398 protein-coding genes, 21 tRNA genes, 8 pseudogenes and 8 riboswitches (1 of these 435 running past the window's edge) are annotated in these 400,001 nt (G+C 35.8%); of the genes and pseudogenes, 93 read left to right on the plus strand and 334 right to left on the minus strand.

Annotated elements, in window-relative coordinates:
- Together MKX82_RS25245 and MKX82_RS25250 are read left to right on the plus strand one after the other, a co-directional pair.
- Nucleotides 1-879 (plus strand): IS3 family transposase gene (locus tag MKX82_RS25245; protein WP_341080982.1) (it extends 695 nt beyond the left edge of the window). Within the gene, nucleotides 1-879 belong to an annotated coding region that runs on past the window's edge; the region does not span the whole gene.
- A 137-nt stretch (nucleotides 880-1,016) separates the two neighbouring features.
- A protein-coding gene (locus MKX82_RS25250; RefSeq protein WP_341080983.1) for an IS3 family transposase occupies nucleotides 1,017-2,344 on the plus strand; the annotation gives its coding sequence in 2 pieces (ribosomal slippage) (nucleotides 1,017-1,401 and nucleotides 1,401-2,344; 1,329 coding nt in all).
- Between the two features lie 66 nt (nucleotides 2,345-2,410).
- On the opposite strand, the gene MKX82_RS25255 is transcribed toward MKX82_RS25250, so the two are convergent.
- The 18 genes and pseudogenes from MKX82_RS25255 to MKX82_RS25330 all read right to left on the minus strand — a co-directional run bounded on the left by MKX82_RS25255 (nucleotide 2,411) and on the right by MKX82_RS25330 (nucleotide 24,465).
- Entirely contained in the window at nucleotides 2,411-4,027 is a 1,617-nt protein-coding gene (locus MKX82_RS25255; RefSeq protein ID WP_341080986.1) for a type I restriction-modification system subunit M, read from the minus strand.
- An 18-nt stretch (nucleotides 4,028-4,045) separates the two neighbouring features.
- Entirely contained in the window at nucleotides 4,046-5,236 is a 1,191-nt protein-coding gene (locus MKX82_RS25260) for a restriction endonuclease subunit S (protein ID WP_341080988.1), read from the minus strand.
- 13 nt (nucleotides 5,237-5,249) lie between these two features.
- Nucleotides 5,250-5,441, minus strand: a complete 192-nt coding sequence (locus MKX82_RS25265) for a hypothetical protein (RefSeq protein WP_341080989.1) — start codon at nucleotides 5,439-5,441, stop codon at nucleotides 5,250-5,252.
- A gap of 56 nt (nucleotides 5,442-5,497) precedes the next feature.
- Nucleotides 5,498-6,154 carry an AbiJ-NTD4 domain-containing protein gene (locus tag MKX82_RS25270; RefSeq protein WP_341080991.1) on the minus strand — a complete coding sequence of 219 codons (657 nt, stop codon included), beginning with the start codon at nucleotides 6,152-6,154 and terminating at the stop codon, nucleotides 5,498-5,500.
- A 41-nt stretch (nucleotides 6,155-6,195) separates the two neighbouring features.
- The gene (locus MKX82_RS25275) at nucleotides 6,196-9,252 is read right to left on the minus strand and encodes a type I restriction endonuclease subunit R (protein WP_341080993.1); all 3,057 of its coding nucleotides are present in this window, start codon (nucleotides 9,250-9,252) and stop codon (nucleotides 6,196-6,198) included.
- Nucleotides 9,253-9,256: 4 nt separating this feature from the next.
- Entirely contained in the window at nucleotides 9,257-9,841 is a 585-nt protein-coding gene (locus tag MKX82_RS25280; RefSeq protein ID WP_341080997.1) for a restriction endonuclease subunit S, read from the minus strand.
- Between the two features lie 642 nt (nucleotides 9,842-10,483).
- Nucleotides 10,484-10,567: pseudogene (locus tag MKX82_RS30485) on the minus strand (hypothetical protein); the annotation flags it as partial.
- A gap of 245 nt (nucleotides 10,568-10,812) precedes the next feature.
- Nucleotides 10,813-11,022, minus strand: a complete 210-nt coding sequence (locus MKX82_RS25285) for a DnaB-like helicase C-terminal domain-containing protein (protein WP_341080999.1) — start codon at nucleotides 11,020-11,022, stop codon at nucleotides 10,813-10,815.
- On the minus strand, nucleotides 11,022-11,276 hold the full coding sequence (locus tag MKX82_RS25290; RefSeq protein ID WP_341081000.1) for a hypothetical protein: 255 nt from the start codon (nucleotides 11,274-11,276) through the stop codon (nucleotides 11,022-11,024). Before MKX82_RS25290 ends, MKX82_RS25285 begins: the two co-directional genes overlap by 1 nt.
- Nucleotides 11,273-11,446 (minus strand): DnaB-like helicase N-terminal domain-containing protein, encoded by a 174-nt coding sequence (locus MKX82_RS30490; RefSeq protein WP_445738857.1) that lies wholly within the window; start codon nucleotides 11,444-11,446, stop codon nucleotides 11,273-11,275. Before MKX82_RS30490 ends, MKX82_RS25290 begins: the two co-directional genes overlap by 4 nt.
- A 2,527-nt stretch (nucleotides 11,447-13,973) precedes the next feature.
- A complete protein-coding gene (locus MKX82_RS25295; protein WP_341081002.1) occupies nucleotides 13,974-15,098 on the minus strand; it encodes an AAA family ATPase in 1,125 nt (374 codons plus the stop codon).
- Nucleotides 15,095-16,258 carry a hypothetical protein gene (locus MKX82_RS25300; protein ID WP_341081005.1) on the minus strand — a complete coding sequence of 388 codons (1,164 nt, stop codon included), beginning with the start codon at nucleotides 16,256-16,258 and terminating at the stop codon, nucleotides 15,095-15,097. Before MKX82_RS25300 ends, MKX82_RS25295 begins: the two co-directional genes overlap by 4 nt.
- A gap of 12 nt (nucleotides 16,259-16,270) precedes the next feature.
- Nucleotides 16,271-17,929: a hypothetical protein gene (locus tag MKX82_RS25305; RefSeq protein WP_341081007.1), complete on the minus strand. Its 1,659-nt coding sequence runs from the start codon at nucleotides 17,927-17,929 to the stop codon at nucleotides 16,271-16,273.
- Between the two features lie 517 nt (nucleotides 17,930-18,446).
- Complete coding sequence (locus tag MKX82_RS25310; RefSeq protein ID WP_341081009.1) at nucleotides 18,447-19,208, minus strand: hypothetical protein; 762 nt, start codon at nucleotides 19,206-19,208, stop codon at nucleotides 18,447-18,449.
- Entirely contained in the window at nucleotides 19,198-20,049 is an 852-nt protein-coding gene (locus MKX82_RS25315) for a hypothetical protein (protein ID WP_341081013.1), read from the minus strand. The genes MKX82_RS25310 and MKX82_RS25315 overlap by 11 nt, the downstream gene beginning before the upstream one ends.
- 4 nt (nucleotides 20,050-20,053) lie before the next feature.
- Entirely contained in the window at nucleotides 20,054-21,973 is a 1,920-nt protein-coding gene (locus MKX82_RS25320) for a hypothetical protein (RefSeq protein ID WP_341081014.1), read from the minus strand.
- Nucleotides 21,974-22,057: 84 nt separating this feature from the next.
- Complete coding sequence (locus tag MKX82_RS25325; protein WP_341081015.1) at nucleotides 22,058-23,161, minus strand: HNH endonuclease; 1,104 nt, start codon at nucleotides 23,159-23,161, stop codon at nucleotides 22,058-22,060.
- Nucleotides 23,162-23,760: 599 nt separating this feature from the next.
- The gene (locus MKX82_RS25330; RefSeq protein ID WP_341081016.1) at nucleotides 23,761-24,465 is read right to left on the minus strand and encodes a lipoprotein YvcA; all 705 of its coding nucleotides are present in this window, start codon (nucleotides 24,463-24,465) and stop codon (nucleotides 23,761-23,763) included.
- Between the two features lie 881 nt (nucleotides 24,466-25,346).
- Between MKX82_RS25330 and MKX82_RS25335 the strand changes: the two genes are divergently transcribed.
- Both MKX82_RS25335 and MKX82_RS25340 read left to right on the plus strand, forming a co-directional pair.
- Complete coding sequence (locus MKX82_RS25335) at nucleotides 25,347-25,844, plus strand: hypothetical protein (protein WP_341081018.1); 498 nt, start codon at nucleotides 25,347-25,349, stop codon at nucleotides 25,842-25,844.
- 39 nt (nucleotides 25,845-25,883) lie between these two features.
- The gene (locus MKX82_RS25340; RefSeq protein ID WP_341081021.1) at nucleotides 25,884-26,423 is read left to right on the plus strand and encodes a DUF3841 domain-containing protein; all 540 of its coding nucleotides are present in this window, start codon (nucleotides 25,884-25,886) and stop codon (nucleotides 26,421-26,423) included.
- A 236-nt stretch (nucleotides 26,424-26,659) separates the two neighbouring features.
- Here MKX82_RS25340 and MKX82_RS25345 read toward each other — a convergent pair whose 3' ends face one another.
- From MKX82_RS25345 to MKX82_RS25395, 11 genes are all read right to left on the minus strand, one after another.
- Nucleotides 26,660-27,034, minus strand: coding sequence for a hypothetical protein (locus tag MKX82_RS25345; protein ID WP_341081023.1), 375 nt, complete (start codon nucleotides 27,032-27,034; stop codon nucleotides 26,660-26,662).
- 237 nt (nucleotides 27,035-27,271) lie between these two features.
- Complete coding sequence (locus MKX82_RS25350) at nucleotides 27,272-28,000, minus strand: amino acid ABC transporter ATP-binding protein (protein WP_341081641.1); 729 nt, start codon at nucleotides 27,998-28,000, stop codon at nucleotides 27,272-27,274.
- Nucleotides 28,001-28,026: 26 nt separating this feature from the next.
- On the minus strand, nucleotides 28,027-28,692 hold the full coding sequence (locus MKX82_RS25355; RefSeq protein ID WP_233315191.1) for an amino acid ABC transporter permease: 666 nt from the start codon (nucleotides 28,690-28,692) through the stop codon (nucleotides 28,027-28,029).
- Nucleotides 28,693-28,721: 29 nt separating this feature from the next.
- Nucleotides 28,722-29,504 (minus strand): transporter substrate-binding domain-containing protein, encoded by a 783-nt coding sequence (locus tag MKX82_RS25360; protein ID WP_341081028.1) that lies wholly within the window; start codon nucleotides 29,502-29,504, stop codon nucleotides 28,722-28,724.
- A gap of 662 nt (nucleotides 29,505-30,166) precedes the next feature.
- Nucleotides 30,167-30,460, minus strand: a complete 294-nt coding sequence (locus MKX82_RS25365; RefSeq protein ID WP_341081031.1) for a hypothetical protein — start codon at nucleotides 30,458-30,460, stop codon at nucleotides 30,167-30,169.
- Between the two features lie 144 nt (nucleotides 30,461-30,604).
- The gene (locus MKX82_RS25370; protein ID WP_341081034.1) at nucleotides 30,605-31,327 is read right to left on the minus strand and encodes a GntR family transcriptional regulator; all 723 of its coding nucleotides are present in this window, start codon (nucleotides 31,325-31,327) and stop codon (nucleotides 30,605-30,607) included.
- A 132-nt stretch (nucleotides 31,328-31,459) separates the two neighbouring features.
- A complete protein-coding gene (locus MKX82_RS25375; protein ID WP_233315186.1) occupies nucleotides 31,460-32,785 on the minus strand; it encodes a PTS sugar transporter subunit IIC in 1,326 nt (441 codons plus the stop codon).
- Between the two features lie 23 nt (nucleotides 32,786-32,808).
- Complete coding sequence (locus MKX82_RS25380) at nucleotides 32,809-34,212, minus strand: glycoside hydrolase family 1 protein (RefSeq protein WP_341081036.1); 1,404 nt, start codon at nucleotides 34,210-34,212, stop codon at nucleotides 32,809-32,811.
- 302 nt (nucleotides 34,213-34,514) lie between these two features.
- On the minus strand, nucleotides 34,515-34,781 hold the full coding sequence (locus MKX82_RS25385; RefSeq protein WP_251645803.1) for a hypothetical protein: 267 nt from the start codon (nucleotides 34,779-34,781) through the stop codon (nucleotides 34,515-34,517).
- Between the two features lie 469 nt (nucleotides 34,782-35,250).
- Nucleotides 35,251-35,634, minus strand: a complete 384-nt coding sequence (locus MKX82_RS25390; protein ID WP_341081038.1) for a hypothetical protein — start codon at nucleotides 35,632-35,634, stop codon at nucleotides 35,251-35,253.
- 174 nt (nucleotides 35,635-35,808) lie between these two features.
- Nucleotides 35,809-36,099, minus strand: a complete 291-nt coding sequence (locus MKX82_RS25395) for a hypothetical protein (RefSeq protein WP_251645799.1) — start codon at nucleotides 36,097-36,099, stop codon at nucleotides 35,809-35,811.
- A gap of 181 nt (nucleotides 36,100-36,280) precedes the next feature.
- Here MKX82_RS25395 and MKX82_RS25400 point away from each other — a divergent pair, with 181 nt between their 5' ends.
- Nucleotides 36,281-36,520, plus strand: coding sequence for a DUF378 domain-containing protein (locus MKX82_RS25400; RefSeq protein WP_233315181.1), 240 nt, complete (start codon nucleotides 36,281-36,283; stop codon nucleotides 36,518-36,520).
- Between the two features lie 90 nt (nucleotides 36,521-36,610).
- Here MKX82_RS25400 and MKX82_RS25405 read toward each other — a convergent pair whose 3' ends face one another.
- The 8 genes and pseudogenes from MKX82_RS25405 to MKX82_RS25435 form a co-directional block, all read right to left on the minus strand.
- Nucleotides 36,611-36,805, minus strand: a complete 195-nt coding sequence (locus MKX82_RS25405) for a hypothetical protein (protein WP_233315180.1) — start codon at nucleotides 36,803-36,805, stop codon at nucleotides 36,611-36,613.
- Between the two features lie 151 nt (nucleotides 36,806-36,956).
- A complete protein-coding gene (locus MKX82_RS25410; protein WP_341081041.1) occupies nucleotides 36,957-38,018 on the minus strand; it encodes an NAD(P)/FAD-dependent oxidoreductase in 1,062 nt (353 codons plus the stop codon).
- A gap of 208 nt (nucleotides 38,019-38,226) precedes the next feature.
- Complete coding sequence (locus MKX82_RS25415) at nucleotides 38,227-38,409, minus strand: hypothetical protein (RefSeq protein ID WP_233315178.1); 183 nt, start codon at nucleotides 38,407-38,409, stop codon at nucleotides 38,227-38,229.
- 35 nt (nucleotides 38,410-38,444) lie between these two features.
- Nucleotides 38,445-38,972: a restriction endonuclease gene (locus tag MKX82_RS25420; RefSeq protein ID WP_341081045.1), complete on the minus strand. Its 528-nt coding sequence runs from the start codon at nucleotides 38,970-38,972 to the stop codon at nucleotides 38,445-38,447.
- A gap of 346 nt (nucleotides 38,973-39,318) precedes the next feature.
- Nucleotides 39,319-39,702: an immunity 22 family protein gene (locus tag MKX82_RS25425; protein WP_341081047.1), complete on the minus strand. Its 384-nt coding sequence runs from the start codon at nucleotides 39,700-39,702 to the stop codon at nucleotides 39,319-39,321.
- Between the two features lie 138 nt (nucleotides 39,703-39,840).
- Nucleotides 39,841-40,047: pseudogene (locus MKX82_RS30495) on the minus strand (immunity protein Imm33 domain-containing protein); the annotation flags it as partial.
- A gap of 569 nt (nucleotides 40,048-40,616) precedes the next feature.
- On the minus strand, nucleotides 40,617-41,801 hold the full coding sequence (locus MKX82_RS25430; RefSeq protein ID WP_341081049.1) for an RES family NAD+ phosphorylase: 1,185 nt from the start codon (nucleotides 41,799-41,801) through the stop codon (nucleotides 40,617-40,619).
- Nucleotides 41,802-41,883: 82 nt separating this feature from the next.
- Nucleotides 41,884-42,081: a hypothetical protein gene (locus MKX82_RS25435; RefSeq protein ID WP_341081050.1), complete on the minus strand. Its 198-nt coding sequence runs from the start codon at nucleotides 42,079-42,081 to the stop codon at nucleotides 41,884-41,886.
- 82 nt (nucleotides 42,082-42,163) lie between these two features.
- Between MKX82_RS25435 and MKX82_RS25440 the strand changes: the two genes are divergently transcribed.
- Complete coding sequence (locus MKX82_RS25440) at nucleotides 42,164-42,514, plus strand: helix-turn-helix domain-containing protein (RefSeq protein ID WP_341081052.1); 351 nt, start codon at nucleotides 42,164-42,166, stop codon at nucleotides 42,512-42,514.
- Between the two features lie 360 nt (nucleotides 42,515-42,874).
- Nucleotides 42,875-43,045 (plus strand): transposase, encoded by a 171-nt coding sequence (locus MKX82_RS25445; RefSeq protein ID WP_445738858.1) that lies wholly within the window; start codon nucleotides 42,875-42,877, stop codon nucleotides 43,043-43,045.
- 62 nt (nucleotides 43,046-43,107) lie between these two features.
- Here MKX82_RS25445 and MKX82_RS25450 read toward each other — a convergent pair whose 3' ends face one another.
- On the minus strand, nucleotides 43,108-43,839 hold the full coding sequence (locus tag MKX82_RS25450; RefSeq protein ID WP_341081053.1) for a hypothetical protein: 732 nt from the start codon (nucleotides 43,837-43,839) through the stop codon (nucleotides 43,108-43,110).
- 970 nt (nucleotides 43,840-44,809) lie between these two features.
- Here MKX82_RS25450 and MKX82_RS25455 point away from each other — a divergent pair.
- Nucleotides 44,810-45,796 carry a hypothetical protein gene (locus MKX82_RS25455; protein ID WP_341081056.1) on the plus strand — a complete coding sequence of 329 codons (987 nt, stop codon included), beginning with the start codon at nucleotides 44,810-44,812 and terminating at the stop codon, nucleotides 45,794-45,796.
- A 247-nt stretch (nucleotides 45,797-46,043) separates the two neighbouring features.
- Here the strand turns inward: MKX82_RS25455 and MKX82_RS25460 are convergent, their stop codons facing one another.
- The 24 genes and pseudogenes from MKX82_RS25460 to MKX82_RS25575 form a co-directional block, all read right to left on the minus strand.
- Entirely contained in the window at nucleotides 46,044-47,201 is a 1,158-nt protein-coding gene (locus MKX82_RS25460) for an HNH endonuclease (RefSeq protein WP_341081057.1), read from the minus strand.
- Nucleotides 47,202-47,232: 31 nt separating this feature from the next.
- The gene (locus tag MKX82_RS25465; protein ID WP_341081059.1) at nucleotides 47,233-49,053 is read right to left on the minus strand and encodes an AAA family ATPase; all 1,821 of its coding nucleotides are present in this window, start codon (nucleotides 49,051-49,053) and stop codon (nucleotides 47,233-47,235) included.
- Between the two features lie 334 nt (nucleotides 49,054-49,387).
- Nucleotides 49,388-50,185: pseudogene (locus MKX82_RS25470) on the minus strand (IS110 family transposase); the annotation flags it as partial.
- 217 nt (nucleotides 50,186-50,402) lie between these two features.
- Nucleotides 50,403-51,119, minus strand: coding sequence for a recombinase family protein (locus MKX82_RS25475; RefSeq protein ID WP_341081061.1), 717 nt, complete (start codon nucleotides 51,117-51,119; stop codon nucleotides 50,403-50,405).
- A gap of 588 nt (nucleotides 51,120-51,707) precedes the next feature.
- Nucleotides 51,708-51,923, minus strand: coding sequence for a hypothetical protein (locus tag MKX82_RS25480; protein WP_233315173.1), 216 nt, complete (start codon nucleotides 51,921-51,923; stop codon nucleotides 51,708-51,710).
- Entirely contained in the window at nucleotides 51,920-52,408 is a 489-nt protein-coding gene (locus tag MKX82_RS25485; RefSeq protein WP_341081064.1) for a hypothetical protein, read from the minus strand. Before MKX82_RS25485 ends, MKX82_RS25480 begins: the two co-directional genes overlap by 4 nt.
- A 234-nt stretch (nucleotides 52,409-52,642) precedes the next feature.
- Nucleotides 52,643-52,936 (minus strand): hypothetical protein, encoded by a 294-nt coding sequence (locus tag MKX82_RS25490; protein ID WP_341081066.1) that lies wholly within the window; start codon nucleotides 52,934-52,936, stop codon nucleotides 52,643-52,645.
- Nucleotides 52,937-53,066: 130 nt separating this feature from the next.
- Nucleotides 53,067-53,855 carry a hypothetical protein gene (locus MKX82_RS25495; RefSeq protein ID WP_341081068.1) on the minus strand — a complete coding sequence of 263 codons (789 nt, stop codon included), beginning with the start codon at nucleotides 53,853-53,855 and terminating at the stop codon, nucleotides 53,067-53,069.
- A 179-nt stretch (nucleotides 53,856-54,034) separates the two neighbouring features.
- Complete coding sequence (locus MKX82_RS25500; RefSeq protein ID WP_341081069.1) at nucleotides 54,035-56,077, minus strand: peptidoglycan D,D-transpeptidase FtsI family protein; 2,043 nt, start codon at nucleotides 56,075-56,077, stop codon at nucleotides 54,035-54,037.
- 106 nt (nucleotides 56,078-56,183) lie between these two features.
- Nucleotides 56,184-57,980 (minus strand): BlaR1 family beta-lactam sensor/signal transducer, encoded by a 1,797-nt coding sequence (locus MKX82_RS25505; protein ID WP_341081071.1) that lies wholly within the window; start codon nucleotides 57,978-57,980, stop codon nucleotides 56,184-56,186.
- Nucleotides 57,980-58,372: a BlaI/MecI/CopY family transcriptional regulator gene (locus tag MKX82_RS25510; RefSeq protein ID WP_233315168.1), complete on the minus strand. Its 393-nt coding sequence runs from the start codon at nucleotides 58,370-58,372 to the stop codon at nucleotides 57,980-57,982. The genes MKX82_RS25505 and MKX82_RS25510 overlap by 1 nt, the downstream gene beginning before the upstream one ends.
- 87 nt (nucleotides 58,373-58,459) lie before the next feature.
- On the minus strand, nucleotides 58,460-60,499 hold the full coding sequence (pbp4, locus tag MKX82_RS25515; protein WP_341081075.1) for a penicillin-binding protein PBP4(5): 2,040 nt from the start codon (nucleotides 60,497-60,499) through the stop codon (nucleotides 58,460-58,462).
- Nucleotides 60,500-60,712: 213 nt separating this feature from the next.
- Nucleotides 60,713-62,179, minus strand: a complete 1,467-nt coding sequence (locus MKX82_RS25520; protein ID WP_251645768.1) for a DHA2 family efflux MFS transporter permease subunit — start codon at nucleotides 62,177-62,179, stop codon at nucleotides 60,713-60,715.
- Between the two features lie 326 nt (nucleotides 62,180-62,505).
- Nucleotides 62,506-62,934 carry a hypothetical protein gene (locus MKX82_RS25525; RefSeq protein ID WP_233315165.1) on the minus strand — a complete coding sequence of 143 codons (429 nt, stop codon included), beginning with the start codon at nucleotides 62,932-62,934 and terminating at the stop codon, nucleotides 62,506-62,508.
- A gap of 155 nt (nucleotides 62,935-63,089) precedes the next feature.
- Complete coding sequence (locus MKX82_RS25530) at nucleotides 63,090-63,305, minus strand: hypothetical protein (RefSeq protein ID WP_233315164.1); 216 nt, start codon at nucleotides 63,303-63,305, stop codon at nucleotides 63,090-63,092.
- A gap of 435 nt (nucleotides 63,306-63,740) precedes the next feature.
- Nucleotides 63,741-64,049 carry a hypothetical protein gene (locus MKX82_RS25535; protein WP_341081079.1) on the minus strand — a complete coding sequence of 103 codons (309 nt, stop codon included), beginning with the start codon at nucleotides 64,047-64,049 and terminating at the stop codon, nucleotides 63,741-63,743.
- Between the two features lie 163 nt (nucleotides 64,050-64,212).
- The gene (locus tag MKX82_RS25540) at nucleotides 64,213-65,841 is read right to left on the minus strand and encodes a PAS domain S-box protein (RefSeq protein ID WP_233315162.1); all 1,629 of its coding nucleotides are present in this window, start codon (nucleotides 65,839-65,841) and stop codon (nucleotides 64,213-64,215) included.
- 169 nt (nucleotides 65,842-66,010) lie between these two features.
- Entirely contained in the window at nucleotides 66,011-66,688 is a 678-nt protein-coding gene (locus MKX82_RS25545; RefSeq protein WP_341081674.1) for a YczE/YyaS/YitT family protein, read from the minus strand.
- On the minus strand, nucleotides 66,675-68,114 hold the full coding sequence (locus MKX82_RS25550; protein ID WP_341081082.1) for a glycoside hydrolase family 1 protein: 1,440 nt from the start codon (nucleotides 68,112-68,114) through the stop codon (nucleotides 66,675-66,677). Before MKX82_RS25550 ends, MKX82_RS25545 begins: the two co-directional genes overlap by 14 nt.
- Nucleotides 68,115-68,143: 29 nt before the next feature.
- Nucleotides 68,144-70,039: a beta-glucoside-specific PTS transporter subunit IIABC gene (locus MKX82_RS25555; RefSeq protein ID WP_233315159.1), complete on the minus strand. Its 1,896-nt coding sequence runs from the start codon at nucleotides 70,037-70,039 to the stop codon at nucleotides 68,144-68,146.
- Nucleotides 70,040-70,134: 95 nt separating this feature from the next.
- The gene (gene licT / locus MKX82_RS25560) at nucleotides 70,135-70,971 is read right to left on the minus strand and encodes a BglG family transcription antiterminator LicT (RefSeq protein WP_341081084.1); all 837 of its coding nucleotides are present in this window, start codon (nucleotides 70,969-70,971) and stop codon (nucleotides 70,135-70,137) included.
- Between the two features lie 473 nt (nucleotides 70,972-71,444).
- Entirely contained in the window at nucleotides 71,445-72,059 is a 615-nt protein-coding gene (locus tag MKX82_RS25565; protein WP_233315157.1) for a hypothetical protein, read from the minus strand.
- Nucleotides 72,060-72,254: 195 nt separating this feature from the next.
- Nucleotides 72,255-72,950, minus strand: a complete 696-nt coding sequence (locus MKX82_RS25570) for a DUF3810 family protein (RefSeq protein ID WP_341081085.1) — start codon at nucleotides 72,948-72,950, stop codon at nucleotides 72,255-72,257.
- Between the two features lie 259 nt (nucleotides 72,951-73,209).
- Nucleotides 73,210-74,145 carry an HNH endonuclease gene (locus tag MKX82_RS25575; RefSeq protein WP_341081086.1) on the minus strand — a complete coding sequence of 312 codons (936 nt, stop codon included), beginning with the start codon at nucleotides 74,143-74,145 and terminating at the stop codon, nucleotides 73,210-73,212.
- A 608-nt stretch (nucleotides 74,146-74,753) separates the two neighbouring features.
- Between MKX82_RS25575 and MKX82_RS25580 the strand changes: the two genes are divergently transcribed.
- The 3 genes from MKX82_RS25580 to MKX82_RS25590 all read left to right on the plus strand — a co-directional run bounded on the left by MKX82_RS25580 (nucleotide 74,754) and on the right by MKX82_RS25590 (nucleotide 77,437).
- Nucleotides 74,754-75,635 carry a LysR family transcriptional regulator gene (locus tag MKX82_RS25580; RefSeq protein WP_251645741.1) on the plus strand — a complete coding sequence of 294 codons (882 nt, stop codon included), beginning with the start codon at nucleotides 74,754-74,756 and terminating at the stop codon, nucleotides 75,633-75,635.
- A gap of 149 nt (nucleotides 75,636-75,784) precedes the next feature.
- Entirely contained in the window at nucleotides 75,785-76,615 is an 831-nt protein-coding gene (locus MKX82_RS25585) for a sulfite exporter TauE/SafE family protein (protein ID WP_341081088.1), read from the plus strand.
- 675 nt (nucleotides 76,616-77,290) lie between these two features.
- On the plus strand, nucleotides 77,291-77,437 hold the full coding sequence (locus MKX82_RS25590) for a BH0509 family protein (RefSeq protein ID WP_233315152.1): 147 nt from the start codon (nucleotides 77,291-77,293) through the stop codon (nucleotides 77,435-77,437).
- Nucleotides 77,438-77,632: 195 nt separating this feature from the next.
- Here MKX82_RS25590 and MKX82_RS30500 read toward each other — a convergent pair whose 3' ends face one another.
- Together MKX82_RS30500 and MKX82_RS25595 are read right to left on the minus strand one after the other, a co-directional pair.
- Complete coding sequence (locus MKX82_RS30500; RefSeq protein ID WP_445738859.1) at nucleotides 77,633-77,890, minus strand: DUF3953 domain-containing protein; 258 nt, start codon at nucleotides 77,888-77,890, stop codon at nucleotides 77,633-77,635.
- Nucleotides 77,891-78,129: 239 nt separating this feature from the next.
- The gene (locus MKX82_RS25595; protein ID WP_341081089.1) at nucleotides 78,130-79,020 is read right to left on the minus strand and encodes a DMT family transporter; all 891 of its coding nucleotides are present in this window, start codon (nucleotides 79,018-79,020) and stop codon (nucleotides 78,130-78,132) included.
- 135 nt (nucleotides 79,021-79,155) lie between these two features.
- On the opposite strand from MKX82_RS25595, the gene MKX82_RS25600 reads away from it, so the two are divergent.
- The gene (locus MKX82_RS25600; protein ID WP_341081091.1) at nucleotides 79,156-79,848 is read left to right on the plus strand and encodes an ArsR/SmtB family transcription factor; all 693 of its coding nucleotides are present in this window, start codon (nucleotides 79,156-79,158) and stop codon (nucleotides 79,846-79,848) included.
- Nucleotides 79,849-79,936: 88 nt separating this feature from the next.
- Here the strand turns inward: MKX82_RS25600 and MKX82_RS25605 are convergent, their stop codons facing one another.
- From MKX82_RS25605 to MKX82_RS25625, 5 genes are all read right to left on the minus strand, one after another.
- Nucleotides 79,937-80,848: a PTS system mannose/fructose/sorbose family transporter subunit IID gene (locus MKX82_RS25605; RefSeq protein ID WP_233315149.1), complete on the minus strand. Its 912-nt coding sequence runs from the start codon at nucleotides 80,846-80,848 to the stop codon at nucleotides 79,937-79,939.
- 18 nt (nucleotides 80,849-80,866) lie between these two features.
- Complete coding sequence (locus MKX82_RS25610) at nucleotides 80,867-81,673, minus strand: PTS mannose/fructose/sorbose transporter subunit IIC (protein WP_233315148.1); 807 nt, start codon at nucleotides 81,671-81,673, stop codon at nucleotides 80,867-80,869.
- Between the two features lie 32 nt (nucleotides 81,674-81,705).
- Nucleotides 81,706-82,680 (minus strand): mannose/fructose/sorbose PTS transporter subunit IIA, encoded by a 975-nt coding sequence (locus tag MKX82_RS25615; protein ID WP_341081093.1) that lies wholly within the window; start codon nucleotides 82,678-82,680, stop codon nucleotides 81,706-81,708.
- A gap of 489 nt (nucleotides 82,681-83,169) precedes the next feature.
- Nucleotides 83,170-83,541: a DUF956 family protein gene (locus MKX82_RS25620; RefSeq protein WP_233315146.1), complete on the minus strand. Its 372-nt coding sequence runs from the start codon at nucleotides 83,539-83,541 to the stop codon at nucleotides 83,170-83,172.
- A 294-nt stretch (nucleotides 83,542-83,835) separates the two neighbouring features.
- On the minus strand, nucleotides 83,836-84,018 hold the full coding sequence (locus MKX82_RS25625) for a hypothetical protein (protein WP_341081094.1): 183 nt from the start codon (nucleotides 84,016-84,018) through the stop codon (nucleotides 83,836-83,838).
- Nucleotides 84,019-84,189: 171 nt separating this feature from the next.
- On the opposite strand from MKX82_RS25625, the gene MKX82_RS25630 reads away from it, so the two are divergent.
- The 3 genes from MKX82_RS25630 to MKX82_RS25640 all read left to right on the plus strand — a co-directional run bounded on the left by MKX82_RS25630 (nucleotide 84,190) and on the right by MKX82_RS25640 (nucleotide 85,800).
- Nucleotides 84,190-84,705, plus strand: a complete 516-nt coding sequence (locus MKX82_RS25630) for a DnaA N-terminal domain-containing protein (RefSeq protein ID WP_341081096.1) — start codon at nucleotides 84,190-84,192, stop codon at nucleotides 84,703-84,705.
- A 121-nt stretch (nucleotides 84,706-84,826) separates the two neighbouring features.
- Nucleotides 84,827-85,393, plus strand: a complete 567-nt coding sequence (locus MKX82_RS25635; protein ID WP_341081099.1) for a hypothetical protein — start codon at nucleotides 84,827-84,829, stop codon at nucleotides 85,391-85,393.
- 89 nt (nucleotides 85,394-85,482) lie between these two features.
- The gene (locus MKX82_RS25640) at nucleotides 85,483-85,800 is read left to right on the plus strand and encodes a hypothetical protein (protein WP_341081101.1); all 318 of its coding nucleotides are present in this window, start codon (nucleotides 85,483-85,485) and stop codon (nucleotides 85,798-85,800) included.
- A gap of 56 nt (nucleotides 85,801-85,856) precedes the next feature.
- On the opposite strand, the gene MKX82_RS25645 is transcribed toward MKX82_RS25640, so the two are convergent.
- From MKX82_RS25645 to MKX82_RS25680, 8 genes are all read right to left on the minus strand, one after another.
- A complete protein-coding gene (locus tag MKX82_RS25645) occupies nucleotides 85,857-86,822 on the minus strand; it encodes a 2-hydroxyacid dehydrogenase (RefSeq protein ID WP_233315144.1) in 966 nt (321 codons plus the stop codon).
- 100 nt (nucleotides 86,823-86,922) lie between these two features.
- The gene (locus MKX82_RS25650) at nucleotides 86,923-88,257 is read right to left on the minus strand and encodes an MFS transporter (protein ID WP_233315143.1); all 1,335 of its coding nucleotides are present in this window, start codon (nucleotides 88,255-88,257) and stop codon (nucleotides 86,923-86,925) included.
- A gap of 81 nt (nucleotides 88,258-88,338) precedes the next feature.
- Nucleotides 88,339-89,880 carry a xylulokinase gene (locus MKX82_RS25655; RefSeq protein WP_341081102.1) on the minus strand — a complete coding sequence of 514 codons (1,542 nt, stop codon included), beginning with the start codon at nucleotides 89,878-89,880 and terminating at the stop codon, nucleotides 88,339-88,341.
- Between the two features lie 14 nt (nucleotides 89,881-89,894).
- Nucleotides 89,895-90,719 carry a class I fructose-bisphosphate aldolase gene (locus MKX82_RS25660; protein WP_233315141.1) on the minus strand — a complete coding sequence of 275 codons (825 nt, stop codon included), beginning with the start codon at nucleotides 90,717-90,719 and terminating at the stop codon, nucleotides 89,895-89,897.
- Nucleotides 90,720-90,756: 37 nt separating this feature from the next.
- Nucleotides 90,757-91,794 carry a zinc-dependent dehydrogenase gene (locus tag MKX82_RS25665; RefSeq protein ID WP_233315140.1) on the minus strand — a complete coding sequence of 346 codons (1,038 nt, stop codon included), beginning with the start codon at nucleotides 91,792-91,794 and terminating at the stop codon, nucleotides 90,757-90,759.
- Nucleotides 91,795-92,073: 279 nt separating this feature from the next.
- Nucleotides 92,074-92,940 (minus strand): MurR/RpiR family transcriptional regulator, encoded by an 867-nt coding sequence (locus MKX82_RS25670; protein ID WP_233315139.1) that lies wholly within the window; start codon nucleotides 92,938-92,940, stop codon nucleotides 92,074-92,076.
- Between the two features lie 179 nt (nucleotides 92,941-93,119).
- Complete coding sequence (locus MKX82_RS25675; protein WP_341081105.1) at nucleotides 93,120-93,662, minus strand: hypothetical protein; 543 nt, start codon at nucleotides 93,660-93,662, stop codon at nucleotides 93,120-93,122.
- Nucleotides 93,663-94,087: 425 nt separating this feature from the next.
- Entirely contained in the window at nucleotides 94,088-95,632 is a 1,545-nt protein-coding gene (locus MKX82_RS25680) for an alpha-amylase family glycosyl hydrolase (RefSeq protein WP_233315137.1), read from the minus strand.
- A gap of 356 nt (nucleotides 95,633-95,988) precedes the next feature.
- Here MKX82_RS25680 and MKX82_RS25685 point away from each other — a divergent pair, with 356 nt between their 5' ends.
- From MKX82_RS25685 to MKX82_RS25705, 5 genes are all read left to right on the plus strand, one after another.
- Nucleotides 95,989-96,393 (plus strand): hypothetical protein, encoded by a 405-nt coding sequence (locus MKX82_RS25685; RefSeq protein ID WP_237942832.1) that lies wholly within the window; start codon nucleotides 95,989-95,991, stop codon nucleotides 96,391-96,393.
- A gap of 87 nt (nucleotides 96,394-96,480) precedes the next feature.
- Entirely contained in the window at nucleotides 96,481-97,614 is a 1,134-nt protein-coding gene (locus MKX82_RS25690) for a hypothetical protein (protein ID WP_341081108.1), read from the plus strand.
- Between the two features lies 1 nt (nucleotide 97,615).
- Entirely contained in the window at nucleotides 97,616-98,395 is a 780-nt protein-coding gene (locus MKX82_RS25695; RefSeq protein ID WP_237942836.1) for a hypothetical protein, read from the plus strand.
- Nucleotides 98,382-99,233 carry a hypothetical protein gene (locus tag MKX82_RS25700; RefSeq protein ID WP_341081109.1) on the plus strand — a complete coding sequence of 284 codons (852 nt, stop codon included), beginning with the start codon at nucleotides 98,382-98,384 and terminating at the stop codon, nucleotides 99,231-99,233. The genes MKX82_RS25695 and MKX82_RS25700 overlap by 14 nt, the downstream gene beginning before the upstream one ends.
- A gap of 20 nt (nucleotides 99,234-99,253) precedes the next feature.
- Nucleotides 99,254-99,904, plus strand: a complete 651-nt coding sequence (locus MKX82_RS25705; RefSeq protein ID WP_233315132.1) for an ABC transporter ATP-binding protein — start codon at nucleotides 99,254-99,256, stop codon at nucleotides 99,902-99,904.
- A gap of 54 nt (nucleotides 99,905-99,958) precedes the next feature.
- Here the strand turns inward: MKX82_RS25705 and MKX82_RS25710 are convergent, their stop codons facing one another.
- Nucleotides 99,959-100,594, minus strand: coding sequence for an esterase/lipase family protein (locus tag MKX82_RS25710; RefSeq protein WP_341081111.1), 636 nt, complete (start codon nucleotides 100,592-100,594; stop codon nucleotides 99,959-99,961).
- 208 nt (nucleotides 100,595-100,802) lie between these two features.
- Here MKX82_RS25710 and MKX82_RS25715 point away from each other — a divergent pair, with 208 nt between their 5' ends.
- Nucleotides 100,803-101,573, plus strand: a complete 771-nt coding sequence (locus tag MKX82_RS25715) for a hypothetical protein (protein ID WP_341081112.1) — start codon at nucleotides 100,803-100,805, stop codon at nucleotides 101,571-101,573.
- 52 nt (nucleotides 101,574-101,625) lie between these two features.
- Here MKX82_RS25715 and MKX82_RS25720 read toward each other — a convergent pair whose 3' ends face one another.
- From MKX82_RS25720 to MKX82_RS25805, 18 genes are all read right to left on the minus strand, one after another.
- Complete coding sequence (locus MKX82_RS25720; RefSeq protein WP_341081114.1) at nucleotides 101,626-102,258, minus strand: esterase/lipase family protein; 633 nt, start codon at nucleotides 102,256-102,258, stop codon at nucleotides 101,626-101,628.
- A gap of 504 nt (nucleotides 102,259-102,762) precedes the next feature.
- Entirely contained in the window at nucleotides 102,763-103,779 is a 1,017-nt protein-coding gene (locus MKX82_RS25725; protein WP_341081115.1) for a sugar kinase, read from the minus strand.
- The gene (gene dagF, locus MKX82_RS25730; RefSeq protein WP_341081117.1) at nucleotides 103,772-104,527 is read right to left on the minus strand and encodes a 2-dehydro-3-deoxy-phosphogluconate aldolase; all 756 of its coding nucleotides are present in this window, start codon (nucleotides 104,525-104,527) and stop codon (nucleotides 103,772-103,774) included. The genes MKX82_RS25725 and dagF overlap by 8 nt, the downstream gene beginning before the upstream one ends.
- Nucleotide 104,528: 1 nt before the next feature.
- The gene (locus tag MKX82_RS25735; RefSeq protein ID WP_341081119.1) at nucleotides 104,529-105,632 is read right to left on the minus strand and encodes a DgaE family pyridoxal phosphate-dependent ammonia lyase; all 1,104 of its coding nucleotides are present in this window, start codon (nucleotides 105,630-105,632) and stop codon (nucleotides 104,529-104,531) included.
- Nucleotides 105,610-106,707: an amidohydrolase/deacetylase family metallohydrolase gene (locus MKX82_RS25740; protein ID WP_341081120.1), complete on the minus strand. Its 1,098-nt coding sequence runs from the start codon at nucleotides 106,705-106,707 to the stop codon at nucleotides 105,610-105,612. Before MKX82_RS25740 ends, MKX82_RS25735 begins: the two co-directional genes overlap by 23 nt.
- Nucleotides 106,708-106,929: 222 nt before the next feature.
- Nucleotides 106,930-107,643: a GntR family transcriptional regulator gene (locus tag MKX82_RS25745; protein WP_341081121.1), complete on the minus strand. Its 714-nt coding sequence runs from the start codon at nucleotides 107,641-107,643 to the stop codon at nucleotides 106,930-106,932.
- A 91-nt stretch (nucleotides 107,644-107,734) separates the two neighbouring features.
- Nucleotides 107,735-108,823: a DUF871 domain-containing protein gene (locus tag MKX82_RS25750; RefSeq protein ID WP_341081122.1), complete on the minus strand. Its 1,089-nt coding sequence runs from the start codon at nucleotides 108,821-108,823 to the stop codon at nucleotides 107,735-107,737.
- A 3-nt stretch (nucleotides 108,824-108,826) separates the two neighbouring features.
- Nucleotides 108,827-109,108 carry a hypothetical protein gene (locus MKX82_RS25755; protein WP_341081123.1) on the minus strand — a complete coding sequence of 94 codons (282 nt, stop codon included), beginning with the start codon at nucleotides 109,106-109,108 and terminating at the stop codon, nucleotides 108,827-108,829.
- Between the two features lie 13 nt (nucleotides 109,109-109,121).
- Entirely contained in the window at nucleotides 109,122-110,426 is a 1,305-nt protein-coding gene (locus tag MKX82_RS25760) for a PTS sugar transporter subunit IIC (RefSeq protein WP_341081124.1), read from the minus strand.
- A gap of 757 nt (nucleotides 110,427-111,183) precedes the next feature.
- Nucleotides 111,184-112,254, minus strand: a complete 1,071-nt coding sequence (locus tag MKX82_RS25765; RefSeq protein WP_341081125.1) for an SIS domain-containing protein — start codon at nucleotides 112,252-112,254, stop codon at nucleotides 111,184-111,186.
- Nucleotides 112,255-112,270: 16 nt separating this feature from the next.
- On the minus strand, nucleotides 112,271-113,080 hold the full coding sequence (locus MKX82_RS25770; protein ID WP_341081126.1) for a PTS system mannose/fructose/sorbose family transporter subunit IID: 810 nt from the start codon (nucleotides 113,078-113,080) through the stop codon (nucleotides 112,271-112,273).
- Entirely contained in the window at nucleotides 113,073-113,864 is a 792-nt protein-coding gene (locus MKX82_RS25775; RefSeq protein ID WP_341081129.1) for a PTS mannose/fructose/sorbose/N-acetylgalactosamine transporter subunit IIC, read from the minus strand. The genes MKX82_RS25770 and MKX82_RS25775 overlap by 8 nt, the downstream gene beginning before the upstream one ends.
- Nucleotides 113,865-113,919: 55 nt before the next feature.
- A complete protein-coding gene (locus MKX82_RS25780; RefSeq protein WP_341081131.1) occupies nucleotides 113,920-114,408 on the minus strand; it encodes a PTS sugar transporter subunit IIB in 489 nt (162 codons plus the stop codon).
- 1 nt (nucleotide 114,409) lies between these two features.
- Nucleotides 114,410-114,817 carry a PTS sugar transporter subunit IIA gene (locus tag MKX82_RS25785; RefSeq protein WP_341081133.1) on the minus strand — a complete coding sequence of 136 codons (408 nt, stop codon included), beginning with the start codon at nucleotides 114,815-114,817 and terminating at the stop codon, nucleotides 114,410-114,412.
- 17 nt (nucleotides 114,818-114,834) lie between these two features.
- Entirely contained in the window at nucleotides 114,835-115,950 is a 1,116-nt protein-coding gene (locus MKX82_RS25790) for an ROK family transcriptional regulator (protein ID WP_341081135.1), read from the minus strand.
- Between the two features lie 277 nt (nucleotides 115,951-116,227).
- Nucleotides 116,228-117,646, minus strand: a complete 1,419-nt coding sequence (locus MKX82_RS25795) for a sugar porter family MFS transporter (RefSeq protein WP_341081137.1) — start codon at nucleotides 117,644-117,646, stop codon at nucleotides 116,228-116,230.
- A 132-nt stretch (nucleotides 117,647-117,778) separates the two neighbouring features.
- Entirely contained in the window at nucleotides 117,779-118,672 is an 894-nt protein-coding gene (locus MKX82_RS25800) for a sugar phosphate isomerase/epimerase family protein (protein WP_251645721.1), read from the minus strand.
- Nucleotides 118,669-119,814, minus strand: a complete 1,146-nt coding sequence (locus tag MKX82_RS25805; RefSeq protein ID WP_341081142.1) for a Gfo/Idh/MocA family protein — start codon at nucleotides 119,812-119,814, stop codon at nucleotides 118,669-118,671. The genes MKX82_RS25800 and MKX82_RS25805 overlap by 4 nt, the downstream gene beginning before the upstream one ends.
- Before the next feature lie 151 nt (nucleotides 119,815-119,965).
- On the opposite strand from MKX82_RS25805, the gene MKX82_RS25810 reads away from it, so the two are divergent.
- The gene (locus tag MKX82_RS25810; protein ID WP_233315125.1) at nucleotides 119,966-120,796 is read left to right on the plus strand and encodes a helix-turn-helix domain-containing protein; all 831 of its coding nucleotides are present in this window, start codon (nucleotides 119,966-119,968) and stop codon (nucleotides 120,794-120,796) included.
- A gap of 41 nt (nucleotides 120,797-120,837) precedes the next feature.
- On the opposite strand, the gene MKX82_RS25815 is transcribed toward MKX82_RS25810, so the two are convergent.
- Entirely contained in the window at nucleotides 120,838-122,307 is a 1,470-nt protein-coding gene (locus MKX82_RS25815) for a glycoside hydrolase family 32 protein (RefSeq protein WP_233315124.1), read from the minus strand.
- A gap of 12 nt (nucleotides 122,308-122,319) precedes the next feature.
- The gene (locus MKX82_RS25820; protein WP_233315123.1) at nucleotides 122,320-123,552 is read right to left on the minus strand and encodes an MFS transporter; all 1,233 of its coding nucleotides are present in this window, start codon (nucleotides 123,550-123,552) and stop codon (nucleotides 122,320-122,322) included.
- Between the two features lie 608 nt (nucleotides 123,553-124,160).
- On the opposite strand from MKX82_RS25820, the gene MKX82_RS25825 reads away from it, so the two are divergent.
- Nucleotides 124,161-125,579: an MFS transporter gene (locus MKX82_RS25825; protein WP_233315122.1), complete on the plus strand. Its 1,419-nt coding sequence runs from the start codon at nucleotides 124,161-124,163 to the stop codon at nucleotides 125,577-125,579.
- A gap of 263 nt (nucleotides 125,580-125,842) precedes the next feature.
- Here MKX82_RS25825 and MKX82_RS25830 read toward each other — a convergent pair whose 3' ends face one another.
- From MKX82_RS25830 to MKX82_RS25860, 7 genes and pseudogenes are all read right to left on the minus strand, one after another.
- On the minus strand, nucleotides 125,843-125,995 hold the full coding sequence (locus MKX82_RS25830; RefSeq protein WP_237942852.1) for a hypothetical protein: 153 nt from the start codon (nucleotides 125,993-125,995) through the stop codon (nucleotides 125,843-125,845).
- Nucleotides 125,996-126,237: 242 nt separating this feature from the next.
- Nucleotides 126,238-126,590 (minus strand): annotated as a pseudogene (locus MKX82_RS25835) (glyoxalase superfamily protein).
- Between the two features lie 129 nt (nucleotides 126,591-126,719).
- Nucleotides 126,720-126,884: a hypothetical protein gene (locus MKX82_RS25840; protein WP_237942853.1), complete on the minus strand. Its 165-nt coding sequence runs from the start codon at nucleotides 126,882-126,884 to the stop codon at nucleotides 126,720-126,722.
- A 325-nt stretch (nucleotides 126,885-127,209) separates the two neighbouring features.
- Nucleotides 127,210-127,419, minus strand: coding sequence for a cyclase (locus MKX82_RS25845; RefSeq protein ID WP_341081150.1), 210 nt, complete (start codon nucleotides 127,417-127,419; stop codon nucleotides 127,210-127,212).
- A gap of 190 nt (nucleotides 127,420-127,609) precedes the next feature.
- Nucleotides 127,610-128,776, minus strand: a complete 1,167-nt coding sequence (locus tag MKX82_RS25850) for an MFS transporter (protein WP_341081152.1) — start codon at nucleotides 128,774-128,776, stop codon at nucleotides 127,610-127,612.
- Between the two features lie 169 nt (nucleotides 128,777-128,945).
- Nucleotides 128,946-129,953: a zinc-binding dehydrogenase gene (locus tag MKX82_RS25855; protein ID WP_341081155.1), complete on the minus strand. Its 1,008-nt coding sequence runs from the start codon at nucleotides 129,951-129,953 to the stop codon at nucleotides 128,946-128,948.
- A 52-nt stretch (nucleotides 129,954-130,005) separates the two neighbouring features.
- Complete coding sequence (locus MKX82_RS25860) at nucleotides 130,006-130,857, minus strand: aldo/keto reductase (protein WP_237942858.1); 852 nt, start codon at nucleotides 130,855-130,857, stop codon at nucleotides 130,006-130,008.
- A gap of 366 nt (nucleotides 130,858-131,223) precedes the next feature.
- Between MKX82_RS25860 and MKX82_RS25865 the strand changes: the two genes are divergently transcribed.
- The gene (locus tag MKX82_RS25865) at nucleotides 131,224-131,685 is read left to right on the plus strand and encodes a MerR family transcriptional regulator (RefSeq protein ID WP_341081157.1); all 462 of its coding nucleotides are present in this window, start codon (nucleotides 131,224-131,226) and stop codon (nucleotides 131,683-131,685) included.
- 305 nt (nucleotides 131,686-131,990) lie between these two features.
- Here MKX82_RS25865 and MKX82_RS25870 read toward each other — a convergent pair whose 3' ends face one another.
- From MKX82_RS25870 to MKX82_RS25945, 16 genes are all read right to left on the minus strand, one after another.
- Nucleotides 131,991-132,563 (minus strand): cysteine hydrolase family protein, encoded by a 573-nt coding sequence (locus MKX82_RS25870; RefSeq protein WP_341081158.1) that lies wholly within the window; start codon nucleotides 132,561-132,563, stop codon nucleotides 131,991-131,993.
- A 136-nt stretch (nucleotides 132,564-132,699) separates the two neighbouring features.
- Entirely contained in the window at nucleotides 132,700-133,203 is a 504-nt protein-coding gene (locus MKX82_RS25875) for a DinB family protein (protein ID WP_341081160.1), read from the minus strand.
- A 118-nt stretch (nucleotides 133,204-133,321) separates the two neighbouring features.
- Nucleotides 133,322-134,056 carry an SDR family NAD(P)-dependent oxidoreductase gene (locus tag MKX82_RS25880; RefSeq protein WP_341081162.1) on the minus strand — a complete coding sequence of 245 codons (735 nt, stop codon included), beginning with the start codon at nucleotides 134,054-134,056 and terminating at the stop codon, nucleotides 133,322-133,324.
- Between the two features lie 215 nt (nucleotides 134,057-134,271).
- Nucleotides 134,272-135,723 (minus strand): anti-sigma factor, encoded by a 1,452-nt coding sequence (locus MKX82_RS25885; RefSeq protein WP_341081164.1) that lies wholly within the window; start codon nucleotides 135,721-135,723, stop codon nucleotides 134,272-134,274.
- Complete coding sequence (locus MKX82_RS25890; RefSeq protein ID WP_251645694.1) at nucleotides 135,689-136,246, minus strand: RNA polymerase sigma factor; 558 nt, start codon at nucleotides 136,244-136,246, stop codon at nucleotides 135,689-135,691. The genes MKX82_RS25885 and MKX82_RS25890 overlap by 35 nt, the downstream gene beginning before the upstream one ends.
- A 512-nt stretch (nucleotides 136,247-136,758) precedes the next feature.
- On the minus strand, nucleotides 136,759-137,730 hold the full coding sequence (locus MKX82_RS25895; RefSeq protein WP_237942863.1) for a LacI family DNA-binding transcriptional regulator: 972 nt from the start codon (nucleotides 137,728-137,730) through the stop codon (nucleotides 136,759-136,761).
- Nucleotides 137,731-138,161: 431 nt separating this feature from the next.
- Entirely contained in the window at nucleotides 138,162-138,791 is a 630-nt protein-coding gene (locus MKX82_RS25900) for a hypothetical protein (protein ID WP_341081171.1), read from the minus strand.
- A 545-nt stretch (nucleotides 138,792-139,336) separates the two neighbouring features.
- Nucleotides 139,337-140,851, minus strand: a complete 1,515-nt coding sequence (locus MKX82_RS25905) for a DHA2 family efflux MFS transporter permease subunit (RefSeq protein ID WP_341081172.1) — start codon at nucleotides 140,849-140,851, stop codon at nucleotides 139,337-139,339.
- 343 nt (nucleotides 140,852-141,194) lie between these two features.
- The gene (locus MKX82_RS25910; protein WP_341081174.1) at nucleotides 141,195-141,617 is read right to left on the minus strand and encodes a hypothetical protein; all 423 of its coding nucleotides are present in this window, start codon (nucleotides 141,615-141,617) and stop codon (nucleotides 141,195-141,197) included.
- 22 nt (nucleotides 141,618-141,639) lie between these two features.
- Nucleotides 141,640-144,801, minus strand: a complete 3,162-nt coding sequence (locus MKX82_RS25915; RefSeq protein ID WP_341081644.1) for an ATP-binding cassette domain-containing protein — start codon at nucleotides 144,799-144,801, stop codon at nucleotides 141,640-141,642.
- A gap of 24 nt (nucleotides 144,802-144,825) precedes the next feature.
- A complete protein-coding gene (locus MKX82_RS25920; protein WP_341081175.1) occupies nucleotides 144,826-145,533 on the minus strand; it encodes a DNA alkylation repair protein in 708 nt (235 codons plus the stop codon).
- 129 nt (nucleotides 145,534-145,662) lie between these two features.
- Nucleotides 145,663-146,538, minus strand: a complete 876-nt coding sequence (locus MKX82_RS25925; protein ID WP_341081177.1) for an AraC family transcriptional regulator — start codon at nucleotides 146,536-146,538, stop codon at nucleotides 145,663-145,665.
- A 124-nt stretch (nucleotides 146,539-146,662) separates the two neighbouring features.
- Nucleotides 146,663-147,259, minus strand: a complete 597-nt coding sequence (locus MKX82_RS25930; RefSeq protein ID WP_233315106.1) for a YdeI/OmpD-associated family protein — start codon at nucleotides 147,257-147,259, stop codon at nucleotides 146,663-146,665.
- Between the two features lie 168 nt (nucleotides 147,260-147,427).
- A complete protein-coding gene (locus MKX82_RS25935) occupies nucleotides 147,428-147,727 on the minus strand; it encodes a hypothetical protein (RefSeq protein ID WP_233315105.1) in 300 nt (99 codons plus the stop codon).
- Nucleotides 147,728-147,874: 147 nt separating this feature from the next.
- Nucleotides 147,875-148,627 carry a GNAT family N-acetyltransferase gene (locus MKX82_RS25940; protein WP_233315104.1) on the minus strand — a complete coding sequence of 251 codons (753 nt, stop codon included), beginning with the start codon at nucleotides 148,625-148,627 and terminating at the stop codon, nucleotides 147,875-147,877.
- Between the two features lie 130 nt (nucleotides 148,628-148,757).
- Nucleotides 148,758-149,882, minus strand: a complete 1,125-nt coding sequence (locus MKX82_RS25945; RefSeq protein ID WP_341081183.1) for an ROK family transcriptional regulator — start codon at nucleotides 149,880-149,882, stop codon at nucleotides 148,758-148,760.
- A 214-nt stretch (nucleotides 149,883-150,096) separates the two neighbouring features.
- On the opposite strand from MKX82_RS25945, the gene MKX82_RS25950 reads away from it, so the two are divergent.
- The 3 genes from MKX82_RS25950 to MKX82_RS25960 are packed head-to-tail and all read left to right on the plus strand — an operon-like array spanning nucleotide 150,097 to nucleotide 153,830.
- Nucleotides 150,097-150,873 carry an SDR family oxidoreductase gene (locus MKX82_RS25950; RefSeq protein ID WP_341081185.1) on the plus strand — a complete coding sequence of 259 codons (777 nt, stop codon included), beginning with the start codon at nucleotides 150,097-150,099 and terminating at the stop codon, nucleotides 150,871-150,873.
- 23 nt (nucleotides 150,874-150,896) lie between these two features.
- Nucleotides 150,897-152,432 carry an FGGY-family carbohydrate kinase gene (locus tag MKX82_RS25955; RefSeq protein WP_341081188.1) on the plus strand — a complete coding sequence of 512 codons (1,536 nt, stop codon included), beginning with the start codon at nucleotides 150,897-150,899 and terminating at the stop codon, nucleotides 152,430-152,432.
- A 33-nt stretch (nucleotides 152,433-152,465) separates the two neighbouring features.
- Nucleotides 152,466-153,830 (plus strand): MFS transporter, encoded by a 1,365-nt coding sequence (locus MKX82_RS25960; RefSeq protein WP_341081191.1) that lies wholly within the window; start codon nucleotides 152,466-152,468, stop codon nucleotides 153,828-153,830.
- Between the two features lie 38 nt (nucleotides 153,831-153,868).
- Here MKX82_RS25960 and MKX82_RS25965 read toward each other — a convergent pair whose 3' ends face one another.
- The 8 genes from MKX82_RS25965 to MKX82_RS26000 form a co-directional block, all read right to left on the minus strand.
- The gene (locus MKX82_RS25965) at nucleotides 153,869-155,449 is read right to left on the minus strand and encodes a hypothetical protein (protein WP_341081194.1); all 1,581 of its coding nucleotides are present in this window, start codon (nucleotides 155,447-155,449) and stop codon (nucleotides 153,869-153,871) included.
- Between the two features lie 39 nt (nucleotides 155,450-155,488).
- Nucleotides 155,489-155,755 (minus strand): hypothetical protein, encoded by a 267-nt coding sequence (locus MKX82_RS25970; RefSeq protein ID WP_341081197.1) that lies wholly within the window; start codon nucleotides 155,753-155,755, stop codon nucleotides 155,489-155,491.
- Between the two features lie 123 nt (nucleotides 155,756-155,878).
- A complete protein-coding gene (locus tag MKX82_RS25975; RefSeq protein ID WP_341081200.1) occupies nucleotides 155,879-157,102 on the minus strand; it encodes an MFS transporter in 1,224 nt (407 codons plus the stop codon).
- Between the two features lie 160 nt (nucleotides 157,103-157,262).
- Nucleotides 157,263-157,550: a DNA-binding protein gene (locus tag MKX82_RS25980; protein ID WP_233315096.1), complete on the minus strand. Its 288-nt coding sequence runs from the start codon at nucleotides 157,548-157,550 to the stop codon at nucleotides 157,263-157,265.
- 56 nt (nucleotides 157,551-157,606) lie between these two features.
- Nucleotides 157,607-158,290, minus strand: coding sequence for a DUF3169 domain-containing protein (locus MKX82_RS25985; RefSeq protein ID WP_341081202.1), 684 nt, complete (start codon nucleotides 158,288-158,290; stop codon nucleotides 157,607-157,609).
- A complete protein-coding gene (locus tag MKX82_RS25990) occupies nucleotides 158,287-158,487 on the minus strand; it encodes a helix-turn-helix transcriptional regulator (RefSeq protein WP_233315094.1) in 201 nt (66 codons plus the stop codon). Before MKX82_RS25990 ends, MKX82_RS25985 begins: the two co-directional genes overlap by 4 nt.
- Before the next feature lie 106 nt (nucleotides 158,488-158,593).
- On the minus strand, nucleotides 158,594-159,604 hold the full coding sequence (locus tag MKX82_RS25995) for a serine hydrolase domain-containing protein (protein WP_341081645.1): 1,011 nt from the start codon (nucleotides 159,602-159,604) through the stop codon (nucleotides 158,594-158,596).
- A gap of 149 nt (nucleotides 159,605-159,753) precedes the next feature.
- Nucleotides 159,754-163,506: an alpha-L-arabinofuranosidase C-terminal domain-containing protein gene (locus MKX82_RS26000; protein WP_341081206.1), complete on the minus strand. Its 3,753-nt coding sequence runs from the start codon at nucleotides 163,504-163,506 to the stop codon at nucleotides 159,754-159,756.
- A 323-nt stretch (nucleotides 163,507-163,829) separates the two neighbouring features.
- On the opposite strand from MKX82_RS26000, the gene MKX82_RS26005 reads away from it, so the two are divergent.
- From MKX82_RS26005 to MKX82_RS26015, 3 genes are all read left to right on the plus strand, one after another.
- Complete coding sequence (locus MKX82_RS26005) at nucleotides 163,830-164,792, plus strand: ABC transporter substrate-binding protein (protein ID WP_341081208.1); 963 nt, start codon at nucleotides 163,830-163,832, stop codon at nucleotides 164,790-164,792.
- Nucleotides 164,793-164,856: 64 nt separating this feature from the next.
- Entirely contained in the window at nucleotides 164,857-165,834 is a 978-nt protein-coding gene (locus MKX82_RS26010; RefSeq protein WP_341081210.1) for a FecCD family ABC transporter permease, read from the plus strand.
- 5 nt (nucleotides 165,835-165,839) lie between these two features.
- On the plus strand, nucleotides 165,840-166,850 hold the full coding sequence (locus MKX82_RS26015) for a FecCD family ABC transporter permease (protein WP_341081212.1): 1,011 nt from the start codon (nucleotides 165,840-165,842) through the stop codon (nucleotides 166,848-166,850).
- Between the two features lie 45 nt (nucleotides 166,851-166,895).
- On the opposite strand, the gene MKX82_RS26020 is transcribed toward MKX82_RS26015, so the two are convergent.
- Entirely contained in the window at nucleotides 166,896-168,143 is a 1,248-nt protein-coding gene (locus tag MKX82_RS26020; protein ID WP_237942893.1) for a sensor histidine kinase, read from the minus strand.
- On the minus strand, nucleotides 168,124-168,819 hold the full coding sequence (locus tag MKX82_RS26025) for a response regulator transcription factor (protein WP_233315088.1): 696 nt from the start codon (nucleotides 168,817-168,819) through the stop codon (nucleotides 168,124-168,126). Before MKX82_RS26025 ends, MKX82_RS26020 begins: the two co-directional genes overlap by 20 nt.
- Before the next feature lie 300 nt (nucleotides 168,820-169,119).
- Here MKX82_RS26025 and MKX82_RS26030 point away from each other — a divergent pair, with 300 nt between their 5' ends.
- On the plus strand, nucleotides 169,120-169,827 hold the full coding sequence (locus MKX82_RS26030; protein ID WP_341081215.1) for a YceI family protein: 708 nt from the start codon (nucleotides 169,120-169,122) through the stop codon (nucleotides 169,825-169,827).
- Nucleotides 169,828-169,995: 168 nt separating this feature from the next.
- Here MKX82_RS26030 and MKX82_RS26035 read toward each other — a convergent pair whose 3' ends face one another.
- The 3 genes and pseudogenes from MKX82_RS26035 to MKX82_RS30505 form a co-directional block, all read right to left on the minus strand.
- Nucleotides 169,996-170,430, minus strand: coding sequence for a hypothetical protein (locus tag MKX82_RS26035; RefSeq protein WP_233315086.1), 435 nt, complete (start codon nucleotides 170,428-170,430; stop codon nucleotides 169,996-169,998).
- A gap of 77 nt (nucleotides 170,431-170,507) precedes the next feature.
- On the minus strand, nucleotides 170,508-171,062 hold the full coding sequence (locus MKX82_RS26040; protein ID WP_341081218.1) for an SF0329 family protein: 555 nt from the start codon (nucleotides 171,060-171,062) through the stop codon (nucleotides 170,508-170,510).
- Nucleotides 171,063-171,140: 78 nt separating this feature from the next.
- Nucleotides 171,141-171,661: pseudogene (locus tag MKX82_RS30505) on the minus strand (ClbS/DfsB family four-helix bundle protein).
- Between the two features lie 194 nt (nucleotides 171,662-171,855).
- Between MKX82_RS30505 and MKX82_RS26055 the strand changes: the two are divergent.
- Nucleotides 171,856-172,389: a DUF6241 domain-containing protein gene (locus MKX82_RS26055; protein WP_233315083.1), complete on the plus strand. Its 534-nt coding sequence runs from the start codon at nucleotides 171,856-171,858 to the stop codon at nucleotides 172,387-172,389.
- 200 nt (nucleotides 172,390-172,589) lie between these two features.
- Here MKX82_RS26055 and MKX82_RS26060 read toward each other — a convergent pair whose 3' ends face one another.
- Both MKX82_RS26060 and MKX82_RS26065 read right to left on the minus strand, forming a co-directional pair.
- Nucleotides 172,590-173,093, minus strand: coding sequence for a DNA topology modulation protein (locus MKX82_RS26060; protein WP_237942899.1), 504 nt, complete (start codon nucleotides 173,091-173,093; stop codon nucleotides 172,590-172,592).
- Between the two features lie 63 nt (nucleotides 173,094-173,156).
- The gene (locus tag MKX82_RS26065) at nucleotides 173,157-173,972 is read right to left on the minus strand and encodes a lipid II flippase Amj family protein (RefSeq protein WP_341081223.1); all 816 of its coding nucleotides are present in this window, start codon (nucleotides 173,970-173,972) and stop codon (nucleotides 173,157-173,159) included.
- A 180-nt stretch (nucleotides 173,973-174,152) separates the two neighbouring features.
- Between MKX82_RS26065 and MKX82_RS26070 the strand changes: the two genes are divergently transcribed.
- Nucleotides 174,153-174,332: a hypothetical protein gene (locus MKX82_RS26070; RefSeq protein WP_233315080.1), complete on the plus strand. Its 180-nt coding sequence runs from the start codon at nucleotides 174,153-174,155 to the stop codon at nucleotides 174,330-174,332.
- A 106-nt stretch (nucleotides 174,333-174,438) separates the two neighbouring features.
- On the opposite strand, the gene MKX82_RS26075 is transcribed toward MKX82_RS26070, so the two are convergent.
- The 19 genes from MKX82_RS26075 to MKX82_RS26165 all read right to left on the minus strand — a co-directional run bounded on the left by MKX82_RS26075 (nucleotide 174,439) and on the right by MKX82_RS26165 (nucleotide 188,828).
- The gene (locus MKX82_RS26075; protein ID WP_341081226.1) at nucleotides 174,439-174,993 is read right to left on the minus strand and encodes a hypothetical protein; all 555 of its coding nucleotides are present in this window, start codon (nucleotides 174,991-174,993) and stop codon (nucleotides 174,439-174,441) included.
- Nucleotides 174,994-175,107: 114 nt separating this feature from the next.
- Nucleotides 175,108-175,248, minus strand: a complete 141-nt coding sequence (locus MKX82_RS26080) for a hypothetical protein (protein ID WP_233315078.1) — start codon at nucleotides 175,246-175,248, stop codon at nucleotides 175,108-175,110.
- Between the two features lie 265 nt (nucleotides 175,249-175,513).
- On the minus strand, nucleotides 175,514-176,332 hold the full coding sequence (locus MKX82_RS26085) for a hypothetical protein (RefSeq protein WP_341081231.1): 819 nt from the start codon (nucleotides 176,330-176,332) through the stop codon (nucleotides 175,514-175,516).
- A 61-nt stretch (nucleotides 176,333-176,393) separates the two neighbouring features.
- On the minus strand, nucleotides 176,394-177,017 hold the full coding sequence (locus tag MKX82_RS26090; RefSeq protein ID WP_341081234.1) for an alpha/beta hydrolase: 624 nt from the start codon (nucleotides 177,015-177,017) through the stop codon (nucleotides 176,394-176,396).
- 81 nt (nucleotides 177,018-177,098) lie between these two features.
- Nucleotides 177,099-177,488: a hypothetical protein gene (locus MKX82_RS26095; protein WP_341081236.1), complete on the minus strand. Its 390-nt coding sequence runs from the start codon at nucleotides 177,486-177,488 to the stop codon at nucleotides 177,099-177,101.
- Between the two features lie 170 nt (nucleotides 177,489-177,658).
- Nucleotides 177,659-178,522, minus strand: coding sequence for an aminoglycoside phosphotransferase family protein (locus MKX82_RS26100; RefSeq protein ID WP_341081238.1), 864 nt, complete (start codon nucleotides 178,520-178,522; stop codon nucleotides 177,659-177,661).
- A gap of 143 nt (nucleotides 178,523-178,665) precedes the next feature.
- The gene (locus MKX82_RS26105) at nucleotides 178,666-179,286 is read right to left on the minus strand and encodes a DUF3885 domain-containing protein (protein WP_341081240.1); all 621 of its coding nucleotides are present in this window, start codon (nucleotides 179,284-179,286) and stop codon (nucleotides 178,666-178,668) included.
- Between the two features lie 78 nt (nucleotides 179,287-179,364).
- A complete protein-coding gene (locus MKX82_RS26110) occupies nucleotides 179,365-180,432 on the minus strand; it encodes a polysaccharide deacetylase family protein (protein ID WP_341081242.1) in 1,068 nt (355 codons plus the stop codon).
- Nucleotides 180,433-181,004: 572 nt separating this feature from the next.
- Nucleotides 181,005-181,442 (minus strand): hypothetical protein, encoded by a 438-nt coding sequence (locus MKX82_RS26115; RefSeq protein WP_341081245.1) that lies wholly within the window; start codon nucleotides 181,440-181,442, stop codon nucleotides 181,005-181,007.
- A gap of 675 nt (nucleotides 181,443-182,117) precedes the next feature.
- The gene (locus MKX82_RS26120; protein ID WP_341081247.1) at nucleotides 182,118-182,480 is read right to left on the minus strand and encodes a DUF2500 domain-containing protein; all 363 of its coding nucleotides are present in this window, start codon (nucleotides 182,478-182,480) and stop codon (nucleotides 182,118-182,120) included.
- Nucleotides 182,481-182,617: 137 nt separating this feature from the next.
- The gene (locus MKX82_RS26125; protein ID WP_341081249.1) at nucleotides 182,618-183,106 is read right to left on the minus strand and encodes a DedA family protein; all 489 of its coding nucleotides are present in this window, start codon (nucleotides 183,104-183,106) and stop codon (nucleotides 182,618-182,620) included.
- Nucleotides 183,097-183,630: a CDP-diacylglycerol--serine O-phosphatidyltransferase gene (gene pssA / locus MKX82_RS26130; protein ID WP_237942919.1), complete on the minus strand. Its 534-nt coding sequence runs from the start codon at nucleotides 183,628-183,630 to the stop codon at nucleotides 183,097-183,099. The genes MKX82_RS26125 and pssA overlap by 10 nt, the downstream gene beginning before the upstream one ends.
- A 341-nt stretch (nucleotides 183,631-183,971) precedes the next feature.
- Entirely contained in the window at nucleotides 183,972-184,646 is a 675-nt protein-coding gene (locus tag MKX82_RS26135; protein WP_341081252.1) for a hypothetical protein, read from the minus strand.
- 311 nt (nucleotides 184,647-184,957) lie between these two features.
- A complete protein-coding gene (locus MKX82_RS26140; protein WP_341081254.1) occupies nucleotides 184,958-185,239 on the minus strand; it encodes a hypothetical protein in 282 nt (93 codons plus the stop codon).
- A 108-nt stretch (nucleotides 185,240-185,347) separates the two neighbouring features.
- Nucleotides 185,348-185,752, minus strand: a complete 405-nt coding sequence (locus MKX82_RS26145) for a hypothetical protein (RefSeq protein WP_341081255.1) — start codon at nucleotides 185,750-185,752, stop codon at nucleotides 185,348-185,350.
- 185 nt (nucleotides 185,753-185,937) lie between these two features.
- Nucleotides 185,938-186,420, minus strand: a complete 483-nt coding sequence (locus MKX82_RS26150; RefSeq protein WP_233315063.1) for a DUF456 domain-containing protein — start codon at nucleotides 186,418-186,420, stop codon at nucleotides 185,938-185,940.
- A 69-nt stretch (nucleotides 186,421-186,489) separates the two neighbouring features.
- Nucleotides 186,490-186,633 carry a hypothetical protein gene (locus MKX82_RS26155; protein ID WP_233315062.1) on the minus strand — a complete coding sequence of 48 codons (144 nt, stop codon included), beginning with the start codon at nucleotides 186,631-186,633 and terminating at the stop codon, nucleotides 186,490-186,492.
- A gap of 96 nt (nucleotides 186,634-186,729) precedes the next feature.
- Nucleotides 186,730-188,157: a HAMP domain-containing sensor histidine kinase gene (locus tag MKX82_RS26160; RefSeq protein WP_341081259.1), complete on the minus strand. Its 1,428-nt coding sequence runs from the start codon at nucleotides 188,155-188,157 to the stop codon at nucleotides 186,730-186,732.
- Complete coding sequence (locus tag MKX82_RS26165) at nucleotides 188,154-188,828, minus strand: response regulator transcription factor (protein WP_445738860.1); 675 nt, start codon at nucleotides 188,826-188,828, stop codon at nucleotides 188,154-188,156. Before MKX82_RS26165 ends, MKX82_RS26160 begins: the two co-directional genes overlap by 4 nt.
- Nucleotides 188,829-189,225: 397 nt before the next feature.
- On the opposite strand from MKX82_RS26165, the gene MKX82_RS26170 reads away from it, so the two are divergent.
- Both MKX82_RS26170 and MKX82_RS26175 read left to right on the plus strand, forming a co-directional pair.
- Nucleotides 189,226-189,417 carry a helix-turn-helix transcriptional regulator gene (locus MKX82_RS26170; RefSeq protein ID WP_233315059.1) on the plus strand — a complete coding sequence of 64 codons (192 nt, stop codon included), beginning with the start codon at nucleotides 189,226-189,228 and terminating at the stop codon, nucleotides 189,415-189,417.
- A gap of 4 nt (nucleotides 189,418-189,421) precedes the next feature.
- The gene (locus MKX82_RS26175; protein WP_237942931.1) at nucleotides 189,422-189,895 is read left to right on the plus strand and encodes a hypothetical protein; all 474 of its coding nucleotides are present in this window, start codon (nucleotides 189,422-189,424) and stop codon (nucleotides 189,893-189,895) included.
- A gap of 104 nt (nucleotides 189,896-189,999) precedes the next feature.
- Here MKX82_RS26175 and MKX82_RS26180 read toward each other — a convergent pair whose 3' ends face one another.
- Together MKX82_RS26180 and MKX82_RS26185 are read right to left on the minus strand one after the other, a co-directional pair.
- A complete protein-coding gene (locus tag MKX82_RS26180) occupies nucleotides 190,000-190,359 on the minus strand; it encodes a hypothetical protein (RefSeq protein WP_341081262.1) in 360 nt (119 codons plus the stop codon).
- Nucleotides 190,360-190,459: 100 nt separating this feature from the next.
- Nucleotides 190,460-190,657, minus strand: a complete 198-nt coding sequence (locus MKX82_RS26185; protein ID WP_341081265.1) for a hypothetical protein — start codon at nucleotides 190,655-190,657, stop codon at nucleotides 190,460-190,462.
- 282 nt (nucleotides 190,658-190,939) lie between these two features.
- Here MKX82_RS26185 and MKX82_RS26190 point away from each other — a divergent pair, with 282 nt between their 5' ends.
- From MKX82_RS26190 to MKX82_RS26200, 3 genes are all read left to right on the plus strand, one after another.
- Nucleotides 190,940-191,713, plus strand: a complete 774-nt coding sequence (locus tag MKX82_RS26190) for an amino acid ABC transporter substrate-binding protein (protein WP_341081267.1) — start codon at nucleotides 190,940-190,942, stop codon at nucleotides 191,711-191,713.
- A 66-nt stretch (nucleotides 191,714-191,779) separates the two neighbouring features.
- Complete coding sequence (locus MKX82_RS26195; protein ID WP_233315054.1) at nucleotides 191,780-192,439, plus strand: amino acid ABC transporter permease; 660 nt, start codon at nucleotides 191,780-191,782, stop codon at nucleotides 192,437-192,439.
- 16 nt (nucleotides 192,440-192,455) lie between these two features.
- On the plus strand, nucleotides 192,456-193,202 hold the full coding sequence (locus MKX82_RS26200) for an amino acid ABC transporter ATP-binding protein (protein ID WP_285854831.1): 747 nt from the start codon (nucleotides 192,456-192,458) through the stop codon (nucleotides 193,200-193,202).
- A gap of 340 nt (nucleotides 193,203-193,542) precedes the next feature.
- Here MKX82_RS26200 and MKX82_RS26205 read toward each other — a convergent pair whose 3' ends face one another.
- Nucleotides 193,543-194,121, minus strand: coding sequence for a hypothetical protein (locus tag MKX82_RS26205; RefSeq protein ID WP_341081270.1), 579 nt, complete (start codon nucleotides 194,119-194,121; stop codon nucleotides 193,543-193,545).
- Nucleotides 194,122-194,262: 141 nt separating this feature from the next.
- A riboswitch (guanidine-I (ykkC/yxkD leader) is annotated at nucleotides 194,263-194,366 on the plus strand.
- Nucleotides 194,367-194,434: 68 nt separating this feature from the next.
- Here MKX82_RS26205 and MKX82_RS26210 point away from each other — a divergent pair.
- Nucleotides 194,435-194,770 (plus strand): DMT family transporter, encoded by a 336-nt coding sequence (locus MKX82_RS26210; RefSeq protein ID WP_233315052.1) that lies wholly within the window; start codon nucleotides 194,435-194,437, stop codon nucleotides 194,768-194,770.
- Entirely contained in the window at nucleotides 194,770-195,084 is a 315-nt protein-coding gene (locus MKX82_RS26215) for a DMT family transporter (RefSeq protein ID WP_233315051.1), read from the plus strand. Before MKX82_RS26210 ends, MKX82_RS26215 begins: the two co-directional genes overlap by 1 nt.
- Before the next feature lie 40 nt (nucleotides 195,085-195,124).
- Here MKX82_RS26215 and MKX82_RS26220 read toward each other — a convergent pair whose 3' ends face one another.
- The 10 genes from MKX82_RS26220 to MKX82_RS26265 form a co-directional block, all read right to left on the minus strand.
- Nucleotides 195,125-195,946 carry a uroporphyrinogen-III synthase gene (locus MKX82_RS26220; RefSeq protein WP_341081273.1) on the minus strand — a complete coding sequence of 274 codons (822 nt, stop codon included), beginning with the start codon at nucleotides 195,944-195,946 and terminating at the stop codon, nucleotides 195,125-195,127.
- Between the two features lie 380 nt (nucleotides 195,947-196,326).
- Complete coding sequence (locus tag MKX82_RS26225) at nucleotides 196,327-196,764, minus strand: YfmQ family protein (protein ID WP_233315049.1); 438 nt, start codon at nucleotides 196,762-196,764, stop codon at nucleotides 196,327-196,329.
- A gap of 111 nt (nucleotides 196,765-196,875) precedes the next feature.
- Nucleotides 196,876-197,445, minus strand: a complete 570-nt coding sequence (locus MKX82_RS26230; RefSeq protein WP_341081275.1) for a VanZ family protein — start codon at nucleotides 197,443-197,445, stop codon at nucleotides 196,876-196,878.
- A 402-nt stretch (nucleotides 197,446-197,847) separates the two neighbouring features.
- Entirely contained in the window at nucleotides 197,848-198,615 is a 768-nt protein-coding gene (locus MKX82_RS26235) for a 3-oxoacyl-ACP reductase (RefSeq protein ID WP_233315047.1), read from the minus strand.
- 15 nt (nucleotides 198,616-198,630) lie between these two features.
- The gene (locus MKX82_RS26240) at nucleotides 198,631-200,088 is read right to left on the minus strand and encodes an acyl-CoA reductase (RefSeq protein WP_251647586.1); all 1,458 of its coding nucleotides are present in this window, start codon (nucleotides 200,086-200,088) and stop codon (nucleotides 198,631-198,633) included.
- A 2-nt stretch (nucleotides 200,089-200,090) separates the two neighbouring features.
- Nucleotides 200,091-201,227 carry a LuxE/PaaK family acyltransferase gene (locus MKX82_RS26245; RefSeq protein ID WP_341081278.1) on the minus strand — a complete coding sequence of 379 codons (1,137 nt, stop codon included), beginning with the start codon at nucleotides 201,225-201,227 and terminating at the stop codon, nucleotides 200,091-200,093.
- Entirely contained in the window at nucleotides 201,224-202,564 is a 1,341-nt protein-coding gene (locus MKX82_RS26250; RefSeq protein ID WP_341081280.1) for a solute carrier family 23 protein, read from the minus strand. The genes MKX82_RS26245 and MKX82_RS26250 overlap by 4 nt, the downstream gene beginning before the upstream one ends.
- Nucleotides 202,565-202,585: 21 nt before the next feature.
- Nucleotides 202,586-203,095 (minus strand): energy coupling factor transporter S component ThiW, encoded by a 510-nt coding sequence (gene thiW, locus MKX82_RS26255; RefSeq protein WP_341081283.1) that lies wholly within the window; start codon nucleotides 203,093-203,095, stop codon nucleotides 202,586-202,588.
- A gap of 54 nt (nucleotides 203,096-203,149) precedes the next feature.
- Nucleotides 203,150-203,255: riboswitch (TPP riboswitch) on the minus strand.
- A gap of 80 nt (nucleotides 203,256-203,335) precedes the next feature.
- A riboswitch (TPP riboswitch) is annotated at nucleotides 203,336-203,445 on the minus strand.
- A gap of 321 nt (nucleotides 203,446-203,766) precedes the next feature.
- Nucleotides 203,767-204,648, minus strand: a complete 882-nt coding sequence (locus MKX82_RS26260; RefSeq protein WP_341081285.1) for an aldose 1-epimerase family protein — start codon at nucleotides 204,646-204,648, stop codon at nucleotides 203,767-203,769.
- A 316-nt stretch (nucleotides 204,649-204,964) separates the two neighbouring features.
- Complete coding sequence (locus tag MKX82_RS26265; protein ID WP_237942954.1) at nucleotides 204,965-205,363, minus strand: nucleoside 2-deoxyribosyltransferase; 399 nt, start codon at nucleotides 205,361-205,363, stop codon at nucleotides 204,965-204,967.
- A gap of 159 nt (nucleotides 205,364-205,522) precedes the next feature.
- Between MKX82_RS26265 and MKX82_RS26270 the strand changes: the two genes are divergently transcribed.
- Nucleotides 205,523-206,662: a PP2C family protein-serine/threonine phosphatase gene (locus MKX82_RS26270; protein WP_237942956.1), complete on the plus strand. Its 1,140-nt coding sequence runs from the start codon at nucleotides 205,523-205,525 to the stop codon at nucleotides 206,660-206,662.
- 29 nt (nucleotides 206,663-206,691) lie between these two features.
- Here MKX82_RS26270 and MKX82_RS26275 read toward each other — a convergent pair whose 3' ends face one another.
- The 3 genes from MKX82_RS26275 to MKX82_RS26285 form a co-directional block, all read right to left on the minus strand.
- Nucleotides 206,692-207,513, minus strand: a complete 822-nt coding sequence (locus MKX82_RS26275) for a CheR family methyltransferase (protein WP_233315039.1) — start codon at nucleotides 207,511-207,513, stop codon at nucleotides 206,692-206,694.
- A 45-nt stretch (nucleotides 207,514-207,558) separates the two neighbouring features.
- Nucleotides 207,559-210,318, minus strand: a complete 2,760-nt coding sequence (locus tag MKX82_RS26280) for a response regulator (protein WP_341081290.1) — start codon at nucleotides 210,316-210,318, stop codon at nucleotides 207,559-207,561.
- A gap of 251 nt (nucleotides 210,319-210,569) precedes the next feature.
- A complete protein-coding gene (locus tag MKX82_RS26285) occupies nucleotides 210,570-211,157 on the minus strand; it encodes an NAD(P)H-dependent oxidoreductase (protein WP_237942958.1) in 588 nt (195 codons plus the stop codon).
- Nucleotides 211,158-211,379: 222 nt separating this feature from the next.
- On the opposite strand from MKX82_RS26285, the gene MKX82_RS26290 reads away from it, so the two are divergent.
- From MKX82_RS26290 to MKX82_RS26300, 3 genes are all read left to right on the plus strand, one after another.
- Nucleotides 211,380-212,168, plus strand: coding sequence for a HipA family kinase (locus tag MKX82_RS26290; RefSeq protein ID WP_341081293.1), 789 nt, complete (start codon nucleotides 211,380-211,382; stop codon nucleotides 212,166-212,168).
- Between the two features lie 126 nt (nucleotides 212,169-212,294).
- Complete coding sequence (locus tag MKX82_RS26295) at nucleotides 212,295-212,582, plus strand: hypothetical protein (protein ID WP_341081294.1); 288 nt, start codon at nucleotides 212,295-212,297, stop codon at nucleotides 212,580-212,582.
- Between the two features lie 58 nt (nucleotides 212,583-212,640).
- Nucleotides 212,641-213,717: a tetratricopeptide repeat-containing glycosyltransferase family 2 protein gene (locus MKX82_RS26300; protein WP_341081295.1), complete on the plus strand. Its 1,077-nt coding sequence runs from the start codon at nucleotides 212,641-212,643 to the stop codon at nucleotides 213,715-213,717.
- Between the two features lie 25 nt (nucleotides 213,718-213,742).
- Here MKX82_RS26300 and MKX82_RS26305 read toward each other — a convergent pair whose 3' ends face one another.
- Nucleotides 213,743-214,354 carry a polysaccharide deacetylase family protein gene (locus MKX82_RS26305; protein ID WP_233315033.1) on the minus strand — a complete coding sequence of 204 codons (612 nt, stop codon included), beginning with the start codon at nucleotides 214,352-214,354 and terminating at the stop codon, nucleotides 213,743-213,745.
- A 162-nt stretch (nucleotides 214,355-214,516) separates the two neighbouring features.
- Between MKX82_RS26305 and MKX82_RS26310 the strand changes: the two genes are divergently transcribed.
- Both MKX82_RS26310 and MKX82_RS26315 read left to right on the plus strand, forming a co-directional pair.
- On the plus strand, nucleotides 214,517-215,497 hold the full coding sequence (locus tag MKX82_RS26310) for a CgeB family protein (RefSeq protein ID WP_233315032.1): 981 nt from the start codon (nucleotides 214,517-214,519) through the stop codon (nucleotides 215,495-215,497).
- 180 nt (nucleotides 215,498-215,677) lie between these two features.
- The gene (locus tag MKX82_RS26315) at nucleotides 215,678-216,154 is read left to right on the plus strand and encodes a hypothetical protein (RefSeq protein WP_341081299.1); all 477 of its coding nucleotides are present in this window, start codon (nucleotides 215,678-215,680) and stop codon (nucleotides 216,152-216,154) included.
- 70 nt (nucleotides 216,155-216,224) lie between these two features.
- Here the strand turns inward: MKX82_RS26315 and MKX82_RS26320 are convergent, their stop codons facing one another.
- Together MKX82_RS26320 and MKX82_RS26325 are read right to left on the minus strand one after the other, a co-directional pair.
- Nucleotides 216,225-216,689 carry a C40 family peptidase gene (locus tag MKX82_RS26320; RefSeq protein ID WP_233315030.1) on the minus strand — a complete coding sequence of 155 codons (465 nt, stop codon included), beginning with the start codon at nucleotides 216,687-216,689 and terminating at the stop codon, nucleotides 216,225-216,227.
- 241 nt (nucleotides 216,690-216,930) lie between these two features.
- Complete coding sequence (locus tag MKX82_RS26325; protein ID WP_341081303.1) at nucleotides 216,931-217,761, minus strand: methyl-accepting chemotaxis protein; 831 nt, start codon at nucleotides 217,759-217,761, stop codon at nucleotides 216,931-216,933.
- Between the two features lie 117 nt (nucleotides 217,762-217,878).
- Nucleotides 217,879-217,960, minus strand: a riboswitch (cyclic di-GMP riboswitch).
- A 174-nt stretch (nucleotides 217,961-218,134) separates the two neighbouring features.
- Between MKX82_RS26325 and MKX82_RS26330 the strand changes: the two genes are divergently transcribed.
- The gene (locus MKX82_RS26330; RefSeq protein WP_341081305.1) at nucleotides 218,135-218,488 is read left to right on the plus strand and encodes a VOC family protein; all 354 of its coding nucleotides are present in this window, start codon (nucleotides 218,135-218,137) and stop codon (nucleotides 218,486-218,488) included.
- Between the two features lie 29 nt (nucleotides 218,489-218,517).
- Here MKX82_RS26330 and MKX82_RS26335 read toward each other — a convergent pair whose 3' ends face one another.
- The gene (locus tag MKX82_RS26335; protein WP_237942964.1) at nucleotides 218,518-218,673 is read right to left on the minus strand and encodes a hypothetical protein; all 156 of its coding nucleotides are present in this window, start codon (nucleotides 218,671-218,673) and stop codon (nucleotides 218,518-218,520) included.
- 127 nt (nucleotides 218,674-218,800) lie between these two features.
- Here MKX82_RS26335 and MKX82_RS26340 point away from each other — a divergent pair, with 127 nt between their 5' ends.
- The 4 genes from MKX82_RS26340 to MKX82_RS26355 all read left to right on the plus strand — a co-directional run bounded on the left by MKX82_RS26340 (nucleotide 218,801) and on the right by MKX82_RS26355 (nucleotide 222,151).
- On the plus strand, nucleotides 218,801-219,505 hold the full coding sequence (locus tag MKX82_RS26340) for a response regulator transcription factor (protein WP_341081306.1): 705 nt from the start codon (nucleotides 218,801-218,803) through the stop codon (nucleotides 219,503-219,505).
- Nucleotides 219,459-220,436, plus strand: coding sequence for a sensor histidine kinase (locus MKX82_RS26345; protein WP_341081308.1), 978 nt, complete (start codon nucleotides 219,459-219,461; stop codon nucleotides 220,434-220,436). Before MKX82_RS26340 ends, MKX82_RS26345 begins: the two co-directional genes overlap by 47 nt.
- Before the next feature lie 67 nt (nucleotides 220,437-220,503).
- Nucleotides 220,504-221,427 (plus strand): ABC transporter ATP-binding protein, encoded by a 924-nt coding sequence (locus MKX82_RS26350; protein ID WP_341081311.1) that lies wholly within the window; start codon nucleotides 220,504-220,506, stop codon nucleotides 221,425-221,427.
- Nucleotides 221,420-222,151, plus strand: a complete 732-nt coding sequence (locus MKX82_RS26355; RefSeq protein ID WP_233315023.1) for an ABC transporter permease — start codon at nucleotides 221,420-221,422, stop codon at nucleotides 222,149-222,151. Before MKX82_RS26350 ends, MKX82_RS26355 begins: the two co-directional genes overlap by 8 nt.
- Before the next feature lie 35 nt (nucleotides 222,152-222,186).
- Here the strand turns inward: MKX82_RS26355 and MKX82_RS26360 are convergent, their stop codons facing one another.
- The 4 genes from MKX82_RS26360 to MKX82_RS26375 all read right to left on the minus strand — a co-directional run bounded on the left by MKX82_RS26360 (nucleotide 222,187) and on the right by MKX82_RS26375 (nucleotide 225,698).
- Nucleotides 222,187-222,558: a PH domain-containing protein gene (locus tag MKX82_RS26360; protein WP_341081315.1), complete on the minus strand. Its 372-nt coding sequence runs from the start codon at nucleotides 222,556-222,558 to the stop codon at nucleotides 222,187-222,189.
- Between the two features lie 139 nt (nucleotides 222,559-222,697).
- Nucleotides 222,698-223,789, minus strand: coding sequence for a low temperature requirement protein A (locus tag MKX82_RS26365; protein ID WP_233315021.1), 1,092 nt, complete (start codon nucleotides 223,787-223,789; stop codon nucleotides 222,698-222,700).
- Nucleotides 223,790-223,985: 196 nt separating this feature from the next.
- Complete coding sequence (locus tag MKX82_RS26370) at nucleotides 223,986-225,182, minus strand: DUF4085 family protein (RefSeq protein ID WP_341081319.1); 1,197 nt, start codon at nucleotides 225,180-225,182, stop codon at nucleotides 223,986-223,988.
- 18 nt (nucleotides 225,183-225,200) lie between these two features.
- Nucleotides 225,201-225,698 carry a VOC family protein gene (locus tag MKX82_RS26375; protein WP_341081322.1) on the minus strand — a complete coding sequence of 166 codons (498 nt, stop codon included), beginning with the start codon at nucleotides 225,696-225,698 and terminating at the stop codon, nucleotides 225,201-225,203.
- Nucleotides 225,699-226,076: 378 nt separating this feature from the next.
- Between MKX82_RS26375 and MKX82_RS26380 the strand changes: the two genes are divergently transcribed.
- Complete coding sequence (locus MKX82_RS26380) at nucleotides 226,077-226,394, plus strand: winged helix-turn-helix transcriptional regulator (RefSeq protein ID WP_233315019.1); 318 nt, start codon at nucleotides 226,077-226,079, stop codon at nucleotides 226,392-226,394.
- A 73-nt stretch (nucleotides 226,395-226,467) separates the two neighbouring features.
- The gene (locus MKX82_RS26385) at nucleotides 226,468-227,103 is read left to right on the plus strand and encodes an NAD(P)H-dependent oxidoreductase (RefSeq protein ID WP_233315018.1); all 636 of its coding nucleotides are present in this window, start codon (nucleotides 226,468-226,470) and stop codon (nucleotides 227,101-227,103) included.
- A 47-nt stretch (nucleotides 227,104-227,150) separates the two neighbouring features.
- Here the strand turns inward: MKX82_RS26385 and aroQ are convergent, their stop codons facing one another.
- The 8 genes from aroQ to MKX82_RS26425 form a co-directional block, all read right to left on the minus strand.
- The gene (aroQ, locus tag MKX82_RS26390; protein ID WP_233315017.1) at nucleotides 227,151-227,594 is read right to left on the minus strand and encodes a type II 3-dehydroquinate dehydratase; all 444 of its coding nucleotides are present in this window, start codon (nucleotides 227,592-227,594) and stop codon (nucleotides 227,151-227,153) included.
- A 25-nt stretch (nucleotides 227,595-227,619) separates the two neighbouring features.
- Entirely contained in the window at nucleotides 227,620-228,519 is a 900-nt protein-coding gene (locus MKX82_RS26395; RefSeq protein WP_233315016.1) for a quinate/shikimate dehydrogenase, read from the minus strand.
- Nucleotides 228,520-228,567: 48 nt separating this feature from the next.
- Nucleotides 228,568-229,746, minus strand: a complete 1,179-nt coding sequence (locus MKX82_RS26400) for an MFS transporter (protein WP_233315015.1) — start codon at nucleotides 229,744-229,746, stop codon at nucleotides 228,568-228,570.
- A 40-nt stretch (nucleotides 229,747-229,786) separates the two neighbouring features.
- On the minus strand, nucleotides 229,787-230,986 hold the full coding sequence (locus tag MKX82_RS26405) for an MFS transporter (RefSeq protein ID WP_341081329.1): 1,200 nt from the start codon (nucleotides 230,984-230,986) through the stop codon (nucleotides 229,787-229,789).
- Nucleotides 230,987-231,503: 517 nt separating this feature from the next.
- Nucleotides 231,504-232,520, minus strand: coding sequence for a LacI family DNA-binding transcriptional regulator (locus MKX82_RS26410; RefSeq protein WP_233315013.1), 1,017 nt, complete (start codon nucleotides 232,518-232,520; stop codon nucleotides 231,504-231,506).
- A 152-nt stretch (nucleotides 232,521-232,672) separates the two neighbouring features.
- Nucleotides 232,673-233,278 carry an alpha/beta hydrolase gene (locus MKX82_RS26415; RefSeq protein ID WP_237942975.1) on the minus strand — a complete coding sequence of 202 codons (606 nt, stop codon included), beginning with the start codon at nucleotides 233,276-233,278 and terminating at the stop codon, nucleotides 232,673-232,675.
- Nucleotides 233,278-234,222 carry a ring-cleaving dioxygenase gene (locus MKX82_RS26420; protein WP_341081333.1) on the minus strand — a complete coding sequence of 315 codons (945 nt, stop codon included), beginning with the start codon at nucleotides 234,220-234,222 and terminating at the stop codon, nucleotides 233,278-233,280. The genes MKX82_RS26415 and MKX82_RS26420 overlap by 1 nt, the downstream gene beginning before the upstream one ends.
- Nucleotides 234,223-234,422: 200 nt before the next feature.
- Nucleotides 234,423-234,641 carry a hypothetical protein gene (locus MKX82_RS26425; RefSeq protein WP_233315010.1) on the minus strand — a complete coding sequence of 73 codons (219 nt, stop codon included), beginning with the start codon at nucleotides 234,639-234,641 and terminating at the stop codon, nucleotides 234,423-234,425.
- A gap of 164 nt (nucleotides 234,642-234,805) precedes the next feature.
- Between MKX82_RS26425 and MKX82_RS26430 the strand changes: the two genes are divergently transcribed.
- Nucleotides 234,806-235,480, plus strand: a complete 675-nt coding sequence (locus MKX82_RS26430; RefSeq protein ID WP_233315009.1) for a response regulator transcription factor — start codon at nucleotides 234,806-234,808, stop codon at nucleotides 235,478-235,480.
- Nucleotides 235,477-236,517, plus strand: a complete 1,041-nt coding sequence (locus tag MKX82_RS26435; RefSeq protein WP_341081336.1) for a HAMP domain-containing sensor histidine kinase — start codon at nucleotides 235,477-235,479, stop codon at nucleotides 236,515-236,517. The genes MKX82_RS26430 and MKX82_RS26435 overlap by 4 nt, the downstream gene beginning before the upstream one ends.
- 45 nt (nucleotides 236,518-236,562) lie before the next feature.
- On the opposite strand, the gene MKX82_RS26440 is transcribed toward MKX82_RS26435, so the two are convergent.
- The 7 genes from MKX82_RS26440 to MKX82_RS26470 all read right to left on the minus strand — a co-directional run bounded on the left by MKX82_RS26440 (nucleotide 236,563) and on the right by MKX82_RS26470 (nucleotide 241,609).
- Nucleotides 236,563-236,691, minus strand: coding sequence for an FbpB family small basic protein (locus MKX82_RS26440; protein WP_233315007.1), 129 nt, complete (start codon nucleotides 236,689-236,691; stop codon nucleotides 236,563-236,565).
- Nucleotides 236,688-236,849, minus strand: a complete 162-nt coding sequence (locus MKX82_RS26445; protein WP_233315006.1) for a Fur-regulated basic protein FbpA — start codon at nucleotides 236,847-236,849, stop codon at nucleotides 236,688-236,690. Before MKX82_RS26445 ends, MKX82_RS26440 begins: the two co-directional genes overlap by 4 nt.
- Before the next feature lie 211 nt (nucleotides 236,850-237,060).
- The gene (locus MKX82_RS26450; RefSeq protein ID WP_341081338.1) at nucleotides 237,061-237,702 is read right to left on the minus strand and encodes a copper homeostasis protein CutC; all 642 of its coding nucleotides are present in this window, start codon (nucleotides 237,700-237,702) and stop codon (nucleotides 237,061-237,063) included.
- A gap of 34 nt (nucleotides 237,703-237,736) precedes the next feature.
- Nucleotides 237,737-238,531: a PTS system mannose/fructose/sorbose family transporter subunit IID gene (locus MKX82_RS26455; protein WP_341081340.1), complete on the minus strand. Its 795-nt coding sequence runs from the start codon at nucleotides 238,529-238,531 to the stop codon at nucleotides 237,737-237,739.
- Nucleotides 238,515-239,333 carry a PTS mannose/fructose/sorbose/N-acetylgalactosamine transporter subunit IIC gene (locus MKX82_RS26460; protein ID WP_341081342.1) on the minus strand — a complete coding sequence of 273 codons (819 nt, stop codon included), beginning with the start codon at nucleotides 239,331-239,333 and terminating at the stop codon, nucleotides 238,515-238,517. Before MKX82_RS26460 ends, MKX82_RS26455 begins: the two co-directional genes overlap by 17 nt.
- Before the next feature lie 9 nt (nucleotides 239,334-239,342).
- Nucleotides 239,343-240,293 carry a PTS mannose/fructose/sorbose transporter subunit IIAB gene (locus MKX82_RS26465; RefSeq protein ID WP_341081343.1) on the minus strand — a complete coding sequence of 317 codons (951 nt, stop codon included), beginning with the start codon at nucleotides 240,291-240,293 and terminating at the stop codon, nucleotides 239,343-239,345.
- Complete coding sequence (locus MKX82_RS26470) at nucleotides 240,284-241,609, minus strand: alpha-L-fucosidase (RefSeq protein WP_341081345.1); 1,326 nt, start codon at nucleotides 241,607-241,609, stop codon at nucleotides 240,284-240,286. Before MKX82_RS26470 ends, MKX82_RS26465 begins: the two co-directional genes overlap by 10 nt.
- Before the next feature lie 203 nt (nucleotides 241,610-241,812).
- Here MKX82_RS26470 and MKX82_RS26475 point away from each other — a divergent pair, with 203 nt between their 5' ends.
- The 4 genes from MKX82_RS26475 (at nucleotide 241,813) to MKX82_RS26490 (ending at nucleotide 246,634) form a co-directional block, all read left to right on the plus strand.
- Nucleotides 241,813-243,264, plus strand: a complete 1,452-nt coding sequence (locus MKX82_RS26475) for a rhamnulokinase (RefSeq protein ID WP_341081346.1) — start codon at nucleotides 241,813-241,815, stop codon at nucleotides 243,262-243,264.
- A gap of 114 nt (nucleotides 243,265-243,378) precedes the next feature.
- Nucleotides 243,379-245,160, plus strand: a complete 1,782-nt coding sequence (locus MKX82_RS26480; RefSeq protein ID WP_341081348.1) for an L-fucose isomerase — start codon at nucleotides 243,379-243,381, stop codon at nucleotides 245,158-245,160.
- Nucleotides 245,161-245,180: 20 nt separating this feature from the next.
- Entirely contained in the window at nucleotides 245,181-245,819 is a 639-nt protein-coding gene (locus MKX82_RS26485; RefSeq protein ID WP_341081350.1) for an L-fuculose-phosphate aldolase, read from the plus strand.
- Between the two features lie 53 nt (nucleotides 245,820-245,872).
- A complete protein-coding gene (locus MKX82_RS26490; protein ID WP_341081351.1) occupies nucleotides 245,873-246,634 on the plus strand; it encodes a DeoR/GlpR family DNA-binding transcription regulator in 762 nt (253 codons plus the stop codon).
- Nucleotides 246,635-247,089: 455 nt separating this feature from the next.
- Here MKX82_RS26490 and MKX82_RS26495 read toward each other — a convergent pair whose 3' ends face one another.
- The 8 genes from MKX82_RS26495 to MKX82_RS26530 all read right to left on the minus strand — a co-directional run bounded on the left by MKX82_RS26495 (nucleotide 247,090) and on the right by MKX82_RS26530 (nucleotide 255,199).
- On the minus strand, nucleotides 247,090-247,626 hold the full coding sequence (locus tag MKX82_RS26495) for a PadR family transcriptional regulator (RefSeq protein ID WP_341081352.1): 537 nt from the start codon (nucleotides 247,624-247,626) through the stop codon (nucleotides 247,090-247,092).
- A 43-nt stretch (nucleotides 247,627-247,669) separates the two neighbouring features.
- Nucleotides 247,670-248,854 (minus strand): YhgE/Pip domain-containing protein, encoded by a 1,185-nt coding sequence (locus MKX82_RS26500; RefSeq protein WP_341081353.1) that lies wholly within the window; start codon nucleotides 248,852-248,854, stop codon nucleotides 247,670-247,672.
- A 168-nt stretch (nucleotides 248,855-249,022) separates the two neighbouring features.
- Nucleotides 249,023-250,597 (minus strand): YndJ family protein, encoded by a 1,575-nt coding sequence (locus MKX82_RS26505; protein WP_341081354.1) that lies wholly within the window; start codon nucleotides 250,595-250,597, stop codon nucleotides 249,023-249,025.
- The gene (locus MKX82_RS26510) at nucleotides 250,566-251,174 is read right to left on the minus strand and encodes a DUF4166 domain-containing protein (protein WP_233315001.1); all 609 of its coding nucleotides are present in this window, start codon (nucleotides 251,172-251,174) and stop codon (nucleotides 250,566-250,568) included. Before MKX82_RS26510 ends, MKX82_RS26505 begins: the two co-directional genes overlap by 32 nt.
- A gap of 3 nt (nucleotides 251,175-251,177) precedes the next feature.
- The gene (locus tag MKX82_RS26515; protein ID WP_341081355.1) at nucleotides 251,178-252,092 is read right to left on the minus strand and encodes a DoxX-like family protein; all 915 of its coding nucleotides are present in this window, start codon (nucleotides 252,090-252,092) and stop codon (nucleotides 251,178-251,180) included.
- Nucleotides 252,093-252,252: 160 nt separating this feature from the next.
- Nucleotides 252,253-252,912, minus strand: coding sequence for a suppressor of fused domain protein (locus MKX82_RS26520; RefSeq protein WP_251647461.1), 660 nt, complete (start codon nucleotides 252,910-252,912; stop codon nucleotides 252,253-252,255).
- 692 nt (nucleotides 252,913-253,604) lie between these two features.
- On the minus strand, nucleotides 253,605-253,928 hold the full coding sequence (locus MKX82_RS26525; protein ID WP_233314998.1) for a hypothetical protein: 324 nt from the start codon (nucleotides 253,926-253,928) through the stop codon (nucleotides 253,605-253,607).
- Between the two features lie 362 nt (nucleotides 253,929-254,290).
- Nucleotides 254,291-255,199, minus strand: coding sequence for a LysR family transcriptional regulator (locus MKX82_RS26530; protein WP_341081357.1), 909 nt, complete (start codon nucleotides 255,197-255,199; stop codon nucleotides 254,291-254,293).
- Nucleotides 255,200-255,308: 109 nt separating this feature from the next.
- Between MKX82_RS26530 and MKX82_RS26535 the strand changes: the two genes are divergently transcribed.
- Entirely contained in the window at nucleotides 255,309-255,977 is a 669-nt protein-coding gene (locus tag MKX82_RS26535) for an O-methyltransferase (protein WP_237942990.1), read from the plus strand.
- A gap of 237 nt (nucleotides 255,978-256,214) precedes the next feature.
- Here the strand turns inward: MKX82_RS26535 and MKX82_RS26540 are convergent, their stop codons facing one another.
- From MKX82_RS26540 to MKX82_RS26560, 5 genes are all read right to left on the minus strand, one after another.
- Complete coding sequence (locus MKX82_RS26540) at nucleotides 256,215-256,556, minus strand: hypothetical protein (protein ID WP_237942992.1); 342 nt, start codon at nucleotides 256,554-256,556, stop codon at nucleotides 256,215-256,217.
- A gap of 189 nt (nucleotides 256,557-256,745) precedes the next feature.
- Nucleotides 256,746-257,042 carry a CPBP family intramembrane glutamic endopeptidase gene (locus tag MKX82_RS26545; protein WP_341081360.1) on the minus strand — a complete coding sequence of 99 codons (297 nt, stop codon included), beginning with the start codon at nucleotides 257,040-257,042 and terminating at the stop codon, nucleotides 256,746-256,748.
- A 702-nt stretch (nucleotides 257,043-257,744) separates the two neighbouring features.
- The gene (locus MKX82_RS26550; RefSeq protein WP_251647451.1) at nucleotides 257,745-257,978 is read right to left on the minus strand and encodes a hypothetical protein; all 234 of its coding nucleotides are present in this window, start codon (nucleotides 257,976-257,978) and stop codon (nucleotides 257,745-257,747) included.
- Between the two features lie 20 nt (nucleotides 257,979-257,998).
- Nucleotides 257,999-258,211, minus strand: a complete 213-nt coding sequence (locus MKX82_RS26555; protein WP_237942998.1) for a helix-turn-helix domain-containing protein — start codon at nucleotides 258,209-258,211, stop codon at nucleotides 257,999-258,001.
- Nucleotides 258,212-258,221: 10 nt separating this feature from the next.
- Nucleotides 258,222-258,698: a DUF2975 domain-containing protein gene (locus MKX82_RS26560; protein ID WP_341081363.1), complete on the minus strand. Its 477-nt coding sequence runs from the start codon at nucleotides 258,696-258,698 to the stop codon at nucleotides 258,222-258,224.
- A 1,036-nt stretch (nucleotides 258,699-259,734) separates the two neighbouring features.
- Here MKX82_RS26560 and MKX82_RS26565 point away from each other — a divergent pair.
- From MKX82_RS26565 to MKX82_RS26590, 6 genes are all read left to right on the plus strand, one after another.
- Nucleotides 259,735-260,589, plus strand: a complete 855-nt coding sequence (locus MKX82_RS26565; RefSeq protein WP_341081365.1) for an ABC transporter ATP-binding protein — start codon at nucleotides 259,735-259,737, stop codon at nucleotides 260,587-260,589.
- A 120-nt stretch (nucleotides 260,590-260,709) separates the two neighbouring features.
- Nucleotides 260,710-261,243 carry an ABC-2 transporter permease gene (locus MKX82_RS26570; protein WP_341081650.1) on the plus strand — a complete coding sequence of 178 codons (534 nt, stop codon included), beginning with the start codon at nucleotides 260,710-260,712 and terminating at the stop codon, nucleotides 261,241-261,243.
- A gap of 14 nt (nucleotides 261,244-261,257) precedes the next feature.
- Nucleotides 261,258-261,407: a hypothetical protein gene (locus MKX82_RS26575; protein ID WP_341081368.1), complete on the plus strand. Its 150-nt coding sequence runs from the start codon at nucleotides 261,258-261,260 to the stop codon at nucleotides 261,405-261,407.
- A gap of 357 nt (nucleotides 261,408-261,764) precedes the next feature.
- Nucleotides 261,765-262,796, plus strand: coding sequence for a fatty acid desaturase (locus MKX82_RS26580; RefSeq protein ID WP_282581466.1), 1,032 nt, complete (start codon nucleotides 261,765-261,767; stop codon nucleotides 262,794-262,796).
- Between the two features lie 110 nt (nucleotides 262,797-262,906).
- Nucleotides 262,907-264,040 (plus strand): sensor histidine kinase, encoded by a 1,134-nt coding sequence (locus MKX82_RS26585; protein WP_233314989.1) that lies wholly within the window; start codon nucleotides 262,907-262,909, stop codon nucleotides 264,038-264,040.
- A complete protein-coding gene (locus MKX82_RS26590; RefSeq protein ID WP_233314988.1) occupies nucleotides 264,037-264,636 on the plus strand; it encodes a response regulator transcription factor in 600 nt (199 codons plus the stop codon). Before MKX82_RS26585 ends, MKX82_RS26590 begins: the two co-directional genes overlap by 4 nt.
- Nucleotides 264,637-264,675: 39 nt before the next feature.
- Here the strand turns inward: MKX82_RS26590 and rbsB are convergent, their stop codons facing one another.
- The 11 genes from rbsB to nirB form a co-directional block, all read right to left on the minus strand.
- Nucleotides 264,676-265,596 (minus strand): ribose ABC transporter substrate-binding protein RbsB, encoded by a 921-nt coding sequence (rbsB, locus tag MKX82_RS26595; RefSeq protein WP_341081652.1) that lies wholly within the window; start codon nucleotides 265,594-265,596, stop codon nucleotides 264,676-264,678.
- Between the two features lie 17 nt (nucleotides 265,597-265,613).
- Nucleotides 265,614-266,579, minus strand: a complete 966-nt coding sequence (gene rbsC, locus MKX82_RS26600; RefSeq protein WP_396953833.1) for a ribose ABC transporter permease RbsC — start codon at nucleotides 266,577-266,579, stop codon at nucleotides 265,614-265,616.
- A 1-nt stretch (nucleotide 266,580) separates the two neighbouring features.
- Nucleotides 266,581-268,062: a sugar ABC transporter ATP-binding protein gene (locus tag MKX82_RS26605; RefSeq protein ID WP_341081372.1), complete on the minus strand. Its 1,482-nt coding sequence runs from the start codon at nucleotides 268,060-268,062 to the stop codon at nucleotides 266,581-266,583.
- A gap of 14 nt (nucleotides 268,063-268,076) precedes the next feature.
- Nucleotides 268,077-268,475 carry a D-ribose pyranase gene (gene rbsD, locus MKX82_RS26610; RefSeq protein ID WP_233314986.1) on the minus strand — a complete coding sequence of 133 codons (399 nt, stop codon included), beginning with the start codon at nucleotides 268,473-268,475 and terminating at the stop codon, nucleotides 268,077-268,079.
- Between the two features lie 2 nt (nucleotides 268,476-268,477).
- Complete coding sequence (gene rbsK, locus MKX82_RS26615) at nucleotides 268,478-269,356, minus strand: ribokinase (RefSeq protein WP_233314985.1); 879 nt, start codon at nucleotides 269,354-269,356, stop codon at nucleotides 268,478-268,480.
- Nucleotides 269,349-270,335 (minus strand): LacI family DNA-binding transcriptional regulator, encoded by a 987-nt coding sequence (locus tag MKX82_RS26620; RefSeq protein WP_233314984.1) that lies wholly within the window; start codon nucleotides 270,333-270,335, stop codon nucleotides 269,349-269,351. Before MKX82_RS26620 ends, rbsK begins: the two co-directional genes overlap by 8 nt.
- A gap of 138 nt (nucleotides 270,336-270,473) precedes the next feature.
- Nucleotides 270,474-270,698 carry a hypothetical protein gene (locus MKX82_RS26625; RefSeq protein ID WP_341081374.1) on the minus strand — a complete coding sequence of 75 codons (225 nt, stop codon included), beginning with the start codon at nucleotides 270,696-270,698 and terminating at the stop codon, nucleotides 270,474-270,476.
- A 98-nt stretch (nucleotides 270,699-270,796) separates the two neighbouring features.
- The gene (gene cobA / locus MKX82_RS26630; protein WP_233315627.1) at nucleotides 270,797-271,576 is read right to left on the minus strand and encodes a uroporphyrinogen-III C-methyltransferase; all 780 of its coding nucleotides are present in this window, start codon (nucleotides 271,574-271,576) and stop codon (nucleotides 270,797-270,799) included.
- Between the two features lie 24 nt (nucleotides 271,577-271,600).
- A complete protein-coding gene (locus MKX82_RS26635) occupies nucleotides 271,601-272,440 on the minus strand; it encodes a formate/nitrite transporter family protein (protein ID WP_341081375.1) in 840 nt (279 codons plus the stop codon).
- 21 nt (nucleotides 272,441-272,461) lie between these two features.
- The gene (gene nirD / locus MKX82_RS26640) at nucleotides 272,462-272,782 is read right to left on the minus strand and encodes a nitrite reductase small subunit NirD (RefSeq protein ID WP_233315626.1); all 321 of its coding nucleotides are present in this window, start codon (nucleotides 272,780-272,782) and stop codon (nucleotides 272,462-272,464) included.
- Nucleotides 272,783-272,797: 15 nt separating this feature from the next.
- Nucleotides 272,798-275,209 (minus strand): nitrite reductase large subunit NirB, encoded by a 2,412-nt coding sequence (gene nirB, locus MKX82_RS26645; RefSeq protein WP_237943010.1) that lies wholly within the window; start codon nucleotides 275,207-275,209, stop codon nucleotides 272,798-272,800.
- Between the two features lie 1,335 nt (nucleotides 275,210-276,544).
- Between nirB and ycaC the strand changes: the two genes are divergently transcribed.
- Nucleotides 276,545-277,189 (plus strand): isochorismate family cysteine hydrolase YcaC, encoded by a 645-nt coding sequence (gene ycaC, locus MKX82_RS26650; RefSeq protein ID WP_237943012.1) that lies wholly within the window; start codon nucleotides 276,545-276,547, stop codon nucleotides 277,187-277,189.
- A gap of 359 nt (nucleotides 277,190-277,548) precedes the next feature.
- Here the strand turns inward: ycaC and MKX82_RS26655 are convergent, their stop codons facing one another.
- From MKX82_RS26655 to MKX82_RS26790, 28 genes and pseudogenes are all read right to left on the minus strand, one after another.
- A complete protein-coding gene (locus MKX82_RS26655; RefSeq protein ID WP_251647440.1) occupies nucleotides 277,549-278,301 on the minus strand; it encodes an SDR family NAD(P)-dependent oxidoreductase in 753 nt (250 codons plus the stop codon).
- Nucleotides 278,302-278,351: 50 nt separating this feature from the next.
- Entirely contained in the window at nucleotides 278,352-279,803 is a 1,452-nt protein-coding gene (locus MKX82_RS26660; RefSeq protein ID WP_341081385.1) for a glycoside hydrolase family 1 protein, read from the minus strand.
- A gap of 15 nt (nucleotides 279,804-279,818) precedes the next feature.
- Nucleotides 279,819-281,675, minus strand: a complete 1,857-nt coding sequence (locus tag MKX82_RS26665; RefSeq protein WP_341081387.1) for a beta-glucoside-specific PTS transporter subunit IIABC — start codon at nucleotides 281,673-281,675, stop codon at nucleotides 279,819-279,821.
- A gap of 124 nt (nucleotides 281,676-281,799) precedes the next feature.
- Entirely contained in the window at nucleotides 281,800-282,648 is an 849-nt protein-coding gene (gene licT / locus MKX82_RS26670) for a BglG family transcription antiterminator LicT (RefSeq protein ID WP_233314977.1), read from the minus strand.
- A 474-nt stretch (nucleotides 282,649-283,122) separates the two neighbouring features.
- A complete protein-coding gene (locus MKX82_RS26675; protein ID WP_237943016.1) occupies nucleotides 283,123-283,341 on the minus strand; it encodes a bacteriocin immunity protein in 219 nt (72 codons plus the stop codon).
- An 18-nt stretch (nucleotides 283,342-283,359) separates the two neighbouring features.
- Nucleotides 283,360-283,698 carry a colicin gene (locus MKX82_RS26680; RefSeq protein ID WP_341081657.1) on the minus strand — a complete coding sequence of 113 codons (339 nt, stop codon included), beginning with the start codon at nucleotides 283,696-283,698 and terminating at the stop codon, nucleotides 283,360-283,362.
- Nucleotides 283,668-283,757, minus strand: a pseudogene (locus tag MKX82_RS26685) (SDR family NAD(P)-dependent oxidoreductase); the annotation flags it as partial. The pseudogene MKX82_RS26685 and the gene MKX82_RS26680, both read right to left, overlap by 31 nt.
- Nucleotides 283,758-283,913: 156 nt before the next feature.
- Nucleotides 283,914-284,489 carry a TetR/AcrR family transcriptional regulator gene (locus tag MKX82_RS26690; RefSeq protein ID WP_341081659.1) on the minus strand — a complete coding sequence of 192 codons (576 nt, stop codon included), beginning with the start codon at nucleotides 284,487-284,489 and terminating at the stop codon, nucleotides 283,914-283,916.
- Between the two features lie 473 nt (nucleotides 284,490-284,962).
- Nucleotides 284,963-285,358, minus strand: coding sequence for an NUDIX hydrolase (locus MKX82_RS26695; RefSeq protein WP_341081390.1), 396 nt, complete (start codon nucleotides 285,356-285,358; stop codon nucleotides 284,963-284,965).
- Between the two features lie 7 nt (nucleotides 285,359-285,365).
- Nucleotides 285,366-285,824: an NUDIX hydrolase gene (locus MKX82_RS26700; protein WP_341081392.1), complete on the minus strand. Its 459-nt coding sequence runs from the start codon at nucleotides 285,822-285,824 to the stop codon at nucleotides 285,366-285,368.
- A gap of 103 nt (nucleotides 285,825-285,927) precedes the next feature.
- Nucleotides 285,928-286,788, minus strand: a complete 861-nt coding sequence (locus tag MKX82_RS26705; protein ID WP_341081393.1) for a GNAT family N-acetyltransferase — start codon at nucleotides 286,786-286,788, stop codon at nucleotides 285,928-285,930.
- Between the two features lie 264 nt (nucleotides 286,789-287,052).
- The gene (locus tag MKX82_RS26710; protein WP_341081394.1) at nucleotides 287,053-288,249 is read right to left on the minus strand and encodes a pyridoxal phosphate-dependent aminotransferase; all 1,197 of its coding nucleotides are present in this window, start codon (nucleotides 288,247-288,249) and stop codon (nucleotides 287,053-287,055) included.
- A gap of 64 nt (nucleotides 288,250-288,313) precedes the next feature.
- Nucleotides 288,314-289,080 (minus strand): annotated as a pseudogene (locus MKX82_RS26715) (amino acid ABC transporter ATP-binding protein).
- 17 nt (nucleotides 289,081-289,097) lie between these two features.
- A complete protein-coding gene (locus MKX82_RS26720; RefSeq protein ID WP_341081395.1) occupies nucleotides 289,098-289,754 on the minus strand; it encodes an amino acid ABC transporter permease in 657 nt (218 codons plus the stop codon).
- A 23-nt stretch (nucleotides 289,755-289,777) separates the two neighbouring features.
- Nucleotides 289,778-290,608 carry a substrate-binding periplasmic protein gene (locus tag MKX82_RS26725; protein WP_341081397.1) on the minus strand — a complete coding sequence of 277 codons (831 nt, stop codon included), beginning with the start codon at nucleotides 290,606-290,608 and terminating at the stop codon, nucleotides 289,778-289,780.
- The gene (locus tag MKX82_RS26730) at nucleotides 290,601-291,812 is read right to left on the minus strand and encodes a Zn-dependent hydrolase (RefSeq protein WP_341081399.1); all 1,212 of its coding nucleotides are present in this window, start codon (nucleotides 291,810-291,812) and stop codon (nucleotides 290,601-290,603) included. The genes MKX82_RS26725 and MKX82_RS26730 overlap by 8 nt, the downstream gene beginning before the upstream one ends.
- Complete coding sequence (locus tag MKX82_RS26735) at nucleotides 291,793-293,166, minus strand: MmgE/PrpD family protein (protein ID WP_341081400.1); 1,374 nt, start codon at nucleotides 293,164-293,166, stop codon at nucleotides 291,793-291,795. The genes MKX82_RS26730 and MKX82_RS26735 overlap by 20 nt, the downstream gene beginning before the upstream one ends.
- Entirely contained in the window at nucleotides 293,156-294,541 is a 1,386-nt protein-coding gene (locus tag MKX82_RS26740) for a dihydroorotase (RefSeq protein ID WP_341081403.1), read from the minus strand. The genes MKX82_RS26735 and MKX82_RS26740 overlap by 11 nt, the downstream gene beginning before the upstream one ends.
- Before the next feature lie 17 nt (nucleotides 294,542-294,558).
- Nucleotides 294,559-295,359 carry an IclR family transcriptional regulator gene (locus tag MKX82_RS26745; protein WP_341081405.1) on the minus strand — a complete coding sequence of 267 codons (801 nt, stop codon included), beginning with the start codon at nucleotides 295,357-295,359 and terminating at the stop codon, nucleotides 294,559-294,561.
- A gap of 123 nt (nucleotides 295,360-295,482) precedes the next feature.
- Nucleotides 295,483-296,439: a bile acid:sodium symporter family protein gene (locus tag MKX82_RS26750; protein ID WP_341081408.1), complete on the minus strand. Its 957-nt coding sequence runs from the start codon at nucleotides 296,437-296,439 to the stop codon at nucleotides 295,483-295,485.
- A gap of 802 nt (nucleotides 296,440-297,241) precedes the next feature.
- Nucleotides 297,242-299,461, minus strand: a complete 2,220-nt coding sequence (locus MKX82_RS26755; protein ID WP_341081410.1) for an MMPL family transporter — start codon at nucleotides 299,459-299,461, stop codon at nucleotides 297,242-297,244.
- A gap of 327 nt (nucleotides 299,462-299,788) precedes the next feature.
- Nucleotides 299,789-300,424 (minus strand): response regulator transcription factor, encoded by a 636-nt coding sequence (locus MKX82_RS26760; RefSeq protein WP_341081413.1) that lies wholly within the window; start codon nucleotides 300,422-300,424, stop codon nucleotides 299,789-299,791.
- Nucleotides 300,425-301,612, minus strand: coding sequence for a sensor histidine kinase (locus MKX82_RS26765; RefSeq protein WP_341081416.1), 1,188 nt, complete (start codon nucleotides 301,610-301,612; stop codon nucleotides 300,425-300,427). It lies immediately after the preceding gene.
- 552 nt (nucleotides 301,613-302,164) lie between these two features.
- Complete coding sequence (locus MKX82_RS26770; RefSeq protein ID WP_341081418.1) at nucleotides 302,165-302,773, minus strand: hypothetical protein; 609 nt, start codon at nucleotides 302,771-302,773, stop codon at nucleotides 302,165-302,167.
- Between the two features lie 449 nt (nucleotides 302,774-303,222).
- Complete coding sequence (locus MKX82_RS26775) at nucleotides 303,223-303,738, minus strand: phosphoribosylanthranilate isomerase (protein ID WP_341081661.1); 516 nt, start codon at nucleotides 303,736-303,738, stop codon at nucleotides 303,223-303,225.
- A 292-nt stretch (nucleotides 303,739-304,030) separates the two neighbouring features.
- Nucleotides 304,031-304,291, minus strand: coding sequence for an ASCH domain-containing protein (locus MKX82_RS26780; RefSeq protein WP_341081663.1), 261 nt, complete (start codon nucleotides 304,289-304,291; stop codon nucleotides 304,031-304,033).
- Between the two features lie 6 nt (nucleotides 304,292-304,297).
- Nucleotides 304,298-304,474 (minus strand): hypothetical protein, encoded by a 177-nt coding sequence (locus MKX82_RS26785; protein WP_341081420.1) that lies wholly within the window; start codon nucleotides 304,472-304,474, stop codon nucleotides 304,298-304,300.
- A gap of 172 nt (nucleotides 304,475-304,646) precedes the next feature.
- Complete coding sequence (locus MKX82_RS26790; RefSeq protein ID WP_248574499.1) at nucleotides 304,647-305,099, minus strand: CBO0543 family protein; 453 nt, start codon at nucleotides 305,097-305,099, stop codon at nucleotides 304,647-304,649.
- A 448-nt stretch (nucleotides 305,100-305,547) separates the two neighbouring features.
- Here MKX82_RS26790 and MKX82_RS26795 point away from each other — a divergent pair, with 448 nt between their 5' ends.
- Nucleotides 305,548-305,763: a (4Fe-4S)-binding protein gene (locus MKX82_RS26795; RefSeq protein WP_233314971.1), complete on the plus strand. Its 216-nt coding sequence runs from the start codon at nucleotides 305,548-305,550 to the stop codon at nucleotides 305,761-305,763.
- 30 nt (nucleotides 305,764-305,793) lie between these two features.
- Entirely contained in the window at nucleotides 305,794-306,084 is a 291-nt protein-coding gene (locus MKX82_RS26800; protein WP_341081422.1) for a GNAT family N-acetyltransferase, read from the plus strand.
- Between the two features lie 592 nt (nucleotides 306,085-306,676).
- Here MKX82_RS26800 and MKX82_RS26805 read toward each other — a convergent pair.
- Together MKX82_RS26805 and MKX82_RS26810 are read right to left on the minus strand one after the other, a co-directional pair.
- Nucleotides 306,677-307,105: a hypothetical protein gene (locus MKX82_RS26805; RefSeq protein WP_341081424.1), complete on the minus strand. Its 429-nt coding sequence runs from the start codon at nucleotides 307,103-307,105 to the stop codon at nucleotides 306,677-306,679.
- A gap of 2 nt (nucleotides 307,106-307,107) precedes the next feature.
- Nucleotides 307,108-307,308: a helix-turn-helix transcriptional regulator gene (locus MKX82_RS26810; protein ID WP_341081425.1), complete on the minus strand. Its 201-nt coding sequence runs from the start codon at nucleotides 307,306-307,308 to the stop codon at nucleotides 307,108-307,110.
- Between the two features lie 221 nt (nucleotides 307,309-307,529).
- Between MKX82_RS26810 and MKX82_RS26815 the strand changes: the two genes are divergently transcribed.
- Nucleotides 307,530-308,213, plus strand: a complete 684-nt coding sequence (locus tag MKX82_RS26815; protein ID WP_341081427.1) for a hypothetical protein — start codon at nucleotides 307,530-307,532, stop codon at nucleotides 308,211-308,213.
- Between the two features lie 492 nt (nucleotides 308,214-308,705).
- Here the strand turns inward: MKX82_RS26815 and MKX82_RS26820 are convergent, their stop codons facing one another.
- Nucleotides 308,706-309,122: a hypothetical protein gene (locus MKX82_RS26820; protein ID WP_341081428.1), complete on the minus strand. Its 417-nt coding sequence runs from the start codon at nucleotides 309,120-309,122 to the stop codon at nucleotides 308,706-308,708.
- 39 nt (nucleotides 309,123-309,161) lie between these two features.
- On the minus strand, nucleotides 309,162-309,308 hold the full coding sequence (locus tag MKX82_RS26825) for a hypothetical protein (protein ID WP_341081430.1): 147 nt from the start codon (nucleotides 309,306-309,308) through the stop codon (nucleotides 309,162-309,164).
- A 282-nt stretch (nucleotides 309,309-309,590) separates the two neighbouring features.
- Between MKX82_RS26825 and MKX82_RS26830 the strand changes: the two genes are divergently transcribed.
- Entirely contained in the window at nucleotides 309,591-309,998 is a 408-nt protein-coding gene (locus MKX82_RS26830) for a helix-turn-helix domain-containing protein (RefSeq protein ID WP_341081433.1), read from the plus strand.
- Nucleotides 309,999-310,344: 346 nt separating this feature from the next.
- On the opposite strand, the gene MKX82_RS26835 is transcribed toward MKX82_RS26830, so the two are convergent.
- Nucleotides 310,345-310,839, minus strand: a complete 495-nt coding sequence (locus MKX82_RS26835) for a hypothetical protein (RefSeq protein ID WP_251647300.1) — start codon at nucleotides 310,837-310,839, stop codon at nucleotides 310,345-310,347.
- A 324-nt stretch (nucleotides 310,840-311,163) separates the two neighbouring features.
- On the opposite strand from MKX82_RS26835, the gene MKX82_RS26840 reads away from it, so the two are divergent.
- Nucleotides 311,164-311,796 (plus strand): esterase/lipase family protein, encoded by a 633-nt coding sequence (locus MKX82_RS26840; RefSeq protein ID WP_233314966.1) that lies wholly within the window; start codon nucleotides 311,164-311,166, stop codon nucleotides 311,794-311,796.
- A 371-nt stretch (nucleotides 311,797-312,167) separates the two neighbouring features.
- Here MKX82_RS26840 and MKX82_RS26845 read toward each other — a convergent pair whose 3' ends face one another.
- The 5 genes from MKX82_RS26845 to MKX82_RS26865 all read right to left on the minus strand — a co-directional run bounded on the left by MKX82_RS26845 (nucleotide 312,168) and on the right by MKX82_RS26865 (nucleotide 318,160).
- A complete protein-coding gene (locus tag MKX82_RS26845) occupies nucleotides 312,168-312,662 on the minus strand; it encodes an LURP-one-related/scramblase family protein (protein ID WP_341081437.1) in 495 nt (164 codons plus the stop codon).
- A 166-nt stretch (nucleotides 312,663-312,828) separates the two neighbouring features.
- Complete coding sequence (gene phnX / locus MKX82_RS26850) at nucleotides 312,829-313,668, minus strand: phosphonoacetaldehyde hydrolase (protein ID WP_341081439.1); 840 nt, start codon at nucleotides 313,666-313,668, stop codon at nucleotides 312,829-312,831.
- 1 nt (nucleotide 313,669) lies between these two features.
- Nucleotides 313,670-314,758 carry a 2-aminoethylphosphonate--pyruvate transaminase gene (phnW, locus tag MKX82_RS26855; protein WP_237943059.1) on the minus strand — a complete coding sequence of 363 codons (1,089 nt, stop codon included), beginning with the start codon at nucleotides 314,756-314,758 and terminating at the stop codon, nucleotides 313,670-313,672.
- Nucleotides 314,759-314,772: 14 nt separating this feature from the next.
- Nucleotides 314,773-317,415 (minus strand): extracellular solute-binding protein, encoded by a 2,643-nt coding sequence (locus MKX82_RS26860; protein ID WP_341081442.1) that lies wholly within the window; start codon nucleotides 317,413-317,415, stop codon nucleotides 314,773-314,775.
- Nucleotides 317,408-318,160 carry an ABC transporter ATP-binding protein gene (locus MKX82_RS26865; RefSeq protein WP_251647297.1) on the minus strand — a complete coding sequence of 251 codons (753 nt, stop codon included), beginning with the start codon at nucleotides 318,158-318,160 and terminating at the stop codon, nucleotides 317,408-317,410. Before MKX82_RS26865 ends, MKX82_RS26860 begins: the two co-directional genes overlap by 8 nt.
- Before the next feature lie 219 nt (nucleotides 318,161-318,379).
- Here MKX82_RS26865 and MKX82_RS26870 point away from each other — a divergent pair, with 219 nt between their 5' ends.
- A complete protein-coding gene (locus MKX82_RS26870; protein ID WP_233314961.1) occupies nucleotides 318,380-319,153 on the plus strand; it encodes a DeoR/GlpR family DNA-binding transcription regulator in 774 nt (257 codons plus the stop codon).
- 34 nt (nucleotides 319,154-319,187) lie between these two features.
- On the opposite strand, the gene MKX82_RS26875 is transcribed toward MKX82_RS26870, so the two are convergent.
- From MKX82_RS26875 to mmuP, 5 genes are all read right to left on the minus strand, one after another.
- The gene (locus tag MKX82_RS26875) at nucleotides 319,188-320,318 is read right to left on the minus strand and encodes a glycerate kinase (protein ID WP_341081446.1); all 1,131 of its coding nucleotides are present in this window, start codon (nucleotides 320,316-320,318) and stop codon (nucleotides 319,188-319,190) included.
- A gap of 24 nt (nucleotides 320,319-320,342) precedes the next feature.
- The gene (locus MKX82_RS26880; RefSeq protein ID WP_233314959.1) at nucleotides 320,343-321,611 is read right to left on the minus strand and encodes a GntP family permease; all 1,269 of its coding nucleotides are present in this window, start codon (nucleotides 321,609-321,611) and stop codon (nucleotides 320,343-320,345) included.
- Between the two features lie 123 nt (nucleotides 321,612-321,734).
- The gene (locus tag MKX82_RS26885) at nucleotides 321,735-322,856 is read right to left on the minus strand and encodes a CdaR family transcriptional regulator (protein ID WP_341081449.1); all 1,122 of its coding nucleotides are present in this window, start codon (nucleotides 322,854-322,856) and stop codon (nucleotides 321,735-321,737) included.
- 802 nt (nucleotides 322,857-323,658) lie between these two features.
- The gene (gene mmuM, locus MKX82_RS26890) at nucleotides 323,659-324,594 is read right to left on the minus strand and encodes a homocysteine S-methyltransferase (protein WP_341081452.1); all 936 of its coding nucleotides are present in this window, start codon (nucleotides 324,592-324,594) and stop codon (nucleotides 323,659-323,661) included.
- A complete protein-coding gene (gene mmuP, locus MKX82_RS26895; protein ID WP_341081456.1) occupies nucleotides 324,569-325,975 on the minus strand; it encodes an S-methylmethionine permease in 1,407 nt (468 codons plus the stop codon). Before mmuP ends, mmuM begins: the two co-directional genes overlap by 26 nt.
- A 76-nt stretch (nucleotides 325,976-326,051) precedes the next feature.
- A riboswitch (SAM riboswitch) is annotated at nucleotides 326,052-326,153 on the minus strand.
- Between the two features lie 292 nt (nucleotides 326,154-326,445).
- On the opposite strand from mmuP, the gene MKX82_RS26900 reads away from it, so the two are divergent.
- Both MKX82_RS26900 and MKX82_RS26905 read left to right on the plus strand, forming a co-directional pair.
- The gene (locus MKX82_RS26900) at nucleotides 326,446-327,648 is read left to right on the plus strand and encodes a CynX/NimT family MFS transporter (RefSeq protein ID WP_341081459.1); all 1,203 of its coding nucleotides are present in this window, start codon (nucleotides 326,446-326,448) and stop codon (nucleotides 327,646-327,648) included.
- 107 nt (nucleotides 327,649-327,755) lie between these two features.
- A complete protein-coding gene (locus tag MKX82_RS26905) occupies nucleotides 327,756-328,229 on the plus strand; it encodes a CBO0543 family protein (RefSeq protein WP_341081461.1) in 474 nt (157 codons plus the stop codon).
- Nucleotides 328,230-328,237: 8 nt separating this feature from the next.
- On the opposite strand, the gene MKX82_RS26910 is transcribed toward MKX82_RS26905, so the two are convergent.
- Together MKX82_RS26910 and MKX82_RS26915 are read right to left on the minus strand one after the other, a co-directional pair.
- Nucleotides 328,238-329,902 (minus strand): M20/M25/M40 family metallo-hydrolase, encoded by a 1,665-nt coding sequence (locus MKX82_RS26910; RefSeq protein ID WP_341081463.1) that lies wholly within the window; start codon nucleotides 329,900-329,902, stop codon nucleotides 328,238-328,240.
- A gap of 71 nt (nucleotides 329,903-329,973) precedes the next feature.
- The gene (locus MKX82_RS26915) at nucleotides 329,974-330,711 is read right to left on the minus strand and encodes an IclR family transcriptional regulator (protein ID WP_341081666.1); all 738 of its coding nucleotides are present in this window, start codon (nucleotides 330,709-330,711) and stop codon (nucleotides 329,974-329,976) included.
- 285 nt (nucleotides 330,712-330,996) lie between these two features.
- On the opposite strand from MKX82_RS26915, the gene MKX82_RS26920 reads away from it, so the two are divergent.
- A complete protein-coding gene (locus tag MKX82_RS26920; RefSeq protein WP_341081464.1) occupies nucleotides 330,997-332,193 on the plus strand; it encodes an ornithine--oxo-acid transaminase in 1,197 nt (398 codons plus the stop codon).
- Between the two features lie 41 nt (nucleotides 332,194-332,234).
- On the opposite strand, the gene MKX82_RS26925 is transcribed toward MKX82_RS26920, so the two are convergent.
- From MKX82_RS26925 to hmpA, 31 genes are all read right to left on the minus strand, one after another.
- On the minus strand, nucleotides 332,235-332,657 hold the full coding sequence (locus MKX82_RS26925; protein WP_233314950.1) for a CBS domain-containing protein: 423 nt from the start codon (nucleotides 332,655-332,657) through the stop codon (nucleotides 332,235-332,237).
- A complete protein-coding gene (gene kdpDN / locus MKX82_RS26930; RefSeq protein WP_341081467.1) occupies nucleotides 332,654-333,826 on the minus strand; it encodes a KdpD-like non-kinase potassium sensor in 1,173 nt (390 codons plus the stop codon). The genes MKX82_RS26925 and kdpDN overlap by 4 nt, the downstream gene beginning before the upstream one ends.
- Nucleotides 333,827-333,893: 67 nt before the next feature.
- Nucleotides 333,894-334,457 carry a potassium-transporting ATPase subunit KdpC gene (kdpC, locus tag MKX82_RS26935; protein WP_233314949.1) on the minus strand — a complete coding sequence of 188 codons (564 nt, stop codon included), beginning with the start codon at nucleotides 334,455-334,457 and terminating at the stop codon, nucleotides 333,894-333,896.
- A 27-nt stretch (nucleotides 334,458-334,484) separates the two neighbouring features.
- Nucleotides 334,485-336,539 (minus strand): potassium-transporting ATPase subunit KdpB, encoded by a 2,055-nt coding sequence (gene kdpB / locus MKX82_RS26940; RefSeq protein ID WP_341081468.1) that lies wholly within the window; start codon nucleotides 336,537-336,539, stop codon nucleotides 334,485-334,487.
- Nucleotides 336,540-336,553: 14 nt separating this feature from the next.
- Nucleotides 336,554-338,227 (minus strand): potassium-transporting ATPase subunit KdpA, encoded by a 1,674-nt coding sequence (gene kdpA, locus MKX82_RS26945; protein ID WP_267913336.1) that lies wholly within the window; start codon nucleotides 338,225-338,227, stop codon nucleotides 336,554-336,556.
- Between the two features lie 20 nt (nucleotides 338,228-338,247).
- Nucleotides 338,248-338,328 (minus strand): K(+)-transporting ATPase subunit F, encoded by an 81-nt coding sequence (gene kdpF / locus MKX82_RS30510; protein WP_396953832.1) that lies wholly within the window; start codon nucleotides 338,326-338,328, stop codon nucleotides 338,248-338,250.
- A complete protein-coding gene (locus tag MKX82_RS26950; protein WP_233314947.1) occupies nucleotides 338,325-338,489 on the minus strand; it encodes a hypothetical protein in 165 nt (54 codons plus the stop codon). The genes kdpF and MKX82_RS26950 overlap by 4 nt, the downstream gene beginning before the upstream one ends.
- Before the next feature lie 42 nt (nucleotides 338,490-338,531).
- Nucleotides 338,532-338,678: riboswitch (cyclic di-AMP (ydaO/yuaA leader) on the minus strand.
- 75 nt (nucleotides 338,679-338,753) lie between these two features.
- A riboswitch (cyclic di-AMP (ydaO/yuaA leader) is annotated at nucleotides 338,754-338,899 on the minus strand.
- 234 nt (nucleotides 338,900-339,133) lie between these two features.
- The gene (xylE, locus tag MKX82_RS26955; protein WP_237943084.1) at nucleotides 339,134-340,558 is read right to left on the minus strand and encodes a D-xylose transporter XylE; all 1,425 of its coding nucleotides are present in this window, start codon (nucleotides 340,556-340,558) and stop codon (nucleotides 339,134-339,136) included.
- Nucleotides 340,559-340,969: 411 nt separating this feature from the next.
- Nucleotides 340,970-342,049: a GGDEF domain-containing protein gene (locus tag MKX82_RS26960; protein WP_233314945.1), complete on the minus strand. Its 1,080-nt coding sequence runs from the start codon at nucleotides 342,047-342,049 to the stop codon at nucleotides 340,970-340,972.
- Between the two features lie 287 nt (nucleotides 342,050-342,336).
- Nucleotides 342,337-342,410: transfer RNA gene (locus MKX82_RS26965), tRNA-Arg, on the minus strand.
- A 40-nt stretch (nucleotides 342,411-342,450) separates the two neighbouring features.
- Nucleotides 342,451-342,525: transfer RNA gene (locus MKX82_RS26970), tRNA-Asn, on the minus strand.
- A gap of 9 nt (nucleotides 342,526-342,534) precedes the next feature.
- Nucleotides 342,535-342,611 (minus strand) — tRNA-Ile (locus MKX82_RS26975).
- Nucleotides 342,612-342,620: 9 nt separating this feature from the next.
- Nucleotides 342,621-342,694 (minus strand) — tRNA-Gly (locus MKX82_RS26980).
- 34 nt (nucleotides 342,695-342,728) lie between these two features.
- Nucleotides 342,729-342,800 (minus strand) — tRNA-Gln (locus tag MKX82_RS26985).
- Nucleotides 342,801-342,818: 18 nt separating this feature from the next.
- Nucleotides 342,819-342,894: transfer RNA gene (locus MKX82_RS26990), tRNA-His, on the minus strand.
- A 12-nt stretch (nucleotides 342,895-342,906) separates the two neighbouring features.
- Nucleotides 342,907-342,990 (minus strand) — tRNA-Tyr (locus MKX82_RS26995).
- Nucleotides 342,991-343,018: 28 nt separating this feature from the next.
- Nucleotides 343,019-343,095: transfer RNA gene (locus tag MKX82_RS27000), tRNA-Asp, on the minus strand.
- Between the two features lie 3 nt (nucleotides 343,096-343,098).
- Nucleotides 343,099-343,172: transfer RNA gene (locus MKX82_RS27005), tRNA-Met, on the minus strand.
- A 22-nt stretch (nucleotides 343,173-343,194) separates the two neighbouring features.
- Nucleotides 343,195-343,287 (minus strand) — tRNA-Ser (locus MKX82_RS27010).
- An 18-nt stretch (nucleotides 343,288-343,305) separates the two neighbouring features.
- A tRNA-Ile gene (locus tag MKX82_RS27015) sits at nucleotides 343,306-343,382 on the minus strand.
- A gap of 6 nt (nucleotides 343,383-343,388) precedes the next feature.
- Nucleotides 343,389-343,465 (minus strand) — tRNA-Met (locus MKX82_RS27020).
- A 29-nt stretch (nucleotides 343,466-343,494) separates the two neighbouring features.
- A tRNA-Ala gene (locus MKX82_RS27025) sits at nucleotides 343,495-343,570 on the minus strand.
- Nucleotides 343,571-343,591: 21 nt separating this feature from the next.
- Nucleotides 343,592-343,668 (minus strand) — tRNA-Pro (locus tag MKX82_RS27030).
- A 3-nt stretch (nucleotides 343,669-343,671) separates the two neighbouring features.
- Nucleotides 343,672-343,748 (minus strand) — tRNA-Arg (locus MKX82_RS27035).
- Nucleotides 343,749-343,756: 8 nt separating this feature from the next.
- A tRNA-Gly gene (locus tag MKX82_RS27040) sits at nucleotides 343,757-343,831 on the minus strand.
- Nucleotides 343,832-343,850: 19 nt separating this feature from the next.
- A tRNA-Leu gene (locus MKX82_RS27045) sits at nucleotides 343,851-343,935 on the minus strand.
- Between the two features lie 5 nt (nucleotides 343,936-343,940).
- A tRNA-Lys gene (locus MKX82_RS27050) sits at nucleotides 343,941-344,016 on the minus strand.
- Between the two features lie 16 nt (nucleotides 344,017-344,032).
- A tRNA-Thr gene (locus MKX82_RS27055) sits at nucleotides 344,033-344,108 on the minus strand.
- A gap of 7 nt (nucleotides 344,109-344,115) precedes the next feature.
- Nucleotides 344,116-344,191 (minus strand) — tRNA-Val (locus tag MKX82_RS27060).
- A gap of 6 nt (nucleotides 344,192-344,197) precedes the next feature.
- Nucleotides 344,198-344,272: transfer RNA gene (locus MKX82_RS27065), tRNA-Glu, on the minus strand.
- 313 nt (nucleotides 344,273-344,585) lie between these two features.
- Entirely contained in the window at nucleotides 344,586-345,782 is a 1,197-nt protein-coding gene (gene hmpA / locus MKX82_RS27070; RefSeq protein WP_251647230.1) for an NO-inducible flavohemoprotein, read from the minus strand.
- Between the two features lie 165 nt (nucleotides 345,783-345,947).
- Between hmpA and MKX82_RS27075 the strand changes: the two genes are divergently transcribed.
- A complete protein-coding gene (locus MKX82_RS27075; protein ID WP_233314943.1) occupies nucleotides 345,948-346,397 on the plus strand; it encodes an RrF2 family transcriptional regulator in 450 nt (149 codons plus the stop codon).
- Nucleotides 346,398-346,500: 103 nt separating this feature from the next.
- Here MKX82_RS27075 and MKX82_RS27080 read toward each other — a convergent pair whose 3' ends face one another.
- Nucleotides 346,501-346,656: a hypothetical protein gene (locus MKX82_RS27080; RefSeq protein ID WP_233314942.1), complete on the minus strand. Its 156-nt coding sequence runs from the start codon at nucleotides 346,654-346,656 to the stop codon at nucleotides 346,501-346,503.
- A gap of 54 nt (nucleotides 346,657-346,710) precedes the next feature.
- The gene (locus tag MKX82_RS27085; RefSeq protein ID WP_233314941.1) at nucleotides 346,711-347,220 is read right to left on the minus strand and encodes a CBO0543 family protein; all 510 of its coding nucleotides are present in this window, start codon (nucleotides 347,218-347,220) and stop codon (nucleotides 346,711-346,713) included.
- A gap of 213 nt (nucleotides 347,221-347,433) precedes the next feature.
- On the opposite strand from MKX82_RS27085, the gene MKX82_RS27090 reads away from it, so the two are divergent.
- Entirely contained in the window at nucleotides 347,434-348,306 is an 873-nt protein-coding gene (locus MKX82_RS27090; protein WP_233315622.1) for a YitT family protein, read from the plus strand.
- 73 nt (nucleotides 348,307-348,379) lie between these two features.
- Here the strand turns inward: MKX82_RS27090 and MKX82_RS27095 are convergent, their stop codons facing one another.
- The 5 genes from MKX82_RS27095 to MKX82_RS27115 all read right to left on the minus strand — a co-directional run bounded on the left by MKX82_RS27095 (nucleotide 348,380) and on the right by MKX82_RS27115 (nucleotide 351,499).
- The gene (locus MKX82_RS27095; protein ID WP_341081479.1) at nucleotides 348,380-349,507 is read right to left on the minus strand and encodes an SH3 domain-containing protein; all 1,128 of its coding nucleotides are present in this window, start codon (nucleotides 349,505-349,507) and stop codon (nucleotides 348,380-348,382) included.
- 110 nt (nucleotides 349,508-349,617) lie between these two features.
- Nucleotides 349,618-349,824: a hypothetical protein gene (locus MKX82_RS27100; RefSeq protein ID WP_233314939.1), complete on the minus strand. Its 207-nt coding sequence runs from the start codon at nucleotides 349,822-349,824 to the stop codon at nucleotides 349,618-349,620.
- Between the two features lie 231 nt (nucleotides 349,825-350,055).
- The gene (locus tag MKX82_RS27105; protein ID WP_341081480.1) at nucleotides 350,056-350,340 is read right to left on the minus strand and encodes a hypothetical protein; all 285 of its coding nucleotides are present in this window, start codon (nucleotides 350,338-350,340) and stop codon (nucleotides 350,056-350,058) included.
- A gap of 237 nt (nucleotides 350,341-350,577) precedes the next feature.
- Nucleotides 350,578-351,060: an NAD(P)-dependent oxidoreductase gene (locus MKX82_RS27110; RefSeq protein WP_341081482.1), complete on the minus strand. Its 483-nt coding sequence runs from the start codon at nucleotides 351,058-351,060 to the stop codon at nucleotides 350,578-350,580.
- A gap of 52 nt (nucleotides 351,061-351,112) precedes the next feature.
- Entirely contained in the window at nucleotides 351,113-351,499 is a 387-nt protein-coding gene (locus tag MKX82_RS27115) for a hypothetical protein (protein ID WP_233314938.1), read from the minus strand.
- Nucleotides 351,500-351,716: 217 nt separating this feature from the next.
- Here MKX82_RS27115 and MKX82_RS27120 point away from each other — a divergent pair, with 217 nt between their 5' ends.
- The gene (locus tag MKX82_RS27120) at nucleotides 351,717-352,133 is read left to right on the plus strand and encodes a hypothetical protein (protein ID WP_251647224.1); all 417 of its coding nucleotides are present in this window, start codon (nucleotides 351,717-351,719) and stop codon (nucleotides 352,131-352,133) included.
- A 69-nt stretch (nucleotides 352,134-352,202) separates the two neighbouring features.
- Here the strand turns inward: MKX82_RS27120 and MKX82_RS27125 are convergent, their stop codons facing one another.
- The 8 genes and pseudogenes from MKX82_RS27125 to MKX82_RS27160 all read right to left on the minus strand — a co-directional run bounded on the left by MKX82_RS27125 (nucleotide 352,203) and on the right by MKX82_RS27160 (nucleotide 358,537).
- Entirely contained in the window at nucleotides 352,203-352,691 is a 489-nt protein-coding gene (locus MKX82_RS27125; protein WP_341081483.1) for a pyridoxamine 5'-phosphate oxidase family protein, read from the minus strand.
- Between the two features lie 170 nt (nucleotides 352,692-352,861).
- Nucleotides 352,862-353,857: an alpha/beta hydrolase family protein gene (locus tag MKX82_RS27130; protein WP_341081485.1), complete on the minus strand. Its 996-nt coding sequence runs from the start codon at nucleotides 353,855-353,857 to the stop codon at nucleotides 352,862-352,864.
- The gene (locus MKX82_RS27135) at nucleotides 353,841-354,194 is read right to left on the minus strand and encodes a GNAT family N-acetyltransferase (protein ID WP_341081487.1); all 354 of its coding nucleotides are present in this window, start codon (nucleotides 354,192-354,194) and stop codon (nucleotides 353,841-353,843) included. The genes MKX82_RS27130 and MKX82_RS27135 overlap by 17 nt, the downstream gene beginning before the upstream one ends.
- 235 nt (nucleotides 354,195-354,429) lie before the next feature.
- Nucleotides 354,430-355,179 carry a MerR family transcriptional regulator gene (locus MKX82_RS27140; RefSeq protein WP_341081489.1) on the minus strand — a complete coding sequence of 250 codons (750 nt, stop codon included), beginning with the start codon at nucleotides 355,177-355,179 and terminating at the stop codon, nucleotides 354,430-354,432.
- Nucleotides 355,180-355,354: 175 nt separating this feature from the next.
- Nucleotides 355,355-355,636, minus strand: coding sequence for a hypothetical protein (locus MKX82_RS27145; RefSeq protein ID WP_341081491.1), 282 nt, complete (start codon nucleotides 355,634-355,636; stop codon nucleotides 355,355-355,357).
- A gap of 637 nt (nucleotides 355,637-356,273) precedes the next feature.
- Nucleotides 356,274-356,831, minus strand: coding sequence for a hypothetical protein (locus MKX82_RS27150; protein ID WP_341081493.1), 558 nt, complete (start codon nucleotides 356,829-356,831; stop codon nucleotides 356,274-356,276).
- Between the two features lie 60 nt (nucleotides 356,832-356,891).
- Nucleotides 356,892-357,409 (minus strand): annotated as a pseudogene (locus tag MKX82_RS27155) (general stress protein).
- A gap of 198 nt (nucleotides 357,410-357,607) precedes the next feature.
- Nucleotides 357,608-358,537 carry a DMT family transporter gene (locus MKX82_RS27160; protein WP_341081495.1) on the minus strand — a complete coding sequence of 310 codons (930 nt, stop codon included), beginning with the start codon at nucleotides 358,535-358,537 and terminating at the stop codon, nucleotides 357,608-357,610.
- Between the two features lie 116 nt (nucleotides 358,538-358,653).
- On the opposite strand from MKX82_RS27160, the gene MKX82_RS27165 reads away from it, so the two are divergent.
- The 4 genes from MKX82_RS27165 (at nucleotide 358,654) to MKX82_RS27180 (ending at nucleotide 360,926) form a co-directional block, all read left to right on the plus strand.
- Nucleotides 358,654-359,991: an aminotransferase-like domain-containing protein gene (locus MKX82_RS27165; protein ID WP_341081668.1), complete on the plus strand. Its 1,338-nt coding sequence runs from the start codon at nucleotides 358,654-358,656 to the stop codon at nucleotides 359,989-359,991.
- A gap of 331 nt (nucleotides 359,992-360,322) precedes the next feature.
- Nucleotides 360,323-360,493: a hypothetical protein gene (locus MKX82_RS27170; RefSeq protein WP_233314928.1), complete on the plus strand. Its 171-nt coding sequence runs from the start codon at nucleotides 360,323-360,325 to the stop codon at nucleotides 360,491-360,493.
- Nucleotides 360,494-360,554: 61 nt separating this feature from the next.
- Nucleotides 360,555-360,731, plus strand: a complete 177-nt coding sequence (locus tag MKX82_RS27175) for a hypothetical protein (RefSeq protein ID WP_341081498.1) — start codon at nucleotides 360,555-360,557, stop codon at nucleotides 360,729-360,731.
- Between the two features lie 27 nt (nucleotides 360,732-360,758).
- A complete protein-coding gene (locus tag MKX82_RS27180) occupies nucleotides 360,759-360,926 on the plus strand; it encodes a hypothetical protein (RefSeq protein WP_251647211.1) in 168 nt (55 codons plus the stop codon).
- 55 nt (nucleotides 360,927-360,981) lie between these two features.
- Here the strand turns inward: MKX82_RS27180 and MKX82_RS27185 are convergent, their stop codons facing one another.
- The 4 genes from MKX82_RS27185 to MKX82_RS27200 all read right to left on the minus strand — a co-directional run bounded on the left by MKX82_RS27185 (nucleotide 360,982) and on the right by MKX82_RS27200 (nucleotide 365,161).
- Nucleotides 360,982-361,152, minus strand: coding sequence for a hypothetical protein (locus tag MKX82_RS27185; protein WP_233314925.1), 171 nt, complete (start codon nucleotides 361,150-361,152; stop codon nucleotides 360,982-360,984).
- A 418-nt stretch (nucleotides 361,153-361,570) separates the two neighbouring features.
- A complete protein-coding gene (locus MKX82_RS27190; protein ID WP_341081499.1) occupies nucleotides 361,571-363,112 on the minus strand; it encodes a metal ABC transporter solute-binding protein, Zn/Mn family in 1,542 nt (513 codons plus the stop codon).
- A gap of 115 nt (nucleotides 363,113-363,227) precedes the next feature.
- Nucleotides 363,228-364,211, minus strand: a complete 984-nt coding sequence (locus MKX82_RS27195; protein WP_341081500.1) for a metal-binding protein ZinT — start codon at nucleotides 364,209-364,211, stop codon at nucleotides 363,228-363,230.
- 398 nt (nucleotides 364,212-364,609) lie between these two features.
- Nucleotides 364,610-365,161: a DUF5412 family protein gene (locus MKX82_RS27200; protein ID WP_341081501.1), complete on the minus strand. Its 552-nt coding sequence runs from the start codon at nucleotides 365,159-365,161 to the stop codon at nucleotides 364,610-364,612.
- Nucleotides 365,162-366,087: 926 nt separating this feature from the next.
- Here MKX82_RS27200 and MKX82_RS27205 point away from each other — a divergent pair.
- Nucleotides 366,088-366,723, plus strand: a complete 636-nt coding sequence (locus tag MKX82_RS27205) for a pentapeptide repeat-containing protein (protein WP_233314921.1) — start codon at nucleotides 366,088-366,090, stop codon at nucleotides 366,721-366,723.
- A 357-nt stretch (nucleotides 366,724-367,080) separates the two neighbouring features.
- Here MKX82_RS27205 and MKX82_RS27210 read toward each other — a convergent pair whose 3' ends face one another.
- Nucleotides 367,081-368,484: a M24 family metallopeptidase gene (locus tag MKX82_RS27210; RefSeq protein ID WP_341081503.1), complete on the minus strand. Its 1,404-nt coding sequence runs from the start codon at nucleotides 368,482-368,484 to the stop codon at nucleotides 367,081-367,083.
- 437 nt (nucleotides 368,485-368,921) lie between these two features.
- On the opposite strand from MKX82_RS27210, the gene MKX82_RS27215 reads away from it, so the two are divergent.
- Nucleotides 368,922-369,455, plus strand: a complete 534-nt coding sequence (locus MKX82_RS27215) for an MEDS domain-containing protein (RefSeq protein WP_341081505.1) — start codon at nucleotides 368,922-368,924, stop codon at nucleotides 369,453-369,455.
- A gap of 141 nt (nucleotides 369,456-369,596) precedes the next feature.
- Here the strand turns inward: MKX82_RS27215 and MKX82_RS27220 are convergent, their stop codons facing one another.
- The 5 genes from MKX82_RS27220 to MKX82_RS27240 form a co-directional block, all read right to left on the minus strand.
- Nucleotides 369,597-370,223 carry a hypothetical protein gene (locus tag MKX82_RS27220; protein ID WP_341081507.1) on the minus strand — a complete coding sequence of 209 codons (627 nt, stop codon included), beginning with the start codon at nucleotides 370,221-370,223 and terminating at the stop codon, nucleotides 369,597-369,599.
- Nucleotides 370,224-370,325: 102 nt separating this feature from the next.
- Nucleotides 370,326-371,309: an NAD(P)-dependent alcohol dehydrogenase gene (locus tag MKX82_RS27225; protein WP_341081509.1), complete on the minus strand. Its 984-nt coding sequence runs from the start codon at nucleotides 371,307-371,309 to the stop codon at nucleotides 370,326-370,328.
- A gap of 216 nt (nucleotides 371,310-371,525) precedes the next feature.
- Nucleotides 371,526-371,801 carry an HNH endonuclease gene (locus MKX82_RS27230; protein ID WP_341081511.1) on the minus strand — a complete coding sequence of 92 codons (276 nt, stop codon included), beginning with the start codon at nucleotides 371,799-371,801 and terminating at the stop codon, nucleotides 371,526-371,528.
- 72 nt (nucleotides 371,802-371,873) lie between these two features.
- A complete protein-coding gene (locus MKX82_RS27235; RefSeq protein ID WP_341081514.1) occupies nucleotides 371,874-372,641 on the minus strand; it encodes an SDR family NAD(P)-dependent oxidoreductase in 768 nt (255 codons plus the stop codon).
- A gap of 263 nt (nucleotides 372,642-372,904) precedes the next feature.
- Nucleotides 372,905-373,252, minus strand: a complete 348-nt coding sequence (locus MKX82_RS27240; protein ID WP_341081515.1) for a hypothetical protein — start codon at nucleotides 373,250-373,252, stop codon at nucleotides 372,905-372,907.
- Nucleotides 373,253-373,583: 331 nt separating this feature from the next.
- Here MKX82_RS27240 and MKX82_RS27245 point away from each other — a divergent pair, with 331 nt between their 5' ends.
- Entirely contained in the window at nucleotides 373,584-376,238 is a 2,655-nt protein-coding gene (locus tag MKX82_RS27245) for a YhgE/Pip domain-containing protein (RefSeq protein ID WP_341081518.1), read from the plus strand.
- Between the two features lie 521 nt (nucleotides 376,239-376,759).
- Here MKX82_RS27245 and MKX82_RS27250 read toward each other — a convergent pair.
- From MKX82_RS27250 to purB, 7 genes are all read right to left on the minus strand, one after another.
- Nucleotides 376,760-378,088, minus strand: coding sequence for an LLM class flavin-dependent oxidoreductase (locus MKX82_RS27250; RefSeq protein WP_341081520.1), 1,329 nt, complete (start codon nucleotides 378,086-378,088; stop codon nucleotides 376,760-376,762).
- A 180-nt stretch (nucleotides 378,089-378,268) separates the two neighbouring features.
- A complete protein-coding gene (locus MKX82_RS27255) occupies nucleotides 378,269-379,402 on the minus strand; it encodes an amidohydrolase (RefSeq protein WP_341081522.1) in 1,134 nt (377 codons plus the stop codon).
- 11 nt (nucleotides 379,403-379,413) lie between these two features.
- Nucleotides 379,414-380,154: an amino acid ABC transporter ATP-binding protein gene (locus MKX82_RS27260; RefSeq protein WP_233314912.1), complete on the minus strand. Its 741-nt coding sequence runs from the start codon at nucleotides 380,152-380,154 to the stop codon at nucleotides 379,414-379,416.
- Between the two features lie 12 nt (nucleotides 380,155-380,166).
- Nucleotides 380,167-380,844 carry an amino acid ABC transporter permease gene (locus tag MKX82_RS27265; protein WP_341081525.1) on the minus strand — a complete coding sequence of 226 codons (678 nt, stop codon included), beginning with the start codon at nucleotides 380,842-380,844 and terminating at the stop codon, nucleotides 380,167-380,169.
- A 14-nt stretch (nucleotides 380,845-380,858) separates the two neighbouring features.
- Nucleotides 380,859-381,644 carry a transporter substrate-binding domain-containing protein gene (locus MKX82_RS27270; RefSeq protein ID WP_233315618.1) on the minus strand — a complete coding sequence of 262 codons (786 nt, stop codon included), beginning with the start codon at nucleotides 381,642-381,644 and terminating at the stop codon, nucleotides 380,859-380,861.
- Nucleotides 381,645-381,649: 5 nt separating this feature from the next.
- Nucleotides 381,650-382,162 (minus strand): GNAT family N-acetyltransferase, encoded by a 513-nt coding sequence (locus MKX82_RS27275; protein ID WP_282581469.1) that lies wholly within the window; start codon nucleotides 382,160-382,162, stop codon nucleotides 381,650-381,652.
- On the minus strand, nucleotides 382,155-383,519 hold the full coding sequence (gene purB / locus MKX82_RS27280) for an adenylosuccinate lyase (RefSeq protein WP_233314910.1): 1,365 nt from the start codon (nucleotides 383,517-383,519) through the stop codon (nucleotides 382,155-382,157). Before purB ends, MKX82_RS27275 begins: the two co-directional genes overlap by 8 nt.
- A 575-nt stretch (nucleotides 383,520-384,094) precedes the next feature.
- Between purB and MKX82_RS27285 the strand changes: the two genes are divergently transcribed.
- The 6 genes from MKX82_RS27285 (at nucleotide 384,095) to MKX82_RS27310 (ending at nucleotide 389,091) form a co-directional block, all read left to right on the plus strand.
- Nucleotides 384,095-384,655, plus strand: a complete 561-nt coding sequence (locus tag MKX82_RS27285; protein ID WP_251646701.1) for a cysteine hydrolase family protein — start codon at nucleotides 384,095-384,097, stop codon at nucleotides 384,653-384,655.
- Nucleotides 384,656-384,708: 53 nt separating this feature from the next.
- Nucleotides 384,709-384,891: a DUF1272 domain-containing protein gene (locus tag MKX82_RS27290; RefSeq protein ID WP_233314908.1), complete on the plus strand. Its 183-nt coding sequence runs from the start codon at nucleotides 384,709-384,711 to the stop codon at nucleotides 384,889-384,891.
- Between the two features lie 296 nt (nucleotides 384,892-385,187).
- Nucleotides 385,188-385,865, plus strand: a complete 678-nt coding sequence (locus MKX82_RS27295) for a VOC family protein (protein WP_341081531.1) — start codon at nucleotides 385,188-385,190, stop codon at nucleotides 385,863-385,865.
- A 179-nt stretch (nucleotides 385,866-386,044) separates the two neighbouring features.
- A complete protein-coding gene (locus MKX82_RS27300) occupies nucleotides 386,045-386,302 on the plus strand; it encodes a hypothetical protein (protein ID WP_341081532.1) in 258 nt (85 codons plus the stop codon).
- Nucleotides 386,303-386,634: 332 nt separating this feature from the next.
- Nucleotides 386,635-386,721: riboswitch (cyclic di-GMP riboswitch) on the plus strand.
- Nucleotides 386,722-386,747: 26 nt separating this feature from the next.
- Entirely contained in the window at nucleotides 386,748-387,704 is a 957-nt protein-coding gene (locus MKX82_RS27305; RefSeq protein WP_341081535.1) for a hypothetical protein, read from the plus strand.
- Between the two features lie 196 nt (nucleotides 387,705-387,900).
- Nucleotides 387,901-389,091 (plus strand): chromate transporter, encoded by a 1,191-nt coding sequence (locus MKX82_RS27310; protein WP_341081537.1) that lies wholly within the window; start codon nucleotides 387,901-387,903, stop codon nucleotides 389,089-389,091.
- A 66-nt stretch (nucleotides 389,092-389,157) separates the two neighbouring features.
- Here the strand turns inward: MKX82_RS27310 and MKX82_RS27315 are convergent, their stop codons facing one another.
- The 4 genes from MKX82_RS27315 to MKX82_RS27330 form a co-directional block, all read right to left on the minus strand.
- A complete protein-coding gene (locus MKX82_RS27315) occupies nucleotides 389,158-390,597 on the minus strand; it encodes a glycoside hydrolase family 5 protein (RefSeq protein ID WP_341081539.1) in 1,440 nt (479 codons plus the stop codon).
- A 510-nt stretch (nucleotides 390,598-391,107) separates the two neighbouring features.
- The gene (locus MKX82_RS27320) at nucleotides 391,108-391,905 is read right to left on the minus strand and encodes a methyltransferase domain-containing protein (protein WP_341081540.1); all 798 of its coding nucleotides are present in this window, start codon (nucleotides 391,903-391,905) and stop codon (nucleotides 391,108-391,110) included.
- A gap of 873 nt (nucleotides 391,906-392,778) precedes the next feature.
- A complete protein-coding gene (locus tag MKX82_RS27325; RefSeq protein WP_341081541.1) occupies nucleotides 392,779-393,084 on the minus strand; it encodes a hypothetical protein in 306 nt (101 codons plus the stop codon).
- Between the two features lie 777 nt (nucleotides 393,085-393,861).
- The gene (locus MKX82_RS27330) at nucleotides 393,862-394,077 is read right to left on the minus strand and encodes a hypothetical protein (RefSeq protein ID WP_233314901.1); all 216 of its coding nucleotides are present in this window, start codon (nucleotides 394,075-394,077) and stop codon (nucleotides 393,862-393,864) included.
- A 659-nt stretch (nucleotides 394,078-394,736) separates the two neighbouring features.
- On the opposite strand from MKX82_RS27330, the gene MKX82_RS27335 reads away from it, so the two are divergent.
- Complete coding sequence (locus MKX82_RS27335) at nucleotides 394,737-395,039, plus strand: hypothetical protein (protein WP_251646711.1); 303 nt, start codon at nucleotides 394,737-394,739, stop codon at nucleotides 395,037-395,039.
- A 210-nt stretch (nucleotides 395,040-395,249) separates the two neighbouring features.
- On the opposite strand, the gene cydC is transcribed toward MKX82_RS27335, so the two are convergent.
- The 4 genes from cydC to MKX82_RS27355 all read right to left on the minus strand — a co-directional run.
- Nucleotides 395,250-396,968, minus strand: a complete 1,719-nt coding sequence (cydC, locus tag MKX82_RS27340) for a thiol reductant ABC exporter subunit CydC (protein WP_341081543.1) — start codon at nucleotides 396,966-396,968, stop codon at nucleotides 395,250-395,252.
- Nucleotides 396,965-398,698, minus strand: a complete 1,734-nt coding sequence (cydD, locus tag MKX82_RS27345; RefSeq protein ID WP_341081545.1) for a thiol reductant ABC exporter subunit CydD — start codon at nucleotides 398,696-398,698, stop codon at nucleotides 396,965-396,967. Before cydD ends, cydC begins: the two co-directional genes overlap by 4 nt.
- Before the next feature lie 29 nt (nucleotides 398,699-398,727).
- The gene (locus tag MKX82_RS27350; protein ID WP_341081547.1) at nucleotides 398,728-399,741 is read right to left on the minus strand and encodes a cytochrome d ubiquinol oxidase subunit II; all 1,014 of its coding nucleotides are present in this window, start codon (nucleotides 399,739-399,741) and stop codon (nucleotides 398,728-398,730) included.
- Nucleotides 399,738-400,001, minus strand: a 264-nt coding sequence (locus MKX82_RS27355) for a cytochrome ubiquinol oxidase subunit I (RefSeq protein WP_341081549.1), incomplete at its 5' end; no start/stop codon positions are given. The genes MKX82_RS27355 and MKX82_RS27350, both read right to left, overlap by 4 nt.

Genomic DNA, 400,001 nt, shown 5'->3' on the forward strand with positions numbered 1-400,001 from the left:
CACAATCGTTATATGGTGATTCAAGAATTAGTAGCTAACGAAGCCTTACCTACTATTTTATTATGTAAAATAGCCGGTGTTACACGTGCTGCTTACTATAAATGGCTGAACCGTCAGCCATCCAAACGAGAAGTTGAGAATGAACAACTACTAGAATCAATCCAATTAATCTATTCACAAGTAGAAGGAATTTATGGGTATCGTCGTATTACAATGACCATTAATCGTCATCGTGAAAAAGCAAATTTACCAAGAGTAAATAAAAAGCGTATTTATCGTTTGATGAAAATTTCTCGCCTAAAATCGGTTATTCGTCGAAAGAGAAAAAAATATCATAAATCCAACCCGGACTATGTGGCAGAAAATATTCTTAAGCGTAATTTCAAAGCAGAAAAACCAAATCAAAAATGGTGTACAGATGTCACAGAATTTAAATATGGTAATAAGAAACGGGCACACCTAAGTGCCATTATTGACTTGTATGATAACTCGATTGTGAGTTTTAAATTGGGACATTCCAATAATAATGAACTCGTTCTTAATACGATGGTTCCAGCAATACAGAGCTTAAAAGAAAATGAGCATCCTCTTATTCATAGTGATCGAGGTTATCAATATACTTCGATATTTTTTAAACGGATGATACATCAAACTGATATGATGCACAGTATGTCTAGAGTGGGACGTTGCATTGATAACGGGCCAATTGAGGCTTTTTGGGGTACACTCAAATGCGAAAAATATTATTTGAATAAGTATGATACATATGAAGATCTAGAAAAATCCATTCAGGAGTATATTTCGTTCTATAATACAGAGCGTTACCAAGAAAGATTAAACGGCTTGAGCCCCTTAGAATTCAGGGCTCAAGCCGCATAAGCATCTTTTATATTATTTCCACTGTCTACTTGACAGGGTGCAGTTCAGACACTAAAAAAAGTCTACCTATAGGGTGCTTTTTTGTATAATAAAGAAACACAACTAGAGAAAAAACAACATGGGACTGGAGATTTTTTATGAGTAATAGGATTTTTACAGAGAAAGAGATAAAACTACTATCAGCTAATAAGTACGTTAAATCTGTAAGTGCAAAAGGAATCACTTATACGGAAGACTTTAAACATATTTTTATCGCAGAAAACGAAAAAGGTAAGCTACCAAGGGTAATATTTGAGGAATGCAGGTTCGATATAGATATTATTGGTATGCCTCGAGTTAGTTCTTCGGGAAAGAGATGGCGTGCTAACTATCGTGAAAATGGGGTATCTGGGTTAGATACCAGAAACGAGAATTCAGGAAGACCTAGTGAAAGAGAACTTAGCATGGAAGAGAAATACGCAAGACTAGAAGCTCAAAATAATTTATTAAAGGCAGAAAACGAACTATTAAAAAAGATTCGTTTGGCAGAAAGGAGGATGAAAAAGTAGTTCTCCCTCCTTTCCAAAAATATCGCCTCATACATTCGGTAATTGAAAAATACCAATTGAAGCATATGGTGAGTTATTTATGTGATATCTCAGGTGTATCAAGAAGTGGCTACTATAATTACTTTTCTCAAAAGTCACACGAACAAAGAAAGAGAAAAGATGAACAGGATGAAGAAGTGAAGGCAATCATCTTAAAAGCATTTCATTTCAAGAATCGTAAGAAAGGGGCACGCCAAATTAAAATGACTTTGGCGGGTCAATTTAAAGTTGTCTATAATTTAAAACGTATACGAAGAATTATGAAGAAATACGATATTATTTGTCCGATTAGAAAGGCAAATCCTTATAGACAAATGATGAAAGCTACAATGGAACACCGTGTTGTACCAAACCTTTTAAATAGACAATTTAAGCAAAGAATTCCAGTGAAAGTGCTTCTGACTGATATCACATACCTTTCCTTCGGCAAAGGGCTAAGAGCCTATTTATCAGCAGTTAAGGACAGTTCAACTGGTGAAATTCTAGCCTATCATGTATCGGATAGAATGACCTTGGAATTGGCAACAGTCACTCTCAAGAAGTTAAAGAAGAACAGAAACTTTACGTGTGCAAAAGATGCTTTCATTCATTCCGATCAAGGTGTTCATTATACAAGTCCTATCTTTCAAAAAGCAGTAAAAAAATTAGGGTTACGCCAATCTATGTCAAGACGAGGAAACTGTTGGGATAATGCCCCCCAAGAATTATTCTTTGGCCATCTTAAAGATGAAGCCTCTATTAAAACATGTACAAGTTTAGATGAAGTAAAAAAGGAAATCAAACAATATATGATTTATTACAATTACTATAGATACCAATGGAACTTAAAAAAGATGACCCCTGTTCAATACAGAGATCATCTTCTTACAGCAGCATAGACTTTTTATAAAATGTCCTTTACAAAGGGTACACTTTAATAAATCCTTAGCTCTTTTCTAACACTATTATTTACCTAAGAGACTGATAAATTTGCTCAGTTCTTCTTTCGCCTCATCGGTTGTCCCATTCAACTCGTTCAAAAGCTCAAACAATTTGTCATATGAATTCGTAATATCTGCTTTTACTTCTGTCAACTCTTGAGCCACTTGTGAAAGTGGAATAACTTCTTCTTCTTCAAACCTGTCCACATAACGTGGAATGTTCAAGTTGTAATCATTTTCTTTGATTTCATCCAAAGATGCCACATGAGCATATTTCTCAACGTCTTTACGGTTACTGTAAGTTTCAATAATTTTGTCGATGTTTTCAGGAGAGAGTTTGTTTTGGTTCTTTCCCTTTTTAAACTCATTTGAAGCATCGATAAACAAAATATCTTTACTCTTGCGAGCTTCACGACCTTTAAATACCAGCACACAGGTTGGGATGCTTGTGCCATAGAACAAGTTAGCTGGCAGTCCAATAACAGTATCTAATAGATTATTGTCTATGATATTTTTGCGGATTTTACCTTCAGAGGCACCTCGGAAGAGTACCCCATGCGGCAACACGATAGCCATTGTTCCTGCTTTATCTAAGTGATAAAGTCCGTGAAGAATAAAAGCATAATCTGCCTTAGATGCAGGTGCTACACCATAACCCTTGAAACGTGTATCTTTTTCTCGATCAACGTCTTTTGTATCCCATTTATGGGAATACGGGGGATTTGATACGACAGCGTCGAATTTCAAAGGAATTTGTGTGCCATCTTTTTCAGCAAATGGCCAGTCAGCATCAAGTGTGTCTGCGCGTTTCAACTCCATATTGCGATAATTTACCCCATGCATCATCAAGTTCATGCGAGCTAAGTTATAAGTCGTAGTATTCAACTCTTGCCCGTAAAACTCAACGCTTCCTTCTTCATCACCATTTGGTAATTCTTTTTGGACTGTTAAAAGAAGTGAACCTGATCCCATTGTAGGGTCATAAACACGGAATTGACCGCCAGTACCATCTGCATCATTCGTGACAATTTTTGCTAGGATTTGACTAACTTCATGAGGTGTATAAAATTCCCCGCCCTTTTTACCCGCATTGGCAGCAAATTGCCCAATCAAATACTCGTAAACGTCACCCAAAATGTCACGGCCTGAATCGTCTTTGAAAGTAAACTCGTTAATCATCAAAACGATATCATTCAAAGCCTTTGCACGTTCGTTTGTACTTGAACCTAGACGTGTGTCCCCAAGGTTAACATCTGAGAATACGTTAGCAAAATCAGCTTCTGCGACTTCGTTACGTTTGGCATTTGTATTGAAAGAGTCAAACATGTCTTGGAAGTCACTAGCTTTGATTTTGTGATTTTCAATTTTTGATACGATTTTGTCCCAAGTGTAGGCTGGGTCAATCGCATATCCGATACCTTTACTGATTTCTTCAAGGTAATCTTCTTTTTCAGTGTCATCTGTCACTTCGTAGAACTCTTCCAGATCATTGACTTTCAAGTATTCATCTTGATTTTCTGATAAGTAGCGATAGAACATAAATGGCAAAATATAGTTCTTGTACTCACTTGCATCCATTGTCCCACGCAGTTTGTTAGCCATTTCCCATAGCTTTGATGTAATAGCTGTTGCATTGCTCATTTGTGTAATCTCCTTTTCTTATATAAACATTTTTTGAAACAGTGATTTCTTCAAATTTTTAAGCAAATTTAACTCACGCTGATGAAGGGTGATAGTTTCGTCTATTTGTTTGAAGAATGCTCCAATTTTTTGTTGTTCTTCAAGATTAACTGGAACTTGAAACTCTCGATCTTCCATATTTCCTTTAGTAACATGTACCATTGTTGTCCCATTTGTATTTTGTTTAATTCGTTCTTTATCATTTTCTAACCAAGTATATAAGTACTGCTTATCTAAGTTATTACTCATAATATCTAATTTCCAAATATGATAATGATAAACGACTTTTTCTCCTCTCCAAATTTCAGGTCCAAAATTTGTAGCCCATAAGTATAATAAATCACCATTGTTTGCATATTTATTTTCTTCTAACTCTAAGTCTGAAAAATACCATCTATCATTAGTGTTAAAATTACCAACTCTTAGCACTCTATATTTTCCTGAATCTAATAATTCTGTTTGTTTATAGGCTCTTCCGTTCAAAAAGTTTACAGACTCCCCCAACTTACGCTGTTCCCAAGCAGCAGTGAATCCTTCAAAGCGAATTTCAGGAACATTGGCTCCATCTTTCGGAAACATTTTTTGAAGTAGACTTTTTTTCGTATCCTTCAACAATTCCAACTCTCGCTGATGAAGTGTGATAAGGTTGTTGAGATCGTTGAAGAATCCAGCTATTTGCTCTTGTTCTTTGTAACTAGGTAGAGTAAACAACAAAGTTTTGAAATCATTAAAGCTAATACTTCGTCCATCCCTTATTCCATAAGTAACAGTTTCTAGGTTTTTAATAAACTTTTTCGAGGTGAAAATTTCATTCCAAAATAAATCGGAATGATTATTTTCAGATTTAAAATCTATTATCGTATAGGCTGGAGATGTTATACCTTCTAGATTTGAATGAGCAAAGCCACCTTGAAATGACCTTAAGTGAATTACAAACTGTTTCGGTAACACACGCTTGTAATTTACCACACTCTTTTTATCGTACTGTATGTCAATTCCATTTTCATCACGTCTAACCATTCCTAACTGTTGTGAAGCAGATAAGACTGGTAATTCTGGATGTCCTTTGTCAGAAACAGTTTTAAATATCTCCTCAGCCTTACGTTGTTCCCAAGTATCAGTAAATCCTGCAAATCTGATTTGGGGTGAATTTGTTATTTTATCACTCATTTCTAATCTCCTTTTATTTTAAATATTGAATCGCTAAAGCAATTAACGACAAGCAGCGGTTAAAGAAGTAATCATAGTGACGATTATCTGTAATATCAATTTTATTTGTCTCATGATGACGGATTCTAAAACTATTACCAATGTCCGTTAGTGCCCTAAATTCAGCATCAAAAATTGTAATAAATTCTGACTTTCCATTGCTCATATCATTTACCACTTTGTTTGCAGAGCCACGTTTGTCAAGATTAATATAGTAAGTTTTCAGGCGCTCAAGGGCGTCCCATATTTTCTCAACTGAATCTTGGCGAGCTGCTGGATTTGGTGTTTTGTATAATGCAATGCATCTTTCATCAATTCTCTTGTCCCATATTCAGTAATTTCCTGTACTTGTGTCTCTATTTCAGGTGAAAGCGGGGTGTTTTCTACTATACGCTCAATAAGTTTTCCGCGGGTTAATGTAAACAACACCCCAGACTCTTGAAATATTTCGTTTATGTCATTTCGATAATCATCGAAAACATTTGTTGTATCCAAACAATGAATATACCAATAATTTTTGTAACGATCATTATTCCATCCTTCAGAAATATCCTTTATATTTTGAGCAATATACTCTATAAGGTCAATTAATGAATATTGATCATAATCATCATTATCTTGTGGGGCAGCTATATGACCATACTCATCCCTGAGAATATCAGGAATTTTTATTGCCATTCTATTTTCAAATTGACTAGGGTTAAATTCAATATAATCCTGGCCCACAAAAGAACAATGCTGCTGTAGCTTAAAGATATGAGTTAGATTTTTATAGTATTTCTGGCATATATTTAATAGTAAAGTATAAACTTCTATTGAAATTTTACTAGTACGTGCAACTGGTTTTCTTAATCCATGGCGTTCTGTGTATAAATTCATGTCTGATCTCCTTTTGTAGTCTGCATAATTTTATCACTTGACTATTCTCCCTTCTTAATTTCGTCGGCCATTTCGTAAAATGCCTTACGGAATTCAATGCGATATCGTACCCAGGTTAATGCTGCAATCTTCTCAACGGCAATTTCTTTATAATCTGCCCTTGCGTCATTCATGATTGCTGTTAACTCACCTTGTTTATCCATATCCTCTTGACCTAAACGATGTTTTTTAATCAACTTTTCAAGTTCCTTAGGCTTTATGCTATTATCAAGTCCCCAAGTACGGATGAAGTTCGTTACAAGTTGGATATTCGATTCATTTTGTGCTTTATCCATTGCTTGGTTCATTTTTTCAACACTTCGAGGTGCTGGATAACTATCAAATTCAAACTCTTTTGAGAAAATCTTAGATACAAAGTTACGCATCTTAGATTTTTCTTTGTCATTGTCAGACTTGGCGATCTCAAGATGGATTTCATTACGTGTACTTTCCGCTTTCGACATTTCGTTCGCGTGAACTTCATCAGCCATCCGGGCAATCAAATCAATCAAATAATCATAGTTGATGGTAACATCGTGAATATGAACCATAGAGAGATTGACTTGCGAAATATCAATGTCTTCTCGCTTTGCACGTCGTTCTTTCAACTCACCGGCGATTACAGTTGTTAAAATGACTTCCTGCTCTTCAGTAATACCTAGACGTTCAAAGAACTCTTCAGGATTATCATAGGCGGAAATAGGATTTTTGTCATCATCTTCGGTATATTGTTTCAACTGACTCAACAAGCGATTATACTCTTTCAGATTCTCAAAGACTTCATCCTGTGCTTTTTCACTTGGTGGTAATTGTACAAAATCGTCTGTGAGCGTTGATAGCTTCTTGATGACTTCTTGCATTTCAGCTTGAACCTTGCTAAATGGTTTGGAAGTGATACCAGACTCTTCGTTACCTTTCTTCAATTCTTCAAGTGAAAGCTGTTCTTCGGCAGATGCACGATTTGAATAGATAGCAAAAGCCTTATTCATTTCATACTCGTTTTGCTCCGGCCAACGATAATTGACGACATTTCCCCAAGGCTTATCAACAAAATTATGCATTCTGTTTGTACGTGAGTACGCCTGAATTAAGTTCCCACCCTTTAGCGTTCGATCAATATAGAGCGTATTCATCTCAGGAGCATCAAAACCGGTCAAAAGTTGATCAACAACGATTACCAAATCTAAATAGTTACCATCATCAGCTGTCTTGTTCAAACGTCGTGCTAAGTCTTCTGTGTAGGCTTTAACTGTCGTCATATCAAAAGCTGTGCCAAACATCGCGTTATAGGCTTTGATAGCTCTGTGCAAGTTTTCGTTCGTTTTCAGTTGATGAATACTATTGGATGTATCTGCCGAGAAACTCACCGCAACTTTTAGTCGTTTATCTTCTGGGCGATTCGCATTCTCTTCTGCAAACTTATCGAAGTATTCCATCGCTCTTGGTGTACTTGCTTTATTACCACCAACGTGGACTGTAAACAAGGCATTATACTTACGGTCATTTGAACGTTTCTTCCAGTTATCGAAGATGTCTTTAACTACTAAGTTCACATGTTCTGGACTATAGTCGTAAACACTACCACGAACATTATCATCGATATCATCTTCAGTAGGATCTTCGGGAGCCTCGATCGTTTCCTTGAATTCGACGTTAAACCCTAAGACGTTTTTATCCGCAATAGCTTCTTTAATGGTATATGCATGTAGTAGTTCACCAAAGATTTCTCGTGTTTCAGGGAATTTTGGTGTACCGGTATAACCAACCCAAGCAGAATTAGGAATAGCTTTTCGGATTGTTTCGAGCATACCTTCATTTTCAGTACCGTCACCAGTTGAACGGTGGGCTTCATCAACAATAAAAATAATTCTTTCATTAAGTGGCTTGAAGCTGTCCCTTGCTACATAACGCGACATCTTTTGGATACTTGTCACAATGATGTTCTTATCGCTTTTCTTCGTTAGTTTGCTATGAAGGTCAGAGATGTTGGCTGTGTCACCTACCACACCAGTTTTCCCTTCAAAACCCGCAACAGGATCATAGGCCTTATAGGCATCAGCTGTTTGATTGGTAAGCGCGATTCGGTCAACCAAGAAGACAACTTTATCTACATTTGATAGACGGCTTGCAAGCCACGCTGTCTTAAAACTTGTGATTGTTTTACCTGAGCCTGTTGTGTGCCAAATGTATCCCAATTTACCATCATCATATTTGAAGTCAAACTTTCTAACTTTATCAAGTACACGCTTTGTAGCATAGACTTGATAAGGACGCATGACTTTGATACTTTCTTTGTTTTTTGTTCCATCAAGTACCATGTAGCGTGTCGCCAAATCATGAGCCATTGGAATGGACAACACTTTATCCGCAAACGTCTTCCATGAACGAATAGGGCGAGCATCATTTTCGTTTTGCCAGTTGAAAGCAAAAGCTCGGTTAAAGCTTTGGAGTGGGGTATTTGCCATGTAACGAATATCATACGGCGTCATCGCGATTAGAATCTGTAAGGTTGAAAAGATACCACTAAATTGTTTTTCAGCAATATACTGTTCCATCTGATTCAAGGATTCTGTAGTACTGTGAAGTGCTTTCTTTAATTCGATTTGAATAATTGGCAAACCATTAATAAGCAAAGTCACGTCAAATCGACGATTTGGCTTACCATCAATTACTTTAGGCCGTTTAATTTGATTTACCACTTGATAAACAGTGTTTCCACCGCCAACTTGGGCTTGGTCGAATACTGTCAAAAACACGTGCTTGCCATTGTCAAGGTCAACTTCAATTTCAGAAACACCGTTCACACCATACAAAAATTGTCCGGCCTGGTAAGGTGACTCAATACTAGTGATGATTTTCTTTACCTGGTTAAATTCGGTAACAGACAATGATTCATCTAAACGAGCACGATTATTTTGTTCTAGGATCACTTTAAAGTTATCCCAGAGTTGTTCGGTTGTTTTGATTTCTTTTTTGTATTCCCATTGTTTTACTCCACCGATTTTGGTCAAATAATCGGTGACTTCATTTTCAAATGCTAATTCCGATTGACTTTTCATTTGATTATTTCCCCTTTAAGGTTTCTTCTATTATTGAGCTCGTAAACTGCTCAATCAAGTCTGCGTATTTGTTTAACTTACTTTGCAACTTCAATGTTTCTACGTAAATAGCACCTATTTTCTTCTGTTCCTCAAGAGGAACAACGGGAACGATAATTTCCCCAAGTGCACGAAGTGGAATTCTTAGAACAGGGCCACTCCCCTGTAACTCCCTTTCTTTTTGTCGCCTTACATCTTTGTAAGCATTAAACAAGAAAAGAAAATATCTCTTATCAAGTTGTTCGCTATCAAACTCTATTTTTGTGAAGTTGAGAGACAACACTTTACCAACATTATTTTTACCGACCATTGTTGCAAGCTGTAATGAGTTACTGATAACAACATCGCTTTCATTTAACGATGGGTTATTTTGAGATAAAGATTTAGATTTTGCCCCATCTTCAACAAATACTTCCTCATTATTATAATCAGCTTCAAAAGACGGTTGGTCATAATAATTTATAAATTGCTTTCCAAACTGTTTTTGCGCCCTTGTTGGATTTATACCTGGAACGAATGTTACGAACTCCTTTAATTTTCTTTTTTCCAAATAACCCATCTCCAAATCGCAAATATATTTTTTGAAATATTTCTATATTACACATTAAAACATTTCGTATTTGTTTTGTCAATCGATAATATGAAATATTTTTATATTTCATATTATCGATTGACAAAACTCTGCAGAAACTATTCTACAAAAACCATATTTACATTTCACTCTTCTGCAAAAAGGTTCCTCTTGCGCCAAATAGCTAATCCTACTTGTAAATGTAGACCACCTAGGCTCAAAAAAGTCCCCCAGACCAATAGTCTGAGGGAACATAAAGCAAACTACATTATTCAATTAATGGTAACAAAATCACTGTTGCCAAGCTATTTTAACTCTATCATCGCTACGCACTCAACGTGTTTGGTATAGGGATACTTACGCTAATTGATTTCAAGAACATGATTGTTTCAATATTGCCCTTTATTTATAATATTAGTACGAATATTAGTTCAAAAGTCATTTTAAAGTGAACTTATAGCAAATCTGCAGATTTCTTCAATCCACTCTCCCTTATCCATCAATCCTCCATTTGACGCTTTGAATTCCCCTTCTCATAAGTATCCTTCAATTCATGTACAAAAACACAACAATATCCGCATCCTACTCAATACTCTCGGATGTTCGACATCATCGGTCGTTTCACTTGTCTAGACTCACCTTCCTCGAAAGCTGAGAGAGTGCAATAATAGGGACATAGAGTTTTCTCGCATTTGCCTTTAAAGACCGAGAGACTCGGTTACCTCCTGTTGGGGATTATCATCACGTTTGCTAGTTGGTTGGATGATCTGAAGATAGTCAATGTAGATGAGGTGGCTCACCGGGATATACGCGCTTGATCTCACTGATTGTCGCGCGTATCTCAGTAACTTTTAAACTAGGGTTTTCAATACCACTTAAATGTCTATAATAGCATGAGTAGCTTGGCAATAGTCCATTTCGAAAAAGAGTCGTGTCGGGTTTCTTCCACTTCATTCCTTCAATTCGCCTTCTGAATTAATCCACCTCATTGCCAGTTGTTTGTCCGCCATTTCCAGTGAAAAGAATGTGGTGATATCTCCTTTGCGACAATTCACAGCACCCATGTGCAAGGCGAACACTATTTCCCCAACAAAAGGCCTTGCTGCAACGATTATGAGGTGCCAGCCTCTGGTCATTTTGACAAGGTCAATAAATGCCACTAGGTCTGCATGTCATCTGTCGGGGCATGCATGGAATTCAAAACGTCGATAAGTATCTCTTTTTGGGTAAGTTGTTGTTTTTTGATCGTTAGTTTTAGGATTTGTTGTTGTTCGGTAATGAGACCTGAGAATGTTTCATCATTGGCCTCGTAGTGGAATAATCGGTTACTTTGATCACCTTTTCGTTTTCTGTATGCTTCAAAGGTTAGTTCTTCGTAGTGCTTAAAGTTACTTGTTGAAGCGACGGCATTCATAACATCAGATTAAATGTCAATCCACTTACTCGTTCAAGGGAATTGCCCTGAGATGTCACGCCAGCCATCGCAACCAGATCAGGTGGTGTGTCTAATTGCTCTAGCGTTCGCATTGCTTGGAATATGAGTTGGAAGCAAGTTTCGGAGAAGCGCTCGTTTGTAAGCGACACTCCTTGATCAATTCAGAGTCTATAAGTATGGCTCTGAGCACGGCTTATTCTGCGTATGAAGCTGCTCACTCATCGTCGATCCCGATGCAAATAATTGCTGAAAATGCATTTTGAAACTCTTGGATTTGTTCTTCGGTTGGAGGGTCCTCGGAGACGAGCTTCCATACTCGATTGTCTTCTTCAAAGATCGCATTTTTCTAGCTAGGGTAGGCTGCAATATCCGCAACCGTTGGAGGCCACGGGTACAACAGGATGTATTCGATTAATCGTATTAAAACACCTACAAGATCCATGTTTTGCACGACCGTACGAGTTTTTCATTTCCAGTTCCGTAATTTCGTAGGATGGGTAGTCTTCGTGAATGGTCAGTAGGATTTCAGGAGCTTGATTATTGGTCATGAAAGTTCACCTCATCTCACTCTCTCAAGTAATTCATCCGGGGTCGATTGGCTGTATCGTTTCTGGGTATGAATATAATCTGCTTTATCGGCTTGTATCGATATGAGGTTATGATTGGTCAATCTTTTAAGCATGATGCAATAGAATGGAGTAACCCTCGTTTACTTTGTATAGCAGGTGGTCTTACTAAGTGTATGACAAGCATCCTGTATAACAAATTAAACAGAATATTGAGCTTTATCAATATAAACATTATAGTGATGGGAATTTATTGTATTTTAGTCAATGCTACTACTGTACAAACGATACATACTAGTGAGATTGATGACTCAAAAAGTTCTACAACCAACCGTAATATACGAATTAAAACAGTTCTGATTATTTAGAACAGGCTAACACTGAATTAACTGATAGATTTGAAACTTTAAACGCCTATTATTTGAAGGCATTAGGTGACGACGTGCAATGAAAATCCTTGTACTTTATATAGCTTTAAACGCATTAAAAAATTTGCATGCCTTGAAATACATCCACAAATAGGAAAGATATTCCACTATTTAAAAGTTAAGCCCGAAAGTATAACTCTAAAACAAGGCTTTACCATGACACGTTTCAAACATCGGTACACCCTATTAGTATGGCTTATGATTTGAGTTAAGGCCTCCATGTTGCCAGTCGAAAGTTATAAATTTGTCTCAAACATCCTGTTTTACTCATTTATTATTTTATTTATACAGTTTTCTAGATGTTTAGCTCTCCATATTTATTAATATTAATTTTTTTTAGTAATATTGGATTAAAATCACAAAAAAATATCCACTCGATGATCCCTGTGGAAGAGTGATTCTGGTGAATACTGCCTATGTCCCACAGCGAACGCCTTCACTGCCACCTATCTTTACATCAAACATCTCAATGCCCATTCAGGAAAGCTTCTGTTATTGTCTTTGTTCCTTTGCCAAATTACAATCGTAGAATTGACCAATTCGACACCTCCTTAGCATTGAATTATTCTTCTTTTATGGAGTTTATTAACTCAAATTTACAGCTTAGAAGGTGAAGCATTTTAAAACACGACAATAAAAAGAACATATCCCGAAATTTAGAGATGACCTTGATAAGAAAAGTAAAAACGTAGAATTAAAAAATCTCCTCTAGAATTATTGAGGCGGAAAACCTCCAATAATATGAGGAGGTAGAACATATGATTGATAGAAATAAAAGTAAAGAAGTTTTAATTTTGTAAGTTTCTATACAGTAAATGAAGAATTTGAAAAGAGATTATTCAATACCATTCTAACTCATTTTGAAACCTTCTATGACGAAAATGGAGAACCAAAATTTAATTTTATTATTAATTCGTAGGTTAAGCTCGTAACTTAGATTATATTCTTCATCCCTTAAAACCGTATATTACAATTACCTTTAGGGTCAGAAAATTATTTGTTGTGTGTTGAAAAGCGAGTGAAAAAGCAAATAGATCTTGCTTGGGCTTGAAAAGAGAATAATGCTGTTATTTATCTAGCACTTTTAATAAATTGAATTGATGTTGTATGATCTCTTAAGCTTGCATGATATTGTTGTGCGATTAGAAGAATGTACCGCTTTGACTAGAACTCAGCTTAAAGAAGGTTTAGCTCAAATATTTTTATCCTTGAGAAATACTAAGAACGAAATATTAAGAGATATTCACTCGATTCTGAAGCTAAAATGATAATCTCTAACATTTTAAAAAAAAGCATCTTATAAAAAGATTTTTGTTTACCATGGACGTAGTCATATGCAAGTTAAGAAAAGTATTCAAAATTGGATTATCAATATTCGTCTAAGTTTACAGAGCAGATTGACCCGGTACAATGCCAATTACATAGTAATTAGTATGATCACATCTTACAAACTAAACTAACATACCAAGGCCTCCGCCACTCTTTTTCCCGAGTAAGAAATCGAGAATTTATTAGTAAAGGTTTTTCGTGTAAAACATCTCGTAAGCTAGTAGCAGAATAATTAGGCCATGGACAAGAGGATGTAACTCGAATTTATCTTGGGCCGATTCTGATTCTGATAATAATTAATTTCATTCCCCCTCCTATTACGGAGGGGGGCTGTATAGTTTTCGATAGTTAATTTATTGCTCAATGGAAACAAATCCATCAACTTGAGGAACATCATCTTTAGTAATTATCATTAACGATTCTTTAACAATGTTCCCTTTCAACTTAGACAGCCTCTTCGACTGATTCAGCGTTATATCATCAAACAGATTCCTAACAAGACGACCATTCGAAAAGTGATCATCTCTTTCATTTAATTTCGTTTGCAACCAATTGCAGACTTTTTCAATAGCTTGCTTTTCGGCAATATAGTCATTTTGTTTGCAGGTGTAAATGAATATTCGAACTAGCTCATCTAGTGAATAATCATTAAATGAAATAAAAGTATTGAATCTTGATTTTAATCCTGGGTTGGAATCAAAAAACTGCTCCATTAAATTTGGATATCCAGCTACAATTACAACGAGATCATTTCGATAATCTTCTAGAGCTTTTGTTAGCTCAGTAAGACTTTCTCTCCCATAACTATCGCTGTGATCATTCTCAGTTAGACTATACGCTTCATCAATAAATAGGACTCCACCTTTCGCACGATTAATTAACCTTTTTACCTTGATAGCCGTTTGTCCTTGATACTCCGCAATTAAATCAGTCCTACTTGCTTCAATAAAGTGTCCTTTACTTAGTAAACCGATCGCTTTATACATCCTCCCAACAATACGAGCCACTGACGTTTTAGCTGTACCGGGATTACCCAGGAATGCCATATGCATCGTTTTGTTAGACTTCTTCAATCCATTTTTCGCTCGTAATTGTTGTATTTGATTAAAGTCAATCAAGTCACGGACTTGTTGCTTTACATCTTCCAGGCCAACTAGTTCGTCTAATTGGTTAAGTAACGCAGCTAGTGACTCATTTGAAGACTCTTTTAAATCTTGAAGAAGACCATCAATCTTTAATGCTCCTAGATATTTATATAATGTTTCAATAACTTTTTCTTGTTTTTGCTCCATTTTGGGTAAAGATTGTTTCTTCGTTAAGATACCAAGGTTTTTAATGAACTCTAAAGCAGCTTTATCAATTTGTTCGTCAGTTATTTCTTGAGCTAATTTTCCCAATTCAAATGCTTGTCCTAAAGCAACGTCTAACTGTTTCGCTTCTTTTATCAGGTGGCGTTTGAAATGCTCTGAAATCATCATAGCACCCCACTTATAATCAATAGCATAAAAACACATGTTATTATAATACTAGCAAATGAAAAAATTCTAGTAGTCTTCAACCCTTTTGATAAGTTTACTGTCAACAGATTAAGCTCTGTTATTTCATCTTTTGCCTTTAACAATTCAGATTTAAAATTTGAAGAAATAGTATCAGCTTGTTGCTCGATTCTAACGTTGAGTTCCTTCTTAGCATTTTTAAGCTCTATCTTGTTTTTACTGACATCGTTAGTTGTTGCATCGAGTTTAGCCTCAAACTGTGAATGGTTTCGAACGATTTTTTCAGATAGTTTCAGAATATCATCATGAAATAATTGTTTTAAATCACAGAGTTTCTCTCCCTGATTAGCAACTTCTTTATTGAGAGTTTCGATATCAGCCTTGTTTTCTGTATTAATTGCTTCGATTTTAGATATATTATGATTTTGATGCGATACCAGTTGTTCCACTGTTTGAAATTGCGTAACATGGTTTTCTTTTAGTTGATTCAGATGATCTTGAAAATCTGTCTGTGATGATAACAATGATTTTGTTTCATCCGTTAATTTAGCTAATGTCTGATCTTGTTCTTCTATCTTTGCTTCGATTGCTGTAACATGCTCTTGCAATGTTGAATAGATAGCAAAAATTGTATCCACTTCTGTTAAGTGTTCAATTCTATCAATCTTTTCTTTAAAGTTTTGTAGAACCTGAATTACCTGTTTCTGTTGATTGACCATTTGTTTGATTTCATTTTGATTTACCTCAACGCCTTCTATTCCCTTTAAAGCTTTTGCATTTGCTTCTTCAGCTGCTTTTAATGAGACTAAAATTCCCTGAATGTACTCTTTATCTAATGCAGAAAAAGTATCGTAAATCGTATTAAACTCTTGAATCGTTCTAACAAGAACTTTATTCTGCTCAATCATTTTATCTTGAATACTTTCAATAAGCCGGTTTAAGTCACTACCCGTCACATCATAATTAAACCACCCAAATAATCCTCCCGTAACTGGGACACTAGGTAATTCTGCTTCTTTAGGCAGTTTCTTACTGAATGTTTTTAACTCATTTTTCTTTTTATTGAAACCCTCACCTCTAGTAGTCATATTTATCGTCTGTTCATTAATTGAGGATTCCTCTTTCGTCATTACTTTTGTCATAGTTCATCACCTTTAAAGTAAATCTTCTAAATCTTTTTGCATTTGAATTAATTCTCTCTGATTTTCAGTAATAGTGTTCTTGTTTTTAGAACCACTAGCATAATTATCATCAAATATCTTATTAAGCGATTGTTGCATTAAGTCCTTCGCCAAGGCGTGATTATCTGAAATTTCGTTTATAACATTTTCTTTCAATGCTGCTACACGATTTTCAGCTACAAAACTTTGTACTTGTTGAAGGTTCATAATCCCATTTTTCTTTTCGATAATTTGTTGGTCCTTTACTTCTTTTACCTTTTTGGCGATAAACTTATCAATAAGATTTAACACGATGGCACCAACTAATCCAGATACTAAACTTGAAAGAAATAAGCCAATCAAATTAGCAAGAGAACCCATTAGAGGGATCTCAATTTGCATTCCAGGAACAGTTAGTAAAAATTTTTCAATAACTTCCCCTAAAAAAAGCGCACTGCCACCCACTAATCCAACAGTTATGATTTTTCCGACTTGTGCTACCTTTACTGAAAACGGTTTGTCCTTATTCTTCTTATCACGAAGATAATTAACTGCATCAATAAGAGAAGATACACCTTGTTTAATTACACTTGCCAATTTCTTAAATACACTTACAATAGGACCGAAGATTTCAGATATAATTGTACCAATTAATGTAGATGCTCCCGTTTTAAAAAAACTACTAATTTTGGAAAAGAACGATTTTAACGATACACGCATCTCAGATAAGAATCCATTAAACGACTTAGATCCCACCTTAAAAAAACGGATTAAGCCGTTCATAATTTCTTTCAACAACGTAAAGAATGCCGAAACAGCCATTGCCTTTAAGGCATCTTTTCCTGCTTTTTTGCCAACTTCTTTTGTTGCATTAATTGTAATATCTTTATCTATTGCTTTTCTAGCTTCTTTTTCAGCTTGGATCATTAGTTCAGCATCAGCAGCAAGCTTATTCTTTAATCGTTTATTATTTTCTTCTTTTTGTAGTCGTTTATCTACATCTGATATGTTTGATTCATCGATTTTTTTATTTGCTCTTTCGTTTTGTTTAATAAGATCTTTTTCTCTAAGCTCGCGTTTTTCTACATATTCTTTGTTGCTCTTTGCACCTTTGCTTTTATTTAAAGATTCGTTAGTCGCCTTTAGATTTTCTTCTTTGTTGGCAAGGTCAGCTACACTTAAATTGGCTTGCTTTCTCCTTTGATTTTCAAATAATTCTTTTCTAGATACTACATGATCTAAATTAGCATTTTCGTTACGCTTGAAGTTTTTTCCTGTATATTCATCCTTTAAAGTTCCTGCTTTTTGTTGTTCCTTCATTACCTTATTGGCATCTTTGTATTGTTGATCTTGTAGTACCGAACCAGCAATATCCTTATATTGCTCAGGATGCTCTCGATCATACTTTTGAACTAATGATTCATTTGTCATGTCGAGTCCAATTTGATTACCAAACTGTTTCCATACTTCATCCAATACTACTTTTCCTAAAGAATCAGGATCTGCTATTAATTTTCTTTCGTTTTCCAGTAGTTCTAAATCTGTAAAGCTGTCGTCTAACTGTTTTGTTAAGAGACCTTCCACTTCTTCAAAATCAATGTCAGTTTCGATATAGTCAATTTCAATCATTTGATTTGCAAACTTATTAGCCATCGGTTTAATCAACCCTTCCAAATAAATACAATAAGAGTTTGGGTAACAATAACACAGTAATTATTCTTTCATGCGTATTTCTGACAGATATGAGCATTTCCCAAAAGTGAAAGGAACAGAAATGTAAATTTCTACTATCCTTTAAGAACTGCAGTGTTTTTAATTTTCACATCAATATTGCTTATAGCCAAATGAATCATCTCAAACTATTTTTTAGCAACACAATAACATTTTAAGATAACCATATTTATTACAATATTATCAGGAATTAAATAAATTAATATTTATTCTCATAAACAAGAACAGGAAAATTTGAACATATATTCAAATCAGCCATAACTATTCTTATTATTCTCCATTACATCAATTTTTTCCGTCCTATCCAAGAAAGTAACGACTAGTTCCCTACTTTCAAAACTGCAATGAGATCGAGCAGCTTTATCAGACTTTTGCTATAAAAAAAACTAATAATTAAAGGGAAGGTTATAAAAAGGACTATCTACAGCCCTTCTCTTTGTTAAACTAACTCATACAATTGTGAAACTTCATAATACAAACTTAAATACTCCAAAAATACCTCTTTCAGTTCCTCTTTCTCCATCATTGGTGCCATTACAATCGGGTAACTCTTATTAAACTCAAAAATAACCCGTCTTCCTACCCTTTCGTCTTTCCCCAAATCATCTCGACCAGTAATTTTTGCTTTCATCACCTTAGAGAGATCCATTTCATCAATAATATCCAAAATATTTATAAGGAAGCTATCATTTCTGAAAATTTCATATTTGATAATATAGTTATATACATCCAGGTTATTAACCAACAATTCATAGTACCTTAAACGCTCTGCTTCACTAGATACTATATCGTTAATATATTGAGCACCAAGTACGCATTTATAAATATAACTTTCCCAATCAAATTTCTTAAGGACGATATTATTAAATTCTTTTATATTGCTTGTTATCTGCGGATAATTTTCTAGTAAGTACTCCCTTTTTTCTGTTACTAGGAGTGAATGCCAGAAAAGTTCATCGAAATGCAGGTCTCTATCCGTATGTAAATAGGAGCAAGACAACACCTTAAAGGCTTCTAAAAACAGCAGCCTTTTCTCTTCTTCACTTCCCTTTCCCATATAAATAGGAAAATCGGGAGCTTCATTAATTTCGACGACCTCTCCTGAGAAGTATTCATCTTTATATTTGAGCTGATCATTTATAAAATCATCGTAAAATTGTTCGTTTTTTTTGTAGCCTTTTTTTAGTAGCTTAACTTCCACTTACACTTAGCCCCCTGACTGCATTCATATATCTTTCCATAATTCGATCTGAAATGGCATAAATAACTTCGTCTATTGTATCAATACTTAATTCCTGTATTGCCTTTTTTTTCATCAAATTGTACAGTTTTAAATCGAGCTCATCGCTTGGAACATCGATCTCCTGTAAATCTACAAATTCTTCCCCTTCACCATGGATTACGATGAAACGATGAAGCGCCTTCTGTAGTCCCATATAAATGAAAGGATTATTTAATCTATTGCTCATTGGCAAATCATTGAACTGAAGGTTTTCATGTTTGTAGTGAATAATGATTGTTTCACTTCCAAGCTCTATCTTTATATCACTGCGCAACTCAGGGTCAAGTTTTTTCTCAAATAGATCTAATGGTTTTGCCAGACTTCCTTCAAATACAACTATATTAGAGAAGCCAAGAATAGAGTTCTTTGGTACCACTATTTCGTCTCTAAAAAGATTATAAAACTCATTTAGGTCGCCATTTTCAGCAAAGCTGATCTCTTCCTTTGATAGAAGATGCAACTGTAAAGTAGTTCGTTTACTTAAAGAAATGCGCGATTTAGCAATTTCAACACTTTTTTGAGTCGGCAACAGTTTATAAAACTTATTGTCTTTAGACTGTATTACTAAGACAAGTTGCGCTTGTCCCCTAACTAGCAATCTAGTAATAAAATCTGAGCTTATTTCATAGTTTATTATAAAATGATAGCTGCGGGCATTCTCCTGCAACTCGACTTCAAAAATGAAGTCGCTGCTGTCATAGCTGGTGGATGTGTTTGTTAACAATGGATAGGGAAAGTTAACGTCTTTTTTATATATCATGATGTTACACCTCGACGTAATAAATAAATTTCAGTGCTTTATTAAAGTTGCTATTCAGTTCTAACTGCATTTGGGCCAATCCATCCCTGATCGTAACATTTTGAATTACATTGTCTTTCACGGAACATTCTCTTCCCGTTGCAGTATCAATAACTCTCTGGTAATTTCCCTTTACTTTAAACTCATCCGGATATTCCACACCCATGCCATCAATTACAGAGAGGGAGATATTACAGGAAGGTTCCTTATTTATTTCTTTGCTGTCCTTAAAGTTAAATTGGATCATCTCTCTATTTCCTACAACGATTCTTTTAACTATTCCAGGCTGAGTAATATATCTTTCTTTTGCTTTATTTTGATCATCTTCTTCAGATACAGGATTTCTAGGTTTAACCTTCCTTACAGGTTTAGGATCTTTAGGTTTTTCTTCCCCATTTCCTTTAGTTTTCGCTTTTCTTTTCTTTTTAGGGACTGTATCAGTCATCTTTAATACTGATTTTCCTTTATTAATCATTACTGTTTCTGAAGTACCTGCTAATTCTTGCTTAAACTCATTTTCAACAGTATATAAGATATCCTTTGTATTCATTAAGCCGTCCGTTGGATTCTTCTGTCTCATTGCTTCTTCTACAACAGCAGCTACTTTTTTGGAAAGATTGTTAATGAACTTCTTGGCTTGTTTTTTTAAAATCGGGTCCTTTATATGTTCATGAGAAAGCTCTGTATGAGATTCGTTTTCCAATGATTTTAAGTATCCATCCTCTGCAGGTCCGCCAATCAATACAGCGTTGAATGGTTTATTTACATGTCCCGTAATTTTTTTATCTTCTATTTTCATTCCAATTGTTCTTACGATTGCAACTCTACCTTTAGGAATGGATTCGTCATAGCGGAAATACAAAGCAAATTCATAATCTCTTACCCCATCAGAAACACTTATAGTTTTCGGTGTTTCCTCTGAATATGTCCTAACATAAAGAGGAGTGAACTCATGCTTCATTTCCGACATTTCCTGTACATAGTATTCTGCGTTTTCTACATAATTACAAATGGTCTTATGAGTTATCTTTTTATTGTTGATCACTACTTCCAGTTTTTTTTGCAAAATAGAAACAAAAAAGCTTTCACATACACTTCGGATAACTTCTTTTTCGTCATTATACTCATCTCGAAGAAACGGGATAATAATTTTTAATCCCCTTGATTTTTTCTCAAAAGCAGAATGAAATGTATTTTCAAACGGATAGAACTTTGTTTTAGTAGAACTAAGTGATTGGATTTTAGTAAAATATCCTGAAGATCGATAACATTGATCTTCATAATTATGTTCGATCAATTGCACTGTTCCGCCGAGATGCTGATTCCCCTCTGCATCACAGTTAGCAAAATACATGATATTTAAATCGGAAGATGCATTAGAGGCTATTTTTCCAACACCATGGGAACCGCCGCGCGCCGTTTCAAGAGCCTCATCCTCTTCCTCTGAGTGAACCCCTTTGTTGTAGGCATAAATAGACCAAGTATCTTCTTTCGAATCACTTTGGCCATTTTTCGCTCCTTTTAGCCCACGTGTATTGAGATCTTCAAAAGATATGTACGCCACTTCATCCTGCAACATTTTTTTACGCATATGTTCAATAGCTTCTTTCGTATAACTATTGCGTCCCTTTAAACTCTCTATGCGTTTAACAACCTCTTCAATCCCTGGTATATCATCTCTTTTTAGTTTCCCCATTTTAATGACGACTGTTACTGGTTCTGCCGTTTCATGGAGTCGTCCATCCATGGAATTTTGTATATTTTCCCGTACAAGTCCCTTCACTTTCATATTATAAAAACGTTCTAGAATTTTATTAAAATTGGACTCCTCAATATTAGGAATCGGTGAAAATTGCCAATGTTGATTTTTTGCTAAATCCATCATTTCATGCTCTCCTGCTATATAATAATTATTTATAATACAAAACTAAATATAAATATCTAACCTCTTCCATAAGAATGGTTCTTATTAAGTTTCCAGTAATTTTTCCTTAGTAGTAATAGTAGTTATGAGTTTTTTATTATATTCAACGTTATCACTACCATAATGTACTCTTCTGTGACAATTCGGACATATAGCAGCAACATTTTCTGGATGGTCCATTCCTCCATCTGATAATCGATATAAGTGATGAACTTCTAAAAATGGATGTCCTTCTTTTGTATAGAAAGGGGCTTCTTGATTACACGCTTCACAAATACCCTCCGATCTAACAAGTGCGTATTTCTTAATAGCCGCAGAACGTTTCCGAGTAATTTGTTTCTTTTCCTTAATTGTGTAAGTATCGGTAGAAGAAGATTCTGTTGCCAGTAATCTTAATTCCTCCAGCCTATCGGTTTCTACGAATGTGGAAATATCTTCAGTTTTGACTGTGATATTCTCATTTCTCACAAATTCAAAGATTATTAACCGTCGACTATTCCCAAACTTATCAGGACCAGCTCCAAAATGATAACCAACTAATGTCAACTGACCTTCAAATTTATATAAACCGTTATTTTCATTCTTTTCGAACAAAAAAACATCTTTACGATTATCAATATGATCCCTTAATGCCTTATTCCCTTCAGTGAATTGCTGATCACCTACTTGGCCTTCACCAGTATATAGATAGGTATTCTCATCCTTCCACCCATCTTCATACCCGTATAATTTACCTCCCTGCCCTGAAAAGATAAAAATCATTGGATTGTCTCTTGAAGAGGAAATCCCTCTTTGTCGATTCCCTCCCAGACTGTCATGTATATTAGAGCGCTTATACTCAGTATTTAGAACAAATGGAAAAATGGATGATTGAGCATCTACTTTTCTGATGCCCCATTTACCTGTACCTTTTCCATCTACAGAGTAAAAGATATCTTTATCTCCCCCTGGCGAACCTTTAAAAATATCGCAATCACTTGAGTGTATATATATATTCTTTCTGATCTGTGATTTCCAGTCTTTATATGCACTTAAATCAAGACTTTTTGTCATTGCTACTTCACTATAAATTTCTTCAAGCGTACCTTCTCCACCTAAATTTTTAATTGCAGTGATTATTTCTTTTAACCATTTGTTTAAATAAATCATGTGACCTCCAATATTGAAATAATTACAATATAGCTACATCCTATATAGGAAAAACAAGAATGCCTCAAATCGATGCTTGATTAGGCCTATTTCCAGAATGTTGATACCTTGTTATTCTGATTCATCTACAGTTTTTCCACACACTAAATAACTCTGCCTTTTTCTATTAATTACATTTCCCTTCTTTATGCAAAAAATATTCCGAATGTAATAGGTAATAAAGACTAATACGTTAATTTTATTACAAAAAAACTTCTTGTTTTGTCGAAATCTGTCGGTTAACAAATAGAAAATATTAGAATTTTTTTTGCAACACTGCTAATTTAGTGTGTTAAAAAATAGGAGTCGCACTCAATTGAGTACGACTCCTAAAAATAGCTCATAATTTCACACATTACTTAACAGTTGCTAATGCAAGCTGGACATACTAGCTTGCAACAATTATGTCAGGCATTTTAATTTTAATCATTATTTCTCTTCTATTATTTAATTAAGATAAATAATTTAATTTCGCTTTCAATCCACTATAAACTGATAGTAAGACCTCCAGTAAAAAATGTATATATAATATAATTAATCCCGAATTAGTTCCAAATTCGTCACCGATTTATAAATCGAATCGAAGATATCATCTTTGTCACTTTATCTCTTGCACTTTTTTCATCTAAAGAACAGGATTGATTATCATCCTTACATGTAAAGATAAAGGAATATTCCACTCCCTCCACTACGCTTTGATTTGGTTTAACAAAGCCGAAGTATCTATAGGAGTAATTATATTTTCTATCCAAATTATCAAATGTACTTTTTTTATATCCCATATACATTTCTGTATCATCCGTATTTTCATTCTGATATTCTTCTGAGTATTTATTTTTTCCACTAATGATTTCTAGCATTGTATCGGTTTCCTGTAGAAAACTTTGTCCATTGTGATAGATAATTTGACCATTCATCAAAATATTTGCTTCTTTATCAAATTCATTAAAGCCAATGTTTTCTTCATTTTTACTATAACTAGATAATAAATCTGAGTACTTTCCTTCTTCTGGGAATAACATTCTAATCTTCTTAGATTTAGATTCAAGTAAATAGTACCCAGGCTCCACTTCTTCGGTTGATACCATGTATGCTCTTGTTGCTTTATCTTGGAAGGCCGTTACCTGTGGTAAGTCCTTTGCATCCAAATCCTTCGGAGCTTTTTGTTCTTCTCCCGCTTGTGTTTGGTTAGCTTCCTCTTTTTTCACTCCGCAACCCCCTAATAAAACTGCAAGAGTTGATAAAATAACCAGTGCCTTATTCATCAAAAACCTCCAGTTAAAACATATATATGTAGTTTTTTTACTCCGTTGAAACGCAACGTTCTAATGCTCAATACCCAATAATTATATTTTTTAGTATAAATTATTATTAAAAAAGTCATTTATTTAGAAAAATGTAATTATACTATTTATGGTACTTTCTGTAACTATACAATGGAATAGGTAATTCAGTTGATATTTTTTCCTAAGAAGGTATAAAAGACCTCTCCAGAAATTTATTAAAAGTTTTTTCTAATCTGTTACTTCTAGTATATACAGGTTATTAGGTAAGCTTACTGTAAAATAGACTATACATTTTAGTTATGGAAGTTTTAGAAAACCCTTGAATGGTGTGATACCCACTGTAGGATATATTCTAAATTTAAAACATGAAGTTATGAAGAGATTGGTATATTTCAGTTGTATGGAACGAATATGTTACTTTGACTCTGCAACCAGTCTCAATATTATGAAACAAGGTTTGGTGCTTGTTCATTCTGACTTTAATAAAAATAAATATGGGATAACTTAAATACTGTCACTAAACAGGTACATTGCAGCTTTTCTGGGCAAGCAACTACGAACGCACCTTACAAGGATAATGATAATCAAGGCAATGAAGTATCAGGTAAAGTTGATAAAGTTTCTTATCCCATACTTGTTCCTTTGTATGAATATCCATTGTAATAAGAATTAAAAGTCACCATGCAAAACAGCTCATCAGAACCCTGTATCGTATAACTCTATAGGTAATCAGCCAATAATCCGTCAATATATGAAAAGATTTATTTTTTGACATGAAAGTAAATTAATTGAAAGTTAATTATTTAAACTATATAATAATTAATCTTGCAATATATTTCTTATTGATTGGAGAGAAAATATTGGAATTAAAATATGTCGAGTTAATTTTAGAAAATTGCGAAGTTGTAAAAGTAGACAGAAAGTTCATCGGTGATTTTCACTTAGGGGAAATTAATACTACTATATCCAGAGTCGCAAGCAACAGTATTTCAAAAAAAGTTTCATGCAATGAATTTATAATTCAAATCAACAGAGATATGAATAAAGAAGAATATAACCAATGTACATTTAGTCAAATTGACCAGAAAACTAATCCTATTAAAAGACTAATGAAATATCAAGACATCACAGCAGTTGAAATTACATACAAGAATGATTCCTCAGAAATCATATATCTTAAATGGCACATTGAAGATGAATATAATAACCGTTTTCAAAAATCAAAGCTGAATAATTGTGGAGATCTTTATATTGTAATTTCAGAGGATAAAGAGTTTGGGGATGTTTATGGCGATGAAATTAATTATGAAGAGAAAATTAATTTTGCTTGGGATATGTATAAAGAACCCGGAAATTGAATCAAGAATAAACAGCAAAAATATTAAAGGGGTTTTGAAATGAGAGTTTATACTGTTCAAAGATTAGATGCATATTACAAAATGAGGGAGCAAGGCTATTTGTCTGGTGAGGAAAAGTTTGTTTGGGAGGAATTTAAAGAGCCATATAAATGGATGATGTCTCAGATGGAAAAAAGAATTCCTGGATATACAAGTGGAACTTATCCAATATGGGTTTGGAGAAGAAGAGTGAACAGAAATGAGAGTGCTCTATTACCAAAAGGTACTAAAGGGGTTATTCTAACATTAGAGATACCGGATGAACAGATTTTATGGTCAGATTTTGAGACTTGGCATTCAGTGCTATCTAGTTATCCAGTAACAAAAAGTGAAGATGAATGGGAAGAATTTTTAAAGGACGAAGAAAATTTTCCAGTCGAAGACACATGGGAAAGGATTTTCGATTTTGAATTACTAAGAAGTATCGAAGATTCTTGGGGAAAGCTTGATGAAGAATGGATTCAAGGTGTAACACCGAGAATAACGGTGGATATGGTAAGGAAAGTTACTAGATTTATAGCAAAAGGTACTAAGCACTAAGATAATATACTTTTAAAAGATTAACGTAATACAACCATCAAAATATAATGGCTAACATAAACGCTTTGACAAACAGAAGAGAAAACAATTCTAATATTGTTGTCAAAGTCTCTGATGGGTGCATAGTATGTAACGATGTCTATATACCAACACCGTTACATTTACTAATATGCTTACCCTTCTATTTCTCTTTTATATAGAAACATGTGAAATCTCATCTGTAAACTCAATCAAATTTAATTCCTTTTATTAGATACAAACATGTTTATTCTATCAGTGAACAATATCCCTCTTACTTTTATTTCATCATTTAGATCCATGTAGTTACTATTTATATCCTTAATAAGTGTTACATAATCTACAAGTTCTCGGAGTCCTGTAACGGCATACTCCAATCGAGAAGTATGCTTTACTTCTCCTATAATGATGTTTTTTAATATATTCGTATCTTTTTCATAGATTTCAACAATAATATCTGGTCTACCACTCCAAAAGGTGGAGGTGTCAATACTATGATTAAATAGGACCTTTGCTAATTTTTCCGCTTTATTCATTGAATTTAATTTACGGCTAATAAACGGGTGATCCTCTAGACAAACTTCTTTTGTCAAAATAAATGGCAGCATTAAATCGTAGCACCTTCACGGGTCCATTCCTGTATACTTGAACATAGTATCTATTTTCTTCTTTCTTATGAAAAATAAACGTTTGACTTTATTTCCTTATTATTCCATTTTTCTATGTTTATGAATTTAGTACCACTTTTTAGTGTCTAAAGACTCAAATTCAGTCTAATTACAATAAAAATAAGAGGTCCTGCCTAAACAACCAGACAGGACCTCCTATTCCTATTTCAACATCGTAGCCTTCAAAAACTCCCGAGTTCTCTCCTCTTTAGGATGGTTAAAAAATTCCTCAGCGGTTCCATGTTCAACAATCTTTCCATCGTGCATATACACAATCTTATCCGCTACTTCTTTAGCGAAGCCCATTTCATGTGTTACGACAACCATTGTCATTCCTTCTTCGGCTAAGTCTTTCATGGTTGTCAGAACCTCTCCGACTAGCTCGGGATCGAGTGCGGAGGTCGGCTCATCAAAGAGCATAATGTCTGGTTCCATTGCGAGTGCTCTAGCAATCGCCACACGTTGCTTTTGGCCACCTGATAGTTTGCTAGGATAGACATCTGCCTTATCCTCTAAATCTACTTTATTCAGTAATTGTTTTGCTTTAGAGATAGCCTTCTTTTTGTCAACACCCTTTACCATGACAGGTGCTTCAATAATATTTTCCAGAACAGTTTTGTGCGGGAACAGGTTGAAATTTTGAAACACCATTCCTACCTTTTCCCTAATCTTGTTGAGATTATCGGTTTGAGGATTGACTTCATTTCCTTCAATGATAATTTTGCCGTTATCCTTCTTTTCTAGAAAGTTTAAACAGCGAAGAAGGGTGCTTTTTCCTGAACCGCTGGATCCTATAAGACAAACAACATCGCTTTCTAGAACGGTCATATCGATATCTTTTAAAACATGCAGGTCTCCAAATGATTTATTCAATTGATTTATTCTAATCATTTCCTTCTTGTCCAATGTGTTCACTCCTATCTGTCACTTGCGGATAGTTTTAATTCAATTCGGTTTACTACAAATGTCAACAGTGCTACTAGTAATAAATAGTAGACTGCTACAATGAGTAAATAGGTCATTTCGTCAAAATTATTGGACCCTAGTGTTGTTGCCACATTGAACAGCTCATTCATGGAGATGAATGCGGCTAGCGAGGAATCTTTTAAGCTTATGATAAATTGATTGCCTAAAGGCGGCAGCGCTCGGCGGAATGCTTGTGGAAGAATAATTCTTCTTAATGTCAATGTCTTTGTCATTCCTAAAGAGCGTCCTGCCTCCAATTGACCTTTGTCAACGCCTTGGATCGCTCCGCGCAGGATTTCGGAAATATAGGCTCCGTTATGTAAAGCTAGGGCGATGGAAGCGGCCCAAAAATCTGGCAGGAGGAAAATGCCGCTAATTCCGAAGTAGAGAATAAATATTTGTACAATCAGCGGTGTACCACGAACTAAATAGACATATGTATCTGAAATAACTTCTAATATTTTTATTTTAGAGATTTTTAATAGAGCAAAGACAAGTCCGATGACAATTCCCAGTAAGATAGAAACAGCTGTCAGCTCTAATGTTAAAAGCATTGCTTTTATAAATACACCTTTTGTATCTATTAATACGTCAAAAAAATGCGAAAAACTTGGCAATGTTATACTTCCTTTCTTTCCAGGTTGATTTATTCTGGTTTTTTGGTAATGTCCTCACCAAAATATTTGAGACTAATCTCTGTTAGTGTCCCATCTTCTCGGAGTGCTTCCAAAGCTTCATTTACTCGCTTCAATAGCTTTGGATTATCCTGAGGCAGTACAATTGCTTGTTCACTGCGACTAATTAACTGCTGTGCTTTAATTTTAAAGCCTTCCTTTGCAGCACTTTTGCCTGTAACAAAATCGGTGATTACTGCATCATGACGTCCGCTGCTTAATGCTTGTAATGCTGTGATATCACTGTCATAGGTTTTTACTTTGTCTGTATACTTGGAAGCTGTATCGGCATATGTCGAGCCTTTTGCTACCGCTACTTCCTTGCCGGCTAAATCGTCGGCCGTTTTAATTTGACTATCTGGTCTGGTGAATATTTGCGGTCCAGAATAATAGTATGGTGTCGAGAAGGAAACATATTTACTCCGCTGCGGATTAATCGTATGACTAGCAACAGCTGCATCCGCACGGCCTGTTTTTACTCCTTCTACAATTCCTTTGAATTTAATACGCTTCTGAACCGGCTCAAGGCCCATTTCTTTTGCAATCGCTTCGCCAACCTCAATATCAAAGCCCGACATGGTGAGATCATCATTTATATAACTAAATGGCTTAAACTCACCAGAAGCAGCAAAAACAAATTGATTTTTATGTATCAGTTCAGATCCATCGGCAAGCTTCTCTTTTTCGGTACAAGCAGTTAACAAGCAGACTATGATTAAACTGAAAAACAATATGTACTTTTTATTCAACAACATGTTGGCTATCAACCCTTTTCCCTCTCATTTATTTCAACACTATCTAACTAAATCTCTTGCTTATGAAAATATATACCCCATTTATTCTCTATAAAACAAAAAGTGTCAGGCACCGATAATGGTTCCTGACACTTTTTGTATATCTAGTTTTACTGTTTCAAACAAGACGAACCATTTAACTAACACAATATTTCTCAACGTTTTTTCTTTGAAGTATCTTTTATAGTTTTTCTCATTGCTAAAAATAATACAATAATAAAGACACCTGAAAATATTAAAATAGAATACAATTGTCTTGTTCCTTTCTTTTTTTAAGCATTGTTATAAAACCTATTTTTTAAAATTTCAACATTGAACTTATTATTAAATCCCTAGGGATTTAATATTACAAAAACATGATTGGATTACTACTAATCATCTAATAATGCTTACTTTACTTTCTCAAATCTGCCTTTAATTTTAAGATATGGATAGCAAAATATAATTTTATTAAATTACAGTGATTCTAAAAATATAGTTATCATTTATTAATCACCTTTTCGGAACAAAAAAGACACCGCCATGATGTCTAACAGGAAACAGTGTCTTTTTACAAAATTTACAAATAAATATCTCTTATTATTTCCAAATAACTCAAGGGGTGCACCTTTTTTGGTCCCCCCCTAATTCGTTCTTTCGCCTAAAGTAACTCCGAAAATATCAATAACCAATTCAATTAATGTTCTGAGTTCCTCTTCATTCATATCCTTAATGTTAATCCAGCCTCTATTGTCTATTTCATATTTTTTTAAAGGATCATTTAACTCTTTACCACATATATATCCATTGCCTGTATGGCTGAACTCTCGTGCGATTACTTTATTTTTATACTTATAGTTATATCTGTCGTAGCTAATTTTATATTCAAATAAAGAATATGAATTTAAAATTTTGCGTTTCTGTTCTCGCGAAAGCATGTACCTCACTCCAATAAGTGTTGCTCATTAATCGTTTATCATTCTCAAAATAGAAGTGGATTTGCTAATATATCTCACTGTTTCTTTGTTAATACATCGTGCGTGTTTATAGATATTCTTGGAAATCTTCTACCACTTAAATAGTCAATTCTTATACTTCATATCCACAACCAAAATATCCCCCATATCATATCGATGCCGCGTTCTTGAATACTCAAACGGAACCCCATTATCCAAATAAACAACTTGAATCACTTCAAGTACAGGATCTCGTTCCGTGCACTTTAAATATTGCTGATCCAGTTCATCTGGCTGGTCTGCACGGATGCGTCTGTTGGCACCCAGCATCGTTAAGCCGAGATCATTTTTTATGTATTGATAGATGGACTTATTCAGGATTTCTTCTGTTATATTTGGGATTACATGGACTGGCATTATGGTATGCTCCATTAAAAACGGTTCTTCGTTCAACAGCCTGAAGCGGATAATGTCATAAATAGGCTGGCTTTTGGTAATCATCAGTTTTTCACACTCGTCTTCGGTTGGAAAGCGGACGTTGAAGGAGATAATAACGCTTGAGATCGTACCGTTGCCTTTTATCTGTTCTGTTACTCCTACGTATTCATCTGCCCTTGAATCGAGCTTGGACATTTGTAAGGCGTTTTTTCTAATAAATGTTCCAGATCCTTGTTTACTGTATATTAAGCCTTCGATTGATAATAAATTTAAGGCTTTTATAATAGTCACTCTGCTCGTGCCAAATTCTTTTGCCAACCTTTCCTGATCTGGAAGGGGTTTTGATGCATCATATTCATTGTTGATGATTCTATTTCGAATTTGTTCGGCAATATTTTTATACTTGACCATTTTTTACACCTCAAAGAATTTATTATTTAGAATGGCTTTGGCTTGCTGTTTTAAAAAAAGGAAATCGCCAATTATTGGACGATTTCCCTATATTAGTATCATAACATGTTCAATACTGATACCTAAAGTATTTTATGCTGCTTTGTCGTTGCTCATCTGGCTGACCCGTTCACTTATTCTCATAAATGGCAGGTATAGGAATGCACCACCGATGATAATCACAGCCTGCAGAAGTACAGCCTTCCAGTCACCTGCTGTTGCCAGATAGGCACTCAAAAGCGGCGGAGTTGTCCATGGAATATATACAACCGTCTTGCTGATGAACCCGACAGCTGTGGCAAAATAAGTGACGATAATGCCGATGGCTGGCAGGAGTACAAATGGTATCATCATTGGAATATTGAAGACAATTGGATAGCCAAAAATAACCGGCTCATTAATATTGAACAGTCCTGGTCCTGTAGCTAGCTTGGCGATATCCTTCCCTGGCTTGCTTTTTCCAAATAGGAAGATAGCGAGAATCAATGAAATTGTGCTGCCTGTACCGCCAATCATGCCAAATGTATGCACAAAAGAGCTGTTGATAATATGTGGGATTGCCTCGTTATTTGCATAAGCAAGCATATTTTCATTCATATTGGCCAGTAGCAGCGGATCGAGTAATGCGCCATTGACAACTGTTTGATGAATGCCGATTGAAAACAGGAAGTTTCCAATACTGTAAATAACTACTGTCCCTATCAAGCTCGTATTAATTTTTCGTAATGGCTCTTGAATCATATTAGAAATTAGCGAAATTAAGTTAGTGTCAAATGCTACTGCCAAAATTAATGAGATCACACCAAATAAGGATAATACCAAGATGGCGGGAATCATGACATTAAACGATTTACTCACAGCTGGAGGAATATTGTCCCCTAGACTAATTGCAAGCTTCTTAATACTAGAAACTTTTATAAAGATTTCAGTCGCTACCAAGCCGATAATAATTCCAGCAAACATTCCAGTTGTGCCAAGGTTGCCGAATGTCAGAACGCCTGTAATATCAACTGCTTTTTCTGCGCCGACTGGAGTCAGCGAAACGGTATTGGGCATCATTATGACCAGTGTTGCTAACGCAATTGCGGCAGATGCCAAGGGATCCTTAAAGTTCCGATTTCTTGATAAGCTGTAAGCAATCATTGGAGCAAGCAAAAGGCCGGCAATATTTAAAGTACCATTAGTGATGGTGGTTCCCCAGTATTGGGCATTTGCTAGTGTATTACCTTCAAAAAACCATGGAAAGATGACGTTATTAACCAGCACTGCTACCCCTGCTAAAATAAACAGCGGCATAATTACTGCAAATGCATCTCTTAAGGATCTTAGATGAATCTGGCCGCCTAATTTGGCGGCAAACATGGTGAATTTATCAATAAACGACAGTTTTTCAGCAGTGTCACTTTGACCTTTACTCATACCGTTTCACCTTCTCGTTATTTTTATTGATTCACTTTGTTCTCCAATGGCTCGAGGTCTTCCCCGTTGCTGCTGATCACTTTCTGCAGCCACCAAAAGCTTTTCTTCGGTACACGTTTCATATCTTTCAAATCATGGTTTTCTCGATTGACATACACTACACCATAGCGTTTGCGCATATCACCTTGCGAGCTTAGAATATCTATTAACCCCCAGCCCAAATATCCAATCACATCGACTCCATCAATAAAAATCGCGTCCTTCATGGCTTGGAAATGTTCCTTATGATAGGCGATGCGGTAGTCATCCTGGATTTCATTTTGACCATCCCAGGATTCAATCACACCGATGCCATTTTCAATCGGGAAAACCGGTAATTTGTAGCGGTCATACATCTTATTTATAACGTCACGGAATCCAAGCGGGTCAATCTGCCAATTCCATTCCGTTGTCTCTAGATACGGATTATCTTGTTTGCCATGATGCATATAATAATTGACTGCTGTTCCCTCTGGAACCAAGTCAGTGTTGATCGTAGTGCTGGCATAATAGCTAAAGGATAAGAAGTCGCTTCGAAGTTTGGACAGCTCTTCTAAATCTTCTGCCTGAATGCCCATATCAATGTTCTCACGCTCGACATAGGTCAAAACTTCTCTTGAATATTTTCCGAATGTAAATGCTTCTAGGAGGTTATGGTTGAAAAATTCGTCAACCTTTCTGGCATAGAGGATATCTTTTGGTTTGCAGGTGGCTGGATAGACTTCCATATAAGCAAGCATGCCGCCGATTAATGTATTTTCATGATTATCATGAATATAGTTGGCAATCTTAGCGTGTGACATCATAACATGATGCTGAATTTTATAAAGCTCATCCAATGTTTTCTCGCCGCTTAAATAGCCGCTGATTCTGAATGCTTCAGGAATATGATAAAGGTTTTGTTCATTAAAAGTGATCCAATACTTTACCTTATGAGCAAAGCGGTCAACCATTTCCTTGCCATACCGGACAAAGGCATCCATCACTTCCCGGCTGACAAAACCATTATACTTTTCAGCCAAATGAAGCGGCATATCAAAATGATAAAGACAAATCATCGGTTCAATTCCACGTGCAATTAATCCATCAATAAATTTGTCATAGAATGCGATTCCTTCTTCGTTGAAAGCACCGTCACCAGATGGATTAACCCTGCTCCAGGAAATTTGAAAGCGATAACAATTCATGCCAAGCTGCTGCATAAAATCAAAATCCTCTTCATAGCGGTTATAACTGTCTGTTGCTACTTTCCAATCTGATGCAAACTCAGAAGCTTCACGAGTGTCATAAACCGATAATCCCTTACCGCCTACATTCCAAGCTCCTTCCGTCTGCATACTAGAAACAGAATTGCCCCATAAAAAACCGTCTTTTAACCTGTCTGCCATTTTTCACCCTCCATTTATTTCAAATATTTACAACATTAGTGTAAGCGCTTTATCAAAATTTGTAAATACAATTTTTATAATTTGAAAACACAAATATATTTTTTCTAATTAACTGAATTACATGCATCAAGATAATCATATCGACTGACCATTTTTAACAACTCTAGCTATCCATTGAAAATAAAAAAGGGAAGGCTCTTGAAATTTATGAGCCTTCCCTTTTTTAATTGCATTAATCTTTCTAACTTTTACTATGCTATCAATCTATTAATGGTTTAGCAAAATATCAACAAATACTTTCATCATAATTCTTTTATTAGCTTTTCAGCCTTATGCAATTCTCCTAAAAGTGTGTTTTGATAGTCATTATAGCTATCCATATATGTTCGTACACCACCTAAAATATTTATTCTTTTAATATCCTCATTATTTTCTAATATTTCTAACGCCTTCTTATATCTTGAATATAGAAGCTTCAAAACACCACTATTTATATCTTTAGCATACTCTTCTTCTAATTTATTTATCACTACTTTTATTTGGTCAATTAACTGCTTTTTCTTATCCATTTTTATTCTCCTATCTACTCGGAACCTCTCGTGTCTCTATTTTCCATTCAGGGGTCTTGTAGTAGTATATTGGGCTTCCATCGCTTTCTAGTAATGCACCAGTTTATAGTATACTGTGCCTACACAATCCTGTTATGGTTCATATAATTCTGTACTCTACTAGTTTGCATAGTGTTTACAAAGGCCTGATGGATAAACACTCAGTTTTAGAAATTTGTTCTGTAACATATATATTTGCATTTCTTAACCTAAAAGATATAATTCTTTTAGGTTATCTATAAAATCAGAATCCGTTTTTATTTCAAGCTTATTAATAAGTTCATAAAATTGGCTTAATTCGCAGGAAAAATGATATAAAACTATGGCGGCACTATTCAATTCCCTAGATTTATCTATATAAATCTTAGAGTCATTTTTCCCTAAAAATAAAACATTATATCTATCATTTGTGCCTTTTTCTAATATTATTCTATCTGGCTCTACTTCTAAAAAAGAATAACACTTTTCTTCTGAATGGGTTTTTTAGAATCTTTTGCACATAATTTAAGGAGTCTGCACCCTCAATTTCATTTTCAACGTTTACATCATATTTTCTAACTTCTAACTTACTTTTCGAAAAGATATATAATGCCAATACAGAGTTATATTCATCTGAAAATACATCTACTTTGTATTCTTTTCCTCTAACAACTTCATATAGCACATAGTGATTACTTACTTTATTGAATGTTAATTTAACAGTTATTTCAGGATAGCTTTCTCCACTTATCGGAGCAACACAAATCACATCTTTTTCACTTTGAATCACTTTAAATTCTGTTTCGACTAGTTTGTAGATAGCACCTAAATCCATTTTCCCATACTCCTATGAGTTTATTTGTTTACTAAGTTCTATATAAATATAATAAAAACCTCCAAAAAGGAGGTCTCTACTTCTATTATTACCACTAACAATAGAAAGTCGTATATAATTTATATATCCTTAATAAACGAAAGATATATAAAATGAAAGTATATACGGTTTATTTTATTTATTATTCTTAACCCACTCAATAATCTCCTCTAAATGATCCTCCAAATCAATTGCCACTGTCCCGTCTTCCGGTATTTGTCCAAGCCCGTTTTCAAGTTGATTTATCAGTCCACTTAATTCAGCTAAGCTTTTATCTGAACCTTTCTTTTTCGCTTTTTCCATCAGTTCAATGAATTGGGCATCTTCTTCCAGTTCTCCGACAAGGCTCCATAGTTCATGAAGAACTGTTTCTAATTTCACTGCTGATTGTTGTACCTTTTGTAGTGTTGCGATTGTTTTTTCCATATTTGATCCTTCCTTGTATAAAACTATTAAGTATTTATAGAATATCTCTTTCTGTATGTTATTACAATAAATTATCAGGCGTTTTGAAGGTTTATTGGACCTGTTAGCTGTTTCAAGCTCCTCAAAAAAGTGTATATACCATAGTATAAGAACTTAAAACTTTTCATAGGAGGTCCTATTAATGTCTTTATCCATTCTCCAAAAAATCACCCTAATTCTAAGCATCATCGGCGCCATCAACTGGGGCTTAATCGGCTTCTTCCAATTTGATCTTGTTGCAGCAATCTTTGGTGGGGAGGATGCTGGGATGTCCAGATTTATCTTTATTCTAGTTGGTATATCAGGTCTAATCAGCATCAGTATTCTTAATAATAGCAGAACAAGCTTGGAAGCTGGGCGTAATTACACGACAAACCATTAATTACTTATGAGCTGGTCAATTGGCCAGCTCATTTTATTTTGAATCATGCAAAAAGGCATCCACTTGGATGCCTGATAGTTTTTATATGTATTAACGGACTTCTAAAGCCTCTTCATTCGTTACTGGTCCATCCATTTCATTAATGATTTCTAACATTTCTGCTCTTAGCTCTTCCCATTCGTTTAATGGCAGTGCTACAATTTTCTTCCCGTTAGCATTCTCATTTACTCTTTGTGCCTGATCAATCCAACGCCAAACTTGAAATAAAAATTGTCTATCTTGCATGATTGCATCTCCTTTTTTCAATATATTGACCCCTTACTTTATACAATAATTCGGTGGAGGATTCTTAAATACCTTTCTCTTCATAGAAGCTTTACAAAAGCTTAAAAAAAGAGGCAAAGCTTCATGCTTTCCCTCTAATTTATATTCACTATTAATGTCTCTTATGCAGCCACAGCACTCCGCTTTTTGCGAGTCTTGGCAAAAGTCCTGTGAATGATTTTTCAAACATGTTGCCGAAACCATCATTTTTGCCGAGTGATCCTAATGTTCCTCTTAGTTTGATTTCTCCAGGTGCTTTTGGTTCTCTGCCTGTAAAGATATCATGGAGGATATTGGCGATTTGTTCTCCTTGATGCTGTGCTAATTGTCCGCTTGGTGAGAAAGTGGAGGATGCACAATCACCTACTACATATACAGAAGATTTTTCTGGAACTTGATGAAAATTATTAACAATAACCTTTTCGTATCTGTCCTTTTCAAAAGGAAGCTCACGAACTAACCGATTTGGTCTCACACCTGCAGTCCATAGGGTTACATCTGTTGAAGTACAGACACCATTATTGCAGATTGCGCCTTGTTCCAAGTATTCGATATTAGCTTGGTGAATGATATTAACATTGTTTTCTTTGAACCATTTTTCAACATATTGTTGAACTTTTGGTGCAAACGGACTAAGTACTGCCTTACCTCGGTCATAAAGGCTGATGTTTAAATCTGGACGGCTTTCGCGTATTTCTGAAGCCACTTCCACTCCGCTCAACCCTGCACCAATAACGGCAACATGCTGGTAGGATTTTAATTCATTCACTGCCAGTGCCGCTCTTCTTGCTTTAGAGATAGTCTGCACACTTTCTGAATATTGCTCTGCGCCTTCCACATTGTGATAGTTATCTTCACAGCCTAACCCAATGACTAAATAATCATAAGGAACTGGCTCCGTTCTGTCTGCCATCACGATTTCATCTTTATCACTGTCAATTTTAATTACTTCCCCCCACACATAGTCCACTTGGTCATGTTTAGGAAAAGTCATTCTTACTTGTCTGTCAGACACCGTTCCAGCAGCTAAAGCATAGAATTCGGTCTTCAAGCAATGGTAGGGATTCCGGTCAATTACAGTAATTTGAACATCTTTTGGTAATTGTTTATTTAATAGGTCCTGCAGTATCTGGAACCCGCCGTAACCTCCGCCTAATATTACTAGTTTCTTCATGTAAACACCTTACCTTGTCAGCAAATTTAGATACATAAATCAAAACATAAAAGTAAATCAAGCAATCTACTTAATTGTATCTGTTTCTGATATTTTCCGCAAATACACTTTGGGAATAGTGTAAATCTAAAAAACTAACACCTCTATTGTTAATTGCTTATCTAGATTTTGCTTTTCTCTTTCATTTAAATAGGCTTGAAAACGACCTTCATCTCCAATGCCTGGATCTAAATTTAATCTTATTTATATCTTGGTCAACTACATGTTTAACACTATGTATCGGTTCTAAGTTTCCTCCACCATACGGACGATTAGCTAGCGGAAGAAGTACATTAATTTCTGTATTTTGATTAAAGTCCTTTATTATTTCTAGAACTTCTCTTACTTTCATATAATACTCCTTCTGATTTATAAGTCCTTCAGTATTTAAGCGCTTTTTCTCATCTCATTCATCCACTTTATAAGAGTATCACGGTCAACAAGTTTGACATCATTTGATGTCGCTAACCCTTTTGCAGGTTTCGTATAATAATTATTCGTTATTACCCAGCACTCATCTGCTTTATAATGGCTTTTTGCAGCTGCAATTTCTTGAACAGCTTTAATCCCTACCTTATTTTTATACCTTTTTGCTTGAACGATAATTTTTTTATTATTGCCATGTAAAACTAAATCAGCACCATAATCCCCTGTGACAGGTGTCTTTTTAACTACATACCCTTTTGACTTTAGTAAAATATATAGATAATCCTCAAAAAGGCTTCCTTTCATCTTATCTATTTCCAAAATACCTGATCTTTTAATTTTGTTGTACTGTATAAGTTTAATGATAAAAACTAACAATAGCCCTGTTCCAAAAAACACTATTAATCCAAAAGTCAAAGCTGGATCGGCAGTTAAAATACCCCAAAACAAATCAAATCCCATACCAAAAGATTCTGAAAAACTTGGCAAAACAATCTCCTCCCAATACTAATTACCTATATATAATAGCATATATTTACCATTGAATTTCTAAAATATTGTTTCTAGTATTTGTATTCACCTGTTTCAAACTTCTAATAGTTTTTTTTAGGTTTTAACACTGCATTTCTGTAAATAACTGATAGCTTATCATTAGATTTATAACTTATGGGCTCTTGAAAATTATTAATAAAAACCTTGATAGTTTGGGTAATCAAGGTTTTCTTTTAATGATATGTTATTTTGCTTTTACTGCTTCTTTCACTTGCTCCACTAATTTTATTTAGCCAATTTAGTGGGGTTAGTTCAATAGTTGGAAAATAAATTACTCCGAGTATTAATCTACATATTCAGCTGTACCTACAAAATTAAGTTCGTATACATAATTGTTTACTGAATTTATAGATTTACCATCTTTAATATAATTGTAGTTGTAAATCAAAATAATGGTATTGTAGTTAGAACATAATTTAACATCCATAAACAGCTTTATCAGCTGATCATCATATGAAAAACCCATTAATAGCTCTTTTATATTATCTTTAGCATCTAGTATCCAATCCTTCTCTATTAAATCTCTATCATAGTAGCCTATTTTAAATTCCCTTTCAAAAGTTGAAGGAATACTATCTCCATCTTCATCATATTTCACTTCTATATACTTTTCTAACTCATCAAATTCGGTAAAGTTTCCCAACCACAAAGAAACATAATTTTTCATATCTTATTTCCTCCTAAGCCATCTGGTAATCCATAACAACATTCTTCAATCTGTTACTAGTCTATTCGTTTACTCCTTTAACAAAACTATCATTGTCAAGAACTGAATTAATTATTTTTAGAATTTCCATAAATAAATCTATAAAGAGTCTTTAAAAACATCTACATCGTTTTCGTTTAATACTGCTTGTATTTCATTATTCTCAAAAACAACCATATAGTCATTTGGTAAAGCAAGAACTTGTATAATCTCTGGTTTAATTTTTAGTAGTTGATAAGCATATAAAACATACAACTCTATAGTATTATCATCCTCTACAGGACCTATATACCAACCTGAATCTCCTACTTTGTATTATATATTCAACTATGGGAGAAATAAAATTTCCAGTACATTCATATGGAGTATTGATTTATCCCAAACTAATTGGGGAGAAAAATTTAGTATAATTTATTATAATTAGTAATTATAAAACTATTCTTTAAAAATTATAAAAAACTATTATTATTCAAAATAACTTGCTAGGCATCTATTTTACTAGTAATAACTTATTATTATGAAGTTTTTTAAGGCTATATTAAAGTGCAAGGAGGAGTTGAAAAGAAACATTACAGAAAATTGCAAACAAAAAAACATAGTGATTTGCCCACGATTTTATATGAAGAAGCGGACATTTTAGCCTTGGCAAAGTTAGATAACTGGCCTTTGAGGCTCTTAGACTTGCCCATAGAGGCTTCATTTCAAATCATTTTATAGGTTTCCACTTTTCATTGCAATAATGTATTTAAATCTTGCAATCTTATGTATTTTTGCAAAACACAGTAGTAAATAAAATAAAACCGAACACCTTATATGCTCGGTAATAATAGTATATTTTAAAAATGAAGTATCTGAATCATTTTGTAAAAAACATTTTAGAACGGCAATAAATCTTCATCTTGGTTTATACTATCAATTAGTTCTCTAAACTCTTTTGTTGAGGTTCTAAAATGTGAGTTTTTTTCTGATGGGATTACTTCAGTAATTATTAAATCTCTACTCCTCTTATAATTAAATAAACAATAATTTGCTCCTTCTCCCCTAGTACTGTTATATATTATCCCTTTATAGTTATTAGCCATAAGACATTGAGCAATAAAATTAGGGAAAACATACTCCTGATTTAAAACAAATCTTTTGTTTAGGGACGGAATAGAATTAAAGATTTCAATATCAAGCTCTCTAACATCCCATATCAGCATATCCTTTAATATTAAAAATTCAGCAATATCCAATGATTCCGTATCTAAATTTAAATTTAATTCATTTATTATAACATTTTGATTATCTGCAAGATATAAAGTAGATATACCTGGGGGATTATATCTTCCTTGTACTGGAAGTCCCTCTGGAGGGTTCCAAAGTTCTTCCGGAATAAATGCTGCCATACGTTCAAAATTATTTCTCTTTCTTCCACGATACAATCTTTCACCGGACTCTAACAAAGAAATACCTGAGATTTTTTTGGTTTTTATCATATTAAATATTTTCTGACCTACTGGATGATTTAAACCTAACATTGGATTCTCAAGCAAATAAAGAATAAAATTGTTACCATCCGTTTTTGTAATGTCAAAAGTTTGCACCACTGTTTCTAATTCAACTTGATACCATCTATCTACTTCATATGAAGTAACATATGGCTGATCACTTTCTAATTTGTTATGACAACTTGAACAATATATGTGTTTATATACTTTTTGCTTAATTTCATTGGGCAAGTCATATCCCTCAATTAAATCATAAACTGTCTCTAAGTCATCCACATCACCATACTTTTGAGTGTAAATAATTTTATCCACATTACAATATTGACATTCACCGATTTCTTCTTTTGACAACCTTTCAGCTATTAATTTACTAATTTCTTCTTCAAAATCAATTTGGTTTGTTATTATATAAGAACTATGCACAATACTATTATTGCAGTTTGAACACTCTTGAATATCATTACAAACAAAGCCTCTAATGGTGCTATGAATATCGTATATATTCCAATCATCAAGTATTTCAAAAATTCTACTGTATTCATAGCAGTTATTACAATAGATATCTTCCATCTTTATTCCTTTCGTAACAAAAAAGTACTATATCCTTTATTTCAGCCGGGTATAATACTTTTTGTTTATATATTTTTCAGTTCTAATTTGCTATAATCTTTTCAAACATTATCTTTAATTCATCTATACTATTTGAAATATCTTTTTCTGTAGAATTTTTATTATTGTTATATTCTTGTAAACTATCATCAATATTATTTAAGCTATCTTTAATTTCTATTAGAAGTTTTTCTTGATCTTTTGTTTTTGACTGTTCCTCATTTAACTTTGAAGGTTGCAACGCATAGATTATACAGGAAGTCACCCCAATAATACATAATGTTATAAGTGAATTTCTTAAAAAATAAATTGAGGTGAAAATAATGTCCAACTTATTAAAAGTGGTAGGGGAACGAGTTAGATATTTCCGAAAAATGAAAGGGTTAACTCAAGAAGAATTGGCAAAAAAAGCAGACATTCATTATACCTATATTGGTGGTATAGAGCGAGGAGAAAGAAATATATCTTTGGAAACTATTGAAAAATTAAGCAAGGCTTTAGATGTCCCACCATCCGTAATTTTCCAAAATGAAATATCAGATTTTTCTTCGAATGATTTAAATAGAGAAAAAATATTAAAGCTTCATAACCAACTTTTAGATTCGAGGAATACTAAAGAAATTTTATTAATTCATGAAACTGTTCAAAAAATTATAAGTTTAATTGACAGTTAACCTATCTTAACCTATAAAATTAATTGCTCACTTAATACAAGTAAAAAAGATAATCCTGAATTGAAACAGAATATAGAAAATCGGTAACTCATAGATTTAAGTAATTCTCGAATCCCTAATAACATACTTTTTTTACAAACATCGAAAAATAAAATTCAAACAGAAATAAAGCAAACCTTTATTCGGTTTGCTTTATTTCTATGTAATGAAATTCTTCCTTAGCTTAGACTATTTAAATTAAATCGTTAGATCTATTTGAGATATTTGTCCTTCACAGATTTGTCGGGTTTGGAGTTAGTATAGTTTTATGGACACAATTTAATTAAGTCCTTACAATTATTTTGAGAGGATGTGTCCGAATTGGAACGTAAACCTGCAGGCAAAAAATATAACGATGCTTTTAAGAAAACGATTGTGGATTTGTATCATTCCGGCAGCCCGGTTAAAGAATTAAGCAGGAAATATGGCGTATTAGAAGTAACGATTTATAAATGGGTGAAAGACTTAACTTTTTTGTGTCCAAATTATTGACTCAAATCCAGGTTCCCCAAATGTGTGCGCGAATTACCTTTCTCATTGTAATACTAACATTACTATCTGATTAACCCATTTTCATCTAAATACTCTAACAATGCATTTAAATCATATCTGGGCAACTGTAGTATAAAGGCCATCCTATTTCCTAGTCCACCTAAAGATGTACCCACTACAATAGCTCTCTTGCGGTCTGCTATCCATATTCTATCATGAATTAAATCCGTGTCAGTCTCTGTGAATCTAACCCCATTTTCACTTGCTAAATTTTTAATGTCCTGTTTAATTTGCCTAGTGTTTCCCATCCTTGAATTAAATACAATATGTATTCGACGAACTTGAGTAGAACTAATACGACTTGCTTTTGCAAATTCTTGGACATATTCTTTTGATTTCGCTGTCATACCGCCATATATATACGGATCAATTACAATCAAGTTTTCTGCATCCTTGGTGAAATCGCGAATTTCTTTTAGTCCCTCATCCCGAGCTTGCTGCGTACTTTTTTCACTTGTTTTTGCAACTAAAAAGCTTAAAGATTCCTGATTTTCATCACCTAACCTACATCTAACTCCAGTACACTCTGATAGTTTATTTAATTTTTGATTAATAGCTTCTGTTTGGGTTATCAGATGTGAAAAAAGAAAGTCAGAATCGTGCCAATAATATTCTCTTGCTAATAGTTCTTTTTTTTCGGAATCACCAAATTCTCTATTTTCGAGTATTTTCTTTAAAATTTGATTTCGCTCCTCTAGGATTGAAAATAACTTTTTTTGAAACTCATCTGACATAACTAGTTCTCCTTTTTTAAATACAAAAATATGTATGTTTTACATAATACTTCATCTCTAAAAGTTTTTTTAAAGTATTTTGCTGTACGTTTTATTTCTTTATGGGGCTAGGCTATAACACACAAACATATTCATTAATTAATACATGAATACAAAACATGACTTTACTTAAAAAAATACTAACGCTCTGTTAAACACCTCCTTCTCAACAGATATTCGACAAATAAAGAGTTTACCCTTTTAAAAAAACAAAAATGTTCTTTTTAACGAATTATTTAATTTGCAGTTAACATTATGAAAAATTAAATAGGAACCATCTGTGAATACCTTACCTAACAAAAACAGTGGTTGGAATAATAAGTAAACTGGGGAAGTGATTAGTTATCACAGAACAAAACAACGTGTTGAAGAAGCATGTAAACAAAAAGATAACAGATCACAAATCAAACATCGTTCCATAATAAAGATAGTAAATTCATTAAGTCTAACAGTAATGGTACTGTCCTTTTCCACCAAAACAATAATTCGTTGTCCTATTTTTTGACAGTTTCTATTATTTTCTCCCACCACCTCCAAGAATTTCTACTTTAGATATGATAATTCGTTCTATTTTCTTTATAAAGAACCCTTAAGTCCTCATAATTAAAGACAAAGCTAGGTACACAGAGATCCCAGTCCTACTTTTTCTTTTGTAACACTTGTATAATAGTAAATTAATAACTCAAGGATTGAATTTTAATTATTTTTACATTTACTTACAATTTTAACTCCATCTGTGTTTAAGCGTACTCCTTTACAAACATTGAACATTAGTGCTTCTATACATAAATATTGCCCCTTTATTCGAATTTAATTTAGGTTTATCTAATAAATCTTTACCTGCTGAATCAAATGTTTTCATTACTCAAAATTTGTGTTTAAATTGACAATAGTAACAATAAAAATCCAATCTCAGAAAGGAAAGCTTAGGGTGAATTTTAATATTTCATATTTATTAGCCGCTATTCATGAACCTGAAGGGGCTAGACATGTATTTGAAACTATGTGTTCAGATTTAATTTATGAAGAACATAACAATGGCAAAAGCTTAAGTAAGGTTGAGTTTGGTCACATAGAAGGAGAACTTAAAAATCTTGAAGTAAATGATGAGAAATTACAGTATATAGAGATGAATGGTACTTTATATCCTGTCCGAACACATGGAGGTGATGGGGGATTAGATATTATTATTGAAGATGCTGACAATTGGATAGTTTATCAGTGTAAATTTTTTATTGATGGTCTCGTATTTGACAATAGTAAAAAAAGACATACACAAATACAAAACTCTTTTGATGCTTCAGTCAAAACAGCGAAAAAATATAATAAGAAAATTGTTAAGTGGTATTTATGTATTCCCATTAACTTGTCAAATGATGAGAGAGAAAAGGAATGGAACAACTTTAAAAGTGCAAACAAGTCAAAAGTAGAATTGATCGATATTATTCATAGACCTAATTTCTCTGCCCTACTCAGACGTCACAAAGATGTATTTGATGCTTATTTCAGTATATTTACCCCAACTGCAATGAATAAAATGGAATTAAGAAAATTACTTATAGACTATAAAGATGAAATTTGGAAAAGTTACCCCATACTATGTGTACCGCTTCCCCCAGAAAAACTTCCATTTTTGGAGTCAATTACATATCAGTATCGAGAACTGTTTAATTCAATCGATAGTTTATTTAAAGCTTATAACAATGAATTTGGGGATTTGTTTAATAAAATAGATACTCTAAGTGCAGAAACCCAGAAACTAAAAGAAGAATTTGATTTTATTAAAGGTGATGTAGACCATAAAAAATATGACAAATTCAGAATTAAAATCGATAAAAATATTGAAGAGCTGAGATCCTACAGAGACACAATTGAATCATTTTGCACTTATATTAAGAAAATTATAGAAAATCTATAGCCAATTTTGATTGGATTGGTAATCAGTTACCGTTCGTATGAGCAAAAAAAACGTAGCACTATTACTGTGCTACGTTGGTTACACATCCTGTTAAATTTATAATTACTTCTTTTGTCGATTTCTTTTCAATAGACTTTTATTACAACAATCGGGCGCTTTCCTTAAGAAAAAGGGAACCCCTTTTCATTTATATTTTCATCTACTTCCTTTAAAAACTTTTCTTTTGCTTAACTAGTGTATTTGGTTATTATAGATTATAATAATCCCGAAACTTTAAATAAAGGTCTCTAGTGAATTTCCCGAGAGATGTGTTAATGATCTCTTCTTCCTGGGCAGGGTTGTATAACGATAATAATAGTTCCTCTTTTTGGACACTCAATAATTTCGCTATTTCACTTATGACACTATCGGGATAATGTTTGTGTTTATTAATAAAAATTGGTATAACATTTTTATGCCGTTCATAGATATCTTCAATTAAAAACTTATCTAAAAATTTATCTGACTTAGTATCAACAACCCCGTTTTGATTTATGAATATTTTGTTATTCCTATTTTTTCCTTCTGCAGCAGCCAAATCTAAAGACAAAAAATCAAATCGATAGGCTGGAGATAAGGAGTTTATATACGGGTGCAAATAGTCGTCAATGTTCAAATAATCATTCTTCTTAATGTTGCTATTGCAAACTTTACAACTAGGAATCAAATTATAAAACGAAATAGCAAATAACGGAAATCTAGATCTTGGAAAATAGTGATCTAATTCTGGACGTGTTATTTCTTTTTTTGAGTTAACTACTGTGAACGTATAAATTCTATTACAGTAAGGACAAACATTAATATCTAGTTCCTCGCATAAATTATATGCTCCCCAATTTAGGGCAAGCTTTCCATCACGAAAATCATCATAATTATAAATACCTTCTAGTATCTTAAAAACTGACCCTTTATTTGTTATTTCAGGTTTAAAGACATCTTCTCCTGAAGCTGTTTTCAACATAGAATAATTAACAGTTAAATAATTTTGTGCAGAAATTAAAGCTGTAGGTTCACTACTTAAAATGCACTCAAAATAAATTACACTAGTCGGATCTAACATTTCAGCTAAAAGGTTCCTAATATTTGAACAATGAGTCAGGAAATAGGCCTCAAAGTCTCTATTGTCGAAAACTTCTTGTATGTTTTGTAGCTCCTTATACTTTTTAGTGGAAACCTTGGTCAAAAGACTTTTCATTTTAGATTTATTCATTTTAATATAGCGATTCAATTCAGTAAAATTTAAAGTTCCACTCAGAATATCGCAACAATTTAGATAGAATTGAATTGAATCATTTACTGGTTGCTTTAGGAGCCCTACATGAAGTTTCTGTACAGGCATATATTTTCTTTCTGGAATCTTAATCAACAAATCCACCTTTTCTCTTTACAAACCGTTGTTAATCCAAGTTATTTAATTCAATTCTTAACCTTCGTGCCCGCTCTTCTCTTATTTGTAATGAAGTTTCATTAAAAGCTAACTTATATAGCTGTACCATTTTAGCTTTTATTATTGGCTCTCCTATTATCTCTATCCATTGCTCTATCTGTTCTTTTTCAACTTCTTCGTAATTTTTACCAGAAATTATTTCTCTCAATTGACTAATCATCAAAGTTATTTTTTGCTTCGCAAATTCTCCTATTGTGTCGTTCATAAAAAATTCATTAGATAATAGAGTATGTATGTTACTGGCAAATGTTTCAGGTAATTCATCTAGTTTAACTCTGATAGACTTTCCAGTATTTTCTTGTTTTTGCAATGCAATAAGATTTTGCTTAGGTATGTCAGAAATTATAAAAGGGGAATGAGTTGTAAGAACAACTTGATATTCTTTGTAACCTATATTTGTTTTTTCAAGATAGTTTATAATTTGGCTTATCATAACCCTACTCCACTCAGGATGCATAAAAGAGTCTGGTTCATCTAAGAGCAATATACAAGTTTTGTTTTGTACATTTTCTACGCTTGTAATGGAGTAATAAATAGAAGTAAATAAATTTAAATATGCTTCTTCTCCTGAACTTAATGGCTCAACACTTGTATTAAATAAGCCGCTTACTGGGTTATAACCAGATTTCACCATATCTAAGTGACGTAGGAATGCTGAAATATGTTTGTTCTCTGATTCATAAACTTTTATTATTATTAAGTTTTTTTGAAAACAATTCTCAGGAATCTTTGATAAAACATCATATAATTGCTTATAGTAATAGAAAAATTCATGTTGGAAACCTATCGGGTCACCGATGACCGGATCCCATAACTGCCCAAGGACTTCTAAAATATCGAGTAAATATTTTTTAGGTCTATCCTTTCTAAATGAAACTTTTTTTATTAAAGTTTGAACCCTATTCATATCTATTTCAGGGTTTTCCATAAGTTCGTGGCATAAAGAGTGGATGCTACGTTCCAAGAAAGTATGGATAAAATATTCTTTTTTCTCTTTAGTTTCCATTGTTTCTGGTTTTAATATTTTTATGAAATTAAAGTAATCTCTCTCTCTATATTTCAAAGAAAGCTCAGTTTCCTCATTGTTAAAACTAGGCTTAATCGTAATAAAGATATCTGGACTTAGTTGAAAAAAATTGCCGGGAGAACGAGATTCCATTAATTTTACTGCGTTTCTAATAAACCTGTATTTATCAAATATACCTCTGACATTTTGATCAATTGCAAACCGCTGAAAAAAATAATAAGGATCTCTCTCTAAACTAAATGAAGACCCCGACCAATGTTTGCTAAATTTTTGTCGAATGTTAATAAAGTCAGCAAGTTGGTGTTCTTCTTGATCTTGAAGAAATCTTACAAACTTAAGCGAAGAATCCTCTTTTAACTCAACTACTATACTAAATAATCTACTAAGTCTTTGTGCAGATTCATTAAGAACTCCTAACTTCTGAGCATCAGTACCTTCTACAATAAATTGATTACCCGCAAGGTGGTAAATTATAAAGTATTCAGCCATTTGATTTGCATGATTAAAACGGTCGTTCATCCTATAACCCAGCAAGTCTAAAATATTAGTTTTACCACTTCCGTTTTCTCCAATCAATGCTGTTATATTGGTAATTTTTTCACCCAGGTTTAATAATTTGTTTTCTGATCTTTTTATCGTTAGTTTTCTAGAATTATCGTAGGTAACATTAAATTCCTTATCAAAAAAAAATTCCTGTTTCTCTGTGCTTCTAAACTTCTCAACCCATAAATAAATAAGCTTCATTTCTTCCTCCTTTTACATAACCTTATAATAGCATTAATACCGAATTTGGATAAGTCATTCTTCATAACATCTGCCTTATTACAATAATTTATTTATGTAACCATATGTCGGTGAAAAGGATATTTCGACATAAAAACATATGAGTTTAATGCATTACTTGGAGGTACCCATGTGCTAGCTGCACCATATCTAGAAGAAAGGCCATCATATTATTATTATATTTTCTTAAAACTAAATCTTCATAAGGAAAAATCTCCATCATATCCTTTTTTCCTTACTCTTGGATTTTTTGCTATAATACGGATAGGAGGAACTTGCATGTATGTTATTAAATTTGTAATTCTCTTTCCACCTTGCCTATTTCCTGCTTTCCAAACAAAATGTGGTGGACAATGCTTTCCAACAAAAAGTCTCGTGTTTCTTGATGTTCTTTTGTTGTATTTCCGTCCTCTTTTACTAGCTTCAATATTTCACTCGCTTTTTTCACCGAACAAGTATTGTTGCTCACTTCTAATAAGAAGGTGGTTAATTGTTTTATACTCACACCTTCTAAACAAGACGGTGACGGGTATCGTTCCCAAAATGCTAAAGCTGTTTTCCCATCCACCTCGGAGAAATACTTCTTATAGCTAGGGTAATGGTGACTCAATTGAATGTGAAGTTGGTTTTTTAAGGCACCTTGCGCCTTTACCAATGCATTTCTTCTAGTAACCAATTGTTGTATCGACCAATATAAATCATGTGGTTTTGCATCTGGCAAGTGATTGAGTTTGTTAAACAATATTCGTGCTACACATTCTGCATCCCAGCTATCATTTTTTTGTACGGTCACATGGCTTTTTCGTTCAGCGTATGAAAGTGCTGGATTTACTTCTTTTACAATCTGTCCATGGTCGGTTAAAAACTGTGCTAACGACCGTCCATAGCCTCCAACATCTTCTAAGCCAAATATAGGCTTCAGTCCTTCTTCCATCAGTTTATCAATATCTAGTAAAAACGTGGAGAAAGCAGATGGTTTATTTTCAACTGCTAATTCAGCTAACTTCTCTTGCCAACAATTAATAATCACTGCCACATGATGCTGTTTATGTAAGTCTACACCCACATAAATATGTTTCTGCTTTTCATGCATGGCTCATCCTCCTATTCTGTTGTCAATGATTGAATGAAAATGCCGGCAACCTTAGTTCGAGCGTTCACCTATTGGTGCGCATTGGTACGAAAGCCTATCCATTTTCATCGTTACATCGTAACTTATAAGAAAATGAGTCCCTTTTTTAAGTCACCTATTAAATTATTGCTTCATGTTTGCCACTTGCTTTTATTTGTCCGTATGTATAAATCCCTTGCTAAAAACTCTGTCGGTCTAAAATGCGTTTCACTTGTACTTTCGTAAATGCTTTCCCTTGCGTTGTTTGATAACCTTCTTTATTCAATGCTTCTTCCAACTTAGACAGTGACCATTTTTTATGTATCTGTTTCAGTTCAAACAACCGTTTTACTACTTCTGCATGCCCGTTATGTATTTTTAGTTCTTTTTCACCCTTTTGTTTGATATAGCCAAATGTCCCCCTTCCTCCTGCATATCCACCTTCCTTCGCTTTCTTGTTTCTTCCTTTTGTTAGCTTTAGCGCTATTTCAAGCCGTTGATATTGGTCTAATAACTCCATTAAGCCATTCACCAAAAAGTCATTCGGGTCTTTCTTATGGATACTGTAAAATGGCTGTTCAATACTCTTTATATCACAGCCATATCTCTTCAACTCTCGCTGTATCAACACCTTCACAATATCCGACCTCCATAATCGGCTTGTGTTCAGTACTACCACATAATCAACTTGGACAGACGAAAGGTGTTCCAACATCTCCTGTAAGCCCACCCTGTCTATTTCTAATGCTTCTTCATTTAGTTTGGCACCACTAATTCCTTCATCTCTATAAATATGAATCAAGTTTAAGCCTTGTTCCTTACAATATGCTTTGATTTCGTCTTCTTGATACTTCAAACTGTATCCATCTCTTGCTTGCCCTTGATTGGAGACTAGTATATACCCAACAACGTTCAACTTTTCACCCTTCCCGTTACGAAAATTAAAATTAATGTAACGCTTTTTAAACGAATAGCGAGTATTATACGACCGTCTCTAGTAAAAATACAACCCAATATTTATGTGCCAAAGTAAATAAAAAACACTCTTATACGTTACCCATTATTTTTCGACACGAGCATGTACGATCTCGTTAGTTTGTAGCCATTACATATCGTAAGTACCCCTGCCATGTAAAATGTCATCTCGCCTATTTATCGTACTTGTTATCTTTTCCTACTTATAAAACCAAACTCCATGATGGTACTACCATCATGAGCTCTCGATTCTCAAGCAAAACATTTTCTTATTGTCTCACTCAAATATCAACTGTTTTAATATAAATTAAAATAAAATACCTTGAAAGGCATTTAGCCAATCAAGGTAATCGAATTCATTCAAACTATTTATATATTTTAACTGTGCTCTTTATGAAGACCTATATAATAATAAATCCAATTAGCTGTTACTATCTCTTTCTTCTATGAATTTTAAGACACGGGTTATCGCCAATAGGTTTGAAACTTTAAATGGCCGCAGTTCAATCGCTTTGAATAGAGCTGTTTTCTACCTCTTATGCTTTTCAACAAATTGATTTATACCATCAAACACTAAATCTTTAATTAGCTCTGTATAGTTATTATATCCACCCTCTTTTTCAATGATGATGTCTAACATACTTTTTAATTTACCATCTATCATAATCGTTATACCTTCGACTTGTTCACCAGTTTTTTCATTCTCAAACTTTTCAGATAGTATACTTATTTTATTTTCACTCATATCTTTCCACCACTATTCTCAAAATTTAATAAATCAATTCCGTTTTCATCATACCAGTATTTATCTTCCCTATCTATCCTCGACAAAAAGTCCTCGTAGATCCCCCTCCAATTTCCTGGTACAAAATCCTCGTAGGAGGCTGGTTCTGGATACAATGAGTATAGTTCTTTTTTATCAAGGTTTACATATAATGAAGGTAAAAAACTGTAAAATGTATCCTCTTTTAATTTAGTAAGCATATTTAATTTAAGTAACTCTCTTAATTCTTCGGTTGAAACTGAATACTTATCTATTCTTGGAATAAACTCTATAAATGAACGCTCATCTAGAACTTCTATACCTTTCCTTTCATCATCTTCCTCTATGGAGTTTCCAATATTTTTAAGTCCAATTTCTTTAAATTTCTTATTATGCGTCTGCTTGCTTTTTCCTATCGAGAAACCATAAATTTTTTGGCGAAACATACCACTTGAAACTATTATCAACTAATAAACCTACTATAATATTTTCCAGCGCTTTAGGTTCTAATAAAATATTACTCAACTCCCCTTATTATTTTTTTATTCGCGAATTTTTCGCATGCTCTTCTATCCACTCAACCCAAGGTGCTGGAACTTCAAATGAATAGCCTGGTTTTGTTGGGTCTACGAGTTTTAGAGCTGTTCCACCTTGGTTTAAAGGATTTGATTTGTATCCAGCTTGAGGTATTGTATTTTCTTTTAAGAATCGTCAAACCACCTTGGAACGTCTAATTCAACAATATCAGCATTTCCGCCTCTCACTTCATTTATAAAGTAATTTGAATGCTCCCCATTATCTATACTTATATTTAAATCAGTATCTTTTTTGGGTATTGTTACTGTACTATCTTCATTTACTTGTATACGCTGTTGGCTTGACTTAGTACCCTCTTCACCTTGAACTCGTCTATATGTTACTACATCATCACCCGTACTCTTAGTAACTTCAGTCTTAGCCTTATCTCCCTTTACCTTCTCTTTAACCTTCCCCAAATCACCCTTAGAAACCTTAATCGACCTACCAGAAATCTTCCCGCCTCTAAAACCATAAACACTCCCAATTAAACTGCTAAAGATAATGGAATTAGATTCTAGCTTCGATAACCCTTCTCCAGTCCAAAGATTATATCCTTCTTTGGCTGCTTGGATTTGTTCGAGGTAAAATATCTGAATCAGGCTCGTTGTCTAACTTGACTTCTCCCTTTTTTATAGCATCATTATATGCTAGGCTTGCTTTGGCTGCATCTTGATCTGTGCGACCGTTTTTGCTGAGGACCCATGTATTGCCTACGAGCTTTTTCTCGTATTGACTGAAGTCATATTTCACTTCTGTTTTGCCAGCGGTTTTCTTAGTGGTGTTTACTCTGCTGGTGCTTTTAACAGAATGATTGGAAACTTTCTTTACGTTATTGTTTACATCGTGTGATTTAAACATAGCCATACTTGGACCAAGTGGAGAGAGTTGGCTGTTAGGTTGATAAATATTTGTTAGAAAGCCTTTATATTTTAATTGGCTTTTGCTTAATCCAGTTTGCACTAGCTGGTATGTTTTATGGACTGGTAGTTCACTAATTCGAACGGCTTCTTTTATCACGCCAGGGGCATATGGGACAAATGGTATTGCTCCAATCATGCTTTGGGTAATGCTTGCTTGGCGCTGTTCATTGGTGAGTTTGTTGCCGAACATATCTTTTCCTGTTAGATATTCCGATAGTCCATTTGCTGAAATAAGGCCGTATATGCCCATTTCTGTCTGTTCTAGTCTCAAATCTAAAACACATGAATACAAAATTGGGATTAATCTATTTAAAATTTCCTTTATGATAGGTGTAATAACAGGAAGAAGCGGGTGATTGTAGATGCGAGTAATACAACTACTAATAATTTTAATGTCTATAATGGGTATTTGCATTGGTATTGATATTTACTTAAACCCATCTAGCGCTTTACTACCAATATCATTAATATTGTATTTTATACTCTGTATTCTTTCTATAATAAATTATTTACAAAAAAAATAGCTGACGCATAGCTTCTTGATACAACAAAAAAAAGAGCATGAAGGATTTCAATGCTCTTGAAAAATAATCCTCATTCTCCCCCTGAATGCCCCTCAAAATAAGCTCGAAAAACTCTCTGACTAATCACATTAGCTGCACTATGCGGCTGGGCATAGCCATCAAGATAAGCATTAGGTACAATAACCGCTATCGAAATCTGCGGATTATCGTAAGGTGCATACCCTGCGAATGAGAGATTCCACGTCTTCACACCTTTTTTATAGGATTCAGAAGTTCCTGTTTTCCCTGCAGCATCATAGGCTTCATTGGCAAAATAGCTTCTGGCTGTTCCTTGTGAACCATTAGTTACCTGCCTGAATCCTTGTTGAACCCTTTCTAACATTTCATCATTCATATCTATTTTATTCAGTACCACAGGTTCTATTTCATCCACTACTTTTCCAAGCCCGTTGTCTGTATTATCGGCTTCACGGATTTCTTTGACAAGCTGTGGTTTCATGCGGTAACCGCCGTTGGCTATCGTGGTAATATATTGGGCAATTTGCATTGGTGTATAGGTGTCTAATTGGCCAATAGCGATTTGAAAATAGGTGCTGATATTTTTGCCTTTAATTCCTGCGGTTTCATTCGGAAAGCCAATTTCTGTCGGAATGCCTAAGCCGAATTGGTTAAAATAGTAGCGAATTGTCTCTATTTTATCTGGATTGATATTTAATGTGCCATTAGGGATATACTTGCCGTCCATCATTTCAATCGCGGTCTTCCACATATATACGTTGGATGATCGTTCAAGGGCTTTTAAATCATTGAGTACCCCCATGGATTGGTAGGAAGAAAAGGTCCCTGAGCCTTTAAATCTCATCACTTCATCTAGCTCTGTTTCGCCTATGTCTCTAACTCCTGTCTGATAACCGGTTAAAACTGTTGCTCCTTTAACGACAGACCCTTGTTCAAAGGCATATGTAAAGGTTCCTGGTGTGTAATCTGTAAATTTCTTTGTCTTTCGGTCATACACTTGTCCTGACATTGCCAGAATCCGGCCAGTTTTCGGCTCCATTGCCACAACGAAAGCTGTGTCGAGAAGATTGGTATGCGGCTTTTGAATGGATGCGATTAACTCTTCTTGCATAATTTTTTCCACTTGTGCCTGAAATTCCATATCTATCGTCAGCACGAGATCATTGCCGCTTTTTCCTTTAGACACAATCTCTGAGTCTATGATTTCTCCGTTTCTGTTCGTAATCGTATTTACGATTTTTTTTTGGCCTTGCAGCACACTATCGTAAAGCTCTTCGATATAGCTTTTGCCGACCCGATCATTCCGTTCATACCCTTTAGCTGTATAGTAGTCTAGTTTATCTGCGGGAAGACCTTCATCTGTACTCGTTACCTCACCAAGCATATTAATAAAGGTGTTTCCGAAGTTGTGCGCTCTCTTCCAATCTGTTGTTACATCAATTCCCGGCAGTTTTTCAAGTGTTTCAGCTGCTATTGCATATTCTTCATTTGTTACCTTTTCGTTTTTTAGCACAGTTTTTGAGAATGCTGGCGCTGTCGACAGCTTACGGTATATGGCTGCTAAATTTTTATCAATCGTTTGCAGCTCCTCTTCTTTAATACGCTCTAATTTTATTTTGTATAAATCCTTGTCTTTTACTTTCTCTTCTTCATATAATTTCTTTTCTGGCTCTGTAAGCAGCTCTTCGCCATTGTCATGTTCTAGAAGCCATATATCTTTTAAGTCACGTGATGTTACTTTTTTTATGTCTTTATTATTCATTACAAGAAATCCGGCTATTTTTTTGGACAGTTCAAGCAGCTCTTCCGGTTGAGGATTTAGCGGCGGTGTAAAGGTGATTGCCTTTTCCGGAATATTATATACTACTAGTTTATGATTTGTATCATATATTTTTCCGCGTGGTACGGAGGAGCTAACAGGCGTAACTTCCGTTGCTTTCACTTGAGCGGCATATTCCTCACCACTCACAATTTGAATGATGCCAAGGCGCACGATAAGTACGGAAAACAATATAAACACGGCGAAAAAAAGACCAGTAAGTCTTAGCCGCAATTGATGATTTGCTTTTCTACTTTTTTTAGTTTTTTGCTTCAAAGTAATCTTACCTTTCCGTATTGGAATTCAGCAATTAAATACTACAAATGTAGTATTTAATGAAGAATAGACCCAAAAAGACTAGAAAATCTTTTTGGGTTACTTTTTAGTATAGTTTTTTATCCTTTAAGATTTGCTTGGCAATTTTCATCGCTTCGCTTCCGCTAGCTTCTTTTCCATTGTTTTGGATATTGACTGCAAAATAATAGCTATGCTTGCCTTTTTCTATGAAACCAACAAACCAGCCATTAACATCTTGTTCGTTTATCGTGCCTGTTCCTGTTTTTCCATATAATTGGCTGTTATGATCGTCATCAAGTAACAACGTATCTTTAATTGTTTGAACATTTTCTGCTTTAAAGCCAAGCTTATTTTCTGATAGTCCATGTAATAACTGCACTTGTTCAATAGGTGATATTTTCAGCGTAGATTCCATCCAATAGTTTTCCAAATCACCTGAAATATCCTTATTCCCATAATTTAGCTTATCAAAATAAGCATGCAGCTGCTGTCTTCCTACCTCTTTATCCAGGTTTTGAAAATACCAATTGACTGAATTTCGCATGGCAGAGGATAAGTTATGATCTTTATCCCATTCTTTATACGGATTCTGTTGTCCATTCCACTTCTGTTCAGACTCCAGATTAGATATAACGTTAGCTTCTAAAGCGAATAGCCCTGAATAAATCTTGTAGGTACTATCAGGTGAAACTCTCTTTTTGCTTCTTTCTTGGTTGTATATTTGATACTGTTCACTAGCTGCATCGTATAAAACAAAGCTGCCTTTATAGCCTTCGAAATAACTACTTAAATCTTCATACGTAGTATTTTTTCCGTTAAAATGAAACACATCATTTGAAGTAGCCAATACTGTTGTCAGTGGCGTTATGCAGAGCACTAATACACTTAAAAACAGATAAACTGCTTTACTTTTCCATTTTAACAAGCTGGATTCTTTCGAAAAGCTGGCAATATGCAGGATTCTTTGTTTGATTTGTTTTTTTGTTCCGCCGATACCTGAAGCAAACAATTCAAAAGACTTCCCTTGTTTGTTACCTGCAAAGTGAATGATCGTATGGCCGTATTCTAGATAGCCCGCCTCATCCAATAGATTTAGAACAGAATCATCACAAGCTAATTCGCGGTCCATTCGCAGCCTTTTTTGGGCATACCATACTAGTGGATTAAACCAATATGCGATTTGTAAAATCCACATTAGATAATTAACCAGCATATCTTTGTTGCGATGATGTGTCAGCTCATGCAGAAATACATATTTCATTTCCTTGATAGTGAAAGCTTCCTGCATGTTTGTTGGCACAAGAATATACGGCTGCATGACTCCAAACGTAATTGGCGTTGTAATAAGACCAGTCTCTTTGAGGATTATTTTCCTTTTAATCCCTACGGCCTGTTTGCACTCTTCCAACAGCTCATTGACTCTAGTATTGTTAATCGTAACAGCAGATTTTTTCAACCTGCTAATTTGATAGTTTGAATAAAAAAAGAATCCAAGGCAAACTATCATGCCGATCATCCAGACAGCAAATAAACTGTCATGGACGATTGCTGGAGTTGTATTGTTAACTGAAATAGAAAAATCACGCATTATTTCCGTATCAGCTTCTTGAGAAGCGGTTGCGCCACTTATTGCTTCACCATGAGACATTGTTTTGTCCGAAAACGTCAGCAAGCTCTGAAGTGATTGCAGTCCTTCACTTAACCCGAAAAATTTCCATGGCAAGACGGATGCTAGGAGCGGCACAAACAGAAATAGCCAAATACGATAATGCGCTTTTACTGAGAGATGTTTGGTTAATACTTTTTTTAGCAAGAGATTAGTGCAAATAAGAAGGGATACCGCAATCGTACTAAGCAATAGCTGTTGTATGACGACATCCATTATTTATCGCCTCCATTTTTCTCCCTCATTGCTAAGATTTGCTTTAATTCTGAAATGTCTTCATTGGACAATTTATCATTTTCGATAAAATTTAATACCATCGAATTTAAGGTACCGCCGAAGAACTGATTAAGAAAGTTATCGCTTTTTTGCTCAATATATTCGTGCTTTTCAACGAGTGAAGTATAAATAAAAACTCTTCCGCTTTTTTTGGCCTGCAATGCCTTTTTCTTTACAAGCCGAGCCAGCATCGTATGGATTGTGTTCGGCTTCCAGTCAAAATCTTTAGCGGACAACTTCTCCACTACCTCTGGTGTCGAGATTGGCTCATATTTCCAAACTATATTCATCACTTCATATTCTGCTTCTGATATTTGGGGACTTTTACTCACAACGAAACCTCCTACTTTTACATCTGTAGTATTTATTATAGCATGAAGGCTTCGTTGCTTAAAGCATCGTTCTCATTTAACTTCCCCTTACTGCATCCCAAAATAGGCATACAGCTTTTCGATTAATGATTTATTCAGTTGGGTGGCTGAGCTTCCTTTTGTATAATTCTCTACAAGAGAAAGCATCAGAAAATTATCTTGCTCTGTATCAAAGGCGAGCAAAAAGCTGTTTTCATTGCCTTTTTCGCCTTGTTTCGATTTTAATTCTGCTGTTCCCGTTTTTGCAGCTAGCTGATATTGTGGGTTATAAAGCAGATGTGCGGTACCATTTGGATTGCTTACCACTTCTTTTAAGCTTCTTACCATTTCTGCCGCTGTTGAACTTAAAATAGCTTCTTTTGTTTTGGTACTGCCATTATCTGCGAGTAATGTCGGATAAACTATTTTCCCTTCATTCTGAAAAACAGTGTACATGACAGCCTGTTGAATAGGATTAATCAATAATTCTCCTTGACCATAAGCCGTATCTGCCAGAAGGATATCCGATTTAAATGTTTTTTCACTAGAAATCTGTGCTGGATTCATGGCTATTGGCAATTCTAACTCTTCGCCGAAAATAAACTTACTTAACCCATTTCTAAACACGTCTTCTCCCATTTCCAGTCCCTCTTGCGCAAAATAAATATTATCAGAATAAATTAACGCCTTGTGCATATCTACATTTTGCACATCGGAAACGCGGGTAACGGAATAGCCTCCCCAGCTTCCATCCTTTTTCCAGCTCAATCCATTTATTTGTCGGAGCTTATCTGGATAAGTGACATTAGCATCAAGGCCAATACTGGCGGTTATTGTTTTGAATGTTGAGCCAGGTGCATAGCCAACCGCAAATCGGGAAATAAATGGTTTATCCTCGTCCTTCGCATAGAAATCATAGTCCTGTTGAGAAATGCCTTGAACCATTTTATTAGGATCATAGGACGGAGAACTTACTAAAGCATATAGCCCGCCTGCTTTCGGGTTCATGACAACAGTTGAGCCTGCTTTGCCAGCAAATTGTTTAAATGCTTCTGATTGTATGTAAGAATCAATTGTCAGCTGAATATCTTCTCCATCTGCTTTTTCTACTTGTTGAATGACTTGCTTCTTTTCGCCATTTGCAGCAACAATTGATATCTCTCCACCGTCCTTGCCACGCAATTGCTTATCAAAGGCCATTTCCAAGCCAGCTTTTCCAATCATATCTCCATCAGCTAAACGGGGATTTTTATCGATATCTTCTTTCGTTACTTTTCCGATATAACCAATTAAATTCGCGGCCGCTTCTTTCAAAGGATAATACCGCAGTTTAATAGTTTGATAGGACACTCCTGTCACTTGTTTCGCTTTACTTGCTTCCATTGTTTTCATCGGAACAAATAAATCATCTTTGACCCAGCTTTGATCTAGCTTTTTATTTATTTCTTCTAGCGATAGATCAAATTGTTCGCTTATATTTTGAAGATTATCCTCTTTTTCCTGTCCTTCGCCTAAATCCTTCGGAACAATTCCCATCGACTTAAAGTTTTCATTGATTGCCAAGCCATTCCCTAGATGATCTTGAATCTCTCCTCGTTCTGCTTTAAAGTATTGATATGCTATTTTATCTTTGCCTTCCATGCCAGGGAAAATTAACGAAGGTTCCCACTTCACTACATAATTATCATCCGACTTAATTATTTCTGTTTTATATTTCAAATTCTCTAAACTTCCTAAAGGAGTTGTGAAGCTTAATTGATAAGACAATTCATAAAGATTGGTTTTCACCTTTTCTAATGAAATCTGTGAAGCATGTATATCCGTTATATTTAAACCATTGAATATACGATTATATTTATCTGTTACTTCTGCCAATGTATAATCTAACGATTTATATGATTGTTCATCGAGTACATTGTTTAACTTCTTATACTCCTTTTTTTCTAAAATTTGAATATAACCTTTTGCTGCTCCTTCGAATGAAGCATAATCATTTTTGTTCAGTAATGTTAGAACTAAATAAATCCCCCCGATACTCAATAAAATGATTAAAAACGATAGTAAATAAGGTTTAAATTTCTTACGATTGTTTTCGACTCTACTATTCAAGCTCAATCACTTCTTTTCTTTTTTTATAATACTACAAATGTAGTAATTAATACAAAACTACATTTGTAGTATTTATGAAATTATAGCATAGATTATTCCAAAGGCAAATCAACTTAGGTAATTTTATAGATGGAAGTAGCATGCAATGGGCATGTACTACTTTCCGAAAAAATTAAAGAGCGTTGAGAATTCTCAACGCTCTAACGTATTATATTAAGCTTTCTTCTCTCCAGGCTTAGATCCTTTAATAAAGAAAGCCAACAAAAATGCAACTATTGTCAAGTAAGTGGCAATCATAAAGGCATCATTGATTCCCATGACTGTTCCTTCCTTCGCTGCTTGAGCCATGCCAAGCTTATCTGTCGGCAGTATGTTATGCAGCTTCATCCAGTCTTTAGCATGGTTTGTGCCTTGATCTGTCATGATTGATACGAAGAAGGCCATGCCGATTGCGCCAGCAACCATTCGGAATGTGTTAACCATAGCAGTTCCATATTTATTCAAGCTTAGACCTAAATCATTAAGTCCTGCAGTAAAGATTGGCATCATGATGAGAGACATACCGAACATTCTAATTGTATAAACCCATAGAATATAGGAATAACTTGTGTCTACTTCTAATCTTGTTAACGCAAATGTTGTCACCATTGTAATTGCCAATCCGATAATAGCAAGCCATTTTGCGCCATATTTATCGAACAGTTTACCTGTGATAGGAGACATGATCCCCATTACAATTCCGCCAGGCAACAGCATGAAGCCAGCTTCTAAAGCGCTGAAACCGTGGATGTTTTGCATGTAAATCGGCATTAAAATCATTCCAGAGAACATGGACATTGTAACAGCAACGTTGATGATTGTTGTTAATGTGAACAGCTTGTACTTGAAAATCCTGAACTCTAAGATTGGATGCTTAACAACAAGCTGACGCCATACGAACAGGATAAGGCTGATGCCGCCAATGATAAACATTGTTACTACTTCTGTTGAAGACCAACCCTTTGATCCAGCTGTTGAAAAAGCGTATAAAATTCCGCCAAATCCAATTGTTGAAAGAATAACTCCTAAGGAATCTAACTTTGGTCTGCTTGTTTGTGTGACATTTTTCACGAAGAAGATCGCAAGAATAAAGTCGATGAGAGCAATTGGAGCAATAATGTAAAAGATAACGCGCCAATTGTAGGATTCAATAATCCAGCCAGCCCATGTAGGACCAATTGCAGGAGCGAAGTTCATTGCCACACCGAAGATACCCATGGCAAATCCGCGTCTATTTAGTGGGAAAATAGTGAAAATCACATTCGTAATTAATGGGAATAAAATACCCGCACCGATTGCTTGTACTACCCGTCCAACAAGCATGATTGGGAACGTGCCAGCCATTGCACAGATTAATGTACCAACAGCAAATACTCCTATTGAAAATAAAAATAATTGCCTTGTCGTAAATCTCTCCATCAAAAAGGCAGTAACCGGAATAACGATACCATTCGTTAACAAAAATATCGTACTTAACCAGTTCGCTTGCACTGCATCAATTTTAAAATGAGACATAATATCAGGCAACGCTACATTTATAACCGTCTGATTTAAAAACGCAACAAAAGCCCCTGCTAGCAAAACAGCAAATATTGGTGTTGTACTAGAAGGTTTCGTTGCAGCTTTAGCAATAGTATTCAATTGTCTTTTCTCCTTTTATTTAGTTTTCCTTTATAAGTCAACAGAGAACGACTAGATAGTCAAATTCTAATATGCTCATAAAGAGAAATACTATACTAGTAGAATTAAAATTGGATTAAAAAAAAGTAAGTTTTTTATTAATCCGCTAAAATTCACTATGTTTCCATTTTGTTTACCTGTTTTCTTAAGTATTAAAACCTTTCTTCATTTGAGGATATAGTAAAAAGCCTCTATCTTGAGTGATAGAAGCTATAGGATATGTTCCTCAATTAATTTTCACAGTTGGTTCCTTCTGTTTGTCCAAACTTTACAGCACCAACCAAAAGTTAGTATTTCTTTAGTATTGGTGTTAACAATAGGGACAGGTGGTAATATAGCAAAGCTGCTGCTAAGCAGCATACAATATACGGATACTCTTCTCGTAATACAAACTTATTAATATTCTCATTATAAATAATAACGTAAAAAAAACCTAAAATTGCTCCTGCAATAGAGTATAAACCTATACCTATGCAATAATTCAACATTTTAGATGTGGAAGTGACCCTTAATAGCAGGTTATCAAGAAAAATCGAAGTAGGTACTGCTGCAATGAAATAAATAGGTCCAGCAATAAGAAAGAAAAAGAGGAAGATATCGAAAAAACTAAAATAAAGAACGTCCTCATTTTGATTCGCAACAGGAACGTAAGAAAACCAAGCGTAAAACAAACCGAATATAATGACAGATAGCGCTGCCGTTAAAAATCTGTACAACTTCCGTCCTCTCCCTCTGTAAAAATATGTTATATAGGATACGATACAGGGTCCATGAAAGTTTCATATGTCGTGTTATTATAGCTGCAAGTATGATAAATACATAAAAAAGATTAGGAGAATCTCCTAACCTTCTGTTTAGATACGCAAAAAAGTTAGTACTGCCATAAATCCTGGTTGCGAAAAACATTGATAAAATGACCGAAATTATCATTAAAATGCGTTAGTTCAAAATCATAGGGTTTGTCTGTTTCCATGCTTTCTGTTGAATCAACTCTACCTCTTGGTTTAGTGAATCCAGCAATCACCATGCAAACAACAAAAATTAATACTACCCCTATCCACGTAATCTTTGGTTTACTTTCCTTCAATTTGTATGCTCCTTTCTTGCTGCTTACCTGTACTAAAAAGTTATGACTGAAAGGGGAATTAATACTAATTAATAGTGAAATATCGATAAAAATACTCACAGTGGAGTTTTCTATTTTTTACAATATATTTACATAAAATTAATAAATACCCAATTATTAGGATATATGTAATCTTTTTCAACGTACATAGTCTATTCAAAATTTTTTCAAATAAAAAGCCTACTCCTTTGCCATTATGCTGAGAGTAGGCTTTTCTATGTTCCTAGTTTTTATTTCAACTATGATTATATAGGTAGTATTATTAACACTTAATTGACACACTCAAATCTTATGAACAATATTAGAAGTGATAACTCCTATGCTAAAAGGAACTCTAAAATAAATGTTAAAACAATTTTTGAGGTTTATGGTATTTATTCTGCAATGTTTTGAACATTAAGGAGATTCTTCATCCCTTGGCGCCCTCTCTAATAAATGCTCTCCATTTTCGTTGTCTCTAACAATAATAAATTGGTCTGTACCTTTAACCGAATAAATTTTTGATCCAACTTTGAAATAATTTGACTGTTTATTTTCCGGCATTACATCTGCTGGCGTCTTTTTTTCAACCTCACCTAACATTTCTCCGATTTTAATATTGTCATCCCAGACCGTTTCACTTCCATTATATTCTTTGTTATTGGCTACAACTATCATTGCATAATAAACATTGCTTTTTGCTTGATTACATGCCCCTAATAGCAAAACTATAAAAATGAGTATAAGGACTGACGCTTTTTTCAGTAGGATCACCTCACCTAATATAACATATTGAATATTTTAGATTATTTAGCATAAATATGTACGTTCGATTCCTTTCTTCAAATAAGAAAAAGACATTTTAGAAAAGCTAAAATGTCCCTACTCTTTAATCTATGCTAATCGGGAGCAAAATCTCCACTTCTGTACCTTCATTAACCTCACTTGCATAACGGATTTTTCCTTTATGTGCCTGAACAATCCGGTAACTGACCGTTAACCCTAAGCCTGTTCCTTTTTCTTTTGCTGAATAAAATGGTTCTCCGAGTCGTTTGATTCTGTCCTTTTCTATTCCGCAGCCATCGTCCTTTACTTTTATTCGGATGAAGCCGTCTTTTGTATTTTTCATGGTGATGTTTACTTTGTTGGAATCTGCTTCGATTGAATTTTTAATAATGTTAATGAACAGCTGTTTTAATTGGTTTGGCTCACAATCTATTTCTGGGAGTGCGCCTAGTACTTCTAATTTTGTTTCTACTCCATACAGATTTGATTGAGATTCAAGCAATCCAAATACAGAGCTCATAATGCTTTCTACTCTTGCTTTTTCATATGCCAGTTCTTGTGGTTTTGCTAGTAATAATAGCTCACTAACGATATCGTTAATTCGGTCGATTTCATCTAAGACAATTTGATGAAAGGTTTTGTCTGATGGTTTGTTATCTGATTTCATTAGCTGAATAAATCCGCGTATGGAGGTAAGTGGATTTCTGATTTCATGGGCAACACTTGCTGCCAATTCACCAGCGACAGACAGCTTTTCTGCTTTGCGGAGCATCGCTTCCGTTTCTTTTATTGCGGTAACATCTCTGCCATAACCTATAACACCGACGATTTCTCCGTCCAACATCATCGGAAAAGTAGTACAGGATATATCACTGATACTGCCATCTCTTTTTTTAATTTTTGTTTCTTTTGTAGATGATTTGCCTTGAAGAACATGAGATAATAATGAGTTCCTGAGAAGTTCTTGAAATTCGTCTGTAACTAAGCTGACGATTTCTTTGCCAATAAACTCTTCTGCACTGTAGCCTGTTATTTTCTCAAACTGGCGATTTACATTCACTACTTTTCCGTCTAAATCAAGGACATACACCATATCCGGGTTATTTTCAAAGAGGGACTGATATTGCTGCTTTGTTGTGCTCAAGTCCTTTTCTGTCATTAGATGATCTGTAATATCACGGCCAATTATTACTAATGAATGGCGGCTTCCATCATCATTGAAATTAGGGACTTTTATTGTATCAAATGTTCTCATTTCCCCATTAGGAAGTGAGAGATATTCTAAATGCCGCGTAACTTTGCCAGACTTCCATGCTTCTTCATCTGATTGTTCAATGCTAACAAGTGCATCATGATAAAAGTCTGTAAACTTCGCCATTTCGGAATCCGTTTTCCCTCTAAAATCGAGACCTTCTAGCTGAAAAAACTTCAAACCAGCTTCATTTACCTCAAGCCACCGGCCGTCTCCGTCTTTAAACTTCACAAAATCAACCATTGAATTAATCAGCGTTTGCAGCTGTTTTTTCTCTTCTGTTACGGTTTCGAATTCCTCTTTTCTGACAATGAGAACATAAATAAGAATACTAGTAAAACAAACATATAAAATTCCTTTTAATTTTTGCAGAAACAGCATAGTCGATTTACTGTCGACAAAATTTAGTAAATAATCTGTTCCGAAGATCCATAGTAAACTGACTACTATATATAAATAAAGAAAATTCTTTTTTGACATTGTATTTCTCCTTAATTACATCAATAGCCCTATTTTACTATAATTGGAGTACTAATTGACATGGATTAAATATCCATTTTAAATATTTGCTTATATACACACATTTACATCATGGTTTATACAAACTCAATAAACCCTCCCGTGTATCGGAAGGGTCAACTAGGGGGTTCTAAGCACCGCCTCCAATTTCATTTGCTTTTGGCGGAATTAAACTATGTGCCGTCCGATATATACCATCATACTTTAACCTTAACGGAATGCTTACATTCTTATTAAAGTAAGCAACGAACGGTCCTGTGCATAATGCTAGAAAAAGAGTTATAACCCCTATTTCGCTGTCTAATAAAAAGGCAAATGCAATACATGTAGAGTCTGTCATTATCCGGCACCAATGATATTTTATTCCCCAGCGCTCGGACATATAAATAGATAGGCAATCATATGGGGCAATGCCTAAATCACTGATTGTATAGAGCGAGATAGCTAATGTTAAGCATATTAAACTTACAAGTAAAAGCAGTATGCGAATATGAAGAATTTCATAGTTTAAAGGTATTGCGTTTAAAATGAGTAAAAAATAATCGGATAAATATGCTAATAAGATTAAGTTTATGAAGCTGCCAATTCCCATTGTTTTCTTCGCAAAGCATAGTTGAAACAACAGCAATACGAGGTTTACAACTAGCTGTGTTGTACCATAGGATAGATGAGTAAACTTTGTAAACCCAAGGTTCATAGCACTATAAGGATCTGTACCAAAAGCGATTAACCTAAATACAGCGATACAAAATCCTATCAGCGTTATTCCGAGTAGCATCATGATTAAGGTGATTTTATTTGGCCTCATTTTCCAGCAGTTCTCCGTTTGATGCGATAACTTTTTTATACCATTCAAATGATTTCTTTTTCTTTCTACCGAAGTCTCCTGATCCATCGTCGTGTTTGTCTACATAAATAAATCCATATCTTTTCTTCATTTCGCCTGTTGATGCAGACACTAGATCAATACAGCCCCACGGCATATAGCCGATTAATTTGACTCCGTCTTTAACTGCTTCCTTCATTTGTTCAATATGTGCCCCAAGATAGGCAATGCGATAATCATCATGAATAGTGCCGTCTTCTTCCACCACATCAACTGCGCCTAAGCCGTTTTCTACTATCATCACAGGAAGCTGATAGCGGTCATAAATATTATTTAATGCCCAGCGAATTCCTTCTGGGTCAATCGGCCAGCCCCAATCACTGTTTTTCAAATACGGATTCATTAAGCCGCCGCTGCCGTTGCCGGACACCTTTGCGCCTTCGGGATTCTCTGCCACACAGTTTGTTGTGTAATAGCTGAAGGTATAATAATCTACTACTCCTTCTTTTAATATTTGTTCATCTTCTGGTTGCATGTTGATATCAATATTTTTTTCGGCAAAAAAACGATGTGCAAATGCAGGATATTGACCGCGAACATGCACGTCTCCTGCAATACAGTTATGAATTTGGTCTGTTCGCTGCTGAGCTCTGACGTCTTCTGGCTTACAAGTTAACGCGTAAGCTCCAACATATGCAATCATACAGCCAAATTGGAATTTGGCAGAAATGGATTTTCCTAGTTTAACGGTTTTCGCACTGGCCAAAAGCTGGTTATGCATCGCTTGATACCGGAGCTCCTCCTCATTCTCAACTCCTTCTAAAATCATGCCTCCAGCAAAATAACCGCCCATTGGCTGTGTCAGCAAGTTGATTTCATTAAACAAAATCCAGTAAGTCACACGATCCTTGTACTCTCGTAAAATACACTCCGCATATGGCATAAAAATATCAATAAGCTTGCGATTATTCCAGCCGCCGTATGTTTTTGTAAGGTGAAATGGGTTTTCATAATGAGACATTGTTACAATAGGTTCAATTCCGTATTTTTCTAACTCGTCGAGCACTTTATGATAGAATGCTAACCCCTCAGCATTTGGTTCTTGTTCTTCTCCAGTTGGGAAGATACGAGACCAAGCGATAGAGAAACGGTATGCTTTAAAGCCCATTTCTGCGAACAAACGAATATCTTCTTGGTAATGATGGTAAAAGTCGACTGCTTCATGGTTTGGGTAAAATGTATCAGGCTCAAGCTCTGGAGTTATTCTTCTAGCTTTGTCTTTATTGCCTCCTGTAAACATGTCTGCAATGCTCGGCCCTTTACCGCCAAGATTCCAGCCTCCTTCTAGTTGATTGGCAGCAGTTGCGCCGCCCCATAAAAAGTTATTGGGAAATCCTTTTATTGTCATGTTATTTTCCTCGCTTTCATTACTATTTATTAACCAACCAGTGCATTATTAGCTTTGCTGACATAGATGATTTCATCGAACTTACTGATATGATTCAATGTAGGAATCGTTACATTAAAATCATCTGAATTTGTTACGATAATCGGTGTCACTATATCAAAACCGGCCTCTTGGATGGCTTTCCTATCAAAGGTTAACAGCACATCACCTTTTTTAACTCGGTCACCCTTTTTAACATGACCAGTAAAGTATTGACCGTTAAGATTAACTGTTTCCAAGCCAACATGAATAAGGATTTCGATGCCGTCATCACTTTTTAAACCAATCGCATGCTTCGAATCAAAAAATGCTTCAATTTCTCCATCGAACGGAGCTACAATTTTATTTTGGTCTGGGTAGATAGCAATACCGTCACCAATTAGTTTTTTAGAAAAGGTAGAATCCTTTACTTCTGTTAATGGTACAAATGTGCCGCTGACTGGACTGTCTACCGCTAATTCTTTTTCAGCTGTTTTTGAAGTTGCTGCAGTATTAGATTGCTGTTTATTAGTTGTTTCAACCTCTGCTTCTTTTTCATCAAAGCCAATAATCCATGTTAGAGCAAAGGACAGGACAATTGCTAGACCACTTGCAATTACCGCAACAATGATATTTTTATTGCCGACACCGCCTAAAAATTCACCGATTGAAATCAAGCCAGGTGTTGCCATAACATATGTTTTCAATTGAAATAATCCTGTGAATAAACCTACTAAACCGCCGGAAATGATACATGCGATCATTGGTTTTTTCAGTTTAACTGTTACCCCATACATCGCTGGCTCTGTTATTCCGCCTAATAGGGCAGAAAATGCTGCAGAATAAGCGATTTGTTTTTGTTTTTTCACTTTTGATTTCATCCCGACTGCAAGTGATGCTCCTCCTTGAGATAAGTTACTCGCAAGCTGTGCTACTAAAATTAATGGATCAAAACCTAGTGTTGTAATGCTTGATAGAATAATTGGTGTAAAAGCCTGGTGCATCCCTGTAAGTACAATCAGTGGCATAAATGCAGATAGCAGAACTACGGCAAGAACGCCTGTTGTATCGTAAATAAACATCAGTGCATCTGTGAAATAATTACTCGCAATCGCACCAATTGGTCCTAATACGATAAAAGCGAGTGGAGCAGAAATAAGTAAAACTAGCAATGGCGATAGGAAGTTCTTCGCAACTGTTGGCACAATGCGATCAACAAATGGTTCAATATAGCTCATGGCCCAAACGATTAACAAAACAGGTATGACGGAATATGAATAGGAAGCTGCTGTTACTGGGATTCCGAAGAAGTGAACGCTTTCTTCCCCCATCATCGTAATAAAGTCTGGATATACTAGAACGCCAATTACTGCTACTGCCAAAGTTTGTGACACTTTGAAGTATCTAGCGGAAGATGCAGCAAGTAAGATTGGCAAGAAGAAGAACGGTGCATCACCGATTGCTGTAAATAAGCGATAGCTTTGACTTTCTTCAGGCAAAATATCAAGCATGACGATAATCAATTGAACGACCTTCATCATCCCTCCGGCAATTAAGGCAGGTAAGACTGGTGCCATACAGCCGGAAATCATATTAAAGAAGCGGTTGATGATGTTTTGTTTTTCTTTTTTTCCCTCAGGCTGTTTTGAATCGTCATCATCTAAGTTCGTAATCTTCATTAATTCCTTATAGCATTTGGCGACATCATTGCCGATGATGACTTGGTACAAGCCGCCAGACTTCATAATACCGAGAACACCATCAATGTCCTCCACCTTTTTATCCTCAATAAAGGACTCATCTTTTAAAGTAAATCGCAGCCTTGTATAGCAATGCACGACTGATACTATATTTTCCTCTCCACCGACTTCCGTTAATATTTCTTTGGCAGTTTTTGTATAATCCATGGTTTTTCCTCCTTTTTGTATGAAAAAAAACCTAAGCATGAACACTAAAATAATCTTTTAGTGAATGCTTAGGTTTTGCCTTTAAGGTAACAATCCTAACAACTTTCTTTCACAATTCTGTCAATATGAATAATTAAGTAAAATTTCTCATCGATGGTTAACTGATGATCATAATGCTCCAACAGCATTTTTTCAATTTTCTGTGCGCACTTCTCCGCTTCAGGAAATCTGTCTGCAATGATGCTTAACAGCTCCCTGTCTTCCACTAAGCTGGGCTTTTGGGTTAGTATGCGATAACTGAAGAATTTTAAATGGGTTATAAAACGGCCATAGCTAATACTGTCTTCATCGTAGCTGATTTTAAAATGGTATTTAACGATATTTAAAATATCGTTAATAACGATTGTAATGCTCGCAACGTCATTGACGTTATTATCGAGCTCAGCATTGACGAAATGCATCGCTATAAAGGCTGCTTCATCATCAAGTATATCCAGCTGGAACACTTGTCTGATTTTATCAACCGCTTTTTCACCGACTTTAAATTCTTCTTTATATAACCGCTTAATATCCCAATACAAATCATTTTTCAGCTTAATTTGCTGGCGATAGCGCTCACATGTACTGTAAATATGATCAGTGAGAGTAACATAAATAGTATCATTTATTTCCTTTCCAATTGACCGTTTGGCATAATCAATGATCTTCTCACTAATATCCATATACTCAATTGGAATCTTCGATACTACTTCCTGGAACTTCTTCTTCACCGTTGAGTTATTTAAGGTATAGACTTTCATGTTAGATGCTGTATCAATTTCATCGCCTTTATTCTTTTGAAAAGCGATTCCTTTGCCTGTAACAATAATATCGTTCAGTTCAGCATCTTTACATATAACAACATTATTGTTGAGTACCTTATGGATCAACAAAACGGCGACCTCCCATATATTTATTGCCTAAAACGTTCAATGGGTTTTGCCTAAAAATCTATATTTTAGTTGTGAAGCTGATGACAAACGCTCACTTACTGCATTCTCACCCCGTCTCGAATGCGCAGGGTAACTCCGCTCCGATTTAGGGTTCGCGCCTTGTAAGACCATCATTTTTAATCAACTTGAAATTCAGCGAATGTAGACTTTGTCTGCATTCTCAAAACTATAAATATAGTATTTAGTAACAATGCCACTTATTGCTAAAATCATAACGTAAACCGTTTTCATTGTCAAATGCAAAATTTCAAAAAATTCACTTAGCTCTATTCTTCAACCAATTAAATTGATTACATCTTAACTTTTTGTCTATATATATTATGGACGCAACTCTCCAAGGATAGCTTAAAATACGAAAAGAGCTAGAATGAATTTCCTAGCTCTCGTTTTCTTATATTTGTTTTAAGAAGTCTTTAATAGCTTAATCTATCTTCTATAACCAATGTAGGAAAATAATCACCATATTCATTGGTTTCTTTTTCGTTTCGATTCATACTAATAGTTCCAACACCAGCATATGTAACCGTTAATAAATCCCAACCGTCATAATACAATAACTCATCTGATAATTGACTGTAAGCATTTACTGCCATATCTTCTGCAGGAAATAATTCACTTGGAGCTAGTTCCACTGTTGCCTTAATTTCTCCATTTTCTAAGGAATAATTTCCTAAGGAATCATCTTCTCCCAGTGAATAGTACTCAATAATTTCTTTGATTTCATCTGTCGTAATTTGTTGAGTTGTCTCTTCCTCTGCTTCAGTCTCTTCCTCTGAGGATTCTTCAGAAACTTTTTCCTCAGCGTCGCCAGCTACTTCTTCACTGATTACTGGTGTCTCTTCATCCTCTTCTTTATTCTCTTCCTCAAACGCTCCTGATTCTTCTTTTGAAGCCGCTTCACTTGTAGACACTTCTATTTCTTCTTCTGTTGATACATGGTTTGAAGTAGATTTATTCGATTCTTGCTGCTCAGAACAAGCAACAAGAAAAAACAAACCAATCATCATTATATATAATACTGTTCTCATTCGATTGTTTCCCCTCAATTATTAAAATTATCCTATAAATTGTATGTTACTATTATATTCTCTATCTCAGATAGTTAATATATAGCGATTTTCTAGAAAGTATTGTGTATTAGTTTAAAAAGGATTTATTAAAACATTGAATAGGACTTGATTAGGAACATAATAATTATATGAATCTGAATAAAACTTCATTTCCTACCTTTTTGATTCTCTATATCCTGCAGCTATAGCCGCAGATTCTGAACAAAAAGTTTCCTCGGGATCAGTAATCTCATAATACCTTCCACCCTTGATATGATAGATTTTCTCTCCAGAATTAGAAATATTACCTTTTATGTCACAAGTACCCTCTATTTCTGGCTCTTTAGCTTGTTCTACTCTTTCCTTCTCTTCTTGTTCTTTCTTAGCTTGTTCCGCTTTCTCTTTTTCTTCCTGCTCTTTCTTAGCTTGTTCCGCTTTCTCTTTTTCTTCTTGCTCTTTCTTAGCTTGTTCTGCTTTTTCTTTTTCTTCTTGCTCTTTCTTAGCTTGTTCTGCTTGTTCTGCTTTTTCCTCTTCCTTCTTCTCATCAGACATACTATTACTACTATCATGTTGTTCATGAGACTCTGTTACTTTAGTATCTGATTCCGAGAATAATTCTTTGTAATGCCCTATTACGCACGGAATGTAAAACCAGGCAAATAAAAGCAACGAAATAATAATAACTATTATCCCTTGCCAAAAAGACTGCTGATTTTGTCTCCTTTTTTTAATCCAAAAAATCGCTACTAAAATAATTAATAATAAGATGATATTCCACCAATCAGATAGTAGACATTGTATGGAAAATACTATAAAAGAAAGTATAAAAAAGACAATAGTTATCCAAAAAAATATTTTTAAGAATTTCACATTTTACCTCCAAATTACTTAAAGCTCTAGTTATCCTCCTCAACTTTTCACCTATACAAATTATCCTTTAAAACTATTATTATGTAATCTTCTTTCTAGAATGGTCTATTAGACCCAAGAAGATATTACCACAGTCTTACAATTTTTATCATAGTAATTATTACCAGTGGAATCCCTACTTATTTTTAATAAAATGGCTTTTAATAATTTTATAATTTCCCACAAAAAAAAGGCTCTATATGAGCCTCTAAATAGTTGTTCAAGAAAGTTCTTGATTTTTACCAAATACATTCCGCTTATGCCACTTAAAATACACTTTATTCTCCGGGTTCAGCTTAATCTTCTTCTTCGTTAATAAGCTATATTTCAAGTAGTCCTCCTCCTTTATTTCAGGAGATATATGCAATCTTCCTTGCCCATCAAATGCTATTTTGCCGTTTTCGTATAATGCATCATGATTGCAGCAAAGCAGTAAGCCGTTATATGGATCAATTCGCTCTTCGTTCGTGCTGTCTTTCCATGGCTTAGAGCGGCTTGCTCGCAGCAGTTCTGGAAGGTCTATATCACAAAGGGCACACTTACAGCCCCACAGTTGCAACAAATCTTTTTTGAATCGTTGCTGACCTAGTCTGATTTTTGTTTTAACCTCTGACTCTGTTTCGGCAATTACTGGAATCAAAGTATTATGTTCTGTTACTTTAATATAATCCATGGATAATTCCAATTGCTCTGTATCAATTAAATAGATGTTCAATTCACCGATTAACTCTAGTAACTTGATTGCTAGTTCTTCGTTACATGGATATAAGTAGCCTGAATTGCCGCTAGCATCCTCTTGAAATGGTGAATATTTTAAAGGTAGCACTGGAAGAATTTCCGCAAATTTCCCTTTTACATTAACTGATTTATCCAGCTCATAATACTCTAGCTCAACTAAGTAGCCTACTTCGTCATCAAAAAGGTCAGATTGTAAAACAAGAGGTCTTCTTGATTCGATGCAGTCCTCTTTAGCAATGCTGATAGCAACAATATTTCCTTTCACATAGTGAAAAATCCGGTCGCCCTTTTTAACTTCCTTCATTCTTTCCCAGGAATGTTCTATATTGCCGCCCTTATCTATTTGAGGTGACCAAATGATTCCTAAATCCCTTACTTCATGATACTTGCTTCCTTGCATTACGATATATGTGTTCAAACTGCTTCCCCCTGTAACCCGCTTGCTGTGATTCTTATAATTCCGTTTAATTTTTTATTAATGCTTTATCTTTTTATTAAGATAATTGTTGGATGCGTATAATTTACTATCTATATTTAAGCTTTAGATGCATTTGATTCAGATGATATTTAGTTCTTCATTACTACTTAAATTATATCATAAGTATCGACATTAACGGCTCTCTAAAACACTACAATTCGACTTATTATGACAAGTTTTTAAATCATTGCATTTTTGAAGTCACCATAGTATGCCTCTAAATAGAATTTTAGCTGTTAAATTAACCTTTTTCAAAAATGAATCTTTATTAATAAGTGTTGAATTATCAATGCATACACAATAGTGTCTATATATAGTGACTATCCTATTGATTGCTATCGTTTTTTCAAGATTTTCGTCAATTTTTTATAGTTTATTTCTGTTGAATATTATCCTTTGGAGACTATATTAAGTCCCTAACTAGTCTCTGTTGTTTGCATATGAAAAAGCAAACACATAAGCTCTTCCATAGAGAAAATGATACAATTCACTATATAAACTATTGGATATTGACTATAAAGTCGTTCATTTATATTGGAGGTTGTGATGTGAACATAGACAGCTTAAAAATGTTTTGCCTCGTTGTTGAGGAAGGTACAATCAGCCAAGCAGCCCGCCTAAGCTTTGTTACACAGCCTGCTGTGACAAGGCAGATTAGACAACTCGAAGAAATCTATCAAGCACAGCTGTTTGAGAGAAACGCTGGAAAATTGACCTTATCAAAAGCAGGTGAAATTCTTTATCCATATGCAAAAGAGATGGTCGAGTATTCTAAGCTTTCTTTTGAGGCTATCCAGGAATTGACTGGAAACGAGGAAATCGTTTTAAATATTGGAGCCAGCTCCACAATTGGTGAATACCTATTGCCAGGATTATTAGGACAATTCAGCAAGAGCTATCCTGACTTAAAATTCAGTCTTTCGATCGGAAACACACCTACGGTTTTAGCTAAACTTGAAAATAACGAAATCGATATTGCTTTTGTTGAAGGTGCGGTTGATAACGATAGCTTAATTCGAGAGAAGTTTGCGGATGATGAGCTTATCCTTGTAACCTCTCCTGCCCATCCTTGGAGCAATAAAGAGCAAATAGGTATTCAGGAATTGCTTGATGAAAAAATGATTTGGAGAGAAATTGGTTCAGGTACACGCGTGATTGTTGAGTCTGCATTAGCTGAACATGGCGTACTTGAAAAGATTAAAAGTGCAATGGAGCTGGGTAGCTATCAATCAATTAAAAGTGCGGTAGAAGCAGACTTAGGTGTCAGCATACTCCCAAAGTTAACGGTTACCAGGGAGATCCAATACGGAACATTGCATGAAGTTAAAATAAGCAATTTCCTGATTTCCCGAGATTTATGGATGGTGCAAAAATCTCACCGCTTTAAAAAGTCCGGGTTAAAATACTTCATTCAATATATTCGCCATTAATTTTTTGCAGGGTGCTTCTAGGAAGCACCTGCTTTTTTAGGTTGTCCGTCATGGGTATAACAGTTGCTTATAGGATATAAAATTATTCAAATATACAATAACTCATTCCTTTGATAGCCTTAATCTATAAGGGTTAGGAGGAAAGTATCTTGGACATTTATATTTGTATTTTACTGGTTATCGTTGGCATCATTGCTGGAGGCTACGGCACAATAGTTGGGTCTGGCGGCGGCTTTATCTTTGTACCTGCTCTTCTGCTCATATTCCATATGGATCCAAAACTTGCAGCCGGCTCTGGTCTAGTGATTGTGTTAATTAACTCTCTCTCAGGAGTTGTAGGATATGCAAAACAAAAACGAATTTCTTATCATACAGGCTTAACACTTAGCGCTGGCGCCATTCCTGGTTCCCTACTCGGAGTTTGGCTCCTGCAAATCTACTCATCCAGCTATTTTTATGTCATATTCGCAACAGTTTTAGTTGCTTTAGGGATTTTCCTATTTGCTAAAAATCCCCCATTTGCGAGCTTAAAAAAGAAAAGGCGGCTATTAAGCAAAGAAGGCAGTGGTGAAGATGAAGTAGCTGCTGCAGTTGAGAAAACTCCTGATTTTAAGGAGACTGCATGTCTGCCATTAGTCTCTATTCTCCCAATCGGGTTTTTTATGGGCATCCTTTCAAGCTACTTAGGAATTGGGGGCGGCTGGCTGCTAGTTCCAATATTGATTTACGCCTTTAAATTGCCAACACATATTGCTACAGCAACATCTATCTTCTCCTTAACCATTTATTCTCTAGTCGGTGTTTTTTCGCAATTGTTCTACAGCAGTATTGATTGGAACACAGTCTTATGGGGCAGTATTGGCGTAATTATCGGTTCACAGATCGGTGTGCTGCTGTCGAGAAAAATTCCAGGCACGGTGATTTTGCAAATGCTGTCTGTGCTGTTGATTATAATTGGTTTTCGGATGTATTTAAGTTGAACATTCTTCGTTCCTAAAGGAGAAGTATTGATATTGCCATATTTCGTTATTAGAAGGTGACAATGAATAGTCACTTGTCTTTTTCAAACAATTATTATCTATGTTTCAACTTAGATAATAAACCTTTTATATCAAGGTTTATTTATAGTGTCTAAATATAGTCACTATTAAGCTGCAGCCTGCTGAAAAATCTTAAGTATTTTGGTGATTTATTGAATATATAACTCATCTTTTTATAGTTTAGTCTCTATGATTGGTTACCCATAATGCAAACCAGAACGGCCTTTTCAAAATTACCGTCCTACTGTTTGATTATGGGCTAGGCTTAAATTATTTAATGAATCTCGTAACTGGGCCCTCGAAACACCTCATTAACATGCCAATTCACAAAAGCCAAATTAGGGTCTGAATTGGTTGCCTGACAATGTTACCCTGAAATTGCATTAACCATTCTACAAATCCATTCCCTTCCCACTAATGAACAAAGCTTAAGAAATACGGTCATGCTTAATAAAGAATGAAGATAAATAACATTTACGTATTATTTTTCGAAAAATCATCTAATTTTAATATTTGTTTAATCTCATATTGAGATATATAATAAACATATAAGGAAAACGTTTTCAATAACATTCAAAAACTTCGTTACTTCTCAAACTAAAGGGAGGATTTATAATGAGCCGAATCGAAAGAAATTCAAAAGTTCAAGAATTACTTGAGCAGCATTTATTCAATGAGAAAGAAACCGCCAAAATGACGGATTCACAGATTGAATATTATCACTGGCTCTATTTTGTTGATTCAGTTTATGATTATATGTAACAACCATATAAAATAATAAAAACCGGGAAAATCCTTAAGCCGATTTTCCCGGTTTGTTTTCGGTATTTTTTCCAAATGGTTTGTCACAATCTCTTTCTTATCAAGAATCCCTTTATGTTTTCTGTTTACTAAAATGGCTGAAAATCCGGAATTACATTTGAATTAACCCACTATGTTTATTACATAATAAAATTATTAATTATACATAAACCCCTGGACAGCTACGTATAAAACAAAAAGCGATGTGCATAGATAAAAGATACCCCACCTAAAACTCTTCGTTCTTTTATATTCTCGCAATCCGATAATAATGACTATTGCACTCAGAAGTAGGAACGCTAATGGTTGCAAGGTGAAATTTTGGGTAACTACATTATAAATGCATATAACCATAACAATAGGCGTCAAAATCATTTGAAATAATAATAATAGATTGAATTTTTTTCCTGCCATTTATCTACCTCCGCAATAATCACTTTTCCCTCTAAATATACGTATAAGGTTAGTAAATGATTCATTAGATAACTTGAGCAGAAGTTGTTAACAATGTATGTATTTACTTCGTAAACTCGTATTTTCCATAGTCGTCGAATGGTTCCTTATTTATAAAGCAATAATGCCTTAATTATTTCATAAAAATAATCTTTCCACGTTTTATTTGCCATCTTTAAACGCTCCTCCTACATTTTGATTTATCGTAAGGGATAACTATTGCTGCTAACAATTTCTTTCTTATAGTTGTTATTTACAAGATAAATTCCTAACAAAATGAAAATTCCTCCACTTATAAGCGAATAAGAAATAACCTCCTGTAGCAATATATTCCCAGTTAAAACACCAAAAAATGGAGCTAAAAACAAATAAGAACTTGTTTTACCTGGATCTCCTTTTTGTAAGAGAAAATACCATACCGCAAATTGAACGATTGAAGACATGATACTTAACCATAAAAGAATTAATATCGAGTTTTTATTGATATCAAAGAAAGGATCTTCGAGTAAGAAAGTTAAAAAGAGGAGTATTCCCCCACCAAATAGCATTTGATAGGCAGAAAGTGCCCATGTATCAAAATGCATCCCCCACTTATTAACTAATAATGTTGAAATTGCCCAAAAAACAGCGGAGAAAGCTCCAAAAACTATGCCTATATTAAAATCCTTAATCCCGCCCAATATAATTCCAACACCAACAAATCCTAGGACAACACCGCTCCATTGATACCATCTGTAACGGTTACCAATAAAAATAGTCCCAAAAATAATTACTAATAAAGGATTCATAAAAGTTAGGATGGAAGATTCACTGGCTGTAATTGTTCTTAAGCTAATAAAAATACACCCCATTACGCCTGCTGTTTGTAGAGCTCCGATAATTAGGACTCTTCGCCAATTTCTATAACCACTAGGCTGCGGTCTTTTAAATTTCTTTACGATAACAGCCATAATAATGCCAGCAAGAACAAATCGTAACCCAGCCAATAATAAAGGACTTGAATAGCTTAAACCTATTTTACCGATGGCAAATGATGAGCCCATTAATGCAGTAGTCAAGATAATTAATATAAAAAAGTTGTATTTAGTCATTTGTTCAGACCCTCCCAAGCTTTTTTCTCCAAATTTAAAACCTTGCCCTCCCTTGTGATTACGTTTCTTTACTATTATTATAAGAGCTATATAATACGATGCTTATCGAAGTATGGATTACAGAGGTGTTAAAAATTGAGTATAAGTCCGAATATTACGGCCCTGACCGCTTTACTTACAGAGGAATCAAGAGCAACTATACTGGCAGGTTTAATGGATGGAAAGTACCATACAGCCAGCGAACTAGCATATATGGCCAAAATCACACCACAAACGGCCAGCTTCCACCTTGCAAAACTAGTCGAAAATAATCTTGTGACTACGGAAAAAAATGGACGTTTCAGATATTTTCGATTAGCAAATGAAGAAGTAGCGAATACACTTGAGATATTAATGTCTATCTCTCCACCACCAGAAATTCGTTCATTAAAACAATCAAGTCAATTAAAAAGGCTAGAAAATGCGAGAACCTGTTACGATCATCTAGCGGGACGCGTAAGTGTACAACTAACAAAAATAATGGAAGATGCAGGATACATAGAAAGAAGTGATAAACAATTCATCGTAACAGCAAAAGGAGAATCCTTTTTTCAAAAATTAGGATTAGATTTAGTAGGTTTATCTAAGAAACGCCGCTCTTTTTCACATGCATGTCTTGACTGGAGTGAACGTACTCATCATTTAGGAGGAGCATTAGGAAACGGTTTATTTGAGAGGTATATTGAATTAGGCTGGATTGAAGCAAAAGAGAATTCTCGGGAAATCATGATTACAGCGCGAGGGAAGTCTGGATTCAAAGAATTTTTTGGAATCGAGAATCTGCTTTAATTGAAGGATTTTAATTCATGATTTCTTTATAAAAAATAAAGCACTTCCTATTATAATCATTTCATCATAACAGGAAGTGCTATTTAAATTACATCAAGTGAATTAAATGGAATACGATACCAACTGCGAACAATCCAAGAATCATAACGATTGGAGAAACTTTCTTCTTCAGCAGCCACATGCAAAGAAGTGTTAACAGCAATCCTGCTAAACCAGGGATTAAGCTGTCTAAGTTGGCTTGTAAAGTTGTTACTTTAACTGGATCTAAGGAGAGACCAGCTGCTTGCTGCTCCAGCGCGGTTTTAATTCCTTCTGCTCCAGCAGGCAAGTTATCCCAGTCGATATAAGCACCTTCGTCTAATTCAACAGATGATACTGTTGGTGTGAATTGGACGGATACCCACCTGTTAACTAACGCTCCGAGGATGAACATCCCGAGTATAGAGGCACCTTTTGTAATACTTTGAAGTATTCCACCAGATAAGTCGTCTGTAATTTTGGAACCAGCTTTGTAGCCAAATTCTTGTGTATACCATGTGAATGCCATTCGAATGATATTCCATGCAAAGAAGTAAATAATTGGACCAAGGATGTTGCCAGTCAATGCCAGGGACGCTGCTAATGCACCAAGGATTGGTTTAATGGTAAACCAGAAAACTGGATCTCCGATACCTGCTAAAGGTCCCATCATTCCGACTTTAACACCTTGAATGGCTGTATCTTCAACAGGTGCACCGTTAGCACGTTCTTCTTCAAGTGCTAGTGTTACACCAATGATAGGTGAAGCAACATATGGGTGTGTATTAAAGAATTCTAAGTGACGTTTTAGTGCATCTGCACGATCTTCTTTTGTTTTATATAATTTTTTGATGGCAGGAATCATTGAAAATGCCCAACCGCCGTTTTGCATACGTTCGTAGTTCCAAGAACCTTGAAGGAAAGTGGAACGCCACCAAACAGAAATACGATCTCTTTTTGATAATCTCAATTCTTTTTCCATTGTTTATTCCCCTCCTTCTTAGTAATTATCGATAATATCGCCTAGTGGATCTCCATTGTTGGAATTTCCGCCGCCACCTGAGCCGCCTTGCTTAGAAAGTGCTAAGTAGATAAGTGCAAGAGCCACACCGATAGCTCCAAGACCGATAAGTGTGATTTGTGAAACTGTCGCTAATACGAAACCAATTGCGAAGAATGGCCATACTTCTTTCGTAGCCATCATGTTAATAACCATTGCATAACCAACTGCTACAACCATTCCCCCGCCGATTGCTAAGCCGCTTGTCAACCATGTTGGCATCGCTTCTAGCAATTCTCTAACAGGACCTGCTCCGATAGCTAAAATCAATACAGCAGGAATAGCAATACGTAAGCCCTGCATACAGATAGCAACGATATGCCACATTTCCACTTTTCTAATGTTTCCTTCTCTAGCTGCTGCATCCATCAAATGTACTAATGCTGTTGCAATTGTACGAACGATGATTGTTAGCAATAAACCTGCAACTGCAAGAGGAACAGCAATCGCGATTGCAGAGGACACGCCAGCTTCGCCCTGTCCACTTAAAACTAGTATAATTGCGGATGCCACAGATGCTAACGCAGCATCAGGTGCTACTGCAGCTCCAATGTTTGCCCAGCCTAAAGCGATCATTTGCAGGGTACCACCTAAAATAAGACATGGTACTAATTCTCCTGTAACTAAGCCGATTAACGTACAAGCAATGATAGGTTGGTGGAAGTGGAATTCATCCAAGATACCTTCTACACCAGCTAAAAATGCTACGATAATGACTAATATTATTTGAATCATATTTAAATCCATGTTATTAGTCCTCCCGTTCTTTCTATTTACGATTATTTTTGTTTATTTAATTCCTCTTGAGCCTTTTTAAGAATTTCATCCATATTGCCTTTTGAATCGTTCGGAACTTTCCGTACATCAAAGTTTAGGCCCGCTGCTTTCAGTTTAGCGAAAGTATGGATATCTTCCTGGCTAAAGGCCAAAACCTTATTCGGTTGAACCTTACCAGGTGAGTGTGCCATGGAACCAACGTTAATTGTCTTTAATGGAACACCGCCTTCAACCGCTCTAAGTGCATCTTGCGGGCTTTCAAACAGAAGTAATGCACGTTGACCGCCGAAATGTTGATCGTCTTTGGCAAGCTCGATCATTTTTTTGATTGGTACAACATGTGCTTTAACACCTGGAGGAGCAGCCTGCTGAATCAATTTCTTTCGAAGCTCATCCTTTGCCACTGCATCAGATACCACAATAATACGCGTGGGCTGTGTCGTTTTTGTCCATGCTGTTGCTACTTGGCCGTGAAGCAAACGAGAATCAATACGTGCTAACACATATTCAAATTTACCAGGCGCACCTGCATTTACAGGTTTTTGGGCAGCAGCTGCAGCAGTTGTGTCTGCTGGTTCTAAGCTTTCCGGTTTTACTTTAACCCCTTCTTTTGCTGTTCCTAAAATATGGGCAGCAATTTCATGGGCTGTGTTCATCGAGAAGCGTGATGCATATGCTTCAATTAACATCGGTAAGTTCATACCAGCAACGATTGCCCATTTGTCTTTGTGTTCATCAATCAAGCTGTTGGCTTGGTTGAATGGAGTTCCACCCCAAAGATCGACTAAGAATAATACTTCGTCTTGGTTGTCGAAAGAGGCGATTGCTTCTTTCATTTTTGCTTTGACATCATCAGGTCCTTCGCTCGGCATCAAAGTAACTGCTTTTACATTTTCTTGCTCTCCGAAGATCATTGCTCCAGATTGCATGATACCAGTGGCAAATTCACCGTGACTAGCAATGATAATTCCTACCATCTTTTTACCTCCTTTTATTAGTGTTACTGCTAAATAACATGGTGATTTAACCAAATATTATTCAGCTGTTTTTTCAACTCATTTAAAGCGGTTACATTTTCGATATAAATAACAAAAAAGGCATGAGTAAAAAGTCGATTTTAAATGAGAATATAGGTATAGATTGCCCCTTAATCCTCAAAAAAATCAATACTTTTAACTCATGCCTGATCGAATCAGTAACACGTAAAAAATATGATAAATATCCAGTTTTATGTAAACGCTTTAAATTAATAGTTAAAAATTTGGATGCCTCTTTACTGAGCTTCCAAAGAAATTATAGCACACTAATATAACGCTTACAAGAAAGATTTTAAAAAAATTTAACGATTCTCACCAAGTATACTTGCAGCATGAATACATCCAGCCCTTCTGGCTGGTTTATTCAAACGGAATTGTAGACAACATAATCACTGTAATATAATTTTTCTGCCAAAATGGTAGGCAAAACTATTTTTTTACTTTACTCTTAAAACCCCGTTTAATAACATCAAAGAAACTTAAAGATTGGACCATATGGCTTGGATCTACGTAATTGCGAATGGCGCGCAAAACTTTTTTAGGCTCTTTAGAAGAAAATATATACTTCCCATTTCGTTTCGTTTGAACAGCATAACGAGGAATCCATTTCCCTTTGAACATAACTGATGCCGTAACAAAATCAACTTCATCCCAAGGTATTTGAATAAACTTCCGAGCATCACGACTGTTAAAGAATTCAAATCCCTTGTCGCCAATCATGATTTTTCCATATTCTGAAATCCCCATATGTGAGGTTGCATCACTAACTAAATCGACTTTTGTATTAATTGATTGGACCATTTTGTGTACTCCATTTCTAATATTAATTAACATTATTATACGTGTTTTTTTCATTTGTGCAAAAAAAATATGGTGTCAGCAAGGAAAATTATCTTTAAAAATAATTGGAAAGTCCCTCTAACTTTAGGACATATTTTAACTAGTTTACAAATAGTGTCTTATTATAGACACTATTTGTACCATTTAATAAAAAAGTCCCTCAAACACTATGTCTGATCAGCATTTCCTTGTTTTTATTACAATGTTTTTTTACTGCCAACGACAACCAACATATCCTGCTATAAAACTAGTAGTCTAGCAAGATAAAACATAGGCAGGAGCAGCGTAAAGCACCATTGCACCAAGGCTGTTCAGCCATCTGATCCTAAATGGACGAATGTCATGCTCTTTCTCATCAACTTGGTCTGTGTTTTTCACTATTTTTTTAGCAAGACAGCTGATGCAAATGTCCAATATTTTTACCACTTCGAGTGCCAAACTTCCTTTTAATTCTACATTAAAAAAATACTATCTTTCCTTGCTAAATCTTAATTTCTGCCTCTATCTATATCAAATTACCTCTATGATTTGCTAGGTCTATTTATATTTGTGCTCGCTGCTAAGTCATTTTATAATTTTTTTACACTCTTTCCATCTAAGGAGGCTACAATGGATACTTTAACAATGAAGGATATATACAAACCAATTGATAAGCAGCGAATTGAGATGGCATTACAAAAGGAAGACTTTAAAGGGGCATTTGTGTTATTCAAGTATTCTGAACTATCTTATGAAGAGTTTGGAGTTTTAGTTGAATCATTTATCGATTTTGATATAGAGGACCTTAGTACTTATCTGAAGCTAAAAGAGGAAATGAAGACTATGAAAAGGAATAATAGTCTGTCGCAGGAAGAAAATCAGAACGAAGAATACAATGCCCCTGCTAATCAAGAAATTTGGCAAAAAACATTGAATGATATCAAAGGGAAATTATCTGCTCCCTCTTTTCATACATGGCTCAAAGACACAACGATTGAAATGAAAGATTCGCAATATGTTCGCATATTTTGTCCAAATACCTTCGCACGTGATTGGTTAGAAGAACGATATGCAAGCTTGATTGCCAGCTCTCTTGAAAAAATTATGGGAATAAGGCCGTCATTAAGCTTTATTGTTACTAATTAAAGTATTGGTTCAATAGGAAAAAGGGAGGAATCAATACCATGACCGACGAAACATTTGGTTAGAACTGTAAAATAATCTATAATAATTGCATTAAGATTATACTAGAATGGGAGTGTATAAGTTGGGATTTTTTAATCGGTTTTTTAAGAAAGTCGAAGACATTAACAAAGGAGAAGCTGCTGCAACAGAGCTTGAAGAAGAGTTTTACTTAGGCTCACCTGAAGAGGAAGCCATCAATTTTTGGGTGGAGATGGCGCAAAATATTATCGTAAATACTGTTAAGGCAGCAAACAATTCCGTGGAACGTGCCTTTATTTTAGTGGATATGAGAACACAACCATCTTTTGAAATTTTCTATCAGCTCGATGGGAAATTAGTAATGTGGGATGAGCTTGAAGATGCTAACATAAAGGATAAAATTAAGAATGAATTAATGCCGCAAGCAGCGTCTGTCGCCTCGGCAGTTAATGGCAATTTCGCACAGGCTGAACATTCTTTGATTGCTTTTGCTGAACTGCAATTCGAATCGGCGACGGGAGCATGGTTTTCCCATATCATTTGGGAAGATGATGCTAATGCAAAACTGGCAAAGGAAGAGATTGCAAGCAAATGGTTTGATTCCTTGAGTGCTGAAACAAAATCGCTTCCATTGGACAGTGATAGCAAGCTTTCATGGTATCCATCATAATAACGCTAGAAGCATATCTAATATGCTTCTTTTTTACGTATAACGCATATAGTGTTTATGATGAGAAACGTCTGAAAGAAGATTGAACTATGATGTTCGAGACTCTTCCTAATTGGGTTTGGTTATTCTATTATTTGTTTATTATCGCGACATTAGCTGCAGCTCTTTATAATGCAATGCGTAAACGAAAAAGGGCTCTATCTGTTTTCACTGCAATTGTCACTTTAATCACACCATTTCTTTCTTTTTTGTTCGCATTAGGCCGCAGAGATGGATTGAATGAATGGGAGTATATCGGTATTGGTTTCCAAGAGGGCTCTATATGGGCACTCACTGTAACAGCAGTACATTTAATGATTGTTGCTTGGTGGTTTTTCTTTTTTGTCAAAGATTTAATACTAGACTAAAGGAGTAATTCCACGTAAAAACCTCCACTTATTTCATAAATGGAGGTACACAGAATTTACATTTGAACAGGAGTTAAGGCTTCACCACCACCTAGTACGCTTACAACATTCTCGACAGCAAGCTGAGCCATACTCATTCTTGTTTTGTAGCTTGCACTGCCAATATGAGGCAATGTCACCACATTATTTAAGGATAACAAGTGGTGATCAGCAGGTACTGGTTCAATTTCAAAGACGTCTAACCCAGCTGCCCAAATATCTCGATTCTTTAAAGCTTGATATAAAGCATCTTCATCGACCAGTCCGCCTCTCGCTGTATTGATGAGAATGGCAGTAGGCTTCATTAGGGACAATTCCTCTTTGCCAATCAGATGATGCACCTCAGTACTATATGGAATCATCAGACACACATAATCGGCTTTCTGCAATAAATCGTTTAATTCTGCATAGTGAATATCAAGCTCCTGTTCTTTGTCTTGCTTTCGGGAACGATTATAGTAAAGCACATTCATATCAAAGCCTTTTGCCCTTTTAACAAGCGCTTCGCCAATTCTTCCTAAGCCGATAATCCCTAATGTGGCACTATAAATATCTTGTCCGGTAAATTCCATTAAAGACCATGCGCCCCACTTTCCGTTACGCAAAGCTTCAGAAGCAGTTGTCACACCTCTAGCTGTCGCCATCAGCAAAGCAAATGTTAAATCTGCAGTTGTTTCTGTTAACACTCCAGGTGTATTCGTAACCTGTATTCCCCTTTTTACCGCTGCTGCTATATCGATATTATTGTAGCCTACTGCGACATTGCTGATTATCTTTAGATGTGGAGCTCTGCCGATGACTTCTTCATCAATCTTATCTGTTAAGAGACAAATAAGAGCATCAATATCTTCTACTTCCTTAAGTAAAATATCCCTTGGCACGGGGATATTCTCTTCTTCCCACATTCTCACATGAAAATGAAGGGAAAGTGTATTAATTATGTCTTCTGGCAGTTTTCTAGTAATATATACAGTTTGTTTCAAGACAATCTCCACCTTTTCAACTGGAAAGTATTTCAATAATTATAGCTTACAATAAAACAGGGCATGGGAAAACTCCTCTGCCCTATAAATGACTATGAATTTATCCTTCTAGTGCTGGTTCCTTTAAAGTGGTAATAATGAAGAAGCCAAGCACTAGCATGACCGCAAAGAATCCAAAGGCGATATTATAATTTCCAGTTGCATCAAGGATTGCGCCAACAATCATTGGGGAAAAGAATCCGCCTAGGTTTCCGCCGCTGTTTACTGTTGCAATCGCGACAGGAAATGTATTTCTATTTGTTAACCCCATCGGATAAGCAGTAAATGCGGGCCAGCCAATATTAAGGAAGAAGCCTGCCAGCCCTAAGCTAAGGGAAACAAGAATGGCGTTATCTGGAATATTCATCACGACAAGCATCATCAATGCGGTAGCGATGGCTGTAATTAACATGGTTGGCTTACGTCTTTTTAAGAATACTTTGTCAGAAATAATTCCGCCTAAAAGAGCACCTAACAGACCGCCGATTGCAGGTGTAGACGCGACAAAGCCCATTTTCATAAAGGAGTAGCCTTTTGCGTTGACTAAATACATAGGTACCCATGTCAACATGCCGTATAATACACTGTTCATTAAAAAATAAGTTAATGTATTACCCCAAATATTCCAAGACGTAAAAACTTCTTTAGATGTGCTGATTTTAGCGACTTTTTGGTAACGAATAGCTTTATCTAGCCAGCCTAGTGATCTATTTTCCGTTGCGGCCTCTGTCGGCACTTCTTCTTGGCGAATATATTCTAGCTCCTCTTTTGATACCTTTGGACTGTCTTCAGGCTTTGTTCTGACAACCAGATACCAAATGATCGCAATTATAAATCCAGGGATAGCAAACCAGTAAAAAACATAACGCCAACCGAAAGACATGGCAATAGCTGTAGCAATGATGGGTACAAAGATTGGGGCAAGCTGTGTAGAAGCAATATAAATTCCTGTTGCGGTAGCTTTTTCTTTAGCCGGAAACCAGTGGTTAATGGTGGTTGACATACTGACAGGAACAGGACCTTCTGCTAAACCTAGAAGTAAACGAAGTAAAATCAAAAGTGCAGCACTTGAAACCATCCCAAGGAAAAAGGTGACTAAGGAAAAGGCAATAACTGCAATAGCTACTATTCCGCGAGTTCCTTTTTTGCCGAGTAGGAAACCGGCCGGGATTTGTGAAATGGCATAGCCTAGGAAGAAAAAACTTGATATAGCCCCTGTTTGAAAGTTGTTAAGCGTAAAATCTTGTTGAATAAATGGCAGCACAACACCGATATTCGTTCGATCAGCATAACAAACAATATAGACCACAAAAATAAGCGAAAGAACTAACCAACGATATCCTGACTTTCTCTTCCCTTCTAATCCTGGATTGACCTTGGATTCAGGTAAACTCATTTCATTTCCCCCAATCATAAAAAATAGTATTTTCCTCATAAAAACTGCTATTTTTCTCTTTGTAAGGGTTTACAAAAAATACTAAATAATTACCTCTTCATCCTCTTCTGTCTCATTGTCAGCTTTAGAAAGTGTTTGATTGCTTAATGCAAAAAATGTTTTTAAAGACGGGTAAATTTGATGAAACACATTATTTAACTGCTCATAAAGCACTCGCTTACTCAAGTCTGGCTTTATTATGGAAATCGTATTATTGTGAATTTTTTCAACCGCCTCCTCCAATGAATCAAAATAGCCTATTACGGTGCCAGCAATCATACATGTTCCTAATACACCTGTCTCCGAAATATCTTTAATATGAACGCTTTTGTTTAGTACAGTTGCTTTAATTTGGGCCCATTCCCGATTTTTTGCCCCGCCGCCGATAGATTGGTAGCTTTTAACGCGGAGTTGATAGTCTGATTCAATAATTTGATTAATTTGTTTCAAACCAAAAGAACAGCCTTCTAACACAGCTCGAAACATATCGGCTTTAGTTGTATTTAAATGTATGCCGACAAAGACCCCTCTTGCATTAGGATCCCAAATCGGGGCTCGCTCTCCTTGCATATAAGGCAGAAAAAAGACACCGCCTGCTCCTGGTGCTGATTGTTTGCACAATTCTTCTAACTCAGCTTTCGTGTATCCTTCCGGCTTTAGAAATTGGTCGTAAAACCATTGTATAGCTGCACCAGGAAAGGACATGGCTCCATGAGACAACCAATGGTTCTTTATAACATGGCATCTATTTAAAAATCGCTTATCTAACAGCTCAGGATTATCTGTACAAACAGTTAAAACATTCGAAGTCCCGACAGATTCGAACATTTCATTGACACCGATTCCGAGGGCGGCAGTGGAGCATGCTGTATCTGCTGCACCGGCAATCACAGGTATGCGGACGGACGCAATTACTGGATGCACATATTCCCCAACGATAGAACTTGGATCAACAACCTCAGGAAGCTTCTTAGGGTTTATACCAACCGCCTCATATATTTCAGGAGACCAACAATAGTTTTTGACATCATACATCCCGCTAAAGGAACTTTGCGTCCAATCCATTACAAAATTGCCTGTCAGCTTGTGCAGAATAAAGGTAGAAAGATTCCCCCATTTGTAGGTGCGCGCATATAATTCTGGATAATTGTTTTTAAACCATAAATGAGTTGTAAGCGTATACATTCCAGGTTCTAATCGATTTTTAGTAATGTCAAACAGAGATTTCTCACTGACTTGGTCTTTGATCCAAGCTGCTTCTTGTGTGCTTCTTTGATCTAAATACATAATGCCTGGATAAAGGGGCTCGCCCTTTGCATTTAAAAACACCGAGCTATTACAAAAAGTAGACAGAGAGATTGCTTCTACTTTGCCTGTGTTTTCAAGCTCAACTTGCTGCCACACCTTTAACAGCAATGTTTTCGTTTTACTCCAAATATCATCAAGATCAATTTCAATCCAGCCCATGGCAGGGTAAAGAAGAGAATAGGGCTCATACTCAAGAAACCCTAATTCTCCCTTTTTATTCATAGCACCAACTTTTATCCCGCTAGTGCCAATATCTATGCCAATGATATGAGACATAACTATACCACCCTCTATACACTCAATGGAGAATTCATTAACTCATTATAAAGTTCTATTGTTTCTTTAACAGTTCCTTTATTATGAATAATATTTCTAAACGCTGACACAACCGCTGTTGGATTAGGATTATTCCATACCATTCTGCCAAACGTGATACCTACCCCGCCCGCATCGATAACATCGTAAACCATTTGGAAATAGTCATCAATATTATTTCCATTTTCTCCGCCTGCGACAACTACCTTTCCTGGAGTAGAAGCAACCACTTTAGCGAATGTTTCTGGATTGCCGGTATACTTTGTTTTCACGATATCCACACCAAGCTCAGCGCCAGCACGAACTGCATAGGCTACATTCTTCCAATCATTTTTTTCATTCTCAGGAATTTGGTTTCCTCTTGGATAAATATGTGCAATCATTGGCAAGCCGTGAGCTGCAGCCTGACCAGCAATGATACCTAGATTGCGTAATTGTTCAGGCTGATCATCACCGCCTACAATACAGCCCATCGACACTGCATCTGCGCCTAGTCGCACTGCTTCATCTACTTCTGTTACCCATGCATCATAATTTGGCTGCCAAGGGGAGAACGTAGAGCACTTCAAAATAAAGCCTGTTTTGCCAGCATGAGGACGGTAACACATATCCGCAATGCCTTTATGCATCGTAATGGCATCAGGTTCACCTGCTACAATTTCATCTAATTTACGTTGAATTGGCATCAGCTCTTCAAAAATACCCCGTGCCATTGCTTGATCGACTGCAACAGCTAATAGTTTTCCAGACTTTTGATTTAATAGACGATTCATACGAACTTCTTTACCTAATAATGACATATAAATAACACTCCTATTCTCATATTATTTCTACTTGTTATTGGGTTATGACTGTTTTCATATGATTACCATTCTTTACATCTAAAATTGCCTGTTCGATATTTTCAAGAGTGTAGCCTGTTGTGATAATAGCAGCCGTATTGATTTTGCCTGATGCAATGAGAGACAATGATTTATGATAATCAGCTCTTGTTAAAGCAGAGGTTCCATTAATGGTAATCTCATTATAATGAATAATGTTAGGATCAATCTCCGCCAAGACGCCATTTGTAAATCCAGCAAACAGATTTAATGTACCGCCTTTTTTTAATAGATTGGCGGACGTTTTAACTAAGAAAGGAATGCCTATTGCCATGATGACTACATCTGCCCCTAAACCATCTGTTTCACTTAAAACAATATCCTCAAGTGATTCTTCCTCCGGGTTCACAGCATAATCGGCACCTGCAAGAACCGCTTTAGCACGGCGATGATCAATTGGTTCACTCAATATCACCTTAGTCGCCCCTGCTATTTTGGCTAATTGTACATGCATCAGCCCAATAGGTCCTCCGCCAATAACTACTACAACGTCGCCCATTTTTACATTTGCTTTTCGTTGGCCGTTCATGCAGCATGCAAGCGGTTCTGCAATGACTGCCTGTTCAAAGGACAAATTATCTGGAATCTTCACCAGGTTGCCAGCTTCAAGAGCTGTACTTGGAATTTTCACATATTCTGCAAAACCACCGTCAAATTCATAGCCAATCGCAGTACGATTTGCACAAACATTCTCCCTGCCATTTAAACAGTAGTAACACTTCCTGCACGGAATAACTGGCATTATTCCCACTCGGTCACCAACACTAAATTCCATTACCTTTGCACCGACTTCTGCAATGGTGCCGACAAGCTCATGACCAATCACCGACGGAGTTCGAACGCCCTTTGTTTTTTTGCCTTCATATATACGAATATCTGTGCCACATACAGCACTTGCATTTACTCTTACAAGCACTTCGTTTTCACTAATTTCCGGCTTCGTTACTTCTTCCAGCTTCATATTATTAGGACCATGAAATACAGCTGCTTTCATTTTCTGTTCTCTCCTTTATGAAGAAAATTTCCTTCACAATAAATTCAAAAAAATAGAAGGAATTTACCAATAGTGTGAAACAATTCCTCTATTTCTCACATGACAATAAGAGAATCTTGGTAAATCCCTCCTTCTACGCTGTATTTTCAAAAAACAAGAAGTACGGTCTAGTTGTATAGAATTTTCTGTTATTTCCTTTTGCACAATCATCATATCACATGGTGGTAATTTCCTTCAAGATATTTTTAGAAAATTTGAAGATTTTTTTCAAGTACACTCTTACATCTTTTTATCAGTAGTGGACTTTCGGGTTTTCTGCAAGTTGCTATAGTACAGTTCATATTGCTGATTCGCAACAGAAGCAACTAAAATATCAATAATAGTTAATTGAGCAATCCTTGATGAAATGGCATCTGTTCGAAATAAGGTCTCTTTAGAAGCTGTTTGCAGCACAATATCCGAAATTTTAGTAATAGGAGACTTTGAAGAATTCGTAATACATATGATGGCAGCTCCTGCTTCTTTTGCAATTTTCACCGCCGCTAAAACGTCTGTGTTAGAGCCTGTATGTGAAATGGCGATAACAACATCTTCAGGTGTGAGTACACTTGCTGACATAGCCTGAAGGACAGGATCGCTATAGGTAAATGATTTTATACCTAGCTTTAACAGTTTATGATGAGCATCCGCTGCGACTGCCCCTGAGCCGCCCGTTCCATATAGTTCAATTACGCGAGCTTTTGATATAGCGTCCACTGCTTTTCTTAATTCATCATCACTGCAAACCTCGATTGAATCATAAAGTGCCTGAATATTTGACTGGAATACCTTCTTTTTAATCATGACAACGTCATCGCCCTTTTCAATCACTTCATGAATTTGTTTTTCAGGGGCAATGACTTCCTTTGCCAAGTTTATTTTTAAGTCTTGAAACCCCTTATAACCAAGGCGTTTACATAAACGGACAACAGAAGATTCACTTGTTTCACTTCTTTCAGCGACTTCTGTAATGGAAAGATGAATTATCTCATCTTGGTTTTGTTCAATAAACTCTATAATCTTTTTCTCAGAATCCCTTAGTTTTGACATGGCAGCATTTATTCTTGTGAAAAAACCAGGATTTGTATTGATATTCAATTCGTTCATGGATACCCCTCCACTTTCTTTCACATACTAATTTATCATTAATTTTATAATATTTATTGGCAAATTTCCTACTTAATTTCTCCATTTTAACAGAATGGCTATGAAAATGATTCAAGTAAAGCAGATTTATCTTAGGGCATAAATATAGGAGGTAAACCATCGGCTTACCTCCTAATTAATTATTCAGCGCCTTGCTGATAATCAATATCATATTTTTTCGCTAGTTTTGCCATATCTTCATGATAATCTTTCAACATCAACAAGTACTCTTGTGCTTTTGCGTTAGATTTCCCGAACAGTTCTTCATTATCCTTTTCCAGCGCTTCTTTTTCAAGCTGCAAAGCTTCGTAGTAAGTGCTTGTTGCATCTTCCATTTGCTTTTTCAATGGTTCCAGTTCTGAAGAATTCACTTGTATATTTTTTGCTTCACTAACAGCTTTTTCATATGTAGGAATTACTTTATTTGTCAGCACATAATATAGCTTATCCTCTGAACTGTAATTGTCACCAGAAACAGTTGCCAATTCGTCATTTGCTTCTGTTTCATAGGCAGAAACCTTTGCAATATCATTATTAATGAAATTAACTATTTCTTTTTGTGTTTCTTCCTGAGAAGCTTTGTCTTCAGTTTGTTCTGTCTCCTCTTTCGGAGTTGAATTATTATCGCTGCATCCTGCAAGCAATATTAGCACAGCAAACAGACTGTAAAATAATTTTGTCAAAATCTTAACCTCACTTATTCTATGTTTGTAAAAAATCTCTCTAATAACTATAACATATCAAATATAGATATATGTTTAAAATGCTCGGATTGCATACCTTCTATTCCTAATCTGACATGCTCTATAAATCCTAAAAGGAATAATAGGGTCTTAACATAGTGACGCACATTTAAGAAAATGGCTGTAAACTTATGCATTATGAGTACATTGCTATAAAAGTTAAGAGATTTTTGACATTATAGTGACTATAATTAGACACTATTATTCAACCCTTTATATAACAGGTTTATTGAAATTTCACCTTTTAACAAACCACTCTTCCATTTACGTAAATATATCATAGACCCTTACAATAGTGACCCCTGAATCACTCATTTAATTTCCCACTAAAAAAGATCCTGCCTAAACAGGATCTAACTGGATATTTATTTTACTAATACAGTAGTATTAGCAGGTATAGTTAACATCGAATCATTCTTTATTACACCCGCTTCACTTGAAAAAACTACTTCTCCATTGCCGGCAATAGTTACTGCAACTGTCTCATTTGAAATATTATGATAAATCTGGATGGTTTGGTGGAGGGTCCGTTTATAGGCGACTATTTTTGCATTATTGACTTCCATCGCTTCTAAATTTCCTTTTAGTAACTCGTCATACCCTTGGCGAACACGGATCATTTTACGATAGTGGTTTAACAGGGAAGCTTGATCGTTGTCTTGTGCTTCAACAGAGATACCATTTCCGCCAATATTGTAGGTTGGTGTTTGCCAGCTTGTTTGGCCTTCCCCGTCGCCTTCAAACCAACGGAATGGCTCACGGATGAACTCATCTGGTTTTGCGCCTGTCATACCGATTTCTTCCCCATAATAGATAAATGGATTGCCAGGCAATGTCAACAGAATGGATGCAGCCGACTTCGCTTTAGCAGCATCACTATTCAGCTCGCTCATAACACGGTTTTGATCATGATTGGATAAGAAAATGGCGTCGATTATAGTGGGATTATAAGTGTGGTAAAGCGCTGCTGTTGAAAGTGCTGCTGCGGTAATACCTTGATCTGTGCCGCTTTTAACAGAAAGGATGATTTTATCTGCTAAATGGAAATTAAAGGCTGAATCTAATGCCTCATAGTACGGTGCAACTACCTCTGGCAAATCCCAAACTTCACCGACTAAATACACATCTGGTTTACTCTGCTGCATCACAGCTCTGAATTCTTTCCACCATTCGAGGTTATTAGCTGCACCATCTTCAGTTTGCCCTTTATAGATATGCATCGCCGCATCCAGCCGGAAACCGTCGGCCCCTTGGCTGAGCCAATACTGCCCAATTTTAATCATTTCTGCTCTAACGTCATGATGATTAAAATTCAAATCAGGCATGCCAGACCAAAATGTGCCATAGTAATAGCCCTCTCCGTTTGGGTTTTTATACCATACTTGCTGACCCCATGATCCTGTTTCGTTTAAATCGGCATGTTCATCTGCCCACACATAATAAGTACGGTATTTACTGTTTATATCTTGACTGGCTTCCTTAAACCAAGGATGCTCACTGCTCGTATGATTAACAACTAAATCCATAATTACCTTCATGCCCCGTTTATGTGCTTCATTAGTCAGGTTACGAAAATCTTCCAACGTTCCATATTCAGGATCTATATTATAGTAATCTGTCACATCATATTTATGGTAGCTTGGTGACGTATTAATCGGCATCAGCCACATTCCATTTACTTGCAAGTCTTTACTGGTGCTCCTATTGCCGTCATTCAAGTAATCAAGCTGACTGATAACCCCTTTTAAGTCACCATGGCCATTACTATCAGAATCATAAAAAGATTTCACATAGATTTCATAAAAAACACCGTCTTTATCATATTGGCTTTCCCCGCTTTGAGCACTTACCTGAGATGATAAACTAACAGTTTGCGGCAATGACAATTTTACTCCGTACCAATTTCTCAATTGCCTTCCCCCTTTTTAAATGAAATCGTTTACATTTTAACTATACCTGTATGGACAGCACGTTGCAAATATTTGGGGGAAATTGATTCTTTTTACATGATAATTATCAGCAGCTTAAAAAAGAAGTTTTCTTAAACATAATCTAAAACAGCTTTTAAACAATACCACATCCTTTAGCTTATTTCAGTTACGAAAAATGTCACAGTCTTCAGGACTTTAACTCTAAAATACTAGATTAATAGAAAAATGTCATAATTCGCAAAACTATTAATTCTTTAGCCGTGTTATATTTTACATGTAATCTGGCATGCAGGTCCCTGACAGATTATAAAAAAATGATTAAAAGGAGAAAAACAATGAAAAAGAAACTTATCCCTGGTTTATTAATTACCGCTTTTCTTTTTTCAATCTTGACTCCTACTGGGTTTGCACAGAAAAAATCCTTCTCGTTTAATGTAACTCCGTCGCAAAATAGTGGTGTAGCGTATTCTGCACCTAACCCGAAAGATGATACTGAACAAAAAGGCTATATTTACACTACAAAGCACAATATAATATCTTCTGATATATACTACTACAATATAAGAAAAAGCCCGTCAACTAGTGCAACATCTTACACTGGTTACATTAGGGTAACTCCCTCTAATGCAAAAAAAATTGTCAAAGCTTATAGTAAAAAAGCGAACAAAGGTCAAAGTTTAATTCTGCAAGCGGATACAGATAAATACTCTGTACACTCAGAAGGTTATTGGTACTCTTAACAAGCTAAATCGTCTAAATTAACATAGACCGACTACCTGCATCGGTCTCTGATTATTACTTAATCATTTTTGAAAGGAGTATAAGTCTTGAAAAAAATATGGTTATTGCTGCTTTGCACATTTCTAGTCGTGCTTTCTGGCTGCTTTCCAACAGGTGAACAAAACGCTGCATCTGATTCGAAACAGGCAAACAAATCAAATGAACCAACACCTGATAATCTTGATGTGGAATTGGACAAAAACTTGCTTGTAAAAGCAGATATAGCTGGTGGAGAAAATAAAGATTATCCCTCACTATCCGTCTCACCGAAGGACTTTAAGAACGATCCGTTAAAGCAGGAACTTGTAAATAATAAAGAATTAACAGATACTTTTGAAAACAATAATGAGATTAAACCAGACTATAAAGATGTATATTTTGAATTTACGGATGGATCGTATATGTCGATAGAATTAGGTACTGTTAGGTTTGAGGATTCATTTTACAGTGATCGTGAATATTCTGATGTTATATATGGTGCAAAACCCAATATACGGTCTGATTTGCACGATATATACAAAAAAACAGCACTTGAAAATATTAATAGCAACGATGCCATTGAAAAGGTTAAAAAGGCAGCAAATGAATACGGTATAACCAACCTTGGAAATCCAGATGTGATTGCTTTAGATTTAGAAACATTAGAAAATGAATGGGAGGATTACGAACAAAAGGACGGCGGTCATCCTCGCAAATGGGAAAAGGCTGATGAAGCATATGTAGTCACCTTTCCTGTTGTACAAAACAATCTAATCATAACAAACAAAGGTTATTTTAGTAATGCTGCTGAAATACCGGTAATAGGAAGCCGGATAGTAGGTGTTGTTAATAAAGATGGAATAATTGCCTTAACTCTAGACGGCATTTATGATACAGGCAAAACAATACAAAATAAAGTAAATCCGATTTCCTTGGAAGACGCCTTAAACATGGTTGAAAACAAGTACAAAGATGTCATATTAACAGACCCAATAACAATATCAAAAATAGCATTAGAGTATGTTCCAATTGTGTCCAAGCAGGATTCCATCAGCTATAAACTAACCCCTGCATGGGTCTTTACCGCCAAACAGGATGTAACGTCTAGTGATGAAAAAGGCACAAACACAGCATCCGATTATTTTACTATCATAATCGATGCAGATACGGGCCAAGAATTGCGTATTGGAAGTGACTATTAATATGAAAAGCAGAGCATTAACTATGTCGTTTATGCAAGTATTTTCGTCTCCTGTTTTTTACCTTTCCATCATCGGTGTTACTTTACTTTGTTTTATAAGCGTCTGGGAAGAAATTAACAGTGTTGCTGGAGATGTAGCTTATTATTTTGATATTTTTATAGGCTTAACAATGTTTAAAAAATTAGTAGTTTTATTTGCTGCTTTTCCTTATGTATCCAGCTTCTGCAGTGATTGGAAATGCCAATTTATAAAACCAGTTGTCATCCGTACAGGGATTAGCAAATATGTGTGGTCAAAAATTATTACTTGTTTTGTCAGTGGTTTATTAACTGTATTTATAGGACAAATCCTATTTATCATCTTACTGTCATTTAAGTTCCCCTTGTTTCCAAATGAAGATTTAAACCAAGTATTGTTTCCACCATTTAAATCACTTAGTACCAGTATTTTCCCGCCTTTATATTTACTAGCACAAAGTTTTGTTTTTAGTATGGCAGCAGCATTATGGACAGTTGTTGGATTAACCTTCTCTGCGTTTATACCAATTCACTTTGCTGCAATAGTTGCACCTGTTATTGCCAGTTATGTTTTAGAAGAAGTTACCATCCTACTTCCAAATGCATTTAACCTGTACTTACTTACAAGAAGTTCAGATGTCATTCAGCAAGGTCCCCTCATCAGTTTTATCTACTTTTGTTTTATTTTTATTATGTTATCAATACTAGCTGGATGGCTGTTTTCTTATCAAGTTAAGAGGAGGGTGCGTAATGAAGTTGTTTAATACAGCAAGATTTGTGTGTTTGCAAAATTTCCGCAAATGGTCCTCCAATTACCGAGTTTGGATTATCGCTATTCTGCTGATCATTTTGACACATAGCTTTACGAAGGAAATCGTAGATTTTGGAAAAGACATTGATATTAATGTCTCGCCATGGATGTTTCCGTTTCTTTTTACTCAGAAATTTATTAAGCTACTGTTCTTTTTCCCCTTACTATTACTGTTCAGTGATGCTCCTTTTATTGACGAGAACCAGCCCTATATAATCGCAAGAAGCGGCAGAATTCCATGGAGCATCGGACAAATTGGGTATATTTTCATCGCTTCAGCAGTTTATTTTATCTTTCTCCTGCTCTTATCTATCGGGCTTAACCTTTTCAATATCCAATTTACAATGGAATGGGGAAAAGTTCTTGGCACACTTGCAAATACTAATGCAGCCGATGTAGTTAATTTAAAAACATTTATTCCTTCAGATGTTTTACACTATTTTTCGCCCATTCAAGCATTGTGGTTTTCTCTCCTGCTTTCGTGGTTAACCGGAGTATTTTTAGGGCTTATTATTTATGTTATTAATTCCTTTTCGAACACTAGAGTGTTTGGAATATTAACAGCATCCTTCCTGCTAGTTTTAGATGCGGCTGTTACCAATAGATATTATTTATACCGCTTTTCACCTGTGTCATGGAGCAATCTTGCACGGATTGATATTAATGGAACAACTCCAATGCCGTCGATAACCTATATTTATATTAGTTTTGCTCTACTGATCGGGATAATGATAATATCAGCCATTGTAATTAACCGCAAGCAAACGATTAATGTGTTACCACCTATATAAGCAAGAAAGGAGTAGTTAAGATGCATGCAGGTATTAAGGTTCATGATTTAACAGTAAGGTTTGGAGAAACGACTGTATTAAATAACATCTCCTTATCGTTTGAAAAAAACAAAATTCACGGTTTAGTTGGCAGAAATGGTTCTGGGAAAACCATTCTCTTAAAGTGTATTTGCGGGTTCGTAATCCCAGCATCTGGAAGTATTAAGATAGATGATCAGCAAATCGGTCAGGACTGTGATGTGCCAGAAAATATAGGTATCATTATTGAAGCACCGGGATTTCTGCCTAATTATGATGGATACACCAATTTGAAATTTCTTGCTGCAATCAAAAAGCAAATATCAAAGGAACAGATCTTACATGTAATTGAAAAAGTTGGATTAGATTCTAAAAGTAAAAAACATGTCGGCAAATATTCACTCGGAATGAGGCAGCGACTTGGTCTTGCTCAAGCACTGATGGAAGATCCTGATATCCTTATACTTGATGAACCGATGAATGGCTTGGATAACCAAGGTGTTAAAGATATTCGAACAATCCTTTTAGAGCTGAAAAATCAAGGAAAAACAATATTACTCGCCAGCCATAGCAAAGAGGATATTGAGATTCTGTGTGACACAGTACATGAGTTGGATCTCGGCAAAATAATAAACTCGAATACTAAATTCTGATATATAAAAAAATGACTCAAGACAGCTCTTGAGTCATTTTTTGCATTCATTTTATTAGTTTGTATTCTGGCCGCCGCCATTTAATCCTGTTTTAATAAGCTCATTCACCTTGCTGTTAGCAACCAACCCTAAATGGCCAATTCCACTAAGCTCAACGTTTTTTGCTCCTTTAAGGTTAGAAAGCCATGTTGGCACTAAATAATCATTTGAACTGTAAATAGACGTGTACAGAATTTTATCGTTAGAATCTTTGCCAACTGGTGCTGTTGATGTAACAAATCTGTTAGGCGATCCTAATGTGATAACATCATTCACCTTTGTTCCGCCAGTGTTCAAGATATAAGTCAATGTATTAATACCGCCTGCACTGTGTCCGATGATATCGACCTTGCTTTTGCCGGTTTTCTTTAATACTTGATCTACATATGTTGCAAGCTGCTTGGCATTTGTATAGCTGTTGCCTGTTTTATCTAATAATTCAATAGCATAAAGCTCATTATCTGCCCAGCCTTGTGATTTTAAATAACTTTTAATTGCATAGAAGTTTGTGCTGTTACCGCCTGTTCCGTGCACATAAATAACCGGGTCATGACTTGACGCTGCTTTGGAAACAGAAGGTTTCGCTCCAACAACAGAAACAATAATAGCCATACATGCAACTAATGAAATTAGTAATTTAGTAGTCTTCATTATTTCCCCCTATGGTTTAGAAGTTATCTTGCTATAACTATTGTTATATATTTCGAGAGGAGAAACAACCGGTAAGATTTGTTAGGAAGTGTATTCTATTTTTTTATATCACTAATAACTACTAAATTTGCTATTCTTAAATGTTCTTAATTATGTTATTATTTTGTACGTTATTAAGAAAAAAAGTGAGGTCTAGTTATTAATGAGAATGCAAAAGAAAAAACGAAAAATCAGTATCACAGGAATAATTATCGTATTATTGCTTGGAGGAGCTTTTTACGGGGGTATTTTATATCAAAGTTACTCTGAAGAAGCATCTGAAAAGAAAAAAGAATCTAATTCAGCACCATCAATGGACGAGAAAACTAAAACTGGCAGTAAGGATACGGCTGTCATTACAGCAAATAATGACATATTACCTCTAGATGACTCGACAACAGAAAGCATCGATAATTTCGAGTTAACATATACACCTTTTGAAGAAAAACTAGTCGTTTCTACAAATGATGGAAAAACAAGTACTTTTAATTATTTAAACAATAACGATGTTATCTCTTACTCCCCTTCTTATCAGAACATACTGCTTAATCCCCTCGGTGGTTTTGAAGAAGGTGGAAGTCTTTTTGTGTACATGAAGGATGAGGGTACGGTAGAAGTAAAAGTGGATAACGAGAATGAAAACAATTACTATCCGAAGCAAGCACTATGGCTTGATGACCAATACATATTAGTTGTCAAAAGTTACGTATACGGGACTGTAATAAACGGAGATTTGCTGCTCTATGATAGCCTAAATGAAACATTAACACCGCTGACTATCTACAATGGTGATGCAGTAGTAAGCATTAGCCTCTCCCATACTAAGAATAACGAGAAAACAGTTATTGTAGATGGAATAAACTTTACAGATGACATTTTAAATGAGAATCAGCCTTATGTGGCAGAGTACTCTGTAACAACCATACTGAACGAATTGTAAATAGATTAAAACCCTATTATGTTAACCTCATGTCCACATAATAGGGTTTTAATTATTTATTCGTATTCAACCCGCCGCCATTCAAAGCAACCTTAATCAAGTCATTTACTTTTTTACTAGTAACAAGCCCAAAATGATCAACACCAGTTATTTCAATGTTTTTTGCTCCATCGAGGATGGAAAGTTTGTTAGGTGTTATATAATCGTTTTTGCTGTAGATGGATGTATAAAGGATTTTGCGGTTTGGATCTGTTCCGACGGGTGCTTTTGTTGTTATTACTCGATTTGGGGATCCTAATGTTACTACATCGTTAACTTTATTTCCCCCATCAGTCAGAATATAAGTTAACGCATTTATCCCGCCTGCACTGTGTCCTATAATATCAACCTTTTTCTTACCCGTTTTTCTTAGCACATCATCTACATAAGTAGACAGCTGTTTCGCATTTGTAATGCTGTTCCCTGTTTTATCAAGTAATTCAATGGCGTACAACTCATTATCTGCCCAGCCTTGCTGCTTCAAATAGGTTCTAATGAAATAAAAGTTAGTACTGTTTCCCCCTAATCCGTGCACGAAAATTACAGGATCATGTGTTACTCGCTGTGCTTCGGAGACAGTTGGGTTTAAACCGACTGCACATAAAAGAATCGTCATACATGCTATTAGTGAATGTAACATTCTCATTTTTCTTCATTTCCTCCTAAAAATTATGCTGTTCATGACTGTTTTATTATGGACAATTTTTGTGGAGAAATTCACGGTAACTTCTGTTAGAAAAATAGAAGCTTTTTTACATTTCAGCTTCTGATCGGAATAAACAGAACTAGGAGAAGAATAATAAAAAGACTTAGGATATATCCTAAGCCTTAGGCAGCAATACACTTTTTGGGATTGATACATGAATTCCTTTATTTTCATCCACCACTTGTGTTATCGAAAAATCGCCACAAACGCTGATTAACGAGTATGCAGCTTGCCTTGACAGCCCATAATTTATTAGCTAATTTGCATCATACGGTAGGAATCGAGTTAATTTCAGAATTGTTTTCATCAGATTAATCTAAAAGGACAATCACTATGGTAAGACCTTACTGCCCCCGCCTTTAGGTGAATGCTTTTTTAAATTTGTGAGAAAGTGATTTTCTTCTATTTTTTGCATTCTGACTAATCTTTATTTCCCACTACAATTTACCTCTCGACATCTCCTACTGATTCAGACATCGCCCGCAATATTTCCTTTTCCGACGACATTGGTGTGTCTCCTACGATTGTATGCGCAAGCATTCCAGCTGCGGCGGCAAATTCAACTGTCTCCAGCATTGAAAACCCTTCCATTACACCATGTACAATTCCGCTTGTATAGGCATCTCCCGCTCCGATTCTGTCAAAGACAGAAAATGTTAGTGTTTTTGAAAAGACAAATGTTTGATTCTTAAAGATAAAACCTTTCAAAGAATGCGTATTGTCACTATTGATTAAACGGTGTGTACCAGCAATGACGGAGATATTATATGTTTTCGCAACATATGGAATCAATTCCTTAAGCTGCTCACTGCGGTCATTTTTCTCTGTTTTCAACCCTAATATAGACATTGCATCTTTTTCATTCATCATGACTATATCAGCTAAATGAAGCATTTCTTCATAATGTGGCTTTGCTTTTATATATCCGTCCTCACCCCAGAGCGATGGACGATAGTTACAATCAAAAACAACTATCCCTCCATTTTCTTTCACCGCTTTGGCAAATGTTTTCATGAGATGACGAACATTATTATTCATTGCAAGCGAGATGCCGCAAAAATGGACAACATCGACTTTCTTTACAATGGTATTAAAATCATAGGTTCCATCAGTTGCTTTATTAAAACTGCTTTCAAGACGATTGGAATAAGTTACCCGGCTAGGCCTGGCACCAAATCCATTTTCTAATAAGTACATACCAACATACTGCCCATCTCGTCTAATAAAGGATGTTGTGATACCAAGTTTTTGAAGATATGATAGAGCTGCATCACCAATTGGATTTTCAGGCAAGGTAGATACAAGAAACCCTATATGGCCAAATTTTGCTAATGCTGCGGTTACATTTACACCCGTACCAGAGAATGAATAGGTTAATGTGCCACTTTGAGAAAGAAGTTCATACCCTGGCACTTGAAGACGCATCATAACCTCTCCAAATGCTGCAACATTCTTAGGCATATTGATCAACCAATTTCTTAATCGTTTGAAGTAATTCACTTACATCCTTAACATTAGTTCTTCCTGTGTTTTTGTCTATTATAGATGAGTACACGTGCGGAATAACTTGCGGCACATTGGCCTCTAATGCAATACGCAAGATTGTTTCAAAATTCTCTTTGTCAATCCCGCCTGTTGGCTCTAATGCAAAACCTTCTTCACCACATGCTTGTGCAACAGCGCGGAATTCGTCTTCACTGCTTAACCCTTTCATCGGGAAGTATTTCAATGCATTTCCACCCATATCGCGTACAAGCGCAATGGCGGTTTTGATCGGTACTATCGCATGCTCTTCCTGCGCAGCACTAACCGGTCCAGTGGAGATATTCACATAACCTATGCGCCCTGTTGGAGATATTAAACTATTAATCCAACTATCTCTTTCACCAAGGTTGGCACGTGTTGCTCCAACGGAAGGAAATACTTGGTTTATATGACTGCCTGGGTAGTATTTTGCAATCTCTGCTACTACAGCTGCTTGACGGTTGTCACCAGCACCCAATCCAATCGATACCGCTTCTTCTATTTCTTTACCATAGACTTTCATTGCTGTTACTGCTGCTTCTACTGTAGGATAATCTTTCGAAAGGACACCAACTAACACATAACCTTCAGCAGCTTCAAAAACCTCTTTTGCATTCTCTACACTATTTGCTAACACATTTAATGCAACACGGTTTTTGTAAAAACGTTTTGATATATTTGACATTTTATATTCCTCCCACTATTTCACGTATCTTAGATTCAATTACCTGAATATCATCATGTTGCAATGGACGTGGATCAATATCAAAATAGCCCTGTCTCACACCATAATCCCGTGTATAAATAGCGATTTCACCATCTCGCAGTCTTTCATTCACTTCCTGTGCTGTAAACTGAACTTGATTAGCATCAATTAGAATTCGTGCACGGTAAATGGCACGGCCCGCTTCATCCTGTACAATCTTAACATTGACGCCTTTAAGCTTATTAAGGGACATTAATATTTGCAATGATTCTTTTTCTTGTTCACTTTTGTCTTCTTTATTGCCGTATTCATCAAGTGCCTGAAGTAATCCAAATGTTGTTTCTTTCCCGACTTTCATACTTCGTCCAATCCCATGTAATTGAAGCTTTAGCCATTCAATATAGATTTGCTTGCCACCAACAATCCCTGATGTTGGACCTTCAATTGCCTTTGAACCACTGTAGATCGCAAGGTCAGAAAATTTCACATATTTTTGAAGGTCTTCTTCTGCCGCTGCGTCTACGATAAGTGGAATTTCATTCCGTTTGGCAACCTCCCATGCTTCCTCCACTGAAATCATGTTTTTTTGAACAGCATGATGTGATTTCACGTAAAGGATAGCTGCTGTGTTTTCCGAAATCGCATCTTCGATATGCTCCGCCTTTCCTTCATTGGCATATCCAACCTCAACAAGCTTTCCACCGCCTAAATAAATCATCGTTTCAACAGGTGCTCCGTACTGAACATTGTGACCCTTCAGCATGATAATTTCACTTTTTGGAATATTCTCTTGATGAAGTCGCTCACTTTTGCGTCGATTGCCTTTTGTCACCACTGCCGCAACAGAAAGGGCAATCCCACTTGATGCCGAGTTCACGATCACTGCTGCCTCTGATCCTAGGATTTTTGCAACATGCTCACCTGCTTTATCGACTAAATCTGCAATCTCAACATAATTTTGTCCACCCTGTTTCATTGCATCCATCACCGTATCAGTTGGTGCTGATACACCTAAGATACTCATTCTTCCACTTGCATTAATCACACGTTTAAGCCCGTATTTAGCATTCAATGAATTCTCCATTTACAACCACTCCTTTTGTTTCTATTCTTTGATACGCTTCCCGCTTTTCACCGTCAGAATCAGTCAGTGTAATCGGTTCATCTCGAACAGTAAATAGTGTCATATTCGCAACAGACCCAACCTTTATGCAAGCCAGCTCAGGTTTTTGTAACCAATTAGCTGCATTTGTCGTAACTGCCGCGATTACTTCCTCTAGCGAATAACCTAAGGAAAGGAATTTTGTTAGTACATTAGCCATGCTATATACTGGACCGTTTATTCGATTGTTTCGATAAATATCTGTGCTGATTGTATCTAACCCAATTTTATGAATTTTTGCCGCTTCCGCAACTTTAAATGAAAAGCTTGCCGTACCATGCCCAACATCCAGATGCACACCGCGTTCAATTGCATCCTTTAACACCTGAAGCGGTTTCCCTTGTGCATCGAAAAGATTATTTTGTTTTCCATTGAGATAATGTGTAATGATATCTCTTTTCTCCAAGAGTGGAATAATTTCATCGATGAATGGCGGACCAGAACCGATGTGGACCATTAATGGCAATGCTGTTTCTCTAGAAAGAGCCCGCGCCATCCTTAAAGGTTCAATCCCATTATCACAAACCACGCTTTTGCTAATCCGTGCCTTTAATCCAACGATTACTTCTTTATAATCATTTACAGCTTGTAAAACCTTGCCTTTATCGATCCATTCTAATCTGGATAATTCATCCACTCTTTGTAAACCAATACGTGAAATATTCAAAAAAGCCAATACATTCGTTTTAGCTTTATGTCTGCTCGCTGCCAATTCTGAGATTCGATCAGAACCGCAGCTACCAGCATCCACAATTGTTGTCACCCCTTGATTCACTCCGATTTTATCGATTTCATCACCATACGGGTCAAATTCAGGAAATGCATGGACATGTAAATCAATCCAACCACTTGATACATAAACACCTGAGCAATCTATCATATGTACTCCACGTCCAGCTCCAACCGGCACCACCTGGGCAATTTTACCGTCATTAATGACAATATCGATTTCCTCTCCGTTTAGTCTCTTTACATGATGCAATACGAAATCTTTCATACCATTTCACCTTTTCCGTACTAATTTAAAGCTGCAATCCACTAAAATAAACGCCTCATTATGTGAGGCTTTTGTGAAAAAGTTAAGTTACTAATAACGATTTGCATTAAACTTTAGATTGATGTAATACAATAAATCATAACGTTATAATGTTTATACCCTCAAAAATATTTAAAATATAAAGCTAAGTACATATGGAGTAACTTAGCTTCTTTTCATTAGCTATATATTTAAGTTCACAACATATTTATGTATATCAGTATTATAGTAGCCAATCGAGTATTCGATTAATTGTTCATTGATATCATAAGAAAAACGTGTTCTTTGAAATAATGGTTTCGGCTCAATATTTAACAAACTAGCTATTTTTTCACTTGGATTTTCCACACCAAATTCATCTTGAAATCGGTTAAAGTACACTCCCTTTTCATACAGTTCTTCATACAGGGAATCTTTAAATGTTTCTGGGTCTAGCGAAAGTAAAAAACGACCAGGAATATAGTGAGTAAAATGAATGTACGGTTGGTCATTTAACGTAAAAATTCGCTCTAGACAATAGCATTCTTTTTCAGGAAAATAGTTAGATAAGATTGGATGGTCTGACACAACAATTTTAGAAATAGTTACGTTACCCTTCCTTAAGGTATATCCTGTCGATAATAAATATTCAGAAAACCCTTGCCCCTTTGATAATTTTGAAATGGCTCGATTATCTAAAACTTTTGTACCGATACCACTATGTTTTTCTACATAGCCTTCAAGAGCTAACTGTTCGACAGCTTTGCGTATCGTGATTTTACTAACACCAAATTCCTTTTCCAATTCGGGTTCAGGCGGGATTAACGAATTTTTAGGATAAACTCCTTTTATCATTCGTTCTTTTAATTCATTTTTTACTTGAATATAAAATGGGCCCTTTTTCCGTAACAATTTCATAAAGATCTACCTTTCCAACGTTACTCATCTTCGATTAACTTTTATCTATTTTCCCTTTATTGTATCAATAATGAATAGGAAAGTGTAGAAATCATTTTATATTTACGAGCTTAAAAGGGCTCCATGGCCTGATATACTCTAATAGAAAATGCTCATCAGCAACAACGTTTGCTACTTTGTTTTTCCGATTGTCTTCAGGCATATCCTTTAAAACGACTTGCAATTCGCCTTTATATTTTCCGAACTGATTATTCCCAATAAAAATATCCCCAGTCGTTTGAGACACTGATTGTTTTTCCTCAAAAGATCGATCAGCATATTTTTTTCGTACATCTACTGAACGAATCATATATTCTGTAATATCACCGCGTCGTATATGTGTTTCGTTTAAAGCTACAATTGCTTCCAATTCGCTAACATCAGACTCTAATTCGATTTCTAATTCTAGAATATCTCGATTAAGCTCCCCGAGTCTACGAAGTTCATCCTCACTTGCGTAAGCATTGCCGATGATGATGTCATCAATAAACCCGGTTGCCCACAAATGCTTGGCTTGAATGGCAATTGGTAAATTCCGGTGCTGCTCTAACGTACATAACCCGTCATTGATATCCCATGGGCCTATTTGTCCGACTGAAGATGTTATAAAGGCAGCAGTCCTAATGCCATATTTTTTAAAGCGTTTCGAACAATTAATAAAGAAATCATATGGTAAACCTGTATATTTTTGCGGATAAAAATTGTGACAGCCGATGATATAATCTTTATTGCCTTGATGGGTTAAAATATTGGACAGATAATCAACATCATTACTCATATTCAACTCTATTTTTAAACCGTAAGGATTATTTGTCATTTTCGCTTCTTTTAATCCGTCAAATCCTAAATCAAGTCTGATTCCATCAGCACCTAGCTCATTGAAAAAACTTAGATCATCATAACTAATATTTAATGTGTCAAAGACTGCAGGAGAGACATCCAAAATGACTTCCATTTGTAGTTCCTTTGCAAAAGTTATAAGCTCGGTAAATTCTCGCATTAATTCCTCTTTCGGCTTTGAAGCTGATAATAAGCAAGTAAACACACGATCAAAACCATAATCTTTTGCCATTTTTAAATATTGCTTATCCTCTTCCATCGTTGACTTTTCTGGATAGATTGAGACACCTAATCGCTTCATTAATTACACCTCACGATTTGCATACTTTTCTGACATCATTTTTTGAACGTTGATTATATATCTTTGAAAACTGACGGTGACAAATACTGCACATATAATAGTGGGCACAATTACCACTAGATAATATTTTCCGCCAGTAATGACAAATAGAAACATTGATAGAAAGATTACCAGAATCGATATGCCGATTGCTTTCCATGTTGACAATTTAGCGCCGATATTTGTTTTATAAAATACGATATAAGAAGCAACCAATACTCCCCCTGATAGAACCATCTCTAACATTGAATCATCTCCCTTACGCAGTTTTAGTTTGGGATTGTTCTTTTTCTTGCTCTAAGTGCTGCTTTTCAAACATTTTAAAGAATGGAAAATAGATAGCTAGCGAGATACAGAAGTTCAAAATAACTAATACTCCTGCCATAATCGTCCAATCTGTACTTATGATTGCTGCAATTGGTGCTGGAACCGTAAACGGAAGTTTCGCCATAATCATCGGAATCAAATGAAATTGGAAAAACAAGTATGAGACAATTCCGTTTACAAGTGGTGCCAAGATAAATGGAATAATTAATATAGGGTTCATTACGATGGGAGCCCCAAAAATGATTGGTTCATTAATGTTAAACAATCCGGGCAAAAATGATAGTTTTCCTAATTCCTTCAAAAATGTTGCTTTTGAGAACATGAATAGTACTACGAGTGCTAAAGTTGATCCTGCTCCCCCAATCCAGACAAACCATTGAATAAATTGCTCTGTAAATAAAGTTGGAAGATTATAGGCATCACCAGTTGAAGCAAATACTTCCATATTCTCAAGAATACTTGCATCCCACATTGGTCTTATAATTGGTCCCATAATTGCAGGCCCATGAATGCCTAGTGCCCAGAAAAAAACAACCAAGAAAATCGTTAATAATCCGCCAAACAGACTATTTCCAACTAAAAAGTCTTTTAATGGCGAGATGAGCAAAGTAATGACCGAGTTAATATCAAAATGTAATACGTGGCGTACAAGCCAAAAAAGCACAATAACAACGAGTGTAGGAATTAATGCAGTAAATGAATTGGCAACCATCGGTGGTACACTTTCTGGCAATTTAATCCGAATGTCCCTTTTGATAAAAAAGCGAAATATCTCGACAGTTAACAAAGAAGTAACAATTGCACCAAATAAAGATTGAGCACTTAAATTGCTTATATTTAGCCAGCGTCCTGCTTCAATAACTCCTGCAACAGGTTCAGTTACTTGTACTGGCACAATTGAAGTAATCAGGAAAGCCAAGACTGAAAGTAAACCAGTACTTAATTGATCAAGCTTGTAATGCCCTGCTAAAGCATATGCAACCCCAAATGATGCATAAAGAGCCATTGCTCCTACAGTGAATCGAAAGGGAATATCTAATACCGGCCTAAAGTCCGCAATGAATTCATCATAACCTGCAATTGGAAAATTCAATAAAATGACAAAAAATGAACCGATGATTGTTAACGGTAGCGTTGATAAAATTCCATTCCGTATTGCCAAAAGATGTCGCTGAGAACCAATTCTCTGTGCGGTTGGCATTACTTTCGTTTCTAAAAACTGCATAACCTTATTCATAAAAATACCCCCTCTTTTTAGAAATCTTTGACCAAGAATTTTTTAAACCTTATAACATTATGATGTTTAAGGGTAAAAATAACCCTGCTAAGTAGACTATACTCCAAGATGAATGATATCTGCATCACCAATAAGTTCTCTTACCTTTTAACCCGATACTGTCCCGATTATTGATTTCTTGTTTCTGTGCTTACTTTTCCATTTTAGTTACAATAAACTAGTTGAAATACCTCCAAATCAACACAATAAACTATTCATGAATAACTCTCTCCTTTTTCATAATGTAATCCTTTTCATACAGACATTCTATTATAGTTTTTTGGTCTAGTCAATATAACATTATAATGTTTAGAAGATATTTTTCTTTTATTCTTTCTCCTTTGGTACCCGTATTATTAGCAACAGATTTTATTTCCCGGATTTATGAATAAAACTGTATGTGTAAGGATTGTTTTTCCATCAGCTTGATTAGTAAACTCTTTTTATAAATAAAAAACCAGCCTTGATGCATGAGAATATGGTACAACTTCTTTAAATACAGCATCTCAAACAAACATTTATCATCGAACATTCCACCATTTAAATTGTATTACGATTCGATGTATTTGCAATTTATCGTAATTTATTCCTTCTTTACAGGCAAGCAACTTGTCAGATTATATAACAAAGTATTTTAATAGTTTGCATGAATACAAAAAATAGAGCTGCATCCATATAGATGCAGCTCTTTTTTTAACATTAATGCATTTACGATTACTTAAAAACTTATTTCCCCCACTAATCTTTTGCTATTCAATTTCTTATGAAACTGCGGATCTTTCGGGATACTAGGATCAACTCCTCTTAATGTTGGTACAATCGCACAGATTAACTGAATGGCAATCGGGTAAACAAATGAGTTATAAAAATAATTGTCGCCGGTTGTTACGACAAAATTTTTGTCGCCAATGCCCTCAACGTTACTGCCAATTGTATAAATACTTTCAGTCCAGTCTGATAAGACGTTAATTAATTTATTTACCCGTGAATCCTTCTCTGGATTTAGAACAATAATAGTTGAATCTTCATTCACTGCATTATATATTCCGTGGATAAATTCTTCAAACTCATAACCAGTAACAGGGATACGCATTGTTTCTAGCAACTTCAGAGCACCCTCTAACACATCTCCATACAATTCCTTCGGCCCCACGATCCTAATTTCTTTTGCCTTTTTTAAGTCAGGGATGTTAGCTGTTACCCATTTTTCTGCAGAATGGTAGACAGCTAAGAAACTATCAGCAGTGTTTTTTAAAGAAATGATTACTTTATCAAACTCATTCTGGTTTATTGTCCCGTTCTCTTGACCAATATAGAGGGCGAGCAGCAGTAAATTTAATTTCGTGCAATAGAATCCTTTTGTTTTGGCACCTGCAAGCTCTTCTCCGCATTTAACTGTTAGAATATAATCTGCTACTTCATCGACAAGGGCATCCTCAACACCTGCCATTGATGCAGTTCTACATCCAATATCTTTTGCTAGCTTCATCGCATTATAGGTTGAATAACTGCTTCCACCTTGAGATATTCCAACAACTAACGTATGTGCAACATCATTCGCTAATATTTCTTTTGTGATAAGAAACGGATAATATGCTTCAACAGAAACTCCTGCGAGTTCTCGCATTTTCTGTTGTACTTGTGCCCCGGAATGATAGCTCGTTCCGGAGCCAGTAATGATGATTCTTTTAATCTCTTGTTTTTTTACGGCTGAAAATAATTCAGCAGATGCTTCAATAATTTCATTCATTTTTACAGGCGTTTCCATAAGGTAATCTTGTATTTTCATCACTAATCTCTCCCTTTTATAAGATTCCAATCCAATGTATTATAATTCCAAAGAATATAATCCCGATCGTTAGTTTGGAGATACTGAATTTCTTCCTTAACATCCAGAACACAATAAATGTCAGCGTCAATGGTAAAATATTCGGTAATATTTGATCTAAAATGTCCTGAATAACCACTTCTGCTCCATTAACACTAAATTTTAATGGTGTGGTCACTTTTAACATGGTAGCTACCATTGCTCCTACAACAACTAACCCTACTGTTGTTGCAACTGCCATAATTTTATCCATCAAGCCTTCTTTTTGAATTCTTTCAAGTGAATTCACTCCGACAGAATAGCCATATTTCAAGCCGAAAAATCTGACCAATATATTCGGAATATTATAGAGGAGCAAAAATAGTAATGGGCCAATTATATTTCCTTGTACAGCAAGGGATATACCAATTCCAGCGGCAATTATTCTTAAAGTTCCCCAGAATAAGGAATCCCCTATACCTGCTAACGGCCCCATTAGTGCTGTTTTAACTGCATTTATGGAACTAGTGTCAAAATCCTTATTGTTAGCATTTTGTTCTTCCATTGCAGCAGTTATGCCAGCGATTGTTGGAGAGACGACTGGTGTTGTATTAAATATTTCTAAATGTCGTTTCAATGCAAGAGATTGATCTTCTTGTTTATCGTATAATCTTTTAATAACGGGAATCATCGTATAACAGAAGCCAAGGTTTTGCATTCTTTCATAATTAAAAGCACCCTGCAAAGCAAATGACCGCCAGAAAACACTTCGTAAGTCCTTCTTTCTTAGTTTTTTCTCCTCAGTCAAAGTTAATCTCTCCTTCCGTTAAATTATCAGATTCATCCTTCTTGTTTGTTATATGATTGCTGTCATTCATAATAAAGTTAAGAATGATAGCAATACACACTCCTATTAAAGCTATTGCCATCACATCAAGACTTGAGTAGGATGCTGCCAAAAATCCTACAAAGAAGAATACAGCCATTTTTTTAGAGATTAACATATCAATTAAAAGTGCAAATCCAATTGCGGGGAGAAGATTACCTGCGATAGTCATACCCTCTAAGACAACTTTAGGGACTGCATTGATGAGACTTGTTACTGTTTCTGCACCTAATAACACTGCTAAAAAGGTTGGAATAAACACACTTAGGAAGAACAAGACTACTGGAATCCATATCATTAGCGTTACTTTTTTGAAATCAGCTGCCTTAGCATAGGAATCTGCCTTATGGATAAAGTACGTATTAATCACTCTTACAAGTACTCCTAGAGATTGTGCTAATACAGCAATTGGTACAGCTAAAGCAAGCGCAACCTCCGGACCTTTTCCGGACATGATGGCAAATGCTGTTCCCAATACTCCACCAGTCACCACATCTGGCGGTGTTGAGGAACCTATTCCTGCAATGCCCATCCAAATGAGCTCAAGCTGAGCACCAATTATGATTCCTGTTTTAAAATCACCGAGCACTAATCCTACTAATGCACCTAAAACAAGCGGTCGCTCTAGCATCAATACACCGAATAACCTGCTGTCTAATATTCCAATACCTGCAATTAAACCAAGTAGTAATGCTTGTGTTAACATGAAGCTCGCCCCCTTTTTCCTTCTATGAAGCAGCATGGCAGAAATGTAAATGTTATTATGGCCAGTTTTTTACCAAGTCTTCTAATAATTGTTTTTTATCTCTTGGCAAAATTCTGAAATCTATATTTACACCAAGATTTTCAATTTTTTTAAAATTGTATAAATCTTGATCACTTACCGCTATTAGATCTGTCAGCTTTTGTTTTCCTTCTTCATACCTGAGTCCGCCGACATTTAGTTCACTTACAGTACCATTTGCACCTCTTATAACTTCTAAAGCATCATTTGTGTTTCTAACAAGCACAATTACATTACTCTTTTTGGCCTCTGCAAATTTGCTGACAATCTCCCCTGATTCTTTCACTCCCCGAATATACAGCTTTACATTATTAGGTTTTGCCAAATCTAATGCCATCGCCTTTACTTTATCGTTTTTCGCTTCATCATTAACAATCAGAATGACATTTGCTTGAATAGCGGGAGTCCAACCGAAGGCTACTTGGCCATGAAGCAAGCGATCATCAATTCGAAATAAAGAAATCATCTTATACCGCTCCTTTTACTAAATTATTGATATACTTAATTCCACTTTGTGCTTCTTCCATCGCCTCTGCTAATTTTGCTTCCAATGAATCAGCACCAGACATAATTGTCGTCATTATTAAAGGAAGGTTTACACCTGATATTAAATGAAACTTCTCTGCTTCTTTCTGACTGATTAGAATTTCTAAGCAAATGTTATTGACACTTCCACCGAAAACATCTGTAAAAACAACAAGATCTTGTGTATTTTCTCTGAGGATTAACTCTGTTAATTCCTGCTTCCCGATGTCTCCTGACTTTTCTTGTGTCAGGCAATAATAGTCTAAATTATAGCCGTCTCCTATAATTAGACGAACCGACTCAACTAATGCCTTGGCTAGTTCTCCGTGAGCAGCTACGATAATTTTCATGATGGCTCCCCCTTTGTTTAATTGTCTTCAATCTGTTTAAACATAAACGCAATCGCACCTAAGGCCCCCGCATCTCCTTTTAACTTGGCAAGACTAATATTGGTTTTTATAGGTGTTAGATTCATGACCATTTCTCTAATTTCATCGATAACTATATTCATCGATTCTGATACCCCGCCTCCTATCACTACCTTTTCAGGATTTAATAGATTTATAGAATTTGTGATGAAGACAGCTAATTCAGCTATGAAGTCATCGATTATTCGGGATGCTTCTTTATCTCCTTGAGAATACTTTTCAAATAAATCATGTGGTGGATATCCTGATTTTGATAATGCCATTCCGGATACTTTTGATTCAAAGACTCCAGGGCGACCTAATAAGTTAAAGTGATTATGCTCAATGTCACTTCTAGAGATTTGGTAAGAAATTTCCCCTGCTTGATGGGTATGACCATAAATAAGATTTCCATCAGATATAATGGCAGCACCGATACTCTGACCAATTTCTATAAAAAACAAATTGGTAATACCATTTGGATCAAGCCACATTTCCCCCAAACCAGCACAATTTACATCATTATTGATAAAAGTAGGAAAAGGAAAATGCGGTTCAAATAACTTCTGCAGATTCAAATTTGTCCATTTCAGTGCTTTAGCTTGGAAGACCGTTTCAGTGTTCGTTCTGCCTGGCACTCCAATACCAATCCCAATAATTTTATCCTCTTGAATGTTAGCTTCTTTAATACACAGCTTAACTAATTCGATTATTTTCTCTACCTGATTTGTTAGCTTCACCTCTTTTTTGAAAACAATCGTTCCAACCAAATTTGTAATGATTACTAATATTCTTACTCTGTCGATATCCAAGCCAATTCCATAAGCCGAATCGGGATTAAACCCTAACATTAACGCAGGTCTTCCACCCCCTTTAATTGGACTTTGTTCTCCCAGTTCAATTACTAATTTCTTAGTTAATAGTTCATCAACAATTGCAGAAACTGTTGATTTACTTAAAGACAAGTGCTTGGCAATCTGTGCCCTGCTTATTGGCTGTTCTGCTTTGATTTTTCCTAAAATTAGTGAGCGATTGATTTTCTTAATTAGATCATGATGAGCAGCAAGTTTATTCACATTTATCGGTTCCTATTCTTAATATTTTGTTTTGTTACTGTACTAACCAAAAACCCTTAATTACTATTGTCCACTTTATCAATTTTACCGTTATACATTAATTAGTTTTGTTAGCGAACTAATTATAAATAGATTATTTCATAAGTTATCAGACGATTCAATAACTTTAACACCCATAATTCTGATACATTTCGACAGTCTAAAGGCACCATAGTTCAACAGCTTTTTACACATAAAAAAGCGATACTTCCATAAAAGTATCGCTTCATTCAAGATATTAACTCCGTTTAAAATTCTCCTCAATCTGCTCCAGCGACAATCCTCTTGTTTCCGGTAAATACTTTCCTATAAACACAATCCCTCCAACCGCAAATACGGCGAAAAGGAAGAAGGTTGCCGATAAGCCAACACTGTCTAATAGTACGGGGAAGAATAAACCAACTAAAAAATTGAAAAGCCAGAGAAACAAGACTGCCATTCCCATCCCTATTCCTCGGATTCTGGCTGGAAATATCTCTGATAAGGTGAGCCATGTCATTGGACCGACTGCTCCTTGGAAGAACGCTAAATATAAACATGTCATAGAAAGGACGACATATGGCAGCATTGGGGAATCCGCAAGAAGCAGTGTGGAAATTCCGATTGAAAGGAGAGCTGCGGTAACACCAATTAATCCTGTTAGAAACATAGAGCGTCTATTTACTTTATGCATGATGGACATGCCAATAATGACGGCTACTAAGGAAATTAAGCCATTTGCGACATTTCCGATTAATGCTGCCTTTGTTCCAAAGCCAGAGTTTTGGAGAATTTGTGTGCCATAGTACATGATTGAATTAATGCCTACTAATTGTGAAATCGCTCCGATTCCTATTCCAAGGACAACGATTCTTCTAATCCATGGAATGCCTAAATCTTTAAAGGTAACTTTTTTGGTGTTTTTCATTTCTTCGATACTTGCTTGAATACTTTTTAATTCTTTCTCAGCCGAAATTCCTTCACGAATTTGTTTTAGTGTATGCAGTGCTTCTGCTATTCTCCCTTTTGATGCGAGCCAGCGTGGGCTTTCTGGCAATATAAGAACACCTAACCATAAGGCAACGGCTGGTAGTGTAGCAATCACTAGCATATATCGCCAGACATGTCCTGCTTCATCAAAGGTATTTCCGATAACAGCATTAAAAACATAGGCAAGAAATTGACCAGTGACAATCATTAATTCATTTTGTGTTACTAATCTGCCGCGTCGTTCTGCTGGTGACATTTCTGCAAGATAAGAGGGGATGATAACGGATGCTCCGCCTACAGCTAGCCCTAACAGAAATCGGAATGAAATCATGATGGTTGTATTTGGAGCGATAACACAGCCAAGCGCTGCGAAGAAGAACAAGATCGCTAAATAAAGAATCGTTTTTCGATGTCCCCTAGTATCTGAGAGCCGGCCTCCGAAGATGGAACCAATTGCCGCTCCCAAAACAAGTGAACTTGCGACCAAACCTTCTGTAAAAGGAGTTAAGTTAAGCTGGTCAGGCTGAGCCATGAATGGCAGTGCACCGTTAATTACACCTGTATCATAACCAAACAACAATCCTCCAAAGGTCGCTACAATCGTAATTAACCGGAGATTTTTTTTAGGATCTTTATTACCCTTTCCTGTCTCCATCGAGTAATGATTAGACAACTTTGCATTATCCATTGCCCATTCCTCCTTTTTCGCCAGAGTATTTGTATCCGCTTTCAAAAATAATCAAATAAAACGGATGCTTTCTTAGCTTTACAACTCTATCATATGATGGATCTTCTTTATGATAGAGTTGTAAAGAACTGTTTATTTGGTATTAATTACGTTAGTAATAGTTTTTAAGTATTCACTTGTCCGCTTTGCAATTGGAAATGGCTTATCAAATGGTGCAGGATACATATCCTGTTCGACAACTGCCCACCCATTATAGTTTATGTCCTGCAAAGTTTTAAAGAAAGCTTCCATATCGACTACACCTAATTCAGGTTCACACATAATATCCTCACTCACTGCTTTAGCAAAGGACCAGCCCTCTATTTGCATTCTTTCTCTTACCTTGAGATCACAGCTTTTAATGTGAAGGTATGGAATACGAGCATGGTGTTTGCGCATGAACGCAACTGGATCACCATCTGCATATGCATGATGTCCTGTATCTAAGCATAGATTTATATCTGTGTCATACAGAAGTCTTTCGATTTGCTCCTCTGTCTCAATATGACTTTGTGCATGTGGATGAAACACTACTTCCAAGCCGTATCTTAATTTTGCATGGTTTTTTATTTGTTCTACATTGCGGATAAATGAGCTCCATTCGTCATCGTTTAATATTTGCGGACGGATAAGTTCGCCTGAAAACAAATCTGTATAACAATCATCGATTAACACTACATATTTCGCAGTTGGAAACTTCAGCTGAAGCTCTGCCATTTCATCGAGTAGAGCAATCATTTCCTGTGTTTTTTTCTCAGAAGTAAGATCACCAACTAATGTTGTTGCTGTCAGGGTTAAGTTGCGTTTCTCAAGCTCTTGCTTTAATTGCTGATAATTATTCGGAAGATAGCCCCATGGTCCAAGCTCAATCCCCTCATAGCCTGCCTCTTCCATTTCATTTAAGCACCGTTCCCACGGCACTTGCTTTTCATCTTCGGGAAACCATACTCCCCAGGAGTCTGGTGCTGTTCCTATTTTAATATTCATGCGATTACACCTCCCACTTCATTCACACGAACCCATTGCTGCTGTACTGCTGATGCTAGAATGGCATCAACTGTTTTATCAATTTGTGCGCCAAATTCAAAATCACAAGCATAGGCAGTGCCTTTTGATAGTGCTGACAGCAATTCGTGTGCTTCAAGCACTTTCATATCGTTATAACCGATTGCAATACCAGCTGCTGGATAAAATGCACTATAGCCTTTATGATCTGGACCTAAAAATACTGTTCTGAAGCCTCTGTCTGCACTATTATCTGATGTGAAATACACGTTTACTTCATTCATACGTTCTAAAGAATAGTGAACAGTGCCTTTTGTTCCTTGGATTTCATATGTTAAGTAATTTTTTCTTCCTGCTGCAATCCGGCTAGAAGAAATTGTGCCGACTGCTCCATTTTCATAGTTTGTTAGGATTGCAATAATATCTTCATTTTCTACTTCTGCTAAAGTTAAAGAACCAGGAGATGATGGTCTTTGTTTAAATATAGTTTTCGCTGTTGCATTAACGCTTTCAATATTTCCCAAAATATACTGGGAAACACTTAACAAGTGGGAGCCTAAATCACCTAGTGCGCCAGAACCAGAATACTTATTAATATGTCTCCACGTAATAGGCAAATTTGGGTCAAGCAGGCTATCTTGTGCATACGTTCCGAAGAAGCCGACGATGTCGCCTAGTTTCCCAGTGTCTACTAGTTCTTTTATATAAGCACTGGCTGGATTCATCACATTATTGTAGCCAACATAGTTGACGACTCCTTTAGCCTTCGCAATTTCCGCAAGCTCTAATGATTGTTCACTTGATAGAGTTAAAGGTTTTTCACAGTATACATGCTTGCCGTTCTCTAGTGCAGCCTTTGCAATTTCATAGTGAAATGCATTTGGTGTCGCAATATCAACGATGTCAATATGTTCGTCAGTGACTACGTCCTGCCAGTTTGTTGTCCATCTAGAATAGCCTAATGTCTCACTTGCTTTTTGAGCTGCTTCTGCACTAACATCTGATACAACTTCAAAAATTGGCTTGCCATATTCAGGACCAAAGTCCAATAAAGCGTTTACAAATGAGTTCGTATGAGCCTTCCCCATCCAACCTGCACCAATCAGTCCAATTCTAATTTCCATGTTATTTAACTCCTTTATTGTTTATTTTTGCTTTCCTTATGTACATATTAATAAACTCTATTTACAATGTCATTATAGGATATTGCTAAATAATGTAATATTCTTGCTGTCTTTATAATGCGTGTAAAAGATATGTAGGAGGAAGTTTTATATGGTGGAAAAAGGAGTCTTATCACAATCAAAAATGTATTTTCATACACCTAGTGATTTCGCGAAAGATGCACTTTTCTATTTATCTTACTCTGGTACGTTCTGCTGCAGTAACGAATATATCGTAGAGCGGAACAATTGGAACAGCTATCTATTTATGATTGTAAAGAAGGGAAAAATGAGAATCTTTTATGAGGGAAAGGAATATACCGCCTCAGAAAACTCGTTTGTGTTTCTGAATTGCTATAAACCACATAAATATCAGGCCGAAGAGGAAACTGTATTTGATTGGATTCATTTCTCTGGTAATGCGAGTGAAGATTATTATAATCTCCTATATGAAGCAGGAGGATGTGTTTTTTCGATTGCAAACAATTATGTAATTCAAGACTATATGACTAGTATTCTCCATGCAGCCAAAGAAAATCATGTAGAAGAGGATGCTGTATCTATTTATATACATAAGATATTGTATGAATTAAAAAAGAAATCGAGTGAAGTGGATTCCTTGCAGTTCAAATCTATCTTAGAGGCGATTAATTACATAGAAAGCTCCTTTCCTAACCAAATTAAGCTTCAGGACATTGCCGATTGTGCAGGATTAAGTCCATATCATTTTTCACGAGTATTTAAAAAACATTTGAACTGTTCTCCCTATCAATATTTAATTAACTTCCGCATTAATCATGCCAAAGAGCTCTTGCACAACACAGACTTATCTATTCAGGAAATCACATTTGAATGTGGATTTAACAGTGTGCCTCATTTCATAAAAATTTTTAAAGAGCATACAGAATTAACACCAAAGAAGTTTAGAAATCTGCCGTTTTAAAGAAAGAAGGAACAAGTGGTATACACTTGTTCCTTCTATTATTATTCCCATATATCTTTCAATTCCCAATAAGTAAAATCGATTACTTCAGCTGCTCCATTTTCTGCAAAAAGTTCAAACCCTAGTTTTGCTTCGTTAGGATATATACGGCTTGTCATTGTCACTTGTCCATCATTTGCGAATACTTCGATAGAGGATCTGTCGATAAACACCCTTAGTGAAAGTTGTGTGTCAGCTTTAAGTGTAGTGCCTCTTACTCCATCTTCGCTTTTTCCAGCTTTAGACACATCTAACACTAGCTTCTGTTCTTTCGTTTCATATTTTATCAAGGTTTCCTCTTGATTGATGCCGCGGATTTTCACGCCCACTGTTTGTGCTGCTGTTTTTGTTAAATCAATATCAAGCTTTAATTCCATAAGATCATTATTTGCTTCAACGAGATAGCTTTCAGCTAGATGTTTGTTTGTGCACACCTTTTGCTCTGTTGTTCGCAGCAATGACAATTCCTCTACTGGTTTCATGAGGATTTTGTTATTTTGATCAAGTGTTAACTCGCGGGGAAGTGTTAAGGCGCCGCACCAGCCGTCTTCCTTTGTCGGCATAATCGATTCCCACATATCCATCCAGCCAATCGCAATGCGGCGGCCTTTGTCATCTAAAAATGTTTGCACTGCATAAAAGTCATGGCCATTATCCAGTTCTGTGAAATCATCTGCTTCAAAGCTATTTGTTTCATAACTGTAATCTCCAACTATATAGCCTGTTTGGAAGATATTATTATATAATTCACCTTGTGCCTCCATGCCTTGCGGAGAGAATAATAGTACATGCTTTCCTCCAAGCTCAAAGAAGTCTGGACATTCCCACATATAACCTAGTGATCCATCACTCTCTGCTAATACGCCAATATATTGCCACTCTCGTAGATCACTTGATTTATATAAAACAACTTTGCCGGTATCTTCCTTTCTTGTGCCTAATATCATATACCAGAAGTCCTCATACTTCCATACTTTAGGGTCACGGAAATGACCAGATCCTTCTTCAGGATGCTTGGATATTACCGGATTTGCGGTGTCTTTTGTAAAGTGAATGCCATCTGTGCTAGTAGCAATACATTGGGACTGATCGAGAATATCTTTCTCTTTGTCTATAAATATATTGCCTGTGTAAATCAAGGTAAGAATGCCATTATCATCAACAGCACTTCCAGAAAAACAACCATCTTTTTCGTATGCTTCTGTTGGTGCAAGGGCAATTGGCAAGTGCTCCCAATGAACTAAATCCTTGCTTTTCACATGGCCCCAATGCATCGGACCCCAGTTTTCATCAAATGGATGATGCTGATAAAACACATGATATTCCCCTTTATATTGGACTAAACCATTCGGATCATTTATCCAATTTGCAGGCGCCATAATATGATAGCCTAATCTGTAGCGGGAATTCATTTGCTGCTTTGCCTTTTCGATGGCTTCTTGCGCTAGTTGAAGCTTATTAGTTGTTAACATGTACAATTCCTCCTAATTAACTATTTGCAGTTTTTTCTTATTATTTATCGTTTTATTCGAATTGAGTAATGTGAAGATCGAAATAATCGAAAATACGAGCACCAATAATCCCATTAATAAATAGGACTGTCTAAATCCAATACTGTCATATAATCTGCCGGCCAAAGGAGATAGAATCGATGCACCGACTTGAGATGCAAATTGAAAGCCGACTAAATATAAGACTGATGACAATCTAGTGTCAAAATTCGCAGCTAAATATTTAAAGATAGCAATTAACATGATTGGCAGCTCCACTGCATGAATTAACTTCATCGAAGAAATTCCAATTGGACCTATTACAATACCGGAGCCAATGATGCGGAAAGCCATCAAAAAACCTGCCAGCAATAAACTTCGTTTCGCTCCAAGCTTATTCACAAGAAATGGAGCTAAGAACATCATTCCTGCTTCCAAAAACACTTGGAATGAATTTAAATAGCCAAACACTTGATTACCAAGGGCTTCAGATGCAAACAAAGAAGAATAATAGATTGGAAATTGTTGATCATATACACTGTAAACGCAAGTGACACCAACAACATACATCATTAAAAACCAGAAATCTTTTAAGAGAAACAGCTGTCCTACATCTTTCAAGGTAACAGAGTCGGCTCTTTCCATTTCATGATGAGTCATCTCTACTCTTACAGATAAAATGATTGCAACGAGGATGACCGCAGACACAGAGGCAATCCAAAAGTTGATGTTCGGGTTAACATTAAACAGCTGCCCGGCAAAGAAAGTAGCTGCGGCCCACCCCAGCGAGCCCCACATTCTTGATTTCCCATACTCAAACTGATATTTCCGGCCAATCTTTTCAATATAAGACTCGATTGCACCGATGCCGGCTAAAAAGGCTGTTCCAAGATAAAGGCCACCAACCGCTGCCCCTAATAGCACATTAAATTGCAATAATGGTCCGTAAACATAAATATAAAACGGTCCAACAAAAACAAGCAGCAAGCTAATGAAAAACAGAATATTTTTCTTCAGACCAATTTTATCTGAAATATATCCGTATATGGGCTGCATACATAAAGCGAAGATAGCGTTTACAGAAAAGATAATGCCAGTTTCTGCTCCGTTTAAGTTTATTTCTTGACCTAACCAAATGGAAAATAAGGAATAACTAGAAGACCAAGTGAAAAAGAAAAAGAAAAAATAAGCACTTAATTGCCAATACAATCGTTTTGAACCATTCATTTCAATTTCCCCTTTTTGATGTAATGGAGTGCAAATCTAAATTGAAAGCACTTTCAACATCATTTTATGTCAACCGGTTTCATGTGTCAACGGGTTGACATAGATTTTTCTTAAATAAGTTTTAGGTCTACTAATATCGAAACATCTAAAGTTATGGTAAATGTTCAACTTACTTCCCTACTTGAGAAAAAGTTTTAATTTTTATTTGGTTCCATTATTAACTTCAAAATGGCTAAACCACAGTATTTTAAGTCCTATATTATAAAGAATCTTATTTCATAAAAAGTCTTTGTAATATTCCATTATGTTTAAAGTAAAATCTGTTCGGGTATTTAGTATGAGACAAAAAATATAGGTTATATAAGCAGATTTATTGTAGTGAATGATAGCAAGGTTTAGAAATCGTTAGGATTATAAAAAAATGAAAGGAGGGAAACAACTATTCACTTGAGATCAGTGTTAGTTTGACCTGACGAATTTGGCACTATATTAATTATTTGTGCTTTCAGTTTACCTCAAATGCTTTTCCCCACAATATGATACATGAGTAACTCTAGATTGAACTAATCTGTTATTTTTGTATAACCGCACATCACGGAGTTGAAAAAATGAAATTTAACAAGAAGAAGATTAACATTGTAGATATTCAAACAGCGAAGAAAAGTGTGTTTGCTACAGGAGTAGGAAATGCAATGGAATGGTTTGATTTTGGTTTATATTCCTACTTAGCTGTTATTATTAGTCAGAACTTTTTTAGTGCAGTACAAAATGACGAGTTAAAATTAGTATTTACTTTTGCCACATTTGCAATTGCCTTCTTAATGCGACCTTTAGGCGGTATTATCTTTGGTAAAATTGGTGATAAAGCCGGACGAAAAGTCGTCTTAACTACAACCATTATTTTAATGGCCTTTTCGACCTTATTGATCGGTTTATTACCTACTTATGATCAAATTGGAATATGGGCTCCTATCCTGTTATTAGTCGCAAGAATTATTCAAGGATTTTCAACTGGAGGCGAATATGCCGGTGCAATGGTCTATATTGCTGAATCATCTCCTGACAATAAGCGCAGCATCCTCGGAAGTGGATTAGAAATTGGTACCCTTGCAGGATATATATTAGCTTCACTCGTAGCAAGCATACTCTTTATCACCTTATCAGATGAACAAATGGCCTCATGGGGTTGGAGAATCCCATTCTTGCTTGGTTTACCACTAGGATTTGTTGGATTGTATTTGAGAAAGAACCTAGAGGAATCACCTATTTTTGAAAATGAAATTTCTACTACAGATGCTCAAGAACAAACAGAAGAAAGCTTCTTCTCTATACTAAAAAATCATAAAAAAGATATTATTGTCTGTTTCGTATCTGTAGCCTTCTTTAATGTTACCAATTATATGTTATTATCCTATATGCCTTCCTATTTAAACGAAATTATTGGTTTATCAAGCACTACCGGTACTATATTAATTACACTTGTGATGGTCATCATGGTGCCACTCACATTACTATTCGGTAAGCTAAGTGATAATATTGGTAATAAAAAAGTCTTCTTAATCGGTTTAGGCGGTTTGACCCTTTTATCGGCGCTAGCTTTTTATTTCGTAAACATGAGTGGCCTAATATTTATTTCATTAGGTATTCTAATTCTGGGTGTACTGCTTGCAACCTATGAAGGCTCCATGCCTGGTTCGCTACCAGCAATGTTCCATACCGATATACGCTACCGAACACTATCTGTAACATTTAATGTCTCAGTTTCTATATTTGGTGGTACTACACCATTAGTTTCCACCTGGCTCGTTCACCAAACAGGCAATAACTTAGCACCTGCCTGGTACTTAACAATCATAAGCCTTATCGGATTCTTTGTAATTCTATTCTTATTTAAGAGTACAACAGGAAAATCCTTAAAAGGATCTTACCCAACAGTTGCTACAAAGTCTGATTATAAAGAAGTTATTGAGAATCCAGCCGATGCCCTATGGTGGAAGGCTGAACAAGAAGAAAACAAACTTTATTAACAATCTATTGGTTCCATTTATCAACTGGATAGAACTTTCAACAGAATTAAAGCATCAGCATTTTGCTGGTGCTTTTTTGAGTTGAATTCCTGTAAGAGCATATTTATTGGACTGTTTAAATAGTAATGCAAGGCAACTATTAATACAGTTTACCCTCTTTTAGGGAATGAAGAAAAGCTGCCCATAACGGACAGCTTTTCTTCATTTTCTCGTTAACTATACTTCTTAAGAATATTTTTATATACTCTAGCAACATCAAAAATTTATGGGACAGCACAGATTACAGATATAAATAATCCAAAATAACGAAATACTTCTTCATTATCATCCATCCAATATAATACATGAGGTACGGGAGTAATTAATAAAACTACACCAATAATAAATCCATAAAAAAGGGCTCGTTGTCTATCCACTTATCCAAAATCCTCTATTCCTTAGTTATTCTAACCATATGTATTCTATCTTACTCTGACAATTCCTTCTATCACTAACTGTTGAAAAACAACTATTAAATCCTTCTTTTTTCTGTCTAAAAGGAAATCCCGCTTTTTAGCTTTTATCCATTCAAGATAACAAGGAAGAACCCTTCTTAATTCATGGATCCCTTCTTTAAATTTCACAAGATTTACATGATTAGTTTTTCTGAACTGTTCTGTTACTCAATTTCCTCATAAAATGTAATTCTATTTGAAAAAGGGTCAATAACTGTTAATTCGATAGTGTTCCAAGGCATTTTTTCAATAGCTGAATTAGAGTATGGATATTCTTTTCTTGATAGTAAGGAATGAAAATTTTTTAAATCATTAATTTTAATTCTAATTGAACTCCCTGGAGAAGAGTCTCCATTATGTTCAGATAGATGTATAACTATATCATTTAAAGAAATTTGGAGATATACTGGCATATTTTCCGAATATTTATGTTCTCAATCTATTCTAAATCCTAAATAATTTATATAAAACGAATAAACTTTTTCAATATCAAAACACGAAAGATAGGTATAAACATATATTATTCCTTTTGTGCACACTAGATAAAGACCCAAACTTACATACATATTGATAAGAATTAATCGAGTTTTGCATTCGTCAACTCCTTAATGCTCCTCGTTGACAGACACTATAAGGGGAATTTCTATCAATGTCCAATATTATTGTTATCACTACTAATTGGTTCAATTAAATTCCCATTTTTATCTGTTATGACACTTTCTGTTTTATCATTGGATTCTTTCGAAAATGAATAATATGAAATAGACACAACTATAATAGCTACCAACACAATAGAAATAATTTTCTTCATAGGAACTCCTTTCAAACGCTTCTTATCTTTTATTTTAACTTCCTTTTTAATTTATAAAAATAGGACTTCCTCGTCAACCTAATCAAAAAATCCCAACAGCATGAGAAAATTATTTGCTTCACATGTTAAAGAAAAGCTTTTTGTTTTTAAAAATCCATTATATTGCTGCATGAAGCGGAATTACATCAACTAAATGGAAGTTTACATTTGTAAATTCAGAACAAAGTGAAAGACAACACTGAAAGTTAAACAAATATTCCTTCTTCAACAAACTTACCCTTTCATAATAAAATAAGAACCAGCCGCCTATTATAGCAGCTGGTTCTTATTTTCGCTTGTGTTTTTCATTAATTATTTTTTTGTTGAGTATCCTGACTTTTCCAACCATTAGCAACCTCATATCCTCTACGATATATTTCGCTAACTCATCATCAGAAATGTCATCTCCATGGATATCGAGACGAAAATCCTGTCCTTGAAAACCACCGCCATTAGTAAAATCGATTTCAAAGTCGAATTGGACTCTTTTATCCATTTTTATATCCACCTCTAGTTAGTTTTGTGTCGATATTATATATATTCTTATAAAGTAAAACAATGACTTTTTACAGCTATCCTAACTCAATTCAGGCATAATATTTCATAACCCACGGATAAATGGCGATCCTCATCTAAAAGAATCGCCATTTTCTAATTAATATTTTTACAAATGTAGCCTACATTATTTATGACAGTTTTTTAGCTGGTTTAGAAATATAACCTCTCAGTAAAATAGTCACCAAACTTAACACTAAGAACAATATTCCTCCCCAAACAATATATTCTATCCCAATGCCTGTAATGAATAAACCTCCTACAGCAGTTCCAATACTTATTCCCCAGTTAGAGCCCGAGACGAATAATCCATTAGCAAACTCTGGTGCTTCTGGTGCAGCAGAAGTTATCCAATATTGGTTCAAATTATTTTGAATGGAGAACAAAATGCCGAATATAATCATAATTATTGCCATCGGAACTAGAAGCTCTCCTACAAAAAACCATACGATGAAAATTAATGCCATTACTATCGGAAAAATAATGGCTGTTTTGATTGCACTTTTAGTAAGAAAATTCCCAGCCAGAAGATTTCCAACGATACTTGCTGCACCGAATAAAAAGAGTACTAGGCTTAAAGTTTTCCCAGATACTTGTGTAACACTAGTCAAGTATTCAGAGGTAAAACTATTCGTTCCAGCAACTGCGGCGGTTAGAAAAATAATCGTAAAAATGCTTAACCATGTAACTGGTCTTTTCAATACGCTTAACTGCTTTCCGTAAGATGTTTTCCCTGCAACTGGCATAGAAGGTACTAAGAACAAAGTTAATAAAAATGCTACTGCATTTAAAGCAGCAGGAAACAGTAACGCCATTTCAATTGAAGCCATACTTGCAATAAATGTAGTGATAGGTACACCAAGCACCATACCTGCAGAAACTCCCATAACAATAATGGTTATTGCTTTCCGAGCTTCCTTTTCATCCTCTGCCGTAGCTGCAATTGTTAATGCCAATGAACAATAGATTGGATGAAAAAATGCAGGAATTATACGAGCGACTAATGCAATGTTAAAATTAGTTGCAAAAATAGAAAAAACAGTGCCGACTACAAATACTCCTAAAGAAATAAGCATTACCTTTTTACGATTAATACCTGAAAATAAAACTGGTAATACTGGACCTGTAATAGCAACAACAAGTGCAAACAGACTAACGAACAATCCGGCTCTTGTGACAGAAATTCCGTAATGCTCTGCCAGTAAAGGTAAAATACCGATTACACCCATCTCCGTGTTCAATACCCCAAATACTCCAAATGCTAAAATAAAAATAAGTAGTTTAGTATGTTTCTCCAAAATAGTACTCCCTTTTTAACAAAAAATTTCATTTGATATTTTTATAAATAAATTTTCGCTAACTAATATTAGCGGACCGGAAATGATTCCAGCTTATGGTTTAAAGCATATTTCATGTGAGCCTTCTATTTATACTTAGTTATAAATCATTTATATACTGGATATTTTTTTAATCTTGTGGAATAGTTAAAACGATTTTCCCAAAGTTTTCTCCCTGTTCCATTTTGAATAATCCCTCTGGTAGCTGTTCCAACGAAAGAGTTTCGTCCAAAATAGGATGAATTTGGTGTTCTTCAACAAATTTAAGCATCTCAGCAAAGTCTTGGGGACTTCCCATTGTAGAACCTATCAGGGACATCTCCTTTACAGTCATACTTGGAAGGAATAAATTCGGTACTGCACCTCTCGTTGCTCCAAAACTGACAATTCTACTACCAATTTTCCCAAGTGACACTAAGGTTGAAAACGAATCTCCACCAATACTGTCAATAGATAGGTCAATACCACCAGTTAATTTCTCTAATTTCTCCGACCAATCATCTGCTGTGTAGTTGACACCTCCCACCGCACCAAATTCTTTAGCCTTTTCTATCTTTTCTTCTTTGCTTGATGTTACGTAAACTTTTGCTCCTAAGGCTGCAAACTGAACAAGAAAAGTAGCTACGCCTCCGCCAACACCTGGAATAAGTACGGTTTCCCCCTTCTTCACTTTACCTTTCGTGATTAGAGCACGGTAGGCAGTTAAGCCAGCGAGTGGTAGTGCTGCTGCTTCTTCCCAAGATAAATGAGTAGGTTTTGCGTAAACATTTTCCACTGGTATCTTTACATATTGAGCGAATGTTCCGTCAGTTGGATTACCAAGAACTTGGAAGTCGGTACTTTTTTTATCTTTATCATTTCCCCAGTTTATTCCAGGGTTTATAATGACTTCGTCACCAATAAAGACATTTTGAACTTCGCCTCCAACCTCGACGACCTTTCCTGCACCGTCGGAACCAAGAATAGCTGGCAGTTTCATCCCTGGGTATTGCCCTTTTACAACCATAAGATCTCTTCGGTTAAGAGATGCCGCTTGTAATCGAACGATGACATCATTCGGACCCGGTTTTGGCTTTTCTATATCTTGTAACTTTAATTGACTTGGTTCCCCTGTTTCTCTTAACATTATTGCTTTCATATAAATCTATCCTTTCATGGCTAAGTCTTTCTCTATTTCAGAGAAAATTAAATTAAATATCAAATTTCCAATTGGCAAATTGCTTCACAATATTTGGATTGTTTTTGGAAGGAAATAGACTCGTATTTGTATCTAAAGTTGAAATTGCGTCCATATCGTCTTGGCTTAATTCAAAGTCAAAAATACGAAAGTTCTCGATAATTCGTTCCTTGTGAACAGACTTTGGAATCACAACAATTCCCCTTTGTGTTAACCACCTTAAAATTACTTGAGCAACAGACTTTTTATGCTTATTAGCTAATGTAACTAAAATTTCATTTTGAAAAATGTTATTTTTACCTTGAGCAAGCGGACCCCAAGACTCCATCTGGATATTGTATTCTTTCATAATTTTTTCACTTTCCAATTGGTGGTAAAATGGATGGGTTTCAATTTGGTTTACAACTGGAACAATATCGTTATGACAAATCAAATCTACTAAACGATCCATCTGGAAATTACTTACGCCTATTGCTTTAACTTTTCCTTGTGCATACAATTCCTCCATCGCACGCCAAGATCCGTATATATCCCCAAATGGCTGGTGAATCAAATATAAATCTATATAGTCCAATTGCAGCCTATCCAATGATTTTTCAAAAGCTATTTTTGCACGCTCAAAACCAGCATCCTGAACCCACAGTTTTGTTGTAACAAATATTTCCTCTCTAGGCACTCCACTGCGTATGATAGCTCTCCCGACCGCTTCTTCATTTTCATAAGCAGCTGCAGTATCAATTAGACGATAACCAGCAATAAGTGCATCGTAAACTGCTTGTTCACATTCTTCAGCATCTGGGATCTGCCAAACTCCAAATCCGAGTAAAGGCATTTCAACACCATTATTTAAAGTCACTTTTTGCATACTAAAACCTCCAAAAATAGTCTCTGATTTATTCAAAGTAAATCCTTTACTCTTGCATGTTTTATTGCGAAATTTTACTATCAGATTCTTTGAACAGCTTTAAATATAATTCCTTCGTGTTACACGAAGTCAAGAAAGAGATAGCATTTTTTAAATCGATTTAGGTATTTACAAGATTGGAAATCCTGAGTATCATTACATTACCAACTTCGTGTTACTCGAAGTCAAGAAAAGATAGTATTTTTTATATTTATATAGGTATTTACAAGATTGGAATTCTGAGTATCATTACAATATCACCTTCGTGTTACACGAAGTCAATAATATAAATTAACCTAAATTTAAAGAAAAGGAGTTTTTTAATATATGTATACCGTAAAAGAAGTTGCTAAATTACTTGATATAACCTCCCACACTGTACGTTACTATACAGATAAGGGGTTAGTTCCTAATCTACAGCGAGATAAAAATAATAATCGCATCTTTAAGGATGATTCTATAAATTGGCTTAGAGGGGCAAAAAACTTAAAAAAGAGTGGAATGTCAGTTGATGATATAAAGAAATATGTTGAGCTCTGTTTGGAAGGTGATTCTACTATTCCGGAACGTTTTGAAATAATATTGAAGCAAAAAGAACTGGTTCTGAAGCAATTAGAAGAAGCAAAATTAATGGCCGAATATATTCTAAATAAAGAAAAGCACTACCGTAATATTATGAATCAGGTTATTCCAGATGATACGAACCCTGCCCTTTGGCATAATGGTAGATTGCCAAAGAATGACAGCCAATCTTGTCAACCTGTTAATGAGGCTAAGATTGCTGATTAGAAAGAATTATTTATAATATAAATTATCCATTAATAGTTAAAAGTCGATGTTCCTATGGAATATCGACTTTTTCTTTATGATGCCCATACACTATAAATCTCTCAATAAACAAACACTTATTCTTAAATTTAACATTTTATAAAGCTAAAGCAGCAGAAAAGAATAAATAAAGTGCCAACTAATTAGTGCAGGCTTGATGAATATATGAGATACAGGAATGTTTTTATCCTACATTTTTATATTACAGGAATTCTGCTCTTATTGTACTAGAAAAGACGCTCCCTTTTATGAAAAGAATGCATTTTTTAGTACATATGCCTAGAAAAGAACTCGTTTATCCATTTATCTGTTGTAAGTATTGTGGCAAATTCTTCGTGCAATGTAGCTAGAGAGATATTATGAATAGCTTCTGCATCATAATATATCTCATTTTGGTCCTTTAAACCAAAGGCAGCTGTTGCATCTGAAATCAGGTATGTATCGAAACCTAAGTTACCACTCATTCTTGTAGTTGTAGATACACAATGAGGTGTAGTTAAACCAGTAATTACAACTGTTTTTATTTCATTTTCTATTAAAATCTCTTCTAAATTTGTACCAATAAAGCTACTGTTTACTTTCTTATTTATTATTACTTCTTTATCAATAGGTTTAACGATTTCTTTAATAGCAAACCCCTCATTTTTATGATGAAATACTGAATTAGGATTATCAGATGTATGTTGTATATGTATTACTAACCATTCTTGTTCTCTCCATAATTTTAGTATCTTACTAATGTTTTCTTCTGCATTAAGGTTGTTACGTTCTCCCCATTTTTTATTATCGAAAGCTTTTTGCACATCGACTATAATTAAAGCTTTTTTCTTTTCCTCCATAAGATATCCTCCTATCATTAATTTTCACTACATTTTAAATCACTTTTGTTCATTTAACCTACCATGTTATGTAATAAGAAAAATATCATCGCTGCCTTTAGCACTTATTTCTGTTAGGTGATTTTCTTTAAAACTATTAAAATGAAAATTCCTTTTCAGATAGTCCCAAAATATCTGTATTATTAGGTAAATAACCGAGTAACCGCAGCATTGCTACAATTTGCCCCTTATGATGAAATTCATGTGTAATAGAATGGCATAGTAATTGGTGTGGCGATTTTCTTATAACCCCACTGCCTACTTTCCAAGAAGGCTCTTTAACGATCAGTTCATTATTTCTATCAGCGAATTGATCGAAAACATTATCTACATATATATTTGCCTGCTGAAAATAATGTTGGATATTTTCCATTTTCATTTCCTTGATTGCTTCCTTTGATAATAATGGTGCATCCGTTTTGGCAAGCACAAAAGAACCTAACCAAGCATGATAACAACCCGCGACATGAACTAAGGAATCTTTTATATTTTGAAATCCAAATCCAAACTCTTTTGTAAAATCAGCTTCATTCAATTCTTTACACTGGTCTAGTAAAATCTGCCTTGTTTGTTTTACCCACTCATATTCCTGTTTGTCCATCTCACTATCCCCCAACTTATAAAGATAATAACTGAATATTCTTCTTATTATACATAAATGAAGCTTTTCACTAAACACTAATTTTCCATTTCGTACCGACATAATGTGGAGTCTTTTACTACCGTAAATATCCTCCATTATTAATATCAAACGTTGCTCCTGTGTAATGCTTTGCTTTATCTGATAATAAAAAAACAACCGTTTCCGCCACATCTTCAGGTAGGACAGGGGTATTAATGAGTTGGTGACTTAAATATTCTTCTTTTCTCCAATCAGGTATTATCCCCATCATCGTTGTATTTACCATCGTAGGCGCAACAGCATTAACTCGAATATATGGTGAAAAATTCATGGCGCAGCTTTTAGATAAACCAAGTATAGCTGCTTTCGAAAGTCCGTAAATCGCATCTGAACTGCCTTCCATCCCTGAAACTGAAGACATATTAATGATGACTCCCTTCCGTTTCTCTTCCAATAATTTTTTGCCAAACATTTGTGAAAAATAAATAAATCCCTTTACATTTATGTCTAAAACTTTATCCATTTCATCTGCTTGATAATCCAAAATATTTTTTGCTAAATAAATTCCAGCATTGTTAACTAAACAATCTACGTCAGAATGTTCTGCTTCGATGTAATCAAAAAATTTAGTAACAGCTTCATATTTACTGACATCTAATTGGTATGTATATAAAACATTACGATCATCCATTGCCAGTGATAAATTATTTAAAGAGTTGCCATTAATATCGCAAGCAATTACCGATGCACCCTCATTTAAACATCCTTTGACAATCTCCTTTCCAATTCCATAGCCTGCACCTGTTACTATAACTTTTCTTTTTTTGAGCATTTTTTATAACTCCTCTCTATATTGGTTTTTTTTGAAAATTTTATCTTCTTTAAATTATAAATGAAACAAATGGAAAAAGGTGGAGGAATTACTTTGCTGTAACATTATTCGTACCAATACAAAGAACCCAGCATTTTCTGCTGGATTCTTTTAATAATATTTCTTTTAGGTTTATGTCTAATAACTATAAACTACATTTTTTAATAGTTTTTAAACTATTGACGAATATCAATCCACCAACGGTCTTCTGCATTTAAGTCTTCTGTTATACCAGACCCAGAGTAATGGAAAACATCAAGGAAAATAGAGTCCAGTTTATCTTCATCAACAAAATAACCTAAGTTAATCTTCTTCGTTTGACCTGGTTGGATACTTCCAATATTGTAAAAGGATTTACCACTTCCGTGAGGTTCTAGATAATCAACTTCGCCAGTCATAATACTGTGTTCTGAATTTCCATCAAAATTAGCATAGTTCCACGCATTTCCTTCCGATTTAAGCACTTGCAAGGATGGATGCATATAAATTTCCTCGGTTGCCTGATTACTAGTATTTGTAACTGTTGTAGTTAAATAGACAAACTTTCCATTAATTAATTGGGTATCTACTAACTTGTCAATGGTATCCTTGCCATCCCCCATTTTATAAATATTTCGTTTGTATGGTATAAGGGTTTTTTCCTGATCTATAGCGTTATAATGGGTTAGCATTTCTAATCCAAATTCATTAAAGTTCCCCTGCTTGAAATCTTTAATCGAATCATAGATTTCAACCTTATTTACCGTATATTCTAAGGAATCCATTTTACTGACAGTACCATTGCTTCCATTAACCAATTCTTCTATCGTTACTGGAACCACTTCACCTATAGAAAATAATCTATTGCTGTCTTTATTCAAAGGAATAACTTTAAATTCAGTTTGGTCATCGCTGATTTGAGCTTCTTCATACTCTATTATTGGTGTTGCCTTTTCTTTTGATGTTGGTACAAGTGAAATATCTTCCAAAACCTTCATCATTACGTCCTCGTTAACATCAGCCCCAACATAACTCTCTAACATGATTCCCTCGTTCTCAAATAAGAGATATACCTGTCTGTCAAACGTCATGCTTTCATTTACTGAATCTTTACTGATAATAACTGCTTTCCTGCCATTTATCTCTTTTTCTTCATAATTATTTGCGTAAAGTGTCTGGAAGTCTGATTTTCCCCCTACTCTCATAAGACTAAATGAAAAACCACCTTGCGCATAGTTATCTTTAAATGAAAACTTCATGCCATCAGTATTTCGAACTTCTTCCATATTTTCTGGCATATTAGCAATTTTCAATTTATACCATTTATCTTGGTTATTTGTATTTGTATTTGTCACGGAAATATCTACTTCATAATTTTGTTTTTGGATAGTCATATCATAGACTTTAACGGCACCAAAAGCAGTTGTCGGTATACCAATTAATAGACAGGCAGCAGCAATTAATAAACGATTCTTTTTGCGCCTGATCTTTTGTTGTTCCCTTTTTGCCTTAATTTCCTCCATAAACAATTTCTTTTTATGGTTGTAGGTGTCTGAGAATTCATGTTGTCCAGCTAATGAATCAAAATCATCTAAAGCAATTTTTTCAGCTAAATCATACATTTTTTTTGAGTCCTGTGAATTCGTCAAATTGTAAACCTCCTATCATATTAAGTACACGTTTACGGGCGCGTTCATATTGCTTTCGAACATTGACCTCCGTTAATCCCATTAGCTTGGATATTTCCTGATACGACAGATTATAGAAAACTTTATATTTGAAAACCTGTCTACAAGATTCACTCAACACTGTTAACAATGTATCAATTTGATTTTCAGACATTAAACGCTGTTGCCACTCTTCAATATTTTCATCTATAGTTTCAATTGATTCTCTTTGATATTCTTCCACAAGCAGACCATGGCGTTTATTTTTCCGATAGCTATCTATCGCTTTGTTTTTCGCTATTCTTAATATGTAGCGTTTAAGCTCTTGCGTATCCAAGCTATACAGTTTTTCTAAATTGTTATAAAGTGTGATGAATGTCTCTTGAACAGAATCCTCCGCCTGCTGGATATTATTTAAAATGGAATAGGCAACAGAATAAATTTTTTGTTCATACAACTCATATAATTCTTCCATCTTTTCATAATCTTGATTATTAACTTTCATCTTATCCCCCTCTCACTCTATATAACGAACGAAGTGTAACCAGTTGTGACAGTTTATAAAAAAAAGAATACAAAAAGAAGAGCTTTCCATTCCTAAACTAATACTCTTTTATAAACCCTTGATAGTTATTTCCTGTCCCTGCCCTTATTGTGGCATAAGAAAAGGATTCCAAATTATTATGGAATCCCTCAACAAATCAGTTATAATACAGCAGTTAGGAAAAATTATTTCTTTCTGTTTCTCTACTCAAGCGTAGTGAGTGAAGCTATGGTCATAATGATTAGTACAAAGGAAATTGTAAACCATACGGTATTATTAGCTGTATTTTCTTCATACTTTATCTTCTTTAACAATGACACAAGATTTAAACAAAAAACAATACAATAAATGGGTAATAAGTAAAAGCTAAAAATAGCAAAAACTTCAATCAAAATAGTCACCTTTTTTCATTACTAAGTCAAAATAAAAGCGAATTAAACCAGCATCCCTACCACCATATAATAAAGCAATATTTAAGCTGTAGTTCCTTTTAATAATCGAACAGGCAGCCTTGTTTCTAAATGAATGTCTGTGAATTCTCCCTCTATTTCTTTCAATAAAATATCGATAGCTGTTTTCGCTATTAGATCGACTGGCTGCCTAATGGTTGTAAGTTCTGGTAATAATGTTTGAGCTGTCTCTGTCCCATCATAGCCGACTACCTTAATGTTTTTTCCTCGTTTTTTTGCTTCATTCCAAAATGCTGCCGCAAATAAATCATTAGTGGCAAATACACCATCTACTTCTGGATGGTCGTTAAAAATTTCATTTATTATATGTATATAACTATTTTGAGCAAAAACCTCTGATATTTCATAAATAATTGGCGTCCTGCCCTGTTGCTCCATAAGATCTATATACGCTTTTCTTCTTAATCTGGCCGGCGTTTCCAGTTCTCCAATTCCATCCATTAGCACAATACAATTACAGTCATTTTCAATTAACAATTCTGTTGCGATTTTCCCACCTTCGTAATTATCAGAGCCGACAACTGGGATGGTTTCAGACAGATACCTATCTATAGCAACAACAGCTAAACCTTGCTTATGATAATCAAAAATACCGCGATTATGTGTGCCGACAATAATTCCATCCACCTGATTTCGTAATAACATTTCCAAGTATTTTTCTTCTTTATCAATCTGATTTAAACTATTGCAAAGCAACACCTTATACCCTAACGTTGCACAAATGTTTTCTAAGTGAAAAGTCAGTTCTCCAAAGAAAGGGTTTGCCGTTGTCGGCAGTATCAAGCCAATTAAGTTAGACCGCTTGTTAAATAAAGACCGAGCAACATCATTTGGAAAATAATTAAGCTCATTCATCGCTTCTTGGACTTTTTCCCTAGTTTTATCACTTATGTACCCGCGGTTATTCAAAACACGCGAAACAGTAGTTGGCGAAACACCAGCCTTTTTCGCCACATCTTCAATTTTAGGCTTCATTTCTGTTCCTCCTAAAAAACCAATTAAGTATATTATAGTACAAAAGATTATCCGCTGTTTTACAAGATGAAAGATTTATAACATTTTAGGAAGAAAAAGTGCTCATCACGTTATTAACATTAGCCGTCACTTCCATTTTTAAGCTCTACTCTGAATTTTCTTGTTTGTATGTTTAATCAGCAAATCTTGGGTTAACAGACATTAAGATTACTTTTGTTTTAAAGTCAGAATTCAGTTATTTTCATTTTGTCTTTATTCTATAGATAAATGATGTAAAAAAACCGCAAACATTGTCATATCATGCGATTTCTCAGGAAATACAACATAAAATACGGAAAATATTTCTCAGCTTGTCGCTCCTTCATGATATGCCCCGAAATAGTGCATAATAAAAGCCCGAATCCGCATAAGAATTCGGGCTTTTCATTATTTTATTCTTCTGTAGCTAATTCCTCTTCTGCTTCTTCTAAATCATCAGGATAAACTGTCGTATCAAATACTTCTCCTGTTGCTTCGTCTTTAACATCGATATTTACCTTCATTTTATCCATGTCTTCTCCGTTAAAGAGGTTATACATCATACCCGTAATACCAATACCGATAATGGACCATGAATCCATGCTGTTCTCATAGGCTGCTTTATCAACCGTTAAAGTGAACTTAGAGAAAGAGTTATTGTAAGTAATATCTTTCACAGATGGGAAAGTGCCGTCTGTTTTTATTTCATCTAATGATTTTTCGGCATTTGTTTTAATGTCTTTCATCATTTTTTTATGCTCTGATTTAGACATTTTATACGTTAAAGAACCATCCCCGTTTTTTGTTACCTCAATACCTTCTGCTTCCGCTTCTTTAATGGTATTATCAATGTCCTCGCCTTCAACAAAAGATGCTGGCATTGTAATTTCCACATTTAGCAGACCTTTGTCTACAGCAAAATCCTCTGTTTCTTCTGATTCCTTCTTGTCACTTGAAGTCTTGCTTGCTTCTTTGTCTGCTCCACAAGCAGCAAGTGCAAGTACCGTAATGGCTAAAAATAACAAAAACCCAAATTTTTTCATGTAAGAATCCCCCTACTGTACTATATATTGTATTTACGTACCTTAGTACAATACCATATAATAGGAGGTCATTTCTAGCAATCTCTAATAATCGAATTATTCTAAACTCTATTCCTTACCGACATATATGTAATTATCAAAGGATAATAATGACATTTCAGCCCCATTCTTTTCGTTAATTGTCATCGCCCCCTCCTGTGCTATTTGAAGCTCGTAATTCTTCCTTTTCTTGTCTGAAAAAAAGATGATAGTTTCACGGCTCTCTCTCCTAGTTTTATTTGGAGATTAGACGGAATAATTTACAAAAAATTACAATCTTAGTTATAATAAAAGAATCTTTTCCTTTTAAATTTTTCCCCAATTATTCGCATTTAAAATACTTGAGTAACTCATTTAACACCTTCACTAATCCCTGTTATTTCCTTATATTAAAATAATAATTATATTGGGTTACTATGTATTCAGATTGAGATGTTTATTACAGTCTATAATTAATAAAAACGGGTGCCTAGTGCTTAGGCAACCCGTTTTTCTGTGTCTTATTCTTACTCTTTTATACTATCAAGCTTCGTACTAACTTCCTCTTTAGCCGCCTGATTTCCATAATGCGGTCTTACTCGTTTAATAAACAATGCGAGTATTAGTGCAAGCACTGCAATCCATGTAGAAACAATAAAGGTAAAGTTAATTCCATGTATCATTGCTTCATTCATGATTTGTTGTTGAATTTCCGTTGCCGACTGTGCTGTACTTGCATCCATATTTGCCATTGCATTAGCAGCTAATTCCTCTGCTTCTGCTTTCGTTCTATTTTGCATAACGGTAATTAATAACGCTGACCCAATTGCACCTGATACTTGTTGTAAAGTGTTGTTCAATGCTGTTCCGTGTGGATTGTTAATCGGCGGCAATTGATTTAATCCGTTTGTCATTACTGGCATCATAACCATGGACATTCCGAACATACGCAAGGTGTACAATAAGACAAGTGTGGAATATGCAGTATTCATGCCGATCTTGCTGAAGTAATAAGACGTTATAACTGTAATCGTTAAGCCAATTACGGCTAGTATTCTTGCTCCGTACTTATCAAAGAGTTTCCCTGTTATCGGCGACATTATTCCCATTACAATCGCTCCAGGGAGCATTAACAAGCCTGAATCCATTGGAGAAATGCCGCGGATGGTCTGCACATAGATTGGCAGCAGGATCATAGATGAAAACATTGCGACTGAAATAACAATGGAAATAACTGACGACAATGCAAACATAGGATACTTATAGATGCGAAACTCAAGCATCGGCTCATCCATGCGCAGCTGGCGCAGGATAAAAGTAAGCAATGCAACTGTACCAATAATAATCGTTCCATATACGTATGGGCTATCCCAGCCCTTCTCTCCTGCAGAACTAAAGCCATACAGCAACCCACCGAAGCCAATGCTCGATAAAACTAATGAGAATATATCAAGCTTAATATCTCGTTGGGCCGTTACATCTTTTAATTTAATAAAGGCAAAAACTAAAGTTAAAATTGCAATTGGCAGAACAATATCAAATAACATTCTCCAGCTGTAATGCTCAATCAGCCAGCCTGAGAGCGTTGGCCCAATTGCTGGAGCTGTAATCATCACCAGACCAAACATCCCCATTGCTGCCCCTCTTTTTTCAACTGGAAATGCTGTAAGCATCACATTCATTAATAACGGCATCATGATCGCTGATCCTGCTGCCTGAATCATGCGCGCTCCTAGTAACACACTGAATGCTGGAGCAATGCTTGCTAAGAGCGTTCCTAAAGTAAATAATAACATGGCTGTTAAGAATAATTTTTTATCAGAAAAACGCTGAATGAAGAACGCACTAGCTGGTATTAATATCCCATTAATGAGCATATAACCTGTAGACAGCCATTGTACTGCAGTCGCATTCACGTCGAATTCCTCCATAATTGCTGGAAGAGCAACGTTAAGCAAGGTTTCATTTAATATCGCTACAAAGGCGCCGATAAATAAAATCGCAATCATGCCATATGGAGGTGAATTAGTTTCCTTTGTCATGTGGAATCAGTCCTTCTTTCTTATTTAATTTATCCTTCAAATCTGTAAAGCTCCCCTCTTCCTCCGTTTCAATAATTCCTTTGTTTCTGTTTTAAATAATTGAATTTACAACAAAAACACTCCTTTTAAATTTTTTTCAAAAAAGGATTGACGAAAGCATGGTATACATCGTATAATTAAGATAGGGATAATATACGATAATAACTAAATATAAAATGCATACCTATGTAAATTTACCATATCTAGTAACTCTTTTCAATGGTGAATTACATATTTTTTTATGTAATTTTTTATTAGAAGTGCGTTCATTGAACGCACTTCTATTTTTTTTGCGGCAGGCCGTTTATTCTTTACTATAAACGGAATAATTAGCATGCAGCTGTCCATCTTGTCCAAGTATTCGCTGTGTAACGAACATTTGTGTTTTATCTGCTGATAATGATCTCGTTGCCTCGTTAAGGATGTTTCTATCTTTATATGCAGCAGAGATGAATTTTCCATCTGCAGTTATTTCATACTTAACAAAATCGACTCCTTGACCTTTAAAAGGATGCTTTTCCCCGTCAGGAATCCCGGAAAATTCCACTTGATATGTTTGTTCACTTTGTTCCTCCCAGCTGACGTGAAATAGCACTTTCTCGCCAACTAGCTTGATACTATACGTGCCTGAAGCAGGCGGACTGCCTAATGAATAATTAGATTCTTCCGTTAACAACTTCCATGTTCCGCAAAAGTCTTGAACAGCATTTCCTAGACTTTGTTTCATAATATCCGTTGCTCCATTTCTGTTATTTTGCCAAGCTGTGATATACAGCCATCATATCTCGCTTATTTAATTCTCGAATGCGGTTGAATATTGGAATTTCTTTGACTTCCTCTGCAGCGCCTTCTGTAACCACATCGCTTACCGTACCAGTCAGCCATGTTTGTACTTTTACACCTTCAACTAATTCCTCTAATCCCTCTTCATTGATCCCGCTCGCATGACAGCTGACACACGGCACCGATAATTTCATGACACCATCATGAAGATTATCTTCCGAGATAACCTTTTTGCCTTTGCAGAAAGGACATGGATGACTTGCTTTTATTTTATTAATTTGGGTTACAATTTTTTTATATCCGAATGCTTCATATACATAGGTCAGCTTTTTGTATTTCCCATTCGTGAAATATTTATCAATAATACTTTCTCTCGTTTCATCAATACCAGTAAAATCACAGATTGTCAGCTTGTTTTTACTGCTTAAGTTTTCGATATTGCCTTTAATACTGCCCCAGAACGGCAACACATTTTGCAAAACAATTTCATAGCCGACAAAGCTTGCTAATTCAAGTTCCAGCATTTTAAGGGCTGCTTGTGTTTTTCGAGGCAGCAAGGAAACATCCTGCGTCAGTGGCATGTCTTTGCCGACGATTGCTTTAAGTTTCTCTAAAACTGGTAATGAGCCGACGATATTAATAATCTTTGTAATAGGAAGTTGAATTAACTCCCGGATATCGACGTCACTAAACAACAGCTTTTTCTCGTGATTTAATATAGTGCCATTACAAATTGGGCAAGGTATCATTTCTTTTGATTGCTTCATCTGTTCTTTAATGATGGATTTTGACACAACCATATAACGGCCAAGTATAAAGTTGAAGCCTTCCCATTTCTTTGAAGACTTTGTCGCTTTATCATAAAATGACTTGTCCCAATAGCCATATAAGAAGGTATGTTTTTCTGCTTCTGTTAACTCGTTATAGCTCTTACTCAAATCATGACCTAATTCATTTTTTATTTCCTCGAAAAGAAATTGTATTTTTGCATGTTGATAATATTTCAGCACTTCCATCACATCAGGATGTAATAAGCCGTCCCAAAATGGAACTGTTTTATCTTGAATCACTAACTCAAAATCAAATTTTTCCATTTCTCTGCGCCCGGAACAGCTTGGACAGTGATTAGCTTGACTATAAAAATCAAAGCTTTTTGTATCTTTATTAGCTGGATGAGCAGATACGATATGATTAATTATTCCGCCTATTTCAAAAAGAAAACTGTATTGGCTATATAAGTGCCTCTCTAAATCAATAGCGATGACTGGTGCAATTTTATCAGATTCATATTCGCCGTAAATCAATCGTGCCATAGAAGAAAGACTCTTTAGAATGCCGCCTTTATAGACGTTTTCAGCTTGTTTAAAATAACTGATATGATTTTCCGTTAAATAATTTATTCCCTTTACTGAATCTAATTGGGATGATATATGTATCGATTCATCATTCTTCTCAGTATTTTTTTGGCTGAAATATTCATCATGACTGACCACATCAAGATGCTGCACAGGTTCAGACTGTCTTTTTCCAAAATCTACAATAAAATCAGAGCTTTCAAGCATATAAGCATTATGTTCAATCATTATGATGGAGACTGTTTGATCTTCCAAAATAATTCTTACACTATCAATGAATTGATTTAAGATATTTTGTGATAACCCTTTAGAAGGCTCATCAAATATAAATAGTGTATGCGGATTTCTGGTGTTGGCAAACAGCTCTGAAACTAAGTGAACACATTGAAATTCACCTGTTGACAGTGTCTGTGTTTTTCGTTCCAATGTTAAATATCCGAGCCCAAGCTTAATCAATAAACTTAGCCGTTTATGGACAATGTCTTCTTTTGGAAGCTCTTCAACAATATCTTCAATTGAGCGCTGAAAAACATCTTCTATTTCGCTGCTATATTTTGATAGCTTCCTTTTTATATCAAGAAATGTCGCAATCGTTGACCTGCTCGTGATGGACTGATTCCGGTCCTGACCTACCATTACGAGTTTGTCTTTTGGGTATCGCTTCAGAAAATCCCTTGCAATGCACTCATTTACTAAAGTTGATTTACCGCAGCCAGATTCACCTGTAAAGGTTACAAGTCTATTTTTTGGAATCTCGATTTCCGCCATTTGAATATTGCGGCAATACAAATCGTAAAATGGATAGAATTCAGTTGGAGCTTCCTCATTCCGTTCCCAAAGTATGGCTTGCGGACGCGGAGATTCGTTCACTAGCTTTCCTCCGTATTTACCGCTGCCTGGCCCAAAGAACAATTGCTTATCTGCTGCATTTAATACACTATCAGAATGATCTATCAGCCAAATTTGGTTTTTACAGCCTAATTGTTGAACCTGTTCTAATATTTTTAATAGCGTGTCATGATCAAGACCAACCGATATTTCATCAATAATAATCACCGTATTGCTGCTGGCAGACATAAATTCTGCCAAATATAGACGGGTTAGTTCTCCGCCCGATAAGGTGCCCATTATCCGGTTTAATGTTAAGTAACCTATATTCATATTGATAATATTGCGAAGAACAAGCTGTCTTTCTTCACTAATATTTAATTCCTCCGCCAAGGAATAGATCGTTTCAACACTTAAATTATTCACATCAGAAATGCTGTGAGGATGATTTCTAAGCTTTAGCAGATGTTGCTCTACATCTTCACTATAACGCTTGCCATCGCACTTTTTACATGCAACATTTTTTGTCGTTCCCCGCCCTTTGCATGCAGGGCACCATCCTAACGCATTATTAAAAGAAAATACCTCTGGTGAAAGATGAAACATTTCTCCAAACTTATTTCGTATCTCTTTAAAAACACCAGTATGTGTGCCAATAGTAGAGCGTGGATTGGAAGAAATCGAGGATTTTCCAAGAAAAAGCACTAACGGCATATTCTCCATATTAATAGCGCTAAAATTGGTTTCCATAATATCTGCAAATAAATATTGGTATTCCGCTTTAGGCAATAGAGAAACAAGCCGTTTTTTTGATTCCTCCCCTATTGTTTGACAAAAGGTAGTTTTTCCAGATCCGGATAAGCCTGCAATTCCGAGCGACCGATCCTCTGGCAAGATTGCATCTAAACGGTTAATATTGTTGGCAATTAACTGATTGATTTTAATCGTTATTCTCTCCTTACATTCTAATTAGCATCTGACATATTTGCGTTTAAATCCCAGTTTTCCTCTATCCACTTCTTTTTGAATATTTTCATAAGCATGTAAGAAGCTGCTTTTTTTATTAGCTCGTTTCAATTCGACAATACCTATTTGTTGAGCTGTTTCAACTGCCTTTTCATGTAGCGGCAAATAAGAAACACCAACAGTATATATAAAATTATTCATAGCAGATTTTGTTCGTTCTGGCGATTCTGCAATTGTTTCTTTGACACTTTCTAGCATGCTTGAAATCTTGCTTTCGGAAAACTCGGTGTCTTTGCGATTTCCTAGCATCCAGCAATAACAGCTCCAGCCTGCAGACATCTTCAATTCGTCTCCGCTTGCAATCCACTTATCAGCAACCTCTTGGGCAATATCAGACTCAGATAATGTTACCGCTACCACATAATCGGACAGCATATAAAAGTAAGCACCATCTATCCACCGATCGTAATCCGATTCTGTCATGCCTTTTGGGTCTGCAATAATGCCTGCGAAATACATTGCATCATAGTTCCCAGTTGCATATAGCTCTTCTGCCAATGATTGATTAATTTTTATTTTTTTAGCGATTGGTTTCATAGCACCTGTAGCCACACCAAATAAAGGCTCATGAGCACCATTGGACATGTAAATCTTTTTTGTGCGTTCCTTGCCAAGTGCTTCAAGCTCACTCATTACCGTTTGAAAATCCATTGTCTTCTTCCTCTCCTAGTTAAGCTCTTTCATATCTTCCATTTTACCATTATTTTTTTGCCTGTATTCTCCTACTTTTGATATAGATGAAATAAAACAGAGCTGTCCGAAACAGCTCTGAATCTTCTACTAGTATTTTGCTACAACAGGAATCCAAATCTCCGTTTTAACAGCTGGTGAAGTTAAATCTTTATTTTTAATGGACAGAATCTCAGGACCTTCTGCTGCTTCATAGTTAGAAGACGGAAACCATTCTGAGTATATTCTTCCCCATGTTGCTTGCAGTGTACTTGGGAATGGGCCGATAGATTCAAAAACCGCCCAAGTCAAAGCTGGCACTTCAAGTTTAGAAAAGTGTTCCGGACAGCTTTCCGTTGTAGCTACACCAATATATTGATCAAGCTCCCCTTTTTCCTCCATCCGCCCTTCTGAAAAGTTAAGAGATGCTTGTATCATTCCTTTAGGCTCTACATTGGACAGATGCTGCAATTGTGCTATTTTCTCCATCGTTAATGACTGCCACATCGCTGTTATTTCTGGATTCTCTCCTTCAAATATTATTGGAACTCTTTTCATAATACCAACTATTTGAAAGGGGTCTTTCTGTTCTATACGGTAATTCATTTCATTACCTCCTCTAATAGATAATTCGAAGGTCATGTGCGGATACGCTTTTAACTGAATACTTTTGCGTTTTACTTCTGATGGGGTAACACCATGCAGCTGTTGAAAAGCTCTAGTAAATGCATCAGGCGAATTGTACCCATATTTTAGAGCTGCATCAATTATTTTTATGCTGCTATTAGTTAGTTCAAGTGCTGCTAAACTAAGACGTCTGCGGCGGATATATTCTGAAAGAGAAATCCCAGCCAAAAAGGAAAACATCCTTTTAAAATGATACTCTGAACAATGTGCTAACCTTGCTACCACTTTAAAGTCTATTTCGTTCGTTAAATTGTCCTCAATATATTTCATTGCATCATTCATGTTTTTTAGCGAATCCATTTTACGACCTCCTCAACCAAATAATAGCTGAAATGATTGCCAGCAACCCGACATTTTGTGCACGATTATGCAGGGTTAAAAAAACCTTCCAATCGAAATATAAGTGGAAGGTTTCATTTTTAATTTACTTGTCGTTTAAGCCTTTGCCGTCAAGAATATGCTGTACATATTTGTCTACTCTAGCGGCTCGAGTTTTTGCTTGTTTTGCTTGTGAAAAATGTAATAAATATGCTCTTTGTCTTCCAGGTGTCAATCCTTCGAATGCAGACTTTAATGCTGGGATTTCTGCAAATTTTATCTGCAGCTCTTCAGGCATGGAGTATTCTTCATTCTTCTTTAATTCAACCTCTAAGCCGGCCTCTTCTACTGCAATAGCTTCTTTAATATAGGCTTTTAAGACTGCTTCCATGTCTATTATTTGCTGAACATTAGTAAACCGGATTTGCCGGGCTGCTTGTACATTCTCTGTTTGCTGAACAAGAATACCTTGTGGGTCTTTTATTAATGCGCCTTTATGAAACAGAAGGGCAACATACTCTTTGAAACCATGGATTAATACGACGTTCTTATCATTAAGTGTATAACAAGGATGCATCCACTTAAAATCCTCTGTAAGCTCACAGTCAAGAATGATATTACGTAATATTCTATATTCCTCTTGCCATGTTTTTGCTTTATTCAAAAATTCATCGACCTTAGGATTAGTTTTATAATTTGACATGAAAAAATACTCCTTTTCGTGTTTCGTTTACCTGACAATTATGTATGTGGTTCTATTATAATCGATTATTATGTGTTTTAATATGTGCTATTTGTGTTAAACAGCCAGAGACTGCGACGTAAAAAATCCAGCAACTAAAATAGTGCTGGATTTTTTACAATACAGTCATTATTTTTTTACACCATCAGGATAATTCTTCGCATGATATTTATCTCCTAAATGAGTGAAATCATCAACCGTTTTGCGCAACTCATTCATAAGTGTATACTTTACGTCATGCATCGTTTTATAAAAGGCATACTCTTCACAGCCCTCATGCTTAATTCCTGCTAAGGCGTTTGATGATACGATTCTCCGATGTTCATCAATTAATTTATCAAGTGCTTCAAACACATGCTGCGTGTATTTTGCTACATTTTTATGCTCCATTTTTAATTGATCCTGCAGTTGTTGAATTTGTTTGTCCATTTCGACCCTCATTTCTTTGTTCTAATCATAAACAAACTTTTATTAATATGTTTTCAAAAAATGGACTGTATCATGACTTGTAAAATTTACATCTTTAAAAAAACAGTTCCCAGTAAATTATAAGAGTAAACATTTTGCCTGCTCCGATTAGTCTTTGCTTCTGTACCAGTATTGGTACACTTCTTTAAAGCCGATTTTGGAATAAAGCTTTAAAGCAGGTTCATTATTTAACATTACTTGCAGATAAGCATATTGCGCTCCATTATCCTTGCCCCAGTCCAGGATATTTTGAATTAGCACTGTCCCATACCCTTTATTACGACAGTTGCTGGCTGTGACGATATCAAATAATCCGATATATCCTCTTTCTAATACACACATCCCACATGCAAGTATTTCACCACTATCGTTCTTCAGCAGAAAATAGGCAGTTTTCGCCACAATGTTTTTTAGCATTTTCGCTAATGTTACTTGATTACTCCCACTAATATGATTGAGGTGGCAATAGTAATTAAACCAATGTTCTTCGAAAGTTTGATAAAATTCAGCCTTATGTACTACTGCAATATTTACATCTTCTAAAGGCAATACTTGAACAGCGGTTAACCCAGCTTGAATATAGCCATTTTTCGCTAAATTCTCATCCAAGTTTTCCGGTAAAGCTTGCTTAGTCATTTTAAAAATTGGCTTTAAATTTCTGTTACGATAGGTTTGTTCGATAGTACTAATTTTATTAGCAACCTCTTGATAGGAAGAATATATCGGATTGACGGAATTTGCTCTGTTGGTATAGCCATCAGCAAAACGCAATACCCATCCATCATACATATTTGTTTGTAAAGCAGGTAAGGCGTTCATGGACAGTTCCTCTATAATTTGAATCCAGTTTGTTCTCGACATTTTACCCCTCCTGTTTAATTGAATAAAAATACTTATTAACTAATAATTATACAAAATTACACAAATTCCTTCTTCCCTAACATGATATTTTTTTCATAGCAAAAAGAAGCATGAAAACTTCTTCATGCTTCTAAATAGTATTTAAAAACGATTGAATAAATGGTATACCTGCACCTAAAAGCACGCCATTTTCTGGAGAACGGCTTATATAAATAAAAGGATCATTGCTTGGAAATGCTGTCTTTTCATTTACTTTTTCATGAAGAATATTAATATCCTCTTCTCTTAAGTATGAAGTAATATGGCCACCCAAAATGAATTCTCTATTCAATACAAGGTGGATATTATTAATGGAAATGGCTAAATAATTAAGGAATTCATTCCATCTCGCAACATAAACTGGAGAATTGTTTCGCAGTTGTTCAAAAAATGACTCTAATGATTCGTCTTCTGTTAGAAGTGCATGGACAGAACTGTATGTTTCCATGCAGCCTTTCTTACCGCAATAGCACGGGGGCCCGTTTGGATTTACTGTCATATGTTCAACCGTTCCGCTATGCCCTTCTTTCCCCATGTAAATCTGCCTGTCGATTATAATCGCTCCGCCAAGATGGGGACCAATCGAGAGGTAGACAGCATCATCCATATCATTTCTTACCCAAAGCTCTGTTGTTGCTGCACATTTGGCATCATGTAAAAACATGCAGCGATATGGCAGATGCTGTGAAAACACCTCAATATCCAAGCCTGTAGAAATTAATATTTTTCCATAGGTTATTTTTTTGCCGTCATTCGATGTTAACCCTTGTACAGCAAAGCCAATTCCGAGAACCTGCTCTTCTTTCACTTGTAAGGCATCAATAAAGGCTAGAACTTCTTGACTTAACTTTTTGTAATAGTAATCCTCATTAGCATATCCCAAGGATAACCGTTTTTGCTGAAATGCTTTTCCAAGCAAATCAATTGCCAGTAATTGTACAGTAGATTTTTGGATCTCCACTCCAATGCTGATTCGGGCCTGTGGGCAGATAGCATAAGCAGCTGCTCGTCTTCCCACTGAAGATTCAAACTGCCCACTCTTCTCAATTAACCCTTCTTGCTCCAAACGGACTAAATTTTGCGTTACTGTCGGCAAGCTTAAATGCAGCAGGTTAGCAATTTCTTGTTTGGAAAGCTTCCCATTTTGATAGATGAGATGATAGATAGCCGAATAATTGCTTTTTTTTATATCTTTAAATGTGATGTTATTTTCCATGAAAATACCTCATTTGATAAACCAATTTTATAAAAATACTTATCTTAACTCCTTTAAATATAACATACGAGCATATCCAATTACAGCTTTGTCAAAAAGCGTCTGACAATTTTTACTTTTAAATAGATTGACTATTATCAAAAGACGTTTTATTATGTAAATGTATTTTATAAAACTATTTTACAAAATAACTTAACGAAAAGGAATGATAAATATGGGCATTATTGAAAAAATGAGACTGGATGGAAAAAAGATTTTCGTTACAGGCGGTGCTAGAGGTATTGGAAAGAGTGTCGCAACCGCTTTCGCTGAAGCTGGCGCAGATATCGCTATTGTAGATTTAGATATTGAAGAAGCGGTCAAGACTGCAAAAGAATTAGAAGCAAACAATGGGATTAAATCCGTTGCTATTAAAGCAGATGTTACTAACCCACAAGATGTAAACGCTATGATTGATACTGTGCTTGAACATTTTGGCCGTTTAGATGTTGCCTTTTGCAATGCCGGCATCTGCATGAATATCCCTGCTGAAGATATGACCTTTGAACAGTGGAAAAAAGTAGTCGACATTAATCTTACTGGTGTATTTCTAACCGCCCAAGCTGCTGGAAAAGTCATGTTAAAACAAGGCGGCGGGTCTATTATTAATACAGCTTCCATGTCAGGTCATATTGTTAATGTTCCACAACCGCAATGCTCTTACAATGCTTCAAAGGCAGGAGTTATTCAATTAACTAAATCATTGGCAGTAGAATGGGCAACAAGAAATGTGCGCGTTAATTCCATCAGCCCAGGATATATCGGCACAGAGCTTACCTTGAATTCGCCAAGCTTACAGCCATTAATTGCTCAATGGAATGAAATGGCACCGCTTAAACGGATGGGAAGACCGGATGAATTACAATCTATCTGTGTTTATCTTGCTGGCGATACGAGCAGCTTTACAACAGGATCTGACTTTGTCATCGATGGTGCATTCACTGCTATTTAATAGATTCATAGGAGGTCATCATAATGAACTACTTACTCGGTACAGACATCGGAACATCTGGTACAAAAACCATTTTAATGGACACAGAAGGAAACTTGCTTGCTCAAGATCTCCAAGAATATGATGTGTTAACACCAAAGCCTTTATGGGCTGAACAGTGGCCTGATGTTTGGCTTGATGCTGCAAAAGCTTCTATCAGAAACACGGTTGAAAAAGCAGGAATTCATCCTGAAGACATTCGCGGACTTGCTATTAGCGGACTGTACGGCGGATCAGGCATTCCACTAGATGAGCATATGGAGCCTGTAAGACCTTGTATGATTTGGATGGACCGCAGAGCTTCTGTCGAAACGCAATGGGTGTTAGATACTATCGGGGAAGAAAAGCTGCTGGAAATTACCCATAATGGCGCCGATCCTTACTACGGCTACACGAAAATATTATGGATGAAAAATCACGAACCGGAAAACTGGAAAAAAACGAAGCTGTTCTTGCCTCCGAATGATTATGTTATTTATAAACTGACCGGAGAAGTGGCGATTGATTATTCTTCAGCTGGTAATATTGGCGGGATTTTTGATATGAATAACCGCACTTGGTCAAAGGAATTGCTCGATGCAATGGGAATCCCCTATTCCATGATGCCAGAAAAAATCGTTGAATCAACAGACATGATCGGCGGGTTAACAAAAGAAGCAGCTGCAGAGTTAGGACTTGCAGAAGGAATGCCTGTTATCGCCAGCGGGATTGACTGTGGTGCAGCTAATATTGGCCTTGGTGTGTTTGAATCTGGCAAATATGCAGCAGCTATTGGCACGTCCATGTGCGCCGCATTGATTTCTGATCAGCCAGTGAAAGGAAAAGACTTAATTGTTTGGCCGTATTTATTCGATGCTAAAAGACTATCATACTATTTTGCTGGTGGAGCTACTGCAGGAGCAATCGTAAAGTGGTTTAGACAAACGCTATGCCAATTTGAATTAGAAGCAGAAAAAGCAGGCGGGAAAAATGCTTATGATGTATTAAATGAACAGGCTGCCAATATACCTGCTGGCAGTGAAGGATTAGTTGTTCTTCCCTACTTTATGGGCGAAAGAAGTCCTGTCTGGGATTCAGATGCGAAAGGCACCATTGTCGGTTTATCTTTAGCACATACGAAAGCACATATATATCGCGCCTTTTTGGAAGCGGTTGCCTACAGTTTAAGAGATGCCATTGAAGCAACAGGCGAAAATGTAGGTGAATCAATCTTGCTTGCAGGAGGTGTTACTAAATCAAAATTATGGAGACAAATTTTTGCTGATGTGACAGGCTATCCAGTTGTATGTCCTATTCACGATGTCGAAGCAAATATGGGGGATGTAATGCTGGCTGGAATTGGTACTGGTTTGCTTTCCTTTGAAGATGTGAAAAAGTGGCAGGTTCTTGATGAGAAGATTATGCCGATTGAAGACAATCACAAGAAATATAATGACTATTACAAAGTTTATAAATCTATTTACCAAAACTTAAAAACAGATATGAAAACGTTGACAAAAATATCAGCAGCTACAGTATGAATTTAGCAGCAGTAAAAAGGAGTTGTGATAAATATGGATAAATGGAGAAAAAGAATTGGATACGGGGCGGGCGATTTTGCCTGCAACCTCGTATTTAGTACAATGGCATCCTACCTCCTTTTCTTTTATACAGATGTTTTCGGAATTTCGGCAGCGGTTGCAGGTACTTTAATGTTAGTAACGAAAATCATCGATGCTTTTGCTGATACTGGCATGGGATTATTGGTGGACAGAACGAAAACCAGATGGGGTCAAGGGAGACCTTACTTCATTATTGGGGCACTTCCTTTTGCTGTGTTTACTATTATGACCTTCATCGTTCCTGATTTCAGCATGTCAGGCAAAATTCTATGGGCGTATATCACTTATTGCTTGTTGAACATTGCTTATACCGTCGTAAATATTCCATTAAACACGATTGTACCTCGGTTAACTTCCGATAATCATGAGCGCAACTGGTTAGTATCAACTAGAATGATCTGTGCATTGCTTGGGACTGCATTAGTAATGACCATCACCACACCGATGGTAAATTTCTTCGGTCAAGGAGATGACCAAAAAGGTTATTTAGTTACAATGACTATATATGGCATTGTCGCTGTGCTTGTCTTTGTGTTCACCTTTATGAATACAAAGGAAGTTGTGCCGCCGACCGTCCAGCCTGGCAAGTCCTCCTTTAAAGAGGATTTCAAAGGATTAACAGCCCCTGCTGCTATATTTTTTATATTAAACTTTCTCTACTTTAGTCTATATGTTATCCGAAATACGACTGTTATCTACTATTTCACCTATAATCTTGGCAGAACCGATTGGCTCACATTTGTAGGGATATTCGGAATTCTTTCCGGATTGCCAATCCTGCTATTATTGCCTTGGCTCCAAAAAAAGATGGCAAAGAAAAATGTTTTGCTTTTAAGCACCTTAATTTATATTGTTGGAGATTTAGTCCTTTACTTTGGAAAAACATCCCCTGCCATGCTGATTGCCGGCTTAACGATAACTGGTCTTGGCATTTACGGCATCTTTGGGACAACATTTGCGATACAGCCGGACGTTATTGATTATTCCGAGTACAAAAATAATCGCAGTATTTCTGGAATGATTGCCGCATTCCAAGGTTTTTTTGTAAAAGTCAGCTTAGGTCTTGGCAGCGCCCTTGTAGGAGTTTTCCTTAAAATCGGTGGATATGTACCTAATGCAACGCAAACTGAAAGCGCTTTAAAATATATTGAGATCAGCTTTATCTTGGTTCCGCTTATTATTTGTGTGCTGATTGGCATAACGATTGTTTTCTATAAGTTAGATGACAAACGGGCCGAAATGGATATTGAACTCGAACGAAGACGTGCAAAGATTAACAAAAATACCGAGCAGGATGCTTTAAACGAAGCACATTAAGTGTTAAGAGGATAGTGGATACCGCTATCCTCTTATCTTCAATGAAAGCCTTTCATATAAAACTCAATTGCTGTTGCTTCTTCGTTTTGAAGTCTTTCACGATTGCTTGATAATAAAGTTATTAATGCATTCATTTGCTCTGATGATGGTGTCACAAAGCTGCGATTAAAATGATTAATCCACTTCAAAAGAGCAGACTTACCTAATCTGGAAACTTCTCTGTTTTCACATTGAACATAAAAACTTATACTATAAAAAATTGCTTCCCATTTGGATAAAGAACATAATAAAATGGCTATATTATATTTAGTATGTTCATAGCTTGCTTCCTTATAAATATCATATAAGTAATCCTTTATATCTTCGTAATAATGCTGTGCTATTGCCTTTCGTGCAGCCTTGGATATGCCTATCATTTCCGATTGCAGAAGCTGAATAAATTCTTGCTTATACTTTGCTCCATCTAACTTCGATATAGCATGGATAGCAGCTTTTGTGATGGAAATACGGCTGTGATACAAGTACGGCTGTATTAGCTGTGCTTGTTCTTTACTGCCTGTCTCCCCTATTCCTAATAAGCTTTCACGAATATACTGGTTAGCATTCAACATACCCATATAAAAGCTGCTGAAATCTATGGATGTTTTTTGCTTCTTTAATAAAAATCTAGCAAAATAGCGAATAGTACTGCTTTTGTCTAAAAGTGCCGCTTCCAATTCCCTGCCACTTATTTCTGGAAAGTAGGAGTGAAATACCTCCAATCCCTTTAAACGAATCGAAGGAAACTTATCTCTTTTAAAAATAGAGTAATGCTCTTTAAATTCATGAGCTTTGAGACTACTTACTAATTCATTAAACAAACTTTGCCGCAAAAGAGGGTCCTTTTCCTTTTTATATAGGTTTACTAGTAATTCCTTATCATATAGATTTGCGTGCATGATCATTTGATAACAAAAATACCGGTCGTTCCTATCCTTTGCGCTTGTCCCCTCTTTCAGAAAAGGCAATGATTCTGGCTGTGATAAAACTTGAGCAACTTGTTGAAAAAGATGCTCTTTCTTAAGTTGCCACTTAAAAACAAGAGGAAGACTTGAGACAATTTCAGCCATATACTTATCATTTAAGCGACGCTCCACATATTTATCAGCTGCTCCCCTCACTGCTGCAACCCAATCCTTACATCTCAAAAGCAAAAATGGCCACTCTTTACCTGAAGTGTATTGATTTAATAGAATTAAAGCTTTTTCACGGAAATAGCCATTTGGGTGAAAGCTGCACAACCCTAAAATAATCACTCTCTGTTCTTCCGGCATATTTGGCAATAATAAATTCTCCGGGTTTTCCTTACTCCAATCCATGGACCAGTCTAATGAAGTTCGTTCTCGAAACAAGGCATCAAGTTTTGCCAATTCAAGGATGGTTAAGCACGCAACATGTTTAGTAAGCATACTAGCTGTTCTTCTTTTCAACACATCAGAACGTGTTAACAATAAGGGAAAAATAGCGGGAATTCTTGTTAGCTCGATATTGTCTGTATCTTTAAGCAGTTCTTCTATATAGCCATCTGAAAATCTGTCTGCAGGATTGTCTTTTTTACGTTTAGAAAACGGCCATTTCAATGGATATCTCCTCCCAACGGAAACCTAAGGCTTTAGCAATTAATCAATTATCTCCCAAACTCTTTCATCTTCTATCGTAAGCATCTTATTGAAAACTCCTAACGTTCTTACAGTTAGTTTTTCTCCATTTTCGAAATCAAATTCCTTTTCATAAGTTGCATAAACGCCGAAATTAGATAGATTAGAAGTACTGCTGCTTATCATGATATTGTCTATTGAGCATATTTGATTTGAATTGCAGTCAAGTCCATTTGTTGCAATTAACCATTGATCAAATTCTGTATTTGAAGGGGTAGTAAACCACATAAAAACAAATAAAACTATAATAATACTCGCTGCCACATACCTCTTTTTCTTGAACAAATCTATTATTCCTTTCTACAATAATGTGGCTATCTTGATAAAAAAAGATAGCTGCCAACTTGGCAGTTATCTTAAAGTTTCTTGTTTCGCTGCTAAATACATACGGTTCTGTATCCCGGTAATAAAAGAAAGCAAAAAGCAAGCTGTGGCTGTTAGGAAAGTACATACCACCCCAAACTCTTCAGTAAGCCATCCTAAAAAAACAGACGAAATACCGAATGCCGCATACATTAAAGTCCCTCTTGCAGAAAACACTTTAGCAAGCGCCTCTTGCCTAACTGCTTTCTGGAAAATGGATACCTCAGCTACGTCTTTAACCATCTGAGGAAATCCAAATAACAACGAAATGATTAAGGCAATCCAAGCATTCGAGATTAGCGCGAAGGCTAATGTAAGGATCACTAGTAAGAAGGTGGACCAGATAATGTAATACCCCAGCTTTTTCTCCAGCTTATCTGCAATTCGATAGACAATTAAACCACCAAAAAACATGCCTGCAAAGAAGGATGCATTTATTATCCCCCACCAAAACTCTTGCTTATGAAGAACTTCTTCTACATATACATATAAAATCGCAGCAATCCAAACGCCATTAGCAAAGGTTTCAAAAATATTCATTAAACTAATAGATCGGAGTTGTCTATTCTCCCAAATAATTATCCAGCCTTCTTTAATGGAGGACCACTTAGAAATAATCACTTCGTTTTTTGGTTGCTGATCTTGTTTAATATAAAACATAAACAATGAAGAAATAATGAATAAACAGAAAGTCAGCCAAAGAAGATGATTCCCTCCCCAAATAACTAACAGTATGCTCCCAATCGGCCAGGCGATTAACTGCGTTATTTGGTCAAGAACAGCTAAAAAACTATTTGTCTTGACGAGTTTCTCTTTTTGTACGAGAACTGGGACTAGTGCATTTCTGGCTGGCGTAGCACATCCATCTAAAAAGGATATGAAGGCAATCAGTATATACAATAGAATCAAGTTATCTAACTGAATCGTCGGTATTAATATACAAAGCAGGAAAAGCAGCAGCGTCTTACCACTTTGCGAATAAAATAAAATCCATTTCAGTTTATATTGATCAAGAATAATCGGCGCAAAAAAACCGCTGCATAATGCCGTAATGGTGATAACAAATGGCACTAGCGACATTAATGTTACAGAGTTAGTTGCTTTATAAACAATTGTTGTTAAACTAACTGTATAGATGACATCACCTAGATTAGCTAACATTTGGCCAAGCCAAAGAAACCTAAATGACATCTCATTTTTAAATTTTGACATAGGTAGCCCTCACTTCTTAATTTATTAAGTTTTAAGAAAGCGGGGAATTCTACATTGGATAGCCTCCTGTCAAAATATTCTAAATCAAGAATACCATAAATCTGTTTATTTGTACCATTATTTGTTAGAAAAAAAGCCGCCTAAAGGCAGCAGGCAAATATCATTGTTTTTTATACAAATCCTCCGACGACAACCATTGAACCAATTGTTCGTATGGATAATAGGTAGTTCCTTTTAATACCAATTTAGGTGCATCAGGATATTTTTCCAACAGTTCTCTAACCTCTTCAGGGCGTAATCTTAAATAAACAAATAAATCTCGTTCTTTAATTAATAAAGGAGTTCCTGATGGACTGCCTTTAGGATTTTTAAAATTTTTCAAACCATTTCCGATGAAATAACCCAACAATGCCAACCCTGCACCTATCCAGAAAAAATCAATTTCCACGTCTTCAACCCTCTCTTTTTTTATCATTAATACGAGTATCAACTGCAAAAAGTTACCTATTTGTTGCGAATGGATAAATAATATTTGCCATTTGCCAGCACTAGAACAATGCTCATAGCTATTATGGAGAAAATTTGTGAATTACCTGATGAGATGGAATAGAATGTGGCGAACATGATTGCTATTAGTAAAGCTGTGCAAAAAAGATGATATGATTTATAAAAACCTATTAACATCACATGTTTTTCTCCATCATCAGCGACGTTTAATAGGGCATTTCCATAATCTTTATGCGAAGACCTTGGAATGATTGGGCGATGTGGTTGCACCAATCTATACAGATTCATCATAATTGACATTAAAATGCAGCAAATTAAAACGGTAATTAAGGAGAGTATAATAATTACAATTTCTTTATTGGTAATGAGCGTAATACATAACGCTAGCAAAGAAAAAATGAAATTAGAAAAAGTCAATAACGCATAATCTGAAAGCTTTTTATAAATTTGGATGTCTACTGCATCTTCTTCCTCTCCATCGACATCTTTATTATTTAAACTAATAATCTGCTTGTATAATCCAAAGCTTACCCCCATTACAATCACAATAATAATAAATATTGCAATTACAAACTCATCTACATATGGATCAAAATTTATTTCAAAGCCTTTCAAGATCAGAATCGAGCTAAAAAACCCGAGAATTGCACTAACAATGATTTTAATCGATGTTCTCATCATTCATCCTCCTCTATAAAAAATACATTTTCGACAGGCTCATTAAATATCCGGGCAAGCCGCACTGCAATTAATAGTGAAGGAATAAACTCCTCCCGTTCAATTAAACTGACTGTTTGCCTGCTTATCTTGGCAAGCTTGGCGAGTTGAGTTTGATTTAAACCGTCCCGTGCCCGCAGCTCCTTTAAACGACTTTTCATAATTTTCTCACCTCATACATTTATTGTAAATTATGCATTTTGTTTTGACAAGTATATTTGTCAAAATGATAATTATATTGGTCAAATTAAAAACAAAAAAGACATCTTACTCTTTGTAAGATGTCTTTTTTGTTCTAATATAAGAATCATATATTTCTCCGATAATTCCTTTAAATTGGTGAACACCTGTATTACCATTAGTCATGATAATTAACCCTCTTCTTAACTTAGGGTACGCTACCATCATGCATTGAAATCCACTTCCCCAACCTAATGATGAAATCTCTCCGCCTTCGAGAAACACGCCAAGTCCTGTCCAGCTTCTGCAGCCTTGTGCGGTAATTAGTTCTCTTGCTGCAGTTGGAGAAATGCCGATTTTACTTTGATCATCTAGCGCATTCATAACTTCTATTACTAATAGTGACAAGTCAGCTGCAGTTGTCCAAAGTCCTGCCGCTGCGGGATATGGATATAATGGATACTTTTCTTGCATGACATTTCCATCCTTGTCATGGCCACAGCAATAATTATGGGATATGTCACTTATACGGCTTGGATAACGGCTGTTCGCCATTTTTAATGGTTGAAAGATGAACTCCTCTATAATTTCTTCTATTTGTTTTCCAGTTACATCCTCTATGAGCAGCTGGATAATACAATATCCAGCATCCGAATATTGAAAGTCACTTTCTGGTTCATACTGCACTTCAATCGGAGACTGGCAATATGGCGTTTCACCAGTTAATATTTCTTCCATAGTGGGAAGAACCGTGTCTTTTCGTTCTATAAAACTATCTTTAGGATCTTGTATCCCAGATTGATGACATAACAAATTCCGTAATGTTACACCCTTTTTTTTAGTTAAATAATTGTTGGGGATTTTCCATGATGTCAGCCTGTTATTTACATCCTCATCTAAATCAAGAATCCCTTGTTCTGATAGCACCATTACCAAGACAGCTGTTAAAAACTTGCTGATGGAACAAGCACTGAAAAGGGAATGATTGTTCACTATTTTACTCGTACCTGCTTCAAGAACACCATAATTATCAATTTGGGAAATCTGACAATCTTTAATAACAGAAACACTTAAACCTGCTACATTATAATGCTTCATGCGCTCAGGGATATTTATGTTTTGCACTGTACCACCACTCCCTATTTTTAACCAAATGATACCAGATGAAATGATATAGTGAAATAGACTACGCCACTATTTAAAAAAATGCACCTGATTTTAATCAGATGCATTCATTTAAATGATCATTATCGCTTTAACACAAGCACATTCACCGAATTTGCAGCTAAAGTAACCACTATACCATTACCCTCAAGGCTTATTTCTGTTTCTGCTGGTACAATCAGCTCTGCATTTTTCTTGTTTACATTCGGAGTAGAAATTAGCGAAGCATCTCCCGTAACTGTTATCATCTTGCCGGTCTGATTGACAACTATGTCTTTTAGTTCTAGCTTCGTTGTTTTTTCAAATGGATCTGCATTTACGAGCTTTACATATACATGGTTATCATCTTTTGTGACAGAGTGGTAGATATCCCGATTATAAGCTTCGAGTTTATAATCTAGCACTTTGCTTTTGAAGGTTCCGTCTGTGTATGAACAGATGAGTCGATTGCCTGTTTCTCCGCCGTAATTAACCGTAATTAAATAAGGCGTATTAACAGCAAGCTCTTCATAGCTGCTGGAGCGGAGATTTCCTGCTGCGGTGCTGGATGAGTAATCGCCTAGTCTATAACCTTCAACACCTTGCTTATAAACCTTCACTCCTGTTGCGTTGCCATTATAGCCGATCGCATACTCCAGTACATCCTTTTTCTCTGGCGAAATATCGGTTAATCCGACACCTACATATATACCATCATTGCCAGAGATCTTCGATGCTACAACCTCTACTTTATAATTCGTCCATGCTGCATTTTGGATATACAAGCCGTTTAGACCACTGTTTTGCGGCTTTAATACTAGGCCTCTTTCTTTATCAAGCGTATACCCTGCTGCACCTGGAATCATCTGCCATGCAGCATGCAATTCTTCTCTGAAATCTTGTTGGAACAATACTTCTCCGCTTTTGTTTTCAATCACCTTAACAGACTTCACTTCAACCTCTGCATTTCCGGAAGCTATTTCAATGCCGCCTCTTGCTGTAAGCTCAGTCAAGCTCCCATTTTGGTAAGAAGAAAAGGATGTTCCAAGCAATTTCGTACCAAGATATTTTCCGAACAGCTGTTGTACATAATAATTTGGCGTATACCAGACTGTTTCGTCATCAAACCAAATCAAATCTGGTGTCCAACGGTAAGTTCCATCTGTAAGTACTTTGTTGAACAGTGGTGCATAGGCAGCCAGACGGACAACATCTGAATTTCTTTCAAACCCAGTCATAATGGCTGCTTCAGCAACTGCACCTGCTAATGTATTCTTGTCAGTAGACGCAAACTCGCCGACAAACACTTTTGAAATTTCTGCCTCATTTATGCTGCCATCAGCCTGATAAGCTCTATAGTAATAATTGTATCTATCTGCGTTATTCAACAGATAATCATTGGAACGATAGTAATGCTCATCTGCGATTGTATCCATATAATTAGGCTGTGTTTCATACCATGTTACTGTTTCTTCGGTAACTGTTTTGCCGTCTGTAAAGCTGACGTTTGCTGCTTCTGTTAAGTTACCGCTTAAGAATTTCCAGCCTTCCTGATAGGCATCATCATCCGCTTGCGCACCAACTGTTGAGATTATTTGCAGGTTATGGTCTGGGTAATGCTTCACCATATACGCATCAATTGCTGCTTTAAAATATTCAAAGTTCGCAAAAAACTCTGTACCCCAGTTTTCATTGCCAACACCTAAATAAGGAAGTTCAAATGGTGCTTCATGGCCCATTTGTTTACGCAATGCTGCCCATTCATTACCTTCAAAATCTGTATTGATCGCAAAATCAATTAAATCTGTAAAGCTCTTAACAAAGTAATCTCTTAAATCCCCGCCTGCAGGATGGACATAATCAGAACGCGCTTGACAAAGCACACCGCAAGCCATAACCGGTAACGGAATTGCGTGCAAGTCCTCAGCCAATTGGAAGTACTCCATATAGCCTAAACCCATGGTCATCATATAGCCCCAAACATTAAAGTTTTCCTTACGCAGTTCGATAGGACCGACAGAGTCTTTCCATTCATACACATTCTCCCATATATAAGAGCCCTCTGAAATACAGCCGCCTGGAAAACGAAGGAAGGTTGGATGCAGATCTGCTAATGCATTCACTAAGTCTTTCCGCAGTCGATAGTTCGGATTTCCTTGATAATTTTCATGTGCAGTTGCTGATCTTCCTTCCTCACTAGCTCCCCAAACATCCTGTGGCATTAAAGATACCATATCAATTGAAATGTCACCGCTAAATGTTAAGGCCAGCTGTCCAAGCATGGACTGCGAACCTGTAAGAACAACACTTTCATCTACCCCGTATTTTTTCCATGTGTTGCTGTTGTCAACATGAATCGTTACTGTGTCGCTGATTGCTGCACCATCTTTATCCTGAAGCTGCAGATGAATGCTTCCTTGATTTTCTGCTTTTGCCCAAATAGTAAAATTGTATTTATCTCCTTCTTTAATAAACATGGCACAATGATGATTAGAATCAGTGAAGCCTTTATTGATAAGTGTGCTGCCATTTGGAACAGTAAGATAATGTGTATTAACGTCTTTATCCATTATGTCGAAAAATTCATTTAACCCGCCTGTATTGTGGACGGTAACAGACTCGATATCGCCATACCAGGCATGAAGCGGCTGATGATTTCTTCCTGTTGAACAGCCGCACACACCGGATGTATGGGAATATGTATCGAATAAAAAAGATTCAAAGGAACGATTTTGGACAAGTTCAGCATATATGCCCCCGTCTGCGGCGTTATTAATATCTTCATAAAACAAGCCATATAATGTCTTGCTTATATCTAAGATTTCTTGATTTCCGTCGATTGTTAATACATGAGATGGAACTCCTTCAGGCAGGACAGACAATGAGAATTCCTTTTCCGCTGTTTCCGTTCCTTTACGCAACACAGCTGTCAAAGTAACTCCTTCCGGCTCGCTAATTTCGCCTAATTTCCCTTCATCTGACAGTAAGCTTGGATTACTTGATTTCCATGTGACTGCCACCTTCGCTCCCATAAGACTTTCAGGAAGTGTAACATCCTTTGAAACGACCGTAATTGGAAATGATAAATATTTATCTCTGGCAAGCTCGACAATCTCCGTATCAGAAAGTGTTTCACACATCACTTCAATTACTTCATCTTGTGTTAAACAAGTCTTATATACACGGATATCGGACAACGAGCCGCAAAAGTCAGCATCTGCCTCAAATTGCGATTTTCCAATAAAATTATTGCTGTAGTTATCTTGATCAGTAAAAGTCTCAAACCATTCGCGCAGCTTTGCATATGCACCGCTTGAAGTCTGGCTGATTGTTCCGTCTGCAACAATTTCACCATTCACATAAATAACTGGACCTGCACTGCTTAACGTTCCACCTTCTGTGCCTCTGACTGTCATCGCCACATGTAGCCATTCTCCAGAAGAGTATGTTCTATTAGCATCAGCAATTAAATCCGAACCAGCAAAACAATTGCCCCGTAAATTTCTCGTTAAAAATAGGTACGGTCCAGTTTCCCCTTTTCCGAAATCAAAGATTCTTTCCCAAACATTGGACCCTTTCCCTAAGGAAAGCCAAGTGCTGACGGTCAATCCAGTCTGATCGGTAACTCCTTCAAGCAACCCAGCTGGAAGCTTTAAATAGGATGTCCCGCTCGCTCCGCCTGATAACGTAACAGCACTTCTCCCGCCAACAGTTTCTGCCACTGGTTTAATCTTCCCTTCAGCAGTTGCATGATTTTCATATTTGGAACTGTCTCTTCCTATATTATCTGCATCATTAAATTGATATTGAGCAACAATTGATTCAGCCAATGAGTTACTTTCATCGTTTCGCTTCATTTAGTATCTCCTTTAAAATTATTTAAGCGCTTACTTAAAATCCCTACTTGTATGCACCAAATACCATTAAAACCAAACTTATACTTACAACTATTATAATATTGAACAATGAAATTTTCCAATATAATTTACAAATCTAAACTTAATATTCGAATAAAATTATCTAGTTAATAATTTTTATACCTATAACTCCCCTCTTTATGGTTCATTTTAATTAGACTAGTAGTTTTAATTAAAAGAATATTAAAATATTAAATTGACAAACCAATCTATAATGATTATCATTCTCAATATAACTAAAATATAGAAAAAAGAGGGGAAAAATGTACATAACATCTTTTAAAACAAAACCTGTCCTAGTTGCTGCACTGTTTTCTTTATTCCTAGCTGGATGTTCAGCAGGTCAAGAAAATACAAATAGCGAAAATGTAGCTACACACTCTGTTACACATGAGCTTGGAACAGCAGAGGTTCCTGATAAAGCGGAGCGAGTTGTTACATTAGAGCTTGGCTTAACAGAAACGGCTGCTGCTCTTGGCGTGATACCAATCGGTGTTGCAGATGATGATAAGCCAGAAAGAATTGCTGAAGATACAATGAAATTAATCGATGGATACACATCAGTCGGCACACGTGCCCAGCCAAATTTAGAAGTAATTAGAAGTCTTAATCCTGATCTGATTATTGTTGATGTTGACCGTCATGAGAGCATTTACGAGGAACTACAAAAAATTGCGCCAACCGTTGCTTTTAAAGACGATGCTGCAAACTATGAAACGGTAGTAGAAACTACAACAAAGCTAGGTGAAGCATTAAATAAAGAGTCTGAAGCAGAAAAACTGATTACACAGCATAATCAATTAAGTGAGGAACTAAAATCAAAGATGGAAGTAACGGATAAGACAGTATTACAAGCAGGATACAGTGAAGGAAATGTATTTAGTGTATCGACTCCCTCTGCTTTTACACCTGGTTTCTTAACAACGCTAGGTGTTAATTATGCACTGCAAGATGATACTGCAACAACTCAAGAGCTAACGATTGAACAGCTTCTTAAAATCAATCCGGATACATTAATTGTGACCATTACGGAAGATGCTCCTTCTGTTTTGGAAACATTAAAAGAGGATCCTTTGTGGAATAAACTGACTGCTGTCAGCAGCAAGCAAGTTTACGAGGTTGGTCATAATGACTGGTCCCGCCGGAGAACATTGTTAGCTATTGAGGATAATAAAGAGAAACTTACAGAAATCTTACAAAATATGAAAACAGAAAATGCAGAATGACTTTATAGTCGTTCTCTTTTTTTGGAGGTGAAATTCCATAGCTTCCCGGTTTAATCTATCATTCGTGTTTGCAGCAGGACTAGTAATTCTGCTAATATCCAGCTTTTTTTCTTTAAAAATTGGTGCATTTTCCTTTTCATCCACCCAAATAATAACCGATTTGTTTTCAAACTCAGAATCAGAGTCTGCAATCATTCTCCAGGATGTTAGAATGCCAAGATTACTTATTACTATGATTACTGGAGCAAATCTAGCTGTTGCTGGGGCATTGATTCAAGCGTTAATGCGCAATCCTCTTGCTTCACCGAGTGTACTTGGCATTAATGCTGGGGCCTCTTTAACGGTAGTATCTTGCTTAGTATTCTTTCCGGCGATTACCGGCTATTGGCTCATCATTACAGGATTTATCGGTGCTACTGTCGCCGCATTGCTTATTTTTATCATGAGTGTGGTATTTCGAGGAGGAAATATCGCTGTTAGCATTTCACTCGTTGGCATTGCTATTCAAGCGTTTTTTTCGTCTGCAACTCAATCAATCTTAATATTTAATGAAGAATCCATCAAAACAATTCTTATTTGGCTGGCTGGTATGACAGCAGGTTCCACTTGGGACGATGTCTATCTTCTGCTGCCGCTTAGTTTGCTTGTTTATTTTTTTGCCTTTTGCTCCCATCGCTCCTTGACCATATTGCTGTTAGGAGAAGAAGTCGCCATTAATTTAGGGCAAAGACTTGTGGCGATCAAGCTTTATGTAAGCATACTAGTCATACTGCTCGCCGGCGCAACCGTATCCATTGTCGGACCGATTGGCTTTGTCGGCTTAATCATCCCCCATATTGTCCGCTACTTGGCCGGACAAGATTATAAATGGTTGCTTCCATTAAGTGCTTTATATGGCGGCTGTTTATTAGTTGTTGCAGACATCCTTTCCCGGTTTATCATGTTCCCTGCTGAGACACCGGTAGGAATTTTAACCGCCTTATTAGGTTCCGTCTATTTTGTCTACCTGTCACGCACTAAAAAAATGAAAGAGAAGAGTTGAGTTATGTGAACTATAAACGACATCCGCTTTTTATTATGATGGGTTTGTGTGTAGTCCTCCTAACCCTGGCTGTTATTAATATTGGTCTGGGAGCAGTGCCTATTCCACCACTTCGAGTCATCTCTTCCGTGATAGGATTAGGAGAATACAACGAAACATACATTATAGTTTTTTACAGACTGCCCCGAATTGTCTTAGCCTTACTCGTTGGCGGATGCTTAGCTGTTGCTGGTGTAATAGCTCAATCAATATTACGAAATCCATTGGCTGCACCAGATACATTAGGTATAACAGGCGGAGCAAGCATTGGAGCAATCGGGTTTTCCCTGCTGTTTCCGGCAGCGTCTCCCTCCCTTACAGGTATCGCCGCTTTTATCGGCGGCACTATTGCTGCGGCAGCTGTTTATTTACTAGCCTATCAACGCACCGGTACCGAACCTGCCCGATTGGCGTTAGTCGGTGTTTCTGTTAGTGCATTTTGCGGTTCATGTGTAGAGCTCTTTATTTTAAAGATGAATACAAACCTGCAGACATCCTTGCTTTGGCTGAACGGCAGCTTATTTGGACGTACATGGCAATCGGTAATTGACCTCCTGCCATGGGCAGTTATCTTAATAACTGTTACTCTTTTTCTAGCAAAAACTCTCGATATTTTCATCCTAGGAAAAGAATCGGCAATCGGTCTAGGTATCAAAACAGAAACGGCCACTGCAATTTTAATGGGATTATCCGTCCTATTGACTGGTGCAAGTGTTGCTGCAGCAGGAATGATTGGCTTTGTCGGACTAATCAGTCCCCATATTGCCAGAAAGCTAGTTGGCACAGTTCATCATTATCTTATTCCAACAACCACATTAATTGGAGCAATAATGCTGCTTTTTGCTGATTGTATCGGGAGAGGAATAATCCCTCCAATTGAAATTCCAGCAGGGATTGTCACTGCCTTAATTGGGGCACCATATTTTCTATTTTTGCTGTGGAAGCAATCGTCGAAGAAGGGATTGTTGACTCGGTGAAATTCAAATGGAAAAGGAGGAGCAATTATTTTTGCTCCTCCTTTTTTAACTCAAGCGCACCGTAAAAGTAGTAATACCACCTGGAGTACTTTTCACTGTTATCTTCCCTTTATGTTTCTCTACAATCGATTTAGCAATAGCTAAACCAAGGCCGTTTCCACCATTTTTCCGCGAACGGGAAGGGTCATTACGATAGAATCTGTCGAATATTTTTTCTAAATGCTCTGATGTAATCCCCTCTCCCGTATTTGTTACCTCTAGTAATATTTCATTATGACGCTTTCTTAGATCTACTGTAATTAAGCCTTGAAGATTTGTGTACTTAATAGCATTATCTATTAAAATCATCACTAGTTGCTTCATTTGCTCCACATTACCAAAAGTGTTTAACTCAGGTTCGATATGATACTCAAGATTGACTTCCTTTTCATAGATAACACCTTCCATTGTCAGAATGACACTTTCGACTACTTTGCTTATATTGAAAGGAGCAAAAACTAAGTCAGAGCGTTTGTCATCCATTTCTGCCAGGTAAAGCAGGTCATTGGTAAGCAACTTCATTCTTTCTGTTTCTGTTTTAATGTGATGAATCCATTTTAATTGATTCGCAATTAAATCTTCCTGGTTGCTCAATAGTACATCTGTATTGGTATGAATGACAGATAGCGGTGTTTTTAATTCATGAGAAGCATCAGAAATAAATTGCTTCTGCTTATTAAACGCTTCCTTGACTGGCGCGATATAACGGTTAGCCAAAAACCTATTAACTATAAACACGATAATTAGCATAATAATACCTACAAGAATAAAGGTATAAATTAAATTATCGACGACTTTTAACTCGGCCGTAACATCAAGCGCATAAACATAATAGCCTGACTGATTTTCTTCCACCATATATGCCCAATTAGTATCATTTAGCTTTAAGCGTCCTTTAGAAGAGTCACTTGTTGATATCTCCTCTATAACTCTTTCATAGAATGCATTATCTAGGTCTAATTTAGATTGTGAAGATAGTATATTCCACTTGTCATCTGTCCTCAGCTCAAAGCATGGTAAAAGTTCATCCTTTGAAAAGCCGGTTTGTTCACCTTGAGAAGGTGGTGATTTGTCATCCTTGCTGATTTTGCTTTTTTTGTGATAATAATCAGATACCATTTCTAGATTAATGTTTATATCACTATTTACTTTTTGACAAGTAATAATGTAGATAGAGATAAATGCTGCTAGCATAATAATGATGATGGTAGCCATGTTGGCAATTAAGAAGCGATTACGTAATTTTGTGAACATCTGATGCCACCTCCAAAATATACCCGACCCCTCTTATTGTTTTTATTTGGACGATTGAATTTAAAAAAGCTAGTTTTTTTCGTAAAAAAGAAATATATACTTCCACATTATTATGTTCAACATCTGAATCAAGCCCCCATAATTTTTCAATGATTTGCTCTTTCGATGTGACCGTATTTTTTCTAATTAAAAGCAGCTCTAATAACTTGCCCTCTTTTAAAATTAATTTCAAATCTTTGCTTTTGCACATTAACATAAGGGTAGACATATTTAACTCCAGATCTCCAAATTTCAAGGAATCTTCTGGAACTACTTCATTATTGCGTCTTAGTGCCGCTCTTATTCTTGCCAGCAGTTCATCAGTAGCAAACGGTTTTGCGATGTAATCATCTGCACCATTATCAAGTCCTGAAACTTTATCTGGAACTTCTCCTTTTGCAGACAGCATTACAACAGGAGTTGCGATTCCCCTATCTCGAATTGTTCTCAAAACTGTTATTCCGTCTAGTTCAGGCAGCATAATATCAAGCAGTATTAAATCATAAATGCCGGTGAGGATAAAATCCAGCCCTGTTTCTCCATCATGCACCATGTCCACATAATAATTGTTTTTACTCAGAATTTGCGCTAATGCTTCAGCAAGACCCACTTCATCCTCGACGATTAAGATTCTCATTATACTTCCCCTTACCTAGTTTAATAAAAGTCTAAAAACATATTTCATGAGGATAATCATAACACTTTTCAAAGTCAAATTTAAAATTTATTCATTGATTCTTCCATTTAAGATTCATTTAAGGTTCGGTTTATAAGATAGTCTTAGCACAGAACAGAAAGAAAAGGAGGAGCTGCTGTTACTTTTACTTCCAGTACGGACAAAGGATCATTAATTGATTAAATATGTAATGCGAAGTCTTTTGGGAGTAATTAATATGTCCATCTAAATTTAAATATCTATAATAAAAGGAGAATATAAATGAAGAAAAAATATATTATTTCAATAGCAGCAGTTGCTGTTCTTATACTAGGAATCGGAGGCTACACATTACTTAACAGCTTTATGGGAAATAATGTGGAGATAAACTCTGTGTTAGATCAAAATGAGGAATCTAGTACATCTGAAGCAAGTGCAGATTCTGATGCAACACCTGTTTCTGCAGAAGATTTAAACGGTAATTGGCAAATTGCTGACGCTTCAAGTGTATATTGGTCTGTTACAACATCACAAGAAACAGTTAACTTTGTCAATGAAGAGGTAACAGGCAATTGGACAGTGGATATAAATGACCCAACAGCAATGTCTGGTGAAGGAATTGTCGATATGAATGCATTGGATTCAGGGAATTCCCAAAGAGATGATCATGTCAAAGAAGGCGCTGAGTATTTAAATGTTACCGAATTTCCAGAAGCAACATTTGCGACAAGCACCTTTTCAGAATTACCAACAAGTTGGACAGAAGGAACTGTTGTACCCGTAACGATAGATGGAACAATCACTATTAAAGGCATCGAAAAGGATGTGCAATTTGAATCAGAAGCAATGTACCAAAACGGGCAGCTTCTGTTATCAGGAACTACTGTTGTGACATTCGCTGATTTCGGAATGGAAAACCCACATTCAGTAGCCTTAGACACAGAGAATGACCTTACTGTACAGTTGGAGCTTGTATTAGATAAGGCATAATAACTGATAAAGACGCCAATGGATGTTGGCGTTTTTGTCTTTTTACTCGGGGTTAATAATCATTCCATTCTAATCTGCAACGCTTCCCTTTACCATGTTTACAAAGCATCTAGATTTTTAGTTTTTCTATTAAGTAAATAAGGACCCTTTGTTAGTAATGATTAAAATTTAACTGCCTGATATTATTAACTTTCTAGTTTTTTCATCATAAATTTTGTAACTAATTTCAACCATATGATCTTTTGTAACTGTCACTTCACAATAGTAAGGGATTGATTTTCCATAAGCATCTAGTTCAGGAATATTCCTAAAGGAAAACCATTCATCTTTGTTGAGCATGTTAAATTCTGCTGATGAAGAGCGACCAGCTGTATCTATTTCAATAACACATTTTCCAGTGACAACATCATATTCCTTTAGTACAACATATTTCACGCTTGGAAGAGTAATCACTAGCATTAAAACACCTATCAATAAAACTCCACCATTTTTTATTATTTTTAATAATGAATAATCCTTACCACGATAAATTACAATAAAGGAAATAACTGCTGCTATTACAAACAGCACTCCGAGGCTAAGCATCAAGTAGTATAAAAACATTTTTCTCTCCCTATCATTATTCTTCTGTTGCTTATATTACAGCATCGCTCTTCCAGAATCCTACCATTTCAAAAAACTCACTTCGAGATTTTTATCCCTTCCACACCACACCTAATAGAATAGAACTTGGTAATTATGGGATGAGTATCCCGAGATAGATTTAATTTTTTTAACCTTCTTTTACCTAACCTTCTATCTAACATAGAAAAAGCCTGAATAATAATATTTTCTGAGTTTATAGCTTGCTCAATAGTTAGAGAATTGTAATTGATTAGTGCTGCATAAAGATGGTAACTTTGAAAAATGCTTTGCGTTATCATAATCTCTTCAGCAGCATCTGAAGCTATTAATAATTCTCTTCGTTCGAGGGAGTTAAGCATTACATTCCAATCTTGGTTATAGGGGATTTCCTTTAGTACTTTTTCATCCTTAATCTGTTGATATAGCTTCTCATGTTTAACTGCATATGTAACATCAGATGCTGTTAATATTTCATGTTTGTCCAAAGTAATCCATACCCTACTTGGACTATCATGATATTTCCGATAAACCGCTGCATGTATTTGAATTCTTCCTTTTAGCTTATCACTTAGAAAACCTTCCAATGTAGTTTTCAACTTACTCCATTGCAAAACATTCACCTTCACTTTTTAATCTGTCTAAATATCTAAACGCTCTTGGAGAACTAATCTGCATTTTGTTTATAATACTTAATCTATAACTCTACGATCATTCGTAATAGAATTAGCGATAACCTCACATTTTTTTATAGCCCAGCTATAATGACTAGCAGTGTTTGCTGTGAAATAGCTGTATAAGTTTGTTGTTTTTGTCCACTTATAGTATTTTTTTGTCATGATTTCTTCATTAGTATGTAATTTAATAAGATTCGTGACCCTTCCATGGCTTAGCTTTAATTTTTTTATCGCTTGATTAATGTTACATCTTGATAGTTAGCCCAAATTTGCATATTTAACTCTTTCAGATTACTCCATTTAAATCCTGGTGCCGGCATACAAGGAATGTCCCCATCCATACCTTCTCTGTGCCATCTTTCAAGCATTGCTTGCCACTCATAAAGATGCATTAATACATCACGAAAATTCTTATCTCTTTCTTGAGTTTCAATAGATTGAGTCCTTTTTCTGCTAGGCAATGACTCAATTATTTCTAACAATGTTTTCAAATTTATATCGCAGTTTATTAATAATTTTTCTTTTTCATTTTTCATAGGCGTATCCCCTCACTTTTACTATATATTAACATAAGAACATACGGTCTTTTATTGTACTTTCTAAAAAACTGGAAAAATCTCTAAAATTATGTATAAGAATAAATAGATATATATTATTTTTTACAGAATTTTTTTAATTGTTAATCTATAATATATATTGATACGTTCTTAATAAAGAAGGGAGTATGTTTGTGAAGAAAAAATTTTGGAGAAAAAATACATTAATTATAATTTGTTCTATCCTTATTGCTGGAACAGCAGGATACTCTGCGTATTTACAATTTTCTAAAGCTGATGTCAAAGTTAATGAAGTAACAGCCACAGCTGAATCGGATTCAAACACAAAAACATTTATTGAAATTGAGGAAACTAATGCTAAACCAGTTGAGGAAGAGTTCCCACTAAATATTGGTGAAGGCGAAGTGCAAATAGCAATACATAAAATGTCACATCAAAAAATTGAAGCAGATGAAAAGTGGGGATTTTTGCCGCTGACTCAAGAGCGAATCAAGAGACTGATTAAAGTTGTTAACAGCGGTAATTATGAACACAAATCTCTGTATTTAGAAATACTTAACCGCTGGTCAAATGGAGACTTTTCACAAGCAGATAAAGATCATAACGCTATTTGGAGGCTGCAAGGCGGTTCAGTCGGTGAAGCGACAGGTGTATTATCAACAGAGGAAGAAAAAGCGTTTATTGAAGAGCATTTTGATGTGGATTAATGACATTATGACTTTTGAACAATGATACCTTATTTAAACTGTTTGTCAGCTACTTATGGTAATTATTCCGTTCTGTGCCTAAACATATTTATTATGATTGGATGGACTATAAAAGCATGTTTAATTTTTCAATACATGCTTTTATTGCATCTTATTTTCTTAACTAGAATAACCTCTAATGCAAATGGAATTACTTAGTATCAAAGTCTTTCTAAAAATAAACGAACCTGTTTTGGAGTATTAAGTATAACCACTTTCTTATGTTTAGATAAAACCTCTAGACTTTTCAATATAACAGGTCTTTTCGTATGTGGATACTTCCAAATCCACTTAAAGAATGCAAAAGAAAATCTTTCTTCACAGCCTTCTCCCATATCTGGCCTAGTTTTATGATGATATTTTAGTATCCTTTTAATCATTCTAAACATACAAGTCCATCTAGAAATATCAAGAAAAATGATTGTATCTGCTGCATTCAGCCTTATATCCATTGTACCGCCATAGTTCCCATCGATAATCCAGCTTTCTTCTTTCACTAATTCAACTTGAATATTTATTTGTTCATTTTTCGGGACGCCAACCCAATTAGGCTTCCAGAATAATACATCAAGATGATATACCCTCAAATTTAACTTTTCCCCTAATTGCCTGGCCATAGTTGATTTACCAGATCCACCAGAACCAATCAATACAATCTTCTTCATTCATATTACACCTCCCCTATAATGACAAAAAGCCGCCATATGGCAGCCTTCGTATTAGTTAAATCAAATTAACTTAACAAACCATGCTACATAATATGCAGCTGGTATAAATATTAGTTGTGCAACAATCGTACCAACAAACTTGGAACCTATCATTGTGAGAGAGTAGCTTTTTAGATAAATGTAATCAACCTGTTTCTTCATGACTTTATCTGCTAGAACAGATGCTTTTGGGTCTATAAATAAAGTTAGCAATATGGTCGCTATTCCATTTATGATGCCAGATGACATTAAAGCAGCCGGAGCATACGTTTCAGGTACGAGCATTGAAGCATAAATAGACGACAAAACACCAATCGTAAACACTGCAGAAATAACTACATTAATGATAAAAAGTCGTTTAGGAATAGTCTTAAGAGTAATCCCTTTTAAATATGTAAACCTCGGAAGACGTAAACACATTACCAACTTTTTAAAACCATTTTTATTAAAATTTTTTATAAATAAAGCTACAACAGAACCACTTTGTTGAGAAAGTTGAATGATGGCTCTCGAGAAAATATTAATGAATGTAGGAAATAAAAATATTCCTAGCAATACACCAAAAGATGTAACTCCTATCAAAACTCTATATTGCTCTTCAATGTAATGCATTGGATTAATACTTGGTGCTTCTGCAATAAGCTTTGCTGTTAAAGGTTGTTGAAACATCGTTGAAAACCTAGAAACAATAAGCAATGTACTAAATAAAGATAAAGCTGTTGCGATTAACTTTACCCTTGCACCTGAAATTCTAGTAGAATATGCTAATGTTTCAATCATTGTTACTAACAATAAAAATAATGATATTAATAAGACTTTACCTGTAACTAGATCCATAATAACTCCTCATTAGTTAACTTAAATATCTTAGATTATTATAGACCATTATACAAAAATTGATAATATAAAGACTCCAATCTTAGGAAAATAATATTAAACTTATTAAATAAAATCATGAAACTTTATATTATTGAAAACGTATTAAATACTAACAATTAAACGGAGGTGAGTTTTAATATGGAAGGTAAAAAATGCTCAGAGTGTGGGGGAACTTCTTTTTCTCAAGGAAGTGACTATATTAACCTTAGACCATTAAACAAAAAGATGGCAATTGGTTCTGAGAAAATCTATACATACTGTTTAAACTGTGGAGAAGTTATTTCTATAAAGATTGTGAATCCCAGCAAGTTAACTTAAATTTGTTATTCATTGTACCTTTTTCTACAGGTACTTTTTTTGTTTTTAAAAAATTAAGTTAAGCTCGTTTTTGTTAGTTAAAATTCTATCTACAGCAAAAAAACATTTAAATTCCCCTAATAACATGATGATTTGCATCAAAACAAGTTGTTTCTGCAGGAAAGGTCTGAGTTAAATCATCTGGAATTTTGTCATACTTCAAAAAAGTTTCCTCCTCTGAAACAGTAAAAGTTAAACTATAATTTTCATTCAATAAAGCTGCAGTAATTTGAGCAATTTTTTTATTAGGATTTTCCCCATAAATTATGCCATAAACTCCGCTATTTGTTTTTATATCTACATATGATACTTTACTGGTACCATACCCTGACATTTTTATTTTATATTTTCCATTCCATCCTTTATTTAATTGTGCGTAACCAGTATATTTATTATCTAGTTCAAAAAGCACAACAGAAGTATTTGAATTTCCCAATGTGACTACATCTAAGACTTTAATCTTAACTTTTTCTTCCTCCCCTCTATTCTCCCATTCAGTTAAACTGGACTCTATTGATTGGCTATTAGCATCAATAACGTAATCTTTATTAATATAGAAATAAAGAAAACCAACTAATAGAAATAAAAATAAAAAAGGTATAAATATTACTTTTTGCTTCATTAAATATCCTCCAGATGGTACTAACCTCATCAAACAAAATACTAGCCCTATATTGAAAAACCAAATGTAATTATGTATAGTAAGGAAAAATCGATTAAATGTGCTAAATCCAGCCTAAAAAGCTACCATACCAATCATCCGGCCTACTCCATATCCAACTAAAATGATTGAGAATCCTATCATTACATAAATACTAACTTTAATAAATTCACTTTGTTCATTAACCTTCTTTAATATAGCGTTATAAATCCCCATAATATTAATACTCCTTCTATATCACTGCTCTAAAACAGATTATTCTAAAGCTGTTGTTAATATTAAAAATCCTGTGATGTTGACATATACTATCTTGTTATATTTATATACGTTTCTTTAACTGATTGGTTTCACTTAGAGGTATATTGATAGACTGTTGACATTATAAGGACGCTCTAGATTCTTTCGGACTACTCCTCCAATAAAATAGCTTTCCCATTTAAGGAAAGCTCTATGTTATACTGACCTATTGCTAATTTAGACTTTATTCTACAATACATTCGTCCGGATTCATCTTCAGAAGTTTCCATTTACCATCGTTCATTTTCCGAAATTGCGCGATTTCTACGTCTGTACCATTAGTTAAAGTGAAAAATAGAAAACAATAATAAGCCCCGTCAGTACCAAGAACATAAATATTTTTAACATATCCCGGCTTTACTGTTGGATATCTTTTCTTGATTAATTTACACCAATCACCATACTTTACATCTACAACGGATTCGGCATTATGTTGCCAAAGATGATATGGAGCACATAAAAAATCTTCACTGAACTGCTGAATATCGTTTATACGGTAGCCATTTCCTTCAAAACTAAGCTCCATAAATCCATATGAGTAACCAAAAAATTCAGCAGCTGTTTCTTTAAAACCATGGATTGTTTCTAGTTCATAAAAAAAACGTAATTCTTCTTCACCTGGTAGCCTGCAAAGCTTAATAAGACTAATATGTCCTATCCCTGCAAATGAGTTAATGAAATCCTCATAATGAACTTTATCTCGTAATGCATTACTAAACAAATTGTAGGCAATTGGATATGGCGTCTTTGCATTTCCAACTGATCCACAGCTTCTGACATATAGATTTTCTGCCTCACGCAAAATGCTGAAATAATTAACAACAGTATCTTCAGGAGTTTTAGTCAACTCTGCGGGTAATTGTATCTGGTTATAGTAGTTCTCCCCAAATTGGTCAAAGAACTCAAAATTAAATCTTAAATTTAATGCTGGTAAGCAGGAAGGCCGGAAATACTGTTGTTGATGTGCTTCTTGGTCCAATTGATTCTGGTTTCTTAATGACATTTGAATCACCTCATTTTAGTTTATGGGCAATCCGTTTTTAGGTGCAAATCAGCTTAATATTCTATATTTCAAAATTACTTATTTCCATAAGTACACCTTTCAAAATTTCAACAGATTCTATAGGAAGTCCATCCAGCTCTAAACTGTGATTTCCTCCTTCTACCAGATGGAAAGTCAGTTGTCGATTGTTTTTCAATTTTTCAAATCGTTCCGCAATGAAACAACTGTCTTTATCACCAATAATACACAGTCCTTTATTTTCACTAGTGACCATTGCTTTAAATACATCATCTCTTTGCAATAATGGAGTTAACCATATAGTTTTTGCATCTTTCAACATTTTATTATGAAGCAAATAACTCAGAGCTATCGTTCCTATTGATTTTGCCACTACAAAAATATTTTTGTATTTCTTGTTCTCAATGGCTTTGCCGATTGTACGTTGTATTTTTATTGTAAAATCCTTTTCACTTAAGTAAGATAACTCTTGCTTACTGAATGAATAATTAATATGTAATACATCAAACCCTTTAGTGTAAAACAAGCTTGTTGTAAAGTGTAACAACGGAGCCTGTGTAGTGTAGCCCGCCCCTGGTAAGATAATAACTAAATTATCCGCTGTTTCTTGCTGTTCTATTAATCTGAATGGAATACTGTTAGAATCAAAAATTTCTTTATTAGTCACTGTTTTATCACTCCCAATAGTTTTACGGTTCTCTAATTTTTTTCTTAAACTATTAATTAGTTTCCTTCTTCAGTACGCACGTTATTTCTGTTGATCAAAACTTACTTCCGTTTGCTTCTCAAATGTATTATATGATCCTAGAATCGTTAATTCACCTTCAAAACCTTGCTTTGTCCATCTTGAATAAAAGCCTGGATTTTCATCATCAAATTCTGAACTAATATACTCACTCTTCCACCCTAGTTCAGGCAGTTTATTAACATAATACTCATAGACTTCATTCAAGTGGTCCCCATTACTAACATAATTTACTCTGGTAGGTTCTAAACCCTTAAATAAAGGTATATCTTCATGTTGTTCAGGGATAATTGACATACCTTTATAAGTTTCATCTGTCAATTGTATATATACTAAACTCCCCGCAAAAATTACTATTATAGTAATCGCTATTAATAACACTATTTTCTTCACATTAAACTCCTTATGTATGTGTTTCTTAATTTACTTTCACCATAAAAAGGGAACAGCCAACTTTATAGTCTTTAATTTATATTAAGTATAAGGATAGTTCCAATCTTTTATTAATCCAGAGAAGAAATTGATTTAAAAATCCCCTCCTTCCATAAATTCCAGCTGTTTTTTTATCTCAAAAAGGCTTGTAATCTCCCCAAATTTCCCTCCATAAACACAGCATTCTCTTCCACTCCACGACGTTTACACCAGCCAATACTATTAAACGCATCAGTAAATTGATAAAAAGGCAATACACTGTCTAAATCAATTAAGGGTCTGATACTCTCATAGCCTTCTCGATAAGCCTTATACAAAGCAGAATCAATACTCAGGAAATCACGGTACAATTTAGTGAAATCAATTTCTGTGGAACCAAACCGAACACTTTCAAAATCTATCACTCCAGAAACTTTATCATCATCAACTAATATATTTGCAGGACGAAAATCCATGTGGATAAAGCTAGGTCCATCAGGTGTGGGGAGTTGAAGTTTCATTTCCGCAAACTTTTCGAGTGCTTGTTTATATAAGGTGGTTGGTAAGATGTCTTTTACATCTTCTGCAAAGCTATAAAACTGGTCTTCTATGAATACAGACCAGTTGGGAAACGTATTTTGGATCGTATTCAACTTTTCGCCAGAGTTTGCTTTGATTGTATGCATGGTTGCATGAACTTCTCCAACTTGGAATGCCACTGAATGTGAAGCAGCAGTTGTTAGCGGTCTCCCCTTCAATGCTGATAATAAAAAAGCACCGCAGCACTCCTCATCGCCTGACCAATAGTCCAACATTTCAGGAATGGAGACATTCCCCTTTAAAAGGTTATATGCTTCCAATTCTCGGTGATACTTTAATTTTGAATAAGGAATTTTCACATATACATTTTCACCATTTTGCAAATTACATATATATACTGTGGAACTGTATGAATCTTCAACCTCACTTATTGATAATACATCTAGTCTAAAATGTTGAATGATTCTATTTATCATTAGTATTACCTCCTTATTCTATGCTTCAATTGTAGCTAACCGTTCCTTTTATTCCAAATTATACCACTACACCTGATTATCCTGCCACGCTAGAAAAATTAAAAAATAAGGGCGATTCAACAGTATTGAACCGCCCTTACAATTTATTTAAAAACCTTGTCAATCATATTCCGATCGTAATCTAATATCCAATCATTAAAAGTTTTATAAATACTTCTTATATTCTCTGGTGATTCAGCTAATAAATCACAGCCTCTATCATCGTAAACATGAAAGATTGTTTTTCTATCAATATTAATAAAATAGACTCTATGATAAATACTTGGTTTTAGTGCCAAATCTTGATTACAAATTGCTTTTAACAGCGGAATATAGTTGAGATCTGCTGCTTTACATTTTAGAGTAAATCTATGTGTTTTGTATATTCCTGCTTCGTCATCTTCAGGAAAAACATAAGCTTTGATTTCATGGCTCAGCCTGTACAATAAGGATTTATCAACATAGGACGAAAAGTTCCCTAGATTTCGTCTAATATTTCTCCCCTTATGAAAATCACTTATATCCATCACTACATAAATATCTTCCTCAGGGGAATGTAATGCTTTAAACAAGGAAATCGCCCTATGATAGCACCCAAGTATATACGGGTTATCTGGATAGTCATATTCCCTTTCCCAATTAACCCCAAGTTCAAAACGAATGCCGATATCCCAGCTATAAAACAAGGGCGGTCTCAGTTCTAAAGCCGGGAAGTTTGTATTCATATAATTATTTAATAGCATGCTACACCGCTTTTCTTCTTCTTACTTCGCAATCTCTTACAGAAAGTTTACTAGTTATTCTTATTGAGCTTGAGTGATTGGATAACAACGGTCATGGCATTCAAAACTATACGGCTCAAGTTTTTCATCAATGATTTCTGCTTGATAGTTATTATCTTTTAAATAGTTTAATAGAGTAGGAAGTTCAGAAGCTGTGCCACTTCTGTCATGCATTAATATTATTGGTGAATGCTTAGACGGATCTAATTGTTTTAGTTGTTCAATTATATTTTGTACATATTTTTTATTGGAAACGCTCCAATCACTGCTGTCCACATTCCAATCCCAGATGACAAATTTATTCTCTTTTAAAACGTCTCTAAAAGAATTTGTTAAATAAGGAATGCTTCCATACGGCGTGCGGATTAAGTTTGTTTTAACACCTGAGATGTCCTGTAATGTTTTTTGAGCTACTTGCATTTCATTTAAAGCTGACTCTGCTGATTGATAAAATTTATTTACATCATGGGTAACGCCATGTAAACCAACTCCATGCCCGTCCTTAACCGTTCGACTAACTGCTTTCGGATAAGTCTTCATAGCAGGTTCTAACATAAAGAATGTTGCTTTTACATTATACTTGTCAAGGGTATCTAAAATCTCAAAAGTAGAAGCAGTCGGACCATCATCGAAGGTTAAATAAACTACTTTTTCATTCGCCTTAACTTCTGTTGCTTTTTCAGTATCTTTTGTTTCCTCTGGTTTTTCGGTGTCTTTTGTTTCTGTTGTTTTTTCAGCGTCTTTTGTTTCTTCTGGTTTTTCTTCAGCCTTTTCTTCTGTTGCTTTTTCAGCGTCTTTTGTTTCCACTGATTTTTCATCAGCCTTTTCTTCTGTTGCTTTTTCAGCGTCTTTCGTTTCTACTGGTTTTTCATCAGGTTTTTCTTCGATTGTTTTTTCAGCTTCTTTCGTTTCCGTTTCTTTCTCAACGTCTTGCGTTTCAGCTGTTTTTTCACTGTCTTTGTTTTCATCTGTTTGTACTTCTTCGTGTTTATCTATTTCATTGTCTTCAGCCATTTGTCGGGGCGTAGAGTCACTTGATAAAGTTCTATTTTTTTCCGTAACAACTAACAAAATTAATATTGACAACATACAAAAAACGATAATCCCTATTCTTTTCATCTTCCTGTCCTTCACTTTCTACTTTAACATTATGTAAATTAATATATTGAGAGTTTTTTGTACGAATAAGCACAAAAAGGCCAAACAACTCTAATAAAGCAATTGTTTGACCTTCTTTTTATATTAAAAGATAGAAGTAAAAACAAACACCTAATTCTTTATTATAAACACCATGCTGGTTCATACAGTATTGTATTTTTAGGTTTATATTCTTTTGAAAGCTTCATCCAAACAAATTAATTACATTCCTCCCATCTATTCCTTAACGTTTCATTTTAACGCATTTTTATTTCACATTTTTTCCTTAACAAACATCTCTTAATTTAACATAAAAACTGTATTAAAAGATTAATTAACTTACACTATTTGGAATGATAGAACTATAGTCCCTATACATCCATATTTAGGCAATATTAACTCCATACTAAATTTCCTATAATATGCTTCTTTTTTAGGAGTATCCTTTATAAAGTCCTTAGTATTTAAGACCTTTACGAATTTTTTCTAGGGCTGCTCTCTAGAGTAGCGTTATGTTAACTATTTTATCTAAATAAATTATCAATCTCTAAATTTTCATTTTTAAAAATGAAATATTTTGAATTACTATAGCTAGGATTTTTATGTGTAGATACTAGAAATGATTCATTCCCAATTATCAGTATTTCACCTAAGGAATTTTTATCCTTCTTCATAGCAACACTATAGTATTCTTCTGCGGTAAAACTCTGTGGTTCTCTAACCCATTTAGAATTTCTAAAATCAGCCATTATTTTTTTAATTTCTTCATGATTAGTTACGGTCACTAACAGTTCTTCATCACTATTCCGGCTCATTTTTTTGACTTCTAATGAAGTTATCTCCGCATTTTCAATGTTAGTTATTGCAGTGAAATTTTTATCCTTAAAATTAACATTATAAATAATGAATGCTAATAACCCTGCTAATACCGTTACGCCTGTGATCAATAAGAATTTCTTCATTTGAACACTCCTAGCAATGTTGAATCTAATTTTTTTAGCAAACTGCTATTAATTTCACTCAAACTTATTAAAGGAAGAATATTTTCATAAAAGAATATAAAAAAGAGAGGAGAATAGCAGTAGCATGACTTAGCATAGCTGAAAAATTCACTTTATGTATATACAATTAGGAGAGGTAACGGAAGTATATTTTCTGAAGTTATGAGAGTATTTAACAAATTTCAGCTACTAAATTCTTTTATATTAAATGATTTTTAATACATACCAGCCACCCCAACCGCCAACAAAACCTATTAGTAATAAAAACAGATTTCTTTCTAAATTGGGCTCTTGTAACCATTGTTTGTTAAATAGTAAAAGACATCCTGTTGAAACTCCATTGTAATGGTTCCAAACACCAATCTAATTACATAATCTTACATTAAAAGCCCCTTTTGCACCAAACTTTAACATTTTTAAATGCTCTTAAATAAACATACTGTTTGTATTAATATAAACGAAATTTCTTAGCATAAAGTTTCACTATCCAAGCAGATTTTTTTCATCTTTTTATTGTGAATTATAGTAAAAATATTAATATTTGCTGAGTATTTAATAGGTAACATCTTCACAAAGGATAAAATCTTAATTATTAGTAATTCCCTTCTGCCTTTGAAATCCTAAGTAACGACTGTCTTAAAAGCTCAATACTCCAATATCATTTTCAGAAAGCAGACCATACTCTTTACCAGAAACATGAAACTCTGAACGATCACCGCTTTCAAATGCGAAGGTAATATAATAAAATGTATAAGTGCTTGATGAAAAGTTGCTTTCTTCTTGATAATTAGCATTTGAAATTCCGCTAACATCTGTTCGTTTTGATTTCACAACAGCTGTCACACTAAGCTGTTGTGATTGCCCATTTTTGCGCCACTGACCAATTCCTTTAAAAATGGAATAAAAGAAGCCGCTGATTACAATAATAAAAATTATTGCAATAATAATAGGACTGATTTGAAAGATTAAATCTTCTTGAAAAAACAAATCCCCGCCCATATAAAGCCTCCTTCTTTAACAGCTTATAATACTTACGACTATGTATATAATAAGTTTCATAATTCAACCATTTTTCCCAATTTATGAAACAACAATAGAGAGCTGAATTATGCCCTCTGTATGTTTCTGCATTCCTCTCAAACTCCCATTATATTTAACAGTTTGCCAATTGTAATAAAAACAAAACACCACATTAAGGCCCCAATTCCGCCATACATCAAATATATTCTTAGCCTCATATGTGCAATCCCGCAACAGTAAAATGTGAGATGGCGTACTCCTGGAATAAAATAAGCGATCAACAGGGAATACGGTCCAAACTTCTTTATCCATGATTCAACTTTTAAAAATCTTTTCTCCTTTAGCCCAATCCATTTTCCAAACCTATCTATCAGAGGTCTTCCAGCTTTTTTACCAATCATATAACTAATCATCATGCCTATAAAAGTCCCGCTAAAGCTGATTAAAATAGCAAGCTGATAATTAAGAGTGCCTATATGCGTAAAGTATCCTATTAACGTCATCAGTGCTTCATCAGGAATTGGCAACCCCACTATTCCCAAACTGAGCAATAGGAAAACAGCAAAATAACCATATTGACCGATTAACTCGTTAGCTACTTCCATCCGTGAATTTCCATTTTTTCATTGTCTTGTTTCTTGAAATTTGGAATTTTAATATGACTGACCATTAGAAATGCCAGGATGCATATGCCGATGCACAAAATAACGGGGCTATGTAATGTCATAAGTACTAACAAGCACATAGCAGCAGCCGGTGCTGGCAATCCAATAAATACTGCCAGATTGCTTTGTTCTACGTTAAAACGGGCTAATCTCAGCAGTCCGCAAATGCTGAATGCAAGTGCACAAACCAAACCAACGAGGGAAAGCTGACTTAAAGAAATACTATATGCCAGCATGGCGGGTGCAATACTAAATGTTACTAAATCAGAAAGAGAATCAAGTTCTTTCCCGAACTCAGATACGGTATTAAACTTTCGCGCAACCCTGCCATCAAACAGGTCAAAAAACATGCCAAAGCAGATAAACATCATCGCTGAAAATGTATTATTTAATAGCAAGGAATAGATAGATAACACCCCGCAGATAAAGTTGCATATGGTAATGATATTAGCTAAATAAATCAAAATATAACCAGCCTCCAAAACGATTGTTTATTTATTCATCTTCCTAGTATAATTATGGTTCACCCTTACTCTATGTGAATTTTTCTTTATCTCAAAAAGTACGAGCAATCTTATTATTCTTTCAAATTATAAAATTCCAATGTGGATTCTATGTGTTTTTCATAAAAAAAACCTTTTAATTAGATAAAAAAACAAACTATTTTTTGTTTTATTTTGTTTTTTTTTATTTAATAGCTAGATTTCCGTCTAAAGAAAACAAATATACACCAAAAAAGCAGTCACCTATAGGCAGACTGCTTTGTGTTCTTTTCTAAAGAAAACTAAAACAAATACAATAAATTCTATTCAACCTCTTGTATGGACAATCCTAATGTAGGCTCCAAATTCTCTGGAGCATCATAAATGGCCGTATACATCAGCCCGTTCTCCTCATATGTACTTTGCCCACTATCAATAATTCTACCGTCGACTAAACCTAATGCTGTATTAATTTCTTGTTTCTTTTCTGCCGAAATGGTTGAATCTGCTATATTAACTAAGTTAACTGCTGCAGAAGTAACGTCTCCGCTATCATCCATAATTCCAAAAATTGCTGCTGTCCGAAGGTTGCCAGTATCGTTATCCGTTGCTGCAGATACTACAATTGTTTGATTCTCATTGATAGTGCCAGTACGAAGTAATCCATAAGCACTATCCTTTTCTTCTAAATCATTCAGAGTAGCCAAGTCAGGATTAACGGAAGTCATACTTTTATTCCATTCATTTTTCAAGCTATCCCAGTTCCTATCAAAAACTGTTTTTCCATCCGTTTCTGCTGCCGACACTTTTTTCGGTTCACTAGCATCTGCAGTTGCTTCTGTATTTGCTTCTGTATTTGCTGCTGTAGCTGCTGCTGTATTTTCAGCTTTCCCCTCTGTTTCCTGAGCTTCGTCTTTTTGACCACAACCGCTTATCACTATAACCAGTAGTAATGCTAAAAAAATGTTACCTAATAATCTTTGCTTTTTTTCTGTCATCTCCAGAATCCTCCATTACTATTTCGTTTTACAATATTTAACTTATAAGTTCTCTTTTCCCAAAGGTATTTATTCCCAAACACATTTCTTTTAAAATTTCTTTCGGGAACATAGAAACTCTGTTTAATTTGCAACAAACTTCCATTAATACAAAAAAAGTCAGACATTTATACCACTGTCTGACTTTTCACGGCTGCATCTTATTTGCGATATCGGACTTGCATCTGTTTCTAACGAATTTCTTCATATAATCAAGCATATCTCAAAAAATAAAAAAGCTGCTTTTAGCAGCGGAGATAAATCAATATACACTACCCTTTTCGTATTAATCTAACAAAAATAGAGATTACCAAAATTAAATATAAACAAGCAGTAAGACCCCAAGTAAGAAAAATCCCTAATCCTAAGCCAATATTAGCATCTTCATAATTATTTATTACATCATCAATAACCACATACAGCATTGGAGCAGCACATATAAAATAAGCTAACAATGATAATAATAATTTTTTTGTATTTTTATAATAAAACATAACAGGAATGAAAAGTAATGCAAGTGTGATAATAACAATTATCACCATGGATATTTCCATAAAATCCCTCCAAATACATTAAACTTAAATATACTTATCTTTACCAATATTATTACCCGTAAATTAAAATTAGAAATCAAAACAATTTAACTACTAATTCCTTATTCATTATCTTCTTGTTTCAATAGCCATACGCAAGTGTGATACAACTCCAAGAAGCAATAGAAACGAACATACCAGTTTTTCAAAAGATGTTCCAAGTAGTTGTTGAAAAAAGCCAAAGGTCCAAAGTGCTACGAAACACCAGCATATAATAGATCTTCCTCTTTTATGTAAATAACGCTTTTTTTGACCAGCAAAAATGGTAAAAGCACCGCCTATAATGCAAACAACCATACCAACAACAGATATTGGCAGCTGAGATTCAAACGAATCAGATCGCCCTCCGTTAACCCAAGAGAACGGAATAACACTGCTGATAACAAGGATATGCAGTGCCATTGTTAAAGAGTAAAAACAAATAGCCATTATTAAAGCAGTACGTAGATTTATTTTTCTAAGTTTTTCTTTCATATATCTACCTCGCTTTTATTATTCCTCTAATTTTTTATTATAAGTGGGACTCATATTATAGTTATGCTTTCACTTACCCCCTTTAGTCCTTTAACCCATATAAATTAATCATTTTTACTTTACATTATCTAAAAAACAAAGAGGAATTCATTAGAATTCCTCTCAATAGAGATTGATAAATCAACCTATACAACTACTGCGGTAAAAAACCAAATAATCATAATAACCTGTATTAATATTTTTGCTACACTGCCTCCTAAGAAGCCTATTACCGTAGCGAATCCAACCTTTGCCGCCTTCTTCATATCTTTATGCAAGATATATTCCGTAATTAAAACCGCTACAAATGGTACGAGGATAATTCCAAATGGAGGGAGAATAAAGGACCCGACTATTGTTGCGATTGCAGCTATTGTTTCAGAAATCTTTGACCCGCCGTATTTTTTCACAAAATAACTATTTGCGATGATATCGGCTGCTATTAATACAGCACTTAACAATCCCATACTTATCCAGAACCATATAGACAGCTCACTAGGATTAATCAAAAACTGATAAACCAAAAATCCTCCCCATATTGCTACTACAGAGGGAATAATCGGATAAACTATCCCCACAAAACTTAATATAAATAATATTATGGTTATTGCCCACCATACGAATTCCATCAAAAAACCTGCCTTTTTAAAATTCTAACATTTAGAAATCTTGCTCTTTCAGAACAAGATTTCCTTTCGTTATTTAGCTGCTGCTATGCTTGCGACTTTTATAGCGGTGACTGCCGCCATACGGATTATACCTTCTGCTTCTATCACTGCTGCTGCTTTTTTTATATCCTCTTCTATCACTGCTGCTGTATTTTTTATACCTTTTTCTATCACTTCTGCTATAGCTTCTAGATCTATGACTGCTGTGAGAAAATTGCTTAATCGTTTTCATAATTTTTTTAAACATTCTTTCCACCTCTTTAATTCATTTTATTTTTTTCGGAACAGTACATCAGAATCTTTGCTCAAAGGGATATTAATAATTACCTTTGTCCATTCACCATAATCACTTTGAATTTCAATCGACCCTTTATAATATTCCAATAACCTTTTGGCGATTGCTAATCCTAACCCATTTCCGCCATTTTTTCTGCTTCTTGCTTTATCAACACGGTAAAATCGATTAATCACCAATGGTAGGTCTTCTTCTGGAATTCCAACACCGTAATCCTTTATTTCAATAGCTAAGCTGTTTTCGCTATGTTTTACTTTAAGCTCGATTTCCTTCTTGTTTTTTGAATATTTTATGGCATTATCTAACAGGATAATTATTATTTGCTCAAGATGATTTTTGAATATTTTTAAGGTGAAATCATTACTAATATCTATTGAAGAGGAAATATTATAGTCTGGATTTAAAGTTAAGAAATTTTCAACAACATCCTCTATTACACCTTTTATTTTTATATCCTCTAATACAGCTGTACTTGTGGAGAAATCTCCTCTTGATAAGGTCAGCAATTCTGAAACCATACGGATTAATCTATTGGTTTCATTCAAACTCAAGTTAAGTGACCTTTCTAATGTTTGCGGATTATCTTTTCCCCAGCGATTTATAAGGGATAGATGACCGTGAATGATTGTTAATGGTGTTTTTAATTCATGAGAAGCGTCTTCCACAAATTGCTGCTGTTGCTGGAAAGATGTCTCGAGATTATCCATTAATTCATTAAACATAATTCCTAACTCTGTCATTTCATCATGCTGTTTATCGATATTCACCCGTTTATTCAAACCATTTTCTTTTATACTTTTCATTGTCCTAATCATAGAATTTATTGGTTTTAATAACTGAAAGGACAGAATCCTTCCCCCAACAAAACTTAAAATGATAGCCACTAATCCTGTAATTATTACTAATGTCGTTATTTGATTTATCAAACTTTCGAAGTTCTCTAAGTTTCGGACAATTTCTATCGTACCTTTAAAACCGGTTACTTCAAAAGGCTTTCGGTATACAAGCAGTCGATCTCCCTTAGGGGACATTTCCACTAATTCTTCTTTTAAAGCTGATTGTGATGAGACCCAATTTTTTGGCACTTTATTTGTTATTGTAAATAATACGGAATTATTTTCACTAACAATCCTTATTAATTGGTGATGTTCATTCAAGATATCTATATACGCTTTACTTTCTAAAATCTCTTGTTCTGAATCTGCTTCTAATAAATAGGCATAAATTTCTTCCATATTTTTTTGGATTGTTTGTCTTTCATGATTATTAACCCACTTCATAATGACAACATACTGAACGAAGGTATAGGATAAAAATAAGAAGAGGATTAGTAATGCGGCCCAAAATGTTAATTTCCATTTTATCTTGATACTTTTAGGTAATAATGCTTTCACACTTTTCATTCCCTCATAACATATCCCATTCCTCTAATCGTTTGTATATAGCCTTCTTTATCATTAGCTTCCAATTTCCCGCGAAGATGCATCACATAAACATCTACGACATTTGTTTCTATGTCTGCATGATAATCCCAAATATTTTCTAGAATAATCTCTCTAGTTAAAACTCGGTTAATGTTTTTCATAAACAGAAATAACAAGTCGTACTCTTTTTTAGTCAGTTCTATTAGGTGCTCCCCTTTTTTTAACAATCTTGACTCAATATTAAGCTCAAGATCTTTAAAGGACAAAGTCATCTCCGGTAAATTTTTCAGTTTCTCTTGTCTTCTAATAATAACTCTAATTCTTGCTAACAATTCCTCAATGGCAAAGGGTTTTGGAATATAATCATCAGCACCGATATCTAATCCTAAGACCCTGTCCATAATACTATCTCTGGCAGTAATCATAATGATTGGAATATCCTTTACTGCCTTTAACCGTCTACAAACTTCAATACCATTTAATTTTGGCAGCATTAAATCAAGCAGGATAACATCCCAATTCTTTTCTAATGCAAGCTCTAACCCTTTCCTTCCATCATAAGCAGGCGTAACATTATATCCTTCGTGCATTAGCTCCAAAAGAATAAATTCTGATAACGCTTCTTCATCTTCAATAACTAAAATATTCAACTGTTTTACCTCCATATATTATCTTGTCAGAATTATATCTTATCTAAATTATATTGGATACTAATGCATTAATTTGTATTAAGTGAGGATTTTTTTAAATGAAAGTGACCTGCTTATGGTATTTATATGCATTTAATACTATTCTCCTTTCTTAATAAGATTAATCCTTTCTATAATCATACAAAACCGTAATGAAATAACGGTAAAATGTATCATGATGCTTTCTAAAATTTTAATGAAAATTTTTTAATCTTAAATATGTTAGGAGAAGATTATGAAAATAATAAATAGAATTTTTTTGCTTTTTATTGCCTTTTTAAGGAAATCGATGTAATATATACATTACATAATGCAACTTAAACATTACATTGTGTAATTTAGTTCGGTCGGTGAAACTATGAAAAATCGCATTAAAATAGCCAGAGCTGAGAAATCCATGACTCAAGCAGAGTTAGCCAGAAAGGTTAATGTTACAAGACAAACAATTGGTCTTATTGAAAAAGGGAACTACAACCCTACCTTGCAGCTTTGTATTTCCATTGCTAAGGCTTTAGAAAAAACACTCGATGACTTATTTTGGGAGGAGTAATTTTATGGAACAAAAATCATGGCTGTCTAAGGTATTACCTAAGGATGAATACAAAGAAAAGAAAATGCTTTACTATATAGCTGAATCTGCTGTGCTGCTTGCCATATTGTTATTTATTTATGCATTGATTAATAATTTTTCTCTTTACGGAGGGTCTGCTTCTGGAACTGTCACCTTGCTTTCTTTATGTTTCCTAGTTGCCTATGTACTAATAAGATATATAATGTCAGGCATAGAATATCCTGATATTATAAGTGAAAGACGATTTAAAAAAGAAAAACAAGCAATCATAAACCGCAGTTTAATCATGATGGTTCTTATTGCCGTTATGTTAGTAGTAATACAAGGAATCCCGTCTAACATGACAAGTTCAGTTCAGTTGTTTTTACCAGCGATTTTTATATCCTTCATTAATTTTATAATAAGCTATACTTCACTCAAAAAATCCTATCATAAAAACATTGATTTATTGGATTAAACATTAACATGTTTTTCAAATAAAACACCCTTTAAAATACACTTAACGAAGTGAATTTTAAGGGGTGTTTCTTCATGATTCTCATTATAAGAAAATATCTACACTCATGTCCCATCATAACTTCTAACGACAAATCCTTGATTTTCCGCAAACGTATTAATTACCTTTATCAATTCACTTTTCGAAATGGACACGGAGTGATGAATTTCTCTTTTGTTATTAATGACATATTCTTCAAAAATTATATAATTTAAATGATCCATTTTTTTAACTACAAATTGATTACACTCATATTCTCCACTTCTAATATTGCTAGAATAAATAAAATAAATGATGCCATCATAATATTCTTGTTCAGAGATTTCCGTATCTAAAAATAATGGAATGATTTCATGCATATAGTGCTTCCTTTCTAGAATCATTACTCCATCAAAGGTAATGGTTTTTCTGGTCGTTTTGGACAATAAGAACAATTAGGGTCTTCACATTTCACCTCAGTCCATTCAATGCAGGAAGGACAGAAATCTTATTTAGCAAAGACACTAACTACTCTTACTACTTCCATTATTTTTTTCCAAACCATTTTTTAAAATCCTCGTCTACTTTAGGACTGTATAAACACATACAAACTCCAACCATAAAAATAATAAATCCGCTAAAACCAGTAGTTATAAACGGGTATCGCTCAGAATAGTACACTATTGTTAGAACACCTATATAGAGCCAACCAATTAGATTTATGACAATTCTTTTCTTATGCATTTATTTATCCTTCTCATAGATTAATTGTAATAACTTTAATACGTTTATTGCTCTTCTTTGGTTTCATTTAATCGTTATTTATTAGTTCCAATATTAATGAAGGGCTCTATTTTTTAAGGTTTCTACTATTTTAGTTACTAATTTGTAATTTACTGATATTAATCTATTTTTATACGAAAAACCTAATTGTATTTATTGGATGATAGTGTTACAATACTATAGTTCGATAATATGGTAGCGTACTAAAGCAAAATACTTAATAAAAGGTGGTCTCTATAATATATGAAACGTTTAGTAACGATGATTTTAGCAGTAACAGCGATTTTCACCATTGTAGCAGGGTGCTCTAAATCTGCCGAAAAAGATGACAATACATTGGTAATTGGTATTGATGATAAATTTGCTCCTATGGGGTTCCGTGATGAAAATAATGAGATTGTTGGTTTTGATATTGACTATGCGAAAGCAGCAGCTGAAAAAATGGGCATGAAAGCTCAATTTCAACCTATCGACTGGAAAACGAAAGAATCTGAGTTAAGCAGCGGTCGTATTGATCTTATTTGGAACGGTTACACCATTACAGATGAGCGTAAAGAAAAGGTTCTCTTTACAGAGCCTTACTTGAAAAATGCACAGGTTGTCGTAACATTGGCTGATTCTTCTCTTTCTAAACTTAATGATTTAGAAGGAAAAGTCGTTGGTCTTCAATCACTTTCTTCTGCATCCGATGCATTAGATGCTGATCCTATTAAATCAAAAATTAAAACAGTAACAGAGTTTGCTGACAATGTTTCTGCTTTGAATGACTTAAAGAGTGGTCGTTTAGACGCTGTAGTAATTGACGAAATTGTTATTAACTACTATATGACTAAAGAGGAAGGCACTTTCAAAGTACTTGATGAATCTCTTGCTCCTGAAGAATATGGAGTAGGCGTTAAAAAAGGTAATGAGGATCTGCTTAATAAACTACAAAAAGCACTTGATGAGATGAACGAGGATGGCACTGCATCAGAAATCTCTGAAAAGTGGTTTGGCGAAGATAAAGTGTTGAAATAATAACTAATTACTGGCAAAACAGGATTTCCGATAAGGAAGTCCGTTTTGTTTTCGGAGGTAACTTTTATGTCTTTTGAATACATTAAATCAATAATTATGCCTTTGCTTGAAGGGGCTCAGATGACTGTCCTCTTGTTTATCATTGCGATTGTAGTGTCCATACCGCTAGGCTTTCTATTAACATTAGCTGTAAGAAGCAGCTTTAAGCCTCTTTCCTGGTTTGCTCAAGGCTATATTTATGTGCTTCGCGGAACACCGCTATTGCTGCAGCTATTGTTTATCTGTTTCGGTCTGCCAATGATTCCTGTAGTTGGTGAATATTTAGTATTAGATCGTTTTGTAGCTGCATGTTTAGGTTTTATTTTAAACTATGCTGCTTATTTTGCCGAAATCTTCCGCGGCGGTCTTATTGCCATTGATAAAGGTCAATATGAGGCATCACAAGTACTTGGCTTAAACAAATGGCAGACTTTAAGAAAGATTATTCTTCCGCAAATGTTCCGCATCGCCCTTCCGGCTGTGGCGAACGAATCTGTAACACTTGTTAAAGATACAGCACTCCTTTATGCGGTAGCTGTACCAGAATTGCTGCACTTTGCTCAAGCTGCAGTTAATCGCGACTTTACAATTGTGCCATTTGTTGTGGCAGGTGTCATTTATTTAATCATGACGCTTCTATTAACGTTAATCTTTAAATGGCTTGAACGCCGATTCAAATTTGAATAAGAAGGAGTTGGTGAATATGGCTATTATTGAAATCTCTAACTTAAAAAAATCGTACGGCAATTTAGACGTATTAAAGCAAATTACATTTAATGTAAATAAAAACGAAGTAGTAGCGGTTATTGGTCCCTCCGGATCTGGAAAAAGCACCATGCTTCGCAGTCTTGTTAATCTTGAGGTGATTGATGGCGGCAGTATTTGTGTGAGCGGCGATTATTTAGTAAAAGAAGGACAATACGTTAAACCGCAAGACATTAAACAAATCACAGGTAAAATGGGGATGGTCTTCCAGCACTTCAACCTCTTCCCTCATCTGACTGTGAGAGAAAATTTAGAGCTTGCTCCAAAAATGGTCAAAAAAGAATCCTCCGCTGACATACAGAAAAGAAGCAATGAGCTGCTAGAAAAAATAGGGCTCTCCAGCTGGGCGAACTCGTTTCCAGCTAAGCTGTCCGGCGGACAAAAACAAAGGGTGGCAATTGCCAGAGCATTAATGATGAACCCAGATATTATGTTATTTGATGAGCCTACTTCCGCTCTTGATCCAGAATTAACCGGCGAAGTATTGCAAGTGATGAAGGACCTGGCTCAAGAAAACATGACCATGATTGTCGTAACGCACGAAATGGGCTTTGCCAGAGAAGTTGCTGACAGAGTCGTATTTATGGACAATGGGGAAATTGTTGAATCTGGTGCTCCAAAAGATTTGTTTACAAATCCTAAGTTTGAACGAACAAAAGCGTTCTTAAACCGCAGTTTAAAATAAGCAAAAGGCAGTTTCATAATAAACTACCATCCTAGCAAACTTAATGGCCAACCAGAATTTATTCTGGTTGGCTTTTTTATTGATTTAATTTCATAACTATAACAGGTAAACCAGTTAATCTTATAGATAACCCATTATTAAACTGTAAACCGCGCAATAAATAAAGGATTTCTGTGTAAAATAAATAATAACACCAAGCATTAGAAGTTCCAGTAAAAACCATTTATTATAATGACCAGTAAATAATACGTGGGGACTCAGGTGGCATTTCAAGTGAAGCAATTATTGGCAAAATAGAGCTGAAGAAATAAACAGCTACATCTTTGTCGCTGTTTTATACTTATAGAAAATTATTTTTCAATCTCTTTACTAATTCATCATAGTTTATGAAATAATCTTTAATTGGAATGACAGCAAAATCAGATAAAGTTTGAGTATTTGCTAATAGGCATTCATCATATATTAGAGAAATATAAATATCTTTTTGCACCTTAATTCCGCTTTCCTTATAATAACCTACTAAATCCAAATATAAATTATAGCCTGCTTCATCAATAGACCTTTCTATCACAAAACCGCCAGTAAAGTCTCCCCACCAAGCTTGAAAGCTTTTATAAACTTCATGAAAACTAGTTAGACCTTCAGCATCTTCACAAAACAAACTATGATAAAAAATTTCCTTTTCCTCATAAAACAGCTTTGTATCGTTGACATCATTAAGAAATACAATTTGAGAGACTTTCTTCCATAGGTTTTGAAACCTTGATTTAAAGTCATCCTTAAAAGTAATCTTTGCAGAGAAATAAGGGAACTTTATCTTTTCGGTATTGTTTGTTTGATTTATATATATATTTTGCAAGTATATTAGGAAGTTTAAAGAGGTCGAACGATCTGTCATCATAATTAATGCATTTTCCAAAATTTACATCCTCCCTTTCTCCTCTATTATCACCATTCTTCTGGTAAAATACAAATTTTTTACTATTAATCAGCTAATATCTGAATAGCCATGTTTGACACATCTATAAAATTGTGTATAATTCAAGGTAATTGCATAAACAAAAATGTTTTCTAGGGTTCCGCAGCATATATTATTGTGTTGGACTGGTCCGAGAGAAAACTCACAGCTTTGCTGTGTCACGGAAGGACAAAAGCCTGGGAGAAACTGACTTATCAGTTTGCTCCCGGGCTTTTGTTTTTTTTTATGCAAAATTAATTTGGAGGTTTTAGAAATGGATTGGATTAAAGTTTTTATCGCAGCATTTTTTGAAGTATTTTGGGTTATTGGCTTAAAGCACTCTGATAACCTATGGATGTGGGCGGGGACAGTTGTTTGTATTATCATCAGCTTCTACGTAATGATTATGGCAGGGAAAAAGCTGCCTGTTGGGACTGTTTATGCAGTATTTGTTGGTTTAGGTACTGCAGGAACTGTACTTTCTGAACTTCTATTCTTTGGGGAAGCTTTTAAAGTGGAAAAGGTTCTCTTCATCTTACTCCTTTTAGGAGGCGTAATCGGCTTAAAATTGGTTACAAAAAATAAAACTCAAGAAGGGGATGAATCGTAATGGCTTGGATTTCTCTTATACTAGCAGGTCTGTGTGAAATGTTTGGTGTGGCTATGATAAACAAATTGCATAAAGACCGTAACTGGCAATCCGTATTACTATTAATCTTAGGATTTGGTGCTAGTTTTATCTTCCTTTCCTATTCAATGGAAACACTCCCAATGGGAACAGCTTATGCAATTTGGACAGGAATTGGTGCTTCTGGTGGAGCTATTTTGGGCATGTTACTATATGGTGAATCAAAAGATTGGCGAAGACTTGTCTTTATAGCTATGGTGTTAGGTGCAGCAGTAGGTTTAAAATTGGTCTCCTAATAAGAAAAGAGCTGAATAGCTCTTTTCTTACATATTTCTCTCAAGAGTTCACATTATTGCCTTCATAATAACGAGACAACTCAATAATCATTGCACCCATACGTTCAAGCTCAGGAACAACGATTTTGTCTACTCCTTCTTCCGATAATGCCTCTGCAGTTACTTTTCCAACTGCAACTGCTAATGTATTGTCTTGGAATGCATCGAGGATTTCTTTTGTTACACCCTTCTCTTTTGCAAATGTAAAAAGAGATCGTACTTGAATCGCACTCGTAAAGCAGACGGCATCCACTTTGTTATCTTGCATTTCCTCAAAAAGTGTTTGCACAGCATCCCATTCTGGAGCGATATGCTGATATGGCAGGATAGTAGCAACGCTTGCTCCTTTATCTTCTAAAAACTGGATGAGTCGAGGCGCTGTCTCACCGTGAAGCTGAACCAATACGTTTTTCCCTGCAAAATCAACATCTTCAAGCGCACGAATTAATCCTCTTGTTGACCCATCTTCATCGAGAATATCAGGCACTACGCCAATTTTCTTCAAGTAATTTTTTGTCTTGTAGCCTCTGATCGCTATATTAGCCGCTTCCAATCGCTTAAGATATTCCGCTTTTACACCTAGCTTTTCCGTGATATTTACAAGTGTTTCTGTACCGATGCCTGTCGTAAAGATGACCCAGTCTGCCCCTTCGTTCACAAACTTAATAAGACCAGGTTCTACCTCTTTTTCCGCTAAGAAAACGGTACCTTGTAAAGAGCGGACAACTGGAATACCGCCTTGATTTTCGATTAATTTGCTGATTTCTTCTATTTTACGAGAAGCTCCAATAACCACACGCTTCCCTTCTAATCCTTTGCCCATTTTAGTTACCTCTTTTCCCTCATCTATGTACATATATTTTCTATTATAATAGCAGGCTCGTAGAAAAAGAAAATATTTTTATGCAATATTCTTATAATTTTAAGTTAATACGAAAAAAAGGCCATTTTCTATTACAAAAATGGCCTTTTTCCTTCTTTCACTTTCGTTAATTCAATTATTTCCTTTAATACAGACATCTCCGCCCATTCCTCTTCTGTTACCAGTTCCCACTGTATACCTTCCGGCTTTTTGTATGGTGTATTTGATTGGACTAATTCCTGTTTTAAAGGAAAAGGAAAGCGGCCGAGTTTATGCTCTGTTAAATAGTTCCAAACACTTGTTTCGTTACCATTATTGTGTTCAGCCCTTTAAGAAAGTTTTTAAGCTTGAATCATTTTATTAATATCCATCTCAAGCGGATATGTGCTATATACAACAATTTTATTCTTATATTGTTTAACAATATCCATACGGTCCTTATAACTGGACAATAACAGCTTTAACTCCTTCTTGCCGTTTCTTGTAACAATTGTTAAAGAATAATCTGCATTCTCAGGGTGAAGATACCCTTCTTCACTTCCAGGATATAAACTGTATTTTTCTCTGACAGTTGCCTCATTAAACAGCTTTAAAATATCAGTTTTAAGCGCTCCTTCAATTTTTCTGCCATTATAGAGAACTTCTGTATTAACTTCAGACAATTTCAAATGCAATTTATATTTTCCAAGCAGCCATTCGACCACACCTGTCGGCAAACATGTCATTAAAACCTTCACTATACAAAATAGAACTAACGCTATGATGGAAATCCAAGTCATCTATGCTCACTCCAATATTATAATAACCATGCTAAGTATATCACATAACTATCATACTGGATTTCGAAACAATATTGACCATCCAATTGGCAGAATTATTGACCATCCAATTTAATTAACCATTTGCTTTTGACGAAATAATCTAACTTTCTTTTTTACTGCTTCTGTTATAATATAGCCAATTCCGCCACCAACAGTATTTAACAGCAGATCATCCACATCAAATGCCCTGCCTTCAACAATACCTACATAACCTAATAAAAGCTGCAGCACTTCAATTGTTACACTTACTAGAAAAATACATCCTATCGCTTTTGAAAGTTTTCTTGCTTTAAATAACAACGATATATACACACCTAATGGACAAAGCATTATTAAATTATAAAAAGATAACTTTACAGAATTCCAAAAGAACCAGTCAAATCCTTGATAATGATAAAGATTGTACCAATCTTTAATAAAATAAAACGGCACTAGCTGTATAGTCGGCAAAAAATCGTGTTGAGGAGGCAATATAATTCCTCCAGTTGTTAATTGCGCAACGTGCAGTAAATAATATAGAAAGCTATAAGTAATCAATCTTTTCATTAAACCACTTGTTTTCATTCTAATAAAATCCACTACGATATAAATAATTAAAAAAATTGTTCCAAAAAAGACAATATCATAAATTGCATACATAGTATCTTAACCCCTTTCCTTAATCCAATACTTAGACGAAACTCTTTACTAAAAAGTTTGTATTTTATCCTTTTTATATCATTTCGTATGGTACAAAAAAGAGTAAGAGAAAGCAGACTCTTTATCAAAAGTCACTTCTTTTTCTTGATCTTATTAGGTTTTACAGCAACTGTTGGAGCATATAAGCTAAAAAAATGAAACATAATATTCCAATCTGACAAATTACTTTTTTATCAATATCTATTTTAGGTTTCTTAACATTTCAACTATGGACATATATTAAATCCTTTTTGAAAAGAGAGGGACTCAATATGTCGAATGCATAGACTTCCGATTGAGTTTCTCTTTTTGTTTGATAAAAACATAAAAAAAGAGCCTACCCATAAGGCAAGCTCTCCTAACTCATCGCATCACCAATCCTCCATCCACATTCAAACACTGCCCCGTCACAAACGCTGCCAAATCTGATGCTAAAAACAGCACACTTCCTGCAATATCATCAGGACTTGCCAAACGGCCCATTGGTGTCATTTGAATGATTGATTCTCGCACAGATTCCTGTGTTTCGGAGCTGGAATCTGTCGGATAGGTCAAGCCTGGCGCGACTGCATTCACGGTGATTCCAAATAGGCCAAGCTCTTTGGCTAGATTTCTTGTAAAGCCTAACAAGGCCATTTTTGATGTTGTGTAGTCATGGTATGGAATAATCGGAAAATCGATTAGATTGCTGACAATATTGATTATCCTTCCTTGCATTTGTTCCTTCATATATGGCATCACTGCTTTGCAGACATTATAGGTGCCATGAACATTGCCTTCCCACTGGCTGTTGTAATCGGCCCAGCTGATTTCCCATGCTGTTTTCCTTGTTTTGGGGTTAAAGGTATAATGACTCAAGGCATTATTCACAACGATGTCAATTGTACCGAATGCATCAGCAATCTGTGCGACCATATCGGTGACTTGTTCTTCTTTTTGAACATCTGCCTGAATGGCAACAGCCTGCCCTCCTGCTGCTTCGATTTGACTGACAACTGCTTCGGCGAGGTCTTTGTTTTTCAAATAATTAATAATGACAAATGCACCTTCAGCAGCCATTTTTTTAGCGATAGCTGCGCCTATTCCTCTGCTTGCACCTGTCACTAAAACAATTTTTTCTTGAAGATTCAACTTTCCTCGTCCTTTCTATTCCACATCACTGTCGTATTTTTCAAGTCCATACTCAAGGTCCCTTTCCAAATCAACCATGCGAACTAGCTCCATTAAATTAAAACCGCCATCATGATGCCAGCCTGGCTTTGCCCGGTTCATTTCTCCGATTGGGCTGAACCGATTAACGCCAGCAGCGCCTAAAATATTGGCGAGCGAGAACAATCTTGCTGGTTCTACGGCAAGCCCGCATGATTGTAAATAGCTCTCCCATTGCTGGAAATGGTCAGCAACTTCCTCAAGTCTGTCCACTGCATACACATGAACACTTCTGTTTAACGGGCTACCGCTAAAAGAAGGTTCCTCATGGTAAATGACCGTCCATGCTGTATCGTCTTTACTGCTGTATACTGCCGTTTTCTGTGATTGCAGGCTTTTTAAGGAATGCTCATTTCGGAAGTTTTGTATGGACATTGCCTCTTCCCCTGTCAGCTTTGCTCTTGGTCTTTTTTTATGGTATCGGGAAAGCTCTGCTGCTAATCCTTGTGCAAACTGCTTCGGGCTTACCACCCCATCTTGCTCCACATAAACACATTGCGGAGAAAGACAGCTTTGCTGGTCATAGATGGAAATATCTTCGGCAAGCTTATGGAGTGTGTCACTGTAATGATCAGCCGTTAATGCTTCTTTGCCAATCATAGCAAAGCTGATTTTATGACCATATGACAACAGCTTTTTGTGAATTGGTGTCTTCTTCCTTATTTCCGCGACCGTTTTGTTCGACCCATAAACGATTACAGCCTCTCCCCAATTGACTGCCATATTATCAAGGGACTCTGTCCCCCCCTTCCATGGCAGGATGGCGATGGCATCAGCCAATCTCTCGTCCACTTCCTTTAAGGATTGGAGAAAGAGGGCAGGGAGGAGGGGCTCTGAGTAAGAGGTCTTGCCGATTGCCGCTGATTTAAGCAAAAGCCCCATTATTAAACTCCATAACTGCACGCCTGGCACATTACCAGAAAATAAATGAAAAATAGTATTTGGTCCATACGCACGACTCATTCCGCCTGATTTTCTTGGCCGAAAGTCATCGAGTATGGCAGGCTGGTCAAATTCCTCATCAAGGAAGCGCAGCAGCTCCTTTTTGCGAAAGGTCCTCATATACCTTTTCAACTCGAGCCGAACCATGTCTTGATCATACCCGGTGACTGCAGGAATTAATGCGTCGGCAATACGTCTCAATCGGTAGTTTGGATTCAGCCATAGCTGGATAGCTTGGTCTATCTTGTCGACTACTTCATTAGTAGTAAGCTGAGCAAGATAATCTTTTCTGTTTGCTTGCAATGATGCCCCGATTTCCTCTATATGCTCGGCAGTTAATTCTGGATATTTTACGATGTACTTCCGGCCTTTCACCTGAATTGACTCTTGGCGAAAATCTGTGAGCTTTATTGATTCTGGTACATAATAGGCTTCTATTAATTCTGTTTCCATCACTAAATGGATGCACCACCTAATGCAGATTGCATCAGCTGATCCACTGCAATCGAACAGCCTCTGGCTTCTGCCCCCTTTATTCTGCCAAGGAGCTTAAACCCGTTATCTGTTTGACAGCCTTCATCCTGAGTTAGAATCGCTATACAAGAATTCCAGTTTGCTAAGTCAATATGTGCAATTACCCCTGCTTGACCATTTGTGATTGGCTTTAATGTGTCTGGGTCAAGTATGACTGTTTTCACCCATGCAGGACCTGTCTTTTCTAAACGAATATCTCCTTCTAAACAGCTCGACAAAATACTTTGATCATAAATTTGCGAGCTTAGTTCGGTCATGCCATACATATTTATGCAGAGTGAACGGTCAACTTGGAAGCTTGTATGAAACTGTTTATACAGCTCTTCCATCTCTACTTCACGAGACTGACCTTTAAAGCCGCCTGTATCAAATATCCTGCTTCCTTTTGCGAGCTGAAATTGCAGTCCATTTTCCTTTAAATAATCAAGAAGATGAACATAAGCAAATGTTGCGCCCATAAGCATTACTGGTTCTTCTGATTGTTCACACTTACGCAGCTCACTCGCAAATTTCTCCATCTCTAATCCTTTTTTCCCGAAGAAGAATTGGCTGTTTTCTGCTCCAAAATAAGCTGCTGCATTTGAAAGATACCTAGACAAGGAGGAATTTTCATTCATGTCTGCAGCTGGTGATAATACAAATATCGTCATCTTCTCCCTGTCTGGCAGAACAAACTGTTTAAATGGATGCTTCATCGATGCATCCCATACCTTTAATGAGGGATGATAATTTCTGCCCTTTTGGTCAGGATTAGTAGTCCCGCTAGTCATAAATACAGCCTCTGCATCCTCAATAGGTTCACACGCTAACGTCAGCTCTTTAAAACCTTGTATTGGCATTGGCGGTATATCAAGCCAACGCTTAACCGTGAGGGGGTTCTTTTTCTTCACTTGGCAATATTTTTTGTAAGGCATGTTATGCTGAAATTGATAGGAAAACAATTCTAGAGCGAGTTTATTAAATTCTTGGTCATGCTCTTCTTTATTCAAAATGCCATTCTTATATTTTTCGATAAAAGTGAGGACTTTTTCTGTTATAACAATAGAGCTTTCTTTCATATTCCCTTCCCCTTTTCTATCCTGTTTGGAATATTAACAAACAGCAGATGTAAAATAATTGAAGAAAATGCCCCGATTAATATCGTATTTGACAGGAAGGCTCCTGCTGCCCCTGTAAAACCTGTTGAAAAGCTTGGCAAAGAGATTGCTAGTATAATGGAAAGTCCAATAATCATGTAATTGCGATCCGATTGTTCCACTTTTGCTAGTAAGGAAATACCAGTAAACACTAACGTCGCAGCAGCCGGCAGAAAGATTCCGCCGACAACAGGGCTTGGCGTTAAAGCAAGCAAGGCTCCTGCTTTCGGTACAAAGCCAAGCACTAGGAAGATAACACCTGCAATCATCACAGGATATCTTGAACCAACTCCTGTCAAACGAAGCAAACCAACATTTTGGGCATAGGCAGTTGTTGGAAAACCGCCAATAAGAGAGGACAGCATAGATCCTGCCGATTCGCCTGCAAAACCATTCCTAATTCGCTTTGCACTTATCTCTGTTTTCAAAATGGTGGAGGATGCTTGATAAACACCCATCGCTTCAATTACAGCCACTATATACGCAACAAAAAATGTGAGAAAAGTTGTCCATTCGAATTCTAAATTTCCATAAGGCAGGAATGTCGGCAGACCGAACCAAGCCTTTTCTGCTATCATTCCAAAATCAGCTTCTCCTAAACAAATCGCAATAATATCACCAACAACTAATGCTATTAAAAAGGAAAAAGATTTTAAAAAGCCTTTTCCGAATATAGATAAAATTAAAACGATACAAGCTGTTGGAATGGACATCATTAATACAGTTGAACTTGCAAAGCCTGCATCTCCTGGTGAACCGCCGAGAAATTCAGACAATGTAAAGCTCGATAAAGAAATACCGACTAGAAAAATAACAGTCCCTGATACAACTGGTGTAAATAATACCTTCAGCTTGCCTATTAACCCAGTAACAGACAATATGAATACAATTATTGCACTGACAAGGATTGCCCCGCTCGCAGCAGCAAGACCGTTTGCTTTTCCAGCTGCGATCATGATGGAATCGAAGGCAGCTGATGGTCCTTGGACGATTGGCAGCTTTACAAACTTTGCTGCCTGCAGCAATGTAACAATACCGGCTGCAATAAAAATGGAATTAACGATATTGGCTGATAAAGCAAAAGGCAAACCAATCATTGCTGCCACAAAAATAGGATCTAGCCATACATTTGAAACAAACACATGCTGCAGACCATATAAAAAGCTTTTAAGAGGAGGAAGCTTTTCATCAAGCCCCACTGTTAATAGTTGTTCCTCTGGTGTTTCATTCGTTTTATCAATAGTTTTCAAGTCTTCCATTTGTGTCTCCTTCTAGTACCATTACTTTTTGAGCAAGCTCGTATTTGTTAATACAGCCGCTTGCTTTTTCACAAAGATGCTTAATACAACCGCTCCAATCAATGCTCCAGCAATCGAGCTGAAAATAAAGAGCGGGATAAAGCCAAACAATGTCGCCTTTTGTCCAAGGAGAACTGCCGCAATTGGATATGCTAATATTGCCCCAAGTATGCCAGTTCCAAAAACCTCTCCGGCAAATGCCATATACAGCTTCCTAGTCTTTAAGAATAATAGTGACGCTAACAGTGCTCCGACCATGCTTCCTGGAAATGCAAACAGTGAACCTGTTCCCATGAGGTTTCGTAAAAGCGAGACACTAAAGGCTTGCAGCACGGCATAATACGGACCTAGTAATACTGCTGACAGAACATTGAGAAAATGCTGTACGGGAAACACCTTCGTAAACCCAATCGGAATGAAGAAAAAATTACTAGTCATTGTCCCGATTGCGACCATCATCGCCGTTAATGTAAGCTTTCGTGTTTTTTCCATAAAAAAATCCCTCCAGTAATGAGCACTGAGGGATCTAGACAGTCAAAAAAGACTAATCTAATACGAACACTTTCCTACGCTGGCATTATCCAGTTCAGGTCCAAAAAGGGTCAAGACTGTAAAGTCTACTCTCAGCCGTTCGGCTCCCCCAGTGCAATCTCTTATTCAATTTACAACCATGCTAATATAAAAAAGCCAGGTCTCACTTTTAAGACCTGGCTTTAAATAGCAGTAAATAAAGAATCTCACTGACTACTTTCCTACGCTGGCATCATCCAGATCAGGTCCGAAGGGTTAAAAAAATTGCTTTTTTCTCTCAGCCCTCCATGCGGGCACCCCTAGTAGTTAAATGGTTATGTAAAATTTAGCTTAATCATAAACCTAACTGTTTCTAATGTAAAGAGATTTTTTACTTGCAATAGGAACTATCTATTGTTTTATTCGTAAATAAAGTGGAGGCGTTTAGTATGTTCAATAGCAAATCTGAATGTTCCGTATGCAGGAAGGAAATTAGGGGGAATGACGTTGTGTATGTAAGAATGCGCTATCCTATGCGTAAAGGAATGACCGAAATAAATGCATATTTAAAAAATGAAGGAACCCTTATTTGCGAGAACTGTAATAAAAAAAGGTAAGGGAACCTTATTTTAAACAGTTCCCTTACCTTTTTATTAAACAAACTTTATTTCATACCCTGCTTGGAAGGTTTCCCCTGCTTCAAGCTTATTCATTCCGAATTTTTCATTTAACTTTCCTGTTGTGTTATATAGATCAGCAATCCCGTACCATGGTTCAATACATACAAATGGAGCCATTGTTCCTTCTGGTTTAGAGTAGTTCGACCAAATCCCTACAAAAGGAAAATCTATAAATGTAACTTCGACGCCATGATTTGATTTATCTGACACTAGTTTTATCGAATCAATATGACTGTAAATTAATGCATCATTTTCAAAGAGAGAATCCTTCACCTGAATAGAATCAATATCATTAGCAATCCCTTTTTCATGAATAAGCGAATCCTTAAGCTCATATTCCGTAACATCTTTGTTTTCAGCTGTTGTAAAATGGAGGACATAATCCTCGGCAGATTCATCATCTAACAGCGGAACTCTAAAGGCAGGATGTGCACCGATGGAGAAATACATCTCATCCTTATTGTCATTGACTATTTCCCAGCGGACAGAAAGAGAATCCTCCAGCAAAGAATAGTGAATATACGCTGTAAATTCATAAGGATAAACATCAAGAAAACGCCCGTCCGACTTAACAACAAAGGATACAGCATTGTCTGTTTTCTTCTCTATATCAAAATCGGCATCACGCAAAAAGCCATGCTGCGACATCGGGTAGGATTTTCCATTTAGTTCATATTTATCATCCTTTAAACGGCCCACAATCGGAAATAATACGGGAGAAACTCGTCCCCAATATGCTTTATCCCCTGTCCACATATAATCCAGTTCATTCTTTTTATGCTGCACTTTACGAATTTCAGCACCGCTGCTTGCAATTTCTACCTTTAACCACTCATTTTCAATTACAGTTGTCATTGAAATTACCTCTTTCCCATTAATATTATAAGAATGCAACGCAATAACCTTTTATTTACATTTAATATAATTATTGTTATCATTTAGCTATTATTTAATAAATGAGCTCGATCATGACCAATCGTATTTCAGATTATCTTCAAGTACCGAAAGCTATAATAAAGTTTGGACTGCTCTCCATTGTCATCGCTATGAGCTTTTCCTTATTTAGTCTTTCAGAAAAAATTGGTGAATGTATTGGTAAGCTATTATTCATTTTTACACATTAATTGCTTATCCATTACATACCCACTACTCCAAAAAATAAGCCACAAATTTAGATAGTTAGCGCAATAACCGTCTCTATTAAATCCTCGACTTCCCCATAACATTTGTTAACTTCCGGTAAATGATAAAAGGTGCTTGTCGCTTCTAAATTATTCACTTCCTTATTAGGGGAATAGAGGAATATCTTTTTCCCCAAACCAATTGCTATACCTAATTCAATATGACTCCCTTTTCCAGCCGGAAGTATAACAATTATAAAATCACTATTTTTCACAGCTGCTAACTCTTCTTGTCCGATTTTCTCTAAAGCTTGTAAGGATGTTGCTCTGTTATTTAATGTCCAATCATATGTATGGATATATCCTTTATCAATAAGCAGTTTACTGATATTTCGTACTTCATTCTTATTTTTAAAGCTTGATGCAATATAAAACGTTCGTTGCTGCATTTGCTATCTCCCTCAATTCCTATAGCCATTATAACATTATTTGGTATACGGACACCTCAGCAACTATTAAAAATTTAATATTTATGTTTATAATTATATTAAACAGGGTATTAAAAAATGTTGTATATAGAAAGTTGATAGTAAGTGAGGGGATAATTCTTGGGAATACTGATTGTTGATGATAATGAAGCTAATTTATTCGTCATAGAAAAGCTGTTGCAGCGTGCTGGGTATACAGATTATCTGTCGTTTACTTCTGCACAGGATATGTTTAACTATTTATATTCAGATAAACCATTTGTAATAGAGAGTCAGGTTGATGCTATCTTAATGGACATTATGATGCCGGAAATTGATGGAATAGAAGCTTGTAAACAGCTCCAGCAAGTAGAGCATCTGAAAGATATTCCAGTCATTTTTGTCACAGCGCTAGAGGACTCATGCAAAGTGGTTGAAGCATTAGATGCCGGTGGCACAGATTATTTAATGAAGCCGATTAACAAAACAGAGCTGCTCGCAAGACTTCGCGTTGCAATCAGGTTAAAATATGAAAAAGACTGGCATAAGAAACAAGAAGAGAAAATCAGAAATGAATTGGAGCTGTCAACACAAGTACAAACAAGCGTGCTCAGCCCACCTATACATAAAGAAAACTTGCTTATTAAGGCATCCTATCTGCCTGCATTTCAATTGGCGGGAGATATGTACTTTTGGTATGAGATTAGCGATCATCGTTATGCCGCCATTCAGCTTGATATGATGGGCCACGGAATTTCCGCTTCGCTTGTATGCATGTTTATTTCCTCTGTATTGCGTGACACAATTCAAAAAAATCCTGATCCTGAGAATGTGATACAAGATTTAAACCGCCGAATGAGCACACTAAATTCAAATCAAAAAATACCATATTATTTTACAGCGATATACTTAGTACTAGATACAAATGAACGAACGATAGAATACATAAATGCTGGACATTTGGACGGTTATGCCCTAATTGATGGTACAACAACAGTAGAATTGAAAAGCAATACGACAGCTGTCGGCTTCTTTGATGATATCAGAACAAAGAAGAATATCATTCACTACTCGAATTCTGTTCAGCTTATTCTTTGTACAGATGGTGTTCATGAAGCAATTGATAAATATGGAGAAACGGGTATCGACTTGATAAAGAAGGCTGCTTCCTGCCGACTTGCTGATGCGAAGACATCGGAACCGATTGACTTAATTACATCTAAAGACCACCAGAAAGGTGCTACAGACGATATGTGTGTAGTCTTAATACAAGCAGATTGAAGGCGATCCATATAAAAAAGCAGTGCTTCCTAATAGGAAGCACTGCTTTTTTTACGGAATATTTTCTCTTGTGTATTAAAATTTTCAAAGTAGGCAGAATCACTGCGAATTGTCTCTTTGCTTCCTAAGCCAAGGAAGCCTCCCGGGCTTAAACTTTCATTGAATAATTCATATACTTGCTGCTGTAATTCCAGATTAAAATAAATCAGCACATTACGGCAAATAATTACATGAAATTCATTAAATGACCTGTCTGTTACTAGATTATGCTGTGCAAACACGATATTTTTCAGGATTGACGGCTTTAAAATAGCTCCGCTGCTGTCTGCTGTATAGTATTCGGAGAAGGAACTATTGCCGCCAGCGGCAAGATAGTTTTTCGTATAAGCCTGCATTTTTTGCAGGGGGATTACCCCTGCTGCAGCTTTTTCCAACACAACGTCATTCATATCAGTAGCGTATATCTTGGCCTTATGTGCCAATCCTTCCTCCTCTAGCATAATTGCCATAGAATAGGCTTCTTCACCAGTAGAACAACCTGCATGCCAGATCCTGATTTCAGGGAGCTTCCTTAATAAGGGAACTGCCTCTTCTCGGAAAGCCTTAAAGAAGGAGGGGTCTCTAAACATCTCAGTAACATTAATAGAAAAGTCACGGAGCAGCTTATAGAGAACATCTTCGTCATGAATAATTCTCTCTGTTAGTCCAGTAATGGTTAGCAGCTTTTCTCTGTTTAACCGATTTTGGACCCTCCGCATTAAGGACGAACGCATATATTGTCTGAAGTCATACCCAGTCAATTTGTATACAGCTGTCAAAAGTAAATCTAATTCAATTTCTTCTTTTTCCATACTAATTCATTTCCTTGTCTTTTCTACTTAGAAGAATATACAGCATTATGACAACCATACCCTCATGGCAGATAATAATTGATCCAGTTTCAGAGGTTTGCTGATATAATCAGATGCCCCTGCTTCTATACATTTATCGCGGTCACCTTTCATTGCTTTCGCTGTTAATGCAATGATTGGAATGTCATTGTTTTGCTCCATACCTCTAATTTTTCTAATTGTTTCATAGCCGTCCATGACAGGCATCATAATATCCATTAACACAATATCAAAATGCTCTAATTCATCCATCTTTTCAAGACATTCAGCGCCATTTTCTGCGGTAATAACATTCATGCCTTCTTTATTTAAAGCATTTTTTAATGCAAAGATATTACGATGGTCATCATCTGCTACAATGACTGTTTTCCCTTGCAGTACAGTAGATGGTGAGTGTTCTGTATTACTCTCTTCATTTACTGCTGCTACATTCTCAGGCTCGGCCTCGTCAGAACCAATTGCAGATGCTGCTTGATCTTCCGCTATGCTGTCTATGCCAATTAGAGGGATTCCTCCCGGCAAGTTCGGAATGAAAATCGTGAATGTACTTCCTTCTCCTTCCTTGCTTTCTACTAAGCACGTGCCTCCAAGGAGTTGGGAGAATTCCTTCGAAATGGATAAACCGAGACCTGTTCCTCCGTATTTCCTCATTGTTGCTCCATCAACCTGCTGGAATGCTTCAAATATCATCGCATGTTTATCTGCTGGGATACCAATACCAGTATCTGTTACAGACATCTTCACCCATATATCCGCATAATTGGAGAGCGGAAGCTGCTTCACTTCATTCATTTCTGCTTTATTGACAGAAATCTTAACACTGCCCTCTTTTGTAAACTTAAATGCATTTGATAACAGATTTTTCATAACCTGCTGCAATCTTTGTTCATCTGTATAGATGATTGGCGGAACATCCTCATGGAAATCAATCTCAAAATCTAAGCTTTTGCTTTTCGCTATTTGCGTAAAGTTTCGTTTCAATCTGTCAACGAATTCACTTAAGTACACTTCTTCAAAGCTTATTTCAAGCTTTCCTGCTTCCACTTTAGAAAGATCGAGAATATCATTAATAAGATTTAATAGATCATTTCCAGAGGAATTGATGACTTTTGCAAATTCCTTCTGCTCAGAAGATAATTCGCTGTCAAGGTCATCTGCCAGCATTTCTGAAAGCAGCAAAATACTGTTAAGCGGTGTTCGAAGCTCATGGGACATATTTGCAAGAAACTCGGACTTGTATTTCGAGCTAAGCTTAAGCTGCTTTGCCTGCTCCTCCAGTTCTTCTTTCACAGTCTGCAGTTCCTCTGTTTTCAGTTCTGCATCATTCGTTCTTTCCTCGAGCTGCTCATTAATCATCCGCAGTTCTTCTGTCTGTGTTTGCAGCTCTTCCGATTGGGCCTGCAGTTCCTCCGATTGGGTTTGAAGCTCTTCTGTTTGTGCTTGTGATTCAAGCAATAACCGCTCTACTTCCATTCTTCCTAGTATATTCATAATTCCAATACCTAAGGTTTCGAGAACATTTTCAACCAGTTTTTGATCTGAAGCGGTAAATTCCTTAACGCTTGCTATTTCCAGAACAGCGACAACCTCATCCTTCACCAAGATTGGTGCAATCAGCACAGATTTCGGTCTAACCTCACCTAATCCAGTTGAAATAAATCGGAAATCTTCAGGAATATTAGGAAGAACAACTATTTTCTTGTCACGCACCGTTTGCCCGATAATACCTTCACCAGCAGTAAATGTTTGTCTTCCTGCATCTGAATCTGCATAAGCCGCGACTTTTTTGAAAACAGGCTCTTTACCTGTATCATCCTGTACATAAAACGCTCCAAGGTTTGCATCTATTGCTGTAACAATTTTTTTAAGGAACTGTTCAGCAAGTGAGGTTACAGAAACATGGCGGCTGTAAAGCTTGATAATTTCCGCAGAATTGGATTGCACCCAGTTTTGCTCAGATATTTCTGCAACAAATTGCTTTTCTTTTACCGTGTAATTTTCAAGGGATGCCGCCATTGTATTAAATGCTCTCGCGATATCCCCAATTTCATCCTTCGTTTCCAGTTCAATGCGCGGCACAGACTCTAAATTAGTAAAATCAACATCCTTAATGACATGAACGATGGAATTAATATTTCTAGTTGTGCTCCTAATAACCCACAGCATGACAGTGACAATCAGGATAAGTGCGACAGAAACAACCGAAATAAGGGCAATAACAAGCTGTTTATATGTTGCGTTTGCCTCATCGAGGGCATCACCCATCAAGGATTCTTGATAGTTTTTAAACTCATCTATTTTACTTAACAAATCCCTCCGGTTAGAAATCCCTTCATCATAAACCGCTTGAAGCTCTTGCTTTGTGCGATTATCATTGTACAAAGTGATCATTCTGCTTTCCATTTGAGAAAAATTCTCATATGCATTACTGATTTCTCTAAGAAGAACCTTTGATTTGTTCGTATTTAAGATAGATTCAAGTTCTGTTATTCTTGTATTTAGAAGTGAAATTTGTTCTGCTGACGATTCAACAAATTTCGTATTATTTTCCTCGCTGCTGCTGATCAAATTCAACATATTGCGGTCTTCTAAATAGATCTGCTGTCTGATTTCTGTTGCTTCATTTACTTTATGATAGCGGTCCTGCACAATCTCTAGCATATTGTCTCTAATGGACTGCATCATAATAAGTATGATTCCCATTAAGAGGACCATAAATAAAACGGTCAATCCTAAACCAAAATATTGCTTTCTTTTGTAGCCCACACGAGTTCCTTCTTTCTACTTGTCTATACCATCAACTATAACAAACTTTTTGCTAGTTTACTAATTTACATCTAAGTCTCTATGTATGTTAATAGGTATACTATTTAAGAGTTTCAATAATAATCTATTATCTTACTCTACTTAGTCGTTCCATCCAAGAAGTAATTATATCACAAAAATAATTGATATTACTTTCCTTCGCTAAATGAAAAAAGAACTTCCGCTGATTAATTCTTGGGGATGCTTTTAATCTACCTGTCTATCCTTTTAAAATAGTCATAAACCTTTTGCAGCTTTTTGCTTTGTTTTCCCTTTTTGCTCTCCATATTTCCAAGTTCAAAGAATTTAACTCTTTTTATTCCGACAAAATTAAATAATGCCTTTTTCATTAGAATCTTATGAGCATTATTCAACCAAAGGAGCGGATAATGAGTAGGTCCTTTCATGGTAGAAACACAAACAACAGATTTTCCTTTTAAAAGCCCCTCCGGAAATAGCCCTTTTTTATCTTTATAAGCAAAATTAGAAGCAAACATTTGGTCAATATATCCTAAAAGCATGGCAGGCGGTCTGCCCCACCAAATCGGATAAACAAAAACCAACTTATCAGCCCATTTCATTTGCTGCCTATATTTTTCTAAGACCGGATCAATATGCATGTCTCGCCTGCGTTTTTGTTCATTGAACACTAATAAGGGATTAAAGCCTTCTTCATATAAATCAAGAACTTGGATTTCTTTAATGTTTTTATTTTCTTTACTCCCCTTCAGCACTTGTTGGAAGAACGCATAATTCAAGCTTTTATGATTTGGATATGTATATACTACTAACATCTTCATTCGAACACCTCTTTCTGTTATAAAACTTTGTTCAGCTTATCACGTTAAACAGTAATCCCTTTAATATTCTCACATTAACAATAAAAACCTTTTTTATCTTTTAATAAAGTGTTTATTATACAAATTTTGTTTTTCTTTTCTTAGGGCTTTGCGCCTCACCAACTATAAATAAGCAAATAAAATATAAGGATCTATACACGATAGCTGTAAAGGAGGAAGCAAATGTCTGTATATGCAGTTGAATATATAAAAGATGTTGAGGAAGGAGAAATGGCTGCAAAGTTATTCCTGTGCAGTGACGGAAATGTGTATATTGTAAAATTGATGTCAAACCCAAACGGAAAGAGATCGTTATTCAATGAATTAGTATCGTATCGATTAGGCGAGCTTCTAGGTCTCCCAATAGCGACAGGTAAAATAATTATCTTCTCAAAAAAGAAGCTTAAAGATCCAAAATTATTAAAAAGAATGGCTATTGAAGAAGGACCTCATTTTGGAAGTTTACTTATTAAAAATGCAAGCATGTATTCATCTGATAAGCTCTACCATTGTAATAATACTTTCACACTCCCTGAAATTATTATGTTCGACAATTGGATATCGAATTACGATCGAAGGGAAGAACGACAAAACATATTGCTATCCGGCAATAATCCATACCAATTGGCATTTATTGATCACGCTGACGCCTTTTATGGTCCTGAGTGGAGTATTGAAAGTCTCAACTATTATACATGGAACAATCATGTCATCTGGGGGTCTACTTATGAAGAATTTGTACCCTTCATCGATAACGCCGACCCTTTCGGATTGGCATTAAATAAGCTTTATTCTATAAAAGACGAGGAGATTGCCGCTGCATTTGGTAAAGATATTCCTTCCGATTGGCAAGTCTCAAAGGAAGAAGTAAAAATGCTGCTGTTCCATCTGATAATAAAAAAACAACAAATGAAGAAGACAATTGCTGATTTAAGGAGTTACTTCCCGATTTGGAATTCTTCAAGACTCTAATACAGCTTTTATGTACAGATTCTCAAAAAGCAAAAGAAAAAAGTTCATTTTTGTAGTGTTTGTCCTAGAACAATTTTCTCCTTAAAGTAATATTTTATAGTAACTTATAAATTGGAGTTGATGAATATGCCACCTAAACCCCCAAAACCTCCAAAGCATCATAAAGGTCCCCATAAAAAACACCATCTTCCGCACAAGTTAAAAGGTCTTAAGGGAGTTACCGGATTAACTGGAATGACTGGGATGACTGGGATGACCGGGATGACTGGGATGACCGGGATGACTGGGATGACTGGGATGACCGGAGTTACCGGAATGACAGTTTCACAGAATCAGAATCCTATGACAAATGATCAAGATTATCAAACATGGATTGAAGATTTGTACAACCAGTATATTAATCCTGAAGACTAAACAACATGATTGTCTGCATCCTATAACGGGATGCAGATATATTTATATGGAGGAACGTATGATTTCAATTAGCTTATGCATGATTGTCAAAAATGAGGAAAACACACTCGGCAGATGTTTAGATTCCTTAAAAGATATGGTAGATGAAATCATTATTGTAGATACAGGCTCGACAGACCGCACCATTGAAATTGCCCGGACATATACGAATAATATTTACCATTTTCAATGGGTTGATGACTTTTCAGCTGCCAGAAATTTCGCCTTTGAACATGCGAGCAAGGAATATATATTGACTATGGATGCAGATGACATCTTTGATGATACAGAAAAGTTATCCCGTTTGAAAGAAACACTTCCATCAACCGTGGATGCAATCACAATGAAATACCAAGCCGCTTTTGATGAGGCAGGCAATGTTTTAGCAAGCCTGAGGCAATTTAGGCTTGTGAAACGCTCCAAACAATATAAATGGCACGGAGCAGTGCATGAATATCTAGATGTGAGCGGAGAAATCTATCATAGTGATTTAACCATTAGCCATAAAAGAATTCACCTTAATCATAATAGGAACTTACTCATTTACAAGAACCTTCTAAATCAAGGAATTTCTTTTACGCCGCGCGACCTGTTCTATTATGGAAATGAACTATATGATAATGGCTTTTATGAAGAAGCGATTCCTGTCTATATGGATTTTATTCAGACTGAAGATCATTGGCTGGAAGATGAAAGAACTGCTTATCGCAAAATATCTGAATGCCATTCCCAAATGTCTAACATAGACCATGCTGTTGAGTATGCATTAAAAACATTTCAATGTGGATTTCCCCGTTCTGAAGACTGTTGTCGTCTCGGATTTCTTTTCCTGCAAAAGGATGATCCCAAAACAGCACTTCATTGGTTTCAATATGCGACAATTCTTCCCGAAGTAGATGATGGCGGCATTATTTACCATGGCTGTTCTACATGGATTCCTCATTTACAGTTATGCGTTTGCCACTCTATGCTGGGGAATAGCAAGAAAGCTTACCAGCATATTGTAATCGCTCACAAATTCAATCCTACCAACAGTTTAATCATAGAAAATAAATATTTGTTAGAAACGCATATTAAACAAACTCCTCTAAATTAATGGAGGAGTTTGTTCTTCTAAACACTTATGTTTTTATGTTATAAATTTTATAAAAGTACTCTTGCATTGTTAAAAACTCATAGCCTTTTTCTCGCAAATTTTCAATTATCCTAGGCAATGCTTGCACTGTCCTTTCCCTAGGCCCTCCTCCATCATGCATGAGAACAATTTTATTTTCTTTCCCGGCTCTGATACCTTCCATCACACGTTCTTCAATTTGGTCTTCCTGAGATAAATCCCAATCATTTGTATCAATATCCCATAATACTGGTATTAGTCCAAGTTCATGTATAGTCCGGTAAATCTCCTCATTAATCGCTCCATACGGCGGTCGAAAGAACTTTACATCTTGATTGGCAGTTTTCTTGAGCTCCAGATTAAGAATTTCAATTTCTTCTAACAAAACATTCCTTGATATTTTAGTAATGTCTGGATGGTTCATTGTATGGTTTGCCACCGTATGCCCATCCTTCACTATCGCTTGAAGAATTCCAGGATATTTGTCTAGACTTTCACCTAGGATAAAGAAAGTTGCTTTTACTTGAAGTGTTTTAAGGATTTGAAGAATCTCCAGTGTATAGGGTGATGGTCCATCATCAAATGTTAAAGCGATAAAACGTTTAGAGTCAGCTTCCACAATTATCCCCTTTCTTTTGCAAAATAGTTTATATATAAAATATGCCAAATTGTTATCAATGTTTTTCCCATTTGTACCATATCTAAATTTATTTCATACAAGCCGTTTCATGTTTGTCCATCTTTTCATATATTAATAAAAAATTGCTGGTGGTGACTCCTTTTGAGAATACTCTTTATTGATAGTAATGAACTTTTAATGTATGGGTTAGCAGCCGGGTTCAGGGATGCGGGTCATGAAGTTTTGGTTTCAGGAAAAATAGACGAAAAGACAATTCCTAATTTAATTGCGAGCTTCCGGCCTCAGCTTATTTTTACTGAGGGATGGTCTGAAGAAAATGATAGTCCTTGGAAGCAGAAATTAATAAGTTCACAAGTGAAGGCTTCGGGAATACCACATATATATTGGGCTGTAGAGGATCCCCATTTCACACTTGACTTTACTCTTCCTCTGATCGCTAGAATGAAGCCAGACTTTATTTTCACCTTAAGTACAAGTTTAGTGGATTTCTACAAGAAACTAAAAATACCTGCTGCTCATCTTGATTTCGGCTTTGAGCCCAGCATTCATTATCCTGTTTCTAATGCTCAAAATATCTATGATATTGTAGTGGTGGCAAACGCCTATCCTCATATTCTTACAGAAGCTCCTGAGCATTATCGGAATAAATCCCTGCAAACTCTGATAAAACCATTAGTTGAGGAAGGTATCCGCATTGACTTTTGGGGAGCAGATTGGGATAAAATGGGCAATGTACTTGGCGTAAATATCCCAAATGATTGGATTCATGGTTATTTACCATATAGAGATGCTTATAAAGTGTACAATAGTGCAAAAATAATCATCGGACCGCAAAATTACAAATCACAGGTTACGCAACGTACGTATGAGATTTTAGGATCTGGAGGCTTCTTAATCACTTCTGACACTCCGGGGGTTAGAGAATTATTCACAGCCGGAAAAGATTTGGTTGTATCTTCTAACAAGCAGCAAACGCTTAGTTTAGTCGACTATTATTTGAACCATCCAGAAGAAAGAACAAAAATCAAAATACAAGGACATAAAACTGTTTCTAATCACTCCTATGAGAAAAGAGCTAAACAAGCTATCCAAACACTGATTAAAGAAGGAATAATTAAATAATCCTAACTCCCTCTTGTCGGTAGGTTTTCGCATTACAAAGACAGAATAACGCTCTCTCACTGAAATGTATGTATACACACTCCATATAGAAAGCTGTGAGGTCATGTATCTGTCCTTTTTGATTTTTATTGGAATGAAATAGCTCCGTAGTAAATAGCTTTATAGCAGGAGGTGTTTCCATTGCTAAAAATCTTTAAAAAACGGTGGATACTCTTTGATCAAGCGGTCAGCCCTTATAAGCCGTATGTAACGGTTGATTATGGCGTCACTTCCGTATCACCTAGAGATATCATAGGCTTAAGCCATACACCAAAGGAGATTAAAAATGATGAGAAGCTGATTGAACTAAAGAAATCTGTTGAAACAAAAGGCTGGGATGATAAATTGCTTGCTGATTTACACTTAGTCCGTCTTCCTAATGGGAAGTATGCTGCTGCCGGGGAAGGAAATCATCTATCTTACCTTTCCGATCAGTTAGATATTCCAAAAATAAAAGCCAATGTTTCGATCCTCATTCCAGAAGAATATATCCCAGAAAATATAAAAGCAGAGATGGAAGAGTACACAAATAAAGAATATTTGTTTGAAAAACGGTCTTCTACACTGCTTTCTCTTGCTAAATTTCTAAATTTACTCCCTAAGGAAGAAAAAGAGTAACCACTTTCCATTAAAAGTCTCTATAAAAAAACAGAGCATCCTGTGGCTGCTCTGTTTGATGATTTATGTTTTAAATACGCTTTGCACTGTAGTATTTAGATTTCCAATAGCTGTTGCTTAAACTTGTAATTGTTACGCCTTTAGTAGAATCTGCATGAATAAATTTATTGTCACCTATGTAAATACCGACATGGGAAGCGCCCTTTTTATAGGTTTGGAAAAATACCATATCTCCCTTTTTCAGCTTGCTTTTAGAGACTTTTTGACCTTTTTTGTATAGGTCCGCGGTAGTTCTTGGCAAGCTTTTGCCTGCTTTTTTAAACGCATAGTTAACAAAGCCTGAGCAATCAAAACCAGCTTTTGTCGTGCCGCCCCATTTATATTTTGTTCCTATTACCTTTTTGCCTTCTTTAACTGCTTTATCCTTATAGGAAGCAGAAGCAGCCTCTACCTTTCCTGAATCAAGTGGAGACGGAATAAATACTCCTGCGAGTAAACTTAAACTTGCCAATACTGCGATAATGGCCTTCTTCATGATGGTAACCTCCAAAATTATGTGTTTTCCATTGGCTATGTATCTCGACGTTTTAACTATCTTAGTATATCAATATATTCAGAAAAATATAGTGAATTCTCATTACACTTTCATTAAGAAATATTACGAGTATTACAAATTTCGCTAGTTTTTGAAATGATAGAGGAATATTAAGGAAGGGTTGCCAATTCTAAAAAAATAACCGCCTAAAAAGGCGGTTATACTTTTGTAAGAAAGTAGTTTAGACTCTATTATTTAAACCTTCAAACTCGTTCATTTTCCCACAAATCTCTGATTGCGTGGAACTTACTACTTCTTGAGAGTTTTTGGTGACTTCACTAACCTTATTTACCTCTGTTGCTATATTTTCAATATTACTGTTGATTTTTTTAATAGCGTCTTCCACATTTCCAGCTAGTTTCCTTACTTCTGTTGCAACCACATTAAAACCACGTCCATGCTCGCCTGCTCGGGCAGCTTCAATTCCTGCATTTAATGCGAGTATATTGGTTTGTAAAGATATATTTTGAATGGATTTAGACAGTCCTCTAATTAAATCTGTTTGTTCCTGTAAGGATTGAATCGCCTGCATATTCTCCTTAGCGTTATCACTGACTATTTCACCTAGATCTAAGGAAAGATTCTTTAATAAGGAAACAAGCTCTAATGTTTTGTTTTCACGCTCTGTAATATCTGTAGCTATTTTGAGTACTGCTGCTGCTTCCCCATTATCGTTTAATACAGGAATATAGGTGGCTTCCAGCCATAATAAATTTCCGCTTCTGCCAACTCGTTGGATTTTCTCCTGGAACTTAGTGCCTTTTCTTAAGTTTTCCCATAAAAGTGCATATTCCCTGCTGCTTTGCAATTCTTGTGTGCAAAACTGCTTATGAAGCATGTCTTTCAATGCATGCACACTATATCCAAGTGTATTTGCAAAATGTTCGTTTGCCCAAATGACCTTACCAGTCAAATCAAATTCAACAATTGCCAAATTAGATTCTAGTGCTGCTAATACAGAGTTGGCTTCTAACACTTGAGTACTTTTGTTGATTTCTCCAGTTGTGTTCAAGTTCGTTCTTCCTTTTTCTATTTAGTTTTTAATTACAATTTTTAGAGATACTACTAGTTCCGTACAGCTTTAATATTTATTAATCACAGTCTCTTCAATTTATATCGTTATTCTCCCTTCGGTAACCCAGCCATCGTAGAATTTCCTTAGACCTGTGGTTTTGCGTCCTTATCTTTCAACAAGTTTGCCTTTTTCTAGAGTTTGATTCTACTTCTAATTAATTTCCAGCTACTATTTATAACGGCTGTAATTCAATGTTTGAAATAGGAAATTACTCCTATATTTTATCCTATTAAAGGATGAGAACTTGATAATGTGGAAGTAAAACTACTAAGCAGTTTTTTTAGAGGAGTATTATTGAAGGAGGGGTAGAATGACCAGGCCTATAAAAAATCATGTGGGAACTATCTTTATCCCTGTTAGCGATATTGAAAAAGCAAAAGATTGGTACTGTGACTTTTTAGGTTTGCCTGCAAATGGTGAAATCTTGTTTAATCATCTGTATGTATTGCCAATGGAAGGAACAGGCATTGTGCTGGACAGCAAAATATACGCAACAGGAAACATTATTAATACACCATTATTTCATTTTAATACAGAAGATATTAAGGCAGCATATGCGTACTCAGAAAAAAAACAAATTGAGTTAGTTACCACCATTCAACATGAACATTATTTCACTTTCAAAGACCCAGATGGAAATCATTTAATGGTTTGTAAATGTTAAATAAGAAGAGATCAGGTTAGCTGATCTCTTCAAACGGAGTTATTTGTAACAGGATTTGAGCTGCTTACTTTCTTTACTACAAAAACGAGGGCGATAAAGCCCATGAAACATGTTGCTGCGCCAACACCCATTAAGCCTAAAACAAAGGCAGCTATACACCAAATGAATTCTTTAAAGACCCTCACCTTCCTCCTAATACTCTGGTCTTGATACATATGCTTTATCTGCGTATAATTTATAGCAAACTCCAAATATGGAATTTTTTGGAGGAAAAACAAATGACAATTAGTAAATATAGAAAGAAGTGATCTTGTGACTACTCATAAGGCAATAATTATCGATGATGATACAGAGCTTTGCAAACTGCTTCAGAATTGTCTTGCCACAGCTGGCACTGTAGCAGATGTTGCTCATACTGCTTCGAACGGCATATCCCTCTTCCTTAACGGCCATTATCATGTTGCGATACTTGACGTGATGCTCCCTGATATTAATGGCTTTAGTTTATTAGAACAGATTAGGCAAAACAGCAATATTCCCATTTTAATGCTGACAGCTAAAGGTGATGAGACAGATAAAGTGAAAGGCTTGCAGCTTGGTGCAGACGATTATTTAACAAAGCCCTTTGGTATTCGAGAGTTTCTGGCCAGAATTGAATCTTTAATCAGGAGAAATACCATTTTAAACGCTCATGATTCGAAGGCTCTTAATAGTAAATTAACCTTTCCTACTATTACTATCGATGCAGACAATCGCTCTGTTTTCATAGATAGTGAGTTTGTGAAACTGACAGCAAAGGAGTTTGACTTGCTGTATTTTTTGGCTTGTAACAAAGGCAGAATCTTCACAAAAAGCCAGTTATACAATCAAGTCTGGCATGATGAATATGCTTTTGATGATAACAATATCATGTCCTTTATTAGTAAATTACGAAAAAAAATTGAGAATCCCGCCAAAGGCCTCTTATTTATTGAAACTATTCGCGGAGTTGGTTATCGGTTTAATCATCATGGTTAATATTTTATCTATTATTTTTTCTGTTATTTTGCTGCTCATTGTTATTTTCCTATTCATTTACATACGTAGTATAAAAAAAGAGCTGAACGATATTACCCTTGTAGTCGATGAGATGGCACAAGGAAATATGGACAGGCGTATCGTTATTGCTGAAAATTCCATTGCTGCAGAGTTAAGCTATAAAATAAACGAAGTTGTTATTAATGCGAAGAGTGAAATTGTCCACCATAAACAATCTGAAAAAGCATACCGGCAGTTGGTTACAAGCTTGTCCCATGATATAAGAACTCCTTTAGCCTCTTTAACCGGCTATCTTGAAGCAATACAACTAGGTTTAGTTAATGATAGTGATAAAGACCATTATTTGAAGACATCCTTATCTAAAGCGCATGACCTCCATCATTTCATTGATACTCTGTTTGAATGGCTGAAGCTGGAATCAGGTGAACAGCTATACCAACTGGATGAAGTGGAGATATTTGAATATACAAGAACAATAGTGGCTGACTGGATTCCTCAGCTGGAGGATGCTGGCATGGACTATGTTATTTCTATTCCAGAAGAAGTGCAGTATATGATAACAGATAAGACAGCATGGAAACGTATATTAGACAATCTCTTGCAAAATGTATTAAATCATAGTTCTGCTTCCTCTCTGTTCATACATATTTACATAAAAAACAGTATTGTCTATGCGGAAATACGAGATAATGGGATTGGAATTGCTGAATCTCATTTACCACATATTTTTGATAGGCTTTATAAAGGAAATTCTGCTCGTGGTGTGAAAGGCAACGGACTTGGCCTAGCTATCGTGAAGGAACTAGTTAAAGGAATCGGAGGAAAGATAACCGTTGAGAGCGCTCTAAAGCAAGGTACAGCCTTTTTTATGTACCTGCCTTTACATCTCCCTTCAAGCAAACAAGAATAATTCAAGTTAACGGCAAGGTTTAAGCAAGGTTAGCCTGTTATTCTTGTAAGGAAAGGAGCTGAATGATTTGAACGATTATATTATTCAAACGAAAAATCTGACAAAAAAATATGGAAACAATACAGTGGTCGACGGTGTACATATAAATGTACGGCGAGGACATGTTTACGGTCTGCTAGGAAGGAATGGTGCAGGCAAAACGACAATAATGAAAATGTTATTAGGATTATCCTCCATATCTGCTGGTGAAGTTCACTTGTTCGGGCAACCACTTAATAAGAATCAAAGTAAGCTGTACCCAAGGATTGGGTCTATTGTAGAAATTCCAGGCTTTTATCCTAATCTCACTGGAACGGAAAATCTGCAGATATTTGCTAGGTTGAGAGGAACGATAAAAAAAGACGCAGTAAAGCGTGCCCTTGAAACAGTGGACCTTCCTTATAATGACAGCAAAAAGTTTGCAGCCTATTCTTTAGGAATGAAACAGCGGCTTGGGATAGCAAACGCCCTTCTTAATGATCCGGAATTATTGATTTTAGACGAACCAACAAACGGTCTGGATCCAATTGGAATTGCAGAAATTCGTGCTTTCATCCGCAGCTTAAGTACAGAGTATGGAAAAACGATTCTTATATCCAGCCATATTCTTTCAGAAATTGCCTTAATGGCAGATGATATCGGCATTATTGACAAAGGTGTTCTACTAGAAGAAAGCACAATGGCAGAGCTTGAAAAGAAGAACAATAAGTATATTCGTGTTTGTGTTTCATCTCAATCACAGGCAGCACATGTTCTTGAACACAGCCTTGCTATTTCCGACTATTCCGTCGAAGCAGACAACTCTATTCGAATTTACGATACTACTGTAAATCCTGAAGAACTAAATAAGCGCTTAGTAACAGCTGGTGTGGGTGTTTCTACTATTCAAATATGCAATGATAATCTAGAAGAATACTTCAAAAAAATTACAGGGGGTGCAGGCATTGCTTAATGTTCTTGCTGCAGAATGCATGAAGCTTCGTCGCAATAAACTAATGCTAGTTTGCACTTGTCTCGCTCTTCTCCTGCCATGCCTGCTCATTGCAGATGACCTTTACCAGTACAAAGGCACAACACCTGATGATCCTGTTATGACTTGGCTCTTTAGCCAATCCTTATTGTGTCAGTTAATTATTTACCCAATCTTGAGCTCCTTTTTACTGACATTTCTGATTCAAAAAGAATATAGTGACCATACAATGATCAATACGATGACCGCACCTGTTAAACGTGAAAAATTTCTGGCTGGAAAGATAATTGTTTGGGCTGTGTGGCATATGATAATAACCCTGCTTTATCTTGGCATTATTCTTGCTGGAGCTTACTTCTTATATGGCAGTCAGTCTTCGAGCGAATCTGTCCCTGAAATGATAGAAATGGTGGGAAAAACCGGAGTATACAACTTTTGCACACTCACTCCTGTCATTTGGATAGCTGTTATGCAAAGGAAAACCTTCTACCCTTCTTTGCTATGTTCCCTTATTTTCAGTGCGATTGGATTTGCTGGATTATACTGGCCGGAAACACTAAGCAGCATCGTACCGTGGTCTGCGGTTGCATTGTTAACCGCTCCAGGAGTAAACGTGTTTTTCGGTATAGCGTATGCTTCTATAAGCATATGTGCAATTGTTGGCCTATTTATGTCCTTCTATTCCTTCAAGAATCAGGAGTTATAAGGTTAATTGGCGGGGAAAAAGAGCATTTCTCCGCTTTAGTTACTGACTTTCATATGAGGACATTTGCTAGAAAGAACTTTTATGAACATTTCCCTTTTCTCCGGTGAGATAAGAACAGAGCTGTATTTATCGTAGAAGATTTCAATTCGCTGTAAGGATAAGGCGGGGCTTGATAAGGGATTTCTTGTTTTCTTAAGAGATTGTATACGATGGAGCGGTATGTTCGTCTGGAATGGTCCATATTTAATTATTAAGCTGTCGTCTGTGATGACATAATAAGTAGCCAGCCAAAACCACAGCATAATTAGTGGTAAAATAATGGCGCCAAGCAAAACGATTATGACACATATATACTGAATGGTTTTACCATAAGTCCATATATGCCACTGCCTATTGCAAAAATACATGCTCCCCAAATAATAACGGTTAACCACCAGTCTTTTTTTGACTTAAACTTCACTGAAGTCACCTCCGAGAAAAGTTAGTTTATTTATTCTTATAGACTGCAGAAATCGCAGTCTATAAGAATAGGTATCACGCTTTTTCTTAAGTTGTTGTCAGCTTTGCATAAACAATAAAAAAGAATGTTAATTCCACTACTATTACTATTGACGAAACAGGAACAAGTAAATTAAAAATAAAGAACACTGCCAGCATGCCTAAAAACAAACCTAAGTGATAGATTTTTAGACGATGATGCACATGTCTGTACTGATGGAAAACAAATGTTGTCGAAAAGAAGTACAGCAAGACAGATCCGAAGGTGAAATATAAGCTAAAATGATAGTCAATCTCATGTAAAACCATCAGTCTGATGGATGCAGCAATTGCACTTAATGACATAAGTATAAATAGATGACCATAAATGATTGTTTGACCGGCAGTTTGGATGGATTTATCTACTTTCTTCTCGACGTTATCAAAATACTGCCACCACATCGCAATAATCAGTAAAAATGCTCCAATCGCAAAACTGATTGATTCCCAATCTCCTTGAGTAGGCTGAATGACTGCCAATGTACTGACAAGTGACTCACCAAAGAGGATAATTGTAAATAAACCGAAACGCTCTAAAAGATGCCCTGTGTCTGTAGGTACTTTAACTAAATATTTACGGCCTAATATCGGCACAATTATATCGATAAGAATTCCTGCATACAGGATGGCATAACGAATCCACGACTCGAAAAACAGTGACAATAACGAAACGGCTATTCCTATCCAGAAATATCTTCCGAAAAATTGTGCTGCCAGCTTCCGGTCTCCCTCTTCAATCCGTTGCACGACCAAATATTGAACAGCTGTTACAGCTCTTAAGCCAATATACCCGATTAAGAAGGACAGATAATACGGATCAAAATCTACCGATAAGCTTGAAGTCATAAGTAACGCAAAAAACATTTGTAGAATTAAAAAGATTCGCTGATGAAACGCATCCTGTCCGAAGCGGTTAACAAACATCGTTTGTCCTACCCATGCCCACCAAATCGGCACAAATATCAGCACAAATTTAAACAAATATTCTGTATGTATATGTCCGTCTTCCACATGTAGCAAAACATGTGTAGCGACCGCAACAGATGCAACAAACAGTAAATCATAAAAAAGCTCTAACCATGTCACTTTCTTTTCATGCAATTTAGAATTCCTCCTCATTCCCCTTAAAATATAATTTTTCTTTTTTATGTAAGATTCAGAATATTCCCCTGATATTCAGATAAAGAATGCTCTACAGCTTATTTTAACAGAATAAGCAACGTATAAATAGGTAATATATTGTTTTCACCTCCTTCCAAAACTACAAAAAAACTGCCAAAAGGCAGCCTCAGAAGTTTTACAGAAGAAGGGACTGATATTTCCTGCTTACTTCATCTGTTAATATATCTTTTTCATAAAAATATGTTAGATAGACACTTAACAGCATTTCATTTTCTTCTGTAATTTCCACTTGTAATAATAACGAATTGATTAAATCCAGATGTTTTTCAGGGTTATGATAAATGGTATTCCAAGCACGAACTTGCATTTCTATACTGCCTTCTAAGATTGCTGCTTCCAATTCTTCTACTGCCAGCGGTTCATTAGACTGACTGTCCGGATCTTCATAAATATCGGTATAAAGAAAATCAGCTAGATGGTATTCAGCTAAGCTATATTGTGATTGGCTGTTTTTTGATGTGATAATGATCTTATTTTTTTCGAATTCAACCTTGCCATTTACGAGTTGAACGTTGTCTGTAAATGACTGAATAGGTGAGAGTATGTCTTGTGTAATCAGCCAATATGAATGCTCTCCGTTCAGCTGCTTCACGAAGTCATTCCATGCTAAATCTTCCAGCTTTTCCTCCGCTCTAAATTGCGTGTAAATACTTGGGCGATAATAACATGCCGCATTTATTTTCTCCATATGAATAGTCCATTCTGTTTCAGGACAGTCAAGCAGCACACGTAAAGCAAAACCATCTTTCGTTTTCTTTAACTCACTGTATAGCATATATTGTCCTGCCATAATCATACAAGGATCTTCTTCTGCTGTAATATTTTCAAAATGGAAGTGTATATAAGAAGCTGTATAAAAACCTCCTTCTGTATTAACAAAAAGATGCAACTCATTTCCCTTCCGTTCCAACCGCTCTACCGCAAAATCATGTATTCCTGCTGCAAAAACCGCTTGTGCTGTTGAAGATAGTGATGCAGCGGCTTCAGTTGTTTGCATATAGGCAGCATCTAAAATATCTTCAAATTTCTCTTCTTGCTCCTTTATCCATTGCAAATAATCAGCACGGACTGTTGCAGGCAGATCAGGCTGATTTAATGTGCCATCTTCCAAATAAGGTAGAAACAACTTTGGCAAAACTTCCTGTAATTCTGCTTTCACATCCTCCAGTTCATCTTTTAAAGCTGTATGTATATCTTCGCCCTCTTCTTTTGCTTCCGATAACACCATTCCCCATTCCTCATCGGTTTCATTTATCGGCAGTAGATTACATTGGGTAAAAGCTTTTTTTGCCTCCAATGTAAGATTCCACATAGTTAACAACTCCTCGTTTTATTGTGTATAAGCATCCTCTAATACACTTAAGTCAATTTTTTTCATTTTCATCACTGCATTCATTACTCGCTGTGATTTGTCCGGGTCAGGATCTGCTATCATATCATTCAAACTTACTGGGACTATTTGCCAGGATACACCAAAACGGTCCTTCAGCCACCCGCACACTTGGGCCTTCTCAGCGCCGCCTTCTGACAGCTTAGTCCAATAATAATCAAGCTCCTCTTGTGTTGCACAATGAACAATAAATGAAATGGCTTCCGTGAATTTATGTGTGCTGCCACCGTTTAATGCGACGAATTCCTGCCCTTCGATAGTAAAGCTTATCGTCATTACATCTCCCTCGGAAATCCCGCTGATTATTTGACGCTGTTTACCGTAACGTGTAATTTTGCCAATGGAAGAGTTGTTAAAAATCGACGTATAGTGCCTCACCGCATCTTCTGCCTCTGTATTAAACCAAAGATTTGCTGTGATTTTTTGAATAGTAGACATGAGTACGCTCCTGACAAGTTTAATTTATTGCTGTTAACTCTTCCTACGTATTTTTGCATGGTAAAGTTTCATTTCAGCAAGGAACTCAAACCAATTGATTATAATTTTATTATGTAAACAAGAATTCAAAATCTTTAGTTAGCAAATCGCACTCAAAAACTTCAGCTCTATTGCTTTCTAACTTTTTCATTACTAACTAAGACAGATATTACTCTCCTATACTCTGCATCATTTTTGCACGCTTTCATGTACTGTTTTTACTTTTCTTAGTTACTATAATGTTAATTTGTTAAATTCCTCACAAATATTAGTTATAATATAAATATAAAAAATCATAATAAATAACGAAGAAATCTATCTTGAAGGAGATATATGTTAATGAACGAACAGCATCAATTAGGCCCTAAAGTGGAAAAAAGCTTTGAACTTATCGGAAAAAGATGGACGGGCTTAATTATTTATGTTTTGTTAAGCGGACCTAAGCGCTTTAGTGAGATACACAAAATCATACCGGATTTAAGCAAACGCATGCTTACGGAACGAATGAAGGAATTAGAGGATCATGGAGTAGTGATTCGGCATATTATCACCGAAAGGCCAGTGCGAGCAGAATACTTATTGACAGAAAAAGGGTTAGAATTAGGAAAGATTCTTGGTCCGATAAGCCAATGGGGTGAAAGTTGGATGAGTGACTAGTTAGCAACAAAATTGCATGCAGATGGAAAGTAAATAAATGACGAAACTTTTATCGACGAAAAAGGAGCAGAAAATGGCTAATATACTATATATCACAGCTAATCCCTATGATGAGACAACATCCTATAGTATGGCAGTAGGACGAGAATTTATCGAAGCTTATAAAGCATTACATCCAGAGGATCATATTGTTCACCTAGACTTATACGAAGCAGATATCCCCTATTTAGATAGAGATGTATTTAACGGCTGGGAAAAACTAAAAGCAGGCACCCCTTTCGAACAGCTTTCCAATATTGAAAGACTAAAAACAGGCCGTCTTGCAGAGTTAGGAGGACAATTCTTATTGGCGGATAAATATGTTTTTGTGAACCCTATGTGGAATTTCTCCATTCCTGCCGTTATGAAAACATATATCGATGCCGTGACTGTATCAGGAAAAACCTTCAAGTACACAAAAGAAGGTTCTGTAGGGCTGTTAAAAGGTAAAAAAGCATTCCATATTCAATCGAGCGGTGATATTTACACGCATGGCTCTGAAGCTAAGAATGAAATGAGCAATCGCTATTTAGAGGTTATGATGAATTTCTTCGAAGTATCCTCTTTTGAAAGTATTATTATTGAGGGACAGCAGCGATTTCCTGAAAAAGCAGAGGAAATTAAAGCAAAGGCTATTATTCAAGCACAAGAGGCCGCTGCCAATTTTTAAATAAGCATATAAAAAAGGCCAGATATCAACATATCTGGCCTTTTCATTTATTTTTGGCTTGCTGCTACCGCTGCACGAATACCGAGCACATAGCTTTCTTCTCCGAATCCAGAAATTTGACCTGTTGCAATATCTGCAAAAACAGATGTATGACGGAATTCTTCACGTGAATGGATATTAGACATATGAATTTCTACTACAGGTACAGTCAATATAGCTAATGCATCTCTAATTGCGTAGCTGTAATGTGTCCATGCTCCTGCGTTTAACACAACACCATCTATACCATTTAGGAATGCTTCATGAATCTTCTCAACCATTTCCCCTTCATGGTTTGTTTGATATGTTTCAACTTCAATTTGCAGCTCATCTGCTAATTTTTGAATATTGCTGTTGATTTCCTCTAATGTAATTGTGCCGTATTGCTTCGGGTCACGTTTACCGAACATATTATGGTTGACGCCGTGTAACATAAGGAATTTTTTGCTCATTGTTTTTCTCTCCAATCGTTTATAATTATTGATTGTCTCCGAATAAAATTTCCTTCACTTGCTCAACAGGCATATCAACACCTGTAAACAGCTTAAACCCTAAAGCACCTTGCCATAACATCATTCCTAAACCGTTAATTGCTGTTGCGCCAGCTTCTTCTGCCTGTGCCAGTAATTTAGATTTTTGCGGGTTGTAAACAACATCTGTTACGACTAAGTCCTTACGTAGCACATCTAAAGTGTCGTCAATAATACTTAAATGATCTAGCGGCTTCATGCCAAGGCTTGTACCATTAGCAAGAATTGCACTCTCTGCTACTTCACGACGGAATGCTTCTTTATCTTCTAGTGGAAACAGATTAGCTTTTACGCCGAATTGCTTCATTTCCTTATTAATGTAATCTACATTTTCCTCAGCTTGCACGAAGAAAGCATCATTACGAGCGAAAATGCTGATTTCTCTTATACCTGATTGTACTAACTGGATTGCAATTGGAGTCGCCGCACCGCCTGAACCAACTAGTGTTACTTTTTGGCCTTCAAGGCTTACACCATGTTCGATTAAGTTCTTCACATAGCCTTGTCCGTCTGTATTGTATCCAATTAATTTTCCGTCACGGTTCACTACTGTATTGCTGGCACGAGCATATTTTGCCGAATCATCCAGTTCATCCAAATACTCTAACACTTTCATTTTGTTCGGCATAGATACATTGAAGCCTGCTGCCCCTGCTGCTTTTAGGCCTTTAACTGTTGCTTCAAGCTCATCATTACCAACTTCAAAAGCAAGATAAGCATAGTTTAAATCTGTTAAAGTGTATGCTAGATTATGCATACGTGGTGAAAGACTGTGCCCGATTGGTGTAGCAAGTAAGCCTACTAATTTTGTTTTTCCATCAATATTTTTTTCGTGTACGTTTGACATATTAGTAATCTCCCTTATTTCATAAATTTGTATTTTTATATTTAAATATTAAGCAAAAATCTTTTTGAATCTGCTTAATACGTATACAGCAAGAAGAACACTGACTACTGCGATGACCATATCGAATACTAATGTCATCGATATTCCCGCCGAACCTACTAAACTGCTAGTAATGATTGGAACAAGTATAAAGGATGCACTTGAAGCAATATTTACATACGAAGATGCAGTTGCTTTATTTGCTGGGAACAGCTTCATCATAATACTTAATGCTAATTGCAGAATTCCTGATGTAAACAGCCCCATTAAAAAGGTACAAACCAAAACAATTCCGTAAGAGTTGACCATAAATAAGACAAGCATGGATACAAAAGCACCGATTGGATAAACGATTGCCACCATAATTGGCGAGATGAATTTATCTAACACAACAGCGAGTAACAATACGGAAACAAGTGCGCCGATACTAAAGTAAGAAAGCAATTGCACTGCTTGGCTTGAATCAAGTCCTATAAATTGTTTACCTAGCTGCGGCAGCCATGTTTGCCATACAACAAATAACGCTGTTGAGGTGAAGCCCATTAAAATAACGGCAATTCCTTCCCCAGCAAACTTTGGCTGTGCTTTAAACACAGTTTCAGCAGCACCATCTGCTTTTGTAAGATTTTTATGATTTGGGAAAGGCATAAACATTAAGTAAATACCAGTTAGTAGATATAACACTCCAAGTCCAAAGAATGTCCAGCCCCAGAAAATACCGTTAGCTACTAAGATTGCCATGATAAATGGAAGCAATGTAGCACCGATTGATACAGATGCTTTCACTAACACAGAAGCTGAGCTTGCTTTCTTCGGGAATGACTCTGTTAAAGCTGGATACGTCCCTGAATCAAGCAGTGAATTGGCGATACCAGCAGATATGGCAAAGATAAATGCTACGATATAATTGGTTGTCGTTGGAACACCAATTAAGAATACAAGATAGAGGAAATTAGCCGTTATAATGACTGGCTTTCTTCCTAATTTGTCAGAAAGACGGCCAACAAAAAACAAGGCTATTAATTTCCCAATTCCAATCGCAGAAACGAGCAGGCTTATTTGTCCAACAGAAACTGCGTAACGTTCCGAAAGATTATCCATATTGGAGGCGATAATAATATTGATCATGCCGAGCATAAAGTAGTTCATATACATTCCAAATGATGACTTGATAAAAGGATTTTTCATTTTTACACTCCTAAATACAAAAGCTTTTTTAAATAAGAAATTATTTCTCTAAAATTAATTCGCTGTGCTTGTTCCTTTTGCGCATATATATAAACAGAGCAAGAATCGTGCTTATAAAAGCAATAACAAGGTCTAACACAAACACAGAGGAAACTCCTAAATATTTGATAGATAGCCCCGTAATGAAAGGGATTACAATAAAGGCGATACTCGCAGCAGCACTTATATACGAAACGCTTACTCCTTTGTTATGTGGAAATAGTTCAATCATGACCGTAACAGTTAACTGAAATATCCCTGACATAAACAATCCTAGACAGAAGGCATTCACAGCAATCAATGTCGGATTTTTATTAATGATTAACAACAATAATGCAAGGAACGCAAATGCTGGTAGAATAACTATGGCCGTAATCGGTTTTATCGTTCTTTTTAACAGGACAGCAAGCAATAGAATGGAGATAAGCCCGCCTGTACTGTAAAAGCTCAGTAATCCAATTGATTTCATCTTGTCTAAATGAAGAACCTCTTGTCCGTATGTTGGCAGCCATGTTTGTACGACCGTAAATAAAGATACAGAGCTAAATCCTAATAATATAAGTGCAGCACCTTCTTTCCAAAGCTTTGGTCCAGTCGAAGATGCAGTCTCTGAACTAGTTTCTTGAGACACCTTTTCTTCCTTGATTTTTGGAAAGCTAACCTTCATTAACAACAGCCCATTGCATAAGAACAGTAAGGCAGGAACAAAAAATACTAATCCATAGAACAGTTCATGCACGATAAAAAAGTTAATCATTATTGGAAGCAATGATGCACCAAAGGATATAAAGGCTTTTAAAAGAACGGTTGCTGTTCCGGCAGCTTCATTAAAGGCTTCATTTAGTGCAGGGTACGTACCTGAATCGAGCAAAGAATTGCAGATACCTGCGACAAAGGCCAGTCCCATTGCAATTTGATAATGCGATGTCAGTGGGATTCCTATTAGGAAAACCATATACAGCAAGGCAGCAGCCACCACTAGCGGCTTTCTTCCATACCGATCGGAAAATCGGCCTGAAATATTAATAGATAGTAAGTGCCCCACCCCGACAACTGATATTAACAAACTGATATCGGTTTTTTCCACATTTAGTTGCTCAGATAAAAAACTCATATTGGAAGCTAAGATAATATTGACCATTCCTAACAGGAAATAACTCAAATACAAGCCTAGCGCCATGTTTAAATGTTTATGTTTCATTTGATACTCCTAATTTTAGGTTAAACGCTTACAACCATTACTATTTGTTTTCAACTTGTTTTTATACGTTAAATCACCGTTTTACAAGCTGATTACTTCATTAGCTTTATTAACCTATTTAGTACATCGTTCTACTAAATTAATTAGAATAAATTCCTTATCTTATAACAATTTAAAATTCTATCACCTCTCTTTTAGTATATCGTTCTACTAAATAGATAAAAAATATCTCCTTGCACCTATAAATTAATCTTGTGCGTATTTTAGTACATCGTTCTACTAAAATACTTTTTATAGATACAAAAGGATCTAATAAAAAAAGTTATTTTTAGTAACCTCGGTTACTTTACGTACCTATAATAATCCTAAAATTACTAAGAGTCAAGAATTAAATTTTGTATTAACAAGGTGTCAAAGTGTGAAACTAGCTCCAAACCGCACTATATGAGGATGCAGAAGATAACAAAGCACCAAAAAACTTTAATTTGGATACTCCGCTTCATTATCTTCATTAGTATTATGTAGATGTTTCTCTAATAACTAGTTCTGGATTTAAGATAATTCGTTGTTGAATTGGATCGTCCTGTTCCAGTTTATTATATAAAATCGTCGCCGCTTTGACTCCTATCGTACGAGGAAAGGAGGAGACTGTTGTTAACGGAGGATGATATATTTCCGCTTCAGGAATGTTATCAAAGCCTACAATATCAATATCTTTACCTGGAGTCATTCCCTTCATTCCTAAACCTTGCAGTACACCAAATGCAACAAGATCACTAAAACAAAAAATAGCTGTTGGCGGATCGGGGTTTTTAAGCACCTCTAAAACTGTTTGAACGCCGCCTTCACTCGTCGGCAGACCATCGATTATGAGTGATTTATCCACTTCTAAACCAGCCATAGAATGTGCTTCCTGAAAGCCTTTCATCCGGTCTTTCCATGTGGTTGACATCTTTATGCCTCCAAGAAAAGCAATCCGCTTATGTCCCTTTTTTAAAAGATGCTCTACAGCAAGGAAAGTTCCCTTTATGTAATCAATCCCAACATAATCACAATTCGCATGATCTACTTCTCTGTTTGCAAGCACGACTGGCAATTCTAAATGATTCAATTGACTTACTGTGCTTTTGTTGCTTTTTGATGCTGGATTAATAATCAGACCATCCACTCTATGTTCAACCATAGTAGAAATTAACCGTTCTTGTTTTAACACAGAATCAAAGGTTGTTCCCAGTAATACGGTATAATCCATCTTCTCAAGTGTTTGTTGAACACCTATTAAAAATTCGGAAATAAATTTATTCGATATATCCGTCACTATCACTCCTATAATTTTAGAGCTTTGTGACCTTAATTTAGCTGCGACTCGATCGTATACATATCCTAGTTCTTCAATAGAATCTAATACTTTTTTTCGAGTAGCATCTGAAATTCGAGGATTGTTGCGAATGACTAAAGAAGCAGTCGAAGTCGAAACACCGGCATGTTTAGCAACATCTTGCAAAGTAATCCTCCGTTTTCTTTGTTTCAACAAAATCACCATCTAATCTTTATAAGTTATCTATTATTATAATCGATATTCTGCTGTTTGCATCATTTGTTGTATTAATTTAACTATTTTAAGCTTTTCATACACGAAAAAAAGTCCGATAAGATGACTTATCAGACTTAATGCGGGAAAAACGCTTAAAAGACTTTTTTATACCAGCGAGATGCAGCCTCTGCTTCTGTTGCTGTCAAGGAATGGCCGCGGCTTTCCCAATGCATTTCAACGTCGGCATTTGCTTTTTGCAGCAGTGACTCGAGCTCACCAGACTCCAATGGGGAGCAGATTGGATCATTCGTTCCAGCTGTGATGAAGACAGATTTCCCCGAGAGATCTGGCAAATCAATGCCTCTTCTTGGCACCATCGGATGATGAAGAATAGCACCTTTTAATGCGTCTTTATAGTGAAACAATAAGCTTGCTGCAATATTAGCTCCGTTAGAGTAGCCGATTGCGACAATATTTTGGCGGTCGAACCCATATTTAACTGCTGCCTCATCCAGAAATGCATTCAATTCATTTGTTCTGAATACTAAATCTTCTTCATCAAAAACACCTTCTGCCAGTCTTCGGAAGAATCTTGGCATGCCATTTTCCGATACATTTCCACGAACACTTAATACAGATGCCTGATCATCCATTAAACCGGCAAGTGGAAGCAAATCTAATTCTGTTCCTCCAGTGCCATGCAGCATTAATAATGTTGGTCTTTCAGGATTGGTTCCTTTATTAAATATATGCTTCATTATTTATCTCCTCCTAAAGAACGTATCTCTATTTTTGGTAATGTCTGTTCCAATTCTTCTCTTTTAGCTTCCAGCCATTCTGGCAGCATCAGCTTGCTTCCGAGCGTGTCAATAGGTTCATCTGCTGTAAAGCCTGGCGGATTTGTTGCTATTTCAAAAAGAATGCCGCCTTCTTCATGAAAATACAATGCTTTAAAGTAATTACGGTCCCGTATTTCTGTTGGGTAATAGCCCTTTTCCTCTAGTAGAGCTCTCCATTCTAACAGTTCTGCTTCATCCTTCGCTCTCCAAGCAATATGATGAACCGTACCTGCACCCATTAAACCGCGTATAGATGGATGGAGCTGAATATCAATAATATTCCCAAGGTCCCCTGCTGATCTGAATCTTAGAATTTCTTCCTGCTGGCCGACGAATTCTAAGCCTAATATATCTTCAAGCACTGCCTTTGTTTTATGAGGCTGAGCAGAATATAACACCGCTCCGCCAAAGCCCTTTATTGCATTTTCAGTTGCTATTTCATCAGTACTCCAAGTATTTACTGGTCCTTCACTTCTTTCGACAAGCTCCAGCTGCAGTCCATCTGGATCACTGAACTTGATTGTTTTCTCTCCAAAGAGTACAAATGAAGTGAATTCGACTTCGAAGCTGCTTAACCGATTTTCCCAAAAGGCACTTGACCCGGTTGGAATAATATATTTAGTGACACCGACTTGAGCTGTTCCTATTCTGCCTTTGAGCTGCTGTTCCCAAGGAAAAAACGTAATAACTGTACCAGGGTCTCCTGTCTCATTGCCGAAATAAAGATGATAAACCTCTGGTCTGTCAAAATTGACTGTTTTCTTAATAAGTCTTAAACCGAGCACGCCTGCATAAAAATCTATATTCCTTTGAGCATTATTTACCATTGCTGTTATATGGTGAATACCTAATGTTTTCAACATTGTCTTTTTCCGCCTTCCACAATTTATTGGTTTTTAGGCTTTTATGTTAAAATCCAGGAAGTCTTTAAATATCTTGAATTCGAGATATTAATTTAAAAAAATATTTCGAATTAAATTATCTTGAACACAAGATAATAATAAGCTATATTTCCATAAGTGTCAATATAAAATAAAAAAGATTTTTGCCATTCCTTTACAGATTACTCCCTCTCTGTAAAGGAAATAATTTCGGCAATGCCCATAAAATTATTGCTGCGAAACCCCCATAAGTCATCATTTCCAATAAAGTGATAATTAAGCTGCTTCAATAATGCCTCTAAACTCTCTTTATTATCTGTTATATGCAGCTTATGCTCCTCAATCAGCCGTTCTTCTTCCCCGCTTACCTCATAATAACTGAATAATATGGAATAAAACACTTACACTTTCCCCCTGTTTATATACATTATTTTATTTGTGTTTCTACTATATCCTTGGAAAGTAAACTCAATATAAACTTAGTGTAGGAATAAATTGATTTTCAGTTTACATTTCTTCGTTAAAATTATTTATGTCATAATAGTGATATGGAGGCGCTAAGGTTATGTTTAAAATATTAGTTGTAGAAGATGACCAAAATACAAGAAAGCTGATGTGTGCTGTACTTAAGCAGTATGGGTTTGACGCATACGCTGCAGAAGATGGCATTGCAGCACTTCGCTTTATGGATAAACAGCATGTTGATTTAGTGGTGCTTGATTTAATGATGCCAAATATGGACGGTTATGAATTAACAAAACAGCTTAGAGCTGCATGGGAGCATTTGCCGATTTTAATGGTAACAGCAAAGCAGGAGCCAAACGATAAAAAGCAAGGGTTTCTTGCCGGCACAGATGATTATATGACAAAGCCAGTTGATGAGGAGGAGATGATTCTCCGCATTAAAGCCTTGCTTAGAAGAGCACAAATTGCGAGTGAACATAAGCTCGCAGTCGGAGAGGTAATTCTTGATTATGATGCATTGACCGTTTCCAGAAGGGCTGAAGTAATCACACTGCCACCTAAGGAGTTTTATCTTTTATTTAAGCTGTTGTCCTATCCGAATATGATTTTCACTCGCATGCAGCTGATGGATGAAATTTGGGGAATGGAGTCAGACACAGATGACCGCACTCTTAATGTACATATTAACCGCCTGAGGGACAGGTTTAAGGAATGGACAGAGTTTGATATTATCACCGTAAGGGGCCTTGGCTACAAGGCAGTGAAAAAAGCATGAAGGATTTTTTCACGAAACGGTTAAGCCTTGCGATTACATTAGTGATTTTTGTCTTTTTCGTATTTTTAGCAACGTTTGTTATAGCATTGGCGATTACGATTTTTTTAAACTATATCGGCTATGTAAAACATAGTGATATGACAAAAGCACTTCCTTTCTTTGGATTTGTAGGGTTTTGCATCCTCCTTGGAACCTCCCTAACTGCTTTTCTCAGTAAAAAAGCATTAAATCCAATCCGGAAGGTCATTGATGCGACCCATAAGGTTGCTGGCGGTGATTTCTCCGTAAAGGTTAATTTAAAAGGGATTGGTGAATTAGAGGAACTGTCACAAAGCTTCAATAAAATGACCTATGAGCTTTCCAGTATCGAAACTTTGAGAAGTGATTTCGTCAATAATTTCTCTCATGAGTTCAAAACCCCGATTGTATCCATTCGCGGCTTTGCCAAGCTTTTGAAAGAAAATAATTTGCCCGAAGAGGAGCGGCAAGAATACCTTGATATTATCATGACCGAATCAGAGCGGTTAGCAGCTTTGTCTACGAATGTTCTTACATTGTCTAAATATGAAAATCTCGAAATTATTTCTGATAAAGAGCCGTTTAGACTGGATGAACAAATAAGAAAAGCTATCGTTTTAATGGAACCAAAATGGTCTAGTAAAGACATCAACATAAATGTGGAATTGGATGAAGTAACATATTGCGGCAACGAAGATTTAACACAGCAGATTTGGGTTAACCTGCTTGATAACGCCATTAAGTTCTCCCATAACGGCAGCTTTATACATGTTATGCTGGCTATCAAGGCGGACAAAATCGAGTTCTCCATTCAAGACGAAGGAGTCGGCATGGACGAAGAAACGAAAGCACGCCTTTTCGATAAATTTTATCAAGGTGACATCTCTCATTCAAAGCTAGGAAATGGACTTGGATTATCACTTGTAAAGAGGATTATCCAGCTTTGCCGCGGTGACATCTCTGTCGAAAGTGAAATAAATGAAGGCAGTAAATTCACAGTAAGCCTGCCAAAATGTTAAACAGAAAAGCCGATAATTTCAAATATGAAAATTATCGGCTTTATTTCATTTTTGAGGCTGAGGCTGCATATGCTTATCGTCAATCTTCTTATAAATTAGCTCCACTGATTTACGATCCTCTAAAATCATTTTTTTATTTTCATTCACTAGTTCTTTAAAGGTCTTCTTTCTCACCGCTTCTTCCTCCCCATATGTATCATATACTCATTTTCCAATTCACTAAGACTAAGCTCATATAACTGGACATTTTCTTTCTTATAAATACCGATGTTTAATAATTGATCTATAATAAAAGCCTTTCTGACTTCAACTGCGTTATTCCATATAGACAAAGGAAACATCCTCCTCTAATTGATAATAATTTTCATTCTCATTATCATCATACTGGATAGATGAAAAAAATTCAACTTTTACACCATAAATTTATAAAATTCTTACAATTCTAGTTAAATAAAAAAGCTGCACATGGCAGCTCTAGAATGAAGGCTTATACTTATGAGTTAGGTGCTTAAACAACCGGTTCTCTTCCCTTAGAAATGAGGATCATAGTTTTACTATTTTCGTTCCGTGTACTTCTTCCACCTGCAAAGCGTCTAATACACCTTCTACGTTTTGATAATTTATGCCTGCACCTGGTAACATGATGATTCGATTTGCTGCATATTCGATTAACTGTTTAAGATGAGGAAAGTTTTCTTCTATTGTTTGTTCAGGGCTGCCGCCATGTGTCAAAATTCTAGCAACCTTTTTTGCCGCAAGCCAATCAATAGCTCTAAATTGGTCCTCTTCTGCCAGTTCATCAAATGCCATATGAAAAGTAATTTCCATACCTGCTGATAAATCAATTAAACGGGCAGTCAACTCTTCATCAATCCAACCATTCTTCAAACAGCCAAAAACGACTCCATCCGAACCAAGTTGCAAACAGACTTGAATATCAGCAGCCATCATCTCTGCCTCTGCACTACTATATTCAAAATTCCCACCTCGAGGTCTGATCATTGTCATAACCTTAACACCAGCATGATGAGCGAGCTCAACCGTTTTTTTAATTACCCCATAAGAAGGAGTAGTCCCGCCAACAGCTAAGTTATCACAAAGCTCAATCCTCTTTGCTCCCGCTTTAATAGCAGCAGGAATATTCGTTAAGTTCTCAGCACAAAACTCCTTAATCACATCTTTCACCTTTTATTCCTCCTAAATTGCTTGACCACATCACTTACATTATACCTAAAGCTTTCAAAATAATTGCTAAAACAATAGTAGACAGAATCGCTCTAGTAGAGTTGAAGTATTTTTTTCCTAACAACCAGTAAATGACTCCAACTAAAAGGGCAGGAACCATCATCGGCATAATTTGGTCCATTGTTTCTTGAATATTTAATTCTACATCACCTGTTTTAAATGTTAATGCTATTGGTGCTTTAATTACGGAAGGTATCATAGCACCAATAACAGTAACCCCTAGTAATGTGGCAGCATTGGTCAAGGCATTTAGGTGACCAGACATACTGCTAACTAATTTTACGCCTTGTTTGTATCCAATTCGTACAGAAAAATAGCGGAAAATAAGAATAACAACATTCACTAATAGCCAAATAACTACTCCAGTCGAATTTCCCTTTAAGGCAAGATATGAGGCAACTGAACCAAACACGGTAGGGAAAAGCACACCAAAAATAGTATCACCTACACCTGCAAATGAACCCATTAAACCAGTTTTTAAGCTGGCTACCGTATCTTTAGCTTTATATCCTTCTGCTTCTTCTGCAGCAATATCCATTCCGAGTATAAATCCACCCATATGAGGTGTTGTATTGAAGAATTGACTTTGAACACGCATCATTTCTTGGAGTTTGTCTTTATCTCCACTATATAATTTTTCTAATACTGGTAGCGTAGAGTAAAGGTAGCCGCCGCCCATCATTCGTTCATAGTTCCAAGAAAGTTGGCTGCCAATCAACCAGTTAATACTTACTTTGTCTATGTCTTTTTGATTAATTTTCGTACTCATCTTCACTTAATCCCCCTTTAACTTGTACAGAAGCATCTGCAGTTGCCACACTTAGTTTTACTATTTGTTGTTCACTGATTAACTTCTTAAATTGAAGAATTGCTAGAGCAAAACCAAGTAAAGCTACTCCGAACATTGGCATATGCAAATATGTAACTGCAATGAACCCAATTAGTAGATAAGTGATAAAATTCTTCACTGGCAAATAGCGCAACAAAATTGCTATCCCAACAGCCGGTAGCATTCCGCCAGCAACGGATAATCCGCCTGTTAACCATTCCGGAATAACATTAGAAATAAACTCAACAATGCTTTCACCAAAGCTAAATACTAGAAAAATCGGTAAGCCACGAGATAAACCCCAGCTTAGCGTACCTAATAAATGGAACATTCTAATCTTTGAGAGGTTCATTTCTTTAATTCCATGATCAATCCTTCTCTGGAAGAATACATTACAAAAGCGAGCTAGGATATCTAGTTGAATCATTAATAAGGCAACTGGAACTGCTAAACCAATTCCAAACTCAACACCTTTTCCACTCATTACTGCAAATGCTGTTCCAACTATGGAGGCAGTCATATAATCGGGAACGCTGGCACCACCATACGCCTGAATACCTAGACCCATTAATTGTAGGGTAGCACCAACAGCTAACCCTGTTTTTAAATCACCCATCACAAGTCCTGTAATCGTTCCCATAATTAGTGCTTGATTGGCGAAAATGTTTATTCCTAAATTCTCAACAATTGCATAAAATCCTAATAATGATAGAACAATAATTTGCCAAATTTCAATATTCATTAATTCCCCCTACTTTCCATAAAACTGTGAAAATGATTTTTCTTCTTCCATTGGAACCATTTGAGCAGTAACTAACACACCTTGTTTTTCTAAATCTAATAGTTTTGAAATAGCAGCCTCCGTTAAAAACACTGATTTTTTAATTTGGATTGTGCCTTCTTTTAAACTGGCATTTCCTAAATTGAATCGTTCAATTGGAACACCAGCGTCGATCAAGTCAAAAATAGTCTGGATCTCTTTTGCAATAATCATCACTTTTTGACCTTCATATACTCCTTGTTTCAATCTTGTTGAAGCGGTGTCAGTTTTTAAAATACTTAATTTAATTCCACCAGGAACAGCTGTCTTCAAAGATGCTTTCGCAATTGGGTCATTTACAACATTGTTATCTATGATCATGACACGCGTGGCTCCTAAGTTCCCTAACCAAAGCGTTGCTACTTGACCATGGATTAGCCGTTCATCTAGTCGGACATGTTGAATACCCAATTGATTCATCTTTTTATCTGTCATTATCTCCCCTCCTCTCTTTATTTTTGATTCAATTACCTTTACTGGCTGATATGCACTTGTACGTATTCCATCTTTCCCGTCCGATATAATGATGTTTGCAATGTCAGTAACACTTCTTTCTGGAATAAATCGCTCACTATACGCCTGAAGTAACATCGGGACATTCAGTCCAGAAACAACTTCCATTTTTCCAGCATGTTCCTTAACCAGCTGATTTGCTTGATTAAACGGCGTTCCTCCCCAAAGGTCAACTAAAAATAAAAGCTCGTCATCCTTTTCAAAAGCCGCTACCACTGCTTCTAATCTACTCTTAAATTGCTCTGGACTGTCTTCTGGCATTAAGAGACAGACTTCTACCTTGTCTTGCGTGCCCATAATCATATCTCCCGTTTGTTTGATACCGCTCGCAAATTCACCATGACTGGCAAGAATAATTCCTACCCCCATTTTTCAACCTCCTTTAATGTCAATTCAATGACAGGGATTAATTCATTCGGTTCACGAATTGGTAAGTTTAACATCAACATTGACGGATCGAGGGCTTCCTTTACATGAACTTCCGTAATTTCTTTATAAAGATTTGTCGTAGCTACCCTTTCTCCACCTAGATTTTTCGTATCTGTAAAACGTATTTCAGAACCGTCATTCAATAGACGAGCAAAAGATACTTTTCCACCAAGGTCAGGCAATAGAATCGTTCGATATGGCCAGCTAAAAATGTGTAGGAACAGTTTATTTCCTTTTTGTGTATAACGACAATCTAACGGTGCAGGATATTTACTTCTTGTCGCTCCATAAATCGATGCACCATGTCTTGCTAACCAATCACCTACAGCAGCTAAAATCGCATCGCTGTTATCATCCCAAAGTCCTCTTGCATTTGGGCCAATATTCATGGTGAAATTTCCGCCCTTAGAAACGGTATCAACTAATTGTTTTGCAACCATTTCACTAGATTTAAAGCTAAGATTGTCACGGTCATATCCCCAACTATTATTCAAGGTTTGAACGGTTTCCCAAACATCCTCTTCATTCTCCATTCCTTTACTTCTAGCAAATTGTTCAGGTGTGAGTACGCCTCGGTTTAAACCTAATCGATCATTAATGAAAATATTAGGTTGTATCGAATAAATCAGTTTTTCTAATGCAACACTGCCCCAATCATCGGCCCCTTTTCCAATAGAAGTACCCCAATCTCGGCTTTTATAGGAGAAATCAAACCATAGATAGTCAATAGTTCCATAATTCACCAACAACTCTTTAACTTGTGCAAACATAAATTTACGATAGTTCTCCATGTTACCGGAATGAGCAGCAATATATTCTGCATGATTTCTCATTGGATGATATCCATCCACAAGAAAATCAGGATGATACCAATCAAGAAGAGAGTAATAGATACCTATTTTCAAACCTTCATCACGAAACGCTTGAATTAGCTCACTTAATAAATCTCGTTTATAAGGTGTATTCGTTACTTTATAAGTGGTTTCTTTTGTATCCCATAAACAAAAACCTTCATGATGTTTTGCTGTAATGATGACATATTTAAATCCTGCTTCCTTTGCTTTTTTTGCCCATATTTTTGCATCCAACAAATCAGGATTGAATTGTTCAAAATACTTTTTATACTTTTCAACACTGATTTCCTCCAGTGTTTGGACCCATTCATGCCTTGCCGCAACGGAATATAAACCAAAATGTATAAATAATCCATATCTACTTTCTGAAAACCATTTCCGCTTATTTGTTGTTATCGTCATCTGTTTCCTCCTGTGCACTTATTGAATTGAATAGCAATATGATATCGCTTACATCATGTTTTTTCTATACCTGAAAACATTATTGACGTTTGTTCAAAAATACGTTCATCTCTTAAATTTGAAAGCGTTCTAATTTAGAATGGATATTATTCAATCATTCTTAACGGAATTGATTGAGAAATTAGCTAGATTGGAGGGGAAATATGCGGACGATTTTAGCCTTTGATTTAGGCGCTACCAGTGCAAGAGGGATTGTTTATTGCTTAGATAACGGTATCCTGCAAGAAAAGGAAGTTCATAAGTTTACAGATTATCAGATATTTGCGCAGAAAAATGAAATTCGTTGGGACATAAATAAAATAGTCATCGAGATACAGAAGATAATTGAAATTACATCAACCAACTATGCTCTAGAAAGTATTGGCTTTGATTCTTGGGGCTGTGATTTTGGTTTGATAAACCGAGCAGGTGAATTAATGATGCCTCCACTATGTTATCAGACGATGTTACAAGAAAAAAATTTACACTATGGAATGAATCTGCCGGACCATTTTCGACTGCGTACCGGGATTTCAAATGCTTCTATTAACACTAGTTCCCAACTGCTTTACTTAAAAGAAAACTATCCAGAACTCTTGGAACAGGCTGAACATTTGCTAATGATACCTGATTTAATTCAATATCTGCTCACAGGTTCAATCCTGACAGAATCTTCTATTGCTTCAACAAGTCAATTATTCGACATACAAAAACAGCAGTGGGCGTTTGATTTGATTGCAGAGTTGGAAATACCAACAAAATGCTTTTCAACAATCGTCTTACCTTACACCAAGATAGGATTCGTAAAAACAGAAAAGGATACCATCCCTATTCATTCTGTTATGCAGCATGATACGGCTAGTGCTATTTATGCTTTACCAACAAGTGATCATGCTAGTTATTTCCTCTCATCAGGAACCTGGTCTGTTTTAGGACAAAAAGCAGAAAGTGGGTTGATTTTACGTCATCCACTAGAAACCAACTATTCTTATGAACAATCTGGTGACGGGAAAATATTAAAATTACAAAACATGCTCGGAATGTGGTTTATTGAGGAAGCCTTACATGAGGTCAATCAAATGAATGCTATCTCCATTCAACACATTCAGGTCCTGCTAGAAAAAGAGCCATCCATTGACTTTTTCTTTGATAACCAAGACGCCAGCTTTCTAGGAAAAGGACTATTTATTCCTGAACTAAGAAAGTATGGAAAACAGCATAACCTTCCCCTACTTGACTCAACAGGAAAACTGTTCTTAGCAATTTATCAAAATCTCGCATTTAAATATGCTTACACATTTTCCTGTCTTATGGGGGAAAATCGAAAAACTATTTTTCTGTTTGGTGGTGGCAGTAAATCTGAGTTTTTAAATCAACTTACAGCCGATTTAACCAAGTGTACTGTCGCTGTTTGTTATTCAGAAAGCTCTGCTTTAGGTAATGCACTTGTACAATTTTTAGCGCTTAAAGCTATTCGGACAAGAGAGGAAATGGTGTTATTAGTAAATGATAATCATCCACCAGAATATTTCTTACCTAGAAGAAATGAAGCATTTGAACATTCCTATCAACACTATATAGAATTTATGAAAAATCTAAATTCTAAGCACCTCTAAATATATCAATCTAATACAACATTCAATAGCTACTGACCTATCCTATTTTCGGTAAACAACGGAATAGACGTAGGTTATAGACTATCAAAACAAATTAACTTAAGGAGAAAAACCATGGATTATCCTAAAATCGGTATTCGCCCTACTATTGATGGCAGACAAGGTGGAGTACGAGAGTCTTTAAAAAAACAAACGATGAATATTGCTCTACAGGCAAAAAAACTGATAGAAACTTCTCTATTTTATATGGATGGTACTCCTGTAGAGTGTATTTTGCCCAATCTGACAATCGGCGGTTATGCGGACGCTAGTTTAGTTGATGATGAATTTGCACGAAAAGATGTTGTTGCAACACTGACCGTAACCCCATGTTGGTGTTATGGAACGGAAACATTAGATTTACGTCCAAACACATTTAAAGCTATCTGGGGCTTTAATGGAACGGAACGTCCCGGTGCTGTTTACTTAGCTGCTGCAATGAGCGCTTACGCTCAAAAAGGAATACCAGCTTATAAAATTTATGGAAAAGATGTCAAAGACAACGATGATACAGCTATTCCTGAAGATGTGAAAGAAAAAATATTACTCTTTGCTCGTGCTGGTATTGCAGCTGGCGAAATGAAAAATAAAGCGTATATTAATATTGGCTCTTCTTCAATGGGTATTGCAGGTAGTCAAATCAATCAATCATTTTTTGAAGAATATTTAGGTATGCATATTGAATACGTAGACATGACAGAATTACTACGTCGGATTCATTTAGAGATTTATGATCGTGAAGAATATACAAAACTTCGCTCATGGATTGAAAATAATTGCCATGAAGGAATTGACATTAATACCGGCAAAGAGTTCCCAGACATTATTGTGAAATCTCGCTATATTTCTGATGATAAACAATGGGATTTTATTGCAAAACAAACACTGATTGTTCGTGACATTTTATTTGGTAATCCAAAACTGAAGGAATTGGGCTGGAAGGAAGAAGCCAAAGGACGAAATGCAATAGCTGGAGGATTTCAAGGACAGCGTCAGTGGACGGATTGGTTACCAAATGGTGATTTCTTGGAATCTATTTTAACTAGCAGCTTTGACTGGAACGGTCCTAAGCAGCCAATTGCCTTCGCAACAGAAAATGATACCTGTAATGCGGCTGCCATGCTTTTTGGAACATTATTGACGAATAAAGCTCCTATTTTCTCTGATGTGCGAACATACTGGAGCCCTAATTCTGTTAAACGTATAACTGGTTACACATTGGAAGGAAAAGCGAAAAATGGTTTAATTCATTTGCTGAATTCCGGGGCCAGTGCACTTGATGGTAGTGGTGGCAGTTTGGATGAATTTGACGAAGCAACCATGAAAGAATTTTGGCGTATGACTGAGCAAGATATTAGCGCTTGTTTAAATAAAACAAAATGGTGCCGTGCTAACTATGAATATTTCAGAGGCGGCGGATTCTCTAGCCAATATCACTTACAAGCAGAACTTCCATTGACACTAATTCGTATCAATATCGTAGACGGTGTCGGTCCTACCCTGCAAATCGCTGAAGGCTATTCTTGTGAGCTTCCCGAAGAAGTACATGAAATTTTAAATAAGCGGACAGATCAAACTTGGCCAACGCTTTGGTTTGCACCAAATCTAGGAGAAGCTGGATTTGAAGATGTCTATACGATGATGAATCATTGGGGAAGCAACCATGGAGCAAGTGTTCATGGACATATTGGTACAGAGTTATTGACATTGGCAAGTATGTTAAGAATTCCTGTTTCCTTACACAATATACCTAAAGATAAAATATTCCGCCCGCATGCTTTTTCTAGTTTTGGAACAAAAGATCTAGAGTCAGCAGATTTTTTAGCTTGCCAAACTTATGGTCCATTTTATAAATAATGAAAGAGAGAAGGAAAATTATGTATTCTTTACAGAAACAACAGCTTATAGAGTATGGGAACAAATTAATCAAGGATAACTACACACTTGGGACAGGAGGAAATCTAAGTGCTTACATCCGTGAAAAACAAGTCATGTTGATTACTCCATCAGGCATTCCATTTAATGAGATAACCATAAATGACATTGTCGTTATGAATTGTGACGGGGAAATTCTAGCGGGAACAAAGCTTCCGTCAAGTGAGTGGCAAATGCATGGTATTATATATAAAAACCGTGAAGACATTGATTGTATTATTCATGCACATACAGTTTATTCCACCGCACTTGCTGTTTTGAGACAACCATTACCAGCTTCACATTATATGATTGCTGTTGCAGGTAAAGATGTCCAATGCGCCGAATATGCCTCTTTTGGAACAGAGGAACTTGCAAAAAATGCATTTGAAGCGATGAAGGATCGAAAAGCAGTCCTTTTAGCAAACCATGGTGTGTTAACTGGCGGAAAAACAATGCTTGAAGCTTATACTGTGTTAGAAGAACTGGAATATTGTTCAAAAGTCCATCTAGTTGCCTCCAGCGCTGGAACACCAACCATTATGCCGGAAGAAGAGATGGCAAACATGGCAGAACGTTTTAAAACATACGGACAACAATAAATAAATTTGTGCTAAAATTGAAAAAAATCAACTTTTATTAAGGAGCGAACAGAATGATGAAGGAATTGCGAAGAGATCATATTTTGTCTTTGTTAAAAAAACACAAAAAAATGGAAAATTCCAACCTTCAAAAAGAATTATTCTGTTCCCCTTCCACGCTCAGACGGGAATTATTGTTATTAGAGAAAGAGGGATTAATCCGCAGATACCGGGGCGGAGTAGTATTAGAAGTTGAAAAAAACCATGTCATTTCTACACGATATCGTGAAAATGTCATGATTTTAGAAAAGGAACATATCGCTGAAATTGCCAGTACATTTATTGGTCCAGGAATGAGCCTGTTTATTGACGCAAGTTCAACAGCTAAAGCCCTTTTACCTTATTTAGCAAATCTGTCTAACGGTGTCATAATCACAAATGGATTAAAAATTGCCTATGAGTTATTACATGTTTGTCAACAAGATACTAAAATTTATATGATTGGCGGGGAAGCTATTAAGGATGCAGAAAGCGTTGTCGGTGATTATGGTAATTCCTTTCTTGAACTTTTCCACATCGATTTATGTATTTTAAGCTCCACCGGCATTGACCTAACCGGTGTTTATGAAGCAAACTTTGCCCAAGCTTTGTTCAAGAAAAAAGTGATGAATTTAGCGGAACAATGTTTATTATTAGTTGATTATACAAAATTCGAAAAAAAACATGCTTACAAATTTTCCGATTGGTCTTCTTTTGAGTGCGTAATTACTAATCATCAACCTACCTTAGAATATCTTAATTTAGCAAGAAAATTAGGTGTAGAATTGTTATACTAGTCGCTTGCTCGAAAATCGGGCAAGCCTTTTTTATGATTATTGGTAGACCTTCTATAAGATAAATAAAAATACCAATAAATTCTAAATTAATTATAATAATTAAATAACAAATTACTACAGAGGGGTCAAAACTATGATGTTATTTATTCCAATGATTATAGGAATTGTTTTAGGTTCAATCATCTATTTTACTGATTCAATATTGAGAAAAAATGACAAATCATCAGCAGCTATATCATCGGTATTATAGGAGCTGTTCTATCCATTATTTTGTTCTTCATCGGCTTTAAGTGTATAAGAGGCTTTGAAGGTGCTGCATACGGAATCACTGCTATTCCTTTCTTTATTCTTGCAGTTATCTCCATTTTTCTTAAAAACTCTAACACTAGTTCCATTTATCAGTGAGAACACAGCCAACAAAAAAACAAGCCAGAATCAAATTCCGGCTTGTACTCTTATATTTCCTTATTCTTTAACCTGTTTATAAGCTCTTCCATCCAATGAATGGTATGTTCTGTTCTTGTTGAGTAATACCCGCTGATAAAATTCAACAGTTTTTCTTTATCTGGGTAGAAGTCGACATTATCAAATGTCTTAATTTCTTCCCAGCGCGTTGTGAAGCTGACGAGCTTCTTTTCTAAAATCGAAATGATTTTATCTCGTTCAACGTATTTCAAATTCGATAAACCTACAAGCATATCGGTAATGGCATCGGCATTTTCAAAGAGCTTGTAAATTTTCTTCGGCAATTCTTCCCGACCTTTATCTGTAATACCGAAGACTTGTTTATCTGGTCTGTGTTCCTCTTTAATAATTTCAACTATCTCAATTAATCCTTGCTTAACCAGCGATTCGAAATGATAGTAAAGCTTGCTTTCTGTCAATCCGACAAGCTGATCAAGGGGAATAGGTGCTGACAGCTGTTTTTTGATTTTATAAGGATAATTATTACCCTCCATCAATCTGCTTAAGATAAATATTTGAATGGACATTATTTAAGCTCCTTAAAGGCTAATTATCCTTATTCTAGCAAAATTAAGCTGTAATTTCAGCCCCATTTTTTGATGCTGCTTCTGTTTCTTGAGCTTCAAGTGGTACAGGTTTGTGAACAAATGCGACGATAGCAATATTAATTAGCATTGCTGCTGCCCCAATTACTGCCATTGACCAAATATATGGACTTGGACTGATGCTTCCATACATATTTGCAAAGTATGCCTGCACAGAGTAATACATTGGTGAAATATGACTCATCCATTCATATGGCAAGTACATCATGTCACGTGGTATTGTGGCACCATTTGCTAGTGTTTGGACTAAAAGAATTGGCAAGTTGAGAATCATCCCGCCTTCTCCTACTAAGAAAATTAAAATCGCTGTGAAGTTGAAGCAAACCATATAGTTTAAAATTTGTTGTCCTAATAAACCAAAGAATAAGTCACCGCTAGGCTGGTTCACTAAATAAGCGATTCCTGCTGCGACTAGTGAAGAAACTACGGCAATTAATAATGCAGTAAATTCTACATAAGCAAATAACCTCGTTTTGCTTGCTTTACCACGGCTCGCTTTAAAAGCAGCTACAAGCTGCATCGCACCAATCATTGCCCCAACATAGCCTGCCATTGTTAAAAACATCGGCAGCATATTATTGTTCATCCCGTCTGGAATTTCATTTATCGAGACAACATTCCCTGTATAAGCTGTTTCGATTTTATTCGCTAATTCTGCTGCCTGGTCTTCTGGAACATTAAAGTTCATTAGTACTCCTTGAGCTGTTTGCTGAGAGAATTGTGTGCTTAGTTGATTATTGATTTGAGTAACTACTGAGTTCATCGTTGACGATACAGTTGTTGCTCCTGCTTCATTAATTGTGAAATCAATGCTTGATGAAACTTCCCCTTTTTGTAAATCAGCAGAGAATGTTTCTGGTATATGAACAACTAATGCTAAGTCATTTTTCTCTAAGTCCTCTAATGCCTGACTGTTAGACAAGTCTGTTTCAATTTCTTTAAATGGCAGATTTTCCTCTAGCTGACTTGCAATCTGTGCTCCATATTCGCCGGCATCTTCATTAACAATAGCAATCGGCAATTTATCTACATTTCCTGGGATTGCTGAATACCCTGGCAAAAAGATACCAAGCATCGCAATCGCATAGAAAATCCCCATGAATATTGCGGCAATTGCTCCCCTTGTTTTTAAAAATTGCTTAAATTTCATAGATTACATCCCCTTATAAAAATTGAAGTACTCAAATTTGAGTACTTTTAATAAAGTATTTCATCATTTTATGGTATTATTCATTTGCTGTCAACTAAGAAATTCTTGTAAGATGACAAGCTTTTTAAAAGCATATAAAAAAGAGGCTAGTAGTTTTAGCCTCTTTAACTAGTTTATTTGTTTAGCTTCATCTCTCGTTATAATCCGATAATCGATTTTCAAAAAAGGAACACCAAACAGCTTCATTTTATGAATCGCTGTAAGTTCTCTTTTTGTTGTTTGTTCAATTACAAAGGTTTCAGATAGCGGTAGCCTAAACAGCCATGTACCAATTGCCAAATATATACCCGGATCTTCGCCCCCTGTGCTTGATAACTCAAGAGTGTCTGTAATGCAATCGAGCTTTAATATGCCTATCATGGTTGAGAACGGAAGAGGGAGCGCTATATTCATATAGGCTCTTCCTTGCGTTTTATGGCTGGAGTATATAGCAGTGAAAACAGTACGGCCATTGACTTTACGTATCCATGCCCTCGGAGAGTTTCTGCCATCTAAAGCTTCATTTACGCTTAGAATTGTCCCATTCATTTCCACTACTTGTTTCGATACAGGAAGATTTAACTGCTGAATTAATCTACTGACAGGCTTATAGATTAATAGTAGCGGCTTGAACCAGCCTGCCCAATGGACTGCCGCAAACAACCGGTATTTGTCTGTATGCTCATAAAAATCAACAATCATCGGCGGTAATCTTCTTATGTCCACAAACATGCTTAAATCATCGACGAGCCCAGACTTGGCTGTATTTTCTGGGGTTAATTGTCCCCTTATGTTGCTGACTGGAAAGCTCCAAGCAGGCTGTTTCGTTTTCGGCAGGTGAATTGCCCAGCCAATTATTCCTAGCAGTCCAAATAACAGGCAGTTCACTAAACCATGAAAAATGAGCATAAAATCCAATGTCACATACCACTTTCCAAAGGCTCGCCCTACTGAATAGATAAGAGAAAATAGAATAGTAACACCAAGTGAGCTATAAGAAATACGAATGAGTAATCCTTGCAGAAAGGCAGGGAATTTTGTTTTCATCGCTAAATAAATTAATCCATAAATGCCAAAAATATAGAAAATAACAGATATAAATTCAAGCAGCGGCCAAAACGTAATACCGACAGCTACTAACATAGGTGCAGCTAATATTATCGGCACGAGGATATTATAAAGTTTGGATGTATGAATTCGGCCAAATAAACCGATCGATACTGGCAGTATAAATGCAGAATAATGAAAGTGTATTGCTGTCAGCCAGTTGAGCATGTGACTAAAACCAGTATTAATCCCGTTTATATGAATGAAAAACCAAATTCCCCCCATAAACAGATACATCATTCCTATATCAATTGAAATCTCCGCCCAGTTTACAAAACCGCGTTTTAAAAAACGACGTAGACCTGACAATGCTACTGTAAGCGTAAATAGTAAGTAAATTATAGATAATATCATTTGTCCAGTATGTATAGTGATAACTTGCAGTAAAAGTACAGAAAAAAGCCCTGTCCAGATAAAAATAATCTGCTTCTTGTTTAGTTCCATTATCAACTGAAGTGTCATTGGTACAAGGATTTGCTGTGCTGCAGTCAATAACAAAATATACGGCTCAGTTGTCAAAAAACAGTTTGTCAGAAATAAAATAACTCCACCAACTATTAAAGTGTTAGAGCTGTTCAGATGTGAACCCGCCTTCATAAGCCATCAACCTTCCTATAATCGGATTGTGGATACGAACTTGAATCGTATAAACGTCGTTGATATCATCATACCCCTCCATAACCGTTACTTTTCCTTCAAAAAGCTTAGGTATAGGAATTTCCCATTTTCCAAGCAGAAGGCGCTGAGCTCCAGATTGAATCTGTAAGCTCCCCTCTTGGGTAACAATGAATTTTAAATCAGAGTAAAACAAGTTCGGTTCTCCTAAATAATCTTTTACAATCCTTCGTTTTGCATCAATCGTCATAAACGCGTTAAATTGTCTAGTAACATGTTGAAAATAAAAGGTCCGCTCCCAATAGATTTCTTGTTCTCCATTTGGAAGCTGTTTTGCAGTGTTTCGTATCGTAAATGGAATATTGCTTCCCTCTTCTGGGAAAAGAAACTTCCAACGCACGGCCAATTTTAAAAAGGGCTTGAGCCAGCTTTTTCCGCTGATGATGGACAGCATTGTTCCCCTGCCATGAAACGGATGTTGTAGTGAAATCGAATAGCGTTCTTGCAGTTTTGGATGCAGCCTGTTGAACTCTTCACCTAAAATTTCTTTATAAATCATTGACTAACCCTTCCTTCTAGTACGGATACAGTTAGCAGCTGTCGGCAAATCTTTTCCAAGCTGAAAACCTACAAATGATAAAATCCACAGACTCAAGTTAAATGTTAGCGGGTTAAAGGGATGTGTCATAATCGACGGGTCTGCAATCACTGCAGACATTGTTAATATAGGGAAAATAATTAATTGAAGTGCATGCAATACAGTCTTTTTGCGGTATACTAGCCAAACTACACCAAACATTATTTCAGCAGCTCCAATGAGCCGCAATAGCAGTCGAACCTTTTCTCCTTCGATAGAAGTTAAGTGGGATAGTATTGTCAGCTCTGCAGAATGCATCGCTAATAGCTTTGGCACTAGACCTTGATAAACCCAAACTAGAAAGAATAGTGCTGTAATGAGTGCACTGCAGCAAAACCGTAAGTATTGGAGCCTTGGCAATTCTCCCTTTTCGAGCCACCGCTTTAATACGTCAAAACTTAAGGCAGTCCCCCAGCCAATTAGCGGTCGAAAAAAGAAATCAACCATCCTTCCAAACAGTCCTTTTTGACGTATTTCATAATCATATTGTGTTAAGAATATCATCCCTTCATCGGTGGGTAGGTATTGCCAGTATCCCTTTCCTTCCTTAATGGGAGAAATTTTTTGGTTTGTACCAAAATGAAGGGAGGATGTTCTTGTACCGTCCTGTTTATTATGATCCCCAACGCTTTTTCCCCACCCTGCCACTTTTACACCAAAGCCAATATTCCTTTCATATAGAAAGAACTGCGGTTCTTCTTCGGTATCTTTCGGCAAATATGAAATGGAAGAAAACCGAATATCCCATTGCTCATGCAGTTCAGGTGTTTGTGTTTTCTTCCATACCTCTTTTAGGTCGGCTTTAATTGGAAGCTCTACATATATTGGTTTATGTTTCATAACACTACCTCTAGTTTATGTGATTTATTTCACAAAATATATTAACAAAAAGCTTCCTCCGTTATAATGCCATTATATCAGCTTTCACTATTTTATAAAGGACTTCTTGAAATTTTTTCCTCTTTCATCAGAAACAAGCTGCCTGTTAGACAGCTTGTTATCATAAATAAGAGTGCTTCCTTTTCATATCTGTTACTAAGTGGGGATTGTCTCGCTTCATTTTTGCAACAAGCTCAGCTGCTCTCGCATGATCCTCTTTCAGTACCTCTAATTCTTTTTCAGTTATTCCCACCAATTGAAGAAAATCCACCCTGCCATGAACAGTGTCCATCCCAACCGCTTCTGTGTCTTGTACGACTAATAATGCTGTAATATCGGATTCTACTCCGATATGAATGGAAGTTCCATTCCCAGCAATATATTGGAGCGGTTCAAAAAAACGCTGTTGTGTAAATGTATAGCGAGCTAGATTGGAGAGCATATCAAGTGACCACATACAATCATCAAGAGTGTCTTCGTTTAATTTCATCGTCATTTCATAGCCCCATTTACTCCACTCCCCTCCAAAGGCCTCTGTGTCTGTATACAGCTCTGTCATGCCGTATGTAACGATATGTTTGTATCCATGAGACGATTCGTAAATACTATAACCGTCCAAATATTGATCACCGCCAAAAATCGCTCTTGCGTGCAGGTCTGTACCAAAATGCGAGGGTTCCTGATTGGGATACAGGTTCTCAAATACAGCATCAATAGCATCCCACCCTGGTGCCCAATCTTCTTGTTCAGCTGCCAATCTTTTATATTCTTGTTTATCCATTGTATTTAAACTCCTTCCTGGGATTCCCTCATTTTATTAAGCCATATTCTCGATAATACTTGTGAAAATTTCCGTATAGGTTTTTTGTAAATAATGTCCTGCTGGGATCCAGTTTTACAAAGCTTCCTCTCAGATACTAAAACCGTAACAAGCATTTCCTCAGAACAATTGATTTCATATTATGCAATTGTTAACTCCAGTCCCAAGCAAGCAAAGGATGACACCCACCCGTCTGTTTGCGCGCGAATACAGGCTTCGTAAACCCTTCTATGCGTTAATAATCTGGAGAAATCCATGAATCATAAAAAAGGAATGCCACTTCAACAAGTTCGTAATAAATACTAGCTTTGTTAACATTACTATGGCATAAACTCCCTCCCAAACGAATATTATTTTAATCTGTACTTACCATTTTAGCATTTACATCCAATATATGGATATAAAAAAATTCTAGATTCATATTTTCAAAGATTTTTTTAAAGATTCCGAGCTGAATATTCTTTGTTCAGCTTGGGAAAACTAACTATATCGCTTGTTCAGAGCCCTTTTGATAAGTTATGCTTTACTTTAGACAAGCAAAATCTATGCTTGAACTTATTGAGTTTAATCAGTCATTTTTTATTAAGAGTATCATAGTATATAAAAAGCAAAGCACATTCGTTGGCGCGAATGTGCGTTAAAGAAATAATTGGTTATTTGCTTTTTTTATTTTGTTTATTTCGGTATTCGTCTAACCAACGAAATAAGCGTTCCTTGTCTGCGGCTTCGGCTTTTTTCTTTCTTTCTGTATTGGCGTGCAGAAAATAAAGGATAAGCCCAACAACAGCCCAGATTGCTAACCACTTGTATGCCCAGTCGTCCATTAAGAATTGAACCATATCCAAAATTGGCGTTTTGGAGAATGAAACAGTTCCGTCTACAAACCCATCGCGAATCCGCTTAAAATTTTCAAACATGGCAGTCAATACAAACCCGCCGTAGAGAAAATTAGAAATGGACAGAAGCACCTTCTTCATGTTTAAATCACCTCCGTGACAACGAAGAGTGTCCTAAAGTTTCCTTGGCGTAAGTGCGAATAGACGACTCGGGCTAAGCTTTATTTTTTCCTGCAACACATCCCCCCTTTCAATACCACAAAAAGGAAAAACCACATAATATCCTTATCAGAATTAAATATATTAATTAATTGGCGAAAATATTCCTATTCTATTTGAACTTTATTAGGCTTTTTAGGAGTGCTGCAAATTTTATTGGGATTTGTGTTTTGGAGGGGTTATTAGCTTTGTTTACAGTATTGCCAGTTCCCTTCCCTGGCTATTCACTACTGCTTGTCCCTATTTTAAATTGAGACTTTCTTCGCGTCTCTTCATACCTACATCTATTTTTTTGCATCATTGTGCTTGCTGCTTTCCATACATATGCGAATAAATTCCTTTACTACGGGAGGAAGATTCTCGCCTTTGCGTGTACAAATGGCAATAATATTCTTTATTGACGCTACTTCAACAAACACCCTCGCAAGCTGTCCTGTCTTCACATACTCCTTAACAACTAGCGAGGACACAAAGTTAACGCCATAGCCTGTCATAACAGAACGGACAGCCTCATTTAAGCCTGTAAACTGCAAAGCAATTTTTGGCGGCGTTACCCGATGTGTTTGACATAAGGAAAAGAGTCTTTCCCTTGTTGAGCTCCCTGCTTCTCTCATGATAAAAGGCTCTTTCATAACATCCTCAAGTGATACCGTACAGTTCGCAAGCCTATGCTGCGGGGAAACGACGAACCAAATCTCATCCTGAAAAAGCTCCCGCCACTCTACTTCCTCCATTTGCTCTTCCCTTCCGCCTGCATACATGGCCATATCCGCCTTATAATGAATCAATTCATCAAAAGCATCCTGTGAATTTCTCGTCGTAATGCTAATCTCTACCTCTTCATTATCTGCTTTGAATGCTGCTGCCCATTGCGGGATTAAGAAGTTAGCAGGCAGATAGGTTGCAGCAATGTGAAGCCGTCCTTTTTTCGCTGTTTTATAGTCTTGCACAAATTGTTCTAGTTGTTTTTCATGAGCAAAAAACAATGCTGCTTTTTGCGCTAACGTTTCTCCAAACGGGGTTATCGTAAACTTTTTTCCATTCTTATGAAACAAAGGAATTCCTAGTTCACTTTCAAATTGCTTTATTTGGCTAGAAACAGCTGGCTGACTGATCCGCAGAATTTCAGCAGCTTTAGTAAAGCTGCCAACACTAGCTACATGATGAAACAGCCTTAATCCGTGAAGGTTCATTTTAACTCCTCCTTATAAGTTTTATTTATATAAATATAAAAAACATATATTTTATTTATGTAAAATTATAACTTACAATGGATATATAATCCAAAAGGAGTTGGTTACAATGAAAATTGATAAAACTTGGAGTTCCGTTGACCACTATTTTACGGAGCGGCTTCAGCCAGAAAGTAAAGAATTGGAGTATGTTAGAGACAATAATCAAAAGAATGGACTTCCCGAAATTGATGTCACTCCAACACAAGGAAAATTTCTCGCCATGCTCGCACAGCTTAAAGGAGCCAAAAACATTTTAGAAATCGGCACTCTCGGCGGCTACAGCACCATTTGGCTGGCCCGCACACTCCCCCAAGACGGCAAACTAGTCACCCTAGAAACAGACCCCAACCATGTAACAACAGCTCAAGAAAATATAAACTCAGCAGGATTAACAGATAAAGTTACTATTATTGAAGGTGACGCACTAAACACATTGCCTACATTACAAAACACAGGCTTCGGTGAGTTTGATTTTATTTTCATCGATGCAGACAAACCGAATAATCCCCACTATATAAAATGGGCAATCCAATTGGCTGCAAAAGGCGCAGTGATTGTTTCCGATAATGTGGTTCGCGACGGAGAAGTGATAAATAAGAACAGCTCCGATGAAAAAGTAATTGGAGTCAGGAAATTTATCGACATCCTTGCAGAAGATGAACGAGTTGATTCTGTTGGTATCCAGACAGTAGGAGAAAAAGGATATGACGGATTTGTATTAACATTGGTTCATTAATGAAAAAACGGAAGAGCATTGCTCTTCCGTTTCTCACATCATAGGGTTGTTTCCTCTTTAGATCGAGGCTTCCGTTCTTCCTTGTATCCTCCCTTAGGATGATCGCCATTTGAGAAGATAATAAAAAGAATCGAAAAGAAAACAAACAGATTTTTCAACTTAAAAACGCTTCTTTCTAGATTAATAGATATAAAAACATAACAATTATATACCGTCCATCCTGAAAAGACAATTGTCCTAATTACCCTTTTTCCCTATCCCTGCAGCAAGGGCAAGGAAAATGTATGGATACGCCAACAGGTTCAGCTCAAGAAAACCAAACCCTGAAAATATGTATATATCAGAATTATAGCCGTCAGAATAATAACCAGATCCCATCATGTACGCACCAACTAACAAATACGTAAAAATAGAAATTCCCAGCAAGCTTTTTCCTATCCAATTATACTTCACTTTTACGAAACTGATAAAAACAATCAGTATATATAATAGCCCTAAAGCTACTAAGAAATAAGGAATATAAAAAGGTTCATAGAAAAACTCACTCTCCCCTTGAATTAACCTATTTTCAACAGACATTGTTTACCTCCAAGTTTTTAAAGTAGAACCTATTATTCTATAGGGTTAGAATTCCTATTAATACCATTGCTAAAGGTATGAGAGAAAGTCCAATCCATCGTTTTTGCTTTTTCCATAAACCTTTTACTAACATTATTATCCCTATTACTAATACTACTGCTGTCGATCCTATCATGTGATTCCCCTTCACTAAATCAATTTTAATAATGCAATAAGATTATTTACACCATGTGCAATTATAGAAGTTTCCAATCTTCCTGTCTTAACGTAAACGAATCCAAACAACAAGCTCATCACCGTATAAGCAATAAAAGCCTGCAAGGTGAAACCTGCTATAACATGTACGCCCCCAAATAGAAGTCCGCTTACGATAACACCTATATATTTATGCCTAAAAAATAAATGCCCAACAATAATCTTTCTAAAAAAGAATTCTTCGATAATTGGAGCCAAAATTATAATAGTAATGACAGAAAGGCCAGTCATTTGTATAAACTCTTCTGCTTTCTGTTGATTTTTAGGAACTGTGAAGTCTGGATCTTTTCCTAATAGAAAAAGCAGCCCTATTAACAGTGCTGGAAGAATAAATTTTTAGAAACAGCAACAATATAGCCCATCCTAAATCAGCCCATTTAATTTCTAGCTGTCTTTTAACGAACAAGCCTGACCATCTATATAGAACTATTATGCAAAAAAGTATTGCTAGTAGTTTAAAAAAAGTAATATAGTACTGAATTGGTTTATTAACTTCCATATATCCATCAAAAGCAGTCGACTCAATTCCAACACCCATCCAGTAAAACGAATATAACACCAGATATGGAATGAATTTCATACAGCACAAATATAAAATAAAAATCCATAAATAATAATTAAGTATGTATTTCTTCATTGCCCGCTCCTAAATATTCACGTAATTAAAAAGAAATAGATTCCAAGGGAACCTATTTCTAAATTTAGTATATAAAACCATATTATCCCACAAATGATTATATAGTACTTTTATATTTTTTTAAATGGTTTTATTTATTCAGCACAGTAATCCTTTTTTATACTTCTCAACAAGTCTAGTAAGTATTAACTAGCAATAATTTATGAAAAAAATAAAAACAGATTTCACTTATTAACGTTGCTAACAACTAAAGCCCTCCTCAACAAGTATAAGCAATAGTCCCCTTTGCCTTAAGCCTATTCCCTATCAATTACAAAAGCCGCTTTGCCCTCATCTAAATAGTCTTCTAGTTCCTTAAAACCAAAATAGGTAACTCCTTGTGTTTTTGATACACATATAATCATATTGTTTACATCATCCATTTCTTTAATGGAGAATCTACAACCATCGAAGATGAATTGCAATCCTAACGGAGGATTCTCATGATTGCCATTGCAGCTATGCTCCCTTTTTTCCTCAACGACTTTCATACTTTCACCTCTATATAATTTTAAATATCATCTGGCCGGTACTCTAAAATGTCTCCAGGTTGGCAATCCAGAGCCTTACAAATTGCTTCCAAAGTAGCAATCCGTATTGCTTTTGCTTTCCCGTTTTTCAAGATGGAGAGGTTCGCCATGGTGATGCCGACTTTCTCCGAGAGCTCTGTCACGCTCATTTTTCGTTTCGCTAACATCACATCTATATTTATTACAATTGCCATGTTATACACCTCAAATCGTATGCTCGTTTTCATCTTTAATTACAATTGCCTCTTTTAGTAGCTTTTGAAGGACAGCAGCAAACACTGCAACGACGATTGCTGCAAAAATAGGAACCATACCAAAAAGGACAAGTCCGGGAGCATCGTCTAGTTGTGCTACAAAAAATACGAATGGCAGCATAATAACATACAAGCAACTAATTGAAATGGCACAGTATTTTATCCATTTCAAAGCAACCACTGATTCTTCAGAAAATGCATGGTTATGATCAATATAATTTAAAAGTCGGAATGCTTGAAACAACGCATAAAAATAAGGTGCTGCTGATGCATACATTATAGTAACTATAGGATATAAAGCTTCAGCATAGTCTGGATTTGCAGTATGTGAAGGCAACCAAGTTAAACCTAAAATCCCTAGAGCTAAGACTGGAATCCCTAAAAGAAAAACAGCTAACTTTAAAAAGGAAGTGGAACCTCGTTTCATTTAAAAACACCTCGCTATAATAATTCACAAAATGAATTTACCATATATTTTATCGTATTACAATAAATAATTATTGCTTTTTATTAGTTTATTATTGTATTACATACTTCTTACCTAACGTACTAATTATAAAATGAACCTACCTTTAGTAGAGAGCTTGAGTCATTTTTATCGTAATTTTCTCTCGTAGATTCAAAAGATGCCAATAAAGGTACTGCACTTGCCTGTAAACCCATTTCCTTTAACTGAAAAATACTTTAAATGTATCCTTAAGTTTCTTGAAGGGTGTGTGAATTTTGCACGCCATAATAAGGCTCTAATGGAAGGACTCCTTGTATTTTCATAGGAAGTAATACAGATGGCTATAATCTTATCCACTTTTTCTAATTGACTACTCAACTTCGCGATTAAACAAAAAACCATTCATATTCACTTGACCATTTATTATTTATAATAAATTCAAAAAAATTTTTGGGTTACCTCGAAATCAGTATAAAAATTTTATTAAAGTATTAGACCTAGTCAATTAACACTAGAGTAACGCAGGTATAAATTGTGCAAAACTTGGAAAAACAAGGTAAATATGTACATATTATGACACTTATTAATTTTAGACAAATTTCGACATATTTCTTCAAAAAATTCGATAAACTTTATATGAACCGGTTCAGTTTAAATGAAGTCAGTTTTACATATAACACACAGAATGAGTTGATTTTAAACAGTTTCACTTCTGAAATTTCAGGAGGAGACAAAGTTCTACTAAGAGGAATAAATGGTTCCGGTAAAAGCACGTTCATAAAATTTATTAACAGGTTTGAATTCACCTACAGCCGGTCACATCTTAATTAATGGTCAAGATTGATAACTATATCCCATCAAAAAGAAGGACTTAATTTCGTAAATAAAGTAATAGATTTAGAACTTAATGATCTTTGAGTACAAACTGAAAAAGACCCGTTTTTTGTTCTGTAATGTTAAAAAGAGTTATTACCCTTTCTGGTATTGCGATTCCAGTGTTATAAGGAGGACAAAAATGAAAAGTGTTTTAGAATTAAATAAAGTGAGTAAAAATTTAATGGACTTTTCTTTGCAAGAAATTAGTTTTACTTTAAACAAAGGTACTATTATGGGTTTTGTTGGGCCAAACGGTGCAGGGAAAAGTACTACTATCCGATGTATCATGGATTTAATCCACATTGATAGCGGCAGTATTAAGCTTTTTGAAATTGATACAAGCAAGGAATTGAAAAAGTTAAAGCAACGTATCGGGTTTGTCTATGATCAGGATGTGTACTTTGAAGATTTAAGTGTGAAAAAAAACAAAAATATTATTTCGAGATTTTATGAGCATTGGAATGATGATATTTTCCATCAATATATCCATGAGTTTGGGGTTCCACTAAAAAAATCAGTAAAACACTTATCAAAGGGAACAAAAATGAAATTTGCACTCGCTATAGCGTTATCTCATCATGCGGAACTTATCATTATGGACGAACCGACTACTGGCCTTGATCCAGTCTTTAGAAAAGAACTCTTGGATATATTATTAAAGGTTATTCAGGAAACAGATACATCCATATTCTTTTCTACACATATTACTACTGATTTAGAACAAGTTGCTGATTATATTACATTCATTCTTGATGGGAAAATTATTTTTTGTAAAAAAACTAATGAATTACTAGAAAAATATTCATTAATAAATGGACCGAAAAAACTTATAGAGTTGGTCAAATCTGCAAACCCCATTTCGTTGAAAGAAACAGAACTAGCATTTCAGGCATTTTTCGAAAGTAAGGAAATTAATAAATTTAAATTAAACACCGAACTAACCATCCAAAAACCTACACTCGAAGAAATAATCTACTATCTAGTGAAACAATAAACTTAATTTAGAAAGCAGGGATTACATGCTGAACTTGATTATAAAGGATATTTATATCCAAAAAAAGTATGTTTTTTTTTACCAATAATATTAGTAGTTTATTTTGTAACTATTGGTAGTATATTTAATTCTCTTGTATTTAGTTTGTGTGTTGCCTTTTTTGCTTTTTTAATGACAATCTATCCAACCTTTAATACAGGTCAAAGTGAAAACAATCAATACAAACTTATATTAAGTTTACCTGTTAGTAGGCTTTCAGTTATAAATGCAAAATACTTAATAATTATTTTATGGTGGTTAAATGCCTATATATCTACTACAGTAATTCTTATTATTTTAAAAAGTATAGTGGATATTAACATACCTTCTATCCTGGATATTAAAATAATATTACTTTCTTTAAGTTTAACCTATATTTTAACTTCTATTTTCTATCCACTTTACTTTAAGTTTGGATTTCAAATTGCTAGTACAACAGTAACTGTAATATTTTTCATTTTGACAAGTGGGTTAGGAAAATTATTATCCTTAAAGCTAAAAATGATTACTATTTTAATAGAACATCCGATTATTTCTGTTTCTTTTATTACAGTAATTTTTGTTTTAGCATCTTATCTTTTCACTGCTTATAGCTTTATCAAAAAAATTTTATAAAAGGAGGTTAAGCTTTGAAAATCCCCAAAGTCAGAGCATTAGTACTAGGTGTTTTTCTACTGTTTCTGGGTGTTGCCCAAGCTTTAGAAAAAAATTTTTTAGCAATAGCCCCTTTCTTTTGTGGTGTTTATCTTCTATTTATAGGTCTTAAACCTAAAAAATAAACTTAAAAATATATCTGTGAAAAATAGCAGTTTACAAATTTAATAATCTGAAAACTGCTATTTTTTTGTATTGATTAGTATAATGAGTTCAATGTCTAACTTATAACTGGTTTAATTCTTATCTTAATCAGTGAAAAAATTGCTAATATATAAGAATCTTCAACAAATTCATTTACTTCTTCTTCAATTTCTTCTATCAGCCGTAACTTTTAGATTGGATGATAACTTATTCACCATAAAGCTTACTAAACCCTTCTATATGACAAATGTCATATAGCGTATATGACATGTATGTCTGCAATTATGTTTGGTTTATAATTATACTGGAGATATCCATTAATAGAAGGGAATCTAATAATGAATATAAAAAACTTAAAACAATTGAGAACGGCTGTAGCGCCCTTTGAGAAATCCGCAATGAAAGCAAGTATCTGGCAGCTTGCCAATACTATTCTGCCCTTTGTTTTACTCTGGTACTTAGCCTACAAAAGCTTGAGTATTTCTTATATTTTAACCTTTGTCATTTCAATTGCTGCGGCAGGATTTTTGGTAAGAATTTTTATCATTTTCCATGATTGCTGCCACTTTTCTTTCTTTAAGAATCGTAAGGCTAATAAGATTTTAGGGACAATTACAGGAATCCTGACTTTATTTCCTTACAGCAAATGGCAGCATAGCCACTCTATTCACCATGCAACAAGCAGCAACCTGGATAAGCGTGGTGTCGGTGATTTATGGATGATGACGATTGATGAGTATGAAAATGCCTCTTTTTTTGTAAAGATACAATATCGTTTGTATCGCAATCCATTCATTATGTTTATCTTAGGACCTATTTATGAATTCCTTTTAGCTAATCGCTTTAACCGTAAAGGTGCTAGATGGAAAGAACGGCTAAATACGTACGCAACTAATATTTCCATTGTGTTATTAGTTATTCTCCTTGGCAGTACGCTTGGCTGGTCCTCTTTCTTGCTTGTACAGCTGCCTATTTTTCTTATTTCTGGCTCTGTTGGAGTTTGGTTATTTTATGTGCAGCATACTTTTGAAGATACTTACTTTGAGGAAGATGAAAATTGGGATTATGTAAAGGCTGCTGTAGAAGGAAGCTCCTACTATCACCTGCCTAAATGGATGCAATGGCTGACTGGCAATATTGGCTATCATCATGTGCACCATTTAAGTCCAAGGGTTCCTAATTACAATCTAGAGCTTGTTCATAACCAGACCGAGCCCCTGAGAAATGTGCCAACTGTCACACTGGCAAGCAGTCTTCGTTCTTTAAAATTCCGGTTGTGGGATGAAAAAGACAAAAAGTTTATCAGTTTCCATGAATGGAAAAAACAAAAGAAGTCCCTTGACTTGTCTGCCGGATCAGAAATCCAATAATACAAACAAACTTTAAGAGCAGCAATTATAAGGTTTTATGCCATTTAATTGCTGCTATATTATGTTAAAATGGACGAATGACAGCTAATAAATAATGAGGTTAGAAACTGATGATAAAAAGATTAGAGGTTTTAAAAAAAAGCACCGGTATTTCTCCTTATATTTGGACATTACTTACTATTTTGCCCTTTTATTTTATATTCCACGCCTCTTCAGCAGTTGATGTGATATCTGGTATTATCCTTACTATTTTATTTTTTCTATTTTACAGATTTGCTTACCTTTCAAAAGGTTGGACGATATATTTATGGCCGTCCCTTTTAATCGGGATATCCACTTTTGCTATTTATGCATACAGCTATGTATATTTTTCTTTTTTCCTTTCCTATTTTATCGGAAATATAAAGAAACAGATTCCTTATTTCATCTTATATTTTATACACCTGGCAGTTACAACATTCGCCATTTACTTCAAGGTGATAATTGGTGATCCCTTGCTGTTAAAGCAGCTTCCCTTTGTGTTAATCATCTGGTTTGGCGTTATTTTATTGCCATTGACCATCCATAACCGCAAAGAGAGAGGCCAGCTGCAGGAAAAGCTGGAAGATGCGAATAAGCGTATATCCAATTTAGTTAAACTAGAGGAAAGACAGCGAATAGCAAGAGATCTTCATGATACACTTGGTCAAAAGCTATCCCTTATCGGCTTAAAGAGTGATTTAGCAAGAAAATTAGTCTATAAGGACCCAGAACAAGCGCGCTTGGAGCTTAAAGATATTCAGCATACTTCAAGAACTGCATTAAATGAAGTCAGAAAAATGGTCTCTGAAATGCGCGGTATAAAATTAAAAGACGAGCTCCTCCTTGTAAAAAAAATATTAGAAGCAGCCGAAATAAGCCTAATTAGTGATATAGCTTCCAATCTTAAAATTTCTTCAATTGCAGAAAACATTATGAGTATGTGTTTAAAAGAAGCTGTTACTAATGTAGTTCGGCATAGCAATGCCACCTCTTGCTACATAAGCATCAGCCAAAACAAAAAAGAAACAATTATGAAAATCAAAGATAATGGCACCAGTCCTTTTAAGGAAGAAGATGCTCATAAAGGAAACGGATTAGCAGGCATGAGAGAAAGATTGGATTTTATCAACGGTACTATCGAGATTACCGCTAAAGAAGGAACGATATTACATATATCTGTTCCACATGATGGAAAAATAATGGAACGGGAGGACTTACTATGATCAGGATTGTCATTGCCGAAGACCAGCGCCTTCTTTTAGGTGCATTGGGTTCATTGCTTGATTTAGAAGATGATATCACGGTTGTCGGCAAAGCAAACAATGGGGAAGAAGCAATCCAGCTAGTCAAGGAAAAAAATCCTGATATTTGTATAATGGATATAGAGATGCCTGCCAAAACAGGCTTGGAAGCAGCGGAAGAACTCATGAGCCATCCATGCAAAGTCATTATTTTAACTACCTTTGCCAGATCAGGCTATTTCCAGCGTGCATTGAAAGCGGGCGTATCAGCCTATTTGCTCAAGGATAGTCCAAGTGATGATTTGGCAAAAAGCATCCGCAGTGTGATGGAAGGAAAAAGAATTTACGCACCAGAATTAATTGATGATGTATACAAAGAAGAAAATCCCCTTACAGAGCGGGAAAAAGAAGTTCTTATGCTGGTTGCAAATGGAAAAAACACAAAAGAAATTGCCCAAGAGCTATCCATTAAGACAGGAACAGTGCGAAATTATATCAGCATGATACTGGATAAACTGGAAGTTAAAAATCGCATAGAAGCCATCACCAGATTTAAGGAAAAAGGATGGTTCAAGTAAAAAGGACTGGCACCCCAGTCCTTTTTACTTCTCTTTCATTTAATTTTCTTTTGTAACTAATTTAAGCGGTGCAGCGATAATTTCCTCTACCTTTTTACCTTGTAAAACATCTCTTGCAGCATCCACAGCAAGCTTACCAATTAACTCAGGTTGTTGAGCAACTGTCGCTTCCATGTCTCCTGATTTAATCGCATTTAATGCGTCGTCATTTCCGTCAAATCCAATGACCATAACATCCTTACCAGAGCTATTAATTGCCTCGATTGCTCCTAATGCCATTTCATCGTTATGAGCAAATACTGCTTTAACATCTGGGTTTGCTTGCAGAAGATTCTCCATAACAGTTAATCCTTTTGTCCGATCAAAATCTGCTGCCTGTTTAGCAATGATAGTCAATTTTTCATCTGCTATATTATGAAAGCCCTGACCTCTTTCCCTTGTAGCTGATGCCCCTGGAACTCCTTCTAATTCAATAACTTGTGCTTTTTCTCCTAACTTTTCTATCATATAGTTTGCGGCCATTTCTCCACCTTTTATATTATCTGAAGCTACTAATGCTTCTACTATTCCTTTATCTGCAGAACGATCCAAAGTAACTACTGGTATGCCAATATTATTTGCTGATTGAACTGCTGTTGAAATAGATGCCGAATCGGTTGGGTTTATAAGCAAAGCATCTACCCCTTGCTGAATTAAATCCTCCACATCGTTAACTTGTTTGGCAGAATCATTTTGTGCATCGACGATAATAACTTCCATCCCTAAGCTTTTCGCTTCTTTAACCACACCATCTCTTAAAGAAACAAAGAATGGGTTGTTTAATGTAGAAACCGATAAGCCAATTTTAATATCTTCTAAATCCTTCTTTTTATCTGGTTTTGCCCAGCTAGGCGGTTGCATGGAACACGCACTTAGAAGCATAAGTGTTAGTGATAAACATAAAACGATTAATTTTTTCATCATGATCTCTCCCTATACTACTTTTTACGATCAAGTAATACTGCAATTAATATAACGATTCCTTTAACTACCATTTGGTAAAAGGATGAAACTCCAAGAAGATTCAAGCCGTTATTTAAGGTACCGATGATTAACGCACCGATAAGTGTCCCGAAAATTCTTCCTTTTCCTCCTGAAAGGCTTGTCCCACCTAATACAACTGCTGCAATCGCATCAAGTTCATAGGAAGTGCCAGCTGTAGGCTGTGCTGAATTTAAGCGAGAAGTAAGAATTGCACCAGCCAAAGCTGCAAGCATTCCGGATAGACTATAAATCATGATTTTTACTTTTGGTACTTTAATACCTGATATTAAAGCTGCTTTTTCATTTCCACCAATCGCATATGTTTTGCGACCAAATGGGGTTTTGTGTAGAAGAATGAATAAGAAAGCAAATGCAAGAATCATCGTAATAGCTGGAACAGGTATACCTAGGAAATAACCACGACCAAATAACTGAAACAGGTAGTTATCACCAAGACCAGTTATCGGATTTCCACCAGTATAAACAAGTGTTAATCCTCTGAAAATCGTCATTGTTGCTAGTGTTGCAATAAAAGGAGCCATTTTTCCCTTTGTTATAAATAGTCCGTTTACCATTCCCATCAAAGCACCAAGAATACAGCCAACTAAGATTGCCACAATCGGATCTACACCAGCTACCATCATCCCTGCTGTCAACGCACTAGATAAAGCAAGAATAGCTCCGACAGATAAATCAATTCCTCCAGTTAAAATCACAAAGGTCATCCCAAAAGCAATAAGTGCATTAATCGCAACCTGTCTTAAAAGATTTAAGAGATTCAATGGTTCTAGAAAACTAGGATTTAAAATGGACACAATAATAACTAATATTATTAAACCTAGTAATGGTCCTAACTTTTGTGTAATTGCATTCATCATATTCGTCTTGCTAGGTTGTGTTACTGTATTAATAGGATTCATTTTATTGACCTCCTGTTGCCAATGTCATAATTTTTTCTTGGGTCGCATTTTGTTTCAATAATTCTCCATTTATTTTTCCTTCATGAATGACGAGGATTCGATCACTCATGCCAAGAATCTCTGGTAATTCTGAGGATACCATGATAATTGCTACACCTCGTTCTGTTAATTCATTCATAAGTTGATAAATTTCTCTCTTTGCCCCAACGTCGACTCCTCTAGTTGGTTCATCCAATATGAGCAGCTTTGGTCCAATTCCTACCCACTTGGCAATGACGACTTTTTGCTGATTTCCGCCTGAAAGCTTTCCAACAGCAATGTCTTTCGATTCCGTTTTTACTGTCAAGCGTTTGATAAGCATATTAACAAAGTCTGTCTCATTTTTTTCCTGGATAATTCCTTTTGGTGCGAAGCTTGCAAGCGTTGGCAACACAATATTATCCCTTATGGAGAAATCAAGAATTAACCCCTCATCCTTGCGATCCTCTGTAATGAAACCAATACCTAACTTTACAGCCTGTTCTGGTGTCTTAATACTCACTTTCTTACCTTCCAGCCAAATTTCACCGCCATCCATTCCATCAAGACCAAAAATTGCTCGCATGATTTCGGTTCGGCCAGCTCCCATTAAGCCTGAAACCCCAACTATTTCTCCAGCACGAACAGAAAAGTTTATATCTTCAAATTGTCCTGATTTTGTTAAACCCTTTACTTGTAGAACCGTTTCACCCAGTTGAGGCTCTCGGTTAGGAAACCGGTCTGTTAATTCCCTGCCAACCATTTTTTTAACAACCTCATCGAAATTTGTTTCTGGAATGGCCTTCGTATCAACGGTTTTCCCATCACGCATAACGGTAATTCTGTCACTGATCGAGAAAATCTCCTCCATTCGGTGAGAAATGTACACGATTGATACCCCTTCCTTTTTTAAAGAAGTAATCACATCAAACAGTTTGTTGATTTCTCTTTCTGTCAGTGCAGCAGTAGGTTCATCCATGATAATCACTTTTGCTTCTGTCATTAATGCCTTGGCGATTTCAATCATTTGCTGTTCTCCAACAGAACAGCTTCCCGCTTCTTTATCTAACGGAATGGATACTGCTAATCTATCAAATTGCTTTTTTGATAACGCTTTCATTTCGGCGGTTTTTAAAAAACCAAAAGAATTCTTTCTTTCCTTGCCAATAAATAAATTTTCAAGAACTGTCATATCAGGCCAAATATTTAATTCCTGATGGATAAAGGTGACTCCATTTTGCTCTGCTTCTTTTGGATTCTTAAAGTAGATTTCTTCTCCATCAATTGTGATTTTTCCGTTATCACGGGCATGGAGTCCTGTAAGTACGTTCATCATCGTTGATTTTCCTGCCCCATTTTCCCCCATTAGGGCATGTACTTCCCCATCTAGCAAATCGAAATCAACACCTGTTAAAACTTGATTGGTTCCAAATGCTTTATGGATGTTTTCCATTGTAATTCGCATAATTACCACCTCATCTATTTAAAAAATACGCCTGATTGTAAAATACAGTTTGCATATGGTGTAATCTCACCTGTTCGGATGACTGCTTTAGCTTGTTTCGTTAATTGTTTAAATTCTTCATGGGAAACGTTTTCAATTTCAGCATCAGCGAATTTTCCCTTTAAGTAGTCAGCATGCTCTGGATTTCCTGCTTCTATTTCAGAGGCGATTATCACTTTTTCGATAATCATATCCTCTTCAACAGCATTCACTACATCAATAAATGTTGGAAAACCAGCCTTAATCGCTAAATCTATCTTTTTAACACCATCGGGAATTGGCAAACCAGCATCTGCGATTACAATATAATCGGTATGACCTAGGTCAGCTAAAACTTGTGCAATGTGACTGTTTAAAATTCCATAACGTTTCATTTTTACAAACTCCCTTCTACTTCTTCTCTTGTTGGCATTCCGCCTTGTGCACCAAATTTTGTTACAGACAAGGAGGCAGCCCGATTCGCAAAACGAATGCTATCTTCCATGCTTTTCCCTTCAGCTACTGCAACGGCAAAAGCCGCATTAAAGGTATCGCCTGCACCTGTTGTGTCAACTGCCTCAACAGAATAAGCGGGGATAACTATTTCATTGATTCCATCATAATAACGAACTCCATTTTTACCTTCAGTAACCAGCAATTTATTTGGAAACTCTTTTAATACTTCATGGATATCCTTGTCCTCAAAAAGAATAGCAGCTTCCGATTCATTTGGTGTAAGATAAGTAGCCTTTTCAATGACCGTTTTACTAATAGGTCTTGCTGGCGCTGGGTTTAGTAATAAAGGCACATTATTTGCAAAGCAAATTTCTGCTACATATTCTACTGTTTCCTCAGGAATTTCTTGCTGGATTAGGACAACATCTGATTCAGAGATAACATTCAATGCTTTTTCAACTAGATCAGGTGTGACATAATCATTAGCACCTTTCACGACGATAATGCTGTTATCACCTTCTGCTAAGGTAATATGCGCTGTACCTGTTTCCGAATGTGTAACCCGTTCCACATAGGTTGTATTAACACCATTAGCAGTGAAATTGTTAACGATCGTTTCACCGAAATTATCTTCTCCTACACAACCGACCATAAATACTTCAGCACCAAGTCTGGCAGCTGCGACAGCCTGGTTAGCTCCTTTGCCACCAGGGACTGTCTTAAAGCTTTCTCCTATAATCGTTTCCCCTTGATTTGGTCGTTTGGAAGTTGTTACAACTAAATCTATAGAAGAACTACCAATAATCGTCATTTTAATCATTTTTCTCAACCTTTCTTGTTGTTTGCCTTTCAATAAAGGTAACAGGCATTTGGATATTCTTATTCACTAACGGCTTATTATCGATTAGATTTATTAATAGTTTTGCTGCTTCTCTTCCCATATCATAAGCAGGCTGTCTAATAGTAGAAAGGGACGGGAACAGCAGCTTGCTAAGCGGTATATCATCATATCCGATAATTTGTAAGTCATCGGGAATAGATCTTCCTATTCGCAACGCCTCATGTAGAATAGCTGCAGCACTAAGGTCGTTGCTTGCAATTACCCCGTCTGTTTCAGGAAATTTCTCAAATAGAGTTTTAGCCATTTTTTCAGCATCGTGAAAGCCAAACGATGAAGTAATTACCTGAAAGTCTACATTAGCATTACATAGCTCATCAACTGCACCTTTGAATCTGTCTTGTGCTGTCCTTAGTTCAATCGGTCCTCGAAGTAAAGCAATTCGCTTACTGCCTCTTCTAACCATTTCTTGTGCTGCTTTTTTCCCTCCAGCCAATCCATCTGCATACACAGAAGGATAAGTGCCTGTTATTCGATCCAGTAAGACGACAGGAAAAGACAGGTTTTCGTAAAGTTTTGTTTCCGCCTGATTTGTTGCTGAAATAATGCCTATTACATTATTTTGATTAAAAGTCTGTATGTAATCTATTTCTTTTTCTAATTTTTCATCAGCATTCCCAATAATTAAATGAAGTCCCTGCTCCTGCATTTCGTCCTCTACCCCTCGAGCTAACTCAGGAAAGAAGGGATTTCTGATATCGGGAAGCAATAATCCAATTAATCGTGACTTTTTTTTATAAAGAGATCTTGCCACTTCATTTGGTTTGTAATTTAATTCTTTAATTGCCTCGTTTACTAGCTTCCTAGTATCTTCATGTGCATACCCTTTATTGTTTAATACTCTTGAGACGGTCGCCACAGATACTCCAGCTCTTTTCGCAACATCCCGTATAGTAGCCATGAATTCACCTCTCTTGTGTAACCGGTTACACACATAATATCATAGTATTATTTCCTATGCAACATTAAATATTATGGCCAGCCGGTTTAATCCATAAAAAAAAGCAGCAATCAGAAAACAGCTACTACAGAAACGCTTTTATTCTCTGTCTGCAATTCGTTGCTTATCCTTTACAGCATCTAGATTGCTGCTTCCCCGACCAATAAAGAGGATTTCTGTTTCCTCACTAAGCTGAAATTGTTCTTCCATTCTTTCTATTAGAATATCTAGAACACCTAGTGGTTTTAGTATTAATTCTCCGTTATCAATTGTTCTAGAAACTCGGAAATTTCGCTTTTGGAGTGGACAGCAAGATCGATACATCTATAATTCCCAGCACCTTTAAACAAAATCAATTGCTTCTTAGTCCACCCGATTCCTTTCTCGTAACAGCTTGCCTTGTCAACAGTTTCTCCATATAATCAGTTTCCTGAAGTAAGTCCGATGGTTACTTTGTTGTTCGCTTCTTGGATTTGTTCTATTCTATTTTTGAAGCTAACTACTTCTCCAACAACTATCATAGCTGGGTTCTTTATTTTCGCCTTTTGAGCAAGGCTTACAATACTTCCAATTGTACCTGTTATTGTCTTCTGTTCAGGCGTGGTACCTTCTTGAATAATGGCGACAGGTGTATCTTTGCACTTACCATGCTTGACTAATTGTTCACATATATATGGTAAATTCCCTACTCCCATATAAATAGCTAATGTATCAACCGCTTTGACAAGACTTTCCCACTTGATGTCTGCTGGTTCTCCGTTTTTGCAATGACCTGTAATGATTGCGAATGAATTGCCAAGTTCTCGGTGTGTGATGGGAATTCCGGCATAAGCTGGGGCTGCAATCCCAGCTGTTACACCTGGTACGACTTCGTAAGCAATATTGTTCTTTACCAATTCCTCAATCTCTTCCGCCCCTCTGCCAAACACAAAGGGGTCTCCCCCTTTAAGTCTAGTAACCACTTTTCCTAAGCGAGCATAATGGACTAATAGCTGATTAATCATTTCTTGTGGCATGGTATGAAATTTCGGCTGTTTTCCACAATAAATGAATTCTGCATGAGGTTTTGCTTCCCGTAACAATTCTCTATTGACTAAACGATCATATACAATAACATCAGCCTGCTGTATACATCTCAATCCTTTAATTGTAAGTAAGTCCAAATTACCAGGGCCCGCTCCAACTATATATACTTTTCCCATCATCTTCCCCCCTTAAATCACATGTTATGTTTCAGCAATATAGTCTTCCTTCTTTGAAACAACCAATTCTTTTTTCTTTTTCACTTTATGATGAGTAAAGTATAATGCTAAACCTGTAAATATAACCCCACTTACCAAATTCCCAAATAGCACAGGGAGCTGATTCCAAAGCCACCAATCTGCTAAAGAAACATCCGCACCTAACATCATCCCTGCAGGAATCACAAACATATTTACGACAGCATGTTCAAAGCCTTGTGCAAAAAAGATTAATATCGGCAACCACATGGCAACAATTTTCCCGATTGTGTTTGTCGATGTCATCGCCATGACTGCCCCTAATGTTACCATCCAATTACATAGTAATGCTTTCACAAACACGACGATTAAACCATCACTGCCTAGATTTGCATACAATAGCGTTTTTGCTTCTGCAACTGCGATAATTTTTGCTGCAATAGCATTATCAGTAACATGACTAAGTTGTGTAATTGCAATCACATATAAAAAAGCATACAGCCCTGCTCCTATTAAATGACCAATAATGACCCAAAACCAGTTGGAGAGCATTTGGGATATAGAAACCCTTTTCTCTAAAACCGCTAAAGGTATGAGCGCAAAACTCCCTGTTACTAGTTCAAGCCCAAGCAGTATGACTAATACAAAGCAAGCTGGAAACAAGATTGCTCCCAAAATCCCCATTCCTGTTTGAATTTCAGCGGTAAATGCCAATGTTGTCCCAAACCCAAGGAGGGCACCTGCCAGCCCTCCTCTAATTAACATATCTATAATAGATAATTTTGCTTTTGCTTCACCAGCCTCAATCATGCCCTGCACTACTTGATCTGTCTTTACGAATGACATAATACCCCTCCTTTTGTAAAATCAGATGACAATGTATACAAGGTTCTCTTCCACTTCCACTTTATATGCTTTAACACAACCATGATCTGGCGCTTGAGCCTGACCGTCACACACATTAATTTTCCAATCATGCATCGGACAAAATACATGGTCTCCGCTAACCATTCCCTCCGCAAGCACTCCCCCTTTATGGGGGCATCGATTCTCAATGGCACGAACATCCCCATTTGCCAGCTTGAATAAGGCAATTTCTTCTTTTCCAATATAAGCTGTTTTCCCTAGGCGGTCTGGCAAATCCGAATATTTTCCGATTAATACTCTTCCTATTGTATTTTCCATAATTACTCCCCCTATCTATCATTTAGAAGTTACTGGAACATTAACTGTTTCATAAAGTCTTTTTACTAAACTTTCATCCTTAAGTGTTTCACTCCATGGTTCTTGCACCGTTTCTAAAGTTATATCCATGCGTTTATTTAATTCATCGCGCAAGCCTTTATCTTCAAGTTTTTCTTTCACCTTATCAATCCCGAGACGGCCAACCCATACAGATGTTCTTTCTAAGTAATTCGCTGTTTCTCTATAGTACTGTAAAAAGGCTCCAGTCCATTCCAGTACCTCGGCTTTCGTTTTAACCTTAACGAGTAAGTCACCTTCCCTAAGATCTGTACCTGCATTGCCGCCTACATAGAGCTCCCAAACTCCATCTAAACCAACGACTCCAACATCCTTAATACCACTTTCAGCACAGTTTCTTGGACAAGCTGATACGGCCATTTTTATTTTATGCGGTCCATTCAACCCTTCAAATTTTTTCTCTAAATCAATCCCCATCCCTACTGAATCTTGAGTACCAAAGCGACAGAAGTCAGCACCAACACAAGTTTTTACTGTACGCAGTCCCTTAGAATATGCATGTCCTGACGGCATACCAAGTTCTGCCCAAATATTTGGTAAGTCTTGCTTTTGTACACCAAGCAAATTAATACGTTGTCCACCAGTTAATTTAATCATTTTTACCTTATATTTATCTGCTACATCAGCAATCTTTCTAAGATCATCTGCATTTGTAACACCGCCATACATTCTTGGAATGACACTAAAGGTACCATTATTTTGAATATTCGCATGCAATCTTTCATTAACAAAACGAGATTCCCGTTCGTCCTTATATTCTGTTGGATTAAGCATGCCTAAATAATAATTTAATGCTGGTCTGCATTTAGAGCATCCTTCATCATTTTTCCATCCTAATACATTCATAACTTCCCTTGTATGTGTAAGCTGCTTTTCCTTTATTTCATTAACAACTTCATCCCTCGATAAAGTGGTACAAGCACAGATCGATTCCTTTTGATCTTCACTATATTTATCACCGAGTGTAAATTCCAATAGATCAGCCACTAATGACTTACATGAACCACAGGAACGTGATGCGTTCGTACACCCCTTCACTTGTTCAACTGTTGTAAGTCCATCATTTTTTATTGCCGAGACAATATGCCCCTTCGTTACCCCATTACATCCACATACCACTTCATCATCTGTCATTTGGGCTACTAAGCTACTTCCTGTTTCCTCCGTCTGATTAGATTCAGTGTATTCCTCTATAGATGCACCATTCTTGATTAAATTTAATAACCGATTACCTTCCTTCGTTTCGCCAAACAGGACTGCTCCAGCTATTTTCCCTTGCTCGATAATGATTTTTTTATAAGTTCCATTCCAATCATCTAACATTTTAATCGCCTTAGTATTCTCATCCTCTAGGATTTTTCCAGTTGAGAAGACATCTACACCGGACACTTTTAATTGTGAAGAAAGAACGGACCCTTTGTATCCCTCACTGTATACACTGCAAATTCGTTTAGCTAACACTTCCCCCTGTTGATAAAGCGGGGCAACTAAGCCGTAAACCATTCCCCTGTGCTCTGCACATTCTCCGACAGCAAATATATTAGGAATTTCTGTTTCCATAAAATCATTTACGACGATCCCCCGATTAACAGGAATGCCAGTTTTTTTAGCTAATTCAACATTAGGTTTTATTCCGACTGCCATCACAACTAAGTCTGCTTCAATCTTATCGCCGGTTTTAAAACGTAGTCCTGTTACATGTTTCTTCCCAAGAATTTCGGTAGTTTGTTTATTTAATAAAAAGTTCATACCTTGATTTTCTAACTCTTTTTGTAACATTTTTCCGGCATCCCGATCTAATTGCCGGTCCATAAGATAATCATTAATATGAATAACATCTACCTTCATTCCAAGATTAAGCAAACCACGAGCAGCCTCGAGTCCTAATAATCCTCCTCCGATAACTGCTGCTTTCTGATGCTTTTTTGAGTAATGCAGCATTGTTTCACAATCCTTAATATCGCGAAATGCCGTCACACCTTGTTTATCTGAACCAGGTAAAGGCAACATAAATGGATTAGAGCCCGTTGCGATAATTAACTTATCATAAGGTTCTTCACGGTTCTTATCTGTAGAAACAATCTGCTTTTTTGTATCAATATTAATTACACTTTCCCCTGGATATAAGCGAATATTATTGTTTTCATACCAATTCCAATCATTTAAAGTAATATCTGCAACAGTTGTATCTCCCTGCAAAACCTTTGATAATTGGATTCTATTATAGTTTGGATGTGGTTCACTTCCAAAAACAGTTATATCGAATTCATCAGGATCAATTTTTAATATTTCTTCTATCGTCCTAATTCCGGCCATTCCATTTCCAATCAAAATTAACTTTCGCTTTAACATAACTGGCAGCCCCCTCAATAAAAGTTAGATAATTCCGACAATATTCTAGTGCCTAGTTTAATCGGCTACGTAATAGTTATGCAAGCAACTTGTTAGATTTTCTCACATGTTCATTTCGCTACATTTCCGTATTAAAGCGTTACTCCTATATCGCTGTTGCTTAGATTGTTTTGATTAAACCAAGGATGAAACCGTTATCAAACATTTACTAACTCAGTCTCTGTTTAAACAAAAAAACATCTAAAGACCTATAGTGGTTTCTGTTCCCGATATACAAATATTTCCATATACATAAATCAGGTACTACCATCGTGCACCTTAGATAACTATTCTTGGTGAATGTTCGGGAACTCATGGAAATTGAAGGTACTCCACTTACAGAGCTGAAAAAAAATACAAAAAAAGACTGGCACTTATATTCATAAGTCCAGACTAGCTTTTTTCTCCTCCCTAATAGAAGGAAAATATATTACAATAATGGATTATATTTAAATCATCCTGATTTGCTTCCATGTCTTCTGCCACAATAATAACCAAAAGAGAAAATAGCCATTACCACCAATATAACAATTCCATAAGCGCTAATGATCTTGATTAACATAGGCACTACAGAGCTCTTTATAAAGGGCATTAACATCCCTTTTGTTTGTAGAAAATAGCCATAAACAAGAACTAAGATAATTACAATAAAAACTGACAAACGTATGATTCTAAAGAATACGTTCTCGCTCAAAGAGTTCTCCCCCACTCCTCCTCGTTTCTAGTCTACTTTCTGGCACATGAATTTCTTATTATATAAGTTCGCTGTATAATCTTCCTGTCCTTCTAAGAAACAAGAATTGTTTCCATCCTAGTTTTGAAGAGACACTTATTAGTTTGAAAATTAGGTATATAGCCGCTTAATGACTCTTGGTATTATATGGTAACATAAATTGATTTTAACAAAAGAGGAATTTTATGACTTAAACAATAGCCGTCAAATATGGTAGTTTACGCAAAACTCTAAAAATCCAATTATTGTCACAGATGGATGTATCCAATCTGGCTAGAAAATGAATAAACTTTCCCGAAGTAATGAGGATTACAGAAGTTGGTAGTGCACTAGAAGCAGTAACATCATTTTAGACAGCTATTGAAAAGTCCATAGTCATTATTTGTATGTCCAGAGTACAATTTTGAAATTATTTTAAAATTGTATCAGCATTAAGCAAATACATGAAAAGAGTGATTCCGACTCATAAGTTTATTTATCAACTATCAATAATCAATTAGCTATAAACCGATTTAACAAACGAACCATTTTCATCGATTACTAATTTTTAGGAGGAATACATAATGTCTGATCTTTATTCTCGTATTAATAAGGATGATGCTGTTGTTCTTTTAGTGGATCACCAAACTGGCCTGATGGCTGGACTCGTTCGTGACTATGGTGTTGATGAATTCAAAAATAATGTTTTAGCTCTTGCTCGCACTGCTGAGTTCTTTGAATTACCAGTTATTTTAACAACAAGCTTTGAAAACGGACCTAATGGACCTCTTATGCAGGAATTGGTTGATCTGTTTCCTAACGCACCAAAAATAGCACGCCCTGGACAAATTAACGCATGGGATAATGATGATTTCGTTAAGGCAATCGAAGAATCTGGCAAAAAACAACTTATCATCGCAGGCGTAGTTACAGATGTTTGTGTTGCTTTCCCAGCACTTTCCGCTATTAATGCTGGATATGAAGTATTTGCTGTTACTGATGCTTCAGGGACTTTCAACAAACAAGTTGCAGATGCAGCCAATACCCGTATGGCACATAATGGCGTGCAACTTATGAACTGGTTTAGCGTAGCATGCGAATTACAACGTGATTGGCGCAACGATGTTGAAGGATTTGGGAATTTACTTGCTAGTAATCTCCCAGGCTATCAAAATGTAATTGGAAGCTATATGGGTGCACAGCGAGATCTTAGTAAACAAAATGCATAGATTTATTCCTAAGAAATAGGCTAGATGGCGCTGATTTATTCAGCGCTTTTTTAATTAAGACGGATCGCAGTACGGTTTATGGCTGAGCTAATAATTACTTAAATTATCACAACTTAGGAGTATAGATTTGAGGCTTAATAATTATTAGGATTTAGATACAAAGTATGTGTAGCGAGGCTGTCAAATTTAATTTTCTTACTACCTATTGCCACAAATGAAATTTGCGGCCTTTTTCTTGAACATAAATTATAGCAAAACCAACATAATATTTTCCTTTTCTATATTGCCAAGTAAAACTTTTCTGTTTGTAATTAAAAAAAGCAATGGCATCAGTCCATTGCTTTTTTGTATTCAGGGATTTAAATGGAAGTAAAGCCACCGTCTATAGATACTACTGTTCCGTTAATATAGTTAGCTGTATCCCCCAGCAAGAAAGTAACTAGTTCTGCCACTTCTTCAGGATTTCCAAGACGTTTCTGCGGGATGGCTTCTACAACCGCTTTAACATTTTCAGGATTCTTTTCTCGGTATTCTTTTACCATAGGTGTTTCAATCGTGCCAGGTGCAACAGCGTTACAGCGAATACCTTGCTCTGCATATTCCGCAGCAATTGTTTTAGTAATACCGACAATGCCGTGCTTTGTCGCAGAATACGTACCAACAGTAGCTTGTCCTACTACTCCTGCAGTAGACGAAGTATTAACAATCGAACCGCCACCGTTTTTAAGCATCACTTCTGTTACATATTTAATTCCGTATAATGCACCTAATAGATTAATACCAACCACTTGTTGGATTTGTTCAATAGTATTATCCACGAATTTTACCCCTGGGCCGGAAATACCTGCATTATTATAGAACATATCAATTGTGCCAAATTCTTCTACTGTTTTATCTACATATTTTTTAACATCCTCTGCCTTGCTTACATCAGCTTGGACAAAGATTGCTCTTGCTCCTTTTTCTTCAATTAAGCTTACTGTTTCTTTTCCTGCTCTTTCTGAAATGTCCACAACCGTAATAGACACACCTGAATCTGCTAATTTTAATGCTACCGCTTGACCTAACCCGCTACCGCCACCAGTTACAATAGCTACTTTATTTTGGCTCATAGAAGTTCCTCCTTAAAAAACAAAACTTTAATTATAACCTTGTTATTATTTTACAACACTTGACCATTCGAGTTAATTACTTCTTTATACCATTCAAAACTTTTCTTTTTTGTTCTCTTGAAGCTTCCATTTCCGTAATCATCTATATCGACATGAATAAAACCATAACGTTTGCTTACCTCAGAAGTTGAAACACTAATAATATCAATTGGTCCCCAACTAGTATAACCCATTAGTTCCACACCATCTGAGATAGCTTCTCTCATTTGCACAATATGCTCTCTTAGGTAGTTAATGCGATAATCATCCTGAAACAAACCATTTTCATCTGGTGTATCAATTGCACCTAGTCCATTCTCTACTACAAATAGCGGAACCTGATATCTATCATACAGTTTATTCAAAGTAACACGAAGTCCTACAGCATCAATTTGCCATCCCCAGTCAGATGATTCAAGATATGGATTTTTTAAACCAGAGAATAAATTACCTGGAGCTCTTTCTCCATGTGGTCCGGCACTTTCCACTAAAGACATATAGTAACTGAAGGAAATATAATCTACTTTATTTTGTAATAAAAGATCTTCATCCGTTTCTTCCATAATTATATTAATATTGTTCTCTTTAAAATATTCTTTGATAAAGTTTGGATAATATCCACGAACTTGAACATCTGTATAAAAGAAATTCATCATCTGCTCTTGTTTTAGCGTTTTTAACACATCTTGTGGATTACATGTTTCTGGATATGTTTCCAGTCTCGCAAGCATACACCCAACTTTCGCATCGGGGTTAATCTCCCTACATAGCTTTACAGCCATTGCACTAGCAATAAATTGATGGTGTAGGGCTTGATAGATTGCCTGATCTATATTTTCAAAACGGTCTGTTATTAAACCTCCACCATTATATGGAGCTAAAGCAATAGCATTGATTTCATTAAATGTTAACCAATATTTTACTTTATTACGATATCTCTTAAATACTGTTTCTGCGTATTTCGTAAACATATTAACTACTTTTCTATCTATCCATCCATTATATTTCTTAACAAGAGCAGCAGGCATTTCATAGTGTGATAGCGTTACAAGAGGTTCAATATTATATTTTGCTAATTCGTCAAAGACATTATCATAAAATTGTAGTCCCTCTTCATTCGGCTGTAAGTCATCACCGTTTGGAAAAATACGTGCCCAAGAAATAGATAATCGGAATGTTTTAAAACCCATCTCTCCAAACAAAGCAATATCTTCTTTATAGCGATGGTAAAAATCCACTCCCCATCTTTTCGGGTATTGCTTTTTAGAGTCTTCCTTAAATGCTTCCTCAAACTGCTCAGATGTAATATGTACTGCATTGTCACCAGCACGCTCTTCCTTAGGTATAAATGGTATCATATCAGCTGTTGACAAACCTTTTCCACCTAAGTTATAACCGCCTTCTAATTGATTGGCAGCTGTTGCTCCACCCCATAAAAACCCTTCTGGAAATCTTTTAGCCATAATAAACACTCCTTCTTATTTTTGAATATTAAATAGTTGTTCTTCTGTCTTTATTTCTTGATAATCTAAATCCAACTTCTCTACGGAAATATATTGATCACTATTTGTCAGTATCACTAAAGTAACCATATTGTATCCTTCGTTACTGATTGCCACTCGGTCAAAGGTAATAAGCTCTTGACCCTTTTGTACATATTGACCTTGTTCTACTTTTACATCAAAGAACTTGCCTTCTAAATTTACTGTTTCAAGGCCAATGTGAATAAGTACTTCTAGACCATTTTCAGAACGTAAACCAATTGCATGCTTTGTCGGATAAATCATTGCAACTGTGCCATCAAAGGGAGAAACTAATGTATTCGCTGAAGGATCAATTGCAATACTTTCCCCCAAAATTTCATCTGAAAAAGTCTTATCTGGTACATCTTGAAGAGGCAAAACTTTACCTGTTAATGGACTACCTATTTCTTCCCCATCTTGGGATAATCTAGTTGTTTTTGTTTTCTCTGTACTTTCTTCCTCATCTGCTCGAACATCTTCAAACCCTAATATAAGTGTCATTACAAAAGCAATAATGAAGGAAACAATCATAGAAATAATGGTATACACTAAATTCATAGGACTAACAGGATCAATATAAACCGGGAAAGCCTCTAAACCTTGTAAGATAAAACCGAAACATTTTACTCCAAAGTAAACAACCATTCCTCCACTTATTGCACCAGCTATCATGGTTGCATATAATGGTCGTTTCAGTTTCAAATTCACTCCAAAGACAGCAGGTTCTGTAACACCTAATAACGCAGAAACACCAGTAGAAACTGCTAAAGATTTCAACTTTTTATTTTTGGTTCTAAATGAAACTGCAAATGCTGCACCTGCTTGTGCTAAACTGTTTACAATATTTAATGGCAAAATAGCATTATCATAACCATACTTACCCATATTCTGTAGAATAATAGGAGCAAAACCATAATGCATTCCGGTAACTACAAACACAGGCATTAAACCACCAATTAAAATCCCAGCAAATACTCCTCCATGCTCATAAATCCACGCAACTGCAATTCCTACATAATCGCCAACTATAAATCCAATTGGACCAGCAACAATTAATGTAAAAGGAATCATAATTAGGAAAACAAGTGTTGGTGTTAATACCACTCTCACTGTATTAGGAACAACTCGATTTATTATTTTATAAACATAGCTTAGAACCCAAACAGCAATAATAATTGGAATAACAGTGGCACTATAGCCTATGAAAGGAACAGACATACCTAAGAACTTTAATCCTGCTTCTCCACTGGCTACCCCAGCTGTAATAGTTGGGTACAGTAATGCACCCGCTAATGCTACCGCTAAATATTCACTCACTTTAAATCTTTTAGCAGCTGATATTGCTAATAAGAAAGGAAGGAAATAAAATGCGGCATCAGAAATAATGGTAAGAACTTGATACGCATCGCTTTCGACTGATATCCATCCTAATACTTGCAATAAAGCAAGTATCCCTTTCATCATCCCAGCCCCAGCAATTGCTGGAATGACAGGAGAGAATACACCCGAGATCATATCAAAGAACCTACCTAAAAGCTTTTTCTTGCTTGCACTTGATTCATCAACACCACTTTCACTATTACTTCCAACTAACGATTCTACCTCTTTAAATACTTCCATAACCTTATTTCCAATAATCACCTGGAACTGACCGTTTTGAAATTGAGCCCCCATTGCTCCAGTTAACTCTCTAATTCCCTCCACATCGACTTTACTTTCATCTTTGACATGGAAACGAAGCCTTGTTACACAATGCCAAGCTCTTGTTATGTTTTCTTTGCCACCAATTCTATTTACAATATCTTTTGCCAATTTTTCCTGACTCATTTGTTTACTCCTATTCTTTTTTCTAGACAAAATAAAAACCTAAATATAATTCAAAACAAAATTTTGTTCTGAAGTATATTTAGGTTATGCCTGATTTAACAGTAACACCCTAATTTTGTTTTTCATTCCTTGAAGTCATTCGATGTATATGAATTGCTAAATATGCCAGTTCATCGTTGGACAGATGCCAGTTATACTCGATGTTTAAATACTTTTCAATTTTCTTCACACAGATATAAGCGTTTTGATATCTTTCTTTTATGATGTTATATAGAGACGTAATTTCTTCCATGGTTTTTTCATCATGATTTAATTGCCTTAAAATAAAGTAACGTAAATGCGTCAGTAACCTTGAATAATTAATTGAGTCTTCTTGGATTTTCATTTGATAATGATAGCTAATAATATCAAGAATTTTATTAGTAATTTCTGTGATTTGTAGAGTAACCTTCATTTCTTCACTCTTATGTTGCGCATTAACAAAATGCAAGGCAATAGACGTCGCTTCATACTCTGGCAATGAAATGTTAGTAAATCTCTTAATAAGATTAAGGGATTTAACGCCTATTTCATATTCTTCCTTATAAAGATTCTTAACTTCCCAATGAAGTGGATTCTTTATTAATAGGTTATCTTGATGTCTTTCTAAGGCAAAGTTTAAATGATCGGCCAAAGTAACAATAAAGGCATCACTTAACTTTTTTTGTAAAATATCTTCGCCCAAACGAATAATTTGATTTGTTAAGAAGATATAATCGGCTGGAATACTATTTAGAATACTTGTTAACTGATTGGACTCAGGAGAATCTAAAGAATATACTTTATCAACTAATTTAGGATTAATTTCTTCATATTTTTTCTTATTAAAACCAACCCCCTTTCCCATCACGATGATTTCGTTTCCACTATTATCTAAAGCTAAAGCAACGTTGTTATTAAATGCCTGTTTTAGTTTCATTGATAATCCCTCTTACTTTATGAATAAAATAAAAAAAACCAATTATAATCGCATGGATAGATAGGTTTCCTATTTCCATTACAATTATAATTGGTTATGCCTGATCGAATCAGTAACACTCCTAAATTTTGATATAAGCTTAACACGTAAAGAAAACGTTGTCAATAAACTTATATGTACAATTTAACTTTGAAATTATTGTATCATCCCTATCCATCTAACATATAACTCGTATAAAAAAGGGAATTTGTAAGAACACAATCTACTCTTATAGACGGATACATAATTTTATTATGAAAGACTCTTCTTTTAATCCATCTCTATCCATTATATTTATAGAGCTGGATTACTTCTTTTTTAAACATTACATTCTCTCCTTTTTAAAAGATAGCCAAACTATCTCTTCTAATAAAAAAACACCCTAACACATAGTTAGAGTGTTTTCTTTTATGTATCTACATTGACAAGAACCCCTTACTCGTCTTCTTGTTCTTTGTAGGCTAGGGCAATATCTACGATTTCTTCTGGTGTTAATTCTTTATCACTCCAGAAAATTAAATCACTCGGTGCTGGGTGTGGTACATTCTTTTCAAGAATATCAATATACTCACTTACCTCTTCGTCAGAAAGTAATGGGTTTATTATCTTATTTACTAATTGAACTAATTCTTCTTTTGACATTTTATTTTCCATGTTATCCACCATCCTTAATTAATTCCCTTTCTTTCCAAAGTGATATGCAGGATCCAAAATAACTTGATGCATTCTTGGAGAAGTAATCATTAAATTATCTAAATTATACACTTCTCCACCTTTATCAATTGGTTGTTTATGGTGCAGGATATATGACTTATGCATACCATAATGTTCAACCTTTGGAGCAATTGGAGCATTTCCCGCTGCCATTCTTGCAACGTTTCTTGGATTGAATTCACTTGCAAAACTAGAATTAGCAACAGATTTCCAAAATTCATTTCCAAATACAACAGGTTTGTTAGTATCATGATGCTGGTCTAGGTTATCTTCAATTTCGTTCCCCGAGCAGCAAATTCTAACGCTGTCTCATACCCTATACCTGAGCTTGCTCCTGTAATGACTGTGTATTTCATATTAACTCTCCTCAAATTAAATTATCAATTAGTCTTTAACTGTTTATTAGTTTGTATCGACACAAACTTTGCTTGATAATTTGATATCTGACAAGTGAAGTTCAGCTTGAACGATTACCCTTTTCGAGAATGAACATTCCCAAAAGAGTAAAAAAATTAATCTAATACCGAAAGTGTCATATCAATAATATTATTTAATTTTTCTGTGTCATCGGTAGTTTTGGTCATAACGCGTAGACCTACTAAGGAATTATGAAGAAATTCCGAAGTTTTTTTTGCATCAAGATGTTTAGATATTTCTCCAGCTGTTTGACCTTTTTGTACTAGATTGTTTAGCAGTAATTCGGTCATAGAAAAACTCTCCGTTACCTTTTCTGCTGCTTGTTCATCATGTAAAGACAACTCAACTGCAGTATTTACAGTCAAACATCCAACAAGTTGTTGTTTATCTCTGACAATTATCATATTAAATAACTGCTTGATAGCATCCTTTACCGTATGTTGCTGGATTACTTCATTCTCTATTCTAGTTGTTATTATTTCATTATAATGATCCAACGCTTTTATAAACAAAGTGTGCTTGTCGCCAAACGTATCATATAAGCTACGACGATGGATACCCATGTACTTTACTAAATCCTGCATGGAGGTTTTTTCATATCCTTGTATCCAAAAAAGTTCCATAGCTTTTCGTAATACTTCATTTTCATCAAATTCCTTATTTCTAGCCATACTATCATTTCCTTTAAGTAATCTTAGAGTAACCAGAAAATCTAATGCTTTAAAGGTAATCATCAATCTTAATAAGGTAAAATATTGACTTTCTCGTCCCTTGCCAATGATATCATTTTAAGAATGAACAGTAAAGAATAGCATTAAGAGTTACTACCAATTTCACCATTTGTTAGTATGAACCATACGTGTTAACAACTCCACCTCCTTTAAAGGATTTTTTAATCTATTTTTGAAAATTTAAGATAATGCTAAGTCATCTTTTTAGAATGAACATTCTCATTATGACAAAAACTAGTTAATACCTTACAAATCCATAATATCAGTTTGAGAACGATTGGTAAAGAATAAAGTTTTTGGGGCGTTCTAAAACTGCATAAACGTCTTTAGCCCTTTCTATAATACCTTTGTGAAGGAATATACTTAAACAATCCTGCCACGTTTGTGGCACAAGAACCTTTACTAATTCGCTCTTACTTAAATAGGGAAAATACTGTTAAAGCTACTTCTTTAGGTCTTATATCTATAGACAACAGTTTATCAATATCAATCCATATAGGTTGATAAGTTCCCCTCTCGTTTTTATTATTAGTAAATTCTTCACCAACACCGGTACCAAAGATACCATTAATTATTTCACTATGATAAAAATACTGTGCCCCATTAAATTCATATGTTGCAATGCATTTATTAAGTTTCACTTCTACCCCTAATTCCTCAAATGCTTCTCTTTTGGTACCTTCCTCAATAGTTTCTCCCTTTTCTATTCCACCACCAGGAAAAACATAATATATGGAATCATTTCTTTCTCTTTTTATTAAACCAACCTTTTTATTTTCAACTATTATAACCGAACCTCTAATTCGCATTATTCAACTACATACTTTCATTGTTAAAGTAATGCTTTTCAAAAATCTTTTTAGCTCTTGAATCCAAATTCAAGGGTAATTTATTAAAAGAAAAATACTCTAACGCTAAACTTTCACCATCAGTCAATTGTAATTTTCCGAATGTGCCTTCCGATTCATAAACACAAATAACATTGTATACTTCATCACCATTAGGATATTTGAAATAGAAATCTTTTCCTGATAAAACATCAATAAATTTTAACCCTTTTGATCTTAATCCTGTTTCTTCAAAGAGTTCACGTTCAGCTGTTTGTTGTAAATCTTCTCCAAGTTCCATAGAACCACCTGGGAGCCCCCACTCTTTAGTATCCGACCGATGCTGTAGAAGAACCTTATTTTTATTTTTTAATACAACAATAGTTGACCCAACTAAAATGATTGGTTTATTGCCGACTAAGGATCTAATTTCTCTGACATAATTCATGTGTAATAACCCCTAACCTTATAGTAGTTAATATAACTTCTATTAGAAATAAAGTTTTTCCTTCTTCGACAAGACTTTCATAATTGTCATATCAAGGTTCTCTTCATTCTAAAGGAAATCTTTTGGGAATAACAACGGCATTGCATGCCTTTTCATAAAATTCTATGGGACCAGCCTCTCCAATAACAGCATATTCATAGCCTATTTCTTTCATCTCATTTAAACAATAATGAAGCAAAGTATATCCTATTCCTTGTGTTCTAGTTGAAATAGATGTACCCATTGGACCAAATAATCCTTTTTTCATTCTAACTACATCAAAACAAGCGAAACCTATAATACCTGAACCTTCTAAAGCGATAAAAATAGGAATATCTTCTTGAATAAAACCAATTTCAATTGATTCTATCCATGCATTTCCAAATTCTTTTTCTACAAAGGTTTTCAATGACGCAGCATCACTTTGCTTTGCTCTTCTAAAAGTTATATTATTTGTTGAAATAGTTGGAATCGAATAATCTTTTAAAGAAACAATCATATCTCTAGGATAGGACACTATTTCAAGGATAAGAGAAACATCCAATCCATCAATTATTTTATTCGTTAAAGGGTCATTAATTTTGAAGATTGCATCTACAATATGTCCTTCATTTAAATAAACTTGATTAAAATGTTTCATTCGGTTATTTGCAGTCTCCAATACCCTTTTCGTCGTTTTCGATATATTTATTGTAAAAGGTTGATAATCAATTCCTTCATCCGCCTCATCTAATTGCATTTTATATACTAGCTCATTTAATATTTCAGTAAGACTCGGATAATTAATATAAAGCTCTGCACACACCCCTGTCCTATCAAGCAATATACCTAATAATAAATGTACTGGATATACCACCTGGTTTGTCTTTTCAGCTTCTATTTCTGCATATTTTAGTATTCTTAAAGAACGATCAGTGTACTTCATGAACCTTCACATCCTGTTCATTTTTTCTATAAAGTTCGACTTTTTTGGTAAATGGAAATCTTAGTGTTTCTTATCAAACAAACTGCCATGTTTGTGCCATAAGCTAGTTCTTCATTTATTACAGGAAAGCTGCAACGTTTCTTCCACATGGCTAAAAATCCTTCCCTATTACAATTTATGTAATCTAATTTGATTTTGTAAAGCCAGTTAAATCAAATTGCCTGACAAAAGTGAAAAAGCCAACCAATGGCAGATGAATCTCCATTATTTACTTAACGTACTTCTTTGCATCAAATTTTGCATGACTGTATACATTCTTTTCATCGCTTCTTCGATTTTTTCCAAGCTTGTTGAATACGCCAACCTAATATACCCTTCACCAAATTCACCGAAAGCAGAGCCGGGAACACAAGCTATTAATGCTTCTCTTAACAAAATACCTGCGAGCTCATTGGAAGGTATACCCGTTTCTTTAAAGGAAGGAAATACATAAAATGCACCTTTTGGCTCAACACAAGTTACACCAGGCATTTTATTTAAGCTGTGCACAAGAAATCTTCTTCTCTCATCAAAGGATTCTACCATCTCCTCAACGAAGGATTGAGAGCCTCGATATGCTTCTGCACCGCCAAATTGTGCAAATGAAGTTGCACTTGACGTATTATATTGGTGAACTTTCAAGATGGGCTTCACTAATTCAGCAGGTCCTGCCGCATAACCAAGCCGCCATCCATCCATTGCATAGGCTTTCGCAAAACCATTGACAGTTACCGTTCTTTCAAACATGCCGGGCATAGTGGCAATACTGATATGTTTTTCTTGATCGTAAATAATTTTCTCATAGATTTCATCTGAAACAACTAATAAATCATGCTTAATCGCAAGCTTTGCTAGCTCTGAGACTGTTTCCTTCGGAAGAACTGCTCCTGTTGGATTATGAGGAGAGTTAATAAGCAGCAACTTCGTCTTGTTTGTGATTTTCTTTTCAACGTCATTAGGATTTAGAATAAAATTATTTTCTTCCAATAAAGGAACTGCTACAGGTATTCCCCCTGCTAACTTCACGATATATTGATACTCAAGCCAAGAAGGGTCTGGTATAATCACTTCGTCTCCAGGATTAACAAATGCAAATATCAGGTTGAAGATTGCCTCCTTACAGCCAACAGTCACAACGATTTCATCTGCTGGATTAACAATTATGCCGTTATCACGCTTCAGCTTTTCGGCGATTGCCTCCCTGAATTCAATTGTACCGCTGTTTGACGTATAGTGAACATGACCTTGCTGGAGAGCGGCAATAGCTGCGTCTTTAATATGCTGTGGCGTATCAAAATCAGGCCGACCAATTTCCATATGAGTTATTTCAATCCCGCTTTTCTCCATTTTATTTGCTTCCTCAAAAATTTCCCTAATGCTTGAAAATGGAATAGATGAGATGCGTGCAGAGCTTCTTACCAATACGTTCACTCCTTTTCGTCTATTTTTATTTTTAAATCGTAAAACCCCAGACTATTAATCTGGATTATACGGCATAAATATTTTCTAAAAACGACACTAATCTTGGCTGATCCTTGCTGTAAAATACCTCTTCCGGTTTCCCGTCTTTAACAATTCTGCCTTTATCCATGAAGATGACCCGATCGGATACTCTTTCGGCGAATTTCATTTATGTGTTACGACAATCATCGTCATACCACCTTCGGCAAGCTCTTGCATGATTTTAAGAACTTCGCCAACTAGCTCAGGATCAAGGGCTGATGTTGCTTCATCAAATAACATGACACTTGGCTTCATGGCAAGTGCTCGTGCTATTGCGATACGCTGCTGCTGTCCTCCAGATAATTCACTTGGATGGTGATTGATTTTATCAAGCAACCCTACCTTTTGTAATAGCACCTTCGCTTCCTCTATAGCTGTACTCCTTTTTACCTTTTGTACTTTAATAGGACCTTCAATAATATTTTCAAGGACTGATTTATGTGTCCACAAATTAAAATGCTGAAAAACCATCCCGACATTTGAACGGTAATTACTTAGCCTTTTCCTTGATGATAAAGACAGCTTCCCCACTCTATTAGATTGATAGGAGACTTTCTGATTATGCAGAAATAACTCACCGCTGTCTGGCACCTCTAAAAAGTTAATACAGCGCAACAGCGTGCTTTTACCAGATCCACTTGGTCCGATGATGGAGACAACCTCTCCTTTATGGATCGTCAAATCAATATTGTTCAATACGGTATTGTCTTGGAAAGATTTCTTTAAGTCCTTAATTTCTAAAATCTTCATTGTAGTCTCACCCTTTATCAACTATTATTTTGTGATATTTTTAGCTTCTTCTCTGACCAAGATTGTAGAATCATTAATAAGGACGTCATGATTAAGTATAGAACCGCTGCTGCACCAAGTGTTTCCATTGGTGAATAAGTGCTTGCATAAAGGTTTTTCGCATTCATCATAAGGTCTGGTACAGTAATAACCGACACTTGAGCAGTTTGCTTCAAAAAGCTTGTCGCATTACTTATATATGGAGGGATAATAATTCGAATCACCTGTGGAATTCTTATCCGCATCATTACTTGAAATGGTGTAAGACCGATAGCCTCTGCTGCTTCTATTTGACCTTTCTTCACTGCCAGCATCCCTGACCGGATGTATTCTGCATTGTAGGCAGCTGAATTTAAAGTTAGTGCAATAAGCGCTGCTTGAATAGCTGTTAGCCTTATACCAAATGGTGTAGCGTAATATAGGAGGAACAACAGAATTAATAAAGGAATTCCCCTGAAAATCCAAATATAAATAAACGCAATCCCTGAAATAATCTTATTATGTGACATTCTCATCAAGCAAAAAAAGTAGCCGACAATTGTGCCAAGTATTAGTGAAACAACTGTAATTAATAACGTAATGCCAGCCCCCTGCAGGAGCAGGGGAAGACCATTTGTGATAATGCTAGTATTCATTAGGAATCTTCCCTTCTATACTTTTAGTTGTCTGAATCACTGAATGTCATGCCAAAGTATTTTTGTGCAAGTTCGTCGTATGTGCCGTCCTCCTTCACTTCTGAAATTGCTTCATTCAAGGCCTCTGTTAATTCTGGGCTATCCTTTTTGATAGCAATAGAAATAATACTTGATTCACCTTGGTTAAGAGGCTCTCCTGATATTTCGATTTTATCGCCGTCTGGAGAGTTTAAAATATAAGATCCTGCTGCTGCCTCTCCCATAACGACTACATCAATACGATCATTCAAAAGGTCAGAAATACTTTCCGTTGGCCCAGGATATGTTTTTATCTCTTTATATCCGCCAATGCTTTGGACAAGCTCTTCCCAGTTCGATCCAGAGTTAACACCTACTGTTAGTCCACTGATATCTTCAGGACCATCAAGAGACTTCTCTCCCTTTTTAATAATTGCGACTGCTCCATCCATTGCATAGGCATCAGAGAAATCAACCGATTTTTTTCGTTCATCGTTAATATGGACACTGGACATAACAACATCAAATCTTCCTTGCGATAATCCTGGAATTAAACCAGAAAATTCACCTGTCTCGAATTTGGCTTCTACGCCCATTTTGTCAGCGATTGCCTTAGCCCAGTCAACGTCATAGCCTGTTAATTCATTGCCTTCATCCAAATAGCTGAAGGGACGATAATCTCCTGTTGTTCCGATGATAAGCTCGCCGCGGTTTTTCACCTCATCTAATGCATTTTCTGCACTCCCTGACGTTTCTTTTCCACAAGCAGCTAATATTGCTGACGCACTTATGACTGTTGCCAATGTTAATATTTTGATATTTCCGAATTTAAACATTATGAACCCCCTGTTTTTTTTCTGCCAATTGACAAGTAGTCGCGAGTAATGTGTTTATCCCTTTTTCTATGTCATCCCAACTCGTAAATTCGTCTGGATGATGACTGATTCCATTGCTGCTCGGTACAAAAATCATGCCAGCATCTGTTAATGTACTCATTGAATTAGCATCATGATTTGCGCCACTTAACATATAACGATAAGAGTATTCTAGTTTTTTAGATGCCTCTTCTATTTCCATTTGAATACCTTTATCCATTTCTCTTGGATATTTCTCTACAAGAAGACGAATGTCTGTATTTGGGATATTATTGCTAATCCACTCTACTATTTCTTCTTTAACTTCACGCATCTTTTCGAGCATACTGCCGCGAACTTCAAGTAACAGCCTTGCTTCTCCTGGAACGACATTGGCCATATTAGGAAAAATACTAATTTCGCCGACTGTTGCAACAATATTGTCTCCTTTTCTTTTAGCAATGCTGTTTACTTCTGTTATAAGGCTTGCAGCATGCACGAGAGCATCACTTCTCATATGCATTGGTGTTGTGCCTGAATGGCTTGCTCTTCCTGCTATTTTCACTTCAAACCGAATCATTCCCGCAATCGAGGTAACAATTCCAATCGATTTTTGATTGGACTCCAAGACTTCGCCCTGCTCAATATGCAGCTCTATATAGTTTAAAAAAGCCTCTTTTGGGCGAGCTGCTTCTAACAAAAGCTCGCAGTCAATATCTGCTTTACGAAGCAGTAAGTCATAGCTATCATCTCTTTGCACCTGGCCTGCCATTACCCTGCTTCCAAACGTTCCGCCGAGTGGGTTTGCTTCTTCACCGGTGAAACAGATAAGCTCAATTGGTACAGAAGGCTCGACTTTATTTTCAGCGAGTACTTCAAGAACCTCCAAGCCGCCAATTACCCCAAGCGCCCCGTCAAACAAACCTCCTTCAACGACAGTATCAAGATGGGATCCAATTGCAATACAAGGTTTGTCCTGAACTCCGTACCTTGCGATCACATTTTTGGCACCATCCATATAGAAGGAAATGCCGAGCTTTTTAAGCTTTTCCATTAACCAATTTTTCGCCTGCATTTCCTCATCTGAGAAAGCAGTACGTGTATACCCTTTTGTACCACTATTTATTATGGCAAGCTCACTAAAATGCTGCTTAACTCTTTCGATATTAATAGCTAACTGTTTCATAAACAGAGTCTCCCTTACCATGGAAATGAGTCACCCATTTGGTTATATCCTCTACTTCCTCTAATCGGTTTGTCTCTGCAATCAGCTTGGCAACAAGCTCTTTATTCCCAAGCATATTTTCGTATTTATCAGTCAGTATTGGGATTGATAATGGCTCCTTATAGCTTCCAGTAGCATCCTTAACTTCATCCTGCAATATCGTACCGTCCTTTAAAGTAATCGTAATTCTAGCAGCCCTTTCCTCTGGCAGTGCCTTTGTCATTTCTTCATTTTCTTCCACTGTAATCTTGCTGGCTAAAGCCAATACATGCTTATCCTTCAAAGCATCTTTTCCAAAACAGCTATATAAGTTTTTTTTAAGGAGAATATTCGCCAATAAAAAGGGAATTGCAAATTTCGCCGATAATTTATTCTCTGGTTTATCAGTAACAAGCCGGGCAGCAAGCTGATAGGTTTCTACTTTTATACTTTTAATTGTTGTGACATCGATCTCATTTCCTTTTGTTAGTTTAAATAAAGCATCTATAGAAGAATGAGTGAATCGGCACGTCGGATAGTATTTGAAGAAACTCTTCTCAACTAACGGAGGCGCCCATAATTCTTTTGTAAATACATCAGCATTGACTTTATCTGATATTAAAGTTCCCCAGATATGCTCCACAACATGAAGACTGCTTTTAAACCCGTATTGCTGGAGACTTGGCACATGGTAACCAATTTGTGAAGATATGCCAGTATAAAGGTTTCTTGCTGTTTGGCCAGTAACGGCCGCTTCCCAGCTTGTTGCTAAAGGAAGCGAAGCAGCAAGAAGAACAATATTTATCAGCTCTTCTGTGCTTTTTCTTTTTAAAATGCCAGCAGCTACCGCTCCGCCAATCGTGCCCCAAGTTCCATGTGGGTGCATATCATCATTCATGTTACAAGCATAAGCAAAGCGGGCAGAAATCTCATAAGCTAATACAACTGCTCTAATAAGCTCTTGACCTGAAGAATTATTTTCAATCGCTGCTAGATAAGCGGATGGAAAAATATGTGCTGCTGGATGCCCTTTTGCAAATTGATTACCTTCATCTAATTCATTGGATACAACTGCTGTACCGTGAAGCATTAAGCTGTCTGCTCCAGAGGCATAAAAACCTGTTCCGATTATAGGTATCGGATGAAACATATTCTTCTCTTCACTTGCCGCATCTGCCAGGTAAGCTGCCAGCTCTTCGTTTCTCATCCCATCCCAAGCTGCCACTGCTGTATCAAGTATGATCCATTTAGTTCGTTCTATCGTACTTTCCGTTAGATCCTCCCATTGTTTACTTAAAATAATCTCCAAGGAATCTATTAAACTCTTAAAGGACAACTTCACTGACCTCCTTACGTGCGGATCCTGGAATGAATGTGCCATACCCTGGTTCAGCTACTACTTGCTGACCATCGTAAACTGTATTTCCTCTAACGATTGTCTGCACAATTTTCCCTTTACCTTGTTGGCCGTGGAACGGGCTTAATTTAGCTGTTGATTTAAATTGTTCTTGATTAATAGTGAAGGTTTGTTTTGAATCTATAATGGTAAAGTCAGCATCAAATCCATGTTTTATTCTTCCTTTATTAGGAATTTGAAATACGTCAGCTGGCTGTGTGGACATCATTTGCGCAAATTCAACAGGTGTCAGCTTGCCCTTCGCAACAGTGCTATTAAACATTAACGGAACCATTACTTCCACGCCCGGCATTCCAGAAGTGGCTAAAAAGATATTTTCATTTCCTTTATCTTTTGTTTCTTTCGGCCATGGTGCATGATCGGAAGAAATCATCTCAATATTTCCCGCATGCAAATGTTGCCATAATCCTTGCTGTTCCTCTGGTTTACGCAATGGCGGATTGTTTTTCGCCTTAGGACCGTGTTTTTCAAGGTCATCGACATTAAGAAGCAAATAAGGGTAGCAAGTTTCAGAGGTAACTTCTACTCCGAAGCCTTTATAAATATTGATAAGCTCAAACGTTCGAGGATGTGATACGTGTACGATATGAAGCTTTGCACCAGTCCAATATGCAAACTCAAGCAATTTTAAAACAGCACTTGTTTCTGATACTGGCGGTCTTGTTTCCATATGAGCAGCTGGATATACTTTATTTTCGCTCTTATATTCCTCAATCATGTCATAGATAATATCATCGTTCTCAGAGTGAAAAGCCGCTCTTAGTCCTGTTGCTTTTAAAGCTTCCATTGCTTTAATAATTTCTGGGTCTGGTATTCTTGGGAAGCGATGTTCATCTGTCTCAAATGTTGACATCTTAAACGCCATTGCCCCTGCTTCTGCTAAAGGCTGAATTTGACTGATTCCATTTCGTTTGGAAATCGTAGCCCATAAACCGATATCAACAACAGCCTCTCTTTCAAGCTTCGCCACTTTTTCTTCAAAGATAGCTAGATTACTTATTGGGTTTGGCACATCATAAGGCATATCCATAAATGTTGTGACACCGCCAACTGCAGCAGCTTTGCTTGTTGGAATAAAGCCCTCTTCCGTATTGCTGTAGCAATGCACATGTACATCAATCATGCCGGGAAATATATATTGATCGCCATAATCCTCTACCATTGTGCCTAATAATTGTGGACTTCCTGTATGTATTTCTGCTATTTTCCCATTTAGTATCCCAATTTCCCCTTGAACGACCTCTGTTTCAAGTACTAGTTGTCCTCTGATTACCTTATCGTATTGTTTGCTCATTTTATCCAATCCCTTCTCTATAAATATAGTTCGATTCTTTTCCCAGTCTTCTTTAAATGGTCAATAAAAAATTCCTTGTCCTGTAACAGCATTCTTTCTCTCGGCCCTGCAACACTTAAAGAGGCAACAACCTTTTCATTAAAATCACGAATCGGTATTCCATAAGCCACTACCCCTTTGTCAATTTCTTCATCTGAAAAGGCATATCCCTCTTCTCTAATTGATTGCAGATTGTTGATAAGATCGTCTTTTTTATAAAGGCTATTTGGGAGATATTTTTTGATATAACCTAATTCAAATAAAGAATCTACGAAAACCTCATCCATCCATGCAAGCAAAACCTTAGAAGAAGCTCCACAATGGAGCGGCATGATTCCTCCCTGTTCTGACGTAACGTTAATCGAACGATTTGACTGGATTGCATCAAGGCAAACAGCATGATAATTCGATCTAACTGATAAAATAATCGTTTCTTTCGTTGCCTCCATCAAGCTTTCCATTTCCGGCCTTGCTACTTGCATTAACCGATTGTCACTTCGGACAATACGAGCCATCTTTAAGAATCTGTACCCCAGCCTGTATTGACCGTCTGTGGTTTCCATGATATATTCCTTCTCCTTCAAGACACGTAAATGTCTGTACACAGAGCTTTGCGGCTGTTCAAGCATTTCTGCTATTTCCAAAACCGTCAATGTCCGTCTTTCGAAATGGAATAAATCTAAGATTGCTAATGTCTTTTCTGCACTCACGGACATCCCTCTTCTTTGATTATCAATAATTGATAATTGATTATCATTTATCATCTTTGTTACTAACACTATAATGGAGTGATTTTTATTTGTCTGCGAACTTGTCAGATTATATTACAGTATTTTTAATTTTCTTAATTTTCTATACTAAAAAACCCACCCTTCCTTTGTAGGAAAGAATGGCTTTTTCTGTTAAAGTGATATGCTTTCTTTTTTTATGTAGTAATTAGATAATGCATGACCAACAGTTGCTGCCAACAGCTGCTGAAACAGCATACAAACGATAACAGGCATAGCAACCTTTGCCGGAAAAAAGCTGACAGCCAAAACGGCACCTGCACTTATATTTCTCATCCCGCCTGTAAATACGAGTGAAACAATTTCCGATTTCTCTCTTTTGTAAATAAAGCCAATAAGCCATGAAAATAAATAACCGCAAATGGCAATAAACAGCATCGCGATCGTAATCTTCAAAAATTCAACATCAATGCTTCTCACATAAGGGGCAATTGCTGAGCTGTTAATGGCAATGACGATTGGCAAGCTTAGCTTTGAAAATGGTGAGATAATTCTGCTCATTTTTTTCATCGATGCAGGCTTCATAAAGCGATTGAATGTCATGCCAAGTATAGACGGAATTACCACCATGATAAATAAGCCTTGCATTAAGTCATATCCATTCATAGCCACTGTTTCACCTACAAGCAATGACATGGTTGCAGGCACAATCAGGGGAGAAAGTATTGTATCAATAAGAATAATGGAAATTGCTAACGGATTACTGCCATTGTACATCGTCACCCATATAATACTTGTAATTCCTGTTGGAATGGATACTGCCAAAATAAGTCCTGTTATAATCAGCGGATCATTATGGAAAAATAGGTTTCCAATCCCCCAAGCCCATACTGGAATGACAAGATGTAATATTAATAAAGCCAATAAAATCGGCAATGGGTGGGAAACAGTATGCTTAAATGATTGAAAGCTGGAATTTAGGCTCCCAGCAAAAGTCATAAAAGCAAATATCCAAGGCACTAAAAAGGCTAATGGCTGCAAGTATACAGAGGCCAAAACTCCAATCAACACACTAATAGGTGTTAATATCGGCATCCATTTACCAAGGATTGTGTTCAGTCCTTCTAACATTTTAAAAACCCATCCCTTCTCTATATTTAGATTCTTCGCTCCTAAAACGATTACCATTCGTCAATATTTCAAGATACACGGTTACTTTTAAAATACAATCATTTTGTTAGAAAATATAACAGAGTATTTTTATAGCCTTTTATTTTGGAAGGCTTGAAGCAACCATAAAAAAGGCATTATTTTGCCCCTTTATATTTTTCCAAAATAGTAAAACCGAACCTGTAAACTAGCATTTTATCCTTTTGAAATACCTTTACACACATAAAAAAAGCTGCCCAAGGGCAGCCCATTTGATAATAATTATTTCTGTTTTCAAAAGAAAACCCTCAATCGCTTAACTTAACATTGGAGTCGATTAGTCCTAGTTTGGGACACTCTAGTTACCGAACAACAGCACGCTATCTCGAAAAGAGACTGTCTCGTAAGAATAGCGCATCGCATTCATAGAAAAACTCAAATATTTTGAAGAACATTTGAGTATTTAATACCTTCACTTTTGAGTGGAGGTATTTTAACTATGTCTTGTTTAACTATCGCCTCCAATAGCTTAAGTACATTTCTTCACAAAGTGAACCCTTTTACAGTTCATTTTTTACAGGAATGCTGACCATGAAAATATTACATAGGTTTAGTCTCGTTTTATCTAATTAAATACTATCATTCAGTTCTCTTTGGTCTCCTTATAAATTAATTTGGGAAAAGTACGATGAAGAAATTCAAAACTATGAATAGAAAATGACCCGATAAGTTTTATCGGGTCATTTCTAGTATTATTTAAACTAATTATTTTGCCATCACATTATTACTTTTGTGTTTTTTCAACAAACTTCATTTTTTCATTATGGTTTGTTTTTCTTTTTTTAACCTCTGTTTGTATACTAGTACCTTCCACATCAATATTTGGTAAGATTTTATTTAACCACTCAGGTAAATACCATGCTGCTTTCCCCATTAAAGTCATTACAGCTGGGACTATTGCCATTCTCACAACGAAGGCATCAAATAGAATACCGAAGGTTAATGCGAACCCCATAGATTTTATTATAGGATCAGGTGCTAGCATGAATCCGGCAAACACAGCCACCATAATTAAACCTGCAGCAGTTACTACTCCCCCACTATCTTTTAGACCAGCTAGTATAGCTTTTTTTGCATCCTTAGAGTGTGTAAATTCTTCACGCATTCTGCTGACTAAGAAAACCTCATAATCCATTGCTAAGCCAAATAATATACCTATTACAATAACGGGTAAAAAGGCTAAGACAGGGCTTGCTGTTGGAAATCCGAATAAGTTTATGAGATTACCGTCTTGGATAACAAATACAACAAATCCTAGTGTTGCTCCAAGTGATAGCAAGAAACCTAAAACAGCTTTTAATGGAACAAGGATTGATCTAAATACAATAACTAATAGAACAAACGCAAAACCTACAATAAGGGAAGCAAATAGCGGCATTGCATCGTTCAGTTTCTCAGAAATATCTATATTAACAGCAGTTGAACCAGTAACCAGCAATTCTATATCTTCATTATTATTATCTGATAAATTTCTAATAGAATGTACCAATTCGTTCGTTTCTAAATCATTGGGGCCAGTTTCAGGAGTGATAGAAATCATGAAGACGTCACCTGATTTATTTGGAATTGGTGGTCCAACACTTTTTACATTTTCTAATTTTTCCAATTCTCCAGTAACTTTGCTAATATTCTGTTGTATATCTCCTTCGCTATTGTCAGTATTCGCTAATACTACTAACGAGGAATGGTAACCTGGACCATATGCCTCACTCAATAAATCATATGCTCTTCTCTCTGTTGTTTCATCTGATTTTGTTCCATTGTCAGGAAGTCCAAGTTGCATATGAAAGAATGGGACACTAATTACTACAAGAAGTAATACTCCTAAAATCGTTACTGTCCAAGGTCTTTTTGTAACAAAATTACCCCATTTATTTGATTCATTTGTATTCTTTTTAGAAGTGAATCTTCCCATGAACCTATTTTTCTTAGCAGGGCCAATTTTATGACCAAATATAGCTAAAATAGCTGGTACAAAAGTCACCGCTACTATTATTGCAAATAAAACACATACTGCTGCAGAAATTCCCATCATTGTTAAAAATGGGATTTTTGCAACTCCCAAACCTAACAAAGCAACAATCACTGTTATACCCGCAAACACCACTGCACTACCTGCAGTTCCGGTTGCAATTGCTATCGCTTCATTTACACTATGTCCTTTTAAAAGTTCTTGTCTGAATCTGGACATGATAAACAGTGTATAATCAATACCAACAGCAAGGCCTAACATAGCTGCTAATGAAAGGGCAAATGTAGGAATATCAAAGTAATTAGTTCCGATGAGAATAACTAAAATCCCCATACCTAAACCTACTACTGCTGTAATGATTGGCATACCTGCAGCCAAAAAGGATGTAAAAGTTAATGCGAGAATAATAAAGGCAACCACTACCCCAATAACTTCTGATATACCACCAATTTCAAGCTCAGAAAAGGCAACAGATCCTGCAAGTTCTGTTTGAACACCTTCATCTCTCGTTTTCTCAATACTATCTAGAATGATATCTTTTGACTTCTCTGTTACTTTATTTGCTGGGACATCATAAGTAACTGTTGCAAATCCAATTTCTTTATTTTCATTTAAATTTCCTAACTCCATGGGAGTAGCAACTGAAACAACGGATTTATCTTTCTTTATCTCATTAAGTGTCTGATTAATTGCCTCTACAACTTCTTCTGATTCTAAGGTTTTATTTTTTGGTGCTTTCATAACGAGATTTACTGTACCAGGTGCTGGTTCATCTGAGGAACTAAATTCTTTATTCAATACCTCTCCTGCTTTGGCAGATTCTGTACCTGGTATAGACATTTCATCACTAAAAGATGGACCTAAACTTAATGCTGTAACTGCGATGATAATAAGAATACCAATCGTACCAAATATAACTCTCTTTTTATGATTAGCTGCCCATTTACCTAATTTATAAAGATATTTTGCCATACTAAACTCCCTTCAATACCACTATTTTGTGACCATTTATTATTTTGCTTAAATCCAACGATAATGCTTCATATGAAACTCGCACTAAGTTAGATGTAGTCTTTTCCACTTAATATACGGATAGCAATTCACCATATTGGCCTCACCACCTTTAACATTATTCTATTATTAAATAGCTCTCCCCTTATGCCCGAATGGGCAACTACTTTACTTTATTTAAATGAATTTACTGTTTATATAAAATTAACGATCATAATTAAAAGTGCCCTCCTTTAAAAAGAGGGCACTCCATTATAAAAAAAATTATTACTAGTCCTTTTGGTTAATTTATATATGGATAAAACCTTCATTAATAGCAACTGCTACGGCTTCAGCTCTTGTATCCACACCTAACTTATTATATATGCTTGTTAATCTTGCTTTAACCGTTCGCTCTGCAATCCCAATATCGTTTGCTATCTCTTTACTGGTAAACCCCTGAGAAACTGCTTGTAAGATTGTAAGCTCCTTATTTGTTAATTTAACTTTTGGCTTTATTTTTTCAGCAGACTCATATTTTTTTATCCTTGCAACAATTTCTGGTTGTAATGTTGTCTCGCCTTGTATAACAGAATCCATTGTTTGAAACAAATTTTCTAAACTTGTATCTTTTAATAAATATCCTTGAGCCCCTGCCTTGATTCCCTCTGCCATTAGTTTATCCTCATTATAGGTGGTAAGAATTACAATTGGTATATTAGATTTAACTCGTTTTATTTGTTTGATTGCTTCCAATCCACTCATAATTGGCATATACAAATCCATTAATATAACATCAGGATTTAATCTCTCCGTAAGTGTTATAGCTTCTTTTCCATTTTGTGCTTCTCCAATAATTGAATACCTATCACTAGTTTCAACTAATAATTTCAAACCCTCTCTAACCATAAGGTGATCATCCACAATTAGCACTTTATATACCATTTATTCTCCCCCTTTCAGCGGAATATAAATTTTTATTATTGTTCCCTCTTGTGGTTTACTATCAATGGATAGTTCTCCTCCTAGAATTCTTACTCTTTCTTGAATTCCAAGTAAACCGTAATGCCCAACCTGTTTTACTTTTTCCTGTATGCTAAATCCAACTCCATCATCAATAGCCAGTAAAAATAACTGATTATCTTTCACTGCCAGTGTTAACCACACTTTCTTTGCTTTTGCATGTCTAGCTGTATTTGATAAACATTCCTTAATAATTCGTAAAGTATGTTCACATATAGTATTTGGTAGTTGTTGTGCAACTTTGTAATTTAATTTACAGTCTAAGCCCGTTGCAATTGTAAAATTATGAACTTCATCTAGAATAGACTGTTGAAAATCATACTCCTCCTTTGAATACAGCCGTAGATTATCGATTGCAAGTCTTGCTTCAGCCAAAGTTTCACTGACTCTCTCCATTGATTGTTTTACAATGTCATGGGCCCTATGATAATTTTCTTTGTTTAAATGTGCATTGGTAGCTTCTAATTGCATTTTTAGACCGGCTAACCCCTGAGCAAGTGTATCATGCAAATCTCTAGCTATACGTTGGCGTTCATTTTGTAAGGTGAGCCTCTCTACCTGTTGATGAGCAAATTCAAGCTCTTCTAGTATATATTGCGTTCGAATTCTGGAATTTACCTGTTTGAAAAATATAGCTGCGTAAGCAATGCAAACAATCATTGCCGGTATAGATATTAGCAAATATGCTTCAAAAAAATCAGATGATACAAGTACTACGGTATTAAGAGCAAAGAGCATACTGATAATTATATAAAGGTATACTTTTTTACGCCCTGTTGTTCCAATTACTTGACCAATTAGTAATGGGAAAAGTGTAATACTTACGGTAGGAATATCTTGCATAATAAACGCACTAGTATATACAATTAAAGATTGTAATAAAAAGTATAACCAATACCTTTTTGGCAAGAACAAGTTTGAATGCCAGAATAATAATGTAAAACCTAAAAGTAGAATAGTGAATATAATATATTGACTTAATGGCCCGTTATTATGCGTTAAGAGGAACATTGAGATTGAATACGCAACTATTATCCAGATAACTCCTGGAATCCTTACAGCAATCATATTATTGTATTCTTTTTCTTTCAGCGTTGAATTGATAGGCATATTTATAAATTCACATCCTTTGTTATTAATATAATATAGCTTACACTTGTATGTATGCCCAAAAGGGTAATTTACACTTACGGTTTAATAAACAGCTTTTTCCCAACGGGATAATAAAAGCTAGTAAATATAAAAAAACTCTACAAATAAAAGTAGAGTTTTTTTATATACAGTGAATTAAATGTCATTAGTTTGCTAAGCATTAATCATTGCTCCACATCTACATAAAAAGTTTGTCCAGTGATATGTCTTGAATCTTTGCTACTTAAGAATAGAAAAGAACAACTTGATCAATAACTTTATATGCATTACCGTAGCCACCAACCACTGTTTCTTTCTGGGATTACGTTTTGATTCCGACAATGCTTGTAAATAGTTATTAAAGTGCCATTTAACAAATTGTGAAGTAATGCACTTACACTATACTGCCATGTTAGTGCCAAAACAAAATAGGAACATTAGTCTTTCTTGAATTAATGCTCCCTATTGTTTAAGTGTAATTCTTCACAAGGTTGGTTTACTTAGGTTATTTAAATTCGCTTCACTCTATATTTACTCTAGTTCACCCTCTGAAGGGTTCACAAAGTCAGGTAATAACGAACAAATATTTTTATATGTAGAAAATTGAGGATTATTCGAAAGCCCAACTATACTGTCACCATCATAACCAATCCAAAACACACTAGTATTATAATCAAACTCTACCACAACTGTTTCCTCGTAACCTTCCCATGTTCCAACCCATTTACAAACTTCTAAACTAAATACATTTTTCCCCAATGACCATAGTACTAAATTATTTATACATCCAGTAGTTACGTAAAATGGGTAAAGCGCACGAAGTTGACTTTCACTAACCACCTTTGTTACTACAAATTTTATATTATTATTTATATATTCATAGCTTACTTTTTCAGTATGACATATCTTTTCAAATTCTTTTTTACGATCTGAAGTAATCTGTGCACAGAAATAGATCGGATATGCATTAATATTTCCCATTAATATAGGTATGAAATCATTATTAATTTTAGGAAGATAAAGATTACTGAATGAAAAAACATGTAATGGAGTTCCCTTATATCCAAAAGGGAACAAACCACCTAAATCAGGATTAGAATTATAGTAGTGCTTGGGAAAATAACTGATATCTAACCTCATAAATTTAAAAACTCCTTAATTTAAGAATAAAATACAATACAATCAATAGAGCATTTACAATTAAACAGTCTATTGGTTTCTCTATAAAACAATAACTACAAATAAACTAACTATTACAGATTCTTTTAGAGGTTTCACACTAAATGCCCCCTCCTTAACTAGCCAAAGAAAAGCCGCCTTTACTTACAAGGAAGTTTACAAACAATTCGTGAAATCCTCATATATAATTGCTTCATTCACTAAATATTTTACCACAAAAATCCAAACTACTTTTTTACACTACCTCCATTTTCTCATAAAACAACGAACTAAAATTGTGAATGTTTTCACTTTAACTAAACTGCCACGATTGTGACATAGCACTATTCACATAGAACAAAAATGTGACCACTTTGTTAAATAAGAAAAAAGAGCCGTCTAATCTGCCTCACCGATTAACTCCATTAGATTTAGTATAATTTTTGGTTTCCAAATATCATTTGTTTTAAAAAATCTATTTTTTTAATATCTTTGTTATTATTGTTATCTGCTCGGTAACTATCCTTGAATGAAGATTCATAAACACTTAAGTATTGATTATGATTTAGTAAATAATATTTTATCTCTCCCATTTGTTGCATTTCTAACTCCTCTAATTGTATTCCTGCGAAACTTGGTAAAGTGTCAATAATACCAAATTCAACTGATAATCCCTCTTTGGAAAACTCATGTTCATGCAAATCAATTAAGCTATAATCCATTGAATTCATAATGTTAACTATATTATTCCATTTATATATATTTAATTCGGGTGGGACTTCCCACCCTCTTTTATCACCTGGTACATGTATATCTAAGTCTTTTGCATCCCAACTCTTTCTTGTAACGACTTCTAAACCTACTGATCCCATTAACAAGGGAATAATTTCAATATCATTTAGCATTTTTGCAATCTTAATAAACTCATTAAACTTATAATTATCCATTTGACCCTCCGTTTTATCTTTAGTCATCATAAATCTCCTTCAACAAAACTGCCATGTTTCTACAATAAGCAAGTTTTCATTTATTACAGGAATGCTGCCACGTTTCTTCCATAAGCTATGTTTTCATTTTTCACAGGAATGCTTCCCTGTTTGTGGTACAAGAAAAATATTTATAACAAGAATGATAAACTTTTAAAATAAAAAAACAAGTTGGCTATATTCAACTTGTTTTTAGGAATAGGGTACAACTATTAAATCAAATGTTATTATTATTCTTTATCATTTGATTTGCTTATTTAGGATATACTTTTTTAAATCGTTCACACACAACTAACATATTGGGTGTAAATGCTATATCATATTCTTTTAATAATTCTGTAAAGAACTTCCGGTGAGCATCCCACCAGAATTGATAATCACCTTCACCCTCGGCTAAAGCAAATTCCTCGGTTACCTCATTCATTGGAACAATTTGAACAGATTCAATTTCAATAACAGCAACTGGATTTTCCTTACCATTTACAACAATATAATGTTCACCAACTTTAGGAATATCTTCTTATTCCTTTTCATAAAACACGAAACCGGAAGTTGTAGCTGTCTTTTTTCCATTAACAACTAATTCTGCTAACCAATCAGCAGAAGCACCAAATTGGAAAGCATCTATATATTGAACCCCTTCTTTTTGGGTGTCTATACAAAATTGATTCCAAGTTTCTTTAACCCTGTTATTCATTTGACTACTTCCTTTATTAATATTTTAAATCCTTCAATCTAAATACTTATTCTAGGTTACTTTGAATTATCCTTCTTGCACTATCCTCCCTCGTTAGTGCCAAAACAAAAAAGGAACATTAGTCCTTCTTGGATTAATGCCCCAGTTAATTTAAGAAGAAATTGCGACTTTATTACTGAGTTTCTCTTCTATCCGCCGTGTATTCCAATATGAAATAAAGGATGTACATTGAAATAAAGTAAACCACCGCCGAATAGATTATATTCCATTCACCATAATGTAAAACTTTAATATAAACTGCATACAACTCAAGCAGTACAAGAATGCATGTCCATCCCAAGATATATATAAATTTCTTAATGGCATTTGATTTCAGGGGAAAATAATTAAAAAAAATTACTAATACAGCAAGCTCACCTAGGGCTACAGCTAGGTACGACCACTCTATTTGTTCTTTATCAAAATACCAATACAGTTTGTACTTTAAATCAAGATATAAATCAGTTACAAAATTCATTAATAATGCAAACTGTATTGTAGCTAGTAATTCGTGCCTAGTTCTTCTTCTGGGCATTTTTAGGGCAACTAAAAGCACTAATATAACTGTCACTATAAATAGCTTCACCAAGAGGAACACCTCATTTCTTTAAACAACAATATCAGATATATTATCATTATTTATTCGATGAATTATTCTTCTTTAGCTAACCTGCCACGTTTCTACCATAAGCTAGTTTTTATTAATTACAGGAATGCTGCCACTATAGTTACATAAAAAAACTATCCATTCGGCAGTTAGTGTAAACTTGTAAATTCCATCTTTGGTTCTGCTTAATACGTTAGATATCTATGTTTCAATAATTTTATTTTTAAATAACAAGTCTCGAATTGGAGATTCCTCTTAACATATAGTACTATTAAATTAATATTGTTTTTCAAAAATTTATAATGTTGCTACTAAATAGCTCTTTTGCTGGTAAAAACCCATCATACATATTTGTGAAATATCAATTAGAGTAAGAATTAAGAGTAATTCAAAATTATTACCATGGAACTATCAGAAGGAGGATATTATGAGCGAAAAAATTAAAACTTATGATACTGAAGGTATCAAAATATATTGGAAACCCAGTAATTGCAAACATGCAGCAGAATGTGTAAAGGGATTGCCAAGTGTATTCAATACCCAGAACAGACCTTGGGTATCACCACAGAATGCAACAGCTGAAAAAATCATGGAAGTGATTGATCTTTGTCCAAGCAGAGCACTTACTTATGAACAAAAATAAACAGGACTAAAAAGTTAGGAGAATGAGGAAATGACTGAAATGAAAATGGACAAGAATGAATTCTATATTGAGGAATCTAATGAAATTATTGCAAGAATTCAATTTATCCCAAGTGGAAAAGATGTAAATGGACAAAATTTAATTATTGTAAACCATACAGTTGTATACGAGGGACATAATGGCCGTGGATTAGGCAAAGAATTAGTAAACAAGATAGTTGAATATGCAAGAGATGAAAACTTATATATTATTCCTGTATGTCCTTACGCAAAAAGTGTTCTTGAAAGTAAAGAAGAATATCAAGATGTACTAGCAAAGTGATGCCATTTTATTACATGTGTTGAATGAGCTACACATAACTGGACAAAAAATAAGGTCCAGTCGACTAATCACTAAATCAGGGCATACTGCTAATTAGTATAAAGATTCATACTAGCAACAATACTAGGAGAGGCGGTTATGCTAGCCTAGCTAGCAAGCCAGATATCTTTTCCATCTGGTTTTCTGGCTGGCAAAAGTATGGACTTGGAGGCACCTTGTCAAGTTGCGATGGTTACCACTAAATTCGGAAGTCGATTATATTTTATTCGGAATGTTAGTATGACCAGGACTAGAAGAACATTTACCACTTAAAGCCCTAATGGTTAAATAAAACTCTTTGTTATTCATCTTTATTAAAAAGGGATTTAACAATAATTTTTTCATTTTCTTTCTTCTTAACCCTTCCAAAAATAATTTCCTATAAAGCACCATTATACTTTCGGAATGCTTGTTCAACTAACCCACGATTGTTATATAAGAAAGGTACTAAATTTATTACAATCCAGGATTGCTTTTTTTAAAGTGACTTAAAAAAGAAACTTTCCTTGTAAAAGGGAAAGTTAATTACTAAATAATTGTAATACCTACTGTTTTACTCCTCAGTATAGTTTTCTTGTCGTTTTTTTCGAATATTATAGATATATACTATTGGAATAATACCGCAAATAAATAATATTCCTCCCATAATTAAGCCGTTGATAATATTATAACCATCAGTGAATGATACAAGAAATCCGACACTAGTTGAAATTAAAACAAGTACAATTACTGATATTATTAAACTCTTTTGCGGATTAATTTTACTTTCATGATCCACACTAATACTTATTGATAAATAAGCTGAAATAACTGAGGTAATTATAAATACAAACCATAAAGGATTATCTTTCATTCCGTCTAACCCTTTTGTTATTAAGTCATACCCTAAAATCCCAAGAATACCAAGAGTTTGAATAATATATGCAATGCGAATGTTCCTTAAGTTTTGAAGTGCTAAACGTTCATCAGTAATTTTTTGCATGTTCATTCCTCACTTTCTACCCAAAATACTTCATCTAATGTTTTATTAACTACATAACAAATATCCAGACACAACTTAAGAGTTGGATTATATTTTCCCTTCTCAATTAAACTAATTGTTTGGCGAGTAACCCCTATCTTTTCTGCCAGTTGTTGTTGTGTCAAACTTACTTGCGTACGAGCAATCTTAACTTTATTTTCCAAAGGTTTTATCCCTCCTAAACAAATTGTAACATATATATTACATAATTCAATATATATATTACATCTAGTGCCAAAATTCTAACGATAGCTGCATAACAAAAAAAATGAGCTTATCATGCTCTCATTATTGAAGTAAAGCACCTGTTCAAAAATTTAAATACAACATTTTCCAACACTAGTATGATATACTACTAATGTATTTTAATGAAAGGAATGGTTGAATGAAAAGACGAATTCAACTCATTAGGGTATCATTGCTTTTATTCACTTTATTACTTTTTGGTTGTACAATTGATCTAAGCAAGGATTCTTCTTATACTGACTCCCCCGTACCTGAATCTACTAGGAAAATTGGTGAAACTGAAATAAATGAATTTAATTCATCTTCGGCTTCTTCTACAACCTCAAATGACGAAAATTTAGTTGCTACAGAGAAAGATATTAATATAAATCATCAAAATTCCACATCAAATTCTGATAACAAAATATCTAATAACACATCTGAAAATAAGGTAGCCAATACATTATCTAAGTATTCTGCTCAAGAAATAGAATATGCTAGAATCTGGTTGCAACTTGGGCCAAATCAGGACATCGATGAATTATATATTCAACATATTAATGCAGGCGAGCCACTTAATCCTAACGATGAGACAAGTGCTAATTATCCAGAGGATGTTATACATTTATCAGGTTCACGTTTAGTGGATGGCTCAGTGACTTATAGTAGTAACGGGGATGGAACAATTAACATATACAAAGTGCCACATAGATGGGATGGAAAATATCCTGCTGGTAAACAGTTCTACATAGATTTTTTTATAAATGATACTGAGCTAGTGTATGTTGATACAGGTGATGATGAAAAAATAATTAAATTAATAAACATTATGACCGTCCAATGAGGCGGTTACAATTATATGTACGCCTTTTTTAGCATTTTTTCTTATTTGTAGATGAAATAGTCCATAAATCAAAAGTAATTCTTGCTAAATATATGCAAGAACTCTTTTTAGTACTTAATAACTTTATCTTATGCAACATAAGCAGCCGATTGTTCTTATGTGACTTCCCTATCTAGTTTCTTCCATGAGTTAATCTTTTCATTTACTTACAAAAAAATGCTGATATATTATTCTATTTTTGGTATATTAAAAAATTGTTTTGCTATAAAAACCTGTTAACACTAATATATATACCAATATTGCCGAAAAGGAAATTTCCGTTAAAACTGCAAAACCTGCGCTTTTCTTTTTTCTTGTATTAATCCAAACTGTTATTGCCATGATAATCGTGATAATTATCCAAAAAAGGAAGCGTATGGATTGGTAGGTTGTATCCAATCATACCAATGTAGAAAACTAATATAACACTCCTTGATTCTTTCACTTTAGGAACTATAAAGAAAAGATTTCTTTCATCTCTATTCTGATTAATGTGTATGCAGACATTTCCCCTTGCATAAATCCACTTCTGTAATCCATCTCATCCTCTTTCCATTTATCCTTAAACACTTCCGCCAACTTTTCCAACTTATCTGCGTTTATCTTTAAAAGTGACAGCTTTTTATTTGCCTCTGAATGGAGGATTACTTGCAGATCAACTATTATTTTCTCATAGCCTAAAGCCATACCTTCCCATAAACCTTTTTGATAGTTAGTTGGCACTTTAGCTATTTCTTCTTTAGCCATATCAGGAATGTCATCATAATACATTTTATATAAAAGGTCATTTATACTAGTGCTGCTTTGTTTGTGTGCTTCATTTGCTCTTCTTTCAATAGAACTAATGAAATCCTTCAGCTTAGCATTCACTATATCGCCTCCTACAGTGTAATCGAGTTCCCTTACTAACTAGTTAACAATTAACCTAATCGCTTTAATCATTCCAAGAAGCATTTGTCTTTCCAGCTTATCAGTAGTTTCCAATGACGTGCTTAATTCTTTTTCCACTTCAATAAAATCTAAAATACAATCTTCAATCTTTGCTCCTCTAAACATCTTCCTTCTATATTCAGATAATTCAAACACCTCTTATGTTAAAAATACCACTTAAGTAAACAATTGCAGTGTAAACAAATGTATACAGTATAAAAAACAAAATTTGTCTAAAGTCCAATTAACACCAAGACAATAAAAGAAATCCAAGCCCCAACGACTCTGGCTATCTCCTTCTTTGTTTTTAGTTCTGTGAAGCGTTAATTAATGTATGAATTCTGAAGAAGATTCTGGTATAATATTCTAAATAATTCTTAATAAAGAACGAAATAAGGGGGGGTCAATATGAAAAACAACCAATTTGCTGGGGAACTTGTAAATCGTCTTAAAGAACTCCGGCTTAAAAGGGACTGGACTATCAAACATACAGCTGAAAAAATCGGAATAGGAGCATCTATGTATTCTGGATATGAGTCTCAACTTCGTCTGCCACCAATGGAATTATTGTCAAAGATTGCGGAGGTTTTTGATACTACAACTGATTATCTATTAGGAAGCCCCGAAAAAGTAGAACAAACAAAATCTCCAACAGATATTGAATGGATACTAACACACGAAAACATTAACTATAGGGGCATTGAATTAACATATAAGGATAAAGAAAACGTAAAAGTATTATTAAAGATGTTGTTAGAGAATAGAATGGAACCAATGAATGATGTAGGCTGCTCCATAGAAGAAGGTCGACAATAGCAAGTCATAATGGTTAGACGGATGACTGAAATTACTTGAGGGAGTCCGGCTAGCTATTCACCAAATATATGTCATATCCCTTGTCTATATGGATACAGCACTTTTCCAATTTCTTATGTTTCATTCATTTGCAAACAAATAACTTTCGTTAACCTGCCATGATTTCTGCATAAAAGTACTAATTTTCTTTGTCTCAGAAATGGTGCCTCGTTTTAACATAATAAATGCATCTCCCTATATTTAAGGAAAGCCGCCGAAATATAGGATTGAAACTAAAAAATTGCACTCTAAAAAGTATGCTTTTTGTTTTTATTAATTAAGAATGTTGAGAGTATCTATAGAATAATCATAACCATTTTTCATTTTCATCGATCCATTTCCAAGTAGTTAAATCGAATGCGACTACTGCATCATGGAAAACAAAATAAGAAGGTAATACTAATGCATCTGCATCTGCCATCCTCCAGCAATTCTGAAACCATTCTGCTATTGCTCCTTCTTCCTTTGGGACTAACTCTTCTTCATTTGCCTCATAAAAGCTGTAAAATTCATCAAGCTGTTCATCTGATAGGTGTCTAAATTCCACGTCTGAGAGTATTCCTTTGCTACCAGCAAATAGCAATGAATCCTCCGTTTCTTTGAAAACTTCATTATTATCTCTATCCATTGAAAACATTCTAATGTCAATTGTTGATTGATCCATAAAAACTACAAAGTCTAATAAATCAATATCAGGCGAAAAATTATATTGCTGTATTTCTTTTAATTTTTCTATCAGAGTATCCGTATATTTATTTAGGCTTTCTAAAAGTGTATCCATAGTCTTGTTAACTAAAAACATAAAAACCTCCAAAACTTCTGTATATTAATATCCATTATATACCAAATGCAACGTTGAATATAAGCATGAATGTTATTTTTTGATTAGCTTTTAAAAAAATTATTGTACACAAAACCTTCTAATTAAAAATATTTAAACTGGGAGTATCCCTTCTTTCTCTATACTGTCCCGTTAATACCACGAATTTGCATTACTTAAAATTCCTCTTCTTATAGATATTAAAACTATTCAAGAATACAAACTATAAATAAATAGGAACTATTTAACAAATTAGTAATTTAAAGTATAATTTTATAGTAAATTATTATTTTTGGAGGGAGTTAAATGAAAAAACTATTAGTAGGTTTTATACTAAGTATCATTCTAATTTTGTCTGCAGTTGGGATACATCCAACTAACACAAACGCAGCCACTGACCATAATCCAGTTGTTTTAGTTCATGGCATTAGTGGCAATAGCTATAACTTTTATGCTATAAAGAATTATTTAGTGAGTCAAGGTTGGAATCGAGACAGTCTCTATGCAATTGATTTCTTAGACAAAACTGGTAGAAATTCAAACAATGGACCACAACTTTCTAGATATATAGAGGGTGTGTTAGCAGAGACTGGAGCAGATAAAATAGACATTGTTGCTCATAGTATGGGGGGAGCAAATACTCTCTATTACATTAAGTATCTAGGTGGAGGAGATAAGATTAGAAATGTGGTAACACTTGGTGGTGCTAACGGTCTTGTTTCCTCTACTGCACTACCAGGAACAGATCCAAACCAAAAAATTCTCTATACATCTATCTATAGTACAGGTGATAGGATTGTATATCCATACTTATCTAGATTAGAAGGTGCTAGAAATATTCAACTGTATGGAATTGGTCATATCGGGTTATTGTCTAACATCCAAGTAAATGGTTATATCAAAGAAGGGTTAAATGGTGGAGGCCTTAATACAAATTAAAAGACAATTCCTTGGAACCGTACTATTACGTTTCTTTTTATAGTTCATCAGTATATCCGTTCATAATTATGAAAAAGTTTTGATTTAATTATCTAGTAAGTGGTACTACCCCTTTATCATATTTGAGCAAGCATAATCTTCATTAATATAGATTATCTTTATAGCGTAGCTTGAAAATTTAATTCTGTTCGGACTCACTACCTCTATACTCACTATTCCCCGCATTTAATTTAGAGCAAGACCGATAAAACCTCATTTATTTATAGTACTAATACGTACCATATATAAATGAGGTTTTATCAAGTAAAATATAGCCGTGATGATTCCCTAATTATCTTTTTTCCATCTGCATATTTATTTCTGCATCTTCATCATGTCGCTGCCGAAGCAGCCGCTGCTTCATCAGACTTCACACAATCAATTGCTACAACTAACGCGATAATAATAGCCTCCATCTCTTCATTCTCTATCTGAACCTTATAGCTGTCTCCCCAAGTAAACCATTCCTTGCTAACGGTACCAATCACATTGCCATGCTGTTTGACTTGAAAATCCATGTCCCACCAGTTACCCTGTACCTCAATATCTGCTGCATCTATCGTATACCGTGGTTTAAAGAATGAAAACTCTTTTCTTATCGTTAACGCCTCATGGCCATTTACCTCTACAAAAAACTTCGGTAAAAAGCTGAATACCTTTTTAGTAATAAGGGCAACTTCTTGTCTATTTGTATTCATTATGGAGAAGGTCTTTGGGACTTGCATAAAGCTTCCTTCCACATAATAAATATCCTGCTCTGTTTGATCTTTCACTGTAAACTTTCCACTTAAACTGAATACCTTTTGCTTTATATAAAGTTGTTTCATAAGGCACCTCCTGTAAAATTGGGCAATCCAAAAGTGCTGATTTTTAAGTTTTCCTATTTGTTAACAATACGTATTAGCCATACCAAAAGATTCGTCCATTGCAAAAAAAGCAAAAGCCTCCCTAACGGAAGGCTTTTGCAACGGTTAATATTTCAAGTGTGTTTTTTTAAGCAATTGGCATCTTTATTTCAGCACCTGCACCAGGTCTTTTACCTGCCTCTATCATCTCTTCCAATTTCTTCATTAATAGAGGAAGCTCTCCCATCGTTTGGATAACAAAATCTGCACCATTTTCAATAAAACGCTGTCTTGTTGTGTAGATGCTTTGCTCCTTTTCTTCCTCTGTAAGTGCTGTGAATTCTTCTTGCGTTAGTCCCATTTCCGAGCTTCCAATTACAACTCCTACAGACCAGACTCCTGCATTAATGCCTTCCTTTATGTCGGATACTGTATCGCCAACTTTTATAACGTTCCAAGAGGCTGTCAGCTTTAATTCCTCCATATTACGGTAGATCATATATGGATATGGTCTGCCATATGAATCTGTTTCGTCTGGAGTAACGAGAAAGTCTGGACTGTAGCCTTTCTGTTTAGCGTTTGGTACGACGATGTCCATCATTTTTTTTGTGTAGCCTGTTGTGGAGCCGATTTTGATGCCGCGCTCGCGTAAAACTTGGACTGTTTCAAGCACTTCTGGAATTGGATTGGTATATTCGCTTAAACTTGCGAGCAGGGCTGGCTCGAATTCAGCATATAGCCGCTCTACGTCTGCTTCTGTAAACTCACGTCCGTATTGCTCTTTCCATAGGCTTGAGATTCTTGGCATGGAAAGCATTGCTCGGATATGGTCGATTTTCAGCATCCCCATCGGTTCTCTTGCTTCTGCCATTGTTACATCGATTCCGGCATTGTGGAAAATATCAATAAACACATTTACTGGTGCAAAGCACCCAAAATCTACTGCTGTTCCTGCCCAATCTAGAATAATGCCTTCTACTCTGTTCATATTAAAGTCCTCCCATATATTCTTTAATAACATCACATAGTTCTTGTATGTCTGTTTCATAGATCTCGCCGATATTGCCAATACGGAATGTGTCTATATCAGTTAGTTTACCTGGGTATAGAACAAAACCTTTTTCTTTAACATACGAGTAGAAATCAATGAAGCTAAAAGTTTCACTTGGATACAGAAAGGTTGTTATAATTGGTGATTGCTTTTCTTCTGTAATATAAGCAGTAAAGCCGATCTCTGCTAGCCTGCTTCTTAGTACTGAATTATTGTTGTGATATCTTTTAAATCTAGCAGAAACACCGCCTTCTTCTAGCAGTTCATCGATTGCTTTTGAGAATGCTGCTACTACATGTGTTGGGGATGTAAAGCGCCATTTTCCGTCCTTGTCCATTTCCTTCCATTGATCAAACAGATCTAGCGATAAGCTGCGGGCATTGCCTTCACATGCAATCAGTTCAAGCTTGTTGGCTAATACAAAACCGAAGCCAGGTACTCCTTGGATGCATTTGTTTGAGCTGCTTATTAAGAAATCTATTCCCAGCTCTGCTATGTTCATTTCCACACCGCCAAAGCTGCTCATTGCATCGATTATCAGCTTTTTATCATAATCCTTTGCTAACTGAGCTGCTAGAGTTAGAGGGTTTAAGATTCCTGTTGTTGTTTCACAATGAACCATCGCAATATGGGTAATCGTCTCATCTGCCTCAAGAATGTCTCTCACTTTTGCTTCGTTTGGATGTTCATTATACGCTGTACGGTATTCTACAAAGTTAAGACGCAAATATTTCGCCATTTTCACAATCCGCTCGCCATAGGCCCCGTTAGTAATAATAAGCAGTTTATCTTGCTCCGAAAGAGCTGTATGCAACACAGATTCTACTACAAAGCTGCCGCTCCCTTGCATTAATACTGCTGTATAGTCGCTTTCCGGTGCACCCGCCAGTTTTAGTAGCTGTGCTCTAATTTTTTGGGTAATTTGCTTGTAATCATCATCCCATGTACAGCGGTCAAACAGCATTTCTTCTTTTACTGCTTTGCTTGTTGTTAATGGTCCAGGTGTTAGTAATTTATAGTTTCTCATTGTTGTCTTCCTCCTTATTGTTTCGCTTCCGTAAATAATTGCTGATGCTTTTCTAATAGTTCTACAGTTAATTGCTCTGCATACTGTTTGGCATGAGCAGGTTTGTTAATGTCATCTACTGTTTCGCCTTCATAAATGGCTACTGGATAATTCGTGATTAATTCCTGTCTGGCATCATTGATAATTGTTTCCGCCATTTCCATGGCAAGCTTTGTTTTTTCCTTATCATCTTTGTTTACGACTGCAACTGATTCTGTCAAAGAGAAATTCCCTTCTGTCGGATCAACATAGCTGATCGGTGCTCCTTCCTCTTGCGCTTTAACTGCTTGGTGGCGAAGTCCAAATCCTGCAGCTACTTCTCCAGCTTGAACTTTTTTGATAGGACCAGACCCTGAGCTTTCCAAATGGGGACCAACATTAGCAATCAGCTTTTCCAACACTTCTTTCCCTTCTTCTTCTCCGTATTCTGTTAGAATGGCTTGTACTAACAGCCACCCTGTTGATGAATCTGCAATATTTGGAATTGAGACTAAATCTTTATACTCAGGTTCTGTTAAATCCATAATAGACGTTGGCGCTTCTAAAACATTTTCCTTCAGTACCTCTGTGTTGACAAAAATCGCACCAGTAATTGCAAGGATTGGAGAATAAAAGGCTGGATGTTCATCAACTGCTTTTGTTTCAAACGTTAAATCTGTAAACATATCATTTTGTTGTTGTGCACTTTCAAGGAAATAGGAGCTCATTGTGACCAGATCTGCTTCTATGTCTTTTCCTTCGGCAATAAGTTTCCCGCCAAGTTCAGAAGTTCCTAAAGACTGTAATTGATATTTGCCTTCATAACCTGCTGCATTTAATGCATTTTCCATTGCTGTTATTGCCTCTTCATCACCATTTGTGGCAATCACTACTTTCTCTGACGCTGCACTGCTGTTACTGCAGGCAACCGTCACAAAAAACAGACTGACGGTTATCAATAACAAAGCCACTTGTTTCATCGCTTTTTGCATGTTAATCCCCTCACTTTTTTTGGATTTTGGAACAAAGCCTGCTGCTTTATGTTTTTGGACATAATCACAGATAAGCTTTACTGCTAAGTTTGTAACAAATATTAGAATCGACAGAACAAATATTTCATTGAATTTAGCAAAATGCTGCAGCTCCTTAATTTTGCTCGCAAGCACAACTGTCTGTGTCGATACTAAAAAGATAATCCCGCTGATGGTAACCATCGAATTGATAAAATAATAACTGAACATTTCGATAATTGTTGTTATAGAGTTAGGTAAGATAACTCTCCAAATTGTTTTGAACCAGCTATCTCCGAATAAACCTCCTGCTGTTTCCCAATTTGGATTCATTTTTGCTAACGTGTTTTTTGCCATCAAATATGGTGTTGTAAAATAATGAACGATATTACATAAGATGATAATTAAAAATGTTCCTTTTAGAGTGCTACCATTGATAAGCAGTAAATAAGATAATCCTAATACCATGCCAGGAACTGTATTACAGATGATAGAGATAACATCCAGTACCTTCGTTTTCATACTTGTTCGCGCTGCTAGTAATGCCGCGAAATAAGCTACTACTGTGCCAAAAACAGCTGTACTTGCTGCTATTAAAATCGAATTCTTGTAAACGAAAATTAATTCACTGGATTCAAGTACTGATTGAAAATGCCCCCAAGTAAATGACATATCATACGGATAACTGTTTACGAATGGTGCGATAAATATAACCGCAAATACAGACAGCATAGCTGTGATAATCAGTGCAGACAGAATACCGAAAGCACTGTCTCTTTTCTTATTCTCCAGCAGCTCCATATCAGAGACATTGTCATTATGAAAATTGAATTTTTCCAAATAGCTTAACAGGAAAATGCCAATTACACTTGGCAAAAGCATCATTACAGCGATTACTGCCCCATGGTTAAAATTAGGAATAGATCCAAGCATTACTTGATAAAGCTGTGTTGCGACAACATTGTACGTCCCGCCGATAGAGGCCGGAATACCAAAGTCTGTGAAGCTTAGGATAAACGAAAGCACAAACGCTCCACCTAATGTTCCAATTAACGGGCGAAGCACCGTGGTATTAAAACTGCGGAACACCCCATCTCCCATTAGTTTCGACACAATCATATATTTCTTGTCTACCTGCATAAAGGAGTTGTGAATTAACAAAAATGCTGGTGGAATGGTATAAATGACATAGCCAAGCAATAAGCCATTAAAGCCATAAATATTGAATAATTTCCCGCCAAATATGTTTGTCAGCAAGCCTTGCTTTCCGAATGAATAAATAATCGCAAAGCCATATGTTATTGTCGGGAGCAGCATTGGAACAAGAATGCCAATTCTAACCGCTTTTTTCAGTGGCTGAAACATCCTAGTACATTGAATACTGTATGCCAGCACAAACGCGATAACGGTTGTTAATACAGCAGTAAGCCCTGACACTTTCACACTGTTCCAAACTGCTTCACCAAAAGCTTTATCTGTTATTACTGTCTGAAAATGAAGCAACGATAAACCTTCATCTCCCTGCACCGACCGAATAAACAGCAGAATGAGCGGAACAAGCATAAATAACGAGAACAGAAGAACAACGAGCCAATAAATAAGGCGCATCTCTTTTTTGACACTATACATGGGCGCCACCATATAAGGACAGAATGCTTTGTCTTTTCGTCTCCAGCTGTTTCAAAATAAAGCTGCGTACAAATTCATTTTGTGGACGCTGCATGATATCTTCTGGTGTTCCAAACTGGGAAACTTTACCGTCGTTGATGATGAGAATTTTATCAGACATCGTCATCGCCTCTTCCGGATCATGTGTAACCAGAATTGTCGTTAGCTTAAACTCCTTAGCGATTGTTTTAATTCTTTCCTTAATCGATTCTTTAATAACCCCATCTAAAGCACTCAAAGGCTCATCCAATAATAGAATTTTCGGTTTTGTCACCAGTGTCCTCGCTAGTGCGACTCGCTGCTTTTGCCCTCCTGATAATTCATGAATTCGTTTAGTCAAATGAGGCTGCAGTTCAAGGAAATCAATGTACTCTTGAATTTCTTGTTCTGTAATGCTGCCTTTTTTATTTTTTAATCCATAACGGATATTGTCATATGCATTCAAATGAGGAAATAGTGCATAGTCTTGGAATACAATATTAAATCCTCGTTTTTCCATTGGAACTTTTGAAACATTATCCTCATTGAAAAGTATTTTGCCATTATCCATTTTTACTAATCCTAATATGATTTTTAATAGAGTTGTTTTTCCACTTCCACTTTTACCTAAAAGGGAGACGATTTCCCCTGTTTGGATGGATAAGCTAATATCTGACAGAACCTCTTTATCCCCGAATTGTTTGCTGACATTTTGTAGTTGAAGCAAACTTTCCACCTCCTCTTGCACAACTTCAGTATAAATACTATATGTAAATGACAAACCTGTTTTTTGTTAAGCGAATGTAAAATATGCATATTTTAAGCATAAGTTATACATTAGTTTTGCATATATTCATTTTAATTAATTAGTGTTTCTTGCTTTTTTTCTACGTATAAAGTATAAATAGAGGCAAGTTCACTATTAAAATGAATGAGGGGAAAAAGCATGTTTCCACTAGAAAGACAAAAAAGAATTATAGAATTGTTGATGGTCAAAAAAGTCCTTAAAATGACAGAATTAACTTCAGAGCTTGGCATCTCTGTTGATACTTTACGCAGAGATATTCAAACGCTAACGAATGAGGGGAAAATTGAGAAAATATATGGTGGTGTGAAGCTAGTTGAATCGTTCTTAGGTGAATCGACTATGGGAGAGCGGATGGTCAGCCACTTGACTGAAAAAGAAAGCATTGCCCTTACATGCAGCAATCTCATCAATGATGGCGATTGTATCTTTCTCGACAGCGGCTCTACAACCTATCAAATCGCCAAATATATTAAAAACAAGAAAAACTTGACGGTCGTAACCAACTCCATTCCAATCATAACCGAGCTAATGACTAGCGATGTGGAATTAATTGTGATTGGCGGCAAAATCCGTAAAGAAGAAAATTCAGTAGTAACATTTGATTATCTATTTAACTTTCAAGAGCTCAATATCTATAAAGCATTTATCTGTACAAGCGGGATTACGCTAGAAAAGGGAATTTCTGATTATAATTTAGAGGAAGTCTTAACAAGGAAGAAAATGATTGAAATATCCAAGGAAATTTATGTAGCTGCTGATAGTTCGAAGTTTGGTAAAGACGTGACCGTTAGCATTGCCCCGCTAGAGAGCATTGATTACATCATTACAGATGCCAATTTATCTGATAGTATTGTCGAGCAGTTCCGCGAAACAAATTGCACTTTAATACTCGCAGAAAATACGGAAAAATAAGAAAGGGGAGTCACACAACGGTGACTCCCCTTTCTTATTTCATCCCCCAGACAACAGCAATATTCCGGGCTGTTCTTTCCACATATTCCTCTGCATTCTGAAATGCTTCCTGTAAGGATATAACACCTGGAATGATGCTGAAGACTGCGTCAATGCCGTGTTCATGAACAACATCACTGTCACTTGCAGCATTACCAGCTATGGCTATTACAGGGACACCATGTTTTTTGGCAGTCTTAGCGACGCCGATTGGGGTTTTCCCAAAAATCGTCTGACTGTCTATTTTTCCTTCTCCTGTAAGGACTAAATCAGCATCAGCAACAAGCTCAGAAAGCCGGGTTGCTTCAATCACAATGTCGACGCCGCGCTTCAAATCAGCTTGCATAAATGCCAGCAAACCGCCGCCCAGTCCGCCTGCTGCTCCTGCCCCAGGTACTTCAGCTATTTTTATGCCTAATTCTCGTTCAATGACTGCTGCATAATGAGCTAGGTTTTCATCTAGTTGGTGCACGATTTCAGGAGTGGCACCTTTCTGCGGACCAAAGATGGCAGAAGCTCCTTTTGGACCAATCAAGGGGTTATCCACATCGCAAGCCACTTCGATTTTGACACCAGCTAACCTTGAGTCCAAATGCGATAAATCGATGGCAGCAAGACTGCTGAGGAAACCGCCGCCATCTTCTAATTTTTGACCGTTCTTATCAAGGAAACGGGCACCAAGCGCGCTTGCCATCCCAGCACCGCCGTCATTAGTCGCACTGCCGCCAATACCGATAATAATATGGTCGACATTATGCTCAAGTGCAGCGGCAATTAATTCACCAGTGCCTCTTGTTGTCGTAACAAGGGGATTTCTTTTTTCTTGTGGTACTAAATAAAGCCCAGAGGCTGCCGCCATTTCGATTATTGCAGTTGTTTCATTACCAAGTATTCCGAAAAACGCCTCTACTTTCTCGCCTAACGGGCCAGTCACTGTTTTTGTGATAATTCTTCCGCCTGTAGCATCCACTAATGACTGCGTAGTACCCTCTCCTCCATCAGCCATAGGCACTTTCACATACTCAGCATCAGGAAATACTTGCTTAAAGCCGTTTTCAAGCGATTCTGCTACCTGTAATGCTGATAAGCTTTCTTTAAAGGAATCTGGTGCAAGGACAATCTTCATCTTTATTGCTCCTTTCTATATTTTTTAGCCAAATAGTTTAAACACCCCATAAATAAGGGTTGATATGATTGCTAATGTTAAGCCCACTAGTGTTTCATATGGCAATAGCTTTAGGCGTTCCTTCATGTCCATGTTGACACTGCCGCCTGTAGAATGGAAGAAACTTCCGTGTGGAAGATGATCTAGAACAGTAGCACCAGCATGAATCATTGCAGCACCGGCAAGGGCTGACACACCCATGTCAAGGATGGTAGAACTGAACACTTGGCTTGCCACTGCTGTTCCTGCAGTAGTAGAAGCTGTTGCTGCCGACATAAAAATTCCCGATACAGGTGCAAGCACATAACCTGGAAGTCCAAGGACATTTAACCCATCAATGAGCACATCCTTTAAACCAGAATTAGCAATAATTCCTGCTAATGTGCCTGTTCCAAGCAGCATGATCGCAACACCGGACATCTTTCCTAAGCCAGATACAGCATAATCATTAATCTTTTTCCCTCTCCCCATCACAATTGCACCGACTATTCCGCCAACCGGCAAGGCAATCATTGGATCGATGCTAATATTAAATAGCGGCCGTAATGCTAATAACAAAATCGTTACAATCGGCGCCACAATCGCTGTTAAAAAGGATGGAAGCTCCATGCTGTTAGGAGAGTCAATTTCCGCTAACTGGACGACTGACCCTTTTTTGACAAGTCTTTTTGCAAGCAAATAGGTAATGGCGAGTCCGAAAACAGCTGGAATGATACCTGCAGCCATAATGGATGTTAACGGAACATTAAAGGCATCCGAAGCAGCAATCGCGTTCGGGTTTGGTGACATGATATTCCCTGCCTTACCTCCGCCAATCATTGCCAGCAAAATAGCGGTTTTAGAAATGCCGGCCTTTTTAGCAATTGCCAAAGCAATCGGTGCTACTGTAATAACGGCAACATCAACAAACACACCGACTGTGGTCAAAATCATCGTCGCTAATGATAAAGCGAGGAGCGCCCTTGTTTCTCCCAGCTTTTTTACAATCGTTTCTGCGATAACAGCGGCCGCACCAGATTCAATCAAGACACCAGCAAGCACCCCAGCTGCCAGAATTCTTAGCACTGCAGGAATAATCCCCTCCGCACCTTCTATCATCAACAAAACTGTATTAGCTATATCTACTCCTCCGACTAGTCCACCGACTAAGGCGCCGGCAATCATGCCATAAGCAGGAGAAACTTTCTTCAGTATTAATACAATTGCTACAACAAGTGCTACAATTGCTCCTAAAGCGCTTACTTGAATGTCCAAAATAGTTCCTCCTCATTTGTTTGTAATTATTAATAATTGTAAGCGTTTCCTAAATGTTTTTCTTCGTTCATTCCATAAAAAAAAGCTTGGCAGCTCCAAGCTTTTTTGTGCATTTGCACAAGTCTATGAAAGTTGATTTTGAAGAACAGAAAGATAAAGCTCTACTAACTCCTTTATTTTCCGCGGGTCCTTACCTGTCAGCTCATTAATTCGCTCTAAACGGTAGCGAAGTGTATTGCGATGAATAAACAGCCTTGCTGCCACTTTGTTCACGTCTCCATTTTCCTCTACATACATAAGCAAGGTTTCAAGCAATTCCCCTTTTTTATCCTGTTGCTTCAGCCTCTCGATATAGGTACCAAACTTAACATCTAGCCCCTGTTCTTTTGCTTGCGACAGAAAAATCGGCAGCTTTCTGTCCTCTGAGGAATAGATGTTCTTATCTGGATCTAGCTTTTTACCAACCTTTAAAGAATGTACAGCTTCCTGATAAGAAATACGTATCCCTTCCAAGCCGCTGTAGTATGTTCCAAGAGAAAATTTGACTGCCAGCTCTTCCTGTTTTTCGAGATAAGACATCCATCTCTCCAGCTCAGCTCTTGTGGCTGCTTGATTCCAGACGCCATTTTTTAATACAATCCTTTTTAATAGAATAATATAATGTTGGTGGACAACATATAGATCATCCGTTGACAGCTTTGCACGAATGGTTTTAAAAACTTTAGCATTATCATCTGCTGCCATAATTATTACCGTTCTTGGAATAGTTAAGTCCATGCCGAGCCGCCTAGCTCGGTCAAAATAGAGTGAATCAAAGTCTTCCTGTCCATTAAGCAGCATCGTCACAAGCTCTTCTTTTAACCGCTCATCCCATTGCATTTCCTCCATTAAAAAGGCTTGCTGGATGATCATTTCGGCAGCCATTCTGACAAGCTCTCCATAATTACGGATTTCCTCAGGTGCTCCCGTTATCCCAATGACACCAACAACTTTTTCATGAAAAGTAATCGGCAAGTTTATACCTGCTTTCACCCCATGAAACTTATCTGCTTCTGTAACACCAATTTCAAAACCAGTCTGCGTTTCGATTACCTTTACTGCACCTTCATGGATAGAATCAACTCTATCCTCATCCCCTGAGGCAATAATAACCCCTTTTTCATTCATAACATTAATATTCCAATTTATAATTGTCATCGTGCGATTGACGATTTCCTGTGCTAGCTCCTTGTTTAAGTATTTCATCTGAACCCTCTTTTCTGGTACAAAAGGATATCCTTCTTTATTAAGATTATATTTATCTTAACATAGCAGTCTATTCTGACTTCACTTAATTTTTTTAAGTTATTCTTTCTATTAAATATCTTATTAAAAATATAATGCAACCTTTTCTTTATAATCACGTAGGTCCTCTTACTAGCAACAAACGATATCCATAAAAAAGCACCCTAATCTTAATGTAGTCTAAAAATTAGGGCACCCACCATATTATTTGAAATAAAAAAACTATATTTCACTTAGGAATAACTATTCTGAATACAAAAGTGTTTATTATTGATGTAATTATTTTTTGTGGGAAGAAATTTTAGGACGGGCAACAAGAAAGAAAATCGTATGCAAAACAAAGAAGATTACCGCAAATATAAGAAAATCTACTATCAAAATAAATTCAACATTATTTTGTATGAAGTCATGAAGAAAGAAAGTTATAATCAATACAATGAAGCAGCTTAAAGTACTTTGTTTCCAAAAAGAACTGTATGCTATTTTTGAAATGAAAAACACCTCCTCTATTCACCATTCTAATCACATCTTAATTTAAATCTTCAGCTGTACAACCTGAATATCAACCCACTATCCTATCGCTTCAAAATATAATATAAATGCCTTATAAAAAAGATATATAACTATAGATATACTTACAAAAACTATATTATTTATCTCTTATCAAATTTACTTCTCTCCATTTAAAATAAATTATAGACTTAAATTTTCTCTTTCCTTATAAAAAAAGACTTGGATTATATCCAAGTCTCAGAATTATTCACTACCGCAATTCTCTAGCAATTACTGCAATATCCCGCGGTGATGTTCGGCAACAGCCGCCGATAATGCTCGCTCCTGTTTTAAACCATTCTTTATGGCTTAAACTTGCGCATGCTTCCTCGCCATGCCAAGTTTTTGTGGTCGGGTCGTATGTTTCGCCTGAATTTGGGTAGACAATTATTGGTTTATTTGTACTTTCTTTTATATTTTTGATTGCTTCTGTGATGATTTGTGCTGATGCACAATTAAAGCCGATGGCGGCAATTTGGTCGTGTCCTGTGAATTGTCTGCCACAATCCTTTAATGGTGTGCCGTCACTGATTTGTGTTTCATCTTTTAATGAGAAAGAAAGCCAGGCGTATGTATTCGGAAATTCCTTTAGTATTTCAGTCAGTACGGTTGCTTCCTGCAAAGAGGGAATTGTTTCAAATGCAAGAATATCAGCTCCTGCTTCCATTAATGCTATCATTCTTTTCCGATGAAAGTCTGTAAGTACTTTGTTTGTTACATCATAGTTCCCGACATATTCAGATCCATCTGCCAAGTATGCGCCATATGGTCCGACTGATGCAGCGACTAACGGCTTGGGTCTGTTTGACTGTTCGTGCTCTTTCCAGAAGTCATCTCTAGCCTTTCTGGCAAGAGCAACGGATTTTTTTATCAACTCTATTGCTTTTGTTTCATTTATACCTCTTTCTGCAAAGCCTGCAATCGAGGCCTGATAGCTTGCGGTGATGGCGCAATCTGCTCCTGCGCGAAAATATTCTGTATGCACTTGATAAATAAGCTCTGGCTTTTCTAAAAGCACTCTTGCTGACCAAAGCGGGTCATCTAAATTACAGCCATATGCTTCTAATTCTGTCGCTAATGCTCCGTCTAAAATCATCAGCGGATAATCTGATAAAATATTGTTAATTGGATTGCTGCTGATCGACATACTTTACTTCTCCTTTTTTTAATTTCTTCATTACATAAAAGCTGACATAGCAAAATAGGATAAATGGAATTCCGCAATACAGGGCAATCCGTTGTGTTGGGTCAAAGGCAATACCAATACATGATGCAAGACATAATAAGAAAGAAGCAATCGGTACAAATGGATACAACGGTGTGCGATAGACTAAGCTGTCGACAGAGTTTCCTTCTTTAATAAAGCGTCTGCGGAACAAAAACTGTGAAGCACTAATGCTCATCCAAACAGCGACAACAGCTAGTCCAGAAATAGACACGAGCACGATATAAACTGTATCTGGAGCTGCTATGCTTGATAAAAGCGCTAATCCTCCGCCCAACATGCTGAAAATCACGGCATAGACTGGAACCCCTTTTTTCGACAGCTTTTTAAACTTCGGTGAAATTGTATTTTTATCTGCAAGTGACCAGAGCATTCTCGAAGCTGCATAAAGGCCTGAATTAGCAGCAGACAAAATGGCGGTCAAGATTACAAAGTTCATGATATCTGCCGCATATGGAATTCCAATCCGCTCAAACACTGTTACAAATGGGCTTTCTAACACCCCGGCTTCGGATGCTGGCAATAGGGCAGACAATACAAAAATAGTACCAACAAAGAAAATGATTAAACGCCATAATGTTGTATGAATTGCTTTTGGGACGTTTTTTTGCGGATCTGCCGTTTCACCTGCGGCAATTCCAATTAACTCTGTTCCTGAAAAAGCAAAATTAACAGCAAGCATCGTCATAAACAACGTGACAGCACCGTTCGGGAAAAGACTGCCACTTGTAAAATTACTCAGCAGCGGTGCAGACTGTGAATGAGTCATTGGAATAAGCCCGAACACTGCTCCTAATCCTAAAATAATAAAAAGGGCAATGGCAATTACTTTAATAGAGGAAAACCAAAATTCAGATTCAGCAAACAATCTGACTGTAAGTATATTAAGTATGAAAATTAAAATTGCAAATACTAAGCTCCAAATCCACACATTAACAGATGGAAACCAGCGCTGCATGAGAAGTCCTGCAGCTGTAAATTCTGATCCTAATGCAACAGTCCACGTTAGCCAGTACAACCAGGCAACTGTATAACCAGTAGCTGGGTTAATGTATTTAGCGGCATAGCTGTGGAAGGCTCCTGTTTCTGGCATATGCGCAGCCAGCTCCCCTAAGCACAGCATCACTAGATACACAACAAGCGCACCAATGAGGTAGGCCAGTATTGTACCGATAGGACCTGCCTGCTGTATAGTATAGCCTGAACTTAAAAAGAGTCCTGTTCCAATTACTCCTCCAAGTGACAGCATCACTAAATGTCGTGTTTGCATTTTCCGCTGAAATTGTTGTTTGTTCTTTTCCATCTTAACTCTCCTTAAAATATCCAGAAAAAAACACACCCTAAAATAGAGTGCGCTGCTGACTAATAAATAACATAAGCTCTTATCTATCAGGAGTCACCCGACTGGAATTAGCACAGTGTCAAAAAGACCTGTTGCTGAGGCTTCATAGGGCCAGTCCCTCCGCCTCTCTGGATAAGAAATATTTTTATTACATTAACAATCTATGAAATTATTGTCAATAGGGGCAATTTTGACTAAGTTACCAGAGAGTTATTCTTACATTTCTTTTTTAAGAGTAATTATGCTTATTATCTAAATGGAGGATTGTATAAGCAGTATTTTGAAATAACAAAAATCAGCAAAATTTTTTCTTTTAAAAGTAGCTATATCATTCTATTAGTTCTTACATCCTGTGAATTCCTTCTCAAAAAAACTTGCTTTCTTATGTTATACTGTATAAGGTTTGCAACATTTGAGAGGAGTTACCTAGTATGGACTTATCAAAATCATCTGATTACAACAAATCTATTTCTATTTATTTACTTATTGCAGGCATCGTGCTTGTCGCTTTCAACCTTCGACCGGCAATTACGTCATTAGGACCGCTTGTCGGCTTCATACAAGAAGATGTTGGACTAGCCCATTGGAGCTCTGGCTTGCTGATGAGCTTGCCCTTGATCACGTTTTCTGTCATGTCACCCCTCGTCCCTAAAATATCCAGCAGATTATCAAATGAAAAGACATTGCTTCTCGGTTTAATCATTTTATTGACTGGCATATGCTCTAGGTCAATTCCTTATACGTTCTTTCTTTTCGCCGGTACTCTGCTCGTCGGTATAGGGATTGCAATTGGCAATGTTTTGCTCCCTGCCATTGTTAAAGATAAATTCCCAGAAAAGTTCGGGTTAATGACAAGCGTTTACTCCACATCAATGGGTGTGTTCGCGTCTTTAGCTTCCGGATTAAGTGTCCCATTAGCTGACGGACAAGGCTTGGGCTGGCAAGGTGCTCAAATGGTTTGGGGAATTCCTGCAGTTGCTGCGATTATTGTATGGTTCTATTTATTGAAATACAATAGAGAAGATAAAGAGGTCATTACTGGTGCAAAGCCAGTCTCAACAAAAGTTTGGTCATCACCGATTGCATGGCAAATTGCCGTGTTCATGGGATTTCAGTCGTTTTTATTTTATGTGACCATCTCTTGGCTGCCAGAAATCCTGCATAGTTATGGAATGAGTCTTGAAACTGCAGGCTGGATGCTGTCCTTTACACAGCTGGTAGGTTTACCTGCAAGCTTTTTCATCCCGTTTATAGCAAGCCGTCTTCGTTCCCAGTCGTTGATTGCCTGCGGTTTAGGCATTTGTGCTATTTTAGGATACAGCGGTCTTCTGTTTAGTGCAGATCACTATCCAATCCTAATTATCAGTATCATCCTAATCGGTTTGGCACTTGGCGGAATTTTCCCATTAGCTCTCAGCTTAATCGGCTTCCGTTCTCAAAATGCTAAACAGGCAGCAGAACTGTCTGGGATGGCCCAATCAACAGGTTATATCTTAGCTGCTGTTGGCCCACTATTTATCGGTTCCTTGTTTGATTGGACACATGTTTGGTCAACCCCAATCGTGCTATTAATCATTATTGCAGGGATTGTGACAATATTTGGGATTTTGTCAGGTCGGGATAGACATATATAATTTTTATAAAAAACGGTGCACATTATTGTGTACCGTTTTTTTAGTATTTTATAGTAAATAATTGTAATTCATACGGACAAACTAAGAAAAAACCAAAGGAGAAAGCAATGTCTAAACGAAATGAACTTATTTTTTTACGAATTTTATTTGTTGTCAGTATTGGCTTTTTCTTAAACCTGATTAGAAAACCACTTTTAAAGGACTGGCTGATTATCTTTTTGTTTAAAAGCTATATTGCATCAATCTTAGATTACCTCGTTGTCAAAAAAGGCTATATTACATACCCTGTCAGGATTTTCAAATCTTTTGATATTAGTGTGCTTTTCAGCTACCTGATCTTTCCTGTCACTTGTGTTTATTACAATCAAGCAACAAAAAATTCAAAATTGCCGGGAATATTGTTTAAATGTCTGCTTTTTAGTCTTCCTTCTGCAGTTGCAGAACATTTTATCGAGAAGCATACAAAGCTGGTCCAATATAAAAAAGGCTGGAATTCTTCTTTCAGTTTCCTTTCGATTGCGTTTACCTTCTTATTTGTTCGAACCTTTATATCGATTGTTCGTAAAGTTGAAAAAGCATAAGCTAGTAATTAGTCAAGTGTATTATTCTCTTTCGGTGAAGCAGAAATATATGCCTCTGTAAATAAAGTAGTTATACTGTCAACAAGAATATCCTTTAATATATCAAAGGCATAATCAATATCTAATCGTTCTGTCCACTGATGGGCATCAAATCCGACCGGCCCGATATTCAATACAGGTACATTTAGCAGCTCTAATTCTCTAAGAGGGACTGTGTAACCTCTCTCCCAAATTGGCATATTGGCTGTAAGTGATATCATCGATTCTGCTGGATATTGCAAACCAGCATAGCTTAGGTCGGATATACCGTTAAAGTAATTTCGTTTTTCAAAATCTATGCCGTGAGCAGCTGTTCCGTATGTCTGTATTTGCTGAACAACTGTAGTTATTAATGGATGTTTATAGGAACTAATAGCAGGATAAAAGGGTGGCGCAAAAAACACGATGATCATAGGGGCAAGTTCTTTGCATAGTATCGCTAGTTTATCGACCATCTCAATGGTTGCTTCTCTGTCATCCATTTCTCCCCTGTTTTGCAAAATCGAGGTATGGATGCTTTCTACACTTTCTTTTCCATACTTCGTTACTGCATATTGACTAAGCTCATCATATGTTAATACAGAAACATTCATTCTAGGCGGCGAAAAGGGAGTATATTTAGCAAACTCGGCGGCTTGCAATGAATAGGATTTTGTTATTTTAGCAGCTGCATTGCCGGCTTTCTCCATGAGTAACTGCACCACATCATCCATTTTCTTTTCTAATAAAAACAGATTAAATAACGTAACAGCGCGATGCGGTATTTGCACAGAATAATCTTTTTTGATGCCATACTGAATTAAGTTAGTTGGCGGCGGTGTCGTTTCACCTTCTACTATTTCACATAAATCGGTATTCAGTTCGATTTCTTCTGTTAATAGAGATACCATATAGTTTGCATTCAACCCGGCAAAAGGTTCGCCGACATGTGTTTCTTTGCCGTAGCAAAGGAAACCTGGCAACAGCTTGCCGATGGATCCTGTATAAATATACTTATTATTGTCACCAGGATATCTCATAAACATCGGCTCACCGTTCAAAACAGTCACATATTCCAAGTCATATTCTTCAGCAAGTTCCAGCAATATTGGAACTGCCGCTCTCATTCCAATTGAATTTACTTCTTCATCAGGAACTGTCACTAACAAGATATTGCCTTCAAACTCTCCATTACATGCTTTTTCAATCATCGACATATGAAGGGCCAATCCACATTTCATATCCATCGTTCCCCTGCCGAATAACCAATTTCCTGTTTCCATATCATTCTTGACTTGTTGTGGAAGTTCTTCCTTATGCAACTGAAAAATTTCTGTTAGTTTCTTCGGATCAAAAGCATGTTCCTTCCATCTGCCGTAGTCCTGCACATCAACAACGTCAAAATGGCTGATCAGAATTACTGTCTTTTTTGTTGGAAGTTGATTTTTCACAAGGCCTGTAACAAAATATCTGCCATCTCCTGTTGGATTTTTTTGAAGATGATCTGGATGTTTCTGAAAATAATCTAAGCTTCTTAGCTCATTTACGACAAAGTCAGGAAGAATTTTTTCTGCGTCAGAGCCTGTAATACTAGGTATATTGACAAGCTTGCATAAAAGGTCGACTAATTGCTCTTTTGTGTTCCATTTTTCCATGTTAGCCCTCTTTTCCATATGATGAAATTTGTTTCCATTAACTATATAAAAATGGACAGAACCCGCTGACTTCAGGTTCTGCCTAATGCTGTAGAAATTTCTTTTGCCGCTTTCTTTATACAATGAATTAAGTAGGATAAACGTTCTTCGCTAACACGATATTGGACGACTCCGATGCTGATTGCCCCTACCAGCTGGTGATTAAAATCTAAAACGGGAGCTGCAACAGATATTGTGCCATCTGTTCTTTCACTATAGCTTACCGCATACCCTTGTTCTTTTATTAAAGACAGTTGATCAAATAATTGACTCTGTTTTTCTTTAGAAGATGGAAGCAATTCCTTAACGATTCTTTGCGTTTCTTCTTCTGGCATATTTGCCAGAATCGTTTTATTTGGCGCCCCAATTGAGAGCGGAATCCGCAAGCCGATTTTGTCAATAATTCTAACATTAGTAGGACTGTCGACTCGTTCAATAATAATGGATTCCATTCCGTCACGGATATTAAAATAAATACTTTCCTCCACTTGCTGTGCTAATTCTGCCATTACTTCGCGCGCCTTCGTTCGATAGTCTGCCTTCTCGAGCTGGCGCAAACCAATCTCCATCCATAAACTGCCGAGTTTATAATGCTTTGTATCGGCATTTTGCAGTACCAGCTGATGCTGGATAAGCGTATTTAAGAGGCGGTGAACTGTACTTACAGGCAGACTAAGACTGTCGGCAATTTCTGAAATCGACCACCATTCTCCATTATCAGAAGCAAGCAGCTTTATAATACTCATTGCTCTATCAATAGACTGTACCATAATAACCTTCATTCTTTTTTGACATATAAAATATTTTTACACCATCAATGTAGCAGACTGAAATACATTCTGCAATATAATTTTTACAAAAGTATGAATAATAAGAAATTTAACTAGAAGACCCATTGACATAATCTCATAATTATTTGACAATAAAATTAAGTTTCCAAATTATAGATGAAGTTTCCATAATGCGGAAAGTGATAACTTATTTTATGTACGTACCATACACGATATGATATAAACTTTCGTTTCGAAAACCACCTAATGATTGGAGGAATCCTTATGTCTATGTCAGAAAAATTTATTAGACAAAGTGAAGAATTCGGAGCAAATAATTATCATCCCCTGCCGATTGTCATCGAAAAAGGAGAAGGAGTGTGGGTGGAGGACCCTGAGAAAAACAAGTATATGGATATGCTTAGTGCTTATTCAGCTGTAAACCAAGGACATTGCCATCCGAAAATCATTGCTGCTTTAAAGAATCAAGCAGATAAAGTTACCTTGACTTCCAGGGCTTTTCATCATACTCAGCTTGGCCCGTGGTATGAAAAGCTGTGCAAACTGACAAAAAAAGATATGGCTCTGCCGATGAATACCGGTGCAGAGGCTGTCGAAACGGCTATTAAAGCTGCACGGCGCTGGGCATATGATGTTAAAGGTGTAGATGAAAATTCAGCGGAAATAATTGCATGCTCTGGGAATTTTCACGGGCGCACAATGGCAGCTGTGTCTCTATCTTCCGAAGCAGAGTACAGGCGCGGGTTCGGTCCTTTGCTGCCTGGTATCAGGCTCATTTCATACGGTGATTTAAATAGTTTAAAAGAAGCGATTACACCTAATACAGCAGCATTCTTAATTGAACCAATACAAGGTGAAGCAGGAATTATCCTTCCCCCTCCCGGCTTTATGAAAGCTGCCTTTGAATTATGTAAGCAGCATAATGTTCTCTTTATCGCAGATGAAATTCAAGTCGGACTCGGCAGAACAGGAAAGCTGTTTGCTTATGAGTGGGAGGATATCGAGCCAGACATGCTCATATTAGGAAAAGCTCTAGGAGGCGGGGTATTTCCTATCTCCTGTGTTGTTGCCAATAAGGACATTCTTGGCGTCTTTAATCCTGGTTCACACGGATCAACATTTGGCGGAAATCCGCTTGCTTGTGCCGTATCGATTGCATCATTAGAAGTTATAGAGGACGAACAGCTCGCAGACCGATCTCAACAACTCGGTACTTATTTTCTTGCCAAACTTCAAGGGTTAAATTGTTCTGTCATTAAAGAAGTAAGAGGCAGAGGGCTATTTATCGGCATGGAATTACATGAAGAAGCTAGACCTTTTTGTGAGAAGTTGAAGGAGCTAGGATTGCTTTGCAAAGAAACACATCATACCGTCATCCGGTTTGCTCCGCCCCTTGTTATTACGAAGGAGGAGCTTGATTGGGCAATGGAAAGAATTACTAAAGTATTTGCTGCAGAATAATAGAATAGATTAAGTCACGAAACTGATTAGGACATTCCTAATCAGTTTCTCTTCCTCCACACATTCCCGCTCTCCTCCGAAAGCCATTGTATCACTTCTCTCCGTCTAATAATTCCGATAAAAACACCAGAATCATCGACTACTGGAACGAAGTTTTGTTCTAGTAACGTGCTGACGATTGCTTCTATCTCACTGTTCACAGCTATCGCTTCATTACTAGCGTGAAGAGGTACGTCTTGAAGTTTCACCTCATTTGTATGTTGGAAGTCAAGATTTCCAGTATTTTTCATTTTCCATAACAGATCACCTTCTGTTACAGTGCCCAAGTAGCGGCCAGCTTTATCAAGGATTGGAACGGCACTGTAGCGGTGATACTCCATCTTCTCCATAACCTGCCTCATTGTCCAATGCTGGAATACGAATGCAACTTCGTGTTTTGGTATGAGAAAAAAGGCAACATTCATTGGCTTTTGTCCTTTCTGATTGGTTTGCTGTCTGCAACTATATGAATATCAATATTTGTTGTTTGTCTCATTATTTCATTGACGATGGAACCTTTTTTGATTTCTTCCCATCTTGTTCGTGCAGATTGTCCCAGCAATATTTGTGTAATAAAATGTTCATTCGCCGCTTCTACGATAATATGAGCAGGCTTTTGCATTCTTTTGTTTTTCAACAGAAATTCGGCACCGAATTGCAGGGCTAATTCCCTCCATGCTGTGATTTTTTCTTGTTTCCACTGTGGCATATCCTGCTCTTTGCTGTCTGTTACATGCAGTACATACAGCTTCGCCTTTAGGCGGTTTGCCATTCTCCAGCCTCTTCTAATAAGCTTTTCTGCAGTTTGGCTATACTGTACGCAAACTAGGATTTTTTCTTGGAGACCGATTGGCCCTTGATATAGATGGCCATTATTCTCTTCGATTTTTCCATCTACGTCATCAGCCACCTCTCTTAACGCAAGCTCTCTTAACGCATAAAGATTTTCCTCTGTAAAGAAGTTTTGTAGGCTTTGCTTAATTTTAGGACTATCATATACCTTGCCATCCTGGAGCCTTTTTCTTAATTCTGGTGGAGAAATATCGATTAGCTGAATTTCATTTGCTTTATTGATAAAAAGGTCAGGCAGCCTTTCGTTTACCTTTACTCCTGTAATATTGGCGACAATATCATGGACACTTTCCAAATGCTGAATATTGACGGCAGAATAGACATCAATGCCTGCTGCCAATATTTCTTCTACATCCATATATCTTTTCCGATTTTTTGATCCAGCTATATTCGAGTGGGCGAGTTCATCAATGATGACGATGTCTGGAGCTCTTTTCAGAATTCCAGGAATATTCACTTCATAAAATACCTTGCCTTTATAGTTCAATTCAAGGAGCGGAACCGTTTCAAGCACGCCAATCTGTTTTTTTGTTTCTGCTCTGTTATGTGTTTCTATCAGGCCAATAACAATATCCTTACCTTCTTTACGCAGTTCGTTTGCGTCCTGCAGCATTCTGTAGCTTTTTCCAACACCAGGCGCTGCTCCTATATACAGCTTTAGCTTACCCCTTCCTTCCTTTTCCATTTCTGCTAAAATTTCTTCCGCTGTCTTTCTTCTGAAATATGGATGATTTTCCTTCACATTTATTCCTAGCTCCTTTCTTTAAGCAAGCTCCCTGCCCTTTTAGCAGCAGGAAGCTTGGAAAATATTAAGAGGTCAATTCCATTAATGATATATTAAGTTTAAGCACATTTACTCTTTCCTCTCCGAACAATCCCCATTCCTTTTCTTCTGTGTGACGTTCAATCAAGCTTTTCAGCTCTGACTTCGGTACATTAGTATGTTCAGCAACTCTATTAATTTGTGCTAATGCCGCTTTTGGAGTAATATGCGGATCAAGTCCCGATCCAGAATTTGTTATTAAGTCGATGGGCAAGCTTTTTAATGATACATCTGGATTCTCAGACTGCCATTCTGTAATAGACGCTTTTGTTCGTTCAAGCATTTCCTCATTTGTTGGAGCATAGTTATTTGTCCCAGAACTAGAAGCATCATAATCAATACTTGAAACTCTTGAATGAAAGAAGCCCTCATCAGCAAAAGACTGTCCAATTAACTCAGAGCCAATCACTTTCCCTTCGTTATTGTAGACGAGACTGCCATTTGCCTGTTCTGGCAGCAAAACAGCAGCAATACCAGTAACTGCTAATGGGTAAATCACTCCGCAAATAAGCATAAATAATAAGCTTGTTCTTGCAACGGTTGCAAACATGGTTTCATCCCTTTCCTTCCGTAACTGTTATATTACGAACGAAATTAATATATCTATTACCTTTATTCCAATGAATGGAACAATCACACCTCCTGCTCCGTAAATAAACAGGTTCTTTCTTAATAGTGCATCTGAACTCATTGGTTTATATTCTATCCCCTTCATTGCCAGTGGAATGAGGAGCGGAATGATGATTGCATTGAAGATCAATGCTGACAGAATAGCTGTAACTGGCGAGTGAAGTCCCATAATATTTAACGCACTGACCTCAGGGATTGCCAGCATAAACATCGCAGGCACTATCGCAAAGTACTTCGCAATATCATTGGCGATGCTGAAAGTAGTCAAGGCACCTCTTGTCATTAATAGCTGTTTGCCAATGCTAACTACTTCAATCAATTTAGTAGGATTAGAGTCTAAATCAACCATATTAGCAGCTTCTTTTGCTGCAGTTGTGCCACTGTTCATCGCCAAACCAACATCCGCTTGTGCCAGTGCAGGCGCATCATTCGTGCCATCTCCAGTCATAGCTACTAATTTCCCTTTTGCTTGTTCATGCTTTATTACTGCGATTTTATCTTCAGGCTTACATTCAGCAATAAACTCATCCACACCTGCTTCTTTGGCAATCGTTGCTGCAGTTAATGGATTATCGCCAGTACACATAATTGATTTGATGCCCATCCGCCGCAGTTCGTCAAATCTTTCTCTCATCCCTGGTTTAACGGTATCTTTTAAATAAATAAGCCCAATAATTTGGTTGTCGATTGCCACTGCTAATGGAGTGCCTCCTGCTTGGGCTATTTTATTTGCTTTTCTGTCCAAATCTTCTGGCACATTGCCGCCGTTTGAAACAGCCCATTGTTTTATTGCGTCGACTGCCCCTTTGCGAACAAGTCTGCCATCAGGCAGATTTAACCCGCTCATTCTTGTTTCAGCTTTAAATTCAACTATATCTGCTCCGGCTGCCAAGGATAAATCAATTGCATAGCCTTCCTTTTCCAACAATTCCAGAACCGAGCGCCCTTCTGGGGTTTCATCCTTAACAGAGCTTGCGGCAATCCACTTATAAAGCGTATTCTTATTCGTATTGCCAGTTGGCACAAATTCACTTGCCATCCTGTTCCCAAAGGTGATGGTGCCTGTTTTATCTAAAATGATAGTGTTAATATCTCCTGCTGCCTCGACTGCCTTACCCGACATTGCCAGAACATTAAATTTGGTCACCCTGTCCATCCCTGCGATTCCAATTGCAGAAAGAAGCCCACCAATTGTTGTGGGAATTAAGCAAACAAGCAAGGCAATAAGAACAGGCACTTGCAGCTGAAAGCCTAAGTAGTTTGTAAAGAATGGCAATGTCATGACAACGAATAGGAAGATAAGTGTTAAGCTGATTAACACCGTGTTTAAAGCAATTTCATTCGGTGTTTTTTGCCGTTCTGCACCTTCGACTAATGAGATCATTTTATCTAAAAAGGACTCGCCAGGATTGCTTGTTATTTTCACTTTTATTTCATCACTGACGACAAGTGTTCCACCTGTTACCGAATTAAAATCTCCTCCAGCTTCTTTCAGCACAGGTGCTGATTCACCTGTAATTGCCGATTCATCAACAGATGCCAACCCTTGAATCACTTCCCCGTCACCAGGTATCATTTCTCCTTGTTTAACTAGAACGATATCCCCTTTTTTTAAGCTGGAAGACGAAACTTGCATAATGCTGCCGTTAATAAGCAGGTTAGCAAACACATCTGTCTTGGAAGTCTTAAGCGCATTGGCCTGTGCCTTTCCTCTTCCCTCTGCAATGGACTCTGCAAAATTTGCAAACAAGACGGTGAATAACAGAATGATAGAAACAGTGATAGTAAACCAGCGATCACTTTCATGTGCTCCTAATATATTAGGAAAAAAGGAAAGAATGAAAGTGATAAAGAATCCTAATTCCACAATAAACATTATTGGATTTTTCACCATAAGCTTAGGATGTAGCTTTAGGAAGGAATCCTTCATAGCATGTTTGATAATATCATTATTCATTAAGGCTGTTTCTTTCTGAATTTGTACTTCCTCTTGTAAATTCATTATTTAACCCTCCATCACCATGTCAAAAATTCAGCAATCGGACCTAAGACAAGGACTGGAAAAAACGTCAAAGCTCCGACGATAAAAACCGTACCAATAAACAACCCACCGAATAAAGAAGTATCTGTTTTGAATGTTCCGGCAGTTTCTGGCACAATATTTTTGGATGCCAGACTTCCTGCGACTGCTAGCATCGTAAGAAGCGGAAAAAATCGTCCGATGAACATAGCAACACCTGTTGATATATTCCAGAAAGGAGTCGCATCACCAAGCCCTTCAAAGCCTGAGCCATTATTATTAACAGATGAAGTAAATTCATAGAGCACCTGTGTCAATCCGTGGAATCCTGGATTAGAAATTCCTTCATTGCCTAATGGGGTGAATAAAGCTAAAGCAGTTCCTGTCAGTATTAGACATGGCGAAATCAACAAGGTAACGGCAATCAGCTTCATTTCCTTCCCTTCAATTTTTTTCCCTAAAAACTCAGGTGTTCTTCCAACCATGAGCCCTGAAAGAAAAACAGCAATCAGCACATACATCATAATGTTGATAAAACCAGAGCCAACACCGCCGTAAACGGTATTTAAGAGCATATTCGACAATGTTAGCATCCCGGAAATAGGTGTCAGCGTATCATGCATCGTATTAACAGCACCTGTTTCTGTTGCAGTTGTTGTTATCGCAAACAAGACTGACTGAACAATGCCAAACCGAACTTCCTTGCCTTCCATACTGCCGTTTTCAGCTGATAATCCCATCTTAGTAAAAGCAGGATTTCCTTGATATTCTTGATAAAGGGAGGTGCTGAGAAACACAAGGAAAATCATAGCCATCGAAATAAACAATACTTTACCTTGTTTTTTATTTCCGATTATTTTTCCGTAAGTAATCGGAATAGAAGCTGGCAATAAGAACATTAAGATAATTTGCAGTGTATTTGAAAGTGCATTAGGATTTTCAAAAGGATGCGCTGAGTTAACTCCTACATATCCTCCGCCATTATTACCAAGCTCCTTAATCGATAAGAAGGAACCAATTGGACCTGTTGCTATTGTCTGTACATCTCCCTCGAGCGTCTCGGCCTCCATTGTTGTGTTCATTGTTTGTGGAACTCCGAGAGCAATAAATATAAAGCTAGTGACAAATGCAATCGGCAACAGTACCCTTGTTATGCTTCTGGTTAAGTCGATAAAAAAGCTGCCAAGCCTTTTCCCCGCTAATCCCCTTATAAATGCAATGGCAACTGCAAGAGCAGATGCTGGGGCGACAAACATCATGTAGATGATCGCAATCAATTGTGATAGCAGCGATAACCCTGATTCTCCGCTGTAATGCTGCAAATTCGTATTTGTCATAAAGCTTATTGCTGTATTAAAAGCTAAATCAGGACTCATGCCAGCAATATGGTTCGGATTTAAAGGAAGAAACCCTTGAAATCGGAAAATCAAATAGACTAATAGAATCATAAAACTGTTTGCTGCAAGCATAGACAAAGCATATTGTTTCCAAGTTTGTGTGTTATTTTTTATTCCGCCGAGTTTATATATCCACTTTTCAACAGGATAAAATATCTTATCCAGCTTTGTAGGATGCTCATTAAATGCGACCGCCATATAATTTCCCATAGGAATTACTAATAGCACTATGAGCAGAAGTGTAAGAATGATTGATAATATGGTGAAAACCAATTGTTTCCCCTCCGTTTATATTAAAATTTCTCAGGGTTCAGTAACGCATACAGCAAGTAGATGACAACACCTAGTGCCAGGACAAAGATAAACGTAATCATTTCTTTTCCTCCTGTTCGCCTACAGCTGTTTTTTGTTCACACCAAGTAATTAATCCAAACATAGCGGCTGTTGATATCCCAATAATCGCAAGCATAAGCAAGTCTTCCATATACTGCCCCTTTTCATTTTTGTTAATATTTCCCATTAAAATTTTGCACAAAAAACCCCCTGTATTACACAAGGGGTTTAAATCCAAGGTAATACCTTCTGTCTTAACGCTTACGAGGTTAGCTGCCGGATTCGGGCCAAGATAGTAGCCCTACCTTCTCATAAAGGATTCACCCCGGTGAGTTTTGCTCACGTATTGAATGGGTCCCCCGCTCCAAATGGATTTCAGCGATACAAGATATTTTTATTTAATTACAGAAAAAAGACCGCGGAGGATTACCCCGTGGTCGAGTTGATTTTTTCGATCACCAGTTACACATCCTCTCTCTTTACGCTTACGAGGTTAGCTGTCGGATTCGGGCCAAAAGAGTAGCCCTACCTTCTACAGAAGGATTCACCCCATGTGATTGTTCATCACAGATTGGGTCCCCCGCTCTTAAAAAGACTCAGCGAATAAGAATTAATATTATGTTAGCAATCATACTCCTCCAATATTTTCTTGTAAAGACAGCTAATTGTTCAAATTTGTATAAATTACTCTTTATTTACTCGTTTAACCGAGATTTCATGTCCAAATATAACTCCAGCTCGAAATTTCTTTAAATATCTTAATATATTGTCAGTTTACAAAAAAATACTTGTGGCAAGACCTGAGATAAAACTTTCAAAGTCTTGCCACTACCTGTATGTTTTTATTTATGATGCCTTTTTTTGACCCTTCGTCTTATTGATCCAAAAATTATCCATGTATTCAAGTGTTTTTCCCTTTGTTTCAGGGACCCATTTCCAGATAAATACTGCTGATAGAATGCTCATTACGCCATAAAAACCGTATGTTAACCCACCGCTGTATTCCATCATCATCGGATAGGTAGAGGAAATAAAATAGTTTGCTGCCCATTGTGCAGCAACAGCAACTGCTACTGCCTGCCCTCTGATTTTATTAGGAAATATTTCTGCAATAAGCACCCAGCAGATTGGTCCCCATGACATCATAAAAGATGCTGTATAAACAATAATAAAAATTAATGTGCTGATTCCAATGATATTGGCAAAAGCAAGGCCGGCTACACCAAACATTCCTATTGCCATCCCGATAGAGCCAGTTATTAATAACGGTTTCCTACCCCACTTATCTACGGTAAATATAGCAATAACAGTGAAAACGACATTAACAAGCCCCATAACGATTGTTTGCAGCATCGAAGCATCTTTTGCCGCACCCATGCTTTCAAAGATTCGAGGAGCATAATATAAAGCAACATTTATTCCTACAAACTGCTGAAAAACAGACAGCATTATCCCAATAACAATGACAAGCTTTCCAAAAGATAAAAGTTTAGCAGACTTTGTTGGTTCTTGTGTTACATTCAATGTCTGTTTAATTTCTTGTAGAATCGTTTTTGCTTGTTCTGCACCATTTATCTTGGCTAACACATGCATTGCTTTAGTATCTTCTCTCTTAAACGCTAAGTAGCGCGGAGTTTCCGGAACTAAAAAGAGCAGCAGACCAAACAGCACTGCAGGTATTGCTTCCGAAGCAAACATATAACGCCAGCCAATTTCATTAACCCATTCTACCGTTTGTCCGTTTGCTATCCCCCAGTTAACAAAATAAACGACCAGCATTCCAAATATAATCATAAATTGGTTAAAAGAGACCATTTTACCGCGAATATCCGCTGGGGCAATTTCCCCAATATACATTGGAGTAATTGCAGATGCAAGCCCTACGCCAACTCCGCCAATGATTCGATACAAGTTAAACACAAACAACAATGCAATGCTTGGCTCCCCTTGCTGAAAGAAGAGAAATTCAGGGTATCCCGACCCTAATGCCGAAATAAAGAAAAGGACTGCTGCAATGATAAGCGACTTCTTGCGACCAAATGCAGACGCAAAATAACCTGATATTAATCCTCCGATAATACAGCCGATAAGTGCACTCGAAATAGTTGCACCATGCGCTAATGTTCCTAAATCTAAGCTTGTAATTAAATATGCTTGTACGGATTTTTCAGCCCCAGAAATGACTGCTGTATCATATCCAAATAAAAGGCCGCCAATTGCTGCTACGAGTGTTAATGAGAAGATATAGAGTGAATTTCGTTTCTGCTTCATAGTCTGCTAGACAGAGTATTAATTTGCTTTCTGCAAACTGCTCTGCCTATACCTCCTTCTATTTTATGTGTTTGAAAAACTAGGCAAACTTTCATTTAGCGGTGAATTTAGCTTAAAATGCTACCTGCAGCTAATTCTTGTCATCATTCCATCTCCTCTCCTATGTAAAGAAAGCGTTTTAATACGGTTTAATTATATCTCGAACACTTAGTTTGTGCAATCAACAAACTAAGTGTTTTTGTAATTATAATTAGACTAATACCTATCCGCTTAACAAAACTAATACTGTATCCTATTAAAAAGATGTCGTAATGACGAAAAATTTTTATTGCTGCTTACTTTTACATTTGGTCATGTGAAGGTTCACTAATTTAACTTGAGAAAAGCAAAAAGCGTTGTATAAACAACGCTCTAATCATAAACAACTTGATTACGTCCCAGCTTTTTCGCTTGATACAATGCTTTATCCGCTTTATTTATAAATAAGTTAATATCATTTACAGCTTTATCAAAAGCTGCCACCCCTATGGAAACAGTGATGTTAATCGTTTCTCCATTACTTAACATAAATACGTGATCTTCTACCGATTTTCTAATCCGTTCACTAATTTCAGATGACAATTCGGTTGAACAGTCTACTAAAATAACGGTAAATTCCTCCCCGCCGTTCCGGCTAATGATATCGGTTGGTCTTGTGGAATTTTTGAGAATGCTACCAACCTCTTTTAGCACCATATCTCCTTCTAAATGCCCGTACGTATCATTAATTTTTTTAAAAAAGTCGATATCGATATATAGAAGTGTTAAAGCTTCATTCCTTGTTGCAGCTATTTTCATCAGTTTCTTACAAATATAGTCAAATTTTCTAACATTATTTAGGCCTGTTAAGCTGTCTATCGTTGATTCTAACTTGTATTTATTAAATAATTCCTGGCTTGCTCTAATGTACTCGATTACGTTAAAAGATGCATAACCAGCTACATAGGTGAATATAACATGCAAAAACATCGAGAAAATATAATGTTTTATATCGTCTAATACAAAAAAATAAAGTATCGTCGTTAGTATAATATTTGTCGTAGTTAAAGTAGCGAATACCTTATGCTTACCTGAAATATTTCTATTAGCAATAAAGATAGAAACAAAGGCTATTAAAAACAAGACGATTATCACTACAAAAGAGAAGTCTCTGTTAATAAAAAAATCACCGAAAATGATTAACGCCGCACAAAGATAAGCAGGAATTCCCCTACCGTAATATGCAAGCAAGATAATTGGTAAATGGCGCAGATCGATTAAAAAGCTGCCATGAATGCTAAATATCATTAAAAGTATGCCAATAATTCCCCCTGCAAAACCCATAAGTAGTTTTATATGAAGTGGAGAATCTTGATGAAGCTGTGAATCTTTCATGACTCTGGAATAGAAAAAAAGGACAGAAATCAATATTGTTAAATTTACAAAAAAGTCCTTGATAATAATGATTGTCATTATTTTTATCACCTTAATTATTATTAATGGCTTAACTGCCCAATTACTGTTTATATCGGTAGCATTATATAGGTTTACAGCGATTTTATTTTTGTGTAAACAGTATATTTTTTACAAAAAATCTTATTAATTGGGAATAATCAGAAAATCTATAATATCTTTTTGGGACTATTTTTTAAACGAACAAGCAAATTTTTGCAAAATAAAAACACCTCCCGATATGCAATGAAACTGGGTCATTACGTATCGAAAGGCATTCCGTGCAGTAAGTCCAACTGCATTTGGTACGCGCCTTAGAGGATTCGAACCTCTGACCGTACGCTTAGAAGGCGTATGCTCTATCCAGCTGAGCTAAAGGCGCATGTTTTGTTTTCGTTATGTATCATATATATTAATTTATATGGCTCCGCAGGTAGGATTCGAACCTACGACCGCTCGGTTAACAGCCGAGTGCTCTACCACTGAGCTACTGCGGAACAATAATATGGTGGGCCTAAATGGACTCGAACCATCGACCTCACGCTTATCAGGCGTGCGCTCTAACCAGCTGAGCTATAGGCCCATATTATTTTGGAGCGGGTGATGAGAATCGAACTCACGACATCAGCTTGGAAGGCTGAGGTTTTACCATTAAACTACACCCGCAAGGATAAAAAGGGAATAAATCATTCCCTTATGACTGGGCTAGCTGGATTCGAACCAACGAGTGACGGAGTCAAAGTCCGTTGCCTTACCGCTTGGCTATAGCCCAATGAATATGAAGAAAATATGGGGCGACTGATGGGAATCGAACCCACGAATGTCGGAGCCACAATCCGATGCGTTAACCACTTCGCCACAACCGCCAAGGTTATAAATGGTGGAGGGGGACGGATTCGAACCGCCGAACCCGAAGGAGCGGATTTACAGTCCGCCGCGTTTAGCCACTTCGCTACCCCTCCGATATTATATTACAAACATATTTAAAAATGGCGGTCCGGACGGGACTCGAACCCGCGACCTCCTGCGTGACAGGCAGGCATTCTAACCAACTGAACTACCGGACCAGATTGCGGGGACAGGATTTGAACCTGCGACCTTCGGGTTATGAGCCCGACGAGCTACCAGACTGCTCCACCCCGCGATAATATTATTTATTTAACTAATGGAGGAGGAAAGGGGATTCGAACCCCTGCGCGGTTTGACCCGCCTGTCGGTTTTCAAGACCGATCCCTTCAGCCGGACTTGGGTATTCCTCCTTGATAAAAGCATTCCGATGGTGGACCTTGTAGGACTCGAACCTACGACCGGACGGTTATGAGCCGTCTGCTCTAACCAACTGAGCTAAAGGTCCGAAATATGGTAGCGGCGGAGGGGATCGAACCCCCGACCTCACGGGTATGAACCGTACGCTCTAGCCAGCTGAGCTACACCGCCATATTATCATCCATACATTTTTATAAAATTGGTGGAGCCTAGCGGGATCGAACCGCTGACCTCCTGCGTGCAAGGCAGGCGCTCTCCCAGCTGAGCTAAGGCCCCGTTATTATTTTAGAATATTAATGGTCGGGAAGACAGGATTCGAACCTGCGACCCCTTGGTCCCAAACCAAGTGCTCTACCAAGCTGAGCTACTTCCCGATATGGCGCGCCCGAAAGGAGTCGAACCCATAACCTTCTGATCCGTAGTCAGACGCTCTATCCAATTGAGCTACGGGCGCATTTTTTTTGGAGCGGAAGACGAGGTTCGAACTCGCGACCCCCACCTTGGCAAGGTGGTGTTCTACCACTGAACTACTTCCGCTTAGAATTATTAAATTACATGGTGCGGGTGAAGGGAGTCGAACCCCCACGCCTTGCGGCGCTAGATCCTAAGTCTAGTGCGTCTGCCAATTCCGCCACACCCGCGTAAATGGTGAGTCATGCAGGATTCGAACCTGCGACCCTCTGATTAAAAGTCAGATGCTCTACCAACTGAGCTAATGACTCATCTCATTTTAAAAGATGGTGCCGACGAGAGGACTTGAACCCCCAACCTACTGATTACAAGTCAGTTGCTCTACCAATTGAGCTACATCGGCATTTATATGGTGGAGGATGACGGGATCGAACCGCCGACCCTCTGCTTGTAAGGCAGATGCTCTCCCAGCTGAGCTAATCCTCCGAATATTGGTGACCCATACGGGATTCGAACCCGTGTTACCGCCGTGAAAGGGCGGTGTCTTAACCGCTTGACCAATGGGCCAGTTTTTATATTTCTTCCTTGCTGATTCAGCGTTTATTTCGTTTGTTGTATCAGCGACAAGTAGTATTATATAACTCTATACAAGTTAACGTCAACACTTTTTTAAAACTTTTTTTAAAAAAATAGGCTCATTTTTGCAAAATGCCGTCATATCAAGGAAAACCGCCCTGTTTGTAAGACGGTTTTTTTATTTTAAACGAAATATGTTTTAAAAAAAAGCACCCTTTGCACCAAAAAAACTAATGAAGACGAAGATTGATTTTTAGAATAGATGAAAAAAGAAGCGGACATTTGCCCGCTCCTCCCTATTCAACTATTCCAAATTGCTTGCTGGACCAAAAAATTCAAAATGAATATTAGCCGCTGGCACATGCAATTCTTTTAAATGAGCGTTTATTAGTTTCATAAATGCAGTTGGTCCGCAGAAATAGAAATCCGCATCCTTACTTGGAACAATTGACTGCAGCCATTCAAGATCCATATAGCCTTCTTTATCAAATACCTTAGCTTCTATATCTTTTTCTGTTGGTGAAGAGTATGCAACATAACTTCTTATATTAGTATGCTTGTCAGTTAGCTGTTGCAATTCTTGTTTCATTGCATGAACAGAGCTGTTCAATGCACCGTGAACAAATACTACTTCTCGCTCTGGCTGCTCTTTGACAATTGTGTTAAGCATGCTGATCATTGGGGTAATGCCGACACCGCCACTGATTAGTACAACTGGAGTTTCCTTTTGGTCAAGAACAAATTCCCCAGCTGGTGCACTTATTTCTAAGACAGAACCTGCTTGGATCTCATTATGAAGGTAATTGGAAACTACCCCATGTTCTTCTCGCTTCACACTTATACGATAGTAAGACTTGCCTGACGCATCAGATAAGCTGTAGTGGCGAATATGTGAATATTCTTCTCCTTCTGGATGCACTCTTACTGTTAAGTATTGACCTGGTAGGAATGATGCAATTTCCTGTCCGTCTTCTGCTTCTAAATAGAAGGATGTTATTACATCACTTTCTGCTACTTTCTTTGTAACGACAAAGTTTCGGAAGCCTTCCCAGCCGCCTGTTTGTTCTTTTGCTTCTCTGTACATATCTTGTTCAATACCGATAAAGGCATCTGCAATAACACCATAAGCCTCTGCCCATGCACCGATAATCTCATCTGTTGCGGCATCGCCCAATACATCCTTGATAGCTTGTAATAACGTTTCCCCAACAATTGGATAATGTTCTGGCAATACACCTAGCGCTCTATGTTTTTGCGCAATTTGTTTAACAACCGGAATAATCGCACCTAACTTATCAATATGAACCGCTGCTGCATAAACAGCATTAGCGAGAGCCGTTTGCTGCTTACCCTCTCTTTGATTAGCATGATTAAAGATATTCAATAGTTCTGGATGATTAGTAAATAGTGTTTTGTAAAAGCGAGTTGTTATCTCTGTTCCATGCAATTCTAATACAGGCACAGTACTCTTAATAATTTCAATTGTTTTTTCATTTAACATGATTATTTCCCCCATCATTTAAACATGTATTTGTTCTACATGTTTCCATTATACTTAACTTAATTACAAAAGATATATTTTGAATACATCTTTCATAAATTTGTCACAATTACACATTAAGCGGTTAGGTGCTATAATAAAGAGAGCTTCAATGGAGGTTTTCTAATGAGATTAACAAATTATACGGATTATTCTTTACGCGTGTTAGTATATTTAGGATTAAAAAAGGACGGTCAATTAAGTACTATTCAAGAAATTGCCGATACATATAATATTTCTAAGAACCATCTAATGAAAATCATTCATCACTTAGGAAAACTTGGCTATATTGAAACAATCAGAGGGCGAAACGGCGGATTAAAACTTGCTATGAAACCTAATGAGATCAATATCGGGAAAGTAGTAACAGCAACAGAAGAAGATTTCCATATTGTCAACTGCTTCACTGAAGGAAGAAATTACTGCATCCTAACCCCTTCCTGTAAGCTAAAGCATGCTCTAAATGAGGCGCTTCAGGCATTCTTGTCCGTTCTTAACAGCTATACGCTAGAAGATTTCCTTCATAATGATGACGAACTTAATGCCTTAATTGGAGATCCATTTTCTAATAAATAAATGAGTACAAAAAAACCTCAAACTACTGCGTTTGAGGTTTACCTCTTTATCCTTACGTCTTCATTGTTTATACTGCTTAAATTGAAGACACTGCATGCTTTTATTAAATCTTTTCATTGTCTCTTACATCACAACTCTCAAACTGTTCCTTCCATCTTTCTATTAAGCTGACTCTTTTACATGTTATAAGTGATAACAATTGCATACATAAGTAAAAGCCCTTGCTTGAATCATCATTATTCATGATTATTTTTTCCAATAGAAACATACCCCTCAATCGTTGGTTAATTATATACATATATCTCCATATAAATCATTTTAGCACTTTAAATGGGACATCGAACCAAAGAATAAGAAAAACGATAACGATTATAGATATTATATATGCTCGACCTGGTTTTTGCTGATGCAATGCAATGACAGAGAACATAATAAGATCAAACAAAAAGGAATATCCAAATTGCCAGCTGTTTTGGTACGATATTCTTCCTGTCAAAAATAGTATCCACTCTATCACTATATAGATTACAGACCAGACTACTATGTAAATTATGCGCTTTACCCACCCTTCAGGGAAATGGGACAAGAAGAGAAAGATACTAATCGGCATGGTTATAAGTGCATAAATAACGACAATCATCTCGTGGCTGTATAAAAAATCGGGATGAAACTTCCAAAGTGTATTTTCATTCACGATATACTCATAAAGCAGACCACCTGTAGATATAAAAAACATACTGGCATGATATTTTCGCCAGTTTTTCCAATCTCCCCATTTAAGAGAGGCTATAATAGTCAGAAGTGTGATGGCGACGTGCATCATACACAGCCCTTTCAGGTAATAATATAAACAGCAAATCCCTTTAGTACAAATGACCGAGGTCCTTTGAATCTATTCTTTCCATAGTAAGAAAAGATGATGTAAAAAATGCTTGGAATTTGTCTTAATAACCTTCCTTTTGTGAAAAAAGGCGGAATTTATGGTAGTATTAATTGTGCTAAATAAAAAAGTGTAGAAAGAAACGAGGAAAAAGAAATGAGTGTGATCACGAAAAAAAAGCCCAATAATGTTAAGTTTTTATCGCGGATTTTATTAGTAATTATTGGCGGGTTCATTACAGCTTATGGACTTGAAGCAGTATTAATTCCAAACAATGTTTCCGACGGTGGAGTTACCGGGATCAGCATTGTTATATCCCAACTGACAGATTTACCGCTAGGCATTTTGATTGCTATTTTAAATTTACCATTTGTATTTTTAGGATATAAGCAAATAGGTAAGAGTTTTGCGATATTTTCCATAATCGGCATCGCCTCACTGGCTGCAGGTACAGTACTTATGCACCATATCAATACGATTATTCATGGAGATACATTGCTTGTTACTGTAGTCGGCGGAATCATCATCGGTTTTGGTATGGGTCTTGCATTGCGTAACGGTGGAGCGCTTGATGGAATTGATATGCTTGCAGTATTACTGTCACGAAAATTGCCTTTTGGTACGAGCGACCTTATTTTATTTCTTAATGTTTTTGTATTTGCTATTGTATCAATCGTATTCGGTCTCCAAGGAGCAATCCTCTCTGGTATCGCCTACTTTATCGCCTCTAAAGTAATCCATATCGTCGAAGAAGGTTTAAGCGGATCTAAAACCTTTAAAATCATTACAAATGAACCAGAATTGATGGTAGAGACTATCCGTGACAGACTAGGCAGAAGTGCTACATACAGTCTAGTACAGGGAGCCTATTCTAGTGAAAGATTTAAAGAAATCACTTGTGTCATCAACAGACTGGAAGAAAGCAAAATGAAAGAAATCATCTATGAAATTGACAGTGGCGCCTTCGTTACAGTTTATGATGTAGCAGAAGTTAAAGGCGGTAATTTCAAAAAGAAAGATATCCATTAAACAACATAGGCGAGAAAGAAAAATATTCTTTCTCGCCTTTTTTCTATTTACTAATAAAAGGACAGTAATGAACCTAGTATTTGCCTAGACCAGAATCTGGCGTTTGAATAATTACAGGGTTTTTGTCTGGACTCAGCCATTTTAACACTGTCGTTACATTAGCTTTAGAAGTGGCTGTGCAGCCGGCTGTATAGCCATACTTGCCTGCAACATGGAAGAAAATCGCGCTTCCTTTTCCTGCAACTGGGTTTTTCGTATTATAATTGATAACAAATCCTAAATCATATTCAGGAATATTCATCTTTTCGGCACTTTTCCAGCGTCCATTGTTTTTAGAAGCCTTTTGCCAAGTATTGTATAAGGAGGAGGCTGGATCATCTACCCAAACATCATCACTTGTAATTTTGCGATATGGTAATTTCGTACCTGGATTAGCTCCTCTCCCAAAGGCTGTCCCAATTGTATATTTCCCTGTCGGTGAAGCTTGAGAGCCTTCTGACATTTTGTCAGTCATTCCATTTTTGCCAAGCACGCCTGTCATCGATTGAACTTGTTTCCATTTGCCATTAGTCTTCTCAAATGTACGTATTGTCGCTGTTTTAGAAGAAGCATTCGATGATGTCACTAATATCAACTGTTGGGCCTTACCAAGTGTCTTCATATTATTTACAGTATCCTCAATGGAAGACTTTGATGAAACACTAGATGATGTTGCTGCTTTTACATATGTACCGCTGACATAGCCTGTTTTCCCTTTAAAATCAATTTTATACCAGCCATTTGATTCCTTCTTCTGAACTGTAAGCTTTGTTCCCTTTTTTACAGAGCCAATCACTTTATACTTCGTGCTCGAGCCGCTTCTTACATTCAAAGTGTCTGCGGTTACCGTATAAGTTGTAGTACTTGCTGAAGCCGCTTTCACATATGTGCCGCTCACATAACCTGTTTTTCCTTTAAAGGTTATCTTATACCAGCCGTTCGATTCCTTCTTTTGTACAGACAGCTTACTACCTTTTTTTACTGAACCAATCACTTTATGCTTTGTACTCGAACCACTTCTTACATTCAGTGTATCAGCTGTTACTGTATATGTTACAGAACTGGCAGCTTTTGCAGAGGGCGTTCCTAAAATCCCTTGACCTGCAACAAGACTTGCACTTAGCACAAAGCAGGTTACTACCATATAAATATACTTTTTCATCCTATCACTCCCTTTCTTCACAACCATATTGTAGCAGTTTTTTGCTGATTACTAGTTTCCATCACATAAAAATCACCAAAATGTAATGGTTGACATACATTTAACAGGGTTCAGCTATAGAACCCTGTTACTACTAAAATATATACCCCTATAACCGTTACACTCAATCCTGTTAAAAAGGCAATGCCAGTACTTTTCTTTTTTCTTGTATTAAACCACACAGTTGCTGCGGCAATCACAGTGAAGAGAATTCCGAAAATAATCGATGCAGACGGTGTTGTAGGCTGTATCCAATCATACCAATGCAAAAAATTCATGTCATCACTCCTTGAATAGAGATAATTTAACCAATCCGTTTAAAATTCACCATTAAAGTAACTGATTCTCCTTCTGGTCTTACTCTAATTTATACCGTATGTAGTGATGGCTAATTAATGTTATTTATATTATCTATTTTTGTAGGAAAATTAGGAAGGAATCAGTTTGCCAATTGATATTCGACGTGGCTTATTAGTTTATGACCAGTTTTGTTTTCATTTTACTTAAATTTAAGGTTCTTGAAATCCATACAAACCAACAAAGGTTAGGCTTAGACTTATCAAGAGCATAATGGTGCTAAAAGTGAACAATATGAATCTGTATTTGTTCCTCTCTGCAGGAAATGCAAACAATACTCCTAGAAAATTATAAAGGTTTAGTATGTACATAAATGACATTCCCTTTGTTCCAAAAGATAATGTTTCAGCAATTTCTCCATCCTGAGAGAATGATACAATCATAAGAAATCCTAACAGTGTGGATATTATTGATAAGATTGAAAAGAAGATTCTCATATCTCTCCTCCAAAGTTACAATTACTGTCTGCTTTAATTCATTTTATTACAGAACCTTCCATTTTAAATAAAATTAATTGGAGATAAAAGGTGCTTTTTGTATATATTTCGAATCTTCAATTTGGTTAATTATAAAAGTACCGATATCTCCATTTGTTATTTTTATTCCTGGTAAATCTGTTAGATTTTCTTTTATGTATCCTATATCCTCCTGATCAGTGATGAATGGCAGCCTAATTAGAGTCCATTTTTCAATCTGTGTTCATTACTGTTAAGAAAATCCCATTCTTTTTTCTTATCTATCATCATATCAGAGTAAAAATTTTCAAACAGCTTTGCACCAAGTCTATTTATAAGACTTTTTTTATCGTTAGAAATAGTTAAGGAACCTCCAGTAACACCTATATAACGTTCAATTTGTAATTCTGCCATTATCTCAATAATTGTCTTCGTAACACTGCTATAAATCGGTTTCTCTTTGAGGGGTTGCCCAAAAGTATTAATTACTATTTGACAATCCTTTAGCAGCTTTTGAATATCTTCTCTATTCTGGACAGCCCCTTCTACTATTTCTATCCTATCGTCATTTAAAGATAACTTTTTGGGAGTTCTAACAAGCATTCGAACTTGATAGCCGTTTTCTAACGCTTTAACAGCAATTCGACGTCCAACCTTTCCTGTTCCTCCAATAATAGCAATCTTATTTAGATTATCCATCATCCACCTCAAGTAAAATAGTCACTATACCATTTATTCAGAGTTTGCCACGCCCTCATTTTTTTACTACCACTGAATTCCTTCCATTCCCAAGGTCAAATAGGGTCATAACAATACTAATTATTCCAACAATGGTTCCTAAACCACCAATAATGCTTATTAAAATACTGGGAATCACTAAACCTACGATAACTACCCCTAAAAAGGTCAGTACTATAAACGCTTGATAAACTGCAGAAATAATATTTAAAGCAACATGATTAAAAAAAGCTAAAATCAATGGTGGTAATAACAGAACTATAAGTGTACCAAGGGACGTTAAAAAATTTTGCGGTTCATCAAATGAAACAGTATTAGGGCCTGTCGGATTTTTAGCAGCTAGGAATAAAGTAATGACTGCCAATATCATAATCACTAACATCATAGAAAGTCTTTTTACCATAATTGATACTCCTTTTTGGTTAATCAGGATACTCTTTTATTAAACCGTTACAAAAAGCGATCTATTCTCTATACGAACGGAAAATAAAAAAGTTCCATAATTATACATAAAAAGAAACTTTTCCAATTTATCATCGTCTAATGTTTCAAGATTGACACAATGTATTTGCTATTTTAATAACATAAAGCCCCCCACTAAACATAAAGGAGAGAAATGGTTGAAGAAAAAGAGATTTTTGATTGGATTTTTAAGTCTCCTCATTATTTTTTCTGGTATATATGCATACATTTCAAGCATTTCTATTTCTGGTAAATCTGACAACGGTATGTGGAAATATACATACAAGAAAAACCTTGATGAAAGTGCGCCAAGCGGTTGGCAAGGTAAAATAAAGCAATTAAATAACGAAAAAGTTAATGTGTCCAAATTAGAATATATGGATAATGGTGAAATAATAGCTGAGCAGGATGAGTTTAGTTATGGAAGAGCTGAAGATGGTTCTGTAACAACCGCAAACCCATTCTTTACTGACTTTCTATTAGGAGATGAACTAGTTGAGGGACATGTATACAAATTAATTATTACTTATGAGAAAGATGGAAAATCTCATAAAGATACTATCGAAATCAAATAATATAAATGCAATTATTAATAGCAAGAGAAAGATAAAATGGGTTGCCTGATATTCAGACAACCCATTTTATTACTGATTCAATTCAACTGTTTCATTAACATCTGTAGATTTAGAGTTTTGCCCTGTCATCCGTTTATAGAAAAAGGCCATCTTCTTCGTGAAATTACCTGTTTCCCAATATTCAGCCGCTTCTGCTTTCACCTTTATTAAGACAACGCTAGGATCATCATAAGAAGTTTGCATAATTTGCTCGTATGCTTTGCTCCATAATTCCTTTTTCTTATTTAAATCCTCTACGATTTCCGCTCTTCCGCGAACAGAAACATAGGATTTACCTGCATAAGCAACATTAACGTCTTGATCATGTAAGATTTCTTCATATTTATCCGTCTCTTTTTTCGTGAAGAACCACAAATCACCATCAAACTCTACTTCTTGTGTTTTCATAGGACGAGACACAAGCCCTTCTTCTGTTACCGTCGTTAGCATGGCTGTGTCTATGTCTTTAATTAACTCTCTTAATGTTTCCAACTCTTCTTGTTTTATCATGTTAGACATCTCCATCACCTCATTTAAGTTTATAGAGGTATATTACCCTTTTCCAAAACTTTTAATCAGGGAGGACTGCTTAATAATGATTAGTTGAATTATTTAATAATATCTCTGCGAAATGCTTCCTTAAATCAAGCATTATACAATGTTTTTTATACGAAAATCTAAACCTTATTTTATATGTGACGAACTATTTCCTCACAATAATCCAAATAGACTTTACTTATCAGTGTATCCTTTGGAGCTAAGATGGCACTTACATAGATTAAAAATTCTGAATCATGCAAGTATGGATTTAACATAGAATGCTTGACTCCTAATATCGTTTTTACTGTTAATTGCGTTTCCGGTAACCATTCTTTGTATGTCTTCACTGTATCCTTAGAATCCACATTCTCATCATTTTCAGCTAATATCAAATATACTGGGGAGTTAATTTTCTTAATATCTTCTGTCCCATCTGCTGAAATATTCTTTTGCACAAATGTGTATCTATCTTCGGATAAGCTGTTGTCATTCGTTTTTTGCATGTATTCTTTATAGGAAGCGCCTGATTCAATAAGATTAGACGCTTGTTCATCCTTGTCTAGTTCACTCTGTATTTCTTCATCCGTTTTGCCAGCTCTTTTCATTTCCATGGTCGTAAAATACTCTCCTTGTCTAAGCCAATTGATGGCAGGACCCACTAAAATAGCTGCTGTAATATCGGTGCGATTTTGCTGTACTTTTGGAACTACCCAGCCAGCTTGGCTAGCTCCCCAGAGGATGATTTTCTCTGTATTCATAGTTTTCTGCTGCTTTGCCCATTCGATTACTTCTTCTACTTCCTTCGCCCGATCGTCCATTGTTTGATCTAACCAATTACCTGCTGAATCTCCTATTCCTGGTTTATTCCAAGATACAGATGCATAGCCTTGTTTTGCAAACCGTTCCATTAAAGGCTTATAACCTCCATCCTGTGTTGCGTTTTGCGGTCCATCTCCATGAACAAATATAACAATTCCTTCATTCTTCTCTTTAGGCATGGCAAGAAAGCCTTCTAAATTTCCTTGCTTTGTTTTAATGTTCACCTCTTTCTCCAGCATAGCGTAGTCATTTTCATAAAGGAAAACACCAGCGATTGTCATTATTATCAATACAATGCTAATAAGTAATTTAAACCTCGTTTTCATTATTTTTTATCCCTTTCCACTCCATGAAATACGACCTCTCTATTCCATACTGCCTTCCTATTAAACTTGTTCCTTTTTTCTTTATCTGGAATCCTAGTCTTTCATAAAGTCTACTAGCAGCAGTGTTAGTAGCAGAAACATATAATGTTACATACTGATCACCCTTCACCAAGTTTTTAACCAATTTAATAAGCTGTGTACCAATTCCTTTTCCTCGGTTACATTTAGTTACGGCTATAAAGTCTATGTGAATTTCTTTAGCTTTGCTTCTATAATCGAACGCTACAAGGAAAATACATGTTTTAAAAAATGCTTGTAAATTTAACTGTATAAACAACCGACCCAATAATTTTAGTCCCTTCCACTTTTTTGGTTTAATAAATAAAATTCCTTCTATTTTCTTATCTCTTACTATGAGCAAATTATCTCGGTGATTCGCTCTGCTAGGCAACGCAAAACAAAACTCCGCTCGACTTCTGGCAAGTTTAGTGCTTGAAATTCTTCCTGAAATCCTTCCAATAATAGAACCGCTATCTCTTCTATATCCTTTCTAGAACTAGCAATTCCTCGCTTCATTTCGCCTTAACCTCTAAACTATATACCATCTCTTTGATATAAAATGCTGATAAATTCGCTTCCTCTAGTATCAATAAATCATGTTCAAATTTGGCATTTATCTGATCGAGATTCTTGTAAAAACACTCTATCTCTTCTAAAAGTTGGTCTTCTAGTTCTACACATATTTTCTTACAATAGTAGGTTCCTGCACGAAAAGCATAATCTGCTTCTTCCAAACTCGTTCTATACATTACTTTGACATTACTTCCATTCTCTAATATTGCATAAGAGACATCTTCTACAATATTTCTATTGCCATTTTTCCATTTAGCTAGCTTTTTCAAATTTAGGTTGTATGCTTCATCTACAAATCCATCCTCAAAGCAGGCAAAATATCTGTCTTCTTTATTCTCTTCGACCAGCTTGTATGTTTCAGTTTGTTGAAGCTCGAGAATGGTTTGTACATTCCCCTTTAACTTAGTAAGACGTGTAATTTCATTCTCGAAATGTACTAGTACACTAGATAATGCTTCTGTATAATCTGTTTTCTTCTCCACAATGTTTTTTATTTCTTTTAACGAAAAACCTAATTGCTTTAGCAGCAAAATATGTGACATCGCATACACTTCCGCTTCTCCATACATATGATAGCCATTTACATCAATAAATGCGGGCTGTATTATTTGTTGTTCCTCATAATGCCTTACAACGTATTTCGTTATATTCAGTAATTTAGCTAATTCTCCACTTGTTAAGTGCTGCATGCTTATTCCTCCAATCATATTTACAGCATAAACCGTGTGGTTACCACACAGTCAATCATTTTCCATTTACTTTTTACAAGCCATAAAGAAATATCAACCTAATGATTGCTTTATAACACCATTGGCTAACATAAAAAAAGACACACCCATAATTTCTATGGGTAAGCGCCCGATTTTAGTTCATTCTATTAAGTGACGAAGAAGTAAGCATCTTAAAATACCCAACCAGCGTTGTGACAAGACCAATTCCAAAAAGTATACTGCCAGCAGTCAAAAAATTATTTATGTAGCCTTTCATTACTAGATGGTATGTAGAAGTGTCTGCCCCTCCTTGTTTAATAAGCCAATTTTCAGCAGTGAATGTACCAAATTTAATACTGAAAAATAGTAGAATAAATCCAATAGCAGTTAGTAAAATCCCTAAAGCAACGAAACCTTTCCATTTATCTTTTGCCATATTATCTTCACCTCTTTCTCTATACTTCCATTTATAGTATTAATTAATATTATCTGGTAATTATATATACGTTTTGCTATCTTAAAAGTTTCAAATTAACCAGTAAATAGAAATTACAATGCTTCCATGCTCACTTTCTGACAAATAAGCGACCGTTACCTTATATCGTGTATTTCCCCCTCGTCTAACTTATTAATATTGTCCTCATTTATTAGACTAAATAAAGAAAAAATGATAATGCAGAGTGAAAATGCAAACAGACCGTTTTTTTTCTTGGTTCTGTCGATTCTTTTACAGCTAATTCAGAATAACTTTATTAAAGAGTCTTTTTTTACTACCAAACATATTACACAGAAGAAAGTATTAATTTTGATATTCTCCAAGAATAATATTTAATGGATAAACAATCTAAAGAAAAATTTCCTTATTACATACAGTTATCTGTAAAAAATAACTCAGACCTTGATGAGGATAATAAAAATAAATATGCCCACGAAATGGTTTAATCCATCCAACAAACAAAGAATAACATAGTGAAGCAGCCTATAGATGTTGCCATATTTATTCAAGTAATAAAAAAAAGATATTTCATGAAATAAAATAACAGTCCTTTATGAATGGACTGTTATTTTGGCAATTATTCTTCAAAGATTACACGCAAGCTGTCTTCTTTTTGATAAGAAGGCTGGTTTGTAATAAAAATCAACTCTTGTGCATCGTGTCCAGGGATTAAAATGATAGGTTCTTGGCTTATATTTGTAGAAGCAAACTTACTTTCATAATGAACACATGAGCCTTGTGTTATCATCCACATATTATTATCTTGAGCCAATTGAAACCATTCTGAAAATGCTGTTTGTAATGCTTCATAGTTCGGAATGGTCACAGAGTATGCTGGTATCTCCGCATGGTAGGATTTACCATTAGACATAGTATGAACTTTTCTTCCTGTATTTTGATAATATATTTCTAATTTATCTCTCTTTGCTAATACCGATGTTATTCCATCATCATACCCTTCAAAGTGAATATAAAAAGGATACTTAAAGCAGGTAATTGCTGCCTTCTGCATCAGATTTATCGTATCTTCCACATAGTCAACATTATCTCCTGATATATGAAATTGCTCAAATTCCCCATCCACGATTACCCAATCTTGTTCCTTTTCAATACTCTGGATAATTTCTATTTCCATAGGTTATCTCCCCTTGGTGTAGATTTGAAAAACAATAAATGAACAGGCAGGTTTCTCTCGTTAATAAAACCGTTTAAAGTCTTTATCTAAACACGCCCTCTTCAACTTTTTAGTCCTCCATAAATAATTTATATCCGAGATGTTATCATAGGAAAGTTGAATATAATAATAGTTAATATACTCTAAGACTGCAAAGAGATATATGAACAGCGCAATACTTACCCCCCAACAGGTAAGTTCGATTTCCACAAATACAAATCAGTTACGAACGCTATAAAAGGAGCAAAAATTAGAAAACCATTAAGCTTCTTTAAAAACTTAAACTTTTGGATACTATTAATAGTTGTATTAGGAGTATATTGTTTTTTTAATTGCTTTAGTTTAAGATGCCAATATATTGTTCCCTGTAATAATAAAAACTCTAGCAGGAAAAATGAAATCCAAAATGACCCTAACGAATATAAGTGTAAATTAGGATATACGGAATTTAATAGGTAACTTAAAAAAAGGAAAACTATAAGGGAAGTTAATTCCCCAGAAAATAAATATTTCAATCTTTTTTCTAAAGTTTTCTTCATAATATCTCCCTATAAAATTTTTTACCAATCGTAATTCTTGATATTTTCTTAGTAACGCCTCCCTTTCCACTGACTTATTTATTCAATACTACGGAAAAAGAGCTAAAAGGTTTCAGTTTCCTCCTTTTAGCCCTTTTAGCTACTACAGAACTTTTCGTCATTTGTTTCTAATTTAGATACCTCATTGTAGGCATACAATTAGCGAGAAGTTTTTTTACTTAAATTTCTACTTGTACCCAAATAATTTGTACCAACAACACCAAGAATGATCATAATGGAACCTGCTATGTGATATAAATGAAAATCCTCTTTTAAAAAAATAACTCCTGCTACAATAGTAATGAGTGTAGCAAAGTTACTGAAAACACTCATTTTTGATGCATCTATTTTAGATAATGCATAGTTAGATAGATAGGAGGTTCCTAAAGACGATAAGATACCTAAATACAAAATCGCAAGAACAAAATCCCAATGTCCAAAAGGTTGCATATATTGACGGAGTGTACCATTTATAACATGAGTTGTCAGTGCGACTCCATTAAAAGCGATAAATCCAAACAAGGTCATTATATATGTGATCGTGAATAATGAATATCGCTGTGTTAATTGTCTAGCAAATACGTTGTATAAGGAGGAGGTAAGTGCTGAAAGCAAGATTAACCCCGTTCCAACAAGACTTGCCTTTGTACCTCCTGCCCCGTTCATGTACATAATAGATATGACACCAAATACTGATAAACTAACTGCTATTTTTTGACTGCTGGTAGTTGTTTCCTTTAAGATGATACTTGCAAGAATTAACGTAAAAATTGGTATTGTTGCTTGAATAATACCAGCTTCTGAAGAGGAAGTATGCACTAGCCCAAATACTTGAAAGCTAAAAAAGAGTGTCGGATATAAGATGGCTAACAAGGCAATTCGCAGTACATCTTTTTTTGTTACATTGACTTTATTTAATCCTTTTTTTAACAACAACACAGTGGCAGCAATCCATGCAATAGTAAACCGATGTGCAAGTGTATCTAACGGTGTTGCAACAGATAATGTCACTTTAACAAACATAAATGACAAACCGATAATGAATGCATAGATGATTGCAGCGATATATGCATTTCTTTTTTCATTCATCTTCATTACCCCCTTTATGATGATCCGGCCGGTACCATTATCGTAAGAGATTACGCTAACCTTTACGATATAAAAAATACCGATCTGTACCGATACAGATGCAATGGAGGCTTATGATGCTTAAATATGAATCAATCTATCAATCTCTTCTTATGCAAATTCAGTCTAATAAATTTTCAACCGGTGCAAAATTACCATCCATTCGAGATTTAACACAACAATATTCTTGTAGTAAAAGCACGGTCTTGACCGCTTTAAAAAAATTGGAGGCACAACATATTATTTATGCACTACCGAAAAGTGGATATTATGTTGTAGATAATCATGTCTTCAAAACCCCATCGGCCACGGACATAATAGACTTTGCAAGCTCTGCTCCTACTTGGCATGCTTTTCCTTACAAGGAATTTCAACACTGTATAAATAAAGCTATTGATACGTATCAAGAAGAATTATTTCGCTACGGAACACCCAACGGTTGGCCTCCGCTTATAGCAGCATCAAAAAAACTGTTAGAATCATACCAAGTTTTTACGCATGAAGAGCAAATTTTCATCACTTCTGGTATTCAGCAGGCTCTTTCTATATTAAGTTTGATGCCTTTTCCAAATAATCATTCCACTATACTAGTAGAGCAACCTAGCTACCATTTATACATGGATTTACTAAAAACGTTACAACTACCGGTCATAGGAATTCAACGCACCGCAAAAGGAATTGATTTAGGACGACTTGAACAATTATTTCATAAAAAAGAAATTAAATTCTTTTATACGATGCCACGCTTCCATAATCCTTTAGGCTCGTCATACAGTAAAAAAGAAAAAGCAGCTATTTTACAATTAGCAGAGAAATATAATGTTTTTATTTTAGAAGATGATTATTTAGCAGATTTTGATTTCAACCCGAAGAATGACCCTCTTTTTGCAGATGATTTACATGATAAAGTGATCTATTTAAAAAGTTTTTCTAAAATTATGTTTCCAGGATTAAGAGTTGGATTGGCAGTTCTACCTCCCTCTATCCTTAATATCTTTCAAAAATACAAAATGACAACAGATATCGACAGCTCTATGATTTCACAAGCCGCATTATATCTCTATTTAAAAAATGGAATTTATGAACACAATAAAACGAAAGTCAGTACCATCTATCATACACGTGCTAAAATTCTGCATCAGTCTATACAAGATTATTTACCTGCTTACGAATCATCATCAGAAATTGTTATGCATAATCATATTCAGTTAGACAAGCGTATGAATTTAAAATCATTAGTTTACCAGTTGCAAAACCAAGGCATACAACTAGATTCAGTTAAAAGAAATTATTTAGATGGCTTTTACCAAGAACGGATTTTGAAGCTGAATGTTTCCAATGTAGAAGACAATCGAATTCAAGAGGGAATTCTCAAAATAGCAAGAGCATTAAAAAATCCTCAAAACTATTTTTAATGAATGCCTTGCTTCGCAAGCAAAAAGGGATTGAGTGTGATTTGTCTTATAATATCCCTCTCCCTTTTAACTCTTCAAAAATAAACTCATTGAAAAAGTTCAATGTAACAATATAGCTATCCTTTATTATGCTGCAAAAATTAGTCTACCAGAAAAACAAGGTAGTGCGATTGTAACTGTTATTACTGGATTTACGGTTTCATTAGTATTAGGGGTGCGGGATTGGAACATTAATTGCCAACTTTTTTAATTGGCGGTATATCTTTTTATTACACTGATAAGCCTGCTACTATTATCTAAATTAATTCCTCCTTTAGCTGGTAACAATTCTATGTCTTTCAAGCAGCAATTCTCTATTATTAAAGATACGAAAGTATTTACTGGCCTATTAACAACCGTATTTTGGATTCTTGGGAAAACTATGGTAATTGCCTATATTGCGCCATTACTAAACAACTTATTAAATATCCCATCAGCAAGAATTAGCTTCTATTTATTCTAGGTGTGTTTCTTCGTTTATCGGTTCTCGCGTTGGAGGATTTGCTCTTAATAAACGGGGGCCGATGCGGACAATTATCATTAGCTTAATCATTCACTCATTTATCTTAATTACATTTACATCCAATTCAACTTCAACAATCGGTATTATTATTGTCCTTATGGAATTGGGCACATCTGCTTGGATAACTACTCCAGCTAATCAATATTATTTAATAACTTTAAAACCAGAATCATCTTAAATAGTTCTAAGTTTTAATACAGCACTAATGAATATTGGAATGACGTTAGGAGCAGGATTAGGAGGCTTGGTTGTTGAGTATACTTCTATTCATAATCTAGGTTGGATTGGGGGAATAACCGTATTAGCAGCATTAATTACTACAGTATTTTCATTTAAAGTAAAAAGATTAAATGAGCATTCCATTTACATGTAAAATGAACACAAAAAAGCATTAACTCTTTCTGATTAATACTTTTTTATTAACCACTTCACCAAATGTTATCTATTAAGCGACCTATTAAGCGGATTATCATTTTAGGTATAAACATTAAGATATTCCAAATCACTTCACCTACTACCTCGAAAAAGCTCTCTTTTAAAAATTCTCTTATTCTGCTTTTATTTTTCATTTTATATCTTTTCACTTTATATCTTTTCATTTTATATCTTCCCATTATTCATTTTAAGTTGAGCTATTTTACTCGATTTTATCAAAATAAGGATTATAAAAACAGCAAGAAAATTATTACATATTATTCCTTTTTAATATGGTATAATCATGATACATTTAAATAATAATTTATTTTCGCCTCTGTAGCTATAGAAGGGAAGAGCGCCGGAAAACATTGTTAGTACCGGGTCGCAAGGAAAGGGTTTCAGAAGCACCGAAAAGCAAAAATAGCTGAGGCAGGTGAAATTCCTAGCCGGTGAAAGTCCGTAGGGAAGCGTGTTCCCCCTAGCCTATGCTTACGAAAGGAGTGCGGGTTCGAATCCCGTCAGAGGCATTCCTGTTAATTCATCAGATTATGCGAATAAAAAAGGAATTGCTTATGAAAAAGCAATTCCTTTTTTGAATAATTATTTAATACTTAACTGTAAAGCTTTCAAGTTTTCACGCATCGCTGCTACGTAGCCTAATTTCTTATCTTGTAATTCTTTAGATAAAACCTCTAAATCATACAGACTAGCTGTCTTTGTTCCTGTTTCAGCTGCTACTGTTTCTGCAATTGCTGAGTTAGCACCTTGTTGATAATAGATAACTGGTACCTCATTTTCTTTCACTAAGTCTCTAATTTCTGCAATACGTGATGCGCTCGGTTCCACTTCTGTAGATAAACCGCCAATTGCGATTTGCTTTAGATTATATCGCTCCGCAATGTATCCAAAAGCTTGGTGTTGTACGACAAAAACACGGTTCTCTGCATTTTCGAACGCAGCCTGGTATTCTTCATGTACTGCTTGAAGTTCCTTATTAAAAGCTGCTGCATTTTTTTCGTAATCGTCCTTTCCATCTGGATCTGCTTCAATGAGTGCATCACGAATAATATTTACTTGCTCTTGTGCCAATAATGGATCTAACCAAATATGTGGATCAAGGCTTTCATGGTCATCAATTAAAACAGATACTGGCTCTGATTCTGCATATGTATTATGAGAATCATCAAAAAGTACTGCTTTTACTTCAAAGCTTTCACCAGTTGTTTTGTACTCAAAATGATCAGTTCCTTGTCCTGACACTGCTTCCCATTCTTCATCAGCACTTCCACGAGTATACCAATGCCAATGCTCATAGTCAGTTTCTTCTTGCAGCTCAGCAACAAGTGTAACGACATCTCCTGTATGATAGTGATCTGCCAAGCCAATAATCTCTATTGGTCCAGCACTTTCTTCACTTCCATGGTTATCGTGATGATCAGCTTCTTCACCGTCTCCATGAGCTTGTCCATGATCATTAATAACAATCTCTACTGGTTGGGACTCGGCAAATTCATTGTGAGCATCATCATACAATACTGCTCGAACTTCAAAACTCTTCCCTGCAGCTTCATAATTAAATTCAGGTCCGCCTTGATTCGGGACAGTAACCCATTCTTTATCAGCACTTTCTCTTGTGTACCAGTGCCAATGTTCATAACCTGAATCATCCTCTAATTCTGCTGTTAATTCAATCTTATCACCAGTGTGATAATGATCTGCAACACCTTGAATTTTTATACCTTTTGCATCTTCATCAGATGCTTCATGTTCATCTTCATGATGGTGCTCTGATTCAACACCATCTGCCGTTCTTGCTATCACTAATTTATCGTTCTCAATCGTCTTTAATAAGCTTCCTACCCAAAACTCCATTTCTTCACTGCTATATACAAAAACGTCTGCATCATTGACACGAGCGACATCTTTTGCACTTGGCTCATAGTGATGGGGATCTTCTCCATTTGATAGCATTAAACTTATATCCGCTCGATCTCCTGCAACTTGACGAGCAAATTCATACATAGGGTAAAATGATGTTACAACAGAAAGCTTCTCATCATTCGTACTGCTTTCTTCTGCATTTTGACACCCAAAAAGAAAAGTGGACATCATCAAAATGAAAATTAACCAACTTTTTTTCATTTGCGTTATAAACCTCCAAACAACCAAATAAAGCGTAATAATTACGATTTAAAAGCTAGATTTTAGAATTTAATTCAAACTTAGTATATTAATAACTTAATAATTTCGATATTTATTAATGAGCTAACATATCACGCACTATACCAGCTGCATCTAGATTAGAAGGATAATATGTTGGCCAATGAGTGACTTCTTTTAGCAATGTCTCACTGTCATCTCCCCAATATAGATGGAAATGATGGGAATCAGCTGGAAAGATACCATGATCACTAAATTGAATGTATTTAGGCATGTCCTCTGTTCCGTCTGCTAATTTAAAAATGAAACGCACTCCTCTATTCCCTTTTTCATAGGTAAGAATTTCGTATCCGTCTGACTCATACTTTCCTGAATACTCCTTGTCACCTTCAAAAAAAGTTACAACATTGTCTTTAATGAGGATGCGGTCAACATCCGTTTTATAGCCTACTGTATAATATTCTTTATATTCTTCTTTTGTCATATCTCCATTTTCTGCTTTATGTTCCAATACCTCGTCTAAATCTCCAGATAAAAGATATGGATAAACAGATTGCCAGTCACCTTCCCAGTCAGACAATTCACGGTTCTTTACCTGACTATCTTCAAAATATCCTTGATATATTTTTTTACTTTTTTCGTCAGTTCCATGATGATCATCAATGACAATTTTAGCTGGTGCTGATTGGGCACTTGGTTTGTTGTCATTGTCAAACAGAGCAGCTTTTACTTCTAATCCATTAACCGTTGCTTCAGCTGTAAAGATTTCGCTCTCTTGCCCTTCAACTACTTTCCATTCTTCATTGGCATTTTCTCTACTATACCAGTGCCAATGTCCAGATTCTGTTTCTTTATCTAAAACTGCAGTTAACTCAATCTTATCACCGGTATGATAATGATCTCCAATTCCTTCAATTTTTATTTCTTCTGGAGCATCATCTATATTTTTCACTTCATCTTCCTGTACTTCTGATTCTTTCGCCCCTGCTCCATCTACTTCCTCACTTTTTGTTCCTGAACATGCTACTAAAAGTACACTAATTAATAACATGCTAAATAAGCTAAGATATAACTTTTTCATTTTTTCCCCTCCTATTTTTATGTAAAATTAAATCGTAATTATTACGTTTTATAAACTAACACTTACTTAGCCTTCTGTCAAGCATTGCTAATAATTATTTAATAAAAAATAGAAAGTGACAAGAACAATAACGTTTTTTAAATATAATATTACCCTTTAACACGCTGTCCTATTTCATTGATATCTAAATACCTTATACTTGGTTTTTATGTGCTCTAATTAAAAAACTCTCCTTTAAACCAAAGAGAGCTAACGATATCTTAATATAATAAACACCCAAAAAATCATCTTTGTACGGAATGAAAACTTTTTTCCACTACAACTTACAGTCGTCGGTTTTTCTAAGCTTTTTAGCTTCTGTTTGATTAGAAAAAACCCGTTATACTCATTAGGTGTAGTCAATTTTGATAACATTGCTCAAATTCGTCTTTCATGAGCCAACTAGTACAAGCCAAACCATTTTCATGATAAATTTCTTTATCAACTTCTAATTCAATGCTTCTATTTGAATTTGGATATTCAGGATCGTTGTTTACAATATACAAAGTATCTTCATCCTTCCAATGCATAGAAAAAGTAGATTTTGCATCACTATAATATATAGTTTTCACTTTATTTTCCTCATTATTAGTGACTTCAATCCATACATTAACTCCCCCGGCAGCGCCTCCATATAGTTCATAAAAAGCATTAGCTGTATACTTTTCTGTGGGTGACGATAACGGTTCAGGTCCTTTTTGGGTATAATCTTTATTAATATTATCAAACGAAAAAAAATAAATCCCATATAGTAGTACTCCTATAAATAGAAGTGAACTTGTCAAAGTGACAAGTAGTAGCTTTTTGGGAAAATGTTTCTTATTCAAAAAGTAGATTATTAAATAAATAAAAGAAACAATTAGCAAGAGTATTGTCAATATGGATAGTAAAAAACCGATTATATTCAACAAATATATAGATCCTCCTGTTACTTTATAGCTAATATTGTTTATTATACATTGTACATTTTATAAAAATGCAGCGTTAAATTTACTGACATTTATGTAAAAGGGTCAACCTAAGAAGGTTGACAAAAATTGTATTAGTGGAGCAAAGAAAAAAGTTTAATTACTGGCTGACAATATATCTTATTATTTTTAATTATTAAGGTATAGGTATTTACCTACAATAAATAAGATGTACCGTATAGTACGGCAGTACATCTTCGAAAACGTTACCAGATTTTCAATAACTTAAGTAAAAAAGTGCCTGAGGACTCTGCTTAAATATAGTATATGTTTTACGAAGCTCTTTCTACAAATTTTACAAAATGTAAGTGTTAAAACTTATAGGATATTTTACCATTTTTCACTCTCCTCTTTTCATCCTATTTACTAAATAAAAATACTTTTGCAATAGTTCTTAGAAGTATGCAATTCTATTAGTAATGATGAAGAAAAAAAGGAGTGATCATATGTACAAAGTAGGCGAAAAGGTTCTACATTGTTCAGAAAAATACGAGATTTTATACATTTATGAGAGCGGTTTCGTAGAGATTAAAAAACATCCTTTTTCGATAAAATTAGTTCATATTACAGAAATTACTCGCAATGGAACTTGTTAGATACATCTACATGAGCTGGTTCTCAAAATATATCCATCTTCTGTGAATTGGATTAAGCTAAATAGCCTTTTTGTGGTTCTTTAGCCATTAACCCTTTTCTATACGCGAAGATTTACATTCCTTTCTACATATATAAGCATCTAGGATGCTAATAGCTTCTTTTACAAAATAAGCTAACAAGAAATTTAACATTATAATTAGCTAGGTATTATTGGATATGCTATACTTCTCGCTAGTTAATACCTATTTAATATAATGAAAGAAGGTTGCTTTATGAAGATTGCAGCACCTAAAATCTCACTAGAATTACCTGCGAAGAATTTTAGTGATATTTATTATGAGGAAGATCCCATATTGGAAATGTGTACAATAACAAACTCAGATTTTACATATGAGTCCTTAAACAGGGTTCGGCTAGACAAGGCTTTAATAAAGAATTGTAAGTTCACTAACACTGATTTTAGTAATATCTCTATTACGGATGTTGTGTTTGAGAATTGTGATTTCTCCAATGCTAATTTAAGTGGATCCTCTATCCATAGAGTTGAATTTACTAACTGCAAATTATTAGGAACCACGTTTCCAGAGTCTAGTCTTGGTAATGTGAAATTTAATAATAGCATATTAAATTTGGCTGCATTTGGGCATTCGAAACTAGAAAAAGTAGTATTTCAAGAAGCCGCTCTAAAGAATAGTGATTTTTATGAATGTAAACTTAAAAAGGTAGAGTTTGAATTATGTGACCTTGATGGTGCGAATTTTGAACAAACACCTCTTAAAGGGATAGACATTAGTTCGTCTAGTTTTGAATCGCTTATCGTCTCCATTGATAATTTAAATGGTTGTACCGTTTCTACTCATCAAGCTATTCAATTTTCTGCCTTAATGGGACTAGTTATAAAAGATTAATGATTTTAACTCTAGCATAGATAGGGATAATTAAACTATTACTCTAAGTCTCGAAATGTGAACGCTAATTTTTGCGATTTACAAAGTAGCAGGTAAAAAAGAAGTATATCTTTTACTGGGTAATTATGTTTATATAACATAGAAGGAAACCTCCATAAAAAGTTTTCCTTCTAAGGCCCCATTAACCGATCAACCTTAATCGTTTTTGTTTACTAGCTTTGCTCTACCATATTATACGAAAGTTGGTTTTAGTCCCCGAATAAATGCGTTACAGATGATTCTGATAAAAAAAACAGTTGCCATTGGCAACTGTAATGAAAAGCTATTCCTCTTCTCAAAAGGAATATATCATTCATCTTAATTTTTATAAATTAATGCTTTGTCTTTAGCTAAAGCAAATGGTCGATAATAGCCTACCGTGTTTGATAAAGGCAAAACTTCAGGATGTAAATTTATATTTAGTACATTTTTTATATATTCTCTTCGTTTTTCAAACCGAGCCCATAATTGCGGATAGTTCTCCTGTATTTCTTTTCTTAACTCTTCGTCTGCCAGCGCAATTCCTGTTTCCGCACTAGCACCACCATAGCCTTGAACAGACGGAATAATATCTACTTGAAACAGCATACCACTTCGTATTTTCGCTGTTGATTCTGGGTATATTGGGGAGCTCATCCATTCCTCATCAGCTACTAAATGGCCTGGGTTTAATGACCAATTAAATTGTTCCTTAGGCAGGACATTTTGAATGCAGTTATACATATCTTCCCCGCTTAAACCAATTTTGATATTTTCTAACCAAGCTACAACAGCTGTATAATAGGGTTTTGCCACTTTCTCTAAATAGTCTCCTACAGTTTCCGGTAGTTCTGCTTGATCAGCTACAATATAACCTGCTCTACTTGTTAGACCACCCTTATATCCTGTAGTAATGGAAAACTTATCTCCTAGGTGAACTTTTTTATTTTGCGGATAAAGAACAGCATTTGTGAATCGTTCTCCTGTTGCAAAAATATTCGTTACATTATGCGGTTGGCCATAAACAGATAAATAACTAGCAAGCTCCATATCTGTTTTACCCAGCTCTATTTCATCCATTGCTTTTAATACACAATCTGATGATAAACTGGCACCATATTCATAATAAGATATTTCATCAGCATTATTTACTATTCGAACTCCCTCTTGCCCAATAAAAAGTTCTGCACAGTTAATAATATTGTCACTATCACCAACAATTTGTTTTAACGAATCCACAATATAATAAGGAATATCAAATAACTGTTTATTATCATCATACTTGCTAGTAAACAGTTTCCAGCCTACAAGCCCAATCGTTGATTGCTCGTTTATATTGGCAGTTTTAAGTATATCTGCAAAATTCATGCTGTTTTCCATCGGTTGATTTGGAAGGGAGAAGTGAGGAACATGAATTGCTTCTGCCTTTAATCGTGAAAATTTTGCCATCTTAAGATTTTCGTTCCCTAATAATAAGTAAGCTTCTCCATCTTGACTTATAACTAGCAAGGCTTCTTCAAATCTCGGTATAAAACCTGTGAGATATTCAAAATTCGCACCATGTTCACGGTCAGCATATATAATAGCCGTATCAATATTATGTTCTTTCATTTTATTTAAAAGCCTATTTTTACGTTGATTCATCGTTTCATCTGAAAGAACAACAGTATTATTATTAAAATCACTTAACGGTCTTTCTATCTCTTTTAAAGTAACATTTTCATACTTATAGCCAAACTTCATAAAAGCTTCACTCCACTTCTCTAATTGTTATTTATCGGAAAACTCATTTGTCGATAAATTGATATGTAACAGCTAATTTTTAATACACCATTTTAAAACTTGAATTTATTTTAGAAAGTAAATTTTCTTGCTTAACCATTATCATATCATAATGAATACAGAAATATTAGCAGCTCAAATATTGCCTCTTCTTTTAAGGATTTCCCTTTCATAATCGATAGTTCTACGCTAATTTTTCAATATAATCCTTATAAAAAATCTTCCCTATAACTATTTACTCATTATAAGTACTTTTACTATTAAATTCCTTATACCAATGTTATTTTAGTAAGTAAGTATAAACAGAATAATCATTGGCTTTGTCCTGTTGAAAGTAATAACCAGGCCGTTACTTTACCTCTGTTTAACAACTTAATCCATTAAAGGCGGTTATAAATTTGGAGAAGCGGGATGTCAAAGTTATCAATCAACTCAATGACCTTACAGAAGGTCATGTATTATATTTCTTCGAAGATATAAATACTTATATAAATAATATTATTGATTTTGTTATCTCTGGATTGGATCATAACCAATATTCCTTAATCATTGAGAATGATCGGATTGTTCCATTGATAGAAAAAAAACTTGCTGTGCTACTGAATGAAAGTCAAATTAGCAAAGTTAAATTCATCAATAATTATGACTTCTACTTTGCAAACGGAGATTTTGCATGCAATTCTATTTTTGATTATCTTCCTAGACTTTATAAGGGTTATAATGAACAAGAATTTCGTGTACGTAGCTGGGCCCATATAGAATGGGGAGATATTAGTTATATACATAACAAATTAACAGAGTCTGAAAAGGAAGCTGAAATAATAGTCAGTAGAAAGGGAATTCTGTCTGTTTGTGCCTATGATTCAGATAGAATGAGCGAGGAGCTTAAAACAAACCTTCAATGTCACCATAACTTTCTTATAAGGAATTAGAAAAATTATACAGTTCCCCACTCTTTTTTCGGAATGAAGCTGTTTTTTTACCTTCTTATAATATCCTGCCAAAAGTAATCCCATAAAAAAAGTTGCTGTGAGGCAGCAACTTTGCAGAAATGAAATTACTAACACTTATGGTTATTCTTCTTCATCTTCATCAATATCCATTTCTATATCTATCTCTTTAGAAAATAGCTTAACAAAGTCATTTGTATTTAAATAATGGTTAGAAAAAAAAGAAATTAAACATATATCATACCCTTTTACTCCAAAGGTAGATGTATCATCCATATGAAAAGTAATGCTATCCTCTTTATAAAAGCAGGGTCCAAATCTTATGTTATCTTGGTTTGAAACAATAAAATGATGGTAAGGGATGAGATATTCATTAACTAGATGTTTAAACTGCTTTGAATCTGTAACCTTAACAGTAAAAAATAATATATCAAAATAAACCTCTGTAAAATCCTTGAGGCCTTCATCATAAGTCATCCTACGAGCACGTTGTTGAGGGATAAATATATGGGAATATTCTAAACCCAATCTGTCTAACTCCTCTTTTGCACTAGAATAATCATCATCGTAATATTCAAATGTTACGTACAAAGGAAATTGGTTAAGCTGAGTGAAAACTAAAATGAATAACTCTTTTATATCCTCGTTTGAGTATGAAAGCTGCCATACATTTTTAGGTTTTGGGTTTACAATAAATTCTTCTATGTCCACATAATAAGGTTTGATTCCAAAATACATTTGTTTGTTCATATTAACTCTCCCAGAAACAAATTAACGTCATACTCCTGCTTATCTTTAAAGTATAAACTAAGTCTCTATATAAAAAACGTTCATCTGATAGGATGAACGTTTTCAGGTTTGAAAATTATCTACCACACTAACAATTATCTTTCCCTTTGCATGTCCTTCACCAAGGTAGCGTATAGCTTCTTTCACTTGATTTAGATTATACCGTCTATCAATTACAGGTAGTAAATTACCTTCCATATAAAGTTTTGTTAAAGCATCTTGATCCTTCTTATTTGGTTTATGTACAAGAACTTTCAGCGTCTTATTTTCTGTTTTTGCAAACAAAGGCCCTAGACATAATAATTGGATGATTAGTGATAACGACCCTCCAACCATAACATATGTACCATTAGGATTTAATACTCGCTTGCAATTAAATATGTACCGCGTACCAACAACATCGAGAATTAAATCATACGACTTATCCAATTGGGTAAAGTCTTCTTTCTTATAATCAATGACATAATTTGCCCCTAATGACTTTAGCATATTAAGCTTTTGGGTGCTATCCACACAGGTTACCTCAGCACCATGTAATTTTGCCAGCTGCAAGGCGAACGTGCCCACTCCCCCACCGGCACCATTAATTAAAACAGTTTGCCTTTTTGTATTCTGGCGGCCAATACGTAATCCTTGCAAGGCGAGCACAGCTGCTTGCGGAATGGCGGCCGCTTGATCAAATGTCATACTAGCTGGTTTTATGGACATTGCATCTTCATGTACACACACATACTCTGCGAAACCGCCCCAGCCACACCAAGATATGTCCCCAAATACTTCATCTCCTGCTACAAGGTGCTTTACATGACTGCCAACCGCTTCGACCCTGCCAGATATGTCTGCTCCCAGTATCCTGTGTTTCGGTTTTATCATTCCCCCCAAACGGGTTAAAAACGGTTTACCTCTTAATAGATCCCAGTCCCACGAATTTACGGATACAGCATGAACTTTAACCAGTACTTCATTATTCTGAGGATACGGAATGTCTATTTCATTGAGTTCAAGCTCATCTGTCGTTCCATATTTTTCATATATTATCGCCTTCATGAAGAAATCTCCTTTTAAGAATTTATTCGTACAAAACAATTCTTTATATGCCATTAGAGAGTTTATGAACATGAAGTATAAAATATATGTCTTGGTATAATAAAAGGGATTTCAACATCTATTGCATTAACACAAGAAAAAATTTTCTTGATTTAATACCCGAATGCTACCACTATAGTACCTTAATAAAATGGCGCTGTTTCAGTTAATTGTTTATTAAACGATACTTTGTTTTGGTGATAAGCCTTTATTCAAAGAGTTTTGTTCATTAGTAACCGATTTATGAAAAGTATCATTATTTATCAGTACTAAGTTAGCAAAATCATTTGTTCCTCCATCATCTAAAGGTAAATTGTGATGTACTTGCCAATCCTTTATATAACAGTGCCTGTTACGTAGTTTTCTAACTAACATTCTGTCACTATCCAGTCCGACTGTTCCATAAGAAATGGTCTTGCATATATTACAGGAATGCTGCCATATTTGTGACATAAGAAAGTAATACAAAATAAGGAGTAGAAATACACCTACTCCTTTAGCTTGATTATTCGACATTCATTATTATTAAACGTTATATAAACCACCATCAATAGTATAGGAAGATGAAGTAACGTAAGAAGATTCATCTGATAGTAAAAATGCAATTACATTTGCCACTTCTTCAGGTTCACCATATCGTTTCATCGGAACAGCATCATTATATGCATGTTTTGCAGCTTCAGCATCTTCTGAAACATTGGATTCAATATTACGCATCATTTGAGTATTAATGACACCTGGGTTAACAGTATTCACACGGACATTATAGGTTGCTGCTTCTAGAGCTGCTACTTTATTAATACCCACTACAGCATGTTTGGATGAATTATATAATACCATACTTGGTGCTCCAGTAAACCCAGCTACAGATGATGTATTAACAATAGAACCAGCATTCTGTTGTTTCATCACAGGCAAAACATGTTTAAGACCAAATAACACACCTTTAACATTAATACCATAGACAAAATCAAAATCTTTTTCTGTTATTTCTTCAATTAGTTTAGCTGGTCCTTCAACTCCTGCATTATTAACAAAACCATCAATTCGACCAAATTTAGCAATTGTTTGGTCTACATAATTTTTAACATTCTCTTCATTCGATACGTCAGTTTGTACAACTAAACTATTATTTTCCGTTAATTGAAGCTCTGCTTGTACCGATTCAATTGCTTCTTTGTTTAAATCCACTAGTACTACCTTTGCCCCACCATTCGCTACTTTTTTCACTACTTCTTTCCCTATACCGCCTGCTGCTCCTGTTACAATAATAACTTTGTCTTTAAAATTCATGTTTAAATCCCCTTTTTATATATTTTGAATTGCGATATCTCAAATTAATAATAACATAGGTTATTTTAAATAACCAATAATTCAACTCAGATATTTATCATTATCAAAATTCATAATGTTAATTATTGATGTTTGTGTTTTCTTTTTCGAGTTAATGTGTTGAATCTACATAAAGATTTTTATTACCTTTGAATATTAAAAGATCCAAGAAATAAAAAACTAGGATTGTTACATAAGAAAAGGAGCTGCCGCAGCAGCTCCTTTTAAATATCACCAATATTTCCTTTTTTCACAGGTCTTATAAAAACTCCTAATTTGACTATAAGTTTAAACATCCAATAAAAGAAAAAAAAGTTAAATAAAAGCCCAAACGAGATAACTGAAAACAGCATTCCACCATGATAAACTAGAATATCTGCAGGAAAACCAAAATAATAATCTCCAAAGCTCTTTTCAAATCGATGACCTACACTAGGAACTACAGCAAAAATTATAGTTGATATAAAACTTACTATTGATAATTTTACTTTTTTAGCATTAAATTTATTTAAAATTAAAAATGCTACTATTGCTAAACCGTTTATTAACAATCCAATAATCAAATCAATCACGCTAAAATCTCCTCGTTTTTTGCCACCAATTTATACTTTCTAAATTATTATAGCAAAAATACCCATTATTAACATAATCTTATATTAAACTATATTCCTACCATTTTCTATTTTATACAAGTCTTCCCCCCTCTTATTCCAGATAAATTTTCTTGAATTAAACCACTAAATGCAGTCTTATTATATGGTTTCTAATACATATGTACTGGTCCTATTTTATTATTATTTCAAAAAATTGATTGACAGCATATAGAATTTAACAAAGAATGAAATGGTAGAGTAATCCATATAATAAATATTCATGCATAATGAACAAAGGGTGATTAAGTCATTGAGAAACATATTTACTATTTACAAAAATGATTGGATACGAATTTTCCAAGCTCCTGTTGCTTTATTTTTAATCATTGCATTAATGATATTGCCTTCCCTCTATGCTTGGTTTAACTTGAAGGCTTCTTGGGATCCATATTCCAACACAAGCGGAATTAAGATTGCTATAACCAATGAGGATGAAGGGGCTGTTATTCGTGATAAGGAAGTTCATATTGGGGATGAGATTGTTGCAACCTTAAAAGCGAATGATAAGCTTGGCTGGACATTTGTCAGCAAAAAAGAAGCTGATGAAGGGGTCAAAAAAGGTACTTATTACGCAAGTCTCTATATACCGGAAGACTTTTCTGAGAAAATAGGTACGGTGTTAGAGGATAAACAAATAAAACCTGAAATTGAATATACGGTCAACGAAAAATTGAATGCCATTGCTCCAAAAATGACTTCCAGCGGTGCTTCCACTATTGTACAGTCTGTAAAGGAAAGCTTCGTGGAAACAGTCAGCGAATCTGTTCTGACTATCTTTAATGATGCGGGAATTAAATTAGAAGAAGAACTACCTACTATTCGTAATATCGAAAGTAAAATCTTCACACTAGAGGGTGATATTCCTCAAATGGATGCTTTATCTGAGAAGATTTTAAATCTAGAGGAAAAAATTCCTGAAATAGATGAACAAGCGCAAAAACTTTTAGCGTTAGAATCAGCTATTCCACAATTAAATGAAGCATCTGAAAATATTTTGTTATTAGAAGAAAAACTACCAGAACTTGAAAAAGTAGGCGAAGGTATTCTTCTGCTTCAGGAAAAAGCTCCTGAAATCAAAAAAGTTGCAGGAAAAGTAACTGAATTAGAAACTCATTTTTCCGAAATTAGTGATACTGTTTCAAAAGCTGTCACTAATGTCGAAAAGATGCAAGAATTTATTACAACTGCAAGTGGCTCTTTAGAAGAAATAGAACAAGGCATTACTAATGGGCAACAAATAGCGGAAGTTCTTCCTGATTTTATGGAAGAAAATCAGGAAGCTTTTAATACAATAGGACCTGTGTATAAACAAAACCTGCTCTTATATCAAAAAACAGCGGATGCTGTACATCAGTATGCATCTTTAGTTAAAAGTGGTTCACTATCTGATCAAGAAATAACAGAAAAAGCGTCCCTATTAAAGGCACAAGTACAAACAAGTATAGACAGCCTAAATCGTTCCATTGTTTTATTTACGACATTAAACACTGCTACTACAAATGGGCAGTCAACACTACAACAAGAAATAACGGACTTGCAATCTTTGCAAACAAATTTTAATAAAGAAAAAGAATTACTTGGTACTATCCAAGAAAATAAAGAAGCAACAGAGTTGTTAACATTATCTCAAGAAGCTATTAATCTGAGCACTACAATGCTTAATCGTTATGATACGCAAACAGCACCTAGCATTAATAATGCCCTAGATGCACTGAAAGAAGCGACACAAAATGCTGGGGAAGATTTAAAAAGTGCTCAAGAGAACTTACCGAAACTTAAAGAAATTTTAGTTACTACAAAGGATTCACTCACTCTTGCACAGGAAAATTTATCAAAACTTCAAAACAATCTACCTGCAATTGAAAAAGAGGTTAAAGAAGTTTCTAGCATCATTCAAGATAATATTGATGATGTTTTAGAAGGAATAGATAAAGCGGCAGACTTCTATACAGACACATTTCCATCCTTAGAAGAGAAAGTGCATGTAGCAGCGGACTTTGTGCGTAATGACCTTCCTGAAGCAGAAAAACAACTTTCTAAGGTTGCGTCCATCATTAGAAATGATTTGCCGGGATTGGAAGATTCTGTTCATAAGGTTGCAAATCTAGTTCGAGATGAATTACCAGGCCTAAAGGACACTCTTACTAATACAGCAGATTCTATTCGGGATTTTGAAGATAATTATGATCTTGGTGAAATTATCTCTCTGTTAAAAAATGATATTAATGAAGAAAGTGATTTTATGGCAAACCCAGTTGTTTTAGATGAACATTCTCTATTTCCAATACCTAACTACGGGTCTGCCAATTCACCATTCTACACAACACTAAGTTTATGGGTTGGAGGATTATTACTGATTTCCTTGCTGCGTGTGGATGTCAGAGATCCAGAAGGAATTTATACTTCTAATCAAATCTATTTTGGTAGAGGTTTAACTTTTCTAACGATTGGATTATTCCAAAGTCTGATTGTTACATTAGGAGATATATTCATCTTAAAAGCCTATGTAGCCAATCCAACCGCTTTTGTATTGTCCAGTATTCTTATCAGCATGGTTTTCATGACTATTGTGTATACATTAGTTTCGGTTTTCGGTAATATCGGAAAAGGAATCGCCATCATCTTCCTTGTATTACAACTATCAGGTGCAGGTGGAACATTCCCGATTCAAGTTGCTCCACCATTCTTCCAAGCCATAAATCCTTTCTTACCATTTACGTATGCAATTAACTTATTACGTGAAACAGTTGGTGGAATGGTAAATGAAACAGTTTTTCATACTGTAAGCATGTTGCTCCTGTTTGGTGTGGTTGCAATAATAATTGCCGTTTTCCTGAAAAAACCACTTGCTAATGCTACGAAAAAAACGGCAGAAAAAGCTAGATCAAGCGAAATTATTCACTAATGGAAAAGTGATGTAGAAAAAGAATGAAGGCTGTATTTTAAACCTGTAGTCGAAACACTTTAAATTTGTGTTTCATCTGCAGGTTTTTTCAGCTTATATAGGATAATATACGCAGTTTTGCGCCCCCTTATGGTATAGTTGGTTCGGGATATCTACCATCTTTGACTTTCCTGCAAATTACAAGTGTGGGAAATAACCAAAAGTATAGCTCTCTTTTTTAAGTATTATGATTAAATAATTTCACTCTTTTTAGTTTCTATATACACTAATTCCTTAAATACACAGTTACACGCAAATAAATAAATGAGCTTACACTTAAGAACAAGCGTTAATCACTCTTAGAATGAATTTAAATATTATAAAAACAGACTAATCCCTCTTTCAATAAAAATTAAACCCACACCAAGTAACCTGGCATGAGTTTCAATAAACTACTATCATATATATTCAATTTCTTAACAGTCACCCTAGAATCCTCTTTATCCTTATCTCAATAATTACTTGAAGTATTCGATAATAACTTATTCTGAGTATGAATTTACCGGCCGCCCTAATCCTAAATTCCCTCGTAATGTATTACTTTCATACGCCGTTCGATAGATTCCTCTAGCTTGCAGTTCAGGAATGACATAGGTAACAAAGTCTGTTAGTGAATCTGGCAAAAGCGCAGGCATGATATTGAATCCATCAGCAGCACCGTCTCTAACCCATTCCTCCATCTTATCAGCAATTTGAGTTGGGGTTCCAATGGCTATATGATGTCCCCGCGAACCTGCTACCCACTGATAAGTCTGTCGTAATGTCCAGTTTTCTTCTTTTGCTTTCTTTAGAATCATTTCATGCTTGCTTTGGATAGCATTAACAGTCTCTGGAAGTTTGATATCTGTAAATTCTGTATCGAGCGGAATGCCTGCAAAGTCTATGTCACCGAAGTATCTGCCTAAAATAGCAAGTCCAGCTTTAGGTATGATCAACTCTTGCAATGCTTCATATTTTTCTTGGGCTTCTGCTTCCGTCGCTCCTACTATAGGCATTAATCCTGGCATAATACTAACATCACTTTTCTTTCGGTTGAAAATCTCCATTTGACCTTTTAGGTCATTGTAAAAGGTAATTGCATCCTCTTTATTTGCTTGAGCAGTAAAGACAATCTCCGCATATTTAGCTGCGAATCGCTGACCATCACCTGATGACCCTGCTTGTACAATGACTGGATGACCTTGAAGCGATCTTGATACATTTAGCGGCCCTCTAACAGAGAAGAATTCACCTTGATGGTTGATTTGATGAAACTTGCTTGTATCAATAAACTGTCCTGACTCTTTATCAATCACTAATGTGTCTTCTTCCCACGAATCCCATAGCTTCTTGGATACTTCCATAAACTCTGTTGCTCTTCTATAGCGGGCACTGTGTTCTAAATGCTCTGTCTTATTGAAGTTTTCTGCAGTGGAAGCTAGTGATGTCGTAACAACATTCCAACCTGCACGTCCTGCGCTTATATGATCCAATGATGCAAACTTTCGAGCAACATGAAAAGGTTCTTCATATGTAGTGGATGCTGTTGCAACTAAGCCTATACGGCTAGTTACGGACGCTAAATAGGCTAACAACGTCATTGGCTCAAATCTAGTTAGAATGTTTGGATGTGAATTTTCATCAACAGACAAGCTATCTGCTAAAAATAATAGGTCAAATAACCCTTTTTCTGCAGTCTGTGCGATATCTTTAAAATATGTTAGATTCATAGATGCATTCGGTACAGCATGTGGATGTCTCCATGAAGCAACATGGTGACCTGTTCCAGCTAGAAACAAACCTAATTTCACCTTTTTTGGTTGTTCGTTCATGTTGATTTTCCTCCTTTGCTTTTTAACCCTTTTGACAAAAATAAAATCCTTCTTCTATCTGCAGAAGAAAGATCATAACTAGAAGAACAGTACTTCGCAAACATAAATTCGTCGTTTACGCTTGCGAAGCATTTACTTTTATTCAAAAACCGTCCTGTTCAAAACAGTTAGCCGACATCATTATTTCTTATTCAATACATTTACTGCTAGATTAGCAAAATACTCAGACGCAACTTTAATCGCGTCTTCCTTTAAATCAAATTGTGGATGATGCCATTCCTGCGGTCCATCTACACCCATCCAAACAAAAAAGCCTGGAATGTATGTTTGATAAAACGCAAAGTCCTCTCCACCGGCACTAGGCACAGCATCGACAACATTATAGCCAGCTTCGACAGCAGTAGCGCGAACAACTTCCTCCAAGTTGGCATCATTATTAACTACTGGTAAATAATCATCCCAAATAAACTCAACAGAACCGCCATTTCCTTGAGCAATCGATTCTGCTAAGTTTTTCATTAGACCAGGAATCGCTGCTCGTGCTTCAGGCTGGAATGTCCGAACTGTCCCTTCAAGCATTACAACGTCAGGAATGACATTCCATGTGTTTCCTCCATGGATACTTGTAATACTAATGACCGCATTATCAAACAAATTCAGTCTTCTAGCAATAATAGTTTGGACAGAGGTTACATATTGACTAGCAATAACAATAGGATCAATCGCGTTATGAGGAATACCCGCATGCCCGCCTACACCATGGAAATTAATCTTAAATTTATCGACACTTGCCATTAATCCCCCTGATTTTACACCAATAGTACCTACTGGCAAATCCGGTTTATTATGCATTCCGAAAATAGAAGCAACTCCTTCTAATGCTCCTTTTTCGACAGCAAGCTTCGCGCCTTGGGCAACTTCCTCTGCTGCTTGGAAAATAAATCTCACTGTTCCGTGCAGGTTATCCTTCTGCTCATTCAAAAGAATCGCCGCTCCTAATATGGAAACAGTATGGAAATCATGACCACATGCATGCATTTTTCCGTCTGTTTTCGATTTAAACGGTACCTTTGTTTCTTCTTTAATTGGCAAGGCATCAATGTCTGAGCGGATTGCAATAGTCGGTCCAGCAAACGCACCCTTAACTTCCGCCACAACACCTGTTTCTAAATCAAGAGGTAGAATGGATATATTGTGTTCTTGTAACCACTTTTTAATATGAGCAGTTGTATTAAATTCTTCAAAAGCAAGCTCTGGATTTTCATGTAAATATCTTCTTTTTCCAATTAAGTCTTCTAATAGTTCATGAGACATTTTCATGATTATTATTCATCTCTTTCCAGTGTTTTTAAAAATTGTTTCGTTCGTGGATTTTTTGGATTATGGAATAATTCCTTTGGATCATTTTCCTCGACAATATTTCCGTCTGCCATGAAGATGACACGGTTTGCTACTTCTTCAGCAAATTTCATTTCATGTGTAACGATAATCATTGTCGTGTTTTGCTTAGCAATATTTTTAATAACTTGAAGTACTTCAGAAACCCATTCAGGGTCAAGGGCAGATGTTGGTTCATCAAACAGAATGGCATTCGGGTTTACAGCAAGCGCACGGGCAATCCCGACACGCTGCTGCTGACCGCCAGATAATGTAGACGGATATTGATGGAATTTATCCTCAAGCCCTACCTTTATTAATAGCTCTTTACCAATTTTCTCTGCCTCTTGCTTATCCATTTTCTTGGCAACAATTAGTGCTTCCGTTACATTTTGCAAAGCTGTTTTATTTTTAAACAAATTATAGTTTTGGAAAACCATCGCTGTTTCCTGTCGCAAATTATGGACGTCTTTTCGTCCCATTTTAGCTACATCTACATTTGTTTCTCCAATATGGATAGTCCCTTCATCTGGTACTTCTAATAAATTTAAGCAGCGTAGTAATGTTGATTTCCCTGATCCAGACGGTCCAATAATGGCCAATACATCGCCACGATCGACGTGTAAATCAACACCATTTAAAACGGTATTTTTACCGAAACTCTTTTTCAAGTTTTTTACAGATATCATGGTAAGACTCCTTTAACTGATATACGGTTTTTCCATTCGCTTTTCGATTACTTGTTGGATTAAAGTAACTATTATAATTAGAATCCAATAAAGCAATGCCAATGCTAAGTATGTTTCAAAGAATTTCAAGGAGCTTGCTGCTAATATCTTTCCTTGTGCAAATAATTCAACGATACCTAATGTAAAAGCTAGGGAAGTCTCTTTAATTAGACCAATAAAAACGTTGCTGCTCGCTGGAATCGCATTACGAGTTGCTTGTGGTAATACGACCCTGCGCAAAGCTTGTGCCCTCGTCATTCCAACAGATAAACAAGCCTCTACTTGCCCTTTATCGACAGAGTTTAATGCTGCTCGGAAAATTTCCGCTAAAAACGCCGATTGCTTTAAGCTGAGTCCCAAAATAGCTGCTGTAACTGCGGTCATTCCAGTTAGAACTGGGAAGATTTGCGGCAATCCGTAATAGATTAAAAACAGCTGTACTAATGTTGGAATTGCACGGAAAAATGAAATATAAATGGTTGCAAGCTGCTTTAAAACAGGTATATTCGACCTAGTAATCAAAGCAAGTATTAAGCCGCCAATAACAGAAAAGAACATGGATATGACAGCAAGAAATAAGGTAAATGGTATTAATTTCAATAGCGCCGGAAAAATTTCTATAAAGTAACCAAAATCGAGTTCAAGATTCATTTTGTTCCTCCAAATTATTCCTTAACTGTGATGTCTTCACCGGCAAAGTATTTTTTAGATAGTTCTGCTAATGTTCCATCCTCACGTAATTTCTTAATTTCTGCATTAAATGCTTCTGCTAATTTCTCACCATCTTCTGTTTTTGCGAATGGGAAAGAAACATCTTCGTACACAAATGGGTCACCAACAAACTTCAATGGTAGATCGCCTTTATCAATCTCAGCAATTAAAGATGATTTTGAGTTAACATAGCCATCGACACGATTGTTGATTGCGTCATTCATTGCGCCATCGCGTGTTTCATAAGTTTTTGCGATAATTTCAGGATCAAAATTTTCTAGATTTACAACATTATTAGAGCCTAAAACGCCAGAAACTGTTTTCCCTTTTAAATCATCTAAACTATCAAAATCATTGTCCTTGTTTGTAACAATTGTAGCCCCAGCATAAGCATATGGCTCAGAGAAATTATATTTTGCTTTTCTTTCTTCCGTTACAGCAACGAAGTTTGCAACAGTATCAATTTTCCCTGTTTCTAATTGTCCCATTAAACCTGCGAAGTCCGTTTTAACCCACTCCACATCATAGCCTAAGTTTGCAGCAATCTTTTCAAATACTTCTACGTCAAATCCAATTAATTTACCATCTTCTTCATAGCCGTTCGGATAACTTTGTGCCGTTGATCCTGCACGAAGAACTTTCTTTTTGCTATCCCCTGATTCTTCATTTCCACTTCCGCAAGCTGCTAATAACAACATAACTGCCATAGTAATAACTACAAGTAATTTCTTTTTCATGATGTCTCCTACCTTTTCTTATATGTTTTTGCTAATAATAGTTTTTCTAAATAGATTGTTACATGTCCTTTACCTAAATCGGACTCTCCAACCTTTTCATAGCCACGCTTTAGATACATGTCTGCAAGCCAAGGATGCTCCTTTGCTGTGCCTAATGAAACAGAAGGACAATGAAGCGTGTCTCGCAAGTAATCATTTTCAATGAAATCTAAGAGTTTTGATGCATAACCCTTGCGTTTAAACTCAGGAGCAACAGCAACCCACCAAATATGCGGTATTTCATATGGCCCATGATGGCTGCTCCATGGCATACGGATAGAAGCAGTCGCTACCATCTCGTCGCCATCCTTCATATAAAAACATATATTTTCATTGACATTTTTTTCTACTAGCTGCTCATCAGCAGTGGCTGCTGCAAAATTAATGCCAAGCTCACGGATGGAAGCATAACCGCGTAGTGATAAATCTAGTAATGCTTTGATATCCTTATTAGTAGCTTGATGAAAGGTCAAATTACTCAACTAATAACCCTCCATTCTTAATAGATTGAATAACCTCATCTACCTTTTGGCTTGCAAGACCAGTATACTGACTTGGATCTAGCAGCTGATTAATCTGTTCTTTCGACAGCACCGAGCCTACTTTCTCATTTGCTGACAGAAGTTCTTTAAATGGGACTTTTTGTTCGACTGACTCCATAGAGATTTGATACACAAGGTGATGAGCAGTTTGCTTCCCAACCTTTTCAGATAATGCAAACATGACACGTTCTGACAGGACAAGACCACCTTGCATTTCCAAGTTTCTCATCATATTTTCAGGTTTTACTACTAATCCTTCAAGAACAGTGATTGTGCTTTTCAACTGAGAAGAAAGATATAAGCAAATTTCAGGTAAAGCAATCCATTCACTTCTCCAGCTCATTGCATCTCGCTCATGCTCCATCACTAATGATTCATGGAGCAATGCAACACTATGCAAAATAGGTTTCGTTAAGCTTGCGATACCTTCAAAAATAGCCGGGTTGCGTTTATGAGGCATTGTAGTTGAGCCAACATTTCCTGTTTTAAATGGCTCCTCTACCTCATCAATTTCTGTACGCATTAAATTATAAAATTCATTCCCTAACTTCCCTAGAGATCCACTTATCAAACCAAGTACAGAACCATATTCAGAAACTCTATCACGAGAGGAATGCCAACAAATATCTGGGGTATCCAATTCTAGAATTTCTAATGCTCTTGCTTCTACTTTAGGACCAATACTGCCTAATGCTGCGTAGGTTCCGACCCCTCCTGCTAGCACACCAGTAAAGACTCTCGTTTCAACAGCCTGTAATCTTTCTAAATGACGTTCAAACTCACTTAATACTACTGCCATCTTAAAGCCGAACGTTGTTGGTAATCCTTGCATTCCGTGTGTTCTTCCAGGCATTGGCGTATCTTTATAGGTAGAAGCTAATCCAATTAAAAGCTCCGCTACTTTCTTAATATCTCGTTTAAGTATGTGATTTGCTTCTTTCAACTGAAGAATCATACCTGTGTCCGTTACATCCTGAGTAGTTACTCCATAATGAACAAATTCACCATACTCACCAGAAAGTGATTGCAAGTGATTAACAGTTGCCATTAATGAATGTTTTAGCTTCGCAGCCTCTGCTGCTATTTTGTCAATTTCGAAGTTTTCTATTTTTGCAGCATCTTTTATCACACTTCCCGCTTTTTCGGGAATAACTCCTAGTTCACTTTCCGCCAACGCTAATCCAGCTTCAACATCAAGAATTTTCTGTAATCTATTTTCATCATTCCATACAGCACGCATTTCCTCTGTACTAAAGTTATTTTGCAACATTTTTAAGTCTAAAACATGTGAACCCATTTTTGTTAACACTCCCATGTTGAAATCCAGAATATACTAGTTAGTCCTTTAACTCATAAAATATATAATTCCTATGTTTATAGTGTGAATTATAACATAGTGTTTTTAACTTGCAACAATTTATTTAAAATTGAAAATGTACATATAAATTGGAAACGATTTAAAATGGAAACAATTTCTAATTAACTACTAGAAACTGCCAATCTGTTAGTTTATAACCTAAAACAAGCAAGTTGCTAAAGCCGTTACCAACCCAAGCATAGTTGCCTATTAGTTAATTCTATAGGTTATAATATCTTGCTTTATCAAATCATCTATTAAAATCTTTTTATATTTTTCCAAGCTTCTATTATAAAAGGAAAAATTCATTATTTATCTTCTACAACTTAGCCTATCATGAAAATAATTATGTTACAATTTAAACATCTGATAATTCAGATACTTTTGATAAAAAAATGTAGGAGGTAGGTATTATGACTAATAAAAAAAATATTTACGTAAAAATCTATCGAGGGATTACGATTAAGTAATCTAACTACTTAGCGTTTTCCCAAATTCTGAAAGGGGAAAATAATTTGAACCAAACATTGCTAATCATCGATGCCCAGCAAGAAATAATTGATGGCAATCAAGAAGAAGGAGTAGTTTTTAATAAAGAACAACTGATTAAAAATATAAATTTATTAATCAAAAAGGCGGCAGAAGCAAATGTCTCCGTATTATTTGTAAGAGATTCAGAAGTTGCAGGAGGTGTAGGGAGCGGATTTCAAGTTCACAATGAAATTAATGTGCCTTCTGATCCAATCTTCTTTGATAAGACTGCAACGAATCCCTTTCATGGGACAAATCTTTTGAAGCATCTGAAATCACAAAACATAAAACATATCGTTATTGCTGGTTGTAAAACACAGCATTGCATAGATACAGCCGTTAGAACAGCCACTGTCAATGGCTTTGACGTTACATTAGTAGGCGACGCCCATTCAACAACAGACAATGATTTTTTACGTGCAGAACAAATTATAAATCACCATAATGATACTCTTCATGGCCATTACAATGTTGATCACTTTTCAATTGTCAGGAATTCAGTGGAAGACTTGTATACACCATCACATGATTCTTACAGAGAATAGTAAAACGAGTTTAAGTGCAGAAGCATGTTTATTGAAAAGCGAGGAATATAATAATGGCTTTGGAAATGAGAAAAGAATGTGAACGCTGTACTTCTTTATTAGCGGAAAGCTCAATTGCTTATATTTGTGTTCACGAATGTACATTTTGCGAACCTTGTACAGAAAATATGAAACAAATTTGCCCAAACTGTGGCGGAGAACTAGTTAGAAGACCTAGAAAACAATTAAATAGATAATCATCTTTCCTGGATAAGCAGAGATTTTTCTCTGCTTATTTACATAAACTGATTCTTATTTTTTATTAGTCGTGTGTATGGGAGCCTTTCTAGCTTTTGATACATTGTACTACTCTCCCCTCTTTGAATCATGTGCACTAATAACATACACGGCTACACCTTTTTAGATTACCCTCGCTTGATTAAGTTCATTTCTATCCTCCTTTTCAATAACTAAAACTTTCAAGTTCTTAAAATTCTAAATTATTCCAGCATGTGGTATCTTTATTTTAAATAATTAGAGAAAGGAAAAAACAATGGAAATCAAATCATTAACTTTACACTCAAATAATTTAGTAGAAACAAAGATGTTCTATACTAAAACGCTCGGTTTTACTTTAGTTGATGAGGATGACAATAATTTTCAAATAATGGTAGGCTCAAGCAAATTAACGTTTACTAATCAGAGTGCTTCGAATAACCCATTTTATCATTTTGCATTTAATATTCCCGCTAATAAATTTAGCGAAGAGAAACAATGGACTAAGGAGAGATTAAATTTATTAACTGAAAATGGAGAAGATGAAGTTGATTTCTCTCATCTATCTGCCCATGCATTTTATTTCTATGATCCTTCTGGTAATATAGTTGAATTTATTGCAAGATATGGGATAAACTCCAATAGTAACCTTCCATTTACTTCAGAAAGTATCCTTAATATTTCTGAAATTGGTCTTGTCGTTGAAGATGTAATGCAAACTGGCCAAGAAATGATTAATAACGGGATTTTTGAACGAGATAATAATTCAATTAGTGATAAATATTTAAACTTTATGGGGAAAAAACATAAAGGGATATTTGTTATATTAGCTCAACCAGATAGAAAATGGCTTTTTTCAGAAAAATATTCGGCTATTTTCCCACTGGAAATAGTATTAGATAATAATAAAATATTAATAGTTAATACAAAGAATGAATTTCTAATAAAAGAATAACGCTTCATTTTAATACGATATTAAGGAAGTAGTTTGTTGCATCAAAATGGTCTTCTAAATCTAACTTGAGTTAGCTAAAAACCCCCATAAATATTAGAGATTAAATTGTTAATAATACGGGAGGGACAGAATGAAAAAACCACCTCTTTTTATTGCAGCTACTATCGTATTGTTTTTAATTGGCTGCATTCAATGCAGTAGGTGATCAAAGTATCATTGTAGGAGAAGAAGATGTTAATCCTGAAGCTTCCTATGAATCGTTTGAGGTTTTAATCGATGATAGTACAGTATTTAATGGTGATATTTCTAGTATGAAGCAGTTAAAGGATGAATTTGTAGAAGATAAAAAATTTGATGTTTGTTTATGGGTAAAAGAAAAAGTCGAAAATAATCATATCAATAATAAAGTAGTAACCAAATTAAGGATAGATAAATAATGCACAAATAAATTGGAAACAATCAGCGCAAACAGCCTGATTGTTTTTTCTGCTTAAATATATCTTCTTGACGTGCGTTTCTATTATCCAATTCTTTCATCATGCCTTAGCCATTTTTTTTATTCTCAAAGGATTTTTGGAACAGCGATTTAAGGATAGCAGTTAATAGCCACCCTCTTTTAATTTAAGAAAATGTACTTACACTAATCATATAGGAACCGATTCCTATATAAAAATTTGTACTAACAAAAACCAAAAAACAGCTCCTTTAACAAGGTAATATATTTCGGAAAAATAAATAATGACAAAATTCGACACCCTTTGTATACTCACATTAAACGGGGCAAACCTAATGAAAATTAGGGGCGCAAAGCTATAGGGACTAAGGTGATGCCAAGCTATGTCAGCCAGCTGCCGTTCACAATAAATAAGGAGTGAATGAGAAATGAAAAAGTTAGCAATTGGTGTTTTGGCAACGTCCTTGATTTTTTCTCAAGGGTTACAAACTGAGGCAAAGAAAAGTACATTTGTCGATAAAGATAAAAACGGGATAGCAGATGACTGGCAAAAGAAATACAAGCTTGGGAATGGAAAAGCAGCAGCTAAAAAAGATCCTGATAAAGATGGATTATCTAACGTGCTCGAATACCAGCTTAACTCAAATCCAATTAAAAAGGATACTGATGGGGATAAGATTTCTGACAGCAACGAAGATAAGGATAAAGATGGACTTATAAACGGTCTAGAAGTTAAATGGAAGCTCAATCCGTTAAAAGCAGATACAGATAATGATGGAATCATTGATTCACAAGAAGATGAAGATGGTGACAATCTCACAAACAAAGAGGAAATCTACGTGGGTACTAGCTTAACATTAGTAGATACAGACAAAGATGGACTTAATGACGGAAATGAAGATACAGATAAGGATAAATTAACTAATAGCATTGAATTTGACCTTGGATATAATCCTAAAGATAAAGACAGTGACAATGACGGAATCAAAGATGCTGATGAAGACTTAGATAAAGATGGTATACGCAACAGTTATGAATTGGACGAGCTAAAAGTTGTGTTATTGAATGAAAACGACAAAGAGTTTAAAATTCAATTCAAGCTTGGCAAAAAATCTAAGTTAATGGTAAAGGATAATATCGGCATTCCAAATGCAAATACTTTCTTCTCACAATTTACGACTGGTTTGACACATACTGCAACTGATGAAGAACTTATTAATAAAATTAAAGAAATAACAGGATTACAATCCTTTATTAAAATCAGTATTAAAGCAGAATTTGCAAACGGACAAGAGCTGAAGGTAGAGCAAGAATATGCAGCGGTTGACACTAGCGGTGATGCTTCTACAGACAGCTTAATCGATGAGACAGAGGATTTAGATTAATAATAAAAAAGGCATATGCTGATATCCAGTATATGCCTTTTTATTTATAGCAAGTGAGTATCCTGTAATACTAGTCTAAGGCTGATAAATTAAATTCAAAAGTTAAGATATTGTTAATTTACTCTGTATACTATTGTATAAAATTCCTAAACTGTTACACTTTTGCTTATAAATTCAGATTGAAAAGAGAGAGCAAATGAAGAATAGCAAACATTATAAGGGATTTAAATCTCTTTTAGAAATCCTATTGGTTTCTAGTAAACTTGGATTTACTTCTTTTGGGGGACCTATTGCTCACCTTGGCTACTTTCATAATGAATATATCCGTAAAAGAAAATGGATGGATGAAAAAAGTTATGCTGACTTAGTAGCTTTATGTCAGTTCTTACCCGGACCAGCTAGCAGTCAAGTTGGAATTGGCATTGGTGTTTTACGGGGAGGCATTCTTGGAGGTATTGTTTCGTTTATTGGTTTTACACTTCCCTCTGTTTTAGCATTAATAATTTTTGCTTTACTTCTCCGAGGAAGGTTTGTGGGTGAAGCTGACTGGATACATGGTCTAAAAATTGTCGCAGTCGCAGTTGTTGCTCAAGCTATATTAGGAATGGCAAAAAGTTTAACCCCAGATTTAAAGAGAAAAACAATTGCTTTACTTTCATTAGTTGGAACTCTAATCTGGCAATCTGTATTTACTCAAATAGGCGTTATACTCCTATCAGCGATTATCGGCTTTCTTTTATATAGAAGCCAACCAGATAACGACTATAAAACAAAACTACAGTTTCCCATTTCTAAATGGCTCTCTATTTGTTGTTTGATTGTTTTTTTTAGTTTACTGTTTCTTTTACCTTTGTTAAGAGAAATAACCTCATCGAATTGGATAGCCATATTTGATAGTTTTTACCGTTCAGGATCATTAGTCTTTGGTGGTGGACATGTTGTTTTGCCATTACTTCAAAATGAACTTATTCCTGCTGGTTGGTTAAATAAAGGTGAATTTTCAGCAGGATATGGTGCTGCCCAAGCTGTTCCTGGTCCATTATTTACTTTTGCTGCATATCTCGGGACTGTTATATATGGATGGCAAGGTGGTTTATTCGCTACATTTGCAATTTTCCTGCCGGGTTTCTTGCTCATAGTGGGGTTCTTACCATTTTGGGATTTATTACGGCGTAATCCAAAAATAAACGGCGCCCTAATGGGTATAAATGCCGCAGTTGTGGGGATTTTAATTGCAGCCTTTTATGATCCAATATGGACTAGCTCCATACTTTCTCCCCGTGATTTTGCTTTGGCAGCAATATTGTTTAGTCTGCTAGTATATTGGAAAGTTCCTCCATGGGTAATAGTTATTACTGGGGCAATCGGCGGCTCTCTTATTTTATAACTATTGCTCACTAAGTGCTGCTATAAAAAGCTAATCCTTCACTGTTGTAAGGATTAGCTCTAACATTTATTGAGTTGTTACATTGTCTAGATAAAGCGATGTTTGACCACTACTGTTAGCTGAACTTGTAAACTGAACACCCACCTCTTTAATGTCATTGATATTAGAGATAGTAGTTAAATCAAGTGTTAGAGACGTATCAGAAGATATTTTTGTTGCTCCACTATCAAACCATTTCCAGTCTCCACCCGTTTTAACATATAGTTTTGCACTTATTCCATTGCCGACATTTCCCCAGTTTGCATGTTTAACAGTAGCTTTCAACTTAGATTTCCCACTAAAGTTCAAACTTTGAGATAGGGATAAATAATGGATGGAATTTGAAGATAGTTGGACATCAGCTTTTAATGACTGTTTGCCTCCTGCTGCCCATTCTGTTGTAGGCCAAGGTCCACCCGCGATATTTGATCCAGTCCAGTTTTGATTACCGCTTTCAAAATCATACAATATATTATTTGTTCCTGCTGAGCTACCGAATACTCCGCTTAGTTTTGAAGTGGCTTTTAACCCATTTGCCCCATTAACAACCGTATTACCCCAATCAGTTAAACTGTTACCAGACCAATCGTTGCTTAAATCCAGATAGCTCCAATCTGTGCTATTTCCTTTCCAAGACCATGCAAGCCAACCGACATTTTTTTGCTGTGAATAACTCATGATGGTTGCTTCATCTACATCTCCATTTGTATGTTTTTGTCCGAACTCTCCTATTATTAAAGCTAATCCTTGGTTTAAGACACCATCAATATTTGACTTAACAGTTGCTGCATCCCCACCAGCGTACTCATACATATGTATGGAGAACATTGTATTTTTCAATGGATCCGCATTAAATACCTCTTTTCCATAATTATGAATGGAAGCTGGGTATTGTCCCCATCCAGCAGAATCAATTATTAGAGTATGATTTAAGCCTGCATTCCGTAACTTTGGAATAGCTTGTTTATAACCAGCTGCCCATGCCGCACCATCCCAAGTACCATACCATTCATTCGCAATGTTTATTATCACTTTATCTTCTTTGCCTATCAATGTGTCTTTTAAGCTGATCCAATAATCGACTGCACGATTTAAAGATTCCACATCGTCTTTTCCTGTTGCGTCATGAACTTCCAGAATTGCAATCAGTTTATTTTTTTCTGCCAATGACAAAAGGCTTTTAACAGTATTAATATCATCTTTGGTGTATTGTCCACCATCAGATAAAACAATTCTTACTGTGTTTGCTCCAGTTGCTGCTATTGCTGGAATAGCAGCTGCTGAATCTTCTTTAAACCAAGAATGAGCATGATTTACACCTCTCATAATAAACGGTTTACCCGTAGCATCATATAAAGTGGTACCGCTTACATAAAATCCCGAAGCAGCACTTGCTTTTGAATCAGTAATAAACAAAGCAGAAGTAACTAACAGTAAAATTAGAATAAAACTTGATAATTTTTTCACAACCAATCCCCCAATATTTTAAAATTTTTATTTTAACTCTTTCTTTTTTTACATATACCTCCTTTCTATAAAAAAGTAAGAGTTAAAAGCATAAGAGTAGAGTAAAGTAATTTAATCTATTTATTAATTTATCGATTAAGTAATTATAAAGCAATAATAACATTAATTCATAATTAAACAATATATTTCCATCAACTTTTCCCAAATGAATAATAAGACCTAAAGAGTCTGAAGGCTATCCATTTAGGCGTTTAGATCTGTGTAATATAAAAATTATATGAATCTTATAACTGGTGTTTTTCTTACTATGCAGCTAATCAACTAAATTACTTACTTTGTTAATTAATTTACTTAAACCAGCCTGTCATTTTATCTCATAAAAAAATCATTCCCCATCATTAAAGGAATACTCTACTTTTTTTATCCGATATTACAAGAATGCTGCCATTTTCCTGATAAAAAGAACTGCAAATAAATGCAGTTCTTTTAAAGATTCAGAATGAGGTTAATTTATTTAAGCCGCTTCCCTTCAACAGCTAACATATACATCATTAATGATTCAGCATCCCTAACCATCCATTCTCGATATTCATTTTCTGCCCTTAGGTAATCTTTTTCCGTTATGAAACCGTCTCTTACCATTTGAATTCCTCTGCTTGAAGCAGTATCTGCCCAAATTCCAATGCGAGTTTGGAATTCAGGATGAGGTTTCGTTGTTAGCTCGTGTTGGGGAGTTATGGTAATTTCTCCAATTCCTATTTTCTGAAACATATTGGGGAGATTATCGGCAATCGAATTGTCCATACCTGCTTCCGAACGCCATTTCAAATAGGCAGAGTAGAAGGTAAGCATACTTGAGGGCGGCTGTGGCTGCCAATTAATTTTCTCATGATTGTAATCCACAATGATTAGACGACCTCCTATTTTAGTAGCAGAAGTCAGTTTTTTTAATGCTTTTAATGGTTCCGATAACCAAATTAAAACCCTTGATGCATTAACGATGTCAAATTCTTGATCATAGGGGAGATTATAGATATCACCTGTTTCAAAGAACAATCCTGGTGTTTCGCCATAAGCTTGACGGGCTTTTTTTATTAGATTCGGATTGCTATCGATCCCTACCACGCGACCATTAGGACCCACTTCTTCTGCAATTCCATATGTTATTGATCCTGTTCCACAGCCCACATCGAGAATTGTCATACCTTCAGTCAGTACTTCCTTAAGCCTTTTGTGAGAGTTTGCTAACGTTCTAGAATCTAGAACATTAGTTAACTTTCCTGATAACACAGCCCTATTTCGCGCCATCTTTGTATCCATATAACTTCCCCTTCCCACCAACTAAATGTTAATTCCACTGCTTTAATTTTATCAATTATTATTAAGTACTCTAATAATTTATAAGTGCCAATTTAATTCCAGAATGGAATGGATGAGGTTTCACAAAAAATTTAAGCTTATTCTTTTAAGTAAAACAGCAGTGCATTTTTTCACAAGTATCTGTTTTTTACTTTCATCATTAAAAGGAATAATCCCTAATTACATAAAAAACAGCCACATAATAGTAGCTGTCTCCATGTAAAATTCATATTGGTTTTAAATTTACTTTTGATAACAACAATGATAAATGAAAATAAATATTTGATGCAATGATTCCTATTATTGAAAATATAATGGCATCTTTAATAAGGAAAGAGTGAGACCCTATAATTAAAAATAGAACACCAGCAAGAATACCAGCTACTGAATACATTCCCAAAACGAGAAAATATCTTACCTTTTTTGATTCTATTACTATGTTTTCCATGCCAACATCTATAAGTAGTGATACCGGTATTCCTATAAAGTAATAAAATGGACCAAAAGAAACTAAAATCAGGTGCATAGAAAATACAAGAATATAATACTGCAAATAAAACAACAGATAGTGTGGCTGTTAAGAACCTTTTCATTACTACACTCTCCATGAATCAAAACTATTACAATAAAACAGTTGGTAAAATAAGCACCACTATTGTACCAGACTTATCAATCTATTGTAAGTGGTTGTTATGTTCCTTGTTCTACTATTATAGATGGCCCTCTTCACTTATTACAGCCAGATAGTTCTATAATAAGGGCAACACTTAACACCTTAAGAGATGACAATATGTATATGAATGCACCTTAGCAATACATAAATTACCCCCACCACATTGCACAAACAAATAATGACCACATTGATACAAAGGTTCCTACTGTTCCAAAAACAAAAATGTATAAAAGACTGTATTTTTTTTCAACTTTTTTTAATTTTATCATCCAAAATCCTATTACGGGAGTAACTGAGCATATACTTATGCTAATTACAGTAATTATAGTTAAGTAATAAATGCTATCTGTCGTATTAATTATCCCCTCAAGAAAATAGGCTAGTGATTGTCCATATACTCCTAATGCTGTTGCAGTAATTATTAACAGCCATAAAACTAAGTGACTCTTTTGCATTAAACTTTTCCCCTTGTGTAATTTTTATATAAAAGTATAATATTACACTAATAATAACATAAGTATTAGCGATTAGGGATGTTTTATATATATTTTTTACTCAATCTCATTTATAACATGAAAAAACCACCAAATAAGGTGGTTAGTGAATTTTTTTACTTAACTAAAAAACGAAAATAAAGTGCTAATACGTAATTACCTAAAATAAATATCGCATATATTTTAAACGTAAATGCAAAGAACCCTTTTTTCTTAAAATTTAATAACAGATAAAGAATTGTATTATTAATACAAGTATGTATGTAGGTGCTAAAACTAACTTTGAATATAGATCCGGAGTAGTCATTTTTTTCTCTTCATCCTAATATTTCAGTAAATTCCCTTTTGTTTGTATGTGTGTTTATTATATCTCTAAACTGCTTCGTTTAGATACTTAAATTTATTGACATTCTTATTGCACTAATCTCCCTCAATTTTAAACACCTTAACTCTTAAAACTTAGGCCTCATGGGAAATCCTCTTCTTCTTCACAAAAATAAAATAGGTGTCCCAGGATCATGGAACACCTTTAAGAAGGTCTGTTAATGAAGGCTTCACTTAATATAGGATATTATCCCTTTTTCATTATGGATACGCCACTTATCCAATTCTTGCTGATTTTTTGTTGTGAAGAATTACGCTTACGCTAACCATTCATTGCAGCTTCAGAAAAGACATAAAAAAACAAGGCATTAATCCTTCTTGGATTAATGCCCCGCTACCTTAAAAAATCAACTTTTATTTTATAGGCATAGTGTATGTCACAGAAATATCATTGCTTTCTTGTATTTTCGTAAATATCTCATGAAGAATTTCTAATGCTCTTTCATTAGATTCATACTTCCCTAAAGCTTTATTCCATTCATTTGAACTGCCTACTATTTTTTTTCCTTCTACAGTAACCTCTTTTACACTTATCAAACTTTGTTTATCCTGAGAAAAAATCCATAACATAGTAAAACCATCCCTTTCATTTACACAGCATTTGCTGTATTTTTAAATACGTATGAGAATTTTAAAAGTTTCACTATTAAACTATCCTACACAGATTGTTTCACAAGGACAGGCCCCTGCCTTTTCAAAAGCATAGTCACTCTTTTATAATCTTCTCTAATCATTATAGGGTTTAGCCATAATCACCTCAGCCTCCTTTTATACCAATTTTTAACATTTAGAATACATCGTTTTAATTGGTAAAAATTACAATAATTTGATAAAATTACTCAGAGGTGATTAAATGACTGTTCTAAGGAAGGAAAAACAAAATAATTTTGTATCCATTATAATTAGTGCATGCATTTATTGCTGTAATTGTAGTGTTGTATATTTCTAGACATCATCCTAATACATTTAGTTTAGATAAAGTGGTAATTTGCTATTTAATAGTTATTGCCGGAAGCGTTGTAGCCTTTATTTTATCTTTTAAAAACAGGATAAACTCTGCCCTATTTGTTGTTAGCATAGTATCAAGTTCTGTTTTAATTGTGATAATGTCAATCATTACATTTCTTTTAGCATTGGCAAATGGAATTTCAGAACCGTAATAGTATTAAAAAGGTGATTAGACTGTACTGTAACCCATTTTTCAGGTATCTAAGGAGGTGTAAAAAAATATGAGTGAACAGACTCAGGAAATTAGAAAAGGTTTTAACCCAATTGCACTTACTGTTATTTTACTTGTTTTAGCATTTATAGTGTTCTCTGTTTTTCGATACTTTCCCAATGTACATATGCTGGTTAGTATAACCCTATATTTTATAATCGACATTGGGTTTATAGTAGCAATGATATTAGGAATAAAAACGAAAGATAAGCCAATCATGGTTTTCAGTATTATTTCTAATTCCATCTTTTTTGTACTGTTATCTTTGTTTACTTTTTTGCTGTTAGTAGCATATGGGATAGGAGGACCATAAAAGTCTCTACTTGGAGGCTTTTTTGTGCTTATTTATGGGTAAATCCTCACAAACAATTTCACTTATAAGTAAGCTCCTTTACCAACAAGAATATAATCCAGCTTATTATAAAAAAATCCAGCTATTCACAGCTGGATTTATTGGAATTCGGAATATTTAAGTACATTTCTTCACAAGGTTCTCTGTATTAATATTAACTTTTATACTTTTTTATAGTAAACTTTCTTCTAATGTTTTCATTTCATAGAAGTATCCTTGTTTGTTCATAAGCTCTTGATAGGAACCGGATTCTATAATATTTCCTTGGTCCATTACAATAATTAGATCCATTCTGTCTAATCCTTGCAGCCTATGACTGATTAGTATTAAAGTATCCTCTTTTGCATATTCGAAAAGTCGCTGATAAATACTTTGTTCTGTCAGTGCATCTAATGATGAAGTGGGCTCATCTAATAACCACAGATGTCCTTTCTTTAGGAAAGCTCTAGCAATGGCTAATCGCTGTTTTTCTCCTCCTGAAAGATTTTCACCGTTTTCTAATACTTGCTGATCTAAAGAAAATTGTTCAAGATTTACGTTAGTTAAGGCAGCTTTCAACTGATCATCTGTAAGTTCAGCTCCAGCTAATTTTAGATTTTCTCGGATGGTACCATAAAAGAAATGATTTTCCTGCAACACTACCTTTGCTTGTTCCCAGATTGCTTCGCCTGCAATACTTGCTGTATCTTGTTTATCCCAGAATACTTTACCGTTTTGAACTTGTAGTAACTTTAAGGCAATTTGCAGTAATGTGGATTTTCCAGAACCACTTGCACCTACAATTGCTACTTTCGATTTAGATGGTATCGTTAATGAAAGATTAGGGATTGTTGTCCGCCAATCGCCTTGGTGTGTAAACTGGATTTCTTTAAAGTGTAGTGATGGGGCATTAGCCGGTAATTTAAATATAGTCGCCTTAGTCTCATTAACCTGTATGTCTGGGTCTTCTACTACATCATATAAACGCTTGGAAGCATCACTGCTTTCTTGCATATAGATTGGAAAGACGGCCATTGGTGCTGCAGGCTCAAAGACAGTAAGGGAAACCATGACTAGCATTGCCAAAAATATCCCTTCTAATGTACCATTCGTAACTAAATATGCTCCAAAGCCTAAGACAAACCAGCTGACTACAAAGGTAATAAATCCATTAAACGATTGACTGGATATTTTATTTATATTTTCAGCTTTTTGTTGAGCAATATAGGCTTCTGATTGACTTATTAAATGATTTTGTTTTGTTTGTAATTGTTGAAATAACTTTAAATCACGAAAGCCAAACATCATTTCTGTAATATATGTGGATAATTCACCACGTTCATTTCTAACTTTGCCATTAATCTTCACTTGTCTTAAGGTAAATAGCGCTGGAATAAGGACGGTGGTCAATAAAAATCCAATTAAAAGGATTACAGCAATCTCCATTGAATAGAAGCTAGCAAAGAAAATGGTACTAATAAAAACAAGAAATAACACCATTGGTGGGTAAAAAACTCTCAGAAAGAAATTTTGTAAACTTTCTACGTCTCCAACTACACGTGCTAGTAAATCTCCACTTCTATACTTTTGAAAAACATTTGGAACAAGTGGAGTTAATTTTTCAAAAAAAGCCACTCGCAAATTACTTAAAATGGTAAATGTTGCTCTGTGGGAATAAAGACGCTCTCCGTATTTTGCCCCTGCTTTAACTAGACCTAATAATTTTACAGTTGATGTTAATACAATTAATGTATAAAAGGGAGGGGTTAAGGCTGATTTAGAAATAAGATAACCACTTGCTGCAAATAAACCTACACTACTAATTCCAGCAATAAAGCCACAGATAACCGCAATAACGATATCTTTTTTCTCTATTAAAACTAGTTTAATTACTTTTAGCAAAGCGCTCATTGTTTAGCCCCCCCTTTTTGAATGGTAACAATTTTTTTATATGCTGGGATATTCTCAACCAAGTATTCATGCGTACCAGTTGCTTGTAACTGCCCATTCTCTAGATAGAGAATCTGATCTGCATTTTTAATGGTATGCAATCGATGTGCTACCGTTATAACAGTCGCCTTTTCACTTAGCATTTCAATCGATTGCTGCAAGATACTTTCCGTAGCAAGATCAAGTCCTCGTGTTGGCTCATCAAGTAAAACTATATTCGGTTTTTTCAGAAAGGCTCTGGCAATGGATACCCTTTGTTTCTCGCCGCTAGATAATCCCCTGCCTGCTTCCCCTATTTCTGTTTGAAACCCTTTTTCTAAAGATTTTATAAGTGGTAAAAGCCCAGCCAATCTTGCAGCCTCTTCTATAGCTGTTTCGTCTACCTTATCTGTAATCCCCATTGATATATTTTCAGCTATCGTACCAGAAAAAATATAAGGGTGCTGTGAAATGTAAGAGATCTGATTTAACCAGGAAGCTTCTGTATAGTTAGTCAGCTCTCTACTATTAATTTTAACTGACCCATGATCTGGAGTTATCATTCCTGCCAATATGTTAAGTAAAGTAGATTTCCCTGTTCCACTTGCACCAACTATGGCAATCTTTTGTTTTGGCAAGAACGTAGCAGTGACCGGCTTTAATTGAAAGTCCCCAACAGGATAGGTATATCCTACTTGATCAAGGAATATAGTTGGAGGAACATCCTGCTTTGGCAGCTCTTCTTTTCCCCATAACAACAAGTTTTCTTGTTCCTCAAATTCTTCTAATACTTTTTTCGTCGCTCCCATACTTGCTCTGCCATTATGGAATGTTGTTCCTAGTTCTTTTAATGAAGTAAAAAACTCAGGAACTAATATAAGAATTAAAAAGGCCGTGAAGAATGACATGTTTTCATAAATAATCATCTGTATAGCCAATTCCAGTGCAACAATTCCTATACTTAGCATGGAGATAAGTTCAAGTGCAAAGGATTGTGTAAAAGCAATCTTTAGTATATCAAGAGTTGTGTCACGAAAACTCAAACTACTTTTTTCTAATTCATCCTTTTGACGTTTCGTTTGGTCAAATAACTTTAACGTAACGAGTCCTTTTAATGCATCTAAAAAGTTACCAGAAAAAGAAGCTAGTTTTTCTAACTTCTCTTCTGATTTTTTTTGCGTTTTAATTCCGATGATAATCATATAGATCGGAATAAAAGGAGCGGAAACTAATAGTATTAAACCTGAATTGATATGTTGTGTAAAAATGATTATTAGCACTAAAATCGGTACAAAGGTGCTCTGCATCACTTGCGGAATAAATTGACTATAAAAGCTATCCATCTCATCCACACCATCAAGCAGCATACTAACCTTTTTACCTGTTTGCCCTTTTTCTGCTAACTGAATAGAGCTACCAGCATATTTCGTTAATAATTCTTTACGCGTAGCATTCTTTACATCGCTCGCAATGGAAACACCGATACGTTTACTTAGATAATCAGAACTAGATCTAATCAATAGTATGAATAATAATAGGATTAACCATGGTATAACTGCTGAAAAGGTTTGATGATTCAAGAAGACACCATCCACTATATTCGTCATTGCGAAAGCCTGTGTAATAACGGCTATACCAAGTATTAATGTTAATCCCATTAAAAGAAAAATTCTTTTTTTATATAACCAGATGGTCTGCTTTAATTTTTGCATAATCAATTCAGCCCTTTGTTCAATCTCATTTATTTTTTACCCTTCGCGTAATCTGCATCAAATAAGAACAGACGCATTAACAAAATCAGGGAAGGAACTAATAATAGCAGTCCACCTATAAATGCAACAATAAGTGCAATTCCCATCGAAGGATTTGTAACACTATTTTCTATACTGATTTGCGGATATAGTAAATATGGAAACTTGGCCATGCCGTATCCAAAAAAGGCAAAAAGAAATTGCAGCATAATCGCTATAAAAGCAACACCATAATACTTGCCAATATACAATAGACTAATCGCAATTAAGAAAAATGCCATCGATAGACCAAAAACCCACCATAAATCAATCATATTTTCGTAATTTTGCTGATTGCGCTGACTTAAAGCTATCATGGTTGTAAGTGCCATAATAATGGTTGGTGTTGCCCAAAAAAGTGCCCATTTTCTTACTAAATGAAGTGCCGGTATATCATTTGCTCTTGATGCATAGTACGTTATAAAGCTCGCACTAATAAACAGGACAGAGACAATAGCCAAACCAACAATGCTCCAAGCTAATGGACTAGTAAATAACTCAAAGTATTTTAATGATACGTGTCCATTTTGTTCTGTAATGAATCCGCCCTCAGAAATCGTTAGGGCAACCGATAGAGAGGCTGGGATAAATAGCCCTGTTGCACCATATAGAAACATATAAATATTACTTTGTTTTGACCCATAATTTTCAAAAGCATAAAAGGAACCGCGAATAGCTATCAAAATGATGGCAAAACTTGCGGGTACAAGTAATGCTGATCCATAGTAATAGGCTGTTGATGGAAAGAATCCAACAATACCAACAAAAAAGAATACTAAAAATACATTTGTTACCTCCCAAACTGGAGATAAATAACGTGAAATAATTTTATTGATAATGTGATCTTGTTTCGTAACTTTTGCATAGTAAGCGAAAAAGCCTGCACCGAAATCTATGGATGCCACTATTAGATATCCATATAAAAATATCCATAATACACTAATCCCAATTACTTCATAGCTCATTTTTTATCCCCCTTATTAAGTTCAGGGTAGTATTTCTCTAATTCGAGTTCCACAGGCTTATCTTTAAATAATTTCCTTAAAGTAAGGACAAATAGGGTTCCAAGCACTAAGTATAGTGCTAAAAATAAGAAAAACATGTGAACAATATAGGGAGATTTAGTTGCTGCCTCTTCCACTGTCATATATCCTCTTAAAATCCATGGCTGTCTGCCCAGCTCTGCAAATACCCAGCCAAATTCGACTGCTAACATCGCAAGTGG

This window comes from Niallia sp. FSL R7-0271 (genome assembly GCF_038005785.1).
In the GTDB taxonomy this organism is placed as follows: Bacteria; Bacillota; Bacilli; order Bacillales; family Cytobacillaceae; genus Niallia.

Bases quoted from the DNA above. Each gene is read 5' to 3' on its own strand.
- MKX82_RS25800 (WP_251645721.1), bottom strand. From the start codon at position 118,672: ATGAATATTAAAATAGGAACAGCACCAGACTCCTGGGGAGTATGGTTT.
- MKX82_RS27110 (WP_341081482.1), bottom strand. From the start codon at position 351,060: ATGATGGATAATCTAAATAAGATTGCTATTATTGGAGGAACAGGAAAG.
- MKX82_RS27350 (WP_341081547.1), bottom strand. From the start codon at position 399,741: ATGAGCTATGAAGTAATTGGGATTAGTGTATTATGGATATTTTTATAT.
- MKX82_RS25855 (WP_341081155.1), bottom strand. From the start codon at position 129,953: ATGAAAGCAATAATGTTAAGAGAAACAGGGGAACCAAGTCAATTAAAG.
- MKX82_RS26245 (WP_341081278.1), bottom strand. From the start codon at position 201,227: ATGAAAGAAAGCTCTATTGTTATAACAGAAAAAGTCCTCACTTTTATC.
- MKX82_RS27225 (WP_341081509.1), bottom strand. From the start codon at position 371,309: ATGAAGGCGATAATATATGAAAAATATGGAACGACAGATGAGCTTGAA.
- MKX82_RS27175 (WP_341081498.1), top strand. From the start codon at position 360,555: ATGCGGACAATTATCATTAGCTTAATCATTCACTCATTTATCTTAATT.
- MKX82_RS25685 (WP_237942832.1), top strand. From the start codon at position 95,989: ATGAAAAAGAAACTTATCCCTGGTTTATTAATTACCGCTTTTCTTTTT.
- MKX82_RS26230 (WP_341081275.1), bottom strand. From the start codon at position 197,445: ATGTATGCAATTTATGATATTGTCTTTTTTGGAACAATTTTTTTAATT.
- MKX82_RS27265 (WP_341081525.1), bottom strand. From the start codon at position 380,844: ATGAATCTTGAACTCGATTTTGGTTACTTTATAGAAATTTTTCCGGCG.
- MKX82_RS27290 (WP_233314908.1), top strand. From the start codon at position 384,709: ATGGCTTTGGAAATGAGAAAAGAATGTGAACGCTGTACTTCTTTATTA.
- MKX82_RS26210 (WP_233315052.1), top strand. From the start codon at position 194,435: ATGGATTGGATTAAAGTTTTTATCGCAGCATTTTTTGAAGTATTTTGG.
- MKX82_RS26840 (WP_233314966.1), top strand. From the start codon at position 311,164: ATGAAAAAACTATTAGTAGGTTTTATACTAAGTATCATTCTAATTTTG.
- MKX82_RS27085 (WP_233314941.1), bottom strand. From the start codon at position 347,220: ATGATGCACGTCGCCATCACACTTCTGACTATTATAGCCTCTCTTAAA.
- MKX82_RS26800 (WP_341081422.1), top strand. From the start codon at position 305,794: ATGACTGAAATGAAAATGGACAAGAATGAATTCTATATTGAGGAATCT.
- MKX82_RS26110 (WP_341081242.1), bottom strand. From the start codon at position 180,432: ATGTTGTCAATATTAATTTTGTTAGTTGTTACGGAAAAAAATAGAACT.
- MKX82_RS26535 (WP_237942990.1), top strand. From the start codon at position 255,309: ATGAAAATTGATAAAACTTGGAGTTCCGTTGACCACTATTTTACGGAG.
- MKX82_RS26625 (WP_341081374.1), bottom strand. From the start codon at position 270,698: ATGTATCGATCTTGCTGTCCACTCCAAAAGCGAAATTTCCGAGTTTCT.
- MKX82_RS27115 (WP_233314938.1), bottom strand. From the start codon at position 351,499: ATGGTAAAAAGACTTTCTATGATGTTAGTGATTATGATATTGGCAGTC.
- MKX82_RS27260 (WP_233314912.1), bottom strand. From the start codon at position 380,154: ATGATATCTGTAAAAAACTTGAAAAAGAGTTTCGGTAAAAATACCGTT.
- MKX82_RS26830 (WP_341081433.1), top strand. From the start codon at position 309,591: ATGAAAAACAACCAATTTGCTGGGGAACTTGTAAATCGTCTTAAAGAA.
- MKX82_RS26900 (WP_341081459.1), top strand. From the start codon at position 326,446: ATGGACTTATCAAAATCATCTGATTACAACAAATCTATTTCTATTTAT.
- MKX82_RS25775 (WP_341081129.1), bottom strand. From the start codon at position 113,864: ATGTTAACACAAGCATTACTACTTGGTTTAATTGCAGGTATTGGAATA.
- MKX82_RS25930 (WP_233315106.1), bottom strand. From the start codon at position 147,259: ATGTCAAATTATAAAACTAATCCTAAGGTCGATGAATTTTTGAATAAA.
- MKX82_RS25890 (WP_251645694.1), bottom strand. From the start codon at position 136,246: ATGAAAGTTAATAATCAAGATTATGAAAAGATGGAAGAATTATATGAG.
- MKX82_RS27230 (WP_341081511.1), bottom strand. From the start codon at position 371,801: ATGTCACAAATATGGCAGCATTCCTGTAATATATGCAAGACCATTTCT.
- MKX82_RS25400 (WP_233315181.1), top strand. From the start codon at position 36,281: ATGTCTTTATCCATTCTCCAAAAAATCACCCTAATTCTAAGCATCATC.
- MKX82_RS26655 (WP_251647440.1), bottom strand. From the start codon at position 278,301: ATGAGCCAAAATAAAGTAGCTATTGTAACTGGTGGCGGTAGCGGGTTA.
- MKX82_RS26265 (WP_237942954.1), bottom strand. From the start codon at position 205,363: ATGCAGCAACGAACGTTTTATATTGCATCAAGCTTTAAAAATAAGAAT.
- MKX82_RS26490 (WP_341081351.1), top strand. From the start codon at position 245,873: ATGATGAAGGAATTGCGAAGAGATCATATTTTGTCTTTGTTAAAAAAA.
- MKX82_RS26475 (WP_341081346.1), top strand. From the start codon at position 241,813: ATGCGGACGATTTTAGCCTTTGATTTAGGCGCTACCAGTGCAAGAGGG.
- MKX82_RS25630 (WP_341081096.1), top strand. From the start codon at position 84,190: ATGGATACTTTAACAATGAAGGATATATACAAACCAATTGATAAGCAG.
- MKX82_RS26085 (WP_341081231.1), bottom strand. From the start codon at position 176,332: ATGTCATTAAGAAACCAGAATCAATTGGACCAAGAAGCACATCAACAA.
- MKX82_RS25305 (WP_341081007.1), bottom strand. From the start codon at position 17,929: ATGGCTAATAAGTTTGCAAATCAAATGATTGAAATTGACTATATCGAA.
- MKX82_RS27180 (WP_251647211.1), top strand. From the start codon at position 360,759: ATGAATATTGGAATGACGTTAGGAGCAGGATTAGGAGGCTTGGTTGTT.
- MKX82_RS25970 (WP_341081197.1), bottom strand. From the start codon at position 155,755: ATGTGGTTTACTACCCCTTCAAATACAGAATTTGATCAATGGTTAATT.
- MKX82_RS26295 (WP_341081294.1), top strand. From the start codon at position 212,295: ATGCCACCTAAACCCCCAAAACCTCCAAAGCATCATAAAGGTCCCCAT.
- MKX82_RS26870 (WP_233314961.1), top strand. From the start codon at position 318,380: ATGTTTCCACTAGAAAGACAAAAAAGAATTATAGAATTGTTGATGGTC.
- MKX82_RS26145 (WP_341081255.1), bottom strand. From the start codon at position 185,752: ATGAAAGAAAAACTTAGAAAAATAAATCTACGTACTGCTTTAATAATG.
- MKX82_RS26910 (WP_341081463.1), bottom strand. From the start codon at position 329,902: ATGGAAAAATGGAACACAAAAGAGCAATTAGTCGACCTTTTATGCAAG.
- MKX82_RS26080 (WP_233315078.1), bottom strand. From the start codon at position 175,248: ATGGGGATTTATAACGCTATATTAAAGAAGGTTAATGAACAAAGTGAA.
- MKX82_RS26150 (WP_233315063.1), bottom strand. From the start codon at position 186,420: ATGGAATTCGTATGGTGGGCAATAACCATAATATTATTTATATTAAGT.
- MKX82_RS25410 (WP_341081041.1), bottom strand. From the start codon at position 38,018: ATGAAGAAACTAGTAATATTAGGCGGAGGTTACGGCGGGTTCCAGATA.
- MKX82_RS25565 (WP_233315157.1), bottom strand. From the start codon at position 72,059: ATGAGAACAGTATTATATATAATGATGATTGGTTTGTTTTTTCTTGTT.
- MKX82_RS27190 (WP_341081499.1), bottom strand. From the start codon at position 363,112: ATGAAAAAAAGTTGGTTAATTTTCATTTTGATGATGTCCACTTTTCTT.
- MKX82_RS26815 (WP_341081427.1), top strand. From the start codon at position 307,530: ATGAAAAGACGAATTCAACTCATTAGGGTATCATTGCTTTTATTCACT.
- MKX82_RS25330 (WP_341081016.1), bottom strand. From the start codon at position 24,465: ATGAATAAGGCACTGGTTATTTTATCAACTCTTGCAGTTTTATTAGGG.
- MKX82_RS25910 (WP_341081174.1), bottom strand. From the start codon at position 141,617: ATGAAACAAAGTCTAGGAAATGCTGTTCAAGACTTTTGCGGAACATGG.
- MKX82_RS27130 (WP_341081485.1), bottom strand. From the start codon at position 353,857: ATGAAAACGAGGTTTAAATTACTTATTAGCATTGTATTGATAATAATG.
- MKX82_RS26620 (WP_233314984.1), bottom strand. From the start codon at position 270,335: ATGGCTACTATACGGGATGTTGCGAAAAGAGCTGGAGTATCTGTGGCG.
- thiW (WP_341081283.1), bottom strand. From the start codon at position 203,095: ATGGAAAAAACACGAAAGCTTACATTAACGGCGATGATGGTCGCAATC.
- MKX82_RS26190 (WP_341081267.1), top strand. From the start codon at position 190,940: ATGAAACGTTTAGTAACGATGATTTTAGCAGTAACAGCGATTTTCACC.
- MKX82_RS26565 (WP_341081365.1), top strand. From the start codon at position 259,735: ATGAAAAGTGTTTTAGAATTAAATAAAGTGAGTAAAAATTTAATGGAC.
- MKX82_RS26525 (WP_233314998.1), bottom strand. From the start codon at position 253,928: ATGAAGAAGGTGCTTCTGTCCATTTCTAATTTTCTCTACGGCGGGTTT.
- MKX82_RS25615 (WP_341081093.1), bottom strand. From the start codon at position 82,680: ATGGTAGGAATTATCATTGCTAGTCACGGTGAATTTGCCACTGGTATC.
- MKX82_RS26400 (WP_233315015.1), bottom strand. From the start codon at position 229,746: ATGAAAAATCCTTTTATCAAGTCATCATTTGGAATGTATATGAACTAC.
- MKX82_RS26960 (WP_233314945.1), bottom strand. From the start codon at position 342,049: ATGACAATCATTATTATCAAGGACTTTTTTGTAAATTTAACAATATTG.
- MKX82_RS26730 (WP_341081399.1), bottom strand. From the start codon at position 291,812: ATGAAACAGTTAGCTATTAATATCGAAAGAGTTAAGCAGCATTTTAGT.
- MKX82_RS25610 (WP_233315148.1), bottom strand. From the start codon at position 81,673: ATGGATTTAAATATGATTCAAATAATATTAGTCATTATCGTAGCATTT.
- MKX82_RS26020 (WP_237942893.1), bottom strand. From the start codon at position 168,143: ATGTTCACAAAATTACGTAATCGCTTCTTAATTGCCAACATGGCTACC.
- MKX82_RS26770 (WP_341081418.1), bottom strand. From the start codon at position 302,773: ATGAGGTTAGATATCAGTTATTTTCCCAAGCACTACTATAATTCTAAT.
- licT (WP_233314977.1), bottom strand. From the start codon at position 282,648: ATGAAACTAAAACAGGCATTTAATAACAACGTTGCTTTAGCTTTAGAT.
- MKX82_RS26170 (WP_233315059.1), top strand. From the start codon at position 189,226: ATGAAAAATCGCATTAAAATAGCCAGAGCTGAGAAATCCATGACTCAA.
- MKX82_RS26675 (WP_237943016.1), bottom strand. From the start codon at position 283,341: ATGGAAAATAAAATGTCAAAAGAAGAATTAGTTCAATTAGTAAATAAG.
- MKX82_RS25360 (WP_341081028.1), bottom strand. From the start codon at position 29,504: ATGTTGTTGAATAAAAAGTACATATTGTTTTTCAGTTTAATCATAGTC.
- MKX82_RS27335 (WP_251646711.1), top strand. From the start codon at position 394,737: ATGAGTGAACAGACTCAGGAAATTAGAAAAGGTTTTAACCCAATTGCA.
- MKX82_RS25380 (WP_341081036.1), bottom strand. From the start codon at position 34,212: ATGGCAGACAGGTTAAAAGACGGTTTTTTATGGGGCAATTCTGTTTCT.
- MKX82_RS25860 (WP_237942858.1), bottom strand. From the start codon at position 130,857: ATGCAAAAAGTGACTTTAAATAATGGTGTTGAAATGCCTTTACTCGGA.
- MKX82_RS26740 (WP_341081403.1), bottom strand. From the start codon at position 294,541: ATGAGCAAACAATACGATAAGGTAATCAGAGGACAACTAGTACTTGAA.
- MKX82_RS26455 (WP_341081340.1), bottom strand. From the start codon at position 238,531: ATGAGTACGAAAATTAATCAAAAAGACATAGACAAAGTAAGTATTAAC.
- rbsK (WP_233314985.1), bottom strand. From the start codon at position 269,356: ATGATTAAAATGACGATTATTGGTAGTTCTTCTATAGATTTAGTTGTA.
- MKX82_RS25865 (WP_341081157.1), top strand. From the start codon at position 131,224: ATGTATACCGTAAAAGAAGTTGCTAAATTACTTGATATAACCTCCCAC.
- purB (WP_233314910.1), bottom strand. From the start codon at position 383,519: ATGGGTTCACATGTTTTAGACTTAAAAATGTTGCAAAATAACTTTAGT.
- MKX82_RS26550 (WP_251647451.1), bottom strand. From the start codon at position 257,978: ATGAAAGTCGTTGAGGAAAAAAGGGAGCATAGCTGCAATGGCAATCAT.
- MKX82_RS27255 (WP_341081522.1), bottom strand. From the start codon at position 379,402: ATGTCTCATGAACTATTAGAAGACTTAATTGGAAAAAGAAGATATTTA.
- MKX82_RS25920 (WP_341081175.1), bottom strand. From the start codon at position 145,533: ATGGATTTTCAAACGGTAATGAGTGAGCTTGAAGCACTTGGCAAGGAA.
- mmuP (WP_341081456.1), bottom strand. From the start codon at position 325,975: ATGGAAAAGAACAAACAACAATTTCAGCGGAAAATGCAAACACGACAT.
- rbsC (WP_396953833.1), bottom strand. From the start codon at position 266,579: ATGAATCCTATTAATACAGTAACACAACCTAGCAAGACGAATATGATG.
- MKX82_RS27235 (WP_341081514.1), bottom strand. From the start codon at position 372,641: ATGAATTTTAAAGACAAAGTTATTATTGTAACAGGAGCAGCAGGCGGT.
- MKX82_RS25895 (WP_237942863.1), bottom strand. From the start codon at position 137,730: ATGAAGCCTAAAATTGAAGATGTGGCGAAAAAGGCTGGTGTTTCGCCA.
- MKX82_RS25750 (WP_341081122.1), bottom strand. From the start codon at position 108,823: ATGAAGCGATTAGGTGTCTCAATCTATCCAGAAAAGTCAACGATGGAA.
- MKX82_RS26000 (WP_341081206.1), bottom strand. From the start codon at position 163,506: ATGAAGCGAAACGATGAAAGTAACTCATTGGCTGAATCAATTGTTGCT.
- phnW (WP_237943059.1), bottom strand. From the start codon at position 314,758: ATGAGAAACTATAAATTACTAACACCTGGACCATTAACAACAAGCAAA.
- MKX82_RS26485 (WP_341081350.1), top strand. From the start codon at position 245,181: ATGTATTCTTTACAGAAACAACAGCTTATAGAGTATGGGAACAAATTA.
- MKX82_RS25785 (WP_341081133.1), bottom strand. From the start codon at position 114,817: ATGAAAATTATCGTAGCTGCTCACGGAGAACTAGCCAAGGCATTAGTT.
- dagF (WP_341081117.1), bottom strand. From the start codon at position 104,527: ATGTCAAATATATCAAAACGTTTTTACAAAAACCGTGTTGCATTAAAT.
- cydC (WP_341081543.1), bottom strand. From the start codon at position 396,968: ATGAGCGCTTTGCTAAAAGTAATTAAACTAGTTTTAATAGAGAAAAAA.
- MKX82_RS25270 (WP_341080991.1), bottom strand. From the start codon at position 6,154: ATGAATTTATACACAGAACGCCATGGATTAAGAAAACCAGTTGCACGT.
- MKX82_RS26795 (WP_233314971.1), top strand. From the start codon at position 305,548: ATGAGCGAAAAAATTAAAACTTATGATACTGAAGGTATCAAAATATAT.
- MKX82_RS26195 (WP_233315054.1), top strand. From the start codon at position 191,780: ATGTCTTTTGAATACATTAAATCAATAATTATGCCTTTGCTTGAAGGG.
- MKX82_RS25810 (WP_233315125.1), top strand. From the start codon at position 119,966: ATGGTGGAAAAAGGAGTCTTATCACAATCAAAAATGTATTTTCATACA.
- MKX82_RS26420 (WP_341081333.1), bottom strand. From the start codon at position 234,222: ATGTTGAAAACATTAGGTATTCACCATATAACAGCAATGGTAAATAAT.
- aroQ (WP_233315017.1), bottom strand. From the start codon at position 227,594: ATGAGCAAAAAATTCCTTATGTTACACGGCGTCAACCATAATATGTTC.
- MKX82_RS25725 (WP_341081115.1), bottom strand. From the start codon at position 103,779: ATGCCTAAGAATGTTGCAGCATTTGGAGAGGTTATGATGCGTCTTCAA.
- MKX82_RS27325 (WP_341081541.1), bottom strand. From the start codon at position 393,084: ATGCAAAAGAGTCACTTAGTTTTATGGCTGTTAATAATTACTGCAACA.
- MKX82_RS26100 (WP_341081238.1), bottom strand. From the start codon at position 178,522: ATGATAAATAGAATCATTCAACATTTTAGACTAGATGTATTATCAATA.
- MKX82_RS25265 (WP_341080989.1), bottom strand. From the start codon at position 5,441: ATGAGCAATGGAAAGTCAGAATTTATTACAATTTTTGATGCTGAATTT.
- MKX82_RS27150 (WP_341081493.1), bottom strand. From the start codon at position 356,831: ATGGAAATAGAAATTATCCAGAGTATTGAAAAGGAACAAGATTGGGTA.
- MKX82_RS25640 (WP_341081101.1), top strand. From the start codon at position 85,483: ATGATGTTCGAGACTCTTCCTAATTGGGTTTGGTTATTCTATTATTTG.
- MKX82_RS26320 (WP_233315030.1), bottom strand. From the start codon at position 216,689: ATGAAGAAGGCCATTATCGCAGTATTGGCAAGTTTAAGTTTACTCGCA.
- MKX82_RS26765 (WP_341081416.1), bottom strand. From the start codon at position 301,612: ATGCCTATCAATTCAACGCTGAAAGAAAAAGAATACAATAATATGATT.
- MKX82_RS26605 (WP_341081372.1), bottom strand. From the start codon at position 268,062: ATGCGAATTACAATGGAAAACATCCATAAAGCATTTGGAACCAATCAA.
- MKX82_RS26220 (WP_341081273.1), bottom strand. From the start codon at position 195,946: ATGGGCAAAGGATTAGAAGGGAAGCGTGTGGTTATTGGAGCTTCTCGT.
- MKX82_RS26215 (WP_233315051.1), top strand. From the start codon at position 194,770: ATGGCTTGGATTTCTCTTATACTAGCAGGTCTGTGTGAAATGTTTGGT.
- MKX82_RS25875 (WP_341081160.1), bottom strand. From the start codon at position 133,203: ATGGACAAACAGGAATATGAGTGGGTAAAACAAACAAGGCAGATTTTA.
- MKX82_RS27295 (WP_341081531.1), top strand. From the start codon at position 385,188: ATGGAAATCAAATCATTAACTTTACACTCAAATAATTTAGTAGAAACA.
- MKX82_RS26805 (WP_341081424.1), bottom strand. From the start codon at position 307,105: ATGCAAAAAATTACTGATGAACGTTTAGCACTTCAAAACTTAAGGAAC.
- MKX82_RS26825 (WP_341081430.1), bottom strand. From the start codon at position 309,308: ATGTTTAGAGGAGCAAAGATTGAAGATTGTATTTTAGATTTTATTGAA.
- MKX82_RS26005 (WP_341081208.1), top strand. From the start codon at position 163,830: ATGTACATAACATCTTTTAAAACAAAACCTGTCCTAGTTGCTGCACTG.
- MKX82_RS27195 (WP_341081500.1), bottom strand. From the start codon at position 364,211: ATGAAAAAGTTATATCTTAGCTTATTTAGCATGTTATTAATTAGTGTA.
- MKX82_RS26760 (WP_341081413.1), bottom strand. From the start codon at position 300,424: ATGGTATATAAAGTGCTAATTGTGGATGATCACCTTATGGTTAGAGAG.
- ycaC (WP_237943012.1), top strand. From the start codon at position 276,545: ATGTCTGATCTTTATTCTCGTATTAATAAGGATGATGCTGTTGTTCTT.
- MKX82_RS26835 (WP_251647300.1), bottom strand. From the start codon at position 310,839: ATGTTTTTAGTTAACAAGACTATGGATACACTTTTAGAAAGCCTAAAT.
- MKX82_RS25945 (WP_341081183.1), bottom strand. From the start codon at position 149,882: ATGGAAAATAACATCACATTTAAAGATATAAAAAAAAGCAATTATTCG.
- MKX82_RS25805 (WP_341081142.1), bottom strand. From the start codon at position 119,814: ATGGAAATTAGAATTGGACTGATTGGTGCAGGTTGGATGGGGAAGGCT.
- MKX82_RS25695 (WP_237942836.1), top strand. From the start codon at position 97,616: ATGAAAAGCAGAGCATTAACTATGTCGTTTATGCAAGTATTTTCGTCT.
- MKX82_RS26370 (WP_341081319.1), bottom strand. From the start codon at position 225,182: ATGTGGAATCTTACATTGGAGGCAAAAAAAGCTTTTACCCAATGTAAT.
- MKX82_RS27185 (WP_233314925.1), bottom strand. From the start codon at position 361,152: ATGAAAAGATATAAAGTGAAAAGATATAAAATGAAAAATAAAAGCAGA.
- MKX82_RS26750 (WP_341081408.1), bottom strand. From the start codon at position 296,439: ATGTTAGAAGGACTGAACACAATCCTTGGTAAATGGATGCCGATATTA.
- MKX82_RS25275 (WP_341080993.1), bottom strand. From the start codon at position 9,252: ATGAAAAGTCAATCGGAATTAGCATTTGAAAATGAAGTCACCGATTAT.
- MKX82_RS25350 (WP_341081641.1), bottom strand. From the start codon at position 28,000: ATGATTAGAATAAATCAATTGAATAAATCATTTGGAGACCTGCATGTT.
- MKX82_RS27310 (WP_341081537.1), top strand. From the start codon at position 387,901: ATGAAGAATAGCAAACATTATAAGGGATTTAAATCTCTTTTAGAAATC.
- MKX82_RS26560 (WP_341081363.1), bottom strand. From the start codon at position 258,698: ATGAAACGAGGTTCCACTTCCTTTTTAAAGTTAGCTGTTTTTCTTTTA.
- MKX82_RS26285 (WP_237942958.1), bottom strand. From the start codon at position 211,157: ATGAAGATGTTAGTAGTATATACATATCCAAATCATAAAAGCTTGAAT.
- MKX82_RS26515 (WP_341081355.1), bottom strand. From the start codon at position 252,092: ATGAAACATAAACCAATATATGTAGAGCTTCCAATTAAAGCCGACCTA.
- MKX82_RS26520 (WP_251647461.1), bottom strand. From the start codon at position 252,912: ATGGATAAACAAGAATATAAAAGATTGGCAGCTGAACAAGAAGATTGG.
- MKX82_RS26395 (WP_233315016.1), bottom strand. From the start codon at position 228,519: ATGTCAAACGTACACGAAAAAAATATTGATGGAAAAACAAAATTAGTA.
- MKX82_RS27250 (WP_341081520.1), bottom strand. From the start codon at position 378,088: ATGAACGAACAACCAAAAAAGGTGAAATTAGGTTTGTTTCTAGCTGGA.
- MKX82_RS26115 (WP_341081245.1), bottom strand. From the start codon at position 181,442: ATGAAGAAATTCTTATTGATCACAGGCGTAACGGTATTAGCAGGGTTA.
- MKX82_RS26885 (WP_341081449.1), bottom strand. From the start codon at position 322,856: ATGAAATACTTAAACAAGGAGCTAGCACAGGAAATCGTCAATCGCACG.
- MKX82_RS26105 (WP_341081240.1), bottom strand. From the start codon at position 179,286: ATGAATACAAACTTCCCGGCTTTAGAACTGAGACCGCCCTTGTTTTAT.
- MKX82_RS25465 (WP_341081059.1), bottom strand. From the start codon at position 49,053: ATGAAGCTTATTTATTTATGGGTTGAGAAGTTTAGAAGCACAGAGAAA.
- MKX82_RS25925 (WP_341081177.1), bottom strand. From the start codon at position 146,538: ATGGATTCGCTAAAAAACATGAATGATGCAATGAAATATATTGAGGAC.
- MKX82_RS26845 (WP_341081437.1), bottom strand. From the start codon at position 312,662: ATGAAACAACTTTATATAAAGCAAAAGGTATTCAGTTTAAGTGGAAAG.
- MKX82_RS27220 (WP_341081507.1), bottom strand. From the start codon at position 370,223: ATGAACAAACAAATGTATTTTGGAATCAAACCTTATTATGTGGACATA.
- MKX82_RS25870 (WP_341081158.1), bottom strand. From the start codon at position 132,563: ATGGAGGAAAAGAAAAAAGCTTTAATTATAGTCGATGTGCAAAAAGCT.
- MKX82_RS26225 (WP_233315049.1), bottom strand. From the start codon at position 196,764: ATGACTTGGATTTCCATCATAGCGTTAGTTCTATTTTGTATAGTGAAG.
- MKX82_RS26135 (WP_341081252.1), bottom strand. From the start codon at position 184,646: ATGACAGAAAAAAAGCAAAGATTATTAGGTAACATTTTTTTAGCATTA.
- MKX82_RS27145 (WP_341081491.1), bottom strand. From the start codon at position 355,636: ATGGCAAAAGATAAATGGAAAGGTTTCGTTGCTTTAGGGATTTTACTA.
- MKX82_RS25605 (WP_233315149.1), bottom strand. From the start codon at position 80,848: ATGGAAAAAGAATTGAGATTATCAAAAAGAGATCGTATTTCTGTTTGG.
- MKX82_RS25540 (WP_233315162.1), bottom strand. From the start codon at position 65,841: ATGTCAAAAAAGAATTTTCTTTATTTATATATAGTAGTCAGTTTACTA.
- MKX82_RS25825 (WP_233315122.1), top strand. From the start codon at position 124,161: ATGAAATTTAACAAGAAGAAGATTAACATTGTAGATATTCAAACAGCG.
- MKX82_RS25655 (WP_341081102.1), bottom strand. From the start codon at position 89,880: ATGTCTCATATCATTGGCATAGATATTGGCACTAGCGGGATAAAAGTT.
- MKX82_RS26375 (WP_341081322.1), bottom strand. From the start codon at position 225,698: ATGTCTACTATTCAAAAAATCACAGCAAATCTTTGGTTTAATACAGAG.
- MKX82_RS27320 (WP_341081540.1), bottom strand. From the start codon at position 391,905: ATGGCGCGAAATAGGGCTGTGTTATCAGGAAAGTTAACTAATGTTCTA.
- MKX82_RS25555 (WP_233315159.1), bottom strand. From the start codon at position 70,039: ATGGATTATACAAAAACTGCCAAAGAAATATTAACGGAAGTCGGTGGA.
- MKX82_RS25320 (WP_341081014.1), bottom strand. From the start codon at position 21,973: ATGATGGATTTAGCAAAAAATCAACATTGGCAATTTTCACCGATTCCT.
- MKX82_RS27205 (WP_233314921.1), top strand. From the start codon at position 366,088: ATGAAGATTGCAGCACCTAAAATCTCACTAGAATTACCTGCGAAGAAT.
- MKX82_RS26725 (WP_341081397.1), bottom strand. From the start codon at position 290,608: ATGTTTAAATTCGGAAATATCAAAATATTAACATTGGCAACAGTCATA.
- MKX82_RS26030 (WP_341081215.1), top strand. From the start codon at position 169,120: ATGAAGAAAAAATATATTATTTCAATAGCAGCAGTTGCTGTTCTTATA.
- MKX82_RS25620 (WP_233315146.1), bottom strand. From the start codon at position 83,541: ATGGTCCAATCAATTAATACAAAAGTCGATTTAGTTAGTGATGCAACC.
- MKX82_RS25430 (WP_341081049.1), bottom strand. From the start codon at position 41,801: ATGGAAGATATCTATTGTAATAACTGCTATGAATACAGTAGAATTTTT.
- MKX82_RS25670 (WP_233315139.1), bottom strand. From the start codon at position 92,940: ATGAACGAATTGAATATCAATACAAATCCTGGTTTTTTCACAAGAATA.
- MKX82_RS25985 (WP_341081202.1), bottom strand. From the start codon at position 158,290: ATGATGAGAACATCGATTAAAATCATTGTTAGTGCAATTCTCGGGTTT.
- MKX82_RS25260 (WP_341080988.1), bottom strand. From the start codon at position 5,236: ATGAGTGATAAAATAACAAATTCACCCCAAATCAGATTTGCAGGATTT.
- MKX82_RS25255 (WP_341080986.1), bottom strand. From the start codon at position 4,027: ATGAGCAATGCAACAGCTATTACATCAAAGCTATGGGAAATGGCTAAC.
- MKX82_RS25960 (WP_341081191.1), top strand. From the start codon at position 152,466: ATGGATAAATGGAGAAAAAGAATTGGATACGGGGCGGGCGATTTTGCC.
- MKX82_RS26035 (WP_233315086.1), bottom strand. From the start codon at position 170,430: ATGTTTTTATACTACTTGATGCTTAGCCTCGGAGTGCTGTTTGTAATA.
- MKX82_RS25550 (WP_341081082.1), bottom strand. From the start codon at position 68,114: ATGACAATAAAAGGATTTCCCAATAACTTTTTATGGGGCGGCGCAACT.
- MKX82_RS25385 (WP_251645803.1), bottom strand. From the start codon at position 34,781: ATGGATAAGAAAAAGCAGTTAATTGACCAAATAAAAGTAGTGATAAAT.
- rbsD (WP_233314986.1), bottom strand. From the start codon at position 268,475: ATGAAACGTTATGGAATTTTAAACAGTCACATTGCACAAGTTTTAGCT.
- MKX82_RS26920 (WP_341081464.1), top strand. From the start codon at position 330,997: ATGTCTATGTCAGAAAAATTTATTAGACAAAGTGAAGAATTCGGAGCA.
- mmuM (WP_341081452.1), bottom strand. From the start codon at position 324,594: ATGTCGATCAGCAGCAATCCAATTAACAATATTTTATCAGATTATCCG.
- MKX82_RS26545 (WP_341081360.1), bottom strand. From the start codon at position 257,042: ATGACTGGCCTTTCTGTCATTACTATTATAATTTTGGCTCCAATTATC.
- MKX82_RS25480 (WP_233315173.1), bottom strand. From the start codon at position 51,923: ATGAGTGAAAATAAAATAAGTATACTATCTGAAAAGTTTGAGAATGAA.
- MKX82_RS25315 (WP_341081013.1), bottom strand. From the start codon at position 20,049: ATGATATATAAAAAAGACGTTAACTTTCCCTATCCATTGTTAACAAAC.
- MKX82_RS25975 (WP_341081200.1), bottom strand. From the start codon at position 157,102: ATGTCAAAATTTAAAAATGAGATGTCATTTAGGTTTCTTTGGCTTGGC.
- MKX82_RS25840 (WP_237942853.1), bottom strand. From the start codon at position 126,884: ATGAAGAAAATTATTTCTATTGTGTTGGTAGCTATTATAGTTGTGTCT.
- MKX82_RS26470 (WP_341081345.1), bottom strand. From the start codon at position 241,609: ATGACGATAACAACAAATAAGCGGAAATGGTTTTCAGAAAGTAGATAT.
- MKX82_RS26385 (WP_233315018.1), top strand. From the start codon at position 226,468: ATGGCTAATATACTATATATCACAGCTAATCCCTATGATGAGACAACA.
- MKX82_RS26435 (WP_341081336.1), top strand. From the start codon at position 235,477: ATGAAGGATTTTTTCACGAAACGGTTAAGCCTTGCGATTACATTAGTG.
- MKX82_RS25545 (WP_341081674.1), bottom strand. From the start codon at position 66,688: ATGAGGCCAAATAAAATCACCTTAATCATGATGCTACTCGGAATAACG.
- MKX82_RS26060 (WP_237942899.1), bottom strand. From the start codon at position 173,093: ATGAAGAAGATTGTATTGATTGGTTCTGGTGGATCTGGTAAATCAACT.
- MKX82_RS26860 (WP_341081442.1), bottom strand. From the start codon at position 317,415: ATGTATAGTGTCAAAAAAGAGATGCGCCTTATTTATTGGCTCGTTGTT.
- MKX82_RS26720 (WP_341081395.1), bottom strand. From the start codon at position 289,754: ATGAATACTAGCATTATCACAAATGGTCTTCCCCTGCTCCTGCAGGGG.
- MKX82_RS27140 (WP_341081489.1), bottom strand. From the start codon at position 355,179: ATGCAGCACTTAACAAGTGGAGAATTAGCTAAATTACTGAATATAACG.
- MKX82_RS27330 (WP_233314901.1), bottom strand. From the start codon at position 394,077: ATGTTATGGATTTTTTCTCAGGATAAACAAAGTTTGATAAGTGTAAAA.
- MKX82_RS25935 (WP_233315105.1), bottom strand. From the start codon at position 147,727: ATGGACAAACAAATTCAACAACTGCAGGATCAATTAAAAATGGAGCAT.
- MKX82_RS25905 (WP_341081172.1), bottom strand. From the start codon at position 140,851: ATGACAAAGGAAACTAATTCACCTCCATATGGCATGATTGCGATTTTA.
- MKX82_RS26250 (WP_341081280.1), bottom strand. From the start codon at position 202,564: ATGGAAGACTTGAAAACTATTGATAAAACGAATGAAACACCAGAGGAA.
- MKX82_RS25295 (WP_341081002.1), bottom strand. From the start codon at position 15,098: ATGATGATTTCAGAGCATTTCAAACGCCACCTGATAAAAGAAGCGAAA.
- MKX82_RS26200 (WP_285854831.1), top strand. From the start codon at position 192,456: ATGGCTATTATTGAAATCTCTAACTTAAAAAAATCGTACGGCAATTTA.
- MKX82_RS26480 (WP_341081348.1), top strand. From the start codon at position 243,379: ATGGATTATCCTAAAATCGGTATTCGCCCTACTATTGATGGCAGACAA.
- MKX82_RS25950 (WP_341081185.1), top strand. From the start codon at position 150,097: ATGGGCATTATTGAAAAAATGAGACTGGATGGAAAAAAGATTTTCGTT.
- MKX82_RS25820 (WP_233315123.1), bottom strand. From the start codon at position 123,552: ATGAATGGTTCAAAACGATTGTATTGGCAATTAAGTGCTTATTTTTTC.
- MKX82_RS27090 (WP_233315622.1), top strand. From the start codon at position 347,434: ATGAGTGTGATCACGAAAAAAAAGCCCAATAATGTTAAGTTTTTATCG.
- MKX82_RS25505 (WP_341081071.1), bottom strand. From the start codon at position 57,980: ATGGATGTCGTCATACAACAGCTATTGCTTAGTACGATTGCGGTATCC.
- MKX82_RS25990 (WP_233315094.1), bottom strand. From the start codon at position 158,487: ATGAAAAGTCGTTTAAAGGAGCTGCGGGCACGGGACGGTTTAAATCAA.
- MKX82_RS25440 (WP_341081052.1), top strand. From the start codon at position 42,164: ATGTCCAACTTATTAAAAGTGGTAGGGGAACGAGTTAGATATTTCCGA.
- MKX82_RS27160 (WP_341081495.1), bottom strand. From the start codon at position 358,537: ATGAATGAAAAAAGAAATGCATATATCGCTGCAATCATCTATGCATTC.
- cobA (WP_233315627.1), bottom strand. From the start codon at position 271,576: ATGGGAAAAGTATATATAGTTGGAGCGGGCCCTGGTAATTTGGACTTA.
- MKX82_RS26775 (WP_341081661.1), bottom strand. From the start codon at position 303,738: ATGGATAATTATAAGTTTAATGAGTTTATTAAGATTGCAAAAATGCTA.
- MKX82_RS26240 (WP_251647586.1), bottom strand. From the start codon at position 200,088: ATGGAAACAGAATTAATAGAAGCCTATTATGTACCAGAATCAATAAAG.
- cydD (WP_341081545.1), bottom strand. From the start codon at position 398,698: ATGCAAAAATTAAAGCAGACCATCTGGTTATATAAAAAAAGAATTTTT.
- MKX82_RS25590 (WP_233315152.1), top strand. From the start codon at position 77,291: ATGAGCCGAATCGAAAGAAATTCAAAAGTTCAAGAATTACTTGAGCAG.
- MKX82_RS26300 (WP_341081295.1), top strand. From the start codon at position 212,641: ATGATTTCAATTAGCTTATGCATGATTGTCAAAAATGAGGAAAACACA.
- MKX82_RS25880 (WP_341081162.1), bottom strand. From the start codon at position 134,056: ATGCTCAAAAAAAGAAAAGTTATAGTAACAGGTGCAGGCTATGGAATT.
- MKX82_RS25795 (WP_341081137.1), bottom strand. From the start codon at position 117,646: ATGGATAATGCAAAGTTGTCTAATCATTACTCGATGGAGACAGGAAAG.
- MKX82_RS26585 (WP_233314989.1), top strand. From the start codon at position 262,907: ATGATAAAAAGATTAGAGGTTTTAAAAAAAAGCACCGGTATTTCTCCT.
- MKX82_RS26905 (WP_341081461.1), top strand. From the start codon at position 327,756: ATGTCTAAACGAAATGAACTTATTTTTTTACGAATTTTATTTGTTGTC.
- MKX82_RS25845 (WP_341081150.1), bottom strand. From the start codon at position 127,419: ATGGATAAAAGAGTCCAATTCGACTTTGAAATCGATTTTACTAATGGC.
- MKX82_RS25375 (WP_233315186.1), bottom strand. From the start codon at position 32,785: ATGAGTAAAGGTCAAAGTGACACTGCTGAAAAACTGTCGTTTATTGAT.
- hmpA (WP_251647230.1), bottom strand. From the start codon at position 345,782: ATGTTAAATGAAAAAACAATTGAAATTATTAAGAGTACTGTGCCTGTA.
- MKX82_RS26660 (WP_341081385.1), bottom strand. From the start codon at position 279,803: ATGGCTAAAAGATTTCCAGAAGGGTTTTTATGGGGTGGAGCAACAGCT.
- MKX82_RS26275 (WP_233315039.1), bottom strand. From the start codon at position 207,513: ATGGAAAAAGAAGAAATTGAATTAGATTTACTTTTGACAGCTGTATAC.
- MKX82_RS27210 (WP_341081503.1), bottom strand. From the start codon at position 368,484: ATGAAGTTTGGCTATAAGTATGAAAATGTTACTTTAAAAGAGATAGAA.
- MKX82_RS27075 (WP_233314943.1), top strand. From the start codon at position 345,948: ATGAGATTAACAAATTATACGGATTATTCTTTACGCGTGTTAGTATAT.
- MKX82_RS26065 (WP_341081223.1), bottom strand. From the start codon at position 173,972: ATGGATCTAGTTACAGGTAAAGTCTTATTAATATCATTATTTTTATTG.
- MKX82_RS26590 (WP_233314988.1), top strand. From the start codon at position 264,037: ATGATCAGGATTGTCATTGCCGAAGACCAGCGCCTTCTTTTAGGTGCA.
- MKX82_RS26695 (WP_341081390.1), bottom strand. From the start codon at position 285,358: ATGCGAATTAGAGGTTCGGTTATAATAGTTGAAAATAAAAAGGTTGGT.
- MKX82_RS27125 (WP_341081483.1), bottom strand. From the start codon at position 352,691: ATGTCTAACATGATAAAACAAGAAGAGTTGGAAACATTAAGAGAGTTA.
- MKX82_RS25365 (WP_341081031.1), bottom strand. From the start codon at position 30,460: ATGCTTTCGCGAGAACAGAAACGCAAAATTTTAAATTCATATTCTTTA.
- MKX82_RS25395 (WP_251645799.1), bottom strand. From the start codon at position 36,099: ATGGAAAAAACAATCGCAACACTACAAAAGGTACAACAATCAGCAGTG.
- MKX82_RS25300 (WP_341081005.1), bottom strand. From the start codon at position 16,258: ATGACAAAAGTAATGACGAAAGAGGAATCCTCAATTAATGAACAGACG.
- MKX82_RS25755 (WP_341081123.1), bottom strand. From the start codon at position 109,108: ATGTTAGAGATGGTTCTATCAGGGGGAGTATTGGTTGCTTCTTATATC.
- kdpB (WP_341081468.1), bottom strand. From the start codon at position 336,539: ATGAATTTACAAGAGGAAGTACAAATTCAGAAAGAAACAGCCTTAATG.
- MKX82_RS25415 (WP_233315178.1), bottom strand. From the start codon at position 38,409: ATGAAAGTAAGAGAAGTTCTAGAAATAATAAAGGACTTTAATCAAAAT.
- MKX82_RS25780 (WP_341081131.1), bottom strand. From the start codon at position 114,408: ATGATTTCTTTATTTCGAATTGATGATCGCTTGCTTCATGGCCAAGTA.
- MKX82_RS26260 (WP_341081285.1), bottom strand. From the start codon at position 204,648: ATGACAACTGTAATTGAAAATGAGTGGTTAAAGGTAGAAATTGCAAGC.
- MKX82_RS26290 (WP_341081293.1), top strand. From the start codon at position 211,380: ATGTCTGTATATGCAGTTGAATATATAAAAGATGTTGAGGAAGGAGAA.
- MKX82_RS30500 (WP_445738859.1), bottom strand. From the start codon at position 77,890: ATGGCAGGAAAAAAATTCAATCTATTATTATTATTTCAAATGATTTTG.
- MKX82_RS25745 (WP_341081121.1), bottom strand. From the start codon at position 107,643: ATGAAATTGTTACGGAAAAAGGGCCCATTTTATATTCAAGTAAAAAAT.
- MKX82_RS26175 (WP_237942931.1), top strand. From the start codon at position 189,422: ATGGAACAAAAATCATGGCTGTCTAAGGTATTACCTAAGGATGAATAC.
- MKX82_RS25425 (WP_341081047.1), bottom strand. From the start codon at position 39,702: ATGAAAAATTATGTTTCTTTGTGGTTGGGAAACTTTACCGAATTTGAT.
- MKX82_RS25940 (WP_233315104.1), bottom strand. From the start codon at position 148,627: ATGTCGAGAACAAACTGGATTCAAATTATAGAGGAACTGTCCATGAAC.
- MKX82_RS26125 (WP_341081249.1), bottom strand. From the start codon at position 183,106: ATGGAAGTAGCTAACGAGTTAATCGGTCAATATGGTTATTTTGCTGTT.
- MKX82_RS26415 (WP_237942975.1), bottom strand. From the start codon at position 233,278: ATGAAGCATATATTTAATAAAGGAACCAATCCTGAAAGACCAACATTA.
- MKX82_RS25720 (WP_341081114.1), bottom strand. From the start codon at position 102,258: ATGAGAATGTTACATTCACTAATAGCATGTATGACGATTCTTTTATGT.
- MKX82_RS26915 (WP_341081666.1), bottom strand. From the start codon at position 330,711: ATGGTACAGTCTATTGATAGAGCAATGAGTATTATAAAGCTGCTTGCT.
- nirB (WP_237943010.1), bottom strand. From the start codon at position 275,209: ATGTTAAAGCGAAAGTTAATTTTGATTGGAAATGGAATGGCCGGAATT.
- MKX82_RS26635 (WP_341081375.1), bottom strand. From the start codon at position 272,440: ATGTCATTCGTAAAGACAGATCAAGTAGTGCAGGGCATGATTGAGGCT.
- MKX82_RS26160 (WP_341081259.1), bottom strand. From the start codon at position 188,157: ATGAAAAGTGTGAAAGCATTATTACCTAAAAGTATCAAGATAAAATGG.
- MKX82_RS25710 (WP_341081111.1), bottom strand. From the start codon at position 100,594: ATGAAGACTACTAAATTACTAATTTCATTAGTTGCATGTATGGCTATT.
- MKX82_RS27305 (WP_341081535.1), top strand. From the start codon at position 386,748: ATGAAAAAGTTAGCAATTGGTGTTTTGGCAACGTCCTTGATTTTTTCT.
- MKX82_RS25715 (WP_341081112.1), top strand. From the start codon at position 100,803: ATGCAAAAGAAAAAACGAAAAATCAGTATCACAGGAATAATTATCGTA.
- MKX82_RS25650 (WP_233315143.1), bottom strand. From the start codon at position 88,257: ATGAGTTTACCTGAATCCAAGGTCAATCCAGGATTAGAAGGGAAGAGA.
- MKX82_RS26120 (WP_341081247.1), bottom strand. From the start codon at position 182,480: ATGGGCGGGGATTTGTTTTTTCAAGAAGATTTAATCTTTCAAATCAGT.
- phnX (WP_341081439.1), bottom strand. From the start codon at position 313,668: ATGAACAGAGTAGAAGGCATTATTCTAGATTGGGCAGGAACAGCAGTA.
- MKX82_RS25700 (WP_341081109.1), top strand. From the start codon at position 98,382: ATGAAGTTGTTTAATACAGCAAGATTTGTGTGTTTGCAAAATTTCCGC.
- MKX82_RS26460 (WP_341081342.1), bottom strand. From the start codon at position 239,333: ATGAATATTGAAATTTGGCAAATTATTGTTCTATCATTATTAGGATTT.
- MKX82_RS25325 (WP_341081015.1), bottom strand. From the start codon at position 23,161: ATGATTTATTTAAACAAATGGTTAAAAGAAATAATCACTGCAATTAAA.
- MKX82_RS26380 (WP_233315019.1), top strand. From the start codon at position 226,077: ATGAACGAACAGCATCAATTAGGCCCTAAAGTGGAAAAAAGCTTTGAA.
- MKX82_RS25815 (WP_233315124.1), bottom strand. From the start codon at position 122,307: ATGTTAACAACTAATAAGCTTCAACTAGCGCAAGAAGCCATCGAAAAG.
- rbsB (WP_341081652.1), bottom strand. From the start codon at position 265,596: ATGAAAAAATTAATCGTTTTATGTTTATCACTAACACTTATGCTTCTA.
- MKX82_RS26580 (WP_282581466.1), top strand. From the start codon at position 261,765: ATGAATATAAAAAACTTAAAACAATTGAGAACGGCTGTAGCGCCCTTT.
- MKX82_RS25900 (WP_341081171.1), bottom strand. From the start codon at position 138,791: ATGAAAAAATTTGGGTTTTTGTTATTTTTAGCCATTACGGTACTTGCA.
- kdpC (WP_233314949.1), bottom strand. From the start codon at position 334,457: ATGTTTGCAACCGTTGCAAGAACAAGCTTATTATTTATGCTTATTTGC.
- MKX82_RS26530 (WP_341081357.1), bottom strand. From the start codon at position 255,199: ATGAACCTTCACGGATTAAGGCTGTTTCATCATGTAGCTAGTGTTGGC.
- MKX82_RS25390 (WP_341081038.1), bottom strand. From the start codon at position 35,634: ATGGATTTAGGTGCTATCTACAAACTAGTCGAAACAGAATTTAAAGTG.
- MKX82_RS25290 (WP_341081000.1), bottom strand. From the start codon at position 11,276: ATGAATGCCGTCGCTTCAACAAGTAACTTTAAGCACTACGAAGAACTA.
- MKX82_RS26510 (WP_233315001.1), bottom strand. From the start codon at position 251,174: ATGATTTATAAAGAAATTTTAGGTGAAGAGTTCAACAGGCTGCATCCA.
- MKX82_RS26505 (WP_341081354.1), bottom strand. From the start codon at position 250,597: ATGAAGGCGGGTTCACATCTGAACAGCTCTAACACTTTAATAGTTGGT.
- MKX82_RS25405 (WP_233315180.1), bottom strand. From the start codon at position 36,805: ATGCAAGATAGACAATTTTTATTTCAAGTTTGGCGTTGGATTGATCAG.
- MKX82_RS27095 (WP_341081479.1), bottom strand. From the start codon at position 349,507: ATGAAAAAGTATATTTATATGGTAGTAACCTGCTTTGTGCTAAGTGCA.
- MKX82_RS25995 (WP_341081645.1), bottom strand. From the start codon at position 159,604: ATGAAGCATTATAATGTAGCAGGTTTAAGTGTTTCTGTTATTAAAGAT.
- MKX82_RS26540 (WP_237942992.1), bottom strand. From the start codon at position 256,556: ATGTCTGTTGAAAATAGGTTAATTCAAGGGGAGAGTGAGTTTTTCTAT.
- MKX82_RS26405 (WP_341081329.1), bottom strand. From the start codon at position 230,986: ATGAAACATAAACATTTAAACATGGCGCTAGGCTTGTATTTGAGTTAT.
- MKX82_RS26495 (WP_341081352.1), bottom strand. From the start codon at position 247,626: ATGTCCATTCAAATATTTATCTTAAGCAGATTGATGGAGGGTAATAAT.
- MKX82_RS26140 (WP_341081254.1), bottom strand. From the start codon at position 185,239: ATGGAAATATCCATGGTGATAATTGTTATTATCACACTTGCATTACTT.
- MKX82_RS26875 (WP_341081446.1), bottom strand. From the start codon at position 320,318: ATGAAGATTGTCCTTGCACCAGATTCCTTTAAAGAAAGCTTATCAGCA.
- MKX82_RS25760 (WP_341081124.1), bottom strand. From the start codon at position 110,426: ATGAATAAGGTTATGCAGTTTTTAGAAACGAAAGTAATGCCAACCGCA.
- xylE (WP_237943084.1), bottom strand. From the start codon at position 340,558: ATGAAGCAGAAACGAAATTCACTCTATATCTTCTCATTAACACTCGTA.
- MKX82_RS27170 (WP_233314928.1), top strand. From the start codon at position 360,323: ATGTCTTTCAAGCAGCAATTCTCTATTATTAAAGATACGAAAGTATTT.
- MKX82_RS25740 (WP_341081120.1), bottom strand. From the start codon at position 106,707: ATGAAAGATTTCGTATTGCATCATGTAAAGAGACTAAACGGAGAGGAA.
- MKX82_RS26075 (WP_341081226.1), bottom strand. From the start codon at position 174,993: ATGAAGCAAAAAGTAATATTTATACCTTTTTTATTTTTATTTCTATTA.
- MKX82_RS26755 (WP_341081410.1), bottom strand. From the start codon at position 299,461: ATGGCAAAATATCTTTATAAATTAGGTAAATGGGCAGCTAATCATAAA.
- MKX82_RS25370 (WP_341081034.1), bottom strand. From the start codon at position 31,327: ATGGTCAAGTATAAAAATATTGCCGAACAAATTCGAAATAGAATCATC.
- MKX82_RS26070 (WP_233315080.1), top strand. From the start codon at position 174,153: ATGGAAGGTAAAAAATGCTCAGAGTGTGGGGGAACTTCTTTTTCTCAA.
- MKX82_RS25665 (WP_233315140.1), bottom strand. From the start codon at position 91,794: ATGAAAGCAGCTGTATTTCATGGTCCTAATAATATGAAGCTGGAAGAA.
- MKX82_RS25765 (WP_341081125.1), bottom strand. From the start codon at position 112,254: ATGAAAATACAAGATTACCTTATGGAAACGCCTGTAAAAATGAATGAA.
- MKX82_RS26430 (WP_233315009.1), top strand. From the start codon at position 234,806: ATGTTTAAAATATTAGTTGTAGAAGATGACCAAAATACAAGAAAGCTG.
- MKX82_RS27105 (WP_341081480.1), bottom strand. From the start codon at position 350,340: ATGAGAATCTTCTTTTCAATCTTATCAATAATATCCACACTGTTAGGA.
- MKX82_RS26330 (WP_341081305.1), top strand. From the start codon at position 218,135: ATGACCAGGCCTATAAAAAATCATGTGGGAACTATCTTTATCCCTGTT.
- MKX82_RS27165 (WP_341081668.1), top strand. From the start codon at position 358,654: ATGCTTAAATATGAATCAATCTATCAATCTCTTCTTATGCAAATTCAG.
- MKX82_RS26025 (WP_233315088.1), bottom strand. From the start codon at position 168,819: ATGAGAATCTTAATCGTCGAGGATGAAGTGGGTCTTGCTGAAGCATTA.
- MKX82_RS26500 (WP_341081353.1), bottom strand. From the start codon at position 248,854: ATGAAATTTAAGCAATTTTTAAAAACAAGGGGAGCAATTGCCGCAATA.
- MKX82_RS25495 (WP_341081068.1), bottom strand. From the start codon at position 53,855: ATGCAAATACCCATTATAGACATTAAAATTATTAGTAGTTGTATTACT.
- MKX82_RS25450 (WP_341081053.1), bottom strand. From the start codon at position 43,839: ATGTCAGATGAGTTTCAAAAAAAGTTATTTTCAATCCTAGAGGAGCGA.
- MKX82_RS26690 (WP_341081659.1), bottom strand. From the start codon at position 284,489: ATGGCTAGAAATAAGGAATTTGATGAAAATGAAGTATTACGAAAAGCT.
- MKX82_RS25955 (WP_341081188.1), top strand. From the start codon at position 150,897: ATGAACTACTTACTCGGTACAGACATCGGAACATCTGGTACAAAAACC.
- MKX82_RS26360 (WP_341081315.1), bottom strand. From the start codon at position 222,558: ATGTATTTTTGCAATAGGCAGTGGCATATATGGACTTATGGTAAAACC.
- MKX82_RS26555 (WP_237942998.1), bottom strand. From the start codon at position 258,211: ATGGCAATTGTAATAAATATAGATGTGATGTTAGCGAAACGAAAAATG.
- MKX82_RS27100 (WP_233314939.1), bottom strand. From the start codon at position 349,824: ATGAATTTTTTGCATTGGTATGATTGGATACAGCCTACAACACCGTCT.
- MKX82_RS26705 (WP_341081393.1), bottom strand. From the start codon at position 286,788: ATGAAGTACACTGATCGTTCTTTAAGAATACTAAAATATGCAGAAATA.
- MKX82_RS25595 (WP_341081089.1), bottom strand. From the start codon at position 79,020: ATGACTAAATACAACTTTTTTATATTAATTATCTTGACTACTGCATTA.
- MKX82_RS26785 (WP_341081420.1), bottom strand. From the start codon at position 304,474: ATGAATAACAGGGTTAAAGAAACTTGGAATCAATTTTGTATAGACACC.
- MKX82_RS26465 (WP_341081343.1), bottom strand. From the start codon at position 240,293: ATGGGGGTAGGAATTATTCTTGCCAGTCATGGTGAATTTGCGAGCGGT.
- MKX82_RS26925 (WP_233314950.1), bottom strand. From the start codon at position 332,657: ATGAATGTTGCCTTTTTTCTCATACCAAAACACGAAGTTGCATTCGTA.
- MKX82_RS26700 (WP_341081392.1), bottom strand. From the start codon at position 285,824: ATGAATTATGTCAGAGAAATTAGATCCTTAGTCGGCAATAAACCAATC.
- MKX82_RS26185 (WP_341081265.1), bottom strand. From the start codon at position 190,657: ATGCATAAGAAAAGAATTGTCATAAATCTAATTGGTTGGCTCTATATA.
- MKX82_RS25660 (WP_233315141.1), bottom strand. From the start codon at position 90,719: ATGTCATTATTAGGTAAAGAAGTTCGTATGAATCGTCTATTAAATCAA.
- MKX82_RS25340 (WP_341081021.1), top strand. From the start codon at position 25,884: ATGAGAGTTTATACTGTTCAAAGATTAGATGCATATTACAAAATGAGG.
- kdpF (WP_396953832.1), bottom strand. From the start codon at position 338,328: ATGATTACGTTTATCTTTGTCCTGGCACTAGGTGTTGTCATCTACTTG.
- MKX82_RS25705 (WP_233315132.1), top strand. From the start codon at position 99,254: ATGCATGCAGGTATTAAGGTTCATGATTTAACAGTAAGGTTTGGAGAA.
- MKX82_RS25735 (WP_341081119.1), bottom strand. From the start codon at position 105,632: ATGGAGAATTCATTGAATGCTAAATACGGGCTTAAACGTGTGATTAAT.